Genomic DNA, 461,373 nt, shown 5'->3' on the forward strand with positions numbered 1-461,373 from the left:
CTCTTTTATGAACTATTACAGTTTCCTTTATTTAGCCGCTATTTTAGCGAGGAAGCATTAAGTGGGCTTGATAAAGGCCGCGCCGCTCGTAACCTCTCTAAACTGTCTACCCTATTAGCCAAGTTTGAATATTTATACTTTATTAGCGTTTTATCGCCTCAATACTTAGACCGTAATATTCAAAACCTTTTTAATCAGTTTTTACGCTTTTTAAAAGATGGAGGTATTGGTGAGTATGAAGATGATACTGAGTATGCGCCTAAGGGTTGCGTATCTTTTCTTACGATTCACCAATCTAAAGGTTTAGAGTTTCCGGTTGTCATTACTTGTAGTTTAGAAGCCGTACCTCGTAAAAGTCATAGTGACTTAGATGAGTTATTACAAAATAGTTACTATGCCAAAAAACCCTTTGAGCCTTTTGACCATATTAAAAACTTCGATTTTTGGCGTCTGTACTATACGGCATTTTCACGTGCTCAAAACCTGCTTGTCTTATGTGCTGAAAAAAAGAAAGGTCAGGGAAGCAGCCCTTCTAAGTATTTTGCTCCCCTTTACAACCAGCTCATTTCTTGGCGTGATCCTACGTTTAAACCAGAGCTTATTCACTTTGAGACGGTGAAAACGCTCAATATTAAACGGGAATACGCCTTTACTTCGCATATTTTGCTATTTGAGGCTTGCCCTGAACAATATCGTTTCTTTAAAGAGTTAGCGTTTCACCCTGTGCGGATTGGTGCTCAGTTGTTCGGTGTGTTAGTTCATCAAACTATTGAGGATATTCATAAGGCGGCTTTAAGGGGTGATACGCATTTAATTGAGCCTGAGCAGATTAAGCGTTGGCTGGATACTAACTACGTTTATCTCTCAAAGCGTGAGCGCCAGTATTTAGCCCCTAGCTCCCTTCAAGCGGTTGAGAACCATGTCATGTCTTACTATGAGCGTGAGAAGCATCACTGGGATAGGATTCAACAGGCGGAGGTTGATATTTCTTTAGTGAAAGATACTTATATCCTCAAGGGTAGCGTTGATCTCATCCGAGGGGAAAAGGGTACGGTTGAGATTATTGATTTTAAATCGCAAAAAAAGCCCGATATGCACCGTGACCGTGATCAGGTGAATCAGTACCAGCGTCAGTTAGAGCTGTATGCCCATTTGGTGGAGCAGCGTACTGGTGAAAAGGTCAGTAGGATGCATTTGTACTATACGGGTGAGACTGAGGGGTCACCTTACGTATCGTTTGATAAAAATGAGCGCAGTATTCAAGATACGGTGCAAAAGTTTGATCAGGTGGTACGCCGTATTGAGAATAAAGATTATCGTATGTGTGCCCGCCCTGATCGGCTATGCGTAGAGTGTGATATGCGGCACTATTGCGGGCGTAAGAATTGGACATTTGCAAAGGAACTGAATGTATGAGTCAGCAAAAAGCTCTGGATTTACCTACTACGGCTCAACCGAATGAGGATCATTTTACCTTTGAGCCGATTAAGGGTTATCCGATGCTGAATTGGCGTGGGAAGCGCCCTTTTACGTCTACGGCTTATTATCCGGCTCAGTTGAAGGAGCAACATGGGCAGGCGGTGGAGGGATGGCTGAATAAGATCTTCTGGGGAGATAATCTTCAAGTCATGGCTCATTTATTGAAAGAGTATCGTGGAAAGGTAGACCTTATTTATATTGACCCACCCTTTGACTCTAAGGCTGATTACAAAAAGAAAATTTCTTTGAGGGGAAATAGTATACAAAATGATGCCTCTATCTTTGAGGAAAAACAATATACTGACATATGGGCAAATGATGAGTATTTACAGTTTTTATATGAAAGACTCATATTGCTTAAAGAGCTGCTCAGCAAAACAGGATCCATCTACCTACATTGCGACTCAACTAAATCTCATCATATTAGATGTATAATGGAAGAAACTTTTGGTCAAGAAAACTTCTTAAATGAAATAGTCTGGTGTTATTCTGATGCCGCCAATAGCAAAAAATACTGGAACACCAAACATGATACTATTTTATTTTTTTCAAAATCGGATGAGTGGCTATTTAACTATGATAGGGTTTTAAGAGATCATACTGAAGAAAATATTAAAAAATATAAATACTCTGATGAGAAAGGAAAATATAGACTTTTTGGTAAGAATATTACTGGTAGCCCTATACAATGGCATAGAGATGTAAATCCTGAGTGGGAAAAAACCAATCCTGAGTTGGTTTTTCGGCATTATTTAAAAGAAGGTAGTCTTCCCTTAGATTGGTGGACTATTAATCCTGTTAATCAAGCTGCTAAAGAAAGACAAGCATATCCTACACAAAAACCAGAAGAACTTATTGAAAAAATTATTAAAGCTTCTTCAAATTCCAACAACCTAATATTCGACTGCTTCATGGGTTCAGGCACTACCCAAGCCGTCGCCATGAAACTAGGTCGCCGCTTTATAGGTGCGGACATTAACCTAGGCGCTATTCAAACTACTACCAAGCGCCTCATCAAAGTCGCTCAAGAACTAGAAGCTAAACTAGAAAACGTACAATCTGATTTGCCTATCAGTGAAGAGAACAACGAGAGCGAAACCACTCCTACCACCTACTACACGGGCTTTGAGGTCTACAACGTCAACCATTACGACGTTTTCCGTAACCCTGTGCAAGCTAAAGACCTACTCATCGAAGCATTAGGTATTCAACGCATCCCAAATAGCATCTACGACGGCGAAAAAGACGGTCGCATGGTAAAAATCATGCCTATCAACCGTATCGCTACCCGTGCTGACCTTAACGAACTGGTCGCAGGCGTAGACTACAAAGCCTATGAAGAACGCAGCAAAGATTCCCCTAACCGTGCGGTCGAAAAGATGCTACTGGTCTGTATGGGGCACGAACCCGACTTAGCCGCTGCATTAAAACAAGCGATTGGCTATAAAATTGACGTAGAAATAGTCGATATTCTCCGCGATAAGACTGACTTACAATTTAAACGCGACTCTGAAGCTAAGCTGGTTATTGAAAACCAAAACCTCATCATTAAGCAGTTCTACCCCATGAACCTCCTCCAAAAGCTCTCACAAACTAAAGAATCAGTGAGTGATTGGCGCGAGATGGTCGAAAGCATTATGGTGGATTGGAACTATGATGGGGTACTGTTCCAACCTAGCGTCACGGATATTCCTAGTAAAAATGAGTTAGTTCTAGGTTGCTATCCTATCCCTGAAGACGCAGGCACGATACGGGTAAAAATTACTGATTTACTCTCTGAATCGTGGGAGGGTGAAATCAATGGCTAAAAAGCCTGCTAAGACTAATGTTACCCTAGAGTTCGCCTTTTTTAACCTACTCTGGAAATTCTATGAGGAAGCTAAGCGTGGCTCTAAAAAAAATAATCCTCGCGAACACTATAAAGATCTAAGTAAAAAGTACTTAGACTATAACGACCCCCGTACTAGATCAGATGCTTTTTTAAGGCGACCTCAATTTGAAGCACTTGAGATGTATATTTTTCTCAAGGAGTTTTTAGACAATCAAAAAATCGAAAAGATCTTTGAGGACTGGTATAACCAAAAAGGCAAATTTGAAGGTCGTATTAAAGGCGGTTTTAATACAGGCACACCTCAGGCTACCTTAGAGCTAGGTGACGAAATAGAATTACAAAACTATGAAGCTTTATTGCGCCAAATGAAGCAACACAGTCGCCCTTATGCCAACTATATTTTCGCCTTAACAATGGGCACGGGTAAAACCCTACTCATGGCTACTTGTATTTTCTATGAGTTTCTACTAGCTAATAAATATCCTAAAGATAAGCATTATTGCCATAACGCTTTAATCTTCGCACCTGATAAAACGGTTTTACAATCTTTACGAGAGATTGAAGACTTTGATGTTAGTAAAGTAGTACCTAAGGAATACGCTGATTTATTTGCCTCACACCTACGCTTTCATTTTTTAGACGAGAGTGGTACGTCGCTAAGCACGTTTGACGGCTCACGATTTAATATCGTTGTATCCAATACGCAGAAAATCATTTTAAAGCGCGGTCAAACTCCCCCTACTCCAGCAAGCCGTCTCTTTCAAGAGGTTGAGAAAAAATATACTAGCTCTATTTATGATGAATTAGATGAGCTTTATGGTTTTGATCATTTAGCGACTGAAGAAGAGTTAAAAACGAACCAACGCTTTGAAAAGCTCTCGCGTCTACCACAGCTAGGTATTTACGTTGATGAGGCGCATCATGCGTTTGGTCAGAACTTAGCAAAAGACATGGGTGTAGGCATAACTAAAGCCCAGTTGCAGACTAGCTTACGCACTACCATTGATCAATTAGCGGTGAACTTAAATAAAGCTGGTACTCACGTAGTCGCTTGTTATAACTACACCGGTACGCCTTACATCGGTAAGGAAGTACTGCCTGAAGTGGTATATGCGTTTAATTTACGTGATGCGATTAATGAAAAGTATCTAAAACTCCCCAAGCTCCACTCCTACAGTAATACACGTACCCAAGACTTTATTAAAATCGTTGTCAAGGATTTCCTTGAAGCGGTCAGTGGTTTACAACCTGAAGGGCTTATTCCCAAACTTGCCCTATTTGCTACGTCTATTGAGGAATTAGTTGGGGAGCTTAAACCTGCGTTAGAGCAAGAGTTAATTGCTCATAACATTCCGCTTGATCGCATACTGGTCAACGTGGGCGATGATAAGATTACGACTAATGATGATATTCGTCACTTCAATAACTTAGATAAACCTAATACGGTCGGCGGCACACAAAAGCAGTTTATTTTACTGGTAAACAAAGGGCGAGAGGGCTGGAATTGTCGCTCTTTGTTTGGTGTAGCGATGTACCGCTCACCAAAATCTAAAGTATTTGTGTTACAGGCTACCATGCGCTGTTTAAGAGCTATTGGAGATATTCAATATACAGGCTCGGTATTTTTGAGTGCTGAAAACTTTGAGATTTTAAATAACGAGCTACAAGCTAATTTCCGTATGACGGTAGCGGAGTTTAATGATCTGGGCGATAAGGAGAAGATTCCACCTTTACAAGTTCGAGTGCGTAAAGATACTAAACTTACGATTAAACGCTTAAAGCGCCATGTAACGCTTCATGAAAAAACTATGCCTCCTAATAGCTCATTAGGTATTGACCCTGATGATAAACAAGCATGGGCCGCCCTCACTGAACCTTATCAAATCATCGAAACTCAACGCACTGGCATGGATGAGCGCGGTCATTTTCATCCTAAGACTAATACCACCAGAGACCGTAGCAATGAGAAAATTAAGACGGTCTACACACCTATGACATTAGTAGCCGAGGTTTCTCGTTATCTCAATCGTAGTCCTTTAGAAGTCGAAGAGCTTTTAAGTAATACTAAGGAAGGCTTAGATAAGTTAGTGCGTGCGGTTAATGAGTTTAATGAGCTACTTTATGATGTCATTATCCCCAGACTTTTTACATACCTTTATGACACAGAGGAAAATATCAGTACGGAAGAGGTGGAGGTTCATCTAATCAAAGCACCTAAGGTAGGCGAAAAAGATTATTACGAAATAAAATCAGGTAAAGGTGGAACTGACTACTATACGAGTGCTGACCCCATATATCGTGATAAAAGCTTTCATCTGGATACCTACACCTTTGACTCAAAACCAGAACATACGTTTTTCTGGGATTTGCTTAAAGCTGATAAAATTAAGGGAATCTACTTTACAGGCATGTTTACTCACCCTAGTAAAACAGAGTTCTTTTTCCAATACATAGACCCTGATTCTCATACTTTACGCACTTATTATCCTGATTTCCTAATGCAGCGCGAGGATGGTAGCTATGTAATTGTCGAAGTAAAAGGCGACCATCAGTTAGATGATCCTGTAGTGATAGCAAAACAAAGTGCGGCACATCAAGTATCAGTAGAAAGCGGTATGGAATACTTTATGGTAGCCAGTACGATGGCTCAGAATCATAACTATACGTGGCTATTAGAAAAGGGTAACAAACCCGTTGACCTTCAAAGCAGAATTATTTAACTGATAGACTTTTTTCAATAAATGATACCTGATAGAGGTATCATTTTATAAAAAGAGCACACTTATAAAAAATCCACCCTTTTTAAAGTACAGATAATGCCATAACCGCAGTAATGTATTACTTCCGAGGTCGCTGTGAATACTTCCCTGTACGCTTCAATGCGGCGTCCTTGCCGCCAAGACCTCTCCCGTAACACATCACTTCGATTGTCTAAGTGATGTCGAATTAGCACATAAACTTTGTTTTGGATGTCAGCTCAATATCAGGTTCGGGTTTTAAGCTAGTCCCTATCAACACGATTTGGAGCGACCAAAATGCTAAACCTAAAACCTCAATCATTGATTCGTTTATTAGCTACCACCTTAGTAGCCACCATTAGTTTAAATGCTATGAACCTGACACACGCTGCTAGTTATATGCCGGATGAAACCGCACTGCATGAAAGTACTTGGCTCCAATGGCCACATCATTATACCTATGGCGCGACTTATCGGAGTCGCTTGGATGCTACATGGGTCGCTATGACTAAGGCACTCGCTACCAGTGAACTAGTGCGCATTGTGGCGTATAACGCGACCGAAAAAACTCGGATTCAAAATCTGCTCTCTTTAGCAGGCGTACCCTTAGGACGAGTGATTTTCTTGATTAAACCTACCGATGATGTGTGGGTACGTGATAATGGTCCGATTTTTACTCTTAATGATCAGCAACGTTTGCAAATTGCTGATTGGGGCTTTAATGGTTGGGGCGGTGATACTAAATATACCCTAGACAATACCGTCCCTAGCAGTGTTGCTACTCAATTGAGCTTACCGCGCGTTGATTTGAATTCTGTGATCTTAGAAGGCGGTGCGTTTGAGATTGATGGTAAAGGTACGTTTTTAGCGACTAAAAGCTCGATTTTAGAACCTAAACGTAATCCTAATCTGACTCAAGCTGCACTAGAAAAAACGCTCAGTGCCCAGTTAGGGGTGAAAAAGTTTATTTGGTTGGATGGAGCACCCGGAGGTACTGAGGATATTACCGATACCCATATTGATGGTTTTGCGCGTTTTGGTACACCGGATACTCTGGTTACGATGAAAGCGACCGATTTAACGTACTGGGGTATTTCCAGTACTGATATTACCCGTCTAGCCAATGCGACTAATGTGGATGGCGTGAAATATAACAAAGTATTGCTACCTCTCACTGCTAAAAATGTAGTGACGACCTATGGCAAAAACTTAGGTTTTAAAGGTTCTTATGTGAATTATTACGTGGGTAATACCGTCGTGCTCGTACCACAATACGCAGATGCTAATGACAGCGTTGCCAGAAGTATTTTACAAAAACTTTATCCTACTCGTAATGTGGTAGGTATTGATGTACGCAACCTATTTGCTAATGGTGGTATGGTACACTGTGTCACCCAGCAACAACCCTTAGCGAATTGATTTTTCAGCCTTTAAGGACTTACTCACCATGCTCAACCGTCGTCGTTTTCTCACTACTAGCCTATTACTGTCAGCCGGAGGACTTTTAGGTATGCAACGTTTACTAGCCAATACTGACACTGCATGGCGTATGCCGGATGAAGGTGAAAAACATACTCGTACTTGGATGGCCTTTGGTGCGAGTGCAGCGATTTGGGGTAAAAAGCTATTACCTGAAACGCGCCGCAGTCTCGCTTTAATTGCTAATACGATTGCCAAATATGAGCCTGTTTCTATGCTAGTACGCGACTCCGAACGCGCTATGGCTGAAGGTCTAGTCCATAATAATGTTACCTTAGTAACCAGTACGCTCAATGATTTGTGGATTCGTGATACAGGGCCTACCTTTGTAGTGGATGATCAAGGTAATAAAGCCGCTGTGAATTTTAATTTTAATGGCTGGGGTGAAAAGCAGGAATTTGCACTCGATGCCAAAGTAGCTAATTTAGTAGCAAAAACAGCGGGCGTGAAAGTGCTCAATACCTCACTCGTTATGGAAGGTGGGTGTATTGAAGTGGATGGACACGGTACGGCGATTATTACCGAAAGCTGTGTTCTCAATAACAATCGCAACCCTAATGTGTCTAAGGCTCAGTTTGAAGATTTGCTTATGCCACTATTGGGCTTAGATAAAATCATTTGGTTGCCGGGGATTAAGGGTAAGGATATTACCGATGGACATACTGATTTTTATGCTCGCTTTGCGCGTCCGGGGGTGGTGCTAGCAGGCTATGATCCTGACCCACAATCGTATGATCATGAGGTGACTTTGCGCCATTTGGAGCTATTAAAGTCTGCCACCGATGCTCAGGGCAAAAAACTGCAAATTATTAAACTCGAAGCGCCTACCGATATACGCACCAAGTATTTAAATGATGAGTTTGCGAGTGGTTATATTGGTTTTTATGTGTGCAATGGTGCGGTGATTATGCAGGAGTTTGGTGATAAAGCTGCGGATCAAGCAGCTCGTGCGGCGGTACAAAAAGCTTTCCCTGATCGTAAGATTGAGCAATTGAATGTGGATGGAATCGCGGCAGGTGGGGGCAGTATTCACTGTGCGACGCAGCAGGAACCTGCGGCTTAGTCCTTATTTCATTTCAAAGATAAAAACAGGAAGGCGTATTCGTCCATTGTCGGCTACGCCCTGTGGAGCGGGAGCGTTGGAAGGCTCAACAATCCCTAGGACTACGCCCAAAACGCGTAGCTACCTTCGCGGAAATAATCGCGCTGATAGCCGCCGTAATTACTTTCATAATTAGAAGCAATCACTTCAGCATCGCGCTGCCAAGTATCACGATTACTACGATTAACCTCTTGATTTAGTTCTAGTAATACATGCGATAGCTCGTGAAATAAAATATTATCCGCATCCACCGTCAGCCCTTGCCCCGCAGTTGTCATGACCTGAGCCAGCATGTCCGCATCCATCGTAATCACCGCACTAATCTGCCCATTGTCATAAAAGGTTAAATCAGTCTCGGCACTCGGTGTTGCGCCTAAACGCTCGCGCTCCGCCGACGACTGCGGATGGGTTTGAATCGTTAGGGAATATAAAGCGGGATGGTTCAGAATCTGATTCAAGACCCCATTGCCATAACTATTATTAGCAATCGCTTGCAAGGCGGGTTGTAACTCATTAGCTACCCTTAGTTTATTGAAATTCAGTGGGTTAGTTGGGCTAGGAGCATTGAAAGTAGCCGTGTTACTAGGTGGAGTACTAGCAGGGAAGGATAGAGTGCTGCTGAGGCTAGGCAGGTTAAAAGTTGGGAGCGCTTGCGTCTCTGGTCTAGGGGCTTGGATGGTTGAGGTGTATTGAGAGGCTAATAACTCGGCAGCATTTTGTACGTCCACATCGGCAGGCACAAAATACAAATTGAGTTGAACATTTTGATTATTTTTAACACCTTCAATACTAATGCCTTTAATATTCGCAGCCTCTAAACGGTTGTCTGCGGCAACCGATACGATTTTGTCCATGTTAACCCTTAATGACGCTGAGCTGAAATTAAAATAAACCTATACAACTTCTTAAAAGGTAGTCGTTCAGCTCTAAGGCAACAGTAGGTTTAGATAAGTGGTTTATTTTAAACGATAAGCATACAAGCCATTAATCACTGGCTTGGTGTTTAATTGCATTAATTCGGCACTACTGGCTTATGTTTGATCAGTTGGCGAATCGGATTGACCTAATACTTCCATAACATCCCGTAGGCTAAGACTAATCATTTGGGCTATTAATTCAGGACTTTGCCCGTTGCGATACATGGTGGTAATAATCTCAGTAGTCGCAGCCTTTCTACCCTCTTGATACTTTTCCCGCTGGACTTGCTCCTCTCCATACTCATCAAACATACGCGCTCGGTCAGAAGGAGACACGGATTCAGCTCGAATTTTCTCCAGCACTTGTTGCAAATAGGGATCAGGGTATTGAGAGGCTTCAATTTCTTCATCCAGACTATCGTCAATCAAACGCATCCATTCACGATAAGCAGCGGGAGTATTTTCGTTAACGTATTTGGGACATAAAAACATGATTTTATGTGGAATTTCTTTTAAGGGTCTGCCTCGTAAATCCTTGGGGTCAAACTCAATAGTAGCCACATCCACACCATGCTTATCACCACTGGTCAGTACGACAATGGTAAACACTTGTAAAGGAGGACGGTAATCACGGGCATTTACTATTTGTTCAAGTAAAGCAACGCAGTGGTAATTTAAGAAACGATGATAATGATCAGGGTAACGTACATGCTGAATATCAACGATAATGCGTTGCTCCTTGTCTTCAGCAAATAGGTCAAAGCTAGTCTTAATGGGTCCAATTTGCGTATCGAACGACTTTTCAGTTTCAACGTGATCGATTTTAAGCTCAATGCCTAATACTGCTTTCACAAACGCGGTGAAGATTACCGGATCAGAAAACGCTTTTTTAAAAATCACGCCGTAGCGTAATGAAGCTACTTTTTGCATAACACTATGCTCCGCTTAAGAGGGATTGTTTGCAGTATAGCATTAGAGCTTAGCTATTATCTGACCTATCACCTAGAGGTTTGACACGTAGGTCAGCCCCTACATTCCTGCCTCATTACACGAGTAATAAGCTAATTTTGGTTATTGATAATCCACTGAGCGAATAAGGGGATGGCTAATTCATAGCCCTGCGCGGTTTTCAATACGATCTCTTTGCGCATGAGTGAGTTGAGGGCGCTTTGTGATTCTGGATTGAGGGTAAGGGCTTGATTTAAAGCTAAATGGCGCTTGAATAATGGAATCGATCACACCAGTCGATGAGCCAAAGCACCCACCGACACCCCACTCTCAACTACTGACACCCTGCTTGCTCACTCGCCCCGTGTTGCTTTAACAAGCGCACCATCGCCATATCCCCCAATTGCAACGCCCGACTCAAAGGCGAATCACCCAAACACCCCGCATGATCAGCATTCGCATTCGCCCCATATTTTAATAATAACTGCGCAGCTCGCAGATCACGCCGCTCCACCGCAGCATGCAGCGGCAGCTCCCCCACACCTTCACCCATACTATTCGGGTCAGCACGATGCTGTAATAAATACTCCAACAACCGATAATTCACCGTCGGGCGCTGAATTAAATAATATAAGCCCGACGCCCCCCCATTACTTGCACCATTGGGATTCATCTTAAGCTTATCAATAAAAAACCGTGCACTTTGCTCCGCCCCCGCCACAATCGCCACATACGCAATACGCCCATCATTGCCCGCATTACCCTCAAACTCCATCGACCACCCCGACGCCACCAACTGCATCACCCGACTAATATTATCCCGCGCCACCGCCTGAATCATTTCCTCGCCTAATTGATTCGAGACTTTAGTGAGATCATTGGGATTTAATGGGGCTGGATTGCCCAAACAGCGTAATAAAGTTTCGGCGCGTGCTTGAGTTTCGCCTAGTACTATTTCGGGGCGAGCAGTTTTACACCATTGGGCTTGACCTTGTTGATTATGATTCCAGCGCAAGCCCGATACCGGACATCTAAGCTGCTTAGCAATAGCGTATTGACTCACCCCTTTGAGGGCATAGTCTTCACACGGATCGGGATTATCTTCATATAAATAAGCTTGAGCACTGCCCATACCCAAGCACAATAAACCAACACTTAAAACACTCAAAACTGCCTTGTACATTTTTTGACTCCTTTAACACTCGTCTCTACGAGTGTAGTCAAAATACTGATTTTAGAGAGGAAAGAGTGAGTTAACCCTATAGTGCTTATACACTTAGCGCCAAGCCTTGTTTAAAAATCAATCTCAATATACTGCATAGGGCGAGGAATTTTATATTCATTGAGCCATGCTTTTAAGGAGCGTAATTCCTGCATCGCCTCCACATCAAGCTGGAGCTGAGCCACTTGCTTTTTAAAGCTCTCCACCTCTCGACTGATCAAATGCGGCAAATCCTTAGGCAGTAGACCAAATAGCATATTGGATTGTGTCAATTGAGCCGCCTCTTGTTGATAGGCAAATAGCTCTTGCTCGACCTCATCGAGTTGATCCTGCAAAATCTTATTAAAATACTTCAGGCGCTCCTCATTCAAACTATTAATATGTGCCTGATCAATCTGTTCCGTCGCAAGCTGTAGCTCTAATAGTTTTAATAAATCCTTATTTTCATAGGCAACCGTGACTTGCTGCATCAGTTCGGTTTTACGCAGTCGCTCGGTTTCATCGGGTTCACGGTCGGGATGCAGTGCCGTCACTAATTGGCGGTAAATGGTTTGAATAGACTTACTCAGCGCTTGAGCTTCTTGCTGTTCGCGCTCTTCTTTAGCGAGTTGTTTAGCAGTTTTTTTACGTTTAGCGCGTTTGGCTTCTTCAGCGGCTAGGGCTTCTTCTCGTTTGTTATGCATACGCTCTTGGATTTCGGCAACCGTTTCAGGGTCGATATTTTCAGGATCAATTTCTAGCCCTAAATCTTCTTTAAGCGCGGCTTTCACATGAGCGTAGTATTCGGCTTTAGCCTCTTGTTCTTCCTGATCATAATCGCTATTAGCATAAAAATTATAATAAGGCTTTAAATCATCGCGCTCATAAAGCTCGATCAGTTGCTCACTGACACGGGTAATAATATAACTGATTTTTTCTTTTTGAATTTTGGTCAATTTTTGGGTTTTATAAGCTTCATCTAAGCGTTGAATGAGCTGCTCTTGCTGCACGCTAAACGCCTCACGCAGCGGTTGCATGGCTGCCTCTAAGTCTTGGCGACAACGCGGTAAGATCTCCTGCCACTGCATTAAAAGCTGCTTTTGCTTATCAATGCGCTTCATGGTGGTATTAAACTTTTTCTGGGCTGGAGTTGGTTTATCCGTACTAGCGGTCTTGATTAAAATCGGGGCTGTTCTAGTCATGAGTATTATCTGAATAATGATCTGGGCAATAAAATAAGGACTAGATTAACAGAAAAACTGCCCGTGTTAACCCCAAAAGGTATAAGTCCCCGGACGGTAATAATCACGATCATAGCCGCCGTAATTACTTTCATACTCGGTCGCTACCAACTCAGCACTGCGCGACCACGTATCCTTAGTAGTGCGAATCGCCTCATTATTTAGCTCTAATTGCACATGCGCCAACTCATGAAATAGCACATTGTCCGCGTCCACCACTAAAGACCCTCCGTCTTTGGTCATGATTTTGACTAGCATATTCGCATCCATCGTAATGGTAGCATCGACGCCCCCCAGACTATTAAAACTCACTGAGGTAGAAGCCGTCGGCGTAATGCCTGATTGCTGACGTAGTGCCGAGGGTTGGGGATGAGTTTGAATAGTTAGCGAATTTAAACGCGGGTTACTCAATATTTGATTCAGAATCGTACTGCCATAGGGATTAGTTTGAATTTTTTGTAGGGCGGGCGCTAATTCATTCGCTACTCTTAATTTACTAGCTCCTACTGGACTCGCTCCCCTGCTAGGCAAAGCGGTATAACCAAACACCGGAAATACACTAGGCTGTAAGCCATTGGTACGCACGGGCAGGAGTACGGGGCGAGTAGGCGCTGCATAATTAGGTTGTTGAATCGCTGAACTATACTGAGCGGCTAATAGCTCAGCGCTTGCTTGGGGATTGAAAGGTGGCGCTATAAAAGGCGTTGGATTATTAACTCGTGACCCTGTACTCAAATACAAGGGCATACCCAAACGACCCGATAACAGAGGAATGGCGCTACTGGTAAGATAACTCATAACTAAACCCTATTTAGTGTCTATTAGCCCAAAAAAACTTAACAAAACACCTTCAAAGATAGTTCCTTTCCTACCTTACATCGGTAAGTTTCGATAAAAGGTGTGAGATTCACGACGAGGTTTAGCGAGGAAACTGCTCTAGTGCATAATCAATAAACGCTCTTACCTTAGGGGTGAGATAACGATTACTGGCATAGAGTGCATGCACGGGCATAGGTTCGGCAGTCCATTCGGGTAATAGCGCAAGCAACTGCCCTTGTTCGACATAGGGCTTAGCCATTAATAAAGGCAAAAGCGCAATCCCCAAGCCATTTAAAGTCGCCTCACGCAAAGCAAAATAATTATTCACCGCTAATCGTGCAGGATTGTTCACTACTAGCCGCTCATTACCTTTGACTAGCTCCCATTGCTCATGAATACGCCCCCCACTAAACACTAGGCGCGGATACTGCTCCAGCGTTGCTAACGTTATGGGTATAGGTTGCTGGGCTAAATAATCGCGACTAACAAATAAACCATAGTGAATCCATCCCAAACGCCGTGCTACTAAACTAGAATCGGGTAAGGGTCCAATACGAATGGCAATATCAAAACCTTCATGCACTAAATCCACCACACGTCCTGTCCAATCGGCTTCAATACTGACCGCCGGATAACGCTTTAAATAGCCCTGCATCCACGCACTGACTGCTAATAGACCAAACTCTATGCCGCAGGTTAAACGTAATACTCCACGCGGCTCACTGGTCAATTGTTGGGTAAGCTGTTTAGTCTCTTCTACTGCACCCAAAATACCGATAGCTCTTTCATACACCTCGCGCCCAATTTCAGTGAGGGACAACGAGCGCGTGGTTCGCTCTAATAAACGCACGGCAAGCTTGGTTTCTAGTTGGGTAATGACACGCGAGACATATGCTTTTTGTAAGCCTAATGCTTCAGCCGCTTGAGTAAAGCTACCTAGTTGCACCACTTTGACAAAAAGAGCGAGTTCGTTGAGTTCCATTGTTGCTACTTCAGTAAACAATTAGTCTTAAAACTGATTATTTATCGAATAAAGAGCAACTGCAATACTGCACTTATTGATAACTAACACAGGATACCGTTATGCAACGCCGTACTTTTCTAACCACGCTGGCTGCTTTAACGCTAGCAAGTCAAACCCTATTCAGTACTGCTGTTAGTGCTGAGAGTGCACCTGCTCCCAAGGGTAAAGTGTTATTAGTGGCGTCTAGCCCTGCTAAAGCCTCGAATGGTTGGCCCGTAGGCGTATGGGCGGCAGAGATTACTCATCCTTATGATGAGTTGACCCATGCAGGTTATCAGGTAGATATAGTGAGCACTAAGGGCGGCGATTTAGAGTTAGATGCCTACTCCGATCCACGCCATGAAAGCGGTTATTCAGCGGCTGATATTGTAAGCTTGGGCTTTTTGACTTCACCTAAACATGCTGCTTTATTAAAAAATACGCCTGCACTGGCTAGTGTTAAAGCTGATCAATACGATGCACTCATCGTAGCGGGTGGGCAAGCGCCTATGTACACCTTCCGTGATGATAAAACCTTACAGGATTTAATTCGTACTTTTTATGAGTCTAGCAAACCAACGGCTGCTTTATGTCATGGTGTAGCCTCGCTAGTCGATATTAAATTATCGAGCGGTGAGTACTTGCTTAAAGGCAAAAAAGTAACGGGTTTTTCACTCGCTGAAGATCAATTCGCTGAGCAAGCTGTCGGTGCTAAATTATTTGATTGGTATGTCGAGCCTGCGATGAAAGAACGGGGCGCGAATTATGTACAAGGCGGCATGTGGGCCGATTTTGCCGTTAATGATGGTCATTTAATTACCGGACAGCAACAGCACAGTGGACGCAGTGTAGCGCGTTTAGTGATGCAACAATTAGCTAAGTAGGAGTCTACTCATGAAAATGGCCTTTATTGGTTATGGTAATGTGGGAGCACCACTCGCGGATCACTTACAACGCTTAGGGCATCAAGTCACCTTAGCCGCTAAGGATGCTCACTCCGAATCGGTACAAAAAGCACGCGCTTTAAATCCAGCTCTACAAGTCGCTGAACCTGTGTCAGCCATCAGTGACGCACAAGTCGTCTTTCTCGCTACCCCTTTTAATGTAGCGGGTGAAACCTTACAAACGCTACAAACTGTACTCAAGGGTAAGATCGTAGTGGATTGTACTAATCCGGTCGGTGCAGGTTTAACACATGGCTTAAATAGCACCCAGTCCGGTTCGGAATATTTACAAGCATTGATTCCAGACACTGCACTGGTTAAAGCATTTACTATTTATGGCTTTGAAAACTTTCAAGATAATCGTTTTCCTGATAGTGCTTTAAAACCCGCTATGCTGTACTGCGGCAATGATAAAGTGGCTAAAGAAACTATAGGGCAACTGATTGAGCAATTAGGTTGGCAAGCCCTAGATGTAGGTGGCTTAAATCAAGCACTGCATTTGGAGCATATGACCTTAATGTGGATTAAGTTAGTTAGGCTTCAAGGGCGCTCACCTCATCTAGTATGGGCAGCGTTAGAGCGCTAACTCAGTGCTAATCGGTGGCAAACCATTGACAGGTTTAAGAGCCTAACCATAATGCAGCTTAGGCTCTTAAAACTTTAGGATCACACATGACGCCACCGACTAACCCCGCTGCTGAAGTCAATCAATTTCTCACTACTCACCCGCAACTTAGCCAAATCGCCCTGATTTTGACCGATATTAACGGTATTGCTCGCGGTAAATTTTTGCGCCCGCGCGAGCTGTATGCGCTGTATAAAATGGGTCGTCCCTTGCCTAGCTCGATTTTGTCTTTAAATGTATTGGGTGAAGATGTGGACAGCACAGGCCTAGTCTGGGAGGTAGCCGATCAAGATTGTATTGCACGTCCTATTCCTAACACGCTGAAAATGTGTCCTTGGCTACCGAATACAGCACAGGTATTAGTCAGTATGGATAAAGAAGCGGGTATGCCTGCCGCCGCCGCAGATCCACGCTTGTGTTTGGTCGAAGTGGTGGAGCGTTTAAAGGCTGATGGTTCTAATCCCGTCCTAGCGTGTGAATTAGAGTTTTATTTACTCGATAAAGCAGCATGGCAACAAGGTAAAGTTGTAACTGCTACTACCCCTAATGGCTTTAATTTAGAGCAAACTCAAGTCTATGGGGTGGGTGATTTAGAGGATATGCGCGGCTTTTTCGCTGATGTTTATAAATACAGTGCGATTCAAGGGCTACCTGCTGAAACGGCTATTTCAGAATATGCGCCTGCACAATTTGAAATTACCCTCGTACATCGCACCGATGCCGTGCAAGCGGTGGATGAAGCCATTCAATTTAAGCGCCTCATTAAAGGTGTCGCTGAGCAGCACGGTATGATTGCGTGCTTCATGGCAAAACCCTTTACTGAACGCTCTGGTAGTGGGATGCATATTCACGTCAGTTTTACGAATAGTGAGGGCATAAATTTATTCAGTGCAGGTGAAACAGAAACAAATCAAATACTCCTCCACAGCATTGGCGGCATGGCAGCCACCATTAAGGATGCGATGGCAATCTTCGCCCCGCATGCGAATTCGTACCGACGCTTTAAAGCCAATAGCTACGCCCCGACTGCCGCCACTTGGGGCATTAATAATCGCACTGTGACCTTTAGAGTCCCAAGTAATAATGCTGCAAATCGCCATGTCGAACATCGTGCTAGTGGTGCGGATGCCAATCCCTATTTAGCGGCTGCGGCGGTATTGGCGGGTATGCATTATGGGATTAAACATAAAATCGATGCGGATAAACCCGCCACAGGTAATGCCTATAGTGATACACGAGTATTGCCGTTAAATTGGTACGATACTCTCGATGCTTTTGAACACTCGACGTTTATCCGTGAGTACTTGGGTGCTGATTTTCAAAGGATTTATAGCGCATTGAAATGGGAAGAATGTGAGCGCTTTAATGCGGAAGTGAGCAGTTTAGATCATCAATGGCATTTGCGTTTGGCTTGATTAGCACTCATACACTAACTAGCCTAACTAAGAGTACTCAGTGAATCTAAGTACTCTTAAGAAGTACGGGTATTAACCCATATGTAAACCGCCATTCACGGAGAAGTCAGCGCCGGTAGCAAAACCAGACTCATCGGAGGCTACCCAAGAACACATAGAAGCAATTTCTTCGGCTGTCCCTAAACGTTTGACCGGAATAGTAGCAACAATCTTATCCAATACTTCTGGTTTAATCGCCCTTACCATATCAGTACCGATATAGCCCGGACTCACCGTATTAACCGTCACACCTTTATTCGCCAACTCCTGCGCTAAAGCCATGGTAAAACCGTGCATACCTGCTTTAGCCGCAGAATAGTTGGTTTGACCGGCTTGCCCTTTAGCACCATTGACGCTGGAAATATTGATAATGCGTCCCCAGCCTTTGTCTACCATATCAGCAACGACTTGCTTGGTGACATTAAACAGGCTGGTGAGGTTAGTACTAATAACAGCATCCCATTCTGCGCGGGTCATTTTCAGGAACATACGATCTTTGGTAATACCGGCATTATTGATCAGAATATCAATCACGCCATGCTCGGCTTTGGCTTTTTCAAAGGCGGAAACCGTTGAATCCCACTCGCTAACATCACCTACGGCTGCATAAAAGGTATAGCCTTCTGCGGCTTGTTCATCAATCCATTTTTGATGATCACGGGTAGGACCACACCCAGCGATAACTTTGTACCCATCTTTGTGCATGCGTTGACAAATAGCAGTCCCAATGCCGCCCATGCCTCCGGTAACAAATACAACTTTCTGACTCATAACTCCTCCTTTGGTACACCTTAGAAAATAATTAGTAAAAAACACTAAAGTGTGATGCGGTTTGTAGCTTAGCGCGTGGTGAGCTTAGGCAGCTCCAACGCTTTTGTTTTAATGGCTAGAGAAAATATACCTATTTGGGGTAATAGCCAAGTAGTTTTGTGAGTCTACCCTTACTTTTCAGCTCGCACCATCATTAAGCTATCAAGCACCAAAACTAACGCCATATTTTAGTGCATTGCAGCATAGCACTTGGCAAACGTGCACCATTAATCCATTAACCCTAAAAACCCACCGTATTTAGTGCATGAAAATCACTTGGCACAGCCTTTGCTAGATCCATTCATAGGTTCAAACATGGGGAACCTCCAACATCCCGACCTTAATAATGGAGCTTTTAGATATGCTTTTGACAACAAAGCTAAAACAGACGCTGTTAGCATTAGGTACTGCTGCCGCTATTGGCTTTACTACTCTAGCCCAAGCCGCCGATGACACCATTAAAGTTGGGGTCTTGCACTCACTCTCTGGCACAATGGCGATCAGCGAAACTACCCTCAAAGACACCATGCTCATGTTAATTGATGAGCAAAATAAAAAAGGTGGGGTATTAGGTAAAAAATTAGAAGCGGTTGTGGTTGACCCTGCTTCTAACTGGCCATTATTCGCGGAAAAAGCGCGTGATTTAATTGAAAAGGATAAAGTCGCAGCGACGTTTGGCTGCTGGACTTCGGTATCACGTAAATCGGTATTACCCGTTTTTGAAGAGAAAAACAGCCTATTATTCTATCCTGTACAATATGAAGGCGAAGAATCATCTAAAAACGTGTTCTACACGGGCGCTGCACCAAATCAACAAGCGATTCCCGCCGTTGACTATTTAATGAATGAATTAGCAGTCAAGCGCTGGGTTTTAGCGGGCACGGATTATGTTTATCCACGCACGACCAATAAAATCTTAGAAGCCTATCTCAAATCCAAAGGGGTAGACGAAAAAGATATTATGATCAATTACACCCCGTTTGGTCATTCTGATTGGCAATCGATTGTGGCGGATATTAAAAAATTTGGCTCTGACGGCAAGAAAACCGCTGTTGTGTCTACCATCAATGGTGATGCTAATGTGCCTTTCTATAAAGAGCTAGGTAATCAAGGTATTTCTGCTGAAGATATTCCCGTTGTAGCATTCTCAGTCGGTGAAGAAGAACTCTCTGGTATTGATACCAAGCCTTTAGTGGGTCATTTAGCGGCTTGGAACTATTTCATGAGCGTTGATAATGAAGCCAATAAAGAGTTCATCAAAAAATGGCAAGAGTTCACTAAAAACCCTAAGCGCGTTACTAATGACCCGATGGAAGCGCATGTGATTGGCTTTAATATGTGGATTAAAGCACTGGAAAAAGCTGGCACGACCGACACGGATAAAGTCGCTGAAGCGATGATTGGTTTAGAAGTACCTAACCTCACCGGGGGTATTGCTAAAATGTTGCCAAATCATCATTTAACCAAGCCCGTATTAATTGGTGAAATCCAAGAAAACGGTCAATTTGAAGTAGTTTCCAAAACCTCAGAAGTCCCCGGCGATGCATGGTCAGATTTCTTACCTGACTCTAAAAACATCGTAGCGGACTGGACTGGTAAAGAAACGGGTGGCACACCTTGCGGTAATTATAATACCGAAACCAAAAAGTGCTCCGGTCAAAACTTCTAACCTATAGTTCTTATCGCAAGCACCCTTTTTCTAGGGCATTTCATGAGTTTGAAATGCCCTCTCTTTAGACTGAGCCTGCACTATGATCAAACACCTTCTCACCCTTTTCCTATTTAGCTTGCTGTGTTTACCCAACGCTCAAGCTACACAGGAAAATGATGTACTGCCTACTGTCCTGCCCTTATTACAAGAAAACACCACTGCCAGTAAACAACAAGCTATTACTACCCTTGCCGCTAGTACTGACCCACGTAGAGCGCAGTATCTACAAGCGCTTTTAGCGGGTGAGCTATATCTGCATCCTAATGGCACTCTCGCCTTCGTCAAAAACAATCAAGCTCTTGATGCTAAAACCGATCAAGTACTAAGCTTACCTAGTAGCGAATTTAAAAAGATTACCACCACTAATAATTTACGCAGCCAAGTACGCAAGGCATTAGAGCAGCTCAATCTCACTGATCCTAATCCTACAGTACGCTTGCAAGCCGCTACCAATTTATTGAGCACCATTACGCCAGATATTGCTGAAAATTGGCGGCAATTACTCAGTACCGAAACCGATACTAAAGTCAAAACGGCGTTGCAATTAGGCATTGATTTAGCCGATGTGAATGCCAACGAGAAATCAGCCCGCTTACAAGCGATTCAATTACTCTCCGGCAATCTTGCCCCCGAAGTGCGTAAACGCTTGCAACCCTTAACTACTGATAGCGATCCCGATATTGCAGAAGCAGCCAAAAGCTCCTTAAAGAAAATTAATGATCAAATCGAACTCTATGGGCACGCCGAAACTTTATTTTTTGGTTTAAGCCTAGGCTCAGTATTGGTACTCGCCGCGATTGGTTTAGCGATTACTTTTGGGGTAATGGGTGTGATTAATATGGCGCATGGTGAATTGATGATGCTAGGCGCTTATACCACTTACTTTATTCAGCAGTTAATGCCTAATTTTATTGACTATTCGCTGCTGATTGCTATCCCCGCCGCGTTTATCGTATCGGGTTTAATGGGGATTTTAATTGAGCGCACGGTAATTCGTCATTTATACGGTCGCCCGCTAGAAACCTTATTAGCCACTTTTGGGATTAGTTTAATTCTGCAACAGTTAGTGCGTACCGTCGTCTCGCCCCAAAATGTTCCGGTGGCTAATCCTTCATGGATGTCGGGTTCATTAGAACTCAATAGTGTGCTGTCACTCACTTATAACCGCCTGTATATCATTATCTTTTGCCTCGTAGTATTCGCCATTTTATTTATGGTGCTACGTAAAACGAACCTTGGTCTACAAGTGCGCGCTGTGTCGCAAAATCGCGCTATGGCACGGGCGATGGGAGTACGCTCCGCACGAGTCGATGCGCTTACTTTCGGTTTAGGCTCTGGTATCGCAGGGGTGGCAGGAGTGGCATTAAGTCAGCTCACCAATGTCGGTCCGAATTTAGGGCAAAGCTATATTATTGATTCCTTCATGGTCGTGGTATTTGGCGGGGTGGGTAATCTGTGGGGTACTTTAGTCGCGGGCTTGTCGCTGGGCGTGGTGAATAAAGTATTAGAGCCTTGGGCAGGTGCAGTGCTGGCTAAAATTCTAGTATTGATCTTTATTATTCTATTTATTCAAAAGCGCCCGCGTGGATTATTCCCACAAAAAGGCCGTGCTGCGGGAGATTAAGCCATGTTGATTACGTCTATCTTACGCAATGATCGCGGCGGGCAAATCATGCTCGGAGTGCTCTTAGCAGTACTCATCGCTGTACCGATTTTAAATCTCATCGTCCCTGCGGGTAATCCGCTACATGTACCGACTTATCTAGTCACTTTAATGGGTAAATACCTTACCTATGCACTGCTTGCTATTGCGGTGGATTTAGTGTGGGGCTATTTGGGTATTTTAAGCCTAGGGCATGGTGCATTTTTTGCCTTGGGTGGCTATGCCATGGGTATGTATCTGATGCGCCAGATTGGTGATCGGGGCGTATATGGCAATCCAGAACTACCGGATTTTATGGTGTTTTTGAATTGGAAAGAGTTGCCGTGGTTTTGGTATGGCTTTGATATGTTTTGGTTTGCCATGATTATGGTGGTACTCATTCCCGGACTATTAGCCTTTCTATTCGGCTGGCTCGCGTTTCGTTCGCGTGTCACGGGGGTTTATCTCTCGATTATGACTCAAGCGCTTACCTATGCACTCTTACTAGCCTTTTTCCGTAATGAAATGGGCTTTGGCGGCAATAATGGTCTGACCGATTTTAAAGATATTTTAGGCTTTAGCCTGCAAGCGGATGGAACTCGCATCGCGCTATTCATTGCCTCTGGTATTGCGGTGATGCTCGGCTATTTACTCTGTCGCTACATTATCAATTCCAAACTAGGACGGGTGGTGGTAGCGATTCGAGATGCTGAAAGTCGTACCCGCTTTGTGGGTTATAAAGTGGAAAACTATAAAGTTTGGGTCTTTACGGTTTCAGCAATGCTCGCTGGTATTGCGGGGGCTTTATATGTGCCGCAAGTGGGGATTATTAATCCGGGTGAGTTTTCGCCTTTGAACTCGATTGAAATCGTGATTTGGGTAGCGATTGGTGGACGTGCCACGCTGTATGGTGCGGTATTAGGTGCGATTTTAGTGAATTACTCCAAAACCGTATTCACGGGGCTGATGCCAGAGTCATGGCTTTTTATGTTAGGCGCTTTATTCGTGTTAGTGACCTTATATTTACCTAAAGGCTTAGCGGGCTTAGTGAATCAAATTAAGGCTCACACAATTAATAAAAAGGTGGCAGCATGAGTGAAGGTGAAGGCGCTCGTTTTTTTACTGAGCAAACCCTCGATACAACCCACAAAGCCATTTTATATCTGGAAGATTTAAATGTGAGCTTTGATGGTTTTAAAGCGATTAATAACCTAACCCTTTATATTGATACCGGAGAATTGCGCTGCATTATCGGTCCTAATGGAGCGGGTAAAACCACCATGATGGATATTATTACCGGAAAAACTAAACCCGATAGTGGTCAAGCATGGTTTGGGCAAACAATTGATTTATTAAAAATGACGGAGCCTGAAATTGCCAATGCCGGAATCGGACGCAAATTTCAAAAGCCAACTGTATTTGAATCGCATACCGTCGCAGAAAATTTAGAACTGGCTATGCACGGTAATAAAGGTGTGTGGTATAGCCTCCGCGCTAAATTAAGTGGTGAACAAAAGTTTTTAATCGATGACACGCTGCGTACTATTGGGCTAACTGAGCACTATTATCGTCCAGCAGGTGCATTATCACACGGGCAAAAGCAATGGCTGGAGATTGGGATGCTGTTGGTGCAAAAACCGCACTTGATGCTAGTGGACGAACCGGTCGCGGGCATGACGCATCAGGAAATGGATCGCACTGCTGAATTGCTGGTATCCCTTGCAGGTGAACGCTCGGTGGTGGTGGTGGAGCATGATATGGAATTTGTGCGCTCGATAGCGGATAAAGTCACGGTTTTACATCAAGGCAGCGTATTAGCTGAAGGCACGATGGACGAAGTACAAAATGATCCGCGCGTCATTGAAGTGTATTTGGGGGAATAACGATGCTCAGTGTGCAAAAGCTCAATCAATTTTATGGTGAAAGTCATACGCTGTGGGACTTAGATATGGAGGTTCCAAGTGGTAAATGCACGGTGCTAATGGGGCGTAATGGGGTAGGCAAAACGACGCTATTGCAGTGCATTATGGGACTGCTCAAGGTGCGCGATGGTGTCATTCACTATCAAGATCAAAATCTAATAGGTGTCGATGCGGAAAAACGCGCCAATTTAGGGATTGGTTATGTGCCGCAAGGACGGCAGATTTTCCCGCTGCTGACGGTGGAGGAAAATTTATTGATTGGTTTACCCGCACGGCGCGATAAGGTACGCAGTATTCCACCGTTTATTTTTGAACTGTTTCCGGTATTGAAACAAATGCTGGGACGGCGTGGGGGTGATTTATCCGGTGGACAGCAACAGCAATTGGCAATTGGTCGGGCGTTAGTGCTTGATCCTAAGCTATTGATTTTAGATGAGCCAACGGAAGGGATTCAGCCGAATATCGTGCAGGAAATCGGCGATATTATTCGTAAGCTGAATCAGGAGATTGGGCTAACGGTGTTATTAGTGGAGCAGAAATTACCGTTTGCTCGCAAGGTGGGGGATAATTTTTGTATTTTGGATCGAGGGCGGCAGGTGGCACAGGACGATATGAGTGCTTTGAATGAGGAGCTGATTCAGAAGTATTTGACAGTATGAAGTAAAATATTGGTTCGGTGCAGGACAGAGAGTGAAGTGCTAAACTGTAGCTCCTGTTCCTAGTCTAGTGGTTAAATCATGGATGCTAGCCCCATTATCCCTATTTCAGTCGCTTCCTTAGAGCTGACTAACTTTCGTTTATTTAGTGAATTAAAAGTAGAGCTACATCCAGAACTTACTATTTTCGTTGCTCCTAATGCGGGTGGTAAAACAAGTATTTTAGATGCCATTTTCTACCACCTATGTTTGTTTTTAGAACCAAACACCGTCAAAAAATCAATAAAACATGATATAAAAACCCCCTCTCCAATAATTCCACTTTTTGAGATACAGCTTAAATACTCTCTAATGGCTGAGCAAAATCAGGCTGCTAGCCCTATCAAAAATATAAGCTGTATCAATAAAATGATTCCTTATATCGAAAGACCAGAAAAATTTTACTGGGTATCTCGGATTTCTGATAACAATCATGTAATGAAAAAAAACTCAATATATGAGTTAAGTAATGATAGTAATGAGGAGAGAATAAAGTTACTTTCTGAAAATATTGCAATATCCAATAGAGTCTCAGAAGCACTCCGTATCCTTATGGCTGTTATAGAAACAGAGCTTAATCCAACTATACTTAAAAGCGGATCTGTCGATACGCTGTCGTTATTTGCTTATTTCTCAGCAAATCGCCGTCTTAAAACAGACTCAAATGTATTATATGAGTATAAGGAACTCAGTAGGATACAAGCATTTCAGAGTTTACTGCCTAGTACCGATGAATTTTTTAATAGTTTTGAAGCATGGCTTAGAGAACGCTCTATCAGTGGATTAGAAACACGCCTAGCCTATCAAGAACAGGGTATTACAGAAGAACCACCAGAAGACTCCCATTTAAAAGCGATATCCAAAGTACTGGCTACTATGCTTTCATCGGAAGTCGGTATTGAAACTGTCAAATATTTTGCTAGTGAAAAAGGTATTCGTGCAGTCACTAAATCTGGTGAGCGCATTGATATTAACCAACTGAGTCATGGAGCAAAATCGATTCTGACTATCGCCGCACAATTAGCCATGAATAGCTGCGCCCTAAACCCACATTTACGCGACCAAGCTCCTGAATATACCCCAGGTATCGTGCTTATTGATGAAATAGACCTACATCTTCACCCTAAATGGCAGCACCATGTATTAGAAGATTTAAGGCGCTGCTTTCCTCGCATGCAATTTATTGTTACTACCCATAGTCCTGCTATTTTATCTACCGTCAAACGCGAACATATTCGTGTAATTGAAGTGGACTACAGTACGGGCATAGGTACTGCAACTACCCCACAGAGTCGCTCCTATGGCGAATCTATCGCTGACACGCTTGAGACCATTATGAATGTGCCTAGTCGCCCTCAAAATGAGTTAGTCAAGCGTATTAATGCTTACTTAGATTGGGCAGAAAATGGCGACTTAACAGAGGACAAAAGCTCCGAGCGTAGTGCATTAGAACAGGAACTAGGTACAGAACACCACGATTTATTTAATGCTGACCTTATTATTCGTCGTAGAAAAATTCTAGCTGCACGGGGCTAAACATGCGCTATATTCAAAAAATCCCTGTGCCACCTGAATTACAAGCATCCCTAGAAAAATCCCTTAAAAAGAAATTAAGTTGGGACAACTTTAAAGATGAAGATGGGCGTAGTGAACTAAGAGCACATCTTTGGAAAGAGCAGTTTGGTTTATGTGCCTATTCAGAAATTAGCTTAAATGAATATGGTTTTCATATTGATCATATTCAGCCTAAAGGTAATTCGAAATATTTTCATCTGCGTTTTGATGCAAACAACCTAGTAGCTAGTGCCTTAGTAAATCAAAACTGTGTAGCAAAAAAAGACTTGTTTGGTGGACATAAGAAAGATAATAGCGAGATAGCCATTACCCCAGCACAGCAAAACTGTAATAAGCATTTTGAGTACACGCCAACAGGTATGATTCAACCTGCTAAACAATTAACTGATCAAGATAAACAACTCACTCAACAGACCATTGACTGTTTAGGGTTACAGTGTCAGCTATTAATTAATAAACGCCATACTGTTTATGCCAGCATTAACCAACAACTATCTTATTTACTAGAAGATGCGGAAGCTCTTTCCTATTTTATTAATGACTATTTAGAGCCTAATGCACAAGGTCAACTAAAGCCATTTCAATCTATGGCAGAACAGATATTTAATCGAAATTAAATTCACTAGAGATTTACACTATGACCTACCACCTCGCCCAACTCAATATTGCCACCCTACTCGCTCCCCTAGATTCGCCTCAATTAGCGGATTTCGTAGCTAACCTAGATCAGATTAATACCCTAGCCGAAAACTCCGATGGATTTATCTGGCGTTTAATTGAAGATTGCCGTGACCCGCAATTAGCCCATCCCTTTCCCGATAATGTGATTGTGAATATGTCCGTGTGGCGCGATATAGAAGGACTAAAAGCCTTCGCGTTTAAATCCGCTCATGTGGACATTATGCGGCGGCGACGTGAATGGTTTGCCAAAATGACCACCGCCTATGCCGCGCTATGGTGGATTCCAGCCGGACATCAACCCACTCTCGCCGAGGCAGCCGAACGCTTAGCTCATTTAGATCAGTATGGAGCTACGGAACACGCCTTTACCTTTGCCAAACCTTTTGCTAGTCCTGCACTGCTTTAAAAACAACCATATCGCTCCTAATAGCCTAATGCTCTCCTTATCCCCCCGTACCGCTTAGGCTATCTCGCTAAGCTATTTGCTTATTCAAATAAGAATCATTACTATCTGCTCCAACTTGAGAATAGTTCTCATTATAGCCTTATAACTACTTTGCCTGTGTTGACTGTTTATTGGGAGATTCTTTGTGATACGTCAGACCTTATTAGCCACTATAGTAGCCAGCACCCTAGCGCTTGCAACTCCCTTCGTCACGCACGCCGACACGCCCCCAGCCACCCCCAGCGCACAGCAAGTCCTCACTCACTATGCTGATATTGCCTACGCTAACTACACCGACTCATTAAATTCCGCCAAAACCCTACAAACCGCCATTGATACCTTTATCGAAAAGCCTAGTGCTGAAACGCAACAAGCCGCTAAAGACGCATGGCTCAAAGCCCGCCATAGTTACAGTCAGACCGAGGTCTATCGTTTTGGTAATCCTAATGTGGACGAGTGGGAAGGACGGGTAAATGCGTGGCCATTAGATGAAGGGTTGATTGATTACGTCAAAACCGATGCCTATGAACATGAGGACGGCAATCAATTTGCTAAAGCTAATATTATTGCCGGCACTGAACCCATTACAGCCGAGCTATTAGAGTCTTATCAAGAAAAAGGCGGCTCGGAGGCAAATGTAGCCATCGGCTATCATGCGGTGGAATTTTTACTGTTGGGTCAAGACCTTAATGAAGATCCCAAACAAGCAGGGCAGCGTTCTTATACCGATTATCTTCAAGGTGAATCCTGTACCAATGGTCACTGTGAACGCCGCGCTGCCTACTTAAAAACGGTTACTGAGTTATTGGTCAAAGACCTCGAAACGATGGTCAAGGATTGGGAACCTAATCACGACAATTACCGCAAAGCTTTCTTGGCGTTAGACGAGGCTGAAGGTATTCGACGTATCTTATTTGGTATGGGTAGTTTGAGTTTGGGTGAACTAGCCGGACAACGCATGAATGTAGCGCTGCTGGCACACTCTCAAGAGGATGAACACTCATGCTTTAGTGACAACACGCACGATGATATTAAGCAAAATATCCAAGGGGTCGAAAATGTCTATTTAGGGCGGTATATTAAAGCGGATGGGTCAACTTTAGAGGGCGCAAGCCTTTCTCAATTAGTCGCGGCTAAAGATGCTAAAGCGGATACTGCGTTAAAAACTCAACTCACCACCGCTCTCAACCATGCTGACACTATTGTCAAAACTGCTCAAGCCGGTACTGCATTTGATCAACAAATTGCGGCAGGAAATGAGCACAATGCACAAGTCAAAGCCACTATTGACGCCTTGAAAACGCAAACGGCTGCAATTGAAAGGGCGGCTAGTAGTCTTGGCATACAAAACCTCAATCCAGAACCTCTGGAGGCGGAATAATGAGACTATTCTCGTTATTAGCTGCCCTATCAGTTATCTTGAGTGTAAGCACTAAGCTCTACGCCGCCACCCCTGCAAAAGCTCCAGACTTACGTTTATCGGGTGGGGCTACCACTACATTTGATAAAAGCGTCAATGCGTTTTCACTGCCTGCTAGCAATATGAGTATTTTGCGCCGTGACCAATTTTTTATTGGTAATGCGTTTTTCACTCAACCGTGGGTCAGCGCCCCCTCTTCCACCACAGCACGCGATGGTTTGGGACCACTGTTTAATAGCAATAGCTGCCAAGGCTGCCACACCAAAGACGGACGCGGGCAACCGCCGCACTCTTTAGCGGATACTCATTTCACCTCTTTAATCCGGCTTAGTATTCCGCCTACTACGGCAGAACACGAATTAGTCGTTAAAACGCTGGGGGTAGTCCCTGAACCCACTTATGGTGACCAATTGCAACCTCTCAGTATTCAAGGTATCCAAGCCGAGGGCAAACCCGTGGTGGAGTACGAAACCATTACGGGGCAATTTAAAGACGGCACGCCTTATGAACTACTTAAGCCTAAAGTGAGCCTTGCTCATTTAACTGACGGTGCTGTGCACGCTGATACTCAACTCTCTATGCGTGTTGCGCCAGTGATGGTAGGTATGGGTTTATTAGAAGCGATTCCCGAAGCGGCACTTTTAGCCTTTGCTGATCCTGATGATAGTAATGGGGATGGTATTTCTGGTCGTCCTAATCGCGTTTGGGATATTAGAACGCAACAAGCTCAATTAGGGCGCTTTGGCTGGAAAGCCAATCAACCCACCGTGGAGCAACAAACCGCCAGCGCGTTTCAGGGTGATATTGGCATTACTTCTAGTCTGTTTCCTCAGCAAAGTTGCACAGCTAAGCAAACCGCCTGCTTAGCCGCACCTGATGGTGGCAAACCCGAAGTCAGTGATGAGATTTTGAACCAAGTTACCTTTTATGCCTCCACACTCGCGGTTCCTGCGCGACGTAAAGTCACTGATCCGCAAGTGCAAGCCGGGCAAGTGATTTTTAATAAAAGTGCTTGTGCCAGTTGCCATATTCCGCATTACGTCACGGGTAATAAAGCGGATTTTCCCGAGTTAGAACATCAATCGATTCAGCCTTTTACGGATCTATTGCTGCATGATATGGGTGAGGGGCTAGCCGATCACCGTCCTGATTTTGCAGCAACCGGCGCTGAATGGCGTACCGCGCCTTTATGGGGAATAGGCATGATTGAAAAGGTCAATGGTCATACACGCTTTTTACATGATGGACGCGCTCGCAATCTGATGGAAGCCATACTCTGGCATGGTGGCGAAGCTGAACCCTCCAAGCAAGCGGTACTCAATCTCGATGCTAGCGAGCGTGCTGCCCTATTAGCCTTTTTAAACTCATTATGAGCGCGTTATTTGCTATGAAACTCACCCCAACCCTCAGCACTCTAATTTTGATGCTCAGTCTAACGAGTACTGGGCAAGCCGATGACTTAGCGACTCCTGCAACGCCCCCTACCGCAACTGAAGCAGTCAGTACACCTGCAACCGCACCCACATTAGCGGTTAGTGACGAGGATATTCGTGCACTATTAACGGCTATGACCGACAAGGTGATAGTACCCACTTATCAAGCGCTTGAAGCTCATACCCAGACACTAGCCACTGCTAGTCAAACCTTTTGCACTAAGCCCGACCTAGCGAATTTTAATAGCGTAAAAGCAGCTTGGTCAGCAGCCTTAAGTACGTGGCAACAAACCGATGCTTTTACTATTGGTCCTGCCTTAGACGAACAATTTGATTTTAATTTTTACTTTCGCCCGATTAAAAAGAACCTAGTCAATACCGTATTAAAAAGTACCGAGCCTATTACCCCCGAAATCCTTAAAAAAAATGGGGTGGGGGTACAAGGTTTTGCAGCACTAGAGTATTTATTATTTGAGCGCGACCAGTCGGAAGCAGATGTATTAAATCGCTTCACCCACTCGAAACGCTGTGAGTATTTAGTCGCCGCCAGTACTTTGCTGCACACTCATAGCACTACCTTATTGCACACTTGGACACCGCATTTTAGTGATGCCATGAAAGAGGTGGGCAAAGGCAGCACCGAGTTTGTCACCGCACCCGAAGCCTTTAATGTCGTGATGAATCGGGTCTATCAAGCGGCTGAAAATGCGAAATTAAAACTCCAACCTGCCCTAGGTCAGCCTGCCTTTCAAGCTGGCTTAGATCCTCAGCGTGAACAAGTTAAGCCCTATCAGCTTGAAGCGTGGCGCAGTGGTCATACCCTTGCCAATACGAAAGCCACACTCTTAGGGGTCGAACAGATGCTAGTAGCAGGTGGGGTATTGGACTGGCTCAAGCAACAAGATAAAGCACTACTAGCGGGTGAATTTGAAAGCCTCTTTCAGCGCATTAAAGCCATTGAGTTTCCCTCCAGTGATTTATTTGCCCAATTAGAAGCGCGTGACTTTAAAGCAGCCGATGCACTCTTTAATGAAGCTCAAATGCTCACCCGTTATTACAAGCAGCGTTTAGCGAGTACTTTGGGTGTGAGTTTAGGTTTTAATGAAAACGATGGTGACTAAGTGATAAATCGGCAACGACGCCAGTTATTACAGTTCTTAGGTGGCACGAGCCTAGCAATTGGGGCGGGCTTTGGGGGTTGGAGTATTTCAGCCTCTAGTACTTCCGCTCTTAGCACCCAAACAGGCTATTTATACAGTGCCGCCACTTTAGATTCGGGGCTATTTGCTCTCGTTCAAGTCGAGTTAGCTAGCTTTACTCAGCACTTCTTTCCGCTGCCTTTTCAAGGGCATGCTGTTTTACCCTTGCCTGATCAGAGCGTGCTGGTATCAGGACGCCGCCCTAGTACGCAATCTGCTTTGGTGCATATTGAAACAGGTGAAATACGGCTTTTTAGTGCGAGTGCAGGGCGACATTTTAATGGGCATGGTTGCCTTAGTAACGATAAGCAGGTGCTGTTCACCACTGAAAATGCCTATGACGAGGTGAGCGGGGTGATTGGTATTCGTGACCCTAAAACGGGCAAAAAGCTGGGGGAATATAGCAGTGGTGGTCTAGACCCGCACGATATTAAACTCATGCCTGATGGTAAAACCTTAGTGATTGCTAATGGCGGCATTGAAACCCACCCCGATTTTGGGCGACGCAAACTGAATATCGACACTATGCAACCCTCGCTGGTGTATTTGGATAGCTACACGGGTGAGGTGTTGGATGACTATCGCTTGCCTCAGCCTCAATTAAGTATCCGCCATTTAAGCGTAACTCCTCAGGGTGATGTCGGGGTGGCTTTGCAGTATGAGGGCAATAGGGTGCGTAATCCGCCTAGTGCTTTGGTAGCTTGGCAAGCTTTGGGTCAAACACTAGAGCCGCTGCTCAGTACGCCTGAGCAATTAGCGCCTTTTAAGGGTTATTTAGGGGATGTGATGATTAATCCTGATACGCAGGAATTGCTGGCAACCTCTTTACTAGGTCAAGCTTTAGGTACTTGGGATTTAACGAGGCGCTGTTTTAAATCGGCCCTGCCTATAGCCGAGCCTAATGGCATTGTGCTCACACCTGATCAGCAGGTATTGGTTTCGAGTGCTACCGGGACACTGAATACTTGCACCCATCGCCACCTTCAGCCCTGCCCGATTCAACAGAGGGTTGCTTGGGATAATCATTTGATTTTAGTCACCACCTAGTGCGGGTTCTAACGAGGGGCTAGCACTCCCTAGCTGCAATTGCTTACACTACTCACTCTGTTGCTTAGACTGAATACTTTATGACTACGACCCTAGCTCCTGCCCCTACTTCGCTGGCTCAACAACCTTGGCTAGTGAATACCCTATTGGATGATGTTTATCTCAGTCAAAAAGCCCAAGTACTGAGTCAAAGCAGTGCACCAGATGAATTACTGGCATGGTTAAACACTCATTTCGCCGCTAAAAAGCTGCAAACCCGCAATGAAACGCAACTGGAAAAAGAGTTTATCGATCCTTTACTGCGCTACTTGGGCTGGTGTACTAATGCTTATCAGGTGTCTTTCACGGTACAGGGCAAAGAAGCGATACCCGATTACTGCCTCGTTGCGGATCAAGCGACCGTAGACCAGCTACTCGCTGCTAAAGATCACACGCTGATTAGTGCTATTTGCGAATCCAAAGCATGGGGTAAAGCACTGGATACGGGCAAAGCAGATCGTAAACTCAACCCGCATCATCAATTGCAAGATTATCTCAGTACTTTACGGGTACGCTTTGGCTTTTTAACCAATGGGCATATTTGGCGTATTTACGACACTGAAAAAATCACCGCTAAAAAGACCTTTATTGAATTTGATCTTGCGGGCTTATTGGCTGAACCCAATCCTAGCTATCAGGCGCAAGGGTTAGCCTTATTTGCGTTCTTTTTTGGGCAGGCGACTTATGCTAATCCTGAACAAGTGGGGCAAAACTCCGCCATTGAGGACACGATTCGAGACTCGCAAAATTTTACTTTAGAGGTAGAGGAAAATCTAAAAGCGGTTATTTATGGTTATGCGGGGGAGGAATCGTTATTTGAAATGATGGGTAAAGCGTTACAAGGCGCGAATCCTAAAGCCAGCTTAGCCACTTTGTATGAAAATAGCGTCGTGCTCTTATTTAGATTGCTGTTTATTGTTTATTTTGAAGATAAAAACCGCACTCTTTTAGCGACTCACCCTTTTTATCAGCGCTATAGTTTAGAACACTTATATCAGCAGCTTGCACAGTATAATAGTGAGCGCCAAGCCCTGTATGATGGTAATTTTTCTCTTAAACAACTCTTTGAGCTATTAGATCAAGGGGCGGAGGATATTGATATTCCGCTGTTTAATGGTGGCTTATTCGACCCGCAACGTGCACCCTTACTACTAACCCCTAAACTCTTTAATAATAGAACACTGCTCTCCATTTTAGAAAAATTACTCTATAAAACTAAACGCGGCACAACACTATTTGACGTGCGCCGTGATTTTAAAAATATGAGTGTGACTCATTTAGGGCGTATTTATGAGGGCTTATTAGAATTTCGCTTTGAGTACGCCGCAGAAGATGCGGTGTATTTGGAGTATGAAAGTACTTCTACTAAAGGCAAAGCAGTTGAAGCTTATTATGATCATTATGACCTAGCTAAACTGCGTAAAGAAAAGGGATTTAAAGTCTTACGTGAAACGCCGATTAATAAAGGCGCTATGTATTTAAAAAGTGCGAGCAATTCACGTAAAACTACCGCTAGTTATTATACTCCCCCCTCTTTATCTCAGCCCCTAGTCAGATTAGCACTCGATCAAGCCCTTGCGCATCATGCTACGGGTAAACAACTGATGGATTTAAAACTACTGGATAATGCGTGTGGTAGTGGGCATTTTCTGGTGGAGGCATTAGGGTATTTAACCGATTTAGCCCTTGCGCGATTAGAACAAGATGCCGATTTAAAGCAATTAGTGAAAGAAGAACGTGCTAAAATTCTCAGACAGCTCAAAGCCCTGAATTTAACTTATGAACCCGAAGATGCACAGATTCTCAAGCGTGCCCTATTAAAGCGCTGCATTTTTGGCGTAGATTTAAATCCCTTTGCGGTGGAATTGGCTCGGCTCTCGTTATGGATGGATAGTTTTATTTTTGGCACGCCCTTGTCTTTTATTGAGCATCATATTCAACAAGGCAATGCGCTGATGGGGGCAACGATTCAGGAGTTTTTGGATTATAACGCGGTCGAAACTCTGCAAAATGATTTATTCGTCGATAACTTTGGCGCTCGGTTTGATGAATTGCGCACCGTCATGGAAGAGCTGGATGCCATGCGCGACACCACAGCCGATGAGGTGGGGCGTTCTAAGCAATTGTGGAAACAACAGATTGAGCCGAAATTGCGCTTATTAGCGCGGGCTTTGAGTTTTATTTGTACGCGGCAGGCGTTAATTGCAGAGGGTAATACTAAGGCGGCGGAGTTATTGGATAAAACGCAGGGGTTGGTAGGGCAATTATTTGAGGAGCGGTCGACTAAAAGCGCGGTTTTGAGGCAGATTGAGGATTATAGTGCGCGGTATCATTTTTTCCATTATGAGGTGGCATTTCCTGAAGCGTTTGCGCGGCATCGGCGCGGGTTTGATGTGATTGTGGGGAATCCACCGTGGGATAAGACTAAGTTTGCTGAGACTGATTTTTTCCCGCAGTATCATAGTAATTATCGTACCTTGAAAAATAGTGAAAAAGCACAGGTTAAAAACCGCTTACTAGAGGTCGCTTCGATTCAAGAACATTATGAAAAAACCAAGCATTATATTGATGTGGCAGATGAATACTACACTAAGGCTTACCCTTTAAATAAGGGTGCGGGTGATGGTAATTTATTTCGCCTATTTGTCGAGCGTAATCTGGGCTTATTAGCACAAGGAGGGAGCTTAAATTATGTGCTACCTAGTGCTTTAATGTTTGAGGAAGGCTCTACGATTTTGCGTAAACATATTTTCAATCAATTTTCTGTCACAACTTTCTGGAGTTTTGAAAATCGAAACGGAATTTTTCCTGATATAGATTCACGCTACAAATTTGCGCTTATGCAAGTAGTCAATCATCCCAATAAGGAAGAGGATAATGCCTTTATTGACTTAGCCTTTTATATTAAAGAGGCGAGTGAGCTAGTCGATCCAACTAATAGAATTTCTTATTCATTACGTACTTTAAAAACGCTATCTCCACAATATTGGGCATTGATGGAGTTGCGTAGTCGTAAAGATTTACCAATTTTAGAAAAATGCTACTCGGCTTTTCCGGCACTGTCTGAAAACTGGTTAAACTTCAGACGTGAATTACATATGACGGATGATAAGCATCTTTTTATAGAAAGCCAACAAGCTGATTTGATTCCACTCTATGAAGGTAAAATGATTTGGCAGTTTAATCATCGCTTTGAAGTGCCACAATACTGGTTAAATCCTGAAGATTTTGATGCAGCCATGCAAAGTAAAGAGCTGTATCGCATGGCACAGGATTTAAATATTAATAAAGCGGAGGCAAGCAAGCATATTTCTGCTATACGTTATGATCGTGAATTTATAAAAATTGGTTTTCGCTCAGTAGCTAGTGATACTAATGAAAGAACCTTAGTATTTTCGCTTTTACCTAAAGCTATTGGTTTAGGTAACTCGATTTACTTTAATGTTCCTAAAACCTACATTTTAAACTGTGATGGAACTGTATCTACCCAAACGACATCATCATTACAAATATTATTTGCTTTAGGTTGGTTTAATAGTTTGATAGTGGATTGGTTAGCCCGCCAAATGATTCAAATGAATGTCAATCAAACCTATCTCTACCGCCTCCCTATCCCCCAACCCAGCGATGAGGACATACGCACCAACCCCGACTACACCACCCTCGCCAAAAACGCCCTAATACTCAGCCTCATGGCAAACTGGGACGACTTCGCCGAACTCGCCCCCCTATTCAACCTCACCCCACAACACCTCCCCAAAAGCGACAAAGCCCGCGACAAACTCCGCGCCGAAAACGACAAAATCGTCGCCAAACTTTACGGCATTACTCAAGAAGAACTAGCCCACCTACTGCAAAGCTTCAAAGTGCTCCAAAACAAATATCCAGAGTACCTAACGATATTAAATTAAATCATGATTAAAGGATTAAGCTGTGCAGAAAACAATAGTGAGAAGTGCAGAAAAACCCCAGCATAGTGGCTGACCGCCATTTAAGCGCCACTTTTACTAGAGTGAAAAAATAAGTATTTGAAAAATAAGAAGATAAATGGTCGGGGCGAGAGGATTTGAACCTCCGACCCCCACAACCCCATTGTGGTGCGCTACCAAGCTGCGCTACGCCCCGACCGAAGAGGCGCACAAGATACCCTAACTCTTAGTAAAGTACAAGTGCATGAACTAAAAAATCTAAAGCTAATGACGTAATACCTTGACCGTCGCCTCTAGCTGGCGAATGAGCTGCTCTAAATCCAAGCCATCCGGAAAAGGCTTCAGTACTCGTGGCTCTTGCATCACCTTAATAGCCTCACTCTCTGCCAAGCGCTCTACCAATGACACCAAAGGGGGCGGTGGAGTAGCGCTATCCACCAACTGCTGCCGCGCACCGCTAATCGTATAGCCTTGCTCGTATAACAGCGCCCGAATACGCCGCACCATCAACACATCGTCACGTTGATAGTAGCGCCGATTACCCCGTCGTTTCATAGGCTTTAGAGAAGGAAATTCTTGCTCCCAGTAGCGCAAGACATGCGTCTTAACGCCACAGAGATGGCTCACTTCACCAATAGTAAAGTAGCGCTTATTGGGGATTTCAGGTAATTGATCATTAGGAATCAATGCTTCCTGCATAGGCTTCCACACGTTGTTTAAGTTTCTGACCGGGGCGGAAAGTCACAACACGACGTGCCGAAACCGGAATTTCTTCACCCGTCTTAGGGTTGCGTCCGGGGCGTTGGGTCTTATCCCGTAGCATAAAATTACCAAAGCCCGATAATTTCACATTACGCCCTTCCCCTAACGCTTGGCGAATTTCCTCGAAAAATAATTCCACCAAATCCTTAGCTTCACGCTTATTTAAGCCCAATTCTTCATATAACTGCTCAACCATATCAGCTTTGGTCAAAGTCGCCATTTCTATTAATCTCCTTTTTTTAACGTAGGGTAGCACCTGTTTCTGTTTCTAAAGCGGCTACCACAGTTGCGACAATCGCATTGACTTCCGAGTCCTCAAGAGTGCGGGAAGCCTCCTGAATAATCAAGTTTAAAGCAACACTTTTTTTACCCAATTCAACCCCTTGCCCCGTATATAGATCAAAAATAGTCCAGTTTATCACCTGCGGCGGCGCGGACTTCGCAATCGCACGTTCTAATGACTGGGCTAATACATGACTATCCATCACTAAGGATAAATCACGCCGAATCGCGGGGAATTTAGAAACGGCACTATATTTAGGTAAACGCGCTGCTTGTAAATACTCCAAGTCGAGTTCAAACAACAATACGGGCTGATCTAAACCTAAAGTATGCTCTAATTGGGGATGTAACGCCCCCATCCATCCCACTACCTGCTCTTGAGTAGCAATTTGCGCACATTGCCCCGGATGCAGGGCGGCATGTACCACAGGAATAAAATAGAAGGTTTCCCCAGACACTTGCGCCAATAGCGCTTCCACATCGCCCTTAATATCAAAGAAATCGACATTGCGCTTAGGGCTAGCCCATTGTTCTGGCTCATTTAAACCCGTAATCACCCCTGCAATTTTGCGTCTTTGCTGTAATTGCCCCTCTTCCATACTGAAAGCCGGCCCTACTTCAAATAAACGTACACGAGTTTGTTGACGATTCAGGTTATAACTCACCGCCCTTAATAGCCCAGACCACAAGGTACTACGCATTAAGCTCAATTCGGCTGAAATCGGATTCAGGAGGCGAATACGCTCAGCAACCGGACTTAATTGCTCTTCAATGGTTTCATCCACAAAACTAAAAGTGACCGCTTCCTGATAGCCACGCGCGATTAAAGGGGCACGCAATTGCTCTAAAGTGACCGACTCTTGCGAGGGTAGATGCAGCATTGGCTCTAAGGGGCGCATGACCGCAGGAATAGAGTCATAGCCCCGTACTCGTGCCACTTCCTCGATCAAATCTTCTTCAATCGCAATATCAAAGCGGGCTAAAGGTACTAATACTTGCCAACCCTCAGCCGTATCAGTCACTTCACAACCTAAACGCTCTAATAGGGCTTTTACCTCAGCACGCTCTAGCTCAATACCTAATACACGTTGAATACGTTGAGCACGTAACGTCACACTACGCTTAGTGAGTGCATCAGGATTGGCAATGGTGTCCACCACAGGCCCTGCTTGACCACCACAAATCTCTAGCACTAATTGAGTCGCACGCTCAAGGGCTAGGGCGCATAAATCAGCCGCCACGCCACGCTCATAGCGATAGGATGCATCGGTTTGTAAACCGTATTGACGCGCTCGCCCGGCAATCGCTTGGGGTGCAAAATGGGCACTTTCAAGGAATAAGTCGGTGGTATCCAGACTGACTGCTGTACGCTCGCCACCCATAATACCCGCAATAGCCACTGCTCCCGCCTGATCAGTAATCAGTAAAGTATTCTCTTTTAATTCAATGGCTTGACCATCGAGTAAAGTAATGGCTTCACCTTGCTGGGCTAGACGAACATTAATCTCACCTGCTAATTGATTGAGGTCAAAGGCATGCATCGGCTGCCCTAGCTCAATTAGCACATAATTCGTAATATCGACCAAAGGCGCGATACTACGTAATCCTTGACGGCGCAGCTTTTCCTTCATCCAGAGTGGAGTGCTAGCCTTAGCATTCACACCTCGAATCACCCGTCCTGCATAACGGGGACAAGCCTCAGGCGCTGCTATAGTGACCTTAAAAGTATCTTGGATACTCGCTGGAATAGTAGGAATAGTTGGAGGGACTAACGATGCACTCGTAAGTACACTCGCTTCTCGCGCTACCCCTGCAATACTCAAACAATCACCACGATTAGGGGTAATGTTTAATTCCAGTACTCGATCATCTAGCTTTAAATAATCACGGATAGGAGTACCCACCGGAGCATCAGCAGGTAAATCTAATAAACCATCAGACTTATCTGCCATACCCATTTCCGCCGCCGAGCACAGCATACCCTGTGACTCCATACCGCGTAATTTGCCTTTTTTGATGGTTAAAGTACTACCATCAGGCATAGGTAATTTAACTCCAATGAGTGCTAAGGGCGCTTTCATCCCTGCACGTACATTGGGTGCACCACAGACAATCTGGAGTACTTCATCAGTACCGTATGACACCGTACACACATTAAGCTTATCGGCGTCAGGGTGCTTAGTCACTGTTAATACATCAGCCACCACAATACCGGAAAAGGCAGTTGCGACGGGTTCTACTCCTTCGACTTCGCAACCTGCCATGGTTAATTGATGTCCCAACTCATCGAGTGATAGGGACGGGTTACACCATTCGCGTAACCAAGATTCACTGATTTTCATCGAGCCTACCTCTGATTAATGGAATTGAGTCAAGAAGCGCACATCATTATCGAACATGACGCGCAAATCATTAATCTGGTAGCGCAGCATGGCTAAGCGCTCTACTCCCATACCAAAAGCAAATCCGGTATAGGTTTCACTATCAACCCCGACATTTTTTAATACATTGGGGTGTACCATGCCGCAGCCCATGACTTCTAACCATCCGGTATGTTTACACACACGACAGCCCTTACCTTGGCAATGCACACAAGTAATATCGGTTTCAGCCGAAGGCTCAGTGAAGGGGAAGAAGCTCGCACGGAAGCGCGTTTCTAAGTCATCGACCTCAAAGAATTCACGGAAGAAGGTTTTTAAAATCCCTTTTAAATCCGCAAAAGTAATATCGGTATCCACCATTAAGCCTTCCATTTGATGGAACATCGGGCTATGGGTCATATCCGAGTCACAACGGTACACGCGCCCTGCGGCAATAACGCGCACCGGAGGCTGGTGGTTCATCAAATGGCGAATCTGTACCGAGGAGGTATGAGTACGCAGTAATAAACCATTTTGTAAATAAAAAGTATCGTGCATCGCGCGTGCTGGATGCGTTTCGGGAATATTGAGCGCGGTAAAGTTATGAAAATCATCCTCGATTTCAGGTCCTTGCGCCATTTGAAAGCCCAATTGCCCAAAAATCTCACTCATGCGTTGGATGGTTAGCGTAACCGGATGCAAGCCCCCTTGCTGCATACCTCGACCGGGTAGAGTCACATCAACCGCTTCAGCCTCTAAGCGTGCATTTAACGCTTCTGTTTGCAGCACTGCGCGTCTTGCATCGAGTGCCTCAATCAGAGTCTGTTTGACATTGTTGATTTCTTGACCCGCTGCTTTGCGCTCTTCAGGCGATAATTTTCCCAACTGTTTCAGTTGCTCAGTTAATAAGCCACTTTTACCCAGATATTGCACGCGGACTTGATCGAGTGCGGCGAGACTGGCAGCTTGGGAGAGTTGCTCATGTGCCTGCCCCATGAGTTCCAGCAAACTTTGCACGATAATTCCCTTATAGTTTGAAAACAAAAAGCGGGAAAGGCTCTGCACCCTTCCCGCTCAAGACTTTCACTTGTCAATTAGCAAAAGATTAAGCAGCCAAGGCAGCCTTTGCTTTTTCCGCTAATTGTCCAAATGCAGCAATGTCATGTACAGCTAAATCAGCCATCACTTTACGGTCTACTTTGATGCCTGCTTTATTTAAGCCATTGATGAAACGGCTATAAGACAGATCATACAACCGCGCAGCCGCATTAATACGTACAATCCATAAAGCACGGAATTGACGTTTTTTCTGACGACGGTCACGGTAAGCATATTGACCCGCTTTGATTACCGCTTGATGAGCGGAGCGGTAAGAACGGCTACGGTTACCATAATAACCTTTAGCCTTTTTCATAATTTTCTTGTGACGGGCTCCAGCCTGTACACCACGTTTAACTCTTGCCATTTCTCAGATACTCCCTAAGCGTAAGGTAATAAGCGGTCAACCATTTTTTGATCGGATTCGTGTACACGATCCACACCAACTCGTAATTGACGTTTACGCTTAGTAGACTTTTTAGTCAGGATATGGCGCATATGAGACTGTTTACGTTTAAACGTGCCATTAGCTGATTTGCGGAAACGCTTGGACGCCCCGCTGTGCGATTTCATCTTAGGCATCTTTGACTCCTAATAAGAGGATTAACAACATTCTGCGAGAGTGCCTAACCTCAACAGAATGACAACCGATTTAGGTAGGGTTAGTAGTAGCCGCAGGCGCATTAGACGCGTTTGACTGATTACTAGCCCCCCCTCCTTGTGATTTTTTCTTCGGTGCTAGCACCATGACCATTTGACGGCCTTCCAGCTTAGGAAATTGCTCGACTACACCATACTCAACCAAGTCCGCCTCAATACGCTTAAGGACTTGCATTCCTATATCACGGTGCGCCATTTCACGCCCACGGAAACGTAAGGTCACTTTAGTTTTGTCACCCTCTTCAAGGAATTCCATTAGCTTACGTAGCTTAATTTGATAATCCCCGTCATCCGTTCCCGGACGCAATTTGATTTCCTTGACTTGGACTTGCTTTTGCTTTTTACGAGCAACGCTAGCTTTCTTACTTTCATCGAAGCGGAATTTGCCGTAATCCATGATCCGACAAACCGGCGGTTTGGCATTGGGCACAATTTCCACCAGATCTAATTCCGCTTCATAAGCCATAGCCAACGCATCACGCGTGGATACGACGCCTTTGTTTTCACCGTCCGCATCAATTAAACGAATTTTCGGGATATTAATATCACCGTTTATGCGGTGTTCTTTTTCGGCAATTATGGGTTAGTCCTCCAATAATGATAAAGTGCGACTATTAATTTGTTGGGTGAGACGCTGAGTCATATCAGCGATAGCTAACGATCCTAACTCTTCACCACTACGTGTGCGCACTGAGACAGTATTTGTTTCAACCTCGCGGTCGCCAACTACCAGCAAATAGGGTATACGCTGCATAGTCCGTTCGCGGATTTTAAAGCCAATCTTTTCATTTCTCAAGTCAGCAATGACGCGAATACCTGCATTACGTAATTGATCTACGACACTTTGCACATAATCCGCCTGACTATCGGTAATATTCATCACTACAGCCTGCACTGGACTGAGCCAAACGGGGAATTTACCTTCGTAGTGTTCAATTAAAATACCCACAAAGCGCTCTAATGATCCAAACAACGCTCGATGCAGCATTACCGGACGTTGACGCGAATTATCCTCAGCAATGTAGGCTAAATCAAAACGCTCCGGTAAATTCATATCGACTTGTAACGTACCGCATTGCCAATCGCGTCCAATCGCATCGCGTAATACAAACTCTAATTTAGGACCATAAAATGCACCTTCACCGGGGAATAAGGTATAAGGCATGCCTAAATTATTCAGCGCACTAGCGAGTGCACCTTCTAATTTATCCCAAATCTCATCCGAACCAATACGATTTGCGGGGCGAGTCGAGAGTTTAATAATGACATTATCAAAGCCAAATTCGCGGTAAATATCGAGTACTAAGCCTACGACCTTTTTGCACTCGTCTTCCATTTGGCTTTCAGTGCAGAAAATATGCGCATCATCCTGTGTGAAATGGCGCACCCGCATTAAGCCATGTAATGCACCGGAAGGCTCATAGCGATGAACTTTACCAAATTCCGCCATGCGCAAAGGTAATTCACGATAGCTTTTTAAACCCTGTCCAAACATCAGCATACCGCCCGGACAGTTCATAGGCTTGAGCGCAAATACACGCTCATCCTCGGTTTGCGTAATGAACATATTTTCGCGGTAATTAAACCAGTGACCAGACGTTTCCCACAGGGCGCGATCCATCACATCAGGGGTATTAATCTCGACATAGCCCGCCTGCTCTTGGCGCTTACGCATATAGCTGATTAAGTTTTGGAATAAAGTCCAACCTTTAGGATGCCAAAAGACTGAACCAGGCGCATTTTCATCAAAATGGAATAAATCTAGTTGGCGACCAAGTTTACGATGATCACGTTTTTCCGCTTCCTCCAACATATGGAGATAGTCATTTAGCTCTTTTTTATCGCCCCATGCCGTACCGTAAATGCGTTGCAACATGGCATTTTTAGAGTCACCGCGCCAATACGCTCCCGCCACCTTCATTAATTTAAAGGCTTGGATTTTGCCAGTACTGGGTACATGTGGACCGCGACATAGATCAATGAAATCGCCTTGTTTATACAGTGATAGCGTCTCGCCTGCTGGAATATCGCGGATAATTTCCGCTTTATAGTGCTCACCCATCTGTTCAAAGAACTGGATAGCTTCATCACGCGGCATAGTGCTACGTTCTACCGGTAGATTTTGGCGCACAATGTCTTGCATGCGTTTTTCAATCGCGGCTAAATCTTCCGGTGTGAAAGGATGTGAAGTCGCAAAGTCATAGTAAAAGCCCTTATCAATCACAGGGCCAATAGTCACTTGCACTTCAGGGAATAATTGCTTGACCGCTTGCGCCATTAAATGCGCGGTGGAATGACGTATTACCTCAACCCCTTCAGGGTCTTTGGCGGTAATGATGCTTAATTGAGTGTCTTGATCAACGACGTAAGAGGTGTCAACTAATTGACCATTCACTTTTGCAGCTAAAGCAGCTTTACCTAAACTAGGGGCAATGCTACTGGCAATGGCTTGAACGGAAAGGGGTTGATCGAAGTGGCGTTGATTGCCATCGGGTAGAGTAATGACAGGCATTTATTATGCTCCAGTGGTGATCCATACGACAGATCACATAGTTTGTAAAGGGCGCATCATAGAGGGATTTGCAGGTAAAAGCAAAAAGTACTCAGGATCAGATTAGTTAAAAAGCTGCTACCCACCGATAACTGGCTTAACTTATATCAGGTTAAACGCTTTAAATTACAGGAAACTTAAAGGTCACTATGATTCCTCTTCAAATAACCGCATAACAAACCGTATAGAAACCAGAGCAAAAACTACAGCTAATAAAACTCTATAATTCAGTAGGTACTTACCCCATTATAGGTAAGTACTCCCTAATCAAGATAAAACTTAGTGCATATGTGCGCTATGCCCCATACCATTCATTCCCGCAGGCTTAGCCACCTCTTGAATCGGTACTTCAAACTTCATTTGGCTATTATCATCAAACGTCAATGTGACTGAGGTTTTCTCGCCCACCTTCATATCCTGCTTAAGCCCAATCAACATCACATGCAAACTACCGGGCTTTAATACCGTTTGCCCCAAGGCGGGAATATCCATCTTAGGCACTTGGCGCATTTCCATCACCCCATTGTTATTCAAAGTAGTATGTAACTCAGTTACCTTAGAGGCTGGGCTACTCGCCGCTTTGATACTAAAAGGTGTTTTAGACGGATTGACTAAGGTCATGAAAATAGCACTATTCATCTGTCCCGGAGGCACAGCACGCGCATAGGGGCTATAAACCTTAATCGTGTTAGCCGCTACGGGCTTAGCTGCTGTTTCAGCCTGTACCGCACTTAAAGTCATACCCCACACACCCAGTACCGCTAAACTGGCTAATACTTTATTCATGACTCATAACTCCTCAATTTATTGATTACTTTAAATTACCAGACAGAGCAAAATTCATTCCAATATACAAATGATAAACAAATCAAATGACTGGCAGCTTTATTCATTCCTAGCCATTGCTAGATTGTGTTAAAAAACACAAAAACGGGGCATTTCACACACTCACCGCTTTAAACTATAAGCCATGCCTAACACGCCACAATCCCTACCGTGCTATAATGCCTCCAGCTCTTTTTGGAGATCGTCATGCTTAAACTACCCTACGGTATCAGCAATTTTCACACTGTTCGCAACGAAGGTTACTACTACATTGACCGTACCGCTTGTTTGCCGGTGCTAGAATCGTCCGGTAAGCAGTTGGTGTTTTTGCGTCCGCGTCGCTTTGGTAAATCCTTGTTCTTGTCGATGCTAGCTTATTATTACGATATTCACCAAGCTGAGCAGTTTAAAGGCTTATTCGGTAATCTCGCCATCGGTTCACAGCCCAGCGCTGAACACAATCAGTATTTAATCTTGCGCTGGGATTTTTCCAAAGTGTCAGGACAAGGCACGATTACCGAAATTAAGCACAGTTTATTTAGCCACTTAAATATTAGTATTGAAGGTTTTGCCGCTAAGTATCAGGCTGAACTCAAAAAACCTATTGTTATTAATTCAGAGGATGCGATTGCCTCCTTTCAATCCTTATGTAGTGCTTTGAGTTTTGGCGAGCGCAAACTGTATTTACTCATCGACGAATACGATAATTTTGCTAATGAAGTATTGATTCACCAAAACGATGGACAACAGCGCTATAAAGATTTATTGGCGGGCGAAGGTATTGTCAAAACGCTGTTTAAAGTGATTAAGGCCAGTGCCGCAGAAGGGGCAATTGCACGAGTGTTTATCACGGGCGTGTCGCCCGTCGTGCTAGCAGACATGACCAGTGGTTATAATGTAGCAACCAGTATTTATTTGAATGAAGAATTCAATCAATTGTGTGGCATCACAGAAGTTGAGCTAAGCCAATTGGTGCAACAAGTAGCACAAGAGTCTTGCACTGAACAAACTGATTACCAAGCGCTGCTAACCACTATGCGTGAATACTATAATGGCTATCGCTTCTGCTACGACCTCAATTACCCCACCATTTACAATCCAACCTTGTGTTTTTACTTCCTGCAATATTACCAACGCCGTTGCCAAGCGCCGTTTGAAATGCTCGATGGCAATTTGGCAATGGATGCTGGGCGCATTCGCTATATGGCGAAATTACCTGCTGGTGCTCAGGTCATCGAACAGATTTTGGATGATGAAAACCCAGTCACCGTGAAACACCTTGCTACGCAATTTGGCGTGGAGCAATTGAACGAGCTGCGTACTAATCCTGATTATATTGCTTCGCTGATGTACTTTTTTGGTGTACTTACGATTGTCGATATTCAAGGTTTGAACAAGTTGGTGTTGAAAGCCCCTAATTTAGTGACCAAAGCGCTGTATGTGGAAGAATTTAAGCGGCATTTGTTCCCCGAATCCCGCGAACGCCAACGTTTGCAATCCTTGGTGGAGGACTTCTATCAAAGCGGTGAACTAGAGCCTTTAGCGGATTATTTAGAGCAAACCACGCTTAGCACCTTAAGCAATCGTGATTATCAATGGAGTAATGAGCTGACGATTAAAATGGCGTTTCTCACCCCGCTGTTTGATGACAGTTATTATATTATTGATTCGGAAGCCACGGTGCGGCGGCGCTATAGTGATTTGGTGATGATTATTCGCCCTAGCTTGCGTGAGACACTGCCAACTTTGCGCGACTTGGTGCTGGAGTTTAAATACCTGAAGCTGAGTGAGGTGGGTATGAGCGGCACTCAAGTGCGTGAATCTTCGCGGGAAGCTTTGTTGCAATTGCCTGCTGTGCAAACGCAGTTGCAAGCCGCATTGGAGCAGCTAGAAGATTATCAAACCACGCTGGTGCAGCGTTATCAGCAACCCGAACGCTTGGTATGTTTGGCAGTGGTCGCGGTAGGCTTTGAACGGGTGGTGTGGCAGCGGTTGTAAGTAGATTTACCTTAGGCGCTAAGCCTGCTTACTCACGACTGATTTGCAACAGCGCTTCCCAGCCAGCCAAACCACCTGCTAAGCCTATTTGTGGCGCAAGTGATTCTAGTGCTGCCAGTGCCTGAGCATGACCAATTTCTTTGGAAACCGCATAAGCTGCTACCCAAGTAGCTACAGCTTGCTGTATTTCCTGATTTTGCGCTTGAATGTGTCCCATATTGATCAAAGTGGCGCACAAACCATATTTATCCCCAATTTCCTGTCTTATAGCGAGCGACTGTTGCAGGTAGCGCAGCGCCGTGTCGTAGTCGCCGCGTGCTCGAAATATCTGAGAGATATTGTTCAGGGTCGCACCTTCCCCCGATTTATCCCCAATTTCCTGTTGAATAGCGAGCGCCTGTTGCAGGTAGCGCAGCGCCGTGTCGTAGTCGCCGCGTGCTCGAAATATCTGAGAGATATTGTTCAGGGTCGCACCTTCCCCCGATTTATCCCCAATTTCCTGTCTTATAGCGAGCGCCTGTTGCAGGTAGCGCAGCGCCGTGTCGTAGTCGCCGCGTGCATGAGCTGCCGTAGCGATATTGTTCAGGGTCGCACCTTCGCCCGATTTATCCCCAATTTCCTGTTGAATAGCGAGCGACTGTTGCAGGTAGCGCAGCGCCGTGTCGTAGTCGCCGCGTGCAGCATAGATCTGAGAGATATTGTTGAGTGTTTTGCCTTCGCCCGATTTATCCCCAATTTCCTGTGTTATAGCGAGCGCCTGTTGCAGGTAGCGCAGCGCCGTGTCGTAGTCGCCGCGTGCATCATAGATCTGAGAGATATTGTTGAGTGTTGTGCCTTCCCCCGATTTATCACCAATTTCCTGTCTTATAGCGAGCGACTGTTGTAGGTAGCGCAGCGCCGTGGAAAAATTGCCTGTATGGAGGTATTGTATGCCAATTTGATTCTGCGTTTGTGCCAGTATTTTGGGTGGGTGGGATAACGCAAGGGACGGCTCCAGATAATCCTTGATCAAGGTGCGATAAAGCCCGGCACGATTTAACACACCCGTAATACGCTTAAGCAATAGTGCCTGTGCCTTCTCCACCTCGCCACTGGCTAATAACACCTCATGCACCCGCAGTGCCAAATCAAGCCGTGGCCGCGCCTCCAACAAATCATCATGCAAATACAAAGCCGCTGTTTTCAGCGTATTCGCCGCCACCTGCGCACCCTGTTGTTCCAAATAATCCCGCAGTAGCGGCGCAAGCTGATAATCGGTGTCGGTAAATTCCCGATTATCGATGCGCTCCACCAAAGACACCGCCACCAGATTATTCAGATAATCCACATGCTCCGCCCGCTCTGCTAAGGCGGGTTCAACCCACAAGGCCAGCACCGAAACCCCTTTCATCGGCACCGCCACGGGATAAGCCATTAAACGCCGCAATAATTCCCGTTCAGCTTCACTGCGTTGTGCCAAGACCCTAGCTAAAGCCATATCGGTCTGACTTTCCCCTTTCGCTTGATCCAGTGCAGTTAAAAAAGTGCTTTCCTCACTGAGTGACATGCCCTGTGATGCCTTCACAAAAAACTCAAAGGCACGGAAATTACCGCCTAAGACCTCATACACTTCACGGCTACGCTGATGAGCAGACAACTCGCTCAACAATCCACGCTGCCGCGCAAAAGCAATAAAATCACTAAACGCGGGCTTCTCCAACGCATGATGCGCCGCTTGATCCCAATCCGGCAGACACCAACGCGAGGTAAGGATTAAACGTAGACCCTGTTGGCTTAGCCCTTTAGCTATATTTAACCACCCTGCTAGGGTTTTATCCGTCAAGGCTCGACTTTGTGGGTCTTGCACCGATTCCAGATTATCCAAAAACAATACCAGCTTGCCTTGATATTGCATTAATAAACACTGCAACAAAAATTGTGCCTGTTGCTGTTCATTTAAGCGCGGCTTTTGTGCATCATACTTAGGACTGATTTCAGGAGCTAAACTCAGCTCCATCCCTCGCACAAACTCCGTCCATTCATTGCCAGCGCGCGCTGAATAGGCAAATACCTCAAACCCTGCTTGTTTCAAGCTATCGCACAATTTACCCGCTAATGCGGTTTTACCCATCCCCCCCGCCGCACTCAACAATAATTGTTTTTGTGTGCCATCCAATAGCGGTTGTAGCAGTTGATACAGTTCTTTTTTGCGCCCTAAAAACTGCTGCGGCAAGCTAATCGCCTCCAAGGAGCGATTAAAATTCAGCGTGAAGGACTTAGGCTGTGGCGTAAATGACCAGTTAACTAAGGGCTGGGAAATAGTATGGCTAATCAAAATCGGCAAACACCATTGCTGCTGAATAATCGCCGTGCGCACTGGATTTGACTGTTGCTCACGCGAGACATAGCCAATGGTATGACTTTTAATAGCCGCCCGCGCCGCCTGTAGCGCCACCCCTAAGGGTTGTTTAGCCGCAATCCGCTGCAAAAAGGTTGTGGCAAATTCCAAACCCGCATTATCCAAAATCGACTCACGCATCCCGATCACATGTGGAATACCTTTTTGCGCCAAGCGAATGGTCAGACCATTATTCAGATCACGCGGATCAGACTTGCCACTTTCACAAGCCGACAACACCAGCGCCTGTACTTGGGTATTGTTAAAACAGTTGACCAACTCATCCTCGGACACCTCCAAACTATTGGCATGTGAGTCTTCAAATAAAAACCGCCCCTGATACGTATTATCCAGCGTATTGTGATGCAAGTTGCCATGCCCACTGAGGTACACCAAATGCGGCTGATGCTGTTGAAGAGCAGCTTTAAAACTCTCAAAACGCCCATCATCCGGCGCAATCAGTTGCACCAAACCCTGATCCTCCAGCGGAGCAATCGCTTGTAAGATATTAGCTTTCTCGTCCTCCACCTGTAAGCGTCCTCGCTCACCTCCATCCATAGGCATCGCGGCAAATAATAAAATCCGTAAAGGAGTGGTTTCGACGGCTGGCAAACGCGGGGCGGGCTGCATCGGGATACGCCGCGACAGCGTGAATCGCTCATCCTTCGCCAAAAAACCAAACTTAGGGTGATACAACGTTTCCCAAGCTAGACTCAGCACCCTCGGCTGATCAGTTTCAATCACCACATTTAGCGCTGCCTGTCCACTTTCCTGCTCGGCAGCGAGAAAAGCCTCATCACAAGCCAGCGCCTGCCATAAATGCTGTCCAACCTGCTGTAACTGTGCGTCCTCAATCACGACCTCAGCGCTATAAGCCTCGGCTAATTGTTTCGACTGCACAGCAAGATAGGGGTGATCACTCAGAAAATGAGCAGGGATAGCAATAATAAATTCGGGTAACGTGGACATATCACAGCCTTTAAAAACAGGGACAAAAAGGGAGTCTACGGCTTCATACCCAACCAGCTTAGTGGCTAGACTGGCGGTAAACCTCCTCAACAGGCGCTTTTTCCGAAGGCCGCTTTAAATCCAGTTCAAAATACTTCAGGCAAATCTCACACTGCACCTCAGCCGTTTGCTCACGCAGTGCCTCAGGTACAAGCACTCTGGTTTTTTTGCCACAATGCGGGCAGGTGTAATAACGAATTTCACTAGGCATTATCTTTCCCTTAAAACAAAGTGCTATAAATCGCCAAGGCGATCCCTAAAAAACTCAATAAACAAGACGCGGTTAATAAACGTAGTTTGCGCCGTGCAGATAAACGGAAATAGGTATTAATCGCCAGCGGTGATTCGCCAGATTCGTCCGCGCTTTGTGGGTCTTCAATCGCCAGCAAGGGATTCACACGGTACTTTTCTGCCGGAAACAACGATATAAAACTCAAAGCCGCCGCAAGTAACCACAGGGTAAACACCACGCCCAATACCAAGGCATTTTCCTTTGCGTCACCACCGGCTGCTAGCTTTAACACAGCGGCGTAAAGCGCAGGAATGGCCAGTTGCAGCTTGATGAGTTCCAAAGCGAATTTATCGAAGCGCTCCGCCTGTGCAGCAACGTCTTGATAAAAGCTAGTGACTAGAGCTTCTTCAGCTTTAGTTTTAGGGATAGCGTTAATTTTGGGAAGTTCGGAGGACACAAACCACTCCTTTTGGTTAAGGATACTACATCCTATCAACAGTGATTATATTTTAATAGAACTATAAACCGCTCATTGTGGTTATTACACTCACACCACTTCGCAATTCTGACCAATCAGCCCTTCAAAACGCTCAACGCTTGCCTACACACCTAATTAACAAGCTACCTCAAGTCGTTTATTTACCCCGCCGAGAGGCATATAATGCCCGCCTTTCAGGATTGAATTTTAAGGGTATTTGTGATGGCAAAAGATGTAAACAAAGTAGTACTGGCCTACTCTGGCGGCTTAGACACTTCGATTATTGTCAAATGGCTACAAGAAAACTATCAATGTGAAGTCGTAACCTTCACCGCTGACATTGGTCAAGGCGAAGAAGTAGAACCCGCGCGTGCCAAAGCACTGGCTATGGGGATTAAACCCGAAAATATTTATATTAATGACTTGCGCGAAGAATTTGTACGCGATTTCGTTTTCCCTATGTTCCGCGCTAATACCATTTATGAAGGCGAATATTTACTAGGAACCTCTATTGCACGTCCTTTGATTGCTAAGCGTTTAATTGAAATTGCCAATGAAACCGGAGCCGATGCGATTTCTCACGGTGCAACCGGTAAAGGTAATGACCAAGTGCGCTTTGAATTAGGCGCTTATGCACTAAAACCCGGTGTGAAAGTGATTGCTCCTTGGCGTGAATGGGATATGGGTTCGCGTGAATCCTTAATGGCTTATGCGGAAAAGCACAATATTCCAGTAGATTTCAAAAAAGCTGGCAAAAAATCACCTTACTCAATGGATGCTAACCTACTGCATATTTCCTATGAAGGCGGCATTTTAGAAGAGCCTTGGGCGGAGGCTGAAGAAGATATGTGGCGCTGGAGTGTGTCCCCTGAAGCCGCCCCCGATCAAGCCACTTATATTGACCTGACTTATGAGAAAGGTGATCCCGTTGCATTAAATGGCGAACGCCTAAGCCCTGCTGACATGCTCACACGCTTGAATAAATTGGGGGGTGAGAATGGTATTGGTCGCCTTGACCTCGTGGAAAACCGCTATGTGGGGATGAAATCACGCGGTTGTTATGAAACACCGGGGGGCACGATTATGCTTAAAGCGCATCGTGCGATTGAATCGATTACCCTTGATCGAGAAGTTGCGCACTTAAAAGATGAACTCATGCCCAAGTATGCGAGTCTAATCTATAATGGTTATTGGTGGAGTCCTGAACGTAAAATGCTCCAAACCATGATTGATGCCTCTCAGGTACACGTTAATGGTGAAGTACGTTTGAAGTTGTATAAAGGCAATACCATTGTAGTGGGTCGTCGCTCAGCAGACAGCTTATTTGACACTAAAATCGCTACCTTCGATGAAGATGGTGGTGCTTATAATCAAAAAGATGCCGAAGGGTTCATTAAGCTAAATGCGTTACGTATGCGCATTGCTGCAAATAAAGGCCGCTAGTCTATTGTTTTAAGGGCTTGTTACCTTTCACTAATCTACACTCTATTGATTAATACTCAATAGAGTGTTCGCAAGGTAGATGATAAAAATATGCAGCGAGTTAGTATTTTTGTTGATGTGCAGAACATCTATTACACCACCCGTCAAGCTTACGGGCGGCATTTTGATTACAATCGGTTTTGGGCTAAAGTCACTCACAACCGCCAAGTCATCGAAGCGAATGCTTATGCCATCAAGCGCGAGGATGATAAACAACAGCAATTTCAAAATATTCTGCGCGGTATTGGCTTTAATGTAAAACTCAAACCCTATATTCAACGTAGCGACGGCTCGGCTAAAGGCGATTGGGATGTGGGGATTACCGTGGATATTATGGAGGCTGCACCGGATACCGATATTATTGTGCTAGCCTCAGGTGATGGTGATTTTGAATTATTATTGCGCCGTGTTATGCAGCGTTATGATGTGATCACCGAAGTCTATGGCGTACCTTCACTCACTGCTAATAATTTAGTCCAGTGTGCTACCGAGTTTTATCCTATTGATACGCCTTTATTATTACCCGCCAAACCGACTTTGAGTTAGTCAACCTTAGCGGGTATACCGATACGTTTGAGCTTATAACCTTTTTGCTCTAAAAACCGGATGACACTTTCTGAACCACCCAAGTGTCCCGCTCCCACCGCAAAAAAGTATCTGGTATTAGGATTGGCTTTAAGCTTAGCATCCATACGTTCTGCCATGATCTTATTGCGCTCATTGAGTAAGAGCTGAATAAATTTTTGCTGTAAGACTTGATCGGTATCGGGTGCGGATAGTTTTTGCATTAACTCCACTAGATTCTCCACATTCCCCTCTAAATACCATTGCATCATCAACTCATTAATATCTTGTGCTTCATAAGCATTAAGCGACTCCTCTAGCATCCTAATCTGCTCGTCTTCTGTAAAACGATCAAAGTACCCGACTTGCTCAAAAGCGGTTTCTATCCCACCCACCTCTTTATTCAGCTCTTTGGCTTGATGATACAGCCGAATATCTAAAGCAGGTCCTGAAGTATTATCAGGCACTGCCACTAAAGTAGATACCACCCACGTTTTTAAATTACCCAGAGCCTCAACACTTAAAAAGGTACTAGTCGAACGCAAATGCTCATCCAAACGCTCTAATAAAGGGGAAGGGAGCACCTGATTTAATTGTTTGCCATCAGTACGCATCATGGCTTGGCGGGCAGCGAGCAACTCGGCAAATTCCATAGGAATTTCGGTATACACAGCATCACTACTCCTTAAGGCTAAATCTACCGCCAAGGGGAGTTTATCTAAACGCTTATCAGCTAAATGAATCGTGCCAAATAGCCAAGAAGGACGCTCACCCTCAATCACCCATAGCATAGGCTGCTTAACTTCAGTCAAACGCTTAGCCTGCACCCCAGCGCTCAGACTAAACAGACAGACTATAGCGATTAGACCTAGGTGTACTAAACGTTTAGCAAAATCCAACATTATGTTATTCCTTGAATTAAAGCGCCTTGCGCACTGAGCTAGCGTTTAAAAAACCCGCGTGCTTGTAAAAAGGACAGCATATGAGCGCGACATTTACCATAAATAGCTTGATAAGTCTGAGTAGACCAATTACTAATGCGCTGATTACTCGCACGAGCGGCGTAATAGTGTTGCAGCGTTTGATCATAAGTTTGAATGACTTGCGGCAAACGTGCGCTATCGTATTGATCACGATGTAAAATGGCACTCACCGGTAAACGCGGCTTTACGGCTGGATCTTGATCAGGCCAACCTAGGCACAAGCCAAATACTGGATAAACTAACGCTGGCAACTCTAGCACCTCACTCACGGTAGCAATATTATTTCTAATGCCACCAATACAGACACCACCCAAGCCCACAGATTCCGCTGCGGTTAATATATTTTGGGCGAGCAAAGCCACATCAATAGTCGCCACTAAGCTATGCTCAGTATATCCCTGCCACGTTTCACCTTGTAACTCACCACAATAATTAATCCGTGTCAGATCCGCACATAACACTAAAAACTCAGGCGCTTGCCTGACCCATGCTTGATCACCCGCTGCGGTGGCAATAGCTGAACGTTTAGCGGGATCAGTAACTTGAATAATGGAATAAGCCTGTACAAAACTAGAGGTGGGGGCTGCTTGACCACAACGAATGAGTAATTCTAATAATTCGGGGGCAATAGACTCAGGGGTATAACGCCGAATCGAGCGGTGTTTAAGGAGTAATTCAATGGTGGGATTGGAATACGTTGACATAACTAATCTCATTACAAAGACTTGACTAAGATTAGCATGTTAAGACTAAAGGAGATAAAACTCTCCTTTAGTCGTACACATTTTTATACAAAGTCTTAGTTGCTCATCAGCTCTGTTAGCAACTAGACTTTTTAAGCTTGCTTAGAGCTTTTGTGACTGCATATAGCTATCAAAACCAAACTCAGTGACACGGAACCATTGATTCATATCACGACGGGCAATAGCGAAGTCAGCATAAATTTTCTTCCAATTAGCATTCTTCTCTGATAGTTCAGCATATAACTCTTCAGAGGCTTTGAACGCTGCATCCATAATATCTTTAGGCATTTGTTGCAGTTTCACGCCTTCGGCAATGAGTTCTTTAATCGCTTTAGGGTTACGTGAGTCGTATTTAGCTTGCATTTCCACATGAGCATAGGTCGAAGCGGCTTGAATAATCGCCTTATTCTCAGCGGATAAACCTTCATAGGCTTTACTATTGACATACAGCACTAATTGTGGACCACCTTCCCACCATGCAGGATACATATAGTTTTTAGCAACCTTGTGGAAACCTAACTTTTGGTCATCATAGGGACCTACCCACTCAGTCGCATCAATGGTGCCTTTTTCCAGCGCTTGATAAATCTCACCGCCCGGAATATTTTGTGGCACGCCTCCAATGCGCTCTAGTACTTTACCGCCAAAGCCCCCAATACGCATTTTCAGACCTTTAATGTCCTCAAGGGTTTTGATGTCTTTGCGATACCAACCGCCCATTTGTGCGCCGGTATTGCCCATCGGGAAGTTAACGATATTGTAGTTTTTATAAAACTCACGGAACAGCGCTAAGCCATTACCATCGTAATACCATGCATTCATTTGGCGTGAGTTCATGCCAAACGGAATGGCGCAATCCATCGCAAAGGTTTCATCCTTACCAAAGAAATAATAAGGCGCAGTATGGGCGCACTCTACAGTGCCTTGTTGTACACCGTCCACCACACCAAACGGAGGCATTAACTCACCGCCCGGATGTACAGAAATTTCAAACTTACCGCCCGACATTTCTTTTACTTTGGCTGAAAAGGTGTCTGCTGCACCATAAATAGTATCTAACGCTTTGGGGAAACTAGACGCCAAACGCCAACGAATTGCTGCACCTTCTGCACGTACTGCTGGAGCAACCCCTGTCGCTAGAATACCTGCTAAACCAGCATGTTGAATAAATTTACGTCTTTCCATCATATTCTCCTCATCACTCAATTAATTTAAATGAAATCGAATCCATTTGTTCCAAGCAAGCGCTTATTTATTGTCCTTAAGCATTTTCATCAGCGGGTCTTCATCCGCTGCAGGAGCATCATTGGAATACCCCCCCGTACCATAACCAGTAGGTACATTAATCTCTATGGTATTTAAATCAACTTCTACTTTTTTATCGAGGTTACCGGTCACTAACTGCGGAAACGCAATGATCAGACCAATCATGACCACCTGAATCACAATAAACGGTATGACACCACGGTAAATTTCTGTAGTGGCTACAGGGGCAATTTCTTTACGGGTAATACGATCCAGATAAGGTTTCACGGGCGCGACACTGCGATAATAGAACAATGAAAAACCCACCGGAGGGGTTAAAAACGAGGTTTGCAGGTTCATCGCTAGCATGACCCCTAACCACACTAGATCAATATTCAACGCAGTCGCTACGGGAATCAGTAATGGGATAACAATGAAGGAGATTTCAAAGAAATCTAAGAAAAAGCCCAAGATAAACACTAACAGATTCACAAAAATCAGAAAGCCAATCATGCCACCGGGAATTAGGCTAAACATCTCATGAATCCACTCTGGACCATCGACACCTTGGAAACTCAAACTGAATACCGTTGCGCCAATCAGGATAAAGAGCACAAAACTAGACAGTTTAAGGGTTGACTCCATCGCCTGCTTTAACTGTTCTAAACCTAAACGCCGTCTAAACAGTGCCAGCAGCAAAGCTCCCACCGCCCCCATAGCACCACCCTCGGTGGGAGTAGCCCAGCCTAGGAAAATAGTCCCCAACACTAGGAAAATTAGAGCTAAAGGCGGGATGAGTACAAAGGTTACCTGCTGCGCCATTTTGGACAATAAGCTGATTTTGCCTTGGGTCACAACACCTAACACACGATTAATCAGTGCTAGTACGAAAGCCACTCCAATCCCCACTGCCATGGATAACACTACGACATTATCCAAAGACTGCCCACTGAGTTGAGTCTTGGCATAAAGCACCGCAACAAGGGTAGATACCACAATCAAAATCCACAGTGAGGTATAACCGGAATGACCTTTTTCATCACGGAATACTCGTGCCTCAACGGGTAATGCGGGCGCTGCCTTAGGCTTAATCAGAGTGACAATAATAATCCACAGAATATATAAACCAATCAGTGCTAAAGCGGGAAATAATGCACCTCGATACAGATCACCCACACTGCGCCCTACTTGGTCTGCAATCACAATGAGTACCAAAGAAGGCGGTACAATTTGGGCTAAGGTTCCCGATGCCACAATGGCCCCACTCGCCAACCCTCGGTCATAGCCATAGCGCATCATAATCGGTAAGGAAATCAAACCCATTGAGATAACTGATGCAGCCACTACACCCGTGGTCGCTGCTAGTAACGAACCTACCAAAATAACCGCAAAGACTAAGCCACCGCGTACCGCACCAAACACCTGCCCAATCGTTTCTAGCAAGTCCTCGGCCATGCCCGATCGCTCAAGTATTAGCCCCATAAAGGTAAAGAAGGGAATGGCTAATAAGGTATCATTTTTGAGAATACCAATAATCCGTAAGGGCAGCGCATTAAGCAGTGACTCCATGCCGGGGACACCCGCCCATACGGCTAGCCAACCGAAAAAGAGTCCGCAGGCTCCTAAAGAAAAGGCTAAGGAATAGCCCATAAGCAGAAACAAAATCAGCCCACAGAACATGATAGGGGCAAAATTGGCAACTAAAAATTCTATCATCTGATCCTCGACCGTGGTGGTTACTTAGGCAGTCCTTAGGGATTATTTTGGACTTTGTGCTAATTGCTGTTGTTGGATGTGTTCGGCCAAAGCGACTTCAACGCTCACCTCTTTCACCTCGCCCGGATCGGGACATAAGCCTTGCAAAAAGCCAATGCGCTTAATCAGCTCAGAAAGTCCCTGCAAACCCAACAGAAAAAAGCCGATAGGCACTAGAGCATAAACCGGCCAGCGGATCAGTCCTCCAGCATTTTCGGACATCTCACCTGTTCTATACGCTTGCATTAGGATGGGGAATATTTCAACGATAACAAAGTAAACCAGAGGGAATAAAAACACCACAATCCCAAAGATTTCTATTTTGACTTGAGTAGGGCGGGAAAAGCGCGAGATGATGACATCAATTCTCACATGCCCTTGTTGCAGCATGGTATAGGAAGCACCTAATAAGAACACGGCAGCGAATAAATACCATTGTGCCTCTAGATAGGCGTTGGAGCTGGTATTGAATAGCTTGCGGATAATGGCATTGCCTGCACTGATCAAGACCATCAGCAATACTAGCCACATTACGGTACGACCTATCCAGTAATTGAGCTTGTCAATTGCGGATGACAGGGACAACAACCCATTCATACTGTCTCCTCCTCTTTAATCTGTGCTGCCTAGACGGATTTTCATTGGTTTTGTTGCCAAAACAATACGCTTGCATCCTACTGTACTCGTTACTTATTGGCAATGTAATCGTGCTGGTATGTTTTAGGCATTACAAGTACTTAAAAGTAGGCTTGTTTCGCTCGGTGGGTATCGTAAGTGAAGCATGAGGCGACATAACATCCGTATTTTTACTGATTTTTTGGATTATTTTGAGGTTATAGCCCGTTTAAGTGATGGTAAGCATTCATCGCCTGTCACTTTGACCCCACCAGAACACACCCAAATCGACGGTCGACACCAACTACTCACCATCCTACTAAAAAAGCTCGAAGACTGGATGGGTGGGAATAATCCTTAATAGCTGCTTATCGAGTAAGAGGCTACAATCGCATAGCCTTATTGCAAAAGTGTAACCTATGCCAAATCATTCCTACGCATTCCAACTCTCAGATCAGTTAAATAGCAAACTGACCGCTATTGATGCCGCACAAGCCGACATCCAACGCTTGCGTGCTCAATACCCTGACCGCTGGCAACCTATCCAGCAAAAGCTCCGTGCTGAATGGACGTATGACAGCAACGCCATCGAAGGTAGTACCTTGACACTGGGTGAAACCATTTTCTTTTTGCAGGAAGGCTTGACGGTAGAAGGCAAACCCTTTAAGGATTTTCTCGATGCTCGCAATCATGCTGAAGCTATAGACCTGCTATTTGACGTGGTAGCCCAAAAGCGCCCTATTAGCGAAAGTCTAATCAAAGAACTCAATGCGTTACTACTGGCGGGCGTACAATCTACTCCAGCACTAAACTCGCAAGGACAACGAGTACAAAAACCTGCTACCCCCGGACAGTACAAATCACAACCCAATCATGTATTACAACAAGATGGCTCTATTCATCATTACATCGAACCCTTGCAAGTACCTTTAGAAATGCAGCTATTATGCGACTGGGTGAACACTAATTTAAATCTACTTCATGCCGTCATCGTGGCTGGGGTTGCACATTACAATATGGTGCGGATTCACCCCTTCGATGATGGTAATGGACGTGGGGCGCGGATATTGATGAATCTGATTTTGCTCATAAAAGGCTATACCCCCGTGATTGTGCGTAATACCCAAAGACGTTTTTACCTACAAGCCTTAGCAGCAGCGGATAAGGGCAACCTTGCACTCTTTTTAGCATTTATTGCAGACTCTATGCTCGATACTCAACGCATGATCTTGGCGGAATTATGAAATCATCCCCTTTCCTTGGCTACTGGTTAGCTTTAACCGGAGTGCTGGTCTTATCGCCTGATGCGTTACTCATTCGCCTATCGGGTGACGATCCGTGGCAAATCAATGCATGGCGCGGCACACTCAGTGGCTTAATGCTATTGGCTTACTGCTATATCGCAGGTGGCTTTAATTTAACTAAGGCACTGCAACCTGCGGGCATACCGGTCATCCTAGGCGTTATTCTAGCTACCGCTTTTTCAGCGCTGGGGTTTATTTACGGCATTACGCACGCCAATGTCACCGATGTATTAGTCATTATTGCCTTTGCTCCTTTATTAAGCGCCCTACTCTCCGCTCTCTTTCTACATGAAAAAGTACTATTGCGTACTTGGATAGCCACCCTAGTCTGTGGGATAGGCTTAGCCATTTTACTCAGTCAAACCAATCAACACAGTAGTATGGGAGGTTGGTTAGGTGCTTTTATTGCAGCCTTAGGGCTAGCGGCACAATTCGTCTTGCTACGTAGTCGCCCTAAAGCCGATCTGACGGCTGCCATTGGTTTAGGCAATATCTTAAGTGGCTTTATCGCTATGGGGCTTGCGAGTACTTTAGCGCTGCACAGTATGCCGCAGTTGTTGAGTATTCTAGGCACAGCTCTGCTAGTGATTCCCCTCTCGTTTATTTTATTTGCCGCCTCCTTGCGCTCTATCACAGCGGCTGAAACTTCGCTCATTATGCTGATTGAATCGGTATTAGGCTCGTTTTGGGTATGGCTCTTTTTAGGGGAATTGCCCTCGCTTAATACGCTACTAGGAGGGCTATTGGTACTCAGTACCTTAACTATTTATGGTCTACTCACCTTGCGCGATCATCCTAAAGCTCAGGCTCATTAGGCAGCGTTAAAAGCAGATCCGTTTCGCCAAAATCCAAACCCTCTTGTGACAATAAGGTGGTAATTTGCCCACGATGATGCACTTGATGCGTAAAGAAGTGCATTAATAAATTAATCAACTGCCTGCGATAAGGCGTACCCTCCATACTGCGATAAGACAAAGCTAAGGTGAGCGTATGCTCGTCCAGATGCTTGATCCATTGCTCGATCACCTGATCTAGCTCGCTACGCTGCCTCCATAGTGTGTCAAACTGCTCATAAACCAGTTGGTTTAAGCGCTCTGGAATGGGAAAAGTGCTTAATGCGTCACTCAAAGAATAAGCACAAGGATGCTGAGCAAAACGGCGTAACCAGATCAGATCGCCTACTAAGATATGATTAAACGATCCTAGAATCGAGCCAAAAAAGGCTTTTTTATCCCTATTTAGGCTTTCATCCGGCAATTGTCTTGCCACCTGATACAGTTGGCGATTCATCCAAGTGTTATATTCGGCTAAGAGCATTAATTGAGCTTTCATCTTATCCATTCGGTGCAATGCTAATACTCCATGATATCAATCCCCTGCGGGACTAGTCAGTAGTAATCTAAACCCACTCTAGGCACAATACTGTTACGATTGTCATACATAGTTAGGATGGCTGATATTGATGCGTACTGTTTGGCTCGGCACTTTATTCGTACTAAGTACTTTAGTCCTAAGTGCTTGTAATGAAGACACTAATACCACTAGCACTGCTCCCACGACCTTACCCACTAATGCACCTGCTGTAGGGACTAAAATTGCCGATGTGGTTAAAAGCACCACACAACCACAACCCGATGGTGAATACACTGAAATCGCTTGGGAAGATTTAGAGCTACCCGGTCAAGGGATGGCAGAGGTAATGAAAAAATATGAATCCGTACTCAATAGCACACCAGAGGGTGATAAGAATGAAAATGCCCTACTGGAAAAAATGCAGTCCGAATTAAATAATTTGCCGGTAAATCCTGCTTTAGACGGTAAAAAGATTAAACTGCCGGGCTATGTCACCCCCTTAGAGGTGAATAACCAAGATAGCCAGCTCAAAGACTTTTTATTGGTTCCTTATTTTGGTGCATGTATTCACGTACCACCGCCCCCGTTAAATCAGACCTTATTAGTTAAGCCCTTGGCGGGGAAAAGCTTACCTATGAGTGAGGTCTATAATCCTGTCTGGGTCTATGGAACGCTTAAGGTAGAAACGGCTACCACCAGCCTCGCGCAAGCGGGCTATCAAATTATTGATGCTCAAGTCATGCCTTATGAAATGGACACTACTAAGCCTGAGTCTTAACCAATAGTGATGATGGCATAAAACTTGATTAGCAACCTAATAAATAAGTAGTCGATGACTTTAAAATGAGGTACTTAACCCTGCAACTTTAGCTACTTATTTGACAAAGACTGCACTACAGTATAGGTGCATTACATCACGCTAAGAGGAGGCCTATGTCCGTTTGGAACCAACTGAGCAGCTCTGCAATTGCTCAATGTTTATTAAAGGCTGGCACTATTACTTCTGACCTGCCACCTGAACATTTACAACATCTAAACCACCGTGAGGCAGGCGTGCTGATTCCTTTAGTACGCTATCAAGACTCATGGCATATTTTAATGATCCGCCGCACTGCTTCAGAGCGCGATTACCACAGTGGACAAGTCGCTTTTCCGGGGGGTAAAAAAGAACCAAGTGACCCCAGCATTATTGACACCGCTTTGCGGGAGGCGCATGAAGAAATTGGCTTACACCCTAACGCTGTTCAAATACTAGGGCAACTGCCCTCACATTACAGCGTCTCTGCTTATCGCATTACCCCTATTATTGGAGTGGTGCAGTGGCCTTATGATCTAGTACTCGCACCCGATGAAGTAGCCCGCGCTTTTACTATGCCACTGGCGTGGCTCGCTCAAGCTCAGCATCATGAATTTCGCCTACGTACTTTACCTTCAGGGCATACCGTGCCGGTAGCCTTCTTTCAGGTCTATGATAATGAACTACTCTGGGGCGCAACCGCTAAAATGGTCTTATCGCTGATCCATGCTCTGCAAACTAATTGTCCCGCACTGATGAATGAAGCTTAATATCTTTAAGCTTTTCATTCCCACTCTTAAGCTAAATAAACCCGCCATACATGGCATTATGCAAACCATAATAAGCCACAATAAACAGCGCTAGTGCTGCATAGAAGGTCAATAAATTACGTAGATTAAACCAACTTTGTGGGGCAGTTTGATTAAAGAACCACTCATTCACCGGTAAAGGTCCTTTTAATAGCATGATCAGTAAAATAAAATTAACCGGCCAGTGTCCAATAGCATCCATTTTGCCAAAATAGATATTGCCTGCACTAATCAATAGATTAGCTAAGAGCGCTAATAGCAACATACCTTTATGACTAAACAATAACAGCATAAATAGCGCAAACTCGACGATTGCTGCCGCCATAATAAAGAAATCACGATCTAACCCCATAGTTAAATGAGGATATTTAGCTAAGAATTGGTAAAAAGCATCAGGATAGGCTACTTTTTCAATGGCCGACCATAAAAAAGCAAACACTAAACAAAAATATAATAGTGCATAGCGTTGAGTATCAAACCATTCACGCAGTACTGGCAAGCCAGAAATAATTAAATAAATGCCCAATCCAAGAACAAAAAAATAATCTAAGCAATGAAAAATACCATACTGCCACACCGCATAAGCATATAATATAATCAGCCCTATGCCTGCCACACTTAAAGTCAATTCAAATAACATAGCAAAGGCAATTACTAGCTGTAAATAAGCTACCCAATCTGCATCTTGATAAGTTAATTCTGGGGCTAAAATACTATCGCCAGTAAGCCATAAGATTAAACAATAAATGCCCGTCCCAATTCGTGCAACTGTTAAACCAATATCTTGATGTTGATTAAAAAAATGATTAGCAATAGTAAAATTTTTAGGTACTAAGTTACTTAAAAAATAATCCACTGCTCCAAATAAAATAATACCCCATGAGGCGATAATTAATAAAATAGGTACATAACGTCGTGCCGGATGAGAGCCTAAAGGTTGAAGGGCATCCTCTACCTCCATATCCACAAACCATTTCACATGAGCTAGGGCATAGTCTGAGCCAAAAGTGATTAAAATAAGTAAAAATACCCCGAAGCCGAGTGGCTTGTACCAAGAAAAAAATGAGTTCATAACACTAGGGTTGAGCACTTAGGGTTTGTAGAAACTTCACCAGATATTGTTGTTCTTGTGTCGTGAGTCCCAGAGGTTTTAATACTTCTTCGGCATGATGGCCTCGTGGTTGGATCTCATTATAATGTTTTATCACTGCTTCCAAGGTAGAAAAGCGACCATCGTGCATATAGGGTGCTGAAGTGGTTAAGTTGCGTAAAGTAGGGGTCTTAAACGCTGCTCGAAACGGAACCGTGCTCACCGCATTCAAAAGCTGCATACGATTAGGTTCGCTGCTGTGATGATCTGCATAAGGACTACTACTATTAAACGGGTTTTTCAGCACTTGTACTATCCCACTAGCACGTCCCATATCGGTGGTTTTATTCTCAAAAAAAATGCGATGAAACTCACCATCACTCAAATTAAAACCAAAATGACACTGAATACATTGCGCTTTACCGACAAAGAGCTTCAGCCCCTGCTGCTCCTCTGCGCTGATAAAGTTATTATCAGGTGTAATTTGTCCCTGATCCGTGATTAGCTGATCGACAAATTGATCAAAACGTGTAGCCGGACTTTCAATCGTCATTTCAAACGCCGCTATCGTCTTCATTAAGTTGATTGCAACGTGATTAATACTCTGACGCACGGTGGCAGGCAACTGAGTCCATGCCTGATACACACTGTCCTCGGCAGCGACTAGGGGCTCATTAATAGGTCGAGGCTTAGCTCGTAGGGGTAAAGTAGCTAGGCTTAATTCAGCCGGTAGCTCGCCAAATACCGAGCGATAGGTGGCTAATAAGGCAGGATCAGATAAAATTAAGCGTACTGCTGTCACCCTATCGCCGCGCATTTCAGCCTCATTTTCCATCGACTCCAGCGCTTGCAACCATACACTATCGGCACGACCATCCCAAAACTGCCAGCGCTGATGCCCTGTATTCCATAAGGAAGGGGTATGACGGGTTAAGGTCACACCGCGTAAGGTGATACGCGGATCAGGGGTTGACCAACCTTGTTGCGGATTATGGCACGTTGCACAGGAGGCTTTATTGTCACTCGATAACCTTAAATCAAAAAATAAATTCTTACCTAAAATCGCAGCATTAGGCTGATTAGCATAGCGATTGCTAAGGTCTTGAGCAGGAGTACGTTTGCTTAGAGTGAGATTACTGATTTGGACTAACTCAGTCGCCGTAAATTCGACTAAAGCTAGCGTAGGATCGAAACTATTAGCCGTTAAAAAGTTAGCACTGGAGGTGACATCTGCTATTGGTTCAGTCGTCTCAGTCTCAAGAGGTGATATATTAGTGACTTCTTGAGCACCTAACTGTGAGCCTATTAGCATCAGTACTAATAATACGCCCCAGTGCCTGACCATTTATTGCACCTCAACTACCAAGTTAGCCGCTTCACGCATAATGCCTTTGCTGACCGACATCGTGATAGTCCAAGCACCTGGCATATGGAACATCATACCTTCGACACGAAACTTACCTGCTCCCAATTCTTTGATGACTGGCTTTACATTCATGCCGTGATTGTGATGGGGCATACCTGCATCTAAATCTAAACTCACCTTACCGGCTACCGGTTTGCCTTCTTTAGTCGTCACAGTGACATCTAGATTGAATAGACTATTGACTGGAATCGCACTAGCCGCTTGTAATTCAATACGATAATTATCTTTAGCGGACACTACGCTATGACAGGTAGGTGCTTTGCACTCGGCTGCATTTCCCATCATAGGTAATAATAAGAACGCCAAAAGATAAGTCATTAATGATTTTTTTAACATAACACTAAGCCTTTTAATTATAATCAAACTACATTAAGAAGAATGGCGCTAACTATCCCTAGTTACCTAGAGCGCCTACTTTTTATTACAACTCCAATCTCATTAGATGCCTACAGCTAACCTTATGAATTAACTACTATAATATTTTATCAATACCCTTTACTAGGTCGTGATTAGTCTAATGATTGCAATCTTATTAGGGAAAAAATTACATGGAAGATTGTTGCAAGGCAGTATAAAAAAACTCTGTGCATTAACCCTAATTGAAAACCATTACTGATTCGATTTTTCAGATAATTGGCTAGTTAATAGGACTCATTCTTAACTAAGGCTAACTGTGCATAGATAACGCATAAGTATCTGAGAGAAAGTTATCGAGTATTTCTGGAGCAGTCTTGGCGGCACGGATGCCGCCTTGAAGCGTACAAGGATGTATTCACAGCGACTGCGGAAGGAATGCTCGATAACTTTTGAATGACTCCTATTAAACATTGAGTCATCCACTATTTTCGACGTGGTTTGAACTACACTTGAATGGGAGCGGCATTCATCCATAACCCCGTTATTCTTTAGCGGATCTGTTTTTAGTTCGCTCGCATTTAAACCGTAAATTACTTAATTACTCTGATTTATCAAGGACATCCAATGAGTACCATTCAAATTGACTGCACCTTGGACTATGAAGTGCTTAGTCCTACTTTATTTATGTTTAATATTGCGGCTACCATGAATGAATACCAATTGGTGCAAAATGAACAACTTACACTCACTCCTTATTATCCTTATGAAGCTTATAGCTTAGGGAGTCCGGCTAATCGCTCGATACGCTTTGCAGCCCCCGAAGGCGCTCTGCAAATTCACTATCAAGCTAGTGTGCAACTAAGCCATACCCTTGATCACCCTAATGAAGTGGGTGAAATACCCTATTTGAGCCTACCTCCTAACGTGCTGCCTTATCTCAATCCTAGTCGCTATTGTGAGTCCGATCGCTTAGGACGCTTAGCCACTAAACTATTTGCTGATGCACCGAGCGGCTATTATAAAGTTAAAGCGGTTCTTGATTGGGTCTATGAGAATATTGACTATATTCCGGGCAGTACTGACAGTTCTAGTAGCATCTCTGAAGTATTATTGCAGCGAGCAGGCGTATGTAGAGACTTTGCCCATTTAAGTATTGCTTTATGTCGTGCATTAGGTATTCCAGCCCGTTATGTTGCGGCTTATGCACCCGGTTTAGAACCCGACCAAGATTTTCATGGGGTATTTGAGGCATTTCTCAATGGCCGCTGGTATTTATTTGATTCCACCCGCTTAGCACCGGTGGGTAGTTTTGTGCGGATTAGTACGGGACGTGATGCGTCTGACGCCCCGTTTGCTACGTTGCTTGGTGCGGCTGAGTTAGTAAATATGGCTATTAATCCTATCGATACCGCTGTGAATAATACGCCCACTATGGATTGGGCCATTTCTACTAGCGTGCTCTAAGCTATGCATACACTCCACCAGAGTACTCAAATCATTTGAGTACTCTTACCAAACCAAGCAATTACAAAAGGTTAGCGTAGGCGTAATACGCGCCCATAGGTAATTTCATGGGGGTTATGTAAGCCGTTTAAGCGCGTCAACTGGTTAACCGATAAACCATTAGTACGGGCAATACTATAAGCGGTATCCCCTGCTTTCACGGTATAAGTGGCTCGATTAGCGCCACGAAAAGCGCGTTGATTACCCTGTATGCGCTTACCCGCTCCGCCTTCCACATCCGCCCAAGGCAAAGCAGTATTACGGCGAGCTTGTAATGCTAGAGAGCGTTGACGTAATAAGCGACTCACGCGCTCAGTACGCTTTAAACGCGGACTTAAATCCGCCACCACGGTTTTACTTGCTCTTTCCACGACTTTGGTGGGTTTACGCGGGCTAATATTATCTTTAGCTAATAACACATCCCCGCCGCGACGTAGACTAGAGGCAAAACCACTGCCAGCAAACTTATTGTAAGCCGTCATAACTTTATTCACATAACCTTGATTGCGAATAGGGCCGTGATATTTGACATTACCTTCGCCTGCATTGTAAGCGGCTACCGCTCTAGGAGTACGCCCATCATAACGATCTAATAAATACCCTAAATACTTCGTACCACCATGTACGTTTTGCCACACATTAAAACCATTAGTGACATTAAAGCGGCGTGCTGTTCCGGGCATTAATTGCATTAAGCCTTTTTCACCTGAAGTACCTACGGCACGCGTATTAAAACAGCTTTCAATGGTAATCACTGCTCCAATTAAATTAGGGCTGACCCCATATTTACGCGACGCACTAGCAATACTGCCAGAAAAATTCTCGGCTTTATCACGTAAAGCTGAACGACTTAAATTTTGACAGCCCCCTCGTGATCTGGCACGCGCACGCTGCTTATATCGAGATTTCTTATAGGGTTTAACTTTTTGATAGCTAGTGTGCTGAGCACTTTTTTTGCTAGCTGCTTGAGTAGGAGTACTAAGTACCGGAATAAAAGCAATAGAAACTGCTAGCGCAGTGGCCAGCGCCCAAATATTAATCCTGTCCATAAGACTGAGACTTCTTCCATTGAGGTTGACGAATATGACTCACAGCTAGATCGAGTTGTTAAACTAACAACACTACACTTTAACCAGTCGATACTAGAGGGGTTGTGTAAGTCATTGACTTTCAAGCTTGCTTTTTAGTTAGGGTCACGGGTTTATTCAAACTAAATTTATTAATCGCCCATTATTAGGATTGATTAAAAATTAGAGCACTTGAGCTTTAATACCCCTCTAAGCCTTGCTAGAGCTACATCGGAGACTTTTAGCAGACCTCTAGGCAAATCATTCATCTAGGGCTAAACTCAGTAAATTATTTTTTAGATTGATGAAAAAATATGCTTTGTCCTTGTCAGTCTGAGCTGAGTTATGCTCAATGTTGTCGCCCCTTGCATGATGGAAAAACGGCCCCTACCGCCCTTCAATTGATGCGTTCACGTTATAGTGCTTACGTACAACGTGATGCTGCTTATTTACACAAAACGTGGCATCAAAGCACCCGCCCTAGCCTCAAACAATTACGTCAACCAGAACCCGTAGAATGGTTAGGCTTAACTATTATTCGCACTGAAGGGGGTACTGAAAGTGACTCAAGCGGATTAGTAGAATTTATTGCGCACTTCAGCGCACAGGGCAGCACCCAGCAATTGCATGAAACCAGCCGCTTTAGCCGCGAAAAAGGTAAGTGGTATTATTTAGACGGAAATTATGCCATGAGTGAATAGATGGAGACTTACTGGTGCTTACTATCACCTCACTATAACCACTGATTCATAAAATCAGTATCAATTTTATTTTTCCACCGCCATACCCAACGACCATAAGTGCTCCAACGCCCCCATGATAAAATAGCTTGGTATTGACCACAGGCTAATAAATATAGTGAACGCTGACGAGGTTTATAAGGCAGAAGCTGTGGATTATGCTGGGTTAGTATTTGCATTATATTATGCGCCAATACTGTTCCGCCTTTTACCGCATGTACCCCAGAGCGTTGAATATCAGGGCGTGCACTAATATCGCCGATGGCTAATACATTAGGGTGTGAAATACTTTGTTGATAGGTATTGACTTGAATAAAACCATCGGATGCTAATGCCAGATTAGAGGTTTTTAACCAAGTGGGTGCTTGTGCGCCACTGGCTGCGATTATAGCTTGACTGTCTAAATGATATGGGTGGGTAAGGTGTAAAGTATTGCCTTTTACAGAATCGACTTTAGTGTAATGCAGGTGAATAGCACGTTGTTTTAATAAAGATTCGGTATTTTTAATTACCCTCTGACTATGCCCTGCTAATAGATTATTAGCGATTAAATGCACTGATGTCTGAGGTAAACGTTCACGCGCCGCAAAGGCTAGTTCTACTCCAGCAGCACCTCCACCAATCACGGTCAGTACGGGCGGAGGCTGCTCGATTAATTGCGTCCAATACTGAATAAAACCATTTAAGGGTCGAATCGGCATGACCTGCTCATTCGCCCAAGCCCCTAATTGAATTTGGCTGCCCGTATTAATGGATAGCCAATCATAAATTAATGCGGGGTGCTGTTTTAAGTGAATGACTTGGGTATTAGCATCTATGCCTATTACGGAATCTTGGATAAAGGTTAATTTAGCGCGTTTAATCCACGGCTCTAGGCGAATTTGGCATTGTTCTAGGGTGTAATAACCCATCATCCAGCCCGGAAGCATGCCGGAATAAGTTTGATATAAATCAGGATTAATCAGCACGACTTCAATGTCGGGCGCAAGGGTCTGCGCCGCTAAAGCACGCAACACCGCTAAATGCCCGTGCCCTGCCCCTATCAATACTAAGCGTTTCATGCCACCGCAATCATCTGCATGTTTAATTCATCCGCCTCAACCGCCACTATGCGCCCGCGTAATGAATTAGGTAAGGCTTCAGTAATCACGACATCGACAAAACGTCCAATTAAACGCGCATGACCATCGACATTGACCACACGATTATTTTCGGTGCGCCCAGCGATTTGTTTGTCGTCTTTGCGTGAGGTGCGCTCAATGAGAATACGCTGGGTTGTGCCCACCATTGCCGCACTAATCGCATTGGCTTGCTCTAAAATGCGACTTTGTAGACGCTGTAAACGCGCCTTTTTAGTCTCCATCGATACATCATCGGGCAAACTCGCAGCAGGTGTGCCCGGACGAGCGCTATAGATAAAGCTGAAACTATGATCAAAGCCAATGTCGTCAATCAGCTTCATGGTGTGCTCAAAATCAGCATCCGTTTCCCCCGGAAAGCCGACAATAAAATCGGAAGACAGACTGATATGAGGGCGAATGTGGCGTAATTTGCGAATTTTAGATTTGTATTCTAGTGCCATGTGATTACGCTTCATCGCCGCTAAAATACGATCTGAACCGGATTGCACGGGTAGATGCAGGTGATTCACCAATTGCGGTACATCAGCATAGGCTTGAATCAAACTGTCAGAAAACTCATTGGGATGCGAGGTGGTATAGCGAATACGCTCAATCCCCTCAATCGCGGCTACATAGTTGATTAATAAAGCTAAATCAGCAATCTCACCATCATGCATACGCCCACGATAAGCATTCACATTTTGCCCCAATAAATTAACCTCACGCACCCCTTGCGCCGCGAGTTGCACCACTTCGCTAATTACATCATCGAAGGGGCGGGAAATTTCCTCACCGCGTGTATAAGGCACGACGCAAAAGGTACAGTATTTACTGCACCCCTCCATGATGGACACGAAAGCCGTTGGACCTTCGGCGCGTGGCTCTGGCAGATGATCAAACTTTTCAATTTCAGGGAAGGAAATGTCGACCACGGGTTTGTGCGTATTGCGTACTTGTTTAATCAATTCGGGTAGGCGGTGTAAGGTTTGTGGACCAAACACCACATCGACCAAAGGCGCACGTTGACGCAAAGCCTCCCCTTCTTGGCTGGCTACACAGCCACCCACACCAATGATGACATTGGGATTGGCTTCTTTAATCGGACGCCAACGCCCGATTTGGGAGAATACTTTTTCTTGGGCTTTTTCACGGATTGAGCAGGTATTGAGCAATAATACATCTGCTTGGGTGGGGTCGTCGGTCAATTCCATGCCGTCGGCTTGTTTGAGTACGTCGTGCATTTTGGCGGAGTCGTACTCATTCATTTGGCATCCGTGGGTTTCAATATAAATCTTGCCTGCCATGCTATGCACCATCGCGTTTCATTAAGGCGCACATTATGCGGGGTGAGGGGCGATGATTCAACTTGGCTTACTTCTGACTCGCTCTAGATTATAACGTTGGTTAAACTACGCCCCACACTTTTTGCCCTTGATGATCTATTATGGACTTAATCACTTCTATCACTACTGTACTAGGTAGCATCATTGCAGTTGCCACTTTTTGGTCAGGAGTACATCAATATCGACAAAAGCTCCAGCTAGAAACCTTCAGACTTTATGCAGATAAGTATAATGAAATCATTACACCCTCTATTGTTATCAAGTGGCAATCTGCTATCCAAAGCACTGAATCTAAGAATACTTGGCATGAGTTAGAGCCAGTGATGATCAAGTACCTCAATCTGACTTGGGAGGAGATGTACCTAGTCAAGAAGGGAGTCATTGATAAAAAACTGTGGCAAATTTGGAAAACTGAAATCGATCACGTATTAAGCTCCCCTTTTGCTAAGAGTGTTATCACCCAGTGCAATTACAGTTTCCTTCAAAGTTATATCAATCATGGTATGAAAATTAGATAGCACTGTAAAACAGCTCAGAGAAGGCTCCGTCTTTGCTTTATAATGATAATTCTCTACCTAAAATAATTCCTACTATGACGACACCTTTTCCCCCACAAATCCCACTCTCACCGGATAGTCTGGACATTGTGAATTACATCAACCAGCCACTTGCTGGGCGAAAACCTGTGGGCTATCAACGGGATTTTTTGGACAGTTATCAGCCCAATATTACTTACTATCTCAATGCCTCCCTACGCCGCCAATTACACCACATGGGGCAAACCGGTACGGAACAACGCCCAGCAGGCACTCATGGTCGCGCCATTTTAAATCGGCTATTGATTGATTTATCTTGGGCATCCAGTCATTTAGAGGGCAACACTTATTCACGTCTTGATACTCGTGACTTGATTGAGTTTGGACAGATTGCACAGGGTAAAGCTCTCACCGAAACTCAGATGATTTTAAACCATAAAGCCGCTATTGAATTATTGGTGGAGAATGCAGAGGCCATCGGTTTCAACCGTTACACCCTATTGAATCTACACAGCGCCCTTGCGGAAAATCTGCTGCCCAACCCTGCGGATGAAGGACGTTTACGCCAGCACAGGGTTGAAATCAGTCATAGTGTGTATCTGCCCCTTGATATACCCGCTCAAATTGCCATGCAATTTGATTTAACCTTGGAAAAAGCGGCGGCAATTCTTGACCCCTTTGAGCAAGCCTTTTTTATTATGGTGCATCTGCCCTATTTGCAACCTTTTGCTGATGTCAATAAGCGCACTTCGCGCCTCACGGCGAATTTGCCTTTATTGCAACATAATTTATGTCCACTCACGTTCTTAGATGTACCCGAAGCGGCTTATAGCACCGCTATTTTGGGGGTGTATGAGTTGACTCGTGTTGAGTTATTGCGTGATGTATTTGTATGGGCTTATGAGCGTTCGACTCAAGAGTATTTAGCGATTAAGCAAAACTTAGTTGAGCCAGATCCTTTAAGGTTGCGCTATAGGGATGTGATTCGGTCATTGGTACAAAGTGTTATTCAACACCCTGAACAAGATGCTGTAGAGAGTATTCAATTGGGGGTGCGTCAACAAGTTGAGTTGGCTGATCAGGAGTCTGTCCGTGCATTAGTCATGGATGAGTTACGCCGTTTGCATGAGGGGGTGTTAGCACGTTATCGTTTGCGTCCCTCAGAATGGGAGCGCTGGAAAGCACAACAGCCTTATTTTAAACGCCCCGAATAGCCATTTAGCGTTCAAACACCTCAGATGAATGATGACTTAATACTGATGAGTGGTTATAATGGTGGGGTTTCAAGCTCTTTAACAATGTGATTTAGGTGATTTGCTGAAATTTTTACCACCCTAGCTTTTTTGGAGGTAAAATTTCCGCTAAGGGTCTTTGCAAGTTATTGATTCTAAAGCCTCGCTAGACACGAAGGGTTTAAACGATTGCCCTGTTTAAAAGGGATTAAGACCGTTGTAGGGGCAAAAAATTTTTTGCCCCTACGGTTTAAACGATTGCCCTGTTTAAAAAACATTTATGCAAACTTCAAGTAGGACTTGATTTTGCATAAATTGAATCAAAATAAGAGCTTAGACTTTAATCTTGCTCTCAGTACTAAGCCCTTTAACCTAATAACTGACAGCCACCTACCCCACCACAAACTCCCTCACATCAATACGCACGACTGCACGCTTTAAGGACGCCGCTACAGCATTCACAAACCGTTGCACCCATTCGCCCTGTGCCTTAAAACGCTCCTCGCCCCCATATTTCGCCACATTTAAAATCATATCAACCAACAAAATCTTACCCACCGGATTAGTAGGTACGCACTCCAACGCCTCAAACTCCTGTGCCAACCACGCCTGTGCGGCCTCTTTGGTTAAATCCTGAATAGCCTCAGCAGACACATTAAAGCTGTATTCACGCTCTGCGCCGAAACTAATAATAATCGTACTGCTCATATTCAACCCTCTTACACATATCTCATTAACTAAGCAGCAAAGTTTAATCCAAACCTATCACTTTGGGGAGACTATGTTCCGTTTGCAAACTTTAAGTCAAAATGCCCGTTATGCTCTGATAACTCTATTCTGCTGTTAAATTTTTATACACCTAGTGACATCTGTTTCCTTATTATGAGAGTCTATAGGAGAACAGTTTTATTTTGTTTTGATAGACTTAATGCGAGGATGAGATATGTGGTGTGCGAAAAGACCGCTCCAATTACTCAGGCTAAATTGGAGAATGGGTTTACTAGGATTAGCCTTAAGCACTGCCGCTCAAGCGGCTTCGATTCAGAGCGTACCCACTCCTCAACAAGCGGATGCACTATTAGCCCCACCACCCAACTATAATAATCTACTCCTTGCGCCACAAAGTAATAATTGGCAGTTGGCAGCCACACCCAGCACAGGTTGGACTATCGATACCAATAATCGCCAATTAGTACGTGCTTTTTATAATAGTGTTTATCTCTCCTCACTCAATGTACCCATTGGTTGGACAGGCAACCATAGTACTTGTACGCCAGGCACTACCAGTACGGCTTTTAAAAACGCGGTATTAGCTCGGATTAATTACTATCGCGCCATGGCAGGTGTGCCCGCCAATGTAGTGTTTGATGCAACGAATAGTGCTAAAGCACAACAAGCAGCACTTATGATGAGCGTGAATAACAGTCTCAGCCATACCCCACCTACTACTTGGAAATGCTCTACCGCAGCAGGGCGTGAAGCTGCCGCAAACTCTAATCTGTCTTTAGGTCACAATGCGTGGAATGCCGTTGATGGGCAAATTCGTGATAATGGCACTAACAATACGGCCGCAGGACATCGACGCTGGCTGTTATTACCCCAAGCCCAGATTATGGGTACAGGTGATGTGCCTTCGGTAGGTAGTGGAGCCACTTATTTGCCACCCGCCAATTCGCTCTGGGTTCCTTTGCTAGCAAAATACAACCCTCGACCCGCTACTCGTGACCCCTTTGTCGCATGGCCGACTCGTGGATTTAATCCTTATACTATTGTGCCTGTACGTTGGTCATTCTCTTACCCTAATGCCAACTTTGCCAATGCGGTTATTACTATGTCCTCAGCCGGACAAGCGATCCCCTTGACTGTGGATAGTCGCGTGAATGGTTATGGGGAAAATACTATTGTGTGGCGTCCTTATAATCGCACCGCAGACACTACTTGGCCTAAACCTAGTGCGGATACCGCCTATCAAGTCACTATTCGTAATGTACTGATCAATGGAGTGGCAACTCAGTTTAGCTACACTGTCACCGTGATAGATCCCGCTGTAGCGGCCGTGGGTGAGCCTCAACCCTCCATTAATGGCAGCACTAAACCGACTGCTGGAGCGAGCAACAGCTATAGCTTTAATACTATTAGCATTGCGCAATATTATGATGCTTACCGTGCTGAATCTGCGACCGCGACTGAGCTTTTCAATGCCGAAACCGGAAGCCCTGCTGTCACTGCGGGTAATAGCAGCACTTATACCTTGGTTTACTCTGGTACAGGTAGCAATGGCACTAAGGTATATCGCTTAGCCCCTGCCTCAGCCTCAGAAACCTTTACCTTACCTATGACTTATCTACCTACTGCGACTAGCGCTTTGATCTTCGACTCTAAATTAGGCTATGCCACCAATAAACAAACAGCAGCAGTACAAATCAGTACCAATAATGGGGCAAGCTGGGTCGATTTATATGCTAAAACCGGATCTGGCTCTGGTGCTCCAGAAGAAAATGCCTTTTCAACCAAAACCATTGCCCTGAGTGCTTACGCTAATAAGTTAGTCAGTATTCGAGTAGTCTATCGCCATAGTGGGTCTTACTATGTAGGTACTACGCCTAATGTCAGTTTCTTAGTCGATAATTTACGGCTTACTAATGCCAAAAAAGTTATTAACCCAACTACGCTTACTAATCTCACAGGTACTTTTAGCTTTGTCCCTACTTTAGGCAAAAGCTATATTATGGCAGCGCGTGCTGTACCGTGGTTAGGTTATCCCGGACTAGACTGGGGACCATTACTCTTTGTTACCCCTGTACTCGGCACACCTTCGAGTTTAACACTGAGTACGACCTCTCCTACTCGCACCCCGACCTATAGTTGGCGAGCAGTGCCCAATGCTACTCACTATGTGCTGTATGTGAGTGACATTACCCAACAAGGCAAAATCCAAATCACCTATACTCCGACTCAAACTAACTGTGCGACAGGCACGACTTGCACCGTTACTCCGACAACCGCAGTCAGTGGCAATGTGAGCTGGAAAGTACAAGCTAAAGCAGGCACTACCACAAGTGCTTGGAGTGCTATTGCCAACTTTGTCTCTCCCCCTGATAAGACCTCACTGATTAGTCCAGTCAGTACCAGCCTGACCAAAACACCTACCTATAGCTGGCGCTCTGTGCCTGGAGCTACGCATTATTATTTATGGGTGGATAATGGTGGAGTGAGTGGCAAGATCAAAACTTGGTACACCAGTGCTCAAGTCAATTGCGCTACAGGAACTACCTGCTCTATCAAACCCGCCACGCTGGTTAGCGGTGCAGCGACTTGGAAGGTGCAAACTAAAAACAGCGCAGGCGTGGGCGCATGGAGCACTAGCGTCAACTTTACTGCTCCGTAACTATTAGAGCGGCTAATAGGAGGTAATGACATAAGGACATTACCTCCTAAAGATATTTTTTTATTGAAACTAAATTTTCATTTAATAGATCATAGCCAAAATCAGTGACTAGCAAAGCAGGCTTACCCTGAGCATCTAGCCCCCAATAAGAAGTATAAAGACCATCCCCTAAACCCGAATCTACTCCATACCTATTGCCAAAAAATGAATCCGTCTCAGCTAATTCTGCAACCTCCCATTGAACAACTGGCTCTTGTGATAAATTAAGATAGGTTAGTAATGCCTGCCCATTGAGCTTAGGCTCAGTCGTATCCATCCAATCACTAATCGTTAAACCCTTCGCCTCTAAGCGCGGTTTGAATACTTGTTGAGCTTTTATCTAGAAAATAAATCCAGATACCGTCTAAACACAAATAATCGATTACGGCGTTGTGCGGTGATTTCTGTTAGTACCCCATAGCTCACCATATCATTAATTAATGCCCCTGCTGTATTTGAGGTAGTACCTAATAACTCAACCACACCCTTAACATCAATAATCGGCTTACGATATAGGTAACGCATAAGCTGTTGTGCATTCTCCTGTCGGCGGATACTAAAGTGTGGCAATACCTCCCTTTCAATACTCTCTTTAAGACTCAAAATACTCTTAAATACTGTAATAGAGGATTGAGCCGTTTCTGCCACCCCCTGCAAAAAGAACAATATCCACTCACGCAAATGATTCCCCTGCCTCACCGCCATTAAATGATCAATATAAGCTGTTTTATTACGCTCAAAATAATCCGATAAATATAAAGAGGGTTTAACAAGAATCTGCTCAGAAGCTAAATAAAGCGGAATCAATAGTCGCCCTAAACGACCATTACCATCCAGAAAAGGATGAATAGTTTCAAACTGGTAATGTGCGATAGCAATTTTAATTAATGGGGCTACATAGTGATTTTCATCATGTAAAAATTTTTCCAAATCACTCATGAGTTCAGGTACTCGCTCATGATGTGGCGGTACAAATACTGCATTTTTTAAGCTAATACCAATCCAGTTTTGACTACTACGAAATTCACCCGGTAATTTAGTTTCACCTCGAACGCCTTGTAATAAAATAGCATGTATTTCCTTAAGCAAACGATTAGAGAGTGGCAAGGTTTCCAAACGCCCTACTGCATAATTTAAAGCTTGTATATAGTTGTGTACTTCCGCCCAATCATCGCGCTTTTCTGGGGAAACATCCTCAGCACTCTTAAATACATCTTCAACATTAGTTTGAGTGCCCTCAATGCGGCTAGAGTAAGTAGCTTCCTTAGCCACATACATCTGAATAAAAAAATCAACATCGGGCACTAATTGAGAAAAGGCATTTAGTTCACCTAAAGCACGATCTGCCAAGCTTTGCACTTGTTGCAACATCGGGTCAGCAATGAGCCAAGGGTGATTAATGAGCGTGGGCAAAAAGCTGCGGTACTGATATTGGGGTTCATAGCCTCCAGCTTGATAGTCAGATAAGTTCATAATTCAGAAAGACACCTAGTTTCTACAATAAGAAAAACTATAATGCAGAATCTGACCTTAGCCAAGCTGTTATGTCAGAAAAGTACCTAGTTTCTGCAACACTACCTCACCCCATGTTCAAAAAAACTCAAAGGCTTAAACTCTGCCACACAGCGCAAACTCGGAATCCACTCCTGCAAATGCGTCGTAGTAAACAAACGTCCCTCATGCAATTGATCATCCACCCCATCATGCAACAGCACAATCCCCCCCTGCTTGCGATGACAGACTTGCTCTAAGACATTCGCTAAAATTTTATCCCCCTGCTGATTCGCCTTATTCCAATCAAAGGCGGAAAAATCCCAAGCAATATGTTTAAAACCCAGCGTTTGTAAATCTTGCAGTACTTCGGGGTGAGTCGCACGATTAAACCAGCCATCGCCATACGGCAGACGAAACAAAGGAGGATTAGTGGTTAAATAAGGTGCAAGTACCTGACGTGAATGCTTAAAATCATCCAGCCGTACACTAGCATGCACCTCAGAATAACGCCAATGCGCGTAGGAGTGCGAACCAATCATATGCCCTTCACGCTTAGTTTGCCGCAAAATCTGCCGCCGTTGTTTGCACTCTTTTATGCGCTGAATACAAGTATTCATCTCTTGCTGCTCCTCTTGGCATTGCTTCGCAATGGTTGAGCAGTCAACCTTATAGCCCAAGACAAAAAAGGTCGCGGGAATGTTTTCACGCTTTAATACCCGCAATACATCACGGGTTTGCTGCGCCGGACCATCATCAAAAGTCAAATGCAAAGGGTATTTGGTGCTGGCATCACACTGAAAACGCTCCCGCACTACCTGACAATCGACCGCCTGCGCTGAGCCTAGCCAACTCAACCCCACCAAGGTCAGTATTGTGATTAATCGCTGCTTCATTTGTCCGTCCCTGATAATTATTTCTGTGCTAATGATCGTAATATTTTAAAATACCTGCTATTCAAACGTAGTCTTATTTAATGCTTTATGCCGCACAAAAAACCACATTTACCTAGCAAAATTTGCCTAGTGTGCCAGCGTCCTTTCACATGGCGCAAGAAATGGGAGTCTTGTTGGGAGGAAGTCAAATATTGTTCAGAGCGCTGTCGCCGCAGCACAAAACCTAAATTACCTACTGTTTAAGTGCGTCTCATCGGACATATGCGTAAACTGTGCAAATCTCAGCAACCCGTATTAGTGTAGTAGTACTATGCCCATTGACGATCAACACCCTCCTAAAAACAGTGCCGCTGTTCCCTCCAGTCGTTTAGGGCGCTTGGCGCGGCTGGGTTCGCTCGCTACCGGAGTGGCTGGCGGTATGCTCGCCGAAGGTGCACGCCAACTCGCTCAAGGTAATCGCCCCAAAATGTCGGATCTGCTGCTCACGCCCGCGAATGCTAAGCGTGTGGCGGATGAGCTTTCGCGCTTACGCGGTGCGGCGATGAAAGTCGGGCAACTGATTTCAATGGACGCAGGTGAACTATTGCCCCCGCAATTGACTGAGATTTTAGGGCAATTACGCTCCGATGCTAAACCCATGCCTCTAGGTCAATTAGCCCAAGTATTAGAGACAAATTGGGGTAAAGATTGGAATGAGCGCTTTAGTCAATTTTCCTTTCAACCTATTGCCGCTGCTTCGATTGGGCAAGTTCATTCGGCGCATACGAAAGACGGTCGCCATTTAGCCTTAAAAATTCAATACCCTGCTATACGTGACAGTATTAATAGCGATGTAGAAAATGTCGCAACCCTATTGCGGGTATCAGGCTTAATTCCTAAAGATATTGATTTTCGCCCTTTATTAGAAGAAGCCAAAGCGCAATTACATCAAGAAGCCGATTATTTACGCGAAGCCGATTATATGCGGCGCTATCAAGCGCTATTAGGTGATACGCGTCATTTTAAATTAGCCACTGTTTATGATGATCTTACGACTGATACGATTTTAGCAATGAGTTTTGTTGAGGGTGTACCGATTGAATCCTTAGTACATGCCCCACAAGCGGAGCGTGATCAGGTATTTACTTTATTGATGCAATTATTTTTCCGTGAATTATTTGAGTTTCGCTTAGTTCAAACAGACCCGAATTATGCGAATTATCGTTATGACCGCCAAAGCCAGCAATTAATTCTATTAGACTTTGGCGCCACGCGTGAATACTCAAAAACCATGACTGAAAGCTATCAACGCTTAATTCAAGCCGCGATTGAACAAAATGAAGCGCATATTATTAAAGCTGCTCAAGCGATTGGTTATTTTCAGGATAAAATCGAGCCGGAACAATTAAAAGCAGTGTCTACTATTTTCCAGCAAGCAGTCGAGCCTTTACGCCATCAAGGGGTTTATGACTTTGCTCAGTCGAATTTAGCCACACGGGTACGTGAAACGGGTATGGATATGACCTTTCAAAAAGGCTATTGGCATACCCCACCTGCGGATGCAATTTTTCTGCATCGTAAATTAGGTGGGTTGTATTTACTGGCGAGTAAACTGAAAGTCAGAATCAATATGAAGGATTTATTTGCTCCTTATTATCTAACCTAAAATTTCTGACATAGTATTATGCTTTACTAGACATTTAAAATTCAATAGGTGCTTAAAATTAGAAGCTTTTATCATCCTTTGGTTGCTTATAACTTAGATGTCTAGTATTTCAATAATTTGAAATACTTTTTTATTGCCTAGTTATTGTGTTGTTAACCAATAAAATTTAAGCAGATTTTATTGAATACAGCCTTTTTACTAATATAATAGACAATTTGTACTCCAACACTCACTAAAGGCTTAAAATATGACCCTACCCCCACTCCATGAACTCACATTTGACCTTCAGGATGAGTACAACCGTAAAGCAGTGGCTGAAAAAGTTATTAAGCTGCTAACTTCAGATATTAAAGTATCACCTATGGTAATAGATGGAGGGTGGGGTACAGGTAAAACTTATTTTTGCCATAAGCTCAAAAATCTTCTGCAAGCTACCCATCTCAATTACAAAACTGTTTATGTTGATGCTTTTAAGGCTGATCATGCTGATGAACCACTAATGACTTTATTAGCAGCGATTACCAGTCTTTTACCTGAGCCAGAGAAAGTAACCTTAAGGCAGAAAGCATTACCTGCTCTGCGGGTAACATCAAAGGCTATAGGTAAAGCTAGTATTAGCTGGCTTCTAAAACAAGATGCTGTAGATTTGGCAGAAGACATAGAGGAGGAAATTAAAAAAGTAGGCGATGATATTATTGATCATTCAATTGAGTCTTTACTGAAGGATCACGAAAAAGCTGATCAAAATATTCAAGCTCTTAAGCAAGTGCTAAGTGCTTTAACAGCTGAAAACCCAATTGTAGTTTTTATTGACGAGTTAGATCGCTGTCGTCCTGATTTTGCTGTTTCAATGTTAGAGAACATTAAACATATCTTTGATGTTGAGGGTGTGCACTTTGTTTTAGTTACAAACCTAGATCAACTAAAAGCATCGATCAACCATCAATATGGGCAATCTGTTAACTCTCAGCGGTATTTAGATAAATTTATTTCTTTTTCCTATAAACTGCCTAACGATATGGTGTTACCATATAGGAAATTAACATCAATAAATACTCAACATTTTATTAATCTTATTAAAGAGCACGACATTTTAAAGAACACCGTGGTAAATCACGAATATATAAATAAATTCCTAAATAGCTTAATTAGCAACCATAGCATCTCTTTACGAGAGTTTGAAAAACTAATTAAATATTTATATATTTATGAAAAGTTAAGCGATATAAATAAATCAAACTTAGATCCTAGACTATTAAGTGGTTATGCTCTTTTAAAAGTTTTTGGAGTATATCTTTTTTGCTTCAAACAAGATGTTATAGCGAATATCAATAAAAATAATATAGACACTGAGGAAATTTGCAAAACCCTTGGGGTATCAATTAAATATATTGAATCTATTACTAAAAATAGTAACGACTCAAATATACCAAATACAATTGCTGCTTTAATTCTTATTGAAAAAGAGTACTTAAGTGGTAATAAAAACCCTAGACTTAATGAGGAGTGGTATAAATACATTGAAAGATTATTTGATTATCGACCATCGCCTTACTTGGGAGAACGATTAGAAATTATTAAAGAAGTTTATAACACTCTATCGCTATACTCGTAGGAGTATAATAATTACTGATGTAGATACTTTAAAAAAACCACTATAATTATAGAATATCGGATTAATAAAAATACCTCATCATAGCTAAACTTAAAATAGTGCTTTTATTAGCTATTAAATTTAAATAAGCTTCGAGCTTGGTCAAATTTTTTAGCAATAGCAATTAAATGCTTGATTTATAGGCAAACCAATAAATATATTGATCTCTTTAGATAACAAAGTAAATCGTCAAGGACGTAAACTAGGTATACCCCTACGAAGTAGCACCGTGCGCTAAATGCAAAGCATGTTCCCGAATAGCCTGCGGCCACGTCGCCATATGACTATTAAACCCTGCTAAATCACTTGCAAATAAGGCGCGAGTTGCTTCCTCATAAGCCACCTCATTACCCGCAATGGCTTGTATAAAAAGATAGGTTGCCTCTTGCGCTTTGCGTATTTGCTCACTCTCACTATTAGCTCGCATGGCTTGCTCGACCAATTTACGCAATGCTACCGAAGCCCCCCCCGACTGACTGGCTAGCCATTCCCAATGTCGTGGTAATAAGGTGATTTCTTTAGCCACCACACCGAGTTTAGGACGACCTACTGAACGTGTTTCAGGAACAGAATGGGGGGCTAATCGCGCCAATACTTCCTCGACTGTACCGCGCAAATCAATCTCGACGGGGCCGCTACTCACTGCATCAAAGACCAAAATACTAGCGGTAGGCTCAGCATCATTAAAGCGTTTAATAGCACTAGCCACCTCAGAAGGTGCACCCTTAGCCAAACATTCGCCCTGAGCAAAGGCTATCCACTGTGAATGATGAGACATTAAAGTACTCTCTAATTATTTAAGTATCTTTAATATTATCCGGATAAAATAGGTAATACAATATTATCCGGATAAAATAGTGCAATTTATTGGGATGATGTGTGTATTCATTTAGTAACTTTTCAGGCACTACGCGGTATAAGGGCTAAGTACTCTTTCATTGTAGGCTCATGCTTGGACTATAACATCCTGATTCAAAACATATTAGCGGGTAAACGGGCTGACTTTGCGCCCTTAGTGCAGCATTTTCAGTACAGTTTGTTTAGCTATTTGGGGCGAATGGGATTTTCCCAAGCACAAGCTGAAGAGCTAGCCCAAGAAACTTTTTTACGCGCATGGCAACACTTAGGCGAATACGATGCTAAACGTGCTGAATTTTCTACATGGCTATTCACTATTGCGCATCGGTTAGCATTGAATGAATTAGATCGTGCCTCGACTCGGCTTGAAACACCGCTAGATGAAAACTTTGAGCCAGCCAGTCCAAGTACTTCACCTACTGAACAATTAGAGTACTCTGAACAACAACGCTTAGTACAATCAGCTTTGCTCAAACTACCCGTCCCTGAGCGCAGTATCATTGCCCTCGCCTATACTCAGGGGTTAGATATGAAAACCTTAGCCAAGATCGAAAATTGCACCGAAGCTGCGATTAAAGTACGTCTACATCGTGCTAAAGAACATTTACGCGCACTATTGGAGTCCGCATGAAACCCGATCCCTTAGATGAATTATTATCCCAACCCTTAGTCAGTCCCCCCGACGATTTTACTCCTAAGGTCATGGAGCGAATTGCTTTCGAGCCTTTGCCACACAAAATCACCACATGGCTGCAATGGGCAGCGATAGCGGGCACTGTCGCAGTAGGTATTGAGCAAATACTAGGGTTTATTTTTGGCATTTGGCTAATCAGTAGTGCGACTTAAAGTAACTTTTAAAATGCTCAGCAGTATAAGAGGTATCGAAACAAACCACTGGAAAATGTAATGTTTGCCACTAGCCTACCCATCACACCTCAACCGCGCAAACCCCTATTTGCTTTATTACTATCATTCGTACTCCCCGGATTCGGTCAACTGTATAATGGACAAATCAATAAAGCATTATGGTTATTTTTAATCTTTACTTTGATTACTGTTCCACTATTAGCTGTTATCGCGCTCTATGTACCTAGTACCTTAATGCTACCTACATTAATATTGAGTCTAATCGCAGTTTTAGTGACTTGGATTTATAGCCTATATGATGCTTGGAGCACTGCTAAGCAAAAACCTGAATACTTATTAAAACCTTGGCAATATAAAAGTACCTATCTGCTCATTTTCATTGTGTGCAATTTAATTATCTTACCTACTCTGATTAATTACGTTCGTGCTTATAAAGTAGAATCACTTTATATACCCTCCACCAGTATGAACCCTACTTTAGAGCAAGGTGATATTCTCTTTGCGGATAAACGCTATAATTGCAATGGCTGCAAACCCGTCGAGCGCGGTGATGTAGCGATTTTCAATTATCCTAATGATCGCACTAAGTACTATATTAAGCGCGTAATTGCCTTACCTAATGATCAAGTTGAACTTAAGGGGCAAGAGATTATTATTAATGGTAAAACACTATTGCAAACTACTACTCCTAATCAACAAAACATATTAGCTACTGAAAAAATAGAAAATGCTACTTGGCAAGTGCTTTGGAATAATACTGAAGGTTTTTCCCCTAGTACCTTTACTGTCCCAGCAGGACAAGTATTTGTATTAGGGGATAACCGCAATCAAAGTACCGATTCGCGTAATTTTGGTATGGTTCCTATGCCCGATATAGTCGGTAAAGCTAAACAACTATGGTATGCCAAAGACTGGAGTCGTTTAGGCCAAGTGATTCATTAATGCTTGACCCAAATTAATTGATCGGTTGCAAAACCTAAAGCACGAGCTTTTGCAACCAATTGAGTTTTAATAGCAGGGTCTAAGGTAGGACTACGTGACAATATCCACAAGTACTTAAAATTATTCCCCACTACTAGCGCATATTGATAATTAGGGTCTAGCTCGACAATATTATAACCCGCATAAAAAGGCCCAAAAAACGAGACTTTTAATTGACCAACGTTGGGACTAGATACAAACTTTGCTCGCCCTTCTATTTGTGACCATTGTTGAGTAGTGGTATTAAAGCCTCGATTGATTACTCTGATTTGACCATCAGGGCGCAAACTATATTCTGCACTTACGCGCTCTAGACCCCGCTCAAAACGATTATCGAGGCGTACAATCTCATACCACTTACCTAAATAGCGCTTAGCATCAAAGTTTTGTACTGGAGTGACGCCACTTGGCACACTCACACAGGCCGTCATTAACCAAGCTATTGCGCCGAAGAATAGTACTTTAAGTATCGGTTTTAGTATCATAGTCATGCATTTATCCTCGTTGTAAACATAATCAATCTGATAATGATGTTAAACTGCGTCCTTTGTGTTTGGCTTTGGAGTACTGTCATGCGTATTGGAACCCCACTTTCACCCTCAGCTACCAAGGTAATGCTATTAGGTAGCGGTGAACTCGGTAAAGAAGTGATTATTTCATTGCAACGTTTAGGGGTAGAGGTGATTGCAGTTGATCGCTATCCCCATGCACCGGGGCATCAAGTGGCGCATCGTTTTTACAGTATTAATATGGCAGACCCACAAGCACTACGCGCTCTAGTGGAAAAAGAGCGCCCGCATTTAATTGTGCCTGAAATTGAAGCGATTGCTACCGATGAGTTAGCCGCGATTGAACAGGAGGGTTTAGCCGAAGTCATACCGACCGCGCGTGCCGCCCAGCTCACCATGAATCGTGAAGGTATTCGCCGCCTTGCTGCGGAAACATTAGGACTACCTACCTCTCAATACTTTTTTGCTTCTAGCCTTGAGGAAATGCGCCAAGCAGTTGAAGCCGTTGGCTATCCCTGCTTTGTAAAACCTGTAATGTCATCATCGGGCAAAGGTCAATCTATGATCAAAACAGCGGATGAAATTGAAGCAGCATGGAGCTATGCCCTATCAGCCGGACGCGTGAATCATGGTCGAGTCATTGTGGAAGCCTGTATTCATTTTGACTATGAAATCACGCTGTTAACTGTCCGTGCCTTGGGTGCTAATGGCGCGATTGAAACCCATTTTTGTAATCCTATTGGTCATCGTCAAGTGCAAGGTGATTATGTGGAAAGCTGGCAAACTCAGCCTATGAGTGACCTAGCACTCGCTAAAGCACAAGACATTGCCGCCAAAATCACTGGAAATTTAGGGGGTCGTGGTTTATTTGGAGTGGAGCTATTTGTCAAAGGCGATGAAGTATGGTTTTCAGAAGTTAGCCCACGCCCGCATGATACCGGATTAGTGACCTTAGCCACTCAATATCAAAGCGAGTTTGAATTGCATGCCCGCGCTATTTTAGGTTTGCCTGTTAATACCGCTATGCATTCAACGGGTGCGAGTGCGGTGATTTATGGTGCTATGGAGGCTGAAGGGATTGCGTTTGAAGGTGTGGATGAAGCACTGCGTGTCCCTAATACCGATTTGCGTTTATTTGGTAAACCCGAAGCCTTTGAGCGGCGGCGTATGGGTGTGGCTTTAGCAAGAGCTGCTACGACTGAAGAGGCACGACACAATGCAACTTTGGCGGCGAGTAAGGTCAAGCCTGTCGCTGCCTAAAACTAAGTACTTAGTTTTCTAAAGACACGAATACAGCCCACTCATTTTTAGCTTAGTTGGAGCCTACTCTCAGGGATGAGGGGAGTAGGCTAGCTGGGTATGGGTTTTACAAAATTGACTACTCCACCACCACGCCCCTAAGCCCACCACCGCATTAGAAAAGGCAATAGCAAGATAGATACCCTCCAAGCCCCACTTGAGTTCTTGTGCTAAAATCCACGCCAAGGGTAAATACACCACAACCAAACGTGCTAAACTTAAGATCAATCCTACAATAGGTCGCCCCACTCCATTAGAGGTGCTACTCACCATCATCATAATACCCACTGCCCCAAAGGTAATCGGTACTAGATGTAAAAAGCGCGTAGCAGATTCAATAGCTAAAGGGTCAGCGGTAAAAAGCTTAGCTAAAGGTTCAGCCCCTAACCACAGCACTATAGTCAGTACACCACCCCATACTAACGAGAACCGGAAACTTAGACCTAAGGCACGTTGCAAGCGCTCGATCTTCCGTGCTCCCCAATTTTGTCCTGCAAAGGGGGCGATAATACTCGAAAGCGCCATAATCACGATTAAACTAAACGCTTCAATCCGTGACCCAACACTATAGCCTGCCACCGCATGGGTTCCTTGTTGCGCTACTAACCACGTCGTCACGGCTGAAGATAAGGGTGCTATTAGATTAGTACCTGCTGCCGGAATACCCACCGCTAAAATATCGCGCCAGCTTTTCACTAAGCGTGACCATTCCGTATCCCAAGTCAGTACTTTCAGTTTTACTTTTAAAATATAGAGCGATACCAGACAGGCGATAGAATAGGAGACTACCGTCGTTAGAGCCGCCCCTTGTAACTCTAAACGCGGCATGCCAAACCAACCAAAAATAAAAATCGGGTCCAGAATCAAATTGATCACCGCCACTACAATCATAATGGTGCTAGGCAAACGCGTATTTCCAGTCGCACGAATCCCCGCATTACCCACCATCGGCACAACAATTAAAAAGCTCCCCCAATACCACACATCCATATAATCATGAATCAAGGGTAATAAAGGCTCTGGCGCACCTAGCCAGTGAAACAATGCATCAGTAGTCGATAACCCTACTATTGCAAACACTAATGCAATCGCTAGGGCAATAATAATCGCTTGAGTGCTATAACTTTTGACCCACTCGGTATCTTGTCGCCCAATCGCCCGTGCAATCACCGATGAAGCGCCAGTCCCCACCCCAAAAGCCAAACTATTCATAACCATGACGACCGGAAAGGTAAACCCCATCGCAGCCAGTTGATCTGTGCCTAATTGCCCTACAAAGAAGGTATCCGCTAGATTCATACTCATAATCGCAATGAGTCCGCCAATCATAGGCAAAGTCATACGGATTAAATGGGCTTTTTCATCCCCTTGGGTGAGATCAATGTTGACTGCCATGTCGTCCTCATACTGAGCTGGTGGTGAACCTTAGCTTTAAATGCAACAAGGCAACGCGAGAGTTGCCTTGTTACCCCTGTTTGTATTTGTAAAGTTAACTAGTTTAGGCAGCTAAGGTAGGATAATCAGTATAGCCTTTAGCACCACCCCCGTAAAAAGTACTTTTATCGGCTTCATTGAAAGGAGCATTTTGGCGCAAGCGCTCAGGTAGATCAGGATTAGCAATAAATAAAGTACCAAACACTACCCCATCCGCTTTTTGCTCGGCTAATAACTGCTCTGCACGCTCTTTAGTCAGACCACCGCCATATAAATAGGTCGACTTAAATAAGGGACGGAATAAAGCATGATAATCGGTTGTAGTGCCAAAAAGTGCCACATGCAAATAAGCTAAGCCTAAGTGTGCAATTTGTTGCACCACATAAGGGTAGGTTTCTTGTGGATTAGCATCGCGTATATCATTAAAAGGCATTTCAGGTGATAGCTTGATACCTACCCGTTCCGCTCCGGCTACTTTGATCATGCGCTCTAGTGCTTGCAGTAAAAAACGCGCCCGATTTTCAACACTCCCCCCATAATTATCGGTACGTTGATTCGAGCCTGTTGTTAAAAACTGCTCTGGCAAATACCCAGAAGCCGCATGCAGCTCTACCCCGTCAAACCCTGCTTCTAAGGCTAAACGGGTGGCATTTTCATATTCACTCAAGACTTGCTCAATATCTGCCTCGGTCATAGCACGCGGCTCAGAATAAGGTTGTAAGCCATTAGGTGTGAAAGTTTGCCCACTTAAAGTAATGGCCGAAGGAGCCAAAGGCTGAGCCTCATTGGGTAGTAATGACGTATGTGCTACCCGTCCGGTATGCATAATCTGCACAAAAATTTTGCCGCCTTGGGCATGTACTGACTCAGTGACCTTACGCCAGCCCGCTACCTGCTCCGCATTATACAGTCCGGGAATATTCATATAGCCTTTGCCAAGGGCGGAAGGAGCGGTTCCTTCGGTAATAATTAACCCTGCACTAGCTCGCTGAGCGTAATACTCTGCCATTAAATCGGTAGGAACGCCTTCAGCCGTGGCGCGTGAACGCGTCATAGGAGCCATAGCAATAGCATTAGTTAAGGTATAACGCCCTAATTTTAATGGTGAAAATAGCTGACTCATTATTTTAGTATCCTATCTCAGGTGGGTAAAGGAGGTTTACTTTACGCCTGTTATAGCACTCGATACATTACCCCTTTTGCAAAACAGTGTTCTATTTGGAGCAACTATTGAACTACCTCGAAAACTTACGCACCTTTGTAGCAGTGGTTGATCTAGGCACACTCACTCAGGCAGCAGATCAACTATATATTGCTAAATCGGCTGTCAGTCGGCGCATGGCTGAGCTAGAGGAACATTTGGGCGTGCAACTCTTTCATCGTACCACCCGTGCTATGACTTTAACGCCAGAAGGGCAACAGTTTTATGAGCGCAGCCGAGGCATTTTAGATGCCGTTTTTGAGGCAGAAAATGAGGTCAAATCCGCTAAACAACACTTAAAAGGTAAATTTAAAATCACCGCCCCTCTCACCTTTGGTCTAGAACATCTTAGCCCTTTACTTAATGCCTTTTTATGTGAACATCCTGACTTAGAATTAGATCTGGATTTTAGTGATCGACAAGTGGATGTGATTGAGGAAGGGTTTGATTTAGCCTTACGTATTGGTCACTTAGAGGACTCTAATCTTAAAGCTAAAGTGCTGTCTCCGATTCGACGCGTTTTATGTGCTAGTCCTGATTATTTAGCGCGTCATGGTGAACCTCATACTATCGAACAGTTGAGTACTCATCCATTACTGCATTATACCCTTGCACCTTTGCGTCATACGTTGTTTTATCGTGATGAGCAAGGTAATAACTCCCCCATTCCTATGCCAATACGCCTAGCGGCTAATAATGGCTCTTTTCTTATGCAAGCCGCGATAGCGGGGCAAGGTATTACTTTTTTACCCACCTTTATTGTGTATAAAGCACTGGAGGCGGGGCAATTAAAAATAGTACTACCCGATCATGCTTGGGAACAGGCACAGCTTTATGCCCTATATCCCCCGACCCGTCACTTAGCGCAACGAGTCAGGCGTTTAATTGATTTCCTACAACAACAGTGCACCAGTGAACCTTATTGGGATCAGTGCCTTAAGCAACAAACCTAAGGGCAAACACATAGGTTTGCCCCTACCTTAACTCAAATCATTTTCGGTAGTTCTTGTGGGCGTAAATCAAAGACTAATACTTCGGCTTTATTGCCGTTGCTAAACGCTAAGGCGGTTTCTTCACGTACTCGTGCACCATCACCCGCATTGAGTTTTATGCCATTGACCTCTACTGAACCGCGAGCCACATGAATATATGCATAGCGATTAGGCGCTAAATTCAGCGTGCTTTGCTCCGCGCCATCCAATAATCCAGCATAAACGCGAGTATCTTGGTACACCGATAAAGAACCCTGCTCACCTTCAGGTGAAATAATCAGGCGGAACTGACCGCGTTTTTCACTCTCTGGAAAATGCACCTGCTGATAACGGGGTTCGACACTTTTACGATTCGGTACAATCCAAATTTGCAGAAAATGTACCAACTCATGGGGTGAATGATTAAATTCACTGTGTTGAATACCCCGTCCCGCGCTCATCATTTGCACATCGCCCGGCTGGATAACTGAACCCGTCCCCATCGAGTCTTTATGGGCTAATGCACCTTCGAGTACATAGGAAAAAATTTCCATATCACGATGACCATGAGTACCGAAACCCCGCGCAGGTTGTACACGATCATCATTAATCACCAGTAAATCCGAGAACCCTACTTGATCAGGATCATAATAATGACCAAAGGAAAAAGTATGGCGTGAACTTAACCAACCGTGCTCGGCAACACCGCGTTTTGAGGCAGATCTCACTTCAATCATGTCTAAACTCCTTAACTGCACTAAGTGTGCTTACTGTATGAAAGTAAAGATACGCGCAAACAACGGGACTGCCTAGCATCGATTCTTGAAAACACTGTTCTATAAAAAGCAACGTGCCAGTGATCTTTTAATGCAATTCAAGCGCTAAAAACAAGGTTATTGCGCAAGAAAGTATTGATATTTGTCATGAAGGTACATTTTTTTAAAAACCAATAATGCTACTCTGTTTCAACAGATAGGAGGAGTAGCAGCAAAAAGCTGCAATAAAGTATTAGTCTTCTCCTCTCTTAGCACAGACTACATTTCACCGGAGGAGGAAATAATCATGAAACTGAATCGTCTTATAACGTCCCTGCTAGGCGGTCTATTACTATCCGCTACTGTGTCCACTCACGCTGCGACCGAACTCGTTGTTGCCACCGTAAATAACGGTCATATGATTGAGATGCAAAAGCTCAGTCCTAAATTTGAAGCAGCTAATCCTGATATTAAACTCAAATGGGTCACCTTAGAGGAAGGTGTGTTACGCCAACGCGTTACTACCGATATAGCTACTAAAGGCGGTCAGTTCGATATTATGACCATCGGTATGTATGAAGCACCGATTTGGGGTAAGAAAGGCTGGCTACAAGAATTAAAATTTGATGATAGCTACAAAGTCGATGACTTATTGCCCGCTATCCGTGACGGTCTTTCAGTAGACGGCAAACTCTATGCAGCACCCTTTTATGGCGAAAGCTCGATGCTGATGTATCGCGCTGATTTAGTCAAAGAAGCCGGAATGGAAATGCCCAGCAATCCCACTTGGGAGCACGTTGCTCAGGTCGCAGCTAAAATCCATAATGCTGATAAAGGGGTCTATGGCATTTGTCTCCGTGGCAAACCGGGCTGGGGTGACAATATGGCTTTCCTGAGTACATTGGTGAATACCTATGGAGGGCAGTGGTTTAATATGGAATGGCAACCACAGCTTGAAACTCAGCCTTGGAAAGATGCTATTACCTTCTATGTGGATCTACTCAACAAATACGGCCCTCCCGGCTCCTCTGCCAATAGCTTCAATGAAATCCTAGCCCTGTATAATGAAGGCAAATGCGGTATGTGGGTGGATGCTACTATTGCAGCTTCTTTCATCTCTGACCCGAAACAAAGCAAAGTGTCTGATAAAGTAGCCTTTGCTCAAGCCCCTACTGCTAAAACCCCCAAAGGAGCAAACTGGCTCTGGGCATGGTCATTAGCCATTCCAGCGTCCTCTACTAAAGCAGATGCCGCACAAAAATTTGTGCAATGGGCCACCTCTCAGGATTACATCAACTTAGTCGGTAAAGAAGTGGGCTGGGGTAATGTGCCGACTGGAACTCGCCAATCCACTTATGACAATGCTGATTTCAAAGCGGCTGCCAAATTTGCGGATGCTGAACTGGCGGCGATTAAAAGTGCTAACCCCCATGATAGTACTCTAGAAAAATCACCTTATGTTGGGGTGCAATTTGCCGCGATTCCTGAATTCCAAGCCATTGGTATTGCCGTAGGTCAACAAATGAGTTCCGCACTGGCTGGCAAAGTGAGTGTCGATGAAGCTCTGAAAAATGGTCAAAACTCTGCTGATCGTGAAATGCGCAAAGCAGGCTATTACAAGTAACTACTCTCCTCCCGCTAGGTAGCGGTTCCTAGCAGCCTACCCTTATCTCGACTGAGATAAGGGTAATCTTAGATGCTCATCAATCCACACCGCCTAGGAGTTGTAACCCATTATGTCTCAAGCTAATCCACCTAATAAACGCTGGTTACCCCGTCTATTACTCGCGCCGGCTGTGAGTACTTTACTGCTTTGGATGCTAGTCCCGTTAATCATGACTATTTACTTCTCAGTCATTCGTTACAATCTGATGCAGCCTGAAGCAACAGGCTTTGTAGGTTGGATGAATTATGAGTTTTTCCTCACCGATCCGGCTTTCAGTGACGCTATTATGAATACACTGCTACTGCTGGGTAGTGTGGTGCTGATTACCGTAGTACTCGGTTTAGCCATTGCCTTATTAATCAATGATCCCTTCCCCGGACGTGGAATGGTGCGCCTATTATTAATTTCCCCATTCTTCGTCATGCCCACCGTTAATGCATTGCTCTGGAAGCATATGATGATGAATCCGGTATATGGCATGTTAGCCCAAATCTGGCAATTTTTTGGTTTAACCCCCATTGATTGGCTCACTGATTATCCACTGTTGTCCGTCATTATTATGATTAGTTGGCAATGGTTGCCTTTTGCTTGTCTGATTTTTATTACTGCTTTGCAATCGATGGATCGAGAACAGCTAGAAGCCTCGCGTATGGATGGGGCGAACTATTTACAACAACTACGCTTTCTATATTTACCTCATTTAGGGCGCTCGATTTCAGTGGTGATTATGATTGAAGTGATTTTTTTGCTCAGTGTATTTGCTGAGATTTACACCACTACCGCCGGAGGCCCCGGTACTGAAAGTACTAATTTAGCCTTCCTGATCTTTACCCAAGCACTGCTGAATTTTGATGTAGGCGTGGCTTCGGCGGGTGCACTACTCGCGGTGGTACTCGCTAATATCGTAGCGTTTTTCCTGATTCGTATGATCGGCAAAAATCTGGACTAAGGGGAATACCTCATGCAACACCCTAACTCACAGCGTATGACATTGATTATACGTACTATTGCCGCTTGGCTAATTGCTTTAATCTTATTTTTCCCTTTACTGTTTTTGGCAGTCACCGCCTTTAAAACCGAAGCTCAAGCGATTGCGGTTCCGTCCTTATGGATTTTTACCCCTACCTTGGAAAACTTTGCCGAAGTCCAAGCACGGAGCAATTATCTCGATTATGCCCTTAACTCGATTATTACCAGCGTGGTGTCCACTGTATTGGGTTTATTAATAGCTGCACCCGCTGCTTATAGCATGGCTTTCGCGCCCTCTAAATGGACTAAAGATTTATTAATGTGGATGCTCTCCACTAAAATGATGCCTGCCGTAGGTGCATTAGTGCCTATTTATGTGCTGTATCAAAGTGCTGGAATGCTAGATACTCGGATAGGCTTAATTATTGTCTTCACTATGAGCAATCTGCCCATTATGGTGTGGATGCTGTACTCGCACTTCAAAGATATTCCACGCGAAATTTTAGAAGCCTCACGTATGGATGGTGCATCCCTATGGGAAGAGTTTCGTCATGTCCTATTACCGCTCGGTATGGGTGGGCTAGCCTCCACGGGCTTACTGTGTTTGGTCTTGGCGTGGAATGAAGCTTTCTGGGCACTCAATTTAAGCTCCGCCAAATCCGGCACACTCGCCACCTTAGTCGCCTCCTATTCCAGTCCTGAAGGCTTATTCTGGGCCAAATTATCCGCCGCCTCACTCTTGGCAATTGCGCCGATTATTGTGTTTGGTTGGTTTAGTCAAAAACAATTGGTGCAAGGTTTAACCTTTGGCGCTGTGAAGTAAGAATTAAGAGGAATTAATACCATGTCCTTTTTAGTATTAAATAAAGTTGAAAAATACTACGGCAACCTACGCGCTATTAAAGGGGTCAATCTTGCCATTGAGAAGGGTGAGTTCATTGTGTTCGTAGGACCTTCTGGTTGCGGCAAATCTACCTTACTACGCATGATTGCCGGATTAGAAACCATTGACGGCGGTAGTCTGCATTTAGATGGCAAAGATATTACCCACGAACCCTCGTCTAAGCGTGATCTTGCGATGGTGTTTCAGTCCTATGCCCTCTATCCGCATATGACTGTAGAAGAAAATATGTCCTTTGCCTTACGCCTAGCTAAAGTTGCTCCGACTGTCATTCAACAAAAAGTGGCTCAAGCGGCACAAAAACTTAATCTCACTCCCTATTTAAAGCGTACCCCCAAAGAACTCTCTGGCGGTCAAAGGCAACGGGTAGCCATTGGACGGGCCATTGTGCGTCAGCCCAAAGTATTCTTATTCGATGAGCCACTCTCCAATTTAGATGCCGCATTACGCGGTCAAACACGGGTAGAAATTGCCCGCCTGCATCGGGAACTAGGTGCAACCACTATTTATGTCACTCACGATCAGGTCGAGGCTATGACGCTCGCAGATCGGGTGGTGGTATTACGCGATGGCATTATTGAACAAGTGGGCACACCCTTGGAACTCTACGACCAGCCCGCGAATCGCTTTGTGGCACAATTTATTGGTATGCCACAAATGAATGTATTGCCTGCCTCCGTACTGCCCTCCCTAGCTCAAGGCGCTTATGAATTAGGTATTCGTCCTGAGCATCTGGTGATTAGCTCAATGGGTAGTCTACAAGGGCGGATTGAGTTAATTGAAGCTTTGGGTAATGAAACCTTACTGCATGTGCTCTTGCCTAGTGACCATACCCTTATTGTGCGCCAATACGAGCGTACTCATCACACAGTCGGCGATCAGGTAGCACTGCAATTTAATCCCCAACATATTCATCGCTTTGATCAACAAGGACAAACTTTAGCGCTTTTAACAGGAGTGGCAGCATGAGCACTCACCTACGTTTGACTCAATTACATTTAGGCTTAGGCTCTTTCCATCGTGCTCATCAAGCGGTCTATCTACAAGCCTTACATGCTCAAGGTGATAAAAGCTGGCGTATTGTGGGCGGTAATCTGCGCCCTGATATGTTAGATACCATTGCGGCCTTACAAGCACAAAACGGTACTTATACCCTTGAAACCGTGAATACTGCCGGCGAACGTTTTTATCAAACTATTAGTGCTATTGAGAACGTGATTAGTTGGGATGCAGAGCTAAGCGGTTTAACTCAAGTGGCTGCTGATCCTAATACCCGTATTATCTCGTTTACCGTAACGGAGGCAGGTTACTATCTTGATGCGCATCATCAATTAGATGAGCACTTTGCAGATTTACGTGCTGACTTAGCAGGTGCACACTCAACCATCTATGGTGCTCTGACTAAACTGTTAACTGCTCGTATGCAGGCTAATGCAGGCGCGGTCACCTTGCTCAATTGCGATAATTTGCGCAGTAATGGTGAGCGCTTTTATGGAGGCCTAAAGCAATTCTTAGTTAAACGCGGTGATACTGCACTTCTTGCTTGGGTAGAGGCTAATACTACCGCACCTAATGCAATGGTAGATCGTATTACCCCGCGCCCTACTGCTGATATACGTGAGCGAGTTAAAGCTGCAACAGGGCGTGATGATGCCGCTGCACTCATGGCTGAAACCTTTATTCAATGGGTGATTGAAGATCATTTTGCTCATGGTCGACCTGCTTGGGAACAGGTAGGGGTGGAAATGGTGCAGGATGTCATGCCCTATGAAGAAGCTAAAATCCGCCTACTGAATGCACCGCATAGCTGCATTGCGTGGGCGGGGACTTTACGCGGCTATGGCTATATTCATCAAGGCACTCAAGACCCTGATATTCGCCAAATGGCTTATGATTATGTCACACAAGACGTGATTCCCTGCCTTGATCATCCCGATCATCCTAGCCCGATTAATTTGGCACACTACCGCGATGTGGTACTGGATCGTTTTAGCAATCCTAATATTTTAGATACCAATCAGCGGGTGGCGATGGATGGTTTTTCTAAAATTCCGGGCTTTATTCAACCGACTTTACGTGAAGCACTCGCAGCCGGACGTAGTATTGAAGCCGTTGCCATGCTACCCGCCCTCTTCCTCGTATTTTTACAACGCCAGCAACGTGGTGAAGTACCGTTTAATTATGAAGATCAAGCGATGAACCCCGCCACCGCTCAAGCCATTTGCCAAGCCGATGATCCCGTTGCAGCTTTTGCCGCTGAACGCGTGTTATTTGGTCCTTTAGCGGGTGATGAACGCTTAATAGCCGCATTAAGACATGCAGTGGCACGCGTCCATCAATTTATGGGAGCAACAGCATGAGCTCAGCACGTTTAGTAGGTAAACATGCCCTAATCACGGGTGCGAATGGGGGTATTGGGTTAGCGATTACGCAAGCTTATTTAAAGGAGGGTGCTTATTGCAGCACGGTAGATTTACCTAAACAAGCGAGTGCTGAATTAAGTACTTTGTTAGAGCAATACCCAACGCAATTAAGTTATCACGCATTAGATATTACTAATGCGGAAGCAGTTAGAGCTTTTGTTACTCAGACTAATGCTGCACGCGGTATGATAGATATACTCGTCAATAATGCCGCTATTTTTGATATGGCTCCCCTATTAGAATCCCATGAAGCCATGTATGACAAACTGTTTACCGTCAATGTGAAGGGTATGTTTTTTACCATGCAAGCGGTTTTGCAAGGCTTAGTGGATGCGGGTAAAACTGGCAGTATTATTAATCTAGCCTCTCAAGCGGGACGCCGTGGCGAGGCATTAGTTTCACATTACTGTGCCACTAAAGCGGCTGTCATTAGCTATACCCAATCCGCCGCTTTAGCGATGGCTCCACATGGGATTCGAGTGAATGCGATTTCTCCAGGGGTTATTGATACTCCGATGTGGGAGCATGTGGATGGTTTATTTGCTAAGTATGAGGGTCTTGCTAAAGGGGAAAAGAAAATAGCGGTAGGTAAAGCAGTCCCCTTAGGACGTATGGGAATGCCAGAAGACATAGCCGGAGCAGCAGTATTTTTAGCGAGTAACGAAGCGGCGTATATTACGGCTCAGACACTGAATGTTGATGGTGGTAATGTGATGTCCTAGGAGTAAGGGTATGAGGCGTTTAACGCGACAGCACATCAATTCTCGTAGTCCTGAATGGGAGCGCGATTTTCAGCGCGTTCCCGATTTAGGCTATGAACCAGAAGGTTCTTTTGGTTATGTACGCTGCTTAGAGCATGGTGCGCCTAACCCCTTAATTCGCTGGCACTATCATGAAGAATATGAACTGCACTTAATTGTAAACACCTCAGGTAAAGTGTTTGTAGGGGACTATATTGGACGCTTTGAACCCGGTCATTTAGTGCTCACTGGACCACGCTTACCGCACAATTGGATTTCAACCGACTTACCCGCTGAGGGGGTGAAAACCCGTGATTTAGTCTTGCAGTTTTCTGATCAACCGTTGCGTCAAGCCAGCGCTCTATTACCTGAATTGCGCCCTGCCTTGCCCTTATTTGAGCGGGCTAAACATGGCATAGAATTCACCGGTTTAAGTGAGCAAGCCTATGATTATATGACGCAGATTCGCCAATGTTCAGGTCTACAACGCCTTAGCAAATTTATTGAACTATTAGATATACTGGCACACTACCCCGACTATCGCCTGCTCTCTAGTGTGCAATTACAAAGTTTTGATGATGATGCGTCTTTACGTCAAATCAGCGAGGCGGTGGATTATATTACCACTCATTATGCGCATCCATTTTCTTTAGCCGACATCGCTAAAAAGCTGGGAATGAGTGAAAGCCGTTTTTCGCGCTATTTTCATCGCGCCACCGGCAATACTTTTACTGATTTTGTCAACCGCTTACGCATTAATCGCGCCTGCCAATTACTCATTGAAACGGATCAATACGTGAGCACCATTTGCTACAACGTGGGCTTTAATAATGTAGCGAATTTCAATCGACGCTTTTTAGAGCTAAAAGGTATTAGCCCCAGAGATTATCGTCGCCAAGGAGCTGAACGCTATCGCCAACCCGCTAAAGAAATGATTTAAAAATAAGTGTCTGGGGGAAAGTAATCGTGTGTTTCTGGAGCAGTCTTGGCGGCAGGGATGCCGCCTTGAAGCGTACAGGGACGTATTCACAGCGACTGCGGAAGAAATGCACGGTTACTTTGGCTCAAGTACTTATAAGGATTTCAGTGATTCTTGGTAGTTCCTCTAAAGACGTAAGCAAACATCCTGATAAATCTAGTGATTAGTGACGTGCTAAATCAGCATCGCTAGAATGCTTAAGTATCTAGCTAACAGTAATCGTGTGTTTCTGGAGCAGTCTTGGCGGCAGGGATGCCGCCTTGAAGCGTACAGGGACGTATTCACAACGACTGCGGAGGAAATACACGATTACTTTGGCTCAAGTACTTACATCATAAGCGTCATTAGGTCGCTCACTTGTTTATCTTATGGTCTTTAGAGCAAAAGGAGCCTCCCTATGGGTACGCTAGACCCCGTACTGCTATTTTTTATTATGGGTTTAGTAGCGGGTTTGTTGCGCTCAGAACTACGTTTGCCTGCTGCGGTGTATGAACTCATCAGTATGCTGCTATTACTCACTATTGGGCTTAAAGGTGGGATTGAATTAGCCAAGCAGCCTGTCACTGATTTAATGGTACAAGCGCTCGCAGTCACAGCAATGGGTGCAGCTTTGCCTTTGATTGCTTTTCCTATTCTGCTCTGGCTAGGACGTTTACCACGCGCTGATGCAGCTTCGATTGCGGCTCACTATGGTTCGGTTAGTGTGGCTACTTATGCGGTAGCAGTAGCTTACTTTGCCAGTCAAAATGTCAGTTTTGAGGAGTACATGCCCTTTTTGCTGACGATTTTGGAGATTCCGGCGATTTTAGTCGGTATTTTGTTGGCACGCGGAATTTCTAAAGACTTGCAACTAGGTGTAGTGATGCACGAGGTATTCCTCGGTAAAGGGATTGTGCTACTCGTCGGTGGTCTACTCATTGGTTGGATTGCAGGCTCAGAAGGCATTGCACCACTCAAGCCTTTGTTCTTTGATTTATTCAAAGGTATTTTGGCGTTGTTTTTACTGGAAATGGGGCTGATCACTGCGGCTCAATTGGGCAGTTTGCGCAATCACGGACTGTTTTTGATCGTATTTGGACTGTGCATGCCCTTATTTTCGTCGGTGATTGGAATTAGTCTAGGTTTATTATTGGGACTCTCATTGGGCGGTACTGCTATGCTGGGTATTTTAGCGGCTAGTGCGTCTTATATTGCCGTACCCGCTGCTATGCGTATTTCTGTACCACAAGCGAATCCTACTCTATCCCTAGCCGCCTCTTTAGGGGTCACCTTCCCCTTTAATGTGCTGGTAGGTATCCCGCTTTATCACTCGATGGCTGCCTATGCATTCACGCTGATGCAAGGAGGAAGTATATGAACCCTACTAACCGTAAGTTATTAACTATTATCACTGAATCTGCCTTAGAACGTCTGGTGTGTAATGATATTAAAACGCTCGGTGCACACGGTTTTACTATTACTGACGCTCGCGGAGAAGGTCATCGCGGACCACGCAGCGCAGCTTGGGATGAAAGTAGCAATATTCGCATTGAGGTAGTCTGTGACGAGGCGACGGCACAACGGATCGCTGAGCATATGCAAGCACGCTATTACGAACACTATGGCATGATTTTATTCTTGTCTGATGTGACCGTATTGCGCCCTGCTAAGTTTTAATACCTTAATGGGTTAATACATTTGAAGTTCAAAAAAGGCTGGCGGAAAGGTATGGGAGTCGAACCCACCAAGAACCGTGTGACAGCCCTTCCCAGATTTGAAGTCTGGACATCCCACCGGGGTATGCCACCTTTCCAAGCTATTGAATGATAAACCAACTAAAGCGGATTAAAAAGCTAAGCGCTAAATAGCTCTGCATTACGTATCACACGTTCATCACGTTTTTGACCTTTATTACCCTCGCCTACAAAGCGTCGTGTCAAACCGACTCGATCAAAAAACTCTAAAATCTGAATCGCACGCTTGCGCCCAATACCAATACGATCTCGAAACGCTACAACACTCAATAGTGGCTGCGCTAACTCACGCACTATCACCGCCAACTGATTGATTTGCTGTGGCGTATAAAATAAATCCCGCACCACCTGATGCACTTGCCCTAAGCGTGCTTGCTTACATAACACTTGGCGCACTAGATTTTCCGGTTGCTTAATGGTTTGAGCTAGATCACGCACCCAAGGAGGCTCAAAGGTTTGCTGATTGAGATACGGAACTAATAGCTCCCAAAGTGCTTGCTCATCGGTACTCAAAGTCACACTGTGTGTCGGTGAATGAATAAAGCTACCAGAGCGAGCTAATATTTTATGCGCTAGCCAATACTCAACGCTGACTTGCCAAAGCTCTACTTCCCAAGTGGGAAAAGCTATGCGTCTTAAGCGCTCTATCGATAAGCCGGGTTCATCGGGGAATTGTGCATGAAAGGCTAGCAATCGAGTATTTAGCTGCTCATTCAGTTGAGTAAGTAACGATTGAGTCACTAACCATAATGAGCCATTACCTTGCAGCGTAATGATCGAGGGAAGCGTATCGGTAATACTCGTTTGTAATTCAGTTACTGCACGATTCATCTTGCGTGCCCAAATGCTTAAATTTAACGGAGCGCTACTTTGCTGCACTACCCTACTTAAGGCACTCACTGCATCGCCTTGATCCAGTGCTTTTAAGTAAGCTAAGCGAACTGGCTTTTTGCGCCCGCGTAATGGCGGCTCAGGATCTAACACCCAACCACCTGCCAATGTGTATTGCCCCGACATATCACGCAGCACGATACGATCCCGCCAAAAAACAGGAAGCTTTTGATCTAAATGACACTGCACCAAGCCCTGCTCACCTGCGCCCAAGGTTTTGCTCTCTAATAATACTAAGCGTGCGGGACAACGGGCTGCACCGTGATGCACCATCACCTCTAAGCCTTCGCGTAAAGTATGAGTGGCATTAGGCGCTACTTGCACCTGCATATCAAAATGTTCAGTGGGCTGATTGATCTCTGAACTTAATAGCCAAGCACCGCGCTCGATGTGCTCTTTATCCGCACCCACTAATACTAATGCACAACGTTGCCCTGCATAAGCCACGGATGCTGCTTGGTTTTGTGCATGGATAGAGCGAATACGTACTTTGACACTATCGGCACTTAAGGTGAGATAGTCACCGACTTTAACCGTGCCAGTATGCAATAAACCTGAAACGGTGACGCCACTCCCTGCTAATACAAAGCAACGATCTATTGCATAACGCACGCCTTGATTACTTGAATGCTCAGTATTTTCTGGAAGACTAATCAGATGTTGATACAGTGCTTTTACCCCTAGCCCCATCACAGCAGCTACGGGAAAAATTGGGGCATTAGCATAGGCAGTGGTTGTGAGCCACTGTTGAATCTCAACTTGGCGCTGTTGCACAAGTTCGGCACTAACACGATCAACCTTAGTCAAAGCAACACTTAGCTGTGGTACTGCCATAAACTGTACAATCGCTAAGTGCTCTAAAGTTTGCGGCATAATGCCATCGTCTGCTGCTATCACCAGCAAAGCATGATCAATCCCACTAGCTCCTGCGGTCATGGTATGTACGAATTTTTCATGTCCGGGCACATCGACAAAACCTAATACACGCCCATCCTCCAAGGGCAAATAGGCAAAACCTAACTCAATAGTAATACCGCGCCGTTTTTCTTCAGGTAAGCGATCTGTATTCACGCCCGTTAGCGCTTGAATCAGCGTCGTTTTGCCGTGATCAATATGTCCTGCTGTGCCAATGATCATGATAGTGTTGCTGCTTGCAAAAACCCTACAAACTCACCCTCCTGCTCCACCCGCAAACACCGCAAATCTAACCACAACGCTTTATCCGTTATCCGTCCAATCACCGGAGTCGGTAATTCACGCAAATAACGCTCGACCTTATTTAATCCAGTCCCGCGTTTATTATCCATGCGAATCACTAAAGCGCTCGAAGGTAAACGATCTACAGGTAAAGACCCCGAACCTATTTGTGATAAACAAGGCTCAATGGTCACTAACGCATTAAAAGCACTAAGGGCTTGCTGCAAAGGGTTTAATAAACGCTGGCACTGAGCTTCAATCTCAGCGGCGGGACGCGTTAAGATGCGTAAAGTTTCGAGCTGCTCAGGTAAAGCGTCGGGATTACGATAGAGACGTAAGGTGGCTTCTAAGGCTGCTAATGTTAATTTGCCTAAGCGTAAGGCGCGTTTAAGAGGATTCTTTTTGAGCTTTTGAATCAGGTCTTTATTACCCACCAAAATACCTGCTTGCGGTCCCCCTAATAATTTATCACCGCTAAAACTTACCAAATCCGCCCCTGCCTCTAGTGCTTCACGCGGGGTCGGCTCATGAGGTAAACCCCAACGCTCCAAATTGACTAAAGTGCCACTGCCTAAATCCTCAACCAGTGGCAAACCATGACTATGTGCTAATGACGCTAATTCAGCCGTGCTCACACTATGGGTAAACCCCTGTATGGCATAATTGCTAGTATGCACCTTCATCACTAAACCTGTACGCGGACGAATTGCCCCTTCATAATCACGCAAATGAGTACGATTAGTGCAACCCACCTCCACTAACTTCGCGCCCGCTCGCTGCATAATATCAGGAATACGAAACGCCCCCCCAATCTCGACTAATTCACCCCGCGAGACGATCACTTCTTTGCGCATCGCTAACGTATTGAGCAATAAAAACACTGCTGCGGCATTATTATTAACCACCGTTGCGGCTTGTGCTCCGGTCAATTCTTGAATTAAATCCAGTACCACTTCATCACGATCACCACGTCCTCCCTCATCCAAGGCATACTCCAAAGCACAAGGCTGACGGGCAGCAATAGCAATCGCTTCAAGCGCCGCTTCGGGTAAAGTGGCACGCCCTAGATTAGTGTGCAGGACTGTTCCAGTGAGATTAAACACCGGACGTAAATTAGGTTTAGCGCGTTCGTGGAGTAAAGATTCAATACGTTGCAGTAGTGTATTGAATTCGGGAGCAGGCTGTTCTGCCTTTAAAGTAGTACGCATTTGTGCGAGTACAGTACGGGTACAATGCAGCACTTCATTGCGCCCAAACTGAGCCATCCAAGTACTCGCTGGTGCTGTATTCAGTACCCGATCTACCGAGGGTAATTGCTGCCAGAGCGCACGCGCCACTGGTGGAGTTGAGGTCATAAAACTTAAATCATTCCGGTAAAAATAAATTACGCGCCGCGCGTTGGTACTTGGCCTCAGCCAATGCGGTGTCTAAGCCTAAGGTCGCTAAATCATCGGCACAGGGATCGAGGCGAATATCTTTTAATAAAGACAGTAATTTCACATAACTATGGCAAGCATCACAGCACTCACCTTGCACGGCTGCCTCACTCGACTCACCTAATAAATTCACCGGTTTAGGGCTATCACAATTGGTGCACTTTGCTCGTGTGGCATACCATTGACTATTGCACAACGAACACACTAAATAACGCACCCCATGCGTAGGATCTCCGGTGTGTACCACACTCACCATCGGATGCGAACCACATACTGGGCACACAGGCGCATCGGTGGGTAAATCCGCTTGCTTGGGGAGTGGTGCATGGCTTGCCTTAGCTGTCCATTCCACCTGAAGTGCCGCTGCTATAAAAGGAGCCGCCTCTGGATGGCTTAATTCATTACCTAATAACAGTGCTTGAGCCTCAGCTTGCCATTGAGCTTGATCCCACGTTTGCAATTGCTCTATTAAGGCTTGTTGCTCAGGTGCTGTTACCTTGCCTAGCATAGCTTGCAAGACTTGTTGCCAATAAGTCCAAGAACTATCCGCCTGCCAATGAGTGATAGCTAAATCAGCCAATTCATAAGAGGGCGCGATGATGATTTGAGGCACTAACTCATGTTGCACCTCAGCTAAATGGGCGCAAAAGCTTAACCATTGAGCTAATGGATGAGAGGGTATTAACGTATGAAAACGTTGTGCACGCTGCTCAAATACAGTACGTGCTTCGGGCAGTAACAAACGAGGAGCAGCCGTAGAGGCTACTCCTAGCTGCTCAGCCGCTACTAGAGGGGTAGTTGCTGATACAAGACTCATGAATGATGCTTCTCTTCGCTGATTTCGTCATGCCATAAAGGATGATGTGCCTTAGCCCAATAGCGTGATACCCAGCCACTAAGCATACCGCGCATCGTGCCTTTGACCCAAAATGCCGCATAAATATGCACCATAATACCCGCAATCAAAATCCATGCCGATAGGGCATGAATCAAGACCGCTAAGCGCTGTAGCTCAATAGCAAAATAGCCATTAAACCAAGGACGCCAGAACATAATGCCCGTTACGACGAGGGCAATCATGCACCACACCATGACCCAAAACAGGAGCTTTTGTCCGGCATTATAACGCCCTACCGGAGGGATTTTTTCCTCATTGCCCACAATCACATCTTTAAGGTGCGCTAACCATTTAAAATCATACGATTTCATAAAATTATGCCCCATAAAGCGTAGTGCTAAAATGAGAAACAACAGGAACATTGCCACCCCAAAAAACGGGTGTAATATCCTCGTCCACGCCCCCCCACCAAATAGATTAGTTAACCAAAATAGTGAAGGGTGGAATAAGGCTAAACCAGAGAACGCCGCTAAAAAGAAGAGTATCGCTACAACCCAATGGTTAGAGCGCTGGGACGGTGTATAACGTAACACCATATCGTTTTCGTTCACCATTACACCTTCTCCTCTGCTTGAGCCGCGACTGCCGCACCACGCCTATCAGCGGTGTTCTCCACATGCACTTGACCATTTTCAACCGCCACTACTTTACGACCACGACGGATGAAATGCATAAACGCGCCCAGTGCCACGACTCCCAAGCCTGCTAAACCTAAAGGCTTAGCGACTCCTTTCCACAACTCAACGGTAGCAGAAATCTTAGGGTTATCGGGTAGCTTATTATAGAGCGTTGGTTGATCTGCATGATGGAGCACATACATTACATGCGTACCCCCTACGCCCTGTGGATCATATAGCCCTGCTTGGTCGTAGCCGCGTGACTTTAAATCAGTGACCCGTGTTTCAGCATAGTCTTTCATGTCCTCTTTAGTACCAAAATGAATCGCACCCGTAGGACAGGTTTTGACACAAGCGGGTTCTTGACCGACATTCACCCGATCCGAACATAAAGTACATTTGTAGGCTTTATTATCCTTTTGGGAAATGCGCGGAATATTAAACGGACACCCTTGCACACAATAACCGCAGCCAATGCAATGTTCCTGTTGGAAATCGACAATGCCATTGGTGTATTGAATGATAGCGCCCGGAGAAGGACATGCTTTCAGGCAACCCGGATCGGCACAATGCATGCAGCCGTCTTTCCTAATCAGCCATTCGAGTTTGCCGTTTTGCTCGGTTTCGGTGTAGCGCATGACCGTCCAGCTTTGATCCGAGAGATCCGCTGGATTGTCATAGACGCCTACATTATGACCGACCTCATCGCGTAGATCATTCCACTCCATGCAGGCGACCTGACAGGCTTTACAGCCAATACAGGTCGATACATCAATGAGCTTAGCAACCTCTGGTAAGGAACGCGCTTTAGGAGTTTCAGTCGTAGTCGCCGAGCGGCGTTGGATATCTAACATTGCCATCGTTACTCTCCTTATGCCTTCTCAATATTGACTAAAAACGACTTAAACTCAGGCGTTTGGGTATTCGCATCACCTACATAAGGGGTCAGCGTATTCGCCAAATAGCCCGGACGTGTCACGCCTTTAAAGCCCCAGTGAATCGGGATACCCACCGTATGCACCGTTTGTCCATCCACACTTAAGGCTTTAATGCGCTTAGTCACCACAGCACGCGCATGAATTTCACCGCGTTTAGAGCTTACTTTGACCTTATCACCGTGACTAATCCCTTTACTGCTGGCTAACTCCTCACCAATCTCTACGAATTGCTCTGGTTGAGTAATCGCATTGAGGAGTGAGTGTTTAGTCCAGAAGTGGAAATGCTCCACCAAGCGATAAGTAGTGGCTACATAAGGGAATTCATCCGCCTTACCAAAATGCTTCAAATCCTCAGGGAATACCCGTGCAGCGGGATTATTTAAGGCTTTGGGATTAGTCGGATAGAACGGATTAGCCTTTAAAGGCGTTTCAAAGGGTTCATAATGAACGGGGAAAGGCCCTTCTTTCATGCCACTAATAGCAAACAAGCGAGCGACCCCTTCAGGGTTCATAATGAATGGTCCGACTCCTTCTTCGGGTGGCGTATCAGGACGAATATCGGGAATATCATTTCCGCCCCATGTTTTACCATTCCACTTAATCACGGTGCGTGTCGCATCCCAAGGCTTACCACTAGCATCGCACGAAGCACGATTATAGAGAATGCGCCGATTAGCCGGCCATGCAAAGCCCCAGTTTAAGGTTTGACCTAAACCAGATGGGTCTGAATTATCACGCCTTGCCATGAGATTACCGACTTGCGACCACGAACCACCATAGATCCAGTTACCACAAGCCGTAGAGCCATCATCACGTAAATGAGCAAAGGTGGATAATTGCTCGCCCGCCTTGGCTAGTTGTTTGGTGACATCATTGAGATCAAACACATCACCAATCGCATAGCCCGACACCTCTTTAGCCAACTCCTCAGGAGAGGGTTTATGAGGAATACGATAAGGCCAATGCAGTTTAGTTAAAGGCTCTGGGTATGCCCCTCCTTCGGCTGCATAAAAGGCTTTGAGCTTCATGAATAAGGTCGCCATAATTTCAATATCGCCCTTACTCTCTCCGGGTCCCCCCGCTCCTGCCCAACGCCACTGAATAACCCGTCCAGAATTGGTAAATGAACCTTCATCCTCAGCAAATAAATTAGCGGGTAGGCGGAATACTTCGGTTTTGACCTCTTCGGCTTTAACGTCATGATACTCGCCTTGCGGTTTCCAAAACTCCGAGGTTTCAGTCGCCAAAGGATCAATCACGACTAAATACTTTAATTTAGCCAGTGCTTGACCGATTTTAGCTTTATGCGACACCGACGCTAAAGGATTAAAGCCTTGACACACAAACCCTGTCATTTTGCCTTGGTGCATACGCTCAAAGAGAGCTAATACATCCTGAGCACCACTGATTTTAGGCATCCATTGATAGCCGAATTCATTATCAGCGGTTGCGTTCGCACCATAGAAGGCTTTCAACAAACTTACCATGAACTTACTGTAATTTGCCCAGTAGTTCATCTGACCTAAGCGTGTGGGTTTAGGGGTTTTCGCCTCCAGAAAAGCCGCTAACGTAGGCTCTTTTTCACTAGGACTCGCTAAATAGCCGGGCAAACTGGCTCCAAACAAACACATATCGGTAATGCCCTGTACATTCGCATGACCGCGTAGTGCGTTAATACCGCCCCCGGCTACACCAATATTGCCTAACAGCAATTGGATCAGCGCCATCGTGCGAATCATTTGCGAGCCGACCGAATGCTGCGTCCAACCTAATGCATATAAAATCGTCATGACTTTATTAGGTTGAGCGCACTCGCCAATCATAGCCGCTATCTTTTCAAAATCGGCTTGTGGCGTACCCGTTACCTTAGCCACCATTTCTGGTGTATAAGAGGCAAAATGCTTTTTCATTAACTGCAATACGCATTGCGGATTTTGCAAGGTATCATCAGTTAGAATTTGATTATCCGCATTGCGCTGGTATTGCCATGTCTCAGAGGCATAAGAATGCTTGGCTTCATCAAAGCCAGAGAACATACCCTCGGCAAACTTATAATCTGCATTAATCAGATAAGCCGCGTTGGTATAGGTTTTGACATACTCTTGATTGAACTTGTTATTGCTCAATAGGTAGTTAATCACCGCACCTAGGAACGCAATATCCGATCCAGTACGAATAGGAGTATAAAAATCAGCAACCGCAGCAGAGCGCGTAAAGCGTGGGTCTACTACTACTAATTTAGCGTTGCGTGTTTTTTTGGCTTCAATGACCCACTTAAAGCCGCAAGGATGCGCTTCAGCAGCATTGCCGCCCATAATTAAAATAAGATCAGCGTTTTTAATATCGACCCAATGATTGGTCATCGCACCACGCCCAAACGTCGGAGCCAGACTGGCTACCGTCGGTGAGTGTCAAATACGAGCCTGTGTGTCGATAGCTGTACAGCCTAAACCACGTAATACCTTGTGCGTGATGTAACCTGCTTCATTCGATGCGGCTGAACTGGCTAAAAACCCTATAGTCGACCAGCTATTCACTATGACACCATCGGCATTTTTAGCTTGGAAATGAGCATCACGATCCGCTTTCATGTGTTTGGCAATACGTGTTAGCGCTTCATCCCAAGACACGCGTTTCCACTCATTAGAGCCTGCTTCACGTACTTCAGGGTATTTCAGTCGGTCAGGGCTATGAATCATATCCAATAGACCCGCCCCCTTAGGGCAGAGAGTACCGCGATTCACTGGATTATCAGGGTCGCCTTCGATGTGAATAATTTCGGCCTGAACGTTTTTAGCTTTGTCACCAAGGCTATACATCAACACGCCACAACTTACCGAGCAGTAAGGGCATATATTGCGTGCCTCTGTGGTACGCTCTAGTTTGAAAGGTCGGGTCGCTGCTTGCACTGCTTCAGGCGTTAGCCCTAAAGCTGCTATTCCCGTGCTAGCCACCCCAACCCCCGCCGCTTTAAAAAACTGGCGACGAGTCATTTGGACTGTCATATTGAATCTCTCCTCCTAAGTCCTAGGATTGAATACCGACGACTCTTAAAGTCGTAAGGCTCAGTATACCTAGCTAAAATAGATATTGTCAGCCAACTTTTTGTCAACCTAATAGAATAATTTTTTATAGATCAATATCCTACAAGATCAGTCGGATAAATAGCTGCCTATCCATCTAGTGTTAATAGCTAATCTCTGGCAGTCTATAGTGCATCATCCACTGGCTAAGAGGACAACAATGACAACTATGCCCCATCCTACTTTTGCTTTGTCCTCTATGAAACAAGCGCTCGAAGCCTTTACTAACGCAGCCTCTACTCGTCTTATCACCGAAGCTATGCACGATGCGAACCTCTTACCGCTACCCCATGCAGCCCCCTCGCCTAATTTAATTGAAGTGAACTGTAGCTCGGATAAAGCATTGGAAAATAACTACCAATCCTCTGCTGTACTGATGCGCCGCTTAGCAGAATCGATTATGGAGTGGCGACGCCAATTACCCGAAGGTGTACAACCTGCTGTGATGGCTATTTTAAACGGTGGACTGCAAATTCGCGTGCATCGCCTTGCCCAAGAGAGCTTTCACGGTATTCGCATTGAAGGGACATTGAACGGCAGCCCCTGTATGCTCCTAGCGCATCAAGCCACTGTACAAATGCTGTGCTATGTAGAAAAAATCGATCAAAATACTCCGGCCTCTAAACCGCGCAAAATTGGTTTTATTATCGAAGGCGAGGAGCGTGAGGTTTAAAGGATTTGCATCAGCTTAAGAGCCAGTACAAAAATAGCGGTAGCCGCGCCTCCGGTAATTAAACCCGTAATTAAACTGCTTTTCTCACCCGATGTTTGACGCGTAGCAATTTTATTGACCTTATCTAATTGACGATCCCGCAAGGTAATCACTTGATCGCGGGACCTTAACTGCTCATCACGTTGGTTAATCTGATTGAGATAATCATGAATGCGTAGTTCTTGCTGCTGCATTTGCACAGTTAAACGTTGTAACTCAGCATCTAAGTGACGAATATGGGTTTCTTTTACTGCAATGGTTTGATCGCGCTCAGCGATGGTTTGATCGCGTTGCTGTAACTGCAAGATTTGCTCTTGTAACTTTTGATCGCGCTCACTTAAGGCTTGATCACGCTTTTGTAATTGACGCTCACGCTCAGCAATCACTAAATCGCGCTCGGCAATAGTTTCTTCGCGCTGAGCCAAAGTTTGATCGCGCTCTTGAATCACTGAACCTAGTTGAGTGATTTGTTGATTAAGTGCTTTGACGGTGACATCGCGCTCGGCCAACTGAGCATCACGAACTTGAATCGCTGCATCACGAGTTTGGATGGTTTGTTCGCGTTGTTGTAATTCACTATCGCGCTCACTTAACGATTGATCACGCTGCTTTAACTCAAGTTGTAAATGTTCAATCTGGTGATCGCGCTCTTGAATACTCTTATCACGCTCAGCAATGGTGGTATCACGCGTAGTCACTTGAGTATTGACTTGCTGAATCGTATGTTCGCGCTCAGAAATCGTATAGTCACGCATTTGAATGACTTTATCGCGCTCTTGAATACTACCATCGCGGGTTTGGATACCCTGCTCTAGACCATTAATCGTCTGCTCGCGTAGTGTTAAGGTTTGATCACGCTCACTTAAAGTCTTTTCACGTTCCTGTAATTGCGTATTAAGCTGAGCCAGTTGATGATCACGCTGTTGGATCTGTTGATCACGCTCATTGAGTTGTTGATCACGATTATGCAGTTGAGTATCACGTTGCTGTAATTGCTTATCGCGCTCGGTGAGTTGCACCGTATGAGCGCTAATACTTTGATCCCGCGCTGTTAATACTTCGTCCTTTTCCTTAATGTGTGCATCACGTTCAGTCAAATGTTGATCGCGCTTAGTCAGTGCTTGATCCCGCGCTTTTAAAACCTCATCACGCTCTCTAACCTGCTCATCTGCATGGGCAATGCGTTGATCGCGCCATTGTAAGTGCTCATCGCGCTCCGCGATTTGTTTGTCACGTAAAGCTAATTGCTCCTCTAAGGCTTTAATAGCATCTAAATGCTTAAAGCTCTGCTGATCACGCTCCGCAATCGCTCGCTCACGCTCGGTTAGGGTTAGGTCACGCTCACTAATAATGAGGTCAAGTTTCGCTAGCTGCTGATCACGCTGACCTACATTATCATCGCGTTCGGCTAATTGTTTTTGTTGCGCGGAAAGTCGAGCATCACGCTCGATTAAGAGCTGCTCTTTGCGAGCCAGTACCTCCTCACGAGCTTGAATTTGTTTATCACGTTCCGCAATCGCCTGATCACGCACTTGTACCTGTAATTGAGCCTCAGCTAAGCGTCGATTGCGCTCTGAGAGTTGTTCATCACGCTCAGCAACGGTTTGATCACGGGTGGAGAGCTGCAAATCACGCTCTTTTAAGAGCTTTTCCTGCTCCAAGGTTTGGCGGGTACGCTCTTGTAGCTGCTGCTCACGCTCAATAAATTGCTGATCTTTTTTCTTGAGTGATTCATCGCGCCCCTGCACGATTTTGTCTTTACTTTGCAACGCTTGATCAAAGCGTAAAATGGCACGATCTTTTTCATCTAATGCACGGTCTCGCTGCTGAATCACCAGCTCTTTTTCTTGCAAGAGCTTTTCAAAGTGCATCAAAGACTTTTCTAATTCCCGCAGACGTACTTCGCGTTCTTTAATAATCGCATCTTTATTACCCACAAAGTCTTCACGACTTTGCAAAGACGCCATTTGTTTATCAATGCGTGTAGCTAGTGACTGGAGCGTTTGTTCTTTTTCATTAAGGCGCTGGGTGAGTTCTTTAAGCGCCGCATCACGCTCATCAATGCGCAAATCACGGGTGCGGATATGTCCATCTTTTTCTGACAGGGCCGCTGACTGAGCTTGTAGGCGTTGCTCATAGCTAAAGAGGCGTTGTTCTAGAGTACGCAGATTATCTTTGAGGGCTAGTTTATCCTGTACCGTTAAAGAGGCATTGGAGTCTAATTTATTAATCAAATCCAAGTCTTGCTCATCCAGCTTTAGCATAAGTACGTCCCAGTGGGGTCAATGAAAGGGGTCAATGAAAGGGGTCTATGAATTTTGGCATATTTAATGGTGGGATGCCATGCAGTGTTTTTCTAGCGAAGTCGTTATAATGAGCCAATAGTTTACTCTTAGGCAACACTATGCAGCATACAATTCTAGTTCTCGCCGCTAATCCTACCGACACTAAACCACTGCGCCTTGATCAAGAGGTGCGCGATATTCGAGAAGGCTTGCAACGCGCTCAACAACGTGATGCTTTTAAGTTAGAAACACGCCATGCGTTACGTGCTCAGGATTTACGCCGTGCTTTATTAGAAGTGAAACCCACCATTGTGCATTTTAGTGGGCATGGTGAGGGCTTATTAGGCTTAATGCTTGAGGATCCAACGGGCAAAGCCCAAGCTATTCCTAATGAGGCCTTAGGTAGTTTGTTGAGTTTGTTTAAAGATAAGATTCAGTGTGTGCTACTCAATGCATGTTATAGCCGTGTGCAAGCGGAGGTAATCACTCAATATATTCCCTATGTCATAGGCATGTCAGAGGCTATTTCCGATAAGGCGGCACTGGAATATGCCGTAGCCTTTTATGATGCATTAGGAGCTGGAGAGTCATTTGAGTTTGCACATCAATTGGGGGTGACAGCAATTGGTTTGGCGGGGATCAAAGGGGCGGAGATTCCAGTGCTGCTAACTAATACAGCGTTATTAAAACCTGTTGTGGCAGAGCCAGTGACTAGGGGGGCGAGTACTTCTAGCTTATCGGTGCGTAATCATGAATTGCTGCTTAAGAAACTGGAGCTATTGCAGCGGCAACGAATTATGGAGACGCGTGTGGAGGAGCAAATGCGGCTAGATTGGGTAATTGAGGAAACGCAGAAGCTATTGAGCTAGTACGGATTACTAGCAATCCGTACCGCATCAATACACCGTAAAAATACTCAAAGCTTAATGCACTGAGCCATTAGGTTGATCAGCTAAAATGGCTTCTACCTCTGCCAAGCTTAATTGAAAAATATCCGCAATCGCTTGATGAGTCAGGGTATTCATTTGGGCTAATTGCTGCACACCACGACGCACCCGCTGCTGTTCTGCTTGACGCAATTTCTGCTCATTCAAAAGCTGTTGGTCTTTTTCATCTAATAAGGGTTGTAATTGCCGCATAGTTGCCTCTACTCCCCAACGATAACTGGCAAAGCGAGTGACATCGACTTGTGTAAGCATATTTTTTGCCTCGTCTAGGTTGGCTTGTAAGTCTCTATTATCTGCTAAAGTTTCTAGCATTTCATAATAATTCCGAAACGCTTGTTCGTTATCAGCAGTCAATTGTCGGAGACGCAACACAATATAATTGACAATTTCCTGCGCATCCTGACCTTTAAAATCACACAAGATTGCCAAAACTAAGGCTTCTGGCGTGTCCTGAGTGATTAATAAATTGCAATCTACCGTGTGCATATCGAGTACTTGATAACGATACTGTAGGTCAGGCTGTAAGTACTCATTGGGCATCGTCAGACGGGATTTACCAATATAGACCAAATACTGATATACGGGTTCATCCTGATAAAGCATCACAATATCAGTGAGATAACGCAACATACGAATCGGCATGGTCGCATCGTTGGCGTTTTGAATTTCGACATGGAGAATAAATTGCTCACCATTAGCGCGGCGACGCATGCGAGCAACCATATCAGCACGGCGTGATTCAATGCGTTGTTGTTCGGTTTGTAATAATTCTACCGAATCGTGCTCTACATCAAGATGCAGCAAAATATTGGCAATATCAGCGGCTAAATGTTGTAACACGTCTTTACTAATAATGTCTTTTTCAGCCATCAGAGTGCTTTCTTAGGTGAATGGGTAAATAGATTATAGTGATTTTAGGGCTGTGGGGTTGGGTAATTATTCATTCATTACAGCTCACGCCACTTATACAGTGGCAGAGCAAGATTAAGTACTTTTATCGGCATTTATAGTTATGAGTGTGATTAGGGTCTGTATAGGGGTGTGCATGGGTGGTTGCCCCAGTACATCCGGGAACAGCAGGGTGCGTATGAGTGTAATCTTGTGGCGTTGCTGCCTCAGGTGCTTTGACTACCTCTCTTTTCTTATCACAATTGCCACTAGAACAATCTACTACTGTGCGGACTACCTCCTTAATAACAGGCTTACTCTGAGAATCAATCAATCTTTGCAAATTATCACCTGCATAGCTATCTCCTAACTTTTTAGCTTTTAAATACCACTCCATTGCAGAGTCAATATCGCCTTGCTCTTCATAAATTATAGCTAAACTATTCTGAGATGAAATATTTCCGGCTTCAGCAGCTTTTTTAAGCCACATAATAGCATCTTCTTTGTTAAGTTCTTTACGATAGTAAAGAATCCCTAAATTATTTTGAGCTACATTATTATTCTGATCTGCAGCCAATTTATACCATTTTTTGGCAGTATCTAAATTTTCTTTCACGCCTGTAGTTCCGTAATCATAAATCGTACCTAATTTAAGCTGGGCTGAACTACTTCCTAGATTAGCTGCCTCAGTATAAAGCTCGATAGCCTTTGAAGCATTTTCACTTACTCCCTCACCTTCTTCATGCATTAAACCTAACTCATATATAGCTCTTGCATCATTCTGATCTGCTGCTTTTTGAAATAAATCTAATGCTTGTAAGCTATCTGGTTTAAGGCCTAACTTTCCATATCGGTAAGCCCAACCTATTGCTCTCTGAGCGCGAGCGTTTCCTTGATCTGCTGCTTTCTTATACCAATTAAGCGCCTGTTTTTCATCTTTTTCTAAACCAGCTTTATCATCCTCAAAAAACCAAGCCAAACTAACTTGCCCCTTTTCATTTTCTTGACTTGCAGATTTCCTATATAACTCCAATGCCTTTAACTCATCTTTTTTTAGTTCAGCTTTACCATACTCGTAGAACTCACCTAAATTAGCTTGTGCCATAGCATTGCCTTGATCGGCTGCTTTTTGATATAGCTCTAAAGCTTTCTTTTCATTTTTTTCTAAGCCTCCTTTTCCAGAAGCATAAAACCAACCTAAATTATTTTGTGCATTAGCATAACCTTGATTTGCTGATTTTTTATATAACTCAACTGCCTTTTCTTCATTTTTAGGCAATCCGTATAAAGCTCTTTCATAAGCAAAGCCTAGCTCAAGCTGGGCACGCGCTATGTCTTTATCCACCAATGCTTTTAAAAGATTTATAGCTAATTTTTCGTCTTTTTTTAACCCTCCTTCACCTTTGGCATGCATCAATGCTAAATTTACTTGGGCATCAATATTCCCTTGTTGTGCTGATGCTTCATATAATTGACGCGCTTTTTCTTCATTTTTTTCTAAGCCTGCCTTTCCAGAAGCATGAAACCGACCTAAATTATTTTGTGCATCAGAGTTATTCTGATTGGCTGCTTTTTGATATAAGTCTAAAGCCTTTTTTTCATCTTTATCTAAACCACCTTTACCTTTCGCATAAAAGGCTCCTAAATTATTTTGAGCTTGGGCATAACCTTGCTTTACTGCTGCCTCATAAAGATCTAGTGCTTTCTTTTCATCTTTTTCTAAGCCTCCTTTTCCAGACTCATAAAACCAACCCAGATTATTTTGTGCATAAGCTAGCTGTTGATTTGAAGCCTTTTTATACCACTTAGTAGCCTCCTCCTCGGATTTCTCCACTCCTCTTCCATATTCATACATAACACCTAAGGCATATTGGGCGTAACCAAAACCTTTTTCAGCTGCTTTCTCTAAAATAGGTATAGCTAAAGCCTGCTGCTCATAGTTATCTGATCCTCGATATTGATTGGCTATCCAGCTATCTACAATCGGGTCATTTAAGTGCTTTAAGGTCTCTAATTTTTTATAGGCTTCCTGACTCTGTACTAAATAATGATCAGCTCTATCAGAATTCTTATCAAATCCTGCTGCCCCCCCTCGATAACCCCATTCTAACATCATACCTGCAAACACATTACCTTGATTGCTTAAACTCTCTAATTGCTCCACAGAGCTTTTATTAGAACTAAGATAAACATCCATAGCTTGGGCTAAAGCTTTTTGTTCAGTATTATCGCTCACTTGTTGTGTAGCAATACTAACAGCTTGCATTTGTGGATCTGCACTAGATACAGACATAGCACCTTCGGCAACTAAAAGCTCTTGCAAATTAATTAACTCTTTTGGATTTTTCTGGGCCTTGATTAATAGCTCTGCTATTTGTGCTTTGGTAGATTCCCCGAATAGTTTTTTAGCCTTAGGCAATCCTGCAAAATATAGTCGACCTGACAACCCTTTAATTTCACGAGGTAACTGCTTGAAGTTCGTTGACACTTCAACATCTCTCCTTACTAAATCAAAAATATCAGCTAAATCGATCTCTGGGGTACGCAGATGTTTTAATAAAGCAGTGGCATAAGGACTATTACGTTGCCCACTATCACCATCTAAAGCTATCGTTCCAGGTGAAGCCGAATACGCTACCCAAAACCCCGAAGGAAAACTAATCTCACCCAGTCCTTGTGCTATTTTAGCACTACGAGCTCCTTGCTCTAACTTTGCTTTATATGGGTTATCACGACATGCATCTAAAATAACAATACCCGCTTTAGGCTGACCCTCTTTTAAAGAGCTTAATACTGTATCTAATTTAATACCGTCACCATTCTCCAACATTATCTTAGAAGCGTAGTCACTACCAATCGGTAATAAGTAATTCACACCATCAACTTGCAAACCATGACCCGCAAAATAATAAACCACTATGCTATTAGGGTTTTCTAATAAAAGAAGCTTAATATCCTCTAAAGCATTTAGTATTTGAGAGCGGGTTGCATCATAGAGTACCTTAGGCTCCTCAAACCCAAGCTCTTTTAGAGCCTTTGCCATATCCTCCGCATCATGCTTAGGATTAATCAACGATTTTTCACTATAATCACTATTACCAATTATTAAGGCAAAACGTTTTCCAGACGTATCAATAACAACACCATTACTCACTTTACTTTCTGGAGTAGTATTTTCTGCATAGCTAAAATAAGGTGTGACTAATAAAGATAATACTAGGCTGGATAAAAATAGTTTAGGTAACAACAAACGAACTATATCCAAGGATTTTATTGCATGACTCATACGGGCACTCCCATTTTATTAACTAAACTTACTCAATATCCAAAGCCACACGAAAACCTACCCCATCACTGCGCTCTGAAGCCCATGCAGTATAGCGATAGGCTGATCTGAGCATTTCAGCTCCCCTAACCCATGAGCCGCCACGCAATACATAAGCGGTTTGTTCTGGATTAACTAAGGTATTAACCTGCTTGCCATACTCTATATAAGGATCAGCACACCACTCCCATACATTACCGTGCATATCGTACAAACCATATGCATTAGGCTTATAGGAAGCGACCTTAGCAGTACCCGACTCCTTACCTTCTATTGAGCATGATTTACCCTGAGCACCATCAAAACGAGCGCCATTTTTGGCATTAGAATCACAAGCGGGCGGCTCACTTCCCCAAGAATAAGCATTCTTTTCCCACTCACCTGCTCGTGCGGCGTACTCCCATTCAATTTCTGTTGGCAAACGATAGCGCTTACCTGTTTTGCTGCTAAGCCAACGCAAATAATCCTTAGTATCCAACCAACTGACATTGATAACAGGATGTGAACCGCGCCCCCAACCATGATCAGCAGGTGTGTAGCCATTACATCCACCCTCAGCAACACACGCATCCCATTGAAAAAAAGTGATCTCGGTACTAGATAACTGAAAACCACGCACTTCAATAGGTTTAGCCAAGTGTTTTTCATGCTCAAAACAGCGCTTTACGATACCCTTTACTAGATCGCGTGGCTCTAGACACCCCATCACAAATGCACCACTTGGTATAGCGACCATTTCCGGAAGTAGAGGAAGTTGTACCCATTGCTGATAGGCGAAGTATCCTCCAGCGACCCCACTAAAAATACCCACACCCATAGCTAGTTTTTTCCCAAAGATCGAAAACACTGAAATAGCTAGGCGCTGATGGGCTTTAACCAATTGTTGTTGAGTATCTTCAATAACAGCATCTAGCCGCATCTGCTCCTCAACACGAGTTTCTAGCGCACGCTGTCTCTGTAAACGATCTAATTTTTCTTCGAGAATCTGAATGGGTTTAGGCTTGGGGTTATCCGACATAAAAATCCTTCAGCACTCATATTGTGGCTCAGCGGCAAGAGGGGTTGAAAAGTGCAGATTACCAACAGCAAAGAGTCAATACTATCTTAAAAAGATGACCGCTAGTCTGAAAGGATTGGATAAATAAGTCAACAAGCTAAAAAGAGCCTCCAGCCTAAATCAATATTTTATCTAAAGTTGCACAACTTTTTATAAACTTGAAACACACTTTAGGCATAAAAACCCTATCACTAACACTTCTTTCGTATCTGCTTGACTACCAGACCAGACTAGACCAGACTCATAGTAGAGGTACATGATTATGCACATTACTAATATCTCAGAGGCTAAAAGCAGCCTATCGGCTTTGATTGCTTTGGTTGAGCAAGGTCAAGAAATCATTATTGGCAAAGCAGGCAAACCCGTTGCGCGTTTAATTCCCTATCAAGCGGATCAAGCCGACCGTGTATTGGGTGGGAGTTGGGAAGGCAAGGTCAAAATAGCAGACGACTTTGACACTCTACCTGCTGAAATTATGAGCGCTTTTCAGGGTTATGGGACACTATGAATCTACTGTTAGATACGCATGCTCTCATTTGGGCACTGGAAAATAACCCTACTTTAAGCACACCAGCACGAGCCGCCATCATTAACGGCAAAAACAATGTTTATGTAAGCGCTGCCTCGGTCTGGGAAATGTCCATTAAACAGGCACTAGGTAAACTCGAAGTACCAGATAACCTATTTGAAGAAATTAAGGCTCACCGTTTTATACACTTACCTATTGCGCTAGCACATGGCGATGTCGCCGGAAAACTTCCCGCGATTCACCAAGACTCTTTTGATCGTATGCTTATTGCTCAGGCTCTAATAGAAAATCTAGTGTTAGTCACTAGAGATCAGTATATCCCTCAATATGCGGTCAAAGTACTTCAGGCTTAATGATAGTGTGTCATTAAGTACCCCTTATTCCAGTTTATCTACCGTTAATCATTAGGCTATACTGCTTTTATTCCCTCCTCTCTAAGGGCAGTTATGGCAAATCCCTTGACTATTACTGATATTCAGCAACAACGACTTACTTTGCTTCATCAAAAGTTGGCTAAATTGTACGAGCAATTTGATTTGGAAACGGATGCGGCGCGTAAGTTTCAGCTTGAGCATTTGATTAAAGATACTGAGGCGGAAATTCAGGGGCTACTTCATTCGCCCCCTTCCCCAGCCCTTCCCCCGCAAGGGGGGCAGGGAGTAAGAGAGGGTAAGCCTATGAGTGATGCTATGAAGGCGGCTTGGATTGGCGCGGCTGCTGTGTTATTGGGGATTATTATTACTGTTATTATGGTGTTTACCAGTGGGAGCAAGGGTGATTGTAGCGGCGACCTTAGTAATGTTACAGGCGGCGTAGAAATCAACTGTCATAATCAAGGGGGCAAGTAATGTTAAAGCGTACTTTATTGAGTTTGTTATTAGCGGGAGTACTGTCCCCTTTGCCTGCTGTTTATGCTGAGGTGAGTTTATTTTCTAAAACTGAAATCGGTGATTGCATTCCACAAATTGATGGGCAAGTAGATTCGCTGACGATTAATTGTCACAACAGTACTATTCCTGAAGCCGCTTTAAAATCACTGGAGTCTTCTTTAAAGGAGATGGTAGTGAAACGCATGGAGCAAATGCGTACCCCTGAAGAAGTTGAAAAACTTATGGCGGATTTACGTGAAGAAATTGCGAGTTGGGAAAAGCGCTATCATGAGTTGGAAGCAAGTATTCAAGCGGGTTTAGTTACTGAACCTGATAATGAGCGTTTAAAAGAAGCTGATGCGGCATTGAAACAAGGTGACTTTGAGAAGGCGGCAAAGATTTTAGAAGAGTTGGCTGATAAGCAAGAAAAAGAAGTGGACAAAGCAGCCGATTATCAATACCGAGCGGGGCAGGCTTTGCAATTGGCTTTTAAGCCACAAAAAGCGTTGGAGCATTTGAAAAAGGCTTATCAATATCGTCCTGAGAATGAAACATATGCTTTTGATTATTCGCTACTTTTACAGAAACAAAATCAGCGTAATGAAGCCGAACAGGTTTATATTGCATTATTAAAACAATGGAAAGCAGAAAGTACTCTCAATAATGCAAAAATCGCCGGGTTGTTAAACAATCTGGCTGCTTTAATCGACGATGACACCCATCGGCGCAACGACGCTGAATCCCTTTATAACGAAGCCCTTACCCTCAGACGACAACTCGCTAAGGATAATCCCAACATCTATTTACCCCATGTCGCCATGACCTTAAACAATCTGGCTACTTTGGTCGACGATGACACCCAACGACGCAACGACGCTGAATCCCTTTATAACGAAGCCCTTACTATCTATCGTCAACTCGCTAAGCAGAATCCCAACGTCTATTTACCCGATGTCGCCATGACCCTAAACAATCTGGCTAATTTGGTCAGCGATGACGCCCAACGACGCAAGGACGCCGAAACCCTTTATAACGAAGCCTTAACCCTGCATCGCCAACTTGCCAAAGATAATCCTAATGTCTATTTACCTGATATCGCCATCACTTTAAACAATTTGGCTAATTTGGTCAGCGATGACGCCCAACGACGCAAGGATGCCGAAACTCTCTATAACGAAGCCTTAACCCTGCATCGCCAACTCGCCAAAAATAATCCCAACGTCTATTTACCCCATGTCGCAGGAATCTTAAACAATCTGGCTGCTTTGTTCAGCGATGATACCCAACGACGTAAGGACGCCGAAACCCTCTATAACGAAGCCTTAGCCCTGTATCGCCAACTCGTCAAGGATAATCCCAACGTCTATTTACCCTATGTTGCCATGACCTTAAGCAACTTGGCTGCTTTAATGAGTCAAGACACCCAAGGACGCAAGAAAGCGGAAACCTTCTACAACGAAGTACTAACCCTCAGACGACAACTCGCCGAAGACAATCCCAACGTCTATTTGCCTGATTTAGCCAGTACTTTAGGAAATTATGGTGTAGCTCACCTGAATTGGAACGATAAAGAAAAAGCTTTTGTCTTATTAAAAGAAGCCACTGAAATACTGTCACCTCTGGCTCAACAGTACCCTAATATTTATGGCGACAAACAAGCACGTAACCTATTTTCAGCGACAGAAGCTAGCCAAGACAAAACTTACATCTGCCAAGCCATGCAGGAAGCTGTTCAGGTAGTACAAACAAGGGAAGATATTAAACAAAAAGCTGAAAAAGCCATTGCATTTTGCAAGCAAGAGGGGATTTTAAAATAAGCGCAAAGACTAAAATACCCGCTCGGCAGTAAAAGTAATGAACAGCCCGAACAATCGCAGCCTGTACTAGCTCAAACTTACGTTGACAGAGAAACCAGCCATGTGATGCTCAGGATTTACTCCCCCCTCCTCAACTATCATGGACATGGAAAAAAGCTCCGACTCTACGAGCGTCACGGTGTTAAAACCTATTGGATTATTCACCCCACCGACCAATGGCTCATAGTCTATCGTCCAGCAAAACAAAGCTACCTTGCACGAATCCATACCCCTTTTACCTGCAACTCTTTATAATCCGCTTTTTTAAGTACCTACAAAGGGCTTGGTAGTACATGAGTACTTCACATTCCACACCACCTGATCAAGATGACACCTTCTGGGATATGGCGGACAGCTTTATTGAGCTAGCGAATCAATTAACCGAACAAGCCGCCGATCCTAATGCCGTCATTGCAGCTATGACCTATGCCACCACACGCTTTAGTGCCTTTATTGCAGCGGTCAATTCACTCGATAGAGCCGAATTTACCGAAGATATGGATAGCAATATGGAACTCTTAAGCCGTCAATATCGGCGTTGGTTAGGCGAAAACCTACGTGACTATCGTGATAATTTTAAAGTTTATATTCGTACCGAGGACGATCCCACATGAACAGCACTCCTAGTGATACCGCTGCTATTTTAATTGAAGCACTGCCCTATATTCAGCGTTATGCAGGTAAAACCATTGTTGTGAAATACGGCGGCAATGCCATGACTGAACCTGCCCTACAGCAAAGCTTTGCCCGCGACATTGTGCTACTCAAGCAAGTGGGGATTAACCCTGTAGTGGTGCATGGGGGTGGACCACAAATTAATAGCTATCTCAGTCAGCTTAATATCGAAAGTCGCTTTATTGATGGCATGCGCGTCACTAACTCCGAAACCATGGATGTGGTGCAAATGGTGCTAGGGGGCTTGGTCAATAAGCAAATTGTTAGTCTTATCAATCAAGCGGGGGGACGAGCCATTGGTTTAACGGGTAAAGATGGCAATATGATTAAAGCCCGTAAACTGCTGCTAGAACGTAAGGCACTGGATAATCAACCCTCTGAAATCATTGATCTAGGTCATGTGGGTGAAATCACCAGTATTGACGCTAGTGTGGTGCGTATGTTGGAAGAGGATCGTTATATTCCGGTGATCGCACCTATTGGAGTGGGTGAGGATGGGGCGAGCTATAATATTAATGCCGACATTGTAGCGGGTAAGCTGGCTCAAGTGCTCAATGCTGAGAAACTTTTACTCCTGACCAATACTCCGGGGGTATTGAATAAACAAGGTCAACTCATGCCCGAACTCAGCCGTGATGATATTAATAATTTGATCGCTGATGGCACGATTCACGGCGGTATGCTGCCTAAGCTCACCTGTGCTACCGATGCCCTCGCAGCCGGTGCGCGGAGTGCTTGTATTATTGATGGACGCTTAGCTCATGCCGTGCTACTCGAACTTCTAACCGATACCGGAGTAGGCACTCTAGTCACCCCTTAATCAAGCGCACTTTAATCAATTAGCAGACGCAGCAGGTGTTTCTTGCAGAGCACCTGACTCTGCTGTCTTAGCGGCTTTTGCTTGGAGCAACTCTTGCAAACGCAGCTTATCTGACTCGTATTGCTCATTGAGCTTTAGTGTTTCCATTAAGCCTTGTTGAATGGCTTTATCGTAGTTTGCTAAATCAGCCTCACTGGTTTTAATAAAGCCCTCTAAGGTCTTAATCTGATCTTTATCTTTGGTTTTAGCCAACTTGTCGCGTTGCTTATTAAGATCGGTGGCTAATTTAGCGCGAGTTTCACGTAATTGACCCAAGCTAGACTTTTGCAGATTGAGGCGGCTTTCATAAACTGCCACTAACTCATCTACCGTTGCGTAGGTATCCAGCAAATTTTGCTCTAGTACCGCTTTATACTTCGCCTCTTCAGCTAATTGCTGTTGTTTAAGCTTGGCTTCTTTAGCAGCGGCTAATTCGGCGGCGGTTTTAGCCGGAGGCGCTACTTTAACAGTAGTCCCTTGCTTATTTAGCTCAGCATGCCCTAGACCTGTCACTTGGGGAGGAATCTTATCTGAGTAGCTCACCTTACCATTCGCATCAACCCAACGATAAAGCTCAGCCTGCACTCCTGTAGTACAGCATAGCAGTATACAACTTAGGACAAGATAGGCACGTTTGATCATGATAATGGCCCGATTATTAGTATAAACATAAGAGCTTTTAATAAAGCCAATACCTGTTAATCATCCCATACTTGTACCTAGCTTGCTGAATTATCAGATAAATGGAAAAATATCTTCTTTATAAATCGCTAGCTTCCTAAACCTTCCATTAATAATTTTTATTACAACACTCATCAGGAAGTCACTGTTTAGCACCTGCCCACTATTCTTAGAATGGGGCTATTCAGTCAATCATAAAAAGTACTACCACCATGAAACAACCTGCTCAACCTTCGCGCCGTCAATTTTTAAAACTTTCCAGTGCCGCTGCGGGCGTGGGTCTAGCCGCGACCAGTCCTAGCGCTAATGCGTTTTTATTTACCACTACTAAACCCGCTCGTACTATTAAAGCCGTGGTCATTGGTACGGGCTTTGGTGGAGCCGTTGCGGGGCTGCGTTTAGGTCAAGCGGGCGTTAAAACCTTAATGATTGAGCGCGGTCAATGGTGGCGTACTCAAGCCAATTTTAATGTGTTTAGTGCGAACTTACCCGCTGATCACCGTAGCTCATGGTTTAAAACCCTCTCCTCCCCACCCGTTAAAATCGAGTTGCCCGTGCTACCCTATGCCGGAGTGCTGGACTATACCGATTTTAATGGCTTGCGTACCTATCAAGGGGCGGCAGTTGGCGGTGGCTCCATTGTGTATGGCGGGGTTACGGTGCGTTCACCCAATTTCGTACTACAATCGATTTTTAATGGGCAGGTTAATGTGAGTGAGATGGAGACCAAATACTATCCTCGCGCCGAGGCTATTATTAGAGCGTCTACCATTCCTGAGGATTTGTTGAATACTCAATACTATCGTTATGCCCAAGTCTTTAAACAACATGCTGAAAAGGCTGGCTATACCGTAAAACCCACCCCCAGCGCCTATGACTTTGATATTATTCGCAAAGAAATTAATGGCACTATTAAAGCCTCGGCGATTAATGGCGAAACGATTTACGGTAATAATAATGGCTGTAAAAAATCCCTCGATAAAAGCTATCTACAGCTAGCACTCAATACCAATAATGTCACCATTGCAGATCTCACTATTGTGGATAGTATTAAGCCGTTCGGCGCGGGCTATAGCGTGTTTACCCGTAAGATCAATGATTGGGGTACAACGCTTTATTATGAAGAAATCCGTTGTGAGTACTTATTTCTAGGCGCTGGTGTGGTAGGCACGAATACTTTACTACTGAAAGCCAAAGCAGAAGGTAGCCTGCCTAATTTAAATCAACATGTAGGTACTAAAGTGGGTGGCAATGGCGATGTGACTTGGGCGCGTACCGTGCCAGAGGCATTAGGGGCTAAACAAGCGGCTCCCCTGACCCAAACCATAGAAGACTTTAGTAATCCTTATGGTCCTATGACCCTAGAATGTGCCTATTTCCCCACAGGCATTGATCTGCGCTCACTGGTGCAATTAGGGGTGCATTTCGACAAGGATCGTACCGGTCCTGGCACTTTTACCTACTCTAAGTGGCAAAATAAACTCACTATGAATTGGCCCAGCGATGCAGGCACTAAACCTACTCAAGCCCATGAACATATTGTCAATCGTTTAAATCGCATTAATGGTGGCATTAGTGGCGTGCCCATTTTTATTACTAAACCCTCCACGACACGGGTTGCACACCCTTTAGGGGGCATACCTTTAGGTTTAGCGACGGATGCTTATGGGCGACTTTATGGATATAAGCGTTTATATGTCGTCGATGGCAGTTTAATTCCGGGGTCGTGCTTAGCTAACCCTTCACTGACGATTGCTGCACTAGCAGAGCGCAATATGGAAACGATATTAGCACAGGATATACGGGCTTAAGCACCATAACCCAGTACTCCCCTAGTTGAGGAGTGCTGGGAACTTGGTTTAAGTCACAGGAGTGGTATGAGGCTGCTTGCCCACCAACACTTCAATTTGCTCAATACGGCGACTGTCCCCCAATAGCACACGCAGGGTTAAATCGCCAATCGTCGTTTCTTCGCCCGGACGCGGGATTTTACCAAGTTGATTAATCATCAAACCCGCCACTGTGTCCGCCGCATCGTCATCTAGCTCTATCCCTACTAATTCATTGAGTTCCTCAATAGGGGTAATACCTGACACTAAATAACGCCCGCCACCTTGCTGAATAATATTAGGATCTTCATCTTCCTCATCGTCGTATTCATCATCAATATCACCGACGATTTGCTCTAATACATCCTCAAAGGTTACTAAGCCCGCAATACCCGCATATTCATCAATGACTACCGCCATATGAGCGCGATTATTACGAAACTCTGCTAACAAACGGCTTAAGGGCTGCGTTTCAGGCACTATTAAAGCGGGGCGCACAATATCATCTATGGCAAACTCATCTTCCCGCCCGATATAACGCAGCAAATCTTTGGCAAGTAAGATACCAATCAGATCTTCACGATTATCCGCTACTACGGGATAGCGCGAGTGTTCCGTTTCCGCAATAAGCTTTAAAATGGTAGAAAAATCATCGTCATGCCCGATGAATTGCACCTGCGAACGCGGAATCATGACATCTTGCACTTGCAATGAACTAAAGTTCACTACGCCCTGCATCATATTGACTGCATCATCAGGCAAAATATTTTTTTTATTAATGCGGTGTAATTCTTCCATTAACTCGTCACGACTTTGCGTAGACAAGTCTAAGCGCTCAATTAACCATTGCTTCCAACGAGGTCGCGGCCTCGAATCTGAACTGTCGTTTTTCATGATTCCTGATTAAGTGGTTGATAAGGGTTGGGAATACCTAACTTCCCTAAAAGCGTAATTTCTAAGGTTTCCATTACCTCTGCTTCTGCATCGGTAATATGGTCATACCCTTGCAAATGCAAGAGACCATGAATTAATAAATGCGCCCAATGATGCTCTAGCGGTTTGTTTTGCTCTTGCGCCTCACGCTCAAGTACCTCTGCACAAATCACTAAATCGCCTAAATAATGTTGATCTAACTCCGCCAATAATTCCGGCTCTAAATCAAAATCAGGTAATTCATTGGGAAAAGATAAAATATTGGTCGCATAGTCTTTGCCGCGATAGTCAGCATTTAAACTACGTCCCTCCTCTGCATCGACAATACGCACCACACACTCACCTTGTTCTGGTTGTAATGCTGGTGCTAGCCAAGTTTGCATCTGCTCAAGGCTGGGAACACGCGGCCATTCAGCGGCATTTTGCAATTCTATGTGTAAGCTATTCATCATTCTGACTATGGCGCTCATACGCCTCTACGATACGTTGTACTAAGCTATGGCGCACCACATCTTTACTGTCAAAAAAGGTAAAACTAATCCCTTTGACATCATGTAAAATCTCTAGCACATGTTTTAAACCCGACTTTTGGTGGCGCGGTAAATCAATTTGGGTAATGTCCCCAGTAATGACAGCCGTAGAACCAAAGCCTAAGCGGGTTAAGAACATTTTCATTTGTTCAGTAGTCGTATTTTGTGCTTCATCCAACAAAATAAATGAGTCGTTTAAAGTACGTCCGCGCATATAAGCTAAGGGAGCGACTTCAATCACATGACGTTCAATGAGGCGCGTCACCTTCTCAATGCCCATCATCTCATACAGCGCATCATAAATAGGACGTAAATAAGGATCGATTTTTTGAGCTAAATCACCGGGTAAGAAACCAAGTTTTTCACCCGCTTCCACCGCTGGACGCACTAATACCAAACGTCTGACTTCATCACGCTCTAGCGCTTCTACCGCACAGGCCACCGCCAACCATGTTTTACCTGTACCCGCAGGCCCTACTCCAAAGTTCACATCATGGGCACGAATACGCTCAATATAGTCACGTTGACTTGCACCTTTCGGTTTAATATAGCCACGGCGAGTACGTACCTTTACCTCATTAGGATCACGATCTACTACAGCCTCTAAGTTCGCTTGCTGCATGGATAAATGGATATGCTCAGGGGTCAATAGAGTGTCTTGCGTTTCTGCATAGAGATCTTTCAACAACTGCTCGGCTGTGGTCACTACTGTGGGTAAACCCGTTAATTGAAACTGATGACCACGATTTTCAATCGTAATACCTAAGCGATTTTCAATTTGACGCAAATGCTGATCAAACTGACCACTTAAATTCATTAAGCGCTCAGTATCTACAGGCTCTAAATCAAAACGGATGGTGGCAAGAGGGGAAATTATAGTAGCGCTCAAGAGCAACCTATATTTAAAATAAACATCATGGGTATTTAGTATATGTCAGCCTTAAGATCTAGAAAAGCATCTCATGCTAATTTCCCACTCATCAAAATTCATATTGACGCTAATCTCGGTTTTGTTACCATTTAATCATCTAGCCTGCTGTTGGATAGCGACTCCACAAAATTAAGGCTTAACAAAATACCATTCACCCATATAATAACAATAACTTAGGGTTCAACACAAATGAGCATACCCATGATTGCAGCTATTGATTCACATGTTTTTAATAATGTTCGTAGCCATCTAGGTGATGAGGTTTTCGAGTCTATTGTGACTCAATTTAATAAAGAAACCTCACAGCTTGTTCAGCAACTGCGCCTAGCTTTTACCCAAAACGATACCAGTCGTATTCAGTTATTAGGCTATAAACTGAAAACTTTAAGCCAACAAGTCGGGGCAACACGCCTTGCTCAATTGGCTTGTCAGTTAAGTAATAGTACGCTCCAAACTGTATTACCCGCGATTCAGGCCGAGTATTATCATGTTGTTTATTGGCTCAATGAGCACTACCTGACACAACGTGCTTAAGCATTAAGCTTGAGTTAATAACGGTTTTAATAACTAGCCTCCTTGGTATAAATTGATATTTATCACTGACACATTTTGTCTTTGAGACTACGATATAGGGTTTAGCAGCCTCTTATAAGCCTGCTATTCACTTAGGGACTCATCCAGTCGACCCTAACCAAGGAGGTATTTATGGATAATGATCAAACTGTCGAGCCTACCATTCCTATGACTCAAGACCCGCGCAATAATCAGCCGGTGGATGAGTTTACCATTAATGAGGGTGTTACTAAAACGGGGGCTGCTAAGCTAGCGGCAATAGAAGATATTATTCAAAAGGATGTAAAAAATCCTCCTCTTGATAGTCACAACGTTATTGCCACGCTTGAAACTCTGTTAAATGATGCCTCTCCTGAAGATGCTATATTATTAAAATCAGCCCTACTGAAGTGGACAGATAAGAGCAAACTTCCGGTTAGCCCCGACGATGAATTAGTAGAAAATTGGCGTACTGCGGTTTATCCCTATAAAAATCGTATGTCACGCAAAAACTATGAAAAGCAAAAATACCACTTACAGGTTGAACTCCTCAAACTACAAGCATGGGTACGTGAGACTGGTCAACGCGTGGTTATTCTATTTGAGGGTCGTGATGCGGCAGGTAAAGGGGGAACCATTAAGCGCTTTATGGAGCACTTAAATCCTCGTGGTGCTCGCGTCGTCGCTTTGGAAAAACCTACCGAAACCGAACGGGGTCAATGGTACTTCCAGCGCTATGTTTCTCATTTACCTACCGCAGGTGAGATCGTATTATTCGACCGCTCTTGGTATAACCGTGCAGGTGTAGAACGCGTCATGGGCTTTTGTACCGAAGACGAATACCTTGAATTTATGCGTCAAGCGCCTGAATTTGAACGTCATTTGGTCAAAAGCGGTATTCATGTGATTAAATTCTGGTTCTCTGTAAGCCGTGATGAACAGCGTCGACGCTTTAAAGAGCGCAAAATCCACCCCCTTAAACAGTGGAAACTCAGTCCTATTGATTTAGCCTCGCTAGAAAAATGGGATGAATACAGTAAGGCTAAAGAAGCTATGTTTTTCCACACGGATACGGCTGAAGCGCCTTGGACTATTCTTAAGTCAGACTGTAAAAAACGTGCTCGACTCAATGCTATGCGTTATGTACTCAACAAACTTTCCTATACGGGTAAAGATCCTAAAACGGTCACTCCAGTCGACCCATTGATTGTAGGACGCGCCAGTTTGAGCAACTAAAGCACAGGTTTATTGCCTTAGCTCCATAATGTCCCTACGAGATGTAACGTGTATTTCCCAATAATGCACGTTAGAATAAAGCTACTAATCAGAATTGGCTATTTAGGAGTACTCATGGACGTTATGGAGCGTATTGACCAAGCGGTCAAAAATAATCCCGTAGTGATTTTTATGAAAGGCACGCCACGCATGCCTCAATGCGGGTTTTCCAGCCGTGCGGCTCAGGCCTTAATGCAGTGCGGCGAGGAATTTGCCTATGTCAACGTGCTAGCTGATCCGGAAATTTTCCAAAATTTACCCCGCTATGCCGACTGGCCTACCTTCCCCCAGATTTATATTGATGGCGAATTAGTGGGTGGTTGCGATATTACGGTAGAAATGTTGCAAAATGGTGAGTTAGTACCCGCTGTAAAAGCGGCGGTAGCTAAATATAAAGCCGCTTCCAACAGTGAAGCGGGCAATGATGAAGCCAGCCCTAATGCTTAACTAATCGCGCTAAACCATACTGTTGCACTTTGCGTTGCGCTAATTGCACCGCAAAGTGTACTGCCTCTAGTGTATTTTGCCCCTCACATAAAGCAGCAATCATCCCTGCATTAAATGTATCCCCCGCCCCCAGCGTATCCACCACTTGTACCGTAGGCACGGTTACGTGTTGTATCTCTGCTCCTTTATCCAGCACTAAAGCTCCCTGCTTCCCTAGGGTTAATGTCATTATCGTGTGTGGATAATGACTGCTTAATTGCTGTAGCCATTGCTGGGGAGTGAGGTGTGGATATTGGGCTTGCCAATAGGCTTGTGAAATAAAAACCACATCCACTAAGCCTATTAATACCTCTAAACCCGCACGATTTTTTTCTAGCTCTAATGAAATGCGAGCTTTGAGTTGATGTTGGCGTACCTGTTTAATTAAATGGGGTAAAACTTCTACATTACGCCCCTCAAAATGAAACCAATCATACTGAGCCAGTGGCAGATTATTTAAAGCCTCTTGGGCTAACTCTGGCAAATGCCGATGGTGAATAATAGTGCGACTACCGGTTTGCTGATTGAGTAAAATCACAGAATTAGGGGTTTGATAGCCCGCTAATACCGGTGAATAGCCGATCTCAATCCCCTGTTGCTCTAGCTGTTGTCTTAGCCATTCGCCCTGACTATCCGCTGCAAAGGTATTGAGTAAGGTGCATAGATGGCCTAATTGCTGCAACACTTGCACGGTATTTGTGCCATTACCCCCTAAAGTTTGGGTTTGACTCGTAGCTCGTAGTTCTTCATCTTCTGCTGGATAATGACCGACCTCATAAATATGATCGATTAGAGCATTACCCACCACTAAAATCTGACTCATAAACGCTATTTACTCCTAAAAAGAACCGTCTCTTACCCTAAAACAAGACGCTAGTGATGAAAAGCTCAATTAAAGTCCATTTATTACAGAGTAAAGTTGCCACTCTTAAATGACGTGCTTACAATGCGCTTCTTAGTTTAATTATGCCTGTGCTGTCATTATCACACGCTCAACACTTAACGCATACGTGTCTGGATAGCCATCACTTTAGGAGTTTTTTATGCCCTGGAATGAACCGGGAGATAACAATCAAGACCCATGGACTGGCAAAAAGCGCTCGACGGGAAGCAAAGCTAATCCAGATGAGCTAATCAGCTCATTAACTAAAAAAATGAACGAATTATTAGGAGGTCGCAAAAGCAGTGGTGGCTCTAATAATCAATCCTCTAGCCAAGCCCCTAATTTAAGAACGGTCGGTCTGCTGGCAGTAGTCGGTGTCATTGCGTGGTTAGCTTTTGGTATTTATACCGTAGATGCACGCCAACAAGCGCTAGTATTACGCTTTGGCTCTTATGTAGAAACCACAGGGCCCGGCTTACATTGGCATTTACCCTATCCTATAGAGCGCATTGAAATAGTCGATGTGGATCAAAACCGCAGCGCTCAAGATCGCAGTACTATGCTGACCAAAGACGAAAATATCGTCGATATTGCGGTTTCCGTACAATACAAAGTCAGTGATCCAGTCGCTTATAGCTTTAATGTACTGAATATCGACAGCTCTATTGATCAAAGTCGCGGTACTTTATATCAAGTATTACGCAGTTCTATTCGTGAAATCGTAGGACGCAATAGCATGGACTTCATTTTAAAAGAAGGACGTGAACAAATTGCGGTAGAAGCTCAAACCCTGATGCAAGAAATCCTCAATGGCTATAATGCCGGAGTACGCATTATTAAGGTTAACCTCACCTATGCCGAAGCACCTACTGAAGTGAAAGACGCTTTTGATGATGCCAATCGTGCTCGTGAAGATGCCAACCGCTTCCAAAACGAAGCCGATGCTTACTCTAAAAAAGTAGTACCTGAAGCCCGTGGTCAAGCGGCACGCAAACTAGAAGAAGCAAATGCCTATCGCGCTCAAGTCATCGCTCAAGCAGAAGGGGATGCAGCACGCTTTACTCAGCTTGTCACAGAGTATCAAAAAGCACCCGCTGTTACGCGTGAACGACTCTATCTAGATACTATGGAAAAAGTATTAGGTGGCTCACGTAAAGTGATTGTTGATAACCAACAGCAAAACATTTTGTATCTACCTCTAGAGCAAGGCACTAGCACTTCAAACCTGAAACCTTTACCTGCACCTCCTGCTAGCTTTACCTCGCAAAACAGTGACAGTAATGGGATCACCCCCGCGCCTGCTTCCGTTAATCCGCCTAATACCAGCAACAATATACGCCAAGAGCGCTCTTTAATTCCTAGTGTTGCACGCGAGGGACGTTAATCATGAGTATTACTAATAAATTGAATGCCTCTACGCTTAAAATGATCGGTGCTGCACTGGGTATTTTAATCATTGTGTTATACACCATGGCTTATACCGTAGATCAGCGTGAGCGTGCGATTAAATTTCGCTTTAGAGAAATTGTTGAGTCAAATATCGAGCCTGGACTACATTTTCGCTTCCCGCTCATCGAGCAAGTGGCTTATTTTCCAGCGCAAATTCTTTCCCTTGAATCAAGTTCGGAGCGCTTTTTAACCAGTGAAAAGAAATACGTACAAGTAGATTTTTTCGTGAAATGGCGTATTGAAGACGTAGGCAAGTTTTATCGCTCCACCGGTGGTGGACGGATGCAAGATGCTACTAACCGTTTAGAAGACATTATGAAAGATGGCTTACGTAATGAGTTTTCTAAGCGCACTATCGAAGAAGCATTAAGTGCTCAACGGGCGCAAATCATGCAGGGCTTAAAAACCAAATCCAATGATGCCGCGCAAGAACTCGGTATTGAAGTAGTTGATGTGCGCGTGAGTAAAATCGACTTCCCTGATCAAGTGAGTGAATCGGTTTATGAGCGTATGCGTTCTGAACGTAAGCGCGTGGCTCAAGATTTCCGCTCGCGTGGTAAAGAAGAAGCAGAGAAAATTCAGGCGGCTGCGGATCGTGAGTCGACCATTATCTTAGCGCAGGCGTATCGAGATGCTGAAAGAGTACGCGGTGAGGGTGATGCTAAAGCCGCAGAAATTTATGCTAAAGCTTATCAAGCGGATGCAGCTTTCTACTCGTTCTACCGTAGTTTGCAAGCTTACCGTAGTTCTTTAGGGGATAACTCTAGCACTATGATCCTTGATCCTAATGCTGATTTCTTCCGCTATTTAAAACAACCTCAGTCTAACGCTGTTGCGGCACAGTAATCGATGATTAACTGGCAAAGTCTGCTCACTGCTTTGGCCCTCTTACTGATTATAGAGGGCCTATTGCCGTTTATTAGCCCCCGTTTATCCAAGAAAGCGTATGAGGAGTTTTTAACCTATTCGGAAAAAACCTTACGTTTGATTGGTCTAGCCAGTATTATTGCTGGTATCCTACTGCTCTTTCTGACTGACTAACTCCAATATGTCTAATGCTAATCAATACTGGGCACTCCCTGATGGGATTAATGAGGCATTGCCTAGTGATGCTGCGCGTTTAGAGCGCTTACGCCGTGAACTGCTCGACCTCTATGCCACTTGGGGCTATCAATTGGTGATGCCGCCGATGGTTGAGTATTTAGAATCCTTACGTATTGCTCAAGGTACTGATCTTGATCTGCAAACCTTTAAGCTCACTGATCAGCTTAATGGACGTATGATGGGCGTCAGAGCCGATATGACGCCCCAAATAGCACGCATGGATGCTCATCGCCTTAAGTCCAATGAAATTAATCGTTTATGCTATATCGGCACAGTATTGCGCACCAAAAGCTTTCATCGTGATGGCTCACGCGCTCCCTTGCAAGTGGGGGCTGAATTGTTTGGACATGCGGGCTTAGATAGTGATTTAGAAGTACTGGCTTTACTCCTCCAAACTTTAATGCATTGCCAAGTACCGGATATTTTAGTGGGTATTGGTCATGTCGAAGTATTCAGCGGTTTAGTCGCGCAAGCACAACTCAATGACTTAGAGCAAAAACAATACTTAGCTATATTGGAGCGCAAATCGCTACCAGAGTTAGAGCCTTGGTTAGCAGAACGTTCGTGCAGTGACGAAGCCAAAGCGATGCTTTATGCCTTACCGCGTTTATATGGTGGCGTTGAAGTACTGCAACAAGCCAGAACTGCCTTTAGTGCAGCTAATGCAGAGGTATTAGCCGCACTAGACTATTTGCAACATATTGTTACCCTACTACAGCAACAATATCCGGCTTGTCGTATTCATATCGATTTAGCCGAGCTATCCGGTTATAGCTATCACACGGGTATTGTTTATGCGGTTTACACTCCGGGTACGGGACGTGAAATTGCTCGTGGTGGACGCTATGACGGCATAGGTGAAGCGTTTGGACGTGCTCGCCCTGCAACGGGCTTTAGTACTAATCTACATGAATTAGTACGTTACTTACCCTCTGATACTACTACTAATCAGGCTATTTTAGCGCCAGCCATCAATGATCCTGTTTTAGAACAAACCATTGCCGGACTGCGTTCACAGGGGGAATGTGTTATTCGTATTTTAGAAGGTCAGACCACTACAGCCGCTGATCTAGGACTAACCCGCCAGCTTGTGCATGCAAATGGGCAATGGATTCTTAATAAAGTTTGAGTGAGAGTAAGTATGGGTAAGAATGTTGTTGTACTCGGTACACAATGGGGAGATGAGGGTAAGGGTAAAATCGTTGATTTGCTCACCGAGAAAGCCGCCGCAGTCGTGCGCTTTCAAGGAGGACATAATGCCGGTCATACCCTAGTGATTAATGGTAAAAAAACCGTATTACATTTAATTCCTTCCGGTATTTTACGCACCGAGGTGGAATGTCTGATTGGTAATGGGGTAGTGCTTTCTCCTGAAGCGCTGTTAAAAGAAATTACTATGTTAGAAAACAATGGCATCCCAGTACGTGAGCGCTTACGTATTTCTGAATCCTGCCAATTGATTCTGCCCTATCATGCGGCCTTAGACTTAGCGCGGGAAAAAGCCCGTGGCAGTCAAGCTATTGGCACTACCGGACGTGGTATCGGTCCAGCCTATGAGGATAAAATTTCACGTCGTGGCGTCAGAGTGAGTGATCTATTAGATCCCGCCCAATTTGAAGCTAAATTACGTACTATTTTGGAATATCATAATTTTATTTTAGTTAATTACTATCATGCTGAGCCGGTTGATTTCCAACAAACCTTGGAACAAGGTTTAGCCATGGGTGAAATCTTGCGCCCTATGATTATGGATATTCCACACCGCTTATATGAACTGCGCAAAGCTGGACATCATGTCATGATGGAAGGTGCACAGGGCACTTTACTCGATATTGATCATGGTACTTACCCTTATGTCACCTCCTCCAATACTACAGCGGGTGGCGCTTGTACCGGAGCGGGTGTTGGTCCTCGTGATTTGGATTATATTTTAGGGATTACTAAAGCCTATACCACACGAGTGGGCTCAGGCCCCTTCCCCACTGAACTATTTGACGATGTGGGTAAGCATATTGCTAAAACAGGTCAAGAGTTTGGCGCCACTACAGGGCGTGCACGGCGTTGTGGCTGGTTTGATGCAGTAGTACTACGCCGCGCTATGCAGCTTAATAGTATTAGTGGTCTGTGCATTACAAAACTGGATGTACTAGATGGTATTGATACGATTCGTTTGTGCGTAGCGTATGAACTAGATGGGGTGCAATACGATGTGCCTCCCGTCTCAACCGAGCGTTTTGCACAATGTACCCCTATTTATGAAGAGCTACCCGGCTGGACAGAATCAACCTTTGGTGTTACCGATTACAATCAACTACCCGCTAATGCTCGTTCTTACTTAAAGCGTATTGAGCAAGTATTAGAAACTCCGATTGATATTATTTCCACCGGACCTGATCGAGAACAAACCATTATTCTCAATCATCCTTACGCTTAACCCCTCCCCAACCCTCCCCTTATCAAGGGAGGGTGTAAGACGAATTAGCATTACTATGACCACTTGTAGCACTGAACCTGACCTCAATCGCCGTTTTGGGGGAATTGCTCGCTTATATGGTGTGGAAGGTTTAGCCCGTTTACAACAAGCGCATGTGTGTGTAATTGGTGTGGGCGGGGTTGGCTCGTGGGCAGTCGAAGCTTTAACACGTAGCGGTATTGGGCATTTAACCTTAATCGATTTAGATTCTGCGAGTGAATCTAATATCAATCGGCAATTAGTCGCTTTAGATAGCACTTTAGGCAAAGCTAAAGTTACTATTTTAAAAGAACGCTGTTTTGATATTAATCCCCAATGTTCAATAACGGCTATTGAAGATTTTGTAGAATTAGAAACGATTAATACCTTAATCAAGCCTAATTTTGATTATGTCATCGATTGTATTGATAACTCTAAAATCAAAGCCGCCTTGATTGCACATTGTAAACGCCAAAAAATTAAAATGATTACTTTAGGCGGTGCAGGTGGACAAAAAGATCCTACTAAAATTCGCCTCACTGATTTAACTAAAAGCCTGCAAGACCCCTTATTATCTAAAGTGCGTAAACTACTACGTCAGGATTATAACTTTACCCGTAATCCTAAACGGCGTTTTGATATACCGTGCGTATGGTCTGAAGAAACCATGAGTTTTGCCGATAATGCTAGTGCTAAGACGGGACTTACTTGTGCGGGAGGCTTAGGCTCGGTGATGACAGTAACGGCTACGTTTGCGCTGGTAGCTGTCAGTTATGTCTTGGATAAACTAACAGCCCCTAGTAAAGACAATAGCAATACTCAGACTGAATAGATTACATCTGAGATTGTAAATAATTCTGCAACCCTATTTTATCGATTAAGCCTAATTGTTTTTCTAGCCAATAAGCATGATCTTCTTCGGTATCAAATAGCTGTGCTTTAAGTAGATCACGGGTGACATAATCGTGTTCTTCTTCACATAATTTAATAGCCGCTTTTAAAGTCCCTACGACATGATATTCAAGTGCTAGGTCATTTTTGAGCATACTAATCACGTCACTACCCACATTTAAATTATCTTGATTATTTAAATCAGGTATACCGCCTAAAAATAAAATGCGCTTAATCATCGCATCCGCATGCTGGGTTTCCTCTTGACGCTCGTGATCTAAACGCTCATATAGTTTGGTTAAACCCCAATCATCATACATACGGGAATGAATAAAATATTGATCGCGTGCCGCTAATTCGCCCGCCAGTAATTTTTTCAGCTCGTCAATAACACGTTGGCTACCTTGCATGCCAATACTCCTTTTTACATCATCGTTTGTAAATAATTAGGCAGACCTGCATTAGCTATTGCCCATTGTTGACTCTCTAACCAGTCGATTTGCTCTTCTTCGGTTTCTAATAGATCTTCTAATAAATCACGCGAAATATAGTCCAGCTCCTGCTCGCACCGAGCAATGGCACTGCGTAACTCCGTCACGATTTCACTACTAAGACGTAAATCATTAGCTATTATTTCCGGTACATCCTCGCCAATATAAATTTTGCCTAAGTCTTGTAAATTAGGTAGACCTTCTAGAAACAGAATACGCTCAATAAGTTCATCTGCCTGTTTCATAGCCTTAATAGAGCGGTGATACTCCTTATCATTAAGCTTTTCTAAGCCCCAATTGCCACACATACGGGCATGTAGGAAATATTGATTGATAGCGGTAAGCTGACTACGCAGCACTTGATTGAGTACTTGATTCAGAGCGGGATTGCCTTTCATAACTTAATTCCTGTGGCTAAACAGCTTTTGATAGGTGACTTCGATGCTAAGAGTTGATGTCATTGAAGTCAAATGGCGCTAGGGATTTAAGCACATTTTACCCCATTAGAGAGCAGTGTGCTTTTTTCTACCCGTCATTACCAACATTCGCTGTTAGGTATTGACGCTATTACATCAGGATTACTTGCTTTGGTAAGTAAGAGCCTTTATGATTGACCTATAAATACGAATCAATCTCATTTACAGGTACAGCTTAATATGTATGTGTGCGTTTGTAATGCGGTAACTGACCGTGATATTAAAAAAGCAATAGCTCAAGGTCATGATACTTTTGATAAAGTGTGCTGCCAGTTGAAAGTAGCCTCCTGCTGTGGACGTTGCCAGTGTATGGCACGCCAAATTATTGATGAAGCCACTCAAGAACAAAGCATTTACTCTGCCAACGATCTAGGCATTGCTTTTGCCTAAGACTCTATTTTTCCAAGATAATATTCAAAGCCAAGGAGTACTAATAACCGTACTCCTCGTCATCTACTCACTCAAGTCAATCTAAAATGCACCGGCACACGCACGCGTGAACGTACTGCCTGACCATTCTTGCGAGCTGGCTCAAATTTCCATGCTTTAACTGCCCCTAATGCCGCACTATCTAATACGCTATGCCCAGAAGATTGATGGACTTTCACTAAACTGACATTACCACTGGTATCAAGCTGTGCCTCTACAATCGTAGTGCCTTCATAACCCTCTTCCTGAGCACGACGTGGATAAGGGGGTTGAGTAGGTGGAGTACGATAGCGCGGACTACTAATCAATGGATTACTATTTACCACCTCAGACTCACCGCCTAGGGTTGCATCACTCGGCTTAGAGGCTTGGATAGCTTTTGCGGCTTGGGTAGCTTCCCAATGCTTACGAGCTTCGGCTTGTTGACGGGCTTGCTCAGCTCTTGCTTTAGCTTGGGCAGCCGCTTGCTCTGCCTCACGCTGTTTACGGGCTTGTTCGGCTTCCCAGCGCTTACGGGCGGCGGCTTGAACACGCTCTTGTTCCGCTTGTTGGCGCATGGCTTCAGCTTCACGCTGTTTACGTACTTGCTCAGCTTCCCATTTTTTACGCGCGGCGGCTTGAATACGTTCCTGCTCCGCTTTTTGTCGTGCTAATTCAGCCTCGCGCTGTTTACGGGCTTGTTCGGCTTCCCAGCGTTGACGCGCGGCGGCTTGAATGCGCTCTTGCTCCGCTTGTTGGCGAGCCTGTGCTGCACGTTGTTCGGCTTCACGTTGTTTACGCTCTTGTTCTGCTTGCCAACGTTTTAAAGCTGCTTGTTTAATACGCTCTTGTTCCGCTTTTTGTTTAGCCACTAGCGCTTGTTGCTGCAATTCAGCGGCACGATCCGGTTTCGGTGGTTCTACCTTTTTAGGCTCCGGTTTTGGCTCTGGTTTGGGTGGTTCTACCTTTTTAGGCTCCGGTTTTAGCTCTGGTTTAGGTGGCTCCACTTTTTTCGGTTCCGGTTTTGGTTCCGGCTTGGGCGGTTCCGGCTCTGGGGCGGGTTTTGGTTTAGGAGGCTCCGGTTCCGGTGCCGATTCTGGAATAGGCTCTGGAACGGGCGTTGGTTCTAGCACGGGTTCAGGAGTAGGCTCTGAAATAGGTTCTGGCTTTGGTTCTGGAGGGGGCTGGAACATGGCTAAATCAATCGCCACTAATTCTGGTTCTGGCTCCGGTGGCTTTTGAGCTAGCACTAAAGGCACAATGAACACTACTAAAGCGGCATGAATGGCAGCGGATAATCCATAGCCTGTGACTTGATTCCATTTCATGGTTGTTGCGCTTGAATGGATACGTTTTTAAATGGACGACTCTTTAAAGCGTCTAATACCTTGACAAAGTGCTCGAAAGGAACACCTTTATCAATGCGCAGCACAATCATTTCATCTTCTTGATAGCTATTTAAGCGCTCGATTAATTGCTCAAAGGCGATAGCTTCCTCTTGGATAAAAAGCTGATGTTGAGCATTAATCGCAATTTGCACCGGTACTTCATCGCCCCGCGTTTCAGTGATGCGCTCTGCTTCGGGTAAATTCACTTCAATTAAACCCTGCGACACAAAAGTTGCCGTTGTCAGCACAATAGCGAGTAGCACTAGCATAATGTCAATAAACGGAATCATATTGATCTGATCAAAGCGTTTCATGCTTTAACCCCGTCTTGCAGTGCCGTCCAGCGCCCGACTAAGACATCAACTTTACGCAATAGACCGTTATAAAACACCATCGCGGGAATAGCGACCACCAGCCCTGCGGCAGTGGCTTTAAGTGCCATCGCTAATCCCACCATAATGCTATTGACATCGATTTTGCCGCCCTGCCCCATTTCATAAAACGTGACCAAGATACCCAACACGGTTCCTAATAAGCCAATATAGGGCGCATTAGAGCCGACCGATGAAATACCGGTTAGGTTGCGTGTAAGTGCGACTTTGAGTAATTCAATATGCTTGAAATGGTCCAGATTGATACGCATGAAATAGATATAACGCTCAATCACTAGCGCCAGCATAATAAAGCTCATTAAGCCCAAAATACCTAATACGGCGTGATCTAAGTACAGTTTAAGTAGTTCCATCGAGGGCGGCTCCTAGCGCACGGGGGAATGCACGACGGCACAATCCGCGATATTGAGCGATAAGCACTCGGTCGTGGGCTTCACAGGGGCAGCCGTATTGGCGGGGGTATGGGCATTGTTACAGGCAGTTAAGCCCATGAGCAAAAGCCATGTAAAGTACTTCATGATGCAAAATATCCTACAGAAAAATAGTTGCTCCAGCGTTTAGGGTTAGCTGGCTAAGGCGACACACTGTAATTGAAAATAATTCTCATTTCAATATTAATGAGAATTATTATCTAAAGGGATATAACCATAACTATTTAGATGCGTAACAAGTGTAACTACTAAATGATAGCCTTATCAGTAAGTTACTACCCTAAAGCTTTTTTAATCGCTGCCTGAGCTTTGTCATTATACCCAGTGAACATCTTACTCATGAGTTGCACGGCTTCTTTAGGTGCGGTTTCAGGTGTGCCTGCATTAAAAGGAGGTTGGGGAGCATACTCAGCCAGTAATTGCATATTTTGTGCATAAAAAGTATCACGCAACTCAGCAATCAAGGATAAACCTAAATCGATACCCGCCGTAACACCTGCTCCAGTGATACGATTACGATCCCGCACTACGCGTTCATTCACAGGCGTTGCGCCACCTGCCACCAATGCCTCACGCGCTACCCAGTGCGAAGTGGCTTTATAACCTTGCAATAAACCCGCTCCGGCTAAAATCAGCGACCCAGTACAAGTGGAGGTGACATATTTAGCTCTACTGCCACGATCTCGCACAAAAGCCATCAACTTTTCATCTTCCAAAGCTCTAATCACCGATTCACCGCCCCCCGGAATAAACAATACCGTTAAATCTTGTGGCACTTCATCGTAGGTAGCCGTAGGGACAATAGTGACTTTAGTATCGCTGGTCACAGGCTCACGGGTAGCCGCCACAATATGCACGGTTGCCCCCATTAAACCTGCAAACATATAGTGTGGTCCGATTAAATCTAGCGCCGTAAATTCTGGATAAATCAACATGGCAATCTGATCCGGCTTAGTCCAATCAGCAGGCATCATCGATAGATTATGATTAGATTGATGATCCACCTTTGGCGCTTCAGGTACTACAGCAGGAGTAGCTTTGTCGGATTCAGCCGCCCATAAACGACTACCGACACCCGCTAAGAGCATACCTAGCGTACCAGCCATAAAATGACGACGATTTTGCATAACACGCTCCTAGAATTTAAGGGCTGCACTAAAATAAATGGCTCGATCACTACCCGGAGCTACCCGCCCACCAAAATAGTTAAAGCGTTCAAAATACTGCTTATTGGTCACATTCTTAACCGTCAATGCGGTTTCAAAATGCTTAGTCTCATAACCAAACTTCATATCAAACTTATGAAAAGCAGGTGCTTTGAAATCATTACTGCCCGTCAGCATAGTAGCCGACTGAGCATACACTCCCGCCCCCATACTAAAACCTTTAGCGCGACCCTGCTTAAATTGATAATTACCCCAAACACGCCCCGAATGCTCTGGCACACCCGCTAGTTGATTCCCTGCTGGAATAGTTCCTGCTGCTTTGGTATATACCGCGTCGGTATTGGCATAACTTCCTGTTAAACTGAAATTTGCAGTCGGTTGCCACACCATATCCAGCTCAACGCCCTTAGAGCGTTCTGACCCATTAGGTAAAGAAGTCAGTCCCCCCGTAGCAGGATCGGGTATAGTGGTATGGTTACGCTCAATCTCAAAAGCAGCTAAAGAACCTGATAGTTTTTGATTAGCCCCAAACTTAAACCCTAACTCTTTTTGTTTAGACTCAATAGGTTGAGGTGTATCAGAGTAGTTTGCCCAACCCACACCGCGTAGCCCCTCACTATAACTGGTAAAAGCAGATACTTGCTTATTGAGATCAATGACCACACCAGCACGCGGTAAGGTTTTAGTTTTTTGAGTGTGATCATCTGCGCCAAAGTTATCGGCATAGCCCACCTGTACCTTAGCTAACTTAGCGCCCCCTAATAGATGCACACGATCATGCATACTATGTTGGGCTTGAGCATAGACACCTGAGGTTTTATTAGCCACTTTACCAGACCAACGAAACGCAGTATTCGGGTCAGTATAGGGTAAAGAAAAAGTGGGATTAGTGAGATCAACCGCAGCAAAACCATCAGTATCCATAAACCCATCATCGTCTAAAGTACTATGCTCAGCTCCTAACACTAAATGGGTTTGCGTTTTTGGGGTTGTGAACTCTCTTTTAAGTTCGGCAGTCACGCTGACATCTTCTTGTTGTTGGTACAAATTAACATTAGTCATGCCCCACACCGAACCAGCACTAGGTTTATTAGCAACAAACCCATCAGCCCCCACTAACGTTTGACCTTTTTCATCAAACTCACTATTAGCTTTACGCACTTTTGTGCTAAATGACCATCTGTCATTCCATTGATGATCCAAAGTAGCGGTCACACTATCTAGCTCAGAAGTAGAGTCTGGAAGGTCGCTATTACCTACAAATAAATGGCGATTAATTTTAAAATCACCTGCAATAGTCCCCGTAGCGGGTAAGCCTTGATAATCCTGCCCTTTCCAGCGTGATGTTTTACCTTGTAACACTAACGCCGTCTTATCATTAAAATTGATTTTTAGTGTGGGATTTAAGTTATAGGTTTCACGCTTGAGGCGTTCGATAGGGCTTTTAGAGCGCGTGTATTCGCCTGTAACACGTAATTGTACGTTTTCACTCAAAGGCTGGTTAATATCAAACGTAGGTTTAACTACACCATGACTACCAACCGTAATACCCACTTTTGTCGCTTTCTGAGCGCTGGGTAGTTTAGATACCAAATTCACCGCGCCCCCTGTTGGAGTGCCAGAATTTCCACCATAAAGCACGGCATTAGGTCCTTTTAAGACTTCTATGCGCTCAATATTAATAGTGCTCTCTCGATCACCCGTATTGTAATTGAGATTGGAGCCATCTTGTAAATGCTCGGCTGCAAAGCCACGCACCAACGTAGACTCCCAAGCGGGTATAATGGCGATGTGATTAGGGACTACTCCACTGACATTCTGCAATGCCTCACCCACTGATTGCACTTGCTGATCGTCCATTAACTTTTTGGGAACGACTTGAACCGATTGGGGAATTTTCTTTAACGGGGTCCGTGTTTTCGTCGCACTATCAGCGGTTGTAGCAATATACTGATCAACTTGACCCGCACTGGTATTCACAGGTTTAGTGCCTAAGACGGTAACTCCCTGAAGTGCAGTCACCTCATCCACAGCAAATACATTTAAAGATAAACAAGCCAAGATAATGGCTGAATATAAACTTGATCGTTGTAACATTAGACCCCTCAAACTACTGACTTTCCGAAAATGGTCTAACGTCCAGCACTTTCTGTACCAAACAATAATTATTTGATTTATATAGATATAATACCCTATAGAATTAGTTTACTATGTGAAATAACGCATAAGTTGTGTTTTATAACGCCTTGAGTTTTAACGAACTATAAAGTACTTCATGATGCAAAATATCCTACGGAAAAATAGTTGCTCCAGCATCTAGGGTTAGCTGGCTAAGGCGACACACTGTAATTGAAAATAATTCTCATTTCAATATTGACATTAACAATAATCATTCTCATTATAAAAAAGACAACGAATTGAGTCAGTATAACTTTTGGGAGTTTCTACGGTGAGTTTGGATCACAAACCCTTGTCTTTGCGTTCAACCACGCAAATAGCCTCACGCCATGTGTCCTTGGCTTCGGGTACTTTATTAGCACTAGGCAGTACATTGCTCATGCCTATCAGTCACGCGGCTGATACGTCCGCTACCCCTGTTACTAGCGAAAAGATGCTAGAAGGTGTCACTGTTACTGCCAAACGCAAACCTGTCACTGCTGCGGCTGCCAATCCTAATGCCGACCCTGAAGCTCCGTATAAGATTGATAAATCAGGTAATAGTAAGTTCACCGAACCACTCCTCAATGTTTCTAAAACCATTACCGTAGTGGGTAAAGAGCAGCTTAAAGACTCAGGCACAACTGCGCTGAAAGAACTGATGCGCTCTCAACCGGGTATTACTTTAGGCACAGGTGAGGGTGGTAATGCAGTAGGTGATCGCTTTATCATTCGTGGTTTTGATAGCCGTAACGACCTGTTCACTGATGGTCTGCGTGATCCGGGAGTGACTACCCGTGAAGTATTCAATACTGAACAAATTGAAATTGCTAAAGGTCCTAGCTCTACTTTTGCAGGGCGTGGCACTACAGGGGGAGCAGTCAATAGCGTTAGTAAAAAACCTCAAAGTACTCATTTCGCTAAAGGCTCGGTCACAGTAGGCAATGACAAACGTGTCACGCTAGATGCTAACCGTGTGCTGAGCGATAAACTAAAAGTCCGAGCCAATGTGATGGTGCAAGACTCTGAAGTCGCGGGACGTAATGAGGTGTTTGATAAGCGTAAAGGGTTGGCATTCGCAGCAGACTACCAAGCCACTGATAAAGTGAGTGTTTTAGTCGACTATTATCACTTAAAAGGTGAATCTATTCCCGACTTTGGACACCCTTGGGATCCCACTACTAATAGGCCCGTCAATGTCAAGCGCGATAATTTCTACGGTATTGTAGGGCGTGACTTTCAAGACACCTCCGCCGATATTTTCACAACTACGCTACAAGTCGATTTTTCTGATAATACCCGCTTAACCAGCAAAATGCGGGCTGGTGAAACCACGAATGATTATGTAGCAGGTGCACCAGAAGGTGCGAATATCGCAGCAGGTACTGTCCAATCGCGTGCTAAATCCGGTGGTTTTACGAATAAGATTATTGGTAATAACACTCAGATAACTCATGAACGCCATAGCGGTAATACTGAGCATACTATTATTGCCGGCTTTGATGTTAGCAACGAGGAGGTTAGTAATCAGCCCTATGTATCTACTACGGTAGTGGTCGATATTCAAAACCCGAATAATAAGCCAACGAGTGTACCTAGCGTCACCCGCCGTGATTTTGCCTCTACTTTGAAGGCTCAATCACGCTCTCTTTATGCCATGGACACCATCAAGTTTAACGAGCAATGGCAATTGTTTGGTGGCTTACGCTACGATCAATTCAAAATTCACAATAACCCTATTAACTATGCTACCGGAGTACCTACTGGCTCAGCTCGCTATGATCGAGGCTTTACTAATGGTCATGTAGGCTTAGTCTTTAAGCCTAAAGCCAATGCTAGTGTGTATACCTCCTACAGTACCTCCTCCAACCTACCCGGTGAAATGTATGACGGCGTGGGTGATGTTGCCTATGGGGGTCTAACCGAAGCTATTCAAGACTTTAAACCCGAACAAAACAAAAGTATTGAACTAGGCACTAAATGGAATGTGGCGAATGATAATCTAGCCTTAAGTGCCGCCGTTTTCCAAACCGATAAAAAGAATAAAATTGAGTCCTTACGAGCGGGTGCGGTGACTACCTATCATCAAACAGGTGCTATTCGTGTCAAGGGAATTGAGTTCGGTGTATCGGGTAATCCCACTCCCAAACTCAATTTATCCGGTGGCTTAACCTATATGGATACTGAAGTAACTCACTCAGCCGATCCTACTATCATTGGTAAAGAAGTGGCTAACGTTGCCGCCAAGAGTGCTAGCCTACAAACTAAATACCAAGTCACACCTAAACTTGCCGTAGGTGGTACGGTCGTGCATACGGGCAAAATCAAAGGTGGAGCCTTTGCCGCCACCACTGACCGAGAACTGCCCTCCTCGAATCGCTTAGATTTGATGGCACAGTACAAACTGTCCAAAAAGTTGACGGCTCAACTTAATGTCAATAACGCTACAGACGAGACTATATACGAAGCGCTTTATCGTAGTGGTTCACCCTTTACCTACGTCGCTCCGGGGCGTGCCGTCAATGTAACCTTTAACTACGATTTCTAATAGTCATCATATGTCCTTGATTCAGTACTCTGTCACTTAGCTCCACAGAGTCCGGTTTCACTGGGCTTGTTTACTCTCTCGTCCTACAGCGAGAGAGTATCTTTTAAGGATGCAACCTTATGTTACTCACCCTACCCCAAGTACTCAGCCCTGAAGCAGTCGACTATTGTCGCAACCAATTATTAAGCGCCGAATGGGTCGATGGTAAGGCGACCGCCGGGCAACAATCCGCCCAAGCCAAATACAATCACCAACTACCTGAATCCAGCCCCATCGCTCGCGCTTTGGGTGATTTTATTCTTGATGCCTTGGTGCAATGCCCTACCTTCATCGCCGCCGCGTTACCGCTCAAAATCTTCCCACCGCTTTTTAATTGCTATCAAGACGGCGGGCATTTTGGCACGCATGTGGATAACTCGATTCGCCATATTCCGGGCACGATTGTCCGCATCCGTACCGACTTATCCTGTACTTTATTTTTGACTAATCCCGATGATTATGACGGCGGTGAACTGGTTATTGAGGATACCTATGGCAATCAAAGCGTGAAGCTCAACGCTGGCGATCTGGTGCTCTACCCTTCCACCAGTTTGCATCATGTCACGCCTGTCACTCGTGGGGCGCGGATTAGCTCATTCTTTTGGTTACAAAGTATGGTGCGTGACGATGGTGAACGCGCCCTACTTTATGACCTTGATCAAAGCATTCAAACCCTAGCCTCTGAAGCAGGACTCAATCACCCTAATGTAGTGCGCCTATCTGGGGTCTATCACAATCTAATGCGCCGTTGGGCTGATACCTAAAGGAAATTAATTATCATGCGTTTCATCAGCTTATTAATAGCCAGTACTGTATTCAGTACCTCAGTACTCGCTAATGAAGTCAATGTGTACTCGGCTCGTGAAGAACAGCTCATCAAGCCCTTACTCAATGCGTTTAGCAAAGATACAGGAATTAAAGTCAACCTAGTCACCAGTGATGATGATCCGCTGTTAGAGCGCCTCAAACGTGAAGGGACTAACTCTAAAGCCGATGTGTTAATCATGGCAGATGCGGGGCGCTTGGCTCGTGCAGTACAATATGGCGTACTTCAACCGATTCAATCACCGCGTTTACAACAAGTAATTCCCGCCTATTTACGTGATCCGGCTAAGCGTTGGTTTGGGCTAACTTCGCGGGCGCGGGTGATTTTCTACGCCAAGGGACGGGTGAACCCTAATGAAATTAAGAGCTATGAGGATTTAACGGCAGCAAAATGGAAAGGGCGCATTTGTGTGCGCTCCTCTAATAGTATCTACAATCAATCCCTAGTCGCCTCGATGATTGCCCATCAGGGTGAGGCTCAAGCGAGTCAATGGGTTAAAGGTTTAGTGCAAAATTTTGCCCGCCCCCCTTCCGGTGGTGATCGTGATCAAATCAAAGGGCTAGCTGCGGGTGAGTGTGATATAGCGCTGGGTAATACTTACTACTATGCCCAAATGCTCTTTGGTGGTGATAGCAGTCAAAAAGCAGCCGCGACTAAAGCGGGACTCATCTGGCCTAATCAAAGTACTACCGGTACGCATATTAATATCAGTGGTGCAGGTATCACTACTTCAGCTCCAAATAAAGCGAATGCCATTAAGTTATTGGAATATATGACTTTAGATGATGCGCAGCGTTGGTATTCAACCGTGAATGGTGAATATCCAGTCACAAATAAAGCGCTAACCAGTGCTCAACTACAATCATGGGGCAATTTTAAAGCCGATACCCTGAATTTGGGTGAGCTAGGTAAATACAATCAGACGGCAGTTAAATTGATGGATCAAGCGGGTTGGAGATAGGGATATTTATTGTCTCTTGATAGGGCAATCATCTAGGATTGCCTCTACGATCTCACTAGGGCAAATACACTCATTTGCCCTTATCATCATTCAGGCTTTATTTATTGCTGGCGTAATTGACGCATTTTGCTAATAAATTCGTTCTTATCCATACCTGTTGCCATGATGCACTCACTGAATTTAGCGAGGTCTGGGCTTTGTAAGTCGATGGCAGTACCTGCACTACCTAAAGCGACTAGATCGCTCATAGCTTTAGTGCCACATTCTGGCGTTGTACACTCACAGGTCGCTTTAATTAAATCTGCAAGTGGTCCTGTTGCAGCGGGTGCAGGAGCAGGGGCTGGAGTAGCAGGCGCAGGTGTGGGAGCGGGTGTAGCGGCAGGAGCACTAGCTGCTGGAGCAGGAGTAGCAGGTGCACTAGCTGCTGGTTTTGTTTCTGGTGCTTTGGGAGCTTCGGATGAACCACCACAAGCCGCCAACGTTGAAACCCCAAACATTAAAGCCACTAATAATTGTTTTTTCATAATAGTAATTAGACCCTGTTTTATTAAGTTTATATTGTTATCAATTAGTAATAATAATGGCGCATCTTAACATAGCACTTTTGACTACGCCACTGCTCAGTAATGAAGCAATTAGCCTAGTATAAACGTCTCGCCCCCCATACGTTCTACATCCTCTTGTTGATGTGTAACGAGCAATACCGTTTTGCCTTGCGACTGTGCTTGTTCACGCACCCAGTCCGCTGCTAAGACACGGCTTTTAGAGTCGAGTTCCGCAAATGGCTCATCTAATAACACTAAGGGTTCGGGTCTTAATAAGGTCCGAATCAGAGCAATTCTTTGACGTTGACCACCTGATAATTGCGCGGGCATTTTATAGCGTTGTTCGCTCACTTCTAATTGTATTAAAGCCTGTTGTAAACGCGACTCTAGCTCAGCTTTATCTTTGGAATGCCATCCTAAATGTAGATTTTTATCCACACTTAAATGCTCGAATAAATTATGTTCCTGAAAGAGCATAGTGACAGGGCGTTTGATCACGGGTAGCTTTAAAAGAGATTGACCTTGCCAAAAGATGTCCCCGCTTACGGGCTGTTCAAAGCCAGCAAGCGTCAATAATAAGGTAGTCTTGCCTACCCCGCTGCGTCCTTGCAGGGTAATGATTTTGCCGCTAGGAATAGTGAGATCGTAATGCAATAGCGTTTTGCCACGCTGCACTTGTAATTGTTTAATCACTAGCATGGCTCAACCTAGCTTCTTTGAGACGCATCGCTTCCCACCCCCACACAATTATTCCGCATAACACTAATAATACTAAGGAGGCGAGTGCTGCTTCTGGCAAGCGATAAGTACTAGCATAGCTATAAATCAACCACGGCAAACTCAGCGCCTGTTCAGTGCCAAAAATAGCAAAAATAGATACTTCTCCCATCGCCAACAGCATCACTAATACAGCGGCGGCTCCTAAGGTACTGCGTAACCAAGGCCATTCAATCATTAAGCGCTCACGCCATGAGAGTTTTAAGTTCAATACCATACGTTCGTATTGTGCGTCCCATTGCAGCACACGCGGCTTTAATTGCTGCACCGCAAAGGGGACTAATAAAGCCGTATTAATGATACCCACCCAGACTAAGCCCCAATCTTCTAATGCAATATGACGCACCACTAAAATATATAGCCCTACCGACAACACCATTGCAGGCGCGACTAAAGTATGGAGTGCTAACCACTCCCACAGCCAATAAGTGCGTTGTTGTTTTAGAATAGCGTTACGTACTGGAATCAAAACTAAATAAGCCAGTATGACCGCACTCAAAGCACTCGCTAAAGCTAAGCCTAAGGTTACTAAGGTAGGTTTTACTAAGACCATTAATTGCCAACGTCCCGCCTCTAAACTCAGTACTTCAACCACTAAGGTCAAAATCGGCAATAACAGCGCTACCCACGCTAAACCATAAATAAAAGTATAAAACCTACGCGCCCAAGGCTGAGCGCTAGGCAAATAACGCTGCACTCCCGTATCTGGTGATAACCACGCCCCCGAACTAAAACGGGCTAATAAGGCAAACAATAGCCCCGCCATGCTAAATTGTAGCCATGCCAGAGTGAGCGCTTCGGCTATATTAAAGTCATACTTAAGTGCTTGATAAATAGCGACTTCTAAAGTAGTCGCTTGCGGGCCACCGCCTAAAGCTAGCACCACAGCAAAGCTATTAAAGCACAGTACAAATACAAACCCTGCCAATACCATCAAACGCCCTAGCACGCTCGGTAGCTCGATATAACGCCATTGTTGCCAAGCACTCAGCTTTAATTGCAGGACTAAGCGCCAACTACTCTCTGGGATAGTTTGGAGTTGCATCACCACAGCGCGAATCACAAAGGGAATATTGAGATATAAATGCGCTAGTAAAATCCCCTGCAATCCATATAAGTTCCAATCAGCGCCTAACCAAGGACTAAGCCAACCATTGCGCCCTAATAGCGCTACTAATCCGGTAATGAGTACCAAGGTAGGCATCACAAAAGCGAGTAGGCATAGGCTCAAAAACGCAGCTCGTCCTTTGAGCCAAGGGGAATAATACACCGCTCGTGCAAGCAAATAACCAAGAAGCACTGACAACACTGCACTTAAGGCGGCTTGCTTAATCGAAAACCACACTATGCCTTGAATATAGGGATCAGTTAGTAAGGCAAGGGTTGCACCGGAGCTAAAACGCATTAGGCCATAAAAGGCGAGGAAGGTAAGGCTCACTAGACTTAGTAAAGCTAATAGGCCTAGCTCTCTGAATAACGTTGGCATACCTAGTGTTTAATGCTTTTTACCGATTAGTTCTATGGCATAACCATCGGGGTCTTCGATAAAAGCAATAATGGTTTTACCTGCATTCATCGGCCCTGCTTCGCGTAGGATTTTTGCACCGCGTGCTTTCATTTGCTCACAGGCGGCATACACATCATCGACCTCAAACGCCATATGTCCATAAGCCGTGCCCTTTTCATAGCTACTCACGCCCCAGTTATAGGTGAGTTCCAGCACAGTATTATTAGCTTCATCGCCATAGCCTAAAAATGCTAAGGTAAACTCACCCGCTGGATAGTCTTGGCGACGTAGCTCTTGCATACCGAGTACTTGCGTATAAAAGTTTACTGAACGGTCTAGATCACCGACACGAAGCATAGTGTGTAAAATGCGCATAAGGTTGCATCCTTTGAAGCAGATCAACGAGGGGCTTTAAGATAGCACTCTGACGCCTAAAGCTCTAATTCACTTTAGATAGCCTGTGCTGGTTGAGAGTTTGCTCTGACTAGGTTTGCCATCTACGCCATTCACGCTCGCGCTTAATAGTGAGGTCGTCCTCACGCATCAGCTCGACAAATAACGGTACGCAATACGCCCAACGTTTATCTAAACGGCGCAATACAAAGGCTAATTCAAGGCGCGACAACGTGCGCTCTAGTTCAGCACTCTCGAATTGCACACTTTGCTGCTCTAGGGTTTGTATCAGTTCGCCCGTGGTGAAACTGTCATGTTGCACGGTGGTATACACCACTAGGCGATCATAAGCTTGCTCGTGCTCCCCTATTCCCACCGACCAACCTTCCAAACGTTTTTGCAAATCGCGCCCCGTGAGTACCGGATGCACATCGCCGACCTCGATAATGCGTTGGCTCGGCTGTAGCTGCTGGATGAGTTGATCGCAGACATGGGCAATGAGATTGGCGCGTTGTCCGCACTGGCTGATCATGTGTTGCATGATTTGCGGATTGGCATAGCTGAGATTGAGGGTTTGCATAGGAATCGTGGCTAACTGTTCACACGCTTCTTGTTCTAATGCGCCGACTTCCAGTACTGCGCCAAAATTGCGTAAGGGTGATTGATAGTCTAATACTGCATGCTGATACAGTTGCCAAAAGCCCGCCAAGATAAAGCTACACTGCCCCTGCTCACTCAAGCGCCGAAATACGCTCAGCATCGGATAGCCCTGAGCTTGCTCATGCTCAATGAATAAATCGGCTTCATCAATCAGGAAGATATAGCGCTTACCCTCATTTTTAATACGTACTTCGAGTTGTGCGGCAAAATCGGGAGCGGTATCGGAGTCTAAGTTTAGTGCGTGAGCTAGGCGTGGAATGAGTACTTCATTGGATAGGGATAAGTAGCAGCAATGCACTTGGGGATTTTCGGCATAACGGCGCTCTAGTGCTTTGAGTAGGCTGGATTTGCCCATTTGCCGTCCACCTACTATGAGGTAATTAGCAGGGTCACGGTTGATGATTTGAGCAATGAGTTCACGGCGACCGAAGAAGATCGCTTCTTTATTGACACCGCCACCGATTTGGTAGGGGGATAGCTGTTGTAGGGCTAACTGTTCAGCCAACACTTTAGCAAGTACGGCTTCCGGTTTGGGGCTGAGGAGTAGTGCGGTGAGTTGTTTGCTTTGCGGTGCTACGTACTTATTGCTGCGGTCTTGGGTGGTGTTGAGTAGTTTGCGTTGGTAGGCTGCATCGGTGTTGATGATGAGGGTAATGCGTCCTTCAGCTTGGGGGATGGCACGTAGGGTGGTGAATACGTCCTCGGTGGATACAGTAGGGAAGTAGAGGAGTAAGCGATTGACGTTTAAGATGAAATTGTCGGGGAGTTTTAGGGTGAATAAAGAGAACCCCTCCCCGTCCCTCCCCTTATCAAGGGAGGGTGGAAGAGAAGAAGGTATCTCACTATTGGTTTGATTTTGGGTTTCTTGCTCCTCCCTTGATAAGGGGAGGTTGGGAGGGGTTTCTACTCTTTCTAGTTTTGCTCCCAAACGTTTAGCGATGATTTGAGCTTTTTGTTCTGGGGTGAGTTGGGCGAAGTCTAGGGCTTGGCTAAAGGTTTGGGTGCTGACCTCTGCGTCATCTAGCACTCTTCTAAAACGCCCCGACCACCTTAATAAATTTTTTGTTTTAGTTAATTGATCAAATGGAATTGTGATCAACTCAACAGGTCTTCTACTCAAAGCTGTTGAAATAGGGTTTATAAATAAAAAAAGCCAGTATATACTAACGATTAGTACTATCACACCTGAAATTTGCGAAATCAAAAGCCAGTAACTAACATTGACTTTAATATCAAAATACCACTCTGTGTATAAAGTAGATACATAGGAACGTAAATCTGCATCCTTACCATAAAAATGTAGACTTCCATATCTGCCCATATTTATAAAATTTCTAATGCGTAGCTCAAGCTTTAAATTATCTAATTGTTTTTTTGAGAAAATCTCATCAGTTTCAAATTTTATATTTTCAGTAGTTTGGGCATCACTACTTTGACCTACCTCAATTATTTTTATAGTAGAGCTTAAGGCTCCACTAGGTGTTTGCAAATAAAAATCAAACATATCTAACTCTACCATACGTAGGTTTGCTATTTTAACTGTTAAAACCCCTTTTCTTGTAAAAAAATTATTTTCTAAAAATGCACTTTTTATTTCTATATCTAAAGACTTATAATCAACCTTGAATTTAACTAGTTTAGTATGCCCACTAAAATCTTGAATTTTTATAGGTAGCTCATACTTTCCTGTAGCTACAAATTTAGGTGTATTCACTAGCACAGAGCCTGAAATTTTAGCACTTTGACCAACTTCAATGATAGAAGGGCTATTGTACCTCTCTTCAAAAAGAAGAGGTTTTTGATCATTAGGAATAACGTGAAAAAGACTATCCTCACTAAAAGTTTCTACTAGCTGGGGTTTATAAATAGGTTTTTCACTATGATTTGTAAGAGTTATATTTAGATTGTTAGTTCCAGTATAAAAAATAGAAGGATCTCCCTCTAACTTAACTATCATAGACTCTAAATAATCCTCATTTTTCAATAAACCACTGTTACTATTATTTTTTTCAACCTCAAAACCAAGTATATCAACATCAGGTTTTTTAAAAACCAACTGAATATTATTGTTCATAACATTTAATACTTGAATGGCTCCATTACTTGCTAAAATTAGCATTCTTCCTGCATCATCAAAGCTTAAAGATAAAATACTACTTGACGATTTTAATGTGTGCCTCACCTGTCCACTATCTATATCCCATATCTGAATCGTTCCATCAATTGAACCGCTTGCTAATATATTTTTATTATTAAAGCTTAAAGATAAAATACTACTTGACGATTTTAATGTGTGCCTCACCTGTCCACTATCTATATCCCATATCTGAATCGTTCCATCAATTGAACCGCTTGCTAGCTCTCCTCTTTTATTAAAAGCAAGTGATTTCAGCCAGTTTTTTTCAACCTTTAAAGTATTGATCAAGCTATTTTTTTCTATATCCCATATCTGAATTATTCCATCAATCGAGCCGATTGCTATCTTATTACCCCCATCAAAGACTATTGTTTTTAGCCACATTTGTTGTGTTTTTAATGTATTGATCAAGCTATTTTTTTCTATATCCCATATCTGAATTGTTCCATCAGTTGAACCACTCACTAGCCGACCATTTTTATCCAACGCTAGAGACAACACACCACCTTGAGCAACCAACTTACGTTTCAATAGACCCCGTTTTATATCCCAGATTTGAATTGCTCCATCAGCTGAGCCACTTACTAACTGACCACTTTTATCCAATGCTAGAGATAACACACTACTTTGAGTTGCCAACGTATGCTCCAGTGTCTCATGCTCCATATCCCATATCTGAATCGTTCCATCATTTAAACCAATTATTAACCTATTGGATTCAAACAAAGCAACTGTGTCATAAGTAATAAAATCGTCTTCTAGTAATTGCTTAAGTACGTCAGCTCGTGTCATACCTATACCACTTTCTATCCTAATAGTTGACTGCTGCGACTCCCCCTTAGTCTGAGAACCAAGCACAGGCAACAAACACACCCAAAACACGACCCACATCACACCCAAACGCTTAAGCATCCCTACCATTTCTCACTACCCCTCAAACGGCTTCATAGGTCTATCTTGGCGCACCTCACGCTGCCACTCCCCAGCATTCCCAAACAACTCCGCCACACCTTGCTCCGCCAATGCATCAATCGCCCGAGTCATCACTCTCTGCCGCTCCGCCTCGGTTGACCATTTCCTACCCCGCCTCACCGAGCGACTCTTTAAATAAGCAATAAAATCCAACACCTGCTCCATATCAGGCAGCGTCAAATCATCAATAGCAGCATGTAACTCCTGCGCTTTTTTCTGAGCAACACCCATCACTAAACTCCTCTATCTAATTCGCTTACCTTCATTCTAGCCCAATCCTAGCACCCTAATAACTCCCTACCCACCTCACGCAACCACTCACAGCGCCACACCAACCGCCCCCTTTCCGGCTTTAACAAATTTTGCCAATACAAACTACGCTCCACCGCATCGCCCGCCCAAATATCAAGCCTAAAATCCTTTTCCCCCAAATACTCACACAGCCGCTGATAACTACGCACCCGACTAAACAAACTACTCGGCAACGAGCTATAGCGCACCGCCTCCGCCCACGCCCCACCATTCACCGCCTCACGCAAGCATAACTGCACCAGACGCGGATGCTGCCCAGCAAATTTTAAAATCGCTAACAAAGCCTCATCAGACAAACCACTCACTTGATAAAGCTTTTTCACATCCTCAATACACAGCTCTGGCAACACCTCATAATCACTTAACAACCATCAGCTAAAGCTGAAGGGTTCGCTAAAAGGACTAAAGTCCGGATACGGGTCGAATAGACCCGTCTAGCCTTCTGTCTTAAAGTTATCCTCTAACCTCGGTTCAAAGTGATGCTCTAAATACGCCTTAATCATCTCAGCACTCAATTCCCCTGAAGTCGCACAAAAATAACCCCGCGCCCAAAAATGCTGTCCCCAATACCGCTTTCTTAAATCCGGGTAGCTTTCAAAGATTTTTGCCGCACTTCGACCCTTAATTCGGCGCATGATCTCGCTCGGTGCTAGCTCCGGTGGCACCGATAACAACAAATGCACATGATCCTTGCTCACCACCCCTTCACTATTTCTATCTCAAAGGCTTGACAGGTTTGACGGATCAACTCCCGTATCTTTAACCCCACATCCCCTTTCAGTACCGGATAGCGGTATTTCGTCACAAATACAAAGTGATACTCAATCCGGTAGACGGTGTGGCTTCCATACCGATACTCCATCTCTCACGACCTCATGCCAACCTTCATCCAGCTAGTATCGCAGATAAATCTGACCGTCTAAAGACGGTGGTTTTAACCTTGAAGACGGACTAATAAAATTCAAGAGCGATAAAGCCCCCTGCTCAAACTTCATCGCCGCCAAACGCTCCCCACCAAACATAATTAAGTGCAAATCATGAGGAAACGCCCCCAATAAATTACGCACCTCACCCGCAAAGCTACGCCGATACTGCTCCGCCCCATTCTCAAACCCTGTAATTAGCAATAACAACTCCAGCCCCTGCATCAAACGCTCACTAAGTGCTAAATACCATTGAGTGCTATTACTAATCCCTTCACCTAAACCACACTGCCGCGCCAAATAAGCAAAATACTCCGCCTCACTCACCTGATCACTTGCCGGAGGAAACACATGCAATACCTTAAATCTAGTCTTGGCTTTATCCTTTAGCGCTTGAATATAGTGCTGAGTCTGAAAACCCTCTTGTGCCAAAATCAGCACCGGACGATTCAACTCCACATAATCACTAAAAATGCGCTCCACAAAACTACGTTGCTTAGGAGCCAGCACTTTAGACTCATGCGTCTCTAAAGGTTTGCCGTCCTTATACAACACGGGAATCTGCGCCCCCGACTGATCCATCCCTAGCAATGCCACTTTTGCCCAATGAAACGCTTGCTCTAGGGTTTCCCCCGCTCCCAATCCCGCATAAAACTGACGCGCAAACTCCACCGCTACCCTATCCGGCACTCGCGCATTCATCCCCACCACATAGGGTACATGCTGAGCAATAGCTAATACCTGCACCTCGGAATAACAAGCATTGAGCACTACGCAATGGGTATGCCCCTTGAGTTGCTCAAAGATGTTTGTGAGTACCTCATTCTCCAAAAACTTAGCCTTACCCTGTTCATCCTCCAGAACCAACCCCATTCCACCCTCACCATGCCCTGAAAAATGTACGATATAAGGCTTTTGCTCGCGCAATACATGCAGCAAATCATCAAACCGTAGGGCAGGCTGATAAATCGTCACAAACTCATCACGTAATTTAGAGCGTTGTAATTCAGCTTCAATTTCGCGCTCTTCACTATCAACGCGCAGACGGGCTTTATCGGCAGGGCTAGCAGCAAGAAAAACCAGTGTTTTAGGCATAATAGACACTCAATGCAGCGGGAAAGAGTATCTTGGAGAATTTTTAAAGCACAGACAAGTGGTGAGTACACCAATAGTGAGGTTGCATGGTGGAAAATTTCTTTTTACTTAAACAATATGAGAAACACCTTATAAGCGTGCAATTGTTAGCTTCTGAAAAAAGCAAAAAACACCAATTTTTTTAGTAAATACGGTTTGATTTATTAACCCCCCTATTTAAATATAAAATATTTAAACAGTTAAACCTAGGTATAATATAAGAAATAAAAATAAATATTGTTTAGGTTTAGAATATTTGGGATACTCATTTTAGGTAATTAAATCTGAAAAAGGGCTAACTTACCCATTAGCTGAATAAGGAGCAAAATCGAGGTTTTGCACTTTGCAGGTTATTTACCTTTTATATAAACACTGCTCAGTACTACAACTAATAGAGGAGAGTCATTATGGGATGGTGGGAAGCTGCAAGTGATCTTGCTAAAATGTTCGATAAAGAAGTTGATTATAAAACAGCAGGAAAAACCATTTATAGGGATCACCCCTATCTTCAGTCATGGAGCCACTACGAGTGGGTTATCATTAAGCGCCGAGACGGTCTGAAAATCCCCGAAGAGTATAACTGGGAAGATCCTTTTTCAGGGCATTGTAATGTTTACGGTATTGTGAAGGAAATAAATAGAATCTGTGAGAGTAAGCATTGGCATGAAGGTGTTGGGCATTGGGAATATCGGTATGATGGCGTAGAACTCTGGATTAAGTTGACCGATGTCAGATAAATACTAGGCTTATTAGGGCACATTATATTTAGCCTAGTAGGTTTTTGTCTTTCTGGTTATTGTTTAAGAAGTGCAAAACCAGAAAGACATAACTAATAGTATTGTGATCAATCTATGAATTAACCCATTAGACACAAAAAATTCTGATCTAGTCTACCGCACATGATTTTCACCTTTAACACAGTATCTACTCATTAATTTAGCTGAGTACGGTACTGCTCACCTCCTATAGCACCAAATAGCCCCTCATTATTCTTAAATAATTAAGTTAGCGTGAAGCGTCAGCCACTATTTCCACTGATACACAGCCTAGCATTGCAACAATTTTATCATCTCTCAGTCAGTTCCCCTTCACAATGAGGGGACAAATGGTAAACTCAAACCTTTGTTTCTATCTGAGATCGCTCCATGTCACGGCAAATTAAGAAACTACTGGTCGCCAATCGCGGCGAAATTGCTATTCGTATCCTGCGTGCTGCCGCTGAGTTACGACTCAACACTGTTTCCATTTATACCTATGAAGACCGCTTCTCACCCCATCGCTACAAAGCGGACGAAGCCTATCAAATCGGTCGTGATGATGAGCCATTAAAACCCTACCTCGACATTGAAGGCATTATTGATATTGCCAAGCGTCATCAAGTCGATGCGATTCATCCGGGCTATGGATTTTTATCGGAAAACGTCACCTTTGCCCGCCGTTGCCGCGAAGAAGGGATTAAATTCATCGGTCCAGCACCCGAAGCAATGGAAAAGCTCGGTGATAAAGTAGCCGCTAAAGCAATAGCCATTGCAGCAGGCTTACCTATTATTGAAGACAGTAAAATCCCGCTCACTACCTTAGACATTGCTAGGTCTGAAGCTGAACGCATTGGCTACCCATTGATGATGAAAGCGGCTGCGGGTGGTGGTGGGCGCGGGATGCGCGTGATTCGTAAAGGCGATGAACTAGAGCGAGCCTACAACGACGCACGCAATGAAGCACTCAAAGCGTTTGGTGATGCGACGGTTTTCCTTGAGAAATACATCGACTCCCCCAAACACCTCGAAGTACAGATTCTAGGCGACGAACACGGTAATTTAGTCCACTTATATGAGCGCGATTGCTCGGTACAACGCCGCTTCCAAAAAGTGGTCGAAGTCGCACCGAGTACCGGTCTTAAAGATGAAACCCGCGAAAATCTGTATAAATACGCACTCGCTATTACACGCTATGTCGATTATTCGTGTGCGGGTACGGTCGAATTTTTATTAGATAAAGACGAAAATATTTACTTCATTGAAGTCAATCCACGCGTTCAGGTCGAGCACACTATTACCGAACAAATCACCGGAATTGATATTGTTCGTAGCCAAATTTTAATCGCGGGTGGCACACGCCTCACTGACTCTGAAATCAATATTCCTAATCAAGAGTCCATCCGCTGCAATGGCTATGCGGTGCAATGCCGGATCACGACCGAAGACCCGATGAATGGCTTTAAACCCGACTACGGTACAATTATCGCGTATCGCTCTACGGGCGGCTTTGGGATTCGTCTTGACGTGGGTGCGGCCTATCCGGGGGCTAAAGTATCGCCGTTCTTTGACTCCATGCTGGTTAAAGTCACTTCATGGGGGCGCACTTTAAGCGATGCGATTGGGCGTAATTTACGCGGCTTAACCGAGTTTCGGATTCGCGGGGTAAAAACCAATATCGGCTTTTTGGAAAATGTATTAGCTCATCCCACTTTCGCAGCGGGTAATGCGACTGTTACCTTTATTGATAACCACCCTGAACTGTTTAATATTACTCAGCGTTTTGACCGTGGCACTAAAACGTTAAAGTTTATTGCTAATATTACGGTTAATGGTAATACAGACGTTAAAAACCCAGACCCTAATAAGCATTTTCGCAAACCGCTTGTACCAGCCTTTGATAAATTAGCTCCTTATCCTAAAGGTACAAAAGACAAACTCAATGAATTAGGCGCAGAAAAATTCTGCCAATGGGTAAAAGAGCAACCCAATATTTTCTATACCGATACCACCATGCGCGATGCGCACCAGTCGCTATTAGCTACACGGGTACGTACTGAAGATATGCTCAAAGTAGCGGAAGGGCTTGCAAAAAACCATTCGCAATTGTTTTCTCTGGAAATGTGGGGGGGCGCGACTTTTGACGTATCCATGCGCTTTTTACATGAATGTCCGTGGGAGCGTTTAAGATTATTACGTGAAGCGATTCCAAATATTTTATTCCAAATGTTATTTAGGGGTGCGAATGCAGTAGGTTATACCGCTTACCCTGATAATGTCATTGAGTCTTTTATTGAAAAATCGTGGGAACAAGGGATTGATGTATTCCGTATTTTCGACTCCTTAAACTGGATCGAAGGTATGCGTAAATCCATTCAAGTAGTACGCGAAAGAACCGGAGGAATTGCGGAAGGTACGATTTGCTATACAGGTGACGTATTACGTACCGATCCGGGCTATAAATATAACCTGCAATATTATTTAGATTTAGCACGGCAATTAGAAGATGCGGGTGCACATATGCTCGCCGTTAAAGATATGGCAGGCTTATTAAAACCCTATGCTGCAACTAAATTAATTACTGCCTTAAAAGAAGCGGTAAGTATTCCGATTCATTTACATACTCATGATACTGCCTCGATTCAAGCCGCTACTTTAATTAAAGCCATTGAAGCAGGTGTGGATATTGTCGATGGCTGCTTAAGCTCTATGTCCGGCTTAACGTCACAAGTGAATTTAAACTCTCTGATTGCAGCGATGGAGGGACAACCACGCGAACAACCCTTTAATCTCAAGTCATTAAATAGCTATGCTAATTACTGGGAAGACGTGCGTGAAATGTATTATCCGTTTGAATCCGGCCTAAAAGCAGGAACAGCGGAAGTCTATAATCACGAAATTCCGGGGGGACAATACTCTAATTTACGCCCTCAAGCCATTGCATTAGGTTTAGAGCATAAGTTTGAAGAGGTCAAAGAAAACTATGCGGTGGTTAATCGCATGTTTGGTGATATTGTCAAAGTTACACCTTCCTCAAAAGTGGTCGGTGATATGGCGATTTATATGACCTCTAATGGCATGACGGAACAGGATGTGATGGAGCGTGGACGCAGTATCGCTTTCCCTGATTCGGTAATTGATTTATTTAAGGGTGGCTTAGGCCAAATCCCCGGCGGTTTCCCTGCTGAATTAAGCGATATTATTCTCAAAGGTGAAAAGCCTAATCAAGGTCGCCCTAATGATCATTTAAAACCCGTTGATTTAGACGCGGAATACGCAGCTTTTAAACAAGAATTTAATGCGCAACAAAGCTATTTGGATTTCTTGTCTTATAAAATGTATCCCGCCGTTTTCCGCGAATTTTATAATCATCAGCAAGAATATGATTCAGTTAGTCATATTCCCACTCCGGTATTTTTCTATGGCTTAAAACTCAATGAAGAAGTAATGATTGAGTTAGGTCAGGGCAAAATGCTGATTATTCGTATGCTCTATCGTTCTCCAGCGGATGAGAATGGTATGTGTACCGTGACTTTTGATTTTAATGGTCAAATTCGTTCGGTGATGATTCGTGATAAGTCAGTGAAACCGACTAGAGCGACTCATCGTAAAGCTTCGGGGCCTAAAGAAATCGGTACTTCCTTACAAGGTCGTTTAGCGTCTATTAGTGCGCATATTGGTGAGGAAGTCGAGGTGAATACCCCGCTCTTTGTCATTGAAGCGATGAAAATGGAAACCACAATTACCGCCCCTATTGCAGGCAAAGTGAAAGCGATTCACCTTAAAGCAGGTGAGTTGGTGGAGCAGGGTGATTTAGTGGTGGAGTTTGAATAGCTAGCTAAAATTAATAGGAGCAAGCATATTAGCTTGCTCCTACTGTAAACCTCTCTCCTGACTATTAGAAACTACTTAAATGAATTTAAAATATGTTAATACGCTTTATTATAATTTTTATTCTATCTAACACCATAGCTACAATAAGCTGGGCGAATGAATTTACTGAAGAAAAAGCCGCTTATAAAACCAAACTCATTAAAACCATTCCCGCACCTCAACCCTATACTGAAGAGCAGCCTCCTACAGGGGTTGAGTTGATTACTTATGACTCTAATGGCTTGAAACTTAAGGCTTGGTTTGCTAAACCAGCGACTAAAACAGATAAAAAACTTCCTGCTATTGTTTATTTACATGGTGGCTTTTCATTCGGCAAACAAGATTTTTTAGATGCCCAAGTTTTTTTAGAGAATGGTTTTGCGCTCTTAACACCTATGTTACGTGGTGAAAATGGCAATCCCGGACACTTTGAGTTTCTATATGGAGAAGTTGATGACGCTTTGGCTGCGGTAGATTGGTTACAAAATCATCCAGATGTTGATAGGAGTAAAATTTTTATTTTTGGTCATAGTATAGGCGGTGCAGTAGCTGATCTTACCTCGCTATATAGAAAGGAAGGTGTACTTTTATCAGGTAGTGCAGGTGCACTTTATTCTCCAGAACTCTTTTATAATACTCCCTTTCCTCTTCCCTTTGATAATGCGGATCAAAAAGAAGTAAAACTTAGAAGTTTTGCCTTCAATTTAAAGTACATGGAAAGAAAACATGCGGCTTATGTGAGCAAACAAGATTTAAATCGTATTACCGTTAAACTTTACGGCTTAGGAACTGATAAATATAAAAACACACTAAAGGTCAGTATTATTGAAAAAGATCACTACGCTTTATTAAAACCTGCCATGCTACATTTCATCAAAGGTATGAAAGAATTTATTAAAACTGCTGAAAATGAAAAAAAGTAACTACCAAAATCTATCCTCCAAAACATTAGATAAGATATTTAATATGCCACTGCAAAATCGTGTTAACCCTTTTGGTCAATTGGTCAGCAACGAGGCTCATGGTGCATGGATGGGTAATCGTGGTCGTTTGCATAACCAAAATAAAATAATCACTAAACCATTTGCCATTAAAGCGTGGATTGTATGCCAGCTCCATTATCAAGATATTAAACGCACGATTTTTAGCCCATCTAGTTATTCAGAGTTATTCTTTCTTGATGAGGCAACTGCTTAAGCTTCAGGACATAGACCTTGTGGTGAATGCCGTAAACAACGCCTAAATGAGTTTAAGTACTACTGGTCTTTAGCTCTCAATACCACTACTAGCGTTGCAGCGATGGATGAAATACTACATGGTGAACGTATTAATCAGAAGCACGAAAAGGTGACTTATCAAGCTAGATTTAAAGACTTACCTGATGGTACTTTCATCGAATATCAAGGTGATGCCTATTTAATTTGGCAAGAACAATTATGGCAATGGTCATTTATAGGCTATTCTAATGCTAGAAAGATCCGCCCTAAGCTTCATACTGTCAAGGTAATAACACCATTTTCTATTGTAAAGTTATTTAGTAAAGGATTAAAACCACAAGTGCATATTTCTGCTTATAATTAATTTCTAAGCTACTAATAAGCCCTATACCATCGGCACTTGTAGACGTAATTTTTCTAAATGCTCATAGGTAGCAAAACCATCGGCGGGATACCCTACATCCATTTGCCAACGCCGCAAGGCCGCACGACTATTCGGCCCCAAACGTCCATCAATGCCATCCGTGCTATACCCTGCCATCGTTAATAACTCTTGCAACTCCGCTTTTTCAGCAAAACTTAGTTCACGAATATCACGCGGCCAAGTCGCTTGCAAAGGAGACTCACCCCGGATCTGATCGGCTAAAGTCCCCACCGCCATGACATAGCTATAGGCATTATTATATTTCAGCAACACATTAAAATTATGAAACGCTAATAAGGAAGGGCCTCGATACCCAGCAGGTAGGAAAATAAAACTTTGCGTATCCAGCGCCAGCGGCTGATTAAACATATCACTCACTAGCTCTTGCTCGACCCATAAGCGCACCGGAAGCCAATAGGTCGGATCCGCACGCGACCATTCAAACGTAGGCGGCAGTTTTACCTCTTGCGCCCAATGCTCACCCTCTATCCAACCCGATTGAGCTAAATAGTTAGCGGTTGAGGCTAGTGCATCGGGAATACTATTGACTAAATCGCGCTTGCCATTGCCGTCAAAATCTACAGCATAGCGCTCCAAGGTAGTGGGAATAAATTGCGTATGCCCAATCGCCCCCGCCCATGAACCGATAAGGCTATTAATGCCCATGTCATTGTTTTGCACAATTCTGAGCGCTGCGACCAATTGCTCACGCCAAAAAGAGCGGCGGATGGAGCGTCCTTGATACGTGAGGGTGGCTAAAGAGCGAATGGTAGAATACCCACCCATGAAATTACCATAGTCAGTTTCCACTCCCCATATAGCCAAAATATACTCTGGTGGAACATGATAGGTTTGATGGATACGCTCTAATAACTCCGCATACTCCGCCAATAAGCGCTTACCTTTAGCCACGCGTGTTGGTGAAGCAGCACTGTCTAAATACTCCCAAATCGGGCGACTGAACTCTGGTTGGTGCGCATCAAGGCGTAATACTTTACGATCCGGTAATAATCCCGCAAAGGCTAACTGTAATACTTCTGCTTTAATGCCCTGTTGCTCAGCATACTGACTAAACTCCACTTTCCACTGATCAAAGTCTGGATCAGCAAATAAGGTATAGCCAAACAAAGCCACTGCAAATAACAGCATCAGTTGTATAGTGCGAATTATCTTCCGAATCATTGAATTCCAATTAGTTGATGCTAAGTCCTATTCCCATCATGCTAGTATATCAAACCACCCTAATCAGCGTGAAAAGCAAATGCCCTCAGTAGTCTTTTTAGATACCAACAGCACCCAAGCGGGTGATCTCGATTTAAGCCCTTTAGTTGAGGCTGCTCAGGGACAGCTTACCCTGTGGCCTCATACCCGTATTGAACAGCTCCGCGACCATATCGGTACGGCTACTATTGTGATTAGTAATAAAGTGCCCCTAGATGCTCCCTTAATACACTCATTGCAAGGCTCACTCCGACTCATCTGTGTAGCGGCAACGGGCACTAATAACATCGACTTAATAGCGGCTCAACACTGCCATATTCCGGTTACTAATGTACGTGATTACGGCTCACAATCCGTTGCTGAACATGTGTTTAGCCTAATATTTGCCTTAAGCCGTAGTTTACCCGCCTATCAACAAGAATTAAACCAAGGGGCTTGGCAACGTTCCGAGCAGTTTTGCTTATTAAATCACCCGATTCGTGAATTAGCGGGCAGTACTTTATTGATTATTGGCGGCGGCACACTAGGGCAAGCAACCGCTCGTTTAGGGCAAGCGTTGGGTATGAAAATACTCTTTGCTGAGCGCCCCCACCAACCGACCAGAGCGGGAAAAATAGCTTTAGAGGATGGTTTAAAACAAGCCGATGTAGTGTCCATCCATTGCCCCTTAACGCCTGAGACGCATCATCTTATGAATGCTGAGCGCTTAAGACTGATGCAGCCGCATGCACTATTAATCAATACGGCACGCGGTGCTATTGTCGATGAAGTGGCACTCTTAGAGGCTTTGACTCAAGGTTGGATAGGAGGTGCGGGTATTGATGTATTACCCCAAGAACCGCCTATTCACGGTAATCCACTGCTAGAGGCTAGACTACCTAACCTCATTGTTACTCCTCATATTGCATGGGCAAGCCGCAGCGCACGCCAACGCTTAATTGAGCAGCTCGCGCAGATTATTCAAACCTTTATCACCACAAGCGAGGTGCTCAACCGAGTCATTTAAGCAGCTTGGGTATGGGCTAATACACTCACGCGATACCCTTTTAAGCGTTGGGCGAACTCTTCAAGGCGTTGAATCCCTGTTTGCTCCGCTTTAGTAACCCATTCCTGTAAAGCAGCCAAACGCGCCTCTTGATTATTCGCGGTGCGCTCCCACAGATGCTGTAAGTTTTGTTGGAACTGATAGACCGTGGTCAAAACTTGGCTCTCCGATAATAAATGCTGCAAGCGCTCACGCGCACTATCATCTAAATTAGGTTGTCCTAGTAACTGTCTCACTAAACGTGACTTTTGTTTACACTCGCTAGTGGAATGACACAGTTCTTGCTTAATCACCGGATTGACTACTTGGCGAGCATAATTGGATAACACTTGAATACGATTACCAATCACTGCACTTAAAGTTTCTAAATCAACCACTTTGGTTTTGACATCCACCTTAATACGAGGCGCAACACGTTTAACTTGTGCCATTTTTAGCATTTGCATTAAACGAATATAAAACCAGCCAATATCAAATTCATACCATTGTGTAGAAAACCGCGCTGACGCGGCAAAAGCATGATGATTATTGTGTAATTCCTCACCACCGATCAGGATACCTATAGGTGAAATATTGGTGGACGCATCGGCTGTATTCCAATTGCGATAGCCCCAAAAATGCGCTAAACCATTAATTACCCCCGCTGCCCAGAACGGAATCCAGATCATTTGCACGCCCCACATAATGACCCCTACCCAACCAAAGAGCAGTAGATCAATGACTAACATGGTGAGAATGCCTAAGAACGGGAAGCGTGAGTAGACATGATTTTCAATCCAGTCATTAGGCGTACCCTGACTATATTGTTGAATAGTCTGCTGATTTTTCGCTTCTTGACGATACAGGAATGCGCCACCCCAGAGCACTTTATTTAAACCACGGGTTTGTGGACTGTGCGGGTCTTCAGGGGTTTCACATTTATGATGATGCTTGCGATGGATGGCTACCCACTCACGCGTTACCATTCCAGTCGTGAGCCAAAGCCAAAAACGGAAAAAATGGGAAGGGATAGCACTTAACTCCACCGCCCGATGCGCTTGATGTCGATGGAGGTAAACAGTCACCGCCACAATCGTAATATGGGTCATGACAAGAGTGATTAACACTAATTGCCAACCCGCTAAATCTGCTAGTAATCCCATGCGTCTTCTCTTTAATACAATAAAACGCTCCTAAGGTTAGAGAAACCCATCTCCCCAGCGGCTTAGGAGTAGGAACATTTTACCATACTTGTCTGAACTAGAACGCACTAACGCAGGCTAATAAAGCCCCAAAATAAGGCAAACAATAAGGGCTGATGGAGCATGTAAACTAAGAGGCTATGCTGACCTAACCATAGCAACGGTTTCCAAGCCGGATGGTTTAAAGAGCGTTGCAACTGTGGCATTTGCACCCATTGCGTGCCCAACCAAATCCCTATGAGCAATACTCCCAACCAAGGCAATAAAGGCACATAGTCCTCGGTAAAAGGCTTATGCGTCATCAGTCCAATAAACTGCCAAGGCTGCTGATCCAATAGCGGAAGAGTGATGAGATTACCTAGGGCTATGAGTGCTAAACCTAATAAGACATTGACTATTCCCCAGTGCAGAGTCAGTACTCCTAACAAACTTCCCACCAACATAAAATGCAGTACACCAAAGAAAATCCATGAGGCTTTAAATAAAAACCATGTCCCCACACTGATTATACTGCTACAGGCTAATAGCAGCGCCTCACGCTTCCAAAACCCAAGCTCTATTCCCTTGCGATTCGCGCAATACAAACTAATCCCCGCAATCGTGACAAATAGCGTGACAATAAAGGTACGACTGTGTAGCCAAAACGGATCGGTGTATAACTCAAACTGTGCGAGACCAAAGTAGTTTAAGTCATAGCAAAAATGAAACGCGATCATGAGCACAACAGCCGTGCCGCGTAGTGCGTCGAGTAGAGGGTAACGCGGGTTATAGTTAGCTATCATTTATAATTACTGTTTGTTATTATTAATATTTATACTATCTATGTCTTTTATAATAGTTCCATTATTACCGTGAATAATACTTTGACTTGGTATAAAAATAATAATCAAGACCAACACTACTATTACAAATAGCAAAACACCTCCTATTAATAAAAATGCTTTTGATTGAGTGTCCTGGTTTTTTATTTCAATACTTTTTGGCATAAGTTGCTCCACCGTCCAAGTATGTAGCCATGTAGTATCATGGGAAAACAACCCCCAATCCCAAAATTGAGAGCTTGCATCGGGTAAGTTTTTTAGATCTAAGGTATTAGCTAATTTATTGTTTTGATTTAGCAGTGCTATTGCACCCGCTCGATCAAAAGCTTGTTGGCAATTAACACTGTGAGGGTTTGACAGTAGATTACTATAAAAGCTATCTGCGAAGACGGAAGCTAGTTTATCACTAATCGGCTTATGTGTGGCTATAACACATTTAACACCAGCATTTAAAAAGGCTTCTACTTGGTCAGCATTTTCACAACCATTAAGAAAAATAATTTTTGGTTTATTTTTCCAAGTTTTAATTATAGTGGCTATTTGATAGCTATATAGATCTTCATCATTGGTTAATATCTGGCTTGGATTGCTATGCCCTGCAAAATGTAAGATTTCTATTTGATTAGCACACCTTTGTAGTAACTCACTTAAGCTTGATAGGGTTAAATAGGGTTCATACTCAATTTGGAGGTAGGATAAATGGCTTTGAATCAATCGTTGCTTTAAGAGCGCCAACTCTTTAGGCACTGATTTAAGCTCTTGGTCTTTACCTGCTGCACCTAATAGTAATACGATAGCCATCATCAATCCTTTTTTATATTATCGTCAGCTTGCTTGATTAGTTGGTTAAGCTCCTGATAAAACTTCTCGTAGTTTGCAGGCTCCTTTTGATAAAAAGGCTCTAATAAATTTAGTGCCTCTTGAAGCTTAAGCTTAGCCTCTGAATACTCTTTCCATTGTAAATGAGCATAGCCTAGCGTGCCTGTAGCATCTGCTAACTTTGCTTGATGAATTATTTGTTCCTTAGCAGCTTTTGATAAGATTTGGATCGATTCTTCTAACGTGTTTGTGATCTTGGAGCGTTGATCAGGAAAATATTTTGCTGTTATATAGCCATATTGATTTAAAATACTCCCTAACAAAACCTCCTGCTTAGGATCTTTTTTTGCTAAATGCCTTGCTTGAATAATAACTTCAGTGTAGTAAGCCTCGGCTTCCTGTCTCGTCTTATCACTTTCACTTAAAAAACGAGCTGCTCCAGTCAAGCGCTCTATTTCATAAGCTATAATTTGCAATCTAGCATTATATAAATTAGGATTTTTGTGTAGTAAATCAAAGTATTTTTTATAGGCTATAAAAGCCTCCTCATATTTATTATTTACTATTTTAACTTTTCCCAAATTACCCAGTATGGTTACTCTGAACAAATCCATTTTATCTATAGTAAGCACACCTCTATTAGTATTTGACCCTTTTATTAACATAACACTGTAATTATCGGCTTTTTCTATAGCCTTCTCAGCCTCTATATAGTTTGACTGTGTTATATAAGAATTCGACAAATAATAGAAGCAAGACATAATATGCAATAAAGTAATTGTCTCTATATTTTTATCCAACACTATACTATCTATCCACTTTAATCCTATATTGTAATAATATCCTGATTTTTCATAATTTTTTTCGAGATCGTAAATAAAAGCAACTTGGCAAGTTTTATGTAAAATATTCGCATGGGATTGCTTTAGCTCGTAAATATTAATATCCTGCATTACCTCTAGCATTTGATTAACTATATCAATTAACTTATCTTTTTTATCATAGGTTAAATAAAAATCCGCAAAATGACTTAATGCTATAATTTTGTTATTAATATAGGCATTAGAGTGATTAGTAGAAAGATCATTTATTAGTTTAGAAGCATCCTTGTAAGTTTGGTCAATCTCAACCATCAGCTTATTAATGGTAAGCTGATCTTCAGCTTTATAAACTGAAAATAATAAGGCTTTTGTAGATAAGACATCTAGAAGACTAGATAGTGACGTATTAGGTGATCTTTTAAATAAATTTTTTTGTATTTCTATTGCTTCAGATAAATATTTTAAGTCATAATTATTAACTTTATTACTTGTTATCAGCTCTCTCAACAGCAACGTGCGAGCTAATATATCCTCGTAAAACTCTGGCTCAGCCTGATATAGAGGTCTTATTATACTAATAACCTCATCCATAATAGGTATATTTTTTTCATTAGTTTGCTCAGAACCTATATTATTCGTGCTTATAATTAATGCTACAACTAGCCTTTCTAGATAAGCTAAAGGATTTTCGTTAACCAGCTCTCTATAAATATTCATGGACTCATTAATCAAGTGGCTTGCTTCTTCTTTTCTACTAATATCGTAATCTGCGTTTTTTGATTTTGCTGCGTAAATTGCCGCCATCTTTGACCTAATATTTTCTTTGTCTTTGTGCTGCTTTAAAATCTTGTTTAAGATAATTTCTGCTGTAGCAATATATTTTTCAGACTCTCTTAAAAGCTCTTTAGAAGGAGTTATATCATAGTGATTAAGGTTTAAAGTCTCATGATGTAAGCTGAGCAAATCATCTATTAATAAAGGCGCATATTGATTTTCGTCTCTTTTTATTAAATCAACATGTATACGATAGGCTTGCTCAAATAAATCAAATGCCTCTTTCTTTCTATGCTTATATAAAGATACTAATACCCCATAATCATTTAAAGTAGCTGCCATTTCAGCTCTATGCTCATCCGTTGGGGTTTGCAATTTAAATAAAGACAAAGCCTCTTTAAAGTAATCCTCCGACTGATCGACATAACGCTTTTTGTAATATAACACTCCTAACTGACGCAGTATTTTTGCCTTACTAAAAGTATAGTCTACATGACTTTGAGACAATTCCTTTTCTAAAGTCTTATAATGCTCTAATGCCTCTAAATAAAACTTTTTTGCATTAGTAAAACTCAGCGCATTTTTTTGCAAAAACCAAGCGTATTGATATAATACTTCAGCTAAAATTACATCCCCGTCAGTTTGTTGCGCTGAAACTAAAGCCCTCTCATAAGCTTCCCTTACTTTGTCTAACCTATTTTTTCCTAAAGTATAATATAGATTTAATGTTTGAGCTTTAAGTAGATAATGATTTGCACTATTTACCCATTTTTTAATATTTTCTGCTTTTTCTTTAAAAAGTTGTTCTGGCTCTTTCCCTGACTCTGAAGAGTTCAGTACCCTTAAAATTTCTTCGATGTCACCACTCTTCGAAGCTCTTTCTATACTGTTACGTTTATCATCTTCCTCTTTTACTAAATATTTTTTGACTGCCTCCTCAAACCCATTAAAACTTTGGAGACATCCGTGTATAATACTCTCATCGCTCTCAGATAACGCCTGCGACTTAGTACGGTTTAGTATAGTCGTACAAAAATCATCTTTACTTATATTAGTATTGGTAACATTGATCTCTCCCACATCGCTTATAATCGTACCGTGGTCACCTTCAATGCTTTGACTCTCTGACAAAGCAGCCGCTTTTGCATCCATGCTAGAGCCTATAAAAAAAATCAATATCAACTGGATAAAATATTTCATATGTCAGCCCTATTACCATTCTCAATAGAGAGAACAATATCCTTATAAGTAAATCACTGGCTTTTATTAAAAACATCTTCTGCTTAAAAAGCAACTAAAATTAGGTTACTTACTCGTAACAGAAGCGCTGATAATTCACTAAAAGTCCATAATTCTCTTTATTAGTACACTCAAATGCAGCAAAATTTATGTCGAATAACGAGGAAATTAATCTAATGAAAACTAAAAAACTCACTGCCCTTGATGCTCAAGAGCACAAGATTAGTCTTAGACAATTTATGATTTCTACTGAAAAGCAACACTTCATACTGAACAAAGAACAGTGGCAAACCTTTAGCAACATCCTTAATCGTTCAGGGCAAGATAAGCATGCGCTAAAACGACTTCTACAAAAAAAAAGTGTCTTTGAATGTCTTTATAGCCCTATACTCTTCACCCCCCCCCCCTTGCACTTATTTTTACTCATGAAGGACTTACGCAAGGCTATTCAGTATTAAGTCGCTCTCACTCTTACTGCCAATTCGGTTTACGCTTTTCAATAAAAGCATCGACCCCTTCTAAGGTGTCCTGATCTAGAAAATTACAGGTGATCGCCTCATTAGCCATAGCATAGGCTGTTGCTAAGGGTTGATTTAGTTGCTTATAGAACAGCTCTTTGCCCATACGCACCGCCACCGGTAATTTAGCTGCGATTTTAGTCGCTATCTCCTGTACCGCTTGATCTAATTGCTCTGGCTCCACCACTTGATTAATTAAGCCATAACGCTCAGCCGTAGCCGCATCAATAAAATCTCCTGTGAGGAGCATTGCTAAAGCCTGTTTTTTACCAATAGCGCGGCTTAATGCCACTGCGGGTGTGGAGCAGAATAACCCTAAATTGATACCTGAGACGGCAAACTTGGCATTAGAACTCGCAAGCGCTAAATCACACGCCGCTACTAACTGACACCCCGCAGCAGTCGCTACCGCATGCACACTCGCAATCACGGGTTGAGGCATGGATTGAATTAATTGCATCATTGCACCACAGCGTGCAAACAGTGCTTGAATAGTCTCTGGACTGCTATCGGTGCGCATTTCTTTTAGATCATGCCCACCACAAAAAGCACGCCCATTAGCCTTTATTACCACGACACGCACCTCATTATCAGCGGCAATTTGCTGTAACTCTTGGGTGAGTTGCGTTAATAGCTCATTAGAAAGTGCATTAAATTGTGCAGGGCGATTGAGGGTGAGGGTCGCAATATGCAGGTGATCAGAACGTAATACTACTGAATCGGTCATGGTTTAAACTCCTAAGCGCTAAGAGGAGTATTATGACACAGGTATTAGTACGAAAGTAATCAAGACTTTTTAGGTGGATAACTAAAAACCTAAAGCCTGCAAGCGCCATTATTAAGTATCTTAATAATGACGCCTCAATGCAGCTAATCTTAATTTAGATTTTGATTAATTGCGTATTAATAATAGAACGTAGTGGATTTAGAACAGAAAAATATTGCTTTTGCTTAATTAGTATTATTATTTTTTCAGGCGAATCACTTGCTTAAAAACTAAAGCGCGACCATCAGGAGCATAAATAGTTTTATTTTCAATATGATGAGCGGTTAACAAACGATGCGTGTAAACTAAAGGGCGTAACAATAATTGCGCCTGCTGTGATAATGGTAAGGTCATGCTGACTCCTCAGTAATACATTCAATATTTTATTAATTACATCGCTACTTATTTTAAATTTAAAGAACGCTGGCATGGTTATTGTGAACAAAACTACTGAATACAACCTTGATTAAGTAGCTTTGCTGGCTTCATTCTCTCTAATGAATCAATTCAGCAAGGTTCTCTAACTAAAAGCGTAGCGAATCAAAAACCAATAACCCAAGTAAAGGTCGACCAAAGGACAACCTTGCTCGATTATTCTTATTAACGCTAATAAATTAAGGACGGGTGGAAGCTACCTCAAGCTGACGGGTTTGACTGGCGACTTTATCCAAAATGCCATTCACGAATTTATGTGCTTGTTCAGCGCCGTATTTTTTAGTCAGGTTCACCGCTTCATTGACCACCACCTTATAAGGGGTTTCAGGATGATTGATAAACTCAGCACAGGCAATACGTAGAACTGCGTATTCAATGGGGTCAATTTGGCTAAGGGAACGATCCAAATGGGGGGTTAACAGCGGCTCAATGCGCTCTCCATCTTCAATAGCACTACGCATTAATTGATGGAAAAAAGCAGCATCGGATTTACGAAACTCTGTTGCGAGTTCAGTGTCTTCTTGAAAATAAATGTAAATATCGTGGAAATTATTATGAGTCATAATCCACTGATAAGTGCCAATCATCGCAAGGCGTCGCGCTACACGACGTTGCGCAATGCGCTGTTGAGATTCAGTTATAGGTTTGCGTGCCATGATATTAAGAGCGTAATTTACGTAATAAGGACACCATTTCAATGGCCGTTAATGCAGCTTCAGCGCCTTTATTACCCGCTTTAGTGCCCGCACGTTCTATGGCTTGTTCAATAGTATCGGTGGTTAGTACGCCAAAGATCACTGGAAGTTCATTGTCCATACCGACCGCGCCTAAACCTTTTGCCGCCTCGCCTGCTACATAGTCAAAGTGAGGAGTACTACCACGAATCACCGCACCTAGAGCAATAATCGCATCATACTCACCACTGACTGCCATCGCTTGAGCCGCAAGCGGTAATTCATACGCACCCGGAACTTTGACAATCTCTATATGCTCCTCGGTAACACCATGACGCTTGAGAGCATCAATCGCACCTGCTTGTAGACTATCAACAATAAACCCATTAAACCGCGCTACTAAAATACCGTAGCGAGCCACTTGAGGCAGAAAATCGCCCTCAATCACTGAAATCTTTTGCATAACACCAAACCCTTAATCCTGTACGTACTCGACGACCTCTAAACCAAAGCCTGCAATGCCTAAAAAGCGTTTAGGCGCACTCATTACCCGCATACGAGTTACGCCTACATCACTAATAATTTGTGCACCAATGCCATAGGTTTTGAGGTCAGCGGGCGAAGAGGGCGTATTGTCAACTAGAGTGGCTTGCGATTCAAACCTTTTTAAAGTTTTTAACACATCTTGCTCTGAAGTAGGATTACGCAAAATCACCACTACCCCTTTACCCTCGTCAGCAATATGCTGCATCACCCCACGCAAAGGCCAACCACAGCAAGGCTCGCGTAGTGCTAACAGGTCACATAATTCATTTTCTAAATGCACCCGTACTAGCGTAGGCTCATGAGGCTGAATAGTACCTTTAACAAGAGCTAAGTGAATTTCATGGCGAGCTTGTTCTTGATAAGCAATTAATTGGAATGCACCAAACTCGGTTTGTACTTCGCGCTCATAGACCCGCTCAACCGTTCTTTCATTGTGTACTCGATAGCGAATAAGATCCTCAATAGAACCCATTTTTAAGCCATGCTTTTGGGCGAAAATCTCTAAGTCTGGACGCCGCGCCATCGTGCCGTCCTCATTGAGGATTTCGACAATCACTGCCGCTGGCTCAAATCCGGCTAGCCGTGCTAAATCACATCCTGCCTCGGTATGTCCGGCACGCGTCAATACACCACCCGGTTGTGCCATTAAGGGGAAAATATGTCCGGGCTGGGTAATATCACGCGGTTGAGCATTAGGTGCGACTGCGGTGCGAATGGTATGCGCTCGATCATAGGCAGAAATCCCCGTGGTCACGCCCTCCGCTGCCTCAATCGAGAGAGTGAAGTTGGTGGTGTGTTGCTCATTAGTATGCGACACCATCAAGGGTAAATTGAGTTGCTTACAACGTTCACGCGTCAGCGTCAAACAGACTAAACCGCGAGCTTCTTTAACCATGAAATTGACATCTTCGGGGCGCGTCAAGGAGGCGATCATAATTAAATCTCCTTCATTTTCGCGGTCTTCATCATCTACGATCACAACCATTTTGCCTTGCGCCAAATCGGTCAGAATTTCATCTACGGTATTGAACGGCATATAGCACCTGCAACAAACGAGTACTCACCGAGCGCAGTACTCGATCTTAAAATTAGAAAGGCGCACATGATACGCCAAAATGCGGCTAAAGGAAAAACCTCTAGCACACTCATTTTGTATAGCTATTGGCTATACAAAATACTAGACTATTGAACAGATAGATTAGGAATCGCTCTTATGCAAACCAGTACTCGTGATACGCCTATTAATATTCGTGCTCTGCCTGCTCAACGTGCTTTGATTGACCGAGCCGCCAGCGTACTTGGCAAAAAACGTTCCGATTTTATGCTCGAAGTCGTGTGTCGTGAAGCGATGGATGTGCTACTCGATCAGCGTTTATTCCTACTCGATGAGGCTCAATTTAATGCCTTTAATGCCGCGTTAGAGCAACCTTTGAGTGCAGAACAACAAACCAAAATCACTAAATTATTGAGTACTCCTACACCATGGGATCATTAAGCCGCCCCCTACCTATTCAAAATACTCACGAGCTGGATAGTTTTAATTGTGGTGAGGAAATACTGGATCATTGGCTTAAACGTCGCGCCCTTAAGAATGAAGTGCTAGGGGCATCACGTACTTTTGTGATCTGTAGTGAGCAGCAGGTGGTGGGGTACTATGCTCTAGCGACAGGGAGTGTGGTTTTAAATGAAGCGCCTAGCAAGCTCAAACGGAATATGCCAGACCCGATTCCTGTGATTATTTTGGGACGTTTAGCGATTGATCAAGGTTGGCAAGGACAAGGGATTGGGCAAGCGTTATTAAAAGATGCGGTATTACGCTCTTTGCAAGTGGCTCAACAGGTAGGTGTCAAAGCGCTCCTCGTTCATGCGTTATCAGAGTCAGCTAAGCAGTTTTATTTGCATCAAGGGTTTAGTGAGTCGCCATTGGATAGTTTGAAATTATTTTTACCTTTGCCGAAGTTGGTGCATGAGTAGGTGGTTAGTGTATTACTCCAGTTTGCCATGACACTGTTTGTAGCGTAAGCCACTACCACAGGGACAAAAAGCATTACGACTGCTCGCTGTTTTGCTGCATTTTAGCTTTTAAGCGCTCGTGATTATTTTTAACGATCTGAGTATTAGGGTGATTTTCACCTAGTACGTTAGTAAAGATTGCTAACGCTCGCCCATACAAGGGTTCGGCTTGAGCATACTGTCCTTGTGCCTCATACAACCAAGCCAGATTATTCAAACTATTCGCCGTATCGCGGTGATTCGCCCCCAACACCTGCTCCCTTATCACTAATGCTCGCTCATGCAAGTGTTTGGCTTGTTCATACTGCCCTTGTACTCGATACAACTCCGCCAGATTATTCAAACTATTCGCCGTAGCAGGGTGATTCGCTCCCAACACCTGCTCACAAATCCCTAACGCTCGCACATACAAAGGTTCGGCTTGTTCATACTGTCCCTGTGCTCGATACAACACTGCCAGATTACTCACACTCGTCGCCGTATCAGGGTGATTCGCTCCCAACACCTGCTCACAAATCCCTAACGCTCGCACATACAAAGGTTCGGCTTGTTCATACTGTCCTTGTGCATAATACAACGCTGCCAAATTATTCAAACTTTGCGCCGTAGCAGGGTGATTCACCCCCAACACCTGCTTCCTTATCCCTAACGCTCGCACATACAAGGGTTCGGCTTGTTCATACTGTCCTTGTGCTCGATACAACGCTGCCAGATTATTCAAACTTTGCGCCGTATCGGGGTGATTCGCCCCCAACACCTGTTCTCTGATCGCTAACGCTCGCTCATATAAGGGTTTAGCTTGTTCATACTGCCCTTGTGCTCGATATAACTCTGCCAGATTATTCATACACAAAGCCGCCTCGTCGGTTTCCTCTCCTATCTGAGACTGGATAATCAGAAGCGTATGCAGCCATAACGGCTGTGAAAACGAATATTTTGCCAATTGATAATAGAGATGATTTCGTGTACCTAACCATTCTGCTAAGCGCATAACCTCAAGCCGTTCCAGATGGTAAAGCCCTTCCACCAAAGCCTCATCAAAACGCTCATATAATCCCTGCAATTCCTCATCAAAAGGCTTAGCAATCTCCTGAAACTTAACATAATCAACGTATTTACTGGCTAAACCCGCTTCATTAAGTACTTGTTGCTCAATTGCCTCAACCCGCTCAAACACCCCGTCATAGTATTCAAATAAAAACGTATGCACCTCCCGAAATAACACTGCCTCATCCTTTTGCAATAGCGCCTGCAACTGCTCCCGCATCACATTATGCAGCCGATAACGCGCTACCCCCTCCACCGCCTCTGGCGCTTCCCAAAACGAATACTGGCGCAACTCCTTAAAACTCACCGCCGCCCGTCCACCTAAAAACTGCGCCCCCAACTCCAAAAATAAGTCATCCGTCACAAAGCGCGGACACGACACCACCTTCAGCGCTTGGCGCAACCCCGCCTCCATATGATCCGTAAACCGCGCAATAAGCTGTGCTTGAGGGAAATTAAATGCCTCCACCGTCAACGCTTTACCCTGATTTTTGAGCTGAGCATAACGCTCAATATGCAATTGCAAATAAAACGCCACCCGCTCAGAACTTGCCAGCATCGCCTCACGAATTGCTGCCTCCACAATCGGCACAGTCTGCAACAATTGCTCCGCCGCTTCAGGTGTCAACTCATCCAATGCCCACGGTGTAATCTCCTCTGCCCAACTGGCATCCTGTTCCACCCAGCGCAAGGGTTCCCGCCCCAAAATCACCACATACGCCCCCACGCAATCATTCACCAACTGCATCACCCACGCATCGACCGTGATCGCCATATCCCCGACCTTAGTCGCCCGTTCACGCCACAGCGCTTCATAGGTATCAAGTACCAAGGTCACGCGCCGCTCTAGATGCGCCGCATCATTCAGCCACTCATAAACATCCGAGGCAAAAAACATCGGCAGCTTTTCACTAATCTGATACGGCTCTAAACTATCCAAATCGGCTAAAATATCGCGCCCGCGTTTTTGCCACCAATCGTGCACTTTACTAGAGTACTTACTCAGGTACTTAGCAATCAGCCCCGCCCCCGGAATCCCACTCTCACTCACCAAGCCTAAAATATCGTTACCTATACTCTCCGCATCGCCCCAGACCTCAGAGGGTTTACGGAATAGCTCAGGGTGCGCCGTTTCTAAATCACGCCCCTGTTGCGACAAACTAAAATAGCGCCCAAACGCGGTATCAAATGCCGGAAAAATAATTCCTTGCCTACGCAATTGATGGCGTAAGGCTAACAATGCCAAACTCGCATCACGTCGATAGGATTCTGTCTCAAAGCTTAAATTCGCAAATGCAATAAACTTACCCTGCTCAGTACGAGTTTGAGAGAGATGATTAATAAATTGCTGAGCGAGTGCGGTTTTACCCTGCCCACCGATGCCGTAGATATTTAAAATCCGCCGCTCATCCCGACCTTGTGGAGTATCTAGTAAGGTTTTGAATTGAGCTAAAATATCGTCCCGCCCCACAAATCGGAGTTTGGGAATAAAGGTATTAGTAGGGCGCTGAAAACTAGGGGTACGGGGCATAATCCATCCTACTGCTTAAAAGCATGGCTGAAACATTAAGCTAATTGTCGCTATAAACTCACACTAAAAGCAATTTCAAACTACTGCGACTTAAAACCTACGTGGTAAAAATTAAAGCGCTACTATAAAAAACCCTCCACGCTTAAAGCGGGTCTGTTACAATCATTTTCCCTTTTTCTTAGCGGTTTGAGCCGTCATTGATTACTTAGGAGTGCGTCATGCTCAAAGTTGGTTTTGTTGGTTGGCGCGGTATGGTGGGTTCCGTTTTAATGGAGCGTATGCGTGCCGAGCAGGATTTTCAGGGTTATGAACCGGTCTTTTTCACTACTTCGCAAGCAGGCAGTGCAGGCCCTGATGTCGGGTTGGGTACTAAGCCTTTGCAGGATGCAATGAACATCGATGCACTCGCACAGATGGATATTATTGTCTCCTGTCAAGGTGGCGACTACACCACGGCGATTTATGACCAGCTCCGCGCTCAATGGAATGGCTATTGGATTGATGCCGCCTCGACCCTGCGTATGAAAGACGATGCGATTATTGTGCTTGATCCAGTCAATCGGCGCGTGATCGATGCGGGTTTAGACAGTGGTATTAAAAACTACGTCGGTGGTAATTGCACGGTTTCATTGATGCTACTGGCACTAGGTGGCTTATTTGAAAATGATTTGGTCGAATGGATGACCAGCATGACCTATCAAGCGGCAAGTGGTGCAGGCGCTAAAAACATGCGCGAGTTGCTCACTCAAATGGGCGAACTTAATGCTGAAGTCACCGACCTACTCGCTGATCCCGCCTCAGCTATTTTAGACATTGACCGCAAAGTCACTGCTAAACTCAATGACGGTACACTCTCTACCGATAACTTTGGTGCACCACTAGCGGGTAGCCTGATTCCTTGGATTGATAAAGCATGGGAAAACGGTCAAACCAAAGAAGAATGGAAAGGGATTGCGGAAACCAACAAAATTCTAGGTTTAAAAGGCGCGAATATTATTCCGGTAGACGGTCAATGTGTGCGCATTGGTGCAATGCGTTGCCACTCCCAAGCATTCACTATCAAACTGAAAAAAGATTTACCTTTGCAGGAAATTGAGTCACTCATCGCGGCTCATAATGAATGGGTGCAAGTGATTCCTAATGATAAGGCGTCGACTTTAGCAGGACTGACTCCCGTACGAGCGTCGGGTAGCCTAACTATTCCGGTCGGTCGGATTCGCAAGCTCAATATGGGACCTGAATATATCACCGCGTTTACGGTAGGGGATCAATTACTCTGGGGTGCTGCGGAGCCTGTGCGTCGCATGCTACAAATTACATTGGATTATATTAAACGCACTACTGCCTAATTAAGGCACTACTTGCTGACCTGTGCTGATTGCTTTTGCACAGGTCAACGGAGCTTAAAGCTAATGTGCTAGCTAAGGTCTAGTCATCATAACGCTTATTACGATTATTGTTGCTGCGACGCTCGCCACCACGATCATTGGTATAAGAGTCAGAGCCACGGAAAGATGAGCGCTCGCCCCCTCTACCTGCACCTGCACCTGCACCACCACGATCACCTGATGTATTTCTATTATTGAAAGCAGGGCGTGATGAGCCTGAACGTGAGCCAGAGTTTTCTTTAGGCTCAGCCTTATTGACTCTTAAGGTTCTATCTAATAGTTCAGTACCATTTAAGCCAGCAACGGCTGCATCTTCATCAGCAGCATTTTCCATATCTACGAAAGCGAAGCCTCTAGGACGCCCAGTCTCTCTATCCATAGGCAAGCTTACCTTACTTACCGCACCATAACTCTCAAATAAACTTTGTAACTGCTTAGCTTCTACTGAATAAGATAGATTGCCTACATAAATGGTCATACTTACTATAATCCTGTCATTATACTTGAAATAGAAAAAACATACTCACCTTAGCCTTAATTCACTTGCAATTCAATCATTATTGCGCGTGAACACCCAGAATAAATAAAAAGCAGAGTGAGATTCCACCCTGCTTTACTTAAACCCTTAATAAATCAGTCTTTATTTTACGGCTTTTAACACGCTCATGCCCTTAGCTGCCGTGGCAAAGCGTTGACGCTCAGCAGCCGGCATAGGAATCATGCCTTTATCGGTCAAGTAACCGGAATCACCCCATGCAGCATCACTGGTGAACTCAGCTACAAACTCAGCAATACCCTTTACCGTACCGATATGATTTTTCTTCACGTACATAAATAGTGGACGAGAGATAGGATATTTACCTGCTGCAATTGTTTCAAAGGTAATAGGCACACTATTAATAGTCGCACCTTTCACTTTATTAGCATTCTGATCTAAGAAACTATAACCAAACACCCCTAAAGCATTAGGGTTTTGGCTAAGCTTTTGGACAATTAAATTATCGTTTTCACCCATTTCAATGAAATGACCGTCTTCACGCACCGTGCCGCATAAAGCTTTGAATTGTTTTTCATTTGACTTTTCTAAATTTTTAAGTTGGTCAAACTTCTTACAACCTTCTTGCATCACCATTTCTACGAACGCATCGCGTGTACCAGAGGTGGGCGGTGGACCTAATACTTCGATTTTTAAATCAGGTAGTTCCGCATTCACGTCTTTCCACGTTTTATAAGGATTCGCCATGAAGCCACCTGCACCATTCGGTACTTGCTTGGCTAAAGCCTTATAAATATCTAAACGATTTAAATTAAAGGTAGGTCCATTGAGAGCATTAGCAATAGCAATTCCATCATAACCTACTTTGACCTCAACCACTTCAACACCATTTTGCTGGCAAGTGGCTAGCTCGGTATCTTTAATGCGTCGTGAAGCATTGGTAATGTCAGGGGTATTCACACCCACACCAGAGCAAAACAACTTCATCCCGCCACCCGTGCCTGTAGACTCTACTTTAGGCGCTGGACTACGAGTTTTCTTGGCATAGTTTTCAGCAACCGTAGTGGAGAAAGGAAATACGGTCGAAGATCCCACAATTTCAATATTAGTCCGTGCATGGGCGACACTTACACCCACCAATAAGCCCGTTGTAACCAATAAAGCCAATGACTTCATGTAAATCTCTCTTGAGTTGTGATCGTTAAGATGCGAGCAGTCTAGGATTGTGATATTTCAAGTTAGTGACAGTTTTATGAAGGATTGATGACCGACCAAGCGCCCCCAGCTAGTGGATAGATGAGCACTAATCTGCCAGCCTTTTATCGGATTTCTCGCTTTTTTTCAGTCAAACAGCAGATTGTCTACTAAGCTTGGCTACGAGTGCCTAGTAGTGATGCCCCACCCTAACGTTATGAGTATTACTTATTCTTCCCGCTACCATCGAAGTGCCATGCCAACATCGATCCTACGTAAGATTTTTACATTTATTTTAGTGGTTTATAGTATTAATTTGCTAGGGCGCTTAATAACTATGGATAAACAGTTTTTAGATGGCACTTTAGATACCAGTGCTAGCACAGAAGCGGCTATTATTTTTTTAGTGTATTTAAGTCTACTGCTTTTAGTGAGCTTATTAACTCTAATCGTAGGTTGGTCTTTTAAATGGCTGCGCTATGTCATACTGTTAATCATTATAATGACGATAGGTTTTATTCTAGCCCCTCAAGCATGGTTTGATACGCTACCACCTGCCTTTAAGGCTATAGGCTTAGCACAGCAAACTGCTTTACATTTTTTTGAGCTACTCAGTCGTAAATTCTTTTAATGAAAAAAGCCTTAGCATTGAGTACTAAGGCTGTTAAACACTGACAGGTTTATGACAATACTTATGCACCATATCCAGCTTTACCGTATTGGTTAGTATTATTATCAGGTGTAGCAGTAGGTTGCTCTAACTCCTGATTAAACCCTAACATAGGTTTAATCAGTAACACAGCAATTATAGTTAGTACCGCAAACAATACCCAGTAAACGCCGCGTAAACCATTAATGACGCTAGCATCAGCCTGTTGCTCGAAAGCAGCAAATACTACAATAGCACTGACGCTCATAATCATTAAAACTGCATAAAAGCTTTTAATACCTTGCTTAACGATGGTCGAGCACTCAATCACACAATTGCATTGATAGTGAAACCAAACAACCAATAAACTACCTAATATTAATAAACCGCTTGTAAAAAGCAAAATCAACAAGTTACTAAATAACAGCGTAAAAGCTGCCACATTCATTAATACTACCAAACTCAGCAAAGCTGCTCCAATTAAGGTAGTGGGTTGGGCTTTAAATAACATAGCTAGCACTCCTATAAGGAATCACTTTATACATTAACACTCAAATATATCGTTTCCGAAATAGCTTTCACGATAACGCCGTTTTTGATTACAGACCGGACAAATAAAAATCCAATCGCCTAACCAAGTACGCCCCACATAAGCCATTTTCCGCTTGCTATAAACTAACTCATTGTGACGATTCAATAAGGGATCACCACACGTATTACTGGGGCAGTAAGGCTCAAATCGACTCATATCCATACCTTATCTCCTATAGTAGCGGCTAAGAGCTAGCGAAAATTTATTTCATACCAGTAATCTTTCTAATTTTTGTATCTGTTTTATAGAGACTATAATAGAACAAATGTTGAACACGCGCTAGATTTTTCTGCACGTTAATTCAATTAATTTTTAGCGGGGTCGATGAGCTAGTTAAGCGTGTTTTCTACGCCAACGCGCATTACTGAGACTGACTTTTTCTGGAAAACTTAACTGTTCAGGACTAACTATGGCTTTGTGCTCAAGCTCTTGCAGCTTAGCACTTTTCTTTTCGACTAGCGTGACACCCGTACGATTCTGCCACTGCCCTAAAGCCAAATACAATTTAGGATTAATAGTACGTAAATCATTGAGATACAGCTTGCCATATAGGCCTTCATCATAGAGTTTTTGCTTCAAGAGACGTTCCATAAATTGACCCGCATTCTCTAAGCGCCCTGAGCGCGTATTCACTACCTTACGTCCCTCAGGCCACTCTTTTAAAGCGGCACAATCGGCAGGCTTAAGCTGTAGTTGTTCAAGATTTTGTGTTAATTGAGGGTGTTGACTCAGGGGTATCTGGACTTTTTGTAAATGCTCAGCCACTTGCTGTTGATAGTGTAAGCGTAGCAGGCGCTGATAAGAGGGTAATAATCTGATGAATTTCACCCCTGTTAACGCTAATAGCTCAAACTGAGGCAGGTGTTGGGGGTATAACTTAGCCTCATGCAGTACTTGTGCAAGAGTTTGCTCAAGAGTTGAGCGCTCAGCCTCGGTTAGAACAAACTCCTTAAAGCCTTCTTCAGTACGTATGAGTGATTCAATAAACTGACTAAATGACTCTAGGCTAACACTATTGCTAGGTGCAATAGTTCCACAAACTTTATTAGTAATCATAAATTTATGCAGATGGGTTGTGGTTAATCAACCCCTTATGGACAATCATTGTTATTAGAGTGCTTATAGCGTGCCTGAATACGCTGCAATAATGTAATCGTAGCGGTCTCGCTTGCTGCTACCCTATCCATAGCCGTGCGTAATTTTCGTACTACCTCATTCTTAGTGAATAACGGATATTGAGCACGAAACAGTTGCCAATAGTCGCTAGGGTCAATACTGACTTTAAAATGACCATAAGGAGAAATCTCGAATACAGCATTGCACTCAACCTGTATCTCTTTATTTTCTACATTAGGCTCATCCATGACTAAAGACAAGCATAATTTTGGATATGGATAAATCTTAGCCAAATCTTCAAAACCCCTATTAGCTTGTTGGATAAATCGATCTAATACTTGAGCGCTAGGGGATGTATCCAGTAATGGTTTATATGCCTTAGCAAAGGCATCGGCAATTAATCCTAGATACGCTTTACGCATACGCTCTTTAAAGCGATTGGCAATATAACGTAATACCCACCCAGCAAAATAATTAGCATGTTGCCATTCTGTGACATACTCGTTATAGGTGTTGGGACGCTCAGCATTCACTACCGTCGCTAATACTAATAAAGGCGTAGATGAACTATACACGGGCACAAATAATAGTTGTGGTCTTTGATCCGCATGCTCAGCCTTATTAACTTTATCAACTGGTTCTACTTGAGGTTTGACTAAGCGGCTTTTGACACAACTCAAAATCTTATCCGCATCTCCATTTAAAATGGCTTCTGTTTTATTAGCTCTACGTTCAAATACGATACTTTGGGTTTTAAAAGCAGCACCTGCTAAGGTAGGAGCACCATGATTATATTTATTTAGCCTCTCCCAATAGCTTTTAAATGCTTGTTGAATCTTAGTTTGATCAGTCTCACCAGGAGCAAGCTCTGTCCAAACAGACTCAAACAAACAGTATTTTATTTTGGCAATACTACACTTACCTTGTGGTGCATACCATTGACAAGCAGCTTGACGCTGAGTATGAAAGAAATGACTTAAATCTTTTTGCTGGCTTGGTGGCACTACCAAACCCACCACAAATCCATCTTGATGTGTACCATCTTTCACTTGGGTATTCAGACGCACAAAGAAAAATAAATTATTATAATCAATTTTTGCACCTGAACTATGATGAGCCTGTAATAGCGGAATCGCTCGATACTCTTTATAAATGCGCTCCACCCACTCATGAATAGGGTTTAATAACTCGCGCTTAACACCTAATAAGGCTAACCTAGGCGTATAACCTGTCAAAGATCCGATAGGAGGAATAGTCCAATAAGGTAAATTAGGTAATTCTTGTTTTTTTGCCAATACTTCCATCATAGCGCCTAAAACATAAGGCTCATAGCGTTTAAGATAGCGCATTAATGTTTTAATGCGACGATAAGACTCTTTGAGGCTCTCATCTTCACGAGCATTGATTATCCAGCCCTCTGCTGGCTCGGTTTTAATGCGGATTAATATCAAACTAAGCTTTAATGCGGATTGAAAAGGGTGCTTGATAACTACCGTGGTTTTAACTAGCCAGTTTTTACCTTGCTCAATTAATAGAGGTTGTAGCTGTTCTACAAATAACTGATAAGCCTGTATCTGGCGAAAGGTATGAGCTGTGATATATTTTTCTAATAGTTCTTGTTGGGTTAATGCCGTGATACAAGGAGGATGACGCAAGACTATAATACGGGTACGTGCCGATTGTAATAACAATTCAAAATGATTAATCAGCGTTAGTGTTACGACTTCACCTTGACGATGCGACACAAACAGGCGCTTTAGCTCCTGTCCTAAATTGATAATATCCGCTAGTGTACAATCACGCGGATCAGGAGAGCGTTTATCCTCCATTCCTTTACCCAATTTATTGCCCTTAGTGATTATATAGCATACTACAATTAACCATTAGGACAATATTTATCTCATCTCTATCAATATTCCAACTAGCAGATTTTATGGATCATAATTATTATAAATATAAAATAAGCGCTATTATCGCTATAAAACCACTAGGAATAAAATTAACTAATCCTTTTGGCAAGAAGTACTAGCTTCGCTAGAGTTGGTTTCACCTTTGATGAGAAAAGCTTCTGGGGTATTACCGAATATTTTTTTATAGCTACCATCTAATAACATATTACTAATCACTACATTAAAAGCCTCCACGAGGTGTGGTACATTATCATCCATTTGAAAGCGATAAGTAATATAATGTGGATTAAAGACGTTGCCATGTTGTAGGCTAGTGAGTCTGAGGCGCTCCCGCACTGGTTCTGCAATCCAAGGATTTTCTAATACCACTTCTACTTCATTATTACCAATAGCCAGCAAAGCATCATCTAAACTGGTAAAGTAATGAAACTTGGTACTGAGGCTGTTAATAATGTCCACTGGATAGTATCTACCTTTAACTAAACCAACTGTCTTACTAGCCAACTCCTCGCTACTATTTAAACATTTTTTACCGACTACATTATAAATAGCAAATCCTTGTGCTTTACCAATTAAACTAGAGGTAATACCCACACGATTAGTATCCCCTACAATTTCTGGAAATAAAATATCCACCTGTTTGGTTTTATATAGATGCTCTGCTTCTTGCCACGAATTAGCATAGTAATAGTTAAACTCATAACCAAAATCTTTTTCTATGCGACGCAATAACTCCTGAGTAAAAATAATGGCTGGCATTGTATAAGATTGCTGTTCATTTTCGCCTGTATAAGTTGGTACAGGTCCCACTACCAAACTGTAGGAAGGTTTAAATAGTGATAATAGCCAATCCTTATTAATTAATACCAATAAAAGTATTAAAAAAATAATTAAAACCAAATAAAACTGCTTTAATTTTAACAACTTAGCCATTTTTATAACACCTTTTTTTAGAATCTACGTTAGTTTTATTATGGTTAGACGCAGATAAACCAGAAAATGCTTGTGGAACATCAGCAAAAATATCTTGATAAACACCACTTGCTAGCATTTCACCGATTGCAATATTAAAGGACTCTAATAACTTAATACCCTGAGTATCCGCATGAAAACGATAAGCAATATAATGATTAGCAGATACTTTATTATGCTGACTACTATCTATCAGCTCAGTAGCTACTATTTTTTCACTCAAGTTTAATTCTTTAATTAATGCTTGAGCAATAAAGGGATTTTCAGCCACTAAATCTACTCGCTCTGCCTCTAGCATTTTAAAGGCTTGCTCTGGGGTGTTAATTTCTTGAAAAGTAATTTTTGAATTATTTAATAATTCAGGGGGGTAAAAACGCCCTCTTAGCGTAGCCACTACAGCACCCTCTAAATCTTTCCAAGTTTTAATTTTTTTGTTAGCGTTAGCATTAACATAAAAAGAAAAACCATTACCTTTACCCACTAAAGTACCTGTGATACCGGGTTGAGTGGTATCACCGACTATTTCAGGAAATAACACATCGATATGGGCTTGTCTAAACATGTAATTAGCCCGCGACCATGAGTTAATGAACTCTACCTCAATTTTATGCCCTATAGCCTGCTCCACTCTACAAGCCAACTCTAAAGTAAACTGCCATCCCGGCGTTGAAGCATAATCCTTAGCGGTTGCTCCCGTGTAACCCGGAACAGGGCCTACTACGACTTTATAGACCGGTATATCCGCTCGCACCACCGATGCTAGTAAAACACTATATATACTAAGCATACATAGAGTCTGTTTAGCTCTAAGTATCAAAATAAAGGTAAAGCATAATAGGATTAATAGATTTTTAATACGGTCTATTAAAAAAAACTTAGTTTACTCAGCCACAGTAGTGCTTCCCATATAGTCATATAACCCACCAAGTTGTATTGTTGCTTTTAAAGCTTTGTCTTAGCGACACTCCAATAGTTTTCATAATCTTGTTCAAAAAACAACCATAATGTATTTTTATTTAACTTGATGCTCTGAGCACCTTATATTTTTTAATAAAATACTTCTATTAATTGACAACGCTAAAAGACGATCATTGCACTAATAAAAGTTAGAAGAAAAATAATTCTATAACTATAGATGCTTGAAAAACAACTATATATTGCTAACAATATCTTACTCTGTCTCAGGCTTAGCAAGCAGCCAAGCTTTTAATTAATTATATTAATAGACAAATGTTGGCTATAATCATTTAGATTGATCTAACCAACCTGCGAGAGCGACCTCTCATGCTAAAAAAACACTTACTGCGCCTTATTCAACAACAACCCCAACATTGGGTAGGTAATGGTTTTCCCGTACAAACGCTGTTTAGCTACCATGACGATTTAGATGAGCTATATAGCCCCTTTTTGCTATTAGATTATGTTGCACCTTGTAGTTTTAGCCCAACTGAACAGCGGCGTGGAGTCGGTGCACACCCTCATCGAGGTTTTGAAACGGTTACTATCGTCTATGCGGGTGAGGTGGAGCATCGAGATTCGTCAGGAGGAGGCGGCATCATTGGTACTGGCGATGTGCAATGGATGACAGCGGCACAGGGAATTGTGCATGAGGAGTTTCATAGCTCACGCTTTGGTCTGACGGGAGGACAGTTTGAAGTTGTCCAGTTGTGGGTTAATCTTCCTGCTAGTGCTAAAATGAACCCTGCCCGCTATCAAAGCCTTACTCAACAGCAAATCCCCACGGTCATGTTCCCGATGCACCAAGGGCACTTAAGGGTGATTGCGGGTCAGTTTGATGCCGTTAATGGGGCAGCCACCACGCATACCCCTATTCATATTTGGGATATTACACTGGCGGCGGGCGCTGAGGTGCTATTACCAATACCCGAAAATTATTCAACCTTAATCCTAATACGCCAAGGTACTGTGGCTATTAACTCAAATGAAACGCCTCTCAAAACTGGGGAACTGGGTGTGTTTTCATTGACAGGTACAGGATTAACTTTAACTGCCGAGGAATCCACCCAGTTGCTGCTCTTAAGCGGTGAGCCTATTCATGAACCTATTGTGGGACATGGCCCTTTTGTAATGAATACCCAAGCAGAAATTTATCAGGCTCTCGTCGATTACCAACAAGGTAAAATGGGAACATTAAGCTAGTTTTGCTACTACGCGCGTGAGCTTGGCTTTCGCTAGCGCCGCTATCTGCTGCGCTACCTCACTTTGAGCCAAGCCTAATACCGTTACCGGATCCATGAAGCTTACGACTACCTGATCAGGCGCTACCTCATACATAATGAAATTACAAGGCAACAAAGTCCCTGCATTCGGCTCTACACTAATCAAATCAGCCGCTAACTTAGGATTACAAGCCCCAAAAATCCGATAGGGCGCAATGTCTTTATCCATCTTAGCTTTAAAAATCGCCTGAACATTAATTTCACTCACAATCCCTAACTGCTCTTCCATTAAGGCAGCTCTAACACGCTCCAGAACCTGTTCAAAGTCCCCTGCTAAAGTCAGATTAAACTCATAAGACATCGTATTAATCCTCAAAAAGATAAAACAAACGTTAGTGTATAACTGAGCTGCTAAGAGTGCCTATCTCTATTAAAGCCCACTTGACACCCTATATTTTCACCACAACATGGCTATCTATTTAATACTATCCACTCTTTTATCCACTCATATTTTAGGGTTAATAGCCTAATAGATTTTTTATGTGCTCAGTGCATTAGTAAAGACCAAAAAAGTTATAAATTCATCTAGATATTGCAACTCCAAGTATTATATTTTATAAGCCTCTATAAGAGGATCTTAATACTTGACGTATCGTTGAACATTTTATTTAATGGATAACTTAATCCTACTCATTCATACCGTCTATAGATCGGGCTTGGCTAACTCATATACTACTTATCCTTTATTGGGCTACTCCCCTACCTTAAGGTAGGTCTTGATACCTTATTACTCATGGAGCACAGATCATTGATTATGGACTTAGAAGCACAGGTTCATGCAGAGCTAGAGCAAATTTGCCAAAGTCCTGAGTTTTCCTCCAAAAAACAAACGCAAAATTTTTTACGGTATATTGTTAATGAAACATTAGCCGGACGGGGCGATAGAATCTCGCAATACGCATTAGCCGTTGAGGCACTTGGTAAATCGACTGATTTTAATCCCAACGAAGACTCGAGTGTGCGTATGCAAGCTAATCGCCTGCGTAAGCTATTGGATAATTATTACGCCAAAGCTCAATCCTCTAACGCTGTACACATTACTTTACCACCAGGTAGCTATAAACCGCGCTTTGATAAGCCTAATAAAGTTTCTGATTTATTAGAAAAAACTCATGTAGTCAGCAGTCTCTCTATGGGACCTAAAATTTTAATTAATACGTATTATGCTAGTGATCCACTCAATAATAATGATACCTTAAGAAAACTAACCTACGAAATTCACTCTGGCATTTCATTAATCTTAAGCCGCTTTCGAGAAGTTAGAATTATTATTGAAGAAATAAAAACTAATACCAGTGAAAAATCTGATAATTTTAGTGCTATCTGGGCTAAGCATCAGGCTGAGTTTTTATTAGAAATAGATACCACTATTAATAACTCTACTTTTGAACTACACTATACGGTGATTCATATACTCACCAACCATATTGTCGGTAAACATAAGATTGGACTTAATCTCAATCACTATCCTAATAATCTAGATTTACTGTACCAAGAGCTATTAGAGGGTACGATCAGTCTACATAAAGGCATTATTTTAGGATTTTGGAGTAAGTATTGGTATAATCAGTCTTATATCCCTGAACATTATCAAGTATTAGTTAGACACATCTATTTTATTCAACTAGATAGTGACCCTAACTGTTTAGCGCTGAGTATTGAAACGTGTGAAAAAAGACTCCAGCGTTACCAAGATGATGCTTTAGCAGCTTTACATTATGCTATTTTATGTATGTATGCTTATATGATTGATCATCCCTTAAATCAACCTATTACCGAACTATGGCCGGCTCTAGCACGTAAGTCCTTAGAATTAAACCCATGGAACGCACTGGCACATGGCATTTATGCCATCACTTGTGCACTCAGAGGGGATGATGACTTGTGTAAAATTGAAATCACCGCTGCCAAAAAGGCTAATCCCTTAGATAACTCGTGCAGTTATTTAATGGCAGTAGGGTTATGCACGCTAGGTCGGTGGGGTGAGAGTATCCCTCTTCTCAAAGAGGCAGGTCATCTGAGCCTAAATCACCCTCAACCTTTTAAGCTCATTCCTTGTTTATATTTTTTTAGAAAAGGCAAACTACTAGAGCTAACTGAAACTCGCCAAGCTGAACTAAGCTCAAAAATCATTTGCTTGACCAAAAATTGCGGGAAAAACAAACATAATAATTGTTTGCTAAAAATAGATAAACTCACTAAGGAACTCGATTTATAGTAAGCCCCGCAAAACAAAGCCCTGTTATGCTTTATAAGTAGTCACCCTAATGCTAAGCAATTACTTTAAACAGAAATTAGCTAATAAGATATTGAAATCTACGCTTACTATTAGTTTTGTTATTACGCTTATTTCTATTTTTTTTATTGCTGTAACGCAACACTATAATGAAACTGAATCTATTCTTAAGAACGCTAAAGCTGTTCTTTCTTCGCAACTAATTACCGTTAGTAAATATGTGTGGTTTTTAGATGTAGATTCATTATCTATTCAATTGCAAACCATGACCAGTAATGAGAGTATTACCTATGGTATTATTTATCACTCAGATGGTAGACCCTTAGTAGCAGCAGGCAATGCTAATGCTCCTTTTACCCATCAAATTAAAGAAGATATTTTATACCTAAATACTATTAATCAAAAACCTACTAGATTAGGTGAAATTGCTTTATATATTAATACTAGCCTAGCCAAAGAGAGTGTCAAAGCAAATCTATTAAATATAGTTCTCAGTCAAACTATTAAAGCCATTATTATTACTTTACTTTTTCTATGGTTAACTCACAAAATCATTATTTCCCCTCTTGAAAAAATAATTGATTATATTAAAAACAATTTAGCTATGATTAGCTCATCAGAAACATTAATACTACCCTCGCAAACAGATGAGGATGAGCTAACCGTATTAGCCAATACTATTATTAAAAGCAAATGTCAACTAGACGCTAACTATAAGCTACTCCAAACCCAAAAAGAAGATCTAATTGCAGAAATAAAGCTACGCCACCAAGCTGAACATAATGAAAAGCATTATTCTAAACAATTAATGATGACCTTAAACTCGTTGACTGATGCCGTATTTTCTTGTACTAATGATGGATATGTATTACTCACTAATAAATCTGCCCAGCGCATTGCACGACTATCCAACAACTATCAAGACCAATTCCTGAAAAAATATATTTATGAATTAATATCATTAAGTTATACACAAGATTTTAATGCCAGTCCTATTAACCTTGTAGACTTAAAGAACTCTCATGCCAAAAGCTTCACTCTTTATGGATTTTGTAAGGCAAAAAATTCTAACTATACATTTCCTGTTAAAATAGAAATAGTAAAAGACTTAACTTTTAAAAATGCTGCTAATGAAAATATCTTTGGCTTTATCGTTATTATTAGAGATGAATCAGATAGTGAAAAGCTTAAGGAAATGACTTACAACGCGACTCATGATGCTTTAACTCACTTATATAATCGTGCTTACTTTAACGAGCAGCTTGGGCAAGTTTTGCAGCACCCTCATGACAAAAAGTATACGCTAGCTATTATTGATCTAGATAAGTTTAAATTAATTAATGATACCTGTGGTCATCAAGCCGGAGATTATGTGCTCAAACTAACGGCTGAGGCTATGAAAAAAAACATTAGTAGTCATGATATATTAGCTCGCTATGGAGGCGATGAATTTATTATTTTATTTGCCAGTGATAGTGAAGAAAGCCTAAAGAGAGTTAAAAATATTATTTATGAAATAGAAAATCTCAATTTCACATGGGGGCGAAAAAACTTATTTATTTCTTGTAGTATTGGTATTACACCGCTTTATGCAGACGATACCCTAGAATCTGTCTACTCCCGTGCCGATGCAGCTTGTTATCAGGTGAAACATGATGGCGGTGGTGTCATTCAGATTAATTATACCAGTAAACCACACCAAGCCCGCTTTAGTGAACCCTTTGATGCTCTTAGAAAAATTCTAGACCTTATTCGAGTCAATAATATTACTCTTTATGCTCAACCCTTATTTCGTTTAGATGACTCTTTACCTCATCGTATTGAAATACTAACTCGCTTAAAAGACTGGGATAACACCATTTTAATGCCTAAAGATTTTATTCCTCTATTAGAAGAATATTATTATATGCCTAAGTTTGATGTTGCAGTCTTAAAAAATCTAGAGCATTACATCCCTCAAATTATAGCTAATAATATCACTATTAATATTAATATCTCCCCTTTAACGCTAGTTAAACCCTCGCATACTCAAGAAATTTTGGATTTAATTAGATGTTATCAGCTTAAACCTAGACAAATCTGTTTTGAAATCACTGAGAATACGATTATTAAACACAAGGATCATGTAATAGACTTTATGAATGAAGCACGCAAACTAGGAGCAATTTTTGCTTTAGATGATTTTGGGAGTGGCTATGCTTCTTTTGGTTATTTACAGCATTTTTACTTTGATATAATAAAGATTGACGGCGACTTGGTAAAAGAGATTGAATATAATGAAACCATGTTAACTATGGTAAAATCTATTCAATCTCTAGCCATTGCATTGAAAGCTATTACTGTTGCTGAGCAAGCCAACTCTAAGGAAGCTATTCTTATATTAAAAAATATTGGCGTTCATTATATACAGAGTAACTATACCTATCCTGTAACGCATATGGATAATATTACTCTAGATCATTTTAACAGAAGCCTAGCTGACCTACCTGAAAAACAAACCATTATCGAATAAGCATTTATTCATTGTTCAAGCGATTAATAATTGATAGCAAGTACTATTTGAAAATGCTCTTTACCACCATTTGAGGTTTTTACCCAAAAATTCTTAGCTAAAAAATAGTTGTGCTCATTACTTTGCAGATAAACATCATCACCTAGAGCATGAGCTTTTAGCTCTTTTTGATAATCAGGCATAGAAGATAAAGTGCTCCAAGTAACTTTACTACTCGCTACATTGATCACATAGGCATAACCTTGACCACCGTTTAGTGCATGGGTCTGAATCAGCTCAGATAGACTATCAGCCATATTTTTATCTGCTATAAATCCTTGGTTAGATTGATACTCTAAATGCCCTAATACGGTATAAAGCAAAGGCTCCGATTTATTTTTCAGCAATACTGCATCAACCGTAGTATTAGCAGCCCAACCACTTTCTAATCTAAATAAAGCTAAACTTAGCATTACTATTGCGACGATATATTTCATATTCTCCACCCTTAAATCTAAATTAATCAATTAACTAACTACCGGTTAGTTGATATTAATAAGTATCTCTTCTAAAAAATTTCAGTCTATTACTCAGCACATTCGCATTTGTATAATTTTTAATTATAGGTAATAAATTATGAAATACTGAACCAAAAATGAAGTAACCATTTATAAGTTACCGTCACATTGTTTTAAAGAATGCTTCACTACGAGTATAAAACCCTGTAATCAATTACTTAGGGTAAAAAACCTCCTTTTTCACACTAACTTGAGACATTAACAATTAATAAAAAGTTAAAATGAGTGGTTTTTAATCACAATAGACCTTTTTTAGCACTAAGCAACTCACCCATATTAACCCCATATTCAGCTAAGGCTTTAGATCGCTCGGTTCTCAGTCACCTAGCGTCACATGGAAAATCATCCATAAAAATTTAAAAACCGCTAGAATTCTTATAATTTACGATAAGCTGTAACGTAATTTTGATGGATAACACTCTTATGTCGAAAGCTTACTATCACATGGCTAGCCTTGAGCATTTGATGCAACGTGAAACTCACTATTTTAGTCAATACCATCCTCAATGTGCTCAACTCGCTCAACAAGCCAGCCAATACCTTTATCAAGGCGTGCCTATGCATTGGATGTCGGATTGGCCAACTCCGTTCCCCTTATTTGTCTCCAAAGCACTGGGAGCAGAGTTTTGGGATGTAGAGGGTCAGCGTTATGCTGATTTTTGTTTAGGTGATACGGGAGCGATGTTTGGTCATTCCCCTGAGCCGGTAGCTCAAGTGGTTAATACCAATGCTTCTTTAGGATATACCACTATGCTACCTAGCATTGAATCTATTCAGGTTGGAGAGGCATTAAGTCAGCGTTTTGGCCTACCTTTTTGGCAAATAGCTACCACTGCCACCGATGCGAATCGCTGGGCTTTACGCTGGGCGCGTGCTGTGACGGGGCGTCACATTATTTTAGTATTTGATGGTTGCTATCATGGAACCGTCGATGAAACCATGGTGCGTCTGCATCAAGGCAAGACCACTCACCGCAGTGGTCTTATGGGGCAGGCTCTGGATTTGACTCAATACATGCGTGTTGTTGAGTTTAATAATCTTCCCGCACTAGCCAACGCTTTAGCGACTAATGATGTAGCTGCTGTCTTGTGTGAACCGGCTATGACCAATATTGGAATGGTACTACCTGATGAAGGTTTCCATACCGAACTCAGACGCTTGACACGCGAACACGGCACATTACTGATCATTGATGAAACTCATACCATTTCTACAGGAATGGGTGGCTATACTAAAACCTTTGGCTTAGAGCCGGATTTATTTGTGTTGGGTAAACCGATTGCAGGGGGCTTACCTGCTTCAGTCATGGGGGTTAGTGCCGAGGTAGCAGACAAAATGCAGCATGCTCAGCGCAATCGCCCGCATAATCCCGCAGGTAACGGTCATGGGCATAGTGGTATGGGTACGACCCTATCCGCCAATATGTTCACTATGCGAGCCATTAAAGCTAATTTAGATCAAGTGATGACGGCAGACGCTTATGCCACTATGATCCCTAAAGCCGAATATTTGGCGCAGCGCTTACGCGAAATTATTCAAGCTGAGTCTATGCCTTGGTGTATTACGCAAATGGGGGCACGCGTAGAGTTTCAATTTTGTCCCACACCACCGCGCACAGGACGCGAGGCTGAACAAGCTTTTGACGATGCCTTAGAGCAATGTATTCATCTCTATCTGCTCAATCGCGGCGTGATGATTACGCCGTTTCACAACATGATGCTCTGTTGCCCCGACACTACGACAGAGGATATTGATGCCCTAGTGAATGCTTTACATGAATTTATTCAAGAGCTTAAAGCATAAAATAACCGTCACTACCGTATCACAGTAGAGTCCCTTAAAGATGGGTCTCTACTATACTGGCTTAATATGTTAAGCGCTATGTTTGCCCAAATAACTAAATGTCCACAACATCGCAGCAATAAATAGCCCCACATACACCCAAGGCAAACCGACTAACCAAGGAATTAAGCGTTGCCAACCCATCCAATGTGCCATCCAAGCTCCAATACCCGACACCCCAAACATAATGGGAACTGCAAAAGCGGCTAACAATAAATAAGCTGCCCAAGACACCTGCATATTAGCAATGCTCATTACACTGCCCATTGCCAAAAATAAACCTGCTCCCACCCCTAATACCGCTATAATGGTATTAATCCATAATAACCCCATCACTGCCCCCCTTACTTAAACCATAGAATCTATCTTATTCATTACTGTTACCCTTTATACTTTACAACGAAAGACTTAGAGCATAACTAAGATTTTGAACTTATAATCACTTCAAGCGCCTAGCAAGAAATACAGTATGAGTGCCTTATTATCAACAGCCTACCTTTCACCTGAAGAATATTTATACGGTGAGAATGATCGTGTGGAGGGTACACGTCATGAGTATGTGGCTGGTCAAGTGTATGCAATGATGGGAGCTAGCCGTGAACATAACCTACTCACGAGTAAGCTGTCTTTCACCTTAGGCTTACATCTACGCGGTAAACCTTGCCAAGTATTTCAATCCGATATGAAGGTGGGCATTCGCACTTTAAGCGCTGAATACTTTTACTATCCTGATGTACAAGTTACTTGTGCTGAAGAGCAAGAGCGCTACTACAATACCTCACCCTGCTTGATTATTGAGGTGCTTTCAGACAGCACCGCCCGCACCGATAGAACTGAAAAATTAGCCCACTATCGTCTGCTGCCCTCTTTGCAAGAATATATGTTGTGCTCACAAGACTTCCCCGCCATTGAACTTTATCGGCGCAGTACCGACTGGAAAGTGGAGCGCTTTATAGCAGGACAAAGCGTTACACTGGATTCTATCCAATTAGAGCTTAAAGTGAGTGATCTCTATGGCTTCTTACTCACCCCAGAAACCAACAATGCTCCCCAAGACTCGGCATCCTAAACAGGGCACTGTTTAAAAAATTGAAGCGGGGCGCTATAGGGTATTTCACTCGGTGGTGGCGATTTTAAAATGTGTTTTTTCATCTTACCCATCACATGCATTTCACACGGGCGACATTCAAATTTTAAGGTATAGGTTTCATTGCCCGATTTTAAGATCATAGGGTCTGCTTTAATTTGACCCATCACACCCTGCACTCCCTTCGCTTGCTTGGGACACAAATTAAACGAAAAGCGCAGGCAATGCTTAGTGATCATGACGCTCACCTCCCCCGCTTCCTCATGTGCTTCATAGGCTGCATCAATTACTTCAACCCCATGCTTGTGATAAAACTGCCAAGCCAGTGAGTTATACACATTAGCTAAATAGCTCAAGGTCTTTTCAGGATAAGGCACAGGTGGCTCAAGAGCGGCTTTACGAGTGGGACGAATCCAAGCCTTAAGTCGTGCCTGCTCCAAGCGCTCAATCGCTTCACGCCTTAAAGCATTTAAGCTTGAAGCTGGAATAAACCACGCTTGGGATAAATCGAGAACGATCTCTTGTGGGGCAAAAATAGTATTACCGAATTTGGCTAGATTATCGCGTAAAGTGCTCCATGCTTTAGTTGCATCCCGTGCGGGTTCTAACGCTTGGTTTAAAGTAGCACTCGCGCTTATCCCATCGGCATCGGTCAGTGTCAAAGTTAAACCCTTAGGCACTCCGCTCAATTTAACCCACACATCAATGTTGCGCTCGGCGGAAGGTTTTAATAAAGCTAATTCCCACGCATGATCCCGATTACGACTCACATCCGTTCCCACTTTCAAGCCCACTAAAGTACTGAGTTCATTGGGAACCACTCGATAAACAGTTTCACCCTCTTTTTGCTTAAGTACTTGCACAGTATTGGCTTGTAGCCCTACCACTTCGCGCTTACGCATAAAGTTAATGCCATCCCCATTACTCATCGCCTCAGTCGTGGCAATGTCGAGACTATCTTTACTCACCGCCACCACCGTACCTAAAGGCACACCCACAAATTTGGGCGAATCAAACGCGCCAATATCTTCATGGCGTCCGGTCGCAAAGTAATCGGTACTACCACGATGAAAGGTTTTATCGGGATTAGGGGTGAAGAAAATGTCGCTTTTGCCCGAACTAGCCGGCGCTAAATCGGAGCGCTGCGCAAAAATTTCATCAAGTAATTGGCGATAGTGCGCGGTGATATTTTTCACATAAGACACGTCTTTATAACGCCCCTCGATTTTGAGTGAACGTACCCCCGCATCCAATAGGGCTGCTAAATTAGTACTTTGATTATTGTCTTTCATCGACAATAGATGTTTTTCAAACGCGACCACCGCTCCGCTTTGATCAGTTAGGGTATAGGGCAAACGACACGCTTGCGAACAATCCCCTCGATTAGCGCTGCGTCCGGTTTCGGCGTGACTGATATAACATTGCCCCGAAAACGCCACACATAATGCACCGTGAATAAAGTACTCGATGGTAGCGCTATCACCCACGTATTCACTGATTTGTCTAACCTGTTGAATGGTTAATTCGCGTGCCAGTACTAATTGGGAAAAACCACTATCCGCTAAAAAACGTGCTTTTTCAGGGGTGCGAATATCGCATTGAGTCGAGGCATGTAATTCAATCGGCGGCAGATCGAGTTCTAATATCCCCATATCCTGCACAATCAGCGCATCGACTCCCGCCTCATATAGTTCATAAATCAGTTTACGCGCCGGTTCTAACTCAGCCTCATGCAAAATAGTATTGAGTGTGGCAAAAATACGAGCATGATAGCGATGCGCAAACTGGGCGAGTTCGGCAATATCGGCAACACTATTGCAGGCATTATGTCGCGCTCCAAAACTAGGTCCCCCAATATAAACCGCATCGGCTCCATGCAAAATCGCCTCGCGCCCAATTGCGGCCGTTTTAGCGGGAGCCAGTAATTCAACTTGGTGGGGGAGCAGACTCATAGCAAACTCAAGGAGTGGTGATCAAGGGCGGCTATTATAGGGATTGTGCACAGTACTCGCTACTGGGCACAAAAAACTCAATAGTTTAAAACCTTACTAGCCTTAAAGTCGGCTGCTAATAGCTACGAACCAGCAAGTTCTAGGTTTTACATAAAACGTATCCATTCGGCATTGATCTACCCCACTAACTATGTCACGCTCAAAACCACCGCTATTATTGAAGTTGATCTATGCTATCCACAATCCCCCAAATTCACCTTCACGCCGAGCTTAGTCTTAGTCGTTTGGTTTATGGCGCATGGCGTTTAGCTGAGGATAATGATACCTCTACTGCTCATATTCGAGCCAAGATTGACGCCTGCCTGCAACAAGGTATCACTAGCTTTGACCATGCTGATATTTACGGCAATTACAGTTGTGAGAGCTTATTTGGTAAGGTCTTAGCCGCAGCACCAAGCTTACGTGAGCACATGCAGCTTATTACCAAATGCGACATTATGCTCACTTCAAACCACTACCCAGAACGTCGCATTAAGTATTACGACACATCACCGCAACATATTGAGTATTCAGTGAATAATAGTCTGAGTCGTTTGCACACTGACTATTTAGATCTGCTACTGATTCATCGCCCTGATCCCTTTATGGATGCGCAAGCGACAGGTAAGGCACTAGATCAATTGATTGACAGCGGTAAGGTGCGTGCGGTTGGGGTATCCAATTTCAAAACGTGGGATTGGGATTTATTGCAAAGCGCTATGCACCATCGCTTAGTCACCAACCAGATTGAAATCAGCCTTTTGGAGCGTAGCTCTTTTCATGATGGTACTTTGGCACAGTTACAACGCCTTCATGTTAAACCGATGGCATGGTCACCTTTGGCGGGGGGGCGTTTATTACAAACTAATGCCAATACGCAAGCATTACAATCAGTAATGCAACGCATTGCGCATGCTCAACAAACCACTATTGATCAGGTAGCCCTTGCATGGTTACTGGCTCACCCCGCACAGATTATCCCCATCATAGGGACGAATCAGCTAGCTCGCATTCTTGATAGTTATAAAGCTTTTAATATTCAAATGGATAGACAAACTTGGTTTGAGCTATTAACAGCCGCACAAGGGCAGGAAGTACCCTGAGTGGCTCATAAGATAAGCTTTTCAATATCGGATGATATGGCATGCACGATCATATAAAGATCAGAATTTAGAATAGCTCCGACAACAGAGTTTACAGATGTTCTTAGAGGATAGTTTAAGGTGCTGCTAAATCAGATGTTATATTAGGAGTTAGTCATACTTCTATTCGTAAGTATACTGGACTTGCCTAGAGCGCTTAATTCTTTCAAATCATGAGTGACTATTATGAGTACTGTTCCACAAGCATCATTAGCGTACATTACTGAATCTGAGTACTTAGAAGGCGAGAAAATTAGCCCAGAACGTCATGAGTATGTTGCAGGGCAGGTATATTTAATGGCTGGCTCCAGCAAACGTCATAATCGTATTGCTAGGAGTTTCATTAATGGTCTAGCTAATGCAGCTAGTGAGAAAAATTGTGAGATTTATTTTTCTGATATTAAAGTCAAAATAGAAAAATATCAGTCTTATTATTATCCAGATGTCGTAATTAGTTGTGACGATAATGATGATGAATACTATCTAACTAATCCCTGTATAATTATAGAAGTCGCTTCTGACTCGACTATTCGCAAGGATTATTTGGAAAAGTCACTTGCTTATCAAAGTATTCCTTCACTACAAGCTTATTTAATAGTAGCCCAAGATAAAATTCAGATTGATATGCTAATACGTGATGAAAATAATGAGTGGCAATTGAAGAAGCTAGATAAGGCAGAGGAGCAGGTTTACTTTCCTTGCTTAAATGCATCCTTAAATTTAGCCAAAATTTATAATCAAGTAATGGAATAAATACTTTACTAAATATATGTTAAAAGCACTAATTAAAAACTTATTTTTCAGAGAGATTTATGTTTGCTTTGATAGCAAACTGTCCGATCATCAAATAATAGAAGCACTTAATAACAATTTAAAGCCATTACAAGATAAAATATCACATCAGTATAAGGAAAAGACTTTATTCGGATACACCAATAGTAAACAAGAGTGCTACATCACCACTCAAACCCTAGATACGCGTACAAAGGTATATTTTCAGGGAGTAATCAAGCCAAGCTCTAACAAAACACAACTATGTGGTATTTTAAATCGACCAAACTACTTGCTTATGTATAATCTAGCACTAATCTTATTTATACTTTGCTTACCTATTTTTTCTACAGGACAATGGGGGGGTACCTTGTTCAGTATAATTTTATTTAGCACAGCCGCTCTAATGAACATTATATTTAGTAGAACCAACTATCAAGAAGATTTTAACTTTATCATTACTAAACTAAACTTATTACTAGAATCAAATACATCACTAATTCCCCTAAAACCTACTAAGTGAAGCAAACTATAGTCTACTTCACCTAGTATTAAACGCTATTTACATTGCCCTAATCTTCTCCAATTGCCCCTGCAATTGCTCCATTGCTGCCCGTTGCTCCTCGGCTTGTTTCCTTGCCGTTTCGAGTACTTCGGGTTTAGCTTTTTCCACAAAGGCGGGATTACTTAAACGGCTTTCGACACCGATTAAGTTTTTCTGGATTTTTTCAATCTCTTTAGTCAAGCGAGCAATTTCAGCGTCTTTATCAATTAATCCGGCTAAGGGAATTAAAATCCGCATGTCACCCACCAGCGCCGTTGCAGACTCCGGTGCATCGCTATTCGCGTCTAACCAAGTGACTGAACCAATTTTGGCTAATGAACGCGCAAACGCTTCACTATTGGCAAACAATACTTGGTCTTGCTCAGTCCAGTTTTGCAGCAAAATATCCAGCACTTGACTAGGCTTAATATCCATTTCCGAGCGAATGGTGCGAATCCCGACAATAAACGCTTTAACCCACTCAATCTCAGCTAAGGCTTGCTGATCCACTTTAGCCTCATCCGCTAGCGGATAAGATTGCAGCATAATTGACTTGCCGTCTACTCCTGCTAAGCCCTTGATACTCTGCCAAATTTCTTCGGTAATAAAGGGCATAATTGGATGCAATAGACGTAAAGTATTCTCCAATACCCGTACTAGCGTTTGACGTGTACCGCGCTTTGCCGCCTCATTGGTATTAGCCTTACCTAAAATGGGTTTAGTCAGCTCTAAATACCAGTCACAGTATTCGTACCACATAAACTCATATAGGGATTTTGCTGCTAAATCAAAGCGATAGTTGTCAAGATGATCACGAGTTTCAGTAATGGTATTTTGCAATACGGACTGAATCCAGCGATCAGCCGAGGAATACTCCATCGGCAATGAGCTATCTAAACCTGTATCCTGCCCTTCACATTGCATTTCAACATAACGCGCCGCATTCCACAGCTTATTGCAGAAATTGCGGTAGCCTTCTAAACGTTGCAGGTCAAAGCGAATATCCCGCCCTGCTGTGGCAAAGGAGGCAAAGGTAAAGCGCAAGGCATCCGTACCATAAGCAGCAATTCCTTCAGGAAATTGCTTGCGCGTGGCTTTTTCAATCTTAGGCGCATCTTCAGGGCGCATCAGTCCGGTCGTGCGCTTTTGCACCAAGGTTTCTAAATCAATGCCGTCAATAATATCTAAGGGATCGAGCACATTCCCCTTAGACTTGGACATTTTCTGCCCTTCCGAGTCACGTACTAGACCGTGCATATACACATCGTGGAACGGTACATCGTTCATGAACTTCATGCCCATGATGATCATACGCGCCACCCAGAAAAAGATAATGTCAAAACCCGTGACTAAAGTACTGGTCGGGTAAAAGGTTTTGAGCGCCTCAGCATCAACATTAGGCCAGCCCAAGGTCGAAAATGGCCATAGTGCCGAAGAGAACCATGTATCGAGTACATCGGAGTCTTGTTTGAGTAATAGATCGGAGGCGAGATTATATTTTTGACGCACTTCAGCTTCATTGCGCCCTACATACGCATTACCTGCTGCGTCATACCATGCAGGGATACGATGTCCCCACCATAATTGACGCGAAATGCACCAATCTTCTAGATTATTCATCCATTGGAAATAGGTTTTATCCCAAGTACTCGGTATGAATTTAATGCGTCCACTTGCTACCGCCTCAATCGCAGGTCTAGCCAATGCAGCCTTACCGCCCAGACGACCATCATCGAGCACTTCACGGGTCAGATCGACATACCATTGATCGGTTAAGAAAGGCTCAATCACTGTGCCCGAACGGTCACTGCGCGGAACCATGAGTTTATGATCCTCGATTTTAGCGAGTAACCCTAACTCATCCATTTTCGCCACTATGGTTTTACGGGCTGCATAGCGTTCTAAACCGCGATACTGCTCTGGCGCATTGTCATTGAGGTGTGCGTCAATGGTGAAAATATTAATAAGCGGCAGGTTATGACGCTTACCTACTTGATAGTCATTAAAATCATGCGCTGGGGTAATTTTCACACAACCCGTACCCTTTTCAGGATCGGCGTATTCATCCCCTACAATGGGAATTAAGCGCCCTACAATCGGCAGTACTACCTGTTTACCAATCAAATGTTGATAACGTGCATCATTAGGATGAACCGCAACGGCGGTATCGCCCAGCATCGTTTCAGGGCGTGTGGTCGCTACGGTTAAATACTCAGTGGTAGCATTACCCTGCTCATCCGCAACCGGATAGCGGAAATGCCACATATTACCGTTTTCTTCTTCGGATACGACCTCCAGATCAGAAACAGCAGTATGCAGTACTGTATCCCAATTAACTAAGCGCTTGCCGCGATAAATCAAACCTTCTTCATGCAAACGCACGAATACTTCAATGACTGCCTCGGATAAGCCTTCATCCATGGTAAAGCGTTCACGACTCCAATCGGGTGAAGTCCCCAAACGGCGCAATTGGCTAGTGATGGTATTGCCAGACTGCTCTTTCCATTGCCAGACTTTTTCGAGGAACTGGTCGCGTCCTAGATCGTGGCGTGTTACACCTTGTTTATTTAACTGGCGTTCAACCACCATTTGCGTGGCAATGCCTGCGTGATCCGTACCGGGTTGATAGAGAGTTTTATCGCCTTTCATACGGTGATAGCGCGTCAAGGTATCAATGACCATCTGATTAAAGCCATGCCCCATGTGCAACGTACCCGTCACATTGGGCGGCGGAATCATAATGCAAAAGGGAGTGCCGTTACCTTGGGGTGCAAAATAGCCCTGTTGTTCCCACTCCTGATACCAGCGTTGTTCAATGTCTTTAGGTTGATAGGTCTTATCCATGAGATCAGCTTGAAATTTTTAAAAGAGAGGCATTATAGCGGTATTTAGCTAGTTTGGCATATGACACGTACTTACCAAACCAAAGAGATAGAGAGACCTTTTTACCTTGCGGTTCTGAAGTGAAGCAGTTAGCTTTAAAGTCTACCAACCGCAAGAGGAATCACCATGTTAAAATCAGTATTATCCCTATCTGCCGCCTTATTCTTAAGCCTCTCCATAGCCTATGCAGAAGAACCCTTTGACCCCGGAGTACCCGCTCCCAAAGTCAGCGCTGATTATTACAATGGTGCTGAAAAAGTAGTGGTGCATGTCTCAGAGGCAGGCGATGAGAAAAAATATTTAGGTATTGCCGCTAATATTAACAACTACATCAAAGCACTAGATAGCACAGGCAAAAAAACTGAAGCTATTGTAGTCATGAACGGTGATGGTCTAGGCATGCTCAAAGTAGCCAAAGATGTAGAAATGGAAAACGAAGCTAAACTTCCGCAACGTATTGCTGATCTGAAGGCTAAAGGTGTGAAATTCCAGATTTGCTACAACACTTTAACTGGACGCAAAATCAAAATGGATGAACTCTATGACGCTAAGGCTGAGGATGTCATTCCCTCTGGTGTCGCGGAGGTGGGACGCCTAGAGGCTCAAGGGTATCGATTATTAAAACCCTAATTCTCACAACCATAGTTCACCCTTTGGCTATTTAGACCTTTATCTAGGGTAAACCTGCACAGGGCTTAAGCGTTCACTATACTATCAACTTCATTCGTACTATGAGGTATTAGAATGCGCGTTTTAAGCCCATTATTCCTTGCCAGCTTGCTCAGTAGTTTATTAGCGTCTCCGGTCACTTATGCGGATGCTAAAATGGAGCAAGTCGTTAGTCGTTATTTAGCAGGTGTGGCTAAAGTACTCGGTGGCACTGAGCAAAAAGGCGTGCGTAAAGCTGCTTTAGGTGATCTCGATAATGATGGAGACAAAGACCTAGTAGTGTCATTCCTGTTAGAAGGTATAGGGGGAGGTAATAGCTGGGGACAGCATATCGCTGTGTTCCGTAATGACCGTGGTACTTATAAAGGTGTCACCGATGAAGTAGTAGGCGGCAAATTCTTTCGCTACTTCAATTTAGAAGGCGTGTTGAATCAAAAAATTATTGGTATTACCGAAATCTGTCCAGCAGGTGAAGCTCAAGGTATGTGCTCTAAACCTGCTTTAGGTACAGTCTCTTTCACTCTAGTCAAAGATAAAATTGTCGAGCGTAAATGATTGACTTTTCTATTTTATTTAAGCCAAACAATTAAAATCCTCACCTGTTTGGAGAGTGAGGATCTTTAATATCAGCACTCTATTCAATTAGCCAAAGTACCACTTAATACATAATTAGCAGAAAAGGTGGTGTTGCTAGGATGCAATAATATATTACTCACTAATACATTAATATCATTGCCAGGCCCTGCAAACAAAGCAAAACCATCCATATCAATATCGGTATTTAAATAGCCTTTATAAGCATAATTAGAATTGAACAAGAGATTATCTTTAGCTATTAGGACACTACTTAAAATATTGCTGGTATCATTATTAGGACCATTGGCAATAATATAAGTATCCAAATTAGCATTACCTGCCCACATTAATGCACTTTCTCCTATTAAAGCACGGCTATTCATGCCATAACTGGCTGTACTCATTAAACTAAAATCAATGTGAGTAGTACCACCTAAGGTTAAAGCAATAGGCGACTGACTCATTACACCTAAATGATTACGGTGTCTTAAGGCGATATAATAAGACCCATTACTCACCCCTAATAAATGTAAATTAGGACTGTCTGTACTAGCAGCCACGATAGTACCACTGCGAGTTAACAAAGCGGCTTGACGTGCTACGATTAAAGTGGGATTTAAAGTATTACGTAACTCTACTATTATCCAATCCACTACTGCATTCAATCCTGATTGAGCCAGCCGTGTACTATTGATAGCTTCATTACCTGTATAATTAAAAGCGGCATAATTGCCATAAGGTTGATTTAAAGGAATTAGATTTAAAGTTCTTAAATTATCTTTCATTAAACCACTACCAGCATCATAACTACCTTGCAGTAATGCTTTAATACTTAAATTAACCCCTTCAGGCATATCTGTAACATTAATAGTGAGGGTTTGAGTATCCATGCCACCTTTATTATCACTAGCACTGACTATAATCATATACTGATTATTAGCCCCAGTATCTTGCGGAGACTCATAATCTGGTACAGCCTTAAAGGTTAATACCCCGGTACTAGCATTTATAGTAAATAAAGCTGCATCAATACCCCCAGCTAAAGCGTAACTGAGCGTATCATTATCCGCATCCGTAGCGGTAACTGTGGTTACTGTATTGGTACCTTCTGGAATATTAATAACCGCACTATCCCCACCACCATTACTCGTAATAATAGGAGGACTATTAGCAGCAACGATAGCTACCTGATGATCTTCTACCTCACCATCAACTACCGATTGAATAGCAGTAATATTTGAAGTACTCGACCACCTTAGTCTTAATATGCCCATCAAAGCCGCAGTACTTGGCACACTCACATTCAATGTGATGAGTCCCACACTACTATGGCTATCACCCGTTAGATTATCTTGGATGTCGTGCGCTATTTGCTCATCGAGGTCAAATACACCATTATTATTCCAATCGAGCCAAGCATTTAAGTACCCGGCTCCTTTGACTTGAATTGTTAGAGTCCCCGTTATTCCCTGAGCTAAAGCAGAACCTATGAGTGCATCTTCATCGTCACCGCCATTAGTATCATCAGCCTGTGCATTATTGCTATAGAGTGCGCTATTTTCACTATCCGGTGGATTAGTCCCTAGATAAACCCCATTATTCACTAACGTATGACGTGCACTACCATAGGTGCTAGGCGCATCACCAAAATCATATGCTGCACTAGCAGGACAGGCCGCCGCAACAGGGGTGACTAGCTCTGTAACTTGTGCGGCACTAAGAGTAAAACCTACTCCTGCAATCACTAAACGACGTGGTACTCCGCTCCCCTCAGGATCTTGAGGATTGGCTTCAATTGAACCTGTATAGTTGCCTCCTTTTGAAGCAATCGCCGCAACTGTTGGCGTTTTTTCAGCATCAAAAACAGCACTTACCGGAAAAGCAGCGACGGCAAACTTTACACCTTGTGCTTTAAATTTATTGTAGGTAGTGAAGTTAGAACCATCATCCGGATCAAACGCTTGACCCGCTATATCCAGCAAGGTTGAACCCGCATGCTCATGTCGCACTGCATCTGTAAAAATCACTATTTGCAAGGGTCGAGTTAAGTCACGTCCCAACTCCTTTAAGGGGCTTACAATTAGTGCAGAAGTAGTACTAGCATTAGCATCTAAACCAAAGCTCGCCTGATAGAGTGCAGCGACTGTGTTATCACTACTATAATCATGATAGGCCGTGCCAAAACCAAATTGTTTAATAGGCATGCTTAAAGCACTACTAGAAAAGTCGCGCTCAAAATAAATATTTTGCCCCGGAGTAGGCGTAATTCCAAGCATATCCCCCGCATAATGCGCCGTCGCAATTCGGGTTGCTGGATTAGCCTTTAATAACTCTTGGCTAATAGTGACCACATTACTCGCAAAAGTACTGTATTCCGCACTGTCCACTGAACCCGAATTATCCAAGAGGAATAACACATCAGTACCCCCTGATGCTGTACATATATTGGTATTATTAATAATGGGCAAATACTTTTCTAAGTTGACACTATAATCCTCTACCTCGCCATTAGTCGCTATTCCTGCACTTGCATCTAAATTAGGAGTAGTACTCCAACGAAATCTTGCATAACTCACTCCACCCCCTAATCCCAAAGGCGGAGTAATAGTGACTGTAATAGTGCCCATAGCGGTATTAGTATCACCTACGGCATTATCTGCTAGAGCAGTGATAACTTGCTCATCCACATCATAGAAATCACCGTCCCGATTCCAATCGATCCAAGCATTTAAATAACCACCGGATCCTGTAACATTAATGCTTAAACTCGCTGGCGTTTGAGCAACCCATTTGCCGGGCAAAATCACACCGTCCTCATCGTCGCTTACTAGTTTATCATCACCATCGGCGGTTAAGGTCGGACTAGATTGTGTATCGGCATCAACTAGAACACCCATTTTTACAGTTGAGCTAATACTATGCGCCGGACTGCCATAAGTAGCGGGCGCATCGCCATAATCCTTATAACTTGAAGGCACACAACTCTGCTCATTCAATACTAACTCGTCCACAATGGCATAGGCATTGTCACGCTCTGCGACCAAACTACTTTTACGTAAGCCAAACATAACATAGGGCATATTGACGCTAGGATTCATGTCAATTTCTACATTATGCCAACCATTTTCCCACTGATGGTTAATGGCTGTTGCTCCTAGCAAGGTGTAGCCTGCATCCCCCTCTTTATTATCGGAGCCTGCTAAGGGAATACTGCTAGGGCAGGCAGTACGCCCCAAAGCTATTAAATGCCCCGACACATCCCCCCCCGTTGAAAAACCCGTATTATCTAAATAACCAATACGCATTTTGAGGCGATAGGACTTGCCCGCAATTAGAGGATTTTTTAAACATTGACCTACATACTCGGCATAATCTTCTGTTTTAGCAGTAATAAAGCCTACAGCGCCCCCTTTAGTCGTTGTCGAGGAATAAGGTAATAAATGCGTAGCATGACCCACCGCAGTAGGGCTTAATACTCCGGGGTCTTTTACCCCATTATCGTGCCAAAAATCGGTAGTACCCTGAGTCGTTTGATGCCAATTATGGAGACGATCCACTTGGCTAGAGTTGGGATAGCTCCAATCATTGGGTAAAGCACTATAAGACTCAAAATCAGGGTTATAAAAATAAGAATCTACTAATTGCGCGGAGCAAACGGGAGCGGCAGAGGCTATGGGAATACTCGGTAATAATACGACCCACCATACTATTAATAAACGCAGTAATGCCTTCAAAAATAAATTCTTAGATTTAGACATTTAGTTGCTTCCGCAAACAAAATTAATTTTAATTATTCTCAGTGAGAAAGTATCCCACTACTTTGTAGCGTTTAAGTATAACCTGAATCTATTCAACTAAGATAATAATTATTCAAATAGCGCCTACTACCCAATCTTAAGCACTGATATGCTCCTGAGAACCTAGGGCAATCACTTGAACGTTTAGTAGTAAAAGAGGCATAAAGGATTTTTTGCCCCAAAGGACATACCCGATGCTGCCCCCATCTGTCACTACGATCAGCCGTCTATTAGAACAGTTGTCTGGTCTAGAAGACCCCCGCCAGCAAGCCAAAGTCCTTTACCCACTCCCCGAAATTTTGCTATTAGGTTTAGCCAGCAGTCTAGCAGGGGCAGACGATATAGTGGAAATGGTGCGCTGGGCAAAGCTGAACGCGGACTCCTGCGCCGCTATTATCCCTATGCACGGGGTTTCCCCAACCATGACACGGTGAGTGATGTGTTCAATGCGCTGAATGCCCCACTGTTTTCAGAACTGTTCATTAGTTGGACTATCGGTAAAGGTCTAAGGGCGCACAACTATGTAGAGCGAACACCTACATAGGGCGAACACCTAGGTTCGCCCCTACGGTTATTGACGTTGATTGGGATTATTTACACGGGCGAGTGCTGGCTTTATCGGCTAGCTGTCGCGCTTTTTCATTAGCTTTGGCTTGAGGTTTGACAATATCAGTCACACAGATCGACTGTTTAGTGACCTTACTTACTACTAGATAGGAAGTGATTTTACTAGAATCTTCGGGGTCTTCTGATGCGTTATAGCGCACAATCAAGGCAATCGGTTGTGTACTACTGCCTTGTTTTAGCATACGCCATTCGGCTTTTTCACCTAAGGCTGAAAAACCACTGGAAACCTTACTGATTAAATCCAGTTCATGCACTTTGCCTTGAGGTGTGACCACATTGATGGATTGGCGCAAATCACCTTCTGTGACTTGCAGGCTGTACCCCGCTATACCTTTGCATTGTCCTTTGTACCACCCCGAACCTTCTTCATCTGATTCTAGGGTTTTGCAGGTTGGGGTATTGAGACTGGTATAAGCACTACTAGGCGTAGCTGCCTGTGCCGAATGGACTAATAACACAGCACACCCTACTAACATCCAAACTTTCATCATTTCAACTCCTGCGCTAAAACACCTAGCTTAAAGCAAAACCTAGTACTTGCCCATGAAATCAAACGCTTATCAGACTCGCGGCAAAGTCACTTTAAATACTGTGCCGCCCCTGTCTCGATTGAGGCAAAGTACCTCGCCACCATGACGGGTGGCAATTTGGCGTACCAAACTTAAACCCAAACCCCAACCACCCTGTCCTTCGCCATGTCCAGCAGGTCGATAAAATGGCTCAAACACATGAGCTAATGCCTCTGCTGGGATGCCTTTACCTCGATCACTAATCGTTAGCAATATATTATTCACCCCTTGAGCGACTAATTTAGCCTCAATCGGCTCTCCTCCGTGACGTTTAGCATTCTCTAATAAATTACGGATTAAGCGCCGCAATAATCGCGTATCCCCTTCAGTTTGTAGCGCTTCTGCCTCACCCTCTAAACCTAAGCGTGCACACTCCTCCGCTAGTAAACCCGCTAAATCAACTGCTTGCTTAGTGAGTGGAATTTCTAAAGTATCTAGGCGACTCGCTAGTAATATTTCCTCCACCAATTGATTAAGCTCATTCATATCATGGCGTAGGGACAGTACTTGATTAGACGTTTCAAGCTCATTTTGCTCCGCCAGCAGTGCTAAACCCATTTGCATACGGGCTAAGGGAGAACGTAACTCATGGGAGGCATTGGCGAGTAATTGACGTTGTGAGGCCAGTAGCGCCTGAATACGCTCAGCAGACTGATTAAAACTGGTCGCCAGTACCGCTACTTCGTCACAACCTTGCACAGGCAAACGGGTATCCAGCTTACCCTCGCCTAAAGCCTCAACGCCTTGCTTCAGTTGCTCTAGGCGGCGCGTTAAGCGTTTAGAAATCGGATAAGCCCCTAAAGACACCACTAAGGCAGACAACACTAAAAAAGGAAAGATGGGTACACGCTTATTAGGATGTTGCTCCTGTAAATGAAAAGCCGTAGTCGCGACCAAAATCGAAACTAAAATAACGCTCCCGACTACCACCGCATAAATCTGCCAAAACAAACGTTTACGTAACCGCCAAAAACTGCCTCGCTCCCGATGCTTACAAGACTGTTTATGTTTAAACCTTCTCATAAACCATCATCGCCATCTTGACTACGCGCAAAAATATAACCTGCTCCACGTAAGGTCAGAATGCGCCGTGGATGTTTAGGATTATCTTCAATTGCCGCTCTTAGCCTTGAAATATGCACATCAATAGAGCGATCAAATGCCTCTAAAGCTTCCCCTTTGACCAAATCCATTAATTGCTCACGACTCAAAACGCGCCCCGCTCGTTCTGCCATGGCGACCAGTAGATCAAACTGATAACTCGTCACCTCACGCACTTGCCCCTCCAAACGAATTTCCCGCGCTTCTCGATCAATCTCTAGGCGTCCAAATTGTAAGGTAGGTAAATGCTCTTGGTTTAAAGCACTGCGGCGTAAAATGGCTTTAATCCGTGCCTTTAATTCACGCGGCTCAAAGGGTTTGGGTAAATAATCATCCGCTCCCAATTCCAAGCCAATAATACGATCCGTCGCATCACCCCGCGCAGTGAGCATTAAAATGGGGATTGCCGCACTAGATCCAGTACGCAGTTCACGGCAGAGATCTAGACCATCCGCATCAGGCAACATTAAATCGAGAATAATCAATGACCATGCCTGTTGACGCGCTAATTGCAACCCTGCTTTACCTGTATAGGCGGGCGTGACGTGATAGCCTGCTGAGCCTAAGTATTCGGCGAGCATTTGGCTGAGGCGCACATCATCATCAATGATTAATAAGGATTCAGGCATGGTAGTGAAGTCTCATAATGGTTTAACCCCTCCCAGCCTCCCCTTATCAAGAGAGGAGTAATACAACATTGCTAGTGTGTGGGTACTCTTTATTCCCTCCCTTGATAAGGGGAGGGTTAGGGAGGGGTTTATCATATCATTTAATAAACCAAATCGGCGGCTTTAGCGCGTTGCTCCGGTGTGGCTTGGATGCTATCTAAAATAGCACTTAAGGGTTTAGGCTTTTCGCCCGGAATCACGACGGTAGCCTGAGCACCCATATGTCCGTGACGATAGTGGTGATGATTGCTAGCCTTACCTGCCATTAAACCGAGGAAGAAAATTAATACCGCAGCGCCAATTACCTTCCAACGGCGTTTGCCGTGACATTTACCGTGCTGCATCCATTGTTCCCGACTCCAGCCACAACGACCGCGTGGTGTTTCCGCTTCGGGTGCTGCTTGATTAGCATTAGCAGCCGTATTGTCAGTAGTAGTCTCAGTTTCAGTAGGCTTATTTAAGTCAGTCATGTTCATACTCCAAAGTTTATTAGTTGTCTTACTGATCTTTTGGATCAGACGCCTGTTGTTGTTGGCATGGATGTAGTATGAGGTGACGCCTTTGCTGGAATGTGGTGGCTAGGTAAAGAAATGTAAAGTAGGCTCACTAGGAATCTACCGCATTATGGCTATTGGCGGGTGCTGTTGCGCTCGGTATGGTGTACACTTTTGCCGTCTTACCATGACTGAAAAGGGGTTTCATGATGCCTTATTATGTATATCGAATTACCCAACCAACCCCCATTATTAAGAATTTAGAACTTAAATCCACCTTTGAAACCTATCCAGAGGCTCGTAATGCAGTACGTGATTTACGTGCTAATGCGCCGCTAGGGGATAATGCTACTTATAAACTGGTTCACGCCGCTAGCGAGCTAGAAGCCGAAGAGCTACTACAAACCCCACGCGAAAAACCCGTACTGATGGAGTGGGAGAAGTAATCACTATGGATCACTTTCCCGCTTTTTTAAATTTACAGGGTCATCAATGTTTAGTGGTAGGGGGCGGTCCCGTTGCGGAGCGTAAAGTCAAAACCTTGCTACGCTATGGGGCTAGTGTACAAATTATTTCCCCTCAGCTTACCGCTAGCCTTGCAGCCCTAGTGGAAGAACAACGCCAATCCACCGAGCTGCGCTTAAGTTATAAGGCTAAATCCTTTGAAGATAGTGACTTATACGGTTGGTTTTTAGTGATTGCGGCGACGAATCAATTTGAGATCAATCAACGCATTGCTGAACTCGCTGCGGCACGTAATGTATTAGTCAATGTAGCCGATAATCCTGAAGCCTCCAGCTTTATTATGCCCGCCGTAGTCGATCGCTCGCCTGTGACGATTGCCGTCTCTACTGGAGGTGCGTCACCCGTACTGGCTCGCCAATTAAAAATGAAATTGGAGACGCTGATTCCATCAAGTTGTGGTCAATTAGCCGCCATTACCGAGGAATACCGCGAAAAGGTTAAACAACACTTCGCCACAGTGGAGGAGCGCAAACAGTTCTGGGAACAAGCCTTAAAAGGTGTGGTATCTGAATTAGTGTATGCAGGACAACTGACTAAAGCGCGTGAAGTATTAGATCAAATGCTCAGTGCACGCAGCACTCGCCCTTCAGTGGGAGAAGTTTATCTAGTGGGAGCAGGGCCTGGTGATCCCGACCTTTTGACCTTCCGTGCTTTGCGTTTAATGCAGCAAGCTGATGTGGTGGTGTATGACCGTCTAGTGGCTAAATCGATTTTGGCGATGACGAATCCTGAGGCTAAACGTATTTATGTAGGTAAAGAAAAATCTAACCACGCAGTGCGCCAAGAAGGGATTAATGATCTGCTTGTGCAAGAAGCCAAAGCAGGACATAAAGTGTTACGCCTAAAAGGGGGTGATCCCTTTATTTTCGGGCGTGGGGGCGAAGAAATAGAGACACTCGCCGAAAATGGCATTCCATTTCAAGTCGTGCCCGGAATTACCGCAGCATCGGGTTGTTCCTCTTATGCAGGTATTCCCCTCACCCATCGTGACTATGCTCAATCCTGTACCTTTGCAACGGGTCACTTAAAAGACGGCACGATTGATCTGGACTGGACAAAGCTCGCTCAGCCCAAACAAACTGTCGTATTTTATATGGGTCTAACGGGTATTGAAGTGATTAGTCGGGAATTGATGAATCATGGTATGCCAGCCGATATGCCTGTTGCTTTAGTGGAGCAAGGTACAACACGTAATCAGCGGGTGCATATTGGAACATTAGCCACACTACCCCAGCTCGTACAGGAACGCGAAGTACACGCCCCCACCTTAACTATTGTCGGTGAAGTGGTGCGCCTCCATGACAAATTAAATTGGTATGAGCCAGAGCGCCATGTAACTGCTAGTGAGTTTAGTCGCAATACCCCACAGGAATAAATGATGAGTGAAGTGCGTATTAGTATCGACCAAGCGTTTAAACAGCGCGATTTGATACAAGGTTTAAGTGAAGGGAGTAGCTGCTCCGAGGCTGAGCCATTTGCCCTACAAGTACTGGATGACAGTATGGAACCCGAATTTGATGTAGGTTGTATTATTATTATTGACCCTACGGGGCATGTGAGAGATGGAGCATTTGTATTTGCTAAAGATAATAAGGACGAATACATTTTTAGACGCCTGCGTATCATTAATAATGAATACTTTTTAGAGCCACTGAATCCGGTCTATGAGACGTTTAAAATTAGCGGTTTAACTCAAATTTCGGGTGTAATTACTCAACGTGCTGGTAAGCGGCGTTCTTATCATAAATGGTATGATAAATGATTAAACTCTACGGCATTGCCAATTGTGACACCATGAAAAAAGCTCGTCAGTGGCTAACCGATCACGGTGTCGACTACGAATTTCACGATTATAAAAAACAAGGCGTGAATCCGGTTTTATTGCGTGAATGGGTAGCAGAATTAGGTTGGGAAGCACTGGTAAATCGTAAAGGTACGACTTGGCGTAAACTACCTGAGAGTACGCGTGACACTATGGATGAGACCTTAGCGCTGGCAGTGATGGAAGATCAACCGAGCCTGATTAAACGCCCTATTCTGGATACCGGAAAAGAACGTGTACTCGGTTTTGATGTGGAACGTTACCAACGTCTGTTTTTGCATTAAACTATGCCGCCTATTTAACTAACGAACATGATTATGTCTGCCACCTTAGAACTGACTCAGCAGCTTATTGCTCAACCCTCTATTACTCCTCATGATGCTCATTGCCAACAAATGCTCGCGGAGCGCTTAAGCGCAGTGGGTTTTAAAGCCGAGCATTTACGTTTTCAGGAGGTGGATAATTTATGGTTGCGGCGTGGTACGGAGCGCCCTTTATTTTGCTTTGCGGGTCATACCGATGTTGTTCCGACGGGTCCTTTAAACGAATGGAGTAGCAATCCCTTTCAACCTGAAATACGTAATGGCTTATTGTATGGACGCGGTGCTGCGGATATGAAAGGCAGTATTGCTGCTTTTACCATAGCGGCTGAACGCTTTGTGCAAGATTACCCTGTTCATAAAGGCTCGATTGCCTTACTCATTACCAGCGATGAAGAAGGTCCATCCATCAATGGTACGGTTAAAGTAGTCGAAACACTTGAAGCACGGCAAGAAAAAATCGACTGGTGTTTAGTGGGTGAGCCTTCTAGTAATGAACGCTTGGGCGATGTGATTAAAAATGGGCGGCGCGGTTCGCTGTCTGGTCATTTAACGGTAAAAGGCAAACAAGGTCACGTAGCCTATCCGCATCGTGCTATTAATCCCTTACACACCCTAGCCCCTGCTATGGCTGAATTAGTCGCCCAACAATGGGATCAAGGCAATGAGTTTTTCCCGCCCACAACCTTTCAGATTTCTAATCTGCAATCGGGGACAGGAGCGACTAATGTCATTCCGGGCAAGGCTGAGGTCTGGTTTAATTTTCGTTTTTCCACCGAAGTAACGGCAGAACAATTAAAAGCACAGGTGGAGGCTATTTTAGCCAAGCACGCATTAGAGTATGACCTAGTATGGAGTTTATCCGGTCAACCGTTTTTGACAGCTAAAGGTGATTTAGTCGCAGCCACTCAGATAGCTATTCGTGACTATTGTGGCATTGAAACTGAATTATCCACCTCTGGCGGAACCTCCGATGGACGCTTTATTGCGCCTACGGGTGCACAAGTTTTAGAGTTGGGCCCTCTCAATAAAACTATTCATCAAATTGATGAGTGCGTTTCAGTACAGGATTTAAACACACTGACTGATATTTATTACACTATTCTCAAAAAGCTATTAGCCTAAATTTTATTCCGATGCATACACTAACTTAAAGTGCCCCAATTAAGTTGCTGAGGCTCAAAGACGCTAATTAAACATAGCCTTATTTCAAGGTCTTACGAGGGCGTCCACGTTTACGTTTATAAACTTCGCCCTCTTGTAATTCGGCAGTTGCCCAATCCAAGAGGGTAGTGTGTAAATGGTCGGCGACCTCATGCAAACGCTCTTTCAGTGCTATACGATAGGATTCCTCGCGCTTACGAGTGATATTGAGTAACTCGCGTAGCTCATTTAGCTCTTGTTGATAAGTATCTTGGGCTTCTTGTAATTGCTCACGCAATTCAGCAATTTTCTCCTGCATTTCCTCACGTAGACGACGCTTTTCTTCAGCCGCTTGTGCTCTGACCTCAGATAAAGAGGCTGAAGTAGCCCCTTTAGGGCGTCCGCGCCGCCTTAAAGGAATACTTAAATTGGGATGATATTCAACGCTACCACCATCGACACGTATTGATTCAAACTGTCTCATTTTTTTCAACCTATACTGATCCTAAAAAAACTCCCTGTGCCTGTGAGCTTAGGAACACTAATCTTCAGGCTTATACTTGGGGGTAAAGTTTAAAATAAACTGAAGCTCGTCTTAATGGGTAAATATTATACAACTCGAAAACCATTGTAAAACGCCATTAGTGCTATAAAACCCATTTAAATTAGCTAAATCTATATTTCTATAAAATATAAATACATCTATATAGGGGGCATCTACTTACGGTAATACACGGCTAGCCCTACAAGATATTGCTTAAAAATAAAGGTTTTACCTGAAGCTAATGTTTAGCCTCATGTCAAAAACTTTTGGATAAAACATTAGATAATAAACTATGCAATACTTAAGTAAAAATGAAGTAACTTTTTCTAAGTGACCGTCACATTATCCATTTAATCAATAGGTCTATTTACTAAAAACACGCATAATCAATTATTTATAAAATGGACACATAATCCAGCTAAGCTGAAATAGCTATTTATTATTAATAAAATTTTATTGGATGAGGCTTTTCTCACTATCCCTAACTTAGCCTAAGCTCTTGATATATTTTTATTCATCTCTGGTTCAGCAAGACTGAGAGCTTATGCAATTTTAAGTCACCTAGCGTCACATTAAATACCCTGCAAAGTACTTCATCCGCAGTAACACCCACCACTTAGAGCAGTTTTTGAGTCAGGACAATAAGTTAACGAACTTATTTTATAAAATACTCTTATCATTATCCCTTTATTAGCACTAGAATTAAGACCCTTTTCAGCCAGACAAAGTTAAACTAATCCAGTATTAGGGCGTTGTCTGTGTGCCTAGAGTATGAGAAGGTTAGCAACCGTATTCTTAGGGTTTGCAATCCTAGTAAATTCCATGAGTTGAGCTAAGACTGCTCCCTTGAGTTGGTTGATAATGGAGAATAATGTTGCCACTCTCATCTTTACGTTACTTAGCCTTAAGCTTAGCGATTAGCCCAGTAGTTACCTTGGCAGCCACACCTTCTACTTGGAAAGTGTGTCCTCCGAGTGCACGCGCTAATACTATTCCCAAGCCAAGCCAACTAGATCCTGATGCTACCTATGTCGAGGCAGACAATGCCCTATTACAAGATCAAGGCGATTCGATTTTAGAGGGTGATGTGATTATCGCCCAAAGCAAACAAGCACTGCGGGCTGCCAGCGCCACTTATAATAAACAAACGCAGCAGGTGAATGCCCAAGGTCAAGTGCGCCTTGAAAGTGAACAGCTAGAACTCAATAGTGAGCAAATTAATTACAACCTCGGAACCGGAGCGGGGGAAATTTTTGCCGCTTATTATCGTCTGCCTACGTCGGATGCACGCGGTAAAAGTGCCAAAATGATTCGGGATGGCGAGCGTTTAACTCAACTCCAAGCGGCTACCTATACCACCTGCCCCCCTCATAATGAAACATGGCGTATTGAGGCTGATCAGATTCAACTCTATCATCAAGAAAATCGCGGTGTAGCACGTAAGGTCAAATTAAAAGTTAAAGACATACCCGTATTTTATTTTCCTTACTTTTCTTTTCCTTTAGAAGAAAAACGTAAGTCTGGTTTTCTAGTACCCGAATTTAAAAGCGATGATAAATCCGGTTTACAAATAAGCTTCCCTTATTACTTTAATCTAGCCCCCCATTATGACCTCACAGTTGCCCCCACTGTATTGAGTCAACGCGGCTTGATGGTTAAAAATGAGTTTCGCTACCTACAACCTAATCACAAAGGCAATTTTGTTTTTAATGTCATTCCTAGTGACCGAAAACGTGATGGTAAATTACGCTATCAATTTGATATAGATCAGAGTATGCAATTGGCACAAGGTAAAAAAGGTAGCCTAACGTTGAAAGCGGGCGGAGTGTCTGACAATGACTATATTGATGATTTTGGAGGATCGTTGGCGGCTACCAGTACTGTGAACTTAGAGCGTAATTTAACTTATAAATTAGAGCGGCAAAATTGGTCTTTTCATGCCGTTGCTCAAGACTTCCAAGTGTTGACTACTGAAACCGATGCTTATACCCGCTTGCCACAATTTACGTTTAACTTTACTCCTAAGCAAAAACCTCTCGGCTTACAATTACAAACCACTACGGAATACACCCATTTCTATAGCAAGGATCAGCCCAAAGCGCAGCGCCTACACGTTAAAGTTAAAGCCTCCAAACCGATTGAAAAAGAATGGGGCTTTATTCGTCCCAGTATTAGTTTAGATCATACTAGCTATTCTATTGATCGGAATGATAAAAGTACTATTAGTCGCACTCTACCTACAGTCAGCTTAGATTCCGGTTTGATTTTTGAGAAACGCCGCGTGGATAATATTATTCAAACCCTAGAGCCACGCCTATTCTATACCTATACCCCGTATAAAGATCAGGCTGATATACCGATTTTTGACTCGGCGGAAAAAACTTTAACTTATAATGAGTTATTTGCCGAAAATCGTTTTACCGGAAAAGATCGGGTGAATGATGCTAACCGTCTGACGACCTCTTTAACTACTCGCCTACAGAACACTAAAACTGGACGTGAAAAGTTACGTGCTAGTATTGGGCAAATTGCTTATTTTGATGAGCGCAAAGTGACTTTGCCTGATCAAAGCACTCAAACCGGCAAGCGCTCTGAAGTGGTTATGGAATTGTCCGGTGAATTAAATGCACGCACACGGGTCACGGGTAGTGCTTTTTATGATACCAAAACTGGGACATTGACTGCCTCTCAAGCAGAGCTTAATTATAAAGATCAGCGCGAGCGTTTATTAAATGTGAATTATGGCAAGCGTAAAGATAGTTATGAGGCCATCGGTATTACCACGGTTCGACCTATTAATAATCGTTGGAAGGTCGCGGCTGGTTGGGATTATGATCTTAAAAATCACCGTACCTTAGAAAATGTGGGCGGTGTACAATATGAAAGCTGTTGTTGGAAAACGCGTGTAGCTGCACGCCGCTATTTACAAAACGATAATACTACCTATGATCAAGCCGTTTTTGTGGAATTTGAATTAAAAGGCTTAGGTAGTTTAGGTAGTGGTGCACGCACGCTATTACAAAATCGTGTGACCGGCTACGAGTAAGTAACCATCACTAACCCCTAACCACTTTATCGTAAAGTATTCGTGAGTATGCCAACTTTCGAGTACTTTATTAACTTAAACTCTAATTTTTTAGCGCCTTGAGTGCCTATGAAAACATTAGGAACTGTTATGAGTATGCGTCCGCGTATTGCCCTCACCTGCGGTGAACCTGCGGGTATTGGCCCTGATATAATTGCCACTTTAGCCAGTCGTATGAGTTGGCCAGCCGATATGGTCGTGATTGGTGATCCTGATGTAGTGGCGCAACGTGCTAAGCGTTTAGGACTGAATCTGCGCCTGCGCCCTTATCAAGCGCAGGAAGCAGTACGTCCTTGTCAAGCGGGTGAGATTTTTATTGAAACAGTATCTTGTCCTGCCCCCGTAATTGCAGGTCAATTGAATGTACAAAACGCCAAAGCCGTATTACGTACTCTAGATCGCGCCACCCAAGGCTGTCTCAATGGTGAATTTGCTGCCATGGTCACGGCTCCACTGCATAAGGGCATTATTAATGATGCGGGGATTCCCTTTACTGGTCATACCGAATATTTAGCTGAGCTTACGCGTGCTCCTTTGCCGGTTATGCTCTTATTGGCAGGACGCTTACGTGTGGCATTAGCGACCACGCATTTACCTCTTAAAGCCGTGAGTGATGCGATTACTTATCAGAGCTTGGAACAGGTGATTACGATTTTGGCACGCGATTTAGAGCGCCGTTTTGGCATTCCTAATCCGCGTATTTTGGTCTGTGGTCTCAATCCTCATGCGGGTGAAGGTGGACACTTAGGGCGTGAAGAAATTGATACGATTATTCCCGTGATACGCGATATGCAGCAACAAGGCTTTAATGTGGTGGGACCTTTGCCTGCCGATACCTTATTTACTCCTCGCCACTTAGAACCGGCTGATGCAGTATTGGCTATGTTTCATGATCAGGGATTGCCTGTATTGAAATATGCTGGATTTGGTCAGGCAGTGAATATTACCTTAGGTTTGCCGATTGTTAGAACTTCGGTAGACCACGGCACTGCATTAGATTTGGCGGGCACAGGTAAGGCGGATACGGGGAGCATGTTGACTGCTATACAGCTAGCACTAGAAATAACTCAACGTCAGATGGTGAATGCCTAGCGCACCAAGTAAAAGGGGCATCACTTGCAGATGCCCCAACCGCTAGGAGGATATGTGAAACCTACTGTATGCAGTAGACTTCCTCTATGCTCCTTACCTACCCTATGACACGCTAATGTGGTAAAAGGTTCAAAAGAAAATTAGAATTTCATAATATGCTACTTAACAAGCTTGCTCTATCTCCATTAAGTAATATCACCTGCTTCTAATCCCTTATGAGTTTTCTAACCATTACCTTAGTTAACACATTTGAGATAGGTTAACGTCTAGATTTTATGGCAGAATAACGCGCCTTAAATGAAAGCAGGCTGAAATTTGACATTCCTCAGAGGCGATTAGCTCAAGAAACCCTATGATGGCAACATGATGACCGATTACCTACTCATTTTAGTTAGTACTGTTTGGGTGAACAACTTTGTTCTCTCCCAATTTTTGGGGCTTTGTCCCTTTATGGGGGTGTCACGTCGCCTAGATACTGCGATGGGCATGGGGCTAGCGACTACCTTTGTCCTCACCTTAGCCTCTATCTTAAGTTATATGGTCAGCACTTACCTACTAGAACCCTTTGGATTGGAGTATCTACGCACGATTAGTTTTATTTTGGTTATTGCCGCCATTGTAGGCTTTACTGAAATGGCAATCCGTAAAACTAGCCCCGTACTGCACAATGTGTTAGGGATTTATTTACCCCTGATTACTACCAACTGTGCGGTCTTAGGGGTAGCCCTACTTAATGTACAAAAACAACATAGCTTTATTGAATCCGCTCTGTACGGGATAGGGGCTGCTTTAGGTTTTACATTAGTCATGATCTTATTTGCGGGGATTAGAGAGCGCATTGCTGCTGGTGATGTCCCTGAAACTTTCCAAGGTAATGCCATTGGTTTGATTACAGCCGGTCTCATGGCATTAGCCTTTATGGGCTTTTCTGGATTAGTGAAAACTTAATATGTTAAGCGCAATTCTTATTATTGGAGGCTTAGCAGCCGTATTAGGCTTATTACTAGGCTATGCTGCCCTTAAATTTAAGGTCGAGGGTGATCCACTGGCAGAGAAAATCGACAAACTCCTGCCCCAAACTCAATGTGGACAATGCACCTTTCCCGGGTGTCGCCCTTATGCCGAAGCTATTGCTAAAGGTGAGGCAGACATTAATCAATGCCCTCCGGGCGGCGAAGACACCATGAAAGCACTTGCCGAATTATTAGGTGTGGAACCCAAACCCTTAGATGCAGAACATGAGGCTAACCCTATTCCCCTAGTGGCAGTGATTGATGAGACTATCTGCATAGGCTGCACTTTATGTATTAAAGCTTGTCCTGTGGATGCTATTGTCGGAACGTCTAAACTTATGCACACCGTGATTGCTAGCGAGTGTACTGGCTGCAAACTGTGCTTACCGCCTTGTCCAGTAGACTGCATTACCATGGAACCTCAAACGATAGAGCCGAGTACTTGGAAATGGCCTTATCCCGTCTATGAATTGCGCCCTGCTCCCACTCACACACAGGAGCAAGCAGCATGAGTCAAACTTGGCCCTTGCCTGTGGGCTTAAAACTCGCTGATTACCATAAATCAATCTCTAATCAGCAACCGACCCAAGCTATTATTCCTACTCAAGGCGAGCACTTAATTATTCCGCTATTGCAACACTCAGGCGCTAAACCTCATTTAGAAATAGCGCTGGGCGACTATGTGTATAAGGGGCAACTCTTAGCCAAACCCCAAGGTAATATTAGTGCCGGAGTTCATGCCTCAACCTCTGGAACTATTGTAGCCATTGAACCGCATGTGATTGCCCACAACTCTGGCTTGGCGGATTTATGTGTAGTACTCGAAGCGGATGGCAAAGATGATTGGGGTAATACCCGTTTACCTAGATTGGATTATCAACAAACTGACTTAAAGACCCTAGTCAATCGAGTACGCGAGTGCGGTGTAGTAGGATTAGGTGGGGCAGTCTTTCCAACCGATGTTAAGCTCAATGTACGCCAGCCAGTCACTACCCTCATCCTGAATGGCGCAGAATGTGAACCCTATATCACTTGTGATGATCGCCTGATGCGTGAGCATGCCGCTGAAATTATAGCGGGAGCACAAATTATTTTGCACATGATACAAGCCGAGCAGTGCTTAATTGGCATTGAGGATAATAAGCCAGAAGCCATTAGTGCTATGCAACAGGCGGTCAGTGCTATAGCGGATAAACGCTTTGAAGTCGTGACTATTCCGACTATTTACCCCTCTGGTGGCAAAAAACAACTTACCTATATTCTAACCGGTAAAGAAGTACCTAGCGGTGGACGTGGAGGGGATGCGGGTGCTTTATGTATTAATGTAGGAACTACTAGATCAGTCTATCAAGCTATCGTCCAAGGTGAGCCTTTGATCCATCGCTATGTAACAGTTTCAGGCGAGGCTATTAAGCAGGCGGGTAATTTTGAAGTACCTTTGGGTTTGCCCATGTCGCGCTTGATTGCAGCGGCCCAAGGCTCCACTATCTCTGAGCCGTGGCTTACTATGGGGGGGTCTATGATGCCACTACCGCTAGTGTCACCTCAGATTCCTGTAGTGAAAGCGACGAACTGCCTCCTTGTGCGCCCCCCACCTAACACTGAAGTCGTCATGCCTTGTATTCGTTGCGGGCGCTGTGCCGAGGTATGTCCGGTAAGCTTATTGCCTCAGCAGCTTTATTGGTATGCACGCTCTAAAGAGATGGAACAAGTAGAACGTTATCATCTCTTTGACTGCATTGAGTGTGGCTGCTGTAGTTATGTGTGCCCTAGCCATATTCCTCTAGTGGATTATTACCGCTTTGCCAAGGCTGAAATTAAGGCACAACGCGATACACGCCATAAGGCTGAAGTGGCTAGAACTCGCCATGAATTTAGACAAGAGCGTATCGAGCGAGTGCAACGCGAAAAGGCAGAAAAACTGGCTAAGCATAAAACCGCACTCAAAGAGCAAGAAAGCTCCAGCAAAGAAGGTACAGCCGAAACGGATGCTAAAAAAGCAGCTATCCAAGCTGCCTTAGAACGTGCTAAAGCTAAAAAAGCTCAGCAAGCCAACACCACTAGCTCATCGACTGAGGGTAGCGCATGAATCCCCATTACACTGTTGCTCAAGTCATGCAGCAAGTCCTATTAGCCTTGATTCCGGGCATAGCGGTAATGCTCTGGTTTTTTGGGTGGGGCGTGATCACTAATCTGGTATTAGCCAGCTTATTTGCCCTTACTTTTGAAGCGTTGATGCTTTATATGCGCAAGCGCCCGCTGCAACCTTTTTTAACCGATTATAGCGCCCTGCTCACTGCCTGCTTATTAGCGTTAGCCTTACCGCCTTATGCGCCTTGGTGGTTAATCGCAGTGGGGATGTTATTTGCCATTGTATTAGCCAAACATTTGTATGGAGGTTTGGGTTATAACCCTTTTAATCCAGCCATGATTGGTTATGCCGCTTTGCTAGTATCCTTTCCGCTGGAGATGACTCTTTGGCCTAGTGCAAGTGGTGGTTTCGGAGTATTAGATTTAGGTAGCACACTGAGTAAAGTATTCGGTAGTGGCTTAAGCAATTGGGATGCTTATACGCATGCCACTGCCTTAGACAGTATGAAAATTGGCTTAAATCTCCATCAAACTCCTAGCCAATTAATGCAAACAGAAGGCATGGGTTTAATAGGTAGTCAAGGTTGGGAGTGGGTTAATCTAGCCTTTTTAGTAGGTGGTGCTTGGATGCTCTATAAGCGTGTCATCACTTGGCATATTCCAATCGCCGTACTATTGGGTTTGACACTCTTAGCAACCTTATTTTGGTTGTATAGCCCTAATCATTATCCTAACCCGCTATTCCATCTATTGAGTGGAGCCACTATGCTAGGCGCCTTTTTTATTGCAACCGATCCGGTGACAGCGAGTACTACGCCACTAGGTAAAGTTATTTTTGGTCTGGGCATTGGTGGTTTGGTGTATGTGATTCGCACTTGGGGGGGTTATCCAGATGCCATTGCTTTTGCGGTCATAGTGATGAATATGGCAGTACCATTACTAGATAGCTATACCCAACCACGGGTCTATGGACGGAAGCGTAGCCTATGAATATTCCCTTACCTGCTTGGCTACAAAAAAACGAAGTGGGACAAGCCACTGTTTTCTTAGCTGGATTTGCGTTAATTGGTGTGCTTGCTCTCACGTTAGCTAACTACTTTACTAAAGCACGTATTGCTGAGAATGAGCAGCACACGTTATTGCAACGCTTTAGTTCGATTATTGAGCCTCAGCTTTATAATAATCAGCTCCTGACCGACCGAGTACTATTACCGGCTCAGGAATTAGGGAGTGCTGATCCTGTGCTAGTGTATCGTGCGCGTAAAGATCAAATACCTGTAGCAGCACTTTTTGTAGTCAGCGCCCCCGATGGTTATAGCGGACGTATTCAATTAGCGATTGGGGTGGATGCTCAGCACACTATTACCGGAGTACGAGTGCTTAAACATAAAGAAACCCCCGGTCTAGGTGATAAAATCGAAATCGAGCGCAGCAACTGGATTTTAGGTTTTAATCAAAAATCCCTCAGCAATCCTAGCCTAGACGCTTGGAAAGTGCGTAAAGACGGGGGTGAATTTGATCAATTCACCGGAGCCACTATTACGCCGCGTGCTATCGTGGGTAGCGTGCGCCGCACGCTAGAATGGTCAAACACACACTTTGATGAGTTATTTAAGCGCCCTAGTACACCTATGGAGGGCAAACACTAATGAGCACAGCGGATCATAAGGTCTACCGTAAAATTATCATGGATGGCTTATGGAATAATAATCCGGGCTTGGTGCAGTTATTGGGTCTATGTCCCCTGATGGCGGTTACTACCAATTTCATTAATGGCTTTGGCTTAGGCATTGCCACACTGGTAGCGCTCACTGCCTCCAATGTAGCCATTGCCATAGTGCGCAATCTCATTCGCCCAGAAATCCGTATTCCCGTATTTGTCTTAATCATTGCCGCCAATGTGACTTTGATTGAGCTGATTATGAATGCCTATTTTCATGATCTTTATAATGTGTTAGGTATCTTCATTGCCTTAATTGTGACTAACTGCATCGTGATTGGTCGCGCTGAAGCCTTTGCCTCTAAAAATACCCCTGTGCATACCCTATTAGACAGTACCATGATGGGCTTAGGCTTTATGTTAGTACTCTGTGTTTTAGGTGGGGCACGCGAATTAGTCGCTCAAGGTACTCTGTTTGCACAAGCGCATTTAATGTTTGGGGAGGGAGCCAAAGTACTCACTATTGTGCTCAATCCTGATTATAAAGGCATGCTCTTAGCCGCCCTACCACCCGGCGCTTTTATTGGTTTAGGCTTTTTAGTAGCGTTTAAAAAATGGATTGATACCCTACTCAAAGAACGCGCCAAAGCTCAAACACGCCAACCCCAAACACTGACTCCACCGCTAGGAGAATCGGTGTGAATGCAGCCAACCGTGCGGAAATGTTTCGCCGTTGGCAAGCCGCCAATCCACACCCTACCACTGAGCTTGAGTATCAGTCTGCCTTTGAATTATTAATCGCCGTGATCTTATCGGCACAAGCCACTGATAAAAGTGTTAATAAAGCGACTAAGCCTTTATTCGCTAGAGCCAACACCCCCGAACAAATAGTGGCACTAGGGATTGATGGCCTAAAAGCGTATATTAAAACCATTGGTCTTTATAATAATAAAGCAACTAATATTATGGCGACCTGCCAGCAACTGATGGAAAAACATCAATCACAAGTCCCCGCCAACCGAGCGGCTTTAGAAGCACTCCCAGGTGTGGGGCGTAAAACCGCGAATGTGATTTTAAATACCGCCTTTGGTCAGCCCACTATGGCGGTGGACACCCACATTTTCCGCTTAGCTAATCGTACTGGACTCGCTCCGGGCAAAACGGTAATAGCAGTAGAACAACACTTACTAAAAAACATTCCGCCAGAATACTTACACGATGCCCATCATTGGCTCATTTTACATGGGCGTTATGTCTGTACTGCTCGTAAGCCTAAATGTTCTGCCTGTATAGTAGTGGACTTATGTGAATTCCAAGAGAAAACCCTACCATGCTAAGTAGTGATCGTCATACTTTGCGTCAGTTTTATCAGCAAACATGGTTAAAAGCTCAACAAAACCAGCCTCTCAATGCACTCGAAACCCAAATTGCTCATGTCATTCAAGAACACCCTGAATATCAAGCATGGCTGACTCAGGCATATATGGATCAAGACTTTAGCCCCGAATTAGGGCAAACTAATCCCTTTTTACATCTAGGCTTGCATTTAGGATTACGTGAGCAAGTAGCGACGGATCGACCAGCGGGAATTCGCGCATTGTACCAGCAATTATTAGTACACTATGCTGCGCACGATCTAGAACATCAGATGATGGAGTGCTTAGCGGAAAGCCTATGGCAAGCTCAACGAGATCAGCAAGCGCCGAATGAGGTAGCTTATTTAGCGTGTTTAGAACAACTGAGGAAATTATGACAACAACACAATGGGTAAACGGGCTTTTGAGTAGCGCCTTATTAATGGGTTGCGCTATCACCTTAAGTGCTTGCGGTGCTGCACCCGCTAGTAATAGCTATACCACCGCTCAAGCCGGAAAATTACAAGAAGTTAAATTTGGTGAAGTGATTAGTGTACGCAGCATTATGATTGAGCAAAATAGCTCCCAAAATGGGCAGCATGCGGGAGGATTGATTGGAGGCTCGGCTGCTAAAGGGATTCTTCCGGGTGAAGCTACCAGCATGGTCGGGAGTGTCACTGGAGCCGTGGTAGGGGGTGCGGTAGGGACTATTATTGATCGTACTGTACAAGCCCAGCCCGGTCTTGAAATCACGTTGAAATTTGAAGATGGCAAAGCGGCTGTGATTGTGCAGCTAGCCGATAATGAATTTAAAGCGGGTCAAAAAGTTAAAGTCGTTACCAGTGACGGTATCTCACGCGTCGTTCCTCTTTAAACTCACTCTTAGGAGTTCACGCCATGACTTTGTATCAACCGATTGCAGTTAATAGTGAATTGCATCACACCATGCAACAGTGGCGGCGTGATATTCATCAACATCCTGAAACTGCTTATGAAGAATTCCGTACCAGCGCTAAAGTAGCGCAACAACTCAAAGCATTAGGCTTAGAGATACATGAGCAGATGGGTGGTACGGGGGTGGTCGCAGTGCTTCAGGGCACACAAGGAGCAGGGCGACATATTGGTTTGCGTGCCGATATGGATGCTCTGCCTTTGACTGAACTTAATACCTTTGAGCATAAATCGTGTCATCACGGCAAAATGCATGGCTGTGGTCATGATGGTCATACCACCATGCTCCTAGGTGCGGCTACGTATTTAGCGCAACACAATGACTTTAAAGGGACGGTGTATTTCATTTTCCAACCCGCAGAGGAAGGCTTTGCGGGTGCGAAACGTATGATCGAAGAAGGGTTATTTACGCGCTTTCCGATCGAAGAAGTCTACGGTATGCATAATTGGCCCGACCTCCCTGCGGGGCAATTCGGTATTCATGCCGGAGCGGTCATGGCGTCAACGGATTCATTTTATATTACGGTTACGGGTAAAGGCGGGCACGCTGCAATTCCTGATAGTGTGGTTGACCCGATTATCGTCACGGGGCAATTAATTTTAGCCATTCAGACTATTGTGTCACGCACGCTTAGCCCACTTCAAAGCGGGGTCGTGAGTATTACTCAAGTACACGGCGGTAGTGCCACTAATATTATTCCCGAAGAAGTACAACTCAGTGGCACAATTCGCACCCTTGATGAAAACCAACGCGCTCTTATTAAAGAACGCTTAGAACATATTGTCACCCAAACCGCTCACGCCTTTGGTGCGCATGCCGCCTTGGAGATTAAACCACTCTACCCCGTTACCCAAAATACGGAGCGCGAAGCCGAATATTGCTATGAGGTCGCTAAAAGTTTAGTGGGTGAAAGCAATGCCTTTTGGAATCCCTTACCTAGTATGGCAGCCGAGGATTTCTCTTTTATGCTGCAACAACGTCCGGGGGCTTATATTTGGCTGGGCAATGGCGCTCCCACCCATAATAAACCGCTACATAATCCCTATTATGATTTTAATGATGGTGTACTGCCGCTAGGAGCCAGTTTTTGGGTGCGGTTGGTCGCTGAGCGCTGTGCTTAAAGGGATATTGCCTTACTAGGTATGTCTGATATTCACTAGGCTGCTGATTGAATAGGAGTATTCGCTATGCGCATTCGGATTAGAACTAAATGGAATAATCAAGAACGTGAAGTATCGTTAGAGGATACCGTGAGCGTATTGGCGTTCAATAGTTGGCGTATTGGTATGCAGTCTTTATTGGAAATTGAAAATGAAAATTTTCAAACTGATACCCAAATGCAGCGTATTGCAGTCCTAGAAGAAATGATGGCCTTTTTAGTCCATCTCTTAGATCGCATTGCTTATAGTAGTTTAAATGATAGCGACCGTGAGGCATTAGTCAGTGCGTTTGCGGTGAAACTAGCGGATCATGTACACGATAATGCCCGTGATTTTGCTAAAGGTGATCATCGCAATAATTTTATTAATAAATTAAATATACGTTTAGTCGATTACTCAGAAACCACTTGGGCTAATATCGCGCAAGAACCCGGTTTTTCTATGGGTTTGACCTTTGGTAATCATATTGCTGACGCGCTAGGTCCGCGTGATAAAAAATGGGTATTAGATTATATCCAGCAAGTACTGATGCCAGAAATGGTGAAGCTATTTAAACAGGTACTTGCTAGATTAGGTTTAATTAATAATGAAAATTAAGTTAGCTAAACATCTCACGCTGTAAACCGCTTAATAATACTAATCTGGCATTTAGATTTAGAAATACGCCGTGACGAATTTGAGCTTGTGCTTCAGGATCGGCGGCATAAGGAATTAGAGCCTGCTCGACCATACCAGAATGTTCTATATCTAACACAATATGCTCGATAAAGAGTTGTAAATCATCATCCGTCACTTCTGGAATAGTGCGCAATGCATCCAGTAAAGATTGATAATAAGGCGGAATCGGCCATTCTCCTGCGATCCCTACGGCTGCCACGGCTGCTAACCAATTCGGTCCTTGGGAAATACGCATCATGGTATCAATATAGCCTTGTAATTCCGGCATAATATACGGATTAACTCGCTCTGCCTCTGTTATGCCTACAGCACGCATAAATTTACGATAAACCTCCATATGCGAGCGTTTTAAATCGCCATTACCGTATTCATCGTAAAGTATTTCTGATAACACAAACTGCAAATTCTCATCCGGTGTCACCCCCAAAGCATTAGCCTGATATAAGCGGGTGCGCAAAATATGCGGATAATACAAAAGGGCAAATTGTTTGCCTTGAGCACGAGTAAGAGGCTTAGCTGTTAATTGCTTTAAAAAAGGATGAGTTAAAAAAGGGTGGCTTAATACTTCATGTTTGAGTTGTTGCATAAAAGCGGTCGCTGCATTCATCACTTCAGTACCCAATAGCTAAAAATGAGTACTTTAGCAGATTCTAATGTAGCCGCCAGTATACTCTAAGGACTAGGGATTAATGCTTGCCCACCGCAGCATAGCGATAAAATTGAATCATAGCTTGAGTGAGCACAAACACCGCAATAGCACTCGAAATATGCCCTAGATAATGCCAACCCAATACATAACCCGCCTGAGTCAAAGTAGCTTGGCATAAGGGTTGGTCTAATACATTCATCACTAAGGCTAAGGCTAGCAATACACTTGCCCCTGCTAACCAGCGCGTAGCGGGGTGATTACGCCGATGTAAAATAGGGGTGAGGATCACTAACACGATCAGAGGCAATAAACCTAAAGCGCTCATAGGCACACAATAACCTATCAGACAAGGCACTATAGCCACTAAGCTCCCTAGTAAACTCAGCACAGCCGTGATAATCAACGCTGGTTTATGTTGAACTCTTAAAAAACGGGTGAGTGCTAAATATAAATACAAGGCGCTAAAGGCTAATAAGGACAGCAATACTAAAAACTTATCTACTTGAGTCGCTTGAGTATGAACGCCAAAATCAGCCGCACTGATTAAAATAATCAGCAAAGCCAATACATATTGAATCGGAGGGCGTTGATAAGATAAACCTTGAGTACGCACTAACACCCAAAGCCAAATACCAATAATAAACCATAAACCAGTAGTCACTACATTGAGTGGTTCTGCCCAAATAGCAGTATCGCTACCACGCTCGCAATAAGAAAACAGGGGCTGTAGCCAATCCATAGCCTTGCTTACCTTATAATAAAATAGGGGTTATAAAGGCTATGGATTATAGCTGATCTGAGTAAAATTAGCCCAATTATAGAATTACTTTACGGGATAAGAATAACAACAGCCGCTTAGTTTCTCGTCATTCATCGAACCAGTTACCTTAAAAGAAACACGACGCTTAAATAAGGAACTCCGACACTGCCCACTATACTTAATGGTTAGCTTGACATTATCCTGGCCACGCGCTCCTTTAACCACGGTCACAGACGCTAATTTATTAGCCCCATGCTCTTGATTTTTATAAGTAATCGGAACATTCACAGCATAATCACCGCCCTGATAGAGATTAATAGATTTAGGTAAAATCTCCGTTTTCCAGAACGGTGAAGTATTACCACACGCTAAAATCCAACTACCCGCTGGTTTAGGCATGGGAGCACGCGCGACTACTTTAGTTTCTTTGGTTTCCTTAGCTACGGTTTTAGCATCGGCTTTCGTTAAGGACACACTAGCAGTCTTGCCTGTGGCTTTCATATCAGCCGCAGCGACATAACGCTGATTCACCCAACCTACTTTGCCTTGGTATTTAATTTCTGCCCAGCGGGTTTTACCTACCTGCACGGTTCTGCCTGTCAAACTGATACCAGAGGTATCAGCGGGTAATTTATAGAGTACCTTACTATTCACACCGGGTTGTTGGCGTAAATTTAAGGTATCGCCCGCAACGACCCCCACAATTTTATAGGTACTGGCTGCCCCAGCTTGTCCTAGCCCTAATACACCGACTAATAAGCTTGCAATAATAAAACTCCGTGGCATGACACTCTCCTGTTTAATTAAAAACTGATTCACTAGGCTTAGTCTCTAAGTACCTAACTAAGAAGTAATTGTGTGTTTCTGGAGCAGTCTTGGCGGCAAGGATGCCGCCTTGAAGCGTACAAGGACGTATTTACAGCGGCTGCGGAGGAAATGCACGATTACTTTGGCTCAAGTACTTAGTCCTAAAAAGGTTTGTGTCTTAATTTATAGCGGAATTTGCATTAAATTGTTGTATAAGTTTGAAGCATTAAGTATCGGGTAAAAAGGTAAAAGCCGAAAAGGCTATAGCTCCATCTAATAAGCAGGGACTAGATGGAGCCTTTTAAGCGGGGAAAACATTAGGACTTTTTAACCTTATCTACAGCCTCTTTAGCAGCTTCCGCCACTTGCCCTGCTTTTTTCTGCGCAGTGTCAGCTAACTCGCCAGCTTCATCTTTTAAATCAGCATAAGTTTCAGCCGCTTTAGACTTTAATTCCTCAGCCTTTTTCTGTGCGCTCTCGGCTAACTCACTGGCATCCTCTTTCAGATCTTCGTATTTTTCAGTTGCCTTTTCCTTAACCTCCTCATACTTTTCAGAGGCTTCTTGCTTAAACTCACCGAAATTTTGACTAGCACGGGCACTTAAATCTTGGGTTGCCGTGGTAGACTCCGCTTTAGAAGCTGTATTAATGCCCAATGCTTTATACAGACCACAGAAACCAAATAGCCCCGTACCCACCACAATAACGCCAATAAGGGTCAGCCAAAAGCTAGCATTCCATAGACCCAGAACGGCTAATACACCCCCTACTGCAATACGAATATTACGATCTTGTCTACCCACGTTTAGCTCTAAGGCCATAGTTATTACTCCTTGATATGATGTTGACATCCACCCCTGCCTAAAAAAGGAAGGGGATTCCTTAGTACAGCCGTCCATGTCCGAACGGGAGAACGATGCTGGTTCTCTTACTTCACCCTGTCCCTGTAGGAATACTAAACAGGAGGAGTTAGGCAGCAATAGCCTAACCAACACAAAGTAGACTAGCATTAATCCACTATCGCGGACAGCCTTATATTCCCTACCTGAAGAAAGGGGCTTTACGGCTGCTCCGGTAATGAAAGAGTTTAAGTTTAGTTTACTTACGTGGCAGTATAGCAAATCCCTACAGTTCGGTAGGATTAGTACCGAATCTGAGGTGAATTAAATTAAGCCTGTAACGGTGTGGATAAAACGCGCTCTAGTTCAGCCATACCAGCGGGTAGATCTAATTTAACGCCGGAGGCTCGTAGACTAGACCCAAAAGCATGTAAGGTACGGAATAAATTATGCGCCCTACTTTGCTCGCCCATTTGACCAATGCGCAGAATATTGAGACCAAACGCGCCTGAAATCTCTACTTTATGGACTTGTGACATATAAGTACGCACTTTATCTGCCGAAGCTTGCTCAGGAACCACAATACCAATCACCGAATTTAGCCGATGCGCCTCAGCAATCAATAACTCTAAGCCCATCGCCTCAATACCCGCTTGTAAAGCCAACGAGCAGCGCAAGTGACGCTCAAAACGTTTAGTCAGGGTTTCTTCACACACTAAGCGCAACGCTTCATGCAGTGCCAAAATACCGGATACGGGTGCGGTATAATGATAAGAGTTTTGATTCCAAAAGCGATCCGCTAACTGTGCATCTAAACACCAGTGAAACAGTAACTCTTCGCGGGGCGCAATTTTTTTATTCCACGCCTGCTCAGAAAATGCGAGTAGCGACACCCCCGGAATAGAAGACAGCCCCTTTTGTCCCCCCGTGATAACGGCATCGATGCCCCAATTATCCATCTCCAAAGGCATAGTGCTTAAAGTACACACCGCATCGACAATCACTAAGCAACCATATTGCTTACCCAATTTAGCCACTTGCGCTAAATGCTTATTGTGAACGGTATTAGAGGTTTCACCCTGAACTAAGGTAATCGCATCAAAGTGTTGAGTTTGTAGCATGCGTTCTACTTCAGCGAGATCTACCCCCTCATTAGTGCGGGTTTCTAAAATCACTGGCTCACCCCGTACCCGCCGCGTTAATTCCGCTAAGCGTTGACTAAAATAGCCATTGCAAATACACAATACGCGCTCGCCCGGACGAATCAGGTTTGCCACTGCCATTTCCATCGCTGCTGACCCCGGACCTGCTACCCCTAGCACATGCGAGGACGAGGTTTGAAACACATAGCGTCCCATCTCTTTGACTTGGCGGATTACCTTATTCATGGTATCGCCTAAGTGATTGATCACGATTGAGTTCGCCGCCGCTACTTTTTGCGGGAGAGGAACAGGGCCAGCCCCCATCATTAACAGTGGTTCTTCGGGTAGGATATGCTCTAGCGATACAATGCTAGGAATCGCAATAGACTGGTTCATCGTTTTAAATGGCTCATACAACAACAATAGAAACTCGCCGCAGCGAGGGCAGATAAAGCTTGTGTGGTGCTACAGTACAGTAAAACTTAAGGGGTGATTACTTGCTTAACCGCCCAGTAAACGGGCATTAAGGGATCAAACAGGGTTAATGTACCTTGGCTCAGTGATAGACTCTCTGGTACTGGAAGCGGTTCAAGCTGACGCTCTAATACTAACTGAGCTTGATTGACTGGCAAACCATAAAACAGTGCACCATTTAATGATACAAAGCGTTCTAAATGGCTCAGGGCATGATTATTTTCAAATACTTGGGCCACAATACTTAAGGTATTCGCCACATTAAAAATCCCTGCACACCCGCAAGCACTTTGTTTAGCATGATCTAAATGCGGGGCAGAATCGGTTCCAAGGAAAAAACGTGCATCACCACTGGTGGCCGCTTCAACTAAAGCTAGGCGGTGAAGCTCGCGTTTAGCCACCGGCAGGCAATAATAATGCGGTTTAATCCCTCCGACTAACATAGCATTGCGATTAATCACTAAATGATGTGGGGTAATGGTAGCAGCGGTGTATTGCTCGCATGATTGCACATAATCCACACCATCTTTAGTGGTTAAATGCTCAAATACGACTTTAAGCTTAGGGAAGCGAGCGCGAATCGGTTGCAGTTTTTTCTCAATAAATACCGCTTCTCGATCAAAAATATCCACCTCAGGGTCAACTACTTCACCATGCACTAATAGCGGCATACCGATGGACTCCATCACCTCTAGCACGGGATAAACCGCCTCAAGATTTTTTACACCAGCCGCTGAATTAGTGGTAGCTCCGGCAGGATAGAGCTTTACTGCTGTTACATCGCCATTCAAAAAACCTTGTTTTACATCATTGGGATCGGTTTGCTCGGTCAGATATAAAGTCATTAAGGGTTGAAAATGACTATTTTCAGGCAATGCTGCCGCAATTTCAGCACGATACGCTTGGGCATCAGCGGTTTTAACTACGGGTGGTTGGAGGTTTGGCATAACAATAGCGCGTCCAAAATGTTGAGCGCTAAAGGGCAATACGGCTTTTAATAGTTCACCACTGCGTAAGTGCACATGCCAGTCATCGGGTAGAGTAAGAGTAAGAGTCGTTGCGGTCATTGCTGCCTGTCCATTTCAACAAGGGCAGTGATTCTAGCAGAAAGCCAGCTAGATTCCTGCTATTCATTGTTGATAATACCGAGCGCACCGGATTAATCGGTTGAGGCAGAGGTGACTTGTGCCAGTAGAGAGCTATCGCCTGCTCTACTGTGGGTTAATACCTTCAATCTGCTCTACTGATAATCCGGTTAATTCGGTAATCAAGGTTAAGGGCATGCCTTTGTCTAACATAGCTTGCGCCGTTTTTAGGCGACCTTGTAGCTCACCCACTTCAATTCCCTCCTCCAAACCTAGCTGTTTGCCTACTTCAATGCCGAGTTGCTTGCTTTTCGCTAAGGCTTCTTCCCATTCTTGTAGGCGTAGTTGCTCTTCGCTGTACTCATCTTTCATGCGGGCGTGTTCAGCGGGGGTGATTTGGTCTTGCTCAATCAGTTTTAGGACTTTTTGCACACAGGCATTGTGGTAGTCAGCTTCGTTCACTTGTCCATCGAGACTATCTTCAATCGCTTGTAGCCATTCACGCCATGCAGGGGGAGTACGGTCACTGAGGTATTTAGGGCTGAGAAATAAGACTTTGTGTGGGATTTCGTTTACGCCTACCCCATCCCAATCCTTGGGGTCAAAATCTATAGCCAACATGTCTTTTTGGTGTTTGTCGCCACTGGTGAGGATAACGATAGTGTAGACGCTGAGGTCGGGGCGATAGTCTTTGGCATTGACGACTTGTTCTAATAATGCCGCACAATGATAGTGGAGAAAGCGGTGGTAGTGATCTAGATAGCGCTTGTGCTGGATGTCGACAATAATCCGATTGACTTTATCTTCGGCAAACAGGTCAAAGCGGCTATCGACTGAGCCAATCGAGCTTTCAAACGATTTTTCCGTTTCCACACGCTCAATCTGTAGCTCAATGCCTAAGATGTCTTTGACAAAGGCTTTGAAGATGTCGGGGTGTGAAAATGCTTTTTTGAAGATCACACCATAGCGTAACGAAGCAACGGCTTTCATGGGCGGGTACTCGACTGCGGTAATTAGGACTATCTCGATTGTAGGAGGCTACTACGGCTAATGCTAGTAGACTCACAACCATACAATGAGCTTGCAATACTCAAAAAATCAACCGCTCACCGAAAAGCCTTCTCTAGGTCCCACTCGATCAATCGTTTTATGTAATGGAACCGCACGAATGGTGACCTCTTCGTTTTCACCTTTTTCCAGCTCTACTGTAACCTGCTGCTGCTCTAGACGGTATTGCTCAGGGATTTTATCCGCATCAACCACTACAATTTGCCATTGACCTAACGGTATGCCTATAAAGCTAAATGAACCATCACCTTGAGTTAAACGCTTTTGCACGGTGCGTTTGTCACTGGTATCGCCTATAGGTTGTAACTCAATTAGTAATCCACCTAAGCCCTCACTTGGCACTAACCCATCTTTTTCAGCACTAGATGCCAACGTTTTATTAACCTCAAAAGCTAGTAAACGTCCTGTGATACTAGCTCCTTGCTTCAATGGGATTTGAACACGTTGCGTATTATTAGCTACTACTTTTACGCTTTGGGTATTAGTAGGAGTATCTAGCATATAGCCACTTTGGTCTAAACGACTGGTATCAATCTGCAAATCATAGTTTTTAGCTAGCATATTAGGATAACTAAACTCCCCCTTAGCATTAGTAACAGCATGATAGCCGCCCATATCTAAAATGAGATTTTCCGCAGGAGTACGTGTATCAGCGTAATAAGCCTTGCCAGCAATATTGCCGATATTACTACGGCGTTTAAACGGTATATCTAAAGGTAAGGTATAATCTAACCAAATATAGTTATCATTGTTATCGGTGCTAGTACTTAAATTATCGCGTCTGTGTGTAGCATTAAAAGAAATAGCATGATCATTTTTAAAAGTATGACGATAACCCACATTATAACTATCATAGCGACTGCTATTGTCATTACTACGAGTCTGTTGCCAATAACCTGTTAACTCTTGGCGCTTATTTAATTTATAGGTGCCATTAATACCTAATGAGCGAGTAGTACCGTTACTATCTAATCCTTTATCTTGTGAAAAAGTAGTATTAAAGTTGACTTGTCGATTAGGGCGCCAATTCAGTGCCATCCTTACCTCACGCCCCGTGTTATTGTTATTACTTTTAATTTGATCATTGCGCTTACCTTGCTCTAGACCAAGGGTAAAATCAAACTGCTCAAAACTATGGCGATACTCGGCAAATAAAGTTTTTATTTTTTCATTAGTAGTGGGAGTTGGGCGTTGATCTTGACTATCACGTAATCGATAGCCAATTGTACCTTGCTTATTGCGTGCTTTATCAAAGTAATGGCTAATACTAGCGCTATGCTCTTCATCATGGCGTATTTCCTTGCTAAGATCTTGAGCTAAGTTATTTTCAGAGCGGCGAAAGTTAATTTGAAAGCGGGTAGCCTCACTCATTCGCCAACCCAAACCTCCATATAAACGCTTCGTATCTTGATTACCACCATTAAACTTAGCATCCGCTTTAGTATAGGACACATTAGCATTTACATTTTGCCAGTAGGTATTAATGTCTAAAGCATGTGCTTTACCATCACTATCTTGGGCTATATCGCCTCTGAAGCTAAAATTTTTGACTACCCAACTAAAATCTAAGCTTTTAACCACGTCATCAAAATTATTTTGTTGTTGATCTACTACCGCAGCGCCGATTTCAAGCTGCTCTTTATCAAAACGATAGCGAATACTTGCACCGCGTGATTTTTCCTGAGTCGTGGTATTGGTGCGACTTTTGCCCTCATAGGCACGCATCTTTAAAGGGCGTCCACGCTCTTTAAAAATAGGATTATATTCAATCGTCGTACCTGAAGCATTAGATAAACCTAAACCACTCAAACGACTATCACTATAGAAACTCTGATGCCCTGCGATCACCTTCCACTCATCAGTAGAATACGTAGCGCGATATTCCTCTTGTAAATTAGACCATGTTTGCTGGTTTTTCGAGCCATTGCGTAAATACACCGCTAGGCGATGTTTACCCTCATTATCTAAAGCACCTTGGGCATCGTATTGCAGTTGCCAATTATCTTTTTGATTATTAGTTTTATTATCTTGATAGTTATAGCGCAGGCTTAATCTGCCCCGTAACTTTTGCCACTGCCCTAAGCCTTCGGGTGTCCGAGCGTAAACGGGAATAGTAATCCGCTCCTCAGCACTGTTCTTACCACTATCGGCTACTACTGTTATTTTATGATCAGTACTTTTAGTTAAGTTGGCGGGTATTTTCCCTGCTAGCTGAATATCGGCTGTTTCAGAGGCTTTTAGGGTAATAGAGCGCGGAGAGAAGTTTGTAATAAAACCATCTTCGTCCTCAACATAAATACGAAAGGCTCTAGTTTGATTGCCTGTATTTTTTAGTTGTGTAGTGATTTTATATTCGTCACCCGCTAGTAGTACATAAGGTTTATCAGTGGTACTTAACTCCGCGCCTGCTACTGCGATGATTTGCACATTTACTCGGTCTGCTCCATTCAGGTTGGCGTTACCTTGAGCATTGACTTGGTAATTGATCGGATAAGTGCCGGAATTCGTACCGCGCGGTATCGAGACATAGATAAAACGCACTTCGCGTTGTTTAGGAGCTAGTGGAAAGGGAGCTGGGCTAGATACTAATTCCCAACCCTCTGGCAAGCCTATAGTTTCTTGCCATGTGAGGGATTGGTTGGTTTGGTTTTCTACTTCAAAGCGTAGGGTAACTATGCCTCGGTCGTCCGCCGCTACAGTGGTTTCGAGGGGAGTGATGGTGACATCATTAGCGGCGTGACTGGTGAGAGGAAAGCTCACTATACAACTGATGGCAAGGGAGAGGGATAGGCGGTTGATTACGCTATTCGCAGTTCTTTGCATGGGGTTTCAGCCTTTTTTATGAGCTTGTGGGAGTTGTTTAAGGTTGAATGTTGAGGTTGACGTCTACGCCAAAGTTGCGTCCTGTTTTAGTATCGGTGGCTAGGAGTAGGGCTTTATATTGTCCTACGGGAAGCTTAGCTACGTTGACTTCAAAGCGTTTTTGAGCACCAGGGTAGAGTCCACGGGTGTTGCCTTGGAGTAGTCCTACTCGTTGACCGTTGGCACGGAAGACTTCTAGGCTGACTTTGGTTTGAGCATGAAAGTTGCCAGAGTTTTTGATATTAATGCCAAATACTTTTTGGTTAGATTGATTTTTTTCAAGTTTAGGGGCAGAAAAATTTAGCTTAGGTTCACCTTTACCGATATGGGTACGAATTTGTATTTCATAACGTAGTTTTTGTTGAATTAAGAACTTAATCTTTCCTGGCTCTGATTGAATTTTAGATGGTAATAAAACAGGTAATACAGGATCAACATATATAGAACTCCAGTATGTTCCTGTCTTTACATTGTTGGGTGACTGTATTTTAAAGGTAATATTTTTCTTAGCTCGAGGCTCTAGTCTTAACTGGTTAATAGGTAATTTAATCCAAGCACGATTACTCCATACTCTACCTAAAGCATGATCATCTACTTTATCTTGCTGTATGATATTAAGAACTACAGGTCTTTTACCTAAGTTTTCGATATCGAAACTACCCAGGTGACTTTGATTAGTAGAGGTATCAAAATCATGCAATAGTTTTGTAACTAGAACCTCTGCATGAACCAAAGATGCATTAAAAGCCACAAAAATAATTAAGCAAAATATTTTAAGTGGGATACGTAAATTTAATAGAATCATAGTTCCTCAACAATATAATTGACCTGCCAAGTAACATCGCCGTGACCATCTCTTATATCAAGTGGGGACAGTTTGTATTGAATAGCCACATTAGTGACATCACCATCTCCACAAAAAAAGGTTACTGGCATCTCACTTAAAGGTAGATAAGAATCCCCACCATAAATCATATTACTATTACCGCTATCCACTCGTTTAACATAAATATTAGTATTAAGGTTTCTTTTTAAATAGGCTTTAACACGCCAGTCAGGTGAATTTGCTCCACACTCAGTTATAGAAGATGTAGAAGGTGTAGAGTTGCCAATAGTAATAGCTCCTAATATAGTACTTTCAGCTTCTAACAAATAGTATGAGCCTGCAAACTTTGGTCCAACATAAGAATTATTAATTGTTATATTTTTATAGCCACTATTAACTGCTAGTGTCGCCGCTGCCAGTGTTATGTTATTTGACAAGGACATTAACAAACAAATAAGTAGCCTATATCGCATTTTTGACTTCCTATAGAGATGGATCTACGTTAAAAGTAGATCCATGCTTTTATAAAACTTTATTATTCTAGGTTTTAATCATCGCTTAGAGTATAAGCAACTTCCACAACCTTATTAGTAGCATGAGCAGGGATATTTACGCCAGTTTCAGCATCGAACTGATAAGTGATTGCTAAATCCTTGGCTACAACATTACCTATGCCAGTGTAGAAAGTTTGACTGGTTGCTTGATTAGCAAAGGTATAAGGCGTCGAAAGACCGGCACCATCTACTGGACTATTGTAAGTATTAATTGTTGGTTTAGTTGGAGTAACTGTTAAAGCCCAACCAGGACCAAGACCACTAACTGTAGCCGCTAATGTTCTTTTATTTACAGAACTAAAATCAGTAGTATGTGCAATATTAGACGTAATATCATAATACCCTGTTGCTGCAGTTGGTCTAACCAAACCCAATCCTGCTGCTTTACCACTACTAGGGTCTGTAAAAGAAACCGTCAACGCATTAGCTCCACTATCATCCTCATCACCTGACGTAGTAGTACCACTAGCAGATTTAATATCAATTAAATAAACTTCACTAGCTGAAGTACTAATAGACTGACTATCACCTGCCGTATCAGCAAAAACCGGCGCAGTCAAAGTCGTAGCCACTAACCCCATCAACAACTTTTGTTTCATATTCATAACAAACTCCTTAGTATATAAAAACAAGTCAAAACAAAAACATTTAGCCCAGACTTGTCCCTAGAAACTTAATTAATAACGCTAACCACCCAAAGCCATTCATAAACCATACCTGTTTACTCAACATTAACTAGCTATGAACATGCCTTAGTCTAGAATCAAATCAAAACAAATTACAACCGAATCCCCATACAAAAATTAACTTATCTAAAATCAATTAAAATACCAAAAAACAAATAGTCGAATAGTAAAACTTTCACACCCCTCAACCTTGACTTCATTAAAAAAACCATATTATTCAAAGCTCTAAATAGAGCCAAACTAAAATCCTCGCCTACAAAAACACAAACGTCACACACTCCCAATAACTATGCAATAAAACATAAACTACCTAAATTTAAATAAAAACAAGTAGTAGAAAATAATGCCCCGTCAATGTGAAAATTTTCACATTGACTTCACCATAAAAAAATGCAGAGCAAACACATTAGGAAAAGTATAAAATTTGATCTTGACGAATTAAACGAGATAGTATGTGATTACATCATTCACTATGACAAAAGCGAGTTTGTCATCTTTATTACAGACCCCAACTTATTTATTTATGCCCCCAAAATCTAATAAACGCCCTAGACCTCAAAACGGTCAGTATTTACGTGAACTACGCGAGTCTAGACGTATGCGTCAAACCGAGTTTACTGAGGCCTTCAATAACTACCTCAAGCAAGCTATTCCAAACCTCAACACCTCGGATCTGCTCACCCAAAGCATGCTCTCCGACCTAGAGCTTGATAAAGCCGAACTCAGCATCACCCACTGGTTAGCACTCAGCCAATTCTTCTCTGCCCCCTCAGCAGAACTATTATCTAAGCGCTTGCAACACATTTACTACCAAGAGGTTTATACTGAAACCAGCGCTAAACACACTCACTTAGCAACTACCTTTAATGACCAACCCTCCACCTTTTTTAAAGTATGTAATTGGTTTCCTGCACGTCACTTTACCTGCTCAGAATGCTTTGCCAACCTATTAAAAGCCAAACCTAGCTCTCAAGAGCATATTGAGTTTTACCCATTAAGCAGTTTTATTGAGTTTTTATTTTCTCCGGTGGGAACCTATTCCAAGGCAGACAAAATCACTATTTTGCAACGCATGCTGCATTATTTTTCTATTAATATTTATCAGCGTTTATATTTTATTCCTAATACACAACAGCGTTTACGCGATGCCAGTATTCGCATTGATGCCTATCAAGGCAAAGTAAGCTTTTTATTACCCGTTGACCAACAAAACCTACGCTATATTCATATTAATAATAGAGGGTTAGCTCAAAGTCTACATAGTTATTATCAGAGCATAGATCGAATTAATGATACGCTCCATATCTTAGAAACCGCACAGCGTATCCTAGCCGAAGATACGCCCTTGCAAATGACAGCTATTAGAAGGTTTTATCAAGAATGTTCCACCACGCCCCATCATAAACAATGGATTCGTGAATGCTTTACACCAGAAATACAGGAGCTATTAGAAGAAACAGAGCCAATGGGCTAAATAGAAAAATATTCGATGATTTTTAGATAATTATGTATTTGATTTGTTTATAACCAGCGCTTCCAATGCAAAATCCATAATACCGCTATAGTAATTCCCATCATCCCTGCTAAAACCTCATAGAATCCAAAATGAGCGCCTGCTCCGGGAATATTTTCAAAATTCATACCGTAAATACCCGCTAATAAATTGAGCGGCAGAAAAATTACTGAAGCGATAGTCAATACACGGATAATTTCATTAGTACGTTGATTAGTGGCAGAGAAATAAATTTGGACTAGATTTTCTAAATCGTTTTGCAAGGTTTCAGTATCACGACTCACACGGGTGAAATGCTCTAATACATCCTTTAAACGCACTTCAATGCGCGAGTCTAACTCTAAACTGGTTTCATCCAAAAACGCATCTAAAGTCTCTTCTTGCGGCTCTACCGTACCCATCCGAAAATGGCGTAATTGACTACTCGCTTTTAATAGGGTTGTCCAATCATTAAAACGCGAGTCAGGGTTTAATAATTGCTTTTGCCAATGTTCTAGTTGCTGAGCAAAGGGAACACGCATATTTAAGTATTGGTCGGTGAACCAGCTTAGTAATGACCCTAATAAGCCCATCGCGGTTAAAGGCGCCCGTATCGGCAAGCCACGCAGCCATCGCGCCCGTGGAATATGGCAATCGGTTTTTAGTGAAGCATGTACACTCACTAACACCTTGCCGCTAATAAAAAAAACAATAGGTGAGGATTCAGCCTGAAAACTACCTAATTGCAGCGTAGTATGGGTTAAAGCGCGAAACACCAGCATTTCATAATCTTGCGTGGCGTCATAAAAAGGAGGATGTTGGGGATTTTGCGCATCTTGCACATGCTGCTCGTGCAAAGGAAAGCCTAGTAGTTTTTCGACTACCTTTTGCCAATCATTATCATGCGGGTACACATCGACCCATACCACGCCCTCTGACTCAATGGCCTGATCAACAGTCACCCCTTGGGCACGCATGGTATTAGGGTCAAAATGAATAATGTCCATGAGTACTCCAACGCTTTTTCTATTTAAGCCGTGTACTAATAAAAAAGCCCCTGAAGAACAGAGGCTTGAAATGGTGGGCCCAGTAGGACTCGAACCTACGACCAAGGGATTATGAGTCCCCTGCTCTAACCGACTGAGCTATAGGCCCAATAAGAGACTTAAACTGTCGTTACTACTTAGCGCTCACTACCACCTAAGTTAGTATTAATAGGAATATCACTGTATTCCAAGAAGCTGCGTAGCATATCTGATCGACTCGGATGACGCAACTTTCTGAGCGCTTTTGCTTCAATTTGACGAATCCGCTCACGCGTTACATCAAACTGCTTACCCACCTCTTCCAAAGTATGATCGGTATTCATATCAATACCAAAACGCATACGCAACACCTTGGCTTCACGAGAGGTCAGACTAGACAACACCTCATGCGTAATCTCCGATAAACTCGAAGCGGTCGCAGAATCTAAAGGCGACTGAATATTACCATCCTCAATAAAATCACCTAAATGCGAATCTTCGTCATCACCGATGGGCGTTTCCATTGAAATCGGTTCTTTAGCAATTTTGAGTACTTTGCGGATTTTGTCTTCCGGCATTTCCATCGCTACCGCCAACTCTTCTGGTGTCGGTTCACGCCCCATTTCTTGCAATAATTTACGTGAAATCCGGTTGAGCTTATTAATCGTCTCAATCATATGCACAGGGATACGAATCGTGCGTGCTTGGTCAGCAATAGAACGGGTAATCGCCTGACGAATCCACCACGTCGCATAGGTGGAAAACTTATAGCCACGGCGGTATTCAAACTTATCCACCGCTTTCATCAGACCAATATTGCCTTCTTGGATCAGATCTAAGAACTGCAAGCCACGGTTAGTATATTTTTTCGCAATAGAAATCACTAAACGCAGATTCGCCTCTACCATTTCCTTTTTAGCACGACGTGCCTTGGCTTCACCCACCGACATGCTACGGTTAATTTCTTTAATCTGGGCAACCGTTAAACTGCACTCTTCTTCAATATCGGCTAATTGCTTTTGAATATCGAGCGCTCGTGACTTTAATGAATTCAGACTCTCACTATATTTAGGATACTTAGCCACAAACTCATCGACCCAACTCATATTAGTTTCGTTTTGTGGGAACGAATCAATAAAGTCCTTACGCTGTACGCTCGCATGTTGCACGATCAACTTCATCATTGCCCGCTCATTGTGGCGAATGCGCTCCACGATACCATTAAGGCGTTGCGTCAATTGATCAATTACGGGTTGTGCTAGACGAAACTCCATAAACTTAGCCGCTAGCTCTTCACGCGCTTGTAAATACTCAGCTGCTTTAGCTTTGCTTTTACCTTTATTCAGCTCTTGAGAGCGCTCAAATAAGACCTGCAACTCGGCAAATTTAATCGCAGCTTCTTCGGGATCAGGTCCAGAATCCACCGGATCAGCGGCTGCTTCTACCTCTTCGTCTTCTTCTACTGCAACCACAGCATCCGCATCCGCTTCAGCCGCTGCCTCAGCCGCTAACTCATCATCAATAGCTGCAATCGGAAAAGGCGTAAGCTCCTCATCAGGATTGACAAACCCATTGATAATTTCGGTCAGACGCGTCTCCTCAGTCGCCACCTTGGAATACATATCCAAAAGTACTTCAGTGGAGGCGGGATATTGAGCGAGTGCCTTAAGGATTTCGTTTAAGCCCTCTTCAATACGGATAGCAATCTGAATCTCGCCTTCGCGTGTTAGTAGCTCTACTGTACCCATTTCACGCATATACATACGCACTGGATCAGTGGTGCGACCAAAGTCACCATCGATATTGGCTAAAGCAGCGGCGGCTTCTTCAGTGGCCTCATCGTCGGCTTGGACGGCTTCATCGTTTAAGAGCAGGGAATCGGCATCAGGTGCATGCTCATAAACGGTAATACCCATATCGTTGATCATGGCAACGATATCTTCAATCTGCTCAGGATCAACAATCGTATCAGGTAAGTGGTCATTGACTTCCGCATACGTCAGGAAGCCCTGCTCTTTACCCCGTGCGATTAACTCTTTTAATCCTGATTGTTGCTGTTCTGTTTGACTCATGCCCTGACTAACCTCAAAAATTGACGCGCGATTATAACACAAAACTCAAAAATGCAAGCCCCATCCGACGCAAGGTAGATAAACTATTTAACACGATGAATCTCAGCGAGCAATGAACTTAAATCGTGTTGTTCCTGTGCACTAAGCTCACTGGTTTGGGCACGATGCACTAATTGCTCTAGCTGACGCTCCATCCCTTGCCTTCTCACTTGATGCAGACTGTCAATAAACTCACGCTCTAATACTGCTAATTCTATGGGTGGATTGAGCCATGTAAGTGCCTTAGCGATTAATGACTCATGCTCGGTATTTCTTAACCGTTCTGCCAACCCTGCTGTTACTATATGGGGTTGCTCTTCAATGATTTCAACCAAAGTTAGTAATAAATCCATCCCAGGTATGGGAAATCGGACTAGCTGTTCAGGATTATCCATATATCTAATTAAACTAGGTTCATACAATAAACCAGCAATCACCAACCTTAACGGCGTGCGTTTAATACTCTGCTCGGTGTTTTTAACACTATGCGCGGGTCTTAAAGCTTGAGTCTGTTTGCCATTATCCGTAGCACTGGCATTAGAGCGCAAAAGCAGAGCGTGTTTTTGAGTTAATTTCCCCACCTCTGCTAATACCTGCCCCTTAAAAGCGCTTTCAGGTACTTTTTCAAGTAGATTTAAAGCAGCATGTTCCAAATGGGCACGCCCTTCCATAGTGGCAACATTAAATTGTGCTTTTAAATGGCTTAACAAATACTCTGATAAACCTAGTGCTTTAGCATATAACTCCTCAAAGGCTGTTGTGCCGATTTTACGCACTAAACTATCAGGATCATCTCCTTGGGGTAGAAATAAAAAGCGCACCTCTCGATCATCACGCAGTTCTGGTAAACAAGTCTCTAAAGCTCGCCACGCTGCTTGCTTCCCTGCTCTATCCCCATCAAAACAAAAAATAATTTCTGGTACGGTTTTAAATAAACGCTGAATATGCTCAGGTGTCGTCGCAGTGCCTAAAGTCGCTACCGCATAATTAATACCAAACTGAGCGAGGGCAATCACATCCATATAACCTTCTACTACTATTAAACGCTCTAATTGGCGAGTATGTTGACGTGCTTCAAAAAAACCATAAAGTTCACGCCCTTTATGAAACAAAGGCGTTTCAGGTGAGTTCAAATATTTAGGTGTTCCTTCTCCTAATACTCGTCCCCCAAAGCCAATCACCCGTCCACGCCGATCTCGAATGGGGAACATTAAACGCTCACGAAAACGGTCGTAATAACGCCCCTTATCATTTTTAATCTGTAGCCCCCCCTCTAATAAACGTGCTGTTTGATTCGGAAAGGCTTTACTCAAAATATCCCACCCTTCGGGTGCATATCCCAACTGAAAACGAGTGGTTATTTCTGTACTCAAACCCCGCAGCGCCAAATAGTCTTGAGCCTTGGACGCTTGGGGTAATTGGTGCTGGTAAAATTGGGCGACTTGCTCCATTAAGGTATAGGTATCTAACTGTGCTTTCGGTTGAGAAGGAGTGGTTTTAGTCCCTTCACTTTGCTCATAGGGCACATCCAAACCCTGTGAACGAGCCAGTAATTCAATCGCCTCTACATACTCTAGATTTTCATACTCCATTAAAAAGCTGATGGCACTACCATGCACCCCACAACCAAAGCAGTGATAAAACTGCTTATTAGGACTTACCGTAAATGAAGGGGTTTTTTCGCTATGAAACGGGCAACATGCCATGAACTCACGCCCATGCTTCTTGAGCGGTACACGATTATTAATGACATCCACAATGTCAACTTTAGCCAATAAATGATCGATGAATTCTTTAGGAATACGTCCTGCCATGCAAAATCACACCTAATGTTGTCAACCAAATAGCACTAAACGCCAAGTCGCGTTATTATCAGGGACGAGGACATCCTCCCTAAAAATCGAGACAAGGTGCTAGCCTTAACTTTGTCAATTGTTTCATAATAGCAACCCTTTTGTTGCCTGTAGGTTCCTATGAAATACGTTGATTTACCTGAAGCGCAGGGCCTCTACGACCCCGCGTATGAACATGATGCCTGCGGCATGGGCTTTGTAGCACACCTAAAAGGCAAAAAATCTCACACTATCGTTCAAGATGCACTGACTATTTTGGCTCATATGGAGCATCGCGGTGCACATGGCTGTGAAGAAAACACTGGCGATGGTGCTGGGATTATGCTCCAACTACCCCATGCCTTCTTTGCTGATGAAGCCAAGCGTCTAGGCTTTACTTTACCCGCTAGTGGCGACTATGCGGTTGGGATGATTTTCCTCTCTCAAGATACTTCTGCACGTAGTGATAGTGAAGCGACTTTTGCTCGCATTGTAAAGGAAGAAAATCTTGATCTGTTGGGGTGGCGTGATGTACCCACCTGTACAGCCACTATTGGCAAAACAGCGCTTGAAGCCATGCCTGTGATTCGGCAAGTTTTTATTGCTCGCCCCTCTACTATTCCAGCGGGCATAGCTTTTGAGCGCAAACTCTATGTGGTACGTAAACGCACACAAAATGTGGTAAATCAACCCAACATTCCAACCTCAAAACAAATTTATTTCAGTAGCCTGTCTTCTCGCACTATCGTGTATAAAGGCATGTTGACTACTGAGCAAGTACGTGAGTTTTTTCCAGATCTGTCTAATCCCTTAGTAGAATCTGCAATAGCTTTAATACATTCGCGCTTCTCCACCAATACTTTCCCTAGCTGGGATAGAGCGCATCCCAATCGTTACCTGATTCATAATGGTGAAATTAATACCATTCGCGGTAATGAAAACTGGATGAATGCGCGTGAAGCTCTCATTAAAACTGAGGTATTTGGAGTCGATGTCAAGGATATCTTCCCTATCGTTAACTCTAATGGCAGTGACTCGGCTCGCTTAGATAACACTTTAGAGTTTTTATACCTCGCTGGTTACTCCCTACCACACGCGATGATGATGTTGATACCAGAGCCTTGGTCGGGACATGAGAATATGTCGGTGGAGAAAAAGGCATTTTATCAATACCATAGTTGTTTAATGGAGCCTTGGGATGGTCCTGCTGCGATGTGCTTTACGGATGGTACACTGGTAGGCGCTACCTTAGATCGTAATGGTCTACGTCCCTCGCGTTATTATTTAACCAATGATGATTTAATCATTCTCGCCTCCGAGGTGGGGGTCTTAAATAGCCTAGATCAAAGCAAAGTTATTTCTAAGCAACGCCTCCAACCCGGACGGATGCTGATTGTTGATACTGCTAAAGGCGAGATAACCTCGGATGAAGATATTAAACATCAAATGGCATCTGCTAAACCTTATGGCGAGTGGCTGCAAGAAAATCTCATTGCCTTAGAAGACTTGCCTGAAGCTGAGGAAGTACCGGTTCCTGATCATGACACGCTGATTCAGCGTCAAAAGGCTTTTGGCTACACCTTTGAAGATATTCGTAAAGTCCTCGTACCCATGGCACGTGATGGTATTGATCCCTTAGGTGCAATGGGTTGCGACTCGCCTTTAGCCGTACTCTCTGATAAACCTCAGCCCCTGTTTAACTATTTTAAACAGCTATTTGCTCAGGTCACTAACCCACCGATTGATGCGATTCGAGAAGAGATTATTACATCGTCGCTCACCACTTTAGGTTCTGAAGGCGACATTACGCATCCAACAGCACAAAGTTGCCGCCAAATTCTGCTGCAAACGCCGATTTTGGATAATGCTGACCTCATGAAAATCAAGCAGGTGAATCGTGTCGGCTTTAAGTGTGTGACGCTGCCTATTTTATTTAAGGCAAGTGAAGGGCAAACAGGTCTAGAGCCAGCGCTAAGTGAACTATTTGCCGCAGCTGATCAAGCGATTGCAGGTGGGGCTAATATTCTAGTGCTATCAGATCGTGGGGTAGATGCTACGCATGCGCCTATTCCTTCACTGCTCGCTATTGCAGGTTTGCATCATCATTTAATCCGTCATGGTAATCGCCCTAAAGTGAGTTTGATTGTCGAGTCGGGCGAGCCGCGAGAAGTGCATCATTTTGCCACCCTGTTAGGTTATGGTGCTCAAGCGATTAATCCTTATACAGCTTTTGAGTCACTAGATGATTTAATTCGTGAAGGCTTAATGACTGGGTTGACCCATGAAGAAGCCGTTTACAAATATGTAAAAGCCGTGACTAAAGGCGTGATTAAAGTCATGTCTAAGATTGGTATCTCTACGGTTCAGTCTTATCGTGGTGCACAGATTTTTGAAGCCTTAGGGGTGCATAAATCAGTGATTGATCGCTACTTTACTGCTACTGCTTCACGTATTGGCGGTATCACCATGGAAGTGATCGCCGAGGAAACCTTACGTCGGCACAAGCATGCCTATGAGCATCACGATAGTGCGCTACGTACCTTAAACTCAGGCGGGGTATTCCAATGGCGTAGTGGCGAAGAGGAGCATCAGTACAATCCTGAAACGATTTATATGCTGCAAAAAGCTACCCGTGCTAATGACTACAACCTGTTCAAGCAATACACCGCTAAATTAAATGATGACCCTGAAGTTAAGTTTAATTTACGTAACCTGCTAGAGTTCAACTTTGCCGATCAGCCTATTCCCCTAGACGAAGTAGAACCTGTTGAGAATATCCTTAAGCGCTTTAAATCGGGTGCTATGTCTTATGGTTCCATTAGCCAAGAAGCTCATGAAGCGCTCGCTATTGCGATGAATCGTATTGGTGGCAAATCTAACTCTGGTGAGGGTGGCGAAGATCCACGGCGCTATATTCCTGATGCTAATGGTGATTCGCGCTCAAGCGCCATCAAACAGGTCGCCTCTGGGCGCTTTGGGGTGAGTAGTTATTACCTCAATAATGCTAAAGAGATTCAAATCAAGCTCGCTCAAGGGGCAAAACCGGGCGAAGGCGGACAGCTCCCCGGACGTAAAGTCTATCCTTGGGTGGCTGAAGCTCGCGGTACGACTCCGGGGGTGGGCTTAATTTCGCCACCACCGCATCATGATATTTATTCGATTGAGGATTTATCGCAACTGATCCACGATCTGAAAAATGCCAATAAGCGGGCGCGGATTAATGTCAAATTAGTCTCTGAGGTAGGTGTTGGTACGATTGCCGCTGGGGTAGCTAAAGGTAAAGCCGATGTTATTCTAGTCTCTGGCTACGATGGCGGTACAGGTGCATCGCCTAAAACCAGTTTGCAGCACGCTGGTTTACCTTGGGAATTAGGCTTGGCTGAAACCCATCAAACCCTGATGATTAATAATTTACGCAGTCGGGTACGTCTAGAAACCGATGGTAAATTAATGTCTGGACGCGATGTAGTGATTGCAGCCCTTTTAGGTGCGGAGGAGTATGGTTTTGCGACTATGCCTCTGGTGTCTTTGGGGTGCGTCATGATGCGGGTGTGCCATTTGGATACCTGCCCAGTCGGTATTGCGACACAAAACCCTGAACTACGTAAAAAGTATTCTGGTGATCCACAATACGTGGTGAATCTATTGACCTTTATCGCGCAAGAAATGCGTGAAATCATGGCAAAACTGGGCTTCCGTACTGTAGATGAAATGATCGGTCGTACCGATAAGCTCTATCAAGCCAATTATAAAGGTCATTGGAAAGCACAGAATCTTGACCTAAGCACGCTGCTCTATAGTCCTAAAGTGCCTGATTTAGATGGTATTTACTGTACTCGTGCTCAAGATCATGGTATTGACAAAACCTTAGATGAGCGTGAAATCCTTCCCGCCTGTGCAGCCGCTATTGAAAATGGTACACCCCTACAAGCTAGCTTCACGATCCATAATATTGATCGGGTAGTAGGTACGATTACGGGTGCGGAAATTACTCGCAAATATGGCGCAGAAGGTCTACCTGAAGACACCATTCGCTTAAAATTTGTGGGTTCAGCCGGTCAGAGTTTTGGCGCATTTGCTCCTAAAGGCATGACCTTAGAACTGGAAGGCGATGCGAATGACTACATTGGCAAGGGTTTATCCGGCGGTAAGATTATTGTTTACCCACCCAAAGAGGCTCAATATGCGGCTGAAAGCAATATTGTGATTGGCAATGTGGCTTTCTTTGGTGCGAACTCCGGTGAAGCCTTTATTAGCGGTGTAGCGGGTGAACGCTTCTGCGTGCGTAATTCTGGCGTCAATGTAGTAGTAGAAGGCACTGGTGATCATGCTTGTGAATATATGACCGGTGGTCGAGTCGTGGTATTAGGCACAGTAGGACGTAACTTTGGTGCGGGTATGTCAGGTGGTATTGCTTATGTGTATGACCCTACTGGTATTTTAGCCCTAAGTGGTAATCGTGAAATGGTGTCTTACAGCGCATTGAGCGAGGCAGACGACATCGCTTTTGTGAAAACCATGATCGAAAAGCATGTACTCCACACTGAAAGTACACGCGGTAGTCAACTGTTAAGTCACTGGGAACAAACCGTCACTCATTTTGTGCGGGTCATGCCTAACGATTACAAACGTATGCTAGACACCATTAAATCATTTGAGCAACAAGGTATTACGGGCCAAGAAGCGCTGTTAGCAGCATTCTATGCCAATAACAATGATGCTTCACGAGCAGGCGGCAACTAAGGAGTTTATTAATGGGCAAACCAACCGGTTTTATGGAGTTCAATCGGGAACTACCGGCTGATCGCGCGCCGCTCGAACGGATTAAAGACTGGCGCGAATTTCATCTACATTTTGATCAAGAAGCTCAAGCACGTACTCAAGGTGCACGCTGCATGGAGTGCGGTGTGCCCTTCTGCCAAACCGGGCGCTTATTGCCCGGAGGGGCGAGTGGTTGTCCGGTGAATAATCTCATTCCTGAGTGGAATGATATGATTTATCAGGGCTTATGGCGTGAGGCGTATGAACGTCTACGCATGACCAATAACTTCCCTGAGTTTACAGGGCGGGTCTGTCCCGCGCCTTGTGAAGGGTCATGTACCCTAGGCTTACATGAGCCAGCGGTCACGATTAAACTCAATGAAGTCACAATCATTGACAAAGCCTTTGAAGAGGGTTGGGTTCAACCTCAGCCCCCAGAAACCCGTACTGGAAAAAAGGTGGCAGTGGTAGGCTCTGGGCCTGCGGGCTTGGCTTGTGCCGATCAACTAAATAAAGCAGGTCACACTGTTACCGTATTTGAGCGGGCTGATCGTATTGGGGGCTTACTCATGTACGGCATTCCCAATATGAAGCTAGATAAGGTTGATGTAGTACAGCGCCGTGTTGACCTCATGGCAGCCGAAGGGATTGAGTTCCGCACCGGTATTGAAGTAGGCAAGGATGTCACTACTGAACAATTACAAGCCGAGTACGATGCCATTGTATTGTGTGGTGGCGCGACTCAAGGGCGTGATTTACCTGTTCCGGGGCGTGAATTAAAGGGTGTGTATTTGGCGATGGAGTTCCTCACCAAAAATACACGCAGCCTATTGGATTCTAGCCTGCAAGATGGTGCTTATATTTCGGCGGCTGGTAAGGATGTAATTGTTATTGGCGGTGGTGATACTGGAACAGACTGTGTAGCGACCTCGGTACGTCATGGTTGTAATTCGGTAACTCAATTAGAAATCATGCCACGCCTACCCGATCAACGTGCTCCTACTAATCCTTGGCCGGAGTGGCCTATGGTCTACAAAGTAGATTATGGTCAAGAAGAAGCGGCTGCGGTATTTGGTGCTGATCCACGTAGCTACTTAGTCTCCACTAAACGCTTTATAGGTGACGAACAAGGCAATCTTAAAGCCATTCAAACCGTCGAAGTGAAGTGGGAAAAAGGGGCTGATGGACGCATGAATCTGGTTGAGGTTGAAGGCACTTTACAAGAGCGCCCTGCTCAATTAGTACTGTTAGCTATGGGTTTCACCGGCCCTGAAAAAACCTTAATTGAGGGTTTAAAACTCGACACTGACCCACGGGGTAATGTTAAAGCCACTGAAGGCATTTACGCTACTAATGTTGCAGGTGTATTTGCTGCTGGTGATATGCGTCGTGGTCAAAGTTTAGTGGTGTGGGCTATTCGTGAAGGTCGTCAAGCCGCACGCGAATGTGACCGTTATTTAATGGGCACGACCTCTTTACCGTAAGCTATGCCTCACTTTTAAGGCTAACTCTCACTGAGTTAGCCTTAGATTATTCGGTAGAGTGGGCAGCACACCACTCAGTTCTAATTGAAAGTACACTCCAATACAAGCCAACATCACCAATAAGGGTATACCTAATAAACCGACCGCTTGCCACAGCATGAGATTCCAATAGCCTCGACTCGCGGTACGATACGCCCAATAGGTTAAAATCGCTGTCAAAACAATAGCAAAGGCTCCTAAGCCTAAAATCACCAGTATTAACCAATCCAACTGATCACGGTAGCCATTCCACACCAACTGCGCCATACGGAAAGTACCGAAGGTCAATATATATCCGGGTATTAACAGGGTTAGCCAACTTAACCAAAACATGATTTGTTGCCAACGCTGATAAGCTGATACCGCTTCTATTCCCATAGCAATCTCCCTATTTCCGACCAACAGACTATAAACTGTTATAACCCGATTATGGCATTAAGTACCTCAAGATCAGAGGTGCTGGCATAAAGCCTAAGACGGATGGTGCAAACGCTTAAGGGATATGCAAAGGCTGCATAAGCACCCGCCAATCTTTTAAAAATTGGGCTTTCTTCATCCGATCTTGATAAATCAATAGGGCTGGGCTTAAACGAATTAAACGCAAAGGCCCTTGAGCGCTCGCTTGCAGACTACTAAAAGTTTGTTTACCGCTGACTTGCGGATGGATGGGACTTAAAAATGAGCGTTGGGCTAAGATATTCTGCCCCCTTAGCGATAACAGATACTCCATAAACGCATGAGCCACCTCAGCATGAGGTGCACGTTTAGAAATAAACGCTACCCGCGACATCACCAAGGTATAATCACTAGGCAATACATAAGCCAGCTCAGTATGCTGCTGTATCCACGTTTCTAAATACGAACCTAATACATTATAAGCAATCAACAACTCGCCTTTGACTAGGGCATTCAGCATGTCAGCGGTCTGGTCATACAGTTTACTTTGTACCCGACTGAGACTTTCAGTCAAACGCCCCCAAGTGCTAGCCTGCTCGGCATCTTGACTAGCAAATAAATAACCCAAGCCACTACTCGCAATATCATAAGTACCTACCTTTAAATAAAAGCGATTAGGGTCAGAACGTAATAAATTAATGAGTTCAAAGCGGTTGATAGGCACTTCTTCGGGTTTAATCAGCTTGCGGTTATAGACAATTACCGCTGGTTCATAGGTAAAACCAAAAGCTTGTTGACGCCAGCTCGCCCATTGTGGCCAATCGGCGGGCATTGGCTGCTCGTGCGTGGCTGCATAGCCATCATTCACCAGCTTTACTTGCAAATCCATAGCCGAGCTAATGACTACATCAGGGCTAGTATGGGCTTGATATTGCGTCCGAAAATGCTCATATACCGCAACTGTATAACGTTCGTCGTAAATCACGCTGATGTTAGGATAAAGCTGTTGGAAGTCTAGTATTAAGGGTTCTAACACGGTTTTATCAGTAGCCGATAAGAGCAGTAGGCGTTGCTGCTCACCTTGGAGCGCCGGATACTCCGTAATAGCCGCTAACACATTAGACCCCCCCAGCACCAACGCTATCACCACTAGCCGAGCTATACCTTTTAAATACGCTTTAACCATATTTGTGCGGCTAAACCGCCTCCTTGTGCTGTCGTTAATACCAACTCGCCTCCCATTTGACGCACGATTTGATCGACAATCGCTAGCCCTAAACCACTGCCTTTGGTTTTATTAAATTCACCCCGCCCAAAGCGCGTCATCACTTGTGCAATTTGTTCCGGCGTTAAACCCTGCCCAAAATCACGTACTTGTAACATCACCAGTGCCGTATTTTCAGGGATAGGCTCAATACTTACTATCAGCTCAGCACGGGTACTATTGAGCTGACCATACTTCAGGGCATTATCGACTAAATTACGCAGCACCTCTCGAATCGCTTCAGGATCAGCTAATACCTGTACCTCCCCTACATGATTGTCAAAATTAAGCTCTACCCCTTGACGCATAGCAATGGCTGCTAAATTGGCTAGCTCATTAACCACACACTGCTCTAATACGATGCGTTCTGGGCTTAAAACATCGGCTCGATGCGCTAAGGTGGCATAGCTCAATAATTGATTAATACGATTAGTGGTTTCTTTGGCATTACGGCGAATACGCTCAGCACGGTCTTTAAATAAAGCACTATCGGTTTCATCCGCCGCTAATTCTGCTTGCGCCTGTAAACTGGCTAAAGGAGTGCGTAACTGATGTGCGGCTTCGGCAATAAAGGCATGATTACGATCTTGATTACGTTGCAGACGTGCCATGAAGTGATTAATCGCTGCGACTAAAGGCGCCGCCTCACGCGGTACTTTGATTAATAAGGGACTCAAATCGGTTGATTGACGCTGAGCAAGTGCTTGCTGCACACGCATTAATGGAGCTAGCGACCAACGTGCGGCTAACCAAACAAAAAACCAGCCAATCACACTTAATCCAATCATATCGGCAATTGCTCGCCACACCATATCATGCTCTAAGGCAGAACGCGCTAAGCGGCTTTGACCTAATTGAAACCACACCCATTCATGCGTTTTAGAGTCAATCAATAAGCGCCGCATCACAATAAAGCGAAACGGCTCACCATCATAATCCAGAGTAAAAAAGAAAGGCTCATTGGTATTACTCGGAATAGGATCAGGCAGTGGTAAGGCGTCATATCCGGTGAGCAAAGTCTGATCTTCACGCATCAGGCGATAGACCACCCGATCATGTTCCGACAAGGACAACATATCAAAGGTGGCATAGGGCAAATCAAAATTAATGTGATCTTCAATCACACTCAGGCGCTCTAAAGCCGCTAATGCAGCACTAGCTAATAACTTGTCATACACTTGATCAGCAGCGCGACGCGCAAAACTTTCGGCTGCCCACAGCAAAGTACCTCCACCTAATACCAGTACTAAAGCAAATAACACAATGAGACGTAACCGCAGAGAGCTAGTATAAGTAGTTAAGCTTTGCAACCAACGCTTAATCATTTAACACCGCGATATAACCCAAGCCACGTAGTGTTTGAATCGTGAGTCGACTCTCCGCTAACTTTTTGCGTAAACGGGCGACATATAGCTCAATAGCATTATCACTTAGTTCTTCATTAAAAGAGGCTAACTGGTCTGCAATGTGATTTTTACTTAAGGTGCGCCCTAGATTATTTAAAAAAACCTCTAGGAGACATAATTCGCGCTTAGGTAACTCAATTTCTACTTGATTAATCAGTACTTTAGCCGCAGCTCGGTCATAGCTTAAATTACCGTATTGCGACACGCTGCTCACCTCCCCACTGTTACGGCGTATGAGAGCACGACAGCGTGCTGATAACTCACGTAAATCAACTGGCTTCACTAAATAATCATCCGCCCCTATATCCAATACCTGTACTCGATCATCAATACTCGACCGCGCCGTCAACACTAATACCGGGGTTTTATACTTAGCAGCACGCCAATAACGCAATAGGCTAATACCGTCGAGATTGGGTAAACCTAAATCTAAAATTACCAAAGCATAATCTAAAATACTCAAACTATGAGCCGCCTTTAAACCATCATTGATCCAATCGACTACATGCCCATCAGTATGGAGGCGTTGTTGGATGGCTTCGGCTAGATCTGGGGTATCTTCAACTAATAGGATGCGCATGCTACCGCTACTTAGTGAATCAAATCAGCAGTTTTAAGCACGCGTTAGGGATTGTCAATGCAAAAAAGCGCCCCTGAGAGAGCGCTTTTTTGCCACTACTGGCAGTGAAAGGCTTTAAGCGTTTTTTATAGTTATGATGCGTCTCCGGTAATATCGGGGCGATCATCACGTCCTATGATGCGATAAATAATGCCTCCTAATGCAGCACCCACAATAGGAGCCACCCAAAACAGCCATAATTGCTGAAGCGCTACCCCACCTACCACTAAAGCAGGTCCAGTACTGCGAGCTGGATTTACTGAGGTATTGGTGACAGGAATACTGATTAAATGGATTAAAGTGAGTCCTAAACCAATGGCGAGGGGAGCAAACCCTGCCGGAGCACGCCCATCGGTCGCCCCTAAAATGATAATTAAGAACATGCCGGTCATCACCACTTCGGTTAAGAAACCGGACATCATGCTGTATTTGCCCGGAGACGCATCCCCGTAGCCATTAGAGGCCAAACCACCAGCAATCACATCCGCACCGGGCTTGCCGCTGGCAATCATATATAGAATCACAGCACCTACAATGGCTCCAGCAACTTGAGCAATGATATAGGGTAATAAATCGCGTGCTGGAAAACGTCCGCCTACAAACAAACCTATTGATACGGCTGGATTTAAATGACAGCCTGAAATATGACCAATCGCATAAGCCATAGTGACTACCGTTAAACCAAAGGCGAATGACACCCCTAATAGTCCAATCCCCACATCCGGGAAAGCGGCAGCTAATACAGCGCTACCACAACCACCCAAGACGAGCCAAAACGTACCGATAAACTCGGCTAACAACCGATTAATTAGATTCATATAATATCCCTATTGTACAATTTCAATATCAGTCCTGATACTTAACCACACGGAGCCTGTTAATCACACCCCTGTAATCGACTACTCTTATCCGCTGGTAATAACCCAGTTCGATAAGACAGCGCCTAGAGTATAGAATAAATTTTAATCCTTATGCTTACCTATTTTTATACTTTTTATTAATAAATCGATTGATTAATAAATTATGATAGCTATTATATTAATATCTACACTCAAAAACTAAAATAATAATGCTTGGACATTAACGATGCTGAAAACTATTAAAATTACACCGCTCATTACTTATGATTTCGCTCTGGAATTAACACGTAATAATATGCAGTTTTATTATAAAAAACATAAGATTGAATGGGAAAATGCGTGCTATGCGCAAAACTGGCAGAAATCTGAAAACCTAGGTATCTATCAAGAGCAGCGCTGTGTCGGAGTCATTCGCTTAGAGCAGGATGCTCATGCCTGTTACCTAGCCGACCTACAACTCTTACCAGAAGTGCAAGGACAAGGCATTGGTAGCCATGCATTAGACTATATTAGGCAACTCGCCCAAGTGCGCCAAAAACAGTTGATGAGTTTAGTCGTCTTTTTGGATAATCCCGCTATTAACTTATATCGTCGTAATGGTTTTGAAATTATGCAGCGGAATGAAATCTTAGCCCGCATGGAATGCAACTTAACGCTTAATACTCAAAAGATCTAAACCAATAGTATAGCTATTTAGTAATTTTTTATAAAACTCAATCACTGATTTTTTAATAATGGCTTATTATTGAAAGTGCTTGTTATTTGATAATATTATAAAGCCAAATCAGATACTTGCAAGGTACCCGCTTGCTCTTGTAATACACTAAGATAATCTCTTAATAGTTTACCAGATGGTAAAATCAAATCAGGATTTAAATCTATTAAGGGAAACACCACAAATGCACGCTCTGTTAAATAAGGATGCGGAATAATAAGTTGGGGAGTAGTTATGATTAGCTGATCATAAAGCAATACATCTAAATCTAAAGTACGCGCTCCCCAATGCACTTGCTTTTCACGTTCACGCCCATGCAGTTGTTCAATCGTGAATAATAAAGTCAGTACTGCCTGCGGAGTAAGAGGGGTATGAAAACAAGCAGCGGCGTTCCAATAATCGGGCTGATCTTGTGGCCCTATGGGTTTAGAGCGATATAAACGTGATACTTGCAGATGGTGAATGGCGGGATGTGAGCGCAAAGTAGCTAGAGCTGAGCGCAAGGTAGTAATGGAATCTCCTAAATTACTACCTAAGCCAATATAAACTAAAGGCTGCCTCATAGACATAACAAATTAATGCCGCCGCCGACGCCGATTATTGCGCGTCCGTGAACGATCTGGCTTTTCGCATAAAGCCACGCGTGCTTCCCCTTCTGCTTCTTGGAAGGCCGTCCACCACGCACAATCTTCTGCTACTGGCTCACCTGCCTGCGCTCTTAAGCATAAGAAATCATAAGCAGCACGGAAGCGATTATTATGCAACAACGCACTAGCACGTCTGAGATCACGCACTTTGAAGCGTAATTGCAGTCCCCAAATCTCGCGGGTGATATTACTAAAGCGCCGTGGGATAGCCGTGAAATCGACTTGTTCATTCAGTACTTCACTGGCAGCAATTTGCATCGCTTGAATTTCAGGATAGCCTTCGTCTTGAATTTGCAATGCTAAGGTACTGACCTTATACCAGAGTAATACCGCGTATAAAAAAGGCGGCATCACCGACAGCCCCGATCTCACACGACGGTCAGTATTGGTCAGTGATATTTCTAATAAACGCGCAAATACACCCGTGCTATCTTCATATAAGCTATCATCGGTAACCGGCAATAAGAACGGTAAAATGTCATATTCGCGTAAGAGTTCAAAGGTGCGCTTGCCCGAACCGCTGTGTAGCATTTTGAGGATTTCATCAAACAAACGCGCAGCCGCTACCCCATCTAATAGCGGAGCCATAGGCAAAATTAAATCACGGGTTTCCGGCGCAATCTCAAACTCTAATTTAGCCGCAAAACGCACGGCTCGCAGCATTCTAACCGGATCTTCACGGAAGCGACTTTCAGGATCACCAATGAGACGAATACGACGCTCTTGCAGGTCTTTTAAGCCACCCACATAATCCAAAATTTCATTTTGAATAGGATCGTAAAATAATGCATTGATAGTGAAATCACGCCGCCACACATCTTCTTCTAGCGTGCCGTAGACATTATCGTAGGTTATACGTCCATCATCATTGACTTGGCCCTGCCCTTCATTACCGCTGTCATGGGGAGCGCGGAAAGTGGCTACCTCAATATAATCGCGTCCAAAATATATGTGGGCTAAACGAAAACGGCGACCAATTAAACGACACGAGGAAAATAGACGCCTCACCTGCTCAGGATGCGCACTGGTGGCAATATCAAAGTCTTTTGGCGTTTCTCCTAATAATAAGTCACGCACACAACCACCCACCAAATACGCTTGGTGACCAGCCTGCTGTAACCTTTGCACCACCTCGAAAGAGCGCTTACAAATTTTATCGGAGCTAATGGGGTGTAACGAAGCAGGCAATTCCATGGTTTGCTCTATCATTACATCCTCTTCTACTAATGGTTCGTTATGATCTGTCACTTAAAAACAACATCGACAGGTTGAAATGGGCAATCTTACCACTATGTTGCCTCGACACCTAGAGGGAATCGCTAGTTAAAATCGCCTTAGCCATCACAATTGCGTCTTCGCGCCCCATAGCAGCCTGATAGTAACGTTTACGTAGACCAATCTCATTAAAACCTTGTTGCTGATATAAACGCAGTGCCGCTTTATTCGACGGACGGACCTCTAAAAAACAATGGCTCATACCGCGCGTTTGACCTAAGGTTTCGATGGTATTGATTAATGCTGCACCCAAACCTTGTCTTTGATAGTCGGGGTCAACACAAATATTTAAAATACTGAGTTCGTCTAGGACTAACATTAATACAGTATAAGCAATAATCTGATGGTCTTGCTCATAAACCCAACAGTCATAGTTATGTTTCAAGCAATCCTTAAAATTACTCAATGACCAAGGATAAGGATAGGCACGCTCCTCAATAGCCATAATAGTCGGGAGGTCGCTTTCCCACATAGGACGTAGTGCTAAAGGATGAGTCATTACCATGTAGATGCTAGTTGTTGAGCCATTTGCAAATCTTGCCAAGCTTTACGTTTATCAATAGGTTTACGCAATAAATAAGCGGGGTGATAAGTCACTACCACAGGTGTTTTAGTATTAGGCAAAGCATGCACTTGCCCGCGTAAACGTGCCAATGGAGCTTCTGTATTGAGTAAATGCTGAGCTGCAATCCGTCCCACTACCAAAATTAATTTGGGTTTTATTAACTCAATCTGGCGCTCTAAATAACCACGACATAAAGTCACTTCTTCAACCGAAGGATCACGATTATTGGGTGGACGACATTTAAGCATATTCAAAATGTATACTTGCTCACGCCCTAAACCAATTGCGGCTAGCATACTGGTTAACAGTCGCCCTGCTCGCCCTACAAATGGCTCACCTTGACGATCTTCATCCGCCCCCGGAGCCTCACCCACTATCATCCAATTGGCTTGCAGATTACCTGTACCGAATACGGTTTTAGTGCGTGTTTTTGCTAAACTACAACGTGTGCAGGTACTCACTACCTGCTTTAATTCAGCCCAATCCATATGCGCACAAGATAGAATCGGTGCGCTAGTGACCGCTGGAACAATGGTTTTAGGTGGAATAGGTGTAACACGCTCCTCAGCCATAGCCGCTATATGTAGCGACTCTGGCTGAGGAGTATGCGTTCTAATAGGCTCATTGTCTGTGGCAAACGCTGCTGGCAACACCATTTCTGCTTTGGGCCTCCACACCGGAATACCCATCGCAGTTAAATAACGGCTTTGCTCAGCAGCATTCATCGACACTTATACCGAATGTTGCGGATGTTGACGTTCATCCTGAGTAACTAGCTTATTGAGCGCATCCACATAAGCCTTAGCCGATGCAATCACAATATCAGTATCCGCTCCATGTCCATGCACAATACGCCCTGCTTTTTCCAAGCGCACGGTGACTTCACCCTGAGCATCTGTGCCACTGGTAATGGCATTCACTGAATAAAGCTGTAAGTCGGGTGCTTCCTTAGTAATCGCTCTAATCGCACTATACACCGCATCAACCGGACCACTGCCTTGAGCTGAAGCACTCATTTCTTGATTGTGTACTTTTAAAACTACAGTAGCATTAGGAATTTCACCTGTAGCTGAGCACACTGAACTAGACACTAATTCATATACATCGGTTGCCTGATGCGCTTGGGCTTCTAGTACTAAAACGCGCAAATCTTCGTCATAAATATCATGCTTACGATCTGCCAAATCTTTAAAGCGCGAAAAGGCCGCATTTAAAGCCTCTTCGGTCGCAAGCTCAATACCTAATTCTTGTAAACGAGTTTTTAACGCATTACGCCCAGAGTGCTTACCTAAGACAATTTTATTATCTGACCAACCGACATCTTGCGCCCGCATGATTTCGTAAGTCTCACGATGTTTTAATACACCGTCTTGGTGAATGCCTGATTCATGAGCAAACGCATTCGCCCCCACAATCGCTTTATTGGGTTGCACAGCGAATCCCGTCACACTGGAAACTAAGCGCGAGGTCGGGACAATATGCTGAGTCGCAATTTGAGTTTCGACATTAAACACGTCGGGACGAGTGCGAATCGCCATCACGATTTCTTCTAAAGAGGCATTACCCGCACGCTCACCTAAGCCATTGATAGTACATTCAACTTGACGTGCACCCTGCATTACCGCCGCTAACGAGTTACCCACCGCTAAGCCTAAATCATTATGGCAATGCACTGAGAAAATGGCTTGATCGGCATTGGGAATAGTTTGAATTAAGCGCCCTACCATATCACCAAACACATGCGGAATTTGATAGCCTACGGTGTCGGGAATATTGATAGTACGCGCACCTGCTTTAATCGCTTGCTCGATAATGCGACATAAGAAATCAAACTCAGAGCGCCCAGCATCCTCACACGAAAACTCTACATCGTCGGTATAGTTACGTGCTTTTTTTACAGCATAAATCGCTTGCTCGACTACCTGATCAGGCTCCATGCGCAATTTGTTTTGCATATGAATCGGTGAGGTGGCAATAAAGGTATGAATCCGTCCTGACACTGCAGGTTTAATAGCTTCGGCGGCACGCTCAATATCCTTATCCAAAGCACGCGCTAAACCACAAACCGTACTTTCGCGCACTACTTCAGCAATAGCCTTTACTGCAGCAAAATCATCAGGGCTAGCAATAGGAAAACCCGCCTCAATAACATTGACACGCATTTGCTCAAGCATTTTAGCAATACGGATTTTCTCGTCGCGGGTCATAGAAGCCCCCGGACTCTGTTCGCCATCGCGCAAAGTGGTATCAAATATAATTAAACGATCTTTAGACATGATAAAACTCTCAATACACTGCATTCGGTAAATAATGATTCATTTCCCTGAGGGGAATGCGTATAGCCTCGCCAGAGCATAACAGATTATTGTGCCCGAGCGGGCAGTCGCAGGTGCAGTGCAGCCAATAAGCCTAGCAACTGATTATGGCAATCAGCTGTCTTTGTGGAGTTGGCGTATTGGCTATTCATAGTTGATTAGTGAATCTGGAATTAAGTAGGTGTAGAAGCTACCGCAAAACCATCCTAATCTCAAGCATCCTCTTCTTTTTTCCGACGTTGTACCCGTTTATAACGGCGATAGACCCACATGACAGGGCCTGATGCGGCATAAATCAAAAATACAGTAAAAATCACAATAGGCGGATGAATAGTGGCCAAAGATAAGCCCAAAATAATCAATACTCCCACCACAAAGGGGACTTTATTACGAAAATCAATGTCTTTAAAACTATAAAAACTAAAATTACTCACCATCAGCAAACCAGCAGTAAGCGTAATGAGTAAGGCTGGAAACATAAAATTACGCCCCTGCACTTCACTATCATGAAACACCCATACCGTGCCAATCATCAAGGCGGCGGCGGCGGGACTAGGTAAACCCGTAAAAAAGCGCTTATCTGCTTTACCAATCATGGTATTAAAGCGAGCTAGGCGTAGAGCCGCACATGCCACATAGATGAAAGCAGCCAACCAACCAACCTTACCCCAAGCAATACCCATCTCTTTAAAGTGCATCAATGCCCATTGATACATCAACAATCCGGGGGCCAAACCGAACGACACCAGATCAGATAAACTATCGTATTCCGCACCAAACGCACTTTGGGTATTCGTCATACGCGCGACACGCCCATCGAGACTATCTAAGATCATAGCCACAAATACCGCTACTGCTGCTAATTCATAGCGCCCTTGGATAGAGGCCACAATAGAATAAAAGCCTGCAAACAATGCCGCAGTAGTAAATAAATTAGGCAGGATATAGAGGCCGCGCCGACGTTTTTCCTCTTCGGTCAAGGCGGGTGTATCGTTTGGTTCCAACATGATGCCCTCGTCAATAGATAAAGTACGCTCACCGATAGATTAGTTTAGCATTAGAAGTGAGCAAGCGATGTCAGTTGCATCATAATGGATTTATAAAGGTACACCTAGTTTAATCTCGTACTAGAGGACGCATAGCTATTGGGATAGCTAGGAATGAAAGCTTTAAAATAAGCAAATGGTATGATATGCAAAATAAAAAAACGGGCTAAGTCCCCCCAGCCCGTCTAGTCAAGTTAGCCGCCTGCTTTAGCAGATCTTATTATTATTCCCTTTAATATCAATTAACTAAGTGCTTAACTGATCTATTGATAGGCATTATACGGGGGATATGTTAATAAGGCTTGAATATCGCCTATAAATTAATCTTTTTTATGAAAGGTTAGTACCAACACATCGCGCCATGCAGGAGAGGCAGTCTTTTGAGGCTGAATCTCAGTGACACCATGATACACTTTAGCGTCATTAATTAAGACCAGATCTCCGGTTTGACTCAAAGTGGCTTGCTCTAAGGGTTGCATCGCATTATCAAATAATTGACTCTCGCCACCGACTATATTTTGCCGATCTAGGAGCATCACTAAAATATAATCCGCGCCATCTTTGTGCACCCCTTCGGGAGTAGGCTTACCTGCTTCATGCGCTCGCGCCAAAATCCGAAACTGATGGGCTTGAATACGCCACGTATGCTGCAACGCTTGCGCTCCAAACTGTCCAATACTCCACTGCACAATACGCTGGAAGGCTGCATTATTCACTATGGTAGGTAACCAAGGACGAAAATGGCGATTAAACCCACCGTGCACTTTGTTGTAATGGCTACTTTGATAATGTGGCTCATACGGTAATAAAGTTAAACGCCCTTTACGCCAATGAAACACCGAATAACGGCGCAGGCGATAACTACCCCCATCGCGTAAAAAGGGATCTACACAAAGCTGATTCCAACTCTTAGCAAAACGCTGGTACGCATTAGCACAAAACTGCACTAATTGGTGCTGGAGTGGGTTGTTGTCACCGATTGCTAATTGATAACCGGCTTGCTGTAATAACTGCTTCACGATCTCTCTACTAAATAAAACTGTGGATCTAGGTTAATAGTTAAGCGTACAAGCCCTCCAGTGTTACATCTTACTGGAAGAGTCTAGGCGGCATGGATGCCGCCTTGAAGCGTACAGGGACGTATTCACAGCGTCTCTGGAAGTAAGATGTAACACTGGAGGGCATTTCCAGAATAAGACTAAGCAGGCAATTGAGCAATGAGTACCGCTCGTTTGGGTGCTGGATAGCCTTCTATGGTTTTATTATGATCAGTTGGATCAAGAAAATCCGCCAACGACTCAAAACGCATCCACTCGGTACGTCGTTGTTCTTCAAGACTGGTCTGCCCCACATCTACCGTGCGAATCGCCACGAACCCAAGGCGGCGTAACCATAACTCTAATAACGCTGTGGAAGGAATAAACCATACATTGCGCATTTTACCATAGCGATCTTCCGGCATTAATACCGTGCGCTCATCCCCTTCTACCACTAAGGTTTCCAATACCAACTCGCCCCCCGCTCGTAATACACCTTTTAATTCCAGCAAGTGCTGTAAAGGCGAGCGACGATGATATAGCACTCCCATAGAAAATACCGTATCAAACCCTTCACCTTCTTTGAGGATGGGCAAATCTTCGCTTTTTAGCGGTAAGTAATAGACGGGTTCATAAGGCAAATAGTGCCGCACACATTGAAATTGCATGAGAAAAAACAGACTAGGATCAATGCCAATGACTAGCTTCGCACCCGCTCCACGCATACGCCACAAATGATACCCACTACCACAACCTACATCTAAAATAGTACGCCCAGTTAAATCACTTAAATGCGGTAGCACACGCTGCCATTTCCAATCGGAACGCCATTCGGTATCGATATAAGTACCGAATAAATTAAACGGTCCTTTGCGCCAAGGAATAAAGGTTTCTAGGCTCTGACGTAATACGACCTGCTGCTCTGGACTTAGATCTTGCGCTTGACCCATTTGAATAGCAGCCGCATTCAAATCAACTATTGATGGTGTACTTGGCGGCAATTGGGCTAAAGCTTGTAACCATTCCTCACGTTTACCGTGAGGAGCATTGAGCACTTCATTAATTTGCACGGGCAGTTGAGTTCGCCATTGCTCAGCCCAAGGTAAAGCGCTTAAAGCTTGGTCGACTGCATTAAAATAAGCTTGTAAATCCATCGCTTATTTCACCGCAATCAATGAGCTAAAGCTCAAACATTGGAACCATTGATAGACCTGTTTAAACCCAATTTTGCTTAAACGCTCTATATGCTCAGCGCAGGTATCAGGGATTAATACATGTTCTAGCGCAGTACGCTTTTGGCTGATTTCTAGTTCGGAATAACCATTAGCGCGTTTAAAAGCACTATATAAATCGGTCAAAAAGGTCTGTTCGGCATCAGCCGCGAATTTAAGTTTTTCCGATAAGATCAGCACGCCATTAGGGACTAAGGCTTGATACAAACGTTCTAAGAGTGCTTGGCGATCTTGGGGCGGTAAAAATTGCAAAGTGAAATTGAGTACGATGACTGAAGCTGGCTCGAAGTTTAGCTCCCGAATATCCGCACACAGTACTTGGACAGGCTGACGCGGCAAATGGCGCTGCAATATTTTTTCACAACGCAGCACCATAGCGGGCGAATTATCCACACCGACAAATTGCACTTTTTCGGCTTGAGTCCGCGAGGCAAGCGCTAAGGTCGCCGCTCCCAGAGAACACCCTAAATCGTAAACATGAGTATTAGGCTGAATAAACTCCTGCCCCATAACACCGAGTAAAGTCAAAATGGTTTCATAGCCGGGCACGGAGCGGCGAATCATGTCTGGAAACACATCTGCCACCGCCTCATTAAAGGTGAAATCAACGACTTGCGGTAAGGGTTGAGCATAAACTTGGTCGCGGCTCATGCCTCTTACTCCTGATTACCCGGCCAAAGCGTATCAGCGGATAAACGCCCTAGATCAATAGATTCACCGGTACGTTTGCCCGCATCGGGACTCATGAAAAATAAATACGGCCCTACCACGTTTTCAGGACGCACTAAGGTGGTTTGATTCTCGCCCGGATAGTGCAAAGTACGTAATGAAGTCCGCACTGGTCCCGTATTGATTTTATTCACGCGAATAAATTGTGGTGGCGTATCGTATTCAGTCATCACTAAATCCGCCAAGGTATCTAATGCCGCTTTGGAAACACCATATCCACCATAATAAGGCTTATTAGTCGCATCGCTGGAAACCACAATAGCGGGATCAGGAGCTTTCTCTAAAAGTGGTAGGCAATTTTTCAAAATCAAAAAATTAGCGTGAAGATTAATATTAAACATCTGTGACCATAGATCGACATCATGCAATTTGATCGGCATGAAGGCCGCTAGCCATGCAGCATTCAAAACTAGACCATCTAAACGCCCCAATGTTTCGGTAATTTTTTCAGCTAATAAGGCGTAATCATCTTGATTAGCTTTTTCTAAATCGAGGGGATAAATCGCAGGTTCAGGATAGCCTGCATTGACGATTTTGTCGTAGGTCACTTCTAAGGCAGGAACGTTTTTATCTAACAATACTACCGTTGCCCCAAAACGCGCATAAGCCACTGCGACTGCATGACCAATGCCACTCGCAGCCCCCGTCACTAAAATCACTCGCTCCTGCAACACGGGCTGGGCAGGTACATAATTGAGCAGTTCCTGATACATACTAACTCCGCAAAGGCTAAGCTCTAAAGGGGCGGTATTTTAGCGCCAAAGTATTGTCTATTGCTACCTCGCAGCCTACCCCTTTCTAGACAGCCTAGTCGTGCAATAATGCATAAAACAGCCCTTAGGATAAGCATTCATGGCGACGATTTATGACTTAAAACCTGCGTTTCAAAACTTACTAAGACCGCTAGTTGCTAGCCTAGCCAAAGCAGGTATTAGCCCCAATCAGATTACTATTGCAGCGCTAGTAATGTCGCTAGGCATGGGTTTAGCCCTCACTCTAACTCAAGGGGCTAAATGGCTATTAGTGCTCTTGCCCTTAGTGTTATTGATACGTATGGCACTCAATGCACTCGATGGCCTATTAGCCAAAGAACACCAGATGCAAACTCCTTTAGGCGCTATGCTCAATGAATTAGGTGATGTTATTTCCGATGCAGCCCTTTATTTACCGTTTGCCTTGTTACCTAATATCTCCCCTACTCTCGTAGTATTGTTTGTTATCACCGCACTACTTACCGAAATGGCTGGACTATTAGGTAAGACGCGGCGTTATGATGGTCCTATGGGCAAAAGTGACCGTGCTTTTTTAATGGGTACTTTAGGATTATTGCTAGGTCTCAATATATTACCTAGTACTTGGGTGAATTCGATTTTAATAGTCGCTTTGATCCTAAGTATTTTAACGATTATTAATCGTTGTCATAAAGGATTATCACAATGATTGATCAGCTTCTAACCTTATTGCATAGCAAAAGCGGCTTAGTCATTTTAGTGATTTATACTTTACTAATTTTTGCTACGCTCCTGATTTATTTAGTCAAGAAATATCATACACCTGAACTAAAAGCAAGGATTCAATCATGGTGGTGGATTATTAGTTTGTTTACTCTGGGAGTAATGATTAATAATACCTTGGCGATGTTTTTCTTTGGTCTAATAAGCTTCCTTGCTTTAAAAGAATACTTTACCCTCATCCCTACGCGTCAAACAGATAGACGAATTATTTTCTATGCTTATCTAGCTATTATTGTGCAATATCTATTCGCTCATATGCAATGGTATGGCATGTTTGTTATTTGGATTCCAGTTTATTTGTTTTTACTACTACCCTTTAGGCAAGTATTGATTGGAGATACCAAAGGTTTTTTAGAAAATACCAGCCGTATTCAATGGGGCTTAATGATGTTTGTCTTTGGCTTAAGTCATTTAGCCTATTTAATAACATTAACCAATCCCAAAAATGGGGTTGCTATTGCAGGTACTGATTTAGTACTATATTTAATCCTCCTGACTGAAGCTAATGATATATTGCAGTATATCTGGGGTAAAAGCGTTGGTAAACATAAAATCATACCTAAAGTTAGTCCTAATAAAACCGTAGAAGGATTTATAGGTGCATTTATTTGTATTACTTTACTAGCCTTAGTTCTCTCCTTTCTCACACCTTTTAGCTGGTATCAAGCTTTATTAGCTGGCATGTTGATTAGTAGCGCTGGGTTTATTGGTGATGTAGTAATCTCTATGATTAAGCGTGACATAGGGGTTAAAGATTCTGGCACTTTAATTCCCGGACATGGAGGTATTTTAGACCGCATTGATAGTCTAACCTACACTGCACCTCTATTTTTCCATTATGTTTATTACTTATATTACTAGGAGGTGCTTATGCTAAAAATATTATTTTTTGCTCTGATAGTACGTCCTTTTTTACTCTTCATTGCAGGTATTAAATTAATCGGGCAAAACTATTTACCCCTAGACAAACCCTGTATCTTAGCCGCTAATCATAATAGTCATTTAGATACCTTAGTTTTAATGAATCTTTATCCGTTTAAAAAATTAAAATATATTCGACCTGTGGCGGCAGCCGATTATTTTCTTAAAAACAAATGGATAGCTTGGTTTTCATTAAAAGTATTGGGCATTATTCCTTTAGATCGCACCAGTACTTTAGATCGTGGTGAACGTTTAATGGGGGTCGAAAACGCTTTAAAGTCTGGCTATAGCATTATTTTATTTCCTGAGGGTAGTCGTGCTACTAATGGCGAAATGGCTCCTTTTAAATCAGGTATTGCCTATTTAGCCAGAGACTTTCCGCATATTCCGGTTATCCCTATTTACATGCATGGGACTGGTAAAGTGTTACCCAAAGGTGAAAAATTACTCGTGCCGTTTGGCATGGAGGTCAACATCGGCAAGCCTATTTATTATACTGCTGAATCGACTAAACAAACCTTTATGAACGAGTTAGAAAGCAGTATTCGCTCCTTACAGAAATCGCTATTGAGTACTTAACATCATGAAAACAGGACAGTTTACCGCATCAGAAGGCACTTTATTATTTTATCGCGCATGGGATGAAGTACCACAAGCCAATGGCAAAATCGTTCTCTTACTCCATCGTGGACACGAACACTCGGAGCGCCTTAGCGGTGTTGCCGACGTATTGGTTCAAGCTGGCTATGCTGTGTATGCTTTCGACAATCGTGGGCATGGCTATAGCAAAACGCCACCTAGTTATGAATTTATGCAATTAGTGCGTGATTTAGACGCTTTTGTACAGTTTGTTTGTGAGGAAACTAATAAAACGCAAGGTGATTTATTTATAGTGGCTAATTCAGTAGGGGGAGTAGTCGCCAGTACTTGGGCACATGATTATGCTCCATCCATTGCAGGCATGGCTTTATTAGCACCTGCTTTTAAAATAAAACTGTATATACCGCTTGCAAAGCCGGCGCTTGATTTAGCGATTCGCTTTAAGCCAACTCTTGATATTAAGTCGTATGTTAAATCACGTTTTCTAACACATAATCGAGCTGAACAAGAACGCTATAATAACGATAAACTGATTAATCCCAGTATTCCAGCACGCCAATTAACTACTTTACTAGATACTGCAAAGCGTGTTGTGAATGATGCACATTTAATAGTAACGCCTACCTTGGTAGTCAGTGCTGCTCAAGACTATGTAGTTGACAATGGCGCACAATTACAATTTTATGCAACCTTGTCATCCCCCTTAAAACAACATCTTATTTTAAATGATTTTTACCACGGCATTTTATATGAGCATGGTGCTGAACAAGTTACTAGCGCTATGTTAGCCTTTATGCAGCAATGCTTTACCTATGATCAGCCTGCGATGCGTGATACTTTAGTAACTTTAACTCAATTTGAAAGCAATCAAATTGCCGGAAACAAAACCACTATCATTAATAAAGCCTCTTATAAGCTACAACGCTTAATGATGCAACGCTTAGGCTTTTTAAGTGATGGAATGCAGATTGGCTTAAAATATGGTTTTGATTCGGGTGTGGCTTTAGATCATGTTTATAAAAATCAACCTTCTGGACTAGGTATTATTGGGCAAGCTATTGATAAACAGTATTTAAATGCTATTGGTTGGCGCGGTATTCGCCAGCGTAAAGTCCATCTACAACAATTACTCAAAGAGGCGATTTTAAAACTACAAGTAGCAGGACAAGAGGTTAATATTGTCGATATTGCTGGAGGCCCTGCCCGCTATTTGGTTGAATTAGCCCAAGCCTTACCTGATATTCACGTACAAGTACGCGATTATCAAGAGCAGAATTTATCTGAAGGTAAAACACTAGCTCAAACTTTAAAATTAACTAATATTCACTACTTACAAGCTAATGCCTTTGATCCAGCTAGCTATCAAAATCAAGCTTTCCGACCTAATATAGTGATTATTTCCGGTGTATTTGAATTATTTAGTGATAATAGTTTAGTGCAAAAAGCAATTAAAGGTATTGCACAATGGTTACAACCTAATGGCTATATTATTTATACCGGACAACCTTGGCATCCTCAATTAGAACAAATTGCTCACGTATTGGGTAATCATCAAAAACAACGCTGGATTATGCGTCGCCGTAGTCAATATGAATTAGATAGCTTATTTAATGAATACGGTTTTCATAAAAAAATGATGAAAATTGATGATTGGGGTATCTTTACGGTATCACTAGCTCAATTATCTGAATCTGAGAGTACCTCATAAAGTACTCTCAAGCACAATTTAAAGCTTGGGATTTATATGTTGAGTATTTAAAGCAGCTAGCACCATGATAGATTTCTCTGCTCATGGTGCTAAGCAATGCTGTCTAGAGATAAATGATTATAAAGTCAGAATCCATGCTGCAATTTTTTCCGCATCTTCTGGTTTTAATGCCGGATTAGCTGGCATAAAACGCATATTGACATTCTCCCAATGCTCAGTGCGATTGAGCGTGCCATGTAACATAGCCTCTACCATGATTTTGCTAGCATCGGGGTTGTTTTTATATTTTTCAGCTATTTGCTTATAAGTAGGGGCTAGCGGCAGATAATGAGTATCGGCTTGTTTATCTACCCCATGACAGACCATACAACCACTCTGGGCGGCTAGTGCCAACATACCTTCATGTGTCACTGCCTGTTCGGTGACGGTATCGGGTTTAATACTTAATACCCATTGCGCTAGTTGTAGCGCTTCTGCTTCACTCACATTCACATTTGGTGGCATAAAACGCATATTGACCTTGCCTTCCCAATGCTGAGGGCCTTCCACCGTCCCTTTTACAATACGTTCGGCTAGTTTATCGGCTGGCATCGATCCATCTTTATAGCGCTCGGCAATATCAGCATAAGCAGGTGCTAAAGGAATCGCAGGCCCTGTTTTATGTTGCATACTATGACAAATAAAACAGCCTTTATGCGTGGCCTGCTCTAACATAGGATCAGCTTGTAAGCTCACAGCCATCAGACTTAAAACACTAGCCAATACAGTACGTACCAATTTCATAACTTTAACCTTAAACAAATGAATGACGTTCGCTCCTAGGTTATAGATTCTAGGTTGGTAAATCGTTGACGATAACCTAGCTACATACTCAGACTAATTAGGTGCTGGCGTTGGTGTATTCGCGGGAGTTGTTTCACCTTGAGAGTAATAATCATATTTATCCAAAATATCGCGGGTAAAACGCCATGCCTCGTTATACGACAAGCCACTATTTTCTGGGATAATAATTTTCACATATAAATCCGTACCATACTGATTTTTTAAGGCACTGAGTTCATTGTGTAAGGTGGTATTATCTACCGTGCGATGAACAAACTCGCTAGGTTTGCGAATCCGGTAGCTACCTTTTTGATAAATCACTTCGACTACCTGTTTATTTTTAGGGGAGCGAGCGGGGCGTAGCAGCTTTTGATATTTACTATCTAACTCATCTAGCTCACCTTGTAACTTGCTTAAGGCGGCGCTAGAGCTTGCTTTTAAGGTTTCGGTTTCACCGGTGAGGCGTTGTACCTCTTGCTCTAACTCAGTGGTACGCGTCTGGCGCTCATTGAGTTGCGTGCGCAAAGTTTGTGCCGTACTTAATGCGCTACTCAATTCTTGCTCTAGTGCTTGAGTGCGTTGTGTCGCTGCATTCATTTGCGCTTGATTGGCTTGTTGAGTTCGCTCGGTATTTTGTAGTGCTTGACGGGTATTATCTAACTCTTGGCTTAGCGTTTCAGCTTTGGCACGACTCCTGAGAAGTTCATACTCCACAGAAGCTGCACGATTGCGGTAGTAATCTAATTGCTCTTCTAAGCTAGCATTAGCTTTTAGTTGTGCCTCAGCTAGCTGTGAAGCTTGCTGTTCGGCTTGGATACTATTACGTAATTGCGCCACTAAACGGGTATTGCTCAATACTACTGTTAAAGTAATCAGCAAAAACACCATAGCCACTACCATCATAATGTCACTAAAGGACGGCCAAAAGCTCTCCTCGTGATCATCGTGTATTTCCTGTCCCCAACTCATCGCCGTGTCCCTTGTAAAATCGTATCAGGAGGAGTGAGTTTAGGTTCTAACTTAGTGCGATCCGGCGGGTTACTGGTAACCGGTGGTAGACGGAAACCTTCACGCAGGGTTTCCCGAATATCTTGAATCGTATAACCACTATTTTGTACCCCTTGATGTAGATCATCAACGGCGACCTGTAGGCGCTCACCCGCTTGTAAGAAGCGATCTTGAACACGGGTAATCAACTCTGCCGCTTGGCGTAGTTGCGCGGCAAGTGCCCCCACATGCTGCAAAAGTGCCGTTTCACCCACTTGGAAGCGGGGCAAAATATAAACCATAGTGACATCTTCAATATTGGTTTGTAACTCAGTACGAATGTCTTGTAGCCGCAAGTGCAAATACGAATACACCATATAGCAAACTATCGCCGTCACAGTAGTACTTAAAGCCGTCGACATACTGCCAATAATCGCCGCCATTGGCTCAGTATCCTGAGGATTCGTAAATAGTCGCGCCGCCCCCACTAACGCTAGAGATAGTGAAACTACTGTCCCAAATACCCCTGTTAGTATCAGCGTATTATGCACAAAGCGAATCAAAGTAAATTCCGCCCCTAATTGCGCTTGTAGGCTCGATGACAAGGCATTTTGCTCCGGTACAGCATGCTGGCGAGCAATCGTCACAATACGATCATAACGTTGTACCATCAGTGCGGCACGAGGCATTTCATAGGCAGGGTTTTCAGCACCTTCTTGGGCGCGTTTGGCAAATTTACGTATGACGGATTGTTCATGAGCAAAATCGAGTAAGAGCCAGCTCATGCGCAATACCCCCACTACAAACAACACCAGAATAAAACCATTTAATACAATGCCTATATCCACGCCCAAGCGGGTGGTTTGTCCGGTTTTAAAAAAATGTAGTATCGGCTCCCAAAACCACGCTCCAGCTAATAAAACAAGTACTAATAGCCCTATAATTAAACTCAAAGTGCTATAACAATGGCGTTGCACAGGTTTCACAATGTTTCTCCGCTGTGATGCGTTAAATCGACTAAATCAACAGATGACTCCGTATCCGTCACTAAAGGGCGCGGTTGAGCACTCAAAGGGTCTAAAGTGGCGATTTTACGCTCGGATGAAATACCTAGCTCGGATAAACGTTTAGCACTCGGTAGCACATGGCGCTCTAATGAGCCAATTAAACGATTATAACTTTCCACACTTTGCCCTAACTGCCGCCCCATCGTTTGAATATGAGTCGTTAAAATACTGAGACGTTTATGTAATTCTTCCCCAAGGGTACGAATCTGGCTGGCATTCGCCGTTAGTGCGGCTTGTTTCCAGCCAAAAGCGACCGCTCGCAATAAAGCCATTAAAGTAGCAGGCGAGGCTAAAATGACTCTTGCATCTAAAGCTTCAGCCAATAAGGTTTTATCCTGCTCTAAAGCCGCGCCTAAAAAAGCCTCTCCGGGCACAAATAACACCACAAAATCCGGTGCTTGGCTGAATTGCTCCCAATAACGCTTAGCGGCCAATACTTTGACATGCTCTCTTAAGCTACGTGCATGTTTTTGGAGATAATTCACACGGGAGAGTTCATCAGGTGCATCAACCGCTTGGAGATAGGCATCCATCGGCGCTTTAGCATCCACGATTAGCTCACGCGCATCGGGTAGCCTCACTACCATATCAGGCCGAATAGTGCGCTCCTCATTACTGCGCTGCACTTGCAGCTCAAAATCACAATGCTCAGTCATGCCCGCCAATTCGACAATGCGTTTTAAACTTAATTCACCCCATTGACCGCGTGCTGTAGGATTTTTAAGGGCAGTAGCGAGTTTAGTAGTTTCTTGGCGTAAGGAGACTTGATCGAGACTTAAAGCACGTAGCTGCTCACCTAAAATACTAAACGAGGCTTCGCGAGCGCGTTCAATGGCATAGAGGTGTTGCTCGGTTTTTTCTAAGGCTTGGCGAATGGGATCAACCAAATATTCAATCGATTGCTGACGTTGTTCTAAATCGGCTTTAGATTCGGCTTGAAAACGCCCTAGATTTTCCTGTGCGAGTTGCAAAAACTGCTCATTATTTTCGCGCAATGCACGTTGAGAAAGCACGGCAAATGCATTATTCATCCGGTCTTGGGCATCATCGAGCATTAACAGGCGTTCTTCGTGTAATTGCTCCTCGGCTTGCAGGCGATACTCTAAGCGTTCAATCTCGTGTTGGGCTTTTTCTAACGCTCGTCCATAAATCCAATAGCCAATAGCTAGCCCTAAACCTAGAGCCAAAAGCACCAATAGTAATGCAGTATAAATATCCAAACCACCTGAGGTCATAGAGCAACGACTTTAGTGAGCGGCTTGAATGGTAAGCCAATGCATAAAATCTAAAGGCTGTTGCAATACCCCTTGCGCACCCCAAGTATCCGGCTGATCATCAGCTCCGATATAACCATAGCCAGCAATTAAAGCCTTCATACCCGCCCGTTTTGCTGCCTCAATATCGCGCTCCGCATCACCAATATAAATACAATGCGCCGGCTCCACTTCACATTGCGAGGCTGCATACAGCAAGGGTTCTGGATGAGGTTTAGCTACTGCTAGAGTATCGCCACTCACTACGCTATAAGCCCGCTCACGTAGACGCAATTCATCTAATAAAGCCAAAGTCAGTAAAGCAGGTTTATTAGTCACCACCCCCCAAGGAATCCCTAAAGCCTCTAAGTGCTCTAGTACCAAATCCATACCCGCAAATAGCTCACTATCCACACAGATATTAGCGCTGTAATGATCCAAAAATAGCCGTGTACGATTACGCAATTGCTCTTCCGACATATCATTACCAAACCCCAGTTTTAATAAGGCTGCTGCACCGTGCGAAGCGGCGGGACGCGCTTGTGCTAGGGTTAAAGTCTCGCGTCCTTCGACTTGCAATACCGCATTTAGAGCATTAACCAAATCGGGAGCGGTATCGACTAAAGTACCGTCTAAATCAAACAATACGCCTTGGGGTAATGAATAGGCGGCTTTATTCATGAACTGATATTCCTTATTAATAATGGGCAAGTCGTTGAGCTATACGTTAATGAGGATTAGAGAGAGAGTCTAGTGGTAAACCTAAGTCTACCTATAATCGTTTAAGCGCTCATTACTCTAAGTTATCTTGGATATAATTTGCTTCTAATAGCTACTGTAATGGATTGAAATGAATGATCTTCTTAAAACATGCATTATATACCTTGCTCCTAAGTCTTAGCCTACTGAGTGTAGCCCTTCCTAGTCATGCTATGACTACTATGGCAGGTAAACCTGTCAAGATGGAGCAATTAGTCGGCAAAGGACGCTGGACGGCTATTGAAATCTGGGCATCTACTTGCTCGATCTGCCGTCAAACTATTCATCATTTAATTGAAATTGATCAGCGCCTGCCTACTATCGATGTATTCGGTATTTCGATTGATGATCAAGCTGGCAAAGCAGAGGCGCAACGTTTTATTCAGCAACATAAAATGCGCTTCCCTAACTTTTTAAGTAATGCGGCGGAGGTGGATGCCTATTTAGTTAAACATGCGGATGAAACCTTTTTGGGTACGCCAACCCTGTTATTATTTTCGCCTCAAGGTAAGTTAGTAGCGGTGCAACCCGGACCTGTGACTGCCACTGAGCTTAAGGATTTTATTAAGACTTTATAACTTATACCTTTCCACCCTAAGTACTTTAGGGTGGGGCTTTAAGTCCTTTTAATGCACCCGTTCAGGTAGAGTAATATTTAGTTCTAATATGTCGAAATCCGTGCCTTTTTCAAATTGCACTTGTACTTGTCCTTCATCAACCGCCACATATTTACGAATCACTTCCATAATATCGCGGCGCAACTGGGGTAAAAAGTCGGGGCCAGATCGATCCAGACGCTCATGAGCAATTAAAATCTGTAATCGCTCTTTCGCCACTTTAGCGGAATCCTGCTTAGTGGTCTTAAAAAAGCTGAACAATCCCATTGGTTAACCTCCAAATAGGCGTTTGAGGAATCCTTTCTTCTCAACAGCTAAAAAGCGATGGGGAACCGTCTCTCCTAAATAACGTCTGACAAAATCATCATAGGCTTGTCCCGCATGGCTTTGCGTGTCCAAAATAATCGGGGAACCATTATTGGAGGCTTGTAGCACACTTTTAGATTCTGGAATCACTCCAATCAAAGGGACAGCCAAGATTTCTAAAATGTCTTCCATCGCCAACATTTCGCCCTCTTGCACTCGTTCTGGTGCATAGCGAGTGATCAATAAAAACTCGCGTACTGACTCACCCTGCTCAGCTTTGCGGGTTTTACTGGCGAGTAAACCTAAGATGCGATCTGAATCCCGTACTGAAGAAACCTCAGGGTTAGTGACTACAATGGCATCGTCAGCAAAATACATCGCCATTGCAGCACCCTTTTCAATGCCTGCGGGCGAGTCACAAAGGATATAGTCAAACCCATCCTCTTGAAGCTCCTTAATCACACGTTCCACCCCCTCTTGTGTCAAGGACTCTTTATCACGAGTTTGGGAGGCAGGTAAAACATATAAATTTTCACACCGCTTATCTTTGATCAGCGCTTGCTTTAAGGTCGCCTCACCATTGATCACGTTAATAAAGTCATAGACCACGCGGCGCTCACAACCCATAATCAAATCGAGATTACGTAATCCTACGTCAAAATCGATCACTGCCGTTTTATGACCGCGTAAAGCTAACCCTGTTGCAAAGGCGGCGCTGGTGGTTGTTTTACCGACTCCTCCTTTGCCAGAGGTAACCACAATAATCCTAGTCAATCTAATACTCCTTTATTTAGTTGAGACACTCAAAAGTCACATAAGTAGTCATGCAAAAGTTATCGAGCATTCCTTCCGCAGGCGCTGTGAATACATCCTTGTAAGCTTCAAGGCAACGTCCCTGCCGCCAAGACTGCTCCAGAAATACCCGCTAACTTTCACTCAGGTACTGACTGTTACCAGCACAGCAAAAGGTCAGAGTTTAACAAATAGCACTTTAAAAACTAAGGTTAAATAGCCAATACCAGCTATATCTTTAAACTATTTTTAATTAAAACATAGAATCAATAACAAGTTTTTCACCGCTTAAATAGATCATTGCTGGACGACCTTTCAGTGGAGTATCCACTTCATCCAAGAGTCGGTAGCGTCCGGCAATAGCCACTAGCTCAGCTTCTAATTTTTGGCAAAAAATTCGCGCTTGAGTATCGCCTAACACACCCGCTAATACCCGCCCGCGTAGCGACCCATATACATGCACCGATCCCGCTGCTAATAGCTCTGATCCGGCACTGGTGTGCTGTAATACTACAATATCGCCTTGCAAGGCACACACTTGCTGCCCCGAACGTACCGGTTTATCGACTAATACTAAATGGGATTGCACGGGATTAGTAAGCGCTTGGGTAGGGGTAATTTCAACCGGAATAGAGGTTTGAGTACTACGGGCTACTGCCCCCGGACGTAGCATAGCCCAGCCTGCTTGTGCAGCCTGCTCACTGAATTCTTCAGGAAAATTACGTAAACCTACTGGAATGAAGTCCGCTTCACGTATAACATCTGCCAGAATTTTTAGGTCAATATTTTGGCATTCCGCGCTAATACCCTGACAATCCACGATGATAGGCCCTCTGGATAGCACGGGTGATATTTCACGCTTTTGTTTTAAAGCCGTACCAATAGCGGCTACATCACTAGACTGTAGTGCCAATACATTGACTAGCGTCATTTCGCCTTTAAATATAAAGGGTTGTTGCGCCATGAACTTTCCTCCTTGTCCCCCACTATGAGTCTTGATATGGATAAGCTAGCTGTAAATTTGACCTTATCGGAAAATTTTTATCTTTTCATAAGGATTTGTTATATTTATAACCAAGTTGTGAGTTATTAATCACAACCTAAACCTCTCCTGAATAACTAAGCTTGCTGGAATTTATAATCATGCGCAGGAGCAATTATCGCACCTTTTTTCCCTATATTGCCTTAGTAGGGTCTCTTAGTTTTTATGTAATGGGCAGCACTGCAAATGCAGAACTTGACAATACCCGCTACACCACTCCGCTACCCGAATTAGGCAGTGTAGCCAGCCCCTCTGAGCAATTTCGTATTGCAGAACGCTATATTAAGGGAGCAGGTGTAGAAAGCAACCCAGAGCTTGGTATGCAGTGGTTACGTTTAGCGGCTGCACAACAATACCCTAAAGCGCTTTATGAGTTAGCTTTCCACTACGAACACGGCATTGATGCTAAACAAGATACCAGCAAAGCGGTTAGCTTATATAAACAAGCTGCTAATCTAGGTTACATGGATGCGCAATTTAATCTAGGCTTTTTGTACATTAAAAATGGTGATGTCAAAGAAGCTAGCGTTTGGCTAGAAAAAGCAGCGCTGCAAAATGATCGGGATGCCCAATATAACCTATCGCTCATTTATGCCGATAATATGTTAGGGGGGAGTACTGACAATCAAAAAGCGATTGAGTGGCTCACTAAAGCGGCTGAAAACGGGCATCGTGATGCTCAATTCAATCTAGGTACACGTTATCTTCAAGGCACTATCGTTGAAAAAAATATGGAAAAAGCAGCCTATTGGTTCACGACTGCTGCTAACCAAAACGATGCCGCCGCCCAATTTAATTTGGGGCTGATGTATGAAGAAGGTGATGGAGTCGAGAAAGACCTAGCTAAAGCTATTGAATGGTATCGTAAAGCAGCCGAGCAAAATGAGGCAGGAGCACAATATAATTTAGGCATTAAATACGTATTGGGCGAAGGCATAGAGCAAAATACGGACAAAGGGATTGAGTGGGTGTCAAAAGCCGCTGAAAATAAAAACCCTGCGGCACAATACATGATGGCGTATTTATTTAATCAAGGCAGTGACTTACCTCATGACCCTTCTCAAGCGCTTTATTGGTATCGTGCCTCTGCCGAACAAGGCTATGTAGAAGCTCAATATAATCTTGCGATGATGTTTGCCAAAGGTGAAGGGGTAGAACAAGATTATAAAGAATCCCTCTTCTGGGTACGCAAAGCGGCGCAAGCCAATCATATTAATGCTCAATATAGTCTGGGTACTTTTCTCGCTAAGGGACTAGGGACTCCTAAAAATCTACCTGAAGCGGCCTTTTGGCTCTCTTTAGCCGCTGCTAAAGGGGAGCAACATGCGATAGAAAACCGCGATGTCGTGATGGAAATGCTCAGCTCAGCCGAACGCGATGATGTTAAAAAGCGTATTGAGGTAGAGCTTGCCAAAAACCCTACTGATAGACCTATGGGTTCGCCCTAAACACCGTTTCACAGGGTAGCGCCTAGAGCACTACCCCTGAGATAGGCTTGAGGTATTGAAAACACCCTAACATGATCTAAAAGTTCACCCATTGCTCAGTTCAGGGTAAAATGCCGCATTTTATAGTGTTGGGATACCCCGATGAGCGCTTGGCTAAAACCTATTTTCCCTCCCCCTCCTCATGGTTCTACCTACTGGGGACAATTACAAGGTAGCGCCCAAAGTTTATTAATGGCTAATACCGCTGAACAACACAAAGGCATAGTCCTGCTACTGACAGCCGATATTCATGCCGCCCATCGCTTAGAAGCCGCATTAAGGTTTTTCACTCCCCATACACCTATACATATTTTCCCTGATTGGGAAACCTTGCCTTATGATATTTTTTCACCGCTTGAAGATATTGTCTCGGAACGCTTAAAGCTGTTATCCAAGCTTTCTAGTATGGTACAGGGTATTTTAATCGTACCGATGACGACTTTAATGCATCGCCTACCGCCCACTCACTATATCCATGCGCATACTCTTAATGTCACGACAGGCGATTCATTTAAGGTAGAAACCTTTCGCCAGCAATTAGAGCAAGCGGGCTATCGCTCAGTGAATCAAGTGCTAGAGCACGGTGAGTACGCCACGCGTGGCTCGATCTTTGACTTATTTCCTATGGGTAGCGATGTACCTTATCGCATTGATTTGTTTGATGATGAAATTGAAAGTATTCGCAGCTTCGACCCTGAAACTCAAAGGACTCTGGATAAAGTTAAACAAATTGAATTATTGCCCGCCCGCGAGTTTCCATTAGATAAAGCGGGAATTGCGTTATTTAAGCAAAACTACCGCAATCAATTAGGGGGTGATCTTAGTCGTAGTCAAATTTATGATGCGGTGAGTAAAGGCAATCCTCCCGCCGGTATTGAATACTATCTACCCCTGTTTTTTGAGCACACTGCTACCCTATTTGATTATTTGCCTGAGCGCACTTTAGTTATTTTTGAGGATCAAGCTCAAGCCGCGATGGCGAGCTTTTGGCAAACGATTGAGCATCGCTATGAAGAGCGCCGCCATGATATTGAACGCCCACTCCTAGAGCCTAAAAAGGTTTTCATTGATCCCGCCACACTCAATTATGAATTAGGGCGCTATCGACGTATTCAAGTAGCCCAAGGTACTGAGCAAGCAGGTACACATTATCCTACTTATTCCCTACCGCCCCTCTTAGTGCAAACTAAGCATGAGCAACCTTTAATTTTGCTCACTGAATTTTTAAAGCTGCTCAAAGGGCGCGTGCTGTTTACCGCAGAATCAGCAGGACGGCGTGAAGCACTATTACAATTACTGCGTGATAATCAATTAAGCGTCAAAGTACTGGAAAGCTGGCAAGCCTTTTTAAATTCCAAAGAGGCTATGGCGATTACCGTCGCTCCTTTGGAATCCGGCTTTTGGCTCAAGGAACCTGCTTTAGCCGTTATTCCCGAAACGCTGTTGCATGGTGCACCCGTTCAACAACAACGCCGCCGCAAAAAAGCTACGCGCGATGCTGACTCGATTATTCGCAATCTCACCGATCTGAATCAGGGTACACCTATCGTGCACGAAGAACACGGAGTCGGGCGCTATTTAGGGATGCAGACGATTACCACTGGAGGCATGACTTCGGAGTATTTAACTCTCGAATATGCAGGCGGTGATCGACTTTATGTGCCTGTTACGGCTTTACATCTGATTAGTCGTTATACAGGGGTATCACCTGATGCAGCCCCCCTACATAAACTAGGTAATGAGCAATGGAGCAAAAGTCGCCAAAAAGCCGCCGAAAAAGCCCGTGATGTGGCGGCGGAATTACTCGATATTCATGCGCGTCGTGCTGCTCAACTCGGTCAAGCCTTTGAATTTAATGAGCTAGAATATCAACAATTTTCCGCTGGCTTCCCCTTTGAGGAAACACCGGATCAAGCCCTTGCGATTGAATCGGTTATTCGAGACATGCGCTCCAAGCAACCGATGGATCGAGTCGTGTGCGGTGATGTGGGCTTTGGTAAAACCGAAGTCGCTATGCGTGCTACCTTTATCGCTGCCAATGCAGGTAAGCAAGTCGCTATTATTGCCCCGACTACCCTACTGGTTCAGCAACATTTAAATAATTTCCGCGACCGCTTTGCCGATTGGCCGTTTGTTGTGGAGTCTTTATCACGCTTTAAAACCGCTGCTCAAGTGAAGCAAGCATTAGAGAAGGTAGCCGCTGGGCAAATTGACATAGTGATTGGTACGCACAAACTATTACAAGACGATGTAGTATTTAAAAATCTCGGCTTAGTGATTATTGACGAGGAACATCGTTTTGGGGTGCGCCATAAAGAGCAACTCAAAAAGCTACGGGCTAATGTCGATATGCTCACCATGACCGCCACACCGATTCCGCGCACGCTGAATATGTCGCTGTCGGGTTTGCGTGATTTATCGATTATTGCTACCCCTCCGGTACAACGCCATGCGATTAAAACGTTTGTCACCGAATGGAGTAATACCCTGATTCAAGAAGCGTGTGCGCGGGAAATTGCACGCGGGGGTCAGGTATATGTGCTGCATAATGAAGTAGATACGATTGGCAAAATGGTCGAAGACCTACAAGTATTATTGCCACAAGCTAAGATCCAATACGCACACGGGCAAATGCGCGAGCGCGAATTGGAAAGCATTATGCAGGACTTTTACCATCAGCGTTTCCAAATTTTGGTTGCCACCACGATTATTGAAAATGGTATCGACGTTCCCTCGGCAAATACCATTATTATCAATCGCGCGGATAAATTAGGGCTAGCACAATTACATCAATTACGCGGACGGGTTGGGCGTTCGCATCATCGCGCTTATGCCTATTTAATTACTCCACCGAAAAAGCATTTAACACCTGATGCGCAAAAACGTTTAGAGGCTATTGAATCCTTAGAGGATTTAGGGGTTGGATTTACTTTAGCGACTCACGATTTAGAAATTCGCGGGGCGGGTGAGTTATTAGGTGAAGATCAAAGCGGGCAAATCCAAGAGATTGGCTATCACCTTTACAATGATTTATTGCAACGTGCCGTGCGAGCCTTAAAAACCGGACAAATGATCGATTTAGCGCAACCGACTCAACCACCGACTACGATAGATTTAGGCATTCCGACGTTAATTCCAGAGAGCTATTTGCCCGATGTGCATAGTCGTTTGATTTTATATAAGCGTATTGCGAGTGCTGAAGATCAAATGGCATTGGATGAATTACGGGTAGAAATGATTGATCGTTTTGGTTTATTACCAGAACCCACTCAAGCCTTATTTGCTGCCACTGAAATTAAATTACTCGCGCAACCCTTAGGGATTCGTAAACTGGATATGCATGCCACAGGAGGACGTATTTTATTCGATGCCAAGCCTAATATTGATCCTATGAAAATTATTCAATTGATTCAAAAACGTTCGTGGGATTTTAAGTTAGAAGGCTCGGATAAACTACGTCTTTTAAAAGAAATCCCTAATACTGAGGAACGAGTACTGTGGCTTAAGAAGTTTTTGCAGGAATTGGTAAGCTAACTAATAACTCCTCAGCAATGAGCTGGGGATGTTTACGAGCAAGGCGAATTAAAGTGCGAGCTGCGCCAGATGGCTGGCGGCGGCCTTGCTCCCAATCTTGTAAAGTACGACGTGAAATACATAAGGCATGTGCAAATTGAGTCTGTGATAAACCTGTAGCAAAGCGGGCGGCGGCCACTTCGTTGGGTTCTACTACTGTTACACGCCCTTTTTGTCCAGCTTTCATTTCTCGTACCGCTTGCAATAATTTGTTTCCTAGCTCTTCACCTGTTATGTAATCTTTATCTGTCATTTTCAATAGCCTCTCTAATGGCTTTCAGAATATGGGCAGGTATGTTTTCCCGCTCACTTTTAGCATAAATCGTCAATAACCAGATTTCCCCCGAAGGTAAACGAGTAAAATAGATGACTCGTACACCACCACTTTTGCCTGCTGAAGCTCCACTACGTATCCAACGAATCTTTCTACGTCCACCTGACCGTGGAATCACTGAACCCGCTTCTGGATTAGCTGCTAAAAAGGTGCAAAATTTTCCACGATCATCTTCTGACCATAGCTCCTCGGCATCAGCCGTAAAAGTTGGAGTTTCGATTATCGTATACATACTATAAAGTATACGGCAATGCCGCATAAGATACAATTGATTTTAATAGTTTTGCTGTAAATAGAGCAAATAAGCCGTTATTGCTAATGGTTTGATGAGCCTTCTACTATTTTTATTTCATCTTCAGTTAAGCCATACAACTTATAAATCAATTGATCAATTTTATTTTCTAAAGTAGAAACATCAGTTAATGAATCTCTACTCTTTTTATTTATAATATCATTAACAACACTAGAAAACTCCTCTGTACACGACAAAAAGGTAAAGGATAAGGCTAGAGGAGATAGCTTTAAATAGCCCACGCTATTAGGTTAGCTCTGTTATCGATCAAGATACCGCCCAATAGAACTCAGCAAAGACTTATATACGATATTAAAGAAATGGCTGCTTTAGTAAATTAGTCGAATTGTTGATAACTTTACTTTGGTTACAAAACGTGAACTTAGCATAATTAGCTACAACGACATGATTAGCCACAACGATAGGGGGTGAAAGCACCTGCCGAAACCACATTACCGTTTTCTACAACGCTTTATATTAGCCAATACTAGCCCACTACATACCTAGAGTTGTTATACTCTACTTAACGACACCGACGTAGCCCTACAATATGAACCCATCAGACCTACACACCCTCATCCAACAAGGCGAAAATGAAGCTGTTGAGTTTAAAACGCTGCCAGTACGCTCTGAAACCCTAGCGCGTGAAATGGTGGCTTTTGCTAATAGTGCAGGCGGAGTGATATTACTAGGTATTGCTGACGATGGTTCCATCATTGGCATTGATGAACACGAGCGTACTGAAGAATGGGTGATGAATATTGCACGTACCTCGGTTATTCCCGCTCTCAATGTACAATGCGAAGTGATCACTTATCACCATAAAACGATTGCTCTAATTCACGTTCCTAAAGGCAAAGATAAACCTTATCAAACCGGAGATAAGTATTTAATCCGTGTAGGCTCCACCAATCGCCTAGCTACCCAATCCGAACTCATGCGTTTGTTTCAAATGTCTGGTGTCTTTCATTACGATGCTACTCCCATTCCTCAGGCGTCTATGAATGACCTCAATATGGCAACCTTAGACCAATATTTTGCGAGCTACGGATTTGAGTTTTCCAAGGAAGACGACATAGCACGTAAACAATTACTTATTAATACCGATATTTTAAGCCCTTCGGGTGAGCCTACTGTAGGTGGATTATTAATATTTGGTATTAACCCTACACGTTATTTACCCCAAGCAGCCGTTATGTTTGCTCATTTTAATGGGGTAGAAATAGCAGCCGATTTAATTGATCGTCAAGAAATCATAGGCACTTTACCGCAACAAGTAGATACTGCTGTTGCTGTGCTAAAAAACAATATTATGCGCCCCTCTACGATTAATGGCACAAAACGGATTGATACCAATAGTCCTATACCTGATAAAGTCTTACGCGAAATGGTTGTTAATGCTTGCGTACACAGGAATTACTCTATAGCAGGTTCACGTATTCGAGTTTTGATGTATAGCGACCGTATTGAATGTATTAGTCCGGGGCGTTTACCTAATACAGTCACTATTGAAAAACTACGCTCTGGCGTTTCCTATGCTTCTAATCCTATTTTATTAAAATTTATGGATAATCTACGTTATATTGACCGTTTAGGACGTGGCTTTCCCATGATTTTCCGTGAAATGGAAAAACTAGGCAAAACCGTAGAGGTATATGAACTAGGAGAAGAATTAAGAGTAGTATTGGCGTTATAAACTACTCTTTTATAAAAAAACATTAAAATAAGGTTTAAACAAGCCTTGTTAATTACACAACTGATCCAATAAATGTATCCAATGATAAACCGGTAAATGGCTTGCCGCTTGTAAATGCGTTTGACAGCCAATATTAGCGGTCACAATCGCTTCGGGTTGACCTTTCATTAAATGTTGTAATTTATTAGTGCGTAATTGCCCTGCAATTTCGGGTTGTAAAATCGAATAAGTCCCTGCCGAACCACAACATAAATGCGCATCGGCTACAGGCGTTACTTCATAGCCACATTTTTTTAAAATACTCTCCACTACGCCATTAATCTTTTGCCCGTGCTGTAAAGAACAAGGCGATTGAAAAGCTACTTTTTTGATTTTAGGCTTTTTACCTAAAAGTGGTGTTAAATCTTCCTTTTGCAATACCTCAGCAATATCTCGTGCTAAATAAGCAATACGCTCGGCTTTAATTAAATAATCATAATCTTCGCGCAAGTGATAGGCATATTCCTTTACCGTTGCCCCGCAGCCACTAGCGGTAATAATAATGCCCTCCACTTTTTCGGCAAAATGTGGCCACCACGCATCAATATTGCGGCGCATTTGCTCGCGGGCGCGTTCGGGTTCAGCTAAATGCTGATTCACCGCTCCACAACATCCGGCTCCCGCTGCGCTAATCACACTAATGCCCAAACGATCTAATACCCGTGCGGTCGCTGCATTAATGTCGGGCGACAAAGACGGTTGCACACAACCTTCTAAAATCAAAATGCGGCGCTTATGACGTGGCTCTGGCCAAGTTCCAGCAGGACGCGAATCAACCACTTTTTCAGCAAGACTTTTAGGCAGAAAACGCTTAAAGGTTTGCCCTAATTTCAACGCAGTACCAAACGCTTTGCGATTAGGTAAATAGGTATTGAGGCGCTGGCGTAGTACTTGCTCTTTTTGCGGACGCGGTAACTGTTCTTCAATCAGGGTACGCCCAATATCAATCAACTTGCTGTATTCGACTCCCGATGGGCAAGTCGTCTCGCAACTGCGGCACGTCAAACAACGATCTAAATGCGTTTGAGTCGCTTGAGTAATACTTTGCCCTTCGAGAATTTGCTTAATTAGATAAATGCGCCCACGCGGGCCATCATTTTCATCGCCTAGTAATTGATAGGTGGGGCAAGTCGCATTGCAAAAACCACAATGCACACAACGGCGTAAAATCGCTTCTGCGACAGCACCCTCAGACGTATTACGATACTGATCGGTAAGACGAGTTTGCATAGATTACCAATCCTTATATAAACGTCCGAGATTAAAAATATGTTGCGGATCGAGTGCTGCTTTCACCCGCTGCTGGATCTGTTGCACGGTATCGGGTTGTGGATGAAATGCGCCCACTCCGGGTAAACGCCCACGATAGAGAGTCGCTTGACCGCCTTGTTTACTCGCAATATTACGCATCAAATTCACTGGCATATTGCTATATACCCAGCGCTGCGCTCCTGCCCAGTCAAGCAGCACATTACCTTCTAAACGGCTAATAGTCCCTGTCGCTGGCTCAACCGATAAACGCCACAACGGGCGATCATGTTGTTGGAAAAACTCATGGGTTTGATTGCGCAAGGATTGCCAAAACTCATCAGCTTCGGGTACTTCATCGCCCCCGACAAAGGAGTGAGCTTCTTGTACTCGATTTTCGGTTGCAGAAAAGCGGATATAGAGGCAATCATCAAAATAACAACAACCGCTCAAAGGTTGCGCAGAACGCCGTAGTGCAACTACATATTCCAGCGCTTCTTCTAAGGGCATTTCTAAAGCAGTCGTGAGTGAATATTCGGGCTTAGGCATCACCTTAAGAGTCACATCTAACATCACCCCTAATGTCCCCATCGAGCCAACCATTAAGCGTGACACATCATAGCCCGCCACATTCTTCATCACTTGACCGCCAAAGCTCGCCACCGTGCCAAAACCTGTGATCATAGTTGTGCCGAGCATATGGTCGCGCACACTACCCCACCAAGGACGAGCAGGGCCTGCTAATCCCGCCGCGACCACGCCACCAATAGTGGAAACAGGCGAAAAACGCGGTGGCTCAAACGCTAACATCTGCCCGCGCTCAGCAAGCGTCACCTCGATTTGTTCTAAGGGTGTGCCACTACGCGCTTTAATAAATAGCTCGGAAGGCTCATACGCGATCACCCCAATATGTCGCGCGGTCGATAGCACCTCTTTCGCACTGGTTTCATTGCCATAAAACTGCTTACTCCCACTACCCATAATAGCTAAGGGGCGCTGAGCCTCAATCGCATCACGTACTTGCTGTTGTAATGATTCACTGATGTCCATGTCCAGCCCTAAGATTAAAAACGTGGAAGGTCGGCATGAGGTAATTGCCCCTGATGCACATGCATAGCCCCTAATTCCGCACAACGATGCAGCGTTGGAACCGCTTTACCCGGATTTAATAACCCTTCTGGATCAAATGCCTGCTTTAAGGCATGAAATACTTGTAAAGCATCGGCATTAAATTGCACACACATAGAGTCAATCTTTTCATGCCCTACCCCATGCTCTCCAGTAATCGAGCCACCGACTGCCACACAGAGGGCTAAAATATCTGCCCCAAATTGTTCAGCACGGTGTAACTCATCGGTTTTGTTCGCATCGTATAAAATCAGCGGATGTAAATTACCGTCACCCGCATGAAATACATTCGCTACCCCTAATCCATAGTAATCCGATAACTGATTAATATGATTCAATACATAAGCCAAATGCTTACGCGGAATCGTGCCATCCATACAGTAATAATCCGGTGAAATCCGCCCCACTGCGGGAAATGCCGCTTTACGTCCTGCCCATAATTGCGCTCGTTCTTGGTCGTTTTCGGCAATATAAAGCTGTTTAGCCCCATATTGAGATAAAATTTTAGTAACTTGACCTTGGCTCTCCGTCACTTCTATGGGTGTGCCGTCTAATTCACACAGTAAAATCGCTGCCGCCTCACGCGGATACCCTGCTTTAGCAAAATCCTCAGCGGCACGAATGGCTTTATTGTCCATCATCTCCAAACCCGCTGGAATAATGCCTGCACTAATAATCGCTGCAACCGCATTACCCGCTGCTTCCACACTATCAAACGCAGCCATTAATACTTGCACTTGCAAAGGTTTGGGGGTGAGTTTTACAGTGACCTCGACCACAATACCGAGCAATCCTTCTGAGCCAATCATCAGCGCTAATAAATCATAACCTGACTGCTCTAACGCCACTGCGCCAAAAGTCATTAATTCGCCGTGAATATTCACCACTTTAATGCTTAAAACGTTATGGACCGTCAAACCGTATTTGAGACAATGCACTCCGCCCGAATTTTCCGCCACATTGCCCCCAATCGAGCACGCAATTTGCGAGGAGGGGTCAGGCGCATAAAACAATCCATGCTGAGCGACTGCTTGACTGATCGCTAAATTACGTATTCCGGGCTGTACCGTTGCGGTTAAATTGCGCGTATCGACTGAGAGGATCTTATTCATACGGGACAACCCTAGAATAATCCCATTTTCATCCGGCAAAGCCCCACCTGATAAGCCCGTACCTGCACCGCGTGCCACCACAGGTACTTTATGTTGGGCGCATACTTTAACTATGGCTTGCACCTGCTCAATGGTTTCGGGCAAAGTCACCGCTAAAGGCACACGACGATAAGCAGTCAAACCATCACATTCGTAGGGGCGTAACTCATCAGGCGTGGTTAATAACGCCTTTGCGGGTAAAGCAGCCCGTAAATCTGCTAACAAATTCAGTAGGTGAGAAGGGTTAAGTGCCATAAACTACTAAGCATCGTTGCTCGAAAACTTGCAAGTGTATCCTATTTACGACACAAATTGAGTATCTTCACTATGGATAGAGGCTAAAAATTGCTGACTTTAGTATTGATTGCTTTCGGTGGAGCCTGTGGAGCCTTATTACGCTATGGCACGGCTAACCTCGTAGTAGCAGCCCTTGGGCGTGGTTTTCCCTATAGTACTTTAATCATTAATATTCTTGGCTCGTTTTTAATCGGGCTATTTGCCGTATGGTTTTTACAGCGTGAATGGCTGAGCTTGCCCTATGCACGCGGTCTTATTGTCGGGCTATTAGGTGCATTTACTACCTTTTCTACTTTCTCCCTCGATACTTTAATTCTGTTAGAGCAAGGGGCATGGTTTAAAGCAGGTATTTATGTATTGGGGAGTGTAACACTCTGCCTACTAGCAACGTGGCTAGGTCTAATTTTAGCCCGTACCTTCTAAAACAACCCTCCCAATGGTGGGGGATTCACTATCTCCTATTTGCCGTACACTGAAGCTTTCATTGATGTAAGGAGGAGTTGTTTGTGCCTCAAAAATCCTTAATTAAAAATGGGCTAGGTGCATTAGTATTTATCATTGTTTCTGCTTATCTATTTACATTAGCCCCCACTCTCAGTATCGCTTGGGCAGTAGCCTTTTTAATGCTTACCGTTTATCTCTTTGCTTTTGAAGTAGTCCCTATTGACGTAGCAGCCATTTTAATTATGGTTTTACTAGGTCTAACTACTCTCTTAGCACCTTTAATGGGCTTAACCCAAGGTCTAGTACCTACTGATAAACTCTTTACTGGCTTTTCAGGAAATGCGGTCATTTCAATTATAGCGGTGATGATTATTGGTGCTGGCTTAGACAAAACGGGGCTAATGAATCAAGTTGCCAATTTCATTTTAAAAGTCGGTGGAACGACTGAAAAGCGTATTATTCCTATCATTTCAAGTACAGTGGCTACGATCTCCTCCTTTATGCAAAACGTGGGAGCAGCCGCTTTATTTCTGCCAGTAGTGAGCCGTATTTCTAATCGCACTAATATTCCCATGTCGCGCTTATTAATGCCTATGGGGTTTTGCGCTATTTTAGGCGGTACGATGACGATGGTAGGCTCTAGTCCACTGATTTTACTTAATGACCTCATTAATACTTCAAATACTCAGCTATCTCCAGAGCATCAATTACATACTTGGAAACTCTTTTCGGTTACACCTGTTGGCTTTACACTGGTTATTACCGGTATTTTATATTTTATTCTAGCGGGGCGCTTTGTATTACCTGCGGTGCAAGATAAAAATGCCGCTAAAGAAAGCACTTTAGAGCGTTTAGATCGTATGTATAAACTCGATATGCATTTATTCGAGGTAGAAGTCACTCGCGATAGTCCCTTATTAAATCGCAAATTGCTTGAAGTCGAAACCGAATATAACGTGCGTGTTATTGCTATTAAAGATGGCAATCAAATTAAAGCCGGAGTGGATGCCCTAGATCGAGATATTATCTTTAAAGTCGGTCAAGTACTCGGCATTATTGCCCTACCGGAGCGTAATAATACTTTCGTTGAACGGGCTGCATTAGTGATTCATCAAGGCACGCCTACCTTTGGTGATTTACTTTCCGACAAACAATCCGGCATGGCTGAAATTGTTATTCCCACTACCTCTAATTTAATTAATAAGTCCGCTATTGATGTCTGGATGCGTAAGCGTTATGGGTTATCGTTACTAGGCATTTTACGTAATGGTAAGGTCATTTATGCTGAAGATAAAAATCTTCCTGAAATTCGTGCTGTACCGTTTCAAGCCGGTGATATGCTTTTGGTTTATACCACTTGGCAAGCTTTAGAGCGTTTAGAGTCTGACCGTGATTTTATTATTGTTACTACTGACTATCCTCGTACAGAAAAACTCCGCCAGCATAAATTAGGCTGGGCTTTAGGCTTTTTTGCACTGGCTTTAAGTTTAGTATTATTCACCGATACTAAATTATCGATTGCTTTGCTCACCGGAGCTATTGGCATGATCTTAGCGGGGGTGCTTAAAATCGATGAGGCTTATTCCGCTGTTTCTTGGAAAACCGTATTTTTACTCGCCAGCCTTATTCCCTTAGGCTATGCGGTTGAGTCGACCGGAACGGCTAAATGGATAGCAGAAGGGGTGCTTGCAGTAGTCAAAGACTACCCGATCTGGGTAATTGAAGCCTCATTAGCGGTGTTAGCGATGGCGTTTACCTTGGTGATGTCAAATGTGGGAGCCACGGTATTATTAGTGCCTTTAGCTATTAATATTGCTATTGGTATTGGAGCTAATCCTTCGGTCTTTGCCCTCATTGTTGCCTTAGGTACCTCTAACTCATTCCTTATTCCTACCCATCAAGTGAATGCGTTAATTATGGGACCTGCGGGGTATCGAGTACCGGACTTTATTCGCGCAGGAGGTATTATGAGTATTTTATTTATTACCGTCTTAATTACTATGATTAATTTACTAGGCTATAACTAACTCTAACTAACAATTTACTACCCTTACTAGGGTGATATTAATTCGCCCTAGGCACTTAAGTAGTCATACAAAAGTTATCGAGCATTCCTTCCGCAGTCGCTGTGAATACATCCTTGTATGCTTCAAGACGGCATTCCTGCCACCAAGACTGCTCCAGAAATACCCGATAACTTGCACTCACGTACTTAAATAATGCCCTTAAGCTAAACTAATCAGCCGCCGCATTTTTTAAATCTTTATCCAATTGTTTCAAATCTTCAGAGCGATCTGCCTTCATATGGTATTTTTTCAGTAGCTTTTCATGCTCTGCTTGAGCAATTGAGCGCTCAATCACTACTTCATAACCACTAGAGCTAGTTAAAGTAATAAAGGGTTCTTTAATGGAGTTAACTAATTTATAAAACTCATTGAAGTCATTAAAATACTGCCCATTGACTTTATCAACAATCATACTTGCATCATGAAAACCCACATTACTGCTAGAGGCTAAGACACGCGAAATGCGTACATATTCAGTTTGCTTAGGTTGCTCTAACTTATCAAACTCTTGGCGAGTTAAGCAGCGATCAAATATTTTACGCGGCGTAAACACAAAACCACCATAAACCCAATAACGTGGCTGCTCATCATAACTATAATCAGTATGATCAGAACTCAGCAATGGCATAGCAATATCCAAAGGCTTGCCATCACGAATAATTTTCAGCTTTAAAGTCTCGCCGACTTGTAACATATCGACTTGATGGAAAAAATTAATAAAGCGGTCAGGCTCATACATAATACTACCATTACTTTCAATCGCATATTTATCGACATGTGTAATAATATCGCCTACCTTTAAAAATTTTTCCGCATCCGTATCCGCACAAACACTGGTAATTAAAATACCCGGATCACCACTTTTTAAATTATATTTCTTACGCATCGAAGGATTTAAGAGTTCTTCGGTCACTAAGGCTAAACGCGGAAAACCATCATATTTTCCATCAGCAATATCTTTTAGGAAGTGATTTAAAATACTGGTAGGAATAATATAGCCAATATTTTCCTCGCCATTTCCAGCGACTTGCATGACCACCCCAACTACTTTGCCATTCGATAAAGCAGGACCACCACTATTCCCTGCATTAATCGCCGCATCGATTTGAATCGCTTTAAACATTAAGTCACTATGCGCATAGGTCTGATATTCAATACGTGACACAATGCCTTTAGTCACGCTTAAACTATCACCTCCGGTGGGAAAACCATAAGCCGTGACCTCTTGATGCACCTCAGGCAAGCCACCAATGGTTAAAGGCTTTTTATCTTTAAAAAACTCTTTATCTTGAACCGTCAAAATAGCTAAGTCTGCCTCATGCGTGACAAACTCTACCTCGGCCTCATAGCGCTCTGGTGTGCCATCGCGTTGCACCTCAATAAAAGTACCATTGGCAATTACATGTGCATTGGTCACAATGCGATTACCCTCGATAATAAAACCACTTCCAATACGCGACTCCGAGCCTGAATTCCAAGGGGTAAAGGCATTAAACACTTCTGCCGTGGTATAAACCTTCACCACTGAATTAGCTAATTGCCGGAGTTCCTCGCTAGAACTCGATTTACCGGCTGCCCCAGCGACTATTGGTACTAGCAGCCACAATAATAGCCAAGTACCTAGCCTAGATGGGCTAATTAATTTCTTCATATTAATCCTTTATTAGTCAGACACTTAAGGAATGCCTAGTCACTGCATAACTAGATGACACTAATGGCTGCGTTGCTCATCCTCAATCGGTTGTTCCCAAGTGTGGTCTGTATAGTAATGGCGGTTATAACGATCCGCTTGCAATAATTCGAGTACCTCTTCCTGTACTCGCCGTGCCTCAGACACAAAGGCTTTACTGCCCCGTTCTGCTTTAATTTTACCCAATGCCTCAATCAGCATTTTATCATGTAGCGCGAACTGTAATGCCTTGCGGTGCGCTTGGTAAGCTCGCATACCTAATGCTTTTAAAACCTGCTGTCCCAACTGCAAAGAGGAATGGAACATTTCACGCTCTACATGGTTCACGCCTAATGCCTGAAGCTCTTGATAATTCAGCATATCATAGGCACGCACATAGAGTTTCAAGTTAGGGTAATGATTTTTAGCGATACGAATAATATCTTTAACCTTTTCACGTTCATCAATGGCAATGACTAACACTTGTGCCGTAGCCGCGCCTGCCATTTCCAATAAGTCAGCGCGACTCGCATCACCATAAAACACTTTAAAACCAAACGGTCTTACCCGCTCAATATGGGCAGTATTATTATCTAATACTGTCACTGGAATATGATTGGCTACTAATAAGCGTCCTATAATCTGACCGAAACGCCCAAATCCGGCAATAATAACGGGAGTATCTTGTTGCGTCGTCAGTTTGGCATCCTCGCCAATTTCCAAATCCTGCGGCAACTTTAAATGGGGTTGTAAGATACGCTCATTAATCATAACCAAAATGGGGGTAGTTAACATCGATAAAGCAATCGTGACCGTTAAAATATCTACCCAATGCGAGCCTAACACCTGATTTTGCAAAGCCAAAGCTAATAACACAAACCCAAACTCGCCCCCTTGAGCTAAGCAAAAAGCAAACCAATAGCGTTCACTATGACTAATACGATAGACCTTAGCCAAAAATAATAATAAAAAGAACTTAACTACGACTAAGCCAATAACCAGATAACCAATTAAAATCGGCTCTTTAATCAGTAAATTAAAATCAATATTCGCCCCTACCGACATAAAAAATAGACCGAGTAGTAAGGCTTTGAATGGCTCAATCGTTGCTTCTAACTCATGACGATATTCACTGGTTGCTAATACCACACCCGCAATAAATGCACCTAAGGCGGGCGAAAGCCCTACCATGCCCATTACTAAAGCAATGCCCACCACTAACATTAAAGCAGCCGCAGTAAAGATTTCCCTTAAGTTACTATCCGCAATAAAGCGTAAAATGGGGCGCAACAATAAACGCCCACTGAAAATAATGCTCAAGATCACTGCAATGGTAATACCCGCCTGTTGCCATGCAGGCAAGTGTGCAATAAGACTGGAACCATGTTCGGCGGCTTTAGACCCTTTACTAGCGGTGGTTGCTAATAAGGGTAATAACGCAATAATGGGAATGACAGCAATGTCTTGAAAGAGTAATACGGCAAAACTCGCCTGACCGCTCTCACTTTTTAAATGCTGGCGCTCGGCTAATAATTGCAAAGCAATCGCGGTCGAGGATAAGGACAAAATCAACCCGATAGCGGTTGAAGCTTGCCAAGTCAAATCCAGCACATAGTAGCCCACTGATGCTAAGGCAGCCGTTGTAACGATGACCTGCAATCCACCCAAACCTAAAATCGGGCTACGCATGCGCCACAGCAAAGACGGCTCTAACTCCAAACCAATCAAAAATAGCATCATCACTACGCCAAACTCGGCAAAGTGCATAATGCTTTCTGGATTTTTTACTAAGCCCAACACAAAGGGACCGATTACTGCCCCAGCGATTAAATAGCCTAATACCGCTCCCAAGCCTAGGCGACTGGCTAGCGGTACAGCAATAACGCCTGCTGCGAGAAAGATAAATACTTGCAGCATTAGCTCCATGTATCACCTCGCTGCAAAGACAATAGCGAGTTACGATAACGTTCGGCTTGTTGAATTAGCTGTTTTTCAGACAAGCTATCCGCCTCATACACCACAAAAGGCTCTAAATAATGCATACCACACAAGGTCGCGGTTTGCTCAAAAGGTGCTAATAATTGCCGCACCGTAAAGCGATTAAGTCCCGTAGCTTGATACGATTTACTGCTGCCTCCAGCACTCAATGCATTCATCAGATACTTACCCTTCAACGCCACCGCTTTAGAGCCATATCCAAAACCGTGCTCTAGCACTAAATCCATCCATTCTTTTAATAGTGCAGGTACGCTATACCAATAAAACGGATGCTGGAACACAATCACCTCGTGCTCCATTAATAAGCCCTGCTCACGCATCACATCAATCATGAAATTAGGGTAGTGATGATATAAATCATGCACTTTCACCCCTTCTAATGATTTAGCTGCATCCGCTAAATAAGACTGTACCCTAGAACGTTCAAACGCGGGGTGCGCTAATAGCACTAGGATACGCTGCATAATCTATCCTTTGAGTAGCAACATAGGCGGCACATTTAATAATCCCCTTAAACTCCAAAAGCCCGATAAACCCACTAATAATGCCCCTGCTACCGCTCCCAATACGGGTGGCCAAGGGTTAAAACTGCCTACTAAATCAAATAACTGCCATGCCACTAAAGCCCCTAATAGACTGGCAATCAAACCCGCTAATACTCCGGCCAATGCGCCAATAGCAATAAACTCTATACTAATACGCTGCTTTAGCTCGGTATAGGAAGCGCCCATTGATTTTAAAATAGCGATTTCACGCTGGCGCTCGGAGCGCTGTGATTGTAATGCGGCAATCAGTACCACCACCCCTGCCACTAAGGTGAATAAGAAAATCCCCTGTACCGCAAAGGTGGCACGATTAATCAGGGCGCGAATTTGCTCCATAATCGCGGAAACATCAATAGCGGTGATACTAGGGTATTGTTGAATCACCTGTTGGAGTAAAGCTTGGCTGGGCTTAGGCACATGAATGCTAGTAATAAACGTATGCGGGAGATCATTTAATAACTGAGGGGCTGCGACCACAAAGAAATTGGGTTGCAAACTATCCCACTTCACTTCACGCACACTCGTCACCGGTTGTTCAAAACGTTGTCCCGCAATATCAAAGGTAAGACGATCACCTAGCCCAAAACCTAAGGTTTTACCCACACCTTCCTCAATCGAAAACCCCTCTTTAGTCTCTGCTTTAAACCAAGTCCCTTCGAGCACCTTATTACTCGCGGGTAATTCACTAAAGGAAGATAAATTAAATTCCCGATTGAGTAATTGCTTAGCTTCTGGGTTTTCAAATTGCTCTTGGGTAATTTCCTTACCATTAATTGCCATTAAGCGCCCACGAATCATAGGGTATAACTCGCCCTCTAATTGACGCGCTTGTAAGGCTTTGACCACACCTTGTTGATCTTGCGGTTGGATATTAATCAGAAATTGATTCGGTGCATTGACGGGTAAACTTTCTTCCCAACGATTCACTAAATCGGTACGAATCGTGGTCAGTAGTAATAAGCTAAAAAATCCCGTGGCAAACACCACCAATAATAAGACTGAACGCCTAGCCCCCCGAAACACCGCCAACCAACGCCATGAAAAACGCCCGCTTAAATAATTCACCCACTTCACTAACCCCAACGCAGCCAGCCAAAAAACGCCTAAGCCCGCTACTAAACCACCTAAAATCCACAGCGCAAGGAGTGCGTCTTGTGCTTGTAACCAAAATAATCCATATAAGGCAGGAGCTAAAGTCATCAACCACCATTTCAAAGGCACACGAATTGTATTAAAGCGCTGCTGCAAAATTTGAATGGGTTCAGTATTCAATAATTGCCAAATATAAGGCAAAGCAAAGCCTAATAATAAAATCACTGCGGTCAAAAACCCCAGCCACACCGGACGCCAACTCGGTAAAGGCAGAGTTTCATTAATGACTTCTGCTAAACGATCCGCCAGAAAGAATTGCAAGCCATACCCTAAGGCAGAACCAATTAAGGCCGCGATTAGCGCGAGAATGAATAAGGAGATAAATTGCTCCTGCATTAAACCACTACGTACCTGCCCCATCGCTTTAGTCACGGCTACCGCCACCATTTCACGGCGCACTAAACTAGCACTGGTTAAAGCAATTGCAGTCGCGGCTAGTACCACGCTCAAGAGTGAGGACAAACCCAAAAAGCGCATAGCCCGCTGTAAGGACTCTTGTACACTGGGCAAACCATCATCCAAGGTGCGAATTTTTTCAATCGATTTTAATTGCGGTTTGAGCCACGTTTGAAACGCTTCAATAGTACGACTATTCCCCGCATAGTAATGGTTATAACGGGCGCGACTGGCTATCGTCACTAATCCGGTCGCAGGCACATCCGCCGCATTCATTAGAACGACGGGTGAAATTTGCAAAAAGCTCGTACCCCTGTCTGGCTCTTGAATGATTAACTCGCTGACCGTAAATAGGCTATTACCTAATTCAACTTGATCACCGATGTTGAGTTGCAGCATATTCATTAAAGCAGGCTCTACCCAGATCTCACCCGCTTTAGGTAGAGAGGTGGCTACGGTATAGGCTTGTCCTACAGCCTTAGCCAGACGTACCTCGCCCTTCAAGGGGTAAGCACCACTGACTGCTTTAACCTCGACTAATTGCATAGCATCGGCAGTACTTGCCATACTACTAAATTTCAGCATTTGCGCCGTGCGTAAGCCTTGTTGCTCGGCTTGCTTAGTAAAGTCATCACTCAAAGGGCGTGTAGAGGTCAGGACTAAATCGCCGCCCATTAGCTCCACGGCTTGCGCTCGCATCGCTCCACCCACACGGTCGGTAAAAAAGCCTACTGCGGTAACGACTGCCACTGAGACAATCATCGCAATTAGTAATAAGCGCATTTCTGGCAAGCGCCAGCGCCGCGTCCAGAGCGTCCAATGATAGGAGAGATTCATAGTGCCCCACCTTGTTTGACTAATACGCCATTACTCAAGTGATAATGCGCCTGACAGCGAGCGGCTAATTCTTCATCATGAGTCACCATCACTAAAGCCGTACCTTGATCTTGTACCAGACTAAAGAGCAATTCCTCGACCTCATGTCCGGTAGCACGGTCTAAATTTCCGGTAGGTTCATCCGCAAATAAGAGTTGTGGCTCAATCACAAAAGCTCTAGCGATGGCTACACGCTGCTGCTCACCGCCGGAGAGTTGGGTAGGAAAATGATTGAGCCGCTCACCTAAACCCACTCGTTGCAAGGCTTTGGTGGCTCGTTCACGCACACTGGCATCATTCGTTTTTAACTCCAGCGGTAACATGACATTTTCTAGTGCAGTTAAATTGTCTAATAAATGAAAGGACTGAAAGACAAAGCCCACTTTGCCGAGGCGCAGTTGAGCGCGTTGATCCTCGGTTAATGCCCCTACTTCTGTGCCGAATAGTTTAATTGAACCTGAGGTTGGAGTATCTAAAGCAGCCAATAAGCCTAGTAAAGTACTTTTGCCAGACCCAGAGGTTCCGGTGATCGCAATCGATTCACCACTTGGTACGCTTAAATCAATACCCGTCAAAATAGTGAGCAATTTATCGCTAGTGGGGATAGATTTGGTTAAAGCATTAGTCTCAAGAATAGTCGTTTTCATCATGAAGAGGTTTTCCATGCCATTACGTGGGTTATTCATTATTATCATCACCGTTTTTCTGAGCTGGAGCGGTTCTGTGTTAGCTAACACATCGAGTCAAACACGCACGTTATTAGTGTGGGGTGATAGCTTAAGTGCTGCCTATGGTATCAGTACCAACGAGGGCTGGGTGCAATTACTCCAATCTAAACTGGAGAATACTGAGGGCGCTAAGGACATTAAGGTCGTCAATGGTAGTGTGAGCGGCGAAACGACCAGTGGGGGTTTGACGCGCTTTCCGGCTCATTTAGATACTTATAAGCCTGATTTTGTCATTTTAGAATTAGGCGCTAATGATGGGCTACGCGGGCTATCGATTAAAGCGATGCGTAGTAATTTAGAGCAAATGATTCAATTGGCACAAAAAAGTGGGGCTAAGGTAGCCTTATTAGGGATGCATATGCCTGCTAATTTTGGGCGTTTATATCGTGAGCAATACGATAAGACCTTTACTGTATTAGCCGAGCAGTATCAGTTGCCGTTTAATGCATTTTTCTTAGAGGGTGTTGCGTTACAGGATGAGCTATTGCTGCCTGATGGTTTACATCCGAATGCTAAGGCTCAGCCTAAATTGCTAGAGAATATTTGGCCGGTAGTGGTTGAGTTGTTGGAATTAGAGGAAGTGGCTGTGCAGTAGAGACCTTATGGGTTCAGTGCAGAGGCTGCTTATGATCAAATTTTGGAATAGGCATTGATACGCCCCCAAAAGAAGAGCGAGAGAAGCAGCCTAAGCATTAAGCATGGGGCATTCATAATTTCAGCCTTACAAGCCTTACATTAGGCTGAAAAGATCGAGTTGGAACTACCACAATTAATACACCATAGTGTTTTGAGGTAATAAATCACTCCCTGAAAAGCCATTTAATCAGGCTAGCCCATAAACCTGTTCCCTTCTTTTGAGTAATTGTATTGTGGCTTTGGGTTGATGGAAGTTCTACTTTTAGAGGTGTATTAACAATTTTTCGTTTGGCGATCAAATCTTTTTCACGCCCATTTCTGATTTGTTCATCACTCCAATCACTTGCCCACTGTACCTTACCGTTTTGAATAAAATAATGTGACCGACAGGGCAAAGACCAGTTTCCAATCGATGGATGGAGAGTGATGGATTGACCATCAAAAATCATTTTCCAGTCATTGGGACTTAGTGGGGTTATAACCTCTTGCCCACATCCACAGCAACATAGATGAGACATAGTGACAAAATCAAGAGCAATGTACAGCACTCCTGATTCAGGATTATCTGGAAAGCTATTAACAAAGCGATGTTGCAGTCTATCAATGCGACTCATGCGACATCCTCGTTCAATAAATGATTTCCGTCTAATGTAAAAATACTGTGATGTTCTTGCTCAGTATCCTTGTAAAACTTCCAGTACTTCTTCCAGCGAATCACAGCATAACAAGCATTTAATGCATTGAGTTCTGCTATTTGGATGTTTTGAGCATAAGGGTTATCACCCTCATCGTTTGAAGCGAGGGGGATACGAGAACGCATATGGACATGATCACGATGCTGGGGTGTACTGGTTGTTGTACGCAACGCCCCAATTAAAAAGCCATCCACTACCTGCAACCCCATCCCAACATCAATAAATGGGATATTGAATTGCTCAAGAGCCTGAATAATAGGTCTTTTGGCTGCATTATTGTCGATGCAGATAAATACAAACTCATGGTTACGAAGCAGTTCAACGTTGTTTGGTTCAATAGCTATGTTATGAGGAACTATGCCTCTGTGCATCAGCTTATAAGTTGAAGCTAAATACTCCACTTTTGATGGTCTGGCAGATAACTGTTCGATTGAAGCAGCTCCAGGAGTTCTGAAAGCATTGTGTTGCTCAAAGGTATCAGCATCATAAAGGTGAATTTGTTTTACTGGTGTCTTAGTAACAAAATCAAGTATATATGAGCCGGTTCCTCCTAAACCAATAATAGCTACAGAGTTACGCTTGAGCTTCTGAGCTATTGAAGTAATTCCCGCACGACTAGATGCATTATCAATATATGTGAATGGAGAGTCATCAGAAGCTTCAATAATACGACCAGTACGCGCTGTCTCGCTGGGGTCTATAGCTTCTGCATGGCTACTTAACAAAGTAGCGTATGTTGTCATTTTCTCATGATAATCGACATAACCAGATTGCGGCTTGCTTGAAAAGCTATGATTTACAAAAATTTCACCAACCATCATTGTTGATGATTGGTGGCGAATCTTTTCTAATGGCTTGCCTTCTGTATCACAGGGATAATCACCTGAAAACATAACTACGTGTGTATTAGGTCTGTTCGTTTTATCACCAGATAAATCTAAAGTCGAAATTAAGATGCCTTTGCAAATTTGACGACTTTTATTTACATAAGGAATATTTCTTAATATCAGATGTCCATACTCAATGCTAACCTCGTAACCATCCTTGAGAAGGCGAGCAAGATCATGGTTATGACTTATCAGTTGCTGAGACATTGAAATGCATCCCCTTTGTTATCTTGATAGACTCTCCTTCAATCAACGTTCCCTCTGGACGTTCACCACAACCCTTGCGGTAACTGACAGTAAATGAGGTGTTTGGCCCTTCCTGAAACTCAGGAAATGCAAGCTTTACAAGCTCCAGAAATGTAATCTTTCCAGGAGCAACATGTTTTTCACGCGTGTTGACAAAAATGATAATTTTCTCTGGTAGCCGAGAAAAAATACGCTCTGTGCCTGTAGCTTTTAGGCAAACTGTTTCATCATTTTTAATGGTTTTATCTTGACAATACTTCGGACAGTTTGGGCATGATTGAAAAATAGGCTGGAAGCCTCCAGTGTGGGAAGATGTCGTCAACCACGATAACAACCCCTCACCCCAGAAGCTTCCATGTCCACAATAGAAACGATTCTGAGCCAAATGTCCAGTGTGGCGAAACCGCAGCGCCAGTTTTTGCTGACCTTGTTCAATGCGCTGATGTACCTGCCCAGCCGTGTCAACTTCCGCAACCTTGGACGTTACAGTGACTGCCATGAAAAGACTTTTTCACGCTGGTTTTCACGTTCCTTTGATTTTCTAGCGTTCAACCTGCTGATCTTACAGGATGTCCTGCATGGCAAGGGGGAACGTATTGCGGCTATTGATGCCAGTTTCGTGCCTAAAAGCGGGCGCAAGAGTTATACCTTAGACTGGTTTTGGAACGGCTCACAGGGGCAGGCGCAACGCGGACAAGAATTATCCTTGTTAGCGCTGGTGGACGTGACCCACAACACACTTTACACCTTATCCGCCCGCCAAACGCCTACGTTGCCGCGCTCAACCCGCAAGGGTCAAAGCCAACCCGCCAACACCAAAGACAAAACCAAGGTGAAACACCCACCCTTCGTTGGTGCGCCGCTCCCCACGCGGATGGATAGCTACCTTGGACAGCTTCAACACGCCATCACAGTCCTGCTGGGGTGTGGCATCCGTTATCTCGTCGCGGATAGCTTTTATGCCAAAACTAAGTTTGTCAGTGGCATCAGGGAACTCAACTTGCATTTGATCAGCAAGTTACGTCAGGACGCCGACTTACGGTGGCTGTACACGGGCGCACAAAAACCCAAGGGTCGTCACCGCCAGTACAGCGGCAAAGTCAGTTTTGACGACTTATCACGTTTTGAACGGGTCGGAGAGCTGGACGGGCAGCGTGTTTACACCGCTACTGTTAACAGCCCGACGTTCAAACAGATAGTGCGCATCGTCTATCTGGTGCGCGAAGCAAACGGCAAGACCGCTAGCGCACTGCTGTTCAGTACCGACACGGATTGCCCTGCATTAGACATCCTGCGTTACTACCAAGCGCGTTTCCAGATAGAATTTTTGTTCCGGGATGCCAAGCAACACACCGGGCTGTGTGACTGCCAAACGACCCGCAAAGAAAAGCTGGATTTCCACTTCAATACCTCACTGACGGCACTTAACCTGCTCCGGCTGGAAGATCGCCAGCAGAACTGGGATGCCGGGGGCAACGGGCGCAGTGTCCTCTCCGTTGCCAGTGGGAAGATCCGCCACTTCAATGCCCATCTGCTCGAACGCTTTTCTCGCCACTTAAAACTCGACTTCAGCGCCATAAAATCCAGCCCAGCCTTCGCAGACCTATGTAATTATGGTGCTATCGCCGCGTAAACTGTCCGAAGTGTTATCTTGAGCACTATCTAAAATAAGTTCATGCTCATCAGGAATATTTGCGTAACGGCGAATATCAGTAGCTGAAATCTGTTCAGTACCCCATTCATAGCCTCGCTCATTGATAGTTAAAGAAAAGGAACGATCACTTTTGAAGGATAAAAAAGTCGGTTTTGTGTTTGGCCGTAACTCAATCATCTCTTCTAAACCAATTGAACGGGAAGTATTATTGCCAATTTCAATCAAAATGTAATCACTAGCTGGATTGAGACCAGCATTTGCTCTGATTTGTCTTCCATTAATAACAGAATCATTAGTAGTGATGATTTGGTTATCTAAACAATATTCATAATGTTTTACTGTATTCATAGTATTTCTCTAAAATTTTAGCCCTAATTAATCGAAGGCAGTAACTAAAACAATTACTGCTTTTGGCATCACACGCTTACTTTTCCTTACGCACTCCTTTGAACGGATTTTTATCAGAGGTCTTCACATCTATAAATTGCCCAGTAGAAGTGTCACGTTTTACGTAATGTCCAGAGGGGGTCTGCGTTTGTGAGCGACCGCGTACTGCACCTTTTCGATGCCCATCACCAGTAGGTGGATTTGTAGCCATGAAGCTATGCCCCTTAAATCAACAATCGGAAAATAAAAAATCAACTAAAGTTAAATTATGTTTATCCTAGAACAGATTGTCAATAGGTGTTAAAATAAAAATCAACTGGAGGAACTATTATGTCAACCAAAATTGATCAAGCGAAGATAATTAGCTCAAATATCAAACAGTTACGAGAAAGACTGGGTTGGAACCAATCTAAGCTGGCTAGCGAGGCGGAAATCACATCAGCCGCTTTAAGTAAAATTGAGAAGGGTGATGGCAGAGTTCCAACGATCGTAGTTCTTCGTAAATTAGCATCTGCCCTCAAGGTACAACCTTATGAAATAACAGGGGAACAGCCAGAGAACTTTTCTGAAACCAATGAACGAAACCGTGAGTTTTATCGACAATGGGAAGTTCTAGACAGTCTTCCAAAAGAAGATCAAGATATGCTCAAAGGCATGGCTGAAAGATTAAAGGAAATTACTGGAAACAAATGATTGAAGAACAAAAAGGGGCTTATGAGGCAGAGCAACTATTAGAAGAACTAGGATTTGATACACTTCCTATATCCCCTTGGAAGGTTGCTGAGTCTATTGATAGTGATGGTTTTAGACTTGTTTTGGAAAAACAAAATTTTTCCTCTCAAAGTATCTTGGGCAAGGCGGAAGGCAACCATAAGGGAGCACTTGTTTATGTTAATGCTAATATTTCTGATAGCAGGCGATTAAACTTTACTGTATCGCACGAAATTAGACATGTTTGTATGCACATCATGCCCCAAAGAAAATTGTCATTTGAGTGCGGAAAGAAGGAAATGTTTGATTTTTTCAATGACCCTATTGAGAAAGAAGCGAATGGTTTTGCCTCTGGGTTGCTTATGCCAAAACGCTTGATTTATCAACATTATGATGGCGACGTAAATTGGCTAAATATATCCACTATTTCTGAATTATGCGGTACATCCCTTGAGGCAACCTATAGACGAATGAGTGTATTGGACAGCTTTCCTTCGGCTTTGGTTGTTCATCAGGATAGTAAATTTAAAAGATTCGTCGTCACACCAAACTTTGGATTCCGCATCGAAAAAACTGTCTTAGCTTCATACCAGCTTGCACTTGCTGCTGTTATAAAGGATGAGCCGTATCCGTCAGAGTATGAAATTGTTAATGCATCAGATTGGATAGACCCAAGTTTTAAAGGTACTACTCTCGAAAAGATATATTCAAGTACGATAATATTAAAAGGAGGCTTTACCTATACACTTTTAAGATACGATGATGATTGTATAAGGGTCGAAGATGATGAAACACAATACTTTTTTTGAGTTGAATTTTCAGCTTCATATAGATATGATTTTCCATCTCCATGTATATATCAAGATTTGATTAATAAATGCCTCGATAATCTCACGCTTTTACAAAGCCATCAAGATTCATGACAAAATCATTGGGGGCTTTTATTACCAAACTGCTTTTCAACTCAAAGCACAACCTAAACACTAATCCCTTAACAAAATACTAAGCGTGACTTTCAACAGTCACTCTCTTAAACTCATTATACCCCTTAAACGGAGTATAACTCGTGCAAGTCATTGGTATTAAGGAATTACAAACTAACCCTAGCAAGCTAACTAAGGTTTTTCAGGCAAAAGACTATTTATTAATCACTAAACACGGTCAACCCTTAGGTTTGGCCTTGCCCTTTGATGAAGACCTAATGGCACAGGGTCTAATGCCTTGGTATGCACTCAAAGGGTTTCAAAGTGGGGATCTCAGCTTAGGTCAACTCAGCAAAATACTGCACAAAAACCAACATGACACCCTACGACTCCTCGACTCCTTGGTCATACCCGTTGCTGACTATGATCTTGCCGAAGATTTAGAGGCTATTAATTGGCAGTGAAAAAAGACGTTTTGTCCTCGACTCATGCATTGCCATTACTAGATCAGGCTATTGCTAATGGTTTTCGCCTTTCTGAAAAGCTATATCAACAGGCCCGCACTACTTTGCTTAGTCATGAGTAAACGCATACACCCAACCCTGTTGTAACCCTAGCGAGAGTATTTGTGGCAAGTACACCCCAAATTGCTCACTCAATTGATTTAAGGTTTGTCCCTGTTGCAGTGCTTGCACAAAAGTAGCTTGTTCAGAGGTTAGTGCATACTGGTGTAGCTGCTTTTTCAGACGATAAATCAGCACACGACTGGGCACAGTTAAATCAATGCTTTCTAATAACGGTTTGCCCTCATAATCCTCTGGCTGATGAGCTAACCATATCGCATGCATAGCATAAGGTGACTCCACCCACTGAGCTGAGGTAGGTAATTGGAGCACTACCCTACCCTGTTCTTCAACACTCAAAGTACCCAATTGACTAAAATCACTAGGCGCTTGATTGACCCCATGCCATGCCTGTAAACGCCCCCACTCCAAACGCGCCACCTCCGCAATCCAAGGCATACTCATCAGCGCGGAGTGCTTTGCAAGTAGCAGCGGAAACTCAGCCCCATACTCACTCAATGCCGTATGAGTAGGCGGATATTGATCAATATAAATTTCAGTCAAATACTCAAAAAACTCCGCACCCACTAGCTGCTCTACCACCCCAAACACCGCACGCAAATGTTGCAATAAAATCCCTTGCATACTATGGCGATAAATCCCTAAACGCTGCTCTGCATTTAAGCGGGCGTCACTTTGAATCAGCTCACTCGCCACCTTTGCTAATAAGCTTTCATCAAATAAAGCATGAATCACACTCTGCTGGAGCTTAGTTAAGGACATGATTGAATACCTGTTGCGCTTGCTCCCGCTCTTGCATTAGCCGCTCTAGCGCAGGCAAATTATTATCCCACTCAATCAACGTGGGCACTGCCCCAAACCGCTGCAAGGCCTTCTCATATAACTGCCAGACAGGGGCATGAATTGCTTCACCGTGTGTATCAAGTAAATGTGTACCCTTATCCTCAAACCCCGCTAGGTGCATTTGCTGCACGCGCTCAACAGGAATCGCATTTAAGTATTCCAGTGCATCAAATTGATGATTAAAACTATTCACGTAAATATTATTCACATCTAGCAATATTTTGCAGTCAGCCTGTTGTGCGACCAAGGCTAAAAATTCCCACTCAGTCATCTCAGAGTGTTGGTATTGCAAATAGCTCGAAACATTTTCAATCACCAGTTGCCGTCCTAAAAACTCTTGCGCTTGACCAATGCGCGTGACTACATGCTTTAACGTTTCTAGGTTATAAGGCAGAGGAATCAAATCATGCGTTAATAAACCCTGCGCACCTGTCCAACATAAATGATCGGAAATCCACGCGGGCTGTACCTGCTCTGCCAGTGATTTAACGGCTTGCAAATACTCAATATTGAGAGGGTCGGTAGAACCTAAGGACATACCCACACCATGCAACACTAGGGGGTAATAGTCAGCGACTTCTACTAAATACTCCTGCTGCACCGAGCCTTGCTTGAGATAATTATCGGTAAGCGCTTCAAACCAAGGAATGGCGGGTCGCTCAGCTAGAATTTGGTCGACGTGTTGAAAACGTAAACCTAGACCAACACCTTGAATGTTTTTAGTGAGTTGCATAATTAGGACTCATAGACTATCACCAACTGAGGTATAAAAAAGTTGTGTTGTTTTTCTGGAGCAGTCTTGGCGGCAAGGAAGCCGCCTTGTAGCGTACAAGGATGTATTTACAGCGACTGCGGAAGAGAAATAGCACGACTTTTGCTAGCTACTAGGGTTACTCAAACGTCCAGCCAACCAACGATCCAATGACCAACGCCCTGCTCCATACACTAACACAATGAGCAACATCACGCCCCACACCACATGCTGCCAAAAACCACCCGCGCCTTCGATAGTCCATAAATACGGATAAGCCAGCACCGCTACCGCATTTAAAATAAATAATCCCAAGGCAGTCAGACGACTTAATAAGCCGAGCACTAATAAAATTGGTAACACCAACTCGCCCGCTGTCGCTAAATAAGCCGCCAGATCAGGACTCAGCAAAGGCACTTGGTATTCATCTTCAAATAAAGACAAGGTAGTTGACCAACTTTGAATTTTGGTCAAACCGGAGGCAAAAAATACCCAAGCCACATAAATGCGCATCACTAATAAAACCAGCGGCTGCAAGTAAGCTTGGGTAATATGATCTCTAGCCAGTAAGAGTGGGGTTATAGTCATCATCTGGATTTCCCATCTGCTAAGGTCATGTGGGCTTTTATACAGCTAACAAGGCTAAGCACGCGCTCAGCCTTGTCGTGCCATCACTTATTTTACTACCACACCACCGGTGAGCTTTTCACAAGTGCCTTTAGGTAATTTAATCCACTCGCCTTTTTCATTATCTGTTTTAGACATACCCGCACAAGCATGACCATTCGCGCCACAGTCATTCATACCTGCTTTCACTACACCAGAGCATTTTTCCATCTCAACCTTTTGATCCGCCGCGATAGCAGCCGTCCCTAAAGCAGTACCTAAACCGAGAGCCATTACAGCAGCAGCAACAACAGACTTATTCATGGTAATCATCCTTTTTAGGTTCATTAAAAACTACACTATGTGATCTCACTCCACTGCTTTGCTTCATAAAGTCAGCGCAGTTATTGCAATATACGCACGACCTCAACGCTTGGATGCACCCAAATGAAAAAATTTATTGTTGAAGTGTTTGTTGTAGCATTATTCGCCATACTGCATCCCTATAACGCTTTAACACGTATCCATCTTTAATAGGGGGAACTAACTCTTGATGCAAAGCTTAGAAGATTGTTTGATGCAGACGGGTCTAGGGGATAGGACTGCTTTTAAGCAGCTTTATGCCGCTAGCTCACCGCGCTTGTATGCCTTATGTCGGCGTTTAATCCGAGATGAGCCGTTAGCTGAGGACACGCTACAAGAGGCTTTTGTCAAAATTTGGCATAATGCTGCACAGTTTAAGCATAGCAAAGCCAGTGCTTTCACTTGGATGAGTACCATTGTGCGTAATCAGGCTTTAGATAAATTACGCCAACTCAAGACGCATCCTGATCATGAGAGCGCACTAGAGGATGAGGACATGCAAAGTCTAATTAGTCACTATCCAGAGCCTCAACATCTGCATGAGCTGAGCGCTGAGGCTCAACAGCTCTGGGAGTGTTTGCAAGGTCTTAAGCCTGAGCCGCGTGAAGCGATTTTAGCCGCGTTTTATCAAGGTGATACTCACGAGCAACTCGCCGTAAAACTCGGCAAGCCCCTAGGCACTATTAAAGCTTGGATTCGGCGTGGATTAGAACAATTACGAGGATGCCTATCATGAATCGCTACCAAAATCCTGAAGTGTTTGAACGCTTAGCGCTCGAATATGTGGTCGGTACGCTACAAGGTAAAGCGCGGGAGCGGTTTGAAACGCTTATGAATCAACATTTTTACTTAAAAGCGGTGACCGAGGCGTATCAACATAAATTTGCTAGTCTGCATGAGCTATTGCCCGCCGTCCCACCGCCTGAGCGGGTTTGGGAGCGTCTTGAGCGTGAACTTAAGCTCACCTCAGCTACACCACTGAGCTTATGGCAACGTTTGCGCCAATGGCGCTGGTCAAGCGCGTTACCTCTAGCGCTTGCAGGTATGGTATTAGCGTTTAGCTTAGCTCTCTTATGGCAGCAAGATCATGAGCCTAAGGCCTATTTAGCGGTGATGAAGTCTGAGGCTCAAACCAGCACCTTAGCAGTGGCACGAGTTGATTCTCAGAAACTGATTATTGAATTACCGCAACACGCACTGAATCTCACCGAGGGTTTGGTTGCAACTTTGTGGTGCTTACACAAAGATCCCTCTAAACCGCCTATTCGCATGGGTGTATTAAATCCTAATGTTGCGACTGAAATGCCAATCACCCCTAAAATGTGGCACGAATTACAGCAGGTAGAGACTTTTGCCATTAGCCTAGAGCCTGCTCAAGCGCCTATGCCTACTATTCCTAATCAGGTGATTTTGTCAGGGCAGTTGGTAGCACTATGATCGTTAAACTAAAAAAGGTACTTAATTACAAGGCAAGAGTGGCAATTCTAACTCTTTGAGAGAGGGATTAAGCTGGCTTAGGGAATTAATTCACAGGTTTAGTAGCACACGATTCTTTATACTCATCTTAGCGAATCGAGGGAAAATCCACATGAGCACTCCAACCTATCTAAGCCTCATACTAGCTTTAGTCATCAGCATCAGCTTACAACCGGCGTATGCGATACCGCCGCCCGATGTGTTAATGTCCTTGTGGCAATCTGCCTTGCAATTCTTAGGCATGATTTCAGTAGTGCTAGCGGGAGCGGTACTCACGGTTCGGCAATTTTTCGCTCATTATTTGATTGGCTGGAAGCGCTATGCTGCCCTTAGTGTTCTCATCATCAGCACCTTAGGTCTAGGAGCGTGGTGGATCAGCAGCACTACTACGGCTGTTCCGGTACAAGCAGCTAACACTGCTAGCTCTAGCGTACCCGCCGCACCACTTCCTGTGGCGAATATAACAACCACTCAACCTAGCAATCCTTCCTTACCAAAAGGTGAAAAACTAGCAATTGCTGAGATTTTAAAGCGCGAACCCGATGAATATGTGCGCAATTGGAAAATTCAAACCCTCAATGAAATGCAGCAAGAAGCACAACTCGCGCGTAAAGCAGCGCAATTACCTGTCTTAAAACCTACACTTATTGAATCGTTTACCCCTCAAGCGTTACAACAATATCTTAATACCACACCTGCTAGTTTTTATTTACTCGATGTGAGAGAAGAGTATGAGCGCTCACAATTTGGTATTAAGCATGATGCTATTGCTCGCTACGGTGATTTAGTACATGACACTATTCCCACTAATTTACCACGCAATAAACTAATTATTTTATTATGTCATTCAGGGATTAGGGGCTATATAGCAGCTAATACATTAGTAGCTAAGGGTTATACTAATGTCGCCTTTTTACAAGGGGGTATGGCAGCATGGAATGCTGCTAAACTCCCTGTTAATGGTAATGCTAATTATGACCTACAACCCAAAAGCCTTAAAATACTAAGTCCCAAACAGTTTAAAGCACTCACTGATAAAAGCTTCATTATACAAATCGACACTAATGCAACCCTAGTCAAAGGGATTAAAAACTTAAATCAACTACCGTTTGAAACCGCCTCCAATGCCATGCTACAAAAACTTTACCAGCAAGCCGGTAATAAACCCATTGCTTTAGTTTGTAATACTTATGGCGGCTGCTTTCATGGTCTCAATTTATCCTACCTACTAAAGCAAGCAGGCAAGCAATATATAGGTATTTACGATGACTCAAAGCAATGGTTAACCCGTTATGAGCAATGAACCTAATAAGTACTACTATTTACACTTAGCACAACAGGCGGGCATTCATACCCCCAGCTCATGGCTGATTAATGTTATAACCAGTGACTCAGCTATTAAAAACTTCACTCAAAATAACGCCAGTGAATACTATATAGTTAGGAGTGCCGTTGCTTTAGAGGATGGTAATACTCAATCACTCGCCGGACACTTTTGGAGCTCTGATAAAGTTAGTGCCAATCAATTAGCAGCTACTATTGAATACGGTTTGCAAGAAAATAGTAAACGCTTACAGCAACAAAAAAGTGTGCTACCTCCTACACTCATGGTACAACCCTTTATTGAGCATACTATCGGCGGTGTGGCTTTTTGTCCGTGGAGCTTTTTTAGTAATTATGTTTATATAGAGTATTCTGATACCGTACAGCATGTTGTAGAAGGAAATGCACAAGCTGCATTAATCAGTTTAGACCCTAACTATTCTCACCCTATTGAGCCATCAGATAACTCATGGGTTCCATTTTTACGACACACTATCCAAAGCTTAAAAAAATTATTTAATTTTCCTTTAGATATTGAATGGGTCTTTAATCACAATACTCAGCTCTTTACTTTATTACAAGTGCGTCCACAAACTCATTTAGTAGGTACACTACGCACCGCTTCACAATTACCTACTCTCCCTCAAGGTCAGTGGGAATACGGAGCCTTATCCGAAAGTGTGGGGCGCTTATCTCCTCTATCGTTTGATTTGCTCTGTTATTTATATCAGGAAGCACGAGCTACTTTAAAGCTTATTGGTCATAAAGCGGCGCAAGTCGATTTTATGTATCGCTTACCCGATGGCACGATATTAATAGAATACAACAAGGAAAAAGCCTTTTATGAAAATACACGCATGGGGGGATTTTGGCGTGGTTTTAAAGCACCTACTATTAAAAACCAAATTATTGAACTAATAAAAAACTATGCGCCTTCAACTACATTTGACCTAACCCATTTAAGTACCTTATTTGCTCTGTGGCTAGCGAGTAATAGTTTAAGCCAAGGTGCTGGTCGTGATGAGGTGCTCGACCCACAACGTTATGAATTATTATGGCTGAACTCTCCTCCTGACATTAACACTGCAATGAATCAGGATTGGATAAGTTTAAGTACTCAAGTACGTGATTTATTTTTTAATGAATTGCATAAACTAAAACTCATTATTAGCGCAAAACCTGAAGCGGTGTTTTGTACTTTAACCGAGTTTCAAAAAAATCAATGGAATCAAGCACAACAACGCCAACATGAGCAAGTAGTCGCAGCGAGCTTTGATTATTTGCCCTTATTGCAATCTGGTGCTAGCGCTATGCAGTCTCTGAGTGTGGCTAAGCGTGTGACGGGAATAGTGTTTAAAATTGATAACCCTGCGCAGTTTCGTGGTGAAATACCTAAGGATGTGATTTTAGTAGCGCCCTATTTTGATAACCGCTGGGTACATAGTATTAAGGATTTAAAAGGGATTATTGTGGAGCGCGGTAGTCGATTAGCTCATTCAACCCTAGTGGCACGAGAAGCGCAAGTGCCTTATGTAGTAGCTGATAAAAAAATAACTGATAATTTAACCAATAAGAGTGAAGCTATTTTAGATACCACTAAAAACTTCACTCAACCCGTTTAATCTAAATTTCGTGCTACTTCTTTTTATGCCGATAAAAACCTATTATATAGCCACCACTCACCACCATTAATATGATTATATTAAATATACTATAGTAACTTATAGTATCTATCAGAAAAATTGAATCCACTAATAAATAAACACCTAGCAGAATAGCGGCAATAGATAAATAGAGCAATGCTTTACTATAGGATTTATCATAAATCGTTGTGATATGAATCATGCTAGAACTATTATCAGGATTTATAATTTTTATTTTATTTTTAAAATCCGATAAAAACTGTTCAAAAACCTTATTGCTTTTACCATCACCTGCTGAATAAAATACTACTTTTTTATTGGTATTAAGCTTTATTTTAAAAGCCCGCCCATTTTCATAAAAAGGTTCAATATAGCTATTGATATCCTTGATAAAATACAGTTGATTATTAAGCAGTTTTTTACTCCAGCGCGAATAACGATTTATCTCTATTTTTTCGCTATCCATAGTGACTTTAAGAGGAATTTTAGTAAAATGCCCGGCTGATATAACAATAATAATCATTAAGATAAATGGTAGAACTACACCAAAGCCGCTTTGATCAGCCCCTATTGCCCAGCTTGAAAAACTAATCACATAATCATATAGAAAGCTATAAATTAAGATTGCCACAACTACTACTGTAATAAGCCAATAACTCCAAATATGAAAATAATAAACCTCCTCATTATGATCGTTTTCCATGATAGACTCTCCTAATTTTGATCAATAACTCATTAGTAGTATAGCTTAAAAAGAAAGGACAGAATGATCTATCCCCTCCTTTTTACTATTGATGGGCTTAACATAGTTAGACACATCTTATTTGCACCAATAGTCGCGTGTCTTAGCGTGATCTTTAATGAGTAGCCAACCAAAAATCTTTGGATCACCTAAAATACCGGTTGTACCTTGTGGAATAGTATAACCTTTTTTAGTCCATACGTTAGAGCAATAATCCTCGCCTTTACGCTCAGTATAATTAAACCCTACATCACACACTGCTACACGAATCTCTGTGCATTTACCTACAGCCATAGCGCTAGATGCTGTAGTGGCTAATAGAGTAGCTGTAATTGCTAATAAAGCTCCTTTTAGTAAAGTAGCCATACCTTTCACCTCAATAATTTTATATTTAGATAGTCTAATCAGCATTAGACTGATTGATTCACCTAAAATACCTCGCATGTTTTTAGGTGTAAAGCTATTGTGCTAGAAAGGTTCAAATACTTTTGTGATATAAGTTACAAAAATAATGTGAATAATTTTACACCAACCAATAAAATTAAAGCCCTATTTTTGGTTTTAGCTCCTGCAAACGCTCAATAAACTTTACTGCAATGGCTTTAAATGATTCGTCTGGTTGAGGTAATTCTAAAATTTGCTGCCAGTATTGTAGGGCTATGGGAAACATTGCTTGCCAATGCTCTATAGCAGGTGGTGTAACTAAACGAATTTCGGGAACTTCATTAGGAATATGACCAGAGGCACGCGGAGCAAATAGCATAGGGAGCATGTCGTAAACAGGCGCGAGGCGTAGATTAGTAGTTTGTTCGTGGAAGAAAGATAAATTGCCTAGATGCATATCGGCATTACCAATCATACGCCCGAAAGCTTCGAGCTTTTGCATAGTTTCAGCATCTTCGGCACTGATTAAACCTTGTTTTTGTAATTCAATGGCTTGGATTGACCAAGTAGCATCGGCTTGACCGACAAATTCACTATCGACTGCGGCTAGGGAAACTAAGCCTTTGCGACCGTAAAGACCAACTCGATCAAAACGCTCTACTTCTAAAAACCACTGATTATTTAGCTCTAAAAAGTAGGTAGCTGCACTAGCAATACCAGCATAACGTAATATTCGAGTGGCTATACACTCAGCTTGTAGTAAGCTTCCCCAACGTTGAGTTATATTGTTATTGCTGTTAGCAGTAAACTTAACAATAACATGTTTTTCGGCAGGGCTTATAAATGCAAATTTAGGCTGTTCACCTCCAGCCGAAGAACCGATCATCTCAAAATCAATGGTTTGTCTTGCTAATAAGCAATAACTTTCCACTTTTCTAATGAAGTCCTTATCACCAATAAAATCATCTACTCTAAGAAGAAGCGATACATAATACTTTAAAGCTACTTGAAAAGATTTCTCGCCAATCAATAAACTACCACTACTATCACCACCATATTGTGTTAAGGCTATTAAAACATCATCGTCTTTCCATAACTTTAAATCTTTAGGTAAATTTAATTGCTCAGCATGTAAAAACACAAAGGCTCTCCCAATAAAGCCTTGTGGGCGCATATCTTGTAACCACCAAGGTAAACCACGATTATAATGACGTTGCCCTGCTAATAGACCATCATCCCAAAGTGTAATATAACCTTCTGGAAATACTGGTATAAGCTCCCCCATTTTGACCAACTGACCAGCACCTAAAACCTCCCAAATAGGAAAATTGCTATATCCGCTTACTAACCTTTTCAGAGCATAACTAGGATTTTCAGTCTCACCAAATTTTACTATTCCTGAATTTAAAGTATCTAGCCATTCTTGCAAGACCTCCTCATTAATCCCCAAACGCTGCACTATATCCGCTTTAGACATCGGTCCTCGTTCAAGTAAAAATTTTAGAGTACTAGCATCTGGCATAAGATTGATCTTGACTAATTAACACTTTAAAAACTATAGCTGACTCAAAGCCCTAAAAGCAAAAACCCCGTTAATGCTCTCACACTAACGGGGCTTTGCTTAAAACCTAAATGGCTACAAACTAATCGTAAGACACACTTAGAATTTCATATTCGCGCTTACCGCTAGGGGCTTGGACGACTGCAACATCACCCTCGTCCTTACCAATCAAGGCACGCGCAATCGGAGACGACACCGCAATACGGCGTTCCTTAATATCGGCTTCAATATCACCCACAATTTGATAAGTAATAGTTTCGCCGCTTTCGACTTCCTCAAGCTCTACCGTCGCACCAAACACGACCTTACCGCCATTAGCAGCACCGACCGTTTTAGTATCAATCACCTGAGCCATCGACAAAGCAGATTCCAACTCCTGAATCCGCCCCTCATTAAAACCCTGCTGCTCACGCGCGGCGTGGTATTCCGCATTTTCTTTTAAATCACCGTGCTCACGGGCTTCAGCAATCGCCTGCACAATGCGAGGACGTTCCACCGTTTTCAGACGGTGTAACTCCTGCTTGAGGCGTTCTGCACCCGCAGCAGTTATCGGAGGTCTATTCATCTGATTTCATATCCTCGTTAAATAATACCTTGATGAAGGTCTTGCAAACGATACACCTGCTCTTCAGCCGTATGACCAATCGCCATACAAAGAGCACGCGCTCCCGCTACCGTAGTGGTATAGGTAATCTTACGTTGCAACGCTTCACGGCGAATCGCAAAGGAATCGCGTGTGGATTGCTCACCTTCTGTCGTATTGATGATTAAATCAATTTCCTCATTTTTGATCATATCCACGACAGTGGGACGACCTTCAAAGATTTTATTGACTATTTCGCAAGCAATACCCGCTGATTGTAGCTCACGAGCGGTTCCGCGTGTGGCCACAATTTTAAAGCCGTGCCCTTTTAACATAGCACCGATTTCGGGTAAATGGCGACGATCCGCTTCACGCACACTGACAAAAGCAACCCCAGACGTAGGATAATTTTCACCCGCTGCCCGTTGGGCTTTACCAAACGCTTCAGCAAAGGTTTTACCTACCCCCATGACTTCACCCGTAGACTTCATTTCAGGGCCTAAAATCGGATCAACGCCGGGGAATTTAATAAAGGGGAATACCGCTTCTTTGACTGAGTAATAACTAGGAATCACTTCTTCAGTAGCGTTTTGTTGGGTCAGCGCTTGTTTGACCATACAACGTGCGGCTACTTTTGCCAATGGACGTCCAATTGCTTTCGATACAAACGGTACAGTACGCGAGGCACGCGGATTGACTTCGAGCACATACACCTCATTGCCTTTAATCGCAAATTGGGTATTCATCAAGCCCACGACATTCAATGCTTTAGCCATGCGACGCACTTGGTCGCGCATTTCATTCAGCACCGCATCACTAAGCGAGAAAGTCGGCAATGAACACGCAGAATCCCCTGAGTGAATCCCCGCCTGCTCAATATGCTCCATAATGCCGCCGATCAGCACATTCTCGCCGTCGCAAATCGCATCCACATCGACTTCAATCGCATCATCAAGGAAACGATCCAAAAGTACGGGCGAATCATTGGAGACTTCAACCGCAGTGGTCATATAGCGCCGTAATTCGTGTTCGTGATACACGATTTCCATTGCCCGCCCACCGAGTACATACGAGGGACGTACTACTAACGGATAGCCGACTTCCTGCGCCATACGTACCGCATCCTCGGTACTCCGTGCAGTGCGATTCGGCGGCTGTTTTAGACCTAAGCGATGAATCAGTTGTTGGAAACGTTCACGATCTTCCGCTAAATCAATAGAGTCCGGTGAAGTACCAATAATCGGTGCACCTAATGCCTCCAGATCACGCGCTAGTTTCAAGGGTGTCTGACCACCGTATTGCACGATCACGCCGATAGGTTTTTCCAGATCAACGATTTCCATCACGTCTTCAAGCGTTAATGGCTCGAAATAAAGACGGTCAGACGTATCGTAGTCCGTGGATACGGTTTCAGGGTTACAGTTGACCATAATAGTTTCATAACCATCCTCACGCATCGCAAGCGCAGCATGCACACAGCAATAGTCAAACTCTATCCCTTGACCGATACGGTTAGGACCTCCACCTAAGACCATAATTTTTTGCTTATTGGTAGGCTGAGATTCGCACTCTTCCTCATAGGTGGAATACATATAGGCGGTATTAGTCGCAAATTCAGCCGCACAGGTATCCACACGCTTATAAACCGGACGCACACCAAAGCGTTGACGCGCACTGCGTACACTGCGCTCTTTTTCATCCAGTAATTTAGCTAAACGCCGATCCGAGAAACCTTTACGCTTGAGCATACGGAATTCATCCGCGCCAATATCGCTTAGTACTTTATCTTTTAAACCATTTTCAATCTGCACTAATTCGTGCATTTGCACTAAGAACCAAGGATCGATACTGGTTAATTGATGAACTTCATCCACCGACATACCAAAGCGGAACGCATCTGCCACGTATAAAATACGCTCTGCATGCGGCTCGATGAGTTCGTGGCGCAGAATATCCTTAGCTTCAGGGCGTTTCGGATCAACACGCTCATTTAAACCATCAATACCCGTCTCTAAACCACGCAACGCTTTTTGTAAGGACTCTTGGAAAGTACGTCCAATCGCCATTACCTCGCCTACTGATTTCATTTGCGTGGTTAAACGCGCATCTGCTTGTGGGAATTTTTCAAAGGTAAAGCGGGGGATTTTAGTGACTACATAGTCAATTGAAGGCTCGAAGGAGGCAGGTGTTAAACCACCCGTAATATCATTACGCAACTCATCCAGTGTGTAACCCACCGCTAATTTAGCCGCTACTTTAGCAATCGGGAAACCCGTTGCTTTAGAGGCTAATGCAGAAGAACGCGATACACGCGGGTTCATTTCAATGACAATAATACGACCATCTTTAGGATTAATCGCAAATTGCACATTAGAACCACCGGTATCCACCCCAATTTTACGCAATACGGCTAAAGAGGCATTACGCAGTAGTTGGTATTCTTTATCGGTCAGGGTTTGCGCAGGGGCTACGGTAATTGAGTCACCGGTATGCACACCCATTGGGTCAAAGTTTTCAATCGAGCAGACAATAATGCAATTGTCGTTACGATCACGCACGACTTCCATTTCATACTCTTTCCAACCCAATAAGGATTCTTCCAAGAGTACTTCGGTCGTAGGCGACATATCCAAGCCACGCGCTACAATCGTTTCAAATTCTTCACGATTATAAGCAATACCGCCCCCTGTCCCACCTAAAGTAAAGGACGGACGAATAATGGTCGGGAAGCCAATTTGAGCTTGACCTGCACGCGCTTCTTCAATGGTATGAGCTACAAACGAGCGGGCTGAATTTAAGCCGATCTCATCCATAGCAATACGGAAATCTTCCCGATCTTCCGCCATTTGAATCGCGGCTTCATTCGCACCAATCATTTCCACACCGTATTTTTCTAATACGCCATGACGTGACAGGTCTAATGCACAATTGAGCGCCGTCTGCCCCCCCATCGTGGGCAATAAAGCATCGGGGCGCTCTTTTTCAATAATACGCGCGACGGTTTCCCAATTAATCGGTTCAATATAGGTTGCATCGGCAGTTTCGGGGTCGGTCATAATGGTGGCTGGATTAGAGTTCACCAAAATAACCCGATAACCTTCTTCGCGTAATGCTTTACAAGCCTGAGCACCAGAATAATCAAATTCACACGCCTGACCGATAATAATCGGCCCTGCACCAATGATCAGGACACTTTTTATGTCTGTACGTTTCGGCATCGCTACTTACTCTTAAGACGCACGCTTGGCGTTCATTAATTCAATGAAATGATCAAATACGTCTGCTACATCATGCGGCCCCGGACTCGCTTCAGGATGACCTTGGAAGCTAAATGCAGGGCAGTCGGTACGCTCGATACCTTGTAACGAACCATCAAATAAAGAACGGTGCGTGGCTTTTACATTAGCGGGAAGTGTCGCTTCGTCCACCGCAAAACCGTGATTTTGGCTAGAAATCATTACTCGTTTAGTCGCTAAGTCTTGAACGGGATGATTCGCGCCATGATGACCAAATTTCATCTTAATGGTTTTCGCACCACTAGCTAAACCTAATAATTGATGACCTAGGCAAATCCCAAAGGTCGGTACTTGCTGCGCTAAAATCTCACGAATAGCACTAATCGCATAATCGCAAGGCTCAGGATCACCCGGACCATTAGAGAGGAATACGCCATCGGGATTAAGCGCCAATACTTCAGTAGCTGAGGTTTGTGCAGGGACTACCGTCACATGACAACCACGATCTACCAGCATGCGTAAAATATTGGTTTTAATCCCATAATCATACGCTACCACGCGAAATGTCGCATTTTCAGCCGTTGATTTACGTGGCTCGTTGGGATCTAAATTCCAGCTGCCTTCAGTCCAAGTATAGGTTGCTGCGACTGTCACTTCTTTAGCTAAATCCATCCCTTTTAGGCCCGGAAACGCTAAAGCGACCTCGCGTGCTAAATCAGCATTCAGCTCGTTACCTGCCACAATACAACCGCGTTGAGCGCCTTTTTCACGCAAAATACGGGTTAGGCGGCGTGTATCAATATCCGCGATGGCAACGATATTATTGCGCTTTAAATAGTCGGGTAAGGACTCTGTTCCGCGCCAATTGCTATAGATGCTAGGTACATCTCGAACAATGAGGCCAGCGGCGTGAATGGCGGTTGATTCAGTGTCTTCTTGATTAACACCAACATTACCAATATGAGGATAGGTGAGGGTTACTATCTGGCGGGAATATGAGGGGTCGGTCACAATTTCCTGATACCCCGTTAAGGCGGTATTAAAGACGACTTCACCAACGGTTTGACCGTTACAGCCGATAGAACGCCCCCGGAAGATACTACCATCTTCCAGTACTAGCAGGGCATGCGTGCTCAAGGGAGAACCTCCGGTTTTACATACGAAACGGGATGAGACACCAATGCCAGCGCTCATCCCGCAAAATTGACGGCGTGTATTCTACGTGTTAGGCGGCTCAGTGTCTATTCGGAGTCGCTTGGACAGGAAAAACAAAGGTTAGTACTTAAGCACGGTTTTATTTATTTGCTATAGCAAACAGACTATTAGCCTATTTTAGGATTAACTATGGAGCAGCATTTAACTGGTTATCGTTTGCTTAGTTAATGCTGGTATTTGGATCAGACGAGAGTTCACTGAGGTATTGCAACATTCGGCGGTATATTGCAGCGCATCTGCCACTCAAGAAGCCTTTCGTACAGCACTAGAGGTGATTCAAGAGTGGCAAAGTACACCACACCCCTAAGGGTCTTGCTCTGAAGCTAAGTGATTAGCTTTAATCAACTTATCCAATAAAGTGCCTAACTGTTGGCGCTCTTTTTCAGTCAAGCAACCAAAAATCTCCTTATTACGGCGCTCAACAATCTGCATAATTTGCAGCCAAATCGCTTGACCACTTGGCGTCAGGGTAATGACTACCCCTCGTGCATCTTGTTGATTTCCCTCTTTAAACACATAACCTCGCTCTAATAAGGCTTGTGTCGCTCGGCTGGCTTGCGCTTTGTTAAGGTTGGCATAAATCGCTAAATCTTTAACTGATAAAGGTGCAAAACTACCAATAGCCGCTAAACAGCGTGCCGCACCCACAGGTAAGCCTAACTCATTCATGTAGGCATCACTGCTAGCTTTATCGGTCAACTTATTGAATAAATGCAAACGGTAGGTTAAAAATCGCTCAAATCGCTCTAAAGCTGTGGTGGCTTGAGCAGTGGATGTGTTATCGCCCATAGTACTCTCATCCTGTAGCATCGATCCCATGCCGAGCCTGTCGGACGTTAAGGTGATAACCTGAGTGGAGTCCTAGAATCGACTCATGTATGACAAACCCAGCATTACTAATAACTAGGGTATCTCTCTTAATACCCTAGCGGATATTGTATAACACAATTTGCCAAGATAAATTTACATTCTTCACTCTTTTACTCAGTTTTTATCAATACACCATCATTAATATAGTCAAAGCGGTTAGAAAACCCATTATCCCATTGAAATAACGCTGACGTTGAGCACTGGATAAGCAATGTTGAATTCCTACTCCAAACCCTGCCCAGACCGATACCGAAGGCAAATTCACCACAGCAAATACTCCAACCAGAGCTAAACCAGACAGCCAATATTGCTCACCTGCTAACGTAAAACTACTGACAGCACTCAAGGCCATCATCCATGCTTTAGGATTAACAAATTGAAATAACAAGGCTTGCCACCATGTCATGGGCTGAGCCGTTTCCTTGCCCTTTAACTCACCCACCGGAGCAAAAGCAATTTTCCAAGCTAACCAGAGTAAATAAGCCGCACCTACTATCTTAAGCGCCGTCTGTGCCACTGGAAACTGCATAAACAAAGTGCCTAGCCCCGCTAAAATACACAGCAATAACACTACCATGCCAAGCGCAATCCCCACCATATGCGGGATAGTACGTCTAAAACCAAAATTCGCCCCACTAGCTAACAACATTAAATTATTAGGCCCTGGAGTAATGGAGGTAACCAACGCGAAAGAAAAAGTAGCCAATAGTAGCTGCATATCCATCCTATTTACCTAAAACTGTGTATTCGGATAGAGAGTGTAGGAAAGCAGCTTAATGCAAGACAGATTTAGAATAATTATTTATTAGCAGTACAGTTATACGCCTATAGCAACTGTATCGATGCTTTTTGGCTAAACTGTTATGCTTGCTTGGAGGGTTGAGCTTGCTGCCATAGTGCAATCAATTGCCCCGCAATCGATACCGCCACTTCCATCGGACGCTTCCCCGTCACGGCTTTTAAGCCCACCGGACAGACTAAACGTTCAATTAAGTGTGACTCCAAACCTGCTTGAGCCAAACGTTGGCGAAAACGTCGTGCTTTGGTTTCTGAGCCAATGAGTCCCACGAAACGCCCCGTCCCTTGGGAGAGAAGAGCGTGCACTAAATCAAAATCTAATTGATGATCGTGAGTGAGCACGATGACATCATGCTGAGCTTGTATCTGCTCCAGTAGCTTGACACCTGTCTCATAATGCAGCATTAGCCTACTAGGAAGCTCTGGAGGGAATAGTTCAGCACGACTATCCACCCAATGCACCCGCACGGGTAACTGCATCAAAATCGTGACTAAGGCTTGTGCCACATGCCCCGCCCCAAACAGCCAAACGGTTTGCTCACACTCCACAAACGACTCCAACAATACCGTAACCGCGCCCCCGCAACATTGTTGTAAATCAGTACTCAACAATAGCTCTTGTAGACGTTGCTGATTATATGGTTCTTGGAGTAACTGCCGTGCTTGTTGAATCGCTTGAAACTCTAAATTTCCTCCACCAATACTGCCCCAAGTACGCTCATGGCTGACTACCATTTTCGTACCTGCATGGCGTGGGGCAGAACCCCGCACTTGTAGAACCGTGATTAACACATAGGGCTGATTGGCTTGATGCAAGTCCGCTACTACTTGAGTCCAATGTTGTGTACTCATCATGCCTTTAATGCAGCGCGGGTTTCTATCACTGCACGCAATACTCGCTCAGGTGTAGCAGGTGTATCTAATTTCGGGCTGATTTTATACTCGCTTAAACTACTAATCGCATCCCGCAACGCTGACCACACCGAAATCGCTAACATAAAAGGCGGTTCACCGACTGCTTTCGAGTGATAAATCGTGGGTACACTATTAGGATGATCTTTGAGAATAGCGACATTAAAAATCGGCGGAGTATCAGAAATCGCGGGAATTTTATAAGTAGCTGGACTATTAGAGAGCAACCTACCCTCCTGATTCCACATTAACTCTTCAGTCGTGAGCCACCCCATACCTTGAATCAAAGCTCCCTCGATTTGTCCCTTATCCAAAGCTGGATTGAGGCTAGCGCCTACGTCGTGCAATATGTCCACACGCAGCACTTTATATTCACCTGTTAAGGTATCAATCTGCACCTCGGATACCGCCGCTCCCATCGCATAATAAAAGAATGGATGCCCTTTGCCACTTTTGCGGTCATAATGAATCATCGGGGTTTTATAGTATCCGGTAGTCGAAAGCGAGACTCGACGCATATAAGCTAAATTCGCCGCCTGTGCAAAACTCAAACTGCCCCCTAAATAACGCACCTGATTATTAGCAAATTCAACGCTCTCCACAGGTACATTAAACTCTGTCGCAATGCACTCAGCCATGCGTGCTTTTAACATCTGTGCGGCGTTTTGTGCCGCTTTGCCGTTTAAATCCGCACCACTCGAAGCCGCAGTGGGTGAAGTATTAGGTACTTTATCAGTACGGGTAGCCGTAATTAGCACCCGATCTAAATCCACCCCAAACTCAGTCGCTACCACTTGCGCCACTTTAGTATTCAAGCCCTGCCCCATTTCAGTCCCACCATGATTGAGATGAATACTGCCATCGGTATAAATATGGATTAAAGCGCCCGCTTGATTGAGATGTTGCACCGTAAAGGAAATACCAAATTTTACCGGAGTCAGGCTCAAGCCTTTTTTGAGATAGGAACTGGTTTGATTAAATGCTTTGACTTCTGCTCTACACCTCCAATACTCACTACTGTGCTCTAATTGCTCAATAATCGTGGACAATACAAAGTATTCGATGGTTTGCCCGTAGGGTGTGGTTTGTTGCTCTTGATACAGATTAAGTTTACGCACCTCAAGCGGATCTTTACCCACCCGCCGCGCTATATCATCCATCGCCTGCTCAATAATCATCATGCCTTGGGGACCACCAAAGCCACGAAAGGCGGTATGCGATACGGTATTGGTAAAACAGCGCTGCCCTACAATATGGGCATTAGGTAGGTGATAAGCATTGTCCGAATGGAACATAGCACGGTCGACGATAGCATCGGACAAATCAGGCGAATAACCGCACTCACCCACCACTTGAATAGTCGCACCTAAAATTTTGCCCTCGTTATCGCAACCAATATTGTACTGATTCCAAAACGGGTGGCGCTTACCTGTTAAGCTCATATCATCAGCACGCGGTAGGCGTAACTTGACGGCTTGCTTAGTTTTTATCGCTAATAAAGCCGCTAAACACGCCCACTGTGCCGCTTGCGTTTCTTTACCGCCAAAACCGCCCCCCATACGGCGCATTTCGACGGTCACGGCATGAATCGGTAAATGGAGCACTTCAGCTACTAACTTTTGCAGTTCTGAGGGGTGCTGGGTGGAGGAGTAAACCATCACTCCATCTTCGGTCGGTAAAGCTAAAGATACCTGCCCTTCTAAATAAAAATGCTCTTGCCCACCAATGTATTGCTCACCACTAAGTTGAATCGGTGCAGCTTGGATAGCTATTTCTGCATCACCTTGCCCAAAGCTATGCGTAGGACGCACAAAGCATTGCTTGCTAAGCGCTTGTTTCACATCGAGTAAGGGCGTTTGGGGGGCATATTCAATCTTAGCTTTACGCGCTGCAATACGCGCATGTTGATAGGTATCGGCTGCTACGACAAAAATCGGTTGACCATAAAACAATATTTCACCCGTAGAGAGTAAGGGGTCACCCGGAAATACCGGACCAATATCTTTATGCCCCGGTACATCGTCCAAGGTGAGTACTGCTTTTACTCCAGTACTCGCTTTGACTGCACTTAAATCAAGCGCTGTAATCTGACCTGCCGCACAGGTACTACCACCTACCATCGCATGTAAGGTATTTAAGGGTAAGGGAATATCATCTACATAAAGCGCTGCACCACTCACATGGCGTCTTGCACTATCATGGGGAACGGCTTGTCCAGCATGACCTTGATTCATAATGAAGTACCCCTCAAAAGTTGGCGACCTGATCCAGTTTAGACAGGGTTAAATGCGCAAAGCAAGTATTGTGTGACACCTTAATAAAACACGGCTTAGCCTATATTCGCTCTGTACACGACAATTCGCTTAACTCATTGAATCTTTTTCAAAAGAAAATCGCCTGAGTTTCATCCGTCCATCCTCGATCGCCATGAATTGTGGTGGACAAAGGAACAGAAGCAGCAGCCTAAGCCTATCCACTTTTTCCCGTACCCTTCCATTCAATAAATCGGTCAAGTAGTCCAAGCCGTAACGGAAGACACTTTGCTCTTTGCGTCCATGTTTTTTCGTCTTCAAAGGCTTGACGGCTTTTTCCTTCCATTCGCCGACTTTGTGCGCCCAACAGAAGCCAATGGCAAGCAACGCCATCATCTTTTTGATGCGAGGGGTTTGGTGAAGTGAGTGGCTTCCATGTGAAAACCACGCCCTTTCAAGCATTGGAACAGGTTTTCAATTTCCCAACGTAGCCGATAAGTGCCAATGGGATCAGCCGTGTAGTGGTTGCTGGCGATAATCAACAACTCACCACTGGGCAGCTTTGAGCCACTGAGCCAAACCCATTCCCCGCTAACGTCGCGACGGTGACGGAGAACGCGCCGTTTACCCGGCTTGAGGTTGGCAAACAGCGAGCGGACATGCGCCTCTTTTTTGTGTTTGTCGGTCATCAACTGATTACCCTTGATACGAATCAAGTAGGGAATCTCTTTGGAAGACAACCACTTCCACCATTGACCACCAATAAACTCACGGTCAGCCAACACACCCAAGATGTTGTTGCGCCCGAATTGGCTGATAAATCGTTGCAGCAGGGCAATACGTTCACGTTGGTTAGAATTACCGCGTTTGTTCAACACCATCCAGTAAACGGGGATAGCCGCACCTTGGTAAACAACCGCCAAAGTCAGGAGATTGAGGTTGGATTTGCCCCATTTCCAGTTGGTTCTGTCGAGTGTGAGGTAGTATTGTTGACCACTAAAGGCGAACATTCCCATAAGAAAATGGGCAATGTCATTGTAATTAAAGAACACTTGGCTAAAAAAGCGTTGCATCCGTCGATAGCGGGAACCAATGTCGGTGTCAGAATCTATGTGTACCGCCAACAACGCCAAATTCATTTGTCGCGCACTCAGCAAAGTATGCAGCATTCCCACAAAACAATCCAAACGGGGCTTGCCCCAACTCAAGTGGGCTTTTAAACTGTCACGTAGTCCATCGCTCAGATCCATTTTGCTCTCCTGTGTGGTAACTAGAGAGTAAAACATAGGAGCGGTGGACTTTCACCATCTCCATGACAAACATGCTAAATCAATAAGTTAGTGGTTTTGTCGTGTACAGAGCTATATTCGTTTAAGCGTTAATTCACTACTATAGTCAGCATTACACTCTAAGATAGAGAGATCATGTCTTATTTTTATTTAGCACTAGCGATTGTGGCAGAAGTTATTGCCACTAGCTCCCTTAAGGCTACTGAAGAGTTTACCAAACCGCTACCTACCGTACTGATGGTAGTAGGCTATATGTTAGCGTTTTATTTTATGACCTTAGCTATGCGCACTATTCCTTTAGGGGTGACTTATGCGATTTGGTCAGGTTTGGGCATTGTATTGATTAGCACGGTGGGAGTTTTCTTATATAACGAAAAATTGGACTTGCCTGCTTTAATAGGTATGGGTTTGATTATTGCCGGTGTCGTGGTAATGAAACTATTTTCTAAAACGTTAAATACCTAAGTATCCAGCTAAAAGTAATCGCGTATTTCTGGAGCAGTCTTGGCGGCAAGGATGCCGCCTTGAAGCGTACAGGGATATATTTACAGCGCCTGCGGAAGGAATACTCGATAACTTTTGAATGACTACTGATTAAATGCTTAAAATTAGAGGGTATTGTCCCATTTGGGTTATGCTGGGAGGCTTAGAGCCATTAATTTTTGCCTTCAACCACTAGGAGCTTGTGATGACCCACCCTATTGTAAAACGCTATTCCAATGGTGAAATGACTGTCATCTGGCAACCTGATAAATGTATTCACTCACAAAAATGCTTTCACGGATTGCCGGATGTGTTTAATCCTCAACAACGCCCGTGGGTGAATATTACGGGTGCAGATACCGCTGCTATTAAAGCTCAAGTGGAGGCTTGCCCGTCCGGTGCTTTATCTTATCAACTAGGAGATGCTGCTATGAATACTGTTACTGCCCCTGTGAATAGTGCAACAACTGTACAAGTGATGCCCAATGGTCCTTTGATTGTGCAAGGTACGATTACGGTCAAGCTAGCGGATGGCACTGAAACCTTGAAAGAACAACGTTGTGCCCTATGTCGCTGTGGTGCATCGAATAATAAACCGTACTGCGATGGGTCACATGCCAAGGCGGGGTTCGTAGGATAACCACTAGGCTATGCATAGAGTAGCACTGACATAACTGTTAAACTGACACCTATCTTAGACCGAGGTAGGTGTATGGCACATAAGGATATTGTTAGCAAACAAGCACTCAGCCATTTGGCGGGTGATATTGCTAATTTGTTACTCAACTTAGATGTGGATATTAACTCTGTAGAGTTATTAGATACTGAGCAACAACGAGTCGAGTTACGCCGTGCAGATTTGGTGGCAAGGATGCAAAAACGCGCCAGCCAAGAGTCCTTTATTCTGCATGTCGAAATTCAAAACAGTAATCAAGCAAATATGGCGGGGCGCATGTTGCGCTATTTTTCGGATATTCATCTGCAATATCCGCAAGAACCGATTCACCAGCATTTAGTCTATATCGGTAAAAAACCCTTTGGCATGCCAACCGAAATTGTACAACCGCAATTTACCTATCGTTATTCCGTGTTGGATATGCACACCGTTGATTGCAGTTTACTATTGGCACGAGATACGCCGGATGCGCTGGTATTAGCGATTTTGTGTGACTTCAAGCAGCGTCCGGTGCAAGATGTGGTGAATTATATTGTCGGCCGCCTTAAAGCGCTGACGGGCGATGATGAAAGCCGTTTTCGGAATTATTTTGAGATGCTAGAAACGCTAGCGGATAATCGTGATCTTCAACCTCAACTCGATGAGGCTAAACAAATGCTGACACAAGTTAATGTTAAAAAATTCGCCTCTTATAATTGGGGTTTGCAGGATGGTTTAATACAGGGGATAGAGCAAGGTATTGAACGTGGTCTGGAACGAGGTTTAGAACGCGGTACTTTATTGGGGGAACAACGTAAAGCGCGACAGGTGGCATTGCGTTTGTTAGAGCTAGGCTCTCTAGATCTACCGCAGATTGCTGAAATTGCTGGTTTGTCGTTAGAAGATATTGAGCAGTTACAGCGTGAGCGCTTGAATTAATCATCTTTAATAAACCCTATTCTGCAATAGAAAGTTAGTTGACTTACTAACTTTCTAGAAACTGCTCAGCTCTGAAGTCATTCACCAATTGCTAACCTAAAACCTATTCCCTGTGAGCCATACCCGCCCGATGAGTGATGCCATCGCTTGGCACTACGTAAGCCGCGTCCTACCTCCCAATAAGGTCCACCTTTTACTACATAATGAGGGTTTTTATTAGCTTTATTGGAGGTAAGCAGATACTTAGGGTCGATAACAGAGTTTATTCCTAAATAATCATTATACAAATCAGCACAAGCCTCCCAAACATTGCCAATCATATCATATAGCCCCCAGCTGTTAGGTTTGTAAGACTTAACTGGAGTTGTATGAGGTACTGCCCCCCCACCACTTGATCTCCAATCATTCCAAGTTCCTCTATAATTAGCTTTTTCCAAAGTTAACTCACCCTCGAAATAAAAAGCTGTTTGCGTATTAGCACGACAAGCACGTTCCCATTCTGCCTCCCAAGGAAGACGTACTGTTATAGATTTACAATAATCATTAAATTGTCTGATGAACAATTGAATATTTCTGAAAGAAACTTTTTCTACCGGAGCGTGAATATGTTGTTTATGTGCACTAGGATTGTTGCCCATGAGACTTTGATATTGTGCTTGAGTAATAGGTGTTTCTCCCAACCACAAACCTTTGGTCAAAGTTACTTGATGATAATCTTCGTTCTTATAACGACCTTTTTCATCCTCTGGTGATCCCATCATAAAAGTACCTGCGGGTATCCAGCGAAATACATGGCGAATCCCCTTCACATCCAAAGCCTGCCATAGACCATACTGATCCTCACCCCAATCCGGCTCATGTTTATAAGGAAACACCACAGGCTCAAACGGCAAATCAAAATTAGCGCGACGCTTCCAACACTCGATTAAGCGTTGTTCTGAGCTTTTAACAGTAGTTATTGAATCCACTAAACGCACTGATTCATCTAAATTTAATTGATGTGTGATTGTTGATTTTGAAGGTTTTGATACTTTAGCTTTTAGAGGTTGCTTTACAATAACTGGTGTTTGTATAGACGCATGAATCACTGGCTGCTGAACTGCTAGAATTAAAGTACTTTCCTGCTCACGCTTGATTACCTCCTGCAATAAATCATCTACCTTTTCCACAATCCGCGTCAGCGCTTCATCACAGTCATGCGAACCAATCGTATACCGAGCTAAGGGCTGATTATCCACCGTCGCCCCCTGCAAACTCGCCAACCACCGCACCCGCGTCCAAGCACAAGGTCGGATCACCACCGGAACGACCTTCAAACCATCATGCTTCCGGCGCTCTAAAAATTTAGGAATTTCTTGTCGCGCAATAAAATTAGAAGTCAAAAAATCCGCACTCACTAATAAAATGGCTACTCGCGCCTGATTAATCGCCGCCTCAATGGCGGGCAACCAATCATCCCCGACCTTAATTTGCCGATCATCCCAAATAGAAAAACCACCCTGCACTTGCAATACACTCAAATGCTTTTGGATTTCAGTTTTCCACGCATCATCCGCATGGCTATAACTAATAAAAATATCGGCTCGACGTACCTTTTCTTCACTCGACATACCAACGCCTTCGCAGCAGCTTATGGATAACTAGCAGGGTTGATAGTTTATACATCTTTTCTGGATTAATAAGTACTAATGAAAGAAGATTTCGGCGCCATCCCCCCCCCTTTCCAACAATTCTTCTCACTAAAATGACCGCTGGTAAAACCTTTATGCGACTAGGTTTTGCATATTATACTTTCATAAGCTATAACTGGACTCTAATAACGCTTTTAGCTCTTGTGGCTAACCTCAAGTACTCCTAGTGGGTACTTGAGACTCTAACCCAAATCGTTTCCTTAACTTAGCTCTCACTCACCCACCAAAGATATTATTGTTCAGTACCCACCCAAACCGTTAAAATCGCCCCCTCAGATTTATGCGGATGGTGACTATGACAGCATTGGAATGGCGCGTAGCTGGCTCGTTGGCAATGATTTATGCAGCGCGGATGTTAGGATTATTTATGATCCTACCTGTATTCAGCCTCTATGCGTCTTATTACCCCCATAGCACTGATTTTTTAGTTGGATTAGCGATAGGTATCTATGGTCTAACTCAAGCGCTATTACAAATCCCTTTAGGCATACTCTCTGATCGTATAGGTCGCAAACCTGTGATTATTGGTGGCTTAGTCTGTTTTGCCTTGGGTAGTGTCGTGGCTGCACTCTCCACTACTATTGAATGGGTGATTGTGGGGCGTGCTTTACAGGGTATGGGCGCTATTTCAGCGGTGACCTTAGCCTTGGCTGCTGATCTCACTCAAGAGCAAAACCGTACCCGCGTGATGTCGGTGATTGGGATTACTATCGCTATGTCTTTCGCAGGCGGCATGGTATTAGGGCCTTTGATTAGCCAATATTATGGTATGGCGGGGGTATTTTGGTTTACCGCAGCACTGGCAGTAATAGGCATTTTATTAATCATGACGCTTATTCCCACCCCTGATCAAGTACTCGCTCATCCTGATACCGGAGTATTACGCGGTTATTTAGGCAAGATCCTACAAGACCCTATTATGATGCGCCTCAATGCCGGAGTATTTACGCTACACATGATTATGACGGCAAGCTTTTTAGTAGTCCCTACCTTGCTCACGGACTCTTTAGGCTTAGATAAAACCGAACATTGGAAAGTCTATCTACCCATTTTTCTAGGCGCTTTTGTGCTATCAGTACCGATGATTATTGCCGCTGAAAAATACCGCAAGATGCGTACTATTTTGATTAGTGCTATAGCGCTATTAGTTATAGCTGAATTGGTCATGGGTTTGAGTACGCACACTTTGATAGGGTTTTTACTCGGCTTTTTAGTGTTTTTTATTGGTTTTAATTTTCTGGAAGCCAGCCAACCCTCTCTTGTGGCTAAATACTCTAAAGTGAATCTAAAAGGTACCGCGATGAGCCTGTATAGTATGGCTCAAGTGTTGGGTATTTTTGCTGGGGGCGCATTGGGTGGCTATATTAAACATCATTTTGGTATTCAAGGTATTTTCATAGGTAACGCGCTGGTAGCAGGCATTTGGCTCGTGCTGGCATGGGGATTACCTGCGATTAAGTTTTATACCAGTCGAATTATTCGTCTTGACCCTAGCTATTTAAAGCAAAAAAAAGAAGCCCTCGAACAAGCCCTTGGTCAGGTACAGGGCGTGCGGGAGATTTATATTGATAGCAACACGGGACGTGCTTATTTAAAGGTCGATGAACACCTAGATGAGCAGGGTTTAGAGGTATTTACCCATCCGCGTTCAGGTTCTATGGTATAATAAACCGTTACTTAGTTAAGGATTAGTACAATGGCTCGAGGCGTTAATAAGGTTATTTTAGTAGGTACGGTAGGTAGAGACCCCGAGAACAAATCTATGCCGAGTGGTGATGCGATTGCCAATTTGAGTTTAGCGACCAATGAGCAATGGCGTGACAAGGCCACTGGCGAAAAGAAAGAAAGTACGGAATGGCATCGTATTGTGTTCTATGGCAAGTTAGCTGAAATTGTGGGCATGTATGTACGCAAAGGTCAGATGATTTATGTCGAAGGCAGCTTAAGAACGCGCAAATGGCAAGGACAGGACGGTCAAGAGCGCTATACTACCGAAATTATTGCTAGTGATATGCAAATGCTAGGCGGTCGCCCCAATGACGGTGAACGTGCTCCCATGAACCAAGGGGGCTATACTCCCAACCCTGCTCCCGCTCCACGCAATAATAACTTCTCTAATAATAACAATTCACAACCTGCTTCAGATTATCCACCTGCTAGTGGACGCAATAATTTTGAAGATTTTGACGACGACATACCATTCTAAAAAACACATACTTTTAATAAAAAAGCCCATCATGTTATGGGCTTTTTTCCTCTCTATTAGTCACAAACTGGATAGCAAAAAGTTTCAAGCGTTAAACTACTTTTTACACTTTTTCCTTTAGAGTCTGTTGCAATAAGCCCTATAGTATAAGATCCCGCTGTATCGATTATTATGCTAGCTGATTCAGCCGTACTATTTAGGATAATTGCTTTACTACCTACAGGTTTTTTGTCTAGTAGCCATTTATGAGTGACAGAATCACCATCCTCATCAGTGCTATAAGCGTATAAATAGACGGTATCTCCTACAAAAACCTCGCCATTTACACCACCACTATGGCTTAAATGTATCTCTGGTGCTTTATTTTGTGTAAAAGCATCTGAACTATTAAGGTTTTCTAAGGTCACCAGTTTATAAAGCTCGTAGATATTATCCCCATCACTATCTAATTCCGCCAATACCCCATAATCAGATCCTGTTAAACGTAATTTAGAATTAGACAAACCTTTTAAGATTGCTTGCCCCCTAACAGGATACTCATAGGTATAGTATTCTATCGGTTCTATAGTTGAGAGTGTGCTATATCCATAACTCTCTAAAAATACTTGTCCCGATAACAAATGCTCATACCTTACTCCAGATGTGCTGCTAATCTTGGCATCGTTGGTATAGTTCTTAATTAAACTTTGCTTATTGGTAATAGAGTTTTTGCGTAGCATGGTAGAGATAACCTTCTCATTATTGGCTGACGCAGAGTAAAGCTGATTACCTAATACTGTATAACTAACACCATTAAATACCAATGTAAGCTGATTATAAACTAGCTCAAATGCTGTTAATTGATTAGAGCTGGTATTAAAACCTGTAACCCTCATTTGGGCTGTACCTGAAAGAGTTGAGTTAGCACTACTACACTTATCAAAGCTCACAGTTAACGTACCTAAATAAGTAACATCATCTACTGTGCCAGACAACTTAGCAGTACCACCACCGTCACACGGCTGCACTTCACTAACTGTTTTAGCTAATACATAACCGGTAGAGGGTTGTACACTCTTCAAAGCTATTTTGCGTATGGCAGAATCTAGCTGAGAAAAACTGGCATCTGCTATACCAACCTGACGATCATTACTCGCCAAACTTACTTGGTTGAAATCAGCACCGTACAAAGCACGACTTAACAACCATCAGCTAAAGCTGAAGGGTTCGCTAAAAGGACTAAAGTCCGGATACGGGTCGAATAGACCCGTCTAGCCTTCTGTCTTAAAGTTATCCTCTAACCTCGGTTCAAAGTGATGCTCTAAATACGCCTTAATCATCTCAGCACTCAATTCCCCTGAAGTCGCACAAAAATAACCCCGCGCCCAAAAATGCTGTCCCCAATACCGCTTTCTTAAATCCGGGTAGCTTTCAAAGATTTTTGCCGCACTTCGACCCTTAATTCGGCGCATGATCTCGCTCGGTGCTAGCTCCGGTGGCACCGATAACAACAAATGCACATGATCCTTGCTCACCACCCCCTTCACTATTTCTATCTCAAAGGCTTGACAGGTTTGACGGATCAACTCCCGTATCTTTAACCCCACATCCCCTTTCAGTACCGGATAGCGGTATTTCGTCACAAATACAAAGTGATACTCAATCCGGTAGACGGTGTGGCTTCCATACCGATACTCCATCTCTCACGACCTCATGCCAACCTTCATCCAGCTAGTATCGCAGATAAATCTGACCGTCTAAAGACGGTGGTTTTAACCTTGAAGACGGACTAATAAACTCCATGCTATTAGTAGGAGTCAACTGAGCTTCTGTGCGTTTACCCGTATAGGCAGCATCAGCATCGACTGTAATAGGCGTAGACCCAGAATCACTACTACCTCCACCGCCTCCGCCACCACCGCAACCTACTAATAATGCAGCCAATACAGGAGCCACTAAACGCTTTAACATGACCATAAATCACCAGATCTTAATTAAAAACTCTTGCTGAAGTATAAGCCGTTCTTTTTAAAATGCAGCATTAATTAATGATCAATGGTGACAGTTTACAGATACAAAAAACCTGAATAATAGATTTTTTAGCACAATCGCCAATTTAAAAAGTCAATATTAAAATTTTACTATTTTACTAAGCGAGCCAGATTAAGCCCTCAATACTACCCAACGCCCATCAATTAAACCCTCTACTGGAGCAAAACGCGTTTTGTAATTCATTTTAGGAGAGTCAGCAATCCAATAGCCCGGATAAACATAATCTAAGCCTAATTCTTTAGCCCAGTGAATTTGCCACAAAATACAAAAGGTTCCTAATCCGCGCTCTTTAGCCACCTCAGGATCATAAAAGGTATAAACCAGCGATAAGCCTTGCTGTAACCAATCCGTCGTCGCTACCGCTAATAGTGTACCTAAAGGATCGTACACCTCGATCATCACGGTGCGGGACCAATTGGCTTTTAAAAAATTAGCAAAATCAGCGGTATTATCATTATCCATCCCCCCCCCTGCATGACGTTGACCAATATAACGCCGATACAAAGGCTCATACTCTGGTTTAAAACCTTCCGTATTAATATGTACGACTAAATCTTGATTTCGCTTCCAATTGCGTTTTTGACTACGGTCGGGACGAAAATAATTCACCGGAATACGTGTTGAAATACAATCACTACAATGCCGACAACAGGGGCGATAAACCTCATTTCCACTGCGGCGAAACCCTCGATCTAATAAATGCCCATACTCCGCATTACTGATTAGCGAATGCGGATTCACCAATAAATTCATGGCTTGACGTTCAGGCAAATACGGACAAGGGTGTACTGCTGTAATGTATAGCTCTAAGGCACTATCCAACATTTAACACTTCGCTTACGCTGACATTACACACGTTGGCACAGAGACGTTCAACATCGGGTAAACGAATAAAACCGCCGCGTTCTTGGAATAAGCCTTGGCGCTTCCATTCAGACAGGGCACGACTCACCGTTTCCACCGTCATACCGAGCAGTTCACCGATTTCTACCCGCGACAAAGGCAAAGGAACCCAGCCCTCAATGCCCTTAGGTGCGGTTTCACACCAGCGTACTAAGAAAGCCCCTAAGCGCTCGCCTGTTTTTTTAGCGCCTAGCTCGACCAGCATATCTTCTGCTTTGGTTAGACTTTGAATCCAGCGTTGAGTGAGCACGCTATCGACTTCAGGATACTCTTGTTTGACAGCAATCAGCTCATTAATCGCAAAGCGACACACCTCTACTTTAGCCAGAGCCATAGCTGTATGTGCGTATTTACCTCCAACAATCCCCTCAAAACCAAATAAATCGCCCGCGTGCAACACACGCACAATATGAGTGCGACCATCAGGCAACATACTAAGAAGCTTTACAAATCCAGAACGAACTGTATAGGCATATTGGGCGCTATCCCCTTGGTAATAAAGCGTTTCTTGACCACCAAAAGTAATAACATGCGGATGAAACGTTTGCGCTATCTGCCCTAGGTGCTCGGCAGGTAGTCTAGCTAAGACACCCAAATGGCGAATTTGACAAGATTGGCAAGCATGGCCTCCCGACTGCTGTGACATGCAAATTTGCTCCTATTGTGGTCTGAGTAAAAAGGTAGTTTTCTTATCTTACACTATCTAGGAGCAAATTCGACATACGCCTGAGAGGCAGTAGTATTAAAGGTTTAACCTATGTCATTGATCATCATCAATACCATTTAACTCTAACCACATAGCATTAATAATGCCAAATGAGCAAGCGAGTAACACACCTAATATCCAAGCGAAATACCACATAATTATCGCCTCCTTAATAAACCGAGTGATCATTTTTACGAATAAAGGCTACTGTAATCTTGCCCCACAGTGCACGGTAACACCAAAGGGTATAGATAATAATCAAGGGCACAAAAATCATGGCCGACCAAAACATAATGGCTAGCGTTAAATGACTCGAAGCCGAATCCCAAATAGTTAAACTATGACTAGGATTTAAACTAGACGGCATAATGAAAGGAAACAGCGAAATCCCCGCTGTCACAATCACTCCGATTAAAGTCAACGCACTGTTTAAAAACGCCAACACCACATAATGCTTACTGGTAAAGTAATACGCCCCTAATGCACCTAATAAGCCCGCCACAGGCGCTAATAATGCCCACGGATAGGTTTGATAGTTCGTCAACCAAGCGCTAGTACCGACGGCTACCGTTTTATTTAGCGGATTAGGTAAAGCATCAGTCGGTGGCATTTGAGTAATCACATAACCATCCATACCTAACCATACCCAAATACCCGCTAGTGCAAATAAAGCAAATACCGCTAGTGCTAAATATTGAGCTGCATAACGCGAACGCTCATACACACCGCCTTCGGTACGCAACATTAAATAAGTCGCCCCATGCAGGGTAAACATCGCAAGGCTTAATAAGCCCGCAATAATGGCAAAGGGATGAAATAAGCCAAAGAACGAGCCATGATTACTAGAGCGCATAAACTCATCAAACTCAAAGGGCACACCGAGGAGTAAATTACCAAACGCGACCCCAAACACAAAGGGTGGAACCACACCTGCAATCACTAAACCCCAATCCCATAGATTACGCCAACGGGTATCTTCAATCTTAGAGCGATAATCAAACCCTACCGGACGGAAAAATAAGGCAAACAGAGTTAATACCATCGCCAAATAAAAGAACGAAAACGACACACCAAAGGTAATCGGCCAAGCAGCAAAAATCGCCCCCGCCGCTAAAATCAACCACACCTGATTGCCATCCCAATGCGGTGCAATGGTATTAATCGCTACACGGCGCTCATCATCGGTATAGCCTACGTAGCGCAGAAGTGCTCCCACTCCCATATCAAAACCATCCGTGAGGGCAAAGCCAATAAAGAGCACGCCGACCAGTACCCACCAAATCACCTTAAAGGTTTCATAATCAAATATCATGGTCAGTACTCCTATACCTTATCGCGTTTGAGATCAGCCATTACCGCACCACTATGCCCCGCACCGTGGCTTTCAAAATGATAGCGTCCGGTATGTAGGCTACTTGGACCCATACGCGCAAACTTCACCATTAGGAACATTTCAATCACCAAGAGCACGGTATAGAACAGTATGAAGCCCGTTAGACTAAATAAGATTTCACCATAGGTCAGATTAGAGGGGGCTAGTGCAGTAGGCAATACCTCACCAATCGCCCAAGGCTGACGTCCAAACTCAGCCACAAACCATCCCATTTCTACCGCCACCCAAGGCGCGGGTAAGCTCAAAAAGACTAGCCACAATAGCCAGCGCTTCTGAAATACAGTACGTGTAGCGGTGAAGTAAAATGACAATGCAAAAATCATTAGCATCCATACACCCGCCGCCACCATGATTCTAAACGCCCAGAATAAGGGGGCCACTTGTGGCACGGTATCAAAAGCGGCGGCTTTAATTTGCTCTTCGGTGGCATCCACTACATTAGGGGTAAAGCGCTTAAGCAATAAGCCATAACCCAAGTCCGCTTTGACTTGTTCAAAAGCTTGCTTGTCGGCTTCTGTTGCTTCTTTACGCTTAAGCTTGAGGAATAAAGCATAAGCCTGCATACCCGTGCGAATGCGTTGCTCGTTTTGTGCCACTAACTCATTAATCCCTTTGACTTCCTCGGTTAGTGAGCGCGTCGCAATCAAACCTAATACATAAGGAATCTTCAGCTCATAACTATTTTCACGATTTTCTTGGTCAGGGAAGGCAATCACATTAAAACCAGCGGGTGCATGATGCGTTTCCCATTCGGCTTCAATGGCGGCGAGTTTCATTTTTTGCACCTCACCTGCTTCATAACCACTTTCATCCCCTAGTAAGATCACCGATAAAATCGCCGCCATCCCAAAACCTGAAGCAATAGCAAAGGAACGCTTAGCAAAACCAATATCGCGCCCTTTGAGTAAGTACCAAGCACTGATCGACAATACAAACATCGCCCCCGTCACATAACCTGCCGCAACGGTATGCACGAACTTGACTTGAGCCACTGGATTAAACAGCACTTCGGCGAAATTAGTCATTTCCATACGCATGGTTTCATAACTAAACTCTGCGCCTACCGGATTTTGCATCCAGCCATTTGCAATTAAGATCCACAGTGCTGAGAGATTAGTCCCTAAAGCCATCAGCCAAGTCACGGTTAAATGTTGCACTTTAGACAGGCGATCCCAACCAAAGAAGAAGATACCCACAAAGGTAGACTCAAGGAAAAATGCCATTAAGCCTTCAATAGCGAGGGGTGCGCCAAATACATCGCCCACATAATGCGAGTAGTAAGCCCAGTTAGTGCCGAATTGAAATTCCATGGTCAGACCGGTGGTGACGCCGAGTGCGAAGTTAATGCCAAATAACTTGCCCCAGAATTTCACCATGTCTTTGTAGATTTCCTTGCCCGTCATGACATAGACAGACTCCATAATGGCAAGGATAAAGGTCATCCCTAGAGTGAGGGGAACAAACAAAAAGTGATATAGCGCGGTGAGTGCGAATTGCAGCCGCGATATATCGACTATCTCTTCAGGTATCATGCTTACAGCCTCCTAGTGACTTAGCCCCCTTGACCCCAAGGTATATTGTTTAGCTAAGTGGATAAATAGATAACTGGCTCTCACACAAGCAATTTATGTACCACAGAAATAAATCAAAAATAATCAATATTTTAATCAAAACATAACGATTATTTGCTAACGCGCTACTAGCGTTAGCCGTGTGTTTTTCCACAATGATCACTTCTGTTAAATTGCTTCTAGGGAGCATCCAGAAATGTATAAACTAGGCTAGGATGCACTGAATGTACTTTGCGAAAAATCAAATTACCCCTAAAAATCTTGAGCAAAACCATAAGGAATAGAGGGTACTATTAATACCTATCTCTTTTAGTCTGGCTTTATCAAAAAATTAGTCTAACTTTATTATTTTATTCACATTTTTGAGTCCATAGGGCTGATGAGTGATCAAAATGAGGCTTTGCTGGCGCTCCTTGATCCATGCTAATACTTGGTTCATCACTTGCTCAGCCGTATTACTATCCAGCCCCTCGGTAGGTTCATCTATAATCACAAAGCTCGCGGGTTTTAATAAAGCACGCGCCAAGGTCAAGCGGCGTGCTTGCCCACCGGATAAACGCACGCCAGTTTCTCCTACCCATGTCTCATAGCCCTGAGGTTGGGCTTGGATAAAATCATGTAACAGCACACAGCGACACGCGGCCTCTAGTTCCGCATCGGTTGCATCCGGTTTGGCAAGACGTAAATTAGTGGCAATAGTTTGATCGAATAATTGCACCGTTTGCATAGCCACCGCGATGCGACTACGCACTGCTTCCGAATCAAACTGTTCAAGCGGAGTTTGGTTGAGGTAAATTTGTCCACCACTCATAGGGCGCAAACGTGTCAATAATTGCACTAAAGTACTCTTACCCACCCCGCTACGCCCGATTAGCGCCATACTCTCGCCTTGTTTTAAACTAAAGGACAGTGGTTGCAAGGCTATTTGGTTAGTATCGGGATAAGTAAAACTCAAGTCTTGCACCGTCAAATCAAACGCTTCCGGCAATACTTGCGGCTGTTCTGGTTCCTGAATCGGGAGTGGGCTATCGGCTAGACTAAAAATACGTTTCGCGGCGGCTATCGACTCGCCCAAACTTTGCACTGCTAAGGGGAGTGGTTGAATAATCTCCATACTGCCTAAAGCTAGTAAGGTAAATAAAGCTAGGTAAGCTGGCGGCACTTGCCCTTGATTCACTAAAGGAATGACCTGAATCAAGACTAAGACAATGGCTAAATACCCTAAACTCATTAAAGCGGCTTGAATCAAAGTGCTCCAATAATTCACCTGACGCTGTTGGGTAATCAGTGCTTGGTTTAATGTTTGGAAACGCTCTAGACGCTGCTCTAATGCACCATAAATAGCTAGTTCATCCCAAGCGTTTAAATCATCCACTAAATGACTACTTAACTCTGCTCGTGTTTGTACCGCTGCTTTGCCCACTTTAAAAGTGGCGTAATAACTCAAAGTGCTCAAACCCAAAGCAATCGCCAGTAATAAACTCACCTGCACCAAAGCCAAACGCCAATCAAACCACCACCACACTAGAACTAATACCAACAAGGTTAAAAGCGCTACTACGCTCGGCACTAACAGACGCAAATAGACTTGATTTAAGACCTCAATATCAGCCCGAATCCGATTCAATACGTCGCCACTGTGATAACGTTCTAGACCTGCTGGGGCTAGCGGTTCAATTTTTTCATACAGCCATACCCGCAATTGCGCCAAAATCTTAAACGTTGCATCGTGAGTGACTAAACGCTCGGCATAGCGCCCTGCGGTGCGGGTAATCGCCGCCCCACGAATTAAGGCAGCGGGCGTAAAATAATTCATACTCGCTTGTACTGCACCCGCTAACGCCATCGCGCTAATAAACCAACCCGAAATAGCCAAGAGTGCCAAATTCGCTAATGTGGTTATCCAAGCCAGCAAAATACCTAATGCAATCCAGCCCCAATACGGACGCATTAACGCAAATAAACGTAATAACTCTTTCACGACTGCACCTCCTCAAGCTGCTGGAGGAGTGATTGATAAGGAGGAGAATTCGCTAGTAAATAGTCATGGCTCCCTTGCGCGACTAATTCACCTTGGCTCAATACCCAAATCCAATCCATTTGTGCTAACACTGGCAAACGATGCGTTACCATGATCAAAGTACGCTCACGTCCCACTTGATAGAGTACTTGTTGGACTAGACTTTCTGTCTCTGCATCCAAATGCGCAGTTGGCTCATCAACTACCCAAATCGATGCGTTCTTAAAGAGCGCTCGCGCTAGAGCAATGCGTTGTACTTGTCCTCCTGATAAACGCACGCCCCCGTCACCGACTAAGGTGTTATAGCCCTGAGGCAGCGTTTGAATAAACTCATGCGCATAGGCTTGCTTTGCCGCCTGAATGACCTGATCAAGCTGGGATTCCCTAATACCGAGTGCAATATTGTCTCGAATAGAGCCTGCGATCAGATGCGGGCGTTGTGGAATCCATGCAATCTGTTGCCACCAATCGATGCGTATTGCAGGCGTAAGCGCTGTCTCGTCTAATACAATTTGCCCAGCACTCGGTTGTTGCAAGCCTAGTATGAGTTGCAATACGGTACTTTTACCTGCACCACTCTCCCCCACAATGGCAATAGACTGATTGAGTTTTAACGTCGCGGATAAATGTTTAAGCCCTATACGCTCGTCTGGGTATTGCATACTCACTTGCTTAAACTCAATAGTTTGAATAGCACTAGGTAGAGAAACAGTTTTAGCCACTGTTGTTGGACTATCAGATGACTCTAATAACTTAACAATACTATCTAATACCCCTAATGCTTCTAAACGTGCATGATAATGCGTGCCTAACGAACGCAGCGGTAAATAAAACTCCGGCGCTAGCAATAACACAAAAAATCCAGCGAAAAAATCCATTTCTCCCCACATTAATCTAAAACCAATGAATACCGCTATTAAGGCAATACTCACCGATGCTAAAAACTCTAAAGCCAATGAGGATAAAAATGCAATGCGCAATACCTTCATAGTACTAATACGATAATAATCCGATAATTGTGCTAATGTTTGGGCTTCTTTTTTACTGGTATTAAATAGTTTCAGGGTAGTAATATTTTGCAGCACTTCTAATAAGTAAGCGCTTAGACGTGATAGTGTTTGCCATTGTTGTTGATTACGTTTTTCTGTCCCCTGGCCAATTAAAATCATAAATAGCGGAATTAAGGGCGCTGTCACGAGCATAATGAGTGCTGATAGCCAATCTAAACTCACTACCGTGATAAGAATAGCTAGTAGTAACCACGTTAAGCTGCTCATCGTAGGCAAATAGCGTGCGTAATATCCGTCTAAAGCCTCTACTTTATCGGTTAGCGTATTGAGTATTTGCCCGCTTGCCTCATTCTTAATTCCCGCTCTGCCTAATACTTGAAGCTGAGTATAGAGTTGCTCGCGTAGTTGTTGTTTAATACGCAAAGCCGCTTCAGTAGCGCTAAAATTAGCCAGCCACAAAAGTCCCAAACGTAAGGGCAGCAGGGCTAATAATAGAGCCAAGTCTAGGGTCAGGGCACTGAGTAGCGCTTGTTTAAACAAGACTGCATCTACGATCCAAGCTAATAACCCCGCTTGGAGAATGAGTATTAAGCCCGCTATTCCATTGAACACTAAACTCAGGGTTAAAGGGTATTGCCCCATAGAGCGCCACTTTTTTAACCACAAAAGTTGAGTTGAGGCTTGAGTTTTGGTTGTACGCATAGGTAAATCAGTCTATTGGGGTAGTAAATCTAGGGGTTAGGAACAAAACAAGCACTCTATAATCATCCCTGCCCCTGTATTAGAATCGAGTTATTCATCATCCTGTATGCCACAAAAAAGGCCACGGAGCTTATAATATGAAACGCTTATCTTTAGCCGCTTTACTTTGGATCTGTCTGTTGAGTGGGTTTGTCATTCCTACTGCCGCTGCTCATGCCCCTGCTACTTTAAGCGTTCAGTTTTATAAAGCCCATACCCCTGCTGAGGCACATATGCGTCAGCTGTTGTCTAAAATGGTTGAAATTCAAGACTTTGCCAAATTTGTTAATCAAGAATTCCGCCTACTCTACCCCATTCAAGTGCGCTTTGGTCATTTTGATGGCCCTTTATTTGACCTAAAAACCCATACGATTGATGTGCCCTATAATTTCATGGCAGAAATGATTTTACTCTTTAATAGTGCTCGTTATAGTCGTACTGGCTTATCCTCGACTCAAGCGGCTATGGATACCTTAATTTATGTGCTATTTCATGAGTTAGGGCATGCTTTTATTGATATGTATAAAGTCCCCTTATTTGCTAAAGAGGAAGATGTTGCCGATTATTTTGCTACTACTATTTTATTAGACTCTTTTTCAGGTGGTGCTGAAATTACTATTAGTACAGCCGATATGTTTGATATTGCCAGTCGTTTATATGGTAAAGCTAAAAGTGATAGCCATTGGGATGATCATAGTGTTGATATAGTGAGATCACAGCGTTTATTATGTCATGTGTATGGTAGTAATCCCAAGCGCCATATTGCCCTATCCAAATATCATAAATTTCTGCAAAAACAAGATAAATACTGTACTCAACGCTATCAGCAACTATTAGCGACTTGGAGTATACAATTAACGCCTTATTTAAAACCTAACTCTACTCGTTTAGCACGTACTATTATTATACCTGCAAAACCCAAACCTAAATCCCTAGTAAAAAAAACTAAAACCCGTGGCAAAGTAGCTTTTAAAGCCAGCTCCTCTCGCCATGCAAAACGGTATTAGGGTATAGGGTATTAAGCTATGAATGAACAACAAACTAAGTACTTGAGCCAAAAGAATCGTGCACTTCCTACGCAGACTCTGTGAATACGTCCCTGTACGCTTCAAGGCGGCATCCCTGCCGCCAAGACTGCTCTAAAAATACACGATTACTTTTGGCAGGATACTTAAAGCTGATAGTTACGCTAACCAACAAATTCCTGATAACGAACTCTGTGCCTTTTTTGCTAACTACCCTTAGACCAAGCTCTTTTGAGCTGCACGCTTATAAGCCTTGGTAAATACTAAAAGCGTTGGGAAGACCGTTAGCCATATTAATAGCTTACCTGTGTGTGGTTATAATACTGACCTTCGTAACTTTAGGGATGAGCATAACTATGGAGCGCTTTACTGTTTCTCTCGATGCTGAACTCGCTCAACAGTTTGAGCAACTTATGGCACAACGCGGCTACTCTAATCGCTCCGAAGCAGTACGTGACTTAATTCGTGAGCAACTTCAACAAGAACAACTGCAACCTAATGCAGCTATCCCCACCTATGGCGTAGGTAGTTTGACTTATGTATATAACCATCATGAGCGTGAACTAAGCAGTCGTGTCACCGCAGCGCATCATAATCACCATGATCTAGTAGTAGCCATGCAGCATGTGCATCTTGATCATGATAATTGCTTAGAAACCGTGATTGTCAAAGGCAATGTTTTTGCCGTCCAAGCCTTTGCCCATCGTGTTACCAGCTCAGCAGGCGTGCGCCATGGCAAGTTACATATGATTCCTGTACAAGTGCAAACTATGCAACATAGTCATGGTCAAGCACCTTATGCACAGCCTTTTAGTCATGCTCATTTTCGCCCCATTAACTAATTAATTTTTAGACTTTTACCTCGTGCCTCGTGACTTCAACGTGTCATGTGATTACACTTTGCAGTGTTTTCATACTAATTTTATTTTTTTCATACTACGCACAATAAAGGTAGTGAGGAGTACTCGTTATGCATATTCCAGATTCCATGTTGCAAGGCACTATTTGTCCTGTGACTGCACTCATTAGTGTTGCTGGTGTCATAGCCGCTACATGGTGGGCGTTAAAGTCTGAATCACGCCCTAGTGCTGCGCGTTTTGCTGCTATTGTGGCACTGATTTTTGCTGGACAAATGATGAATTTCCCGATTAGCAATGGCACATCGGGACATTTATTAGGCGGAGTACTAGCGGCTACCTTTTTAGGAACACCATTAGCCATACTCGCTATTGCCTTAGTAGTTACGATTCAATGCCTAGTTTTCTCTGATGGAGGTATTACCGTCCTTGGCGCTAATGTGTTGAATATGGCATTGATCGGCGCAGGTATTGGCGGCTTATTGCAACAAAGCCTCACACCCAAACTAGGTAAATATATCGCTACTACGCTTGCCGCGTGGAGTTCAGTGGTGCTAGCTGCCTTTGCAGTCAGTGTGGAATTAGCACTAGCCGGAACTATTAATTTTGCTCAAGTACTTCCTGCTATGCTAGGTACTCATGCATGGATTGGCTTAGGTGAAGCCTTAATTTCTGTAATAGCCGTTGTAGTATTAGCTAATGAGTTTGCTAACAAGGGTGAGAAAATGTCTATCGCTATTCCTTTAGGCATTGCCGCTATGGTTAGCTTTTTCCTGAGTCCTTTAGCCTCTAGTTTCCCTGATGGTTTGGAATGGGTAGGCGAGCAATATCAATTTCTACACGAATCTGCCCCAGCCTTTGTGGGTGTTATGCCAGACTACACCATTGCAGCCATTAGCAACGAAAGTCTATCGACTGGAGTAGCTGGATTATTAGGCGTAACGCTTAGCTTTGTAGTAGCGTTTATTGTATGGCGGAGTTTGAGTAAAACAGCTACTCAACCTTAAGATACTAGCTCAAACACTAAAACTCTCGATTCAACCTTGGAAGACCACTAATCCTTTGTTAGTGGCTTCCCTATCTTAAGTTAAAGCACCTCATCTAGCTTGGCAGTGCTCAGCTCCTCCAAGCTAGGTAATTCATCCAACGAGCGTAAGTTAAAATAATCCAAAAACTGTCGAGTTGTACCCCAGAGCACGGGGCGTCCGGGCACTTCTTTATGCCCTAACATTCTGATCCAATTGCGCTCTTGTAAGGTTTTTAAAATAGTCGGATTCACGGCTACTCCTCGCACCTCCTCAATTTCAGCGCGAGTAATCGGTTGCCGCCACGCAATTAAAGCTAAGGTTTCTAATAAGGCGCGTGAATACTTAGCAGGACGTTCTTCAAAGTGACGTTGTACCCACTGCTGATACTGCGCTCTAGTTTGCAGTCTAAACCCTGAAGCAGTTTCTTTAAGCTCAAAACTACGTCCAGAGCATAAAGTCCGCAATTCTGTTAGACTTTGGCGCAAATCCGCACGCGTCACCTGTTCTTCAGGACTAAAAAAAGTCTCTAATTGCTCCAAAGACAAAGGCTTATCACTACTGAGTAAAATCGCCTCTAAAATTAGAGCCAGAGCATCGTGATTCATACTAGCGTCCATTCACACTGCTTCGACTGCGGTAATCATCACGGGAGCATAGGGGGTGGGCTGCGGCAATACTTCAATCAAGTGCGCTTTTAATAGCTCCAATACCGCCATTAAAGTCACCACAACCCCACGGCGTCCCTCTTCTAAGGTAAATAACTCTGCAAAGGGGACTGACGGATTAGCTTGCAACGCACTGAGTACCCGCGTCATGCGCTCACGAATCGACAAAGGTTCGCGCCGGATACTGTGATGGGCTGCTATATCGGCGCGTTTCATCACGGCTTGACACGCCAATACTAATTCACGCAATTCAATATCCGGCAAAGGTAAGACTTGAGCCGTTTTTTCCACCCACGTATGCGCCTCAAAATGATCACGCTCCAAACGCGGTAATTCCTCTAAAGCGTGTGCTGCTTTTTTAAAGCGCTCATATTCTTTCAGGCGCTTAATCAGTTCCATGCGTGGATCGTATTCATCGTCTAGTGCAGTTGGCTCAATAGGCAATAAGGCACGCGATTTAATTTCGGCTAGTAAAGCTGCCATCACTAAATACTCGGCGGCTAAATCGAGATTAAATTCCTTCATTAATTCGACATAGGCCATGTATTGCTCAGTAATCGCTGCAATCGGAATATCACTGATGGCTAGATTTTGGCGGCGAATTAAATACAGTAATAAATCTAAAGGACCTTCAAACGCTTCAAGTACCACGGCCAACGCATCAGGAGGGATATACAGATCATTAGGTAGCGTGGTCAGGGGTTCGCCATAGACTAAGGCGAGTGGAATACTCGCCTCGTCATTTAATTCACGCACGGTGGGTAAAACCAATGGCGTCTAACACATCGTCCATCGTTTGCCTTGCTACACGTCGTGCGGCTTCAGCGCCTTCATGGAGGATATTTTGCACTAAGGAACGATTGCTTTCGTATTCGGCTACACGGTTTTGAATCACGCTGAGTTCAGCTTTCACCGCTTCAATCACCGGACCTTTGCACTCAATGCAGCCAATACCCGCACTGCGGCAACCATTTTGTACCCATTCGTGAGTACTCGCATCGGTATAAACCTTATGTAATTCCCACACCGGACATTTGTCTGGATTACCGACATCCGTGCGACGTACACGAGCCGGATCGGTGGGCATAGTACGAATTTTTTTCTCGACTTGATCCAGCGGCTCACGTAAAGCAATAGTATTCCCATAGGATTTAGACATTTTTTGACCGTCTAAACCGGGCATTTTAGACGCTTTGGTCAAGGCAGCTTGGGGTTCGGGTAAAATCGTTTTGCCCACACCATCTAGATAGCCTAGTAAGCGTTCTTGATCACCTAGTGAAATATTTTTCTGCTCGGCTAATAACGCTCGTCCAATAGCTAACGCTTCGGCATCGCCTTGCTCTTGATAGCGTTTACGTAATTCGCGGTAAAGCTTAGCGTCTTTTTTGCCCATTTTATTGATCGCAGCTTCGGCTTTTTCCTCAAAACCCGCCTCACGACCGTATAAATGATTAAAGCGCCGTGCCACTTCACGGGTTAATTCAATATGCGCGACCTGATCTTCGCCTACGGGCACACAATCCGCTTTATAAACTAAGATATCGGCTGCTTGTAGTAAGGGATAACCCAAAAAGCCATAGGTGGATAAATCACGTTCTTTGAGTTTTTCCTGTTGATCTTTATAGGTAGGAACTCGTTCTAGCCAGCCCAATGGCGTGATCATGGAGAGCAATAAATGCAATTCAGCATGTTCTGGCACATGCGATTGAGCAAAGATAGTCGCCTCTTTAGGCGAAATACCCGCCGCTAGCCAATCAATTACTAAATCTTCCACATGGGTAGAAATCTGTTCAGTATGCTCGTAATGAGTGGTTAAAGCATGCCAATCAGCAACGAAGAAAAAGCACTCATTGTTAGTTTGCATTTCGACCCAGTTTTTGAGCACGCCATGATAATGACCTAAATGCAAGCGGCCAGTGGGACGCATCCCTGACACAATACGTTGATTACTTAATAAACTCGTTGCCACGATGTTTCCTTATATCCGAAAAAGTTACTTTAGTTCAACCAAGCAGTAAGTAAACCGAACAGACTACCCACGACTGGGTTGAGAATCATAGGCAATACCCCTATGACTAACAAGCCTAAAATAATAAACATGCCATAAGGCTCAATACGATCAAGGGCTTGACTAATCCGCGCTGAGGTTAAACCCGATAATACCCGCCCCCCATCAAGTGGTGGAATAGGGAGCAAATTAAATACCATCAAAATTAAATTGATCAAAATACCTGCAATACTCATCTGCATTAAACCACTCTGCACATTAGGATCGGGTATGACTAGATAAAATAACCATAATAAGAACGCCCAACCTAAGGCCATGAGTAAATTAGCCGTAGGTCCTGCCGCAGCTACTATCATCATATCGCGGCGATAATTTTTAAGGTTTCTAAAATTGACCGGAACAGGTTTCGCCCAACCGAATAAAAACGGTGAGTTGATCAACAATAACATCACTGGAACTAACACCGTGCCAATCGGATCAATGTGTTTGAGTGGATTAAGCGATAAGCGCCCTAACATTTTAGCGGTGGTGTCACCTAGTTTATTCGCTACCCAACCATGTGCGACCTCATGTAAGGTAATCGCATACAGGACAGGCAATGCCCATACCGCGAACTTATAAATAATTTCTTCAAGGGATAAATCACCCATTTAACACTCCTAATGACCCACTAACCATTTAATATCTCCCTTACCTTGACGCAAGACTTCGGGCGGCTCTGCCATTAAATCTAATACGGTAGTAGGTTCTTGCCCACAAAACCCTCCATCTATAATCAAATCCACTTGATTATCTAATAACACCTGAATCTGATAGGGATCGGTTAAAGGTAAAGGATCATCGGGCATAATGAGTGTGACTGACATCAATGGTTCATTGAGTTCCTGTAATAAAGCTTGAGTCACAATATGGTCAGGAATGCGTAAGCCTATGGTTTTACGCTTAGGGGTTTGCATACGCCGTGGCACTTCTTTAGAGGCTTTTAAAATAAACGTGTAAGGCCCAGGAGTCAGCATTTTAAGCAGCCGATAATTAATATTATCGACCATGGCATAATTAGAGATTTCTGACAGATCGCGGCACAACAGAGTGAAATTATGCTTGTCATTGAGGCGTCTAATGCGCTGAATACGCTCCATAGCCTCTTTATTACCCATATGACAACCTAGGGCATAACTCGAATCGGTGGGAAACACCACCACCGCACCGTCTTTAATCTGCTCCACGGCTTGACGGATAAGGCGCTTTTGTGGATTTTCAGGATGAATAGGTAAGAACTGACTCATGTATGATTTATCGTTTACAATGGATACTTTAAAGTCTATCACAGGATAGCCAGACTCATTCTATGAAACAATTATTTGACTTTTTTCCGATTGTTATCTTTTTTCTCATTTACAAATTTTATGGTGATCTTCCGCCTCAATGGATAGAGCTAGCTAATAGGCTGCCTTTAGTAGAGCTTACGCCCGGAGAACCTAAACACGCGATTTTAATGGCGACGCTGGGGATTATTATCGCCACCTTGCTGCAAAATCTAGTGCACTATTTGATCTATCGTAAACTAGAGCGCATGCACCTTATCTCTTTAGTACTACTCCTTGCGTTTGGTTCGCTCACGCTGGCTTTTCGTGATGGCAATTTCATTATTTGGAAAGTAACGGTTATCAATTGGCTGTTTGCTGCTGTATTCTTAGGCAGCGAGTTCGTAGGAGAACGTAAACCCTTAGTCGAACGCATGATGAGCAAAGCTTTACAAGTTCCCGCTCCTATCTGGTTTAAGGTGAATCACCTGTGGGTTGGATTTTTTATCGTCTTAGGGATTTTAAATTTAATAGTGGCTTATGGCTTTAGCGAAGAGACTTGGGTTAATTTCAAACTATTTGGTGTGTTGGGCTTAACCTTTGTGTTTATTATTGCTCAAGCGCTGTATCTACAGCGTCATGCCTTAAATACAGCCGAGGATAAATAATATGTGGTACTCGATAGTTGGCGAAGACACCGAAAATAGTTTAGAGAAGCGACTCGCGGCGCGTCCTGCGCACGTGGAGCGTCTGCAAGCACTGCAAAACCAAGGTAGGTTGCTGCTAGCAGGTCCTAATCCGGCGATTGATAGCGAAAATCACGGAACTGCTGGTTTTTCTGGCAGTCTGATTATCGCCAGTTTTGATTCCCTTGCGGATGCACAGGCATGGGCTAATGCTGATCCGTATGTGAGCGCTGGCGTCTACCAACAAGTAGTGGTTAAACCATTTAAAAAAGTATTACCATGAGGTTAAACATGCACTTAAAACTCAGTACACTAATAGCAACGGGCTTATTAGGGCTGCAATTCATCACCGTTCCTGCTGCTTTTGCCGAAGGTGTTAAACCTGCTGACACCAAGCCTGCTGAAACGGCAGCAGCTCCTGCTGCTAGCGATACTAAAGCAGCACCGGCTGAAACGGCTGTCGCTATGGTGAATGGAATCGCTATTACCCGCACCCAACTGGATTCCATTATGGAAATGGTCAAGCGCTCAGCGCCGGGTGAGGTCGATGAGAAAAGTGTACTGGATGACTTAATTGCTACCGAATTGGCTCGCCAAGAAGCCCAAAAATCAGGTCTAGCCGAGCGTCAAGATATTAAAGATAAGCTCAAAGACTTCTCAGATAAATTAGTACTGAATGCGTGGATGCAAGATACCGCAGCCTCTTTTAAATTCACCGATGAGGAATTAAAAGCGGCCTATGATAAACGGGTAGGCGATACCCCTAAATTTGAATACAAAGCCCGTCACATTCTGGTGAAAACCAAAGAAGAAGCGGATGCATTGTTAAAAGAACTGAATGGGGGCGCTGATTTTGCCAAGGTAGCTGAAAAAGCGTCTACCGGTCCTTCTGGTCCGATGGGGGGGGATTTAGGCTGGTTTAGTCCCGACTCTATGGTTCCTCCCTTTGCTGAAGCCGTTAGTAAAATGGAAGCTAACACCATCAGTAAAGAACCAGTGCAAACTCAATTCGGCTGGCATATCATTAAGTTAGAAGAAAAGCGCGATGTCAAACTGCCCGATTTAGAGCAAATCAAACCACAATTGCAACGCCTATTAGAGCAAGAAAAAATGATTGCTCATATGCGTTCCTTACGTGATAAAGCGGATGTCAAAGTGTTATTACCAGAGACCAAACCCGCCGAAACTAAACCCGCTGAAGCAGCACCCGCTGCGGAAGCTAAGCCTGCTGAGGCAGCACCCGCTGCGGAAGCTAAACCCGCCGAGACTAAGCCTGCTGAAGCAGCACCTGCGGCTGAAACTAAACCTGCCGAAGAAAAGAAACAATAACTCGGCTAGGTATTTACAAGATACTCAGTTTACTGAGTATCTTGTTGATCAACCTGATTTATTTTGTCTAGGAGTTTCCTTATGAAAGCAAGCTGGCGCCAATTCCTTACTCATCACGGAGCCGAATTCGAGGCAGGCAAATTACTCTCATTTGGCAATCCTGAACGTGAACGCAGCATTCCACCCCAAGGTGCTATTTTATGCGATCTATCCCATCAAGGATTGATTGCGGTCAATGGCAAAGATGCGCGTACTTTTTTACAAGGCCAACTGAGTGCCGATCTTAATGCCGTTAGCCCTTCAAAGACGGTTCCCGCTGCTTATTGCACCCCTAAGGGTCGCGCTTTAGCCACCTTTCAGGTATTTGAGCGTGAAGGCACTCTTTATCTCGCTGTTGCCTCTGATCTAGTCGAGCCGATGTTAAAACGCTTACGTATGTTCGTGATGCGCTCAGATGTGTCCTTGATCGATGCTCACGATAGCTTTGTGCATTTTGGCTATGCGGATCCACAAGGCGAACAACGACTACAAGCCATTTTAGGGCAATACCCCACTGAAGTAGACCAAGTACTGCAAATTAATCAACTCACGATTATACGCCGTGCGGCTGAAGTACCGCGCTTTGAGATTTATGGTCAGTTGGACGACAGTCAAAAGCTGTGGGAATCTTTAAGTGTACACGCAGCGGCTGTGACTTTTGAGGTGTGGGATTATTTTGAAATTGCAGCAGGGATTCCGCATGTCACACTGGCGAGTAGTGATGCTTGGGTCCCGCAAATGTTGAATTTGCAATTGATTAATGGAGTGAGCTTTACCAAGGGATGCTACCCCGGACAGGAAATCGTAGCACGCCTCAAATACTTAGGCAAAAACAAGCGTCAACTCTATCGCTTAAGCGTGGATAGCTTTCACCTGCCCGCTGTGGGCGCAGTGATTAGTAGTCCTACCGAACCCGAAGCGGGTCAAGTGCTGAATGCGGCACTGAATCCCGATAGCCGTGTAGAAGTGCTGGCGGTGATGAAAATTGCTCAAGTCACCGAGCCTTTGTCCTTAGAGGGTAAAGCGGTGCAGGTATTGCCCTTGCCTTATGCGTTTGAGGAGGATTAGCACACTGAACCGTTTTATGGCTTATGTAGGTGTCTATGTTTCTACCTACACTCCTTGCCTAGGGCAAAGGCTTAGGTTTACCCTTATACCCGTGCTCCTGCCTAGGGCAAACACGTAGGTTTGCCCCTGCATTAGTCCCACCACTTATTCAGCACTTTAGTTGTATTGTCGACAACCTGCCTAATCAAGTACCATGCTGCGCACTATTGCGACTCTCACTAGGCATTAATGATGACAACTCAACCTTACCAACCACTCGCTCAAGAGATTGCCACTACCATTTTGCGTGGTTTTAATCGTCACTTTGAAATCTTTCAATCGATTACCTCCGGTGCACGCGAACGCTTTGAGCAAGCCGATTGGCGCCAAGTACAACTCGCCTCACGCGAGCGCATCGTGCTCTATGATCATCGTGTGGAAGAAACCATTGGTCTAGTCAAAGAGCTATACGGCATTCGTAACCTCGATCAAGGTTTATGGAAAGCTATTAAACTGTGCTATATGCGCTTGACCTCGAATCATCGCCAACCAGAACTAGCAGAAACCTTTTATACCTCGGTTTTTTGTCATCAATTCCCGCGTGAATTCTATACCAATGAATTTATTTTTCTACGCAATGGTATTTCAACTAACTATATTCAAGGGGACTTACCTAGTTATCGTTGCTACTACCCTAATACAGTAGGACTGAAAAATAGTATCATCCAGATCATTCAAGACAGTGGCTTTAAAATACCCTTTGAAAACCTCGACCGTGACATTCGCAATATTTATAAACGCATTATTAAACTATTTCCGAATAAAAACAAACGTAAAACCGCCTTAAACTTTCAACTGCAAGTTATTCGCCATCCTTTTTTTAGAAACAAAGGGGCTTATATTGTGGGGCGTATGATTAATGGGCGTGAGGAAGTAGGCTTTGCCCTACCCATTTTGAATAATGAACAAGGTGGGCTTTATATTGACACCTTATTATTTGGTGAAAAAGAACTATCCTTAGTTTTTAGTTACTCGCAAGCCTATTTTATGGTGGAACATCAAGTTCCCTCGGCGATTGTGAATTTCCTACAGCATATTTTGCCTGATGCCAATCGCTCTGAACTGTATTCTGCCATTGGTTTACACAAACAAGGTAAATCGGATTTCTACCGTGATTTTCTCCATCATTTACGTCACTCTAGTGATGAATTAGTGATAGCGCCGGGGATTCGTGGGATGGTCATGATGGTCTTTACCCTGCCCTCTTATTCCTATGTATTTAAAATTATTAAAGATAAATTTGCTCCCCAAAAAGAATTTACCCGTCAAGTCGTTGCCGAAAAATACCAGCTAGTAAAGCGTCATGATCGGGTGGGGCGTATGGCGGATATGTTGGAATATTCGGATGTATCACTCCCCAAAGCACGTTTTGATCCGGCTTTATTACAAGAGCTTCATGATACTTGTGCTAGCAGTATTATTGAAACGCCAGAGGGTGCGGTAGTGTTTAAGCATATGTATATTGAGCGCCGTATGACTCCACTCAATATTTATTTAGAAAAAGCGACGGATGCTGAACTAGAGCATTTAATCAAAGACTACGGTGATGCTATTAAGCAACTAGCAGGAGCTAATATCTTCCCCGGTGATTTCTTGTATAAAAACTTTGGAGTTACTCCTTTAGGGCGCGTGGTGTTTTATGACTATGATGAAATTAGTTATATGACCGAATGTAATTTCCGTAAAATTCCGCCTCCACGTTTTCCTGAAGATGAGTTTAGCAGTGAGCCTTGGTATTCTGTTGCACCCAATGATGTCTTTCCAGAAGAATTTGGTACGTTTTTATTAACCAATCCTAAAATTCGTAAAATCTTTTTAAAGCATCATAAAGATTTATTGGATTATCGTTATTGGCAACAAAAGCAAGAAAATATTAAACGTGGTATTTATGAAGATGTATTTCCTTACTCTACCCATATTCGCTTTAAACGTTGAGACCTACACAGCTGGTTAATACCACTTGACTGACGGGCGCGGACACCTCGCAGTAGGCGTGCTATAGTGGCGCTATAGCACTTTTGGGTAGCAGAACCATGATAAAAACTATAACTATTACTCAATTTAAACGTGAGCCATTGCCCACTAAATCAGAACAACAACAAATTTGGCAGTACACTTGGCAAATCAAGGACGAAAAGCAACACTTTCGCCAAATTAGTGCGCGTATTGTGTTCAATATCGCGGAACAAACCTCATCTTTTCAAGCAGAATATGTGCGCGAAATGCCCTTAGTCGATGCTTTATTGCGCCATCCGGTAGGCACTACTTTTACTATCGATTTTACTGAATTTAATCAAAAGCATTGTTATGACAGCCGCGCCCCCTATAAATTAGGTACTGAACTACCCTCTGAGCACACTTTGTTATTTCCGGCTAAAGAAAAGCAGCAGCATTTACAAATCGAAGTCCATGGCTTTATTTAGCCATCTCCCAGCCACTCACTCTACTTTTCGGTTAATCCCAACAGCCTCTAGTCGGTTATTCAGCACTGCGCTATTTCTGCGCTACCATACTAATAGCATCCTAGAGGAGAACTGCTTATGTTGACTAAGGTGCGCCGTCAAATCACCTCTTACCGTGATTGGCTATGGAATAAAGGTATTACGTGGCTGAATACCGAACCCAACCGACAAGATTTAAGTGCTTTAACCGATTTCGATTTCTTAGAGCGTGAAGTGCGCCCTGCGGATGTGATTTTATTTGCCGGTCAAACGCGTGTGAGCCGTGTGATTCAAACCATAGTTTTATCCCCATGGACACATGCAGCGCTCTATGTAGGTCGGATTAATGATATACGTGACCCTATAGCACGCGCTCGTTTAGCAGAGTTTTATCAAGGCGATCCCAATGAACCGCTAGTGGTAGAGTCTTTATTAGGTAAAGGCACGATTGTTAATCCTTTGACCAAATATAAGCATGAGCACCTACGTATTTGTCGCCCAGCGGGATTAACCTGGAGTGATGCAGATAAAGTAGTGAATTTTGCCATTGAGCATTTGGGGCTAGATTACGATATTCGTCAATTGCTGGATTTAGCTCGCTTTATGTTTCCTTATGCTATTTTGCCACGGCGCTGGCGCTCGTCTTTATTTCAGCATAATGCGGGTAATCCCACCCATATCGTGTGCTCTAGTATGATTGCGCGTTGCTTTCAACAAGTACGCTACCCCATATTGCCAGTTGTGAAAAATGAGCAGAATGAACAAGTGCGCTTATATGAGCGTAATTTTCGCCTTATCACACCGAGTGATTTTGACTATTCACCGTATTTTAATGTAATTAAATATCCGGCTTGGAACGCTAGCAAAGAACCGGTATACCGTACCTTACCGTGGCATCAAGAGTAGGAGGTTAATATGTCTCGATTTATCTCTTTACGCCAACGCTATTTTAGTCGTCCGGTGATGCACTTTATGCGTCGTCAATTGCGTCTCACCGAGCCGGATTTACTCAATCATCCTGAACCCGATCCCGAAAGTTGGGACATTGCTATCTTTTCTGGTAAACCTAATTGGAAGCGCCTGCAAGCTTTAGCATTTACCCAGCTCATGCCGCATGAACGTCTGTTTTTAGAAAATACTATTCAGCATCTTTGCCAGCAACTCAGCCCTTATACTACGACTGCCTTTGAACAATTGCCCACTACCCTACAAGATAGAGTGCGCCAAGAGGGTTGTTTTGGGCTATTGATTCCTACCCAATACCAAGGCATGGGCTTTTCAGCCTTAGCTTATTCCCAAGTCTTACTGAAATTAGCCAGTTGCCACCAAGCAACTGCTTTAGCCATTTGGCGGGCGAATAGCGGTCTTAGTGAATTAATTCAGCGTTACGGTACAACCGAGCAACAAGCACTCTACCTACCTCAAATCGCTGCGGGTCATTGGGAAACACAATTATTATCCGCCTCACAAGGCAGTAATAGCTTATATAATCCTATTACTCACGCTAGCGTGCTGAGGGTTAATCAACAGCTACGCATTCAGCTACATTTGCCTACCCCAGTACTCCAAGCGCTTAAACCTCAAACCTTAGTGGGATTAGTAGTGCATCTACAAGACCCCCATCAATTACTCCAGCAACCCATGCGCTCTGGGCTAACTTTGCTACTGTGCCCTTTAAGTACCTTACAACCCCTTAGTGATGAAGGTGTGCTCTTAACACTAGAGCAGCTATTAGGAGGAGAAATACTGATTGGTCAAGGTGAAAGTATGTTGTTAGATACTTTAACCGGACGCGGTTTAGGTCTGCCCGCATTAGCGGTAGGTATGGCTAAATACACGGCACGCTATACCGGAGCCTATGCCAAACTACGCCAACAATTAGGTATGCCACTAGGTTACTACCAAGGCATTGAAGAACTATTAGCGCGGATCATGGGTAATACTTACCTCATGGACGCAGCACGTATTTTAACCGCCACCGCTTTTGATCAGGGACAACGCCCCCTATTGATTAGTGCCCTAGTTAAATACCAGCTCACTGAACGCTTGCGCCAAGTGATTTTAGATAGTCTAGATATTGTCAGTAATCAAGCCCCCGCTTTACCGAGTGCTTATCTGGCTCAGGTGTATGAAAAACTACCTTATTATTTAAACCTAGAGGGCAATGACTTACTGCTACGCTCGCTATTAGTATTTGGGCAGGGAACTTTGCAATGCCACCCACAACTATTAGCCGAAATTCGCAGCGCACTGAATAAAGACCTACCCCAATTTGATCAAGTACTGACTCAACACTTAGGGCAAATCGCACGGCACTTGCGCCAAAGCATTAGCTCAGGTTTAACCAATAATATTTTTCATGGGCAAGGTAGCCCTAGTACCCGCCGCTATTATCGCCAATTAAATCGACTGAGCCGTCATTTTGTGCTTTTAGTGGATTATGTGGTGATGTCTTTAGGCGGTAATCTACTCCAACATGAAAGCCTATCGGGGCGTATGGCGGACATTATTGCCAATCTTTATTTATGCCTAGCGACTCTCAAACATTATGCTGAACAAGGCGAACCGGAAACCGATAAACCCTTAATGGAGTATGCGTGCACACTAGCCATGCACCGCGCTCAACAGGCTATGCTGGCGGTGTTTCATACTTTGCCGCGTCCTTGGCTGACTAAAACGCTGCGCACGGTAATGTTTCCCTATGGCAAGCCGTTTAGTCCTCCTAATCCGCATCTCATTCATGCAGTGGCGCAATTAGCCCTCGAACCCTCAACTACGCGTGAGCGGGTTACAGCGGGGATTTATTTGGGTACGGATAATCATCCTAATGAATTGACTAGACTCGATCATGCACTCGAACAAGCCATGATCACCGCCCCCGATTTTCATCAACTGCGCCGTCTGGTGAAACAAGGCAAATTAAAAACCCATACTCTTCATGAATGGATTGAAGAAGCGAGTACTTTGCATTTATTACCACAAATCAGTATTGAGCGCCTACGCCAAACCCAACGCCAACTGGAACAAACCCTCAATGCTCAGGATTCAGACTAAACTCAGGCGCAAATCAAGGATGCAGCGCCCGCCAAGATAAAAAATTGCCTATTGGCATTCTTGCGATGCTAATAGTTAGTTCGGGACAATTCTTTTGTACCCCCCAAGATCCCATAAAACATCCCCTCTCTGCATAAGCTCCCCCCTTCCCAAACCCAATAGACCGTACTACACTTTATTCAGTGCTACACTGATTTATGTGTTAAAGAGGAATAGCTATGTCTACCACTGTCAATTTTACCAGCTCTGTAGATCGTGATTTATTAAGACGCGCTAAAATTATTGCCGCTAAACATGATACCTCTGTCAATGCTCTGTTTAATGCCGAGTTGCGTCACTTAGTCGAAACCTTTGAGGCAGCAGAACAAACACATAACCAAAATTACTCCATCTTATTAAGCTTTTCCTTGGGGCGCTTAGATAGCGATACTGCGCAATCTGCGTTAGGTTTGGCGGGTGAGGAGGATTTATTTCTGCTCTTGGCACAGGCTCGTTTACCTATGCCGCGCTTACCTGAAGCCATGACTCAAAGCATGGTGGAGTCACTGAATCAGCTCATGATTGGGACGCAGCATTAATGAGCCATCCTATCATTTTGATTGCTGACGCGGGACCTTTGATCACGCTGGCTTATGCGGATGCTTTAGATACCTTATTGCTGCCTAGGTGGGGGGTACAAATGGTGGATATGGTGTTATATGAAGTGACCCGCCATCTCACCCCCAGTAGTCAAAAAATTGCGGATTGGGTAAAACACCGCCAGATCACTATAGCTCAGACACAGGTTTATCAGCGTTATCAAGCTGCTTTAAGTACAGGAGCGATACCGCGTAAAAATCATTTAGGGGAGTTAGCCATTCAGGAGGTAATGACCGATTTTGCGCTACAAGTGCCTGCACCTAAAGGGGTATTTTTATTTGAAGATCATAAGATTGCTAAAACCAGCTTTATTTTGCCTGACAGTTGCCACAAGGTGAGTACTCGTGCGTTTTTACGCTTTTTAGAGCAGCAAGGTTTGATTGAATCGGCTCAAGTGATTGAACAACAAGCTATTCAAGCAGGTAGAGCTTTTTCGAGCTTACGTTTTCCTTCTGATCCGGTGCTGTGATTTTAGTAGCTGATGCTTCGCCCTAGCCTTTAGCTTAGCTTCTTCCTAGTTTTTATTGATCGCTATTTGGCGTAATTGCTCCTCCACCTCATTCTGAGGCACTTCTAATAACTCAGCTATCACAGTGGCACTCATTCCCGATAGGTGCATTTTCTTGATCAGTTTTAAAGTTTGCTGCTGCTTTTCTTTTTGGCTTTGTTCCAGTAATAGGTCTTTTTGCTGAATCACCGAATCCTTCTGCTGAATCACGGACTCTTTTTCTTGTAACACACTATCCTTTTCTGCCATGAGTGCTTCGAGTTCTTTTAGGGTGTCCTTGCGTCCCCATTGATAGGAAGGTAGGCGTGAGACATCTACTTGAGTCAACATTTCTTTGGTCTCCTTTATTTGTTGTTCTAAATCGCGGTTTTGTCCCAAGATTTCTAGCATGCTGAAATAGTCGAGAAAGCCTTTTTGAGTTTAATTAACCGCAAAGCCTGTATAGGGGCGTACTGACTCAGGTAGAAAACCTAATACAATCCGCTCTTTAGGAATACCATGCTCTATCAATGACTCCGCAATATTGGCATCCGTACTGTCGTGCTGTAGCCATATTTTTTCACCTTTTATATCAATATGAATTAAGCAACCGTGGGTACGCCTTTTCCCTTGCCAGCCTTGTGCAATCACTTGATAACGGTGTTGTTTATCATCAAAAATAGTGCCTAACTCTATGTCGCCTGTAGCAGAGGGAATATGGGCAATACGTTCTAGTAGTTGTTTAACGGTAGTGTGGTCATCAATTAGCTCAGCCATTGGGTGATTACCTCTTGCTGTTCATCAAATACGATCAATTTGATATGGTGTTTTTCTAGTACTAGTTTACCAAAAGGTGTTTCAAATAGGGTGTCATAAATATACTCGGGTATAGCTAAGTACAAGTGTCGTTCTGGGTCAGACTCAGCTAGTACTAAACGATAGTTTAATAATTGCCCCACTGTTACATGCAGTTCTCGCAAGGCTGATGTCCCTAAAAAGGTTTTGACCTCTACTGCAATTTTTTGTCCGTTTTTACTTGCACCTAGTAGGTCTTCTGCACCAAAGTCGATGTAGAAATCAAAGCCACCATAGCGTATATGCAGGGGGTCATTGGTGACTGTCCAACCATCCTTAATGAGTGCTTGTTTGACAGCTTCGTGGTATAGGTCTTTAGCTGGCATTGATATTCCTTGACAAAGTAATCTATCCTAGTTTTTATTGATCGCTATTTGGCGTAATTGCTCCTCCACCTCATTCTGAGGCACTTCTAATAGCTCGGCTATTACACTGGCACTCATTCCCGCTAGGTGCATTTTTTTGATCAGTTTTAAAGTTTGCTGCTGCTTTTCTTTTTGGCTTTGCTCCAGCAATAAATCTTTCTGCTGAATCACAGATTCCTTCTCTTGCAAGACTATTTGAGTCTGCTGAATCACGGACTCTTTCTCTTGCAGGACTATTTGAGTCCGCTGAATCACTGACTCTTTCTCTTGCAAAACTATTTGAGTCCGCTGAATCACTGACTCTTTTTCTTGTAACGCACTATCCTTTTCTGCCATGAGTGCTTCGAGTTCTTTTAGGGTGTCTTCTCTTCCCCATTGATAAGACGGTAGGCGGGAAACATCTACTTGAGTCAACATTTCTTTTGTCTCCTTTATCTGTTGTTCTAAATCGCGGTTTTGTCCCAAGATTTCTAGCATGCTGAAATAGTCGAGGAAGCCTTTATCATCATTGACCATTAGCAGTCGTAAGCGTGAGCCGATTTCTCGTACTACGGCATTGGCGGGGCGACCTTTAAAATCACACAGTATGGCGAGTACTAAGGCTTCGGGCGTGTTACGCTCCAATAGGGTTTGGCAATCTACAGTGTGCATGTCGACCAGCTCGTACTCATAGGACAAATGCGGTTCGCTAATGCTGTTGGGCATGGTGCAGCGTTCTTTGCCGATGTAGAGCAAGTATTGTTGCAACGGCTCGCTGTGTTCCATGCGTATATCGTGATAATAGCGCAACATGCGCCACGGGATAATGGCTTGGTTATTGTTCTGGATTTCGATGTGGAGAATCATGATCTCTTGCGTGGGGCGGGAGCGGGCTTTGATCACTAAGTCGGCACGGCGTTGTTCGATGCGTTCTTTTTCGGTTTCGAGTAATTCGACCGAGTTGGGGTCTACGTCGAGTCCTAAGAGCAGGTTTGCCATGTCGGCTGCCATGCGTTTGAGTAGGGCTTTGCTGGCGATGTCTTTGGTGCTGAGGTATTTGGTTTTGGGTTGGTCGGTCATAGTTTTTCCTATCAGAGTCTCAGCGTCCAGAGGTTTCAGAGGTCAGAGGTATGGGGACAGCGCAACACCGAAATCCAACAAAGAAGTAACGGTTGACTCGCCAACTGAAGTAGCGCACAGCACAACGGACGAGCCTCTGAAGGTTGGAGAACGCCCCGCCACGCAACACAGACATGGCGTTTTTATCAGCTATTGTGGTACGTTGCCACCACTCTTTAGTCCACACTGCCGGATAAGGATAATCATCTTTTTTGCTACGTGTCCACTCCCAGACATTACCCACCATGTCTTCACAACCATACGGACTGGCTCCCAGTGGATATACACCAACAGTCGTAACTTGACCAATATTCAGAGCATAGTTCAAATGCTCATCGGTCAGCTCATTGCCCCACGGATAACGTCGCTGTGGATGAGAGTTATTTGCTAAGCCTCCGCGTGCCGCTTTTTCCCATTCCACTTCATCTGGCAAAGTAATACACCAATCAGCCGCTAACAGTCCTTTACGGTGCAAATGCTCGGTCATCCAGTGGCAAAATTGCAGTGCCTCGTGTTGTGAAACATACACTACTGGAGTATTCGCTATTCCCTGCAAAACACGGTCGCCCTCTAACTGAAAATACGTTGCTTCCACAAACTGCCGAAACTGCGCCACCGTCACGGGATACTTTGCCAATTGATAGTCATAGCTTAGGTCATACTCACCTGCGGGTGTTTCATCCTCATATCCATCTTTATCATTAGCGCCCTTACCCATCCAAAACTTACCCGCTGGAATGGGTATAAATTCCATTGCTTCCACCGTCATGACTTCTGGGCGCGGGTCGCCGATCACTGCCAAAGAGCGTCCCATACTAGCGCGATACTTAGCCTGTATAGCAGAGTTACGTAACTCCTGTAACAACTGCTTTTTAAAGGGTTGCCATTTTTCAGGACTAACCCCTTCCTCACCAATATCCGCTAAAGCCTCCGCCGCAATCGCCTTCACCGCCCCCTCTTTTATTGCCAATAAACGCTCTAATAGCTTGGTAATGATAATGTCTTGTTTTTGATTTAAACCCACATGCCCTAGCGCTAATAGCAAGACCTCGCGCCACTCACTCACCGCCGCATAACACACTATGGTACTCACCACCCAATCTAGCCCCTGCTCTTGCTGTAATTGGTTTACCAAGTGTACGGCTGCGAGATACTCCATAAAAGTCAAATGCAGAAAGCCAAATTGACGCCCGCCACGATCAATTAACAGCCCCGAATGTTCACGCACATCACGGATAAATTGCCGTGCCTTATCATCTGTACCATCACCGAGTAAAGCAGGTTGTTGTTGTAACCAAGCGAGCAATTCCCTTTCCGCCACCAATCCCTTGCCGGGGACGGTTTCCTGTAGCCACCACGCTAGTGGTTCCAAAATACGCCGCAGCATCCGCTCATTAGGTAAGGGGCAAGTAGTCGCATGAATATTGCGTGCTAACAACCAGTCGTGGAGTAAGCTGTTTAAATAGCGCTCATACAATATCACTCGATGACGCGGTAATTGGCTACCTTGCCGTTTTTGAATCACTAGCATCGTGAGTAAGAGTGGATTAGCTGCCAGCTTACCGACAGCGGGGTTATGCTCCACTGCCGCAATTAACTCACGGGCTTCTCGCTCGGCTTCATAACTAGCCACCTGCTTTTCTTGATAAGCTTGAGACTCAATCACCTGCGTCCAACGTCTAATAAAGGTCTTGATTTCCTCTAGCTCAAAATCCAATAAGGTACATTCACGCAAATCGGCAATTTCTGGTGGGCGCACTTCACGATAGCCAATAATTCGACTGGTCATTACCGCACGATTGCCAATACGCACATAATGACTTAGGAACGCTTGCACTCGATCCACCACCACATTGCGTTGGCTAACTTCCTTAACCTCATCCAGACCATCTAGCAGGATTAACACTTTGCCCTTTTCTAGGTGAGCATCCAGCAAAGCATCCAAATGAGCCACGTCCATACGGCTACTAAAATACTCCACCGCAAAACGCCGCAGGCTTAAATTCGTTTGACGTGCTAGAGCATCGGAGTAAGCCGATAATGGCAGTAATAGCGGTAAATACCCCTGCAAACCTAGTTGAGCTGCCTGTCCGGTTGCTAATAGATACGCCATAAAACGCACGACGGTGCTTTTGCCAGACCCCGGATCACCCAAAATGACGAGCACTGCCTGCTCCATCAATAATTGAAGTACAGGTCGTAAATCATCTAAGCGCTTTCCAAGATGTTCTTGTTCCTCTTGGCTCATTTTACGTCCCGCACTGCGTAACTCATCGGTCAAAGTATCACCATGCGGTAAAGTCAAACGCGCATTAAGCGGAACAAATAACTCCACCAGCGGAAATCTCAGACGTAAGCCACTATTATCACCCATGCCTTTTAGCGGTAAGTAACGGTAATAAGCCTCAATATCTCTCAAAAAATCGCGGCTTACCGCTTCGGCTTGTGCAGTGGGTAAACGTAGGGCTGCGGCATAATGACGAATGGTAGACTCCGAAACCGACCAATTATTCACGGTAATCTGTGTGCCCTCGTGGGTTTGCCCCACCACGACCGCGCCATCCTTAGCAAATAAATCTCGACCTTGCCACGGAGCTGTATTGGCTCTGAGGTTGCTTGGTTCGGTAGGTAAATCCCTCTTTGCTGAACTCCCAAACCAGCTACGTAGGGCTTGCCATAGACTCATAGAAATCTCCTATCCTCACCGTGTTTGCGCTCTAAAATGCGCTGGTATCGCGCTCTTGCCAAGGCAGCAACATTGTCTGGCAAGGTAGAAAACACCCGCTTGCGCAACCCCAAAGTATTGCCATAGCTTACGTGATTATTCCAAGCCATTACTGAGTCCAATACATTGTCCACATCTGCAACACCAGACTGGTATTTCTCTAATAAAATTTTCAACTTGTGCTGGTACTGTATGCCTTTACGTTGTTTCAAACGCCTTCGATTTGGGAAAACTTGAAACCCCAAAAACCCAAAACCTTCGGTCACTGGTCTAGGATGCGCTCCTGTGTGAATATGTAGGCGTAGCTTGTGTAAATATAATTCTGTCTGTTGCTTCCATTCCCACAATGTTTCCTTTTTATCGGCAAACAACTGCATATCATCGACATAACGCACATAACCCTGACAACGCAACGTGCGCTTGATGAAATGATCTAGTGGGTTAAGAAAAACATTTGCCCAAAATTGGCTAGTTAAATTTCCAATTGGCAGTCCCTTGGGGCGCATTAAAGCTAGTAAGTCATCTCCTAAAAAAGGCTCTATATCTACCTCCTCCCTTAAAACACCTTCCCCACTTTTCAGAATGCGCCTCATCAATTCCAATACGGCATCATCAATCACTTTTCGTGACAGTTGGTCTAATAGAATGGCGTGATCAATGCTGGGGAAAAACTTGCGTACATCCAGTGATAATACATAGGGAAAACGCTGAGCCAACTGCTGGGCACGATCTAGCGCTCGGTGATTGCCTTTGCCAACCCTATTAGCAAAACTATCAGCGATGAAACTACGCTCAAATACTGGCTCAATCAGGTTACACAAAGCATGGTGTACTACACGATCTGCAAACGGAGCAGCGCTAATCAGACGGCGCTTAGGATCATGTACATAAAAGCTGTAATAGCCTCCCGGCTGCCATTCACCTGCTAATAATGAGGTCTGCAAAGCCAACAGATTTTCTTCTAGCTGATGCTCAAAAACGGCTACCTCTCCCTTACTGCGTTTACCTTTACTGGCTTTTTGCCATGCTCGGTGTAGATTTTCCCAGCTTGCCAAACCTAGCAGCGAAATATTAGCCATAAAAAAGCCCCCTACCAGACCAGCAGGGTGGGGGGCTGTTGCTATTTACCCGGCTGTAACCAGCACGGCTAGGAATACACCCCGCCATTAGCCTCGAAGCGACAGCCCATAGCAGTAGCCTATTTCCGGCGACCAATGTGGACAGCGCAACACCGAAATCCAACATTGTTGTTACGGTTGTCTTGCCTATTGTTGTTGCGCACAGCACAACGGACGTTCCTCTGATTGTTGTTGAACGCCCCGCCACGCAACACAGACATGGCACGCTGTTTCGGGTATATCCCCACAATGGCATAGTTCCATTGTCTGTTTTAGGCGGTTTTGAACCAACCACCCAATAATTTTCCAACTTCTGAAAGCATAGGTACGACATGAGCGTATTGTCCTTGAGAAAGCCACTCCATCTTTGCCGCCAACCGAATATACAAGCGTAATTTTGCCAATGCTTCATCAGCTCGCTGCAAACTATCACGTCGTGCTGCTGCTCGACGTAGATTGGCGTTTTCCAAATGCTCCCGTAAATCAAATGCGGCATCTAACAAACGTTTGGTGAAATCATGGCGGTGCATCTTTGGAAAATGCCTTGTTACTTGCAACAACCACGTCAACAAGTCAAATGTTTTGCTGAAAATGGGCATTTGTTGCGGCGGGGTAGTGCTAGGCTCAGTCATAGTCCAACAGCTCAGAGTTTCAACGTCCAGAGGTTTCAGAGGTCAGAGGTATGGGGACAGCGCAACACCGAAATCCAACATCGAAGTCACGGCCGTCCCGCCACCTGTTGAAGCGCACAGCACAACGGACGTACCTCCGAAGGAAGAAGAACGCCCCGCCACGCAACACAGACACGGCGCTTTTATCCTCTGTTGCAGTACGTTGCCACCACTTTTTAGTCCCCACGGCTGGATAAGGATAAGCATCTTTTTTGCTTCGTGTCCACTCCCAGACATTACCCACCATGTCTTCACAACCATACGGACTGGCTCCCAGTGCATAGATGCCTACCGTGGTGACTTGATTGATATTACCGTCATAATTCAGATGCTCATCGGTCAGCTCACTGCCCCACGGATAACGCCGCTGCGGATGGGGATTATTTGCCAAGCCTCCGCGTGCGGCTTTTTCCCATTCGGCTTCATCCGGCAAGGTGATGCATAGGTCAGCCGCTAACAGTCCTTTACTGTGTAAATACTCCGTCATCCACTGGCAAAATTGCAGCGCCTCGTGTTGTGAAACATACACTACTGGAGCATTTGCTATCCCCTGCAAAGCACGTTCATCCTCTAACTGAAAATGCGTTGCTGCCACAAATTGCCGAAACTGCGCCACTGTCACCGGATACTGTGCCAATCGGTAGGTATAGCTTAAGTCATACTCACCTGCGGGTGTTTCAGCTAAAAGTTCTTCATCCTCTTGGTCATGCTCTCCCTGTCCCATCCAAAACTGACCCGCTGGAATGGGTATAAACTCCATCGCTTCCACGGTCATGACCTCTGGACGCGGGTCGCCAATTACTGCCAGATAGCGTCCAATCGCAGCACGCTCTACCGCTAGCAAATGAGGCGTTCTTAAGGCTTGCGGTAAGGCTGAACGAATACGCTGAAAAATCCGCTCTTGGCGCTTAGTCAGCTCAGTATGGCGCACATTTTCCGCCATGATCTCTGAAGCCAAGCGTACCCCCCATGCTTCAGGTAGCGCATCATCATTACTTTCCGCTGGATGCAAACTATCCAATAACGCCCATACCTGCCCAGGCTCTTTTTGTGCCTTTATGCCCCCTGCTAACACCACCACCTCACGCCAACGGTCAGGGTCAGTTTTGCCCAAATGAGCGGCGACCTCATGCCACTCTTCAAAGGCACTGTAGCGCTCCAATAAAGCCCTTTCCTCACGGCGTAAATAAGCCGCCGCTAAATACTCTTGAAAACTGCGATGCGGAAAGGTATAGATGGCGTCCATCTCACTGAGACCACCGCGCTGATAGAGAATACCCACCCGATCTCGCAGATATTCACACAGCCGCAAGGGTTTTAGGTCAGTTCTGCCCTCACGTAGTAGCTCGGTCACTAATTGACTAGCCGCAATATCAGCCGTTTCTTGCGCGATAGCTTGCTGCTGTTGAGCATGAGCGTTAAACGCCAAACGCTCTAAGACTAACCGAATCGTGTCCTGCCCCATCTGTAGATATTCAGCAAGGCTCAGTTGCTCACAGGCAAAGGCTCTATCGGCATCCTCTGCCTTAAAACGCGCTTTTTCCCATTCATCAATCAACAACTCCAAGAGGCGCTCGTATAAATCGGCGCGACGCTCCGGCAATTCATGCCGATTGGCATGTAGATAGGCGATTAAACTAAGCAATAACGGACGCTCTGCCAGCCTCGTGAGTGCCGGACGACCTAAAACAGCGGATTGCAGTTTATCCGCCCGTTGTGATGCTGTTTCCCCCTGATAATCCCGCGCACTGCCATACCAGCGCTGGATGAAGCGGATCATTTGTCCTTGATTAAAAGGCGCTAAATGCGTCTCGGCAAACCCTGCCAATTTCCACTCTGGTTTAGCATAAGCATAGGGACGACAGGTCACTAAAAAGCGATTGCCAGAAAAAGCTTTCACAAACGCAGCTAAGCAAGACAGTAAACGCTTGCGCCGCTCCCCAGCTTGTGGTACTTCATCTAAACCATCCCACATCACCAGCACTTCACCCGTGCGTAGCCGCGCATCCAAGATCGGGCTATAGTCTTGCTGGCACTGTTCCTGTAACTGCCAATGGATAAAGTCCAGCACACAACGCGCATGCGCCTCTGCATCAGTGAGCGGAAAATAACGCGACGCGGCAAAGTCACGCAAAATCAAACGCAGCGGAATTAGTGCGCCCTGCTCCCACTGTTGGCGCACCTCCTCCTTCTGTGGCTTATCGCTCCCCACCACCTTAATTTCACGAGTTTGCGGTTTACCATTTTCATCTGGCAAAGGGGCAGTTAGGGTATGCAAATTGGCGCGTTCATCCTCTAACAATTCACCCGCAAGGCACAAAGCTAGATAACTCACAAAAGCACTCTTACCACTACCCGGGTCACCAGTGAGTACTAGACGATTTTTGAGATTTAACATATCCAGAGCAGATAATTGTTTGTGAGCTCGTCGCCCAGACCAAATAAATAAACCATCCTCAACCTCACGATATTGCTTAGGAAATTGGTCAACGCTATCCGAATTTGTTAATAAAGCCGTATAGACTGAATCTAGCCCAATGCTGGGCGTATTTTCGTCCTGTTTACGTACCAGCCGCAGCCATTCCAGCCCCATGCAATCCTGCATGACGAAACGTAAGTAGTGCTGCTCGTGCTCGCGCACCTCTTGTTCAGTGGTACATTGTCCCGTTTGGTTAATAATCTGAATGACACTGTTATAAGCCAGCCCTACGGCTGCCGAACCCCTATCCGCCTGTGGCATAGCTAGCCCCTATGCTTAGTCTTTACCATTAAAAGTATTAGTAATAGTCACCGTCCCGCCTTGCATAACGGCTGTAGCAAAACCTCCTCGATCAGCTTTCACATCGCCCTGCACTTGCACCGCCGTCTTTTGCTCCAAATGACGTGTTAAGGCCTCACTTAATTGTTTCTGCAAATCTGCATTTTGCGGATTAGCCTGCAATGCCTTCACCTGCTCGGCAATCTCACGCACCTCTAGCAACTCATCCTTTAGCTCCAAAAACTCCTGAGCCTTCAAGCCTGTCGCAGAAATCGCCTGCTGTGCCAACATCACAGCGGTATCGGTTCCCCCTAATACAAAATAAGACAACAAAGCATTCGCCACGGTGGGAATATGCTGGGCAAGTTGAGGTAAGAACGACATAAGACACTCCTGTAAAGTCAGTATTGACAATAATATAAACAGAACTCACCACTGGCTACTAAAACCACACCATTCAATACCCCTAACTTACGAAAAGTCAGATACTTCCCCTCTCGTCACCCCTAACAACCTTTGCAATTCCCCACCCCTTGGAATTATTCTTGCTACTACATTGCCATGATCCGTTTCATTCTTCCGTTATTTCAAACCTACCCAAATCTACCTATAGCTCACTAAAAGTAGTCATGGTGTTGAATTCCTGCTTCGCTGGGGCGGGTTTCGTCTTCGGCTTACGCTCAAGACCAGAGCCTTCCCCCTCCACAGGCAGACACCGTGTAACTCACGGCGTAGTGGGCTAAGTTAATAGCCGCATTCACGTCCCGGTCATGGATTGCACCACACACGGGGCAAGTCCATTCACGTACTGACAGCGGAAGTTTGTCCACTTTATACCCACATTCTGGAGTGGAACAGGTCTTGCTGCTGGCAAAGAACCGATCCGCCACAACGACCACACCGCCGCGCATGGCCGCCTTGTATTCCAATTGCCGCCGAAACTCGAAAAAGCCCCTGTCACTAATGGCACGGGACAAATGGCGGTTTTTCACCATGCCCGACACATTCAAATCCTCAATACCTAGGGTGTGGAAACGACGGGTTAAATCCGTAGTGAGTTGATGTAAGCTGTCTTGACGGATACGAGCTATTCTGGCATGGAGTTTAGCCAGTTTCTGTTTCGCCTTGTGGCGGTTAGCACTGCCTTTGACCTTACGGGACAGGCTACGGGATAGGCGTTGTAGGCGCGACAGTAAGGCTTTATGCGGCTTTGTCCCCACCACTTTTTCCCCCGTAGAGAGGGTTGCCAGTGCGGACACGCCCAAATCCACCCCTACCACACCTTGGTTTTCGGCGGGAGAGAGGTGATTCTGGTCGGTGTCCACGGTGAGGCTGGCGAACCAGTGGTCAGCAGTACGGGAAATCGTGGCGGAGAGGATTTTACCGGAAAAGCGTAACGTTTCTCGTATCCGCACTAACCCTAGATTAGGAATGCGGATATGGCGGGTATCTAGACTAAACTGGTCATTGGTGAGGGTGAAACTGTCACGGCTTTTGCCCTTCCTTTTAAATTGTGGGTACTTCGCACGTCCCGCAAAGAAGTGGTTGAAGGCTTGCCCCAGTTGGACAATCGCCATTTGCGGGGCGTTTTTAGTGACTTCGAGCATCCACGGGAATTGTTCACGCTTGATGGCGTTCAATTGGCGGCGCAAGCTCATTTGGTTGGGTTTGGGCTGGGTATTATCGTCCTTCCATGCCGCGTATTGCCTTTGCCATTCTGCCAATGCCCAGTTGTAGGCAAACCGTGCCGTGCCTGCGGCTTTGGCAAAGTACGTGGCTTGCTGGTTGTTGGGATCAAGGCGGATTTTGTGGCTGATGATCATGGCTAAAGAATGCAATACCGCCCGATAGTTGTCTAGTCAAGAATGCGTTTGCTGCTACTATTCACGGATAAACAGTAACGGATTATTTTGGAATCTGTTCAAAATGAACATTAATGGGTAGATTTGAATAGGCTTTATAGTAACTGTTTTAAACCCTTTATCCTTGGGAGTGCGTATGACTGCCACCACTGCACGTTTAGAGCTACAGGGTATTCGCAAACAATACCCCGGAACGCTTGCCAATGACGATATTCACCTGTCCATTTTACCGGGCGAAATACATGCGCTCTTGGGCGAAAATGGTGCAGGCAAAAGCACCCTGATGAAAATTATCTACGGAGTCGTCAAACCCGACGCCGGAACGATTATCTGGGAAGGTCAACCCATCCAAATCCGTGACCCCGCCCAAGCACGTAGCCTCGGTATAGGCATGGTGTTTCAACACTTTTCCCTGTTTGAAACCCTAACCGTGAGTGAAAATATTGCTCTCGCTTTAGGTGATCAAGCAGGTGATATAAAGACGCTACCCGAACGTATTAGCACCATTTCACAACGTTATGGCATGGCGCTAGAACCGCATCGTCCGGTGCATTCGCTCTCGATTGGGGAACGCCAGCGCGTCGAGATTGTGCGTTGCCTAGTACAAAATATTAAACTGCTTATCCTCGATGAACCCACCTCAGTCCTCACACCACAAGAAGTCAAAACCCTATTTATTACGCTTAAACAACTCGCCTCCGAGGGGTGCAGCATTTTATTTATTAGTCACAAACTGTACGAAGTAAAAGAGCTATGCCACGAAGCCACCATCCTACGCGGCGGTCGCGTTTCGGGTGAATGTATTCCCGCGCAAGAAAGCACCCTCAGCATGGCTAAAATGATGGTGGGCGATGAAACGCCTGTCTCGAATACCTATGAGAAAAAACAAGGTGGCGAGGTTTTTTTAACGCTGACTAATCTTAATCAAACTGCACATGATCCCTTTGGTACTTCGCTGAAAAATATTTCCCTACAGGTGCGACGCGGTGAAATTGTCGGTATTGCCGGAGTCGCAGGCAATGGTCAAGAGGAACTACTCGCAGCTTTAAGCGGCGAAACCCTGACTAAAAATAAAGAAAGTATTCGCTTCCCAAGTGGCGCAGTCGGTCATCTCAATCCCACCGAACGGCGTCAATTAGGCATGGCATTTGTCCCGGAAGATCGCCTAGGGCGTGGTGCAGTGCCCGATATGACTTTGACTGAAAATGGCTTATTGACAGGCTTTTTACATGGCTTAGTCAAAGGCGGTATGGTGCTGTCTAGCAAAACCAAACATTTTGCCGAGCAAATTATTCAAGACTACAAAGTCAAAACCCCGAATGCTCAAGCTCACGCCGCCAGCCTTTCCGGTGGCAATCTGCAAAAATTTATTATTGGGCGCGAAATCCTACAAAGACCGCAATTACTGGTGGCGTCTCATCCGACATGGGGGGTAGATATTGGCGCGGCAACCGCAATCCACCAAGCACTGATTCATTTACGCGATCAAGGCGCGGCGATTTTGGTCATCTCTGAAGATACTGATGAATTATTCCAAATCTCAGATCGTATGGGGGCGATTTTTGATGGACAACTATCCCCCTTCAAGCCTACCGCCCAGACGACTATCGATGAGGTCGGACAATGGATGGCTGGGGTATTTAATACTGATGAGGCTCTCGTATGATTAAGCTACAACCCCGCCGTGAGCCATCCACGCTCATGGTGTATTTATCGCCGGTGTTAGCAGGTTTATTGACTCTGATTACTGGAGCGATTTTATTTGTCGCCTTGGGCTATAACCCTTTAACCGCCTTGCATACCTTTTTAATCGCACCTCTAGCTGATAGTCACGGTGTGTCCGAATGGCTAGTCAAAGCTTCACCTATTCTCATGTGTGCGATTGGTTTAGCCGTCGCGTATCGCGCTAATATTTGGAATATTGGTGCAGAGGGGCAACTCTTAATGGGGGCATTAGTAGGCAGTGCGGTTGCTTTGCAATTTCCTGAGAGTGAATCCAAATGGACGTTAGTATTAGTGATTATTTGTGGTGCACTAGCTGGCATGTTTTGGGCAGGTATTGCCGCTTTTCTCAAAACCCAATTTAATACCAATGAAATTCTCACCACGATTATGCTCAATTATATTGCTTTGAATTTATTGCAATATGCGGTGCATGGTCCACTTAAAGATCCCGATGGTTATAGCTTTCCCGAATCCGCACCGTTTTCAGCCGGAGCCACTTTACCCACCTTAATGGACGATGGGCGGGTGCATATTGGTTTTGGACTAGCATTAATAGCAGTGCTATTAATTTGGTTTTTAGTGAGGAAAAGTTTTTTAGGTTTTCAAATGAAAGTGATGGGCATGGAAGCCAAAGCCGCTAAATTTGCGGGCTATCCTGAAAAAAGACTGACATGGTTAGTATTATTGATTAGTGGAGGATTAGCCGGATTAGCGGGAGTGAGTGAGGTAACAGGTCCGATTGGGCAACTCATTCCTAATGTGTCACCCTGGTATGGTTATGCCGCGATTATTGTCGCGTTTCTAGGACGCTTGCATCCGATGGGTATTTTAGCCGCTAGTTTATTAATGGCACTGATTTATTTAGGGGGTGAACTAGCTCAAATTAAACTAGGCACACCTGCCGCTTTAACCTTACTTTTCCAAGGTATGTTGTTATTTTATTTATTAGCCTGTGATGTCTTAATTCGTTATCGCCTAACTACAACTATCTCAATTAATTTTGCAAGGGGAGCAAACTAATGGACTTTGATCTTGATATAGTAAATTTACTTTATTCAATGGTGCGTACCGGAACTCCGTTATTATTAGTTGCCCTTGGTGAAATGGTATGTGAAAAAAGTGGAGTATTGAATCTAGGGCAAGAAGGCATGCTGCTAATGGGCGCAATAGCAGGTTTTATTATTGCCTACACCACTGGAAATTTATTTATTGGTGTCCTACTTGCTATGCTGGTGGGTGTATTAATGTCACTACTATTTGGTTTTATAGCGATTACTTTAAATGCTAATCAAGTAGCAACCGGTTTAGCCTTAACTATTTTTGGTATTGGGCTATCCGCTTTTATTGGTGCGAGTTATGTAGGTCAACCGATTAAAGGCTTTGAACCCATTAATATTGCAGGCTTAAGTGATACTCCTGTCATTGGTAAAATACTGTTTGGGCAAAATTTATTAGTGTATTTATCCTTTATTATTTTTCTAGGCGTGTATTGGTTTTTCCGCTGGTCACGTCCGGGGCTAATTGTAAAAGCAGTGGGTGAAAATCCGCATGCGGCTGAAGCGGTGGGTTTACCCGTCATTAAAACCCGCTATTTAGCGGTAATGTTTGGTGGTGCTATGACGGGCTTAGCGGGTGCTTATTTATCGCTGGCTTATACGCCGATGTGGGCTGAAAATATGAGTGCCGGACGGGGTTGGATTGCTCTAGCCTTAGTAGTTTTTGCTAGCTGGCAAACCGGACGGGTGTTATTAGGAGCCTATTTATTCGGCTTAATGAGTATTTTAAATTTTGAGGCACAAGGTTTGGGCATTAACATTTCTGCTCATTTATTACATAGTATGCCCTATATTGCTACGATTGTAGTACTTGTGTTTTTATCTATGAACCAGAATCGCATTAAACTCTATGCGCCTGTTTCATTAGGCAAGCCTTTCCATCGCTCACGTTAATTGACTGCTAGGCTTTACCTAAGTTAGATTTAAATTTAGGTAAAGCAACCAATAGCAAGCAGTTCTTAAGGACTATAATGAATCGAGAATACTATGAACTCTCCTTCCATTAAAAATATCATTTTCGATATAGGTAACGTTCTAGTGAGATGGTCGCCTATTGAAATTATACGTCTTACTTTTGGTGAAATGGACAATGATAAAGACCTAGCCAAGGCACTGCTTCAAAGTGATTTATGGTTAACTTATAATCGCGGCGAATTTTCAGAGAGCGAAGCTAAAAGACAATTTCAAACTCAATTTAAGCTTTCTGAGGATATAGTTGAAGTATTATTTTATTATATTAAACAAACTCAGATTCCCATTTATGGCATGTATGATTTAGTCAAGCGAGTAAAACTAGCAGGCTATAACACCTATGCATTAACAGACAATGTGCTTGAAATAGTAGATCATTTAAAAGCAAAGTATGATTTTTGGGATTTATTTTTAGGTGCGATTGTGTCGGCTGAGGTTAAATTTTTAAAACCTAGTGCACAAATTTTTAATTGCTTATTAGATACTTATCAGCTTAAAGCTGATGAATGTATTTTTATTGATGATGTACTAGCAAATGTGGAGGGTGCTAAAACACTAGGATTTAATACTATTCTATTTAAAAATGCTGCACAATGTGAACGAGAACTACATTTACTAGGTATTACTACAACCGTTTAAAATTATAAAAACAATAAAATGCCCTACTACAGATCTATTATTATAGTGACTGCTCTTTTATTATGTATTAGTTGCGCTCCAGTAAAACTTACTCCAAGTGCATCAATACATTATGCTTCTATTTGCCAAACACAATTACAGGCTATGCAACATTTTTCTGTTGCACCTAATCATCCGGCTGCTGGTTTTTGGCGTAATCAATATTGTATTGCCGAGCAAGCTTGTGCCCATCGAGAGGAGTTTCAACAGCCTTTATGGTTAGATCACGTACTAGAACGCTTTATTCAAGCTTATACTCGGCAAACACGCTTCTGGCCTCAGGTCTTACAGCATTGTGAAGAACGCTCAAGGCTTAATCCCTTGCGTAATTTATTATGTCAACGTGATATGGCTTATTACCACATTTACAAAGACTTACCTCTTGCTTTAGCTAAAGCAGGCTGTAGTAACTCAGCCGATTGGCAACGCTTAGAAGAATATATTCACAGTTGTATTCAGCAGGCCGATTACCCACCTTTAATTAGCCAGTATATTCAAAACCGAATGGTACATTACCGCACTGAGGTAAGGAATCAGTGTTTAGCGAATCAGTCCAAAAAATAAAGTAGCAAATTAATTTTTAGGCTAATTACTATAATAGAAAAACTATACTGATATACAAGCTAGTTGTTCACCATCACTGACTACCACCCAAGCTTTGAGGTGCTTTAATCTCATTATTTCAGGTAAGAGTAAATAACCTTGGACTTGCTCAATACCCTCTTGCTGTTTAGCTTTCCAGCCTTTTTCACCCTCACCTTTTTTAGCATACTTTAATTCAATCAAATGTTGAAACTTCACTTTATAAGGGCTACGCTCTAATAGCATAATATCAGGGTATTTACGATTCATTTCACGTTCGCTTTGAATAAAGTAAACTGGAAATTGATACAGCAATGTGAGTAAAAGAGTTTTTAAATGCTGCTCATCCATTTTCATCGAGTCACGATTGGATAATAATTGTAGTGCTTTTTGCATTTCAGTAGCCAAAAGCTGCAACTCACCTTGTAGACCTAATGCTTGAATCGCTAATTCTAAATCACGACTGGAAATTTTTATCTGATTACGTCGCTCTAACTCAACTTTAAAATATTGAAAATATAGCTCTCGAATCACTTGGTTGGGCATACCAAATAACTCACCCGTCAGTGTTTCACCCTGTAAAGTCACAAACCCCATATAAGCTAATAGGCTAATAAAGTCATCACGGTCAAAACCCTTTTCTAAATCAAACTTGCGCCGATATTGAGCAGGCACTTGCCCTTCATTAATTAGCTCATCCAGTACTTGATAATTAGCCTCTCTATCTCCGATATTAAATAACGCCATGATTTTACCGTAATCTGAGGCAATATTATCATCTAACATACGACGCGGATAAGTGCAGTGCTCTTTATCAAACTCCTGAATAAAATACAACACCATATCAGAATTAAATATAGCTTCCTTACTCTGAGGGTGAAAACGGTAGCCATTATACCAATTCGTCACATCACTCATTAACTTTGAAGGTTCTAACTGGCAATTTTCGATTAAGGGTTGAAGTAAGTTAAGGGTTTCGTGATGAGTAAACCCCATTGCTTCATTAAAGTTTTTATCAAATGACAGATTCTGAGCAATATTAAACCCACTGGTAAGGCTATCTAGCATTAAAGCTGTAACGCCAGTAATAAAAATGCGATTAATACTACCCCGATGAGTTGCTGACTTGATCACCTCATAAAAACTTCTAACAAACCCGCCTTTGCCCATAATGCTTAAAAATAATGACTGATCATCAGCCAATACTGCATTAGCAAAATGATCATATTCGTCAATTAATAAATATAATCCCTGATCACTAACTAGACTCAAAACATATTTGAGTTTATCGGCAGGTGTGGCGTAATTGTTTAACTCATCAAGCGTAATTTGAGGATATTGGTAACGTCTTAGAAATTTTTGCAAGTAGGTTTGAACAGTAACATTAAAACCTGCGTATAAAGCTTCATAACTAGCCGTTTCAATACCAGAAAACTCCATGAATAATATTTCATACGAGCTTTTATAGTCAGTAAGCTGTTTGCTAATCGCTAAGTTGTCAAAGATTGAGTCAAACTCATCACGATGATCCATGGAGTAGTAATACTCCAACATGGAGATAAACAGACTTTTACCGAAGCGGCGCGGACGTAGCAGTATTTGGTATTTACCCGCTTGTTCGAGTTTGGCAATGTAGGCAGTCTTGTCGACATAGGTATAGCCTTCACTAATCACTGTTTTGAAGTTACTAAGACCATAGGGGATTTTTAGATGGCGATTCATTACTGGCTAGTCCTAATGCTAAGGTGATCAGCACGGTAGCAAGCCTACATCATGCTACACTACCCTCATTATAACCTACTTGAACAGATAGTTTTATGGCTTTGAAACTAGCCGAATAGCAATAACTGCCTCTTTGCTCCTTAAGCTTCTTCTCCCCCCCAATAATTGATGCGTAAAACAATGCTAGTTCATGCGTTAAAGTACTGAAGGTAGCTTGCTATACTGCCGATACTTTAATCAATCAAACCAAGAGAATGTACATGCAACTTAAACAGTGGATGTTAGCTTCATTTTTGACGTTGGGCATTACCCTACCAAGCTTTGCAGCCAGTCCTTTTATTGGCATTAATACCAATGAATCGACTCATTTTGATGCTAGTTTGCCCTTTGTAGATTTATTTAAAACTTCAGAACCCTTTCGTGAATCCAGTCTCACTAAAGGCACTATTCAAGTCGATAATCTAGGTTGGGTACGTAGCTTAAATGGGGGACAAGCAGGGACTTATTTCATTCGCTGGATGCCCTATGAAGCCCTCCCTAAAGGGCAATACACGGTGCGTTATCAAGGCAAGGGTGTAGTCACTTATCAAGAAGATGTCAAAGTCATTAAACACGAGCCTAATCAGGATATTATTGAATTAGTACCTAATGCCTCCAATGAAATAAATGCGGGCTTAGTGATTACTCAATCCGACCCTAAAGACCCGATTCGCAATATCCAGATCACTATGCCCGGAGGTATTTGTCAGGGCAATCCATTTAAGGCGGTACAAGGTGCGGCGGCTTGCGGAGGCAAGGCTTATTTGAGCTTTGCTGAGCATAGCGCTGAGGTCTTATTTAACCCAGACTACCTCAATTTCATGAAACAGTTTAAAACCATTCGCTTTATGAATATGTCAGGCATTACCCGCAATGAAATTCAATCATGGCAACAAATGCCGAATGTAGCCCAAGCCACATGGGGCGGCAAAGAAGGTAAGCGCGGTGTACCACTCGAAGTCATGATACAAATGGCGAATACTTTAAACGCTAATGCTTGGTTTAATATTCCGCACCGTGCCAATGATCAATTAGTACAACAATACGCCGCTTTGGTCGCAGCGAATTTACGCCCCACTCTCAAAGCCTATATTGAGTACACCAATGAGGCGTGGAATGAAGCCTTTTCTCAAGCCAAATACGTGCGTCAAATGGGCATGCAACAGGGTTTAGGCAAAGACCCGATTATGGCGGGAATTAATTACTACGGTAAACGCAGTAAGCAAATTTTCCAACTCTTTGAGCAAGCCTTTGGGGGTAAGCAACGTTTAGTCCGAGTCATTGGTGGCTGGTCAGGTCGCCCTGATTTAACCCCTTACTTTTTAAAGCCCGACAATGTGTATGAGCATACCGATGTATTTGCTATCGCCCCCTATTTCTACGCTCATCAAAATGAACTCATGCAAGCACAAACCGTGAATGATGTCTTTGCCCTAATTAATGATCCTAAAAATCCCTATGGTATTGACGCCACGCTTAAGCAAGCACAAAAACATGCTGAGCTGATTGCTCCTTACAAGGTACGCATGGTTGCCTACGAGGGTGGACAACATTTGGTACATTACGGCACTAAATCGCGTAAGGAGCACCCTAATCCCTTACTATCACAGGCTAATCGTGATCCTCGTATGGGTCAGGCTTATACCCAGTTATTACAAGGTTTTAAACAAGCGGGTGGGCAATTATTTGTAGCCTTTTCCTCTCCTCGTCCACATGCCTTTTTTGGTTTTTGGGGTATGAAAGAACATATTCTTCAACCCGATAATCAAGCCCCCAAATTGCAGGCGTTACAACGCTTTTAATTAAAGGTATCCGATATTTGGGAATAAGTAGCGCTGTAGGGGCCGACCTACGTGTCATCCCTCTTAGATTGAGCATAGCTAGCACTGTAGGGGCTGACCTACGTGTCAGCCCTCTGAGGGATGGCGATATAAACACACCACTTCATCCCTAGCCTAAAGCTTTTGTAGTTCACGCAATACCTGATGCAATTCGGCGGGCAAAGGCGCTTCTAAACGATAGCGTCGCCCTGTCAAACGCAAAACAAACTCCATGTGATTCGCATGTAAAAACATACGCTTTAAACCAAAAGCTTTCATTTCTCGATTGAGGGCGAAATCACCATAGCGATCATCCCCTAAAATCGGATGATCTAAATGCGCTAACTGCACCCGAATTTGATGCATACGTCCGGTTAGAATTTTGACATCCATGAGGGTCGCATTAGTCATAATGCGCTTAGGGGTGAAAATACTCTCGGCTTCTTGCCCCTCGTCGTCATTGTCCATGACGCGCATTTTGTGACCCTTAGCCGCATTCTGCTCACGCATGAGGTTAGTGGTAATGTGTTGCACACCATCCTTCCACTGCCCTGATACTAAAGCTTGATAGCGTTTATCCACTTCGCCCTCACGCATTAAAGCATGCAGTTGAGTTAAGGCTTCACGCGATTTAGCCAGAGCTACTACCCCGCTAGTATCCCGATCAATACGGTGTACTAACTCGACATAGGGTAAATTGGGACGCAATTGGCGAAAACCCTCAATTAAGCCCACATCGTGTCCCGAACCACTATGCACCGGAATACCTGCTGGTTTATTAATGCCAATGATTTGCTCATCTTCAAAAATGACCGCCCGCTCAATTTGCTGTAATAAACTATGCGAGGCCAGCGACTTAGTATCCTCAGGGACTTCATCCTGTTTCACGGGAGGAATACGCACCACTTCACCTAAAGCTAATTTATGCTCCGGCTTGATGCGTCCCTTATCTACCCGCACTTCACCTTTACGAATAATGCGGTAAATGACACTTTTGGGAACATTTTTAAAATAGCGTAATAAAAAATTATCGATACGCTGACCCGCTTCGTGCTCCGAAACGGTGTGATATTGAACGGCCATTGCCTCACCTAGAACAAAATAGAGTAGTCAACTAGGTTTTTACCTGAACGTGCACGTAATCCTAATTGAATGTAATTAGTCAAATTGATATATTCGCATAGGGTTCAAATCTGGCGACAAACTGTCATTAGATTTGCCAAGTAACCCATCCCTGCATGAGATGCAGGCATGATAGGGTTCATACCCAAACGATTCAATCAAATTCTTGATTAGAGTTTGATCGATCAGCGTAGACGATGCCAAGGTGAAAGTGTATTGGGTTAACAGACAATACTGCCGCTACGCTAGATCACTACTGTTTTATACGGGTCAGTTACCTGTATAAGGCGCAAGCAAGAACCGTAGTACCTGTACCTGCAACTTTTGTTTAGACAGGGTAGGCAAAACCGATTTTAGGTGAGAAGCCCATTGGCTTCTGACTAAGCAAGCTAATAAAACAGTTGTTTAACAACAATTAAGCCACAAGCTTAACTATAACGTCGCCAAATAACTGAATTACTAGCCCTTCCTGTGATACAACCTTACAACTGAATAGCCTATGGAGCTTACAGCATAACTTCAACACTGTTTCAATCAGGCATAATCAACCACCTGAAAAACAAGGAAAAAGTTTAAAACCACTATTCATTAGTGGCTAAGGGTTAGTCCTAAACCGGGGTGCTCTAACAGGTGCTACATAAACGAGATATGTAGTACATGAAACGTATTTTAATTAATGCCACACAACCTGAAGAAATTCGGGTCGCCATGGTGGATGGTCAACGTCTATATGATCTAGACATTGAACACACCTTTAAAGCCCAGAAAAAAGCTAATATTTACAAAGGTGTCATTACCCGCATCGAACCCAGTTTAGAAGCTGCCTTTGTTAACTATGGCGCTCAACGTCATGGTTTCTTATCATTCCGCGAAGTCGCCAAAGAGTATTATCACCCTAGTGCTAATGCGACCAATGGTCGCGCTAATATTAAAGATGTATTACGCGAAGGACAGGAGATTCTTGTTCAAGTCGATAAAGAAGAACGGGGTAATAAAGGTGCAGCGCTCACCACGCATATTAGCCTCGCAGGACGCTATTTAGTATTAATGCCCAACAACCCTAAAGCCGGTGGTGTATCGCGCCGTATTGAAGGCGAAGATCGGCAACAAATTAAACAAACCCTGTCTGATTTAGATATTCCCGATAATATGGGTGCGATTGTACGCACTGCTGGGGTAGACCGTGAATTAGAAGAATTACAATGGGATTTGGACTACCTCAAAACCTTATGGGAAGCGATTATTTACGCCTATAATCATCATCCCGCCCCCACCCTGTTATACCAAGAAAGCAATGTCATTATTCGCGCTTTACGTGACTATTTCCGGCGCGATATTGGCGAGATCGTGATTGATAATTCTGCGGTTTATAAACAAGCTCATGATTTTATGCAGGCAGTTATGCCGCAGAATCTGCGCAAATTAAAGCACTACAAAGAATCCACTCCGCTCTTTAGCCGTTATCAAGTGGAGCATCAAATTGAAACGGCATTCCAACGCTCTGTGAATTTACCTTCTGGTGGCGCCATTGTTATAGACCACACCGAAGCGCTGGTGTCGATTGATATTAACTCGGCTCGCTCTACTAAAGGTCAGGATATTGAAGAAACCGCGCTCAATACCAATCTAGAAGCGGCTGATGAAATCGCGCGTCAATTACGCTTACGTGATTTAGGCGGTCTTATTGTCATTGACTTCATCGATATGCTACCTAGCAAACATCAGCGCGAAGTCGAACGCCGCCTACGTGATGCGCTCAAAGTAGATCGTGCACGGGTACAAGTGGGGCGCATTTCACGCTTTGGCTTGCTGGAAATGTCACGTCAACGGCTGCGTCCGTCATTGGGGGAATCGAGTCAATTAGTCTGCCCACGCTGTGAAGGTCACGGTCATATTCGCAATACCGACTCTCTGGCTCTATCGATTCTGCGCCTGATGGAAGAAGAGTCGATGAAGGAAATGACCGGACATGTGATTGTACAAGCACCTGTTCCAGTGGCTACTTTCTTGCTCAATGAAAAACGCGAAGCGATTAGCAGTATTCAACAACGACGCGATATTACTTTAACTATCGTACCTAATCCGCATTTAGATACACCTCACTATGAAATTATTCGTATTCGTAGTGATGAGATGGAGTCCATTGGCCCCAGTTACGAGCATATTCAAAATACCCCTCATACCACTGATGATGCCCGTAATGACACTAAGGTCGTACAGCAACCTATTGATATTCCAGTAGTAGGTAATGTGGTTCCAACTCAACCTGCGCCTCAAGGTCGTCGTGTCGCTGATGAGCCTTTAGTGGCAGAGCGTGGAACCAGTTTGATTCGGCGTATTCTAGGTAACTTATTTGGTACAGAGCCGCTACACTTAGAACCCACTCGGCAACGTGATGAGCGCAAAAACCGCGATGAGCGCCGTCAACGTAAAGCGGTTATTGATACCGATAGTTTTGAAGCTGAAGCAGTTACTAGACCTAAACACTCCGCGCGTGATTTGGATGAAGAGCTAGACGATCTGTATAACGATCCAGTAGAAGTAGATAACGATGCTGAAGAGCTGGAAGACGAAGTACCTATGCGTGCTGCGCGTCCTACTCGCCATGAGCGCAATGGTCGTCAACAACGTCGAGGTCGGGATAAGGAGCGCGTTGAACCTCGCAAAGTAGAGGCTGAGCTAGAGGAAACTTATAGTGTAGAGCCAGAGGTAGCGGATGAGGCTCCGGTAGAAATCACCCTACCTGCACCGCGTGAGACTAATGGTAATAATAACTTACGCGGAGGCCGAGGGCGTAATCGCCGTCGGGGTCGACGGGATGAGGTGGACACTGAGCTTGAAGTGGCTGTGGACAGTGTGGAGCTGGTTACAATCTCAACTCAAGAGGAAGTAGAGTCTGCCGTAAGCACTACCAGTACGGAATCAGACATTGAGACTGAAACCGAAACTCCAAACGAACCCTCTAGCTTTGTGCCACGCAATGGTCATAACCGCCGCCGCTCACAACGCCACCGTAGTCGTCGTGAAGCTCGTCCAGAACGCGGTGCGCCCATTATCGATGAGGATGGTAATGTACCTGCTTGGGCGTTAGAGGAGGCGAGTGAAACGTCTGAATTGGCGACTAGCAGTGACTTTGATCCAGCCCCTGAATACCCTAGCTATGAGCCGGAATTAGTGTTCGATGAGGCAGTACAAGCTCAAGCCACTGATAATGCGCTAGAACACGTTATCGTTGATCTGGTGCAACCCTCTAGCTCATCAATTGACGCTGAGCAGGAGTCAATCACCTTCACGCTAGATACCACTGTAGAAGACACTCCGGTTTTTGAGAGTCAGGCGGATTTATTTGATGATCTAGTAGCCACCACCCCTGCCAGTGAGGATAAAGAGGTTAAATTAGCCGCTTTAGTAGCTCCCACGCCAGAAATCACTGTCTTAGATCCTACCCGTGATTTATTGGCGATTACTGCTGAGACTGTGGAGCAAGTAGCTGCCGAGGTTGAAGCTCATGAGCTAGAAACTCATGAACTAGAAACTGTCAGTGTTACTACTACCTTAGTTAGTGTTGAAGTTGAAGTTGAAGAGACTGTTACCACAACAGCCCTCAACAACTCGACCGAGTTGAGCCAAATCGAGCCGGAGGCTGATGCTAGTAACCCACTACCTAGCATCTCTACGGAACCGGTTGTAACCACTACTGATACAGTGCCAACAACCGAGGGAGCTAACGATCACGCCATAGTCAATGGCAGTCCAGCACTTGATTTAGGTACGGAGTCTGACGATAGCATCACCGTTAACGGTCATGACCCAGTAGCGACTGAACTGCAAACTAATGAGTCCAAAGGGTTCACCGAAGAACCACTGAAGCAAACGGAAGAAACGCCTGCTCCTATACCAGTAGCTCCTATTAAGAAGCTACCGTCTTGGATGCATCAACCTCTTGAGTAAATCTTAACTACTCAAACTGACTTGGTTGGGCTTTAACGCCCAGCCAAGTTGAGGCGCTGTTCAATATCCGCGAGTAATCCCTCGGTTGCCTCCTCAATCAAATCTAATACCCGCTCAAATCCATTTTCCCCACCGTAATAGGGATCAGGCACTTCAGCAAATTCAGGGAGTTGAGGAGCAAAACTTAATAACAGCCGCAACTTTGCTTTGTACATAGCAGGGATAGTACGCTGTAAATATTGCAGATTATGCATATCCATAGCTAACACATAATCAAACTCAGCAAAATCTAACTCATTCACCAAACGGGCGCGTTGTTCTGATAAATCAATACCGCGTCGTAATGCTGCCTGTTGCGAGCGCTTATCCGGTGGGCTACCTGTGTGGTAGGCATGCGTACCTGCTGAATCGACAAAAACATAGTGTTGCCAGCCACGCTGCACTAATTTCGCCTCTAGTACGCCTTGAGCGGTGGGGGAGCGACAAATATTGCCCATGCAGACCATAAGCACTTTAATTTTAGCCATTGTGTTCTCCAAGCTGAGATTCCAATAGGATCTTAAACGCTCAATTATACTCGGAATACTCAGGGAAGGCTCTGTTCCCCTAACATTTAACACTAACAGTGTGTGTTAATAATTTTTTACGCAAGGGCTTGCACTTTGCTCATAAATTGCGTTCAATGAAGGGCTAAATAAAACTAATATCCAATAATTTTACTATATTAATAAGGGCTTACTATGAAACAGGTTATCCTATCGCTGGGGGTCGTAGCGAGTTTATCTGCCTGCACTGTTGTTCCTGTTCCCGTCGCAGTTATTCAACCTAAATCCACTACCACCGTAGCACACTATCCCGCTTTACCCAATACCTTACCCGTGGCTTATCATCCGAATTATGCACCGAGTCCAACACTAAATAGAGCCGTTGTGCGCCCACAAACAACCGCGCCAAAACCTATCACTGCACCCATCGCTCGCGTGTATCAACCGACCGTATTACCCCAAACCTCTGTGCAAGATTTAAGCGCTATTGCTGAGAAAATTTATCTTAATGAAACCGCTGGCGATAGACAAAAATTAGTCCGTTGGCACAATGGCGGTAATTACGCTGTTTTAGGTATCGGTCATTTCACATGGTATCCCAATAACCATCAAGTCTATAAGCAAAATGATACCTTTCCAGAATTACTGCACTATATGCAAATGCGCGGGGTAACATTACCTGCTTGGCTGGCAAAGCGTCCCGCACGCGGTGGTCCTTGGAAAAATCGTAGCGAATTTGACAGCGCCCTTAATGATGCTCAAATGCTTGAGTTACAAGCCTTTTTAGCTAGGACTAAAAACCTTCAAGCCAATTTTATGTTAGACCATTTAAAACAAGCTCGTCCTGAGCTATTGAGTCAGTTTAATACACATGAACAAGCGATTATTAATCAAAACTATCAGACTTTAATCAAAACCCCTGAGGGTTTATACGTTTTACTCGATTATTTAAGCTTTAAGGGGGATGGCTTAAATCCTAATGATCGTTACCGTAATCAAGGCTGGGGTTTAGCCCATGTATTACTCACTATGCAGCCGACTACGGCGGGTGCGAGAGCCTTAGAAGCCTTCCGTTTAGCCGCTGAAGATGTCTTGCTACAACGCATTGCTAATGCTCCCCTAGAGCGACGTGAAGCACGCTTTTTAAATAGCTGGCGGGCGCGTTTAAATACCTATCAAGCGAATACTTTAGCAAGACTTTAAGCTAGTGTTTTTGAGCCACGACTTCCTTTATCCTCATTAAGCCATAAAGGAAGTCTTTTTTTATATCGAAGCAGGGATCAAACTCATTCTGTCACTGAATGAACTTAACCGCTTAAAGGCTTAGCTATTTCGCCCTGCAAGTGGACCTGCATTACGAATCGCTTCACTCGTACCTTCTGCATACTTTTTGAAGTTTTCGTGGAAAGAGCTCGCTAATTGCGTAGCCTTTGCTTCATAAGCGGCTTTATCTTCCCAAGTTGAAGATGGATCTAATACTTCAGTGGGTACATTTGGGCATTCAGTGGGCACACTCAGACCAAAAATAGGATCAACCTTCATAGCGACATGCTCTAGATCGCCATTCAGAGCAGCATTTAACATGGCACGGGTATGACTAATCTTCATACGCTTACCCACACCATAAGCCCCCCCACTCCAACCCGTATTCAATAACCAACAAGACACACCGTGCTCATTGATTTTCTTACCTAATAGACCCGCATATACCGAAGGATGTAAGGCCATAAAAGGCGCACCGAAACAAGTACTAAAGGTGGCGGTAGGCTCAGTAACCCCTTTTTCAGTACCCGCTACTTTAGCTGTATAGCCTGACATGAAGTGATACATCGCTTGCTCAGTGCTGAGTTTAGCAATCGGAGGTAAGACCCCAAACGCATCACAGGTCAACATAATAATATGCTTAGGATGACCCGCTTTACCCGGATATAAAGCATTCGGAACTTGAGTCACAGGGTAACTAGAGCGAGTGTTTTCGGTAATACTGCCATCAAACAAATCGAGCTTACGGGTCACTTCATCCATCACCACATTTTCGAGTACTGTGCCAAAAGTATGTGTGGTTTTATGAATCATAGGCTCTTGCTCTTGCGACAGATTAATAACCTTCGCATAGCAACCACCTTCAATATTAAATACGCCCTGATCGCTCCAACCGTGCTCATCATCACCAATTAATTGGCGCTCTGGATCGGCTGAGAGTGTGGTTTTACCTGTACCGGACAGACCAAAGAGTACCGCTACATCGCCCTCTTTGCCGACATTTGCCGAGGAGTGCATGGACATAATGCCCTGACGTGGCAGCACATAATTCATCACTGAGAAGATCGATTTCTTAATTTCGCCTGCATAGTGTGTACCACCAATGAGGACTAAACGCTGCTTGAAATTAATAATCACAAAGGTACCTGAATTAGTACCATGCACCGCAGGATCAGCTTGCATTTCAGGTACATGTAAGACGGTAAAGCGCGGCTCTGCCACCCCTAACTCACGTCCCAACTCGTTAGGGCGAATAAACATATTTTGTGCAAATAACGCATGCCATGCTGTTTGAGTAATGACACGAATCGGTAACTCTGAACTAGGATCAGCACCCGCTAGTAAATCCTGCACATAAACACTTTTACCTTTTAAAAAGGTTTGGGCATCGGCTAGTAGGCGCTCAAAATGAGCTTCTTTCATGCCCTTATTCACATCGCCCCACCAGATATAGTCGCGGCTGGTATCCTCTTCAACAGTAAACTTTTCTTTCGGTGCACGTCCGGTAAAAGTGCCAGTATAAGCCACTATCGAACCGCCCTCGGCTACTTGGACTTCACCATTACGCACAGCGGATTCATAGAGGACTGGAGCAGTTTGATTCCAGTGGATGGCAGATAACTCACCTAAACCTAAAGTTTCTGCTAAATAGGTAGCGATTGTGTTCATTGTCATAGTCCGGTTCGTTCCATGTTGCACTTAAGCTTAGATAAGTGTCGACATATTTAAAAGTGGCGTTGTAAAGACCTGCATTATAGTCATTAAAAAGCCAGATTCAAACGTATTCAACCAGCAATTTTGCTATCCCTTTGGAATATTGTCGACATAGCAGGTTTACGCCCTAGTAAAGTGCATACTGGTACAGTAACTTGAAACATTTATAGACACCCTTTGCATAAAAACGCAGCTAAATCAATACGTACTATTACTCTAAAAATACTTATCAAACAGTACGCTATCAATTGCGTTAAGGGCTTGTTTACTGCTATTAGTACTATGAACAATCAACACGTTATTGAGGGATGCAATAGCATGCGCATTAGACTCTGGCTAAATTTGCTTAGCCTGCTCTTATTACTCAGCCCCACACTACAAGCAGAATCTAAGCCAAAGCTCATCTTTGGCTTTAGTACCACCGCAGATGGTAGTCCAGTCAGTATTAATGATGACCGTAGTTTGTCGGGCTTTTGCGGTGCACTAGCTGGTTTCCTAAGTAAAAATTATGATCTTGAACCCAGAGAAATTATGCGCGTCGATGAGCGCTTTGGTGTATTTGCGGAAAAATATAAAGGACAAATGTCAGTCCAATGCGGCCCTAGCTCTAGTAATTTTAAACGCCGCCAAGAATTAAACACTGAATTCTACACAGGGCGCTTTAGTGAAATTTTTTTTACTACTCAAACGAAAGTGCTGATCCATAAAGACGATATTGACAAACTATATGAAGGACAAGACCTACAAATAGGCATACTCAAGCCTACCCCTTTAAATACACCTAAAGAAAACTCAAAAGCCAAGAACTCTACCAAGCCATACAAAAGCGCTCCAGCCCTTACCACAGGTAGCGTTAGTAGCCTATTTCCTCATACTGAGCTAGTGCCAGTAGAAAGCCGTGCCGAAGTGATTAAACAATTACGGGAGGGAACATTAAAAGCTTACGCCAGCGATGCATTGATTTTAGAAGATATTCGCCGTAAAAACTTAGGCGATATGCAGGATGAATTTAGTATCGAACCACCCTTAGGTAGTTTTTTACGTGAAGATTATGTAGTCGTTATCTATAACCCCGACACTAATATTACTACCTCAGTCAATAATTGGATCAATGGCGCATCAGGTCTTGCCGCGCGACAAGCTTTAGAACAAGCCCGCGAGGGGGATAGCTTTACTCAAACCCTTTCCGACTGGCTGCTGTGGTTAAATCGAAGTGACCATTTAGAACAAGCACGCTCTTGGTTAATGGCTGGCGTGGTGGCTAGTATCCTCTTATTACTGGCTTTGCTAGCCTCCATTGCATGGTTAATCAAACGTTTGCGTTCTCAAGCGGCCTCTAGTGCTTCCCATCTAGATTCAGTGTTAGTGCCTAAACAAGCCTTATTAGACTATTCCAAAGTATTGCATGATGATATTTGCCAAACGATGGTAGCCGTCAAACGTAATATTGAAGCTATTGAACTACCTAACCCGCCCCCACTAGCCCAAACTTATAAAAGTGCGTCCCTTAAAGCACTGGATGATCTAGGGCAAAAAGCTCGCCAACTCTCGCATGATATTAGCGAACAAGCCATTGACGGTTTAGATCAAATGTTGCTTGAGTTTAAACAACGTACTCGCATCCCTACCCAGCGCTCAGGCAATTTGCGCTGGTCAGAATTACCAGAGCCTATTAGTAGCCATTTGTCTTTTATCATCCGTGAAGCGCTCACCAATATTGAGCGCCATGCTCATGCACACCAAGTAGAGGTTGAGTTCTTAAAAACCTCCACCGGACTCAATCTGGTTATTTATGATGATGGCAAAGGTGCGCAAAACAATGCATCGAGAGGAATAGGCTTAAAAAACATGCAGAATCGAGTTGAGCACGATCTTAAGGGGCAATTTCAAGCGAATTTCTCTAAACAAGGCTCCACTATTCGTATCAGTATTCCCTTCTCACCCTCTACTCAGGAGTCACATTCATGAACCCTATTCGCTTGCTAATTGTTGATGACCATGAACTGGCTCGCTTAGGTAATGCTTCAGTTTTTACTTCGAGCACTGGCATTGAAGTGATTGCGATGACTAATAATGGCGCGGATGCATTGATTTTAGTGGAGCAATTGCAGCCTGATTTAGTCCTGATGGATATTAGCATGCCACAGATGGATGGCTTTGAAACGACCGAGCGTTTGAAAGCCACTTATCCTCATATTCATGTACTGCTGTTGAGTATGTATGACTCACCTGAAATGTGTGAGCGTTTTACCGACTCTAGTGCGGATGGCTATCAGCTCAAAAGCATTGACGCTAAAGCTCTGGTCGATAGTGTGAAAGCAGTTTGTAATGGTGTCATGGTCATTCCAGACAAATGCCGCGAGTATTCACGTCAACCGATTTCTACCGTGTTGACGCCGCGCCAGTTGGAAATTGCAAAATTATGGGCACGCGGGCTGCAAGCCAAACAAGTAGCGCGTCACTTAAATATCAGTCCACGCGGTACACAAAAGCATATTGAGAATATCTACCAACGTACTACGACCCACAATAAGATCGAGCTAGCAGACTATTTAACTAAAAATAGACTGCTATAAAAGTACTACCTCAAGCCGTCATAGAGGCGGCTACTAGGGCTAGTAGTCTCATGCTAAACTAGCCGCTCACTTGATCAAGCAGTTACCCAACGATGAACTACCCTAGCTCCAAACTACCGCATATTGGAACCACCATTTTTACCGTCATGTCACAACTCGCGACTGACTTTAAAGCAGTAAACTTATCCCAAGGTTTCCCCGATTTTGATGGCCCTAAAATCTTATTAGAAGGGGTAGGAAAATATATTGCACAAGGCTTAAATCAATACGCACCTATGGCAGGTATTCCAGCCTTACGTGAGCAAATCGCACTTAAAGTGCAACGTTTATATGGTAATCCGGTTTCACCTGATGAAGTCACTATTACTTCTGGTGCAACTGAGGCGCTGTTTAATGCAATTAGTGCCGTAGTGCGTCAAGGCGATGAAGTGATTATTTTTGACCCTGCTTATGATAGTTATGAGCCAGCGATTACTTTAAATGGCGGTAAAGCGGTACACTTAAACTTACTACCTCCCGACTTTAAAATGGACTGGCAACAATTAAAAGACGCTATTAATCCTAAAACCCGTTTAATTATTATCAATACTCCGCATAATCCCACTGGCACTGTGTTAGATCAAAACGATTTAAATCAATTAGCTGAATTAGTGCGTAATACCGATATTTTAATAGTGTCAGATGAAGTCTATGAGCATATTATTTTTGATGGTTTAGAACATGCCAGTATTCATCGTCATCCTGAATTATATGAGCGCAGCTTTGTTATATCGTCGTTTGGTAAAACTTATCATACGACAGGCTGGAAAATTGGCTATTGTGTAGCGCCTCTAGCCCTCACTCAAGAATTCCGTAAAATCCATCAATATGTAACCTTTACTACTAGCACGCCTATGCAATATGCGCTAGTTGATGTCATGCGTGATGACCCTCAGCATATAGAACAATTGCCACAGTTTTATCAAACTAAACGCGATGAGTTCACGAGTTTAATGCAAAAAACTCGTTTTACATTACTCCACAGTAGCGGAACCTATTTCCAACTAGCGGATTATACCGAATTAAGTCATTTAGATGATGTAGCCTTTTGCCGTTGGCTGACGACTGATATTGGAGTAGCTGCGATTCCGGTTTCGGTATTTTATGCAAATCCACCTGCTGATATGAAATTGATTCGTTTTTGTTTTGCTAAAAATAGTGAAACATTAAGACATGGTACGGCTCGCTTACGCAGTTTAAATATTTAGGAGTGGTTTGAAAAATGAATGAACTACGTGTCACTTTAATGCAAGCTAATTTAATTTGGCAAAACCCCATAGCGAATCGGGATTACTTTACTAATGCTTTTAAAAGCCTAGTGGGTAAAACTGATTTAATTATACTGCCTGAAATGTTTACGACTGGATTTAGTATGCAACCCGAATGGCATGCTGAATCGTTTGACGGTGAAACAGTACAATGGCTTAAGCAGCAAGCAAGCGCTTTAAATGCAGCCATTTGCGGCTCGATGGCTACCCAAATTGATACGGGCTTTGTGAATCGCTTTATCTTAGTACCGCCCGAAGGTGAGGTGAATCATTACGATAAACATCACCTGTTTCGCATGAGCCAAGAACCAGAAAAATATCAAGCCGGAACTGAGCGCAAAACCTTTGTTTATAAGGGTTGGCGTATTCTGCCGCAGGTGTGTTACGACCTGAGATTTCCCGTGTTTATGCGTAATCGTAATGACTATGACCTAGCTATTGTGGTAGCGAATTGGCCAGAGCCTCGGCGCATGGCGTGGCGTACTTTGCTGCAAGCGCGTGCGATTGAGAATCTGAGCTATGTAGTGGGCGTTAATCGCGTCGGTCAGGATGGCTTAGGTTTAAATTATACGGGAGATTCCTTAGCGGTGAATTTTAAAGGCGAATTACTCGTCGATCATGCGCCGAGTACTCCGTTTATTGAGACGATCACTTTGAGTTTGGAAGCCTTAAATCAATTCAAAGCGCAATTTCCGGCGTGGCGTGATGCAGATGCATTTGAATTAAAGTAATGCACTTAACGTCCTTCTAGATTAAGTCTTAGAAGGTATCAAACTTAGACTCATCCGTTCCAACAAGTTCTGCGCTACGGTCATGCGATACCAACTACTCGCTCTCACATCACTCATAGGTTTGAAATCTTGAGTAATGGCTTGTTGGGCGGCTTGAATCGTTGTTGGATTGAGTACTTTGCCTATTAAAGCTTGTTCAGCATTTAAGGCTCGAGCAGGTGTGGCTGCCATACCACCATAGCCGCTTCTGGCATATGCAATAACATTGTCTTTGAGCGTCAACACCCACGCGGCACACACGGCTGAAATATCATCATCAAAACGCTTAGATACTTTATCGACTACTAACACTTGCCCTGCTTGCAAGCGAGGAATATGTACCGCCGCAATAAATTCGCTCGGCTCTAATACTGTTTTACGATAGCCCGTGAAATAGTCATTTAAGTTCACTAAGCGTACCCGTTCACCTTGTTGCAGCTCTACTGCCGCATTCAAAGCTAAGAGCACTGGCAAAGTGTCCCCTATGGGCGAGGCTGTTCCGATATTGCCGCCAAATGTACCTTGATTGCGAATTTGCTGAGAGCCTAGACGTTTCATCATGTCAGCAAAAGCGGGATAGTGAGTTTGCAGGACTTCAATACAATCACTATAAGGGCGTGCTGCACCGATCACGATTTTGTCATCGAGTACTTGCAGTTGCTGCATTTCACGTACTTGATTCACACCCACCAAGAGCGCTAGCTGTTTAAGATTTTGGGTAATCTCTAAGGCTAAATCGGTACTACCCGCTACGATTCGAGCCTCTGGATATTGCACTAATAAAGCGGCTAATTCGGCGCGAGTATTAGGCAAAAAGTACTGTTGCTCTGCACTGTGCAGCGCGGGGCTTGAGGGATTTTGAATAGCCTTTAAAGCTTCAATAGTTGGCTGGGCTTGAGCGCTAAATTGATCTTCGGTGGCATAATGACTCAATTGCTGTACGGCTTGAATGATCGGTTTATAACCTGTGCAACGGCATAAATTACCCCCTAATGCCACGTCAATCTGTTCATGACTAGGTGCAGGTTGCTCTTTCCATAAGGCAAACATAGACATCACAAAACCCGGCGTGCAAAAGCCGCATTGTGAGCCGTGACAATCCACCATCGTTTGCTGCACCGGATGTAAGCGCTCGGCTTGGGCCAAACACTCCACAGTAATCAGTTGCTTACCCTGTAGTGCGCCTAGTAAGGTGATGCAACTATTAATCGCTCGATAGTTTAAGCCTGCTTGTTCAGCATTTAACTCACCGAGCACTACCGTACACGCCCCACAATCACCCGAGGCACAACCCTCTTTGGTTCCGGTTTGGTGTGTGTGTAAGCGCAAATAATCCAATACCGTCGTATTGGTATCGAGCTGAGCTAGTGTCACTAGCTGGTTATTCAATAAAAACTGGATCACTGCGCACTCCTTCATCCATCCATCAAGGGTAGTGTTCTTGGGACTAGCAAGGTCTAGAGCACACTATAGCGCTAAAAAGAATATTTTTTCAGTCGATAATTAATCGCATCGCGGCTAATCCCTAATAAACGTGCTGCTTGGGAACGATTATTTTGGGTGCGCTCCAGAGCCTGCTTGAGTAAATCCAGCTCTAATTGCTCTAAATTCACCCCGTTATGCGGTAAAGCAAAACTATTAGCCTCCGACTGAACTACAGTGCTCGCGGGTAAGGGAAGATTAGACGCATCAATGGTTTGCCCTGCGAGTAAAATACTCAAGCGCTCACATAGATTACGCAATTCGCGCACATTACCTTGCCACGCATGTTGAGCTAAACGTTGCAACGCGGCTTTAGTAAAACTAGCGGCGGGTAATTGATGTTGAGCGGCACAGGCGGCTAAGAAATGCTGGCTTAATAGTGCAATATCTTCTCGACGCTCGCGTAGGGGCGGCAATTCGACGGGCACAATATTCAGGCGGTAATACAAATCGGCGCGAAACTTACCCTCTTGCACTAATTGCCCTAAATCGCAATGAGTCGCTGCCAGCACACGTACATTGAGGCGTTGCGCGTGAGACTCTCCGAGGGGGAGAATTTCACCAGACTCTAAAAAGCGTAATAGTTTGGGCTGTAGCGCCAAAGGTAGCTCACCAATTTCATCAAGAAAGACCGTGCCCTGTTGTGCGGCGGCAAATAGACCTTGCTGGGCTTTATCGGCTCCGGTGAATGCGCCTTTGCGATGACCAAATACTAAGGATTCAACTAGCGTTTCGGGCAAAGCGGCACAATTAATGCTGATAAAAGGCTGTTGGGCGCGGGGGCTGGCTTGGTGAATGGCACGCGCTACCAACTCCTTCCCTGTGCCAGATTCGCCCGTGATGAGCACGCTGGCATGGGTCTGAGCGATTAATTGTGCGGAGCGTAAGACTGCCTCCATGATGGGGGCGCGGGTCAAAAGAGCAGCAAAGGGTTGAGTCATAATTTGCAGTATCAAGAACTAATCATTTGAGTACTTTATCATTTTTTACAAGGTAAGAGGATAGCCTTTAGGCATGGAATGAAAGGTAGCAACTCAAAGCTGAGTTTGATAGGCATGGTGGAACAGCACTGTCTAGCAAGTATTGATGTATGTTTTCTAAATTTAATAATGCTTTAAATTACCGTTGGTCGGCGGTATAATTCTTTATACTAAAACATGTTAAATATTTACAGTAGTGTAAAAAATTATTTGATTTTTAAAGGGATTTCCTGTGGTCTACGATACTGATCAATACCGAAAATTTTTTGAGAGCATGTCTACAGAAGAAATTGAAGAAATAAATAGGCTCGATCATGAGCAGCATCATAGACAAGCAGAAGCATTTAAAGAAGGCTATAAAAAAGGAATTTGCTACCTCTGTAATAAACCATTTAAGACTATTAGTAATGATCAGCCCTGTTTGCACTGGCTCCTTCGTCAATGCAAATTCAAAAAAAAGGATTTTCCTAAAATTTATTCCCAATATAGCTATGTAAACATAGCAGCATTTATTAGGTGGTGTGCAAATCAGGAAAGATTTCTTTCAAATATAAACGACTTGAGTGATGAAAAGTCTAATAGCAAGATAATATCTTATACAGTCCGATGGAAAAATATTGAGTGGACTTTTGATTGCTCAAAAAATGACTTTAATGGACATACAGGAACATCAATTAATTATCCTCACTACCACTTTCAAATGACAATTGATGGTAGACAATTTATTAACTTTAACGACTTTCATGTTCCTTTTACAGATCATGATCTATTCATTTTAAAAAACTCAATAGAGCAAGGATCATGGTTTAAACATAATTTCGGTTCAATTGGTTCTGGAATGCAAGAAGCTGTAAGTGTCGAAATAGATAATATAATCGAGCATACAACTCCTTCAAGCAATGAGGATGAAGCAACATACCAGTTTTCAACTATGATAGATGCAAGCGAAAACCCGTTATCTAGTGAGGAAATCAATGAAATAATTCAAGAATCTGAAAGAACAGGCAAATCATTTGCTTTTATTGCGCAACAGAAATTAAAAGATCGAGCTAAAATCAAAACTATTGTTAGCCCAGCTAACTCAATACCAAACATTACACCCAGAACAAAACACAAACGCTAATAAAAAATTTATACTAGATTTGCAGCAACTAATATACCAATCAATAATATTACTCACTAAACCGCTGGTATCCACTGCAAATCAGGCTCTACAAATTGCAACCGTGCCTGATCTGAAAAAAGCACCTCATTAGAATAATGCGTCAGCATAATCTTTGAATCTAATAACTGCTGATGCTGATCAATAAAATCATCTGCATTACTAGCCTGCTGTGTTTGGCTCATAAAATACCTGACCGCCAATACCCAAGCCTGTGTTAAAATCTCATGATATTTTTTTGGATCAATTTGATAATGATTTAACAATCGAATTAAACTAGCTCGCATTAACTGCGTCGCCTCTATAACCGAATGCTCAACCAAATAAATATAAGCTAAACGCTCTGTACACGACAATTCGCTTAACTCATTGAATCTTTTTCAAAAGAAAATCGCCTGAGTTTCATCCGTCCATCCTCGATCGCCATGAATTGTGGTGGACAAAGGAACAGAAGCAGCAGCCTAAGCCTATCCACTTTTTCCCGTACCCTTCCATTCAATAAATCGGTCAAGTAGTCCAAGCCGTAACGGAAGACACTTTGCTCTTTGCGTCCATGTTTTTCGTCTTCAAAGGCTTGACGGCTTTTTCCTTCCATTCGCCGACTTTGTGCGCCCAACAGAAGCCAATGGCAAGCAACGCCATCATCTTTTTGATGCGAGGGGTTTGGTGAAGTGAGTGGCTTCCATGTGAAAACCACGCCCTTTCAAGCATTGGAACAGGTTTTCAATTTCCCAACGTAGCCGATAAGTGCCAATGGGATCAGCCGTGTAGTGGTTGCTGGCGATAATCAACAACTCACCACTGGGCAGCTTTGAGCCACTGAGCCAAACCCATTCCCCGCTAACGTCGCGACGGTGACGGAGAACGCGCCGTTTACCCGGCTTGAGGTTGGCAAACAGCGAGCGGACATGCGCCTCTTTTTTGTGTTTGTCGGTCATCAACTGATTACCCTTGATACGAATCAAGTAGGGAATCTCTTTGGAAGACAACCACTTCCACCATTGACCACCAATAAACTCACGGTCAGCCAACACACCCAAGATGTTGTTGCGCCCGAATTGGCTGATAAATCGTTGCAGCAGGGCAATACGTTCACGTTGGTTAGAATTACCGCGTTTGTTCAACACCATCCAGTAAACGGGGATAGCCGCACCTTGGTAAACAACCGCCAAAGTCAGGAGATTGAGGTTGGATTTGCCCCATTTCCAGTTGGTTCTGTCGAGTGTGAGGTAGTATTGTTGACCACTAAAGGCGAACATTCCCATAAGAAAATGGGCAATGTCATTGTAATTAAAGAACACTTGGCTAAAAAAGCGTTGCATCCGTCGATAGCGGGAACCAATGTCGGTGTCAGAATCTATGTGTACCGCCAACAACGCCAAATTCATTTGTCGCGCACTCAGCAAAGTATGCAGCATTCCCACAAAACAATCCAAACGGGGCTTGCCCCAACTCAAGTGGGCTTTTAAACTGTCACGTAGTCCATCGCTCAGATCCATTTTGCTCTCCTGTGTGGTAACTAGAGAGTAAAACATAGGAGCGGTGGACTTTCACCATCTCCATGACAAACATGCTAAATCAATAAGTTAGTGGTTTTGTCGTGTACAGAGAGCTAAACGTACATGATTACGGTGACTAAACGCTTGAATAGGGAAGGTACACTGTTCCACTTGCTGTTTAACTTAACAACCATCAGCTAAAGCTGAAGGGTTCGCTAAAAGGACTAAAGTCCGGATACGGGTCGAATAGACCCGTCTAGCCTTCTGTCTTAAAGTTATCCTCTAACCTCGGTTCAAAGTGATGCTCTAAATACGCCTTAATCATCTCAGCACTCAATTCCCCTGAAGTCGCACAAAAATAACCCCGCGCCCAAAAATGCTGTCCCCAATACCGCTTTCTTAAATCCGGGTAGCTTTCAAAGATTTTTGCCGCACTTCGACCCTTAATTCGGCGCATGATCTCGCTCGGTGCTAGCTCCGGTGGCACCGATAACAACAAATGCACATGATCCTTGCTCACCACCCCCTTCACTATTTCTATCTCAAAGGCTTGACAGGTTTGACGGATCAACTCCCGTATCTTTAACCCCACATCCCCTTTCAGTACCGGATAGCGGTATTTCGTCACAAATACAAAGTGATACTCAATCCGGTAGACGGTGTGGCTTCCATACCGATACTCCATCTCTCACGACCTCATGCCAACCTTCATCCAGCTAGTATCGCAGATAAATCTGACCGTCTAAAGACGGTGGTTTTAACCTTGAAGACGGACTAATAAAAGATCCTCACTAGATACCAAATGCGGCATTACCCTACTCCCTACTCAATGTAAACCACTAATACTAATAAAATAGTGTTAATTTAGCCATTAGTTTCCCTACTAGCTGTATGACAGTTTCCGAGACATAACCTACCTTTAGCGAAGGCATTGAATACATTTTCATACGCATAAAAATACACATTTGACACGCATTAGTGGTGCGCATAATATACCCACATCTATTCATGTCAATGTAGAAGTTCGCTATGTCATCTATGCCTTTTTATGAACCTACCTCACCTAAACGTGCTTCTAATTTAAGCATTAATAGCTCGTTACTCGAACAAGCTCGTCACTATAAAATTAATCTTTCCAAGTTATTAGAGACAGCACTGATTAAAACTATACAAGAAAAAAAACAACAAGAATGGTTAGAGCAAAATCGCACTGCTTTAGAAGCCTATAACCAAAGAATTGAAGATAGAGGAGTATTTAGTGATGGATTAAGGAGCTTTTAAATGGCGCAGTTTGATGTATATCTGAATACTAATCCTAATACTCGACAAAACATTCCTTATTTATTGGATTTACAAACTGACCTGCTAGATATGCTCAAAACTCGTGTGGTGGTTCCATTAGAGCTTTGTAGCCAAGCTAAAGCAGCTCAACAACTGACTCCGGTATTTGAGATAGAAAATAACAAAGTGCTCATGTCCACACCTGAACTAGCAGGTATACATATAAAATATTTAGGCGATTATGTGTGCTCTTTGGCTAATAAAAGACAGGAAATAATAGCAGCCCTAGACCTTCTATTTACTGGATTTTAATACATCGTAGCTCTTCAACGGCTGAATCAGGCTACAGATGCACCTTTTATCTAGAAAGATAGCCAGCTTAAACTTATAAAACCATACCAATCCTAATAACCTGCCTATTATAGGAATAGTAAACAAACTGATTATTAGGAGTTAATCATGACCTCAACACCTATTCATATTATTAGTCCCCACCTCTCAGCCACTCGCCCTAGTAATTATATACCCACGAGTAACCGTATGCCTTTTGTAAGTGGATTTTCTGTACAACTGATGCAGCTTCTTCCTCTCTTACTTAGCCTATTACAACAACTAAACCAAACGCCCAAGCTTCAACGCCCACCCACCATTAGCCCATCGATACAATCTCCTACTTTTGTAGACAAAGTTACCTTTGATGTAAATTATCCAATTCCATTTACGCATGTTGGAGCACAACAAACCCCTGTAGTCAGCATTACTTATAAAGGTAATGGCCTTGAGGCAGTGTACGCTGATGGTAATATAATGGGACAAATATCAGAACCTATTTCGGCTGATAAGCCTTTGGATATTTATCCACGTATTAACGGAGTACGAGTTAAAAAGGTAGAGTATACAAATACCCTAGCAACTTATACTTTAGAAAATGGTTCAGTTATTCAAAGTAATAAGCCTTTTAAAGTTTTTGGTGAATCAACTCCAATCAGAAACCCTACAAACCCTTGGCAAGCTTAATTACAAAAAAAGCCCCGTAAATAACATTTACAGGGCATTTTTAATGCTGCAAGCAATTTGCTTTATTGAGTCATTACCAAGAGAAATATCTAGCCTCTTACTTCACGGTTATTTTTAATTTAAATTCGCCTTTCCAAGGATCAGCTTTCATACATTCACTGACCTTGAGGGTGTAATCACCTTTTAAGGTCGGTGAAACTTTCTTTTGATTGTTACAAGATAAATCCGCATCGCTCGCATCTTCACCATTCGGCGCTGTAATCCAGACCGTGACACGCTTATTAGCCGGATTAACCTGCTCTACTGTCATGGTTTGCCCTTTGCCCACTTCGATAACGTAATTCAGCTCTTCCTTAAACCCATTAAGCTTACCGGTGACAACGGTACTGGTGGCATTACGCGGGAATTTAATACGCTGGGCTGCATTAGCGGCTGGCTTTTTGTCCCAAGCACAAATCTTAGCCGTAGCATTCACCCAACAAGCGCCCTTACGTTTAAACGCGCCTAGTGGAGCGTGTGCATGGGTTGATTTAGGATCAGCATTCCAAGAAGCTTCTGCTGTACCATCCTCAAACACACTCAAATAAGTGAAATACTTTTTGCCAAACAAACGAAACGAACCATCAGGATCAGCATTATATTTACAGGTTCCCGAAATATAAGTTTTGCCTTTAACCACTAGCAAACACTCCGCTGGGCGCGTATCCATTCCATCCCCTAACTCTTCGGCCTGTGCTAGATTAATTGAACTTCCTAGACCTAACGCTAGCAATGCAGTAAAACCAATCGATTTCATCAAGTTAATGGCATTAAAACTCATCACTAATACTCCATAGATTAATAATAGACACCTACCACCTAAGGCGGCAGATAAAAGAGCTTCATAGGGAAAGAACTAACTTAGAATTAAGCTAAATTGATAAGGTAAGAAAACAATACAAGTTAGCTAATGGAATAGCAATGGCAATATGTCACTAAAACAACTGATTTTATTATAATTTTTGTACAAATTAAGAACTAGATTTACATTTATACGGTAAGGGCTATTTTTTTGAGACAGCCTCTAAGCACTCTATAGCCATAGATGAAGTTAATTACCAACCAGTAACTAACCTCACCACTCAATTAATACCTAACGATCAATCACATTCGGTCTCCAAGGAACTAATTTCCCCCCAGTACAACCGCATACGGACATTTCACCTTCAACAGTGGTTGTCCATTGACCATTCCATTTGATATTGCGGAAGGTGGCCGTGCATTTGGCTTTAGCATCGGCATTATTCCAAATCGGTCCTGCTTCAATCCCGCCTGTCGCATCGCCTGTAATATAAGCCCCACCATCAAGCGCACGATTCGTACCCGAACAAATCGACATACGACCTGCGACTTTGGTGACCCAGTTACCATTCCATGTCAATGAACAAGCCGCCGCACATTTAGCTTTAGCATCGTCATTATCCCAGATTGGTCCTGCTTTCATGTCAAAATCAGCCCGTGCCACCTGTGACGCACCTAATACTAGTGCCATAAAAACCAATGTCTTTAATCGCATTTTACTCATACCCTACCTCGCATCAGTAACAGGTGAATTCAAGTAATAAGTGCATAACCTAGCAACTTTTCAGCCTCTATGCCGGATAGTTCTCGGAACACCTTGTAAGGTGTCTTGAAGCCCAGACACTTCCTGGGTCTGTTGTTGAGTTTATGTACAGCCTCCAGTACCTGTCGGATTGTCACGTCCAGCAGCCCCATTGCCTTGGGAAAGTATTGGCGTAACAGCCCATTGGCATTCTCATTTTGCCCACGCTCCCACGAATGATAGGGCTTGGCGAAATACGTTTTGCACCCAAGGGCTTGGGCAACTTGCTCATGTTTGGCAAACTCTTTGCCGTTATCGAAGGTGAGCGTGTGCACCCAATCCTTGAAGCTGTCCAGCAAGGTGATAATACTGCTGGTCACTGCCTCTGCGGTCTTGTTTGTCACAGGGATTGCTAGGCGTAGCTTGGATTTGCGTTCATCCAGTGTCACCAAGGCGCCTTGGTGTCCCTTGCCAATCATGGTGTCGGCTTCCCAGTCACCGAGCCGTTCACGCTGATTGACGACTTCCGGGCGTTCTTCAATGTCCACCCGGTTGGGGATGCCTTGGACGCTGCCCGTTTTACTACCGTAACGCTGGCGGTATTTCTTCGTATGGCGGCGTAGGTTTAGGTACAGCTTGCCGTTGGCACGCTTGTCCCTGAGTACATACTGGTAGATGGTTTCATGGCAAATAGTCGCTTTGCCTTCCGCTTTCAGTCGACCGCTGATTTGCTCTGGACTCCATTGCTGTTCCAGCAGCGTACCCATGCTGACCGCCAGTTCCGGGGTCAACTTGACCGCCTTGGGCTTGTTCGCATGGCGTTGTTGCGCTTTGGCGTGCGCTTGCTTGTGCCGATAGCCGCGTTGTCCTCGGTTGCGCGTCAGTTCACGACTGATCGTCGATGGGCTGCGCCCCAAGGTTAACGCGATTGTTGCCATCGACTCCTTCATCTTGTGCCGGGTTTCGATATAATGCCTCTCCTCAGCGGTAAGGTGTGTGTAAGCCATGAAGTTCTCCCGTCAGTGGTTTTTCGGGAGGCTTTTTACCACATCTTGCCTCTGACCTTATGAGGAAAGCCGCATCCCGTCTCGATTAACGGGCTATGCACTTATGATACGAATTCGCCACATTTAAATTGTCAGTGCATCACCACTGAACCCCACAAGTCGCCAGATCCATATTACTGATTTTAATCCTGCCCCAATGTAGTTTTTTAAACCAAATCCTGCTAATCCGATAAAAGGTAAGGTTATAGTAAGGTCGCAACTGGCTAGAGAAGCAATAAGTCTCACATAAAAAAAGCCCTGCTATTGCTAGACAGGGCTTTTTCTCAAACTACCTTAACGGCAATTGATTGAGTGATTTAAGCAGCCGATTTATTCACCATTGGAATAATCACTTGCTCAGCAGCATGCTGATAGTGTTCCATTTTATCGAAATTGAGATAACGATAAATATCACCCGACATGCTATTCAATTGATTAGCATAACCCATATATTCTTCAACCGTAGGTAATTTACCCATTACCGCAGCAACCGACGCTAGCTCAGCCGAGGCTAAGAATACGTCTGTGTTAGTCCCTAAACGGTTCGGGAAGTTACGTGTTGAAGTCGATACCGCAGTGGAACCTTCTTGGATACGGGCTTGATTACCCATACACAACGAGCAGCCGGGCATTTCCATACGCGCCCCTGCTGTACCATAAATGTTGTAATAGCCCTCTTCCGTTAGTTGAGAAGCATCCATTTTGGTTGGGGGTGCAATCCACATGCGCGTAGGAATTTGCTTATTCGCCGCTTTGAGTAATTTACCTGCTGCACGGAAGTGACCAATATTGGTCATGCATGAACCAATGAATACTTCATCGATTTTGCGACCCGCAACAGTCGACAATAAACGCGCATCGTCTGGATCATTAGGAGCACATAGAATAGGCTCTTTAATGTCATCCATATTGATTTCAATGACTGCCGCATACTCAGCATCTGCATCCGCACGCATCAGGCTTGGATTGGCTAACCATGCTTCCATAGAGCGAATACGACGCTCGATAGTGCGTACATCACCGTAGCCTTGTTGAATCATCCACTTGAGCATCACGATATTAGAGCGTAAGTACTCAGCGACTGAATCTTCAGACAGGGCTACCGTACAACCCGCCGCAGAACGCTCAGCCGACGCATCAGATAATTCAAACGCTTGCTCAACAGTTAAATGCTCTAAACCTTCGATCTCAAGCACCGTGCCATTGAATACGTTTTTCTTACCCTTCTTTTCAACGGTTAATAAACCTTGTTGAATCGCATAGTAAGGAATCGCGTGTACTAGGTCACGTAAGGTAATGCCAGGTTGCATTTTGCCTGTGAAGCGTACTAATACTGACTCAGGCATATCTAAAGGCATAACCCCAGTCGCAGCTGCGAAAGCCACTAAACCAGAACCTGCTGGGAAGGAAATACCAATCGGGAAGCGAGTATGCGAGTCACCACCGGTACCTACGGTATCAGGCAATAGCATACGGTTTAACCAAGAGTGGATAACACCATCACCGGGGCGTAACGATACACCACCACGAGTCATAATGAAGTCTGGCAGAGTATGATGAGTTACTACGTCAACAGGTTTAGGATAAGCCGCTGTATGGCAGAAAGACTGCATGACTAAATCCGCAGAGAAGCCTAAGCAAGCAAGATCTTTCAGCTCATCGCGAGTCATAGGACCGGTAGTATCTTGGGAACCTACTGTAGTCATTTTAGGTTCGCAATAAGTGCCCGGACGTACACCCGCTACACCACACGCTTTACCGACCATTTTCTGAGCTAAAGTATAACCTTTGCCAGTATCAGCCGGTTGATCAGGTGATTTGAATAGAGTTGAAGGAGTTAAGCCCAATGCTTCGCGTGCTTTACCCGTCAAACCACGACCTACGATCAGTGGAATACGACCACCTGCACGAACTTCATCCAACAGTACTTGAGTTTTCAGTGCGAACGTACTGATCACTTCACCCGTGTCGTGATTCTTTACGACACCTTCATAAGGGTAAACGTCAATCACGTCACCCATATTCATTTTGGACACGTCCATTTCGATAGGTAATGCACCCGCGTCTTCCATGGTGTTATAGAAGATAGGAGCAATTTTACCACCGAAGCAATAACCACCCGCACGCTTATTAGGCACGCTAGGAATATCATCCCCAAAGAACCACAGTACTGAGTTAGTCGCTGATTTACGTGAAGAACCCGTACCTACCACGTCACCCACATAAGCAACGGGGAAACCTTTAGCTTTAACCGCTTCGATTTGCTTTAAGGGGCCTTTAGTGCCCGGAACATCTGGCTCAATGCCGGGGCGTGCCATCTTCAGCATGGCATTGGCATGTAATGGAATATCAGGACGTGACCAAGCATCCGGTGCAGGTGAAAGATCATCAGTATTGGTTTCACCCGGTACTTTGAATACCGCAACCGTGATTTTTTCAGCTAAAGCAGGACGTGAAGTAAACCACTCAGCATCCGCCCATGATTGCAGGACTTGCTTAGCAAACGCATTACCTGCTTTCGCCTTTTCTTCCACATCATGGAATGCATCAAACATTAATAAGGTATGTGATAACGCTTTAGCCGCTGCTGCACCTAGCTCTTGATTGTCTAAGGCTGCAATTAAAGGCTGAATGTTATAACCACCTAACATAGTGCCTAATAACTCAACTGCTTTCACAGGAGTCACTAGAGGACTAGTCGCTTCACCCTTAGCAATGGCCGCTAAAAAGCCAGCCTTTACATAAGCAGCATCGTCAACACCAGCTGGAACACGATTTTCCAATAGGTCAACTAAGAAAGCTTCCTCACCTGCGGGTGGGTTTTTCAGTAATTCTACTAAAGAAGCCGTTTGTGCAGCGGTGAGCGGCTTTGGGGGTACACCTTCAGCAGCACGCTCAGCTACGTGTTGACGGTACTCTTGTAACATTTTCTCTGTCTCCACAATCATAATTTTGGCTATTAACGTTGATCTAGCGGCACATAGTCGCGTTGAGTCGCACCGATATAGAGTTGACGTGGGCGACCAATGCGTGACTCTTCATCACCCATCATTTCATTCCATTGAGAAATCCAGCCGATAGTACGTGCAAGCGCAAACATGACGGTGAACATTTGTAATGGAATACCCATACTCAAGAAGATAATACCGGAGTAGAAGTCAACATTCGGATAGAGGCTACGTTTGATAAAGTATTCATCATTCAAAGCCACTTGCTCTAATTCACGAGCTAGATCAAATAATTTATGGTGCGGATTATCAGCTGGAGTACGAGCTAATACTTCATCCGCAATACGACGAATAATCTTCGCGCGTGGGTCATAGTTTTTGTATACCCGATGACCAAAGCCCATTAAACGGAAGCGATCATCTTTATCTTTCGCACGGTCAACCCAGTATTGTAATGGCTTACCGGACTCTACCATTTCTTGCAACATGCGAATAACGGCCTCATTCGCCCCACCATGAGCAGGCCCCCATAAAGAAGCAATACCCGCTGCAACGGCTGCATAAGGATTGGCTTCAGAACTACCCGCTAAACGCACAGTAGAGGTTGAAGCGTTTTGCTCATGATCCGCATGTAGAATTAAAATAACATCTAAAGCCTTAGCAATAAGCGGGTCAACTTCGTATTCTTCGGTCGGAACCGCAAACATCATACGTAAGAAGTTTTCTGAGTAACCCAACTTATTCAGTGGGTACATGAAAGGTAAGCCCTTAGAGTAACGATAACTCCAAGCCGCAATAGTAGGCATTTTAGCAATTAAGCGATGCGCACAACGCTCACGTTGTACAGGATCTTGAATATTTAAATCTTCGTGATAAAACGCAGAGAGTGCACCGACCACACCGACCATCGTTGCCATAGGATGAGCATCACGACGGAAACCACGGAAGAAAAATTGCATCTGATCATGCAACATAGAATGGCGTGAAATAACGTACTCAAACTCTTGTTTTTGAGCCACGTTGGGTAATTCACCCTTAAAAAGTAAATAGCAAGTTTCGAGGAAATTACTTTGTTCCGCCAACTGCTCAATCGGATAGCCCCGATACATGAGAGTACCTTGATCACCGTCTAAATAGGTAATGGCACTGGTACAACTCGCCGTTGCAAGATAGCCCGGATCATAGGTGAAGTAACCCAACTCTTTGTAAAGCTTACGAATATCAATGGCTTTAGGACCCATTGTCGGGCTTAACAGGTCGAAATCAATTTGCTTGCCGGAGACATTATCGGTCACAGTCACTGTTTGCTTAGTCATCAGGGCACTCCAAGTGTCGATGCAATCAAAAATCACCACAAAGCAGAGTTCGTGGCATAGTTAGATGAAACCCCCTAGCTGATCGATCAGAGTCTAACTAGGGTTAGCTAGACTCCGAGCTTTGCAGCAGTACTTATTTACGACTTAAGGCCTCTGCTACACCTTTGCCTAATTCAGCCGGTGATTTAATCGTTACAACACCCGCTGCTTCTAGTGCAGCGAACTTCTCTTGTGCTGTTCCTTTGCCACCAGCAATAATCGCGCCAGCATGCCCCATACGCTTACCTTTAGGAGCAGTAACCCCTGCAATATAAGCCGCTACTGGTTTAGTGACATATTCTTTAATGAAAGCAGCCGCTTCTTCTTCAGCGGAACCACCGATTTCACCGCACATGAGAATGGCTTCGGTAGCAGGATCATCTTGGAACATTCTTAAAATATCGATGAAGTTAGACCCCGGAATTGGATCTCCACCGATACCCACACAAGTACTTTGTCCCCACTGAGCCGTTTGTTTAACTGCTTCATAAGTCAAAGTACCTGAACGCGATACAATACCTACGGTACCGGGCTTATGGATATGCCCCGGCATAATCCCAATCTTACATTCACCCGGAGTAATCACACCTGGGCAGTTCGGGCCAACTAAGCGCACCCCTAAACTATCTACAATAACTTTAGCATCCAGCATATCCAGCACTGGAATACCTTCAGTAATACAAACAATTAACTTAACGCCAGACTCAGCCGCTTCAATGATAGAGTCTTTACAAAAAGGAGCAGGCACATAGATTACAGAAGCATCCGCTCCCGTTTCTGCGACAGCTTCTTTCATAGTGTTAAATACTGGTAGACCTAAATGAGTCGAACCACCTTTTCCGGGTGATGTACCACCGACCATTTTAGTACCATAAGCCAGCGCTTGCTCAGAATGGAATGTACCTTGCTTACCTGTGAAACCTTGGCAGAGTACTTTAGTGTCTTTATTAATTAGGACGCTCATGCAGCACCTCCTACCGCAGCAACTACTTTACGAGCAGCATCACCCAGATCATTAGCAGCAATCACTGCTAAACCACTATTATTGAGTAACTCCGCACCTTTTTCAGCATTATTACCTTCTAAACGCACTACCACGGGGACAGTGACATTAACTTCTTTAACTGCTTGAATAATACCATCAGCAATTAAATCGCAACGCACGATACCACCGAAGATATTAACTAAAATACCTTTAACCGCTTGATCAGATAGGATAATTTTGAATGCTGCTGCGACACGCGCTGCGGTTGCACCACCGCCCACATCGAGGAAGTTAGCAGGTTGACCACCGGACAATTTGATAATGTCCATAGTCGCCATTGCTAGACCTGCACCGTTGACTAAGCAACCAATATTACCTTCAAGCGCTACGTAGTTTAGTTCCCACTCAGACGCTTCGATTTCACGCGCATCTTCTTGAGATTTATCGCGCATGGCTACTAATTCAGGCTGGCGATACAGCGCATTACCATCGACATTCACCTTACCATCTAGGCATAAGAGATTGCCTTCAGCGGTAACGACTAATGGATTAACTTCAACTAAAGACAGGTCTTTTTCCACAAACATTTTGCCGAAATTAACCAGTAGTTTAGTGAATTGCTTAATTTGATTATCGTTTAAACCTAATTTAAAGCCGATTTCACGCGCTTGATAAGGCATTACACCTACCAATGGATCAACCACTGCTTTAAGGATTTTTTCTGGTGTTTCGTGTGCAACTTTCTCGATCTCCATCCCACCTTCCGTAGACGCCATAATGACGATACGACGGCTAGAACGATCCACTACTGCACCCAAATAAAGTTCACGAGCAATATTGCAAGTTTCTTCCACTAATACCACATTAACGGGCTGACCATTGGCATCCGTTTGGTAGGTCACTAAGTTTTTGCCTAGTAAGCGCTCGGCTACATCCGCCGCCTCGGCTGGAGAGTCGACTAATTTCACACCGCCCGCTTTACCGCGACCGCCAGCATGAACTTGAGCTTTTACGACTACTTTAGCAGTGCTGAGAGTTTTAGCAGCTTCAGCGGCTTCTTCAGGGGTTGACGCCACTTTGCTTACCGGCACAGGCAAACCATATTGGCTAAATACCGCCTTGGCCTGATACTCGTGTAAATTCATTGTTTAGTTCCTTTGGTAGTTTTTGACTGGGTAAGTATCATACCCAGCCACTCAAACGTTGTACTATAGGCAGATCATACCTAATAGTTTAAGCGCCATTTATTTGCGCTTACGATTAATCGCGTGTAAGGCACGACCGTCTACAGCCAGCATGGCTTCGTGCATGGACTCCGACAGCGAAGGATGCGCAAAAGTCATACGAGCTAAGTCTTCAGACGTACTTTCGGTTTCTATCGCAATAGCACCTTGAGCAATCAGCTCAGATGCCATAGGCCCTACAATATGCACCCCTAAGATACGATCCGTCTTAGCATCCGCTACTACTTTAATTAGACCATTATCTTGATCCATGGCTTTAGCACGACCATTAGCCGCAAATGAGAACGTACCGACGTTATACGCTACCCCTGCTGCTTTTAGCTCTTGTTCGGTCTTACCTACCCAAGCAATTTCAGGGTGCGTATAAATGACCCAAGGAATCGCATCATAGTTAATATGCGGCTTTTGACCTGCAATACGCTCAGCAACCGCTACACCTTCCTCTGAAGCTTTATGAGCTAACATAGGACCTTGTACGCAATCGCCAATCGCATAAATACCCGCAACAGCGGTTGCACAGTGACCATCAACTACTACACGACCACGCTCATCCACTTGTACGCCTGAAGCGGGATCAATTGCACCTGCTGTATTAGCCTTACGACCTACGGCTACGATGAGGTTGTCCACTTCTAAAGTCTTTTCGCCTTCAGCGTCTTGATAAGTGACTACGATACCTGCATCGGTCACATCCACTTTGCTAACCTTGGAGTTAAGACGAATATCTAAGCCTTGCTTTTTGAACTGTGTCTGAGCAGCTTTGGCAATATCACGATCAGCCGCCGCTAAGAACTCAGGCATGGCCTCAATAACTACGACTTCAGACCCTAGGCGACGCCATACGCTACCCATTTCTAAACCGATAACACCCGCGCCAATCACACCTAAGCGCTTAGGAGTACTTTCCCAATCTAGTGCACCGGTAGAATCCACAATACGGGTATCTAACCAACGCGCAATCGGTAATTCAATCGGTACTGAACCTGTAGCAATAATCACATTATTAGCTGCATAGGTATTCACTGCACCGTCATGACCTTTCACTTCCACTTGCTTATTAGCTAGTAATTTGCCATGACCTTGCAGCCAAGTAATGCCATTCGCTTGAAAGAGTTGGGCGATACCCCCTGTTAATTGGCTCACAATTTTGTCTTTGCGAGCAATCATGGTAGGTACATCAATTCCTAAACCAGTGACTGAAATACCATGATCGGCATTGTGATGGGCAATTTCTTCATAGCGCTCAGAACTCTCTAAGAGTGCTTTAGAAGGAATACAGCCCACATTTAAGCAAGTACCACCTAATGCTGGCTTTTGTTGCTTATTGATCCATTGCTCAACACAGGCGGTTTTTAAACCTAACTGGGCACAACGAATCGCTGCTACATAACCACCGGGACCACCACCAATAACAATCACATCATATTGATTTGACATGAATAACGCTCCTTACACATCCAACAGGATACGAACTGGATTTTCAACCAATTCTTTAATGGTTTTCAGGAAGGTTACCGCGCCTTTACCATCCACAATACGGTGATCATAAGACAGAGCCACATACATCATAGGACGAATCACGATTTGATCGTTCTCTACTACAGGACGCTTTTGCACTGAGTGCATACCTAAAATCGCACTTTGAGGCGGATTCAAAATAGGGGTAGAGAGTAATGAACCGAATACACCACCATTAGTAATGGTGAAGCTGCCACCTGATAAATCAGACATATCTAATTTACCGGCTTGAGCTTTCTTAGCATAAGCAGCAATAGTGGCTTCAATATCAGCTAAGCCCATTTGCTCGGCACTACGTAAAATCGGCACTACTAGACCGCGATCTGAGGAAACCGCAATACCTACGTCACAGAAGTTACGATAGATAATCTCATTACCATCGATAGAGGCATTAATTTCTGGGAAGCGTTGCAGAGCAATGGTAGCTGCTTTAACAAACAGCGACATGAAGCCTAGGCGCGTATTGTGTTTCTTTTCAAACGCATCTTTATACTCATTACGCATATCCATCAGAGGCTGCATATTGACTTCGTTAAAGGTAGTCAACATAGCGGTAGATTGCTTAGCTTCTAATAAACGTTCAGCAATACGTGCACGTAAACGAGTCATAGGCACACGAGTTTCTTCGCGTGAACCAGCAGGTGCTTTAGGAGCAGCAGGTGCAGGCACCGGAGCGGGCGCAGCGGCTTGAGGGGCTGGAGCGGGAGCTGCTTTAGCAGTCGCAGCTGCAACATCTTCTTTTAGAATACGACCATTTTTACCAGAACCGTCGACATCTGCTTTAGAGATATTAGCCTCATCCATCATTTTACGTACAGCGGGACTAGCAGCCGCTTCGGCGACCGGAGCGGGAGCAGCAGCGACGGGGGCAGGTGCAGTGGGAGCCACAGCGACGGCAGCGCCTGCTGTTACTCGACCTAATAATTGACTACTGGTGACGGTAGAGCCTTCGGGTTGGAGGATTTCACTTAGCACACCATCCGCAGGTGCAGTGACTTCCAACATAACTTTGTCGGTTTCGATTTCAACTAATACTTCATCTTGCTTTACAGCGTCGCCAACTTTCTTATTCCAAGTTGCAACAGTCGCATCAGCAACTGACTCTGGCAGTACTGGGGTCAGTATTTCACTCATTCGTTCACATCCTCAAGATATTATTTAGCGGTGGCGTGCAGCTCTACTGCAAGATTGTCGACATTATAGTCTCATAAGGTCTCTTGTCAATTATGAGGACGGTTAATTGTCGACAATATCGCAATAATTAAAGGTTCTCTCCCTTATACTTTACACCAGTTTTTGTCCGGTTTTTTCCCAATCTTTCATAAATCCAGCTAGCCCTTTATCCGTTAAAGGATGCTGATAGAGTTGATATAAAATCTTTGGTGGCAAGGTGGCTACGTGTGCACCCACTGCTGCGGCATCCACTACATGCATAGGGCCGCGAATCGAGGCAGCTAATACTTGGGTATTAAACTCTGGATAGTTACGATATAAATTCACAATATCCGCAATCAATTGAATCCCCGACTCACCCACATCATCTAAGCGCCCCATAAAAGGTGAGACATAAGTCGCGCCTGCCTTAGCGGCTAATAAAGCTTGAGCGGCACTAAAACACAAAGTGACATTCGTAGCTATGCCTTGCTTAGATAAAACCTTGCACGCCTTTAAGCCTTCAAGTGTCAAAGGTAATTTGATACACACATTATCAGCAATCGCTGTTAAGACCTCAGCCTCTTGTAACATGGTGGGTGCATCCATAGCTAATACTTCTGCACTCACATGCCCTGTAGTTAAGGTACAAATTTCACGAATTAAGGTTTTAAAATCGCGCCCTGAATTAGCAACTAATGAAGGGTTAGTGGTCACACCGTCGACCATTCCAGACTCACAGGCTTTACGAATTTCTTCTATATCACCCGTATCAATAAAAAACTTCATTAGTCCCTCCTAGGTAGTTTGGTGATTATCTATAATTATGGTTTAGTAAACGGTGATGTCATTAAGCAGCGGCTCGACGTTGATACTCATCACTTTGCATTTCATTTAAGCGACTCATAGCTCGATCATATTCAAATACCAGCTTTTCCCCTTGATAAAGGGCGTTCAACGGAATAGCCGTCGATAAGATCAAGCGCACATGGCGATCATACAGCTCATCGATCAGATTCAAGAAACGTCTGGCAGCATTTTCATGCGTTTCTGTCAGTACAGGCATACCTGATAACACAACAGCTTTGTAACGATCCGCAATTTCAATGTAATCGCGTGCTGAGCGCGGCCCTTCACATAATACTTGGAAGGTGAACCAGACAATATTATCAGCAACTTTATGGACTGGTAAGGAGCGCCCTTGGATTATTAGCGTGGTATCGGTATAAATTTTGCCACGCGCTAACGCATTAAACTCAATGCTAAGCTCACGTTCTACCTCATCAGCCTGATGCCCTTGGATAAAACCGTGCTCGCCTACATGGCGCAACATGCGATAATCCACATTATTGTCTAGCTCGACTACATCCATCGTGCGCTTAATTAAAGCAATAGCAGGTAAGAAACGACTGCGTTGTAAACCATTAAGATACAGATCATCCGGTTTACGATTAGAAGTCGTCACCAAAGTAATGCCTTGTTGAAAGAAAGCTTCTAATAAACCATACAACAACATCGCATCTACAATGTCCAATACATGAAACTCATCTAAACACAATAAGCGCATGTGTGGAGCTTCACGTTTAGCTAGCTCTAACAATGGGTTTTGGACATGAGCGGTTTTTTTTAACTCATCGTGCACGTAATTCATGAAATGGTGGTAGTGCATACGTTTTTTTTGTGTGATAGGAATGCGCTCATAAAAGCTATCCATCAGCCACGTTTTACCACGTCCTACCCCACCCCAAATATAGGCTCCACGAATGGTGGCTGGTTTTTCTACTTTGGGACTAGAAAATAAGGAAAATAATCCCTTCTTTACCGGTGCAGTCTCCACTACAGGGATAGATACTAACTCATCCCAAATACGCTGTAATACTTTCACCGCTGCCGATTGGGCAGGATCAAAACGAATCACCTGCTGTTGAACGGCGTCTTGATAGTATTGTTCTAATGGCATAACACTATATTTCTCTTGGAGACCTAATCAAATTTGCCAGCCTACTATGGAATATCACTCACAGAGCGTCATTAGGCAAAGGATAAAAGCCCTACCTTTAGCTGGCTAGGTTCATGCACTTTATAACCAAGTACAGTTTTAAAATTGTCGACATTGTACTTGAAAAACATCAATAACGTTAGTATTAATACACTTACGATGACGGATTTTAGCTAGTTAACGATAGGTATAATACTAACAATGTCGACAAACCACATGAGAGCATATTAGATGGGGCTTAATAACCTGACACCTGAACCTGTCACTATTGCTGATCGCTTATTTCAAGAATTGCGGCGTGCTATTTTGGAGGGTGAATTACCTCCGGGTAAAAAAATCAGCGAACCGGAACTGGCTAACCAATATAATGTCAGTCGTGGCTCATTGCGCGAGGCGATTAGCAAACTAGAAAACTGCAACCTAGTCACTCGTAAACCGAATATTGGCGCACGTGTAGTAGGCTTTTCCACCAAGCAACTCATGGAAATTTACCAAATTCGGGAAGCAATGGAGGGCATGGCGGCACGCTTGGCGGCGGAAAATATGACTGATGAGCAATTAGCACATCTCAATACTTTAGTCGAACATAATAAAATGGCAGTGTCCACTCAAGACCCCTACGCCACCCCAACCAGTGTGCATTATGATGCGGATTTAGACTTTCATTTTTGCATTATTCAAGGTTGCAATAATGAGCGTCTCCAGCGTATGCTGCACATGGATTTATATGATTTGGTGCGTTTTTATCGCTTCCGTTTAAACCCACGCTTTTCTGCACAAGCGCTGAGTGAGCACGAATTAATTGCTTCCGCGTTAAATAATCGTGATGGTGAAATGGCTGAGCTACTGATGCGTCATCATATTCGTGCTTCTAGAGCACGGGCACAACATCATCTCATGGCAGTTCCACCTGAAGAAATTGAGTAATAGCTCTAAGCTGTTGGGTGGTTACTGTCGACAATATTTATGAATCACCTGCTTAATAGACCTAGTTATGGTTGGAAAAATGCATAAAAACCGCTATGATGCACAGCGGAAAATAAAAGATGTCGACAATCTTTTATAAACGTTAAACCTCACCAAACGGACTATTAACGCGCATGCAGAACTCAGCCAATAGACCATTATCGCCTCACCTTTCGGTGTATAAACCGCAGATCACCTCTACACTGTCTATCCTACACCGCGCCACTGGTGTAGCGGCAGCAATCGGGTCACTTGTAGTGGTGTACTGGTTAACTTCATTAGCAGCAGGTCCTCAAGCCTTTGGCATTGCCACTCTATTTTTAGGGTCTTGGCTTGGTAAATTTATTCTATTTTTCTGGACTTGGGCTTTGTTCTATCACCTATGCAACGGCATTCGCCATTTAATGTGGGATATGGGCTATGGCTTTGATCTGCCTACGACTTATTTAACAGGCAAGATTGTTGTTGTTGCATCGGCTGTTTTAAACATTTTATTGTGGTTGGTTGCCTAACCACCGCGAACGGAGATTTTCCATGAGCCGTCTATTAACTCCTCTAAAGAAAGCGCGTGGCCTCGGTTCGGCTAAAGAAGGCGCACAGCATTGGTGGATGCAGCGTGTTTCTGCGGTGGCATTAGTACCCTTGACCTTATGGGCTGCTTTCTCAGTCGCTTCTATGGCAGGAAAACCTTATGAAGTAGTACTGACTTATTTTGCAGCACCTTTCAATGTAGCTATGTTTACCCTGTTTTTATTTACTGCCTTCTACCATGCGGTTTTAGGTTTGCAAGTGGTGATTGAAGATTATATCCACCACGAAGGCGCCAAAGTTGCCGCCTTAATTGCTATGAAATTAGTAATGGTACTACTCGGTACGGTCAGCATTTTAGCAGTGCTACGTGCAACGTTTGGAGGCTAAGGATACGTTTATGTCGGATTATAAAATTGAACATCATACCTATGATGTCGTAGTAGTCGGTGCAGGTGGTGCAGGTTTACGTGCAACCTTTGGTATGGCGGTCAAGGGCTTATCCACTGCTTGTATTACCAAAGTATTCCCTACTCGTAGTCATACAGTAGCGGCACAAGGCGGTATGTCAGCTGCTTTAGGTAATATGGGTCCTGACAAATGGCAATGGCATATGTATGACACCGTAAAAGGGTCAGACTGGTTGGGCGACCAAGATGCGATTGAATATATGTGTCGTGAAGCGATTCCGGCGGTGATTGAATTAGAGCATCAAGGTGTACCGTTCTCACGTACTGAAGAAGGTCGTATTTATCAACGTCCTTTCGGTGGTATGACCACTAATTACGGTGAAGGTATTGCCCAACGCACTTGCGCGGCGGCTGACCGTACTGGCCATGCGATTCTCCATACTCTTTACCAACAATCATTGCGTCATAATGCTGAGTTCTATATCGAACACTTCGCAACTGACCTGATTATGGATGATGAGGGTGTATGCCGTGGTGTTTTAGCATGGGATTTAGCCACTGGTGTACTGCGCGTGTTCCGTGCTCAAACGGTAGTACTGGCAACGGGTGGTTATGGTCGCGCATATTTCTCTGCTACCTCTGCTCATACCTGTACCGGTGATGGTAATGGTATGGTGACTCGTGCGGGTCTACCGTTACAAGATATGGAATTTACTCAATTCCACCCCACTGGTATTTATGGCTCTGGTTGCTTAATTACTGAGGGTGTGCGTGGTGAGGGTGGTTATTTAACCAACTCGAATGGCGAACGCTTTATGGAGCGTTATGCACCGAATGCTAAAGACCTTGCTTCTCGTGACGTAGTAAGTCGCTCTATGACCATTGAAATTAATGAAGGTCGTGGTGTAGGTGAGAAGAAAGACCATATCCATCTGCATTTGGAACACTTAGGCGCTGAAATCATTCACGAACGCCTCCCCGGTATTGCAGAAAGTGCGCGTATTTTCGCAGGTGTGGATGTCACTAAAGAGCCTATTCCGGTATTGCCCACCGTGCATTACAACATGGGTGGTATTCCTACCAACTATCATGGCGAAGTGGTTACTTTAAAAGAGGGTAATCCCGACTCAGTAGTTCCGGGCTTAATGGCAATTGGTGAATGTGCCTGTGTATCGGTACACGGTGCTAACCGCTTAGGTTCTAACTCCTTACTTGATATTGTTGTATTTGGACGTGCAGCGGCTAATCGCTGTGCTGAAACACTGAAAGCGGGCGCTACTCAACCAGAACTTCCTGCTGCGGGTTTAAAGAAAGTACTGGATCGTTTTGATGCGATTCGCAATGCTAAAGGTACTAAATCGACCGCTGGCATTCGTGATGAAATGCAACACACCATGCAAAAACACGCCGCAGTATTCCGTACTGGCGAGTCTTTACAAGAAGGCGTGAACAAAATGAATGCGATTTATACCAGCTTCCAAGAAGTGGGTATTCAAGATCGCAGTCTGATTTGGAACTCGGATTTAATGGAAACCTTTGAGCTGGCCAACCTATTAGAGTGTGCTCAGGTATCCGTGCAATCTGCTTTAAATCGTAAAGAAAGCCGTGGTGCGCATGCGCGTGAAGATTTCCCTGATCGTCATGACGATGAGTGGATGAAACACACGCTGTCTTGGTTAGATCCACAAGGTAAAGTCACGATTGATTATCGCCCTGTGCATACCTATACCTTAACTTCGGATGTCGACTACATTCCGCCCAAGAAACGCACCTACTAAGAGACGCTTAACATGGCTGAATTTAAATTACCGGCAAACTCTGTCGTTAAAGAAGGCAAAACGTGGCCAGCGCCTAAAGGTGCGACCCGCATTAAAACCTTTAAAATCTATCGTTATGATCCTGATAGCGGTCAAAATCCTCGCTGGGATACTTATCAAATTGACTTGGATAAGTGTGCCCCGATGGTGCTAGATGCGCTGTTAAAAATTAAAAACGAGATTGATACTACCCTGACCTTCCGTCGTTCTTGCCGTGAAGGGATTTGTGGCTCTTGTGCGATGAATATTGGGGGTACTAATACCTTAGCGTGTATCAAGGCAATTGAAGACGTTCCGGGTGATATTACGATTAGCCCTCTGCCCCATATGCAAGTGATCAAAGATCTAGTCCCGGATCTCACTCACTTCTATGCGCAATATGCTTCGGTTAAACCTTGGATGCAAACCGATACACCCGCTCCACAAGATCGTGAGCGTTTACAGTCTCCAGAAGATCGTAAAAAGCTCGATGGTCTATATGAGTGTATTTTGTGCGCTAGTTGCTCAACTTCTTGCCCTAGCTACTGGTGGAACAGCGACCGCTATCTAGGTCCTGCTGTGCTCTTACAAGCCTATCGTTGGGTCATTGATAGTCGTGATGAAGCTACGGGCGAGCGTTTAGATAATTTGGAAGATCCTTTCAAACTCTATCGCTGCCATACCATTATGAACTGTACTAATACCTGCCCTAAAGGCTTAAATCCTGCTAAAGCTATTGGTCAGCTCAAAAAGCTAGTGGTTGAACGTCGCTTATAAATACCGCATCAAAACCCCTAAAACACTTGGTCTTAGGGGTTTTTCCTTATATTATCCTCCCTTTCGATATCCTCTACCCCCGCAGAACGTATTGGAGTGATTAGTTATGAGTGAATTATCTCGCCTCAAATTACGTTGCCGCCGAGGCATGAAAGAACTGGATGTCATCTTAATGCGCTATTTAGAGCGTCATTATGAGACGGCTAGTGAACAAGAACGTGTCTATCTCGATGAATTACTCGACTTACAAGACCCTATTTTGTACGGTATGGTGATGGGTATGGATGCCGCACCCGAATATTATCAACCCTTAATAGCCAAATTAGCCGCTTATTCCTAATCGAGTGATATGCCATGTCAGACCTAATTCATCTCAAACCTCAAGCTGCTTATGAGTTTCTGCAAACTCATGCGAATAGCTTGCTCATTGATATACGCTCTTCGATGGAATACCTATTTGTAGGGCACGCTATAGGCTCAGTACATATTCCTTGGATTGATGAGCCAGACTGGACTGTAGATCCTAACTTTGCTCAAGTTATAGAAAAAACCTTAGCTAATCGCTTTAAAGAAGCCGATCCCAAACAAGAGGCTCATGTGGTACTCATTTGTCGCAGCGGTAAGCGTACTTTAGATGCTGCGGATGTACTCTTGAAGGCTGGATTTAAACAGGTTTATCACGTTGAAGAGGGGTTTGAGGGTGAAAAGGATGAGCATCAGCACCGTAGTACCGTAGGAGGTTGGCGCTTTCATGGCTTGCCTTGGGAACAATGCTAGCATTTAAGAATCTAATCCACTCTATATTTGCTACTATACTCAGCTAAGCCATACCTGCTATATAAACACAAGCTAAAAGCATTAATAACGGGCTAGTTAACGCAGGTATGCCTAAGGATTTACAAGGACGATTCTATACATGAAACTCAAATCATCCATCATTTTGGTTCTAGCTGCCCTATGGGGTTTGGGTAGCTGGTGGTGGTACACCTGTAAGATTAAAGGCTTTTGTAGCATGACCGCGAATACGACTGCTGTCACGCTGGCTACAGCACCCGTAGCCGACAAACCCAAAGCACCTAGCGAAGATGAGACTCAAGATAATGATAAAGATGGTATTCGTAATGGTGATGAAAAGCGTTTAGGTACAGATCCCAATAATCCAGACTCTGATGAGGACGGTGTACCAGATTTAGTAGAGATTAGCCAAATACCGAATGATACTGATGGCGATGGTTTAATCGATGCTTTAGATGATGATGACGATAACGATGGTATATTGACCAAGGACGAATCACCGGATCGCAATAATGACGGGCGCGTTGATGATGCACTCGATAGCGATAACAATGGCGTACCAGATTATTTACAAGCGAATAGTAGTGTAGCGCAAGAACAGCCCACCGAATCTGAGCCAACTGCACTAAAAACCCCTGAAACTAGCCAAGCCTCGACCCCAGCTCCGGTAGCTGAAACCCCTGTAGTGACCGCCGTAGTAGATGATGGATCGGTTGATATTTTTCGCCCCGAACCTCAAGCTGCTGCTATGACGGCTGAAGAGGAAAAACGCCTCAATAAAGGTACTCCCTCACCCGCTCCTGTTGTACCCGCAGCGCCTGACCTACCGAGTGACAGTACGCAAACCTCAAACGCAGATACTACCGATACACCCGATGAGGCTAATGGGGAAAGCGAGATCAAGCCTGTACAACGTATTAATGATACTACTGCGCCTGTTGTAGCGACTCCGCCTAAAGCTAACTCAGATACTGAGGTCACTCCCTCTACCACTAGCAAAAACGCAGACAGCGACTCAGCTAAAGCGGTAAACGAAGCAGACACTAAAAACGCTGAAAAGCCGAGTAAGGCTACTACCACAGCCAGCATAGAGGCTAACCCTAAAGAGGCTGAGCAACCTAAACAAGCTGCAAAAGCAGAGCCTGAACCACAAGACCCCGAAGGTAAAGATCGTAATAAAATGGTCGTTTATCAAAAAGGTAAATCAACCGAAGATCGCCTAGGCCCTGCACGTCTCAACTTCCCTACCGGAGTAGCACGTCCTACACTGAGTGATGAAACGGCTGATTACTTCGATACGGTTGCCGCTTATTTGCAAAAACATAAACGCGCTACTATTAAAATTACAGGTCATACCGATAATCGCGGTGATGCTGATCTGAATAAAACATTAGCTTTAAAACGAGCAGAAATTGTGCGCGATGCTTTGATTAGGCGTGGAGCACCCGAAAAACAACTGCAAGTCAGCTCCATGGGTGAATCTAAGCCTATCGCCAGCAACAATACAGTTGAAGGTCGGCAACAAAATCGGCGTGTTGAGATAATGCCCTTAAAGTAAGACAAGGACGCTAAGTAGGACAAAATTATGATTGAACATTTAACAACACGCTATGACCTGAGCAATGCTGGCTGGGAATTAGGCATTATTTTAGCTATAGCCTTTTTTTTAGGGTTTTTATTTTGCTATTTTCAAAGTGATGTGGATGGAGAGTAATTACAACTATGAATGATACGAATTACTCTTTGGCGCAAGCAAGCCTAGAAATTATTGGCTTAACCTTATTAATGTTTATCCTAGGGATATTAACTTGCTCCTTATTACGTAAGTTAGGTATTTGTTGCCGTAGTGCTGCGGATGATGAGCCGTCCTTATTTACATTAAAGGAACCGGCTGCTTTTGATTTTGAAGCCTCACCCACTCATAAAGCTTTTACCCCTGAGGTACAAAATAGTCCGGCTTTTAATGAAGCCACTATTGCTCCTAGCGTTACACCGCCTGAACTTACTAATACCAGTACTCCCCTTTTAAATACCCAATTTGAAACGCCCACGCCAACACCGCGTCAGGATTTAATAACGCCCACTTTAGAAATTGAATTGCCTACTCCTTCTCCTACGACAATTATTAAACCGGAGCTAAATCCCGTTACTATGCCAAGCTCCATAGCTCACACTGATACGACTGAGCCTTCAGTATCCACTACTAATACCGGTTATGTAGTGGATATTGATACTTTATTACGCCGTAAACCTGAAGAGCCACCTGCGGCTACTATTGCGGCCGCTAATAAATATCATGGTACTGGTACTGATGCTGCTACCCGTAGTTCGACTCTGGATTCTGTTTCGCTAGCTAACTTGCTCAATACACCTGCTGATTTGATTGATAATTTGCGTAAACTAGAGGGAATTACTCCGCGTATTGAGGCATTATTAAATGAGGCAGGCATTAGAAACTACCAAACGCTTTCGCAAAAAAGTCTTAAAGATTTAAAACAAATTTTAAGTGCGGCGGGTGAGCAATTTAAGCAAATTGATCCCCAAACTTGGCCTTTTCAAGCAGAGTTAGCCGCTAAAGGGGAATGGAATCGTTTACAGGATTATCAAACCTATTTAAAAAATAATCCTAGTTGATAGAGGTTATATGGGGTTTAACTACTAGCATGATTCATATATTTATTGTGCTAGGGGTTTAATTTGATCTACTGATAATCCGGTGACTTCCGCAACCAGCTCTGCTGTCATACCTTTAACTAGCATGCGGCGAGCGGTTTCACGCTTGCCCTCCTCTAACCCCTCTTGTTTCCCTAGCTCTTTGCCCTCTTCTAAGCCTAGTTGTTTGCCTAGCTCAAAGCCTTCTTCGGCGCCTTCTAATCGGGCGGTATCCGTCGCATTCTTGAGGTCACGGTAGTGCTTGAGGCTGTCTTCATACGCGCTGCGCTCTTCTTTGCTAAATTGCGACAGTTGCGCTATCTCAAACAGGCGCTGAAATACGCTCTCTTGTAATTCCGCTGGGATGCTGTCCAGTTCCGGCAGGTGTTTAAACGCATATAGCCATTTGTCTTGGAGCGTTTTCAGTTCCCGACGGTGTAGGGTAAAGCGCGGCAGTACTAAATAAATGAAGGTGAGTTTGTCGTAAAATAGGTGGTTGTGCTGGTCTTTGAGTTGGGCGTAGTACAAGACCTCTGTTGAGGCGTCGTCCATCAGAAAGTCGAGGATGCCAATGGTGTAGACGGCGGAGAGTCGATAGTTCCAGTCGCCGCGCTGGGCTTGTTCTTGGATGACAAAGGTGGAGTAGTACACGCTGCGGTCTTTGAAAAAGAGTTGTTTGACTTTTTGCAGCTCGACGATAAAGCGTTCTCCGCTGGTACTGATGCAGTTCAGGTCAAAGATGGCTTTGCGGTCGGTCGGAGTCACACCTTGGTATTCATTTTTAGTGTACTGTAAGTCCGCTATGTGGTGATGTTCCGGCAACAGGGTGTTGAGGAAGCTGATCAACAGATCCTTGTGAGGCTCTTCACCAAATAGTTTTTTGAATCCAAAGTCGGTGAGGGGGTTGAGGTAGACCGCTGTCATGATGGGCTCCACTCCTATGTATGAGTCGTTATAGGTCGGTTAGAGTGTAGCATGGGTTGAGGGTGGGGGGAGCGCTTCGTTACTGGATCCGTTTAATTGCATACCCAAAATTTCCCGCACAAAGGCGGTGAAGCTGTCGGGGCGCGAGAACGCTTTTTTGAAGATTACGCCGTAGTGTAATGAGGCAACGGTTTTCATCAGAGAGTATCTCAACCTACTAAATAGCTGTAACTATACACCATCCAATATCCACCAGTTACAACTGACCGTCGGCTCTAATTTGACCCATGCTTCTGCAGTAACTCCTTGTATATCAAATATAATATAGATACCAGAACTCGATTTATCACACCTAACCTTAATAGACTTAACTTTTTCAGAAGAAATTTTTACCAATTCATTGGTATAACAACGCAGTATCACCTGAAATGATTGAGCTATAGCACTAAAGGAAATATCTAATTCTATATCATTGTTAGATATTTCCTTTAAATATCGGCTATAACCCATACTAGGATCATTTTCAATAGGCTCTAAACCAAAAATATCTAAAAAATCTTCATTTGTAGGAAAATCCATATCTAACCTCCCTTAGGAATAATAGTGCTTAATCGACGATTTCCATTATTAAGAATTTGAAAAGTACTCTCAAATTTCGCAGCTTTGCCAGATGGTCCAATAAAAAATGACTCTCGCACTTCGAACTTTCCGTATTGATTTGAGAATGTCCGAGAAACATTTCCATTAGTTTTAACTGAAACAGTAAGGTGTTCAGTTAAAATTTTATACCCTGCTTGAGTATCTGGGACACCCAATCTTTTCATTTCAAGAGCGAGTTGGTTAGAGCGATCCGCATTATGGGCATTGCTACTAACCCGTCCAAACAAATAATTAAACTTACCGGGAGCAATTTCTAACATTCTCCCACTCAGCCTTCCCACAAGCCAAGCTCCCGCTCCTCCGACAGGAATACTAGCCCCCATGACCTCCCAAAACACCGCATCGGTTTCAGTAAAGGGCGCGGTGCCATTATGCAAACCAAATTGACTAAGACTATAATTGTCCTCCCACCATTGTGCGCCTTCCTCATTAAACAAATGAGTGAGTGCGGCACTCAACGCCCCATCCGCAAAACTCCCGCCCGTGGCTTCAGAGGCGAGTCCTCCAAACACCGCTGCGGTTACGGTGCGTAGGGTGATGGCCATGCCACTTGTGCCACCCATTCCACTCGTCGCTACCCCTGAGGCTTTGCCAATAATGCCACCCACAAAACCCGATTTGAAACTGCCGCCGCGTAGATTGGAAATAACCCCTTGCGCGACTCCATGCGCTAAGCCTTGACTATAAATCGTTTTGAACACACCACTGTGTCCAATAAACCCTGCAATACCTGCACTCAGCCCCCCATAAAAAGCACCTTGCATCGCACCTTTAAAGCTCCCCGTGGTGGCGTAGCCTTGTACAAATCCTGCGGCTGCCGCATTGCCTATCGCATGGCTAAAGAGACTGCCGCCAAACGCACCTCCCATTAATGCCATACCTGCTGCCATGCCGAGGGCTTGGATGTATTTATTGTCACTTTGTGAGGCTACGATGGCTATGATCGCGCCGATGATGAAGTTGAAGAAATGCCCACTCGGATCGGTGTACTTGAGCGGGTTATTCATCACACAGACGTAGCGGTTGTAGTTTTGGCTTTGATTCGGGGCTTGTATGTAAGTATCCGGGCTAATGAAGCGTCCAATCTCAGGGTCATAGAGCCGTGCGTTCATGTGAATCAGCCCTAACCCTTCCAAGTGTTCGTGTCCGGTGAAGCCACGGGCTGTCCATGCCTTTTTATCAGGGTCGATTCCAGCAGTGACCGTGCGCTTGCCAAAGGGATCGTAGCTCAGGCGTTGTATGACCACACCTTTGCTGTCGGTAATGGTGTCGATATTGCCTAGGTTGTCTTTATGCAGGTAACGGGTTTCATCGGGGGTCTTAGCACCATTCTTGAGGGTACGGATCTGAATGGCGATGACCTCGCCTCCGGCATAGATGTAATGCTTTTGCTGGGTCAGCCGATCATTCACCCCATTGTCCAGATGCGTCACTTCATAGGCTTTGCTCACATACACCGTGGTTTCAGATTTACCCGTGACGCCCGTCATTTGCTGCACACGCTGTTGATTCGCGTCGTACATAAAGGTCGCGGTGGTATTCGTTTTGCTGTTTTTGACTTCTAACGGCTGGTTGAAGCTCGTCCATTTGACCACGTTATCGCCGGCTTGCAGCATATTGCCGTTGGCGTCATAGGTATAGCTTTTAGTCGTACCATCGGTTTTGGTCAGGGTTTGTAGACGGTTGTTGGCGTTATCATAGCTCATGCTACCCGCGCCGGACTTATTGAGTAGGTTGCCAAAAATGTCGTATTGATAAGCAAGGTTAAACCGTGCCGCTGGGGTGCTCGCCGTACGTACTGCGCTGATCAATCGGTCATAAGCATCATATTGATAAGTATCTTTAGTACCAGCCACTATGTCCTGACGAGTAGCAACATTATCTACACCATCGTAGGTGTAGCGTAGGTCACGAACGAGGGGTTTGCCTCCCTCTTCAATCCCTGTACTGATGCGCTCTAAGCGTCCGCTGTAGGGGTCGTATTCTCGACGGGTGAGCAAACCGTTCCCAATAATTTCACCTTGTAGACGACCCGCAGCGTCATGGCTAGTAGCAGCCCAAAGCAGAATTTCGTTTTGATTATTGGTGTGAGCACTGAGCGCTTTTTCGATCTCATAAGATGCTTGCTCATAATCCTCAATTTTATTCGTGAGCTTCTTAAGTAGCTCCGTCTCGGCTCGAGCGGCGTCATATTGTTGTTGGGCGAGGCGTTTGTAGTAGTCAGCTTGTTGACGCGCATACGCTAGTTCTTGCTCTGCCGTGCGGACTTGGGCTTGTTGCGCTGCTAATGCTTGGTTATCACTCGCTACTACATTGTCCATTAGTTGGGCTTGTTCATTATAGAAGGTGGTCAGGTTTAGAGAGCGAGGGGGGCCCCATTCGCACCATCCCCATTTAGCGTCATAATGACAAACCGTGGGCAACAGTGACTGAGCTATTTGCACACGGTACGTGTAATGACCATCACAATTTCCCTTCCAATTAGTGCCTGTACACACTTCTTTTTCATAATACCCATAACCATTGGCACTGTAGGCGTAGTCAAAATACATATCACCGTACACTGCCCAATAATGTTGAGCCAAAGCCCGATACTGTTGTGCTTGGGCACGGTGAGCATCCGCTTGGGCTTGAAGCTGATTCGCAATGGCTTTGATTTGATTGACTTCTTGCAGTTCTTGTTGCGCTTTGTGCTCCCATTGTTGGGCTATGAGTTGATATTCTTGGGCTTTCTTGATTAAAGCGATATATTTTTCTTCATGTTCATACGCTTGAGTATGGAGTTCAACTAAGGCTTTTTCGAGCTGTTTCAAGGACTCTTCTAATTTGAGGTAATCATAGTCCCATACATTATTTTTAGGCGTAGTGATACGCTGGAGATAGCCGGTATCGGTATAAGCTCGATTGAGCTTCACTCCATCAGGATATAACTCAAGAGCGGGATGGCTATAGGCATCATAGCCTACTTTGGATACATACGATTGTCCGGCAATCGTCCGTGTGGTTTGGGTGGGTCGGCCCAGCTTGTCATAGACATAGGTTGTTTCCGTGCTCTTATTACGCTCTACCGCCAACTTACCAATACCATACTGAGCGGTATCATACACCCACGTCGCGTTGTCATCGCTCGTACTGCGACTGATCATGCGTCCTAGGTCATCATAAGTTTGACTTGTGACTTGCCCTTTAGCATCACGTTGCCAAATCAACTCCCCATAAGGATTATAACGATAAGACCATACACCCATCGTAGGGTCGGTCATCGATACCTTACGACTAAACGCATCATAACTCATGCTAATGACTTGACCATTGGTATTCGTGCTGCGCACATTACCCATTGCATCATAAGCATACTGAATCGTAGAAGCATCATTCCCCTCAACGACTTGAGCAGTTTTGCCCATCAGATTTTCAGTGGTTATAGTGCGATTGTTGCGAGGATCTGTGACTGTTGTGCTGAGCTATAGCGGGTGACTATTGGCGTTCCTTTTGCGGTAGGTTTGCTTTGCTCCACAGTGCGCCCTAAGGTGTCATATTTGCTGGTTACCCAATAGCTATTATCACCCGGAAAGTGACCTTCATCATAGGGTAAAGTCGCTTGAATTAATAAACCCCGTGTATCATAGATTTTATCTTGGAGTATAGTAGCCGCCTTGCTATCAAATCCTTGCACCGCGCTACGTACCTCACGGCTGAGGCTGTCATACCAGACAGTTTTGGTAGCACTACCACTACTGGCCTCTGTCACGGTGTAGATACTATTATCTCGTATCCCATACCCTGCTGAATACCCTTGTGACCAAGCCCGTGTCCACACGGTACTAGTACCATCCGCACGGATTTCTTTGATTTTTTGACACAGGTTATCGTATTGCCATTGAGTTTTTAGTCCATTAGGTCCAGTTTGTGTGAGAGGTACTCCACATAAGGAATCATAGGTAAAAGCTTCAGTATGACCTAAGGCATTAGTCTGCTTGATCGGATACAGTCCTGTCGTGTCATATGCCACATGCGAGGTTCTAGGGTTAACACCTGTACCACTGATCGTGGTTTGAGTTTTATTACCAAAGCCGTCATATACGAAGGTACTCGTAAGAGCTAGAGCATCTCCAGGTTGAATAACCTCTTGTTGGAGCACGCCATTAGCGTCATAGGTAAAGCTCGTTTTTCGCACGAGAGAACCTAAAGGGTTTTGGTGCGTCACACTGACCACACTAGGTTTACCCAACAGCCATTGACCTTCATCATTCCAATAAGTCGTAGTAGTAGTTTTACGGTTCCAATCGCTATTATCAGGGGTTTGAATCAGTACGCTTACACTTTGAGGATCACCATAAGCGGTATAGTTGTTATAAGTGGTGGTTTGGGTGCTGAGGGTTTGGCGAGTATCATAATCAACTCGTGTTTCTATAGTCTGCTTAGGGCTAATTACGCGACTTTTGGGTGCTTTGCCGTTAATAACGTTATAGCTATTGGTAACGGTTTGGAGGGCTATATTATTGAGCGTAGACGTGACCTTGGCTACACGACCATTCAGTACTTTGTCTTGTAAAAACTCGATGGTTTTAACGTAGCCTGTCGTTTCATCTTTTTCGCGGATAAAGCGAAAGGCTCTCATTTCATTATCAATCGTAGAGTATTTTAACCCTTGATAGGTGTAGCTAATGCCTTTAAGCCCTCCCACACCATCGCTAGTACGTACTTGTGTTACCACTCTTCTATTAGGCGTGACATTAATAAGACCTGTAATTATCGTTGGATCATCAGCATAAACTTTTGAATCAGTTGTGAATCCATATTCAATCTGAGTGTGGTTTTTATACGCCGTCGTAATGCCTTTGAGTAGGCTATGCTCCGCATTCGACGCTAAACTGCATTGAATACCCACGCTACCGCGATAGCAAATATCGCCTGTGCCATCTAAATTTATGTCTGCTACTCGTATAGGTTGAGCACGCGGGCGTACTTTATCTGCATCGCGCAACTCTACAAAACCCTCGTTATATCGTAAAGGGACATAAGCTTGATAAGCTTCAAACTTGCTGCTGGTATTAGTGGCACATTTATAAGTAAAATCTGGAGTGGCAACACATAAATCGGCACGCCCATCGCTATTAATGTCGTGTAAAGATAATGTCGAATGGGCTAAATCCTCTTCTACCCAAGCACTGGTATCAGACCATACTAGCAGAATATTTTTTATATTAATTAGTTTAATATTAGCTTTTGCAATAGTCAAAAGTTATTTATTAAAAGTTATTAGTTTAATAATGGCTATAATCATTATAATCACTGGTTTTATTATAAAAAACCAAGAGTGGACTCAATATCAAAGAAATTTAATGGTTAGAGTAATTCATGGAGAACCCAGCTTAGATAAAAAATTCAAAAAATACTACGCATTTGACCTAGTGAATAAATATCTAGAGCTGAGTCAATTAGCTCCAATACCAGAGCTAACTTTATGGCCAGAATCTGCACTACCTATTAACTATTCTAAAGCCAAAAATTATTTACTAGAAAAAGCAATCGAACTAAAAAATAAACACAACTCCCATATCGTGTTAGGTACTTATGTAAAAGTTGATAATCAATCTTATAATATAGCTAAAATTGCAAGCTCTAATGAGGATTTTTATAAAAAAACCCATTTAATTCCTTTTGGAGAATACCAACCTAAATGGTTTAATTATTTATCTAAGATACTAAATTTACCTATTTATCAGATTGATAATAACTCACTCAATGCTGGAACTAATGAGCAAAAAAATCTTGTAATTCATGATATAAGACTGGGGTCTAGTATATGTTATGAAACTCTTTTTTCTAATGAGATGCGTCACTTATGGCAAGACACCAACTTGCTATTTTCTATTAGTGATTTAAATTGGTTTAGAAACACATGGGCTCTGAACCAATATTTTCAAATTACTAGAGTGCGAGCTATGGAGAATGAAAAATACATGCTAATATCAACTAGTTATGGAGTAACAGCAGTAGTTTCTCACAAAGGTCAAATCCTCACTAGAATATCATCCTCCAGCCCTAAGCCGTACTTAGATGCTATAGTAGAGTTAAGAAAAGGCAACACACCCTACTCGCTCTATGGCTTAGTATTCATTCAATTAATTTTCTTTTTAAATTTTTTAGTAGTAGCTTTATATTTATTAAAAAAGTTACTAAAAAAGTTGTAAATTAGCTCTAAATATGCCTTTTCTAATCAACTCAAGAATGCTTAGCCAAAACAGGGTAAGCTGCTTTCAAATACTGTCCCATCGATACTAATGTTAAAACAGTAGCAATCAATAGCGCGGCTATCCCTATTTCACGAGCGGGTAAAAACCACAGATTTTGATTATACAAAAGGCATATTAAGGCAATAATTTGCGCGGTTGTTTTTAGCTTACCAATATAAGCCACTGCCACTGCCTGACTGCTGCCTAATTTAGCCATCCACTCACGTAGGGCTGAAATAATAATTTCACGCGCAATAATCACACTAGCCGCTAAAGTAAACGCAACATGCCCCTCGCGCTCTACAATCAAAATCAACGCCACTGCTACAATTAACTTATCGGCAACCGGATCTAAAAAAGCGCCAAACCCTGATTCTAATTGGTATTTACGCGCATAATAGCCGTCTGCCCAATCAGTAATACCCGCAATACTAAACGTCAAAGCAGCCGCTAATGATGCCCAAGTAGTCGGCAGATAAAAAAAGCCAATCAAAACCGGTATTAACGCAATACGTAACCACGTCAACATGACCGGTAAATTGAGCACCATATCGTTATTCTCCGTTAAATATATCGTAAATTTTTTGTGCCAAATCACGGCTAATGCTGGGGACTTTTGCGAGTTCTTCCACACTGGCACGCTCGACTGCACGAATACCGCCAAAATGTTTTAATAGTTGTTGACGACGCTTAGGTCCCAATCCTGAAATCGTTTCCAATACTGACTGAGTGCGGGCTTTTTGACGTTTAGCACGGTGTCCGGTAATAGCAAAACGGTGCGCTTCATCACGAATTTGTTGAATTAAATGTAAAGCACCCGAGTGCTCTGGCAAATTTAAACGCCCCTGACCATTTTCAATAATCAAGGTTTCTAAACCAGCTTTACGTCCTTCACCTTTGGCAACCCCCACCACTTCTACCCCCTGAACCTGTAGCGCTTGCAACACATTCAGAGCTTGTGTGACCTGACCTTTGCCGCCATCAATCAATAATAAACTGGGGAGTTTACCTTCGTCGCGGGTACTCGGACGAAAGCGCCGTGTCAGGGCTTGTGCCATCGCGGCATAATCATCACCGGCTTGAATTCCTTCAATATTATAACGGCGATAATCCGACTTACGCGCCCCCTCCTGATCAAATACCACACACGAAGCAACCGTTGCCTCTCCTTGCGTATGGCTAATATCAAAGCACTCCATACGTAGTGGTAAGGCACTTAACTGTAATGCCTGTTGTAGCTCGCTTAAGCGCTGTTGCATACCAGCCTGCGAGCTGAGTTTGGTTTGTAACGCATGCTGAGCATTTTTCTGCGCTAGCTCTAGCCACTTAGTACGCTCACCGCGCTGAGGTCGACTAATAGCAATACGCCGTTGTTGCTTTAAAGCCAACATATCCTCTAATACGTCCTGATCCTCCGGTAGCTGGCTCACGATGATTTCGGGCGGAACCTCGTGATTTAAATAATACTGCGCTAAAAACGAACTCATAATATACGTAGCACTAGACTCTGGATCGGGTAAGGCAGGGAAAAAATTATGATTACCGAGATTATTACCATTGCGGATCATAAACACCTGCACACACACCACACTGGCTTGTTGTGCGAGTGCAATCACATCCACATTACTATTACCACTACTAATATATTGTTGTTGGGAAATATGGCGCAGATTTTCAATCAAATCTCGATACTCTGCCGCTTGCTCAAAATGCAATTGCAGCGCTGCCTGCTCCATGCGCTGCACCAAATCATCAATCACCTCATGCGTGCGCCCCTGCAAAAACTGGATAGCCTGTTGCACTTGGAGCTTATAGTCGCTATCTGCCACCAAACCGACACAAGGCGCGGTACAGCGCTTAATCTGATACTCCAAACATGGGCGTGAGCGATTCTTAAAATAACTATCCTCGCATTGACGCACTTTAAAGAGCTTCTTCATCAAATTGAGGGTATGGCGCACCGCCCCCACACTGGGATAAGGACCAAAATACTGCCCTGCTTCCTTACGTGCACCGCGATAAAATTCAATTTTGGGGTAAGTCTGATGGGTGCTGATATGAATATAGGGATAGCCCTTACCATCTTTGAGTAGGATATTATAGTGTGGCTTATGCTCTTTAATGAGATTGCTTTCCAGCAATAAGGCTTCTGCTTCGGTGTTAGTAAGCGTAATTTGGATAGCTTGAATCTGTTTCACCATCGCACGAATACGTGCACTGGCAGGATTCGAGCGAAAATAACTACTGACGCGATTACGTAGATCTTTGGCTTTACCAATATATAATATCGTGCCCTCGGCACTCAGCATGCGGTAAACACCGGGTTTATGTGGCACTGTTTTTAAAAAAGTATTCGCATCAAATACGCTAGCTTCTGCATGACTGTCGAGGATAAGTTCAGATGGCTGCTCAGTAGGGGCAGTATGAATAGGCTCTGATGCAGACATAGTACTGGATTAGGGTCGCGCTGTGTTCATAGGGGAGCAGTTATATTAACAGAGCTATCATAAATCTTATACTTCATCTCGCAGTGGGTTACGACTTTTATACTCTAACCTGTATCCGTTTTGACTTAGGGCTTAAAAGGAATGGCTGATTTTCGCGCATTAGCACGCGCTGTGATTGAAACTGAAATTGCAGCACTACAACAACTACCCGCACGCTTAGACGAGCAGTTTAATCAAGCCTGTGAGCTGATATTAGCCTGCCGTGGGCGGGTGATCGTGACGGGTATGGGTAAGTCGGGACATATTGGCAATAAGATCGCTGCTACCTTAGCCAGTACCGGAACACCTGCCTTTTTTGTGCATCCAGGCGAGGCGAGTCATGGTGATTTAGGCATGATTTTAAGCGGTGATGTGGTGATTGCACTATCAAACTCAGGTACATCGGATGAAATCTTAACAATTGTCCCGACTATTCGCCGTCTACAAGTACCCATTATAGCGATTACTAGCAACCCTCAATCGACTCTGGCTCAAGCGGCTACCTGTCATTTAAATATTGGCATTAGCCAAGAAGCCTGTCCTTTAGGTTTAGCACCGACCTCAAGTACTACTGCTACCTTAGTCTTAGGTGATGCTTTAGCGGTGGCACTATTGCAAGCACGCGGATTTACCGCCACCGATTTTGCCCGCTCTCATCCAGCCGGACGCTTGGGCAAACGTTTACTGATTCATGTACACGACTTGATGCATCAAGGCACGGCTATCCCCAAAGTCCCCCCTCACGCTGATTTAAGTGCAGCCATATTAGCCATGACTAAACAGGGTTTAGGGTTAACCACTATTGTCGATGCCGAAGATAAATTATTGGGTATTTTCACCGATGGTGATTTACGCCGTACTTTTGCTAAAGGGATCGACTGGACAGGTAAGCCGATTAGTGTACTGATGACGGTGCACTGTCAAACCATTAGTGCTGAAGCATTAGCGGTCGAGGCGCTGAATAAAATGCAGCAATACGCTATTACTGCTTTGCCTGTAGTGCACAATCAGCGGGTAATCGGTATTATCCATATGCACGATTTATTAAAGGCAGGCATTGCATAATGACTTATCCTGAAGCGGTGTTAGACCGCGCACGTTTGATCCAGCTAGTGATTTTTGATGTTGATGGTGTACTCACCGATGGGCGTCTATATTTTAATGATGCGGGTCAAGAGACTAAAGCCTTTCACTCGCGTGATGGTCTAGGCATGCGCCTACTAATGGATCATGGTATCAAAGCCGCCATTTTAACGGGGCGTCAATCGGAATTAGTGCTGCATCGAGCGCGTAATCTACAAATGGATATGAGCTTGGTCTATCAAGGCTATCGAGATAAGCGTCCCGCCTTCAAGGATTTACTCCAGCACACAGGGCTTAAACCGGAGCAAATCGCCTATGTGGGCGATGATCTAGTCGATCTTCCCGTGATGAAGCAAGTAGGTTTAGCAGTTGCAGTACAAGATGCTCATCCTATGGTTAAGCAACATGCACACTGGGTAACCGAGAATGCGGGTGGACTAGGCGCAGCACGAGATACGTGTGAGCTAATCTTAAGTGCTCAAGGTCATCTTGATGCGCTCATAGCACGTTACTTAACGTATTAATCCTCTCAGTAGCTCAGTAGTGCTAATGAAAAAAGTCTTTTTTGTGGTCTTAATTCTAGTCGCGGTCTTAATGCTCTTAGATGTGCGCCAATATATTGCGCCTAGCGAAACCAGTGCGACTAATGCCAATAAACCCGATGTGATTGATTACTACTTTAATGACTTTACTTTACAAAGTTATAATACGGCGGGGCAACGCAGTTATGAGGTCACAGGACAACACTTAAAGCACTGGCAAGCACAACAAACTAGCTCTATTATCACCCCGCATTTGCAAAGCTTTACTGAGCAGGGGCAAATAGAAAGTGTGATACAAGCTCAAGAAGCTGTACTAGAACATAAACTCAATCAGCTCACGCTGAAGCAAGCCGTTAATGTGCAATATGCGCCGCAAAGTAGTGATGCCCTCACTTTAATGACTGAGCAACTGCAAGCTGATTTAAACAATAAACTGATAACTACGACTAGCCACGTTATGATTCGCTCAACTCAAGCTACTATTCAATCGACCGGCTTAGAGGCAAAACTCAACGAGGCTTATTTGAGACTACCTGCCAATGTACAATCTGTCTATCAAACGCGTTTTTAATTACACCCTATTAGTGCCCATCGTGCTGTTGGGACTAGCACCGCAACTTAGCTCAGCACTCTCTAGTGATGTCGAGCAACCGGTCACCATTAATGCCGATGCCGCTGAGTTTGATCGCAATGCGGGTAAAGCAGCTTATATCGGCAATGTCGTCATTAAGCAGGGCACGCTAGAAATCAAAGCAGGCAGGGTCGATATTGTTGCCCCTAAAAATGAGATTCAGACCATTACTGCGGCGGGTAACCCTATTACCTTTAAACAAGTGATGGATGATGGCAAAAATGCCTCCGGTCAAGCTAAGCAAATGATTTATCAAGTAGCACAAAAACGTTTAGTGCTCATAGGTGATGCACTGTTAATGCAAGACCGCGATAAATTTGCTAGTAATCGTATTGAATATCAAACTAATACCGGACAACTCAAGGCGGGTAACGCTACCGCTGGTGCTGAAAATCAAACACCCGAACAACGGCGTCAAGGTCGGGTGAGTGCCACCTTCTACCCTACTAATAAAGCTCAATAAGCCTTCATGAATACTCTACGTGCTGAGCATCTCAAGAAGCGTTATAAGCAGCGCCAAATTTTAAAAGATGTGAGTTTAAGCATTAATAGTGCTGAAGTAGTAGGGCTTTTGGGACCTAATGGAGCAGGTAAGACCACTTGCTTTTATATGATAGTGGGTCTAGTGGGTGCAGACGAGGGTAAAATCTTTGTCAATGAACGTGATGTTACTAAAGCTCCGATGCACGAGCGGGCGCGTCATGGTTTGGGTTATCTCGCGCAAGAAGCGAGTGTGTTTCGCCAGCTTACCGTTGCTGAGAATATTTTAGCGATTTTACAATTACGCAAAGATCTAAAGCGCTATGAGCGTTTAGAGCATCTTGATGCCCTACTAGAAGAATTTCAAATTACCCATCTACGTGATAGTTTAGGCATGAGTTTATCCGGCGGGGAGCGTAGACGTTTAGAAATAGCACGCGCTTTAGCCACCGAGCCGCGCTTTATTTTATTGGATGAGCCGTTTGCCGGTGTGGATCCTGTTTCAGTCTTGGAAATTCAGAAAGTGATTCAACAACTGACTAAGCGTGGTATTGGGGTATTGATTACGGATCATAATGTACGCGAAACCCTTGGAATCTGTCATCGTGCCTATATTTTAAGTGAAGGAACGATTTTAACGGAGGGTAACGCAGAGCAAATTCTAAACAATGAACAAGTACGCAAGGTTTATTTAGGAGCCGATTTTCGCTTATGACACTGTTTTTTTTAATAGGGTAGTTACCGATATTCGGATACTTTTGCGCTTTATGAAAAATCTATTTACCATTAATCCATCCAGTTCTCTTGTAGTCAATCGAGTCAGGACGCCATACAATAATGCTTAAACAGGGACTTGACATACGACTTGGACAATCATTGTCCATGACCCCTCAACTTCAACAAGCCATTCGTTTGTTACAACTGTCCTCTATTGAATTAGAGGCTGAGATTCAACAAGCTTTAGAAGAAAATCCTTTATTGCAAGTGGAAGATGAGGATTACGCCCCTTCCCCCGAAGCTACTGAACCTTTTGAGCGGGTCAGTTCAGAACAAACCGAAACTTATGAAGCTAGCGAGGAAGAGTTTGCACCGGTGGAATTAGGTGAAGACACTAGCTTAAATCAAGACATACCCGACGATATTGAAGCCCTCGATACCAACTGGAATGAGGTTTATGACTCACCAAGTCACGCTGATGATGGCGATATTAATGCCTTTATAGAAAATCAAGCCGACAGCTCAGACGATTTACAAAGCCATTTATTATGGCAAATTAATATGAGTAATTTATCAACTATTGATAAGTATATTGCGGAGATATTGATTAGTTGCTTAGATGGAGCGGGGTATTTAACGGAGTCATTAGAAGATATTCACCTACGCTTAAATGATGAAATACCTATTGATCTGGAAGATATACAGTGTGTGCTGACCTATATTCAGCAGCTTGATCCTCTAGGGGTGGGGGCGCGTCATTTAGGCGAATGCTTACTCATTCAACTCAAACAACTGCCTAGTAATGAATTACAACAAATCACGATCACTTTGGTAGAAAAACATCTGGACTTATTAGAGCAGCGCCACTATAAAGAAATTATGAAGCGCTTAAAAATAAGCCAGACGCAATTAGAGGATGCTGTGAAACTACTTAGAACCCTGCAACCAAGACCGGGTAGTATGTTTTCTAATACCAAACCAGATTATATTGTGCCTGATGCCTATGTACGTAAAGTACAGGGCAAGTGGGTAGTCTCACTCAACCCCAACCTCACGCCTCACCTGAATATTAATCAACAGTATGCTGATCTGATTGGTCAATCGAAAGATGCTCAAACCAATAGCTATCTCAAAGGTCATTTACAACAAGCACGCTGGTTGATTCGCAGCCTAGATAATCGCAATAGCACAGTTTTAAGCGTAGCGCAGGCAATAGTTGAACGTCAGCACGGTTTCATGCAATATGGTGAACAAGCCATGAAACCGTTAGTTTTGAGAGATGTCGCCGAGGAGTTGCAAATGCATGAATCAACCATCTCACGCGTCACCACTAATAAATACCTCCACACTCCACGGGGCATTTATGAATTTAAATACTTCTTTTCTAGCCAATTAGACACTAATACAGGGGCTAGTTGCTCATCTACTGCGATTCGCGCCATGATTAAACAACTGATCGAACAAGAAAGTCCGCAAGCACCGCTTAGCGATAGCTATCTCACTCAAGTATTGCAAGAACAAGGAATTAATGTCGCACGTCGCACCGTTGCCAAATACCGCGAAGCTATGTTGATACCGTCCTCTCATGAACGTAAAACATTGCTCGCTACTTAAATCGTTTTTGGCTTAAAAACGATTATTTTTGTCTGTCCTGAAATAGGAGCGCATATATGCAATTAGAAATCACTGGTCATCATATTGAGGTTACTCCTGCTCTTAATCGTTACATTCATGAGAAGGCAACCCGACTTAAACGCCATTTTGATCAGCTCCTAACGGTTCATTTCACCATTGAAGTTCAAAAACTGGTACATAAAGCAGAAGCGACGTTAACCGTGAGTGGTAATCAGATCCACGCCGATGCAAGCTCTGATAATATGTACGCCGCCTTAGATGCTTTGGCGGACAAACTCGACCGTCAAATCATAAAACACAAAGAAAAACTCAAAGATCATCATACTAAAGAAGGTAGCCATCGCAATCTTGCTTTAGCTAATGAGGCATAGTTTGAGGAATTAGTAAATATATGGACTTTGTTACTCTACTCTCTCCCGATCGTATTGCCCTTCATCAAGAGGTTTCTAGCACTAAGCGAGCGTTTGAAGTTTTAGCAGAATTAATTGCTAATGATCAGCCTTATTTAAGTACTGAAATGATCTTTGAGGCTTTTGTTAATCGGGAGAAATTAGGGTGCACAGCTTTGGGGAATGGCGTTGCTATTCCCCATGTAGCACTCTCACAAGCTCACCCTAGTGCCGCTCTACTGTATACCCGCGAAGGCTTAAAAATGGGTGCTCCTGATAAAAAACCTGTACATCTGTTTTTGGCCCTGATTGTACCCCCGTATGAGGCTAAAAATGCGTCCTACAGTGCCATGATGATGGAAATGGCATTAACCTTTGCACGCCATGATTTGACGCATCAGCTAGCGAGTTGTAGTAACGGTGAAGAAGTCATAGCCTATTTAGAAGCACTGTTAAATCGCCCCCTAGCCGCTTAATGAGTAATCCTAATCTCCAGTTAGTTATTTTAAGTGGTATGTCGGGAGCAGGCAAAAGCTATGCTTTGCATACTTTAGAAGATATGGGGTATTACTGTATTGATAATTTACCCGCCCAATTATTAGAAGACTTATTAGTTACTCCACAAATTGCCCGCCAGAACTTATTAGCCATCGGCATTGATATACGCGGTGGCAAAGAGAACTTACAAGAAACACCTCAAATTATTGAACGTATCAGGGCTTCCTACCCTCTCACACGTTTAATCTATCTATATGCCAACTCGGACATTCTGTTTAAACGCTATAATGAAACGCGCCGACGCCATCCCCTAAATTATGAAGCACGCGATTTAAAAAGTGCGATTGCGCGTGAAGCTGAATTACTGTCAGATCTAGCCGATAAGGCTGATCTAAAAATCGATACCTCCAAAACCAGCGTTTATGACTTAGGTAATCTATTACGTTTAAGGTTAGGGATTCCTGTGCAATCGGGGCTATCTATATTATTCCAATCTTTTGGTTTCAAATATGAAATGCCTAGTGATTCTGATTTAGTATTTGATGTACGTTGCCTGCCTAATCCGTATTGGGAACCCGATATTCGCCATCATTCTGGTTTAGAGAGTCCTATTATTGAGTGGCTGCAACAGCATGAGCGTGTTGAAGGTATGTATCAACACATACAGGGGTTTTTAGATTATTGGCTGGAGGATGCAGCACAGGTGTGTCAGCGTGCTTATTTGACGGTATCTATTGGTTGTACTGGGGGACGACATCGGTCGGTCTATATGGCACAACGCCTTTATGAGTATTATCACCAACGTTGGGGCAACGCTATCTTAGTACGTCATCGGGAATTAAACCAATTACGTTAAGCATGCACAGCTACCTGCTTGATAAATAGTCATGCAAAAGTTATCGAGCACCTCTGCCGCCAAAACTACTCCAGAAATACCCGATAACTTTCACTCAGGTACTTAAGTTGCCAAAGTACCTCCTAGGAAAGAGGTACTGATGCTTTATGCTGCACTAGGGCTTACATCACACTTTGGTTGACCCATAAATGCGCCCAAATACTTAATATATAGCCTAAGGCAATTGCCCAAGTCCATTTTAAGTGACTGGTAAAAGTATAGTAACCACGAGCTTGCCCCATTAACGCCACTCCAGCGGCTGAACCAATAGACAGTAATGACCCCCCTACTCCTGCGGTCAAAGTCACTAACAACCACTGTCCTAAAGACATATCAGGGTGCATAGTCAACACGGCAAACATCACCGGAATATTATCCACGACAGCAGACAATAAACCGATCACCACATTAGCTACGGTAGCATTACCGCTATACAATACTTCAGACACTAAAGCTAAATAACCAAAAGCTCCCAAAGCACCTACACACAAAATAACGCCATAGAAGAACATTAAAGTATCCCACTCAGCCCGCTGTAATTGATTAAAAATATCAAAACGCCCGACCGGTTCATCCGCATCTCTGGTCATATTTTTGCTAGACTGCTTCAGTACCCAACCATAAAGCTTGAGCACCCCTAATCCCGTCATCATACCGAGCACAGGCGGCAAGTGAAATTGACTATGGAAAATAACCGCTAAAGCAATAGTAGCCATAAATAAAGCCACTACAATCAAGCCTCCGCGCTTAATTTCAACCTTGTCAGTTAAGGTAGCCGGATGCCCTTTTTCAATAAAAAATGACATGATCAAAGCTGGAACAAACCAATTCACTAAAGAGGGAATAAATAACGTGAAAAACTGACTAAACTCGACTATACCTGCCTGCCAAACCATGAGCGTCGTAATATCACCAAAAGGACTCCAAGCTCCTCCTGCATTAGCGGCTACTACAATATTAATACAGCCCATAGCAATGTATTGGGGCTTATCGGAAGCAACTGCAATTAATACGGCTGCCATTAATAAAGCGGTAGTTAGATTATCTGCAATAGGGGAAATAAAAAAAGCTAGTAAACCCGTGATCCAAAAAATCCAATACAGTGAAAAGCCTTTAGATACTAGCCAACCACGTAATGCAGCAAAGACGTTACGCTCATCCATAGTATTAATAAACGTCATGGCAGCTAATAAAAATAGCATTAATTTGCCAAACTCTAATAAATTATGATCTAAGATAGCCTCGACTTTATCGGTCAATCCTAGGCTTTGATAAGCCAGTGCCACACAAACCCACATAATACCTGCTGCTACAATAACTGGCTTAGATTTTCGTAGATGCAACTTTTCTTCCGCAATAACTAAGGAATAAGCCCCTATAAATATTATTAAAGACAAAATCCCCCACGCTGTAAGGGTCAAATTAGGCACAGTAGCAGTCGAAGCATTGCTCGCTACGCTAATCGTGGGTAGTAGCAATAAGAATGCGCTTATCATAAAACGCCATAACGGGAGGAGTCTGTGGTACATAATAATATCTCTTTGGAAAAACAATCTATTAGACCGAGCCATAGCAATAGGCAAAATCCACTTCGCAGCCTAAAAAGTTAATAGGAAGCCACAAAAAGTAGATAAAATGCAAAAGGCATGCCGCTAATTAGCAGCGGCGCTATTTAGACACAAAATATAAGAATATACCAGTCTTGATAGTGCTTTAAAACTGTGCGGGAAACTCTATATACGACACTTTACCAAATTGAGCGACTGCTAAACGTATAGTGTGCGGCTTCGGATTTAATACCGTGCTAGGAAACTCGCCATACCAAACCGTTTCACCTCTTAATGGTTCAATCACAATATGTTGCTCTTTATCCCCACCGACTAAGGACATTTCCATACCTCGAATGCGATCATTAGGGGTTAACTCAATACGGATTAAATTTGGCTGAGTGGCAGGTACGTATTTTAGACTCACCGTTAACTTTTCATGCCCTACTTGACAAGTCGACTCCAAATGACAAGCACCCATCGGTTGCATAGGGAGCATTTTTACTTCTACTTTAGGCTTGGGATCGTCTTTAGTCGCCCATAAATCAGCTAAACCAAAGCCAGCAATCGCTAAAATAGGCGCTACCATAATCGCAATGCGCACATGTAAGCTCAGACCAAAAAACCATCTTAACATAGACTGTTACCCTATCCTGAAATAAAGAAAAGGCTCCCAAAGGAGCCTTTTCCAGAGACTAATTAGTGCATTAATTAGTGTGCAATAGCAGAACCAGCACCACGAGGGATACGTACACTTTCTACTAGCTCTTGGATATGAGCTGGTGGTGGTGCAGTAACACGCGATACTAGGAAGGCTACTACGAAGTTAGCAATAGCACCTACTGTACCAAACGCTTCTGGAGAGATACCTAAGAACCAGTTAGCAGGAATATTAGCTGCCATCTCAGTACCTTTCACAAAGAACCAGCCTTTGAACCAGAAGATATACAATAAGGTAACACCGATACCCGCTAACATACCCGCAATAGCGCCAGGACCATTAACGCGCTTAGAGAAGATACCCATCATCAATACTGGGAAGATAGAAGAAGCGGCTAGACCAAAGGCTAGAGCGACTACCTCCGCAGCAAAGCCCGGTGGGTTAATACCCATATAGCCCGCTAATAAGATAGCTACTGTAATCGCTATACGAGAAGACATTAGCTCAGTTTTCTCAGAGATATTAGGTGTAAAGATACCTTTCATTAGGTCATGAGACACCGCTGAAGCAATCGCTAATAATAAGCCTGCCGCAGTTGATAACGCAGCCGCGATACCACCGGCAGCCACTAAGGCGATAACCCAGTTAGGTAGTTGAGCAATTTCAGGATTAGCTAAAACCATAATGTCATTATCGACCTTGGTCATCTCATTACCCTTCCAACCAAAACCACCAAATTTAGTAGCGGCATGATCAGTAGTAGCCTTATCTAAAGCAGCTTTTGCTTTATCAACGGCGGCTTGAGCTGCGGTTTTATCTTTAGCATCTGTTAACGCTTTCTCAGCAGCAGCAAAGTCACCCTGAGCTTTACTTAGAGCACCATCATTATAGTATTGAATTTTGCCATCGCCATTTTTGTCTTTAAATTCAATTAACTTGGTTTGTTCCCAGTTTTTCATCCACTGAGGGCGACCTTCAATACTCAGATTGCCATCAGGTGAACCGATAGCACCAGTTTGAACAGTATTCATCAAATTCAAACGAGCCATTGCACCAATCGCTGGAGCAGTAGTGTAAAGAATCGCAATGAAGATTAATGCCCAACCAGCAGAAGAACGCGCATCCGCTACTTTCGGTACTGTGAAGAAACGGATAATAACGTGTGGTAAACCAGCCGTACCAATCATTAATGTCATCGTTAATAAGAAGATATTAATGGTAGTATCGTTTTGATTGGTATAAGACTTAAAGCCTAAGTCGGTTACCACTTGATCTAGTTTATCCAGCAAATACATATTGCTGCCATCCATTAGCTGAGAACCTAAACCTAATTGAGGGATAGGATTGCCAGTGAGGTTTAATGAAATGAAGATCGCAGGAATAGTATAAGCTAGGATCAGTACCACATACTGAGCGATTTGAGTGTAGGTAATACCTTTCATACCACCGAATGCTGAGTAGAAGAATACGATAACCATACCTACGACTAAGCCTAACTCCATAGACACGCCTAAGAAACGTGAGAAGGTAACGCCAACGCCTTTCATTTGACCGACTACATAAGTCAGAGAAATGATAACTAAGCAGACTACCGCCACAATACGGGCTATCTTAGAATGATAACGATCACCTACGAACTCAGGCACTGTAAATTTACCGAATTTACGTAAGTAAGGAGCCAGTAGCATCGCCATTAAAACGTAGCCACCTGTCCAACCCATGAGGTAAACAGAAGCGTCATAACCTCTGAAAGCAATAATACCTGCCATAGAGATAAAGGAAGCAGCCGACATCCAGTCCGCCGCAGTTGCCATACCGTTAGCAATCGGATGTACACCACCGCCTGCTACGTAGAAATCACTGGTAGAGCCTGCCTGAGCTTTATAAGCGATATAGAAATATAGAGCAAAACTTAAGCCGACAACAGCATAAGTCCAAATTTGCAGTTCAGTCATTTACTTCCCCTATTACTCTTCATGCACGTCAAACTTACGGTCAATTTGTCCCATGCGCCACGCATAGAAGAAAATCAGAACTACGAATACATAAATTGAACCTTGTTGGGCGAACCAAAAGCCAAGCTTATAGCCGCCTAATCTGATGCTGTTCAATGGCTCAACTAATAAAATGCCAAACCCGAACGAGACAACAAACCAGATAACTAAACATACCGTAAGCAAACGCACGTTTGCAGCCCAGTATGCCGATGCATTATCAGAATTCATCGATAGGACTCCTCCATTAAAAACCTCAAACAGTTAACTTCACATACACATCATTTATAGGTATAAAATCCCTATTGCAATGATGTGCGTCTAAAAACCGACCATCCCCTAACCTACATTTCATCATGTAACTATGAAATAAGTATTTGGAGCAATCGACTAGCTGCTGTGTGCAGTGATTATTATTGATTTGTGCTAAAACTCAGTCCTCGAACTGGGTCTTAGTGATCGCTTCATAGAGCAATCTTATCTTACGGGTGCTTTGTCGGTTATCCTAATGGATACGTAGTAGGTAGGCAAGCCTTTAGAATTTTAAATCTGAGCTTAACGCTAAATTTTAGATAAAAACGATCATAATACCTCGATTTCAGCAGTGACACTTCTAACTACCAACTACTTAAGTATTTATGTGGCAGATGAGCGGTAGTAGCTAGAAATAATTAATCCTTTCCTTATTGTTTACACAATTACTTCAATCAGCTTGCTATACTGGTAACATAATAAGACAACAGCAACAGCGGCTCCTACCCAAACCGCTAATTTCAGATTCCGATTTGAATCCCTAATCCGGTTGAACTGTAATTTAATGATATAAAACCTACATAGAATCCGACTTAGGAGAATATTGCGTGACTATTAAAGCTTTAATTGTGGCAGGTTTAACCACTCTTACCCTCACTGCAACCCCTAATTTATGGGCTGGCAATGTGTCTTGGAGTATCACTATTGGCAATGGGGGTCATGGTGGTTATCGCCCCCATTATCGTCCTCATTATATCCGTCCGCGCCCAGTAGTAGTGGTTAGCTCTAGACCTGTCTACCATCGACCACGCCCCGTCGTCGTACATCCCCGTCCAGTCTATGTCAAACCGCGTCCAGTGGTGGTAACCCATCGTCCTAGACCTGTCTACCATCGACCACGCCCCGTCGTAGTGATTCAAAACCGCCCTCATTATAATTATCACCGCCCACGCCCCACCGTGGTTATAAACCGTGGTAACTATCATCGCGGTGGACATTATCAGCGTGCCCGCCACTCCGGTGGTTATAGATCACACTCTGCGAATAGCCGCCTTTATTAAAATTATTAATTAGTACGCTAATTAATATGCTTACGACGGGATGGTACTGGGTGATCATCCCGTTCACTCCGAAATCCACCTAATCGCGTCGCATGGCTACGCTTAATAATCGTGCCGTTAAATCGACTATAGGAATGACTCGCTCATAAGGCATACGCTTAGGACCAATCACCCCTAATACTCCAATATGTTCTTCTTCTAACGAGTAAGGTGCGGTGACTAGGCTACAATCATCAAACACATCCAGTCCTGCTTCGCGCCCAATGAAAATCTGCACACCATCCGCTTGAATACTTTTGTCTAACAACGACAATAGCTCGCGCTTTTGATTAAATGCTCCGAATAATTCGCGTAATTTGCTTACATCCGATAAATCATCATAGGACATGAGATTAGTTTCACCCGCTATTACACAATCGTCTTTAGACTCCACCTCAGCATGATCAAACGCCTTTTCACCTAACTCAATCGCCGACAGCATCAATTGATTCATCGCCTCACGATCTTGATTCATCGCTTGCAGCAACACCTCACGCGCTTGTTGCAGGGTTTTCCCTGTTAAGTACTCATTTAAAAAACTAGCTGCCTGATGTAATTCAGAGGTGGTAAACGCTTGATCTACGTGAATAATACGGTTTTGTACCTCATTACGCTCTAGGACTAACACGACTAAGATTTGATGCTGAGAAAGACGCAGGAATTCTATTTGCTTAATCAGGGCAGGCTGGCGGCGGGGTAAAGTCACCACCCCCGTTAACGAGGTAATCATTGACAACATATTAGAGGCGGATTGCACCAAAGAGTGTGCATCTAACTGAGTACTAAAGCGCCCTTGCAATTGTTGAATATAAAGCGCATCTAGTGGCTTAATCTGCACTAACGAATCGACAAAAAAACGATAACCATGTGAAGTAGGAATGCGACCTGCTGAGGTATGTGGCGAATGGATATACCCCATATCTTCTAAATCCGCCATCACATTCCGAATCGTCGCGGGGCTTAAATCCAAACCACTGCGCTTAGCTAAGGTGCGAGAACCTACGGGCTGACCGTCTTGAATATACTCCTCAATCAACACCTTTAAGACTCGCTGCGCACGCTCATTTAAAGTGGGCATTAATGTTGAAGATTGCATGGGTCTCATAACCTATTTAACTTAACTCCAGTCCCTCTTATCATCATACTCTATAGTCTACACCAAACAAGAGCCTCTAGACTTAACTAACTTAATGCTTTTGCGCTTAGCAGCAAACTAATTTTAATTCGCACCCAATCAAGCGCTTAATTAATCCTCACCCCAGCCAATAAACAAGCCGCTGGAGGTTAGTCCAGCGGCTTGTTATAGCTTAAGTTAGCTAGGATAACCCTTGACTATTGTGCTTGCGGTATCCCTCCATTGATCACGAAGTTAGCGGAGAAGGTGGTACTGGCAGGGTGTAATAACACATTCCCGATCACAAGGTTAGTGTCATTGTTTGGCCCTGCAAAGAGAGTGTATCCATTCATATCCACATCCGAGGGGCGATAACCGGCTAGCAGGTAGTTACTATTGAGTAAGGTATTTCCTTCATGCAACAGTACGGGACCTAATAGGTCGTTAATATCATTACTAGGACCATTGGCGATAATGTGATTACTCTTATTGGTGTCTCCTGCCCAGAGTAGGGCAGTCGTATCGACCACTAAGCGAGCATGGCTACCAGACACCGCTGTCGCGGTTAAGGTGAAATCCACTAAGGTCGGTACAGGGCTGAGCGGTAACGCACTCGCACTCATCACACCGAGGTGATTACGATGCCGTAGGGTGACATAGTAATTACCCGCCGTGAGGCTGGCAAAGGTCAGATCCACACTACCCGTATCCGCCGTCACCACATCACCATCACGTTGTAATAGTGCGGCTTGTGTTGCTAAAACGATAGTCGGGGTAGTCGCATCCCGTAACTCCACTAAGACCCAATCGACTAGGGCTTCTGCACCTGTGGTGCTGAGTAGTGCCACATTCGCTTGCTCTGTTCCCGCATAATTGAAAGGAACCATACTATAGGGTTGGGTACTAGGGATTAGATTAAGGGTACGTAAGGAGTCGAACATCAACCGATTTTCGCTATTAAACGGTCCTTGTAAGAAACCCTTAACCCGCAATACGACACCTTCGCCTACATCCGTGACCGTGACACTAATGTCTTGCACATCGGTACCGCCATTACCGTCCGAAACGGTGACTTGGACTTCGTACACATTGTCAGTGCCTACGTCCGTGGGCGCTTCATAGTCCGGCGCACTGATGAAGGTCAAAACACCTGTGGTGGCATTGATGGCAAACTTAGCCACATCCGCTCCGCCACTGATGCTATAGGTCAAGGTATCGGTAGCATTCGCATCGGTTGCTGTAACCGTTGTTACTGCCGTTTGATTTTCAGGCACACTCAGCGCTGCGGTTGCACCGCCACCGTCGCTAGTAATCACCGGAGCAGCATTATTAAAGCAATCGACCGGAGTACCATAATTACCTAAGTAATTATTATCACTAGCTGTTCCCCATCCGCTATTAGTGAACTGATTGCTCGGTACACTATTGACTGAATTAGGTAGCTGGTTAAAAGCATCACTCTCATCCATCACGTCCACTACACCAATACAGGCATTCGGATTCATGAAGTTGAACACCTCTAGCTCTGTCCCTGCTTGCCAATTAAATTGATCCGTCGCTAAGGGCGCGAAGGTAAAGGATAGGTAGTCCACACTGGTGCTTTCCGTAGGGGCATCGGTGCGTGAACTCACTGACCACGTAACACTAGGTACTAGGCTCTGTAAGTCATTCACTAAGAACTGATTCACACCGGTTCCCGTCGGAACAGTGAGGGTGATTTGTCCGGTAAAGCTGATATTAGGTCCTTGAGTCATGGCTACCGTGGGACGCATATAGACGTGATAACGTCCATCAGGAGTACGGCGAATGGTGTATTCCAAGACCTTTTCTGAGAAATCGGTGACCGTCACCGCAATACTTTGTACATCCGTACCGCCATTACCATCCGAGACCGTTACTTGTACGTCATAGACATTATTCGCTCCTACATCGGTAGGAACTTCATAGTTAGGTGCACTGATGAAAGTCAGTACCCCCGTGCTAGCATTAATATTGAACTTTGACGCATCATTCCCTCCCGTAATGCTATAGCTTAACGTATCTCCATTCGCATCCGTAGCAGTCACCGTCGTCACCGCCGTCTGATTCTCCGCTACACTCAGACTCGCACTCGATCCCCCTCCATTACTCGTGATCACAGGTGCTACGTTTTCATTCACGTCCGTAACCGTCACCGCAATACTTTGTACATCCGTACCGCCATTACCATCCGAGACCGTTACTTGTACGTTATAGACATTATTCGCTCCTACATCGGTAGGAACTTCATAGTTAGGTGCACTGATGAAAGTCAGTACCCCCGTGCTAGCATTAATATTGAACTTTGACGCATCATTCCCTCCCGTAATGCTATAGCTTAACGTATCTCCATTCGCATCCGTAGCAGTCACCGTCGTCACCGCCGTCTGATTCTCCGCTACACTCAGACTCGCACTCGATCCCCCTCCATTACTCGTGATCACAGGTGCTACGTTTTCATTCACGTCCGTAACCGTCACCGCAATACTTTGTACATCCGTACCGCCATTACCATCCGAGACCGTTACTTGTACGTTATAGACATTATTCGCTCCTACATCGGTAGGAACTTCATAGTTAGGTGCACTGATGAAAGTCAGTACCCCCGTGCTAGCATTAATATTGAACTTTGACGCATCATTCCCTCCCGTAATGCTATAGCTTAACGTATCTCCATTCGCATCCGTAGCAGTCACCGTCGTCACCGCCGTCTGATTCTCCGCTACACTCAGACTCGCACTCGATCCCCCTCCATTACTCGTGATCACAGGTGCTACGTTTTCATTCACGTCCGTAACCGTCACCGCAATACTTTGTACATCCGTACCGCCATTACCATCCGAGACCGTTACTTGTACGTTATAGACATTATTCGCTCCTACATCGGTAGGAACTTCATAGTTAGGTGCACTGATGAAAGTCAGTACCCCCGTGCTAGCATTAATATTGAACTTTGACGCATCATTCCCTCCCGTAATGCTATAGCTTAACGTATCTCCATTCGCATCCGTAGCAGTCACCGTCGTCACCGCCGTCTGATTCTCCGCTACACTCAGACTCGCACTCGATCCCCCTCCATTACTCGTGATCACAGGTGCTACGTTTTCATTCACGTCCGTAACCGTCACCGCAATACTTTGTACATCCGTACCGCCATTACCATCCGAGACCGTTACTTGTACGTTATAGACATTATTCGCTCCTACATCGGTAGGAACTTCACAGTTAGGTGCACTGATGAAAGTCAGTACCCCCGTGCTAGCATTAATATTGAACTTTGACGCATCATTCCCTCCCGTAATGCTATAGCTTAACGTATCTCCATTCGCATCCGTAGCAGTCACCGTCGTCACCGCCGTCTGATTCTCCGCTACACTCAGACTCGCACTCGATCCCCCTCCATTACTCGTGATCACAGGTGCTATATTAGATGGAGTAGCACACACTACCATTTTAAAAGTATCCCCACCTGGCCCCTCAACCCCACGCCCCGTCATAGTAAAGGCTAGACTGGAGTAAGTTCCAACCACAGCTACTGAACCAGCAGATGTTCCTGTACTAGGTGTCATAGCAGACTCCTCTGTCGTGGCCGCCACTCCACCTAACTCCCGATGTAAACGATCTGTCCACACGACAAAATGTGGAGTTCCTGCTAGTCGAGTATAAGAAGCTCCCGCAGTAGTCGGGGAAATTACAGCCGAGCCTGGTACGCTGTAGCCTGCTGCACCAATACGATCAAGATGAATTACAGGATTAGTGACAGGTTGGCTAAAAGATAAAGTCATAGTTCCTGATGCTGCATCATTACTAGCAGGCAAACCAGCATTCTCTGGGGTAGTATCCCAATTATAAGTCGTTATTAAGGCAGGTGCTCCTTGGACACTGGTATCACTCCACGCATTAATCGTATTCATAGTAGATGCACCCATACCTGTAATAGATGCCCCAGTTGCGGCAGAAAAACTAGCCCCCACCGTCAGCGTACCCGCTGTTGCTGTCCAGTTTAAACCTGAACCAGTCCAAGTTCCTGTTTTGTTAGTACAAACTTGTGTACCACTAGGAGCTGGGTTACCTGTGGCAACAGTGAAAGCATAATCTTCGACTTCGCCATCGGGTTTATCAGCAGTAGTTTCCGTAATGTCATAAGGGAATGTGGGTGTTGTAGACCAACGAAAACGTGCATATACATTAGCTACAGCATAAGAGGGTACTGAAATACGTTGTACTATAGTTCCGACGCTGCCATTCCTATCTAATAGATCGCCATCACTGTTGTTAGACAATACTTGTTCGCCACCATCTGCAAAATCACCATCTCCATTCCAGTCAAACCATGCGTTTAAAAAACCTCCCGACCCTGTAACTAATGCAGTGATGTCTGCTTCTAAACCTTGTGTCATTGAACTAATCGTGATTCCGTTATCTGAGCTATTATCAGCATTGAGTACCGCACTACTCTCTGCTGTAACGGTTGCACCTAAGCGATAACCTGAAACAATCGTATGCCTCGCTGAACCATAAGTAGCAGGACCATCTGAATAATCATAGGCAACAGCAGCCGGACAAACATTCGCTGTTGGATTAACAAAGTTGCTAATTTGTGTTGAGGTTAGCGTAAAATTAGTAGTAGTCTCAAAGCGTCTAGGGCTAGTTTGAGATCCTTCAGGATCAGAGGGATTACTTTCTACTGCACCTGCCCATGATCCACCTTTTGAAGCAATTGCCGCTGCCGCCGCATTGCGCACTGCCTCCGTTTCATACTGTGTATTATCCATCGATAAAGCAACTACCGAAAACTTAACACCTTGAGTTTTTAACTTATTGTAGATAGTAAAGTTTGACCCATCATCAGGCTCATAGGCATAACCTGAACCATCAATTAGTGCTGAAGCCCCATAGAACTCTCGATTAGCATCCGTAAAAATAACAATTTGCAGAGGACGTGCCAAATCACGACTCAGTTCTTTAAGAGAACCTACGATATAACTAGAGGTAGTACTGCTATTGCCATCCAAACCATAGCTCATTTGATAAACCGCACCCGCCATATTATCCATAGCTAGACTTGTATCATAAGCGCCTCCTGCACCAAACTGACGTACTGGTGAGTTGATAGTTCCTGTTGAAAAATCACGCTCAAAATAGACATTCTGACCAAAATCCGACCCACCATAAGTCCCTGCATAATGTGCAACTGCAATACGTGTCGCCGAGTTAGCAGCACGCAGAGCATTACCCACGCTCACCACCGTAGAGGCATAAGTGGAATATTCTGAAGAATCAATAGAACCTGAGTTATCAAGGAGGAATAGTACATCTGTACCACCAGACGCTGTACAGCTTGTAGAGCCACCAATAGAAGGGACACTACCTGATCCACTAGCAGCAGGTGTTGTAAATTGCCCCGTACCACTAAAACCACTACTAAGAGTTGTTGAAAGCAGGGTATTGCCCCCTGATGTAACGGTCACACTAGCCCCCGCACCATTCCATCCATCACCATAACTATCTGTCATACGCAAGGTGTAGGTCGTACTATCGGAGAGGGTGTAGGTCTGTGAACCAGAGTAAGGTGTAGTGCTAGCCGTAAAAACAGCCGTAACAGCAGCAGTATTACTAGCATCATAAACTTGCACACTGTTTTCTGTAGCAAATTGCGGCCAATTGACTGTTACGGTCACACTGGCGGCCATCGCTTTAACGGGAATAAATATCAATAATAAAAGACAAAGCCAATAAAAATTGACCACAGCACAGGCTTTTTTCATTTTTTTTGTAGCTCACAATAAGTTTTTAATGTTAATAAGTAAATGAGCAATTAATCTTCATGATAATAACTTGACCATCAAGTCATAGGTTAGTCGTGCCTGTGGCAACGGATTGATCACTTGCAATTTGCTCACCTGCATCTAAAAAGTCACCATCACGGTTCCAGTCAACCCACGCATTCAAGCGTCCACTGGCTGATTGAATACTCACAGGGATACTGACCGTTTGACTTGCTGTCAATGAAGTAGGCATGGTGACACCATTTTCGTCATCAGTACCATTGGTATCATCACCCAGAGCATCAGCACTGGCTAAAGCAGCGTCATCAGCATCCACACTCGCCCCTAAGCGAATACCACTAATCGTATGTGAAGGAGAACCGTAAGAACTAGGAGCATCCGAGGTATCGGCATTGTCCGCTGAAAGCGTGAAGGCTGCTGCCCAACCACCTGCCACTGTTAAATTAGATGCTGCCGCAGACTGTAAAGAAAAGTTACTGGTTACTCCATTCTTAAACTGTGCGGAAGTACTTAAACCATCTGGTTCAGAGGTAACATAAGTAGGATCGGTATTATCAAAGCGTCCACCATTATTATTAGTCACCCCTGTCTGAAGGACGGTATAACCTGCCATAGCATTAAAGCCACCATTGGTAGTGGGCAAACCTGCTAACGACGTACCGACTACCAAGAAACCATCATTAGCATCATTGGGGGCTTGCCCAGCATCTAAGCTAGCCGCGCTTAAGGTATAGTTGCCCGCTGTGCCACCACTTAAACCATTAGCATTGGCTACTGCTGAACGTACAATACCAGTCTCTGTTTGCTCGACATTATTAAACACATACGCCATTAGAATAGAGTCGTCGCCGTCTGACTTAGGTGCATTCACATCGGGTAAGGTGATAGTGACAGCGCCTGAGCCTGCTCCCCCTAATAGAGTATTAATTTCAGACTCCATTAAGGCTATATGATAGCTCTCGACACTAAACAACGTGGAATTAGCAATCGGGTTATTAAAGTTGTCTAGTAAGCTAGTTTCCATCGTCACAAAACGTAAATCACCACTCGGTGAACCGCCGATGGTAAGCGCATTCATCTTATCGACTGTCGAGCTAGGACCTGCTACACGGGCGGTAATTTGATTAACTGCTGTTACGGGGCGTGCATAGTTATCAGATCCTACTCCATTATAGGGATTAGTCTTATCACAATCATCCGTAGCTAAGTTACAGTGATCACGCTCAAAAGCGGCAAAAATAAAGAGCACCCGATTTTTACCGGCTGGAATATTAAATCCGCTTATATTCGGTGTTCCCCCCGCTCCTGAGCCTTGAGAGGTAGCAATCGCTTGGTTTAATACAGTAACCTGAGCAGCTTGCGCATAGGCTAAAAACCCAAGCACATAGAATAGACCTATAGACAGTAAAGACCTGATAAGCCTATGACTTAAAAAACTACGGATAGGTTGTAGCACAACACTGTCCTCCCCATCATTAAAATTATAATTAAAATAATAATTTAAGCTTTATTATAACTTATCTAATACGACAGCCAGATCAAAAAAGCTTATTTTTACTATTAGTTGCTAGTTAGCTACTGATGTATAGCGTGGCTGGGCAATACATCAATAAGGCAGGAACTTACTTAGTTAAAGTGTAGATCTTGGTAAACAAATCTTTACACATAACCCCCAAAGAAACAATTATATCAATAAGTATATTTTATGAATTAATATGCCTTTTATCTTAATCACTTTAGCGCTACCACCTGACTTCAAATGCACGCGCAAAACCTCTACAGTGTATCTTTAGCTTACTGGATGATGAGTCATGGATTGCCAGCCCTTTTGTGGTGCATGTTGTATTGCCCAATCAATCTCTAGCCCCATCCCTTTAATGCCACAGGGCAAGCCCGCTGGTGTCACCTGTGTACATTTATTAGTAGATCAACGTTGTGCCCTATTTGGTTTAGCGACCAGACCTCAGGTATGTGCTGATTTTAAACCGGAACCAGAAATGTGCAGTCATGGACGCAGCCATGCACTTAACTACCTTACCGAATTAGAATATTTAACCAAACCGGATTAGCCCTAGGTGAATAAGTGCTTATTAATTAGAGCTTAAAACGACAAAAGCCACAGCATAGTGGCGTTCATCACTGACCGATAATTGATAATGGTGGATGTTTAATGCTTGAGCAGTTTGTAGGGTAGCACCGTGTAAAACGAGATAGGGCTTGCCCTCTGCCGTATAGCAGGTTTCGATTTCTTGTAAACGCGCTTTCTCCCCTACTCCCGTACCTAAGGCTTTAGCTACGGCTTCTTTAGTGGCAAAACGTTTAGCCAACCAAGCCGCAGGGTTCGCTAAGGTTCTAAAACGTTCTAACTCATTAGCATGTAATAAGCGCTCTACAAAACGCTGAGATTGCCCTACTAAAATCCGTTCAATACGAGCAATCTCAACAATATCTGTGCCAATACCGATGATCATACACAACTCTGAAAAAGAGTTAGGTTCCAAGCCTCAGCTTTTTGCTTTAAGGATTGAAACATAGTGGTTTTAAGCAAATCTTCTTTACTGAAAGCCATTCTCAAAAATTTGGCTAGGTCTTCATCGCCTATAGCTTTAGTTGAGTTAGGTTTGCAAATTTTACGCAGCACAATACAAATTAACTTTAAAGTATCATGCCCTTGACAAATCTCTTGCTTGGAATAAGTTGTAAGCACTTGGATATGATTATTAATCTGAGCTAGGTCAAGAGAGGCTAGTGAGCAAAAATCTACTTTTAATTGAGCATAGTTAAAATCAAAGATGCTCTTATCCTCATAACGATAAGGATTAAACTCATCAAAGCTGAAAATACATTTATTTTGAATATGCAAGTAGCGAAACGCACCAAATACACTAGCATGCTCTAGGATTGCATCTAATAATGGCTTTCCACTTTTAGCTTCAAACTCTTGGCACTTAGCTTCATCAAAGTATTCTAATTTTACTTGTGCTAAAGCATTACTATGAAGCATTAATATTTCTAGATCATGAGCATCGGTAAGTACTACTCGATCTGAATAGTTTAAATTATTAATACGATCAAAGTCAGCGTCTACTACACCTAGTACTTTTTGGTCTTTTTTAGTATCTAAGATGTTAGCTGCTGCAATAACATTATATTTTCCATCTGCCTTTATTAAGTATCTTTTCTCAACAAACTTAGCCCAAAATTTAATGTCACTTTCACCCTCTACTAGAAGAAAGCCACTATCATAAACACCCTCTAAAAGAATAGCAGCATTGACTGTTTCATTAATATTATAAACCAGCTCCTGAGCCTTACTAACACTCTCTGACATAATTAGGCGGCTTCCTGCTGCACATCGGCTTTGAAGGCTACCATTAGATTGGAGTGGTCGTTGATAATGCTAGGTGAGTGTGTAGCAAGGATTACGTCTATAGGGTTTAGCTCAATGATTTTAAGCAGGTCATCTACAAACTCACGTTGCCAACTGATATGCATTGAAAGCTCTGGCTCATCGATTAGCAAGAGCGTATTAGACTCTACTTTAAATAATAACTCGTAAATCAATATGATAAGATGCTGCTCACCAGATGATAAATCCACTAAATTAAGCTCTTTATTATTACGATCAATAACTTTAAACCCAAGCTCTTTGTCTATGATTATTTTCTTATTTTTAATTTTACTATTAGTAATATTAACAAAAAGCTCTATTTTTCTAGCTAATGGCTCAAGAATATTTAACTTACTCTTAATATCACTAGCATATAAACCTATTGAACTATACTTAGTAGGATTTAGATTACTTATGTCATCAAAACCAACAAAATCTTTTAACAATCCAATTTTTTCATATCTTTTTTTAATTAAGTTTATTTCTTGAAAAAGACTTTCTATCATAGATTTATCATATATAGTTTCGTCAGCATCAATAAGTCTCTTAGCAAAAGTTCTCTCCAAATGATCAGAAAAAACCCCATAACTGCCTAATGATGTTTTTATAATATCGCTTAAATCTTGCGGATAAGATCCAATTTTCAACCTAAAAGTGACAGAATTACTTTTATCATCTAGTAACTCTGAAAAAACCCTTAATATACTTATAAAACTACACTTTATTAGATAGCCTTCAAGAGCAGCAAAATAAGATGCTGCTATAAACATAGTAATTTTATTTTTATTTGTTACTTTACCTTTACTAAGAAACTCTAAATCAGATAATTCAATCAATTTAGGTTTATTAATTTTGGCATCATCAAAAATATTTATAATTTTTTTATAATACTTCTCTAATAGACCTGATTTAGAATCTACCAAATACCCGTTAATTGAGATACTCCACTCTTCACTGCTATTATCGGTGAATATAAATACATAATCATTGGTTTCCTTATCCTCAACAAAAAATTTTTTTATTTGTACAGATGCACCATTACTAAAGAAGAAAACCAGACTCGTAAAATCAAACTTCAATAAATTTTCATATTTAAACGAATAAAAGAGATGAACTAACTTTAAAAAAACCGTCTTCCCTACCCCATTTGGTCCGTGAATAATCGTCACACGCTCATCCTTGAGCTTCACCGTATGATCATACAAACCAAATAGCCCCTTCACACCAATCTCCACCACACGTACTGGCTCTTGATTAT

The 461,373-nt window shown here is 43.8% G+C and carries 425 protein-coding genes, 3 tRNA genes and 1 pseudogene (2 of these 429 running past the window's edge); 192 read left to right on the forward strand and 237 right to left on the reverse strand.

Going from position 1 to position 461,373, the window contains the following annotated elements:
* The 5 genes from IPL34_RS16155 to IPL34_RS16175 form a co-directional block, all read left to right on the forward strand.
* Positions 1 to 1,416, forward strand: partial view of an ATP-dependent DNA helicase gene (locus tag IPL34_RS16155; RefSeq protein WP_296842489.1) — the 3' end only. It extends 1,488 nt beyond the left edge of the window; the window shows 1,416 of its 2,904 coding nt (coding positions 1,489-2,904); its start codon lies off the left edge, out of view; the stop codon is at positions 1,414 to 1,416.
* Entirely contained in the window at positions 1,413 to 3,287 is a 1,875-nt protein-coding gene (locus tag IPL34_RS16160; RefSeq protein ID WP_296842491.1) for a site-specific DNA-methyltransferase, read from the forward strand. Before IPL34_RS16155 ends, IPL34_RS16160 begins: the two co-directional genes overlap by 4 nt.
* On the forward strand, positions 3,280 to 6,030 hold the full coding sequence (locus IPL34_RS16165) for a TnsA endonuclease N-terminal domain-containing protein (RefSeq protein WP_296842492.1): 2,751 nt from the start codon (positions 3,280 to 3,282) through the stop codon (positions 6,028 to 6,030). Before IPL34_RS16160 ends, IPL34_RS16165 begins: the two co-directional genes overlap by 8 nt.
* A gap of 315 nt (positions 6,031 to 6,345) precedes the next feature.
* Entirely contained in the window at positions 6,346 to 7,467 is a 1,122-nt protein-coding gene (locus tag IPL34_RS16170; RefSeq protein WP_296842494.1) for an agmatine/peptidylarginine deiminase, read from the forward strand.
* A 28-nt stretch (positions 7,468 to 7,495) separates the two neighbouring features.
* Positions 7,496 to 8,590 carry an agmatine/peptidylarginine deiminase gene (locus IPL34_RS16175; RefSeq protein ID WP_296842496.1) on the forward strand — a complete coding sequence of 365 codons (1,095 nt, stop codon included), beginning with the start codon at positions 7,496 to 7,498 and terminating at the stop codon, positions 8,588 to 8,590.
* A 101-nt stretch (positions 8,591 to 8,691) separates the two neighbouring features.
* On the opposite strand, the gene IPL34_RS16180 is transcribed toward IPL34_RS16175, so the two are convergent.
* The 6 genes from IPL34_RS16180 to IPL34_RS16205 all read right to left on the reverse strand — a co-directional run bounded on the left by IPL34_RS16180 (position 8,692) and on the right by IPL34_RS16205 (position 14,737).
* Positions 8,692 to 9,483, reverse strand: a complete 792-nt coding sequence (locus IPL34_RS16180) for a hypothetical protein (RefSeq protein ID WP_296842497.1) — start codon at positions 9,481 to 9,483, stop codon at positions 8,692 to 8,694.
* 177 nt (positions 9,484 to 9,660) lie between these two features.
* A complete protein-coding gene (locus tag IPL34_RS16185; protein WP_296842498.1) occupies positions 9,661 to 10,476 on the reverse strand; it encodes a hypothetical protein in 816 nt (271 codons plus the stop codon).
* Between the two features lie 352 nt (positions 10,477 to 10,828).
* Positions 10,829 to 11,677, reverse strand: a complete 849-nt coding sequence (locus tag IPL34_RS16190) for an ankyrin repeat domain-containing protein (RefSeq protein WP_296842499.1) — start codon at positions 11,675 to 11,677, stop codon at positions 10,829 to 10,831.
* A gap of 110 nt (positions 11,678 to 11,787) precedes the next feature.
* On the reverse strand, positions 11,788 to 12,897 hold the full coding sequence (locus IPL34_RS16195) for a hypothetical protein (protein ID WP_296842501.1): 1,110 nt from the start codon (positions 12,895 to 12,897) through the stop codon (positions 11,788 to 11,790).
* Between the two features lie 66 nt (positions 12,898 to 12,963).
* Positions 12,964 to 13,734 carry a M91 family zinc metallopeptidase gene (locus IPL34_RS16200; protein ID WP_296842503.1) on the reverse strand — a complete coding sequence of 257 codons (771 nt, stop codon included), beginning with the start codon at positions 13,732 to 13,734 and terminating at the stop codon, positions 12,964 to 12,966.
* Between the two features lie 121 nt (positions 13,735 to 13,855).
* Positions 13,856 to 14,737, reverse strand: a complete 882-nt coding sequence (locus IPL34_RS16205; RefSeq protein WP_296842504.1) for a LysR family transcriptional regulator — start codon at positions 14,735 to 14,737, stop codon at positions 13,856 to 13,858.
* A gap of 101 nt (positions 14,738 to 14,838) precedes the next feature.
* On the opposite strand from IPL34_RS16205, the gene IPL34_RS16210 reads away from it, so the two are divergent.
* The 3 genes from IPL34_RS16210 (at position 14,839) to IPL34_RS16220 (ending at position 17,742) form a co-directional block, all read left to right on the forward strand.
* Positions 14,839 to 15,642 carry a type 1 glutamine amidotransferase domain-containing protein gene (locus tag IPL34_RS16210; RefSeq protein WP_296842505.1) on the forward strand — a complete coding sequence of 268 codons (804 nt, stop codon included), beginning with the start codon at positions 14,839 to 14,841 and terminating at the stop codon, positions 15,640 to 15,642.
* Positions 15,643 to 15,652: 10 nt separating this feature from the next.
* Positions 15,653 to 16,288 carry an NADPH-dependent F420 reductase gene (locus tag IPL34_RS16215; protein WP_296842507.1) on the forward strand — a complete coding sequence of 212 codons (636 nt, stop codon included), beginning with the start codon at positions 15,653 to 15,655 and terminating at the stop codon, positions 16,286 to 16,288.
* Positions 16,289 to 16,374: 86 nt separating this feature from the next.
* Positions 16,375 to 17,742, forward strand: a complete 1,368-nt coding sequence (locus IPL34_RS16220) for a glutamine synthetase family protein (RefSeq protein ID WP_296842509.1) — start codon at positions 16,375 to 16,377, stop codon at positions 17,740 to 17,742.
* Between the two features lie 72 nt (positions 17,743 to 17,814).
* Here the strand turns inward: IPL34_RS16220 and phbB are convergent, their stop codons facing one another.
* Positions 17,815 to 18,552: an acetoacetyl-CoA reductase gene (gene phbB, locus IPL34_RS16225; RefSeq protein ID WP_296842510.1), complete on the reverse strand. Its 738-nt coding sequence runs from the start codon at positions 18,550 to 18,552 to the stop codon at positions 17,815 to 17,817.
* A 400-nt stretch (positions 18,553 to 18,952) separates the two neighbouring features.
* Here phbB and urtA point away from each other — a divergent pair, with 400 nt between their 5' ends.
* The 13 genes from urtA to IPL34_RS16290 all read left to right on the forward strand — a co-directional run bounded on the left by urtA (position 18,953) and on the right by IPL34_RS16290 (position 36,311).
* Positions 18,953 to 20,260: an urea ABC transporter substrate-binding protein gene (urtA, locus tag IPL34_RS16230; RefSeq protein WP_296842511.1), complete on the forward strand. Its 1,308-nt coding sequence runs from the start codon at positions 18,953 to 18,955 to the stop codon at positions 20,258 to 20,260.
* A gap of 82 nt (positions 20,261 to 20,342) precedes the next feature.
* Positions 20,343 to 21,926, forward strand: a complete 1,584-nt coding sequence (urtB, locus tag IPL34_RS16235) for an urea ABC transporter permease subunit UrtB (protein ID WP_296842512.1) — start codon at positions 20,343 to 20,345, stop codon at positions 21,924 to 21,926.
* A 3-nt stretch (positions 21,927 to 21,929) separates the two neighbouring features.
* Positions 21,930 to 23,039, forward strand: coding sequence for an urea ABC transporter permease subunit UrtC (urtC, locus tag IPL34_RS16240; protein WP_296842513.1), 1,110 nt, complete (start codon positions 21,930 to 21,932; stop codon positions 23,037 to 23,039).
* Complete coding sequence (gene urtD, locus IPL34_RS16245; RefSeq protein WP_296842515.1) at positions 23,036 to 23,827, forward strand: urea ABC transporter ATP-binding protein UrtD; 792 nt, start codon at positions 23,036 to 23,038, stop codon at positions 23,825 to 23,827. Before urtC ends, urtD begins: the two co-directional genes overlap by 4 nt.
* A 2-nt stretch (positions 23,828 to 23,829) precedes the next feature.
* The gene (gene urtE, locus IPL34_RS16250) at positions 23,830 to 24,525 is read left to right on the forward strand and encodes an urea ABC transporter ATP-binding subunit UrtE (RefSeq protein WP_296842516.1); all 696 of its coding nucleotides are present in this window, start codon (positions 23,830 to 23,832) and stop codon (positions 24,523 to 24,525) included.
* Positions 24,526 to 24,603: 78 nt separating this feature from the next.
* Positions 24,604 to 26,097: an AAA family ATPase gene (locus IPL34_RS16255; RefSeq protein ID WP_296842517.1), complete on the forward strand. Its 1,494-nt coding sequence runs from the start codon at positions 24,604 to 24,606 to the stop codon at positions 26,095 to 26,097.
* A gap of 2 nt (positions 26,098 to 26,099) precedes the next feature.
* Positions 26,100 to 26,753: a retron system putative HNH endonuclease gene (locus IPL34_RS16260; protein ID WP_296842519.1), complete on the forward strand. Its 654-nt coding sequence runs from the start codon at positions 26,100 to 26,102 to the stop codon at positions 26,751 to 26,753.
* Positions 26,754 to 26,773: 20 nt separating this feature from the next.
* Complete coding sequence (locus IPL34_RS16265; RefSeq protein WP_296842520.1) at positions 26,774 to 27,223, forward strand: DUF3291 domain-containing protein; 450 nt, start codon at positions 26,774 to 26,776, stop codon at positions 27,221 to 27,223.
* A gap of 184 nt (positions 27,224 to 27,407) precedes the next feature.
* Positions 27,408 to 28,643, forward strand: coding sequence for an imelysin family protein (locus IPL34_RS16270; protein ID WP_296842521.1), 1,236 nt, complete (start codon positions 27,408 to 27,410; stop codon positions 28,641 to 28,643).
* Positions 28,643 to 30,055, forward strand: a complete 1,413-nt coding sequence (locus IPL34_RS16275; protein WP_296842523.1) for a di-heme oxidoredictase family protein — start codon at positions 28,643 to 28,645, stop codon at positions 30,053 to 30,055. The genes IPL34_RS16270 and IPL34_RS16275 overlap by 1 nt, the downstream gene beginning before the upstream one ends.
* 14 nt (positions 30,056 to 30,069) lie before the next feature.
* Complete coding sequence (locus IPL34_RS16280; protein ID WP_296842525.1) at positions 30,070 to 31,236, forward strand: imelysin family protein; 1,167 nt, start codon at positions 30,070 to 30,072, stop codon at positions 31,234 to 31,236.
* Positions 31,237 to 32,361, forward strand: coding sequence for a DUF1513 domain-containing protein (locus tag IPL34_RS16285; protein WP_296842526.1), 1,125 nt, complete (start codon positions 31,237 to 31,239; stop codon positions 32,359 to 32,361). It begins immediately after the preceding gene.
* Positions 32,362 to 32,441: 80 nt separating this feature from the next.
* Entirely contained in the window at positions 32,442 to 36,311 is a 3,870-nt protein-coding gene (locus tag IPL34_RS16290) for an N-6 DNA methylase (protein ID WP_296842527.1), read from the forward strand.
* Positions 36,312 to 36,448: 137 nt separating this feature from the next.
* Here the strand turns inward: IPL34_RS16290 and IPL34_RS16295 are convergent.
* The 10 genes from IPL34_RS16295 to IPL34_RS16340 all read right to left on the reverse strand — a co-directional run bounded on the left by IPL34_RS16295 (position 36,449) and on the right by IPL34_RS16340 (position 44,828).
* Positions 36,449 to 36,525, reverse strand: a tRNA-Pro gene (locus IPL34_RS16295).
* A gap of 68 nt (positions 36,526 to 36,593) precedes the next feature.
* Complete coding sequence (locus tag IPL34_RS20765) at positions 36,594 to 37,028, reverse strand: MerR family transcriptional regulator (RefSeq protein ID WP_366931068.1); 435 nt, start codon at positions 37,026 to 37,028, stop codon at positions 36,594 to 36,596.
* Positions 37,006 to 37,311: an integration host factor subunit alpha gene (gene ihfA, locus IPL34_RS16305; protein WP_020560936.1), complete on the reverse strand. Its 306-nt coding sequence runs from the start codon at positions 37,309 to 37,311 to the stop codon at positions 37,006 to 37,008. The genes IPL34_RS20765 and ihfA overlap by 23 nt, the downstream gene beginning before the upstream one ends.
* A gap of 19 nt (positions 37,312 to 37,330) precedes the next feature.
* Complete coding sequence (gene pheT / locus IPL34_RS16310) at positions 37,331 to 39,715, reverse strand: phenylalanine--tRNA ligase subunit beta (protein ID WP_296842530.1); 2,385 nt, start codon at positions 39,713 to 39,715, stop codon at positions 37,331 to 37,333.
* Positions 39,716 to 39,730: 15 nt separating this feature from the next.
* Positions 39,731 to 40,750 carry a phenylalanine--tRNA ligase subunit alpha gene (pheS, locus tag IPL34_RS16315; RefSeq protein ID WP_296842531.1) on the reverse strand — a complete coding sequence of 340 codons (1,020 nt, stop codon included), beginning with the start codon at positions 40,748 to 40,750 and terminating at the stop codon, positions 39,731 to 39,733.
* A gap of 88 nt (positions 40,751 to 40,838) precedes the next feature.
* Positions 40,839 to 41,198 (reverse strand): 50S ribosomal protein L20, encoded by a 360-nt coding sequence (gene rplT, locus IPL34_RS16320; RefSeq protein ID WP_296842533.1) that lies wholly within the window; start codon positions 41,196 to 41,198, stop codon positions 40,839 to 40,841.
* 14 nt (positions 41,199 to 41,212) lie between these two features.
* A complete protein-coding gene (gene rpmI / locus IPL34_RS16325) occupies positions 41,213 to 41,413 on the reverse strand; it encodes a 50S ribosomal protein L35 (RefSeq protein ID WP_020560932.1) in 201 nt (66 codons plus the stop codon).
* Between the two features lie 70 nt (positions 41,414 to 41,483).
* Entirely contained in the window at positions 41,484 to 42,071 is a 588-nt protein-coding gene (gene infC, locus IPL34_RS16330; RefSeq protein WP_296843079.1) for a translation initiation factor IF-3, read from the reverse strand.
* 3 nt (positions 42,072 to 42,074) lie between these two features.
* Positions 42,075 to 44,003, reverse strand: coding sequence for a threonine--tRNA ligase (gene thrS, locus IPL34_RS16335; RefSeq protein WP_296842536.1), 1,929 nt, complete (start codon positions 44,001 to 44,003; stop codon positions 42,075 to 42,077).
* 318 nt (positions 44,004 to 44,321) lie between these two features.
* Entirely contained in the window at positions 44,322 to 44,828 is a 507-nt protein-coding gene (locus tag IPL34_RS16340) for a copper chaperone PCu(A)C (protein ID WP_296842537.1), read from the reverse strand.
* 246 nt (positions 44,829 to 45,074) lie between these two features.
* Between IPL34_RS16340 and IPL34_RS16345 the strand changes: the two genes are divergently transcribed.
* Complete coding sequence (locus IPL34_RS16345) at positions 45,075 to 46,865, forward strand: AAA family ATPase (protein ID WP_296842539.1); 1,791 nt, start codon at positions 45,075 to 45,077, stop codon at positions 46,863 to 46,865.
* A gap of 28 nt (positions 46,866 to 46,893) precedes the next feature.
* Here IPL34_RS16345 and IPL34_RS16350 read toward each other — a convergent pair whose 3' ends face one another.
* The 3 genes from IPL34_RS16350 to IPL34_RS16360 are packed head-to-tail and all read right to left on the reverse strand — an operon-like array spanning position 46,894 to position 50,939.
* On the reverse strand, positions 46,894 to 50,211 hold the full coding sequence (locus IPL34_RS16350; protein WP_296842541.1) for a tetratricopeptide repeat protein: 3,318 nt from the start codon (positions 50,209 to 50,211) through the stop codon (positions 46,894 to 46,896).
* A 58-nt stretch (positions 50,212 to 50,269) separates the two neighbouring features.
* Positions 50,270 to 50,461 carry a hypothetical protein gene (locus tag IPL34_RS16355; RefSeq protein ID WP_296842542.1) on the reverse strand — a complete coding sequence of 64 codons (192 nt, stop codon included), beginning with the start codon at positions 50,459 to 50,461 and terminating at the stop codon, positions 50,270 to 50,272.
* Between the two features lie 10 nt (positions 50,462 to 50,471).
* On the reverse strand, positions 50,472 to 50,939 hold the full coding sequence (locus IPL34_RS16360; protein WP_296842543.1) for a hypothetical protein: 468 nt from the start codon (positions 50,937 to 50,939) through the stop codon (positions 50,472 to 50,474).
* 243 nt (positions 50,940 to 51,182) lie between these two features.
* Here IPL34_RS16360 and IPL34_RS16365 point away from each other — a divergent pair, with 243 nt between their 5' ends.
* Entirely contained in the window at positions 51,183 to 52,403 is a 1,221-nt protein-coding gene (locus IPL34_RS16365; protein ID WP_296842545.1) for an argininosuccinate synthase, read from the forward strand.
* A 90-nt stretch (positions 52,404 to 52,493) separates the two neighbouring features.
* Positions 52,494 to 52,988: an NYN domain-containing protein gene (locus tag IPL34_RS16370; protein WP_296842546.1), complete on the forward strand. Its 495-nt coding sequence runs from the start codon at positions 52,494 to 52,496 to the stop codon at positions 52,986 to 52,988.
* Here the strand turns inward: IPL34_RS16370 and IPL34_RS16375 are convergent.
* From IPL34_RS16375 to IPL34_RS16395, 5 genes are all read right to left on the reverse strand, one after another.
* Entirely contained in the window at positions 52,985 to 53,908 is a 924-nt protein-coding gene (locus IPL34_RS16375) for a TraB/GumN family protein (protein ID WP_296842547.1), read from the reverse strand. The genes IPL34_RS16370 and IPL34_RS16375 overlap by 4 nt on opposite strands.
* Positions 53,909 to 53,946: 38 nt before the next feature.
* The gene (gene nfsA, locus IPL34_RS16380; RefSeq protein ID WP_296842549.1) at positions 53,947 to 54,693 is read right to left on the reverse strand and encodes an oxygen-insensitive NADPH nitroreductase; all 747 of its coding nucleotides are present in this window, start codon (positions 54,691 to 54,693) and stop codon (positions 53,947 to 53,949) included.
* 141 nt (positions 54,694 to 54,834) lie between these two features.
* Entirely contained in the window at positions 54,835 to 55,920 is a 1,086-nt protein-coding gene (locus IPL34_RS16385) for a TRAP transporter substrate-binding protein (protein ID WP_296842550.1), read from the reverse strand.
* 60 nt (positions 55,921 to 55,980) lie between these two features.
* Positions 55,981 to 57,693 (reverse strand): TRAP transporter large permease subunit, encoded by a 1,713-nt coding sequence (locus tag IPL34_RS16390; RefSeq protein WP_296842552.1) that lies wholly within the window; start codon positions 57,691 to 57,693, stop codon positions 55,981 to 55,983.
* A gap of 42 nt (positions 57,694 to 57,735) precedes the next feature.
* Positions 57,736 to 58,329 carry a TRAP transporter small permease subunit gene (locus IPL34_RS16395; protein ID WP_296842553.1) on the reverse strand — a complete coding sequence of 198 codons (594 nt, stop codon included), beginning with the start codon at positions 58,327 to 58,329 and terminating at the stop codon, positions 57,736 to 57,738.
* Positions 58,330 to 58,513: 184 nt separating this feature from the next.
* On the opposite strand from IPL34_RS16395, the gene IPL34_RS16400 reads away from it, so the two are divergent.
* Genes IPL34_RS16400 through IPL34_RS16410 form a run of 3 tightly spaced genes read left to right on the forward strand, consistent with a single transcriptional unit; the run spans position 58,514 to position 60,466 of the window.
* Positions 58,514 to 58,708 (forward strand): hypothetical protein, encoded by a 195-nt coding sequence (locus IPL34_RS16400; RefSeq protein ID WP_296842554.1) that lies wholly within the window; start codon positions 58,514 to 58,516, stop codon positions 58,706 to 58,708.
* Positions 58,709 to 58,766: 58 nt separating this feature from the next.
* Positions 58,767 to 59,591 carry a Fic family protein gene (locus tag IPL34_RS16405; RefSeq protein WP_296842555.1) on the forward strand — a complete coding sequence of 275 codons (825 nt, stop codon included), beginning with the start codon at positions 58,767 to 58,769 and terminating at the stop codon, positions 59,589 to 59,591.
* On the forward strand, positions 59,588 to 60,466 hold the full coding sequence (locus IPL34_RS16410) for a DMT family transporter (protein ID WP_296842557.1): 879 nt from the start codon (positions 59,588 to 59,590) through the stop codon (positions 60,464 to 60,466). The genes IPL34_RS16405 and IPL34_RS16410 overlap by 4 nt, the downstream gene beginning before the upstream one ends.
* Here the strand turns inward: IPL34_RS16410 and IPL34_RS16415 are convergent.
* A complete protein-coding gene (locus IPL34_RS16415; RefSeq protein WP_296842558.1) occupies positions 60,447 to 60,992 on the reverse strand; it encodes a DinB family protein in 546 nt (181 codons plus the stop codon). The genes IPL34_RS16410 and IPL34_RS16415 overlap by 20 nt on opposite strands.
* Positions 60,993 to 61,113: 121 nt before the next feature.
* Here IPL34_RS16415 and IPL34_RS16420 point away from each other — a divergent pair, with 121 nt between their 5' ends.
* Together IPL34_RS16420 and IPL34_RS16425 are read left to right on the forward strand one after the other, a co-directional pair.
* The gene (locus IPL34_RS16420; protein WP_296842560.1) at positions 61,114 to 61,782 is read left to right on the forward strand and encodes a DUF3299 domain-containing protein; all 669 of its coding nucleotides are present in this window, start codon (positions 61,114 to 61,116) and stop codon (positions 61,780 to 61,782) included.
* A 155-nt stretch (positions 61,783 to 61,937) separates the two neighbouring features.
* On the forward strand, positions 61,938 to 62,570 hold the full coding sequence (locus IPL34_RS16425) for a CoA pyrophosphatase (RefSeq protein WP_296842561.1): 633 nt from the start codon (positions 61,938 to 61,940) through the stop codon (positions 62,568 to 62,570).
* Between the two features lie 31 nt (positions 62,571 to 62,601).
* Here the strand turns inward: IPL34_RS16425 and IPL34_RS16430 are convergent, their stop codons facing one another.
* From IPL34_RS16430 to IPL34_RS16440, 3 genes are read right to left on the reverse strand one after another with little or no spacing between them, the layout of a single operon-like run.
* Positions 62,602 to 63,681, reverse strand: a complete 1,080-nt coding sequence (locus IPL34_RS16430) for a hypothetical protein (protein ID WP_296842562.1) — start codon at positions 63,679 to 63,681, stop codon at positions 62,602 to 62,604.
* A gap of 4 nt (positions 63,682 to 63,685) precedes the next feature.
* Complete coding sequence (locus IPL34_RS16435; protein ID WP_296842563.1) at positions 63,686 to 65,044, reverse strand: cytochrome c peroxidase; 1,359 nt, start codon at positions 65,042 to 65,044, stop codon at positions 63,686 to 63,688.
* On the reverse strand, positions 65,045 to 65,461 hold the full coding sequence (locus tag IPL34_RS16440) for a FixH family protein (protein ID WP_296842564.1): 417 nt from the start codon (positions 65,459 to 65,461) through the stop codon (positions 65,045 to 65,047). It lies immediately after the preceding gene.
* Positions 65,462 to 66,106: 645 nt separating this feature from the next.
* Between IPL34_RS16440 and IPL34_RS16445 the strand changes: the two genes are divergently transcribed.
* The gene (locus IPL34_RS16445; protein WP_296842566.1) at positions 66,107 to 66,946 is read left to right on the forward strand and encodes a transglutaminase family protein; all 840 of its coding nucleotides are present in this window, start codon (positions 66,107 to 66,109) and stop codon (positions 66,944 to 66,946) included.
* Positions 66,947 to 67,017: 71 nt separating this feature from the next.
* On the opposite strand, the gene IPL34_RS16450 is transcribed toward IPL34_RS16445, so the two are convergent.
* The gene (locus tag IPL34_RS16450; protein WP_296842568.1) at positions 67,018 to 68,034 is read right to left on the reverse strand and encodes a lytic transglycosylase; all 1,017 of its coding nucleotides are present in this window, start codon (positions 68,032 to 68,034) and stop codon (positions 67,018 to 67,020) included.
* Positions 68,035 to 68,366: 332 nt separating this feature from the next.
* Here IPL34_RS16450 and IPL34_RS16455 point away from each other — a divergent pair, with 332 nt between their 5' ends.
* Complete coding sequence (locus IPL34_RS16455; protein WP_296842569.1) at positions 68,367 to 68,753, forward strand: YchJ family metal-binding protein; 387 nt, start codon at positions 68,367 to 68,369, stop codon at positions 68,751 to 68,753.
* Positions 68,754 to 68,785: 32 nt separating this feature from the next.
* Here the strand turns inward: IPL34_RS16455 and IPL34_RS16460 are convergent, their stop codons facing one another.
* Together IPL34_RS16460 and miaB are read right to left on the reverse strand one after the other, a co-directional pair.
* Positions 68,786 to 69,853: an FAD-dependent oxidoreductase gene (locus IPL34_RS16460; RefSeq protein ID WP_296842571.1), complete on the reverse strand. Its 1,068-nt coding sequence runs from the start codon at positions 69,851 to 69,853 to the stop codon at positions 68,786 to 68,788.
* Positions 69,850 to 71,217: a tRNA (N6-isopentenyl adenosine(37)-C2)-methylthiotransferase MiaB gene (gene miaB, locus IPL34_RS16465; RefSeq protein WP_296842572.1), complete on the reverse strand. Its 1,368-nt coding sequence runs from the start codon at positions 71,215 to 71,217 to the stop codon at positions 69,850 to 69,852. The genes IPL34_RS16460 and miaB overlap by 4 nt, the downstream gene beginning before the upstream one ends.
* 140 nt (positions 71,218 to 71,357) lie before the next feature.
* On the opposite strand from miaB, the gene IPL34_RS16470 reads away from it, so the two are divergent.
* Together IPL34_RS16470 and IPL34_RS16475 are read left to right on the forward strand one after the other, a co-directional pair.
* The gene (locus IPL34_RS16470; protein ID WP_296842573.1) at positions 71,358 to 71,774 is read left to right on the forward strand and encodes a hypothetical protein; all 417 of its coding nucleotides are present in this window, start codon (positions 71,358 to 71,360) and stop codon (positions 71,772 to 71,774) included.
* A 74-nt stretch (positions 71,775 to 71,848) separates the two neighbouring features.
* On the forward strand, positions 71,849 to 73,006 hold the full coding sequence (locus IPL34_RS16475) for a Fic family protein (protein WP_296842574.1): 1,158 nt from the start codon (positions 71,849 to 71,851) through the stop codon (positions 73,004 to 73,006).
* 408 nt (positions 73,007 to 73,414) lie between these two features.
* On the opposite strand, the gene IPL34_RS16480 is transcribed toward IPL34_RS16475, so the two are convergent.
* Positions 73,415 to 73,732 carry a hypothetical protein gene (locus IPL34_RS16480; protein ID WP_296842576.1) on the reverse strand — a complete coding sequence of 106 codons (318 nt, stop codon included), beginning with the start codon at positions 73,730 to 73,732 and terminating at the stop codon, positions 73,415 to 73,417.
* 235 nt (positions 73,733 to 73,967) lie between these two features.
* Between IPL34_RS16480 and IPL34_RS16485 the strand changes: the two genes are divergently transcribed.
* Positions 73,968 to 76,412: a CAP domain-containing protein gene (locus tag IPL34_RS16485; RefSeq protein WP_296842577.1), complete on the forward strand. Its 2,445-nt coding sequence runs from the start codon at positions 73,968 to 73,970 to the stop codon at positions 76,410 to 76,412.
* Positions 76,413 to 76,458: 46 nt separating this feature from the next.
* Here IPL34_RS16485 and IPL34_RS16490 read toward each other — a convergent pair whose 3' ends face one another.
* The 3 genes from IPL34_RS16490 to IPL34_RS16500 all read right to left on the reverse strand — a co-directional run bounded on the left by IPL34_RS16490 (position 76,459) and on the right by IPL34_RS16500 (position 78,838).
* Positions 76,459 to 76,728 carry a hypothetical protein gene (locus IPL34_RS16490; protein ID WP_296842579.1) on the reverse strand — a complete coding sequence of 90 codons (270 nt, stop codon included), beginning with the start codon at positions 76,726 to 76,728 and terminating at the stop codon, positions 76,459 to 76,461.
* Positions 76,729 to 76,787: 59 nt separating this feature from the next.
* Positions 76,788 to 77,924, reverse strand: coding sequence for a Fic family protein (locus IPL34_RS16495; RefSeq protein WP_296842580.1), 1,137 nt, complete (start codon positions 77,922 to 77,924; stop codon positions 76,788 to 76,790).
* A 101-nt stretch (positions 77,925 to 78,025) separates the two neighbouring features.
* Positions 78,026 to 78,838, reverse strand: coding sequence for a polysaccharide deacetylase family protein (locus IPL34_RS16500; RefSeq protein ID WP_296842582.1), 813 nt, complete (start codon positions 78,836 to 78,838; stop codon positions 78,026 to 78,028).
* An 87-nt stretch (positions 78,839 to 78,925) separates the two neighbouring features.
* Between IPL34_RS16500 and IPL34_RS16505 the strand changes: the two genes are divergently transcribed.
* The 3 genes from IPL34_RS16505 to IPL34_RS16515 all read left to right on the forward strand — a co-directional run bounded on the left by IPL34_RS16505 (position 78,926) and on the right by IPL34_RS16515 (position 82,098).
* Positions 78,926 to 79,081, forward strand: a complete 156-nt coding sequence (locus IPL34_RS16505) for a DUF2256 domain-containing protein (RefSeq protein WP_296842583.1) — start codon at positions 78,926 to 78,928, stop codon at positions 79,079 to 79,081.
* A 67-nt stretch (positions 79,082 to 79,148) separates the two neighbouring features.
* On the forward strand, positions 79,149 to 80,483 hold the full coding sequence (locus IPL34_RS16510) for an AarF/ABC1/UbiB kinase family protein (protein ID WP_296842584.1): 1,335 nt from the start codon (positions 79,149 to 79,151) through the stop codon (positions 80,481 to 80,483).
* Positions 80,484 to 80,730: 247 nt separating this feature from the next.
* Positions 80,731 to 82,098, forward strand: a complete 1,368-nt coding sequence (locus IPL34_RS16515; RefSeq protein WP_296842585.1) for a P-loop NTPase fold protein — start codon at positions 80,731 to 80,733, stop codon at positions 82,096 to 82,098.
* 253 nt (positions 82,099 to 82,351) lie between these two features.
* Here IPL34_RS16515 and IPL34_RS16520 read toward each other — a convergent pair whose 3' ends face one another.
* Entirely contained in the window at positions 82,352 to 82,915 is a 564-nt protein-coding gene (locus tag IPL34_RS16520) for a DUF2239 family protein (RefSeq protein ID WP_296842586.1), read from the reverse strand.
* Positions 82,916 to 83,089: 174 nt separating this feature from the next.
* Here IPL34_RS16520 and IPL34_RS16525 point away from each other — a divergent pair, with 174 nt between their 5' ends.
* Genes IPL34_RS16525 through lepB form a run of 3 tightly spaced genes read left to right on the forward strand, consistent with a single transcriptional unit; the run spans position 83,090 to position 84,804 of the window.
* Entirely contained in the window at positions 83,090 to 83,626 is a 537-nt protein-coding gene (locus IPL34_RS16525) for an RNA polymerase sigma factor (RefSeq protein WP_296842587.1), read from the forward strand.
* The gene (locus IPL34_RS16530; protein ID WP_296842588.1) at positions 83,623 to 83,841 is read left to right on the forward strand and encodes a hypothetical protein; all 219 of its coding nucleotides are present in this window, start codon (positions 83,623 to 83,625) and stop codon (positions 83,839 to 83,841) included. The genes IPL34_RS16525 and IPL34_RS16530 overlap by 4 nt, the downstream gene beginning before the upstream one ends.
* A gap of 60 nt (positions 83,842 to 83,901) precedes the next feature.
* Complete coding sequence (gene lepB / locus IPL34_RS16535) at positions 83,902 to 84,804, forward strand: signal peptidase I (protein ID WP_296842590.1); 903 nt, start codon at positions 83,902 to 83,904, stop codon at positions 84,802 to 84,804.
* Here lepB and IPL34_RS16540 read toward each other — a convergent pair.
* Positions 84,801 to 85,328, reverse strand: a complete 528-nt coding sequence (locus IPL34_RS16540) for a lipocalin family protein (protein ID WP_296843080.1) — start codon at positions 85,326 to 85,328, stop codon at positions 84,801 to 84,803. The two genes, lepB and IPL34_RS16540, sit on opposite strands and share 4 nt — an antisense overlap.
* Before the next feature lie 87 nt (positions 85,329 to 85,415).
* On the opposite strand from IPL34_RS16540, the gene purT reads away from it, so the two are divergent.
* A complete protein-coding gene (gene purT / locus IPL34_RS16545; protein ID WP_296842592.1) occupies positions 85,416 to 86,612 on the forward strand; it encodes a formate-dependent phosphoribosylglycinamide formyltransferase in 1,197 nt (398 codons plus the stop codon).
* Positions 86,613 to 86,681: 69 nt separating this feature from the next.
* On the opposite strand, the gene IPL34_RS16550 is transcribed toward purT, so the two are convergent.
* Together IPL34_RS16550 and IPL34_RS16555 are read right to left on the reverse strand one after the other, a co-directional pair.
* A complete protein-coding gene (locus IPL34_RS16550; RefSeq protein ID WP_296842593.1) occupies positions 86,682 to 88,046 on the reverse strand; it encodes an MATE family efflux transporter in 1,365 nt (454 codons plus the stop codon).
* A 103-nt stretch (positions 88,047 to 88,149) separates the two neighbouring features.
* Positions 88,150 to 89,208 carry an alkene reductase gene (locus IPL34_RS16555; RefSeq protein WP_296842595.1) on the reverse strand — a complete coding sequence of 353 codons (1,059 nt, stop codon included), beginning with the start codon at positions 89,206 to 89,208 and terminating at the stop codon, positions 88,150 to 88,152.
* A gap of 107 nt (positions 89,209 to 89,315) precedes the next feature.
* Here IPL34_RS16555 and IPL34_RS16560 point away from each other — a divergent pair, with 107 nt between their 5' ends.
* Positions 89,316 to 90,239, forward strand: a complete 924-nt coding sequence (locus tag IPL34_RS16560) for a LysR family transcriptional regulator (RefSeq protein ID WP_296842596.1) — start codon at positions 89,316 to 89,318, stop codon at positions 90,237 to 90,239.
* 32 nt (positions 90,240 to 90,271) lie between these two features.
* Here IPL34_RS16560 and IPL34_RS16565 read toward each other — a convergent pair whose 3' ends face one another.
* Complete coding sequence (locus IPL34_RS16565; RefSeq protein WP_296842598.1) at positions 90,272 to 90,994, reverse strand: pirin family protein; 723 nt, start codon at positions 90,992 to 90,994, stop codon at positions 90,272 to 90,274.
* A gap of 325 nt (positions 90,995 to 91,319) precedes the next feature.
* Here IPL34_RS16565 and IPL34_RS16570 point away from each other — a divergent pair, with 325 nt between their 5' ends.
* The 9 genes from IPL34_RS16570 to IPL34_RS16610 all read left to right on the forward strand — a co-directional run bounded on the left by IPL34_RS16570 (position 91,320) and on the right by IPL34_RS16610 (position 100,346).
* Entirely contained in the window at positions 91,320 to 92,636 is a 1,317-nt protein-coding gene (locus IPL34_RS16570; RefSeq protein WP_296842600.1) for a sugar ABC transporter substrate-binding protein, read from the forward strand.
* A gap of 112 nt (positions 92,637 to 92,748) precedes the next feature.
* Positions 92,749 to 93,627, forward strand: coding sequence for a carbohydrate ABC transporter permease (locus tag IPL34_RS16575; RefSeq protein ID WP_296842601.1), 879 nt, complete (start codon positions 92,749 to 92,751; stop codon positions 93,625 to 93,627).
* Between the two features lie 12 nt (positions 93,628 to 93,639).
* Entirely contained in the window at positions 93,640 to 94,470 is an 831-nt protein-coding gene (locus IPL34_RS16580) for a carbohydrate ABC transporter permease (protein ID WP_296842603.1), read from the forward strand.
* A 21-nt stretch (positions 94,471 to 94,491) separates the two neighbouring features.
* Positions 94,492 to 95,517 carry an ABC transporter ATP-binding protein gene (locus IPL34_RS16585; protein WP_296842604.1) on the forward strand — a complete coding sequence of 342 codons (1,026 nt, stop codon included), beginning with the start codon at positions 94,492 to 94,494 and terminating at the stop codon, positions 95,515 to 95,517.
* Complete coding sequence (dalD, locus tag IPL34_RS16590) at positions 95,514 to 96,908, forward strand: D-arabinitol 4-dehydrogenase (protein ID WP_296842605.1); 1,395 nt, start codon at positions 95,514 to 95,516, stop codon at positions 96,906 to 96,908. The genes IPL34_RS16585 and dalD overlap by 4 nt, the downstream gene beginning before the upstream one ends.
* Positions 96,905 to 97,693, forward strand: a complete 789-nt coding sequence (locus IPL34_RS16595; RefSeq protein ID WP_296842607.1) for an L-iditol 2-dehydrogenase — start codon at positions 96,905 to 96,907, stop codon at positions 97,691 to 97,693. The genes dalD and IPL34_RS16595 overlap by 4 nt, the downstream gene beginning before the upstream one ends.
* Before the next feature lie 10 nt (positions 97,694 to 97,703).
* Positions 97,704 to 98,651 (forward strand): AraC family transcriptional regulator, encoded by a 948-nt coding sequence (locus tag IPL34_RS16600; RefSeq protein WP_296842608.1) that lies wholly within the window; start codon positions 97,704 to 97,706, stop codon positions 98,649 to 98,651.
* Between the two features lie 436 nt (positions 98,652 to 99,087).
* Positions 99,088 to 100,047, forward strand: a complete 960-nt coding sequence (locus tag IPL34_RS16605; protein ID WP_296842610.1) for a sodium-dependent bicarbonate transport family permease — start codon at positions 99,088 to 99,090, stop codon at positions 100,045 to 100,047.
* Complete coding sequence (locus tag IPL34_RS16610; protein ID WP_296842611.1) at positions 100,044 to 100,346, forward strand: hypothetical protein; 303 nt, start codon at positions 100,044 to 100,046, stop codon at positions 100,344 to 100,346. The genes IPL34_RS16605 and IPL34_RS16610 overlap by 4 nt, the downstream gene beginning before the upstream one ends.
* A 39-nt stretch (positions 100,347 to 100,385) precedes the next feature.
* Here the strand turns inward: IPL34_RS16610 and IPL34_RS16615 are convergent.
* From IPL34_RS16615 to fdnG, 7 genes are all read right to left on the reverse strand, one after another.
* Positions 100,386 to 100,482: transfer RNA gene (locus tag IPL34_RS16615), tRNA-Sec, on the reverse strand.
* A 40-nt stretch (positions 100,483 to 100,522) separates the two neighbouring features.
* Positions 100,523 to 102,451: a selenocysteine-specific translation elongation factor gene (selB, locus tag IPL34_RS16620; RefSeq protein WP_296842613.1), complete on the reverse strand. Its 1,929-nt coding sequence runs from the start codon at positions 102,449 to 102,451 to the stop codon at positions 100,523 to 100,525.
* A complete protein-coding gene (selA, locus tag IPL34_RS16625) occupies positions 102,448 to 103,866 on the reverse strand; it encodes an L-seryl-tRNA(Sec) selenium transferase (protein ID WP_296842615.1) in 1,419 nt (472 codons plus the stop codon). Before selA ends, selB begins: the two co-directional genes overlap by 4 nt.
* Positions 103,867 to 103,876: 10 nt before the next feature.
* A complete protein-coding gene (gene fdhE / locus IPL34_RS16630; protein ID WP_296842617.1) occupies positions 103,877 to 104,764 on the reverse strand; it encodes a formate dehydrogenase accessory protein FdhE in 888 nt (295 codons plus the stop codon).
* Entirely contained in the window at positions 104,761 to 105,399 is a 639-nt protein-coding gene (locus tag IPL34_RS16635; protein WP_296842618.1) for a formate dehydrogenase subunit gamma, read from the reverse strand. Before IPL34_RS16635 ends, fdhE begins: the two co-directional genes overlap by 4 nt.
* Positions 105,399 to 106,322, reverse strand: coding sequence for a formate dehydrogenase subunit beta (fdxH, locus tag IPL34_RS16640; protein ID WP_296842619.1), 924 nt, complete (start codon positions 106,320 to 106,322; stop codon positions 105,399 to 105,401). The genes IPL34_RS16635 and fdxH overlap by 1 nt, the downstream gene beginning before the upstream one ends.
* A gap of 11 nt (positions 106,323 to 106,333) precedes the next feature.
* Positions 106,334 to 109,405: a formate dehydrogenase-N subunit alpha gene (gene fdnG, locus IPL34_RS16645; RefSeq protein ID WP_296842620.1), complete on the reverse strand. Its 3,072-nt coding sequence runs from the start codon at positions 109,403 to 109,405 to the stop codon at positions 106,334 to 106,336.
* A 238-nt stretch (positions 109,406 to 109,643) separates the two neighbouring features.
* On the opposite strand from fdnG, the gene IPL34_RS16650 reads away from it, so the two are divergent.
* Complete coding sequence (locus tag IPL34_RS16650; RefSeq protein WP_296842621.1) at positions 109,644 to 110,156, forward strand: hypothetical protein; 513 nt, start codon at positions 109,644 to 109,646, stop codon at positions 110,154 to 110,156.
* On the opposite strand, the gene IPL34_RS16655 is transcribed toward IPL34_RS16650, so the two are convergent.
* Positions 110,153 to 112,459: a hypothetical protein gene (locus IPL34_RS16655; RefSeq protein WP_296842622.1), complete on the reverse strand. Its 2,307-nt coding sequence runs from the start codon at positions 112,457 to 112,459 to the stop codon at positions 110,153 to 110,155. The genes IPL34_RS16650 and IPL34_RS16655 overlap by 4 nt on opposite strands.
* Positions 112,460 to 112,599: 140 nt before the next feature.
* Between IPL34_RS16655 and IPL34_RS16660 the strand changes: the two genes are divergently transcribed.
* Positions 112,600 to 113,349, forward strand: a complete 750-nt coding sequence (locus tag IPL34_RS16660; RefSeq protein ID WP_296842623.1) for a CHAT domain-containing protein — start codon at positions 112,600 to 112,602, stop codon at positions 113,347 to 113,349.
* Positions 113,350 to 113,403: 54 nt separating this feature from the next.
* Here the strand turns inward: IPL34_RS16660 and IPL34_RS16665 are convergent, their stop codons facing one another.
* The 3 genes from IPL34_RS16665 to IPL34_RS16675 all read right to left on the reverse strand — a co-directional run bounded on the left by IPL34_RS16665 (position 113,404) and on the right by IPL34_RS16675 (position 118,658).
* A complete protein-coding gene (locus tag IPL34_RS16665; RefSeq protein ID WP_296842624.1) occupies positions 113,404 to 114,297 on the reverse strand; it encodes a hypothetical protein in 894 nt (297 codons plus the stop codon).
* Between the two features lie 124 nt (positions 114,298 to 114,421).
* Complete coding sequence (locus IPL34_RS16670; RefSeq protein WP_296842625.1) at positions 114,422 to 117,601, reverse strand: caspase family protein; 3,180 nt, start codon at positions 117,599 to 117,601, stop codon at positions 114,422 to 114,424.
* A 28-nt stretch (positions 117,602 to 117,629) separates the two neighbouring features.
* Positions 117,630 to 118,658 carry an SUMF1/EgtB/PvdO family nonheme iron enzyme gene (locus IPL34_RS16675; protein WP_296842626.1) on the reverse strand — a complete coding sequence of 343 codons (1,029 nt, stop codon included), beginning with the start codon at positions 118,656 to 118,658 and terminating at the stop codon, positions 117,630 to 117,632.
* A 295-nt stretch (positions 118,659 to 118,953) separates the two neighbouring features.
* Here IPL34_RS16675 and IPL34_RS16680 point away from each other — a divergent pair, with 295 nt between their 5' ends.
* From IPL34_RS16680 to argB, 7 genes are all read left to right on the forward strand, one after another.
* Positions 118,954 to 119,205: a type II toxin-antitoxin system Phd/YefM family antitoxin gene (locus tag IPL34_RS16680; RefSeq protein WP_296842627.1), complete on the forward strand. Its 252-nt coding sequence runs from the start codon at positions 118,954 to 118,956 to the stop codon at positions 119,203 to 119,205.
* Complete coding sequence (locus IPL34_RS16685) at positions 119,202 to 119,579, forward strand: type II toxin-antitoxin system VapC family toxin (RefSeq protein ID WP_296842628.1); 378 nt, start codon at positions 119,202 to 119,204, stop codon at positions 119,577 to 119,579. The genes IPL34_RS16680 and IPL34_RS16685 overlap by 4 nt, the downstream gene beginning before the upstream one ends.
* Before the next feature lie 93 nt (positions 119,580 to 119,672).
* Positions 119,673 to 120,074, forward strand: coding sequence for a hypothetical protein (locus IPL34_RS16690; protein WP_296842629.1), 402 nt, complete (start codon positions 119,673 to 119,675; stop codon positions 120,072 to 120,074).
* Positions 120,074 to 121,912 carry a tetratricopeptide repeat protein gene (locus IPL34_RS16695; protein WP_296842630.1) on the forward strand — a complete coding sequence of 613 codons (1,839 nt, stop codon included), beginning with the start codon at positions 120,074 to 120,076 and terminating at the stop codon, positions 121,910 to 121,912. Before IPL34_RS16690 ends, IPL34_RS16695 begins: the two co-directional genes overlap by 1 nt.
* Before the next feature lie 105 nt (positions 121,913 to 122,017).
* A complete protein-coding gene (locus IPL34_RS20770) occupies positions 122,018 to 122,206 on the forward strand; it encodes a Uma2 family endonuclease (protein WP_366931072.1) in 189 nt (62 codons plus the stop codon).
* A gap of 38 nt (positions 122,207 to 122,244) precedes the next feature.
* The gene (locus IPL34_RS16700) at positions 122,245 to 122,565 is read left to right on the forward strand and encodes a DUF3144 domain-containing protein (protein ID WP_296842631.1); all 321 of its coding nucleotides are present in this window, start codon (positions 122,245 to 122,247) and stop codon (positions 122,563 to 122,565) included.
* Positions 122,562 to 123,446 (forward strand): acetylglutamate kinase, encoded by an 885-nt coding sequence (gene argB, locus IPL34_RS16705; protein ID WP_296842632.1) that lies wholly within the window; start codon positions 122,562 to 122,564, stop codon positions 123,444 to 123,446. The genes IPL34_RS16700 and argB overlap by 4 nt, the downstream gene beginning before the upstream one ends.
* Positions 123,447 to 123,461: 15 nt before the next feature.
* Here argB and IPL34_RS16710 read toward each other — a convergent pair whose 3' ends face one another.
* A complete protein-coding gene (locus IPL34_RS16710) occupies positions 123,462 to 124,127 on the reverse strand; it encodes a DUF4124 domain-containing protein (RefSeq protein ID WP_296842633.1) in 666 nt (221 codons plus the stop codon).
* Positions 124,128 to 124,378: 251 nt separating this feature from the next.
* Here IPL34_RS16710 and IPL34_RS16715 point away from each other — a divergent pair, with 251 nt between their 5' ends.
* Positions 124,379 to 125,977, forward strand: a complete 1,599-nt coding sequence (locus IPL34_RS16715) for a GMC oxidoreductase (RefSeq protein ID WP_296842634.1) — start codon at positions 124,379 to 124,381, stop codon at positions 125,975 to 125,977.
* Positions 125,978 to 126,025: 48 nt separating this feature from the next.
* On the opposite strand, the gene IPL34_RS16720 is transcribed toward IPL34_RS16715, so the two are convergent.
* From IPL34_RS16720 to IPL34_RS16730, 3 genes are read right to left on the reverse strand one after another with little or no spacing between them, the layout of a single operon-like run.
* A complete protein-coding gene (locus tag IPL34_RS16720; RefSeq protein ID WP_296842635.1) occupies positions 126,026 to 126,889 on the reverse strand; it encodes a transporter associated domain-containing protein in 864 nt (287 codons plus the stop codon).
* On the reverse strand, positions 126,886 to 127,398 hold the full coding sequence (ybeY, locus tag IPL34_RS16725; RefSeq protein ID WP_296842636.1) for an rRNA maturation RNase YbeY: 513 nt from the start codon (positions 127,396 to 127,398) through the stop codon (positions 126,886 to 126,888). Before ybeY ends, IPL34_RS16720 begins: the two co-directional genes overlap by 4 nt.
* Entirely contained in the window at positions 127,370 to 128,275 is a 906-nt protein-coding gene (locus IPL34_RS16730; protein ID WP_296843081.1) for a PhoH family protein, read from the reverse strand. The genes ybeY and IPL34_RS16730 overlap by 29 nt, the downstream gene beginning before the upstream one ends.
* 315 nt (positions 128,276 to 128,590) lie before the next feature.
* On the opposite strand from IPL34_RS16730, the gene IPL34_RS16735 reads away from it, so the two are divergent.
* The 3 genes from IPL34_RS16735 to grxD all read left to right on the forward strand — a co-directional run bounded on the left by IPL34_RS16735 (position 128,591) and on the right by grxD (position 130,663).
* Positions 128,591 to 128,923 carry a hypothetical protein gene (locus IPL34_RS16735; RefSeq protein ID WP_296842637.1) on the forward strand — a complete coding sequence of 111 codons (333 nt, stop codon included), beginning with the start codon at positions 128,591 to 128,593 and terminating at the stop codon, positions 128,921 to 128,923.
* Positions 128,924 to 129,439: 516 nt separating this feature from the next.
* Positions 129,440 to 130,177 carry a polyphosphate kinase 2 gene (gene ppk2, locus IPL34_RS16740; protein WP_296843082.1) on the forward strand — a complete coding sequence of 246 codons (738 nt, stop codon included), beginning with the start codon at positions 129,440 to 129,442 and terminating at the stop codon, positions 130,175 to 130,177.
* 114 nt (positions 130,178 to 130,291) lie between these two features.
* On the forward strand, positions 130,292 to 130,663 hold the full coding sequence (gene grxD, locus IPL34_RS16745; protein ID WP_296842638.1) for a Grx4 family monothiol glutaredoxin: 372 nt from the start codon (positions 130,292 to 130,294) through the stop codon (positions 130,661 to 130,663).
* Here grxD and IPL34_RS16750 read toward each other — a convergent pair.
* Positions 130,653 to 131,525: a PfkB family carbohydrate kinase gene (locus IPL34_RS16750; protein ID WP_296842639.1), complete on the reverse strand. Its 873-nt coding sequence runs from the start codon at positions 131,523 to 131,525 to the stop codon at positions 130,653 to 130,655. The genes grxD and IPL34_RS16750 overlap by 11 nt on opposite strands.
* A gap of 220 nt (positions 131,526 to 131,745) precedes the next feature.
* Here IPL34_RS16750 and hflK point away from each other — a divergent pair, with 220 nt between their 5' ends.
* From hflK to IPL34_RS16780, 6 genes are read left to right on the forward strand one after another with little or no spacing between them, the layout of a single operon-like run.
* A complete protein-coding gene (gene hflK / locus IPL34_RS16755; protein ID WP_296842640.1) occupies positions 131,746 to 132,969 on the forward strand; it encodes an FtsH protease activity modulator HflK in 1,224 nt (407 codons plus the stop codon).
* Between the two features lie 2 nt (positions 132,970 to 132,971).
* Positions 132,972 to 133,880: a protease modulator HflC gene (gene hflC / locus IPL34_RS16760; protein WP_296842641.1), complete on the forward strand. Its 909-nt coding sequence runs from the start codon at positions 132,972 to 132,974 to the stop codon at positions 133,878 to 133,880.
* Positions 133,881 to 133,883: 3 nt separating this feature from the next.
* Positions 133,884 to 134,075, forward strand: a complete 192-nt coding sequence (locus IPL34_RS16765; protein WP_296842642.1) for a DUF2065 domain-containing protein — start codon at positions 133,884 to 133,886, stop codon at positions 134,073 to 134,075.
* Between the two features lie 7 nt (positions 134,076 to 134,082).
* Positions 134,083 to 135,267 (forward strand): ATP phosphoribosyltransferase regulatory subunit, encoded by a 1,185-nt coding sequence (locus IPL34_RS16770; protein WP_296842643.1) that lies wholly within the window; start codon positions 134,083 to 134,085, stop codon positions 135,265 to 135,267.
* Positions 135,268 to 135,279: 12 nt separating this feature from the next.
* A complete protein-coding gene (locus tag IPL34_RS16775; protein WP_296842644.1) occupies positions 135,280 to 136,572 on the forward strand; it encodes an adenylosuccinate synthase in 1,293 nt (430 codons plus the stop codon).
* Between the two features lie 55 nt (positions 136,573 to 136,627).
* A complete protein-coding gene (locus IPL34_RS16780) occupies positions 136,628 to 137,422 on the forward strand; it encodes a tRNA threonylcarbamoyladenosine dehydratase (protein WP_296842645.1) in 795 nt (264 codons plus the stop codon).
* A 1-nt stretch (position 137,423) separates the two neighbouring features.
* Here the strand turns inward: IPL34_RS16780 and bfr (IPL34_RS16785) are convergent, their stop codons facing one another.
* Positions 137,424 to 137,891 carry a bacterioferritin gene (gene bfr, locus IPL34_RS16785; RefSeq protein WP_296842646.1) on the reverse strand — a complete coding sequence of 156 codons (468 nt, stop codon included), beginning with the start codon at positions 137,889 to 137,891 and terminating at the stop codon, positions 137,424 to 137,426.
* A gap of 14 nt (positions 137,892 to 137,905) precedes the next feature.
* A complete protein-coding gene (gene bfr, locus IPL34_RS16790; protein WP_296842647.1) occupies positions 137,906 to 138,370 on the reverse strand; it encodes a bacterioferritin in 465 nt (154 codons plus the stop codon).
* 258 nt (positions 138,371 to 138,628) lie between these two features.
* Here bfr (IPL34_RS16790) and IPL34_RS16795 point away from each other — a divergent pair, with 258 nt between their 5' ends.
* Positions 138,629 to 138,838 (forward strand): (2Fe-2S)-binding protein, encoded by a 210-nt coding sequence (locus IPL34_RS16795; protein ID WP_296842648.1) that lies wholly within the window; start codon positions 138,629 to 138,631, stop codon positions 138,836 to 138,838.
* 71 nt (positions 138,839 to 138,909) lie between these two features.
* Here the strand turns inward: IPL34_RS16795 and tolA are convergent, their stop codons facing one another.
* From tolA to IPL34_RS16825, 6 genes are all read right to left on the reverse strand, one after another.
* Entirely contained in the window at positions 138,910 to 140,184 is a 1,275-nt protein-coding gene (gene tolA / locus IPL34_RS16800) for a cell envelope integrity protein TolA (protein ID WP_296842649.1), read from the reverse strand.
* Positions 140,181 to 140,558, reverse strand: a complete 378-nt coding sequence (locus IPL34_RS16805) for a biopolymer transporter ExbD (RefSeq protein ID WP_296842650.1) — start codon at positions 140,556 to 140,558, stop codon at positions 140,181 to 140,183. Before IPL34_RS16805 ends, tolA begins: the two co-directional genes overlap by 4 nt.
* Positions 140,555 to 140,989 (reverse strand): TonB-system energizer ExbB, encoded by a 435-nt coding sequence (gene exbB, locus IPL34_RS16810; RefSeq protein ID WP_296842651.1) that lies wholly within the window; start codon positions 140,987 to 140,989, stop codon positions 140,555 to 140,557. The genes IPL34_RS16805 and exbB overlap by 4 nt, the downstream gene beginning before the upstream one ends.
* A gap of 12 nt (positions 140,990 to 141,001) precedes the next feature.
* A complete protein-coding gene (locus tag IPL34_RS16815; RefSeq protein ID WP_296842652.1) occupies positions 141,002 to 141,154 on the reverse strand; it encodes a hypothetical protein in 153 nt (50 codons plus the stop codon).
* A gap of 188 nt (positions 141,155 to 141,342) precedes the next feature.
* On the reverse strand, positions 141,343 to 142,194 hold the full coding sequence (locus tag IPL34_RS16820; protein WP_296842653.1) for a DJ-1/PfpI family protein: 852 nt from the start codon (positions 142,192 to 142,194) through the stop codon (positions 141,343 to 141,345).
* Between the two features lie 9 nt (positions 142,195 to 142,203).
* A complete protein-coding gene (locus tag IPL34_RS16825; protein ID WP_296842654.1) occupies positions 142,204 to 144,330 on the reverse strand; it encodes a TonB-dependent receptor in 2,127 nt (708 codons plus the stop codon).
* A gap of 352 nt (positions 144,331 to 144,682) precedes the next feature.
* Here IPL34_RS16825 and IPL34_RS16830 point away from each other — a divergent pair, with 352 nt between their 5' ends.
* From IPL34_RS16830 to IPL34_RS16840, 3 genes are all read left to right on the forward strand, one after another.
* Complete coding sequence (locus IPL34_RS16830; protein WP_296842655.1) at positions 144,683 to 146,938, forward strand: TonB-dependent siderophore receptor; 2,256 nt, start codon at positions 144,683 to 144,685, stop codon at positions 146,936 to 146,938.
* A 119-nt stretch (positions 146,939 to 147,057) separates the two neighbouring features.
* Positions 147,058 to 147,741 (forward strand): Fe2+-dependent dioxygenase, encoded by a 684-nt coding sequence (locus tag IPL34_RS16835; RefSeq protein ID WP_296842656.1) that lies wholly within the window; start codon positions 147,058 to 147,060, stop codon positions 147,739 to 147,741.
* 15 nt (positions 147,742 to 147,756) lie between these two features.
* The gene (locus IPL34_RS16840) at positions 147,757 to 148,764 is read left to right on the forward strand and encodes a Fe(3+) ABC transporter substrate-binding protein (RefSeq protein WP_296842657.1); all 1,008 of its coding nucleotides are present in this window, start codon (positions 147,757 to 147,759) and stop codon (positions 148,762 to 148,764) included.
* Positions 148,765 to 148,865: 101 nt separating this feature from the next.
* On the opposite strand, the gene IPL34_RS16845 is transcribed toward IPL34_RS16840, so the two are convergent.
* From IPL34_RS16845 to IPL34_RS16885, 9 genes and pseudogenes are all read right to left on the reverse strand, one after another.
* Complete coding sequence (locus IPL34_RS16845; RefSeq protein ID WP_296842658.1) at positions 148,866 to 149,288, reverse strand: hypothetical protein; 423 nt, start codon at positions 149,286 to 149,288, stop codon at positions 148,866 to 148,868.
* A 111-nt stretch (positions 149,289 to 149,399) separates the two neighbouring features.
* Complete coding sequence (locus tag IPL34_RS16850; protein WP_296842659.1) at positions 149,400 to 150,008, reverse strand: ATP-binding cassette domain-containing protein; 609 nt, start codon at positions 150,006 to 150,008, stop codon at positions 149,400 to 149,402.
* Complete coding sequence (locus IPL34_RS16855) at positions 149,995 to 151,572, reverse strand: ABC transporter permease subunit (protein ID WP_296842660.1); 1,578 nt, start codon at positions 151,570 to 151,572, stop codon at positions 149,995 to 149,997. Before IPL34_RS16855 ends, IPL34_RS16850 begins: the two co-directional genes overlap by 14 nt.
* 9 nt (positions 151,573 to 151,581) lie before the next feature.
* Positions 151,582 to 151,968 (reverse strand): lactoylglutathione lyase, encoded by a 387-nt coding sequence (gene gloA / locus IPL34_RS16860; RefSeq protein WP_296842661.1) that lies wholly within the window; start codon positions 151,966 to 151,968, stop codon positions 151,582 to 151,584.
* A 109-nt stretch (positions 151,969 to 152,077) separates the two neighbouring features.
* The gene (locus IPL34_RS16865) at positions 152,078 to 155,704 is read right to left on the reverse strand and encodes an AAA family ATPase (protein ID WP_296842662.1); all 3,627 of its coding nucleotides are present in this window, start codon (positions 155,702 to 155,704) and stop codon (positions 152,078 to 152,080) included.
* Between the two features lie 6 nt (positions 155,705 to 155,710).
* Complete coding sequence (locus IPL34_RS16870) at positions 155,711 to 155,986, reverse strand: hypothetical protein (RefSeq protein WP_296842663.1); 276 nt, start codon at positions 155,984 to 155,986, stop codon at positions 155,711 to 155,713.
* A gap of 47 nt (positions 155,987 to 156,033) precedes the next feature.
* Complete coding sequence (locus tag IPL34_RS16875; RefSeq protein WP_296842664.1) at positions 156,034 to 156,435, reverse strand: hypothetical protein; 402 nt, start codon at positions 156,433 to 156,435, stop codon at positions 156,034 to 156,036.
* A 66-nt stretch (positions 156,436 to 156,501) separates the two neighbouring features.
* A pseudogene (gene tnpA / locus IPL34_RS16880) lies at positions 156,502 to 156,929 on the reverse strand (IS200/IS605 family transposase).
* A gap of 31 nt (positions 156,930 to 156,960) precedes the next feature.
* Entirely contained in the window at positions 156,961 to 158,085 is a 1,125-nt protein-coding gene (locus tag IPL34_RS16885) for a CHAT domain-containing protein (RefSeq protein ID WP_296842665.1), read from the reverse strand.
* Positions 158,086 to 158,531: 446 nt separating this feature from the next.
* Here IPL34_RS16885 and IPL34_RS16890 point away from each other — a divergent pair, with 446 nt between their 5' ends.
* The 5 genes from IPL34_RS16890 (at position 158,532) to IPL34_RS16910 (ending at position 164,333) form a co-directional block, all read left to right on the forward strand.
* The gene (locus IPL34_RS16890) at positions 158,532 to 158,861 is read left to right on the forward strand and encodes a hypothetical protein (protein ID WP_296842666.1); all 330 of its coding nucleotides are present in this window, start codon (positions 158,532 to 158,534) and stop codon (positions 158,859 to 158,861) included.
* Positions 158,862 to 159,269: 408 nt separating this feature from the next.
* On the forward strand, positions 159,270 to 162,713 hold the full coding sequence (locus IPL34_RS16895; RefSeq protein WP_296842667.1) for a pyruvate carboxylase: 3,444 nt from the start codon (positions 159,270 to 159,272) through the stop codon (positions 162,711 to 162,713).
* A gap of 92 nt (positions 162,714 to 162,805) precedes the next feature.
* Complete coding sequence (locus IPL34_RS16900) at positions 162,806 to 163,675, forward strand: alpha/beta fold hydrolase (protein ID WP_296842668.1); 870 nt, start codon at positions 162,806 to 162,808, stop codon at positions 163,673 to 163,675.
* Between the two features lie 43 nt (positions 163,676 to 163,718).
* Positions 163,719 to 163,949: a hypothetical protein gene (locus tag IPL34_RS16905; protein ID WP_296842669.1), complete on the forward strand. Its 231-nt coding sequence runs from the start codon at positions 163,719 to 163,721 to the stop codon at positions 163,947 to 163,949.
* Between the two features lie 102 nt (positions 163,950 to 164,051).
* Positions 164,052 to 164,333 (forward strand): hypothetical protein, encoded by a 282-nt coding sequence (locus tag IPL34_RS16910; protein WP_296842670.1) that lies wholly within the window; start codon positions 164,052 to 164,054, stop codon positions 164,331 to 164,333.
* Positions 164,334 to 164,354: 21 nt separating this feature from the next.
* On the opposite strand, the gene IPL34_RS16915 is transcribed toward IPL34_RS16910, so the two are convergent.
* The gene (locus IPL34_RS16915) at positions 164,355 to 165,575 is read right to left on the reverse strand and encodes a lytic murein transglycosylase (RefSeq protein ID WP_296842671.1); all 1,221 of its coding nucleotides are present in this window, start codon (positions 165,573 to 165,575) and stop codon (positions 164,355 to 164,357) included.
* A 79-nt stretch (positions 165,576 to 165,654) separates the two neighbouring features.
* On the opposite strand from IPL34_RS16915, the gene IPL34_RS16920 reads away from it, so the two are divergent.
* Positions 165,655 to 166,620 (forward strand): D-2-hydroxyacid dehydrogenase, encoded by a 966-nt coding sequence (locus IPL34_RS16920; RefSeq protein ID WP_296842672.1) that lies wholly within the window; start codon positions 165,655 to 165,657, stop codon positions 166,618 to 166,620.
* Here the strand turns inward: IPL34_RS16920 and IPL34_RS16925 are convergent.
* From IPL34_RS16925 to IPL34_RS16940, 4 genes are all read right to left on the reverse strand, one after another.
* The gene (locus IPL34_RS16925) at positions 166,617 to 167,801 is read right to left on the reverse strand and encodes a fatty acid desaturase (RefSeq protein WP_296842673.1); all 1,185 of its coding nucleotides are present in this window, start codon (positions 167,799 to 167,801) and stop codon (positions 166,617 to 166,619) included. The two genes, IPL34_RS16920 and IPL34_RS16925, sit on opposite strands and share 4 nt — an antisense overlap.
* A 107-nt stretch (positions 167,802 to 167,908) precedes the next feature.
* The gene (locus tag IPL34_RS16930) at positions 167,909 to 168,622 is read right to left on the reverse strand and encodes a DUF1624 domain-containing protein (RefSeq protein WP_296842674.1); all 714 of its coding nucleotides are present in this window, start codon (positions 168,620 to 168,622) and stop codon (positions 167,909 to 167,911) included.
* 6 nt (positions 168,623 to 168,628) lie between these two features.
* Positions 168,629 to 169,465 carry a CHAT domain-containing protein gene (locus IPL34_RS16935; RefSeq protein WP_296842675.1) on the reverse strand — a complete coding sequence of 279 codons (837 nt, stop codon included), beginning with the start codon at positions 169,463 to 169,465 and terminating at the stop codon, positions 168,629 to 168,631.
* Entirely contained in the window at positions 169,465 to 172,275 is a 2,811-nt protein-coding gene (locus IPL34_RS16940) for a hypothetical protein (protein ID WP_296842676.1), read from the reverse strand. The genes IPL34_RS16935 and IPL34_RS16940 overlap by 1 nt, the downstream gene beginning before the upstream one ends.
* Positions 172,276 to 172,490: 215 nt before the next feature.
* Here IPL34_RS16940 and IPL34_RS16945 point away from each other — a divergent pair, with 215 nt between their 5' ends.
* Entirely contained in the window at positions 172,491 to 172,772 is a 282-nt protein-coding gene (locus tag IPL34_RS16945; RefSeq protein ID WP_296842677.1) for a hypothetical protein, read from the forward strand.
* Between the two features lie 13 nt (positions 172,773 to 172,785).
* On the opposite strand, the gene IPL34_RS16950 is transcribed toward IPL34_RS16945, so the two are convergent.
* The 5 genes from IPL34_RS16950 to ribBA form a co-directional block, all read right to left on the reverse strand.
* Complete coding sequence (locus IPL34_RS16950; RefSeq protein ID WP_296842678.1) at positions 172,786 to 173,559, reverse strand: enoyl-CoA hydratase; 774 nt, start codon at positions 173,557 to 173,559, stop codon at positions 172,786 to 172,788.
* A 237-nt stretch (positions 173,560 to 173,796) separates the two neighbouring features.
* Positions 173,797 to 173,952 (reverse strand): hypothetical protein, encoded by a 156-nt coding sequence (locus IPL34_RS16955; protein ID WP_296842679.1) that lies wholly within the window; start codon positions 173,950 to 173,952, stop codon positions 173,797 to 173,799.
* A 260-nt stretch (positions 173,953 to 174,212) separates the two neighbouring features.
* Entirely contained in the window at positions 174,213 to 174,689 is a 477-nt protein-coding gene (gene nusB, locus IPL34_RS16960) for a transcription antitermination factor NusB (RefSeq protein ID WP_296842680.1), read from the reverse strand.
* A gap of 4 nt (positions 174,690 to 174,693) precedes the next feature.
* Positions 174,694 to 175,170, reverse strand: coding sequence for a 6,7-dimethyl-8-ribityllumazine synthase (ribE, locus tag IPL34_RS16965; RefSeq protein WP_296842681.1), 477 nt, complete (start codon positions 175,168 to 175,170; stop codon positions 174,694 to 174,696).
* 12 nt (positions 175,171 to 175,182) lie between these two features.
* Entirely contained in the window at positions 175,183 to 176,289 is a 1,107-nt protein-coding gene (gene ribBA / locus IPL34_RS16970) for a bifunctional 3,4-dihydroxy-2-butanone-4-phosphate synthase/GTP cyclohydrolase II (RefSeq protein WP_296842682.1), read from the reverse strand.
* A gap of 177 nt (positions 176,290 to 176,466) precedes the next feature.
* On the opposite strand from ribBA, the gene IPL34_RS16975 reads away from it, so the two are divergent.
* Together IPL34_RS16975 and IPL34_RS16980 are read left to right on the forward strand one after the other, a co-directional pair.
* On the forward strand, positions 176,467 to 176,748 hold the full coding sequence (locus tag IPL34_RS16975; protein WP_296842683.1) for a DUF1778 domain-containing protein: 282 nt from the start codon (positions 176,467 to 176,469) through the stop codon (positions 176,746 to 176,748).
* Positions 176,736 to 177,227, forward strand: a complete 492-nt coding sequence (locus IPL34_RS16980; RefSeq protein WP_296842684.1) for a GNAT family N-acetyltransferase — start codon at positions 176,736 to 176,738, stop codon at positions 177,225 to 177,227. Before IPL34_RS16975 ends, IPL34_RS16980 begins: the two co-directional genes overlap by 13 nt.
* 73 nt (positions 177,228 to 177,300) lie before the next feature.
* On the opposite strand, the gene IPL34_RS16985 is transcribed toward IPL34_RS16980, so the two are convergent.
* The gene (locus IPL34_RS16985; RefSeq protein WP_296842685.1) at positions 177,301 to 179,844 is read right to left on the reverse strand and encodes a tetratricopeptide repeat protein; all 2,544 of its coding nucleotides are present in this window, start codon (positions 179,842 to 179,844) and stop codon (positions 177,301 to 177,303) included.
* 218 nt (positions 179,845 to 180,062) lie between these two features.
* Here IPL34_RS16985 and asd point away from each other — a divergent pair, with 218 nt between their 5' ends.
* On the forward strand, positions 180,063 to 181,193 hold the full coding sequence (gene asd, locus IPL34_RS16990) for an aspartate-semialdehyde dehydrogenase (RefSeq protein ID WP_296842686.1): 1,131 nt from the start codon (positions 180,063 to 180,065) through the stop codon (positions 181,191 to 181,193).
* A 79-nt stretch (positions 181,194 to 181,272) separates the two neighbouring features.
* Here asd and IPL34_RS16995 read toward each other — a convergent pair whose 3' ends face one another.
* The gene (locus IPL34_RS16995; protein WP_296842687.1) at positions 181,273 to 181,710 is read right to left on the reverse strand and encodes an RNA-binding protein; all 438 of its coding nucleotides are present in this window, start codon (positions 181,708 to 181,710) and stop codon (positions 181,273 to 181,275) included.
* 162 nt (positions 181,711 to 181,872) lie between these two features.
* Positions 181,873 to 182,904 carry a substrate-binding domain-containing protein gene (locus tag IPL34_RS17000; protein WP_296842688.1) on the reverse strand — a complete coding sequence of 344 codons (1,032 nt, stop codon included), beginning with the start codon at positions 182,902 to 182,904 and terminating at the stop codon, positions 181,873 to 181,875.
* Between the two features lie 274 nt (positions 182,905 to 183,178).
* On the opposite strand from IPL34_RS17000, the gene IPL34_RS17005 reads away from it, so the two are divergent.
* Positions 183,179 to 183,553 (forward strand): hypothetical protein, encoded by a 375-nt coding sequence (locus IPL34_RS17005; RefSeq protein WP_296842689.1) that lies wholly within the window; start codon positions 183,179 to 183,181, stop codon positions 183,551 to 183,553.
* 61 nt (positions 183,554 to 183,614) lie between these two features.
* Here the strand turns inward: IPL34_RS17005 and IPL34_RS17010 are convergent, their stop codons facing one another.
* The 6 genes from IPL34_RS17010 to IPL34_RS17035 form a co-directional block, all read right to left on the reverse strand.
* Complete coding sequence (locus IPL34_RS17010; RefSeq protein ID WP_296842690.1) at positions 183,615 to 184,082, reverse strand: hypothetical protein; 468 nt, start codon at positions 184,080 to 184,082, stop codon at positions 183,615 to 183,617.
* A gap of 33 nt (positions 184,083 to 184,115) precedes the next feature.
* Positions 184,116 to 184,325, reverse strand: a complete 210-nt coding sequence (locus tag IPL34_RS17015) for a hypothetical protein (protein WP_296842691.1) — start codon at positions 184,323 to 184,325, stop codon at positions 184,116 to 184,118.
* A gap of 171 nt (positions 184,326 to 184,496) precedes the next feature.
* Positions 184,497 to 185,219 carry a hypothetical protein gene (locus tag IPL34_RS17020; RefSeq protein ID WP_296842692.1) on the reverse strand — a complete coding sequence of 241 codons (723 nt, stop codon included), beginning with the start codon at positions 185,217 to 185,219 and terminating at the stop codon, positions 184,497 to 184,499.
* 35 nt (positions 185,220 to 185,254) lie between these two features.
* Positions 185,255 to 187,108 (reverse strand): hypothetical protein, encoded by a 1,854-nt coding sequence (locus IPL34_RS17025; protein WP_296842693.1) that lies wholly within the window; start codon positions 187,106 to 187,108, stop codon positions 185,255 to 185,257.
* A gap of 174 nt (positions 187,109 to 187,282) precedes the next feature.
* Positions 187,283 to 188,122 carry a transporter substrate-binding domain-containing protein gene (locus IPL34_RS17030; protein ID WP_296842694.1) on the reverse strand — a complete coding sequence of 280 codons (840 nt, stop codon included), beginning with the start codon at positions 188,120 to 188,122 and terminating at the stop codon, positions 187,283 to 187,285.
* The gene (locus IPL34_RS17035; protein WP_296842695.1) at positions 188,115 to 188,948 is read right to left on the reverse strand and encodes a transporter substrate-binding domain-containing protein; all 834 of its coding nucleotides are present in this window, start codon (positions 188,946 to 188,948) and stop codon (positions 188,115 to 188,117) included. Before IPL34_RS17035 ends, IPL34_RS17030 begins: the two co-directional genes overlap by 8 nt.
* Before the next feature lie 497 nt (positions 188,949 to 189,445).
* Here IPL34_RS17035 and IPL34_RS17040 point away from each other — a divergent pair, with 497 nt between their 5' ends.
* Complete coding sequence (locus tag IPL34_RS17040) at positions 189,446 to 190,321, forward strand: pirin family protein (RefSeq protein ID WP_296842696.1); 876 nt, start codon at positions 189,446 to 189,448, stop codon at positions 190,319 to 190,321.
* On the opposite strand, the gene IPL34_RS17045 is transcribed toward IPL34_RS17040, so the two are convergent.
* Positions 190,313 to 190,702: a DUF302 domain-containing protein gene (locus IPL34_RS17045; protein ID WP_296842697.1), complete on the reverse strand. Its 390-nt coding sequence runs from the start codon at positions 190,700 to 190,702 to the stop codon at positions 190,313 to 190,315. The genes IPL34_RS17040 and IPL34_RS17045 overlap by 9 nt on opposite strands.
* A gap of 453 nt (positions 190,703 to 191,155) precedes the next feature.
* Between IPL34_RS17045 and IPL34_RS17050 the strand changes: the two genes are divergently transcribed.
* Both IPL34_RS17050 and IPL34_RS17055 read left to right on the forward strand, forming a co-directional pair.
* Entirely contained in the window at positions 191,156 to 192,619 is a 1,464-nt protein-coding gene (locus IPL34_RS17050) for a hypothetical protein (protein ID WP_296842698.1), read from the forward strand.
* A 49-nt stretch (positions 192,620 to 192,668) separates the two neighbouring features.
* Positions 192,669 to 195,149, forward strand: a complete 2,481-nt coding sequence (locus tag IPL34_RS17055; RefSeq protein ID WP_296842699.1) for an EAL domain-containing protein — start codon at positions 192,669 to 192,671, stop codon at positions 195,147 to 195,149.
* A gap of 23 nt (positions 195,150 to 195,172) precedes the next feature.
* On the opposite strand, the gene IPL34_RS17060 is transcribed toward IPL34_RS17055, so the two are convergent.
* Positions 195,173 to 195,625, reverse strand: a complete 453-nt coding sequence (locus IPL34_RS17060; protein ID WP_296842700.1) for a hypothetical protein — start codon at positions 195,623 to 195,625, stop codon at positions 195,173 to 195,175.
* Between the two features lie 504 nt (positions 195,626 to 196,129).
* Here IPL34_RS17060 and IPL34_RS17065 point away from each other — a divergent pair.
* Positions 196,130 to 197,509 carry an aspartate aminotransferase family protein gene (locus IPL34_RS17065; protein WP_296842701.1) on the forward strand — a complete coding sequence of 460 codons (1,380 nt, stop codon included), beginning with the start codon at positions 196,130 to 196,132 and terminating at the stop codon, positions 197,507 to 197,509.
* A gap of 69 nt (positions 197,510 to 197,578) precedes the next feature.
* Here the strand turns inward: IPL34_RS17065 and IPL34_RS17070 are convergent, their stop codons facing one another.
* Positions 197,579 to 197,881, reverse strand: coding sequence for a hypothetical protein (locus tag IPL34_RS17070; RefSeq protein ID WP_296842702.1), 303 nt, complete (start codon positions 197,879 to 197,881; stop codon positions 197,579 to 197,581).
* A 136-nt stretch (positions 197,882 to 198,017) separates the two neighbouring features.
* Here IPL34_RS17070 and IPL34_RS17075 point away from each other — a divergent pair, with 136 nt between their 5' ends.
* Positions 198,018 to 198,617 (forward strand): Uma2 family endonuclease, encoded by a 600-nt coding sequence (locus tag IPL34_RS17075; RefSeq protein ID WP_296842703.1) that lies wholly within the window; start codon positions 198,018 to 198,020, stop codon positions 198,615 to 198,617.
* Here the strand turns inward: IPL34_RS17075 and IPL34_RS17080 are convergent.
* Positions 198,614 to 200,587, reverse strand: a complete 1,974-nt coding sequence (locus IPL34_RS17080) for a U32 family peptidase (RefSeq protein ID WP_296842704.1) — start codon at positions 200,585 to 200,587, stop codon at positions 198,614 to 198,616. The two genes, IPL34_RS17075 and IPL34_RS17080, sit on opposite strands and share 4 nt — an antisense overlap.
* Positions 200,588 to 200,817: 230 nt before the next feature.
* Here IPL34_RS17080 and IPL34_RS17085 point away from each other — a divergent pair, with 230 nt between their 5' ends.
* Both IPL34_RS17085 and IPL34_RS17090 read left to right on the forward strand, forming a co-directional pair.
* On the forward strand, positions 200,818 to 201,729 hold the full coding sequence (locus IPL34_RS17085; RefSeq protein WP_296842705.1) for an aldo/keto reductase family oxidoreductase: 912 nt from the start codon (positions 200,818 to 200,820) through the stop codon (positions 201,727 to 201,729).
* A 225-nt stretch (positions 201,730 to 201,954) separates the two neighbouring features.
* Entirely contained in the window at positions 201,955 to 202,521 is a 567-nt protein-coding gene (locus tag IPL34_RS17090; protein WP_296842706.1) for a Uma2 family endonuclease, read from the forward strand.
* A gap of 580 nt (positions 202,522 to 203,101) precedes the next feature.
* Here the strand turns inward: IPL34_RS17090 and IPL34_RS17095 are convergent.
* Entirely contained in the window at positions 203,102 to 205,927 is a 2,826-nt protein-coding gene (locus IPL34_RS17095) for a valine--tRNA ligase (protein WP_296842707.1), read from the reverse strand.
* Positions 205,928 to 206,092: 165 nt separating this feature from the next.
* On the opposite strand from IPL34_RS17095, the gene IPL34_RS17100 reads away from it, so the two are divergent.
* Complete coding sequence (locus IPL34_RS17100; protein WP_296842708.1) at positions 206,093 to 206,596, forward strand: DsrE family protein; 504 nt, start codon at positions 206,093 to 206,095, stop codon at positions 206,594 to 206,596.
* 114 nt (positions 206,597 to 206,710) lie between these two features.
* Positions 206,711 to 207,190, forward strand: a complete 480-nt coding sequence (locus IPL34_RS17105; RefSeq protein WP_296842709.1) for a hypothetical protein — start codon at positions 206,711 to 206,713, stop codon at positions 207,188 to 207,190.
* Positions 207,191 to 207,273: 83 nt separating this feature from the next.
* Here the strand turns inward: IPL34_RS17105 and IPL34_RS17110 are convergent, their stop codons facing one another.
* Positions 207,274 to 210,969, reverse strand: coding sequence for a GEVED domain-containing protein (locus IPL34_RS17110; RefSeq protein WP_296842710.1), 3,696 nt, complete (start codon positions 210,967 to 210,969; stop codon positions 207,274 to 207,276).
* Between the two features lie 233 nt (positions 210,970 to 211,202).
* Here IPL34_RS17110 and IPL34_RS17115 point away from each other — a divergent pair, with 233 nt between their 5' ends.
* Positions 211,203 to 211,442: a transposase family protein gene (locus tag IPL34_RS17115; RefSeq protein WP_296842711.1), complete on the forward strand. Its 240-nt coding sequence runs from the start codon at positions 211,203 to 211,205 to the stop codon at positions 211,440 to 211,442.
* A gap of 156 nt (positions 211,443 to 211,598) precedes the next feature.
* On the opposite strand, the gene IPL34_RS17120 is transcribed toward IPL34_RS17115, so the two are convergent.
* The 4 genes from IPL34_RS17120 to IPL34_RS17135 form a co-directional block, all read right to left on the reverse strand.
* Positions 211,599 to 212,126, reverse strand: a complete 528-nt coding sequence (locus IPL34_RS17120) for a hypothetical protein (protein WP_296842712.1) — start codon at positions 212,124 to 212,126, stop codon at positions 211,599 to 211,601.
* A 69-nt stretch (positions 212,127 to 212,195) separates the two neighbouring features.
* On the reverse strand, positions 212,196 to 213,227 hold the full coding sequence (locus tag IPL34_RS17125) for an ATP-binding protein (protein WP_296842713.1): 1,032 nt from the start codon (positions 213,225 to 213,227) through the stop codon (positions 212,196 to 212,198).
* The gene (locus IPL34_RS17130; RefSeq protein WP_296842714.1) at positions 213,224 to 213,934 is read right to left on the reverse strand and encodes a response regulator transcription factor; all 711 of its coding nucleotides are present in this window, start codon (positions 213,932 to 213,934) and stop codon (positions 213,224 to 213,226) included. Before IPL34_RS17130 ends, IPL34_RS17125 begins: the two co-directional genes overlap by 4 nt.
* A gap of 140 nt (positions 213,935 to 214,074) precedes the next feature.
* Entirely contained in the window at positions 214,075 to 214,443 is a 369-nt protein-coding gene (locus tag IPL34_RS17135) for a hypothetical protein (RefSeq protein WP_296842715.1), read from the reverse strand.
* Between the two features lie 230 nt (positions 214,444 to 214,673).
* On the opposite strand from IPL34_RS17135, the gene IPL34_RS17140 reads away from it, so the two are divergent.
* From IPL34_RS17140 to dapE, 5 genes are read left to right on the forward strand one after another with little or no spacing between them, the layout of a single operon-like run.
* Positions 214,674 to 214,913 carry a hypothetical protein gene (locus IPL34_RS17140; protein WP_296842716.1) on the forward strand — a complete coding sequence of 80 codons (240 nt, stop codon included), beginning with the start codon at positions 214,674 to 214,676 and terminating at the stop codon, positions 214,911 to 214,913.
* 5 nt (positions 214,914 to 214,918) lie between these two features.
* A complete protein-coding gene (gene cysG, locus IPL34_RS17145; RefSeq protein ID WP_296842717.1) occupies positions 214,919 to 216,367 on the forward strand; it encodes a siroheme synthase CysG in 1,449 nt (482 codons plus the stop codon).
* Positions 216,368 to 216,754 (forward strand): S24 family peptidase, encoded by a 387-nt coding sequence (locus IPL34_RS17150; RefSeq protein WP_296842718.1) that lies wholly within the window; start codon positions 216,368 to 216,370, stop codon positions 216,752 to 216,754.
* Positions 216,751 to 217,098 carry an ArsC family reductase gene (locus tag IPL34_RS17155; RefSeq protein ID WP_296842719.1) on the forward strand — a complete coding sequence of 116 codons (348 nt, stop codon included), beginning with the start codon at positions 216,751 to 216,753 and terminating at the stop codon, positions 217,096 to 217,098. The genes IPL34_RS17150 and IPL34_RS17155 overlap by 4 nt, the downstream gene beginning before the upstream one ends.
* 27 nt (positions 217,099 to 217,125) lie before the next feature.
* On the forward strand, positions 217,126 to 218,259 hold the full coding sequence (dapE, locus tag IPL34_RS17160) for a succinyl-diaminopimelate desuccinylase (protein WP_366931077.1): 1,134 nt from the start codon (positions 217,126 to 217,128) through the stop codon (positions 218,257 to 218,259).
* Between the two features lie 79 nt (positions 218,260 to 218,338).
* Here the strand turns inward: dapE and IPL34_RS17165 are convergent, their stop codons facing one another.
* Positions 218,339 to 218,761 (reverse strand): DNA-binding protein, encoded by a 423-nt coding sequence (locus IPL34_RS17165; RefSeq protein ID WP_296842721.1) that lies wholly within the window; start codon positions 218,759 to 218,761, stop codon positions 218,339 to 218,341.
* A gap of 931 nt (positions 218,762 to 219,692) precedes the next feature.
* Here IPL34_RS17165 and IPL34_RS17170 point away from each other — a divergent pair.
* From IPL34_RS17170 to IPL34_RS17230, 13 genes are all read left to right on the forward strand, one after another.
* Positions 219,693 to 221,867 carry an LPS-assembly protein LptD gene (locus tag IPL34_RS17170; protein WP_296842722.1) on the forward strand — a complete coding sequence of 725 codons (2,175 nt, stop codon included), beginning with the start codon at positions 219,693 to 219,695 and terminating at the stop codon, positions 221,865 to 221,867.
* A 129-nt stretch (positions 221,868 to 221,996) separates the two neighbouring features.
* Complete coding sequence (pdxA, locus tag IPL34_RS17175) at positions 221,997 to 222,998, forward strand: 4-hydroxythreonine-4-phosphate dehydrogenase PdxA (RefSeq protein WP_296842723.1); 1,002 nt, start codon at positions 221,997 to 221,999, stop codon at positions 222,996 to 222,998.
* 366 nt (positions 222,999 to 223,364) lie between these two features.
* On the forward strand, positions 223,365 to 223,946 hold the full coding sequence (gene rsxA / locus IPL34_RS17180) for an electron transport complex subunit RsxA (protein WP_296843083.1): 582 nt from the start codon (positions 223,365 to 223,367) through the stop codon (positions 223,944 to 223,946).
* A gap of 1 nt (position 223,947) precedes the next feature.
* Complete coding sequence (gene rsxB / locus IPL34_RS17185) at positions 223,948 to 224,523, forward strand: electron transport complex subunit RsxB (RefSeq protein ID WP_296842724.1); 576 nt, start codon at positions 223,948 to 223,950, stop codon at positions 224,521 to 224,523.
* Entirely contained in the window at positions 224,520 to 226,100 is a 1,581-nt protein-coding gene (gene rsxC / locus IPL34_RS17190) for an electron transport complex subunit RsxC (protein WP_296842725.1), read from the forward strand. Before rsxB ends, rsxC begins: the two co-directional genes overlap by 4 nt.
* Positions 226,097 to 227,092, forward strand: coding sequence for an electron transport complex subunit RsxD (gene rsxD / locus IPL34_RS17195; protein WP_296842726.1), 996 nt, complete (start codon positions 226,097 to 226,099; stop codon positions 227,090 to 227,092). The genes rsxC and rsxD overlap by 4 nt, the downstream gene beginning before the upstream one ends.
* A complete protein-coding gene (gene rsxG / locus IPL34_RS17200; RefSeq protein ID WP_296842727.1) occupies positions 227,089 to 227,751 on the forward strand; it encodes an electron transport complex subunit RsxG in 663 nt (220 codons plus the stop codon). The genes rsxD and rsxG overlap by 4 nt, the downstream gene beginning before the upstream one ends.
* Positions 227,751 to 228,464 (forward strand): electron transport complex subunit E, encoded by a 714-nt coding sequence (locus IPL34_RS17205; protein ID WP_296842728.1) that lies wholly within the window; start codon positions 227,751 to 227,753, stop codon positions 228,462 to 228,464. Before rsxG ends, IPL34_RS17205 begins: the two co-directional genes overlap by 1 nt.
* On the forward strand, positions 228,461 to 229,099 hold the full coding sequence (gene nth / locus IPL34_RS17210) for an endonuclease III (protein ID WP_296842729.1): 639 nt from the start codon (positions 228,461 to 228,463) through the stop codon (positions 229,097 to 229,099). The genes IPL34_RS17205 and nth overlap by 4 nt, the downstream gene beginning before the upstream one ends.
* Complete coding sequence (locus IPL34_RS17215; RefSeq protein ID WP_296842730.1) at positions 229,093 to 229,515, forward strand: DUF1841 family protein; 423 nt, start codon at positions 229,093 to 229,095, stop codon at positions 229,513 to 229,515. Before nth ends, IPL34_RS17215 begins: the two co-directional genes overlap by 7 nt.
* Complete coding sequence (locus IPL34_RS17220; protein ID WP_296842731.1) at positions 229,512 to 229,991, forward strand: hypothetical protein; 480 nt, start codon at positions 229,512 to 229,514, stop codon at positions 229,989 to 229,991. The genes IPL34_RS17215 and IPL34_RS17220 overlap by 4 nt, the downstream gene beginning before the upstream one ends.
* Positions 229,992 to 230,014: 23 nt before the next feature.
* Positions 230,015 to 231,190 carry a M20 aminoacylase family protein gene (locus IPL34_RS17225; protein ID WP_296842732.1) on the forward strand — a complete coding sequence of 392 codons (1,176 nt, stop codon included), beginning with the start codon at positions 230,015 to 230,017 and terminating at the stop codon, positions 231,188 to 231,190.
* Positions 231,191 to 231,256: 66 nt separating this feature from the next.
* Positions 231,257 to 231,826: a hypothetical protein gene (locus IPL34_RS17230; protein WP_296842733.1), complete on the forward strand. Its 570-nt coding sequence runs from the start codon at positions 231,257 to 231,259 to the stop codon at positions 231,824 to 231,826.
* Between the two features lies 1 nt (position 231,827).
* On the opposite strand, the gene IPL34_RS17235 is transcribed toward IPL34_RS17230, so the two are convergent.
* From IPL34_RS17235 to IPL34_RS17285, 11 genes are all read right to left on the reverse strand, one after another.
* Positions 231,828 to 232,514: an iron-containing redox enzyme family protein gene (locus IPL34_RS17235; protein WP_296842734.1), complete on the reverse strand. Its 687-nt coding sequence runs from the start codon at positions 232,512 to 232,514 to the stop codon at positions 231,828 to 231,830.
* Positions 232,515 to 232,593: 79 nt separating this feature from the next.
* Positions 232,594 to 233,295, reverse strand: a complete 702-nt coding sequence (locus IPL34_RS17240; protein WP_296842735.1) for a hypothetical protein — start codon at positions 233,293 to 233,295, stop codon at positions 232,594 to 232,596.
* Positions 233,296 to 233,379: 84 nt separating this feature from the next.
* Positions 233,380 to 234,102, reverse strand: coding sequence for an SH3 domain-containing protein (locus IPL34_RS17245; protein ID WP_296842736.1), 723 nt, complete (start codon positions 234,100 to 234,102; stop codon positions 233,380 to 233,382).
* 338 nt (positions 234,103 to 234,440) lie between these two features.
* Positions 234,441 to 234,944, reverse strand: coding sequence for a YgaP-like transmembrane domain (locus IPL34_RS17250; RefSeq protein ID WP_296842737.1), 504 nt, complete (start codon positions 234,942 to 234,944; stop codon positions 234,441 to 234,443).
* 347 nt (positions 234,945 to 235,291) lie between these two features.
* Positions 235,292 to 236,500 (reverse strand): alanine--glyoxylate aminotransferase family protein, encoded by a 1,209-nt coding sequence (locus IPL34_RS17255; RefSeq protein WP_296842738.1) that lies wholly within the window; start codon positions 236,498 to 236,500, stop codon positions 235,292 to 235,294.
* 86 nt (positions 236,501 to 236,586) lie between these two features.
* A complete protein-coding gene (gene pyrC / locus IPL34_RS17260) occupies positions 236,587 to 237,645 on the reverse strand; it encodes a dihydroorotase (RefSeq protein WP_296842739.1) in 1,059 nt (352 codons plus the stop codon).
* Between the two features lie 144 nt (positions 237,646 to 237,789).
* Positions 237,790 to 238,653 carry a hypothetical protein gene (locus IPL34_RS17265; RefSeq protein ID WP_296842740.1) on the reverse strand — a complete coding sequence of 288 codons (864 nt, stop codon included), beginning with the start codon at positions 238,651 to 238,653 and terminating at the stop codon, positions 237,790 to 237,792.
* A 108-nt stretch (positions 238,654 to 238,761) separates the two neighbouring features.
* Positions 238,762 to 241,554, reverse strand: a complete 2,793-nt coding sequence (locus IPL34_RS17270) for a hypothetical protein (RefSeq protein WP_296842741.1) — start codon at positions 241,552 to 241,554, stop codon at positions 238,762 to 238,764.
* Between the two features lie 37 nt (positions 241,555 to 241,591).
* Positions 241,592 to 242,398 carry a hypothetical protein gene (locus tag IPL34_RS17275; protein ID WP_296842742.1) on the reverse strand — a complete coding sequence of 269 codons (807 nt, stop codon included), beginning with the start codon at positions 242,396 to 242,398 and terminating at the stop codon, positions 241,592 to 241,594.
* Positions 242,395 to 242,892, reverse strand: a complete 498-nt coding sequence (locus tag IPL34_RS17280; RefSeq protein WP_296842743.1) for a hypothetical protein — start codon at positions 242,890 to 242,892, stop codon at positions 242,395 to 242,397. The genes IPL34_RS17275 and IPL34_RS17280 overlap by 4 nt, the downstream gene beginning before the upstream one ends.
* Before the next feature lie 74 nt (positions 242,893 to 242,966).
* Positions 242,967 to 243,578, reverse strand: a complete 612-nt coding sequence (locus IPL34_RS17285; protein WP_296842744.1) for a hypothetical protein — start codon at positions 243,576 to 243,578, stop codon at positions 242,967 to 242,969.
* Positions 243,579 to 244,113: 535 nt separating this feature from the next.
* Here IPL34_RS17285 and IPL34_RS17290 point away from each other — a divergent pair.
* Positions 244,114 to 245,133: a helix-turn-helix transcriptional regulator gene (locus tag IPL34_RS17290; RefSeq protein ID WP_296842745.1), complete on the forward strand. Its 1,020-nt coding sequence runs from the start codon at positions 244,114 to 244,116 to the stop codon at positions 245,131 to 245,133.
* A gap of 47 nt (positions 245,134 to 245,180) precedes the next feature.
* Here the strand turns inward: IPL34_RS17290 and IPL34_RS17295 are convergent, their stop codons facing one another.
* The 4 genes from IPL34_RS17295 to dnaG form a co-directional block, all read right to left on the reverse strand.
* A complete protein-coding gene (locus IPL34_RS17295) occupies positions 245,181 to 246,158 on the reverse strand; it encodes a magnesium transporter CorA family protein (protein WP_296842746.1) in 978 nt (325 codons plus the stop codon).
* 71 nt (positions 246,159 to 246,229) lie between these two features.
* Positions 246,230 to 246,306, reverse strand: a tRNA-Ile gene (locus IPL34_RS17300).
* Positions 246,307 to 246,334: 28 nt separating this feature from the next.
* Positions 246,335 to 248,248, reverse strand: coding sequence for an RNA polymerase sigma factor RpoD (gene rpoD, locus IPL34_RS17305; RefSeq protein WP_296842747.1), 1,914 nt, complete (start codon positions 248,246 to 248,248; stop codon positions 246,335 to 246,337).
* 83 nt (positions 248,249 to 248,331) lie between these two features.
* Entirely contained in the window at positions 248,332 to 250,101 is a 1,770-nt protein-coding gene (gene dnaG / locus IPL34_RS17310) for a DNA primase (RefSeq protein ID WP_296842748.1), read from the reverse strand.
* A 159-nt stretch (positions 250,102 to 250,260) separates the two neighbouring features.
* Here dnaG and gltB point away from each other — a divergent pair, with 159 nt between their 5' ends.
* Both gltB and IPL34_RS17320 read left to right on the forward strand, forming a co-directional pair.
* Positions 250,261 to 254,862 (forward strand): glutamate synthase large subunit, encoded by a 4,602-nt coding sequence (gene gltB, locus IPL34_RS17315; protein ID WP_296842749.1) that lies wholly within the window; start codon positions 250,261 to 250,263, stop codon positions 254,860 to 254,862.
* Between the two features lie 11 nt (positions 254,863 to 254,873).
* Positions 254,874 to 256,364 carry a glutamate synthase subunit beta gene (locus IPL34_RS17320; RefSeq protein WP_296842750.1) on the forward strand — a complete coding sequence of 497 codons (1,491 nt, stop codon included), beginning with the start codon at positions 254,874 to 254,876 and terminating at the stop codon, positions 256,362 to 256,364.
* Positions 256,365 to 256,391: 27 nt separating this feature from the next.
* Here IPL34_RS17320 and IPL34_RS17325 read toward each other — a convergent pair whose 3' ends face one another.
* The 5 genes from IPL34_RS17325 to aqpZ form a co-directional block, all read right to left on the reverse strand.
* A complete protein-coding gene (locus IPL34_RS17325) occupies positions 256,392 to 256,781 on the reverse strand; it encodes a hypothetical protein (protein WP_296842751.1) in 390 nt (129 codons plus the stop codon).
* Positions 256,782 to 256,896: 115 nt separating this feature from the next.
* The gene (locus IPL34_RS17330) at positions 256,897 to 257,985 is read right to left on the reverse strand and encodes an ABC transporter substrate-binding protein (RefSeq protein ID WP_296842752.1); all 1,089 of its coding nucleotides are present in this window, start codon (positions 257,983 to 257,985) and stop codon (positions 256,897 to 256,899) included.
* Positions 257,967 to 259,388: a sensor histidine kinase gene (locus IPL34_RS17335; RefSeq protein WP_296842753.1), complete on the reverse strand. Its 1,422-nt coding sequence runs from the start codon at positions 259,386 to 259,388 to the stop codon at positions 257,967 to 257,969. The genes IPL34_RS17330 and IPL34_RS17335 overlap by 19 nt, the downstream gene beginning before the upstream one ends.
* Entirely contained in the window at positions 259,381 to 260,049 is a 669-nt protein-coding gene (locus IPL34_RS17340) for a response regulator transcription factor (protein ID WP_296842754.1), read from the reverse strand. Before IPL34_RS17340 ends, IPL34_RS17335 begins: the two co-directional genes overlap by 8 nt.
* A gap of 131 nt (positions 260,050 to 260,180) precedes the next feature.
* On the reverse strand, positions 260,181 to 260,906 hold the full coding sequence (aqpZ, locus tag IPL34_RS17345) for an aquaporin Z (protein ID WP_296842755.1): 726 nt from the start codon (positions 260,904 to 260,906) through the stop codon (positions 260,181 to 260,183).
* A gap of 268 nt (positions 260,907 to 261,174) precedes the next feature.
* Here aqpZ and IPL34_RS17350 point away from each other — a divergent pair, with 268 nt between their 5' ends.
* On the forward strand, positions 261,175 to 261,624 hold the full coding sequence (locus IPL34_RS17350; protein ID WP_296842756.1) for an N-acetyltransferase: 450 nt from the start codon (positions 261,175 to 261,177) through the stop codon (positions 261,622 to 261,624).
* Between the two features lie 95 nt (positions 261,625 to 261,719).
* On the opposite strand, the gene folK is transcribed toward IPL34_RS17350, so the two are convergent.
* From folK to IPL34_RS17400, 10 genes are all read right to left on the reverse strand, one after another.
* A complete protein-coding gene (gene folK / locus IPL34_RS17355) occupies positions 261,720 to 262,226 on the reverse strand; it encodes a 2-amino-4-hydroxy-6-hydroxymethyldihydropteridine diphosphokinase (RefSeq protein ID WP_296842757.1) in 507 nt (168 codons plus the stop codon).
* Between the two features lie 12 nt (positions 262,227 to 262,238).
* Entirely contained in the window at positions 262,239 to 263,519 is a 1,281-nt protein-coding gene (gene pcnB, locus IPL34_RS17360) for a polynucleotide adenylyltransferase PcnB (protein ID WP_296842758.1), read from the reverse strand.
* Positions 263,520 to 263,616: 97 nt separating this feature from the next.
* Positions 263,617 to 264,084 carry a ribosomal protein S18-alanine N-acetyltransferase gene (gene rimI / locus IPL34_RS17365; RefSeq protein WP_296842759.1) on the reverse strand — a complete coding sequence of 156 codons (468 nt, stop codon included), beginning with the start codon at positions 264,082 to 264,084 and terminating at the stop codon, positions 263,617 to 263,619.
* A complete protein-coding gene (locus IPL34_RS17370) occupies positions 264,084 to 264,875 on the reverse strand; it encodes a uracil-DNA glycosylase (RefSeq protein WP_296842760.1) in 792 nt (263 codons plus the stop codon). Before IPL34_RS17370 ends, rimI begins: the two co-directional genes overlap by 1 nt.
* A 6-nt stretch (positions 264,876 to 264,881) precedes the next feature.
* On the reverse strand, positions 264,882 to 266,426 hold the full coding sequence (locus IPL34_RS17375; protein ID WP_296842761.1) for a 2-isopropylmalate synthase: 1,545 nt from the start codon (positions 266,424 to 266,426) through the stop codon (positions 264,882 to 264,884).
* Between the two features lie 251 nt (positions 266,427 to 266,677).
* A complete protein-coding gene (gene pssA / locus IPL34_RS17380) occupies positions 266,678 to 267,472 on the reverse strand; it encodes a CDP-diacylglycerol--serine O-phosphatidyltransferase (RefSeq protein ID WP_296842762.1) in 795 nt (264 codons plus the stop codon).
* Positions 267,473 to 267,831: 359 nt separating this feature from the next.
* A complete protein-coding gene (locus IPL34_RS17385) occupies positions 267,832 to 268,530 on the reverse strand; it encodes a 2OG-Fe dioxygenase family protein (RefSeq protein WP_296842763.1) in 699 nt (232 codons plus the stop codon).
* Between the two features lie 179 nt (positions 268,531 to 268,709).
* On the reverse strand, positions 268,710 to 269,702 hold the full coding sequence (gene cmoB / locus IPL34_RS17390) for a tRNA 5-methoxyuridine(34)/uridine 5-oxyacetic acid(34) synthase CmoB (RefSeq protein WP_296842764.1): 993 nt from the start codon (positions 269,700 to 269,702) through the stop codon (positions 268,710 to 268,712).
* Positions 269,703 to 269,705: 3 nt separating this feature from the next.
* A complete protein-coding gene (cmoA, locus tag IPL34_RS17395; protein WP_296842765.1) occupies positions 269,706 to 270,431 on the reverse strand; it encodes a carboxy-S-adenosyl-L-methionine synthase CmoA in 726 nt (241 codons plus the stop codon).
* Positions 270,432 to 270,436: 5 nt separating this feature from the next.
* A complete protein-coding gene (locus tag IPL34_RS17400; RefSeq protein WP_296842766.1) occupies positions 270,437 to 271,222 on the reverse strand; it encodes an SDR family NAD(P)-dependent oxidoreductase in 786 nt (261 codons plus the stop codon).
* 139 nt (positions 271,223 to 271,361) lie between these two features.
* Here IPL34_RS17400 and IPL34_RS17405 point away from each other — a divergent pair, with 139 nt between their 5' ends.
* Genes IPL34_RS17405 through IPL34_RS17420 form a run of 4 tightly spaced genes read left to right on the forward strand, consistent with a single transcriptional unit; the run spans position 271,362 to position 275,252 of the window.
* A complete protein-coding gene (locus tag IPL34_RS17405) occupies positions 271,362 to 271,949 on the forward strand; it encodes a CDP-alcohol phosphatidyltransferase family protein (RefSeq protein WP_296842767.1) in 588 nt (195 codons plus the stop codon).
* Positions 271,946 to 272,884 carry a phosphatidate cytidylyltransferase gene (locus tag IPL34_RS17410; protein WP_296842768.1) on the forward strand — a complete coding sequence of 313 codons (939 nt, stop codon included), beginning with the start codon at positions 271,946 to 271,948 and terminating at the stop codon, positions 272,882 to 272,884. Before IPL34_RS17405 ends, IPL34_RS17410 begins: the two co-directional genes overlap by 4 nt.
* 9 nt (positions 272,885 to 272,893) lie before the next feature.
* On the forward strand, positions 272,894 to 273,523 hold the full coding sequence (locus IPL34_RS17415) for a lysophospholipid acyltransferase family protein (protein WP_296842769.1): 630 nt from the start codon (positions 272,894 to 272,896) through the stop codon (positions 273,521 to 273,523).
* A gap of 4 nt (positions 273,524 to 273,527) precedes the next feature.
* Positions 273,528 to 275,252: a bifunctional alpha/beta hydrolase/class I SAM-dependent methyltransferase gene (locus IPL34_RS17420; protein WP_296842770.1), complete on the forward strand. Its 1,725-nt coding sequence runs from the start codon at positions 273,528 to 273,530 to the stop codon at positions 275,250 to 275,252.
* Positions 275,253 to 275,369: 117 nt separating this feature from the next.
* Here IPL34_RS17420 and IPL34_RS17425 read toward each other — a convergent pair whose 3' ends face one another.
* The 5 genes from IPL34_RS17425 to IPL34_RS17445 all read right to left on the reverse strand — a co-directional run bounded on the left by IPL34_RS17425 (position 275,370) and on the right by IPL34_RS17445 (position 280,062).
* Positions 275,370 to 276,035, reverse strand: coding sequence for a c-type cytochrome (locus tag IPL34_RS17425; RefSeq protein ID WP_296842771.1), 666 nt, complete (start codon positions 276,033 to 276,035; stop codon positions 275,370 to 275,372).
* Positions 276,036 to 276,128: 93 nt separating this feature from the next.
* Entirely contained in the window at positions 276,129 to 277,043 is a 915-nt protein-coding gene (locus IPL34_RS17430; RefSeq protein WP_296842772.1) for a hypothetical protein, read from the reverse strand.
* Positions 277,040 to 278,047 carry a MotA/TolQ/ExbB proton channel family protein gene (locus IPL34_RS17435; protein WP_296842773.1) on the reverse strand — a complete coding sequence of 336 codons (1,008 nt, stop codon included), beginning with the start codon at positions 278,045 to 278,047 and terminating at the stop codon, positions 277,040 to 277,042. Before IPL34_RS17435 ends, IPL34_RS17430 begins: the two co-directional genes overlap by 4 nt.
* Positions 278,044 to 279,363 (reverse strand): DNA recombination protein RmuC, encoded by a 1,320-nt coding sequence (rmuC, locus tag IPL34_RS17440; RefSeq protein ID WP_296842774.1) that lies wholly within the window; start codon positions 279,361 to 279,363, stop codon positions 278,044 to 278,046. Before rmuC ends, IPL34_RS17435 begins: the two co-directional genes overlap by 4 nt.
* 12 nt (positions 279,364 to 279,375) lie before the next feature.
* Positions 279,376 to 280,062 carry an HAD-IA family hydrolase gene (locus IPL34_RS17445; RefSeq protein ID WP_296842775.1) on the reverse strand — a complete coding sequence of 229 codons (687 nt, stop codon included), beginning with the start codon at positions 280,060 to 280,062 and terminating at the stop codon, positions 279,376 to 279,378.
* Between the two features lie 173 nt (positions 280,063 to 280,235).
* Here IPL34_RS17445 and IPL34_RS17450 point away from each other — a divergent pair, with 173 nt between their 5' ends.
* Positions 280,236 to 280,718: a TlpA disulfide reductase family protein gene (locus IPL34_RS17450; RefSeq protein ID WP_296842776.1), complete on the forward strand. Its 483-nt coding sequence runs from the start codon at positions 280,236 to 280,238 to the stop codon at positions 280,716 to 280,718.
* 48 nt (positions 280,719 to 280,766) lie between these two features.
* Here the strand turns inward: IPL34_RS17450 and minE are convergent, their stop codons facing one another.
* The 3 genes from minE to minC all read right to left on the reverse strand — a co-directional run bounded on the left by minE (position 280,767) and on the right by minC (position 282,819).
* Positions 280,767 to 281,024: a cell division topological specificity factor MinE gene (minE, locus tag IPL34_RS17455; RefSeq protein ID WP_296842777.1), complete on the reverse strand. Its 258-nt coding sequence runs from the start codon at positions 281,022 to 281,024 to the stop codon at positions 280,767 to 280,769.
* Between the two features lie 3 nt (positions 281,025 to 281,027).
* On the reverse strand, positions 281,028 to 281,837 hold the full coding sequence (gene minD, locus IPL34_RS17460; RefSeq protein ID WP_296842778.1) for a septum site-determining protein MinD: 810 nt from the start codon (positions 281,835 to 281,837) through the stop codon (positions 281,028 to 281,030).
* Between the two features lie 271 nt (positions 281,838 to 282,108).
* The gene (minC, locus tag IPL34_RS17465) at positions 282,109 to 282,819 is read right to left on the reverse strand and encodes a septum site-determining protein MinC (protein WP_296842779.1); all 711 of its coding nucleotides are present in this window, start codon (positions 282,817 to 282,819) and stop codon (positions 282,109 to 282,111) included.
* A gap of 179 nt (positions 282,820 to 282,998) precedes the next feature.
* Here minC and IPL34_RS17470 point away from each other — a divergent pair, with 179 nt between their 5' ends.
* Complete coding sequence (locus tag IPL34_RS17470; RefSeq protein WP_296842780.1) at positions 282,999 to 284,345, forward strand: tetratricopeptide repeat protein; 1,347 nt, start codon at positions 282,999 to 283,001, stop codon at positions 284,343 to 284,345.
* 141 nt (positions 284,346 to 284,486) lie between these two features.
* Positions 284,487 to 287,918 carry a transcription-repair coupling factor gene (gene mfd / locus IPL34_RS17475; protein ID WP_296842781.1) on the forward strand — a complete coding sequence of 1,144 codons (3,432 nt, stop codon included), beginning with the start codon at positions 284,487 to 284,489 and terminating at the stop codon, positions 287,916 to 287,918.
* On the opposite strand, the gene IPL34_RS17480 is transcribed toward mfd, so the two are convergent.
* On the reverse strand, positions 287,887 to 288,210 hold the full coding sequence (locus IPL34_RS17480; protein WP_296842782.1) for a helix-turn-helix domain-containing protein: 324 nt from the start codon (positions 288,208 to 288,210) through the stop codon (positions 287,887 to 287,889). The two genes, mfd and IPL34_RS17480, sit on opposite strands and share 32 nt — an antisense overlap.
* Positions 288,200 to 288,523 (reverse strand): transcriptional regulator, encoded by a 324-nt coding sequence (locus IPL34_RS17485; RefSeq protein ID WP_296842783.1) that lies wholly within the window; start codon positions 288,521 to 288,523, stop codon positions 288,200 to 288,202. Before IPL34_RS17485 ends, IPL34_RS17480 begins: the two co-directional genes overlap by 11 nt.
* A 610-nt stretch (positions 288,524 to 289,133) precedes the next feature.
* Between IPL34_RS17485 and IPL34_RS17490 the strand changes: the two genes are divergently transcribed.
* Positions 289,134 to 290,279, forward strand: coding sequence for an RNA-binding domain-containing protein (locus tag IPL34_RS17490; protein ID WP_296842784.1), 1,146 nt, complete (start codon positions 289,134 to 289,136; stop codon positions 290,277 to 290,279).
* 48 nt (positions 290,280 to 290,327) lie between these two features.
* On the opposite strand, the gene glcF is transcribed toward IPL34_RS17490, so the two are convergent.
* From glcF to IPL34_RS17505, 3 genes are read right to left on the reverse strand one after another with little or no spacing between them, the layout of a single operon-like run.
* A complete protein-coding gene (glcF, locus tag IPL34_RS17495) occupies positions 290,328 to 291,548 on the reverse strand; it encodes a glycolate oxidase subunit GlcF (RefSeq protein ID WP_296842785.1) in 1,221 nt (406 codons plus the stop codon).
* 3 nt (positions 291,549 to 291,551) lie between these two features.
* Positions 291,552 to 292,616: a glycolate oxidase subunit GlcE gene (gene glcE / locus IPL34_RS17500; protein WP_296842786.1), complete on the reverse strand. Its 1,065-nt coding sequence runs from the start codon at positions 292,614 to 292,616 to the stop codon at positions 291,552 to 291,554.
* A 14-nt stretch (positions 292,617 to 292,630) separates the two neighbouring features.
* Complete coding sequence (locus tag IPL34_RS17505) at positions 292,631 to 294,100, reverse strand: FAD-linked oxidase C-terminal domain-containing protein (RefSeq protein ID WP_296842787.1); 1,470 nt, start codon at positions 294,098 to 294,100, stop codon at positions 292,631 to 292,633.
* A gap of 90 nt (positions 294,101 to 294,190) precedes the next feature.
* Here IPL34_RS17505 and crcB point away from each other — a divergent pair, with 90 nt between their 5' ends.
* Both crcB and IPL34_RS17515 read left to right on the forward strand, forming a co-directional pair.
* Positions 294,191 to 294,565 carry a fluoride efflux transporter CrcB gene (gene crcB / locus IPL34_RS17510; RefSeq protein ID WP_296842788.1) on the forward strand — a complete coding sequence of 125 codons (375 nt, stop codon included), beginning with the start codon at positions 294,191 to 294,193 and terminating at the stop codon, positions 294,563 to 294,565.
* A gap of 83 nt (positions 294,566 to 294,648) precedes the next feature.
* The gene (locus IPL34_RS17515) at positions 294,649 to 296,613 is read left to right on the forward strand and encodes an SLC13 family permease (RefSeq protein WP_296842789.1); all 1,965 of its coding nucleotides are present in this window, start codon (positions 294,649 to 294,651) and stop codon (positions 296,611 to 296,613) included.
* Positions 296,614 to 296,821: 208 nt separating this feature from the next.
* On the opposite strand, the gene IPL34_RS17520 is transcribed toward IPL34_RS17515, so the two are convergent.
* The 5 genes from IPL34_RS17520 to IPL34_RS17540 are packed head-to-tail and all read right to left on the reverse strand — an operon-like array spanning position 296,822 to position 303,935.
* On the reverse strand, positions 296,822 to 298,303 hold the full coding sequence (locus IPL34_RS17520; protein WP_296842790.1) for a trypsin-like peptidase domain-containing protein: 1,482 nt from the start codon (positions 298,301 to 298,303) through the stop codon (positions 296,822 to 296,824).
* Between the two features lie 60 nt (positions 298,304 to 298,363).
* Positions 298,364 to 300,247, reverse strand: coding sequence for a monovalent cation:proton antiporter-2 (CPA2) family protein (locus tag IPL34_RS17525; RefSeq protein WP_296842791.1), 1,884 nt, complete (start codon positions 300,245 to 300,247; stop codon positions 298,364 to 298,366).
* Entirely contained in the window at positions 300,238 to 300,783 is a 546-nt protein-coding gene (locus IPL34_RS17530; RefSeq protein ID WP_296842792.1) for an NAD(P)H-dependent oxidoreductase, read from the reverse strand. Before IPL34_RS17530 ends, IPL34_RS17525 begins: the two co-directional genes overlap by 10 nt.
* 3 nt (positions 300,784 to 300,786) lie before the next feature.
* The gene (locus IPL34_RS17535; protein ID WP_296842793.1) at positions 300,787 to 303,249 is read right to left on the reverse strand and encodes an FtsX-like permease family protein; all 2,463 of its coding nucleotides are present in this window, start codon (positions 303,247 to 303,249) and stop codon (positions 300,787 to 300,789) included.
* Positions 303,246 to 303,935 carry an ATP-binding cassette domain-containing protein gene (locus IPL34_RS17540; protein ID WP_366931103.1) on the reverse strand — a complete coding sequence of 230 codons (690 nt, stop codon included), beginning with the start codon at positions 303,933 to 303,935 and terminating at the stop codon, positions 303,246 to 303,248. Before IPL34_RS17540 ends, IPL34_RS17535 begins: the two co-directional genes overlap by 4 nt.
* 76 nt (positions 303,936 to 304,011) lie before the next feature.
* Here IPL34_RS17540 and IPL34_RS17545 point away from each other — a divergent pair, with 76 nt between their 5' ends.
* Positions 304,012 to 304,611: an arylesterase gene (locus tag IPL34_RS17545; protein WP_296842794.1), complete on the forward strand. Its 600-nt coding sequence runs from the start codon at positions 304,012 to 304,014 to the stop codon at positions 304,609 to 304,611.
* A 205-nt stretch (positions 304,612 to 304,816) separates the two neighbouring features.
* Here IPL34_RS17545 and IPL34_RS17550 read toward each other — a convergent pair whose 3' ends face one another.
* From IPL34_RS17550 to IPL34_RS17560, 3 genes are read right to left on the reverse strand one after another with little or no spacing between them, the layout of a single operon-like run.
* Entirely contained in the window at positions 304,817 to 305,266 is a 450-nt protein-coding gene (locus IPL34_RS17550; protein ID WP_296842795.1) for a DUF6527 family protein, read from the reverse strand.
* Positions 305,263 to 306,441, reverse strand: a complete 1,179-nt coding sequence (locus tag IPL34_RS17555) for a ThiF family adenylyltransferase (protein WP_296842796.1) — start codon at positions 306,439 to 306,441, stop codon at positions 305,263 to 305,265. The genes IPL34_RS17550 and IPL34_RS17555 overlap by 4 nt, the downstream gene beginning before the upstream one ends.
* On the reverse strand, positions 306,416 to 306,802 hold the full coding sequence (locus IPL34_RS17560; RefSeq protein ID WP_296842797.1) for a multiubiquitin domain-containing protein: 387 nt from the start codon (positions 306,800 to 306,802) through the stop codon (positions 306,416 to 306,418). The genes IPL34_RS17555 and IPL34_RS17560 overlap by 26 nt, the downstream gene beginning before the upstream one ends.
* Positions 306,803 to 306,835: 33 nt before the next feature.
* On the opposite strand from IPL34_RS17560, the gene IPL34_RS17565 reads away from it, so the two are divergent.
* Positions 306,836 to 308,113, forward strand: coding sequence for a transposase (locus tag IPL34_RS17565; RefSeq protein WP_296842798.1), 1,278 nt, complete (start codon positions 306,836 to 306,838; stop codon positions 308,111 to 308,113).
* On the opposite strand, the gene IPL34_RS17570 is transcribed toward IPL34_RS17565, so the two are convergent.
* Positions 308,084 to 308,482: a multiubiquitin domain-containing protein gene (locus IPL34_RS17570; RefSeq protein WP_296842799.1), complete on the reverse strand. Its 399-nt coding sequence runs from the start codon at positions 308,480 to 308,482 to the stop codon at positions 308,084 to 308,086. The two genes, IPL34_RS17565 and IPL34_RS17570, sit on opposite strands and share 30 nt — an antisense overlap.
* Positions 308,483 to 308,558: 76 nt before the next feature.
* Positions 308,559 to 308,732 carry a hypothetical protein gene (locus IPL34_RS17575; RefSeq protein ID WP_296842800.1) on the reverse strand — a complete coding sequence of 58 codons (174 nt, stop codon included), beginning with the start codon at positions 308,730 to 308,732 and terminating at the stop codon, positions 308,559 to 308,561.
* A gap of 119 nt (positions 308,733 to 308,851) precedes the next feature.
* Between IPL34_RS17575 and IPL34_RS17580 the strand changes: the two genes are divergently transcribed.
* From IPL34_RS17580 to IPL34_RS17590, 3 genes are all read left to right on the forward strand, one after another.
* On the forward strand, positions 308,852 to 309,214 hold the full coding sequence (locus tag IPL34_RS17580; protein WP_296842801.1) for a helix-turn-helix transcriptional regulator: 363 nt from the start codon (positions 308,852 to 308,854) through the stop codon (positions 309,212 to 309,214).
* Complete coding sequence (locus IPL34_RS17585) at positions 309,211 to 310,041, forward strand: ImmA/IrrE family metallo-endopeptidase (RefSeq protein ID WP_296842802.1); 831 nt, start codon at positions 309,211 to 309,213, stop codon at positions 310,039 to 310,041. The genes IPL34_RS17580 and IPL34_RS17585 overlap by 4 nt, the downstream gene beginning before the upstream one ends.
* A 257-nt stretch (positions 310,042 to 310,298) precedes the next feature.
* Complete coding sequence (locus tag IPL34_RS17590; protein WP_296842803.1) at positions 310,299 to 310,619, forward strand: type II toxin-antitoxin system Phd/YefM family antitoxin; 321 nt, start codon at positions 310,299 to 310,301, stop codon at positions 310,617 to 310,619.
* Between the two features lie 108 nt (positions 310,620 to 310,727).
* Here the strand turns inward: IPL34_RS17590 and IPL34_RS17595 are convergent, their stop codons facing one another.
* The 4 genes from IPL34_RS17595 to IPL34_RS17610 form a co-directional block, all read right to left on the reverse strand.
* On the reverse strand, positions 310,728 to 311,501 hold the full coding sequence (locus tag IPL34_RS17595; protein ID WP_296842804.1) for a DNA-binding domain-containing protein: 774 nt from the start codon (positions 311,499 to 311,501) through the stop codon (positions 310,728 to 310,730).
* Entirely contained in the window at positions 311,488 to 312,315 is an 828-nt protein-coding gene (locus IPL34_RS17600; protein ID WP_296842805.1) for a DUF692 domain-containing protein, read from the reverse strand. Before IPL34_RS17600 ends, IPL34_RS17595 begins: the two co-directional genes overlap by 14 nt.
* A 144-nt stretch (positions 312,316 to 312,459) precedes the next feature.
* Positions 312,460 to 312,924, reverse strand: coding sequence for a DoxX family protein (locus tag IPL34_RS17605; RefSeq protein WP_296842806.1), 465 nt, complete (start codon positions 312,922 to 312,924; stop codon positions 312,460 to 312,462).
* A gap of 84 nt (positions 312,925 to 313,008) precedes the next feature.
* The gene (locus IPL34_RS17610) at positions 313,009 to 313,263 is read right to left on the reverse strand and encodes a DUF2282 domain-containing protein (RefSeq protein ID WP_296842807.1); all 255 of its coding nucleotides are present in this window, start codon (positions 313,261 to 313,263) and stop codon (positions 313,009 to 313,011) included.
* 229 nt (positions 313,264 to 313,492) lie between these two features.
* Here IPL34_RS17610 and IPL34_RS17615 point away from each other — a divergent pair, with 229 nt between their 5' ends.
* The 4 genes from IPL34_RS17615 to IPL34_RS17630 all read left to right on the forward strand — a co-directional run bounded on the left by IPL34_RS17615 (position 313,493) and on the right by IPL34_RS17630 (position 317,723).
* Complete coding sequence (locus IPL34_RS17615; RefSeq protein WP_296842808.1) at positions 313,493 to 314,038, forward strand: sigma-70 family RNA polymerase sigma factor; 546 nt, start codon at positions 313,493 to 313,495, stop codon at positions 314,036 to 314,038.
* The gene (locus IPL34_RS17620; RefSeq protein ID WP_296842809.1) at positions 314,035 to 314,739 is read left to right on the forward strand and encodes an anti-sigma factor; all 705 of its coding nucleotides are present in this window, start codon (positions 314,035 to 314,037) and stop codon (positions 314,737 to 314,739) included. The genes IPL34_RS17615 and IPL34_RS17620 overlap by 4 nt, the downstream gene beginning before the upstream one ends.
* A gap of 151 nt (positions 314,740 to 314,890) precedes the next feature.
* A complete protein-coding gene (locus IPL34_RS17625; protein WP_296842810.1) occupies positions 314,891 to 316,081 on the forward strand; it encodes a rhodanese-like domain-containing protein in 1,191 nt (396 codons plus the stop codon).
* Positions 316,071 to 317,723 carry a PEP-utilizing enzyme gene (locus tag IPL34_RS17630; protein ID WP_296842811.1) on the forward strand — a complete coding sequence of 551 codons (1,653 nt, stop codon included), beginning with the start codon at positions 316,071 to 316,073 and terminating at the stop codon, positions 317,721 to 317,723. The genes IPL34_RS17625 and IPL34_RS17630 overlap by 11 nt, the downstream gene beginning before the upstream one ends.
* A 13-nt stretch (positions 317,724 to 317,736) precedes the next feature.
* Here IPL34_RS17630 and IPL34_RS17635 read toward each other — a convergent pair whose 3' ends face one another.
* The 12 genes from IPL34_RS17635 to IPL34_RS17690 all read right to left on the reverse strand — a co-directional run bounded on the left by IPL34_RS17635 (position 317,737) and on the right by IPL34_RS17690 (position 331,547).
* A complete protein-coding gene (locus tag IPL34_RS17635; protein WP_296842812.1) occupies positions 317,737 to 318,447 on the reverse strand; it encodes a hypothetical protein in 711 nt (236 codons plus the stop codon).
* A gap of 117 nt (positions 318,448 to 318,564) precedes the next feature.
* The gene (locus tag IPL34_RS17640) at positions 318,565 to 318,852 is read right to left on the reverse strand and encodes a hypothetical protein (protein ID WP_296842813.1); all 288 of its coding nucleotides are present in this window, start codon (positions 318,850 to 318,852) and stop codon (positions 318,565 to 318,567) included.
* A gap of 175 nt (positions 318,853 to 319,027) precedes the next feature.
* Positions 319,028 to 320,392 carry a type II toxin-antitoxin system HipA family toxin YjjJ gene (gene yjjJ / locus IPL34_RS17645; protein WP_296842814.1) on the reverse strand — a complete coding sequence of 455 codons (1,365 nt, stop codon included), beginning with the start codon at positions 320,390 to 320,392 and terminating at the stop codon, positions 319,028 to 319,030.
* A gap of 121 nt (positions 320,393 to 320,513) precedes the next feature.
* Positions 320,514 to 320,996 (reverse strand): transcription elongation factor GreA, encoded by a 483-nt coding sequence (greA, locus tag IPL34_RS17650; RefSeq protein ID WP_296842815.1) that lies wholly within the window; start codon positions 320,994 to 320,996, stop codon positions 320,514 to 320,516.
* A gap of 17 nt (positions 320,997 to 321,013) precedes the next feature.
* Positions 321,014 to 324,232, reverse strand: a complete 3,219-nt coding sequence (gene carB / locus IPL34_RS17655) for a carbamoyl-phosphate synthase large subunit (protein ID WP_296842816.1) — start codon at positions 324,230 to 324,232, stop codon at positions 321,014 to 321,016.
* Positions 324,233 to 324,244: 12 nt separating this feature from the next.
* On the reverse strand, positions 324,245 to 325,387 hold the full coding sequence (gene carA, locus IPL34_RS17660; RefSeq protein WP_296842817.1) for a glutamine-hydrolyzing carbamoyl-phosphate synthase small subunit: 1,143 nt from the start codon (positions 325,385 to 325,387) through the stop codon (positions 324,245 to 324,247).
* A gap of 381 nt (positions 325,388 to 325,768) precedes the next feature.
* A complete protein-coding gene (locus IPL34_RS17665; protein WP_296842818.1) occupies positions 325,769 to 326,254 on the reverse strand; it encodes a MarR family winged helix-turn-helix transcriptional regulator in 486 nt (161 codons plus the stop codon).
* Between the two features lie 205 nt (positions 326,255 to 326,459).
* A complete protein-coding gene (locus IPL34_RS17670; RefSeq protein ID WP_296842819.1) occupies positions 326,460 to 327,053 on the reverse strand; it encodes a LysE family translocator in 594 nt (197 codons plus the stop codon).
* A gap of 143 nt (positions 327,054 to 327,196) precedes the next feature.
* Entirely contained in the window at positions 327,197 to 327,988 is a 792-nt protein-coding gene (gene xdhC / locus IPL34_RS17675) for a xanthine dehydrogenase accessory protein XdhC (protein ID WP_296842820.1), read from the reverse strand.
* A complete protein-coding gene (gene xdhB, locus IPL34_RS17680; protein WP_296842821.1) occupies positions 327,985 to 330,279 on the reverse strand; it encodes a xanthine dehydrogenase molybdopterin binding subunit in 2,295 nt (764 codons plus the stop codon). Before xdhB ends, xdhC begins: the two co-directional genes overlap by 4 nt.
* A gap of 129 nt (positions 330,280 to 330,408) precedes the next feature.
* Positions 330,409 to 330,693, reverse strand: a complete 285-nt coding sequence (locus IPL34_RS17685; protein ID WP_296835791.1) for a hypothetical protein — start codon at positions 330,691 to 330,693, stop codon at positions 330,409 to 330,411.
* Positions 330,690 to 331,547, reverse strand: a complete 858-nt coding sequence (locus tag IPL34_RS17690) for an IS4 family transposase (protein ID WP_296837415.1) — start codon at positions 331,545 to 331,547, stop codon at positions 330,690 to 330,692. Before IPL34_RS17690 ends, IPL34_RS17685 begins: the two co-directional genes overlap by 4 nt.
* 171 nt (positions 331,548 to 331,718) lie before the next feature.
* Between IPL34_RS17690 and IPL34_RS17695 the strand changes: the two genes are divergently transcribed.
* The 3 genes from IPL34_RS17695 (at position 331,719) to IPL34_RS17705 (ending at position 333,663) form a co-directional block, all read left to right on the forward strand.
* Positions 331,719 to 332,051, forward strand: a complete 333-nt coding sequence (locus IPL34_RS17695; RefSeq protein WP_366931104.1) for a multidrug efflux SMR transporter — start codon at positions 331,719 to 331,721, stop codon at positions 332,049 to 332,051.
* 223 nt (positions 332,052 to 332,274) lie between these two features.
* Complete coding sequence (locus IPL34_RS17700) at positions 332,275 to 332,709, forward strand: (4Fe-4S)-binding protein (protein ID WP_296842823.1); 435 nt, start codon at positions 332,275 to 332,277, stop codon at positions 332,707 to 332,709.
* A 72-nt stretch (positions 332,710 to 332,781) separates the two neighbouring features.
* Positions 332,782 to 333,663, forward strand: coding sequence for a hypothetical protein (locus tag IPL34_RS17705; protein WP_296842824.1), 882 nt, complete (start codon positions 332,782 to 332,784; stop codon positions 333,661 to 333,663).
* Between the two features lie 77 nt (positions 333,664 to 333,740).
* On the opposite strand, the gene IPL34_RS17710 is transcribed toward IPL34_RS17705, so the two are convergent.
* Positions 333,741 to 335,273: an SUMF1/EgtB/PvdO family nonheme iron enzyme gene (locus tag IPL34_RS17710; protein ID WP_296842825.1), complete on the reverse strand. Its 1,533-nt coding sequence runs from the start codon at positions 335,271 to 335,273 to the stop codon at positions 333,741 to 333,743.
* A gap of 376 nt (positions 335,274 to 335,649) precedes the next feature.
* Here IPL34_RS17710 and IPL34_RS17715 point away from each other — a divergent pair, with 376 nt between their 5' ends.
* Entirely contained in the window at positions 335,650 to 337,020 is a 1,371-nt protein-coding gene (locus IPL34_RS17715; protein ID WP_296842826.1) for an MFS transporter, read from the forward strand.
* 30 nt (positions 337,021 to 337,050) lie between these two features.
* Positions 337,051 to 337,560, forward strand: coding sequence for a single-stranded DNA-binding protein (ssb, locus tag IPL34_RS17720; RefSeq protein ID WP_296842827.1), 510 nt, complete (start codon positions 337,051 to 337,053; stop codon positions 337,558 to 337,560).
* A gap of 56 nt (positions 337,561 to 337,616) precedes the next feature.
* Here the strand turns inward: ssb and IPL34_RS17725 are convergent, their stop codons facing one another.
* The 10 genes from IPL34_RS17725 to cydD all read right to left on the reverse strand — a co-directional run bounded on the left by IPL34_RS17725 (position 337,617) and on the right by cydD (position 347,896).
* Positions 337,617 to 338,744 carry a hypothetical protein gene (locus IPL34_RS17725; protein WP_296842828.1) on the reverse strand — a complete coding sequence of 376 codons (1,128 nt, stop codon included), beginning with the start codon at positions 338,742 to 338,744 and terminating at the stop codon, positions 337,617 to 337,619.
* A 66-nt stretch (positions 338,745 to 338,810) separates the two neighbouring features.
* Positions 338,811 to 339,239 (reverse strand): IS200/IS605 family transposase, encoded by a 429-nt coding sequence (gene tnpA / locus IPL34_RS17730; RefSeq protein WP_296839491.1) that lies wholly within the window; start codon positions 339,237 to 339,239, stop codon positions 338,811 to 338,813.
* A gap of 31 nt (positions 339,240 to 339,270) precedes the next feature.
* On the reverse strand, positions 339,271 to 339,510 hold the full coding sequence (locus tag IPL34_RS17735; RefSeq protein ID WP_296842829.1) for a hypothetical protein: 240 nt from the start codon (positions 339,508 to 339,510) through the stop codon (positions 339,271 to 339,273).
* 192 nt (positions 339,511 to 339,702) lie between these two features.
* Entirely contained in the window at positions 339,703 to 340,416 is a 714-nt protein-coding gene (locus tag IPL34_RS17740; protein WP_296842830.1) for an arginyltransferase, read from the reverse strand.
* A complete protein-coding gene (locus tag IPL34_RS17745; RefSeq protein ID WP_296842831.1) occupies positions 340,406 to 341,140 on the reverse strand; it encodes a Crp/Fnr family transcriptional regulator in 735 nt (244 codons plus the stop codon). Before IPL34_RS17745 ends, IPL34_RS17740 begins: the two co-directional genes overlap by 11 nt.
* Before the next feature lie 114 nt (positions 341,141 to 341,254).
* Positions 341,255 to 341,356 (reverse strand): cytochrome bd-I oxidase subunit CydX, encoded by a 102-nt coding sequence (cydX, locus tag IPL34_RS17750; protein ID WP_296842832.1) that lies wholly within the window; start codon positions 341,354 to 341,356, stop codon positions 341,255 to 341,257.
* A 13-nt stretch (positions 341,357 to 341,369) separates the two neighbouring features.
* Complete coding sequence (cydB, locus tag IPL34_RS17755; RefSeq protein ID WP_296842833.1) at positions 341,370 to 342,512, reverse strand: cytochrome d ubiquinol oxidase subunit II; 1,143 nt, start codon at positions 342,510 to 342,512, stop codon at positions 341,370 to 341,372.
* An 11-nt stretch (positions 342,513 to 342,523) separates the two neighbouring features.
* Positions 342,524 to 344,125 (reverse strand): cytochrome ubiquinol oxidase subunit I, encoded by a 1,602-nt coding sequence (locus IPL34_RS17760; RefSeq protein ID WP_296842834.1) that lies wholly within the window; start codon positions 344,123 to 344,125, stop codon positions 342,524 to 342,526.
* A gap of 370 nt (positions 344,126 to 344,495) precedes the next feature.
* On the reverse strand, positions 344,496 to 346,145 hold the full coding sequence (gene cydC / locus IPL34_RS17765) for a thiol reductant ABC exporter subunit CydC (protein WP_296842835.1): 1,650 nt from the start codon (positions 346,143 to 346,145) through the stop codon (positions 344,496 to 344,498).
* Positions 346,142 to 347,896, reverse strand: a complete 1,755-nt coding sequence (gene cydD / locus IPL34_RS17770; RefSeq protein WP_296842836.1) for a thiol reductant ABC exporter subunit CydD — start codon at positions 347,894 to 347,896, stop codon at positions 346,142 to 346,144. The genes cydC and cydD overlap by 4 nt, the downstream gene beginning before the upstream one ends.
* A 137-nt stretch (positions 347,897 to 348,033) precedes the next feature.
* Here cydD and IPL34_RS17775 point away from each other — a divergent pair, with 137 nt between their 5' ends.
* From IPL34_RS17775 to IPL34_RS17785, 3 genes are all read left to right on the forward strand, one after another.
* Positions 348,034 to 348,942, forward strand: a complete 909-nt coding sequence (locus IPL34_RS17775) for a DUF4344 domain-containing metallopeptidase (protein ID WP_296842837.1) — start codon at positions 348,034 to 348,036, stop codon at positions 348,940 to 348,942.
* Positions 348,943 to 349,316: 374 nt separating this feature from the next.
* Positions 349,317 to 349,802 carry a nickel-responsive transcriptional regulator NikR gene (gene nikR / locus IPL34_RS17780; protein WP_296842838.1) on the forward strand — a complete coding sequence of 162 codons (486 nt, stop codon included), beginning with the start codon at positions 349,317 to 349,319 and terminating at the stop codon, positions 349,800 to 349,802.
* Between the two features lie 128 nt (positions 349,803 to 349,930).
* Positions 349,931 to 350,824 carry an energy-coupling factor ABC transporter permease gene (locus IPL34_RS17785; protein WP_296842839.1) on the forward strand — a complete coding sequence of 298 codons (894 nt, stop codon included), beginning with the start codon at positions 349,931 to 349,933 and terminating at the stop codon, positions 350,822 to 350,824.
* A gap of 80 nt (positions 350,825 to 350,904) precedes the next feature.
* On the opposite strand, the gene scpB is transcribed toward IPL34_RS17785, so the two are convergent.
* From scpB to IPL34_RS17810, 5 genes are read right to left on the reverse strand one after another with little or no spacing between them, the layout of a single operon-like run.
* A complete protein-coding gene (gene scpB / locus IPL34_RS17790) occupies positions 350,905 to 351,450 on the reverse strand; it encodes an SMC-Scp complex subunit ScpB (protein WP_296842840.1) in 546 nt (181 codons plus the stop codon).
* 12 nt (positions 351,451 to 351,462) lie between these two features.
* Positions 351,463 to 352,266: a segregation/condensation protein A gene (locus IPL34_RS17795; protein ID WP_296842841.1), complete on the reverse strand. Its 804-nt coding sequence runs from the start codon at positions 352,264 to 352,266 to the stop codon at positions 351,463 to 351,465.
* On the reverse strand, positions 352,259 to 353,479 hold the full coding sequence (locus IPL34_RS17800; RefSeq protein WP_296842842.1) for a tryptophan--tRNA ligase: 1,221 nt from the start codon (positions 353,477 to 353,479) through the stop codon (positions 352,259 to 352,261). Before IPL34_RS17800 ends, IPL34_RS17795 begins: the two co-directional genes overlap by 8 nt.
* A gap of 29 nt (positions 353,480 to 353,508) precedes the next feature.
* The gene (locus IPL34_RS17805; RefSeq protein WP_296842843.1) at positions 353,509 to 354,168 is read right to left on the reverse strand and encodes a site-2 protease family protein; all 660 of its coding nucleotides are present in this window, start codon (positions 354,166 to 354,168) and stop codon (positions 353,509 to 353,511) included.
* A gap of 9 nt (positions 354,169 to 354,177) precedes the next feature.
* The gene (locus IPL34_RS17810; protein ID WP_296842844.1) at positions 354,178 to 354,804 is read right to left on the reverse strand and encodes an L-threonylcarbamoyladenylate synthase; all 627 of its coding nucleotides are present in this window, start codon (positions 354,802 to 354,804) and stop codon (positions 354,178 to 354,180) included.
* Between the two features lie 62 nt (positions 354,805 to 354,866).
* Here IPL34_RS17810 and IPL34_RS17815 point away from each other — a divergent pair, with 62 nt between their 5' ends.
* The 10 genes from IPL34_RS17815 (at position 354,867) to IPL34_RS17860 (ending at position 364,586) form a co-directional block, all read left to right on the forward strand.
* Complete coding sequence (locus IPL34_RS17815) at positions 354,867 to 355,490, forward strand: septation protein A (protein WP_296842845.1); 624 nt, start codon at positions 354,867 to 354,869, stop codon at positions 355,488 to 355,490.
* A 1-nt stretch (position 355,491) separates the two neighbouring features.
* Positions 355,492 to 355,791 carry a YciI family protein gene (locus IPL34_RS17820; protein ID WP_296842846.1) on the forward strand — a complete coding sequence of 100 codons (300 nt, stop codon included), beginning with the start codon at positions 355,492 to 355,494 and terminating at the stop codon, positions 355,789 to 355,791.
* An 8-nt stretch (positions 355,792 to 355,799) separates the two neighbouring features.
* Positions 355,800 to 356,837: a peptidylprolyl isomerase gene (locus IPL34_RS17825; protein ID WP_296842847.1), complete on the forward strand. Its 1,038-nt coding sequence runs from the start codon at positions 355,800 to 355,802 to the stop codon at positions 356,835 to 356,837.
* Positions 356,838 to 356,918: 81 nt separating this feature from the next.
* Positions 356,919 to 357,944, forward strand: a complete 1,026-nt coding sequence (locus IPL34_RS17830) for a folate-binding protein YgfZ (protein ID WP_296842848.1) — start codon at positions 356,919 to 356,921, stop codon at positions 357,942 to 357,944.
* A 228-nt stretch (positions 357,945 to 358,172) separates the two neighbouring features.
* Positions 358,173 to 359,918 carry a bifunctional isocitrate dehydrogenase kinase/phosphatase gene (gene aceK, locus IPL34_RS17835; RefSeq protein ID WP_296842849.1) on the forward strand — a complete coding sequence of 582 codons (1,746 nt, stop codon included), beginning with the start codon at positions 358,173 to 358,175 and terminating at the stop codon, positions 359,916 to 359,918.
* A 98-nt stretch (positions 359,919 to 360,016) separates the two neighbouring features.
* The gene (locus IPL34_RS17840; RefSeq protein ID WP_296842850.1) at positions 360,017 to 360,406 is read left to right on the forward strand and encodes a hypothetical protein; all 390 of its coding nucleotides are present in this window, start codon (positions 360,017 to 360,019) and stop codon (positions 360,404 to 360,406) included.
* 117 nt (positions 360,407 to 360,523) lie between these two features.
* The gene (locus IPL34_RS17845) at positions 360,524 to 361,330 is read left to right on the forward strand and encodes a YiiX/YebB-like N1pC/P60 family cysteine hydrolase (protein ID WP_296842851.1); all 807 of its coding nucleotides are present in this window, start codon (positions 360,524 to 360,526) and stop codon (positions 361,328 to 361,330) included.
* Positions 361,331 to 361,339: 9 nt separating this feature from the next.
* The gene (locus IPL34_RS17850; protein ID WP_296842852.1) at positions 361,340 to 363,478 is read left to right on the forward strand and encodes an acyl-CoA dehydrogenase domain-containing protein; all 2,139 of its coding nucleotides are present in this window, start codon (positions 361,340 to 361,342) and stop codon (positions 363,476 to 363,478) included.
* Positions 363,479 to 363,696: 218 nt separating this feature from the next.
* Positions 363,697 to 364,056 carry a hypothetical protein gene (locus IPL34_RS17855; RefSeq protein WP_296842853.1) on the forward strand — a complete coding sequence of 120 codons (360 nt, stop codon included), beginning with the start codon at positions 363,697 to 363,699 and terminating at the stop codon, positions 364,054 to 364,056.
* Positions 364,056 to 364,586, forward strand: coding sequence for a hypothetical protein (locus tag IPL34_RS17860; protein WP_296842854.1), 531 nt, complete (start codon positions 364,056 to 364,058; stop codon positions 364,584 to 364,586). Before IPL34_RS17855 ends, IPL34_RS17860 begins: the two co-directional genes overlap by 1 nt.
* Positions 364,587 to 364,631: 45 nt before the next feature.
* Here the strand turns inward: IPL34_RS17860 and IPL34_RS17865 are convergent, their stop codons facing one another.
* The 11 genes from IPL34_RS17865 to IPL34_RS17910 all read right to left on the reverse strand — a co-directional run bounded on the left by IPL34_RS17865 (position 364,632) and on the right by IPL34_RS17910 (position 376,017).
* Positions 364,632 to 364,955: a hypothetical protein gene (locus IPL34_RS17865; RefSeq protein WP_296842855.1), complete on the reverse strand. Its 324-nt coding sequence runs from the start codon at positions 364,953 to 364,955 to the stop codon at positions 364,632 to 364,634.
* Positions 364,956 to 365,045: 90 nt separating this feature from the next.
* Positions 365,046 to 365,381 (reverse strand): XisI protein, encoded by a 336-nt coding sequence (locus IPL34_RS17870; RefSeq protein WP_296842856.1) that lies wholly within the window; start codon positions 365,379 to 365,381, stop codon positions 365,046 to 365,048.
* Positions 365,369 to 365,785 (reverse strand): XisH family protein, encoded by a 417-nt coding sequence (locus IPL34_RS17875; protein ID WP_296842857.1) that lies wholly within the window; start codon positions 365,783 to 365,785, stop codon positions 365,369 to 365,371. The genes IPL34_RS17870 and IPL34_RS17875 overlap by 13 nt, the downstream gene beginning before the upstream one ends.
* A 27-nt stretch (positions 365,786 to 365,812) precedes the next feature.
* Entirely contained in the window at positions 365,813 to 366,883 is a 1,071-nt protein-coding gene (locus IPL34_RS17880) for a hypothetical protein (protein WP_296842858.1), read from the reverse strand.
* Positions 366,884 to 366,902: 19 nt separating this feature from the next.
* Entirely contained in the window at positions 366,903 to 369,608 is a 2,706-nt protein-coding gene (locus IPL34_RS17885) for an SUMF1/EgtB/PvdO family nonheme iron enzyme (protein ID WP_296842859.1), read from the reverse strand.
* Complete coding sequence (locus IPL34_RS17890) at positions 369,605 to 370,726, reverse strand: reverse transcriptase domain-containing protein (RefSeq protein WP_296842860.1); 1,122 nt, start codon at positions 370,724 to 370,726, stop codon at positions 369,605 to 369,607. Before IPL34_RS17890 ends, IPL34_RS17885 begins: the two co-directional genes overlap by 4 nt.
* Positions 370,727 to 370,845: 119 nt before the next feature.
* Complete coding sequence (locus IPL34_RS20775; protein ID WP_366931083.1) at positions 370,846 to 371,013, reverse strand: SUMF1/EgtB/PvdO family nonheme iron enzyme; 168 nt, start codon at positions 371,011 to 371,013, stop codon at positions 370,846 to 370,848.
* Between the two features lie 24 nt (positions 371,014 to 371,037).
* Positions 371,038 to 371,397, reverse strand: a complete 360-nt coding sequence (gene avd, locus IPL34_RS17895; RefSeq protein ID WP_296842861.1) for a diversity-generating retroelement protein Avd — start codon at positions 371,395 to 371,397, stop codon at positions 371,038 to 371,040.
* A gap of 19 nt (positions 371,398 to 371,416) precedes the next feature.
* On the reverse strand, positions 371,417 to 374,176 hold the full coding sequence (locus tag IPL34_RS17900) for an SUMF1/EgtB/PvdO family nonheme iron enzyme (protein WP_296842862.1): 2,760 nt from the start codon (positions 374,174 to 374,176) through the stop codon (positions 371,417 to 371,419).
* Positions 374,177 to 374,191: 15 nt separating this feature from the next.
* Entirely contained in the window at positions 374,192 to 374,578 is a 387-nt protein-coding gene (locus IPL34_RS17905; RefSeq protein ID WP_296842863.1) for a hypothetical protein, read from the reverse strand.
* 296 nt (positions 374,579 to 374,874) lie between these two features.
* Positions 374,875 to 376,017: an RNA-guided endonuclease TnpB family protein gene (locus IPL34_RS17910; protein WP_296842864.1), complete on the reverse strand. Its 1,143-nt coding sequence runs from the start codon at positions 376,015 to 376,017 to the stop codon at positions 374,875 to 374,877.
* Positions 376,018 to 376,192: 175 nt separating this feature from the next.
* Here IPL34_RS17910 and IPL34_RS17915 point away from each other — a divergent pair, with 175 nt between their 5' ends.
* The 5 genes from IPL34_RS17915 (at position 376,193) to IPL34_RS17935 (ending at position 381,050) form a co-directional block, all read left to right on the forward strand.
* Positions 376,193 to 377,722 carry an ABC transporter ATP-binding protein gene (locus tag IPL34_RS17915; RefSeq protein WP_296842865.1) on the forward strand — a complete coding sequence of 510 codons (1,530 nt, stop codon included), beginning with the start codon at positions 376,193 to 376,195 and terminating at the stop codon, positions 377,720 to 377,722.
* Complete coding sequence (locus IPL34_RS17920; RefSeq protein WP_296842866.1) at positions 377,719 to 378,801, forward strand: ABC transporter permease; 1,083 nt, start codon at positions 377,719 to 377,721, stop codon at positions 378,799 to 378,801. Before IPL34_RS17915 ends, IPL34_RS17920 begins: the two co-directional genes overlap by 4 nt.
* Positions 378,801 to 379,730, forward strand: a complete 930-nt coding sequence (locus IPL34_RS17925; RefSeq protein ID WP_296842867.1) for an ABC transporter permease — start codon at positions 378,801 to 378,803, stop codon at positions 379,728 to 379,730. Before IPL34_RS17920 ends, IPL34_RS17925 begins: the two co-directional genes overlap by 1 nt.
* 93 nt (positions 379,731 to 379,823) lie before the next feature.
* A complete protein-coding gene (locus IPL34_RS17930; protein ID WP_296842868.1) occupies positions 379,824 to 380,447 on the forward strand; it encodes an HAD family phosphatase in 624 nt (207 codons plus the stop codon).
* Between the two features lie 144 nt (positions 380,448 to 380,591).
* The gene (locus tag IPL34_RS17935; protein ID WP_296842869.1) at positions 380,592 to 381,050 is read left to right on the forward strand and encodes a hypothetical protein; all 459 of its coding nucleotides are present in this window, start codon (positions 380,592 to 380,594) and stop codon (positions 381,048 to 381,050) included.
* Between the two features lie 42 nt (positions 381,051 to 381,092).
* Here the strand turns inward: IPL34_RS17935 and IPL34_RS17940 are convergent, their stop codons facing one another.
* Complete coding sequence (locus IPL34_RS17940; protein ID WP_296842870.1) at positions 381,093 to 382,790, reverse strand: AAA family ATPase; 1,698 nt, start codon at positions 382,788 to 382,790, stop codon at positions 381,093 to 381,095.
* Between the two features lie 260 nt (positions 382,791 to 383,050).
* Between IPL34_RS17940 and IPL34_RS17945 the strand changes: the two genes are divergently transcribed.
* Entirely contained in the window at positions 383,051 to 384,631 is a 1,581-nt protein-coding gene (locus IPL34_RS17945; RefSeq protein ID WP_296842871.1) for a hypothetical protein, read from the forward strand.
* Between the two features lie 153 nt (positions 384,632 to 384,784).
* Here IPL34_RS17945 and IPL34_RS17950 read toward each other — a convergent pair whose 3' ends face one another.
* The gene (locus IPL34_RS17950; RefSeq protein ID WP_296842872.1) at positions 384,785 to 385,732 is read right to left on the reverse strand and encodes an RluA family pseudouridine synthase; all 948 of its coding nucleotides are present in this window, start codon (positions 385,730 to 385,732) and stop codon (positions 384,785 to 384,787) included.
* Positions 385,733 to 386,428: 696 nt separating this feature from the next.
* Between IPL34_RS17950 and IPL34_RS17955 the strand changes: the two genes are divergently transcribed.
* Positions 386,429 to 389,722 carry an Rne/Rng family ribonuclease gene (locus IPL34_RS17955; protein WP_296842873.1) on the forward strand — a complete coding sequence of 1,098 codons (3,294 nt, stop codon included), beginning with the start codon at positions 386,429 to 386,431 and terminating at the stop codon, positions 389,720 to 389,722.
* 32 nt (positions 389,723 to 389,754) lie between these two features.
* On the opposite strand, the gene IPL34_RS17960 is transcribed toward IPL34_RS17955, so the two are convergent.
* Positions 389,755 to 390,249: a low molecular weight protein-tyrosine-phosphatase gene (locus IPL34_RS17960; RefSeq protein ID WP_296842874.1), complete on the reverse strand. Its 495-nt coding sequence runs from the start codon at positions 390,247 to 390,249 to the stop codon at positions 389,755 to 389,757.
* A gap of 213 nt (positions 390,250 to 390,462) precedes the next feature.
* Between IPL34_RS17960 and IPL34_RS17965 the strand changes: the two genes are divergently transcribed.
* Positions 390,463 to 391,470 (forward strand): hypothetical protein, encoded by a 1,008-nt coding sequence (locus IPL34_RS17965; RefSeq protein WP_296842875.1) that lies wholly within the window; start codon positions 390,463 to 390,465, stop codon positions 391,468 to 391,470.
* A 120-nt stretch (positions 391,471 to 391,590) separates the two neighbouring features.
* Here IPL34_RS17965 and pckA read toward each other — a convergent pair whose 3' ends face one another.
* Positions 391,591 to 393,204 carry a phosphoenolpyruvate carboxykinase (ATP) gene (pckA, locus tag IPL34_RS17970; RefSeq protein WP_296842876.1) on the reverse strand — a complete coding sequence of 538 codons (1,614 nt, stop codon included), beginning with the start codon at positions 393,202 to 393,204 and terminating at the stop codon, positions 391,591 to 391,593.
* A 357-nt stretch (positions 393,205 to 393,561) separates the two neighbouring features.
* Between pckA and IPL34_RS17975 the strand changes: the two genes are divergently transcribed.
* From IPL34_RS17975 to IPL34_RS17990, 4 genes are all read left to right on the forward strand, one after another.
* Positions 393,562 to 395,211 carry a hypothetical protein gene (locus tag IPL34_RS17975; protein WP_296842877.1) on the forward strand — a complete coding sequence of 550 codons (1,650 nt, stop codon included), beginning with the start codon at positions 393,562 to 393,564 and terminating at the stop codon, positions 395,209 to 395,211.
* A complete protein-coding gene (locus IPL34_RS17980; RefSeq protein WP_296842878.1) occupies positions 395,208 to 395,819 on the forward strand; it encodes a response regulator transcription factor in 612 nt (203 codons plus the stop codon). Before IPL34_RS17975 ends, IPL34_RS17980 begins: the two co-directional genes overlap by 4 nt.
* A 92-nt stretch (positions 395,820 to 395,911) precedes the next feature.
* Positions 395,912 to 397,066, forward strand: a complete 1,155-nt coding sequence (locus IPL34_RS17985) for a pyridoxal phosphate-dependent aminotransferase (RefSeq protein WP_296842879.1) — start codon at positions 395,912 to 395,914, stop codon at positions 397,064 to 397,066.
* A gap of 14 nt (positions 397,067 to 397,080) precedes the next feature.
* The gene (locus IPL34_RS17990; protein ID WP_296842880.1) at positions 397,081 to 397,857 is read left to right on the forward strand and encodes an amidohydrolase; all 777 of its coding nucleotides are present in this window, start codon (positions 397,081 to 397,083) and stop codon (positions 397,855 to 397,857) included.
* A 21-nt stretch (positions 397,858 to 397,878) separates the two neighbouring features.
* On the opposite strand, the gene xdhA is transcribed toward IPL34_RS17990, so the two are convergent.
* Both xdhA and IPL34_RS18000 read right to left on the reverse strand, forming a co-directional pair.
* The gene (gene xdhA / locus IPL34_RS17995) at positions 397,879 to 399,300 is read right to left on the reverse strand and encodes a xanthine dehydrogenase small subunit (protein ID WP_296842881.1); all 1,422 of its coding nucleotides are present in this window, start codon (positions 399,298 to 399,300) and stop codon (positions 397,879 to 397,881) included.
* A gap of 71 nt (positions 399,301 to 399,371) precedes the next feature.
* Positions 399,372 to 400,334 (reverse strand): sigma-54 dependent transcriptional regulator, encoded by a 963-nt coding sequence (locus IPL34_RS18000; RefSeq protein WP_296842882.1) that lies wholly within the window; start codon positions 400,332 to 400,334, stop codon positions 399,372 to 399,374.
* A gap of 298 nt (positions 400,335 to 400,632) precedes the next feature.
* Between IPL34_RS18000 and IPL34_RS18005 the strand changes: the two genes are divergently transcribed.
* Positions 400,633 to 401,481, forward strand: coding sequence for a hypothetical protein (locus IPL34_RS18005; protein WP_296842883.1), 849 nt, complete (start codon positions 400,633 to 400,635; stop codon positions 401,479 to 401,481).
* Between the two features lie 56 nt (positions 401,482 to 401,537).
* Here IPL34_RS18005 and IPL34_RS18010 read toward each other — a convergent pair whose 3' ends face one another.
* The 4 genes from IPL34_RS18010 to tnpA (IPL34_RS18025) all read right to left on the reverse strand — a co-directional run bounded on the left by IPL34_RS18010 (position 401,538) and on the right by tnpA (IPL34_RS18025) (position 403,704).
* Positions 401,538 to 401,876, reverse strand: a complete 339-nt coding sequence (locus IPL34_RS18010; RefSeq protein ID WP_296842884.1) for a hypothetical protein — start codon at positions 401,874 to 401,876, stop codon at positions 401,538 to 401,540.
* Positions 401,877 to 401,881: 5 nt separating this feature from the next.
* Positions 401,882 to 402,115: a hypothetical protein gene (locus IPL34_RS18015; protein WP_296837418.1), complete on the reverse strand. Its 234-nt coding sequence runs from the start codon at positions 402,113 to 402,115 to the stop codon at positions 401,882 to 401,884.
* A 46-nt stretch (positions 402,116 to 402,161) separates the two neighbouring features.
* Positions 402,162 to 403,019: an IS4 family transposase gene (locus IPL34_RS18020; RefSeq protein ID WP_296837415.1), complete on the reverse strand. Its 858-nt coding sequence runs from the start codon at positions 403,017 to 403,019 to the stop codon at positions 402,162 to 402,164.
* Positions 403,020 to 403,275: 256 nt separating this feature from the next.
* Positions 403,276 to 403,704 carry an IS200/IS605 family transposase gene (gene tnpA, locus IPL34_RS18025; RefSeq protein ID WP_296839491.1) on the reverse strand — a complete coding sequence of 143 codons (429 nt, stop codon included), beginning with the start codon at positions 403,702 to 403,704 and terminating at the stop codon, positions 403,276 to 403,278.
* Positions 403,705 to 404,048: 344 nt separating this feature from the next.
* Between tnpA (IPL34_RS18025) and IPL34_RS18030 the strand changes: the two genes are divergently transcribed.
* From IPL34_RS18030 to IPL34_RS18040, 3 genes are all read left to right on the forward strand, one after another.
* Positions 404,049 to 404,300 carry a type II toxin-antitoxin system CcdA family antitoxin gene (locus IPL34_RS18030; protein ID WP_296842885.1) on the forward strand — a complete coding sequence of 84 codons (252 nt, stop codon included), beginning with the start codon at positions 404,049 to 404,051 and terminating at the stop codon, positions 404,298 to 404,300.
* Complete coding sequence (locus IPL34_RS18035) at positions 404,301 to 404,612, forward strand: CcdB family protein (protein WP_296842886.1); 312 nt, start codon at positions 404,301 to 404,303, stop codon at positions 404,610 to 404,612.
* Between the two features lie 147 nt (positions 404,613 to 404,759).
* A complete protein-coding gene (locus IPL34_RS18040) occupies positions 404,760 to 405,317 on the forward strand; it encodes a hypothetical protein (RefSeq protein ID WP_296842887.1) in 558 nt (185 codons plus the stop codon).
* Positions 405,318 to 405,414: 97 nt separating this feature from the next.
* Here IPL34_RS18040 and IPL34_RS18045 read toward each other — a convergent pair whose 3' ends face one another.
* The 11 genes from IPL34_RS18045 to zapE form a co-directional block, all read right to left on the reverse strand.
* Positions 405,415 to 406,137 carry a hypothetical protein gene (locus IPL34_RS18045; protein ID WP_296842888.1) on the reverse strand — a complete coding sequence of 241 codons (723 nt, stop codon included), beginning with the start codon at positions 406,135 to 406,137 and terminating at the stop codon, positions 405,415 to 405,417.
* 312 nt (positions 406,138 to 406,449) lie between these two features.
* A complete protein-coding gene (locus tag IPL34_RS18050; RefSeq protein WP_296842889.1) occupies positions 406,450 to 406,848 on the reverse strand; it encodes a mannan-binding lectin in 399 nt (132 codons plus the stop codon).
* A 62-nt stretch (positions 406,849 to 406,910) separates the two neighbouring features.
* Positions 406,911 to 407,906, reverse strand: a complete 996-nt coding sequence (locus tag IPL34_RS18055; RefSeq protein WP_296842890.1) for an IS30 family transposase — start codon at positions 407,904 to 407,906, stop codon at positions 406,911 to 406,913.
* A 356-nt stretch (positions 407,907 to 408,262) separates the two neighbouring features.
* Positions 408,263 to 410,872: a bifunctional aconitate hydratase 2/2-methylisocitrate dehydratase gene (gene acnB / locus IPL34_RS18060; RefSeq protein WP_296842891.1), complete on the reverse strand. Its 2,610-nt coding sequence runs from the start codon at positions 410,870 to 410,872 to the stop codon at positions 408,263 to 408,265.
* Positions 410,873 to 410,904: 32 nt separating this feature from the next.
* Positions 410,905 to 412,209, reverse strand: coding sequence for a citrate synthase (locus IPL34_RS18065; RefSeq protein ID WP_296842892.1), 1,305 nt, complete (start codon positions 412,207 to 412,209; stop codon positions 410,905 to 410,907).
* Positions 412,210 to 412,342: 133 nt separating this feature from the next.
* Positions 412,343 to 413,212: a succinate--CoA ligase subunit alpha gene (gene sucD / locus IPL34_RS18070; protein ID WP_296842893.1), complete on the reverse strand. Its 870-nt coding sequence runs from the start codon at positions 413,210 to 413,212 to the stop codon at positions 412,343 to 412,345.
* The gene (gene sucC / locus IPL34_RS18075) at positions 413,209 to 414,378 is read right to left on the reverse strand and encodes an ADP-forming succinate--CoA ligase subunit beta (RefSeq protein ID WP_296842894.1); all 1,170 of its coding nucleotides are present in this window, start codon (positions 414,376 to 414,378) and stop codon (positions 413,209 to 413,211) included. The genes sucD and sucC overlap by 4 nt, the downstream gene beginning before the upstream one ends.
* Positions 414,379 to 414,477: 99 nt before the next feature.
* Positions 414,478 to 415,914: a dihydrolipoyl dehydrogenase gene (lpdA, locus tag IPL34_RS18080; protein WP_296842895.1), complete on the reverse strand. Its 1,437-nt coding sequence runs from the start codon at positions 415,912 to 415,914 to the stop codon at positions 414,478 to 414,480.
* 12 nt (positions 415,915 to 415,926) lie between these two features.
* Positions 415,927 to 417,129 (reverse strand): 2-oxoglutarate dehydrogenase complex dihydrolipoyllysine-residue succinyltransferase, encoded by a 1,203-nt coding sequence (odhB, locus tag IPL34_RS18085; RefSeq protein WP_296842896.1) that lies wholly within the window; start codon positions 417,127 to 417,129, stop codon positions 415,927 to 415,929.
* Between the two features lie 150 nt (positions 417,130 to 417,279).
* The gene (gene fsa / locus IPL34_RS18090) at positions 417,280 to 417,936 is read right to left on the reverse strand and encodes a fructose-6-phosphate aldolase (protein WP_296842897.1); all 657 of its coding nucleotides are present in this window, start codon (positions 417,934 to 417,936) and stop codon (positions 417,280 to 417,282) included.
* 61 nt (positions 417,937 to 417,997) lie between these two features.
* Positions 417,998 to 419,107, reverse strand: coding sequence for a cell division protein ZapE (zapE, locus tag IPL34_RS18095; RefSeq protein ID WP_296842898.1), 1,110 nt, complete (start codon positions 419,105 to 419,107; stop codon positions 417,998 to 418,000).
* A gap of 270 nt (positions 419,108 to 419,377) precedes the next feature.
* Between zapE and IPL34_RS18100 the strand changes: the two genes are divergently transcribed.
* The 10 genes from IPL34_RS18100 to IPL34_RS18145 all read left to right on the forward strand — a co-directional run bounded on the left by IPL34_RS18100 (position 419,378) and on the right by IPL34_RS18145 (position 427,052).
* Complete coding sequence (locus IPL34_RS18100) at positions 419,378 to 420,073, forward strand: GntR family transcriptional regulator (RefSeq protein ID WP_296842899.1); 696 nt, start codon at positions 419,378 to 419,380, stop codon at positions 420,071 to 420,073.
* Positions 420,074 to 420,246: 173 nt separating this feature from the next.
* Entirely contained in the window at positions 420,247 to 420,624 is a 378-nt protein-coding gene (sdhC, locus tag IPL34_RS18105) for a succinate dehydrogenase, cytochrome b556 subunit (protein ID WP_296842900.1), read from the forward strand.
* Positions 420,625 to 420,646: 22 nt separating this feature from the next.
* Positions 420,647 to 421,030, forward strand: a complete 384-nt coding sequence (sdhD, locus tag IPL34_RS18110; RefSeq protein WP_296842901.1) for a succinate dehydrogenase, hydrophobic membrane anchor protein — start codon at positions 420,647 to 420,649, stop codon at positions 421,028 to 421,030.
* 10 nt (positions 421,031 to 421,040) lie between these two features.
* Positions 421,041 to 422,828, forward strand: coding sequence for a succinate dehydrogenase flavoprotein subunit (sdhA, locus tag IPL34_RS18115; protein ID WP_296842902.1), 1,788 nt, complete (start codon positions 421,041 to 421,043; stop codon positions 422,826 to 422,828).
* Positions 422,829 to 422,840: 12 nt separating this feature from the next.
* Positions 422,841 to 423,623, forward strand: coding sequence for a succinate dehydrogenase iron-sulfur subunit (locus tag IPL34_RS18120; protein ID WP_296842903.1), 783 nt, complete (start codon positions 422,841 to 422,843; stop codon positions 423,621 to 423,623).
* Between the two features lie 106 nt (positions 423,624 to 423,729).
* Complete coding sequence (locus tag IPL34_RS18125) at positions 423,730 to 423,963, forward strand: succinate dehydrogenase assembly factor 2 (RefSeq protein ID WP_296842904.1); 234 nt, start codon at positions 423,730 to 423,732, stop codon at positions 423,961 to 423,963.
* A 14-nt stretch (positions 423,964 to 423,977) separates the two neighbouring features.
* Positions 423,978 to 424,400: a rhodanese-like domain-containing protein gene (locus IPL34_RS18130; protein WP_296842905.1), complete on the forward strand. Its 423-nt coding sequence runs from the start codon at positions 423,978 to 423,980 to the stop codon at positions 424,398 to 424,400.
* 139 nt (positions 424,401 to 424,539) lie between these two features.
* Positions 424,540 to 425,976 (forward strand): OmpA family protein, encoded by a 1,437-nt coding sequence (locus tag IPL34_RS18135; protein WP_296842906.1) that lies wholly within the window; start codon positions 424,540 to 424,542, stop codon positions 425,974 to 425,976.
* 27 nt (positions 425,977 to 426,003) lie between these two features.
* Positions 426,004 to 426,132 (forward strand): hypothetical protein, encoded by a 129-nt coding sequence (locus tag IPL34_RS18140; RefSeq protein ID WP_296842907.1) that lies wholly within the window; start codon positions 426,004 to 426,006, stop codon positions 426,130 to 426,132.
* Between the two features lie 8 nt (positions 426,133 to 426,140).
* Positions 426,141 to 427,052, forward strand: a complete 912-nt coding sequence (locus IPL34_RS18145; protein WP_296842908.1) for a hypothetical protein — start codon at positions 426,141 to 426,143, stop codon at positions 427,050 to 427,052.
* Between the two features lie 42 nt (positions 427,053 to 427,094).
* Here the strand turns inward: IPL34_RS18145 and IPL34_RS18150 are convergent, their stop codons facing one another.
* From IPL34_RS18150 to IPL34_RS18165, 4 genes are all read right to left on the reverse strand, one after another.
* Entirely contained in the window at positions 427,095 to 427,994 is a 900-nt protein-coding gene (locus IPL34_RS18150; protein ID WP_296842909.1) for an Rpn family recombination-promoting nuclease/putative transposase, read from the reverse strand.
* A 231-nt stretch (positions 427,995 to 428,225) separates the two neighbouring features.
* Positions 428,226 to 428,573 carry a hypothetical protein gene (locus IPL34_RS18155; RefSeq protein ID WP_296842910.1) on the reverse strand — a complete coding sequence of 116 codons (348 nt, stop codon included), beginning with the start codon at positions 428,571 to 428,573 and terminating at the stop codon, positions 428,226 to 428,228.
* 2 nt (positions 428,574 to 428,575) lie between these two features.
* Positions 428,576 to 432,061: an RHS repeat-associated core domain-containing protein gene (locus IPL34_RS18160; protein ID WP_296842911.1), complete on the reverse strand. Its 3,486-nt coding sequence runs from the start codon at positions 432,059 to 432,061 to the stop codon at positions 428,576 to 428,578.
* A gap of 14 nt (positions 432,062 to 432,075) precedes the next feature.
* Complete coding sequence (locus IPL34_RS18165) at positions 432,076 to 433,641, reverse strand: hypothetical protein (protein ID WP_296842912.1); 1,566 nt, start codon at positions 433,639 to 433,641, stop codon at positions 432,076 to 432,078.
* A 133-nt stretch (positions 433,642 to 433,774) separates the two neighbouring features.
* Here IPL34_RS18165 and lnt point away from each other — a divergent pair, with 133 nt between their 5' ends.
* The gene (gene lnt / locus IPL34_RS18170; RefSeq protein ID WP_296843085.1) at positions 433,775 to 434,851 is read left to right on the forward strand and encodes an apolipoprotein N-acyltransferase; all 1,077 of its coding nucleotides are present in this window, start codon (positions 433,775 to 433,777) and stop codon (positions 434,849 to 434,851) included.
* A 31-nt stretch (positions 434,852 to 434,882) separates the two neighbouring features.
* Here lnt and pgsA read toward each other — a convergent pair whose 3' ends face one another.
* Positions 434,883 to 435,443: a CDP-diacylglycerol--glycerol-3-phosphate 3-phosphatidyltransferase gene (gene pgsA / locus IPL34_RS18175; RefSeq protein ID WP_296842913.1), complete on the reverse strand. Its 561-nt coding sequence runs from the start codon at positions 435,441 to 435,443 to the stop codon at positions 434,883 to 434,885.
* Positions 435,444 to 435,447: 4 nt separating this feature from the next.
* Complete coding sequence (gene uvrC / locus IPL34_RS18180; RefSeq protein WP_296842914.1) at positions 435,448 to 437,340, reverse strand: excinuclease ABC subunit UvrC; 1,893 nt, start codon at positions 437,338 to 437,340, stop codon at positions 435,448 to 435,450.
* Between the two features lie 141 nt (positions 437,341 to 437,481).
* On the opposite strand from uvrC, the gene IPL34_RS18185 reads away from it, so the two are divergent.
* From IPL34_RS18185 to rapZ, 9 genes are all read left to right on the forward strand, one after another.
* Entirely contained in the window at positions 437,482 to 438,444 is a 963-nt protein-coding gene (locus tag IPL34_RS18185) for a KpsF/GutQ family sugar-phosphate isomerase (protein WP_296842915.1), read from the forward strand.
* Positions 438,444 to 438,986: a 3-deoxy-manno-octulosonate-8-phosphatase KdsC gene (kdsC, locus tag IPL34_RS18190; protein ID WP_296842916.1), complete on the forward strand. Its 543-nt coding sequence runs from the start codon at positions 438,444 to 438,446 to the stop codon at positions 438,984 to 438,986. The genes IPL34_RS18185 and kdsC overlap by 1 nt, the downstream gene beginning before the upstream one ends.
* A 25-nt stretch (positions 438,987 to 439,011) precedes the next feature.
* The gene (lptC, locus tag IPL34_RS18195; RefSeq protein ID WP_296842917.1) at positions 439,012 to 439,575 is read left to right on the forward strand and encodes an LPS export ABC transporter periplasmic protein LptC; all 564 of its coding nucleotides are present in this window, start codon (positions 439,012 to 439,014) and stop codon (positions 439,573 to 439,575) included.
* Entirely contained in the window at positions 439,544 to 440,098 is a 555-nt protein-coding gene (gene lptA / locus IPL34_RS18200) for a lipopolysaccharide transport periplasmic protein LptA (protein ID WP_296842918.1), read from the forward strand. The genes lptC and lptA overlap by 32 nt, the downstream gene beginning before the upstream one ends.
* 6 nt (positions 440,099 to 440,104) lie before the next feature.
* A complete protein-coding gene (gene lptB, locus IPL34_RS18205) occupies positions 440,105 to 440,830 on the forward strand; it encodes an LPS export ABC transporter ATP-binding protein (protein WP_296842919.1) in 726 nt (241 codons plus the stop codon).
* Between the two features lie 122 nt (positions 440,831 to 440,952).
* The gene (locus IPL34_RS18210) at positions 440,953 to 442,446 is read left to right on the forward strand and encodes an RNA polymerase factor sigma-54 (protein WP_296842920.1); all 1,494 of its coding nucleotides are present in this window, start codon (positions 440,953 to 440,955) and stop codon (positions 442,444 to 442,446) included.
* 56 nt (positions 442,447 to 442,502) lie between these two features.
* Entirely contained in the window at positions 442,503 to 442,838 is a 336-nt protein-coding gene (gene raiA / locus IPL34_RS18215) for a ribosome-associated translation inhibitor RaiA (RefSeq protein WP_296842921.1), read from the forward strand.
* Between the two features lie 20 nt (positions 442,839 to 442,858).
* The gene (locus tag IPL34_RS18220) at positions 442,859 to 443,332 is read left to right on the forward strand and encodes a PTS sugar transporter subunit IIA (protein ID WP_296842922.1); all 474 of its coding nucleotides are present in this window, start codon (positions 442,859 to 442,861) and stop codon (positions 443,330 to 443,332) included.
* Positions 443,332 to 444,210, forward strand: coding sequence for an RNase adapter RapZ (gene rapZ, locus IPL34_RS18225; protein WP_296842923.1), 879 nt, complete (start codon positions 443,332 to 443,334; stop codon positions 444,208 to 444,210). The genes IPL34_RS18220 and rapZ overlap by 1 nt, the downstream gene beginning before the upstream one ends.
* 161 nt (positions 444,211 to 444,371) lie before the next feature.
* On the opposite strand, the gene nhaD is transcribed toward rapZ, so the two are convergent.
* From nhaD to IPL34_RS18245, 4 genes are all read right to left on the reverse strand, one after another.
* The gene (nhaD, locus tag IPL34_RS18230; RefSeq protein ID WP_296842924.1) at positions 444,372 to 445,778 is read right to left on the reverse strand and encodes a sodium:proton antiporter NhaD; all 1,407 of its coding nucleotides are present in this window, start codon (positions 445,776 to 445,778) and stop codon (positions 444,372 to 444,374) included.
* Between the two features lie 184 nt (positions 445,779 to 445,962).
* Positions 445,963 to 446,433: a hypothetical protein gene (locus IPL34_RS18235; protein ID WP_296842925.1), complete on the reverse strand. Its 471-nt coding sequence runs from the start codon at positions 446,431 to 446,433 to the stop codon at positions 445,963 to 445,965.
* Between the two features lie 74 nt (positions 446,434 to 446,507).
* Positions 446,508 to 448,412, reverse strand: a complete 1,905-nt coding sequence (locus IPL34_RS18240; protein WP_296842926.1) for a VC_2705 family sodium/solute symporter — start codon at positions 448,410 to 448,412, stop codon at positions 446,508 to 446,510.
* 12 nt (positions 448,413 to 448,424) lie between these two features.
* Complete coding sequence (locus tag IPL34_RS18245) at positions 448,425 to 448,682, reverse strand: DUF4212 domain-containing protein (RefSeq protein WP_296842927.1); 258 nt, start codon at positions 448,680 to 448,682, stop codon at positions 448,425 to 448,427.
* Positions 448,683 to 449,311: 629 nt separating this feature from the next.
* On the opposite strand from IPL34_RS18245, the gene IPL34_RS18250 reads away from it, so the two are divergent.
* A complete protein-coding gene (locus tag IPL34_RS18250) occupies positions 449,312 to 449,764 on the forward strand; it encodes a hypothetical protein (RefSeq protein WP_296842928.1) in 453 nt (150 codons plus the stop codon).
* Positions 449,765 to 449,843: 79 nt separating this feature from the next.
* On the opposite strand, the gene hrcA is transcribed toward IPL34_RS18250, so the two are convergent.
* The 3 genes from hrcA to IPL34_RS18265 all read right to left on the reverse strand — a co-directional run bounded on the left by hrcA (position 449,844) and on the right by IPL34_RS18265 (position 458,108).
* Entirely contained in the window at positions 449,844 to 450,899 is a 1,056-nt protein-coding gene (gene hrcA / locus IPL34_RS18255; protein WP_296842929.1) for a heat-inducible transcriptional repressor HrcA, read from the reverse strand.
* Positions 450,900 to 451,135: 236 nt separating this feature from the next.
* The gene (locus IPL34_RS18260; RefSeq protein ID WP_296842930.1) at positions 451,136 to 456,703 is read right to left on the reverse strand and encodes a cadherin domain-containing protein; all 5,568 of its coding nucleotides are present in this window, start codon (positions 456,701 to 456,703) and stop codon (positions 451,136 to 451,138) included.
* A gap of 82 nt (positions 456,704 to 456,785) precedes the next feature.
* Positions 456,786 to 458,108, reverse strand: coding sequence for a hypothetical protein (locus tag IPL34_RS18265; RefSeq protein ID WP_296842931.1), 1,323 nt, complete (start codon positions 458,106 to 458,108; stop codon positions 456,786 to 456,788).
* A 427-nt stretch (positions 458,109 to 458,535) separates the two neighbouring features.
* Here IPL34_RS18265 and IPL34_RS18270 point away from each other — a divergent pair, with 427 nt between their 5' ends.
* Entirely contained in the window at positions 458,536 to 458,793 is a 258-nt protein-coding gene (locus tag IPL34_RS18270; RefSeq protein WP_296842932.1) for a YkgJ family cysteine cluster protein, read from the forward strand.
* A 21-nt stretch (positions 458,794 to 458,814) separates the two neighbouring features.
* On the opposite strand, the gene acpS is transcribed toward IPL34_RS18270, so the two are convergent.
* The 3 genes in view from acpS to IPL34_RS18285 are tightly spaced (at most 2 nt apart) and all read right to left on the reverse strand, a layout consistent with a single transcriptional unit that may run on beyond the window.
* On the reverse strand, positions 458,815 to 459,195 hold the full coding sequence (gene acpS / locus IPL34_RS18275) for a holo-ACP synthase (protein ID WP_296842933.1): 381 nt from the start codon (positions 459,193 to 459,195) through the stop codon (positions 458,815 to 458,817).
* Positions 459,192 to 460,055 (reverse strand): DUF4435 domain-containing protein, encoded by an 864-nt coding sequence (locus IPL34_RS18280; protein ID WP_296842934.1) that lies wholly within the window; start codon positions 460,053 to 460,055, stop codon positions 459,192 to 459,194. The genes acpS and IPL34_RS18280 overlap by 4 nt, the downstream gene beginning before the upstream one ends.
* 2 nt (positions 460,056 to 460,057) lie before the next feature.
* A protein-coding gene (locus tag IPL34_RS18285; protein WP_296842935.1) for an AAA family ATPase crosses the window boundary here: on the reverse strand, positions 460,058 to 461,373 show its 3' portion. It continues 25 nt past the right edge of the window; 1,316 of the gene's 1,341 nt are visible here — the last part of the coding sequence; the start codon falls outside the window, past its right edge — the gene reads right to left on this strand; the stop codon is at positions 460,058 to 460,060.

Source organism: Thiofilum sp. (genome assembly GCF_016711335.1).
Taxonomy (GTDB): domain Bacteria; phylum Pseudomonadota; class Gammaproteobacteria; order Thiotrichales; family Thiotrichaceae; genus Thiofilum.

Bases quoted from the DNA above. Each gene is read 5' to 3' on its own strand.
- IPL34_RS16160 (WP_296842491.1), top strand. From the start codon at position 1,413: ATGAGTCAGCAAAAAGCTCTGGATTTACCTACTACGGCTCAACCGAAT.
- IPL34_RS16165 (WP_296842492.1), top strand. From the start codon at position 3,280: ATGGCTAAAAAGCCTGCTAAGACTAATGTTACCCTAGAGTTCGCCTTT.
- IPL34_RS16170 (WP_296842494.1), top strand. From the start codon at position 6,346: ATGCTAAACCTAAAACCTCAATCATTGATTCGTTTATTAGCTACCACC.
- IPL34_RS16175 (WP_296842496.1), top strand. From the start codon at position 7,496: ATGCTCAACCGTCGTCGTTTTCTCACTACTAGCCTATTACTGTCAGCC.
- IPL34_RS16180 (WP_296842497.1), bottom strand. From the start codon at position 9,483: ATGGACAAAATCGTATCGGTTGCCGCAGACAACCGTTTAGAGGCTGCG.
- IPL34_RS16185 (WP_296842498.1), bottom strand. From the start codon at position 10,476: ATGCAAAAAGTAGCTTCATTACGCTACGGCGTGATTTTTAAAAAAGCG.
- IPL34_RS16190 (WP_296842499.1), bottom strand. From the start codon at position 11,677: ATGTACAAGGCAGTTTTGAGTGTTTTAAGTGTTGGTTTATTGTGCTTG.
- IPL34_RS16195 (WP_296842501.1), bottom strand. From the start codon at position 12,897: ATGACTAGAACAGCCCCGATTTTAATCAAGACCGCTAGTACGGATAAA.
- IPL34_RS16200 (WP_296842503.1), bottom strand. From the start codon at position 13,734: ATGAGTTATCTTACCAGTAGCGCCATTCCTCTGTTATCGGGTCGTTTG.
- IPL34_RS16205 (WP_296842504.1), bottom strand. From the start codon at position 14,737: ATGGAACTCAACGAACTCGCTCTTTTTGTCAAAGTGGTGCAACTAGGT.
- IPL34_RS16210 (WP_296842505.1), top strand. From the start codon at position 14,839: ATGCAACGCCGTACTTTTCTAACCACGCTGGCTGCTTTAACGCTAGCA.
- IPL34_RS16215 (WP_296842507.1), top strand. From the start codon at position 15,653: ATGAAAATGGCCTTTATTGGTTATGGTAATGTGGGAGCACCACTCGCG.
- IPL34_RS16220 (WP_296842509.1), top strand. From the start codon at position 16,375: ATGACGCCACCGACTAACCCCGCTGCTGAAGTCAATCAATTTCTCACT.
- phbB (WP_296842510.1), bottom strand. From the start codon at position 18,552: ATGAGTCAGAAAGTTGTATTTGTTACCGGAGGCATGGGCGGCATTGGG.
- urtA (WP_296842511.1), top strand. From the start codon at position 18,953: ATGCTTTTGACAACAAAGCTAAAACAGACGCTGTTAGCATTAGGTACT.
- urtB (WP_296842512.1), top strand. From the start codon at position 20,343: ATGATCAAACACCTTCTCACCCTTTTCCTATTTAGCTTGCTGTGTTTA.
- urtC (WP_296842513.1), top strand. From the start codon at position 21,930: ATGTTGATTACGTCTATCTTACGCAATGATCGCGGCGGGCAAATCATG.
- urtD (WP_296842515.1), top strand. From the start codon at position 23,036: ATGAGTGAAGGTGAAGGCGCTCGTTTTTTTACTGAGCAAACCCTCGAT.
- urtE (WP_296842516.1), top strand. From the start codon at position 23,830: ATGCTCAGTGTGCAAAAGCTCAATCAATTTTATGGTGAAAGTCATACG.
- IPL34_RS16255 (WP_296842517.1), top strand. From the start codon at position 24,604: ATGGATGCTAGCCCCATTATCCCTATTTCAGTCGCTTCCTTAGAGCTG.
- IPL34_RS16260 (WP_296842519.1), top strand. From the start codon at position 26,100: ATGCGCTATATTCAAAAAATCCCTGTGCCACCTGAATTACAAGCATCC.
- IPL34_RS16265 (WP_296842520.1), top strand. From the start codon at position 26,774: ATGACCTACCACCTCGCCCAACTCAATATTGCCACCCTACTCGCTCCC.
- IPL34_RS16275 (WP_296842523.1), top strand. From the start codon at position 28,643: ATGAGACTATTCTCGTTATTAGCTGCCCTATCAGTTATCTTGAGTGTA.
- IPL34_RS16280 (WP_296842525.1), top strand. From the start codon at position 30,070: ATGAAACTCACCCCAACCCTCAGCACTCTAATTTTGATGCTCAGTCTA.
- IPL34_RS16290 (WP_296842527.1), top strand. From the start codon at position 32,442: ATGACTACGACCCTAGCTCCTGCCCCTACTTCGCTGGCTCAACAACCT.
- IPL34_RS20765 (WP_366931068.1), bottom strand. From the start codon at position 37,028: ATGCAGGAAGCATTGATTCCTAATGATCAATTACCTGAAATCCCCAAT.
- ihfA (WP_020560936.1), bottom strand. From the start codon at position 37,311: ATGGCGACTTTGACCAAAGCTGATATGGTTGAGCAGTTATATGAAGAA.
- pheT (WP_296842530.1), bottom strand. From the start codon at position 39,715: ATGAAAATCAGTGAATCTTGGTTACGCGAATGGTGTAACCCGTCCCTA.
- rplT (WP_296842533.1), bottom strand. From the start codon at position 41,198: ATGGCAAGAGTTAAACGTGGTGTACAGGCTGGAGCCCGTCACAAGAAA.
- rpmI (WP_020560932.1), bottom strand. From the start codon at position 41,413: ATGCCTAAGATGAAATCGCACAGCGGGGCGTCCAAGCGTTTCCGCAAA.
- thrS (WP_296842536.1), bottom strand. From the start codon at position 44,003: ATGCCTGTCATTACTCTACCCGATGGCAATCAACGCCACTTCGATCAA.
- IPL34_RS16340 (WP_296842537.1), bottom strand. From the start codon at position 44,828: ATGAATAAAGTATTAGCCAGTTTAGCGGTACTGGGTGTGTGGGGTATG.
- IPL34_RS16345 (WP_296842539.1), top strand. From the start codon at position 45,075: ATGCTTAAACTACCCTACGGTATCAGCAATTTTCACACTGTTCGCAAC.
- IPL34_RS16350 (WP_296842541.1), bottom strand. From the start codon at position 50,211: ATGTCCACGTTACCCGAATTTATTATTGCTATCCCTGCTCATTTTCTG.
- IPL34_RS16355 (WP_296842542.1), bottom strand. From the start codon at position 50,461: ATGCCTAGTGAAATTCGTTATTACACCTGCCCGCATTGTGGCAAAAAA.
- IPL34_RS16365 (WP_296842545.1), top strand. From the start codon at position 51,183: ATGGCAAAAGATGTAAACAAAGTAGTACTGGCCTACTCTGGCGGCTTA.
- IPL34_RS16370 (WP_296842546.1), top strand. From the start codon at position 52,494: ATGCAGCGAGTTAGTATTTTTGTTGATGTGCAGAACATCTATTACACC.
- IPL34_RS16375 (WP_296842547.1), bottom strand. From the start codon at position 53,908: ATGTTGGATTTTGCTAAACGTTTAGTACACCTAGGTCTAATCGCTATA.
- nfsA (WP_296842549.1), bottom strand. From the start codon at position 54,693: ATGTCAACGTATTCCAATCCCACCATTGAATTACTCCTTAAACACCGC.
- IPL34_RS16385 (WP_296842550.1), bottom strand. From the start codon at position 55,920: ATGATGGAAAGACGTAAATTTATTCAACATGCTGGTTTAGCAGGTATT.
- IPL34_RS16390 (WP_296842552.1), bottom strand. From the start codon at position 57,693: ATGATAGAATTTTTAGTTGCCAATTTTGCCCCTATCATGTTCTGTGGG.
- IPL34_RS16395 (WP_296842553.1), bottom strand. From the start codon at position 58,329: ATGAATGGGTTGTTGTCCCTGTCATCCGCAATTGACAAGCTCAATTAC.
- IPL34_RS16400 (WP_296842554.1), top strand. From the start codon at position 58,514: ATGAGGCGACATAACATCCGTATTTTTACTGATTTTTTGGATTATTTT.
- IPL34_RS16405 (WP_296842555.1), top strand. From the start codon at position 58,767: ATGCCAAATCATTCCTACGCATTCCAACTCTCAGATCAGTTAAATAGC.
- IPL34_RS16410 (WP_296842557.1), top strand. From the start codon at position 59,588: ATGAAATCATCCCCTTTCCTTGGCTACTGGTTAGCTTTAACCGGAGTG.
- IPL34_RS16415 (WP_296842558.1), bottom strand. From the start codon at position 60,992: ATGGATAAGATGAAAGCTCAATTAATGCTCTTAGCCGAATATAACACT.
- IPL34_RS16420 (WP_296842560.1), top strand. From the start codon at position 61,114: ATGCGTACTGTTTGGCTCGGCACTTTATTCGTACTAAGTACTTTAGTC.
- IPL34_RS16425 (WP_296842561.1), top strand. From the start codon at position 61,938: ATGTCCGTTTGGAACCAACTGAGCAGCTCTGCAATTGCTCAATGTTTA.
- IPL34_RS16430 (WP_296842562.1), bottom strand. From the start codon at position 63,681: ATGAACTCATTTTTTTCTTGGTACAAGCCACTCGGCTTCGGGGTATTT.
- IPL34_RS16435 (WP_296842563.1), bottom strand. From the start codon at position 65,044: ATGGTCAGGCACTGGGGCGTATTATTAGTACTGATGCTAATAGGCTCA.
- IPL34_RS16440 (WP_296842564.1), bottom strand. From the start codon at position 65,461: ATGTTAAAAAAATCATTAATGACTTATCTTTTGGCGTTCTTATTATTA.
- IPL34_RS16445 (WP_296842566.1), top strand. From the start codon at position 66,107: ATGAGTACCATTCAAATTGACTGCACCTTGGACTATGAAGTGCTTAGT.
- IPL34_RS16450 (WP_296842568.1), bottom strand. From the start codon at position 68,034: ATGGACAGGATTAATATTTGGGCGCTGGCCACTGCGCTAGCAGTTTCT.
- IPL34_RS16455 (WP_296842569.1), top strand. From the start codon at position 68,367: ATGCTTTGTCCTTGTCAGTCTGAGCTGAGTTATGCTCAATGTTGTCGC.
- IPL34_RS16460 (WP_296842571.1), bottom strand. From the start codon at position 69,853: ATGAAACGCTTAGTATTGATAGGGGCAGGGCACGGGCATTTAGCGGTG.
- miaB (WP_296842572.1), bottom strand. From the start codon at position 71,217: ATGGCAGGCAAGATTTATATTGAAACCCACGGATGCCAAATGAATGAG.
- IPL34_RS16470 (WP_296842573.1), top strand. From the start codon at position 71,358: ATGGACTTAATCACTTCTATCACTACTGTACTAGGTAGCATCATTGCA.
- IPL34_RS16475 (WP_296842574.1), top strand. From the start codon at position 71,849: ATGACGACACCTTTTCCCCCACAAATCCCACTCTCACCGGATAGTCTG.
- IPL34_RS16480 (WP_296842576.1), bottom strand. From the start codon at position 73,732: ATGAGCAGTACGATTATTATTAGTTTCGGCGCAGAGCGTGAATACAGC.
- IPL34_RS16485 (WP_296842577.1), top strand. From the start codon at position 73,968: ATGTGGTGTGCGAAAAGACCGCTCCAATTACTCAGGCTAAATTGGAGA.
- IPL34_RS16490 (WP_296842579.1), bottom strand. From the start codon at position 76,728: ATGGATACGACTGAGCCTAAGCTCAATGGGCAGGCATTACTAACCTAT.
- IPL34_RS16495 (WP_296842580.1), bottom strand. From the start codon at position 77,924: ATGAACTTATCTGACTATCAAGCTGGAGGCTATGAACCCCAATATCAG.
- IPL34_RS16500 (WP_296842582.1), bottom strand. From the start codon at position 78,838: ATGAAGCAGCGATTAATCACAATACTGACCTTGGTGGGGTTGAGTTGG.
- IPL34_RS16505 (WP_296842583.1), top strand. From the start codon at position 78,926: ATGCCGCACAAAAAACCACATTTACCTAGCAAAATTTGCCTAGTGTGC.
- IPL34_RS16510 (WP_296842584.1), top strand. From the start codon at position 79,149: ATGCCCATTGACGATCAACACCCTCCTAAAAACAGTGCCGCTGTTCCC.
- IPL34_RS16515 (WP_296842585.1), top strand. From the start codon at position 80,731: ATGACCCTACCCCCACTCCATGAACTCACATTTGACCTTCAGGATGAG.
- IPL34_RS16520 (WP_296842586.1), bottom strand. From the start codon at position 82,915: ATGTCTCATCATTCACAGTGGATAGCCTTTGCTCAGGGCGAATGTTTG.
- IPL34_RS16530 (WP_296842588.1), top strand. From the start codon at position 83,623: ATGAAACCCGATCCCTTAGATGAATTATTATCCCAACCCTTAGTCAGT.
- lepB (WP_296842590.1), top strand. From the start codon at position 83,902: ATGTTTGCCACTAGCCTACCCATCACACCTCAACCGCGCAAACCCCTA.
- IPL34_RS16540 (WP_296843080.1), bottom strand. From the start codon at position 85,328: ATGATACTAAAACCGATACTTAAAGTACTATTCTTCGGCGCAATAGCT.
- purT (WP_296842592.1), top strand. From the start codon at position 85,416: ATGCGTATTGGAACCCCACTTTCACCCTCAGCTACCAAGGTAATGCTA.
- IPL34_RS16550 (WP_296842593.1), bottom strand. From the start codon at position 88,046: ATGGCAGTCAACATTGATCTCACCCAAGGGGATGAAAAAGCCCATTTA.
- IPL34_RS16555 (WP_296842595.1), bottom strand. From the start codon at position 89,208: ATGAGTCAGCTATTTTCACCATTAAAATTAGGGCGTTATACCTTAACT.
- IPL34_RS16565 (WP_296842598.1), bottom strand. From the start codon at position 90,994: ATGATTGAAGTGAGATCTGCCTCAAAACGCGGTGTTGCCGAGCACGGT.
- IPL34_RS16570 (WP_296842600.1), top strand. From the start codon at position 91,320: ATGAAACTGAATCGTCTTATAACGTCCCTGCTAGGCGGTCTATTACTA.
- IPL34_RS16575 (WP_296842601.1), top strand. From the start codon at position 92,749: ATGTCTCAAGCTAATCCACCTAATAAACGCTGGTTACCCCGTCTATTA.
- IPL34_RS16580 (WP_296842603.1), top strand. From the start codon at position 93,640: ATGCAACACCCTAACTCACAGCGTATGACATTGATTATACGTACTATT.
- IPL34_RS16585 (WP_296842604.1), top strand. From the start codon at position 94,492: ATGTCCTTTTTAGTATTAAATAAAGTTGAAAAATACTACGGCAACCTA.
- dalD (WP_296842605.1), top strand. From the start codon at position 95,514: ATGAGCACTCACCTACGTTTGACTCAATTACATTTAGGCTTAGGCTCT.
- IPL34_RS16595 (WP_296842607.1), top strand. From the start codon at position 96,905: ATGAGCTCAGCACGTTTAGTAGGTAAACATGCCCTAATCACGGGTGCG.
- IPL34_RS16600 (WP_296842608.1), top strand. From the start codon at position 97,704: ATGAGGCGTTTAACGCGACAGCACATCAATTCTCGTAGTCCTGAATGG.
- IPL34_RS16605 (WP_296842610.1), top strand. From the start codon at position 99,088: ATGGGTACGCTAGACCCCGTACTGCTATTTTTTATTATGGGTTTAGTA.
- IPL34_RS16610 (WP_296842611.1), top strand. From the start codon at position 100,044: ATGAACCCTACTAACCGTAAGTTATTAACTATTATCACTGAATCTGCC.
- selB (WP_296842613.1), bottom strand. From the start codon at position 102,451: ATGATCATTGGCACAGCAGGACATATTGATCACGGCAAAACGACGCTG.
- selA (WP_296842615.1), bottom strand. From the start codon at position 103,866: ATGACCTCAACTCCACCAGTGGCGCGTGCGCTCTGGCAGCAATTACCC.
- fdhE (WP_296842617.1), bottom strand. From the start codon at position 104,764: ATGAGTCTTGTATCAGCAACTACCCCTCTAGTAGCGGCTGAGCAGCTA.
- IPL34_RS16635 (WP_296842618.1), bottom strand. From the start codon at position 105,399: ATGGTGAACGAAAACGATATGGTGTTACGTTATACACCGTCCCAGCGC.
- fdxH (WP_296842619.1), bottom strand. From the start codon at position 106,322: ATGGCAATGTTAGATATCCAACGCCGCTCGGCGACTACGACTGAAACT.
- IPL34_RS16650 (WP_296842621.1), top strand. From the start codon at position 109,644: ATGACAACTATGCCCCATCCTACTTTTGCTTTGTCCTCTATGAAACAA.
- IPL34_RS16655 (WP_296842622.1), bottom strand. From the start codon at position 112,459: ATGCTAAAGCTGGATGAGCAAGACTTGGATTTGATTAATAAATTAGAC.
- IPL34_RS16660 (WP_296842623.1), top strand. From the start codon at position 112,600: ATGCAGCATACAATTCTAGTTCTCGCCGCTAATCCTACCGACACTAAA.
- IPL34_RS16665 (WP_296842624.1), bottom strand. From the start codon at position 114,297: ATGGCTGAAAAAGACATTATTAGTAAAGACGTGTTACAACATTTAGCC.
- IPL34_RS16670 (WP_296842625.1), bottom strand. From the start codon at position 117,601: ATGAGTCATGCAATAAAATCCTTGGATATAGTTCGTTTGTTGTTACCT.
- IPL34_RS16675 (WP_296842626.1), bottom strand. From the start codon at position 118,658: ATGTCGGATAACCCCAAGCCTAAACCCATTCAGATTCTCGAAGAAAAA.
- IPL34_RS16680 (WP_296842627.1), top strand. From the start codon at position 118,954: ATGATTATGCACATTACTAATATCTCAGAGGCTAAAAGCAGCCTATCG.
- IPL34_RS16685 (WP_296842628.1), top strand. From the start codon at position 119,202: ATGAATCTACTGTTAGATACGCATGCTCTCATTTGGGCACTGGAAAAT.
- IPL34_RS16690 (WP_296842629.1), top strand. From the start codon at position 119,673: ATGGCAAATCCCTTGACTATTACTGATATTCAGCAACAACGACTTACT.
- IPL34_RS16695 (WP_296842630.1), top strand. From the start codon at position 120,074: ATGTTAAAGCGTACTTTATTGAGTTTGTTATTAGCGGGAGTACTGTCC.
- IPL34_RS20770 (WP_366931072.1), top strand. From the start codon at position 122,018: ATGCTCAGGATTTACTCCCCCCTCCTCAACTATCATGGACATGGAAAA.
- IPL34_RS16700 (WP_296842631.1), top strand. From the start codon at position 122,245: ATGAGTACTTCACATTCCACACCACCTGATCAAGATGACACCTTCTGG.
- argB (WP_296842632.1), top strand. From the start codon at position 122,562: ATGAACAGCACTCCTAGTGATACCGCTGCTATTTTAATTGAAGCACTG.
- IPL34_RS16710 (WP_296842633.1), bottom strand. From the start codon at position 124,127: ATGATCAAACGTGCCTATCTTGTCCTAAGTTGTATACTGCTATGCTGT.
- IPL34_RS16715 (WP_296842634.1), top strand. From the start codon at position 124,379: ATGAAACAACCTGCTCAACCTTCGCGCCGTCAATTTTTAAAACTTTCC.
- IPL34_RS16720 (WP_296842635.1), bottom strand. From the start codon at position 126,889: ATGAAAAACGACAGTTCAGATTCGAGGCCGCGACCTCGTTGGAAGCAA.
- ybeY (WP_296842636.1), bottom strand. From the start codon at position 127,398: ATGAGCGCCATAGTCAGAATGATGAATAGCTTACACATAGAATTGCAA.
- IPL34_RS16730 (WP_296843081.1), bottom strand. From the start codon at position 128,275: ATGAATTTAAGTGGTCAGTTTGATCAGCATTTGCGTCAAATTGAAAAT.
- IPL34_RS16735 (WP_296842637.1), top strand. From the start codon at position 128,591: ATGATTGCAGCTATTGATTCACATGTTTTTAATAATGTTCGTAGCCAT.
- ppk2 (WP_296843082.1), top strand. From the start codon at position 129,440: ATGTCACGCAAAAACTATGAAAAGCAAAAATACCACTTACAGGTTGAA.
- grxD (WP_296842638.1), top strand. From the start codon at position 130,292: ATGGACGTTATGGAGCGTATTGACCAAGCGGTCAAAAATAATCCCGTA.
- IPL34_RS16750 (WP_296842639.1), bottom strand. From the start codon at position 131,525: ATGAGTCAGATTTTAGTGGTGGGTAATGCTCTAATCGATCATATTTAT.
- hflK (WP_296842640.1), top strand. From the start codon at position 131,746: ATGCCCTGGAATGAACCGGGAGATAACAATCAAGACCCATGGACTGGC.
- hflC (WP_296842641.1), top strand. From the start codon at position 132,972: ATGAGTATTACTAATAAATTGAATGCCTCTACGCTTAAAATGATCGGT.
- IPL34_RS16765 (WP_296842642.1), top strand. From the start codon at position 133,884: ATGATTAACTGGCAAAGTCTGCTCACTGCTTTGGCCCTCTTACTGATT.
- IPL34_RS16770 (WP_296842643.1), top strand. From the start codon at position 134,083: ATGTCTAATGCTAATCAATACTGGGCACTCCCTGATGGGATTAATGAG.
- IPL34_RS16775 (WP_296842644.1), top strand. From the start codon at position 135,280: ATGGGTAAGAATGTTGTTGTACTCGGTACACAATGGGGAGATGAGGGT.
- IPL34_RS16780 (WP_296842645.1), top strand. From the start codon at position 136,628: ATGACCACTTGTAGCACTGAACCTGACCTCAATCGCCGTTTTGGGGGA.
- bfr (WP_296842646.1), bottom strand. From the start codon at position 137,891: ATGCAAGGTAGCCAACGTGTTATTGACGAGCTGAAAAAATTACTGGCG.
- bfr (WP_296842647.1), bottom strand. From the start codon at position 138,370: ATGAAAGGCAATCCCGCTCTGAATCAAGTACTCAATCAAGTGCTGCGT.
- IPL34_RS16795 (WP_296842648.1), top strand. From the start codon at position 138,629: ATGTATGTGTGCGTTTGTAATGCGGTAACTGACCGTGATATTAAAAAA.
- tolA (WP_296842649.1), bottom strand. From the start codon at position 140,184: ATGAAATGGAATCAAGTCACAGGCTATGGATTATCCGCTGCCATTCAT.
- IPL34_RS16805 (WP_296842650.1), bottom strand. From the start codon at position 140,558: ATGAAACGCTTTGATCAGATCAATATGATTCCGTTTATTGACATTATG.
- exbB (WP_296842651.1), bottom strand. From the start codon at position 140,989: ATGGAACTACTTAAACTGTACTTAGATCACGCCGTATTAGGTATTTTG.
- IPL34_RS16815 (WP_296842652.1), bottom strand. From the start codon at position 141,154: ATGAAGTACTTTACATGGCTTTTGCTCATGGGCTTAACTGCCTGTAAC.
- IPL34_RS16820 (WP_296842653.1), bottom strand. From the start codon at position 142,194: ATGCAAAATCGTCGTCATTTTATGGCTGGTACGCTAGGTATGCTCTTA.
- IPL34_RS16825 (WP_296842654.1), bottom strand. From the start codon at position 144,330: ATGTTACAACGATCAAGTTTATATTCAGCCATTATCTTGGCTTGTTTA.
- IPL34_RS16835 (WP_296842656.1), top strand. From the start codon at position 147,058: ATGTTACTCACCCTACCCCAAGTACTCAGCCCTGAAGCAGTCGACTAT.
- IPL34_RS16840 (WP_296842657.1), top strand. From the start codon at position 147,757: ATGCGTTTCATCAGCTTATTAATAGCCAGTACTGTATTCAGTACCTCA.
- IPL34_RS16845 (WP_296842658.1), bottom strand. From the start codon at position 149,288: ATGAAAAAACAATTATTAGTGGCTTTAATGTTTGGGGTTTCAACGTTG.
- IPL34_RS16850 (WP_296842659.1), bottom strand. From the start codon at position 150,008: ATGCTAGTGATTAAACAATTACAAGTGCAGCGTGGCAAAACGCTATTG.
- IPL34_RS16855 (WP_296842660.1), bottom strand. From the start codon at position 151,572: ATGCCAACGTTATTCAGAGAGCTAGGCCTATTAGCTTTACTAAGTCTA.
- gloA (WP_296842661.1), bottom strand. From the start codon at position 151,968: ATGCGCATTTTACACACTATGCTTCGTGTCGGTGATCTAGACCGTTCA.
- IPL34_RS16865 (WP_296842662.1), bottom strand. From the start codon at position 155,704: ATGGTAGGGATGCTTAAGCGTTTGGGTGTGATGTGGGTCGTGTTTTGG.
- IPL34_RS16870 (WP_296842663.1), bottom strand. From the start codon at position 155,986: ATGGGTGTTGCTCAGAAAAAAGCGCAGGAGTTACATGCTGCTATTGAT.
- IPL34_RS16885 (WP_296842665.1), bottom strand. From the start codon at position 158,085: ATGCCTAAAACACTGGTTTTTCTTGCTGCTAGCCCTGCCGATAAAGCC.
- IPL34_RS16890 (WP_296842666.1), top strand. From the start codon at position 158,532: ATGGGATGGTGGGAAGCTGCAAGTGATCTTGCTAAAATGTTCGATAAA.
- IPL34_RS16895 (WP_296842667.1), top strand. From the start codon at position 159,270: ATGTCACGGCAAATTAAGAAACTACTGGTCGCCAATCGCGGCGAAATT.
- IPL34_RS16900 (WP_296842668.1), top strand. From the start codon at position 162,806: ATGTTAATACGCTTTATTATAATTTTTATTCTATCTAACACCATAGCT.
- IPL34_RS16905 (WP_296842669.1), top strand. From the start codon at position 163,719: ATGCCACTGCAAAATCGTGTTAACCCTTTTGGTCAATTGGTCAGCAAC.
- IPL34_RS16910 (WP_296842670.1), top strand. From the start codon at position 164,052: ATGGATGAAATACTACATGGTGAACGTATTAATCAGAAGCACGAAAAG.
- IPL34_RS16915 (WP_296842671.1), bottom strand. From the start codon at position 165,575: ATGATTCGGAAGATAATTCGCACTATACAACTGATGCTGTTATTTGCA.
- IPL34_RS16920 (WP_296842672.1), top strand. From the start codon at position 165,655: ATGCCCTCAGTAGTCTTTTTAGATACCAACAGCACCCAAGCGGGTGAT.
- IPL34_RS16925 (WP_296842673.1), bottom strand. From the start codon at position 167,801: ATGGGATTACTAGCAGATTTAGCGGGTTGGCAATTAGTGTTAATCACT.
- IPL34_RS16930 (WP_296842674.1), bottom strand. From the start codon at position 168,622: ATGATAGCTAACTATAACCCGCGTTACCCTCTACTCGACGCACTACGC.
- IPL34_RS16935 (WP_296842675.1), bottom strand. From the start codon at position 169,465: ATGATGGCTATCGTATTACTATTAGGTGCAGCAGGTAAAGACCAAGAG.
- IPL34_RS16940 (WP_296842676.1), bottom strand. From the start codon at position 172,275: ATGAAATATTTTATCCAGTTGATATTGATTTTTTTTATAGGCTCTAGC.
- IPL34_RS16945 (WP_296842677.1), top strand. From the start codon at position 172,491: ATGAAAACTAAAAAACTCACTGCCCTTGATGCTCAAGAGCACAAGATT.
- IPL34_RS16950 (WP_296842678.1), bottom strand. From the start codon at position 173,559: ATGACCGATTCAGTAGTATTACGTTCTGATCACCTGCATATTGCGACC.
- IPL34_RS16955 (WP_296842679.1), bottom strand. From the start codon at position 173,952: ATGACCTTACCATTATCACAGCAGGCGCAATTATTGTTACGCCCTTTA.
- nusB (WP_296842680.1), bottom strand. From the start codon at position 174,689: ATGGCACGCAAACCTATAACTGAATCTCAACAGCGCATTGCGCAACGT.
- ribE (WP_296842681.1), bottom strand. From the start codon at position 175,170: ATGCAAAAGATTTCAGTGATTGAGGGCGATTTTCTGCCTCAAGTGGCT.
- ribBA (WP_296842682.1), bottom strand. From the start codon at position 176,289: ATGCCGTTCAATACCGTAGATGAAATTCTGACCGATTTGGCGCAAGGC.
- IPL34_RS16975 (WP_296842683.1), top strand. From the start codon at position 176,467: ATGCAAACCAGTACTCGTGATACGCCTATTAATATTCGTGCTCTGCCT.
- IPL34_RS16980 (WP_296842684.1), top strand. From the start codon at position 176,736: ATGGGATCATTAAGCCGCCCCCTACCTATTCAAAATACTCACGAGCTG.
- IPL34_RS16985 (WP_296842685.1), bottom strand. From the start codon at position 179,844: ATGCCCCGTACCCCTAGTTTTCAGCGCCCTACTAATACCTTTATTCCC.
- asd (WP_296842686.1), top strand. From the start codon at position 180,063: ATGCTCAAAGTTGGTTTTGTTGGTTGGCGCGGTATGGTGGGTTCCGTT.
- IPL34_RS16995 (WP_296842687.1), bottom strand. From the start codon at position 181,710: ATGACCATTTATGTAGGCAATCTATCTTATTCAGTAGAAGCTAAGCAG.
- IPL34_RS17000 (WP_296842688.1), bottom strand. From the start codon at position 182,904: ATGAAGTCATTGGCTTTATTGGTTACAACGGGCTTATTGGTGGGTGTA.
- IPL34_RS17005 (WP_296842689.1), top strand. From the start codon at position 183,179: ATGCCAACATCGATCCTACGTAAGATTTTTACATTTATTTTAGTGGTT.
- IPL34_RS17010 (WP_296842690.1), bottom strand. From the start codon at position 184,082: ATGTTATTTAAAGCCCAACCCACTACCTTAATTGGAGCAGCTTTGCTG.
- IPL34_RS17015 (WP_296842691.1), bottom strand. From the start codon at position 184,325: ATGGATATGAGTCGATTTGAGCCTTACTGCCCCAGTAATACGTGTGGT.
- IPL34_RS17020 (WP_296842692.1), bottom strand. From the start codon at position 185,219: ATGATTACTAATAAAGTTTGTGGAACTATTGCACCTAGCAATAGTGTT.
- IPL34_RS17025 (WP_296842693.1), bottom strand. From the start codon at position 187,108: ATGGAGGATAAACGCTCTCCTGATCCGCGTGATTGTACACTAGCGGAT.
- IPL34_RS17030 (WP_296842694.1), bottom strand. From the start codon at position 188,122: ATGGCTAAGTTGTTAAAATTAAAGCAGTTTTATTTGGTTTTAATTATT.
- IPL34_RS17035 (WP_296842695.1), bottom strand. From the start codon at position 188,948: ATGCTTAGTATATATAGTGTTTTACTAGCATCGGTGGTGCGAGCGGAT.
- IPL34_RS17040 (WP_296842696.1), top strand. From the start codon at position 189,446: ATGCTAAAAAAACACTTACTGCGCCTTATTCAACAACAACCCCAACAT.
- IPL34_RS17045 (WP_296842697.1), bottom strand. From the start codon at position 190,702: ATGTCTTATGAGTTTAATCTGACTTTAGCAGGGGACTTTGAACAGGTT.
- IPL34_RS17050 (WP_296842698.1), top strand. From the start codon at position 191,156: ATGGACTTAGAAGCACAGGTTCATGCAGAGCTAGAGCAAATTTGCCAA.
- IPL34_RS17055 (WP_296842699.1), top strand. From the start codon at position 192,669: ATGCTAAGCAATTACTTTAAACAGAAATTAGCTAATAAGATATTGAAA.
- IPL34_RS17060 (WP_296842700.1), bottom strand. From the start codon at position 195,625: ATGAAATATATCGTCGCAATAGTAATGCTAAGTTTAGCTTTATTTAGA.
- IPL34_RS17065 (WP_296842701.1), top strand. From the start codon at position 196,130: ATGTCGAAAGCTTACTATCACATGGCTAGCCTTGAGCATTTGATGCAA.
- IPL34_RS17070 (WP_296842702.1), bottom strand. From the start codon at position 197,881: ATGGGGTTATTATGGATTAATACCATTATAGCGGTATTAGGGGTGGGA.
- IPL34_RS17075 (WP_296842703.1), top strand. From the start codon at position 198,018: ATGAGTGCCTTATTATCAACAGCCTACCTTTCACCTGAAGAATATTTA.
- IPL34_RS17080 (WP_296842704.1), bottom strand. From the start codon at position 200,587: ATGAGTCTGCTCCCCCACCAAGTTGAATTACTGGCTCCCGCTAAAACG.
- IPL34_RS17085 (WP_296842705.1), top strand. From the start codon at position 200,818: ATGCTATCCACAATCCCCCAAATTCACCTTCACGCCGAGCTTAGTCTT.
- IPL34_RS17090 (WP_296842706.1), top strand. From the start codon at position 201,955: ATGAGTACTGTTCCACAAGCATCATTAGCGTACATTACTGAATCTGAG.
- IPL34_RS17095 (WP_296842707.1), bottom strand. From the start codon at position 205,927: ATGGATAAGACCTATCAACCTAAAGACATTGAACAACGCTGGTATCAG.
- IPL34_RS17100 (WP_296842708.1), top strand. From the start codon at position 206,093: ATGTTAAAATCAGTATTATCCCTATCTGCCGCCTTATTCTTAAGCCTC.
- IPL34_RS17105 (WP_296842709.1), top strand. From the start codon at position 206,711: ATGCGCGTTTTAAGCCCATTATTCCTTGCCAGCTTGCTCAGTAGTTTA.
- IPL34_RS17110 (WP_296842710.1), bottom strand. From the start codon at position 210,969: ATGTCTAAATCTAAGAATTTATTTTTGAAGGCATTACTGCGTTTATTA.
- IPL34_RS17115 (WP_296842711.1), top strand. From the start codon at position 211,203: ATGCTGCCCCCATCTGTCACTACGATCAGCCGTCTATTAGAACAGTTG.
- IPL34_RS17120 (WP_296842712.1), bottom strand. From the start codon at position 212,126: ATGATGAAAGTTTGGATGTTAGTAGGGTGTGCTGTGTTATTAGTCCAT.
- IPL34_RS17125 (WP_296842713.1), bottom strand. From the start codon at position 213,227: ATGAGAAGGTTTAAACATAAACAGTCTTGTAAGCATCGGGAGCGAGGC.
- IPL34_RS17130 (WP_296842714.1), bottom strand. From the start codon at position 213,934: ATGCCTGAATCCTTATTAATCATTGATGATGATGTGCGCCTCAGCCAA.
- IPL34_RS17135 (WP_296842715.1), bottom strand. From the start codon at position 214,443: ATGACTGACTTAAATAAGCCTACTGAAACTGAGACTACTACTGACAAT.
- IPL34_RS17140 (WP_296842716.1), top strand. From the start codon at position 214,674: ATGATGCCTTATTATGTATATCGAATTACCCAACCAACCCCCATTATT.
- cysG (WP_296842717.1), top strand. From the start codon at position 214,919: ATGGATCACTTTCCCGCTTTTTTAAATTTACAGGGTCATCAATGTTTA.
- IPL34_RS17150 (WP_296842718.1), top strand. From the start codon at position 216,368: ATGATGAGTGAAGTGCGTATTAGTATCGACCAAGCGTTTAAACAGCGC.
- IPL34_RS17155 (WP_296842719.1), top strand. From the start codon at position 216,751: ATGATTAAACTCTACGGCATTGCCAATTGTGACACCATGAAAAAAGCT.
- dapE (WP_366931077.1), top strand. From the start codon at position 217,126: ATGATTATGTCTGCCACCTTAGAACTGACTCAGCAGCTTATTGCTCAA.
- IPL34_RS17165 (WP_296842721.1), bottom strand. From the start codon at position 218,761: ATGAGACAGTTTGAATCAATACGTGTCGATGGTGGTAGCGTTGAATAT.
- IPL34_RS17170 (WP_296842722.1), top strand. From the start codon at position 219,693: ATGTTGCCACTCTCATCTTTACGTTACTTAGCCTTAAGCTTAGCGATT.
- pdxA (WP_296842723.1), top strand. From the start codon at position 221,997: ATGAGTATGCGTCCGCGTATTGCCCTCACCTGCGGTGAACCTGCGGGT.
- rsxA (WP_296843083.1), top strand. From the start codon at position 223,365: ATGACCGATTACCTACTCATTTTAGTTAGTACTGTTTGGGTGAACAAC.
- rsxB (WP_296842724.1), top strand. From the start codon at position 223,948: ATGTTAAGCGCAATTCTTATTATTGGAGGCTTAGCAGCCGTATTAGGC.
- rsxC (WP_296842725.1), top strand. From the start codon at position 224,520: ATGAGTCAAACTTGGCCCTTGCCTGTGGGCTTAAAACTCGCTGATTAC.
- rsxD (WP_296842726.1), top strand. From the start codon at position 226,097: ATGAATCCCCATTACACTGTTGCTCAAGTCATGCAGCAAGTCCTATTA.
- rsxG (WP_296842727.1), top strand. From the start codon at position 227,089: ATGAATATTCCCTTACCTGCTTGGCTACAAAAAAACGAAGTGGGACAA.
- IPL34_RS17205 (WP_296842728.1), top strand. From the start codon at position 227,751: ATGAGCACAGCGGATCATAAGGTCTACCGTAAAATTATCATGGATGGC.
- IPL34_RS17215 (WP_296842730.1), top strand. From the start codon at position 229,093: ATGCTAAGTAGTGATCGTCATACTTTGCGTCAGTTTTATCAGCAAACA.
- IPL34_RS17220 (WP_296842731.1), top strand. From the start codon at position 229,512: ATGACAACAACACAATGGGTAAACGGGCTTTTGAGTAGCGCCTTATTA.
- IPL34_RS17225 (WP_296842732.1), top strand. From the start codon at position 230,015: ATGACTTTGTATCAACCGATTGCAGTTAATAGTGAATTGCATCACACC.
- IPL34_RS17230 (WP_296842733.1), top strand. From the start codon at position 231,257: ATGCGCATTCGGATTAGAACTAAATGGAATAATCAAGAACGTGAAGTA.
- IPL34_RS17235 (WP_296842734.1), bottom strand. From the start codon at position 232,514: ATGAATGCAGCGACCGCTTTTATGCAACAACTCAAACATGAAGTATTA.
- IPL34_RS17240 (WP_296842735.1), bottom strand. From the start codon at position 233,295: ATGGATTGGCTACAGCCCCTGTTTTCTTATTGCGAGCGTGGTAGCGAT.
- IPL34_RS17245 (WP_296842736.1), bottom strand. From the start codon at position 234,102: ATGCCACGGAGTTTTATTATTGCAAGCTTATTAGTCGGTGTATTAGGG.
- IPL34_RS17250 (WP_296842737.1), bottom strand. From the start codon at position 234,944: ATGGCCTTAGAGCTAAACGTGGGTAGACAAGATCGTAATATTCGTATT.
- IPL34_RS17255 (WP_296842738.1), bottom strand. From the start codon at position 236,500: ATGAACCAGTCTATTGCGATTCCTAGCATTGTATCGCTAGAGCATATC.
- pyrC (WP_296842739.1), bottom strand. From the start codon at position 237,645: ATGACCGCAACGACTCTTACTCTTACTCTACCCGATGACTGGCATGTG.
- IPL34_RS17265 (WP_296842740.1), bottom strand. From the start codon at position 238,653: ATGAAAGCCGTTGCTTCGTTACGCTATGGTGTGATCTTCAAAAAAGCA.
- IPL34_RS17270 (WP_296842741.1), bottom strand. From the start codon at position 241,554: ATGCAAAGAACTGCGAATAGCGTAATCAACCGCCTATCCCTCTCCCTT.
- IPL34_RS17275 (WP_296842742.1), bottom strand. From the start codon at position 242,398: ATGATTCTATTAAATTTACGTATCCCACTTAAAATATTTTGCTTAATT.
- IPL34_RS17280 (WP_296842743.1), bottom strand. From the start codon at position 242,892: ATGCGATATAGGCTACTTATTTGTTTGTTAATGTCCTTGTCAAATAAC.
- IPL34_RS17285 (WP_296842744.1), bottom strand. From the start codon at position 243,578: ATGAATATGAAACAAAAGTTGTTGATGGGGTTAGTGGCTACGACTTTG.
- IPL34_RS17295 (WP_296842746.1), bottom strand. From the start codon at position 246,158: ATGGACATTATTCATTTTGACCCTAATACCATGCGTGCCCAAGGGGTG.
- rpoD (WP_296842747.1), bottom strand. From the start codon at position 248,248: ATGAGTCAAACAGAACAGCAACAATCAGGATTAAAAGAGTTAATCGCA.
- dnaG (WP_296842748.1), bottom strand. From the start codon at position 250,101: ATGGCAGGACGTATTCCTAAAGAATTCATCGATCATTTATTGGCTAAA.
- gltB (WP_296842749.1), top strand. From the start codon at position 250,261: ATGAAATACGTTGATTTACCTGAAGCGCAGGGCCTCTACGACCCCGCG.
- IPL34_RS17320 (WP_296842750.1), top strand. From the start codon at position 254,874: ATGGGCAAACCAACCGGTTTTATGGAGTTCAATCGGGAACTACCGGCT.
- IPL34_RS17325 (WP_296842751.1), bottom strand. From the start codon at position 256,781: ATGGGAATAGAAGCGGTATCAGCTTATCAGCGTTGGCAACAAATCATG.
- IPL34_RS17330 (WP_296842752.1), bottom strand. From the start codon at position 257,985: ATGGTTAAAGCGTATTTAAAAGGTATAGCTCGGCTAGTGGTGATAGCG.
- IPL34_RS17335 (WP_296842753.1), bottom strand. From the start codon at position 259,388: ATGATTAAGCGTTGGTTGCAAAGCTTAACTACTTATACTAGCTCTCTG.
- IPL34_RS17340 (WP_296842754.1), bottom strand. From the start codon at position 260,049: ATGCGCATCCTATTAGTTGAAGATACCCCAGATCTAGCCGAAGCCATC.
- aqpZ (WP_296842755.1), bottom strand. From the start codon at position 260,906: ATGAATCTAATTAATCGGTTGTTAGCCGAGTTTATCGGTACGTTTTGG.
- IPL34_RS17350 (WP_296842756.1), top strand. From the start codon at position 261,175: ATGCTGAAAACTATTAAAATTACACCGCTCATTACTTATGATTTCGCT.
- folK (WP_296842757.1), bottom strand. From the start codon at position 262,226: ATGAGGCAGCCTTTAGTTTATATTGGCTTAGGTAGTAATTTAGGAGAT.
- pcnB (WP_296842758.1), bottom strand. From the start codon at position 263,519: ATGATAGAGCAAACCATGGAATTGCCTGCTTCGTTACACCCCATTAGC.
- rimI (WP_296842759.1), bottom strand. From the start codon at position 264,084: ATGACTCATCCTTTAGCACTACGTCCTATGTGGGAAAGCGACCTCCCG.
- IPL34_RS17370 (WP_296842760.1), bottom strand. From the start codon at position 264,875: ATGAATGCTGCTGAGCAAAGCCGTTATTTAACTGCGATGGGTATTCCG.
- IPL34_RS17375 (WP_296842761.1), bottom strand. From the start codon at position 266,426: ATGTCTAAAGATCGTTTAATTATATTTGATACCACTTTGCGCGATGGC.
- pssA (WP_296842762.1), bottom strand. From the start codon at position 267,472: ATGTTGGAACCAAACGATACACCCGCCTTGACCGAAGAGGAAAAACGT.
- cmoB (WP_296842764.1), bottom strand. From the start codon at position 269,702: ATGGATTTACAAGCTTATTTTAATGCAGTCGACCAAGCTTTAAGCGCT.
- cmoA (WP_296842765.1), bottom strand. From the start codon at position 270,431: ATGAGCCGCGACCAAGTTTATGCTCAACCCTTACCGCAAGTCGTTGAT.
- IPL34_RS17400 (WP_296842766.1), bottom strand. From the start codon at position 271,222: ATGTATCAGGAACTGCTCAATTATGTACCTGCCCAGCCCGTGTTGCAG.
- IPL34_RS17405 (WP_296842767.1), top strand. From the start codon at position 271,362: ATGGCGACGATTTATGACTTAAAACCTGCGTTTCAAAACTTACTAAGA.
- IPL34_RS17410 (WP_296842768.1), top strand. From the start codon at position 271,946: ATGATTGATCAGCTTCTAACCTTATTGCATAGCAAAAGCGGCTTAGTC.
- IPL34_RS17415 (WP_296842769.1), top strand. From the start codon at position 272,894: ATGCTAAAAATATTATTTTTTGCTCTGATAGTACGTCCTTTTTTACTC.
- IPL34_RS17420 (WP_296842770.1), top strand. From the start codon at position 273,528: ATGAAAACAGGACAGTTTACCGCATCAGAAGGCACTTTATTATTTTAT.
- IPL34_RS17425 (WP_296842771.1), bottom strand. From the start codon at position 276,035: ATGAAATTGGTACGTACTGTATTGGCTAGTGTTTTAAGTCTGATGGCT.
- IPL34_RS17430 (WP_296842772.1), bottom strand. From the start codon at position 277,043: ATGAGTTGGGGACAGGAAATACACGATGATCACGAGGAGAGCTTTTGG.
- rmuC (WP_296842774.1), bottom strand. From the start codon at position 279,363: ATGACCTCAGGTGGTTTGGATATTTATACTGCATTACTATTGGTGCTT.
- IPL34_RS17445 (WP_296842775.1), bottom strand. From the start codon at position 280,062: ATGAATAAAGCCGCCTATTCATTACCCCAAGGCGTATTGTTTGATTTA.
- IPL34_RS17450 (WP_296842776.1), top strand. From the start codon at position 280,236: ATGATCTTCTTAAAACATGCATTATATACCTTGCTCCTAAGTCTTAGC.
- minE (WP_296842777.1), bottom strand. From the start codon at position 281,024: ATGGGATTGTTCAGCTTTTTTAAGACCACTAAGCAGGATTCCGCTAAA.
- minC (WP_296842779.1), bottom strand. From the start codon at position 282,819: ATGGCGCAACAACCCTTTATATTTAAAGGCGAAATGACGCTAGTCAAT.
- IPL34_RS17470 (WP_296842780.1), top strand. From the start codon at position 282,999: ATGCGCAGGAGCAATTATCGCACCTTTTTTCCCTATATTGCCTTAGTA.
- mfd (WP_296842781.1), top strand. From the start codon at position 284,487: ATGAGCGCTTGGCTAAAACCTATTTTCCCTCCCCCTCCTCATGGTTCT.
- IPL34_RS17480 (WP_296842782.1), bottom strand. From the start codon at position 288,210: ATGACAGATAAAGATTACATAACAGGTGAAGAGCTAGGAAACAAATTA.
- IPL34_RS17485 (WP_296842783.1), bottom strand. From the start codon at position 288,523: ATGTATACGATAATCGAAACTCCAACTTTTACGGCTGATGCCGAGGAG.
- IPL34_RS17490 (WP_296842784.1), top strand. From the start codon at position 289,134: ATGAACCCATCAGACCTACACACCCTCATCCAACAAGGCGAAAATGAA.
- glcF (WP_296842785.1), bottom strand. From the start codon at position 291,548: ATGCAAACTCGTCTTACCGATCAGTATCGTAATACGTCTGAGGGTGCT.
- glcE (WP_296842786.1), bottom strand. From the start codon at position 292,616: ATGGACATCAGTGAATCATTACAACAGCAAGTACGTGATGCGATTGAG.
- IPL34_RS17505 (WP_296842787.1), bottom strand. From the start codon at position 294,100: ATGGCACTTAACCCTTCTCACCTACTGAATTTGTTAGCAGATTTACGG.
- IPL34_RS17520 (WP_296842790.1), bottom strand. From the start codon at position 298,303: ATGAAGAAATTAATTAGCCCATCTAGGCTAGGTACTTGGCTATTATTG.
- IPL34_RS17525 (WP_296842791.1), bottom strand. From the start codon at position 300,247: ATGGAGCTAATGCTGCAAGTATTTATCTTTCTCGCAGCAGGCGTTATT.
- IPL34_RS17530 (WP_296842792.1), bottom strand. From the start codon at position 300,783: ATGCAGCGTATCCTAGTGCTATTAGCGCACCCCGCGTTTGAACGTTCT.
- IPL34_RS17535 (WP_296842793.1), bottom strand. From the start codon at position 303,249: ATGAATCTCTCCTATCATTGGACGCTCTGGACGCGGCGCTGGCGCTTG.
- IPL34_RS17540 (WP_366931103.1), bottom strand. From the start codon at position 303,935: ATGAAAACGACTATTCTTGAGACTAATGCTTTAACCAAATCTATCCCC.
- IPL34_RS17550 (WP_296842795.1), bottom strand. From the start codon at position 305,266: ATGAGTCGCATTGATAGACTGCAACATCGCTTTGTTAATAGCTTTCCA.
- IPL34_RS17555 (WP_296842796.1), bottom strand. From the start codon at position 306,441: ATGTCTCAGCAACTGATAAGTCATAACCATGATCTTGCTCGCCTTCTC.
- IPL34_RS17565 (WP_296842798.1), top strand. From the start codon at position 306,836: ATGTCCACAATAGAAACGATTCTGAGCCAAATGTCCAGTGTGGCGAAA.
- IPL34_RS17570 (WP_296842799.1), bottom strand. From the start codon at position 308,482: ATGAATACAGTAAAACATTATGAATATTGTTTAGATAACCAAATCATC.
- IPL34_RS17575 (WP_296842800.1), bottom strand. From the start codon at position 308,732: ATGGCTACAAATCCACCTACTGGTGATGGGCATCGAAAAGGTGCAGTA.
- IPL34_RS17580 (WP_296842801.1), top strand. From the start codon at position 308,852: ATGTCAACCAAAATTGATCAAGCGAAGATAATTAGCTCAAATATCAAA.
- IPL34_RS17585 (WP_296842802.1), top strand. From the start codon at position 309,211: ATGATTGAAGAACAAAAAGGGGCTTATGAGGCAGAGCAACTATTAGAA.
- IPL34_RS17595 (WP_296842804.1), bottom strand. From the start codon at position 311,501: ATGTCCTTAACTAAGCTCCAGCAGAGTGTGATTCATGCTTTATTTGAT.
- IPL34_RS17600 (WP_296842805.1), bottom strand. From the start codon at position 312,315: ATGCAACTCACTAAAAACATTCAAGGTGTTGGTCTAGGTTTACGTTTT.
- IPL34_RS17605 (WP_296842806.1), bottom strand. From the start codon at position 312,924: ATGATGACTATAACCCCACTCTTACTGGCTAGAGATCATATTACCCAA.
- IPL34_RS17610 (WP_296842807.1), bottom strand. From the start codon at position 313,263: ATGAATAAGTCTGTTGTTGCTGCTGCTGTAATGGCTCTCGGTTTAGGT.
- IPL34_RS17615 (WP_296842808.1), top strand. From the start codon at position 313,493: ATGCAAAGCTTAGAAGATTGTTTGATGCAGACGGGTCTAGGGGATAGG.
- IPL34_RS17620 (WP_296842809.1), top strand. From the start codon at position 314,035: ATGAATCGCTACCAAAATCCTGAAGTGTTTGAACGCTTAGCGCTCGAA.
- IPL34_RS17625 (WP_296842810.1), top strand. From the start codon at position 314,891: ATGAGCACTCCAACCTATCTAAGCCTCATACTAGCTTTAGTCATCAGC.
- IPL34_RS17630 (WP_296842811.1), top strand. From the start codon at position 316,071: ATGAGCAATGAACCTAATAAGTACTACTATTTACACTTAGCACAACAG.
- IPL34_RS17635 (WP_296842812.1), bottom strand. From the start codon at position 318,447: ATGGAAAACGATCATAATGAGGAGGTTTATTATTTTCATATTTGGAGT.
- IPL34_RS17640 (WP_296842813.1), bottom strand. From the start codon at position 318,852: ATGGCTACTTTACTAAAAGGAGCTTTATTAGCAATTACAGCTACTCTA.
- yjjJ (WP_296842814.1), bottom strand. From the start codon at position 320,392: ATGCCAGATGCTAGTACTCTAAAATTTTTACTTGAACGAGGACCGATG.
- greA (WP_296842815.1), bottom strand. From the start codon at position 320,996: ATGAATAGACCTCCGATAACTGCTGCGGGTGCAGAACGCCTCAAGCAG.
- carB (WP_296842816.1), bottom strand. From the start codon at position 324,232: ATGCCGAAACGTACAGACATAAAAAGTGTCCTGATCATTGGTGCAGGG.
- IPL34_RS17665 (WP_296842818.1), bottom strand. From the start codon at position 326,254: ATGGGCGATAACACATCCACTGCTCAAGCCACCACAGCTTTAGAGCGA.
- IPL34_RS17670 (WP_296842819.1), bottom strand. From the start codon at position 327,053: ATGCAGCTACTATTGGCTACTTTTTCTTTCGCGTTGGTTACCTCCATT.
- xdhC (WP_296842820.1), bottom strand. From the start codon at position 327,988: ATGATGAGTACACAACATTGGACTCAAGTAGTAGCGGACTTGCATCAA.
- xdhB (WP_296842821.1), bottom strand. From the start codon at position 330,279: ATGAATCAAGGTCATGCTGGACAAGCCGTTCCCCATGATAGTGCAAGA.
- IPL34_RS17685 (WP_296835791.1), bottom strand. From the start codon at position 330,693: ATGATGGCGTTGCTTGCCATTGGCTTCTGTTGGGCGCACAAAGTCGGC.
- IPL34_RS17690 (WP_296837415.1), bottom strand. From the start codon at position 331,547: ATGGATCTGAGCGATGGACTACGTGACAGTTTAAAAGCCCACTTGAGT.
- IPL34_RS17700 (WP_296842823.1), top strand. From the start codon at position 332,275: ATGACCCACCCTATTGTAAAACGCTATTCCAATGGTGAAATGACTGTC.
- IPL34_RS17705 (WP_296842824.1), top strand. From the start codon at position 332,782: ATGGCACATAAGGATATTGTTAGCAAACAAGCACTCAGCCATTTGGCG.
- IPL34_RS17710 (WP_296842825.1), bottom strand. From the start codon at position 335,273: ATGTCGAGTGAAGAAAAGGTACGTCGAGCCGATATTTTTATTAGTTAT.
- IPL34_RS17715 (WP_296842826.1), top strand. From the start codon at position 335,650: ATGACAGCATTGGAATGGCGCGTAGCTGGCTCGTTGGCAATGATTTAT.
- ssb (WP_296842827.1), top strand. From the start codon at position 337,051: ATGGCTCGAGGCGTTAATAAGGTTATTTTAGTAGGTACGGTAGGTAGA.
- tnpA (WP_296839491.1), bottom strand. From the start codon at position 339,239: ATGGAGTATCGGTATGGAAGCCACACCGTCTACCGGATTGAGTATCAC.
- IPL34_RS17735 (WP_296842829.1), bottom strand. From the start codon at position 339,510: ATGTTAAAGCGTTTAGTGGCTCCTGTATTGGCTGCATTATTAGTAGGT.
- IPL34_RS17740 (WP_296842830.1), bottom strand. From the start codon at position 340,416: ATGTTGGATAGTGCCTTAGAGCTATACATTACAGCAGTACACCCTTGT.
- IPL34_RS17745 (WP_296842831.1), bottom strand. From the start codon at position 341,140: ATGTCACAGCAGTCGGGAGGCCATGCTTGCCAATCTTGTCAAATTCGC.
- cydX (WP_296842832.1), bottom strand. From the start codon at position 341,356: ATGTGGTATTTCGCTTGGATATTAGGTGTGTTACTCGCTTGCTCATTT.
- cydB (WP_296842833.1), bottom strand. From the start codon at position 342,512: ATGATATTTGATTATGAAACCTTTAAGGTGATTTGGTGGGTACTGGTC.
- IPL34_RS17760 (WP_296842834.1), bottom strand. From the start codon at position 344,125: ATGATACCTGAAGAGATAGTCGATATATCGCGGCTGCAATTCGCACTC.
- cydD (WP_296842836.1), bottom strand. From the start codon at position 347,896: ATGCGTACAACCAAAACTCAAGCCTCAACTCAACTTTTGTGGTTAAAA.
- IPL34_RS17775 (WP_296842837.1), top strand. From the start codon at position 348,034: ATGAAACGCTTATCTTTAGCCGCTTTACTTTGGATCTGTCTGTTGAGT.
- nikR (WP_296842838.1), top strand. From the start codon at position 349,317: ATGGAGCGCTTTACTGTTTCTCTCGATGCTGAACTCGCTCAACAGTTT.
- IPL34_RS17785 (WP_296842839.1), top strand. From the start codon at position 349,931: ATGCATATTCCAGATTCCATGTTGCAAGGCACTATTTGTCCTGTGACT.
- scpB (WP_296842840.1), bottom strand. From the start codon at position 351,450: ATGAATCACGATGCTCTGGCTCTAATTTTAGAGGCGATTTTACTCAGT.
- IPL34_RS17805 (WP_296842843.1), bottom strand. From the start codon at position 354,168: ATGGGTGATTTATCCCTTGAAGAAATTATTTATAAGTTCGCGGTATGG.
- IPL34_RS17810 (WP_296842844.1), bottom strand. From the start codon at position 354,804: ATGAGTCAGTTCTTACCTATTCATCCTGAAAATCCACAAAAGCGCCTT.
- IPL34_RS17815 (WP_296842845.1), top strand. From the start codon at position 354,867: ATGAAACAATTATTTGACTTTTTTCCGATTGTTATCTTTTTTCTCATT.
- IPL34_RS17820 (WP_296842846.1), top strand. From the start codon at position 355,492: ATGTGGTACTCGATAGTTGGCGAAGACACCGAAAATAGTTTAGAGAAG.
- IPL34_RS17825 (WP_296842847.1), top strand. From the start codon at position 355,800: ATGCACTTAAAACTCAGTACACTAATAGCAACGGGCTTATTAGGGCTG.
- IPL34_RS17830 (WP_296842848.1), top strand. From the start codon at position 356,919: ATGAAAGCAAGCTGGCGCCAATTCCTTACTCATCACGGAGCCGAATTC.
- aceK (WP_296842849.1), top strand. From the start codon at position 358,173: ATGATGACAACTCAACCTTACCAACCACTCGCTCAAGAGATTGCCACT.
- IPL34_RS17840 (WP_296842850.1), top strand. From the start codon at position 360,017: ATGATAAAAACTATAACTATTACTCAATTTAAACGTGAGCCATTGCCC.
- IPL34_RS17845 (WP_296842851.1), top strand. From the start codon at position 360,524: ATGTTGACTAAGGTGCGCCGTCAAATCACCTCTTACCGTGATTGGCTA.
- IPL34_RS17850 (WP_296842852.1), top strand. From the start codon at position 361,340: ATGTCTCGATTTATCTCTTTACGCCAACGCTATTTTAGTCGTCCGGTG.
- IPL34_RS17855 (WP_296842853.1), top strand. From the start codon at position 363,697: ATGTCTACCACTGTCAATTTTACCAGCTCTGTAGATCGTGATTTATTA.
- IPL34_RS17860 (WP_296842854.1), top strand. From the start codon at position 364,056: ATGAGCCATCCTATCATTTTGATTGCTGACGCGGGACCTTTGATCACG.
- IPL34_RS17865 (WP_296842855.1), bottom strand. From the start codon at position 364,955: ATGTTGACTCAAGTAGATGTCTCACGCCTACCTTCCTATCAATGGGGA.
- IPL34_RS17870 (WP_296842856.1), bottom strand. From the start codon at position 365,381: ATGGCTGAGCTAATTGATGACCACACTACCGTTAAACAACTACTAGAA.
- IPL34_RS17875 (WP_296842857.1), bottom strand. From the start codon at position 365,785: ATGCCAGCTAAAGACCTATACCACGAAGCTGTCAAACAAGCACTCATT.
- IPL34_RS17880 (WP_296842858.1), bottom strand. From the start codon at position 366,883: ATGACCGACCAACCCAAAACCAAATACCTCAGCACCAAAGACATCGCC.
- IPL34_RS17885 (WP_296842859.1), bottom strand. From the start codon at position 369,608: ATGAGTCTATGGCAAGCCCTACGTAGCTGGTTTGGGAGTTCAGCAAAG.
- IPL34_RS17890 (WP_296842860.1), bottom strand. From the start codon at position 370,726: ATGGCTAATATTTCGCTGCTAGGTTTGGCAAGCTGGGAAAATCTACAC.
- avd (WP_296842861.1), bottom strand. From the start codon at position 371,397: ATGACTGAGCCTAGCACTACCCCGCCGCAACAAATGCCCATTTTCAGC.
- IPL34_RS17900 (WP_296842862.1), bottom strand. From the start codon at position 374,176: ATGCCACAGGCGGATAGGGGTTCGGCAGCCGTAGGGCTGGCTTATAAC.
- IPL34_RS17905 (WP_296842863.1), bottom strand. From the start codon at position 374,578: ATGTCGTTCTTACCTCAACTTGCCCAGCATATTCCCACCGTGGCGAAT.
- IPL34_RS17910 (WP_296842864.1), bottom strand. From the start codon at position 376,017: ATGATCATCAGCCACAAAATCCGCCTTGATCCCAACAACCAGCAAGCC.
- IPL34_RS17915 (WP_296842865.1), top strand. From the start codon at position 376,193: ATGACTGCCACCACTGCACGTTTAGAGCTACAGGGTATTCGCAAACAA.
- IPL34_RS17920 (WP_296842866.1), top strand. From the start codon at position 377,719: ATGATTAAGCTACAACCCCGCCGTGAGCCATCCACGCTCATGGTGTAT.
- IPL34_RS17925 (WP_296842867.1), top strand. From the start codon at position 378,801: ATGGACTTTGATCTTGATATAGTAAATTTACTTTATTCAATGGTGCGT.
- IPL34_RS17930 (WP_296842868.1), top strand. From the start codon at position 379,824: ATGAACTCTCCTTCCATTAAAAATATCATTTTCGATATAGGTAACGTT.
- IPL34_RS17935 (WP_296842869.1), top strand. From the start codon at position 380,592: ATGCAACATTTTTCTGTTGCACCTAATCATCCGGCTGCTGGTTTTTGG.
- IPL34_RS17940 (WP_296842870.1), bottom strand. From the start codon at position 382,790: ATGAATCGCCATCTAAAAATCCCCTATGGTCTTAGTAACTTCAAAACA.
- IPL34_RS17945 (WP_296842871.1), top strand. From the start codon at position 383,051: ATGCAACTTAAACAGTGGATGTTAGCTTCATTTTTGACGTTGGGCATT.
- IPL34_RS17950 (WP_296842872.1), bottom strand. From the start codon at position 385,732: ATGGCCGTTCAATATCACACCGTTTCGGAGCACGAAGCGGGTCAGCGT.
- IPL34_RS17955 (WP_296842873.1), top strand. From the start codon at position 386,429: ATGAAACGTATTTTAATTAATGCCACACAACCTGAAGAAATTCGGGTC.
- IPL34_RS17960 (WP_296842874.1), bottom strand. From the start codon at position 390,249: ATGGCTAAAATTAAAGTGCTTATGGTCTGCATGGGCAATATTTGTCGC.
- IPL34_RS17965 (WP_296842875.1), top strand. From the start codon at position 390,463: ATGAAACAGGTTATCCTATCGCTGGGGGTCGTAGCGAGTTTATCTGCC.
- pckA (WP_296842876.1), bottom strand. From the start codon at position 393,204: ATGACAATGAACACAATCGCTACCTATTTAGCAGAAACTTTAGGTTTA.
- IPL34_RS17975 (WP_296842877.1), top strand. From the start codon at position 393,562: ATGCGCATTAGACTCTGGCTAAATTTGCTTAGCCTGCTCTTATTACTC.
- IPL34_RS17980 (WP_296842878.1), top strand. From the start codon at position 395,208: ATGAACCCTATTCGCTTGCTAATTGTTGATGACCATGAACTGGCTCGC.
- IPL34_RS17985 (WP_296842879.1), top strand. From the start codon at position 395,912: ATGAACTACCCTAGCTCCAAACTACCGCATATTGGAACCACCATTTTT.
- IPL34_RS17990 (WP_296842880.1), top strand. From the start codon at position 397,081: ATGAATGAACTACGTGTCACTTTAATGCAAGCTAATTTAATTTGGCAA.
- IPL34_RS18005 (WP_296842883.1), top strand. From the start codon at position 400,633: ATGTCTACAGAAGAAATTGAAGAAATAAATAGGCTCGATCATGAGCAG.
- IPL34_RS18015 (WP_296837418.1), bottom strand. From the start codon at position 402,115: ATGGAAGGAAAAAGCCGTCAAGCCTTTGAAGACGAAAAACATGGACGC.
- IPL34_RS18020 (WP_296837415.1), bottom strand. From the start codon at position 403,019: ATGGATCTGAGCGATGGACTACGTGACAGTTTAAAAGCCCACTTGAGT.
- tnpA (WP_296839491.1), bottom strand. From the start codon at position 403,704: ATGGAGTATCGGTATGGAAGCCACACCGTCTACCGGATTGAGTATCAC.
- IPL34_RS18030 (WP_296842885.1), top strand. From the start codon at position 404,049: ATGTCATCTATGCCTTTTTATGAACCTACCTCACCTAAACGTGCTTCT.
- IPL34_RS18035 (WP_296842886.1), top strand. From the start codon at position 404,301: ATGGCGCAGTTTGATGTATATCTGAATACTAATCCTAATACTCGACAA.
- IPL34_RS18040 (WP_296842887.1), top strand. From the start codon at position 404,760: ATGACCTCAACACCTATTCATATTATTAGTCCCCACCTCTCAGCCACT.
- IPL34_RS18045 (WP_296842888.1), bottom strand. From the start codon at position 406,137: ATGAGTTTTAATGCCATTAACTTGATGAAATCGATTGGTTTTACTGCA.
- IPL34_RS18050 (WP_296842889.1), bottom strand. From the start codon at position 406,848: ATGGCACTAGTATTAGGTGCGTCACAGGTGGCACGGGCTGATTTTGAC.
- IPL34_RS18055 (WP_296842890.1), bottom strand. From the start codon at position 407,906: ATGGCTTACACACACCTTACCGCTGAGGAGAGGCATTATATCGAAACC.
- acnB (WP_296842891.1), bottom strand. From the start codon at position 410,872: ATGTTACAAGAGTACCGTCAACACGTAGCTGAGCGTGCTGCTGAAGGT.
- IPL34_RS18065 (WP_296842892.1), bottom strand. From the start codon at position 412,209: ATGACTAAGCAAACAGTGACTGTGACCGATAATGTCTCCGGCAAGCAA.
- sucD (WP_296842893.1), bottom strand. From the start codon at position 413,212: ATGAGCGTCCTAATTAATAAAGACACTAAAGTACTCTGCCAAGGTTTC.
- sucC (WP_296842894.1), bottom strand. From the start codon at position 414,378: ATGAATTTACACGAGTATCAGGCCAAGGCGGTATTTAGCCAATATGGT.
- lpdA (WP_296842895.1), bottom strand. From the start codon at position 415,914: ATGTCAAATCAATATGATGTGATTGTTATTGGTGGTGGTCCCGGTGGT.
- odhB (WP_296842896.1), bottom strand. From the start codon at position 417,129: ATGAGTGAAATACTGACCCCAGTACTGCCAGAGTCAGTTGCTGATGCG.
- fsa (WP_296842897.1), bottom strand. From the start codon at position 417,936: ATGAAGTTTTTTATTGATACGGGTGATATAGAAGAAATTCGTAAAGCC.
- zapE (WP_296842898.1), bottom strand. From the start codon at position 419,107: ATGCCATTAGAACAATACTATCAAGACGCCGTTCAACAGCAGGTGATT.
- IPL34_RS18100 (WP_296842899.1), top strand. From the start codon at position 419,378: ATGGGGCTTAATAACCTGACACCTGAACCTGTCACTATTGCTGATCGC.
- sdhC (WP_296842900.1), top strand. From the start codon at position 420,247: ATGCAGAACTCAGCCAATAGACCATTATCGCCTCACCTTTCGGTGTAT.
- sdhD (WP_296842901.1), top strand. From the start codon at position 420,647: ATGAGCCGTCTATTAACTCCTCTAAAGAAAGCGCGTGGCCTCGGTTCG.
- sdhA (WP_296842902.1), top strand. From the start codon at position 421,041: ATGTCGGATTATAAAATTGAACATCATACCTATGATGTCGTAGTAGTC.
- IPL34_RS18120 (WP_296842903.1), top strand. From the start codon at position 422,841: ATGGCTGAATTTAAATTACCGGCAAACTCTGTCGTTAAAGAAGGCAAA.
- IPL34_RS18125 (WP_296842904.1), top strand. From the start codon at position 423,730: ATGAGTGAATTATCTCGCCTCAAATTACGTTGCCGCCGAGGCATGAAA.
- IPL34_RS18130 (WP_296842905.1), top strand. From the start codon at position 423,978: ATGTCAGACCTAATTCATCTCAAACCTCAAGCTGCTTATGAGTTTCTG.
- IPL34_RS18135 (WP_296842906.1), top strand. From the start codon at position 424,540: ATGAAACTCAAATCATCCATCATTTTGGTTCTAGCTGCCCTATGGGGT.
- IPL34_RS18140 (WP_296842907.1), top strand. From the start codon at position 426,004: ATGATTGAACATTTAACAACACGCTATGACCTGAGCAATGCTGGCTGG.
- IPL34_RS18145 (WP_296842908.1), top strand. From the start codon at position 426,141: ATGAATGATACGAATTACTCTTTGGCGCAAGCAAGCCTAGAAATTATT.
- IPL34_RS18150 (WP_296842909.1), bottom strand. From the start codon at position 427,994: ATGACAGCGGTCTACCTCAACCCCCTCACCGACTTTGGATTCAAAAAA.
- IPL34_RS18155 (WP_296842910.1), bottom strand. From the start codon at position 428,573: ATGGATTTTCCTACAAATGAAGATTTTTTAGATATTTTTGGTTTAGAG.
- IPL34_RS18160 (WP_296842911.1), bottom strand. From the start codon at position 432,061: ATGGGCAAAACTGCTCAAGTCGTTGAGGGGAATGATGCTTCTACGATT.
- lnt (WP_296843085.1), top strand. From the start codon at position 433,775: ATGTCGTGTAAAGATAATGTCGAATGGGCTAAATCCTCTTCTACCCAA.
- pgsA (WP_296842913.1), bottom strand. From the start codon at position 435,443: ATGGTGCTCAATTTACCGGTCATGTTGACGTGGTTACGTATTGCGTTA.
- uvrC (WP_296842914.1), bottom strand. From the start codon at position 437,340: ATGTCTGCATCAGAGCCTATTCATACTGCCCCTACTGAGCAGCCATCT.
- IPL34_RS18185 (WP_296842915.1), top strand. From the start codon at position 437,482: ATGGCTGATTTTCGCGCATTAGCACGCGCTGTGATTGAAACTGAAATT.
- kdsC (WP_296842916.1), top strand. From the start codon at position 438,444: ATGACTTATCCTGAAGCGGTGTTAGACCGCGCACGTTTGATCCAGCTA.
- lptC (WP_296842917.1), top strand. From the start codon at position 439,012: ATGAAAAAAGTCTTTTTTGTGGTCTTAATTCTAGTCGCGGTCTTAATG.
- lptA (WP_296842918.1), top strand. From the start codon at position 439,544: ATGTACAATCTGTCTATCAAACGCGTTTTTAATTACACCCTATTAGTG.
- lptB (WP_296842919.1), top strand. From the start codon at position 440,105: ATGAATACTCTACGTGCTGAGCATCTCAAGAAGCGTTATAAGCAGCGC.
- IPL34_RS18210 (WP_296842920.1), top strand. From the start codon at position 440,953: ATGCTTAAACAGGGACTTGACATACGACTTGGACAATCATTGTCCATG.
- raiA (WP_296842921.1), top strand. From the start codon at position 442,503: ATGCAATTAGAAATCACTGGTCATCATATTGAGGTTACTCCTGCTCTT.
- IPL34_RS18220 (WP_296842922.1), top strand. From the start codon at position 442,859: ATGGACTTTGTTACTCTACTCTCTCCCGATCGTATTGCCCTTCATCAA.
- rapZ (WP_296842923.1), top strand. From the start codon at position 443,332: ATGAGTAATCCTAATCTCCAGTTAGTTATTTTAAGTGGTATGTCGGGA.
- nhaD (WP_296842924.1), bottom strand. From the start codon at position 445,778: ATGTACCACAGACTCCTCCCGTTATGGCGTTTTATGATAAGCGCATTC.
- IPL34_RS18235 (WP_296842925.1), bottom strand. From the start codon at position 446,433: ATGTTAAGATGGTTTTTTGGTCTGAGCTTACATGTGCGCATTGCGATT.
- IPL34_RS18240 (WP_296842926.1), bottom strand. From the start codon at position 448,412: ATGACTGAACTGCAAATTTGGACTTATGCTGTTGTCGGCTTAAGTTTT.
- IPL34_RS18245 (WP_296842927.1), bottom strand. From the start codon at position 448,682: ATGAATTCTGATAATGCATCGGCATACTGGGCTGCAAACGTGCGTTTG.
- hrcA (WP_296842929.1), bottom strand. From the start codon at position 450,899: ATGCAATCTTCAACATTAATGCCCACTTTAAATGAGCGTGCGCAGCGA.
- IPL34_RS18260 (WP_296842930.1), bottom strand. From the start codon at position 456,703: ATGAAAAAAGCCTGTGCTGTGGTCAATTTTTATTGGCTTTGTCTTTTA.
- IPL34_RS18270 (WP_296842932.1), top strand. From the start codon at position 458,536: ATGGATTGCCAGCCCTTTTGTGGTGCATGTTGTATTGCCCAATCAATC.
- acpS (WP_296842933.1), bottom strand. From the start codon at position 459,195: ATGATCATCGGTATTGGCACAGATATTGTTGAGATTGCTCGTATTGAA.
- IPL34_RS18280 (WP_296842934.1), bottom strand. From the start codon at position 460,055: ATGTCAGAGAGTGTTAGTAAGGCTCAGGAGCTGGTTTATAATATTAAT.